Origin of the sequence: Pseudoalteromonas aliena (assembly GCF_038155085.1) — a bacterium.
GTDB classification, from domain to species: Bacteria; Pseudomonadota; Gammaproteobacteria; order Enterobacterales; family Alteromonadaceae; genus Pseudoalteromonas; species Pseudoalteromonas aliena_A.
On record NZ_JBAKAU010000001.1, the window covers coordinates 115343 to 576715 of the forward strand.

The following is a 461373-nucleotide window of genomic DNA, read 5'->3' on the forward strand; positions in this document are numbered from 1 at the left end:
GCCATTACCCAATGATGCCGCCGGCAACCCGCTTACCAATTCAACGACCGCCGCGCTTGATGCACTGCGTTTTAGTTGCACTCAGTTTTATGCCGATTTTGATGGGACGTATTTTGGCGATGTAAACATGCTTGATGCTGAAGGTGGCGACTTTCAGCAAATAGAATCGGGCCGCATTGTTGATATGGCAGCACGTGCCGTGCGCATTATTGGCATTCAGCACATTAAAAACCGCCGGCTAAATAATAGTGCTAGCGGCACTGAATTTGGTAAGCGCGTAATGGGTAAGCCACTACGTGAAATGGCGCGCTCTATCAACATTGGTCCCGACAAGTTCCCTGGTTTAATTGATCCACCAAAAGACGACAGTATCAGCATTACGTGGCTTAACAAAAAGACCATTCAAGTCATGCTTAAAGTTAAACCCATTGACTCACCTAGCACCATTATTGTGGGCATCATGTTAGATAACGAAGAGTAGGAGCGAGCATGCAAAAAGTATTAGGCGGAAAAGACTTCGACATATTCATTGGTGATTCAATGGTGCATGTAATTGAAGCATCCGTAAAAATCACTGATGGTCGTGTAGCAAAAATGGTGCGTGGTATTCCTAAAGGGTTTGTTGATGGCCCTGTATCGGGTGAAGTCACGTTAAAACTCGACCATGAAAATTGGTTAATTGTGCAGGCGCAAGCTGAAAAAGCTGGCAGCTGGAAAGGCATTGAACCATTCGATGTGGCGTTTAATGCTGAAGTAACCGCTGGCAAAAAGAACATCGAAGCGTTTGGTTGTTTGCCTCAACTAGAGGATTTACTCAACATTAAAGCCGAAGGCGGGGAAGAAGATACCACATCAATTAAGTGCCCAATCACCAGCCCTGATTTTGTAAAAATCAACGGTGTACCGTACCTAACTGACGATGAAGTGAGAGACTTGTAATGACTAAAGCCATTCGTAAACTCACTGCAACAGCATTAATAAGCACCCTGCAAGCCTGTGGTTATCGTGTGTTTGAAGGGGAACTTAACCTAAATGTGATAGGTATTCGCCATGCAAATACACGCGCTAACACGTTTAACGATGTTATGTGTGTGCTGTATCAGCAAAAGGGTGAGTGGCAACTAAAGCAGTTTAAGGCCACCACAGATGCAGGCCATTACTGGCGTAAACACCCAATGAACATAGATGGCACGGCAGTACTTATTGCTGGGCAACATAAAAGTTTATGGACGCTGGGTTATCACCAGGGCAAGTACCGCGCTCTTGTTCAACATAAACCCGTTGTTGTACTTCGTGACAACAACAAAGACACCGAGTTAGACACGGACGTCACACCAGAGGCTCAACTACAGCAAGGTTATTTTGGCATTAATTGCCACCGCGCAAACAGCCAAACCACATCAACCCAAGTTGATAAGTGGTCTGCCGGTTGCCAGGTGTTTGCAAGCCCTAATGACTTTGATGAGTTTATTGCTTTGTGTGAGCAATCCGCTGCCAAGTATGGCCCTTATTTTACATACACCTTGCTAGAGCAAGCCGACATTAAAGAGAGTAATTGATCATGGCGTTTGAGAAAAATATCACAATTGAAACACCTGTAGGCGAAATCACATTTAACGTAAATGGCGCTGACTACAACAAATACATTAATTCGACTCAGCCTAATAACAAAGTACAGCCAGCCACTAACTTTGTTTTGAATACCGTTGTTGAAGCAGATGCTGAAAAGTTAAAAGAACTGGTGCAACAACCAGGCGCGGCTTTGTTTTTAGTCGGTGCGATTGTTGAAGAATATCAACCTGAGTTTAATTTCACGGTAAAGAAATCGAAAGCCGAGCCAAGCAAATAGGCAAAAGCCGGCTTGATCAGTTACTGGCGTATCACGCTAAGTATTTTAGCAACCTGCCAGTAACCGACGAAAGCTTAGCCCAGGCACTTTACCTTGAAACCCAACAGCAAGAAAACTTAGCAATAGCGGTAAACAACGGCATATGCCAAGTACTCAGCGAGTAATGAATGGCCACACTCAGTAAATTAGACAAACTTACTTATTCAATCGGCATCATCGATAAGGTGACGGGGCCGGTTAATAAGGTGATGGCTAAAATTAATCAGCTGAGTCAGCAAACTGCCGCCGCGCAAGACCAAATGATGCGCGGTGGAGCCACGGCCGTTGGCGGTGGTTACGCCTTGGCAAAATCATTAGCGCCCGCTATTGATCAAGTAGCTGCTTTGGGAGAAGTGCAATCAGTTGGTGCTCTCAGTGATGCGCTTGATGAATTAAATGGTAAGGGGCTACAGTTTATTTCAGAGTTTGGAGGCAAAGCACCAGACTTTGTTAGAAGTGCATACAAAATTCAGCAGGCAGTAAAACCAATCGGCGGAGAGCTTGCGGAGATCACGCGTCTTTCAAATCTAACGGCTGTAGCTTTAAGAACAGACGCTAACACCGTATCGGATACCTTTGGGAAAATATACAACAGTAATAAGCAGTATGCAGATAAAGTTGGGAAGGTTAATTTTTTCAGTGAAATAGCTGGAAAAATGGCATACATGCAAGGCAGCTTTAGTATGGAAGGCAAGGACGTAAATGCTGCACTAAGCAAGTTAGGTAGTAAAGCGACTGCTAAAGGTGTTGATTTAAATGAGCAACTGGCCGTTATTGGTGTTTTGAAAGACTATACAAAATCAGGCAGTGCGGCCATGGGGGTTTATGGGGGGTTCTTAGATAAAATAGGCACTGCTGAAAAAGCGTTAGATATAGATTTTTATCAAAACGGAAAGTTGTTGGAAACAGATAAAATAATCCAAAAGATAAACTCAAAGTTAGAAGGCGCGACTAAAAGCCAGCGAGAGAATATTCTAGATAAAGTTTTTGGAGCAAGTGGGCGGGGCTTAGTCGATCACTTAACAACGCAGATTGGAAGAGTGACGAGTGAAACTAAAAAATTAACCCAGATAAAAGATCATGGCGAGGCTGAAAAGCTCGCAAAAATTATTGCAAGCCCGTGGGATAGATTAGGCGGCTCGTTTAATGCGGCGGCTACGGCTATGGGGAGTCGATTATTACCCGTTGTTGAACCGTTCGTTGAATTACTGGCAGCAGGCTTTGCGGGCATTGTGTCGCTAACTGAGCGCTTTCCTATTTTATCCAGTGTTATTGCAACGCTTGTGGTGGGCATTGTGGCGCTTATCTCTATTTATGGCGTGGTCATGTTTACGATGGGCCTATACAAAATGGCGCTGGTAACGAGTGGTGCGATCACGATGGGCTTAACAGTTATAACTAAATTATGGCAAGGCGCACTCATCGCGTTACGTGTGTTGGGCTTTTTATCACTGATCGCCACCGTTGGTGCAGCCGCTATTGCCTTTGGTGCGTTTAGAGGCGTTATGCTCGCAGGCCAAGCCGCCACGTGGTTGTTCAATACTGCATTACTGGCTAATCCAATTACCTGGATTGTGTTAGGTGTTATGGCACTTATTGCTGCGGTTGCGGCTTTAATCTATTACTGGGATGACCTAGTAGCTGCGTTTTCGCAAACTGCTTGGGGCAAAGCCCTTATGGGTGTTTTTGATGTTGTAAAAGCGGCATTTAATGGCGTGATAGACAGCGTTAAGTGGGTGCTTGAAGCACTTGGTCTAATTGATGAAACCGAAGCTAAAATAAAAACAGATGTTGTCACTACAAGCGACAACATTAGTAAAGCAACTTCACCGTTACCAACCAACGTACCTGCAGCGAATGACGCGGCGTATTTTACAAACCAACATAAAACCCAGCCTGCACAACTCACTGAGCGTGAGGCGTCTATTAATGCATTTAAGTTTACCAGTCAGCAGTTACCACCTGTGCCTACTGATATAAATGCTCGCGCAAACCCTCAAGCATTAGCGCGTAGCCAGGCATTAATAAACAGTGCTTTTCCGGTTGCTGCAGCAAACGACAATGCCGAAAAAGCAAATCAAATAAGTGTTGAGCAGCAAGCAACAGCCTATAAGCCAAAAGTACAAAAGTCGGCTTACTTACAAAGCTTAACGAACAACAACAGTAATACACAAAATAGTAATCGCGATCACAGCAAGCGCGTGTATATCGACAACTTAACGGTTAAGTCAGACGACCCAATCAACAGTATTGAACAACTGATGGAGTTAGCAGGCTAATGGCAACGATAAATATTGATTTAAACATCATAGATAACGACATTGCGCTTGATGGTTTTGCCGTGCCAAGCCAGTTAACTAACAGCGATGTGATAGCACAAGACATAAAACACCGAATAATCGAGAGTCGAAAGCTCACTGAGCTTATTGGTCTGCGCAATAAAAATATTGTTGCAAAAGTACTTACCGAAATAGAACTGATCGTTGAACAAGACGAGCGACTAATACCCGGTACCATAAAAGTGATTAAGCAGCTAACGGGTGAAATAAGCGTAACGGCCCATACCATTGAAGGGGCAATTTAATGGACTATACCCAAATATTTAAGCAAGAACTAACCAATGCTGGCATTCCCGTAACCAATGAAGAACTGCAAGCACTTTGGCAAAAGCATGTAGACCAGGGCGAATTTACGGTAAGTAATACGAGTACGTTTAGCCCGTTTTTTCGTTTGCAAAAATCAATCATGGTTGAACCGGCAGAGCAGCTTATCAGTAGTTTAATTACCCATGTAATGCCTAACTCATTCGTAATGCTTGCTAAAGATGAGTGGTTAGAGCAGCACGGACAAGGGCGTAAAACAAGCAAGTTACACGCAGTAAAAGCTCGCGGTGTTATTACGTTTACCCGAGCTGATACCGACACCGAGTTAACTCTTCCTGCTGGTACCGTTATTGAAAGCTTACCAATAAACGGCCAAGTGTATCGTGTGTTCACTTTATACGACCAAGTTTTTGCAGTGGGTGAAGCAACGCACAATGTGCCTGTACAAGCAGATAAAACAGGGCAAAGCTACAATTTAGCCGCCGGCTATTATGTGCGTGTTATTTCAGATATTGAAAACCTAACTGCTACAAATAATGCCGATTGGCTGACCACTGCAGGGCAAGATATTGAAACCGACGATAACTACCGTTTGCGCATACGTGATGCGTTTTCGTCATTAGGGAGTTATCACGTTGATGCGGTGTATCGCTCTATTATTTCTGCCTTTACGGGTATATCAGTCGATAACATTGTATTTGAAAAAAACGCACCACGGGGCCCCGGCAGTGCCAACGCCTATGTATTTTTAGATGTAGGTGACATTAGCCCCGCCTTGCTCAATCAAATTAATAATCATATTGCAGCGGGTAATCATGGCAGCGGTGACGACTTACAAGTATTTGCTATTAATAAACAGCCATTTGATATAGCGGCTAACTACCAACAGCACCCAAACACCCAAAATCGCAGTGCCGATATCGAGCAATTTATACGTGCCGCATTTAGACAAAATGCAGCTTATAAAAGCGTAACTAAATGCGCGCCTAACGAGCTGTTTAGCTTTAGCCAATTAGCCACCGAGTTACACACACAATTTAGCGAACTTAAAACAATTCGTTTTGAAAACGACGATATTAACTGCGAACTGTGGTTGCCAGCTATTAGCAGTATGGTGCTAAACAATGAGTAATAACTTAACGCCCGAACTACCTATTTGGCTTACAGAGAAAAATGCAACAGCGCTTGCAAGCGTTGCCCAAAACTATTGGCAAGAAATAGAAAGCTATTTGTTTTGGTGGTTAGCACAGCAGCACAGCGAGAATGCACAAACCGCTATTCTAGATTTACTGGCATGGGAGCGCAGCATTAACCGCCTGCCAGGTGAAAGCTTAGAGCTTTATGGTATGCGAGTAAAACACGCGTTCGCAAATGCAACCGATGCGGGTTCAAACGTGGGGATGGAGCAAATATTTAAACGCCTGGGCTTTGGCTTTATTCAAGTAAACGAACGCGTGCCCGGCTTTGATTGGGACATGGTAGAAATAGCCATGCTAGAGAATGAATTTAGCGGTAAAGAGCCGTTAATAAACGAAGTAATTAAACAGTATGGGCGCACATGCAGACGCTACTTTTTAAGTGCGATGGCAACAGTTGATACAACCGATGCAATCGGACTCATTGAATGCGACCAAGAGGTAATAGGGTGAGCCAATTACAAATAACAAACGCGGGCTTAGATTACCGCAACGCGGTATTTGCCGGTGATGAAGTGCAAAACATTACACATTTTGTATTTGCCAACATTAATGGCCAAGACGAAACCGCACCGATTGACTCAAATACCACGATACCTGCAAACATTGTGCATACAGAGCCGGTTAAAGCGGTATCTCGCATTGATGGCAATGCCATCGTAATGAGCGCGGTAATGGGCTACGACGTAGGCGACTTTGAATATAACTGGTATGGCGCAATAGCAACAAAAGCCAATAACGAACAGATACTTATCGCGGTAGTAACCACCGCACTACAAAGCAAAACCAAAACCACCGGCGAGGTATACGGTAACTACAGTTCAAAAAGTATTGTGTGGCGAAGCCAAAACATAGCAGCGCAACTAAACATCACGCTAAGCGCGTTGCCGTGGCAAGTGCAAGTAGGCGAGTTTGTAAGTGCCGCTGAATTTGCAGCACATGATCATAGCCAGTATTTAAATAAAACGGTATTTAATGCCTTACTCCCGTTTGTTACTCAGCCAAACATAAGCTTATTCAACCGTCATAACATTAATGATAGCAATGAATATACAGCACCACTATTGGGTATTGATGATGCTGAATTACAAAATAATGACTGGTTTTCAGTGCGAGCAAGCAACGGCCAACCCGTTATTAAGCAAGCGAACACTGATGCTGAAACTGCCAAGTTTAAGCGCTTAGCCGATGGCGCAATTGATACCCAAGTAATCATTGTTGCTGATGATAAAAACGAGCGTGTATTTGTGTATAACAAAATAGATAACGTGTGGGAGTTTTAAATGGATAGCATAGTTACACAAGCAAGCGATGGCTTTGATAAAGATGGTAATTTTTTAAACGGCCAAACGCATTTGTTACCGTGGCCTAAAGTAATTCGGCATAATTCTATTTATGATATGCAAAGTAGTGATCCACAGCCAGCACTAGAGGACGCATTACCGTCACCTTTTGGTGATGGGTGTATGTATACGCACGTAGATGGAAATACAAAAATAATAAGTAAATATGACCGTGATGGTGAACTCTTATGGACGTTTAATGCGAAAACATTAATGTCTAATGTTGATGATATTTATTTACTTCACTTCTATGACGATGGCGTAAATAAATGGCTAGTCGGCGCGATGGATAATAGCGACAATAACGCTAAAGCTTTTAGGTTGAACATAGATGGTTCTGGTGGTGTTCTTTCGCCCTTTTACCTACCTATAGTGGGTTTCGTATCGTCCTTTGTAACACTGGAAGACGGTTCTTTATACACCACAGTTTCTTATGGAGCTAATAAATACGCTTACTCAATAGACTTTGAAACAATGGGGCATATTGAAAGGGCATCTAACGACGTTGCTTTATTTGGAAGTGCTTTTGCAACGCCTCTATTTAATGGCTCTGTACTTTTTGCTAGCTCAACATTACAAACATCAAGCGGTACGGGTTCAACTGGTACTAATGGTTATGCTTCAAGTTTGACTGTTAATTTTGCCGTAAATCCGGACTTAACATTTACAGAAGCTAAGCGCCCGAAAAGACTGCTAAGAACAGAACATGTGCATGCTATTTCATCTCTATACGCCGCCCCCGTTCAATTATCAAAAGATATATTTTATTGCCCACCGAGAGATAGTGAGACTATTTCAGGCTTTGCAGCACATGCGTATCAGGCGCGTTTTTATACACGAAGCGAATTGGAAGCATGGGTTTCAAATTGTATCTATGCCAGCACTGGCTATCGAATACCGTTAAGTAGCGAGGTTTAATTATGAAATTATTAATTAAAATTAATGCTGGTTTAGTTGAGCCACAATTACCAGATAAACCAGACTTTTTTACATCAAAAGTATCCGTTGTTATTGATGGTGAGCTATATCTATTTGCTGATTACTCAGGCTCTAAAGATCTTGCTAGTGATTACAGTGTTGAAGATTATTTAGCAGCGGTTGAAGCCGCTAAACCACAAGCCCCACAAATAACAGAGCTAACAAACGTAAGCGTAACTGGTGAGCATGTAACACTTGGCACAGGTGGTATTTGGTGGCTACCAATTAATAAGCAATTTACGCTTACTGCTAACGCTCGGCTAGAAGATATGGAAATGATGATAATCATTGAGCGCGTAGTAAACGGCAGTGATGTAATAGACGATTTACGTGCTAAAGCGAGTATAGTTGACGGCCTAATTACGATTACTTCAAAGTTTGCTCAATCTGGTAATTACCAAATAACAAGCGAGCGTTTAAATGCAGGGCTTGAAGCGGTTAATGCACCGTTCCGTTTAGCATTTTCTAAAGTGGAGTTTGACGCATATGTTTAGCATTAAACTTAATTTTATAAGCGCAGGTAAAGCACAGTTATTAGAGCCTCTTAAAACTGAGTTTGGTGAAGTGCATAAGTCGTTTTTAACCGATGGTTTTAGCTTGCCGTGGTATGCGCGTTGGTTTCACAACCCATTCGGCAAAGGCTTAAAAGCCGCCATTTGGCACGACTACGCATTAAAAGCAGGGCGTAAAAACCCGCACCGCGAGTTTTTTACATTACTTAAAAGTGAAGGTGTAGCGCTTTATAAAGCTTACCCGATGTGGTTTTTTGTGTGGGCGTATGCTCAGTACAAAGCACTGCTAATGGGGTGAGTGCTATAGTATGCAAATACCACATTCATTTAATACCCAAAGTAGGGCGGTACTTAACGCGGCGTGTACGCAGGTCAATGTTATTTCACTTAACAGCTACCAAACGCCAAGCTTAATAACTGGAGCTGCGGGTAGCACATTGCTGGCAGCTGCAATAAATGACGCGACACGCCAACAACGGCCAAGTGCATTTAATGCCGTCATACTCAGTTGCAGTGCAAATACTCCGGCACAACTTGCTAATAAATTAGCTGAGTTTAACCAACATTGCCCCTTAGCTGTGTTTACCCATGCGGCGGATCATGCGTTGAGTTTATCAACACTCGATACAGATAAAATGCGCTTACCTACCACAGAGCAATCAATAGAGTGGCAACACGTTAATAATTGCTGTGCACTGCCGGCACTTGCTAATGCTTTTAACGATAAAAGCTTAGCATTGGTTAATGACGAAAGCGCAAACCTAATTACAGATATTGATACAGCTCTGGCACTTACGACGCAATTAAAAGCAAAGCGGGATCAGCGTTTAACTAACTCGCTATTTGTAACCTGTGACAACTTAACGGTAACGAACAGTAATGCACAAAGCGCTCGAGGGCTTGCACAGCAAATACAAACCCTTGGCAATAACGACAAGCATTGGGCTTACTGTGCATTTGTAGGCAGTAGCGAAAATATTAAAACGATTAAAGAGCTATTCGCATGATCACACTTAATGGTTGGCAAGTACCAGGCTACGAAACGCGTATAAATTGTGGCATAAAATTACCCAGCGACGACTTAAGCGGCTTAGGCTCGTTTACATTATCAAACGATAAAGGCATTAAGCCAGGCGTTGTTTCAATCACCACCAAAATACCGTTTGTTAATGCCAGTGAATTAGCCGAGCTTGTGAGTAATGCAAAGCAAGTGGATGAAAACGGAGCACGTTTAATTTTTACCATTAACAGCGACGTAACTGAGGCCTATAAAATACGTAAAGCCAAATTTGATGGTGAAGTAAATACCACTGAACTCGAAGACGTTAAAGCCTGGCAAGTGACATTCAAATTACTAGAAGTACTTTCTACTGCAGAGCGTAATCAGCAGCAAATTGATGGCAAAGCAAAAGAGAACAGCCAAACCCAAGCGGTAGACGGTCATGCCACAGTACAAAATGCATTTGATAAAAGCGAAGGACCATGAGCAGCAGCCGGCTAATTAAAACCCTCACTATTGGTGGCGAACCCGTCATCAATTTAGTGAGCGATAATATTCAACTCGACTTGTACAGTACAGGCCGTGCAAGCTTTGTCGTGGTAACAGAGCAAGAGCCGCAAGGTTTAGTTGAGTTACATATAGGCTATGCTATTGATAACATGCAGCCGTATTTTTTAGGCGTGATTGAAGCAAAGCACCAAAGTAATGGTCGCTGGTTTTTAACCTGCCGTGAACTTGTTGGTGCATTATCATTTCCTCATAATTTTGCAATACGCCATGCCACGTTAGCTAACGTATGCGATGCACTAAGTAACATTGGTATTGAATTTATTTACCCTGATACTGATTACACTCATACACCGGTACCCGCGTTTTATCATCAAGGCACAGGCATTGAAGCACTGCGCCAGTGCGAGCATGTATTTAGTATTCCTGATTTTATATTTCAGCAACGCCCCGACGGTAAAGTATACGTTGGCAGTTGGCACGACTCACGTTGGATGCAAAGCGAGATAACCGACTTTGAAGAACATCCAATAAAAGTAACTGGTGCAAACACAGGCTCGATAGTGGCAACGCCAAAACTAAGGCCAGGCATAAAATTAAATAACCGCTTTATAACCGAAGTAACACTTAGTGAAAACAAACAGGTGATCAGATGGTCAAAAACGCTATAAAGCGCTTAGTGCTGCGCTACTTTCCAGAGCTAGGCCAGCGCAAGCACTTACCCCAGCTCGCGCGTATTGAACGTATTTACGATATACCCGCGACCGCAACAATTAGCAGTGCCTTTAGGCCACTAAAAGCCGCCGACGTACAGCTATTAAACCCACTTACAGGCGAGCCATTAGCTGTGCCTATATTTCAGCAAGTAACACTCGGCACAGGCCAAGCCTCTGATCATGGTTTACTAAACGAGCCCGCGCCAGGTATGCAGTGTTTAATACAGTACATCGATGGCCTAAACAGCCACCCCGTAATCACCAGCTTATTACCTTGGCAAAGCCTAGTGCCAGAGCACAAACGAACAGACGTAACGCTACAGCAAAATAGCCGAAGTAAGCTACAAGGCCGAGACGGCAACTGGCACACCACAACCGACGGTGACATAACCCAAACAAGCGATACCAGTAAAATTAAATCGCGCAACCGCGAAGAAATTTACCATCAACGCAACTGCAGCATAGATGCACACGACACGCTAAAAATTGACGGCAACCAAATAACCGAAGTCATGGGCGCCCTAAAAACAGTAGTAGGTAAAAAAGCATTAATCACAGCGCTTGAAGGGTTGTTACTTGGCAGTAAAAAACAGATAGATATTAAAGCCCATGAGAACATGAGCTTAGAAACGCTCAAAACCTTACATGCTAAAGCCACTGAACTGGCAAAGATAGAAGGTAAAACAGTGTGGTTGGGAGATAGCTCAGTAAACGTAGCACAAGTACTACTAGATTTAATAAGCCTGGTCGAACAAATGAACCGGACTTTATCAACGCATACACATAACTCACCGCTACCAACCCCAACAGAAAAAGCTAATTTCGTGAGTTATGGAAATGAGGCTAAAGGGCTAAACGGAAAATTAGAGCCTATAACTGAATAGTTTAGTCTCTAGTTATAGTAATATCTTAGGTAATTTGTTAAAACTGTATAAAGATAAAAAATGAGCGCTACATAAGCATGCGTTATTTTTACTATGAAATTGTTAGCTTTTCTCAGTATTAAAAGGATTTATCGTGCCAATTAATAAAAAATCTAAAATAAAACAAGAGCGATTAGATGCTACCTTAGAAAAATATCGAGAAGCACTTGGCTGGCTTGAAAAAAAAGGGTTTAACATAAAAAATAGCCGACTGGCTAAGTATGATAAAAGTTATAAAAAGTTGCTAGATAACTGGGGGAAAGAAACTTTTAAAGAGATTATTGAGAATAAGTCATATTCCAGCTCTGTTTATGAAGTTTATGAAGTCATTCAGATCCATCAAAGGCTGATTGAATTTGATAACAAAGAAGTTAATGAGAGTATTAAAAAACTATTATCAGGTGTAGAACTATATGAAGAGGATGATTTAAAAATTAAACCATCCTCTGCACGCGATTTTTCGTTCGAATTATATATGGCAAGCTATTTTAAAAGAGCTGGTTATAGCTTGAGCTTTAATACAGTAGCCGATTTCAACGCATATGATAAAAAAGATTCATTTTTTGTTGAATGTAAGAGACCCGCTAAAGAAGAGACGTTTGGGAAAAATATAGAGAAAGCGCTCAAGCAGTCTGCAAAACGCTTTTTAAGTGATAGCAAGCGGTGCCAAAAAGGGATTGCGGCAATTGATATTTCGCATTTATTAAACCCGAATCATGAGTTTCAAGTAATAGAAAGCCTAAATGAAACTTCAGATTATTTAAGTGTTGCTGATGAAATTTACTCTCCAATGATAAAAGAACACTTTGATAAATATGGTGAAAACTGCGTAGCAGTTATTCTTAATTGGCGCCTTCCAATGTTACATATACCAAACCAGCAACTAGGTTTATACAACAAGGTATTTAGTGTTCCTATATTCAACTCAAATTCTACCTCTGAAGAGGCATTTAAGAGGATGAGCCAAAAGTTAACGAACTCTGTCGGGATTTAAAAGCTACCCCTAAGTCATTTAGCAGCAAAAGTCATCTTTGACTCGTGTTCGTACCTAACTTATTTGAGATTAAGTTAATTTGCCGCTCATAGCAGCGGTGATAATATAATCAATCGGTTTTTAAGGAGTTAAGATGAAAAAATTAGTTAGTATTAGTCTAATTTTGTTAGTATCCGCTTGCGCACATACATCAGGAGTTGTCCCTCTAGGTGATGATTCTTTTTTGATTTCAAGGTCTGAAAAAGGATTTGATGTTACAGGTTCTGCGGTAAAAGCTGATGCTATTAAAGAGGCTAATAAATATTGCGAATCAAAAAATGAAGTCATTAAAATAATTAAGGTAACTCAAAAAGATATGGTTCCATTCAAATCAGATGCACAAGCTGAAATTGAATTTAAATGTATAGCTCGAATCTAAAGCCGCATAACAATCACCTAAGATTTATTCGTTTAATCAATTCTAAACTTGTCATAAAGTTTGTGTGAAAAGAGTTGCATACCTACCTGCTACAAGAAATTAAATTATGTAGCCCTTCACTGGAGCCATTCATCAATTGATCAACTATCTCTAATGCGGTTACTCCTATGATGAGGAGGCAATGGTGTGTATATATGCGTGTATAAAAATAAACTTTATTTATTTATATTTCTTATATATCAGTTTGTTAGTGTTTTTTACTCATAGTCGTGCCAATAGATTGTTGCTTGATTTTGCTCTTGATATGCCATGCTGAAAACCCTGAGTAGTTAACTTAAAAGCGCCTAAATACGCGCCAAGTTACTAAAATAATGAATTATTAAGATTATGGCATATGGGCGGAGGAGTTTATAGGTTTGCGATTGATAAGGGAGTTAAATTAGTTGGTGTTTACTATCATAGTTAATGTACTTGCTATGAATTGCTTACTAGTTTGGCATTAGACTAAAGTCTATAGGTTAGATTTATTCACTTATTAGGTTTGTTTTAATCGTTTGTCGTTTTTGTGGTAATTCACTAAAGTTCAGTTGTCGGCAACAAGCACGGCTTAACCAACAGGACTACGACCATGAAACTTACTCTTATCAAAACTATCGCTCTTAGCTCACTACTTACATGTTCAGCTGCTGCAATGGCTGAGCAAAGTGATTACAAATTAATGGTTATTGAAACTGCAACAGCGCCACAGCCACTTGAGCAATCATTTAATAGCTGTGCACTGAATGTTAAGTCAAAAAATTACGCTGAGGCTGAAGCAATTTGTACTAAAGCAATTGCGCTTTTAAAAGACGCAGATGGCCCTAAATTTAAAGTACGCCAACTTACGTCATTCGCATTAAGCAACCGTGGTGTCGCACGTTTAAAAGCGAACAACGACACTGCTGGCCTTGCTGATTTATACGAAGCAAACCAAATGTCTTCAAGTACAATGGTATCGCACAATTTAACTCGCGCTAAAGAAGAGCTTTCTTTATAAGTACTTTATAAAATAGCGAGAGTAAAAAAGCCCATGTTAGGTTAATTCCTAACATGGGCTTTTTTGTTTTATTAAATGCGTAGGCTAATACGCTAAATACATTAATATTTTGGGTATGCTTGTTTAGGCTACACGAATATAATGCGAGATAAGCGTATAAAAAATAATAACCCTTCTGCTTTGCTTATTTTGAGCAAGGTATCATTAAATAAATATTGAGATTTAAACCATGGCACCAGGAACCAGCCTAAGCGTACTTGAAATAAGTGCGATATTTTTATCAATTACCGCGTTACTCACCTATGTAAACCATCGCTTTATTGGCTTGCCAACAACCATTGGCGTTATGGTTATTTCGATGCTTTTATCTATCGGCGCTATATTTTTGGGCTTTTTAGGGTTTGATGATCTTATAGATTACGAAGTAAGTTTGCTCGATCAGTTAGATTTTACTGAAGTTTTGCTCGATGGCATGCTCTCTATGCTGCTGTTTGCTGGGGCGCTGCATGTAAATGTTAGCGACTTAAGGCGCTATAAATTGCCAATAGGTATTTTGGCCTGTGTTGGTACGCTGCTATCTACGGTTATTATTGCAGGTGCGCTTTATTTTGTATTGCCGTTACTTGGTTTTGATTTGGGGTTTATTTGGTGCTTGTTATTTGGCGCGTTAATATCACCAACCGATCCTATTGCGGTAATGGGAATTTTACAATCTGCGGGTGCGCCCAAAAGTATTGAAACCGTGATTGCGGGTGAGTCGTTGTTTAACGATGGTATTGGCGTGGTTATTTTTGTGCTTTTATTGGGTGTTTTATCAAGTGGTGACATTCCTACAACTTATTATATAGCGCACACGCTGGCGGTTGAAGCCGGTGGTGGTATTGTTTTTGGTTTGGTATTAGGTGGTATTTTATATTACTTACTTAAAAGTATTGATAGTTACCAAGAAGAAGTACTCCTTACTTTAGCGGGCGTTATTGGTGGTTATGCACTTGCAAGCCATTGGCATTTGTCGGGCCCACTTGCAATGGTAATGATGGGGTTAATGGTGGGCAATCATGGTCGTAGTATGGCTATGAGCGACAAAACACGCCATTACGTTGATTTATTTTGGGAGCTGATTGACGAAATTTTAAATGCCATTTTATTTGTACTCATAGGGCTTGAAGTCGTCATGATTGCATTTTCGAGTAATTTGTTTATTGCTGGTGGCTTAACAATTTTAATCGCGTTACTCGCACGTTTAATCGTTGTGGGTATAACAACCACTACATTTAATAAGCAATTAGAGTTGCCATCTGGTGCATGGAAAGTTTTAACCTGGGGTGGCTTGCGCGGTGGTATTTCGGTTGCACTGGTATTGCAGTTACCTGATGGGAACGAGCGCGATATTTTGTTGGCTCTTACTTATGCGGTTGTGGTGTTTTCAATTTTAATTCAGGGTTTGAGTATTGGTAAAGTAGCCAAAACTATCCGTTAAATATAAATTGATTAGCTCAAACCTGCTAAATGTAATTTTTTAAAAAGCGTGTGAAATAGCTGTATTTCACACGCTTTTTATTTTTCTTATAAAACAAAAGGGCAATTAAAACGTAAAGCTGAGCTGCACACCGCTGTAAATATGTTCTTGTGCTTCCCAGTAGTCGCCATCTATTTGGCGTGCTCGGGTATATACTTCTATTTTAAATGGCTTAAAGTGATAACCCGCACCTATACCTGCGAAGCCGTCTATATCGTTGTTCGATTTTTCTATTTGGTAGGTGTTATCGCCTCTATCGTTTTTAAAGGCAAGTTCGAACAGATCTAAGCCAAGCTCGGCGTATATAAAAAAGTCATTAAAATAACCAAGCTTCATGCCATTGTCCAATGTTATAAATTTTTCTTGCTCGCCTTGTTTATTATCGATTACTGCCGCGCCAATTGCGCTTGTAAAAACAACACCAAAGTTACTGTAATTTTGTTTGACCATCATTTCTACACCCGCAGATGTAATGCTGCTATCGCCATTAAATTCTGATTTTATAAACATACCGGTGTTAGGCATGTCATTACCGAGCAAAAGCCTTGCGTTAGCATTTTGGCTAAATGATAAAAGCGTGCTTAATAAAACAAAAAGAGGAAGTGTGTGTTTCAAAAAAGTTAATCCATTAATGATGAAAAGTTACCAGAGCTGTAATTATAAATACATGACTTAGTATTGCATGTTATTAAATGTATAAATTTGTTTGATTGTTACTCAGCTATGCCAAAGTAAGATGTTTAAAATAAAACCAACTAAAAAAAGACATAAATAATTATATACATTTTAAAACGTAAAGTAGCGATTTTAGGCACGTAAAGTGGTAAGTAAGTTATTTAAATATATAGAAAAAGTTTAAACGTATTAGACTAAGGTCTATAGGTTAATTTTTCTCACTTATTAGGTTTGTTTTAATCGTTTGTCGGGGTTGTGGTAATTCTCTAAAGTTCAGTTGTCGGCAACAAGCACGGCTTAACTAATCAGGAATATGACCATGAAACTTACACTTATCAAAACTATCGCTCTTAGCTCACTATTAACATGTTCAGCTGCTGCAATGGCTGACCAAAGTGATTACAAATTAATGGTTATTAAAGCTGCAACAGCGCCACAGCCACTTGAGCAATCATTTAATAGCTGCGCACTGAATGTTAAGTCAAAAAATTACGCTGAGGCTGAAGCAATTTGTACTAAAGCAATCGCGCTTTTAAAAGACGCAGATGGCCCTAAATTTAAAGTACGCCAACTTACGTCATTCGCATTAAGCAACCGTGGTGTTGCACGTTTAAAAGCGCATAACGATACAGCTGCACTTGCTGATTTATACGAAGCATCAAAATTGTCTAACAGCTCAATGGTATCGCACAACTTAACTCGCGCTAAAGAAGAATTATCGTTATAAAAAACCTTTATAACGTGTTTTATAGAGTGCTTACTAAAGCATGATATAAAATAGCGAGAGTAAAAAAGCCGATGTTGGATTAAACCCCAACATCGGCTTTTTTGTGTTTATTAATTTTGTATTGTGTTATTAAAAAATAAAAAAACTGTATTCTGCTATTTACTGTTTAGTTGTTTTTATGGATTTTAACTAATTGTAATTAATAAGTATTTTTACAGGTGCTAGACTAAAGTCTATAAGTTAGATTTATTCACTTATTAGGTTTGTTTTTATCGTTTGTGGTAATTGAGCTAACACTCTAAAGTTTAGTTGTCGGCAACAAGTACGACTAACTTAATAGGAATATAATCATGAAATTTACACTTTTAAAAACCATCGCTCTTGGCTCATTATTAACTTGTTCAGCTGCGGCAATGGCTAAACAAGGTGATTATAAATTAATGGTTATTGAAGACTCTGCAACTGCAGCACCCGCATTTGAAAAATCATTTAATAGCTGTGCTTTAAATGTTGAATCAAGAAACTACGAAGAAGCAGAAGCTATTTGTACACAAGCAATTGCATTACTTAAGCAAAGCCATGGTCCGCGTTTAAAAGTACGTGAACTTACATCGTTTGCATTAAGTAACCGTGGTGTAGCGCGTATTAAGGCTCAAAAAGACACTGCTGGCATTTCTGATTTATATGAAGCGGTTCAGATTTCTAAAAACTCACTTGTAACGCATAACTTAACTCGCGCTAAAAAAGAGTTATCTCTTTAAGATTAACTTTATAGCTTGAATTAGCTGTAAAATTCACGAGTATCAAACCCCACGTTAGGTAAAGCTTAACGTGGGGTTTTTGTATTTGTATACTTTTAAAAAGCCAGTTAGTTACTTTATTAGTGTTTACGATAGGCTTTGTTGAATGTGCTAGCGGTGATAAGGCGGCCATTGTAGATTTAATTTTAGCAAAACCTGCTAACTTAAAGCTCAAATTCTAGTTATCTTGTTTACGAATATACCTTATAAATTTAATGAAAAAATACCTTTGATACTCAATGTTTTAGATGGACCCACTCTAATGCTGATATCTTTTATTGCGTAAATTTTGTTATTGTATGGTGCAGTTTAGCTTGTGAAAACAAGCTTTTTAAATTATGAAATAAAAGAGTGAGCAGTACTTATGGATTCTAGTAATCAGTTTATTTTAGATTTAGGACAAGAGCATATTACCATCCAGCGACGATATGAAGCGCTGGGAGCGTTTAACGATTTTTTGATTGCTGTTTGGTTTTTAATTGGCAGTTTTTTCTTTTTAAATGACTCACTAATAGAAAGTGGCACATGGCTGTTTATAGCGGGCAGTGCTCAATTACTTATCAAACCTGTTTTGAAGTTGATCAGCTTAGTACATGTTAGTCGGGTGTTTCATTCAAATAAAACAGCATAAATACGACTCATGATGAGTTCAGTTATTATGGCTAATAATTTACCTGTATAAGTTATTTAAATATCAAGGATAGAAAAGTGAAAGTACTTAAGTGGATTGCAATTGGAATAGCTACTTTATTAATTATAGGCTTACTAATTCCTGAAAAAATAATGATTCCGGTACAAGGTGCAACAAGTAAAGATTGGAACCATAATACGTTTTGGTACGAGCCTTGGGGTAGGTCGGGTGTGCACAAAGGAATTGATATTTTTGGCACAAAAAATACCCCCGTGGTTGCATCAACAAGCGGTGTTGTTATATTTGCAGGTGAGTTAAGCCGAGGTGGTAAAGCGGTTGCTGTACTTGGGCCTAAATGGCGAATACATTACTTTGCTCATTTAAATAACTATTCAGTAAATACCGGTGATATGGTTAGTATAAATAGCCAGATTGGTTTATTAGGTGATACAGGAAATGCGGCGGGAAAACAGCCTCATGTACATTATTCTATTTTATCGTTAGTGCCCATGCCGTGGCTTTTTACAACGCAAAACCAAGGGTGGAAAAAAATGTTTTTTTTAAGCCCACATAAAAAATTAACGATTAAGTGACCATTGTATTTACTATAAAATGGCCTTTTTAATTTAGCTGTTAATCCCGTATAAGATGGGCTTAACAGCTTCAAAGTAAAAATATTAATTGTTAATACTGATTTGTTCGTTTACTGCATTGCTAGTGCAAAGTGGTGATATAAACCTATACCAACAATCACATTAAACGGAAAAGTTACCCCGAGTGAGCTCAGCATAGCAAGACCAATATCGGCTTTAGGGATTGCCGCTTTTATTGCAGCGGGTGCGGCTATGTATGAGGCGCTGGCTACTAAGCTGCCCAATATAACAATCGAGCCTAATTCTAAATTTAAAAGTGTGCCTACTGCTGCGCCAATTGTGCCTAAAAATAGCGGGGTGACAATAGCAAATACCGCTAGCTTCCAATGTTTCCAGGGGATAGGGCGAAGAGTTTGCGCGGCTACTAAACCCATTTCTAGTAAAAATAAGGCAAGTACAACTTTAAAGCTACTGGTTAAAAGACTAGTTACCTGGCTGCCTTGCATCGTGCCGTACATCATACCTATTACGACACCACCGATGAGCAGAATTACGCTTTTGTTTGTGAGAGTTTCGTGCCAAAGGGCTTTTAACGATAGCTCATTGTTTTGGCCGTTTTCTTTATCAAACTTTCGGTAAAGCAATAAACCAACAATAATTGCAGGGAGTTCTAGCATCACTAAATACAAGGTTACTTCTGCACCTACTACCAACTTAGCCGACTCGGCATAGGCGAGCGCAACAGCAAATGTACCTGCACTCACTGAGCCATAATGTGCGGCAATACTGGCGCTATTAGCAACAGAGAGTTTAATCACGTATTTTAAAATAGGGTAAAGCATAAGGGGTATAAGTGCACCAAGGAGCATAACCGATCCCATTTCGGGCAGTAGTTGCCAGCTTAAGTTACCGTGCAGCACCATACCGCCTTTTAAGCCGATAGTTAACATGAGCAATAAGCTTAGTGTGTCGTAGGTGGCTTTTGGAATGGCCAAATCCGAGCGTAAAATACCCGCAACTAATCCTAAAATAAAAAACATAACAACAATATCTGGCACTGACTTTCCTTACTAGTTGATAAATTAAGTAGCGCTATTGTAGATAAAACTTTGTATAGTAAATAATAAAATAAATGCGAGTTATGTATAGGTATTTATCTATGAGTTACTTGTTAGCTAACTATTATTAGATATATTATGAGGTAGGTATGGATTTACGACATATATCGTTTAGGTTGCTTGAAGTATTTATGAGCGTAGTTAAAACGGGTTCAATAAGCGAAACAGCAAGGCGTTTACACCTAACACAGCCAACTGTATCGCTACAAGTAAAGCGACTGCAAGAAGCAGTAGGCGAGCGACTACTCCTTATACAACAGCAAAAGCTACACGTGACAGATGCGGGGCTTGAACTGTTTAAAACATGCCAACAGATATTTGGACATTTTGAAGACTACCAAGATTTTTTAACCGAGCTTAATGGTGGGTCGCGCGGGCGTTGTAAAATTGCCATGGTTAATACGGCGCAATATATTTTACCAAAACTGCTTGGACCTTATAGTAATTTACATCCTCATGTTGAACTTCCACTTGAAATTGGTAACAGGGCTGAGGTGCTCGAAAGATTTGAGCGAGGAGAGGACGATATTTATGTATTTAGCCACCCGCCGTCACTTGAGAGCGCACAAGCTGCGCGTTTTTTGCATAATCCGCTGGAATTTATAGTGCCGCTAAATCACCCGTTAGCTCACGTAAAAGCCGTTAAATTAACTGATTTAATGCAGTATCGCTTTTTATTACGAGAAAATGGTTCAGCAACGCGTATGTTATTTGAAAGTGAATTACAAAGCCGAGGCTTAGTGCTGAGCGATAGCGTGCAAATGGCGAGTAATGAAGCAATACGCGTTGCGGTTGCGTCGGGGATGGGGATTGCGGTTTTATCACGCCATGTACTAGCAAAAGACGATACAAGCTTTAAAATTTTAAACGTAACCGATACCCATTTAGCGAGTCAGTGGTATTTTGTAATGCGAACAGATAGGCACATATCGCATGCTGCACGTAACTTTTTAAAGTTTGCGCAGCAGCACGTAGAGCAGTATTTAGATACGCAGTGGGTGCGTAATGAGTTACATAACTTAGATTTAAACTAGACTTAAATTAGATTTAAAGTTAATTAATATCTGGTGTTGAGTCTCTTAAAATAAGTTTTGGCTGAAACACGCGCTTTACTATTATGCCGCTTTTTTTATAAATATCTTTAAGTACTAAGTTAGCCGCAGCTCGGCCCATTTCGGGAACTGGGTTATCTATTGTAGTCAGTGTTGGGTATAGGTAATTGGTAAAAATTACGTTATCGAACCCAATAATGGCTAAATCTTTTGGCAGGTTAAAACCGTGTTCGCGGGCGTATTTCATAGCACCCGATGCCATTTCGTCATTGGCGCATACAAGGGCGGTTATTTGCGCTTTATTTTGAATAAAATGCCTTAAGCCGTCGCTGCCGCCGGTTTCTTTAAAGTCGCCTATGTAAAATAGGTTTTCGTCAAAGGTTAGGTTGTATTCTGCTAATGCCTGTTTGTGACCTTTTAAACGGTTTGACGCATCTTCTTTAAACTGCGGGCCTGCTATGTACGCAATGTTTTTATGACCTTTGTTGATCATGGCTTTAGTGGCTAAGTAGCCGCCCATTACGTTATCGAGGCTAATGCAGTTTACTTCAATTTCTTTAACGTAGCGGCTCATTAAGTAAATAGGGGTTTTGCCTTTACTTAACTCAATTAGATACTCGTTTGATACCGCTTCTACGTGGGCAATAATAGCGTCGCAATTACGGCCTATTAAAAAATCAAAACCGCTTTTTTCTTTTTTTTCATCACTGTGCCCAGGGGTAATAATAACGTGTTTACCCGCAATACGAAGGTGCTCTTCAATGGCTGACATCATTTGACCAAAAAACGGACCATCCAACTCAGAAACTAAAATACCAACGCTGTTTGTAGTGCTAGACGCCAAAGAGCGTGCAATAGAACTTGGCTGATAGCCTAGCTCTTTCATTGCTTCTAATACCTTTTTTTTAGTTTTTTTGCTTACGTAGTCGTTGTCGTTAAGTACCCTTGAAACAGTTGATAAAGACACACCTGCCATTTCTGATACTTGATAAATTGTCGCCATTGATGTCCTAGCTTATATGTATTTTTACTCGCACTTTATAAAAAATATAAAGTGCGAATGTTCATTAAAAGTTAATTTACACATTACTGCGTCTAATTGCTAAATCTTCTGTTATTTTTTGTGTCATCGCTGAGGTAAGCGGATAAATAAGCATCAATGCGGCGCCTAAAAAAGCAAATGCGGCAGGTATCCAGCTCATAAGTAGCTGCATGCCAGGTAGGGCCTGCGTAATTGTTAGCTCATCCATACCGTTATAGCCGTAGCCTGCAAGTACCACCAATACTAATGCACCGGCAAAACCACCACCGGTTTTTTGCACAAATGTACCCGCAGAATAAATAAGACCTGTAGCGCGGCGTTTGTTTTTCCACTCTGAATAATCGGCTGAATCACCAAGCATACTAAAAAATAATGTTGGCATCATCGCGGCAAAAAATTCAGCGGCGCAACCAAAGGTAAATACAGCAATTAGGTTATCACTAGGTACCCAGTAAAATGCAGTAGTGAGTAAGCCGCTTAGCATTAATGAAGCAATAAATAGGTTTCGTTTACCCATAATTTCGGCCAGTTTACCTGTGGCAAGTGCGCCAAATATAGATACAACTAATAAGGCGATAAAGTATTGCCCAGCCATGAGTTCATTGGCTACGTGGTACTTAAAGTAGTACGCAATTACACCGTATTTTATGCCATTAAACATCATGGTTAAAAAACCAATGCCGAGTAATACCAACCAAGGTTTGTTGGTCAGAAGATCAACCATGTCGCGCTGTGATCCCGTTAAGCTATGCTTATCTTTATTGAGTAATTTTTTAATAACGAATGTCATTGCAGCCATAACAAGGGCAAAAAATACGCCACTGTATAAATCGCGGTAATAAAAAAACAGGGTAGTGGCAAGCAAAGGTAGGATTATAAATGGCAGGCTTTTGGTTAAATCAAACAATTCTGATTTTAAATTTCCTTCATTTGAGGCGTGCGGTGTTACACGCTCTTTGGTGGTAGCAAACGTTATAACCATTAAAATAATAAGTAAGCTGGCAAATAAGTACATAGTAAGCTGATAGCCTTTGGCGTTGTCGCCGCCACCAAAAAATGCCACTAGCTCAGGTAAAAAACCCATAACCAATAAGCCACCAGTAAACGCACCTGCAAACCTAAAACCAGAGAGCTTTGTGCGCTCTGTATCGTCTGGTGTCATAACGCCCATAAGTGCCGAGTAGGGCACGTTACTTACGGTGTAAGCAAGCGTTAAACCAATGTAGGTTACGTAGGCATAAATAAGTTTGTTGGTGGTGCTAAAGTCGGGTGTAGTAAAACACAACACCATAAACAAGCCCAAAAACGGTGCGGAGTAGAGTATCCACGGGCGAAATTTACCAAAGCGCGACTGCGTTCTGTCGGCAATCATACCCATAATAATATCGGTTACGCCATCAGATAGCCTTACCACCAAAAACAACATGGCAGCGGCGGCTGCCGATATGCCAAATGTATCGGTGTAAAACACCGCTAAATAAGCAAGCGCACCGCGCCATACTAAGTTAGCGCCGGCATCACCCATGGCATAACCGACTTTTTCGTATAAAGGGAGTTTGTTCACAGTGTGTGTTCTTATTGTTATAAGCCGATAAACTATCGGCTAGTTATTAGGTTACTGTACGCTTTACCGCTGGCTTTAACAGTTCGTTTTTGTGTGTTGTAGTCTACATGTACTATTCCAAAACGTTTTAAATATCCTTCTGCCCATTCAAAGTTATCCATTAAGCTCCACGCAAAGTAACCATCTACTTTTACGCCTTGCTCGGTTGCGTTATGTAGGGCATTTAAATGCTCGTGGTAATATTCAATACGGTCGTTATCTATCACTTCACCGTCTTTAAATTCGTCAGCCATGGCTGCGCCGTTTTCGGTAATATAAATAGGAGGTAAGGTGTATTTTTCGTTTAACGATACAAGTAATTCTGTAAGCGCTTTAGGATAAATTTCCCAGCCTATATCGGTCATTGGCGCTTTATGTGGCAGCTCATGGTAAAAGTCAGTTTCGCTTGCTTGATAATGCATGCGGGTATAAAAGTTAACCCCTAGGTAATCTAGCGGTTGAGCAATTATTTCCATATCGCCATCTAAAATATCTGGGCGGTGGGCTTTAGGTAATTGCGAAATTATATCTGGGTACTGACCTTGCATTACAGGCTGCATGTACCATTGGTTTATATAGTCATCAGCAAATGCAGTGGCTTTTAAATCGTCTTCACTTTGGGTAACGGAGTAACAAGGCGTAAAGTTAAGTACAATACCGTTTAGCGTATTTGGGCTATTTTTAGCAAGTACTTGCATAGCCAAACCGTGACCTAGTAATAAGTGGTGCGCGGCTTTACGACCAAATTCGCGACCTACTATGCCAGGCGCATGTACGCCTATTTCGTAACCTAAATAAGAGCTGCAAAACGGCTCGTTTAAGGTGGCGTAAGAGTGCACACGTTCCCCAAATGCTTTGGTAATTAAATCTGTGTAATGTGCAAACTCGTAAGCGGTGTTACGGTTTAGCCAGCCACCTTCGTCTTCAATATGTTGTGGTAAATCCCAGTGGTACAGCGTTACAAAAGCTTTAATGTTACGGCGTTTTAATTCATCTAAAATGTCGGTATAAAACTTAACGCCTGTTGGGTTTAAGTGACCGCTTTTAGTCATTACGCGCGGCCACGAGATAGAAAGTCTGTAAGCGTCTACACCTAATGATTCAATTAAGTTTATATCGTCTTTCCAGCGAGTGTAGTGCTCGCAGGCTACATCGCCATTTGAATTATCGACTATTTTGCCTTCTTTACTGCAAAAGGTATCCCAAATACATGGCAAGCGGTCAGCTGCGCCGCCTTCAATTTGAAATGAGGCCGTAGCTACACCATAAGTAAAATTTTTGGCTAAAAGTGGTGAGCCACTAGGTAAAGATAATTGTTTCATTAAGAGAAAACCTCTGCTTCATTTTGGTAAAGTTTGCTTTGTATAGAGCGTATTTTAAATTCATTGTTGGAAGCGCTTCCATATTTAATTTGATTAATCACTAAGTATGGTATTTAATAACTTTAAGGAAGCGCTTCCATATTTAGGTTAGTGGCTATTGTTAAACAGGTCAATAGTTAAATTTAAATAACAAATAAGCGCTCACAAAATCACACTGACACAACACAGGGCTATAAAAATGAAAAAAAGCTTAAACACTAACAGGTTACACATACTCCCCATTTTAATAGGAGGATTATGCGTTTTAAGTGGCTGTAACAAACAAGAGATTAATGCAAATAATAGCCAAAGCGCCGTAGTCAAAAAGGCTGAGCACGAGCAAGGTGATTTATCACTTTGGCCAACGCTTAAAAGTAAGGTAGTTAAAGCGCCTGAAATTGAAAATACGATTGCACAGTATTTAAAGTCGATGACGCTTGAGCAAAAAGTAGCGCAAATGATTCAACCTGAAATTCGCGATATTAGTGTTGAAGATATGCGAAAATATGGTTTTGGTTCGTATTTAAATGGCGGTGGCTCGTTCCCGAATGCTAATAAGCATGCAACCCCTGCAGATTGGATAACACTTGCTGAGAGCATGTATAAAGCATCGATTGATGACTCAATTGATGGCAGTAAAATCCCTACTATGTGGGGCACTGATGCCGTACATGGACATAATAACGTTATTGGTGCGACGTTATTTCCGCATAATATTGGTTTGGGCGCTGCTAATAACCCTGCGCTTATAGAGCAAATTGCAGCGGCAACAGCGGTAGAAGTAATGGCTACAGGTATTGATTGGGTGTTTGCACCAACTGTTGCGGTTGTGCGCGATGACCGATGGGGCAGAACGTACGAAGGTTACTCAGAAGACCCTGCAATTGTACGTGAATATTCAGCCGCAATTGTAAACGGATTACAAGGCAGAGCCGAAGAGGACTTTTTAAGTGATAAACGCGTAATTAGTACCGTCAAGCACTTTTTAGGCGATGGCGGAACCGTAGATGGTGACGATCAAGGCGATAACATTGATAGCGAAGAGGTGTTATATAACATTCATGCGCAAGGTTATATAGGTGGCTTAACCGCAGGTAGTCAGTCGGTTATGGCATCGTTTAATAGCTGGAATGGTAAAAAAAATCACGGCAACAAATACTTACTTACCGATGTATTAAAAACAAAAATGGGTTTTGATGGCTTTGTTGTAGGAGATTGGAACGGACACGGACAAGTTGCAGGCTGTACAAATGAAAGTTGCCCGCAGGCTGTTAATGCGGGGCTTGATATTTTTATGGTACCAACGGGTGCTTGGAAACCACTTTATGAAAATACAATTAAACAAGTAAAAGCGGGCACAATAACAATGGCGCGAATAGATGACGCCGTAGCACGTATTTTACGCGTTAAATTACGTGCGGGTTTATTTGATAAACCAAGCCCCGCAAATCGAAAATATTCAGGTAAATTAGAGCTAATAGGTGCGCCAGCACATCGCGATATTGCCCGCCAAGCGGTACAAGAGTCGTTAGTACTGCTTAAAAACAACAACCATTTATTACCGCTTAACCCATTAAGCAACATACTTATAGCGGGCGATGCCGCCGACAACATAGGCAAGCAATCGGGCGGTTGGAGTATTACTTGGCAAGGAACTAATAATCAAAATGCAGACTTTCCTGGAGCAACGTCTATTTATGCGGGGCTAAAAACGCAAATAGAGGCTGCTGGCGGTAACGCTATTTTAAGCCCAACGGGTGAATTTACTAGCAAACCCGATGTAGCCATTGTTGTATTTGGTGAAGAACCATACGCAGAGGGGCATGGCGATAAAGACAACCTTGAGTTTGAACGTAATAATAAACGCTCTCTTAAAATATTAAAAACATTAAAGCAGCAAAATATACCCGTTGTTTCTGTGTTTATATCGGGCAGACCAATGTGGGTTAACAGCGAGCTAAACGCGTCAGATGCATTTGTAGCAGCATGGCTTCCTGGCACTGAAGGACAAGGCATTGCTGATGTATTACTAGCGGATGAAAATGGGCAGGTACAGTACGACTTTAAAGGTAAATTGTCGTTCTCGTGGCCTAAATCGCCACTTCAGACTGCAGTAAATAAGGGCGATGCTGATTACTCACCATTATTACCCTATGGCTTTGGCTTAACGTATGAAGATGAAAGTACGCTTGGCAATAATCTAAATGAAGACTCAGGTGTTGATATTAGTAACCTTGCGCCGTTATCTATATTTAATGGCAGCTTTAAAACACCGTGGCGTTTGTTTTTAAATTCAAACAGCGAGCAGCACCAAGTAGCAAGTAACAGTGTAAAGCTTGGCGGCATTACTTATCGCACTGAAGACAAAGCGATTCAAGAAGATGCGATGCAATTTAATTTTGATGGGACTGCAGCCAGCTATATCGAAATTAATAGTAACTTTACCGAAGACAAAGTGGCCTACATTGAAGCAAATTCAGCCCTTAGCTTTAGCTATAAAGTAAACGAAGTACCTAGCTCACAAACATACCTTGCAATGAAGTGCGAACAAGGCTGTGGTGGCGAGCTTGATATTACCAGTGATTTTGAAAATGCTGATTTAAATACATGGCAAACCATGAGTATAGATTTAGCGTGTTTTGCTAAAAAGGGCGTTGATTTTGCCCGAGTAACCAGCCCTTTTATTATTAAAACGGCGGGAAAGCTTAACGTTTCAGTTGCAGATATTAGCTTTAAACCACAAGGCGCTAAAAGCGCCGTGGTTAAGTGTGAAGAATAAAACGTAAAAGTTGTTGTGTGTACCAAAAACCCTTAGTAATAAGGGTTTTTTATGCTGGGCAATACTGCTTTAAAAACTCATGGTGAGGCGGTAATTGGCTGGCGCGTTGCTCTATTTGTTGCTTAATACCGTGTAAAAAACGGGTGAGTTCTTCGTCGCTCATCATGCTGGCTATTAAGTGATGTTGATTAGGCTCAATACCCTGACCAAGCATAACTTGCACCCACGAATCGACTCTAAAAATGTCGCCATCGTCTAAAAATACACGGCCGGTTTGTTTAAACAAATTAATTTTATGCTGAAGTGTTTTTGGCACTTCCATCTCACTACAGTGTTGCCAAAATTCACTGTCGTCGCGATTAGTTACTTTATAGTGCAGCACAATAAAGTCGCGAATATTTTCAATTTCGCTTTTAAGCTGTTTGTTGTATTCGTCAATGGCGTGATTAGTTATGCCATTAAACGGAAATAAACGCATAAAGCGAATAATACCCGACATAATTAAGTGAATGCTGGTGGACTCAAGTGGCTCTACAAAACCACTAGCAAGACCAAGCGCTAGGCAGTTTTTATTCCAGCCTTTTAAGCGACGCCCTGTTTTAAATTTAATAATACGTGGCTTTGTAAGCGGCTCACCTTCAATGTTATTTAATAATAGCGCTTTGGCTTGTTCGTCATCCATATATTGGCTGCAATAAACTAATCCGTTGCCTACACGGTTTTGCAGCGGTATACGCCATTGCCAGCCGCTTTTATGGGCAATAGAGCGGGTAAGTGGCAATACGGTCTCGCTGGTTGATTTTGTTTGCACCGCAATGGCGCTGTTACACGGTAGTAAATGAGACCAGTCTTCGTAGCCAGTATGCAATGCTTGCTCTATTAATAAGCCTCTAAAGCCAGTGCAATCAATAAAAAAGTCGCCGTTAATATGCTCGCCATTATTTAAAATTAATGATTCTATATGGCCCGTTTTAGAGTTTTTTACTACTTTTTGTATTTTACCTTCAATGCGTTTTACACCTAATGGCTCTGAAAACTCACGTAAAAACTGCGCGTAACGCGTGGCATCCATATGGTAAGCATAGTTAATGGGGCTTTGCTGATTAAACGCAAATTTACCGCCTTTAGCCGCTTGCAGCTCATAGCAGTAATCGCCAAATGGGTCGTTTATTCCAAGTGCTTTACCTTGCAGCCAAAAGTGATGAAATTCACCCGCCCAACATTCTTTGCCCGTTGCGCCAAATGAGTGAATATAATGCGTGTTGTCATCGCCCCAGTTTTCAAAGCTAATACCTAATTTAAAACTGGCTTGAGTGGCTTTCATAAATGCTTGCTCGTTTATACCCAGCAATTTATGAAATGTACGAATAGGCGGAATTGTTGCTTCGCCAACACCTACAGTGCCAATATCGTCAGATTCAACAAGGGTTATGTTTATATTATTGCCGACTAGTTTAACAAGTGCCGCTGCGGCCATCCAGCCTGCAGTGCCGCCTCCAGCAATTACTACGTTTTTAACAGCATTTGTTTTAGTCATTATGTGGCTGCCTATTATTTGATAAAAGATGATTTAAAAGCGCGCGATTACTTGGCAGTCCATTTAAGTACTGAGCTATTTTCTCGCGATTTTGCTGGTAATAGTAATCCCCAGCACGTGGGTCGTTAAATGTATTTTGTGCAGAGACTGTTTGTGTATTAAAGCCCATGCCATATAAAACGTATTGGTAACTGCTTGATGAAAACACTTCTTCGTTTTCAATAAAATCAAAGCGGCTAGGGGGCTGAAATTGCCAAAGTTTAAGTAAGTTTTTCAGGCGCTCGGGCGCGGTATCTAAATTACTAATATCTTGCCAATAAGGCGTGTCGTCGCGCTCGCTTAGCACATAGTGAAGCTTTAAAAACTCAATAACGCGCTGCCAACGAGTGCTAAAACGCTCATTAAAACGCGTTTTAAGCTGACTCATGTGGGTTCGGTTTTGCGGGAGTTGCTCGCTTATCATGCTAATTGAAAGCTCAACCATAGCAAGAGCTGACGCTTCAAGTGGCTCTAAAAAGCCAGCAGACATACCCACGGCAACACAGTTTTTAATCCAAAATTTTTGCCTGTAACCAGGGCTGAACTTTAATACACGGTAGGTAAGTTGCTCAGCTTTTTGCTCACTGGTACTTTTAGCAATGTAGTTTTTTAGCGTATTTGTTGCGCTTTCATCGCTTTGATATTTACTACTAAATACATAACCTGTGCCACGGCGTGTTGGCAGGGCTATGTCCCAAATCCAACCGTTACTTTGCGCTGTAGATAGCGTAGCAGAGGCGATTGCTTGATTGATGTGTACATTAGATATTTGCGCCGCAACAGCGCTGTTATTAAATAAAATATGATCTTGCGCTATAAACTCACTATTAAAATGATCACCAATTAAACGAGCACGAGAGCCTGAGCAATCTATAAATAAATCACCTGTTATATCGTCATTATTATTTGTTTTTAATGCGGAAATATAGCCATGATCGTCGTTAATAACCTCGGTTACATCGTCAGTAATATGCGTAACATTTAGATTTTTAACACAATGGTTTTTTAAAAACTCAGCAAATTTACCCGCATCTAAATGATAGCCATAGTTGGTGATCGCTGCGTATTCGGGTGTTTGTAATTGTTTTGGTGCAAGTGCTGCTTGGCATACAAAGCTTTGCATATTAACAACGTCGGCAAATTTTTGATCAGGTGCAATACGTTGCCAACTGGCGTGTAAATTAGTGTACTCGTAGCCTTGTGGATTCATAAAAGGGTGGTAGTAGTTTTCTCCCTCGCTGAGGTTTCGCCAATTTATAAATTTAGAACCTTGCTTAAATGACGCGTCGCACTGGGTTATAAAATCACTTTCTTTAATGCCAATGCGCTGTAGCGTATTACGCATTGACGGCCACGTACCTTCGCCCACACCCAATATAGGCACGTTTGCCGACTCGACTAACGTTACATTAAGGTGCGGGTGTTCGGCGGCTAATAAGCCTGCGCTTAGCCAACCGGCAGTGCCACCACCTAAAACGACTATTTTTGTTATTGGTTTGGTCATGAGTTAACACCCTAAAGTTGATAACAATTAAACTAGCATTAATACTGTTTTAAATACAAAAAAGCCGCTAGTAAAAACTAACGGCTTTACTTTGTATTACCTTTAGAAGTTGTAACGCATACCAATATTGTAACGTGCACCTAGCTGTTGTAAGTTCCATAATTGTACCGACGTACGGCCATGTTCGCGGCTGTTTTGTTCAGTAATGTTAAGGCCTTCAACAAAAAACGATAGTTGTTCGCTGTAGTTGTACGCAACGTTAAAGTCGATTTGATAATATTCTTCAGTAAAGCCTGGCTCATTTACGTATCGAGCTGCGCTATTTAAAAACTTATCACGCCAGTTGTACGCAATACGTGCTTGAAAATCATCGTTTTCGTACATTGCAATAAAGTTAGCTGTGTCACTTAAACCCACTAGTGCAAACTGTGTAGTAGTAGGGTCAGCGTTTACATCAAAGTCTATGTCGCCATTAACAGTGGTGTAGTTTGCTTGCACACCAAAACCGCTTTCACCAAAAAAGTGTTGAAAGGCGATTTCAAAACCATCGATGGTGGCATTTTTATTGTTGGTAGGTACTTGCGCTGTAAATTCTAGTAATGGGTCATCGCTGTTAGCAATTACATCGTAAGCGGCTTCAAACTCTTCGTAGGTCATAGAGTCAAAGTCAACGCCATTTTCTGTTGCGGCAACCATTTGAAATAAGTTTGAATCGGTTAGGGCAAGTCCGCGAGATTCTAGCTCAGCAATGGCAGCTTGAGCGCGAGGACCCGCTGTTGCATCGCGTAATCCGTAGTAGTTTTGCGTCATTGGTGTTAAACCAATAAAGTTCTCGATGTCTTTAGTGTAATAACCTACCGACACATAACTTGTTTCTGCAAAGTACCACTCAGCCGATACATCAATATTATCTGATTCAAGCGGCACTAAACCAGGATTACCCGTTGACGCTGTAGCCGGCGAAGAACCCGCTAAAAGAGTAGGCGCACCTGGTACACCAACAGTCGCTGCTGAACTTAAGTTGTCGTAAGTTGGGCGAGCAATTGTTGTGCTGTAAGAAAAACGCGCTTTTACGTTTTCAATTACTTCTATGTCAAAGTCAAAGCTTGGTAAAAAGTGATCGTAGCTAGATTTAAGCGTGAAATCTTCTTTAGCTGAGCCAAAACGAACATTAAAGTCGTTATTACCTTCCCACGCTACTGCGTTAGGTAAGTCGATATTAGCCGTTGAGGTAATGTCGGTAGACTCTTGGCGCGCGCCAATAACAATGTTGTATGGCATATCGCCAATGTAACCATTGTAAGTAAATTGCACAAACGCTGCGGTTATATCTTCTTCAATGGTGCGGTTAGTTGCAAATGCGCCATCGGCTGCAAAGTTAAAGCCGTATTCTTCACCTGCCCAGTAACCAATTTGCGATGCGCTGCCGGTATAACCTTGATTGTACGAGCCCGATGTATCGTAGTCGTCAAACTCAGCTAAAAAGTTTGTTGGGTTTAGGTAACCATCAGGTAGTTCGCCTGGGTTTTCTATTCCCCAGTTACCCATTGTATTACGTGTAAGTGATTGCAGTGAATGGCTTTCCATAGAGCGAGACTCTATACCAAAGTCAATTGCACCGTTTTCAATTTCGTATTTACCATGGATTCTAAATTCTGTTATTTCAGACTCTTGGCGAGCAAAGTTAGAATCTAAAATAGATGTACCCACATCAGAGGCATCTAGCGTGTTATTACAATTTAGGTTGTCTCGGCGGCAATCATCAAAATCGATACTCATTGATGGAAGTTCGCGGCTAAAATCAACTTCTTGTGCGTTAACTACGTTTGCGCCCAAGCCTGCGTTTACCCAGCTGCCGTAAGGTGCATCTGGTTTGCTAGTGGCTTTTGAATTGTGCGCATCAAACATAAAGCTCAATTCTGAGTTGAAATAGTACTCAACGTTTAAACCAATAGAGTCGTTTTGGTTAACTTGGTTTAGCTCTTGAAACGCCAAACCTAAATCGCGTGTTTGCTGATCGCGACGTTCTTCTCGGTAGTAAATAGGGGTTTTTACCGTGTTATCGTCAAATGTTAGCGCGCTTTTGTAGTTATCCATCCATATTGATTGCTCAGCACGGGCTTCGAACAAATCTTGCTTAGAATAGGTATAATCAAGCGTGGCTGTTAAATCGTCAATAGGGCTGTACTGCAGCGTTAATTGTGCGTTTGTACGCGTACGTTCTCTGTCGGCAATGGTGTAGCGTAAGTCTGATGGCATTGAATAAAGCTGACCAACAGCGGGTGCATTAGTTAAAACAATATCGTCTGCCGCTTGTGGGATTGTGCCGTCAAAAGCTGATGTATTCCATTGATTTACAAACGCACCTGTTGATGAGCTATCGCGCTGTTGCATGCTTGCTGTAAGTGAGGCGCCAAATTTAGCTTCACTGTCGGTCCAGCTAATTAAGCCTGAAAGCTCTGGTGTTATGTCATCACCAACGCGGTTTGTTGAGTCGTGTAATGCTTTTACGCCAATGCTTGAAACAAAGCCTGGGTTGTCGAGCGGGCGAGCCGTATTAATATTAATTGTTGCGCCAATACCACCTGATGCAATACTTGCTTTACCAGTTTTATATACTTCAACCGATTTAACGCTATCAGATGCTAAATTTGCAAAATCAAATGCACGAGAGCTGGGTGTACCGCCGCCTGCAGGCAAAGATGCCGCGGGCATTGTACGTCCGTTCAGAGTTACCATATTGTAGTCGGGGCCGAAACCACGAACCGTTACTTTAGAGCCTTCACCATTAGAACGATCAATCGATACACCCGTAATACGCTGTAGCGACTCGGCTAAGTTGGTATCAGGAAATTTACCAATATCTTCAGCTGATATAGCATCTACAACACCGGCGGCGTCGCGTTTCAAACGAGTCGACTCTTTAATACTGCTTTTAAAACCAGTAACTTGGATTACTTCAACATCTGTATTTGCTTCTTGTGCATATACAGGTAAAGAGATTGATGCGCCTAAAATCAGAGATAGGCTAGTGGCTATCTTTGTTTTTCTTACAATATGCTTGGACATTCGGTTTCCCTCGCGCTTTTATCATTATTATTAACAGCTTGTATGGGGCTGTTATTGTGTAGTTGTAAACATTGTCAAATGTGTGGAAGCGCTTCCAGAAAAACCTATTTGATTCGGATTTGTGGAAGCGCTTCCAGAAATGCTAGTTTATATTTTGAATAGGGTCAACTATTGTTTTAATAAAATGAGACTAAATTGTTTTTAAAATGTATGTTCATTGGATTTAATTTTATTTAAATTATAAATTACAATTGGTTATAAAAATCTATTTGAAATAGTGGTGTAACAACATTTTATTATAAGAAAGCCAATTATTGATTCATTTAGTTATTTACACACTTTTATAAGGTGTTTAAATCAACTTTAAATACAAACTAAGATTAATAAATCGGCCGTTGGTCACTCAACTTAAAAACACATACATTTACGCACTTTGCCAAAAATGCTGGTGTAGTGAATACGCACAACGCAATTGATGAAAACTCATCAAGCGGTGCTAAAGATGTACACATCACATCAAGTGAAATTACCAAGGTATTAATTATAGCTGCGCCTACTCTAGCAGTGACTTCTCACTTTATAAATCGTCCACTAAAAATCAGCAACTGTTTAAAAATCGTTAAATAAGGTATTAAAAAGTAAAGTTATTTTTGCAGAAGATGGACTGTTGATAGATTTATAGATCTTATACCTATAAGGGTATTGCGAGCGCTCTGTTTTATCGCTATTTTAAAAGCTCTCTTTTGATATGGACTTTCTTATGCGCATTACTTTTTTAGCGAGCTTTTATTCTTTTGTATTTTTATTTTTGTTTGGCTGTGATGGTCAAGTTTCTTCTTCTCAAAGCAAAGAAAAACTAGATCTTTTAACAAAATCGTCTTCGAATACTGATATAAAAAAGCAGATTACTGAATCCAATGAGTCTGCCGTTGTGTTGGGTTTATTAGGCACTCACTGCAAAACAAATGAGACTGCCTATATAAATGCTAAAATTCAAAAAGTACTGCGTAATACAAGTAAAGATGTAGCTTATAAATTAGAACCTACTGATAATGTACTCTCTATTTGTATTGCAAAAGATGATACTTCGCTTAGTTATCGATTTGGCCGAATTGATGATATAGGGCTCGAAAAAATAGCTACAGAAGATGCACCATTTGGTAGTTATTACAGGCAAGTTGGGCGTATAGGTGAAAGCATTTTATTTTTTAACAATGGGGATTATCATTATTATATTATAAACTCAGGTGGTATGGGCAGTGGCGTATCGGTCAAGGTTTTTAAAAACGATACACTAATTACTGAGTTGTTTTCGGGTAACGATGCGTATAATGATTTTATAGTTGCTACGGATCTAACGTTACCTAAAAAGTTAGTAAGCGAAAAACAGCCATTTAATAAGCAAATGCAGTAAATAATGACTCCACAGCAGCAAAAAGTTATAGAGCAAGGGCATTGGTTTAAAAATCGCAGCGCTTATTTAAAAAGCTTTTTATTAACGCAGGGTAAAATACTCTCGCTTAAAGCTCAGCAATCGTTATTTTTGCGAGGAGATAAGCACGATGGAATTTACGCCGTACTTAACGGAGTAGTGCGTATTAGTGGCGTAAGTAACGAAGGAAAAGAAGCCGTATTGAGCTTTATTGATTCATCACTGTGGTTTGGCGAAGTTACCTTGTTTGATGGTGGCCTGCGTACTCACGATGTATATGCACAAACTGATGTTGTGCTTTTTTACGTGCCCCAACGCGAGCTTGAACAGTTATTAAACAAGCAGCCACAATATTGGCAAGAATTTGGTTTATTACTGGCGCAAAAATTACGCCTTATGTTTACCTCAATGGAAGATCACGCATTACTAAGCGCTGAGCAAAAAGTATGCAATCGACTTTTAATGCTCAGCGAGCATACAGAGCACTTAACACCGCTTGTTTTATCTCAGCAGCAACTTGCTGATATGACCTACCTAACGCGTCAAACTATTAATCAAATACTGCAACAGCTTGTTAGTTTACAAGCTATTAGTTTGGGGTATCAACGCATAACTGTTTTAGATAAACAAAAGCTACAGGCGCGCGCTGAAAAAGCTTAATAGAGAGCGTTTTATTTAGTTGGAACCAAAATTGCTACAGATAATGTAACGCAACAATGGATTTGAACTAATGACAATAATAACCTTTAAAAATCAATATAGTAACTATAACTCTCCTACAGTAAATAAAGCGGCAGGTCCAAATGAAGTTGCGGCAACTAATACCCTCCCTAACGAAAAAACAAATGATGTTAAAGGCATTACCTCAGCTCCTAAAGAACCAACGTTTTTAGAAAGTGCTCAAGAAGCGCTGGTTTATCAACGCTTAGGTGTAAACAAAAACAAAATAGACGAATTAAAAGCGACAATAGAAGTACTCACTAAAGAGCTACAAGGAGAGGGCGCAGACCATGACGCAATTGCTGATAAAATTGAGGAGCTTCAAAAAATGCTCGAGCAAGAGTATCAAAAAGGGCGCGAGCGAAAGAATATGCAAGGTGAGCATGAGCCGGGTAAAATAATTTCTGCATTTGTTTAATTTACAAAATGTCGGATACCTGACATTGTTGTTGTGTATACTTTTGCTAAAGTAAGTTTTATATATAAAAATAAAGGCAAAACAATGAAAACACTTCAACAGCAGCTTGGTAAATATGGTTTATATCATCGTTCTAAGCGCAATGTACTAACGCACTTTTTTGGTATTCCGCTCATTGTATTTGCAGCGTTGTGTTTACTTGCGCGTATTCAAATACCCCTTGGTAGCGTAGTAATTGATGGCGCACAACTTTTTGTATTAGCGTCGGTTGTTTATTATTTTATGCTGAGCTTTTCGCTTGGCTTTATTATGGCCGTGATATTCACTTTACTCCTTGTTGGCGCTCAGCCTATTGCGGCAATGGCGCTTTGGCCGTGGTTGAGTATTGGTGTAGGTGTGTTTGTATTTGGCTGGGTACTGCAGTTTATAGGGCACTATTACGAAGGTAAAAAACCTGCGTTTGTAGATGACCTAATTGGTTTAATTATTGGCCCTTTATACGTAACTGTTGAACTACTATTTTTAATGGGCTTTTACAAAACATTAGAAAACGAAGTTAACGCAATAGCAGGCCCTACAAAGGCGTAAAATACTTTACTAAGTACCTTTATAAAACCTAATAAATAACAATAAAAGGCAGATAACGCATGCAATATAATAATAAAACTGTGTGGATCACCGGTGCATCATCAGGTATTGGTAAAGAGCTTGCTATACAATTTGCTGAGCTTGGAGCGCGCGTTATTTTATCGGCGCGCAATATAGATAAACTAAACAATTTAAAAGCAACGCTTAAAGGCGAAGGGCACTTAGTTGTGCCACTGGACTTAGCCGAGCCAGAGCATGTACTAAGTACAGTAACAGCAAAAATGAGCGAGCTTCCTGCAATCGATATTTTAATTAATAACGGCGGCGTATCGCAGCGTAGCTTATTTTTAGAAAACGACTTTAACGTGTATCGCCAATTAATGGAGGTTAATTACTTTGGCTTAATTGCACTTACTAAAGCTGTTTTGCCTACTATGGTGGCAAGGCGCAGTGGCTCAATTGTGTCTATTAGTAGTGTGGCGGGTAAAGTTGGTTCAAAATTTAGAACAGGTTACTCGGGTTCTAAATATGCGGTTGTTGGTTTTATGGATTGCCTACGTGCAGAAGTAGCACAGCATAACATTCATTGTTTAACAATTTGCCCAGGCTCGATTAAAACAGCAATTGCGCATAACTCACTAAACGAGCAAGGCATAGCGCAAAATAAACCAGAAGAGTCGATAGAAAATGGCATGGATGTAAGCGTAGCGGCTTCAAAAATGATTCGTGCCATTAGCGATAAAAAGGACGAAGTGATTATTGGCAAAGGTTTAAGTGGTTGGGCGCCTACAATTAAACGCTTTTTTCCTGCTTTGTTTAATCGCATTACCGCAAAAACAAACTATAGGTAGCGTCGTTTATTTCAAAGGCGTAAAATGCCGTAAATTTGATCAATTTAGAAAAGGATTCTAAATGAAGTATTTATGGCTGAGCCTGTTTTTTATTGTATTAATTTGGTCTGGTATTAACCCAAAAGATCAATTTACATGGCTACTTGAAGTTATCCCCGCAATTATTGGTTTAGTGCTGCTAGCAAGCACCTATAGCCACTTTAAACTTACTCCTATTTTATATACATTTATTTTAGCGCATTGCATTGTGCTGATGATTGGCGGGCATTACACCTACGCCGAAGTCCCTTTTTTCGATAACCTATTTGGTAGCGAGCGTAATAACTACGACAAAGTAGGGCACTTTTTTCAAGGGTTTGTACCTGCACTACTAGCACGCGAAATTTTACTGCGCAAAAAAGTAGTAAATGGTCGAGGCTGGTTAATCACCTTTGTTATTTCGGTATGTTTAGCATTTAGCGCGTTTTACGAATTAATAGAATGGTGGGTTGCAGTATTAAGCGGCGAAAACGCAGAAGCGTTTTTAGGCACGCAAGGTTACGTGTGGGATACCCAATCAGATATGGGACTGGCGTTATTTGGGGCTATTTGCTCGCTGTTAGTACTTTCAAGAGTACACGACAAACAGCTAAAAAACGTTAAAGATTATTTATAACTTTATTGCTAATAGCTATTGGGCCAAAGGCATTCCTAAAAGCGTGATGCAATCGGCTATTGATAACTCAATGTGCTTTGGTGTTTACAACGCTCATAACGAACAAGTTGGCTTTGCCCGAGTAGTGACCGATAAAGCAACCTTTGCCTATTTAGCCGATGTATTTATAGCCCCGCACTTGCAAGGAAATGGGCTGAGTAAGTTACTCATTAAAACGATAGTAGAGCAGCCTGATCTGCAAGGGCTCAGGCGCTTTTTATTAGCAACTTCTGATGCACACGGGCTTTATGCACAATACGGGTTTAAACCGATAGATAACTCAGGGCTGCTAATGCAAATAAGTCCTGAGAATGTGTATGATCAAAACAATCGTGAGAGCTAATAAACGGGGGCGAAGAAGAGAGATTAAACTAGACAGCCACTCCAAACAAATAAAGACAATCTAGGCTAGATTCACTTTTTAGGTTAAGAATTTATCTTTTACTACTCGGTTACTTACTTTTCATCCATAAAATAACTCATTATCACGCTTAAACCTAAATTAAGCGCATGAAAATAACTGCATGATGCAGTTGTGATTTATTACTGAATAGTTTTACTGAGTAGTTTAAATTTTATGCCAGTAGCTTTTCGCAGTTACTGATATTCGCTAGCCGCTTTCGCTTTAAGTTTTCACAATAACTTGCTTGTGAGGCTGGCCTGCCAACTGCGCCATGAAATACGCGCGTAAATTGGGTTGTAAGCTTTAACCAGTTTTCTGGAGATATATTCACCCTTTCGAGTAAGGGTAAGTGTGTACTTTCAATATAACCACGTTTATCCTCTCGTATACAGCGCCCTGTTAATTCAACAAGTTCAAGGTACGATTTAAGCTCAAACGGGAGTCCTTTTGGCATTACCTGACGTGGCATGCCTGCAAAGCGCAGTAGTTGTTTTGGTTGTTTGACTTCTTTTGCGTATGTTAGTCGTTGTTTAACGCTGGTGTGGTCTGATTCCTCAAGCGTTTTAGCCATTTTAGCTCTAATTGGGTTTAAATCGACATACGCCATACAAGCGGCAAGTGCTGCTTCATCTAATAATGCTTGAGACGTAAAGCGTCCCTCCCAAAACCTGCCAGTGCAGTTATCTTCTTTATTTGCTCTGCGCGCAATGTCTTCATTTAATAATCGCATAAACCAGCTAATACTTGATAGGCGCTCTCGATATTCCTTTACTGTTTGATTAAAAAAGATAAGTTCAACTTTACTTAGCTTTTCACCTTGTACATATTTTTGCGTTAGCAATGTGCCTTTACAGAGTTTATGCCAACGGATAATAATAGCTTTATCATTTAACCGATTCACTTTTTTATCATCAACATATAGTACTAAATGAGTGTGATTACTCATAACAGCATAAGTGCATACATCAATACAAAATACCTTGGCTAATTCAAGCAGCTTATTTTCAACCCAGCCTCTGCGGTGCTCGAAAGATTGACCTGTAAAGTGGTCTTCACCACATAAAAATGCACGGCGCACGCAACGCGAAATACAGTGATAATATTTTGTATCAACCAAACTTACTTGACGCTTTCTTGCAATTGCCATGTGACACCCTGCTTGTTTTTTGCACTAAATAAAAGCTAGCCTCTAACTTCGAAAAGTGCAAAATTTAGGATGGGTGTCTTGTTAATTGTTGATTTTAGCTCTAATTGGGTTTAAATCGACATACGCCATACAAGCGGCAAGTGCTGCTTCATCTAGTAATGCTTGTGATGTGAATCTGCCTTCCCAGAATCTACCTGTGCAGTTATCTTCTTTATTTGCTCTGCGCGCAATATCTTCATTTAACAACCGCATAAACCAGCTAATACTTGATAGGCGCTCGCGGTATTGGTTTACTGTTTGATAAAAAAAGATAAGTTCAGCTTTACTTAGGGCTTCTCCCTGTATGTATTTTTGTGTTAGTACAGTGCCTTTACACAGTTTGTGCCAGCGGATAATAATCGCTTTATCATTTAACCGATTCGCTTTTTTGTCATCAACATACAGCACTAAATGGGTATGATTACTCATAACAGCATAAGCGCATACATCAATACAAAATACCTTGGCTAACGCTAATAACTTATCTTCAACCCAACCTCTACGGTGCTCGTAAGACTTGCCTGTAAAACAGTCTTCGCCACATAAAAATGCACGGCGCACGCAACGCGAAATACAGTGATAATATTTTGTATCAACCAAACTTACTTGACGCTTTCTTGCAATTGCCATGTGACACCCTGCTTGTTTTTTGCACTAAATAAAGGCTAGCCTCTAACTTCGAAAAGTGCAAAATTTAGGATGGGTGTCTTGTTAATTCTATTGGTAAATAGAACCATGTAAACACATACCGATGTTAAGATACGCCGTACAAAATTATTCTTCAAAATTAACTCCCTTCAAATAATTGAAAATATACCAACTGAATGCTGAATTCAGAAATACCTAACGAGCCTGTAGATTAACTCGTTTTTTATTTGTTTTTATTGATAAATAAACCATAGCTGAGTTCCTATTTTGGTTCAATTGATTGCTGTATTTTTACGCAGAATATTGAAGTGTTTGATATTGTTTTAATTGGCGTTTTGGAAGGGATTACGGTTATTTGCATGGCTTTTATTTAGGTTAAAAGGGCTTACCCTTCTTAATGCATCGTGTTTTGCAGCTTTTCTATATTATGAACAAGGCAATACAGTTGCCGCAGCGTGAAGTAAGGCACTCACTTTCATTTGACCCCCTAAGGTCAATTTATTCATACCTTTGTTCTCTGTAATGTTCCGCTTTTTATTTAAAGGAAAGCAGGCTCAGTAAAGCCAAGTTGTTTAGCATTGCTTAATAAAAATTGTTGTCGCCTATCGAGCTATCTATTTCTACTTTCATCTTGTGAATGTAGTTCAGCTTTTTACGTGATTCATTTTCATAAATTAAACTTAACTCACTGCTATTATTGATAATTTGCGTAAAAGTTAGGATGGGTGTCATCCTAACTTGTTTTGATGTTTATATATCAACTCGTCTTGACTTCAAAGGAGCGTCCATATATGTCATCCTAATTATTGTGTGCGTCCTCTCAACAAGTGATAACCGTAACCACCACCCACAGAACGAGCTATATGTATTTGTTGCTTATAATTTTTACCATGAATGTCACTATATGACAGAGTAAAACAAACATTAGACTTGGTATTCTCAGGTATAACACATTCTCTTAATGCGATTCCATAAGCTTGTTTTTCCTGCACCTCTGCTGTACCTAGGATGCAACTATCAGAAAACATTTGATGGCTATTGATATAGTAGTAACCACCTCTTGAAACTGTATCTGTGAAGCTAATATCCAAAGCAGCACCAACTCCAATATTTTTAATTTCAAGACATGTAGCTGGTCTATTTTCGTCAAGGAACTCTTGAATTAAATCAGGGTCATGTAGCCTTGTTATGTCTGAACGTTCAACGAAAAATAACAAGCCATCAGCTTCATCAATAGGCAGGGTGTTTATAATAAAAAAAGGACGTACAGCTTCATTTCTTTGCTGCCTAAACAATACGGCAGCTGATAAAAAAGCCATTAGGCCACCAAGATACCCGCCTAAGAATCCTAACCATCCATTGATGTTTCCTATCATTTCTCCGGGAGCAATTGATATATATAGCTTCAAGAGCAGTGGTGAAAGAAGCAAAACGCTAAACAAAATTACTAGTAAAAATTTCACATTGCCCAATATGAACCTCCGAGCACATAACGAGACTGTAGAGTAACTCCAACAGCCAAATTCAATTAAAAAACGAGCTCCTGTAATTAACTCTAAGCGTTTTTAAAGCATTAGGTAATGCATTTAGAACCCATAAAACAGGCTGTTTTTATTCCGTTTAAGCAACTTGTTATACAACTTTTAAAACGGTTCATTAGCTCGGATTTGAGCTTGCATTTCATTCTTTGCAATTTGCTGAGCAAATTTTTCTGAAATCTTCAAATTACTCGTCAATGCTACCGTAACTAATGGAATTAAAGACTCTTTATGACTACCAAGCTCAAACTCATTAACATCATGTAACGCCATATAACTTTCAAAAACCTCTTCAAATACTTTACTAATATTTAAACGCATAATTGAACTTTGTTTGTTGGTCTCATTAAAGCTAACAGTGTTTTTTTCCATTCTTTTCACAGAAGAACTAAGCTCACCAATTGCTTTCAAAATATAATTTTCTGATGATATTTCTTTATCTGATACAGTTGATATTTTAAACTCACCAAAATGTTTTAAGAAAGTTGTATATTCAGGTTTTAAACTTGCTTGATAAGTAGCTTTAACTTTCTTTTTAAGTAAATTTTTAAAGTCTACAATAGATTGGTAATGTAAATCTCGAGGATACTCTATATGCTCAATAGGGGCGGTATCAAAAGAATAATTTGTTACATCATCTTTAATGATAACGGTTGGCTTATCAAAAGCTAACCTCATTCCAAGTTCAAACATAACATTAGGGTTTTTGCCTGAAACATCACACACGACGATATCGCTGTTATAGATATTATTTACAATCCTATTTTGAATTATCCCAACCTCATTCGAATCACTTACCAAGTCAACTTTAAATCCTGAATCTGATAATGCTTCTCTAACAATCACCCTTACTTCTTCCCAATGATCGGCGTTACAACCATCAATTGAAGAAATAGGCATAATTAGACCACAAGTTAATGTGGTATTCGTTTCATTGGACATGATTGAAACCCTATGTTGTATAACAGCTTTATCAGAGGACACTTTCCTCTTTTTATGAGCAATGTATGTCCTCTTAATTATTTTTTAATATTAATAACAAATCCTGTAACACATTGCGAGTATTAAACTTTGAGTCGGGCTGTTCTTTTAATAATATGCAGAAAAGAGGAAAACGTCCTCATTTTTTGACTTAGGAGGAAAAACGCCAGCGCGGTACATAAATTCAGCAATTAAATATTTAAAATGAAAACCAAACTCGATTTTAAATCATTTAACAGCCACTAAAAAACGGTGGCGATAATGCAAGTAACCGCTTTAAGTACACTTGTTTGTGTAAGCATATTATAAAAGGGGGTTTAGGGATGGTGGAAGCTGTAAAGCGAGGTCATGAATTATTTACTAAACGCGTCTTCCTTTTTTTGAAACAGGGCAGACGCGATGTTTATACCGATCGACTTAAATATTTAGCCTTTCTAGCGTGCTAAATAAAGCGTTAACGGCGTTATAAGTTTCTCATGTAGAACAACTACATGTCGAAATTTATGCCTTGTTATCACTCTATTTATCCGTCGCTATAAATGTCTAATAACTTAACACGATTGGTATTATTTGGCTTTTTTAGCCTCTAGAGTTTCTATTTCACTCCAGATTTTTTCGGCTTCTGCACTTAACATGGCAAAGCTTTTAATGTCGCCTTTTCTTTGTGCCTGCATGCCTTGCTCTAGTTTTACGTCGTATTCTTTACGCAGTTTTTTTACGGGATCAGGCTTTAAAAATGAAAACATTAGTATTCTCTTAATTTATTAAATTATATGTAATTAGTGTACGCATTAATGGGCTTAATAGTTCTTTGTTTGGTGAAAATGTTTACTGTGCGCTTTAAAAGCGCACAGTAAACATGGTGTAATTATTAACGTACTGTGTGCTAGTTCTAGTGCTTACGTTTCTGGCTCTAGGCGTTTAATACCTTGCCCATCAATACCTAAATAGATAAAACCATCACTGCCTTGGGCTAGGCTGCGTACTCTGCCAATTCCATCGAGTATTTTATATTGCTTAACAACCTTGCCCTTTGAGAGTTCTAGTGCGCTAATGAATGCAAATTTCATTGATGCTAGTAATAGCTTACCTTTAAGCTTTGGGTATTTATCACTCGTTACATACAACATATCGGAGGGGGCAATTGAAGGGGTCCAATGTAATACGGGCGATTGCATGCCGTCTTTTTCTTTAAGGTCGGTAAACTTGGTACCGCTGTAGTTAACGCCATAACTTACTAAAGGCCATCCGTAGTTAGCGCCTTTTTTTATAATATTAAGTTCATCGCCGCCGCGTGGTCCGTGTTCGTGAGACCATAAAATATTGTTTTGATTATCAAACCACATGCCTTGTGGATTACGGTGCCCATAAGACCATGCCGCATGTTTTGCATCTTTTTGTTTAACAAACGGATTATCGCTTGGGATACGGCCATCATCGTGTAAGCGATAAATTTTACCGCCGTCCCGCGTGAGATCTTGCGGGTTTATGTCGCGCGAGCCGCGATCGCCAATTGAAAAATAAACATAACCCTCATCATCAAACACAATGCGGCTGCCGTAGTGCTGGCCTTTGGTACTATTATGCTCGCCTTTGTATAGCAATTGCTGATCAGACAACTGCGTATGATCGCTACTTAACTTGGCACGCATTAAGGCGGTGTTACTTCCGCTTTCTTTGCCCTCACTACTTGAGTAACTAAAGTACAGCCATTGGTTTTGCTTACTATCGGTGTGTAGTGATAAATCAAGCAATCCACCTTGGCCATTAGCGTCAATGTCGGGCAGCCCTGAAACCTTAGCTAACGTAGTGGTATTTTTAGGTAATAAAAATAACGTTCCGCTGCGCTCAGATATTAGTAAATCACCATTAGCTAGAGGCTCAATAGCCCAAGGTATAACCACACCTTCTGCCGCTGTTACTGCGTTAACGTTAAGCGATAAAGTATCTAGCTGTTTATAGTTTTTTACGTAATCGCTTTTTGCATTTGCGGGGGCGTTAGTAGCAAACATAGCAACGGCTAAGCCTGCACTCATTAGTTTAGAGAGTGTGTTATGTGACATTAAATTTATCATTATGGCTTCCAAAATTAATCCAATCTTACATAACCTTAACATGGCATAAATAAATTTGTTAAGCGTTGAGTTGAATGAAAAACACACACTTATATTTTTATACGATGGCCTTTTAGCAGAAAATTGTTTTAGTAATTAGCGCTAATAAAAAATTGAATAATTACTCTATTGGGGTTGAAAACTAAAAATTTGAGCGTACACTTGTGCGCTGAAGTTTGAGCGTACACGTGTAAGTTCAAACGTTAAGTATTTTACGACCCAAGAGATTAATAGTGATGATAATTAAAGTATTAAACCAATTTTCAAAATGGTTTTTACACCATCAAAGTTTTGCAGGCTACATAGAACCAATAATGCAGGTGTTTAAACCTGCGTGGCGTGCAGGGCAGTTTAGAGCGCAAGTAGTTAATACAACGGTGCTTAATGGCGGCTTTTTAAGTGTGCAACTTAAGCCAAGCAAACAATGGCCAGCACATACGCCAGGGCAGCATATAAGTTTAACGGTTGAAATTAATGGGCGATTATTAACACGCGTTTTTACCGTGGCTTCAAGCGCTCAGCAATTTAAAAATACTGGGTTAGTGCGCTTACTAATTAAAACAAATGCGCAAGGGCGCTTTACAGGCTTACTCAACAGCGCATTAAAAGCGGGTTTATGGTGCAATATTTCTGCGCCAAACGGCGACTTTGTATTTAAAAATACACATACACCGGCTACTTTTGTTGCCGGTGGCTCGGGTATAACACCTATGCTGGCTATGCTTGATGATTACTTAAGCCAAACTACGCAAAAAGTGTCGTTAGTGTATTACGCAAAAGCCACTGAGCATCAATGTGTTGATGAGCTAAGTGAGTTGGCGGCGCAATTTGAGCATTTTTCATTTTTATTATTAACGCGTGAGCAATCAAGCGATATAACCAGCAATATTAAGCCGTGGGAAAACCCAGATATTTACTGCTGTGGCCCTGCAGCATTTATGCAAACGGTGAGCGATTTTGCTAAAACGCATAAGCTAAATTACTACCAAGAGGCCTTTGGTTTAGCGTTGCCTAGCTTAAACGACGACAGCCAATTTAATGTAAAAATTAACGCCAGTGCCCATGTTGTATCGGGCAACGATGTTTTACTACCTCAGTTTGAAGAAAAAAAGCTACCCGTTAAACGCGGTTGCGGTATTGGTATTTGCCATCAATGCCAATGTATTAAAAAGTCAGGCGTGGTACGTAATTTAAAAACAGGTGAATTGAGTGACAACGGCGAGCAATTAATCCAACTTTGCGTAAGCCAACCTGTTAGTGATTTGGAGTTACAATTATGAAAAACATTAACTATGACATGCTCGCAAGCGAGCTAGATGCCATTAAAATGGACACCCTTGGCAAGGTTGGCCAACAAGATGCTGACTATATTCGCTCTGTTGTGCGCAAACAGCGAGTGTGTGAATGGAGCGGGCGAATTTTGCTAATGCTTGGTTTTATTCAGCCGTTATTGTGGGTTGCAGGTGTGTTGCTATTAGCGCTTGCTAAAATTTTAGACAATATGGAAATTGGCCACAATGTAATGCATGGTCAATACGATTGGATGAACGACAAGCAACTCAACTCACAACATTATGAGTGGGACATAGCGTGCGATGGGCAAAGTTGGCACCGCGTTCATAATTTTGAGCACCATACGTACACTAATATTATTGGTAAAGACAGAGACTTTGGTTATGGCTTGTTGCGTTTAAGTGATGATTTTAAATGGCGATTTAAAAATGTATGGCAGTTTTTTACGTATATTAATTTAAGTGTGTTATTTCAGTGGGGCGTGTCGTATCACGAGCTAGCTGCAGAGCGTGTTTTTATTGGTAAAAAGAAAGAAAACCGCGAAGGGCTTGTATCGCACTCTACATTAAAGCATCGCTTTTTTAGTAAAGGCGCTCGCCAATTAATTAAAGATTATGCGATATTTCCGTTACTTGCAGGGCCTTTATTTTTATGGGTATTGGCGGGTAATTTAATGGCAAACTTAATCCGTAATTTATGGACGTCGACCATAATATTTTGTGGACACTTTACTGAAGAAACGCAAACTTTTAAACAAGAAGATTGCGTAAACGAAACCCAAGGGCAGTGGTATTACCGCCAAGTATTGGGCTCGTCTAACATTAACGGGTCGCATTGGTTTCATGTTTTAACAGGGCATTTGAGCTGTCAAATAGAGCATCATTTATTTCCTGATATGCCGTCTTCACGCTATCAAGAAGTTGCACCACAAGTGCAAGCTGTTTTGAAAAAACACGGTATTGATTACCATACGGGTAGTTTTTTTAGACAGTATACGTCGGTGTTAAAACGTATTATTAAATATTCATTCAAGTAAATTATTTAGCTTTAAGAATCGGCTAGTGCAACTGCATTAGCCGATTTTTTTGTTTATTGCACTCAATACGGTTGATTAGTAAACAGCACTTGCAAAAAATTCTCTTAGTTAATTAAAAAAGCCTTACTTTAGCTATGGTTAAATGGCGGGTGATTGTCATACAATGGAGGAAAATAGACCACACAAGAGAGAGTAAAATGGCCGCATTTGGTACTGTGTTTATGCCGCAGATGATTCAAGCTCGTTTTTCTGATAATAAATGGAGCGAAAGCTCAATTGTCCCTTGCGATAAACTTGAACTTCATGCTGGTGCGCACGTTCTTCATTATTCAAGTACATGTTTTGAAGGCTTAAAAGCCTTTCGCCATGAAGATGGTTCTGTTTATCTTTTTAGAATGGATGCAAACATTGCACGCATGCAACAAAGCTCAGCGCTATTAAGCTTACCGAGTTTTGACAGCGATATGCTAAAAACGATGATTATCGATATTATGCGCGAATACGCAGATGAAACGCCATTACCGCCGGGCTCTATGTATATTCGCCCAACGCACATTGGTACTGAGGCTGCAATTGGTAAAGCGGCAGCGCCATCAATGAGCTCACTTTTATACACGTTACTATCGCCAGTAGGTGATTATTTTGCCGGTGGTGCAACTGCACTGCGCGTACTGCTTGAAGAAGATGGCATGCGCTGCGCCCCGCACATGGGTATGGTAAAAAGTGGTGGTAACTACGCCAGTGCTCTAGCACCTATTAGTGCTGCACGAACTAAGTATCAAGCAGATCAAATTTTATTTTGCCCAGGTGGCGACGTTCAAGAAACCGGTGCTGCTAACTTTATACTTATTGATGGCAACGAAATTATTACTAAAGCGCTTGATAGCACGTTTTTACATGGTGTAACGCGTAATAGTATTTTAACCATAGCCAAAGATTTAGGTATGACGGTAAGCGAGCGTAACTTTAGCGTTACTGAGCTACTAGAGCGTGCTGCTAAACCAGGTACTGAAGCGGCGCTTTCGGGCACTGCTGCTGTACTAACTGCGGTAGGTACGTTTATTCATAACGATAAAGAATACAAAGTAGGTACTGGCGAGCCAGGCCCAACTACTGCGCGCCTTCGCCAAGCATTGAACGATATCCAATGGGGTAAAAGTGAAGACAAGCACGGTTGGTTAACTAAAATCTAATTATAGATTTAATAGCAACTCGCATTAAAAAGCCACCTAATCGGTGGCTTTTGTGTGTTTGGTTACTTTAAGCTGTGCTTATTAAAACTTCATTTCTATTTTGCCGTACACGTAGCGTCCGTTAAATCCATACGCTGAGAAGCTAGAATAAGCAAATAAACGCGAGAAGGTTGTTAAATCGTCAACATTTTCACGGGTTGCGTCTGGGTAAACATCAAAAATGTTATTAGCACCTACGCTCAGCGATACGTTGCTAGTAAGCGAATAGGCAACATCTAAGTCGGTTATCCATTTAGGTTTTAACACTTCGTTACGTTCTGGGTTATCTGAAGGGTCTTGAGTTTCTCCGTAACGTGTTGTTCTAAGCGTGGTACGAATATCATCGTTAGTCCATGTTGCACTTAAATTGTACTTATTACGCGGTGTACTTACTTCAAAACGACGTAGTTCGTTACCAGAGAATAAGTTGTCTTGATCAAACCCTGCACCTTGTAGCTCTGCTGGTGGGTCAATTATATCGGTAACTTCATTTTTACCGTAGTTATAACCTAAGTTAAATGCAACATCGCCGTAACCATCGGTTGCTACATTATAAGAAGCTACAACATCAACACCGCGCGTTTTACTGTCAATTGCGTTTAAGAAGAAACGACCTTGGTTAGCGCCTGTGCCTTCAAGCAGTTGCTCAATAGCAGCGCCCGATAAGTTGTTTGATAGCACAATGCGGTCATCAATTAATATTTGATAGTAATCAACCGATAAGCTGAAATTAAAGTCGGTAGACCACGTAAAACCAACGCCGTAGTTAGTAGCTTCTTCAGCATCAAGACCAGGTGAGCCCAGTGCTTTTGCTACATCGCTGCCCGGTGCAAACGTACCAGTTTCGGTGGGTTCGCCATCAACAAATACTGTCGCAACAGAGGTAAAGTATTGCTGCTGTAATGAAGGCGCTCTAAAACCTGTTGATGCCGAGGCTCTAATGGCTAAGTCTTCAGTGAGGGAATAACGCGTGGCAATTTTACCATTGAGCGTATCGCCAAAATCTGAGTAATCCTCGTAACGCGCTGCAACCGCTAAATTCCAATCGTCGGTTAGGTAGGTTTCAAGGTCTATATACAAGCTCACGTTGTGGCGGCTATTGTCGCCCTCAGACTCGGGTGTAAATCCAGGAAATACTTGAGCGCCCGCTGCGCCAAATGGGCCATCAACAGGGTCGGTTACTGCGCCGCCTGGGCCAAATGACCCTTGTGCATATGATGCTTCTTCGCCTGCATCTATTTGGTATCCTTCGCGGCGATACTCAGCACCTACAGCGACACTTACCGAGCTTTCTAAAAAACTGACGTCTACTTCGCGGCTAAAATCTACGTTTAAAGTGAGCTGATCGTAGGTAAGGGTGCCGGCATCAAAGCTTGTTTGGCTAGTAGGGCCATAAGAGGTATTTAAGCTATTTATAACACCAAACTCGAATGCATCTTGACCATACACTGCCGATACATCGTAATTCCATTCACTTAAAAAACCTTTAGCGCCAAGAGCCAGTGAAAAGTCATCTATGTCTGAGGTGATAACAGGTAAAAAGCCATCAGGATAAACTTCTTCTATATTACGGCTATCGCTTGCACGGCGATAAAAACCACCACCTTCGCCTTCACGTTTGCTGTAAGAGCCAAACGAATATAAATCGACCTCATTTGTTAACTGGTAACCAGCGTTATAAAACACTGAAAAGTCTTCAACATCGCCATTACCAAAGTTATGGTTATATCGATTTACGGTAAGTTCACGTGGGTCTAGCGCGCCATTTACTGAACCGTCATCTATGCGTGCGTAGTTTTCACGGTTATCGTAGTCTGAACGGTTTGTAGAATGGCGGTCGCGATATTCTGTTGAAATGTTTAAAAAGCCATTATCGCCAAGTTCAAAACCCATATTTCCTTGCAGCGTTAAAGTTTGACCATCGGTTAAAGAGCGGTCGCCCCCTTCGGTAAAGGCTAAATTACCATCACTGCCTTCAGATACAGATTCAAGCTGTGGTACACCGTCCATTTCGGTTACGTTAGCGCCATATATAGCTGCCACTGAGCCACCGCTGCTGGCGCTTTTAAGTACAATATTAATAACACCGGCTATGGCATCAGAGCCATATTGGGCTGCTGCACCATCACGTAATACTTCAATGCGGTCGATAGCATTTGCTGGAATCGCATTCAAATCAACCGATGACGAACCACGACCTGTTGAGCCATTTAAGTTAAGTAATGCGTTGCTATGGCGACGTTTACCATTAACAAGCACTAAAGTATGATCAGGTGCTAAACCACGAAGCTGAGCAGGGCGTACATGGTCGCTGCCATCAGTAAGTGATGCTTGCGGGAAGTTAAAGCTGGGTAATAAATTGCTAAGTAGGGCATTCGTTTCAGTAAAACCTGAGCTTTTAAGTGCATCTGCACCAATTATATCGATGGGTACTGCACTGTCTTCTACTGTACGGCCTAATCGGCGAGAGCCAATTACGCTTATTTGTTCGATGTTTTCTTCTGCTTTGGTGTCTTGCTCTGCAGCATTTACGCAGAGCGAACCAAGTAGTGTAGCTGATGCGCTCATGGTAAGTAATATTTGTGGTACCGACTGCTGTAATTTAGATAGTGGTTTTCTATTCATGTTGTATTTCCCCATACCCGTTGAATTATTTTAGTTTTGTACAAAAAGATTAATACCAACCCGCAATAATACTTAATCATTTTTAGGGGCTAAACGTGCTGTTACCTGCGTTAAAAAATTCTCATTTAGAGCAACTAAATAGCGAATTTTTTGCCTAGCTATCAACACGTTTTTCCGTCCTCAAAATAGATCACTTAATTAAGCGGATTGGTATAAACTTTTTTGTTACCTTGAACATATACTTAATTAACAAAGCCAGTCAATTGAATAACATTCAATTAATTTAGGTGTTTTTATAATTACATTTGATTGTTTTTTATAATGACCATTGTTTTAGTTATATAGCTAAGGTAATTGCTAAGTAATTGATGGATAGTGAATTATATTTAAAAATTAAATTTAACGTTTGGTTAACTGGTAAGATGAGGTTGATGGGGCTAACCAGTTACAAGTAGGAAGCCATTCTTATTGGGCTGGCAATAAATAGCTGTTAAGTTATAAATATTTTTTAAAATTTAAATTACAAAACCACCCATCAAATGTTAACTAAATTAACATTTGATGGGTGTACTATAAATTATGTACTACTTATTCGAACCTATACTTTAAAGCACGAAGCAATTTTGTTTTTATAAGTAATTGGTATAAAAAATAGTGTTAAAATTTAATGTTTCCTACAAGCATATCTTTAAACATAACCCAATCTCCCCACAAACTGTAAAAAGGATGTTTAAAAGTAGCTGGGCGGTTTTTTCAAAAAAGAAATGCCCGATCCACGCAAACCCATACCCAATAACAGGTAATAACCACAATAAACTGTATTGTTGTTTTATTAATGCTATTGCGCTTACAGCAAGAACAAGCACACTTCCTATAAAATGTAAGCGGCGGCAAATTACGTTGCGGTGCTCTTTTAAATAATAAGGATAGAAGGCTTTAAAGCTTTTAAATGTGGTGTGGGTATTTTGCATTGTGTGCTCTTTTATTGTTTTTTATTTTAATGAGGGTAGTGCAATTAAAGCGTAAGTTTACATTTGTTTACAGCGATTAATGACGCTTAACGCATCTAAATAGACAAAAGGGCTAAAAGTTAATAACTTATACACACTATTAATAAATAAGAATGGAACTCAGGATGTTTAAACATACTCTAGCGTGTGCTGTAATTGTAGCGCTTAGCGGCTGTTCAGAGCCAACTAATACGGTAACTCAAGAAGAAGTAAAAGCACCAATGAAGCAAGTTAACGCAGTTATATACCCAGAAACAAAAAAAGGCGATATCGTAGACACCTACTTTGAAGAAGCCGTTAGCGACCCGTATCGTTGGCTTGAAGATGATATGAGCGATGAGACTGCGGATTGGGTTAAAACGCAAAACAATTTAACGTTTTCTTATTTAGAACAAATTCCTTATCGCGATAAATTAAAGCAGCGCCTTGAAAAACTAATGAATTATGAAAAAATAGGGCCTCCTTTTACTGAAGGCGATTACACCTATTTTTATAAAAATAATGGTCTGCAAAATCAATATGTTTTATATCGTAGTAAAGATGGCGGCGACGTTGAAGTATTTTTAGATCCAAACAAGTTTAGTGAAGATGGTACAACGTCTATGTCGGGTTTATCGTTTTCAAAAGATGGCTCATTGCTCGCTTATCAGATATCTGAAGGTGGTAGCGACTGGCGTAAAATTATAGTTATTGATGCACATACTAAAGAACAAGTTGAAGAAGCGCTTGTTGATGTTAAATTTAGTGGCATAGAGTGGCTTGGCAACGAAGGTTTTTATTATTCAAGTTACGACAAACCTAAAGGCAGTGAGCTTTCGGCCAAAACAGATCAGCATAAAGCGTATTACCATAAGCTAGGTACTGCTCAGTCAGCTGATAGTGTTGTATTTGGTGAAACCGATGCGCAAAAACATCGCTATGTAGGCGCGGATGTAACTCATGACGGCCGCTACTTGCTTATTTCAGCTAGTACGTCTACTTCAGGCAATAAGCTGTTTATAAAGGACTTAACAAAGAAAAACAGTGAGTTTGTAACGGTTGTTGGAAATACTGATTCAGATACATCAGTGATTGATAACGAAGGCAGCAAGCTGTTTTTAGTTACTAATCTTAATGCACCGAACAAAAAAGTAGTGACGGTTGATGCAAGCAACCCGAGCCCAGAAAATTGGGTTGATTTAATTCCTGAGACCAAAAACGTACTAAACCTTACAAAAGGCGGCGATACCTTTTTTGCCAACTATATGGTTGATGCGATTTCGCAGGTAAAACAGTACAACAAAAAAGGTGAGCTAATTCGCGAAATTACATTGCCAGGCGTAGGTACAGCACGTGGTTTTGGCGGTAAAAAAGATCAAACAACGCTTTATTATTCGTTCACTAACTACAAAACACCAGGTACTACTTATACGTTTGATGTAGCTACGGGTGAATCGGGTGTTTATCGTAAATCGGCTATTGATTTTAATAGCGATGATTACACGTCTGAGCAAGTGTTTTACACATCAAAAGATGGTACTAAAATACCGATGGTAATTACCTATAAAACAGGCATTAAGCTTGATGGTTCAAACCCGACTATTTTATACGGTTACGGTGGTTTTAATATTAGTTTAACGCCAAGCTTTAGCCCTGTTAATGCAGTATGGCTTGAGCAAGGTGGTGTGTACGCCGTTGCTAATATTCGCGGTGGCGGTGAGTACGGTAAAGACTGGCACAATGCAGGCACAAAATTGCAAAAGCAAAATGTGTTTGATGACTTTATAGCTGCAGCTGAGTACTTAAAAGACAAAAAGTACACGTCTAAAAAGCGCTTAGCACTTCGCGGTGGTTCTAATGGTGGTTTGTTAGTTGGCGCAGTAATGATGCAGCGCCCAGACTTATTTCAAGTTGCTCTACCTGCTGTAGGTGTACTTGATATGCTGCGCTACCATACATTTACTGCGGGCGCTGGTTGGGCCTACGACTATGGTACGAGCGAGCAAAGCAAAGAAATGTTTGAATACATTAAAGGTTATTCACCACTTCATAATGTAAAAGCAGGTGTTGAGTATCCAGCTACTATGATCACAACTGGCGATCATGATGACCGCGTTGTCCCTTCGCATTCATTTAAGTTTGCCGCTGAGCTTCAAGCAAAGCAAACAGGTAATAATCCAACGCTTATTCGCATAGAAACCAATGCGGGGCATGGCGCAGGTACACCAACGAGTAAAACGATTGAGCAGTACGCTGATATATTTGGTTTTACGCTATATAACATGGGCGTAGAGTCGTTATAAAAGCGTTTTACAAAATAGCTAACTTTAATAGCTGAGCAAAAAGGCCGAGTAAATTTAATTTACTCGGCCTTTTTAGTGTTTGCTAGTTAGCAGTTAGCTACTGCATAGGTGAAAACAATCGTTGATACGTTTTATAAGCGTATTCGTCGGTCATTCCGCTCAAATAATCGCAAATAATACGCATCCCTTGGTTTTGCTTTTGCGCTTCTATGTATTGTGCTTGTGTTGTTTCGGGCAATAAACGCAGTGGATCGCTTGCAAACGCGGTAAATAACTCTATTAGTAAGTTTTGCCCTTTGAACTCTATTTGCTGCATTTCGGGGTCACGTATTAAACGTTGAAACACAAAATGCTTAAGTATTTGCAAAACACTGTCGTATTGGGCATCTAATTTAGCGGTGTACTTTAAAATAGGGCATTCAAAGTTATCGTTTTGAATATCCAAATGTATATGAATAATAAAGGTATTAACCAGCTCACCTATGGCATCTTTTCGCTCATAATCATTTTTTGAAAACAAACGCTGGGTAAGCGACTCAAGCATGGCGTTTAGCCAGTCAAAGTTTAGTTTTTTTAAATGGGGCAGAGCATGAGTTTGCCAATCGTCTAATGTGAGTACGTGGGTTGCAATGGCATCTTCTAAGTCGTGTACTGCATATGCTATATCGTCGGCATGTTCCATTATGGCGCTGTCGAGCGATTTATACGTTGTTTTAGCGCGGTATTTATCTATAACGGCATGGTTACCTAGCAATGTTTTATCGTTTTGACTAAGTGGCTCTACTATCCAATTGAATATGGCGGCATCGTCGTTGTATAACCCTTTGGCAGGTCGCCAATCATCCGCTTTTATAAAGGCACGACCGGTTGTAGCATCGGGAATGGTATGCCAAAGCGTATTAATAAATGCGGGGTATTTTATAAAACCTAATAAAGTACGACGAGTTAGGTTCATACCGTGGCCATTACTGTAGGGCTCAAGTTTTGCAACTATGCGCAGTGTTTGTGCGTTACCTTCAAAGCCACCGTGGTCGCGCATCATGTAATTTAGCGCTATTTCACCACCATGGCCAAAAGGCGGATGGCCAATATCGTGTGCCAAGCAAAGTGTTTCGAGCAGTCCTGTTGATGGAAAGTGCCTAAAGTCACTATGTTGCGCTTTTAAATGACGCAATATGCCGGTACCAATTTGCGATACTTCTAAAGAGTGGGTAAGACGAGTGCGGTAAAAGTCGTTTAGGCCAATGCCCATAATTTGGGTTTTAGCTTGCAAACGCCTAAATGCAGCGGCATGAATAATACGCGAACGGTCGACCTGCCACGGCGAGCGGTTATCGTTAGGACGATATTTATATTGCTCTATTATTCGACTTTGCCATTGTTTATCCATACTGCTTACTCACACATAGTTAATATTACTAAACTTTGCTCAGTATACCCATGCACTTATAAATTGCGAATGAACAAATGCACTACTTTTCGTTATTCGCGTTTATAAAGTGGCTTAGGTATAATGCGCCTTCGTATGCTTGTGTATTAACCATGCATAATTAGTTGTTTGAAAGAGAGAATACATGCTAAGAATTATTTTTCAGTTTTTGTTAACCGTATTTTTTGTATGGGCGCTTGTATATCCGTTTATACAAAATGATGATGTTGGACTAGATGAACAAACGTCAGAACAATCAAAAAAAGTGAAGAAAAAAGAAAAACCATTACATAATGTAAAACTGCCAAAGTTTTCAGAATTTAGTGATGTTAAAGAAAAAAAACATGCATTTTTTAGCTTTATTCGTCCGCACGTTGAAGCCGAAAACAAAAAAATATTACAGCAACGCGCTAAGCTTGAAATAGCACGTATGATGCTACAAAACGAGTTACCTTTAGAAAAAAAGCAAAGTAAAGATGTTGCAGCAATATTAAATTCGTACGGCTTACCTACCACAGTTGATACGCTAATACTTACGCAAGCACTACGCCGTGTTGATATAATTCCTAAAGAATTAGCGCTTATGCAAGCTGCAAATGAATCTGCGTGGGGCACGTCGCGTTTTGCACGTATTGGCCTTAACTTTTTTGGCCAGTGGTGTTATTCAAAAGGCTGCGGTATGGTGCCAAGACGTCGAGATACTGGAGCAGCACATGAAGTAGCTGCGTTTAAGTCAGTGCGTGCTGCTGTGAGTTCATATTTTAAAAATATTAATACTCACGCAGCATATAAAAATTTACGTGAAATACGTGAAACTTTACGCCGTGAGCAAAAGCCAATTTTAGCTACAGAGTTAACGCATGGCTTAATGTCTTATTCAGAGCGTGGTGAAGCTTATATAGAAGAGCTAAATATGATGATTAACCAAAATAGAGCTTACTTTGATGAATAAATATATTTTAAATGGCACAAGGGCAGTTTCGTTTGTATTGTTTACTATGGTTGCTGTAAGTGCCAATGCTAAAGAATTTGTTATGTCTTATGATGGCTTTTATGACCGATTAAAAGTTGTTAATAAAGGTGATTTTCAATATGCCCGAGTTAACTTTTATATAAGTGATATAGCAACTAACGAATCGTGTGCCATTAAAAGCGGCACTATTTTAACTGAAAGAAACGAGTATCCACTTAACTTTACCGATAAAGCACAGCTATTATTACCGTTCGATAAGCAACTTGATACAGATAAAGCTGTTATTGTGGTGCAGCCAAAAAATCCAAATCATGATTGCCAATTAAAATTACAAATTGAAGCTAATGAGCTCGAAGGACTTACATTTTCCAAGCAATCACTTTACACAATTAATACCGAGCTTGATGAGCTGTTAACTGATTTGTCGGGCTTTTTTGTAAGTAAATTAATGTGGTTTTTATTACCAGAGCAAAAGGGCGTGGCGGTTACATTTAAAAGCCCAATGCAATTTGATGATAAGAGCATAACGTGTGAAAAGTCAGTGTGTTATTTTGCAATTGAAGATAGCTGGGAAGATGATACCGCGTTACTTGGCGATATATCGCAGGTTATTAAAGTAACGCCTTGGATTGTTAAGTAGCTCACCTATAAAAAGCGGCATTTAGCCGCTTTTTTGTACCAAAATCAGTATTCGCTTTTAGTCTTTATTTAATAAGTGGTGCTGATGAATCGCGCTGCATTAAAGTAGGTTCAAAAAATCGCTTTACAACAAGGTTTTTATTTTGATAAACATCTTTAAGCACTAATTTAGCAGCCATTTTGCCCATTTTTCCGATCGGATTATCAATCGTTGTGAGTGTAGGGTACAGGTAGTTTGCAAAAATAACGTTATCAAATCCAACAATCGATAAATCAATTGGTAAATTATAGCCGTGCTCTCGAGCATATTTCATAGCACCAGACGCCATTTCGTCATTGGCGCACACCAGCGCAGTAAAGCTGAGCTTTTCATCAATAAAATGTTTTAAGCCTTTACTACCACCGGTTTCGTTAAAATCGCCAATATAATAAAGTGTAGGATTAAATTTAATACCAGCTTCTGCGAGTGCTTGTTTATGACCCTCTAAGCGGTTAAAAGCATCTGCTTTAAACTGCGGGCCTGCAATGTACGCTACTTGTGTATGGCCTTGATTTAATATCGATTTAGTGGCTAGGTAGCCACCTAATTGATTATCTAAACTGATACAGTTATCTTTTAGTTGCTCTACGTAACGGCTCATTAAATAAACGGGCGTAGAGCCTTTACTTAGTTTTATTAGGTAGTCGTCTGAAACGGCTTCTACGTGCAAAATAATAGCATCGCAGCGTCTGCTAATTAGAAACTCAATGCCTTCTTGTTCTTTGTCTTCTTCACTGTGCCCGGTGGTAATAATAACGTGTTTACCCGCAGCACGAAGCTCCGACTCAATACCTGCCATCATTTGGGCAAAGAAAGGACCATGTAACTCAGACACTAAAATACCGACACTGTTAGTACAGTTAGAGGCTAAAGATTGCGCTATTGAGTTAGGCTTGTAGCCAAGTTGCTCCATGGCATCAAGCACTTTTTGTTTGGTTTTATCGCTTACACGGGTATTTTTGTTCATCACGCGAGAAACGGTGGCTAACGATACGCCCGCAAGCTCTGAGACTTGATAAATTGTTGCCATGTTATTTGTTCACTCGCTTATCCTTAACTAGGGTCTATTGATCTTTGCGGATTAAAATTTGTTCAAACTAGGGGCTATTTAATCGCGGCGCGAGGTTTGTAACCTAGTGGGCTAAGTAAAAACCGAGCAACAAAGAGTAAATAGCCCCTAGAAAGAACCCTTTGGGCTGCGCCTGTTTGGCATTAATGCTACGTTATCGCCCATTTATGGGGAATAACCACACTACATAGGCTCTGCCTTGCCTAAATACCAAACAGACTGCTGCAAATTTAACCTTGAAAGATCAACAGACCCTAGTTGTTAGTTTAGATTGAATATTTTCAACAACCTGATTAGTCAGTGTATATTTTTTCATTATGTAGGCAACAAATAAAGATCCAAAAGCAGGTAGCACAGTAAATGAAAGTAAAATACCGTGTTGAGTATCAAGAGTTTGTACTACATCGGCCTGATAGCTGTAAAAAGATAACAACCAGCCTGCAATTGCGCCGCCTACCGCCACGCCCATCTTAATAAAAAATATGACGCCTGAATAAACCAAACCCGTAATGCGTACACCTGTTTTTTCATGCCCGTAATCTATGGTGTCGGCCATTTTTGCCCACAACAACGGGGTTGCCATATCTAAAAAGAATTTCCATAAAATAAAGGCAGTAAATGCGAGTACTAATTGATCTTTACTAATAAAGTAACTAAAACCACAAACAGCGGCAGCAATAATTTGTAAGCTTATATAGGCTTTTATTTTACAAAATCGCTTTGCAAGTGGTTGAGCTAAAGCACATCCTAGCATGCTTGCTGCAACGCCTAGTGTCATAAATAGGGTGATTAAATCGTCTCGACCTAAATAGTATTTTACGTAGTAAACAGCAAGCGTAAGCCTTAATACTTGACCGGTAAGTAAAAAAAACGCAGCTAAGCAAAGCGTTCGCCATTGATCGTTTTTAATTAATGCTTTAACACTTTGGGCAAAAGGAATGTTTTGCTCTTTTGGCTGTTGTATACGCTCTTTTGTGCCTAAAAAACAAAGTAAAAACAGTACAAAGCCTAAAATGCTCATTGCAGTCATGGTGTATTGATAGCCCTTAGCTGCATCGCCTTGGCCAAAGAACTCAACCATAGGCATAGTAAAACCCGCTACTATTACGCCGCCTAACATACCAAATACAAAGCGGTAAGACTGAATAGTAACGCGCTCTTTTACGTCGTTTGTAAGTACACCGCCCAGTGCACAATAAGGAATATTGATAGCGGTGTAAGCTACCATTAGTAGTGTGTAAGTAGTAAAGGCGTAAACTATTTTATCGGTGCCTTCTAAATCAGGCGTAGTAAAAGCTAAAATACTAATAATGGCAAAAGGAAGTGAAAGCCAAAGTAGGTAGGGGCGAAAGTGCCCCCAGCGCGTATGTGTTTTGTCAGCAAGGTTGCCCATTAATGGGTCGGTGACGGCATCAAAAATACGTACTGCTAAAAACATAGTACCGACAACAGCGGGTGATAAACCCACTACGTCTGTGTAGTACAGCATTAAAAACATCATAACTGTTTGAAAAATAATATTACTGGCTGTGTCGCCTAAGCCATACGCTATTTTTTCTTTTACACTGACCATGATTATTTATCCCGCTTTATACTTGTTTTTAGTTATGGGTATGCTCTTATCTTTTAGAGATGAGTTCTTTATAAGCTAAGCCACTATTTTTAATGGTGCGCTGCTGCGTCTTATAATCTACATACACAATACCAAAACGTTTTAAGTAGCCTTCTGCCCATTCAAAGTTATCCATTAGGCTCCAAGCAAAGTAGCCATGTATAACAACACCTTGCTCAACCGCATTATGAACCGCGTTTAAATGAGTATTATAATAACTTAAACGGTCTAAGTCGTTAACTTCGCCATTATTATATGTATCTGGCATGGCTGCGCCATTTTCGGTTATATAAATAGGCGGTAGCGTGTATGTTTTATTAAGCGATACGAGCAAGTCGGTGAACGATTGTGGGTAAATTTCCCATCCCATATCTGTTAACGGACCTGTAGGTGCAATGGGTTCATAAATGTCAGTAGGGTGCGCCTTATAAACTTGGCGGGTATAAAAGTTGATGCCTAAGTAATTAATTGGCTGCGAGATTAATTCCATATCACCAGGATGTATGTCTGGTAAATGATCGCTTGGTAGTTGGTTAATTATATCTGGGTATTGACCCTCCATTATTGGTTTCATGTACCACTGATTTAAGTAGTCATCAGCGTATTTGGCACAATCTATATCCTCTTGGGAATTTGTAAGCGGGTAGGCCGGGGTAAAGTTAAGCACAATGCCATTTTGAGTATTAGGCGATGTTTTATTTAGCACGTTCATAGCCAGACCATGAGCGAGTAATAAGTGATGAGCTGCCTTTTTGCCATACTGCTTACCGACTAGGCCTGGGGCATGTATGCCTATTTCGTAACCCAAAAACGCGCTGCAAAAGGGTTCGTTTAATGTAGCGTACGAATAAACTCGAGCTCCAAATGCGTTAGTAATTAGCTCAACGTATTGCTCAAATGCATAAGCTGTTTTTCTGTTGAGCCAGCCGCCGTTATCTTCAAGGTGTTGCGGTAAATCCCAGTGGTACAAAGTAACAAAGGCTTTTATATTTTTTCGTTTTAGCTCATCCAATATGTCGGTATAAAACTTAACACCTACAGGATTTAACTTTCCGTCTTGAGTCATCACACGAGGCCATGAAATAGAAAGCCTGTAAGCATCAACACCTAGAGACGCTATTAACTCTATGTCTTGTTGCCAATTGTTGTAATGATCGCAGGCAATATGACCATTTGAATTGTCAGCAATTTTACCTGCAGTACTACAAAAGGTATCCCAAATACACGGTAAGCGATGCTCATACCCGCCCTCTATCTGAAATGATGCTGTAGCGACACCATAAACAAAGTCTTTTGTTAATAGAGGTGAATTAAATGGTAATGATATTTTTGTCATTGGTTACAAACCTTTTTGAGAACTTAATTGCACGCTTAGCGCTTATTTTTACTGACTTTCAGCGGGTACAACACATTATTAAAAATAAAAGTTGTTGAAATATGTAACATGTTCGTATTTAATTAGCCGTGAAAGCGCTTACATTTTTAGATTAATGTTAATTAATCTTCAGGTCAACTCTTAAATACTGCGCCTTAGCGGGGTTTGTATTACTTACTGAAGATAAATTTATAATAATAAATTGCGGAGAGCACATGGCTAGTTCAGCACCACTGACATCACACACACAGTCGCAAAACCAGCAAGATAAAAACTATGGTTTTGCACTTACATCTTTAACTTCACTGTTTTTTATGTGGGGTTTTATTACCTGCTTAAATGATATTTTGATTCCGCATTTAAAAGCGGTTTTTGATTTAACGTATGTACAGGCAATGCTTGTGCAATTTTGCTTTTTTGGCGCTTATTTTTTAATGTCTTTGCCTAGTGGGTATATTGTTAAAAAACTTGGTTATAAAAAAGGAATCGTGGTTGGGCTTTTAATTGCGGCAGTAGGGTGTATATTATTTTACCCGGCAGCGTCTTTACATAGTTATCCTGTATTTTTATTCGCTTTATTTGTACTTGCCAGTGGCATAACGTTATTACAAGTATCTGCAAATCCTTATGTTAGTTTATTAGGCGCACCTAAAACAGCGTCGTCTCGTTTAACGCTTACTCAAGCGTTTAACGCGCTAGGTACTACAGTTGCTCCAACGTTTGGGGCTTTCTTAATATTAGATTCGGCGTCTGAAGCTTTTTTAACGCCCGCGCAAAATGCAGAGTCAGTTCAACTTCCTTACCTCCTTTTAGCTGCAATGCTTATTTTACTAGCCGGTATTTTTGCTTGGCTTAAATTACCAGACATTATGAGCGAGCAAAAAGCAGAAGCCGAAAAATCAGAGGCAATTGAAGGCAGTGCTTGGCAGTATCGCCATCTTGTATTAGGTGCTGTGGGTATATTTATGTACGTAGGCGCCGAAGTGGCAATTGGTAGCTTTTTAGTAAGCTTTTTAGCACAAGAAAATATAGCAGGGCTAAAAGAGAATGTTGCAGCTCATTACATCACTTATTATTTTGGTGGTGCTATGGTTGGGCGTTTTATTGGTGCTGCTGTAATGCAAAAACTACCCGCTGGTAAAGTACTTGGCTTTAACGCAACCATGGCTATTATTTTAGTCATTATTGCCATGAGCACGTCGGGTCAATTAGCAATGTGGTCAATACTATTGGTTGGTTTATTCAATTCTATTATGTTCCCAACTATTTTTAGTTTAGCGTTAAATGGGCTTGGTAAGCATACCGCTCAAGGCTCTGGTATTTTGTGTTTGGCGATTGTAGGTGGGGCAATAGTGCCACTTTTACAAGGTGCGCTTGCTGATAGTGTGGGTGTTCAACTTTCGTATGTTTTACCTATTTTATGTTACATATTCATTGTTTTTTACGGCCTACGAGGCAGCAAACCAGTATTAGTGAAGGAGCCATCATAATGAAAACGACTTTTAAACTTAATGCATTAGCAATTGCAACGTTAGTAGGGAGTGTTACTGCACTAAGCGGATGTACTAACGAAAGCAATGTTGAAAAAGTAAATGTTGAAGCGCAATCAAAGCTTGAGAAAATTTGGCCGAAGCTTTCAATTGCAGTGAAAAAAGACCCTGCTATTGAAGCTCAAATTGTCACGTTTTTAGAAAATATGACACTTGAGCAAAAAGTAGCGCAAATGATTCAACCAGAAATTCGTGATATTACCGTTGAAGACATGCGTAAATATGGTTTTGGCTCTTACCTTAATGGCGGTGGTGCTTTTCCTAATGGCGATAAGCATGCAACGCCAGAGGATTGGGTTGCACTTGCAGAAAAAATGTATCAAGCATCTATTGATGACTCAGTGGATGGCAGTAAAATCCCAACTATGTGGGGCACTGATGCAGTACATGGCCATAATAACGTGATTGGCGCGACGCTTTTTCCACATAATATTGGCTTAGGCGCGGCTAATAACCCTGATTTAATAGAGCAAATAGCGTCTATTACCGCAGTGGAAGTAATGGCTACGGGAATAGATTGGGTATTTGCACCCACTGTAGCAGTAGTTCGAGACGACCGATGGGGCAGAACGTACGAAGGCTATTCTGAAGATCCAAAAATTGTTCACGATTATTCAGCAGCGATTGTAAATGGATTGCAAGGTAAAGCCGATGGTGACTTTTTAAGTGATAAGCGCGTTATTAGCACGGTTAAGCACTTTATTGGTGATGGCGGCACCGTTGATGGGGATGATCAGGGAAATAATATCGATAGCGAACAGTCGCTATTTGATATTCATGCTCAAGGTTACGTAGGTGGTTTGTCGGCAGGCAGTCAATCTGTTATGGCGTCTTTTAATAGCTGGAATGGCGTTAAAAATCACGGCAATAAATACTTACTTACAGATGTATTAAAAACGCGCATGGGTTTTGATGGTTTTGTAGTGGGTGATTGGAACGGCCATGGGCAAATTAAAGGCTGTACTAACGAAAGCTGCCCAGAGGCGGTAAATGCTGGCCTTGATATTTTTATGGTGCCAACAGGTGCCTGGAAACCGCTATATAACAATACAATTGCGCAAGTTAAGTCGGGCGAAATTAGTATGTCGCGTATTGACGATGCAGTGGGTAGAATATTACGTGTAAAACTGCGCGCTGGCTTATTTGATAAACCAAGCCCAGCTGAGCGTCTTTACTCAGGTAAAACAGAGCTGATTGGTGCGAAAGAGCATCGTGAAGTAGCACGTCAAGCTGTGCGCGAATCACTTGTATTACTTAAAAATAAAAATAACCTATTACCTATTTCAGCTAATCAACGCGTACTAGTTGCAGGTGATGGAGCCGATAATATAGGTAAACAATCGGGTGGTTGGAGTATTACGTGGCAGGGGACTAATAATAAAAATGCTGATTTCCCAGGTGCTACTTCGATATATAAAGGGCTTGAAGAGCAAATATCTGCAGCTGGCGGAAGTGTTACTTTAAGTGCTGATGGCACGTTTGAGCAACGTCCTGATGTTGCCATTGTGGTATTTGGTGAAGAACCTTATGCAGAAGGGCACGGCGATAAAAATAACCTTGAGTTTGAGCGCGGAAATAAAAAGTCATTAGCGCTTTTAAGCTCGCTAAAAGAGCAAGGCATCCCTGTTGTATCTGTTTTTATATCAGGTCGACCTATGTGGGTTAACAGCGAGCTTAACGCATCTGATGCGTTTGTAGCTGCATGGTTACCTGGTACAGAAGGTGCGGGTATTGCTGATGTTTTATTAAAAGCAGCAGACGGCACCATTCAAAACAACTTTAAAGGTAAGCTATCGTTTTCTTGGCCGAAATCGGCGGTACAAACTGCGGTTAATAAAGGCGATGAAAATTACGACCCATTACTTCCTTATGGTTTTGGTTTAACGTATGGCGATAAAAACGTGCTAGCTGACGACCTTGATGAAGACTCTAAACTCGATAACTCAGGCCTTACGAGTATGGATATACTTGTTGGTGCTCCTGTAGCACCATGGCGCTTATTGTTAAAATCAGATAATGAGTTTTTAGATGTATCTAGTAGTACCCATGAATTTGGTGCAATTAAATACCGTACTGAGGACAAAACAGTACAAGAAGACGCGCGCCAATTTAACTTCAGCGGTGCAGAAAAAGCCAGTGCTGAAATAGTAACAAGCTTTGCTGAAGATACTATTGCCTACGTTGAAGCAAACGGTGTGATTAGCTTTGATATTAAATTAAACGAAGCACTAACGAGCGATATAGCGCTTGCTATGACTTGTTCAGGTGAATGTGGTGCAAGTATTGATTTAGCAAACGTAGTTGATAAAACCATTGGAAATAAATGGCAGTCAGTATCAATCGATTTAGGTTGTTTTGCTGATAAGGGGGTTAATTTTGCAAACCTAACAAGCCCATTTAGTTTGCACAGCGATGGTAAAGCATCAATTTCTGTGGCTAATATTCAGTTTGTGCCAAATAAGGCAGGCGAAGCTACACTGTCTTGTAAGTAGTTTATTAACTCTATTGTGTGTTTACCAAAGCCCTTCGAATGAAGGGCTTTTTTTATGTAGATATTAGGGCGTGTTTATCTTTGACGATTAGCTTTGCATTAATAAGCTTTTTTCATCAAAGGTGACTACTTTGTCTCGGCCTGTTTCTTTAGCTAAGTAAAGGCGTTTATCCGCATAAGCTAGCAGCTCTTTTATAGTTGCGTTCCCATTGATTGCATTACTTACTCCAGCGCTTACCGAGAGGCTAATGTGTTGTCCGTCATGATAAAAGGGCTGGGTACTTATATTTTTTCGTAATTGCTCAGCATCATTTTTTGCTGCACTTAGGCTGTAATCAGGCAATAAAATGGCAAACTCTTCTCCGCCAATTCTGGCACTAATACCTCCATTTAAAAATTGCTCTTTAATAAAGTGAGATATCCACTTAATTGCTTGGTCACCCGCTTCATGACCAAACTGATCGTTTACACGTTTAAAAAAATCAATATCGAGCAAAATAACAGATACATTTTTATCTATATTTTTAGGGTTACTAAGTGCCTCTTTGCTTTTTGTAAAAAAGCCACGGCGATTAAGTAATTGGCTTAAATTATCGGTATTAGCGAGGCTTGAAAGTGTATGCTCTGTATTAGAAGCCAGTAGATATGGCAATATAAGTGCGCTGCAAGTGGCTAAAATTAAATGGCTACTTAAAATAAACTGGAGTGGTTCAAGGTAATTAGTTGAATTAGCACTCAGGTAAGGAGTTGCGAGTAATGCTGTTTGTGTGAGCATCAAAATGCTATGAATTGAAAAACAGACTATCAGCGCTTTTTTTTGCAAAGTGGCTACAAAGTTCATCTGCTTAATAATATAAGCGGAATATAGGTATAAAACCGAAATAATTAAGCTTGTCAGCATTTGCCCTGCAGGCTCTGAATATATGGGTAGTAAAGCAACCCCCGTTAATCCTAGGAGACAACACAGAGGTTTTAAGTTTAATTCCTTACAGTGCTTATATTTATTTAACCCAATAATAATTAATAATGGACTTAGTAATATAAAAATATCAGCCAAATAATGTGTAATAAAAGGAGCGTCTATTACTAACTTTAAGCAGGCAAGTAACTCGGCAAATGCAAAGGTGATGCACGCTAGACCAAATAATAAAAATGATGTTTGTTTTTTAAAGTTATGTACAGATAAAAAAAATAAGCCTATTAATGTGTTAAGAATAAAAGAGAGACTGATCACTGTAGGCAGGTGTAGCATTTAAGATTCTCTTTTATTAAAGACAGGCGCGGAAAAGTGCTGATAATTATGTATTAATGTTTAAAGGTCTATTTGGGTAAAAAGTAGTGATTCACCCATGTATTTAATTTGAAGAGAATTTTAACTGAACGAATATTAACGCCCGCTAAACCAAACTCTCTAAAGCCGATCTTATATCAGGATGATGAAAACGATAATTGTGAGTTAGTGCCTTTTCAGGCACTACAAATTGCCCCGTTGTTAGCAGGTCCGACATTTCACCCATTAATAGTTTAAGTACTGTAGTGGGCATAGTTATAAATGCAGGTCGAGATAGAATCTCACCTAAGCTTTTACTAAATTGAGCATTGCTTACAGGATTTGGCGCAGTTGCATTAACAGGGCCTGATATGTCTGTGTGCTTAATAATAAAGAGTATTAGCTGAATCATATCGTCGATGTGTATCCACGACATACCTTGCTCGCCATTACCAATTGGGCCACCTAAACACAGTTTGAAAGCCGGTAGCATTTTACTTAATGCTCCTCCTTTTTTAGCTAAAACAATACCGGTGCGCAAAAGGCACACTCTGGTGTATTCTGATTGCGCGAGTATAGCTGCGCTTTCCCAGTCTTTACAAAGCTGGTGGCTAAATTCGTCGTGTGGGTTTTCAAAAGCTTCATCAATAGGGTTACTATTTTGTCGACCATAAAAGCCAACGGCACTTCCAGATATATAAGTGTGCGGGGGAGTGCTACAAGCTTTAATAGCTTCACTAATTTGCTGTGTAACACCAATACGGCTGTCGCGTATTATTTGCTTTTGTTTGTCGCTCCAGCGTTTATTTACAATTGGTTCGCCAGCTAGATTAATAACAATATCAACGGTGTCAAAATCTACTGCATTAATATTGCTTACGGCTTTAACTTTATGACCAAATAATACGTTTGCTTTAGTCGGATTTCGGCTAAGCACAGTAACAGTATTATGATGAAGTAAAAAAGGGCATAGGTGCTTACCAATTAACCCCGTCGCGCCAGTAACAAATATATGCATTATTAATCCTTACAATAAAATAGTAGCAAGTGATTAAAAAACGTACTCGCTAGCAAACATCTTTGCAAATTTATACGTAAAACAGACTTTTATGATCACTTCGTAATTATTTCATTTAATTACCTTTTGCCTTACACTAAGGCCATATAATTAATAAAAGGATTAATAAATTGGCAAGTTTAACTGGAGTAAATAAAAGCTTAATAGTTTTTGCTTCCTTGGTGGTCGTACTTGCGGGGATAAAAGCGGCAAGTGTAATTATTATTCCGTTTATTTTGGCGGCGTTTATTGCCATTATTTGTAACCCGCTTATCAAATTTTTTGCGCGCTACAAAATTCCTAAAGGCATTGCTGTTATGCTGGTAGTGCTTATTATAGTTGGCTTAGGTGTAAGCCTTGGTGGGCTTGTAGGTCAATCAATAAACGATTTTTCGCAGCAACTTCCTGAGTATAAAACACAACTCAAAGAAAAATTTACATGGTTGGTAAATTTAGCATCTCAATACAATATATTGATTAATAAAGATCAGTTAATCAATATGTTCGACCCAGGTAAAATGGTTGATGTAGCCACTAATATGCTCACCGGTTTAGGTGGCGTAATGGCAAACATGTTTTTAATTATTTTAACGGTTGTTTTTATGCTGTTTGAAGGGCCAATGCTGAGCAAGAAAATACATATGGCACTTGAAGACCCTGATAGTAAAATGAAGCAAATTGACCGCTTTTTAGAGTCTATTAACTCATATCTGGCAATTAAAACGCTAGTAAGTTTAGGGACGGGTATTATTGCTGCGTTTTACTTATGGATTTTAGACGTTGACTACTTTGTGCTGTGGGGCGTATTGGCATTTATGTTCAATTACATTCCAAACATAGGGTCAATTATTGCGGCTGTACCGGCTGTACTACTTGCTCTTATTACTCAAGGGCCTTTAATTGCGGGATTGGTTGCTGCAGGTTATTTAACGATAAATACGGTAATGGGCAATATTGTAGAGCCTAAATTTTTGGGCAAAGGGCTGGGTCTTTCAACGCTAGTAGTATTTTTATCATTAATATTTTGGGGCTGGTTATTAGGTACTGTGGGTATGCTTTTATCTGTGCCATTAACGATGATCGTAAAAATAGGTTTAGAAGCCAGTGCTGAAGGTAAGTGGGTTGCCACTTTACTAGGCAGCGGCGAAGACGTTGCTAAAAATAACTAACATCTATAACCATCAAGGGCTGTAAAATTAAAGCCCTTGATGGTTAAGTTATCAGTAATACAGGGCTATTAATTAACGAACAATTTAATAGCGTCATCCACTGCGTTTATTGCGCCTTCTAAATATCCCGCTTCTTGTTTTGCAAACTCACTCGCTACAAAATGAATATTCAAGTTATTTAATTGCTCATCTAAGCCTGCAAAATTGAATTCTGGGTGCTGCGAAGGCTGAGTTTGATCGTCTCTATTCGCTACAAATTTATTCTCTGCCCAGTCTTTAATAAAGTACCCGGTTGCCTTTCAGCATCCTTACCATAAAAGTAGCTAAGCTGCTGGGCACAGGCTTGAATTAATTGCTCTTGGGTTACTTGGTTTCGTGATAAGTAGGGCACACCTATAAAGCCAAATAATGCGGCGTAATTACCATCTTCAGCACTAGAATCGTGAATTTCTACCATAGGGCCTACGCGACTAAAGCATTGCCCAGATAAGTTTTTATCACGCCAAAATGCATGTTCAAAGTAGCTATAAATTTGGCTTGTCCTGCCATCCATGTGGGTACGCTGCTAAGGCGGTTTATGAGTGTTGGAGTCGCCCATAGTTCAGGTGTTAAATGCGTTGTAACCATACGAGGAGGGATTGCAGAAATTAGCTTTTTAGTTGTAAAGTGCTTTATATTGCCTAAGTGATTAACCGTAATTTGCTAGCTATTAAGGTATTAATGCCGTGCTTGAGTCTAAATAATTGCATATCTGCAGCACCTGCAATTTGTTGAGGTTGCTCGGAGTTAGGTGCTTGATATAACACATCACCTTTATTGTATTGCTCAAATATACTTAAGTTGAGTGACTTTACTAGGGCGTGTTGACCTTTGTTGATTGAAATTTGTTCAATCTAGGGGCGATTTAATCGCGGTGCGGGGTTTGTAACCTAGTGGGCTAAGTAAAAAACGAGCAACAAAGAGTTAATCGTCCCTAGAAAGAACCCAACGGGCAGCGCATGTTTGGTATTTATGCGGCGTTATCGCCTATTCATGGGGAATAACCACACTTCATAGGCTCTGCCTTGCCTAAAAACCAAACATACTGCTGCAAATTCACCCACGAAAGGTCAACACGGCCTAGAGCTTGGATTTCTGGTTGGTGAGGAAATATCCACGTAGGGCCTAAATCAAAACTGACATTGCTATCTGTTTGTGATTTCGTGGCAAAAATTCGGCCACTCAATTGTGATTTAGCTTCTAGTAATAAGTAAGGAATATTAAGTATTTGCAACTTGTATGCACTTTATAAGCCAGCAAGCCCGCCACCTATAATAATTACTGGATTATGCATTTGTTCTCTTTAATTATAAAGGTGGTTACCGGTAAGTAGCTCATTTTTTATCTAATGAGATAATCAAAGGATAACTAATAATATTTAGCGCTTACTCATGTTACTAACTTAGATAGTTTTTTTTATTGTGTCAGTGAATTGACTAATTAATTCGATTTCGCAAAGTTTATAGCTAATAGCCGCATCGGTTGCATTTGGTAATTTTAATAAATAGCGCCACTGGCAAGCACTACTAATATACTTGTGGTGATTAGCTATAGCTCGCTCAAATAAAGCTAATACTTGTGTATTACCAGATTCTTCTTCTATCTTTGATAGCTCGTATTGCTGTTTTGATATCCAAGTATTTTGAATTTGCTTTATTTTGTTAAGCTGGCTATCGAGGCACTGAATATATAATTTTGCAGAATCTGGATTTGCTTTAACTGGTAATTTGCATTCTTGTTTCGCCATTGCATGCATGCTGACAGCTGAGAGAGTCAGCATAATTAAGCTTAGAAAGTAATTATTTCTTATCATTGTAATTAAACTCTAAAATGAATTGTGCGCCACCTAGACTATCAGATTTAGTAATAATAAGAGTCCCGCGGTACGACTTAACTAAATCAGATACAATAGCCATACCTACACCGTGCCCGCTTTCGTAGGTGTCTAGACGAGTACCTCGTGTAAGTAATGATTCGCGTTTATCTATCGGTACACCAGGGCCATCGTCACTAATACTAATACATAAGTTTTTACCCTGTACTACTTGTATTTCTACTTGTGAGCGACAGGCTTTACAGGCGTTATCAATTAAGTTGCCAAGCAATTCCATTAAATCTGTTTGGTCACCTAGAAAGTAATCTTTTTCGTCTACAGTGCAGTTAAAAATAATATCTTTATTACGATATACTTTAGCCATCGCGTTTAGAATTGAATCAACGACTGGTTTAATAGGTGTTTGCTTTTTCCAAGTATCCGACGCGCCTGTTGCGGCACGTTTTAATTGATGCTCAATCATTACATTTATACGATCGAGTTGTTCTTGTGCATCAGCATCATTTGCTAATGGACTTGATTTAAGTACCGCAAGCGGTGTTTTAAGAGCATGAGCAAGGTCGCTTAATGAGGCTCTGTAACGTTCTTTTTGGCGCTGTTGCGACTCAAGTAGCAAGTTTAGGTCTGCTTTTATTGTTTGCAGTTCTACAGGGTAAAGGCCTTTAATTTCTTGGATATCGCCCGATTCAATTGCTTTTATTTCTTTATCGAGGCGCTGCAGCGGTCGTGCACTCCAAATAAAACCAATCGCCATCAGGCCCGCAATTGCAATGCCCATTATAAACATCCAATCTACAAGGGTTTGTTTAAATCCATCCATTAGGCGTAATAAAGCATCGTTGCGTTTAACTAAAATAAAACGTGCTTGTTCAGATTGATCAATGTTATTTAAAATAACAGTAAGGCTAAGTTGCCAATATGCAGTGTTGTTATATTCAACACGTCTAAAGTCTGCAGCTCCTGCTTTAGCTTCTATTTTTTGGGGTACAAAATTTACATTTACAGCTGATTCTGAATACCAAATAGGATCGTTGTCGCGGTAAATCATGGCATAGGTATCGGAGTTTAGCCTATTCAACTCGGGTGCTAAAATAGTACTGGGCATAATGATACCATGCTCTGTAAAATCAACTTCAGAAATAAGCGAATAGAGTTGCGCTTCAAGGGTTTTCTCCGTCGCATCAACCAATGAAGCATAATATGCTTTACCAATAGAATAAAATAAGATTGGGAGTGCCACTAATAAAACAAAGACAAGAATAAATCCTTGTCTTATTTTTAGTGATATTTTCGCTGCTACCACTGACTTCTAAGCCTGTAACCACGACCTCGTAAAGTCTCTACCGGGTTTAATGTGCCTTCAGGATCTAGTTTTTTACGCAAGCGTAATACGAATACTTCGATTACATTTGAATCAAGATCAAAATCTTGGTCGTAAATATGCTCAGTAAGTTCTGATTTAGAAATCACTTTTTGCGGATTCACCATTAAATATTCAAGTACTTTATATTCGTAAGCTGTAAGGCTAAGCTCTTTATCATTAACCCATACTTGTTGTGAACGGGTATGAATTTTAATTGGACCCGCAGTCATTTCTGGATTTGCTTTACCAGCGCTACGACGAATTAATGCATTACAACGCGCAATAAGTTCTTCAACATGAAATGGTTTAGTCAGGTAGTCATCAGCACCTGCATCCAAACCTTCTACTTTATCCTGCCAGCGATCACGCGCTGTTAAGATTAAAATAGGGATTGTAACACCCTGAGCACGGGCTTTATTAATTAACTCAATACCATCAATTTTAGGTAAACCTAAATCAACTACAGCCATGTCAAGAGGGTATTCAGTGATATGGAACAGACCAGCTTCACCGTCATGACATAAATCCACGCTGTAACGTTCTTTTTCTAGTGCATTACGTAGGTTATCTGCTAAATGTAAGTCGTCTTCTATAACTAAGATTCGCATTTGTTAATCCTTTTTCACTTCGCCGGTTTTTTTATTTATATGTAAATCAACGACGTGGCCGTCAGATTTAAGTATTCGTACGGTATAAAAATTTGCTTTTTCGGTAATCTTTAGAGTTTTGCCACCGATAGTTTTCTTTGCGAGTACTACAGCTTTCTTTTTACTTACCTCAATATTTACTGTATTCGCATCTGTTTGGTTTGCTTTAATAAAATTAGAAAAGCTAATACAAGTAATTAAACTAAGGCTTAATAATACACGCATGATGGAACTCCTAGACCAAACCCACCTAGTTTAATTAACTAAGTTACTAAAATTCAAGTAAAACACTGAATTAGATTTTACTCTATTAATTTTAATTAAAATCTCGTGAACAAACACTGAATTACAATGTGTAGGGCGCCAAGCTATCTAAGCAGGTAATACCTTTTTAAATGGTTTTACAACTGAATTATCGTAAACGCCACCCATAACATATGGATCGGAAGCAGCCCACTCTCGAGCATCTTCTAATGAATCAAACTCGGCAATAACTAGTGATCCGGTAAACCCTGCATCTTGGGGATCTTCGCTGTCGATTGCTGGAAGAGGGCCCGCAGTATATAAACGGTTTTGTGAATCTAGTTCATTCAAACGTGCTAGGTGTGCAGGGCGAGTTGCTTTTCTCAACTCTAAACTATTTTCAACATCTGTTGAGTAGATCATATACAGCATAGTGTGCCTCATGAAAGTTATTAAATTTAGTTAAAAGAATACTATCACAGCGTTGAAAATTGGTGAATTAAAAGCGTATTTACACCGGTTTACAGTAAGAAAATATTTTTAAACTACAATTGCTTGAAAAGCGCTGTGTAACACTGGTAGAGTCGCTTGGATAACATAAATAATAACAAGGTTAACGCATGAGCGAAAATAGAGAGCACTTTAGTTCCCGCCTCGGATTTATATTAGCAGCTGCAGGGTCTGCAGTTGGCATAGGTAATTTAGTTGGTTTTCCTGTTTCTGCAACAAAAAATGGTGGCGGCGCATTTTTACTCGTCTACGCTCTGTTTGTCGCATTTATCTGTTTACCAGTGATGATGGCCGAAATGGCAATGGGGCGTAAAGCGCAAAAAGATCCTTTAGGCTCTTACAAAACTTTGGCTGATAATGATAAAAAATGGAAAATAGCAGGCTTTTTAGCCGTGTTAACTCCATTTATGATAGCTGTATTTTATATGGTAATTACTGTTTGGATTTTTGGTTACTTAAGTCAAACAGCTATGGGCAATTTAGATGCACTTGCCGATCCAAGTCATTTTGGCAGTTTTATAAATAGTTATACTGTATTTGGTTACATGGCTGTTGTTGTTGTTATCGTTAACCTAATTTTACTTGGGGGTGTTAAGCAAGGTATTGAAAAAGCGGCTAAGTTTTTAATGCCTGCGCTTTTTGTAATGCTTTTAGCGCTTGTTGCCTACGTATTAACGCTTGATAACGCGATGGCTGGTGTTAAGTATTATATAATTCCTGACTTTTCTAAAATGAGTGCCAGCGTGTTAAATGGAGCTCTAAGCCAAGCGTTTTTCTCATTGTCGTTAGGTATGGGTATTTTAATGACGTATGCATCTTACATATCTAAAAAAGATGACATAGTTGGTAGTGCTAAAATGGTGGCTATAACAGACTCGCTAGTTGCATTTGTTGCAGGCTTAATGGTGTTACCTGCTATATTTAGTTTTGACCCAAATACAGACCCAGCTGCACTTTCAGACTCATCTGTTTCAATGATTTTTGTATATTTACCAAAAATATTATTAGCACTGCAGAATGATATTGGCTACTTTGGTGCATCAGCCGTTGCGTTCTCGTTCTTCTTACTGGTGTTTTTTGCAGCAATTACATCGCTGGTTTCTATTGTAGAAGTACCTACAGCAACACTGAGCGACCGCAAAGGTATTAGCCGTAAAAAAGCACTAGGTATTTTAACACTAGCAACAGGTGTGCTAACCGTTTTATGTACTATGTCGTTTGGTATGGTAGATAGTTTAACGTCGCTTACTAGTTATGGCAGTGGCAATAAAAGCTTCTTTGATATTGTGTATGACGTATTTTACGACACTATTTTACCGTTTAATGGCTTAATGGTTTGTCTGTTTGTAATGTATCGCTGGAAAAAGGTGCGTTTAACGCAAGAGCTAAGCCAAGGCTCGCCGAAATATGCAGGTAGTTTTACAGAGAAATACGTTAACTTTTCACTCTCAACGTTTATACCGGTTATTTTACTATTAATATTTATTAATACCGTAGCCACAAAGTTTTTTGATTTTAAGTTATTTGGCTTTTAATCTAAACTGCTTTTTAAACACGATTAGCCGCGTTATTTAACGCGGCTTTTTTGTTTAATTAAGTGCACCAGAGTTTAAGTAGCTGCCAATTCCAAGGGTAAACATCCAAATACCCCACAAGCTATGTTCAAGGACACACACAAACGTTGAGCGGCTTTGTGCATAGGTATACGAAAAGAGTAACCCGCCTAAAAATGCTAATCCTACCGCAATCCAATTTGCATACACCATATGCGCAAGCGCAAATACAGTGGCACTAACAATTATACGAACACCTTTTTTTGGCATAATGCGTTTATAGCGATGGAAAAAGTAGGTTCTAAATATTAGTTCTTGCGGTAATACTGAAAGCAGCGGATACAACACAATTAAAAGTAGCCAGTCGTTAAAAGAGTTTAGGGGCAGGGTAAACCAGTTTCCTTGGTGGATAATCCCGTAAAACATACCCGAGAACAGGGCGCCTAAAAAAAAGAAGCTAAATATTCGCCTTTTAACAGCAGAGAACTGCCCAAGGCTTGTGAGTCTAAAGCGTTTAAAATGCGGATCGCTAAGCGGCAACATACAGCAAACACTCATTAAAATTATTAACGCTGGAATAAGCCAGTTAGCTAAATAATGGCGTAACGCAAAGCCTACTAAAGGCAATGTTATAAAAACGAGGGTAAATTCAAACCAGCGGTATTGATTGGCGTTCAAGGGCGTCTCTGATTGCGTTTTTTTACAAACTAACAAGCAAAGACGACATTTTTATGACGATAGAAACTTACTTAGCAGGTTCTTCTTCGTCTGGTAGGTATTTGTATAAAGCAATAATAGTGGCAAAAATACTCACAAACGTAATGCCCATCAAGCCAAACACTTTAAAGTTAACCCAAAAATCGAGTGAAAAGTTATAAGCAATGTAAATATTGAGCACCGCAATACCGGCTGTTATTGCAACCCACATTAAATTAAGTTTGTTCCATAGAGGCTCTGGCACGGTAATTTCTTGTTTTGAATCGTTCGTGTTTTCGAGTATTGAGCTTAATGCTTTTTTAACCAGATTTTTATTAAGTACATAACGGCTCACAAGTAAGGTTAAACTTAAACCGGCGTAAATTATTGTGGCTTTCCATTTTATGTACTGCTCATCATGAAAAACTAAAGTGAGCGTACCAAATACAGCGGCAATACCAAAAAATATCCACTGGCGGGTAGGCACTTTACCGTGTTTAAAGTAGCTATAGGCAACTTGGATAAGTGTGGTTGCCATTAAAAGGCCCGTTGCCCAGTAAATATCAACCAGTTTAAATACCGCAAAGAATAATATGAGCGGAATGTATTCAATTAATGCGTGCATATACTACCTAAATTATACAAAAAGAAGTCAGGGAAGTTTTTACCACATAACACCAAGCAACTACAAGGTTGACTTGTTGCCCTGTAAGCCTTAGCCTGCGTGGCTTTATTAATTCATCATCATATTCTTACGCTTAACCAACCCTGAGAAAGCGTGCATTTAGGAGCATAAAATGAACAAAACCCAACTTGTTGCCCAAATAGCTAAAAGCAGTGAGCTTACAAAAAAAGATACCCAAGCTGCACTTGCAAGCTTGCAAAAAGTAATAACTAAATCACTTTCTGAAGGCGACCAAGTGCAAATTAATGGTTTTGGTACGTTTGCATTGAGTTACTATCCAGCGCGTACAGGGCGTAACCCGAAGACAGGCGAAGCTATTGAAATAGAAGGTGCTAATAAAGCTGTATTCAAACCTGCTAAAGCGTTAAAAGATTTACTTTAAATAGGTTTACTCAGTTCTTTTCGGAGCTAGTAAATATAAAATTATGGGCTTTGCCCATCACGCCAACAAGTTGTGTGTCTACGAGAATAAGCATAATGCCAAGCATAAGTTGTAGGCGCTGGACTTGCTTACGCGAAAAGCGAAGCTTCAGTATTTTAATTATCGATTAGCAAAGCGGTGTTGTATCTGGCCTATGTAGATTATTCATAATCTCTAAATGATTTACATGGCTTTAGTCATGTTATTTATTAATCTTTATAATTTTCAGTGGCTTAAACTTGGCATTTCTTATGCTTTTAATAAGGTGATTCGAACACATTTATTAAATGTTATAAGGAGATCTAAATGACTACATTACAAACCAGCACACGTTTACAAGGCAAAAAAATTGCAATTTTAGCTACAGATGGCTTTGAACAAAGTGAACTGTTATCTCCACGAGATGCTTTATTAAACGCAGGTGCCGATATTGAAATAGTATCTATTAAAGAAGGTCAGATCACCGGTTGGGACGAAGACAAATGGGGCGAAAAAGTAAGCGTTGATAAGCTTGTAACTGATACAAGTGCCAGCGATTACGATGCGTTGATGCTACCAGGAGGTTTATTTAACCCAGATTCTCTTCGTCAAGATAAACATGCAAAAGCCTTTATAGATGGCTTTTTTGGCGCAGAAAAAAATAAACCCGTAGCGGCTATTTGCCACGCGCCTTGGTTACTTGCCGAGATAAATAAGTTACGCGACCGCACAGTCACTTCATTCCCAAGTATTAAAAGCGATTTAATTAACGCTGGCGCAAATTGGGTAGATGAAGAGGTAAGTGTTGATCAAGGCTTAGTAACAAGTAGAAGCCCCGCAGATTTAGAGGCGTTTAACGCTAAATTTATTGAAGAAATTCTCGAAGGTAAGCACCAAGCTCACTAAGCTTTCTCAGTACTATTTTAAAATAAAAAAGGGCATTTCATTAAATGCCCTTTTTTAATACGTAAATTTACATTTTATAACACAGTTGCTGCTTTCATTTCGCTTACAAACGCTTTTAATTGCGTAGTCATTGCATCTAAATCATTAAGATTAGCCTCAATAATTTTAACTACAGCAGAGCCTGAAATTGCACCGGCTGCGCCTGCATTTAGCGCTGCTTTTACATCATCGGGTGTTGAAATACCAAAGCCCAATAAAGCAGGGGCTGCATGGTATTCTTTTAATTTAGTTATAATGTTGCCCGCTGGCATTTGCGCTTTAGTATCGGTACCGGTAACACCAGCACGCGACAGTAAATACGTGTAACCACGCCCGTAAGACGCGCACTGGCGCAGTGTATCGTCATCGGCATTGGGTGTAGCAATAAAAATTGGATCTACACCGTTTGCCATAGCTGCTTTTCTAAACATTTGAGACTCATGCAATGGCACATCAGCAACTAAAATTGAATCTACACCGGCTGCTTTCGCGTCTTTGTAAAATGCCTCTAGGCCGCGCTTAAACACAAGATTAGAGTACAGTAATAAACCAATTGGAATATCTGCATTGTAATCGCGTATTTCTTTAATAATATCAAAGCAATCTTGGGTGTTAATATTTACATCAAGCGCGCGAATATTAGCTGCTTGAATGACTGGACCGTCGGCAATCGGATCTGAAAACGGAATACCAAGCTCTAGTGCATCAGCGCCACCGTCAATTAGGCTTTTAATAATGGCAATACTTTGCTCTTTACCAGGGTCACCAATAGTAACAAAGGGTACAAATGCACCTTGTTTTTGCTCATTAAGTGCAGCAAATGTTTTACCGTAACGATCTGTATTTAACTGGCTCATAGTTGACCTCCTTGTGATAAAACAGTGTGCACGTGCGTTAAGTCTTTGTCGCCACGGCCACTTAAGTTAACCACTAAAATGCTTTCTTCTGTCTGCTCTTCTGCGTATTTAAGTGCATAAGCAAGGGCATGGCTTGATTCAAGTGCTGGAATAATACCTTCGTTTTTAGCCAGCGCTTGGAATGCATCAAGTGCTTCTGTATCGGTAATACCAACATATTGAGCACGACCTGTTTCGTGTAAAAACGCGTGCTGTGGGCCAACTGCTGGGTAATCAAGACCGGCAGATACCGAGTATGACTCTTCTATTTGGCCATCGTCGTTTTGCATAATGTAAGTATACGTACCGTGTAATATACCTTTGGTGCCTTTACAAATGGTAGCGCCGTGCTCGTGGGTATCTAACCCTTTACCAGCAGGCTCAACACCGATAAGTTTTACACTTGGCTCGTCAATAAAGTCTGTAAACATACCAATAGCGTTAGAGCCACCGCCAACACACGCAAGTACCGCGTCTGGTAAGCGACCTTCAGCTTTTAGTATTTGCTGTTTAGCTTCTTCACCAATAATTTTTTGATACTCTCGTACAATTGTTGGGAATGGGTGAGGACCCGCAGCGGTACCAAGTAAGTAATGCGCCTCTTGATAATTTGCAGACCAGTCACGTAGTGCTTCGTTTACCGCATCTTTTAATGTACCAGAGCCCGCTGTTACAGGAATAACCTCTGCGCCCATTAATTTCATTCTAAATACGTTTGGCTGTTGGCGCTCAACATCTTTAGCGCCCATATAAATTCGGCATTTTAAGCCAAGTAATGCACACGCAAGAGCCGTTGCAACGCCGTGTTGGCCTGCGCCGGTTTCTGCAATCACTTCTTTTTTACCCATACGTTTAGTTAGCAACGCTTGACCAAGTACTTGGTTAGTTTTGTGTGCGCCACCGTGTAATAAATCTTCGCGTTTTAGGTAAAGTTTAACTTTAGGATTTTTAATTAAATTACGCGTTAAAGTAAGCGGCGTAGGGCGCCCTGCATACTCGTTTAGTAACTTAGTAAATTCTTCCTGAAACTCAGGATCTTTTTGTGCTTTGTTAAATTCGTTTTCTAACTGCTTAAGCGCAGGGACAAGTAGCTCGGGTACAAACATACCGCCAAACTCGCCAAAATAAGCTGGATTTTGCATTTTAACCTCAATAATTTCTGATGCTTGTAAAAGCATTTTGTAATTTGTTAGGGCACTTTTTACCCGCAGATTCTTCAACGCCTGAGTTTAGGTCAAGGCCAAGGGCACCTTGAAAAAGCGCGTCTTTAATATTTTCTGGATTTAAGCCACCCGCTAGCATAAACGGTGTGGTTGCATCGCGAAGCACCGACCAATCGAATGCTTTACCTGTACCACCAGCTTGTGTATCGCTGTGGGTATCGTAAAGGTGGCGTTCTACGCCATTTACAGGTGTTGGTAATGCATCTTTAATTGCTTGAGCTTTCCAAATTTCACATCCGTTAGGTAGTTGTGTACGCAAAGTGGCAATATAATCGTCACTTTCGTGTCCATGTAATTGAACTGCCGCTAATTTTAACACACTTGCGTATTGAGCTACTTGCTCAATGAGAGCATTTACAAATACACCTACAAAGTTTAGCGGAGCGCTCTGGGTAAGCTCAAGAGCACAATCTAAATCTACATAGCGTGGTGATTTAGGGTGAAAAATTAAACCACCATACACAGCACCACTGTTATAAGCCGCTTGTGCGTCTTGGCTGCGTGTTAAACCACAAACTTTGTTATCACCAAGTATCACTTTTTTACAGGCTTGCTCTAAATCGCGCTCGGCCATTAGGGAGCTGCCAATTAAAAAACCATCGCATAGCGGTGCTAGGCGTTTAACATCTTGATGGGTATAAATACCAGACTCTGAAATAACCACTTTATCTGCAGGAATGAGTTTACGCAGTTTTTCGGTGGTGGCTAAGTCAGTGCTTAAATCACGTAGGTCACGGTTATTAATACCTATAATTTGTGCATCGAGCGCAAGGGCGCGGTGTACTTCTTCTTCGTTACTTACTTCGGTTAATACCGACATATTAAGCGAGTCCGCTACTGCGTGTAGGGCTTTATATTGCTCATCATCAAGTACTGAGAGCATTAACAAAATAGCATCACCGCCATAAATTCGCGCCATATACACTTGGTACTCATCAATAAAAAAGTCTTTACAAATAAGTGGTTGCTCTACTTGGCTACGTACAAATTCTAAATAATCAAAGCTACCTTGAAAGTATTTAGCGTCTGTAAGTACGCTCATACAGGTAGCGTATTTTTTATAAACAGAGGTGATCTCGCTTAAATCAAACGGCTCGCGTATTAACCCTTTTGATGGAGATGCTTTTTTGCACTCTAAAATAAATTGTGTACCTGGTGCTGCCAGCGCTTTATAAAAGCTGCGACTAGTAGGCTCTGCTAGATGCTTAAAGCTTTCAAGCGGGCGGGCTGCTTTGCGTTCAATAAGCTCTAATTTTTTATCAGCAACAATTTTGTCTAATACATTAGCCATGACTTACCTCAATAATTGCATTTAATGTGTCCATGGCCTTGCCTGAACTGAGTAGTGTTTGTACTTGTTGTGCCCCTTCTTTTAACGTTTCTGCTTTACCTGTTAGGTATAAAAGGGCAGCTACGTTAACCACAATGGCAGCGTTGTGAGCGTCTGTGCCTTTACCCTGCAATATAGCGAGGCTTGCATTTGCGTTGTATTGTGGGCCTTCACCGGCTAGTTGTTCAAGTGAATAGTTTGCAAGGTCAAAGTCGCTTGGGTTCAATGTGTACTGCGTTATTTCGCTATCATTGAGCTCAACTACATTGGTTGGGCCGTGCAGGGCGATTTCGTCGGTACCTGAGCCATGCACGATCATTGCGCGCTTTGTGCCTAGTGTTTTAAGTGTTTGAGCCATAGGCATACACAACGACTCATCGTATACACCTAGTAATTGCACATCAGGCGCCGCAGGGTTAGCAAGGGGGCCTAAAATATTAAAAATTGTACGTGTTTTAAGTGCTGTACGTACGCCCATAGCATGACGTACGCCGCTGTGATAATGCGGTGCAAATAAAAAGGTAAAGTGTGTTTGCTCAAGACATTTTGCAGCTTGTTCTGGGCTCATATCAATATTAATACCCAGTGCTTTGAGTAAATCGGCTGAGCCTGAATTACTCGATACACTGCGATTACCATGCTTTACCATATTGATACCCGCGGCCGCTGCTACGATTGCAGCGGTAGTGCTTATATTAATTGTATTTGAGCCATCGCCACCGGTACCACAGCTATCAGCAAGTTGTGAGCTGGTTGTATTAAAAACAACCGCGTTTTCACGCATTGATGCGGCAGCGCCAGCAATCTCATCGCTCACTTCGCCTTTTATTTTAAGGCTAATAAGTAAAGCTGTTAGCTCTATTTCGCTCATGTTGCCTTGCATTATTTCATCAAATAACGCTTTTGACTGCTCATAGCTTAGTGATTGTTTTTTAATAAGCTGCTCAATAGCATATTGAACATTTATGGGCTCTTGTCGTTGTGTACTCATAATGTCCTCTATTATTTTGCGCGTGTTAAATACGCGACACTTTGCTGAAGTAGCATCGCACCATTTGGCGTAAGTATTGATTCAGGATGAAACTGATAGCCCAATGCACTGTCTTCATGATGGTAAATAGCCATAGGTATGTCTTCAAATTGTGCTATTACTTCAATATTTTTAGGTACTTCAGTTGCCATTAGCGAATGATAACGCGCAACAGGCATTGTACTTCCCATGCCATCAAATACAGGGTGTGCGTTTAAATCAATGATTGATGACTTACCATGTACGGTTTCGCCAGCGTGACCGATTACTCCGCCATAACTTTGTGTTAAAGCTTGCTGGCCTAAACAAATACCAAGCATAGGAAATTGACCTTTAGCAAGTTCAATTAGCTCCATTAAGCAGCCGGCGTCGGTTGGTGTACCAGGCCCTGGTGATAGAACTAATAATACTTGGCCAGGCTCTTGGCGCATTTTGTTAAAAATAACGTCAGCGCTTATGTTGTTTCTGTATACAACAAGCTCACACCCTAACATGGTTAGCTCATCAACAAGGTTGTAGCTAAACGAATCAAAATTATCTAAAAAGTATATTTTAAGTGGATTTGCATTACTCATTTTATACCGCCTTATAAGTAGATTTTATGGCGGTAATGACCGCTTGAGCTTTTGCGCGGGTTTCGTTTGCTTCTGATTGCGGATCTGAATCAAACACGACACCTGCGCCAGCTTGCACATAGGCTGTATTGTTCTTTACAAACGCTGAGCGAATAACAATGCAGCTATCCATTGCACCATCGCCTGTTAAATAGCCTACTGCGCCACCGTAGCTGCCACGGCGTTTGCCTTCGGTTTGGCGTACAAGCTCTGCGGCACGTACTTTAGGAGCGCCTACCAGCGTGCCCATGTTCATACACGCTTGATATGCATGTAGTGCGTCAAGTTCAGGTTTTAAAGTACCTACTACGCGTGACACTAAATGCATTACTTGTGAATAACGGTCTACTTTTAATAGCTCTTTTGCAAAACGAGTACCTGCAACACTAATACGTGCAACATCGTTACGCGCTAAATCGACAAGCATTAAATGCTCAGCACGCTCTTTTTGATCGTTTCTTAGTTCAAGCTCAATACGGCTGTCTAAGTCTGGGTTTATTTGTCCATTTGCAAATTTACCACGCGCTCGGGTACCTGCTATTGGATACACTTCAACTTGTTGATTACTTACATCGTACTTAAGCGCCGACTCCGGAGAGGCGCCAAATAAAGCAAACTCTTCATCGCGCATGTAAAACATGTATGGGCTTGGATTTTGCTTTTTAAGCTGGCTGTAAGCATGCAGTGAATCAGGGCAGGGCAATGAAAAAGTACGTGAAGGCACTACTTGAAAAATGTCACCATCGACAATATTCTTTTTAAGTTTAACCACTTGCTCGCAGTAAGTTTCATCGCTTATATCTACGTTTACTTCGCATTCGCCAGTTTGCAAGTCTGCGCTAAATTCTGCCGCGTTGTCGCAAAGGGTATTTAACCGTTCAAGTTCTTTACCTACTTCAAAGCAATTTGCGTGAACTTCTGGGCCATTAAATACATTACCAATAAGCTCAGTGGTTTGTTTTTGATGATCAATAACAACTAAGGTTTCGGCTAGGTAAAATACGTAATCAGGACACGTGTTTTCGCCATCAGGTACATCGCTTAATTGCTCAAAATTTGCCACCATATCGTAGGCAAATACACCGCCTAAAAATACCGAAAATGGATTTTCTGTGGTGCTTTGAATACTGTTAATACAGGTACGAAGAGCGCTGAATGCATTATCGGCAACAAGCTTACTTGCCTCGTCTATATCGCTGCTAGTGTCTTGGTAGTTAAGTGTAAGGGTTGTGTCGTTTAATTGTGAATCGCAACTCTTAACATTTGCTTGTAAGTAGCTTAATAATTGTTTGCCGTTATTAGATTGTGCGCTAACAGTTACCGTTTTACCCTTACATACAATACGCAGGGCGCTATCCACTAAAATTAAACTTTTTACACTGTCTTTAGAATCAATCTCAGCTGATTCAAGCAGCAGCGAATTAGGCTTATCAAGTGCAGCATACAGTGCAAGTGGACTACTTATGTAGTCGCGAACTTGTGTAATGCTTGTTACTTCGCCTGGTGTGGTAGTTATATGACTAAAAATCAAACCTCATTCCCTCAAAAAATTAAACCCCGCAATGCGTTAGCAGTGCGGGGTTTGAATAACGATATCTAAATTACAAACAGATCATTACCGTCCCGCTATATCAGGCGCCACCACCAACGATGTGTAAGAGTAAGACCGTTATTCATGTTTTTTTGCCTCAAAATAAAAAATATAATTACGTAAAATTTAGTTATAAAAAAACCCGCGTAATGCGGGTTTTGAATTTTTGCTAGACACGACAATTCATCACCCAATAATTATGAGTGCCACCACCAAATAGTGTTTTGAATTGAATTGATCATTTTTATTAATTCTTAATGTGTCTGAAAGTGGCTACAGTAAAACGTATCTAGTGCTTTTGTGTCAAGTGTTTATTTAAAACAATTTAGTCAAAAAACTTGTTATACTTACATAAACGCCATTAACCCTTAATTTTAAGCAGTTTTCTTTTGATAAAATACGATTTACATAGCCACACCACGCATTCAGACGGGCAGTTAACGGTTGAAGAATTACTTACCCGCGCCGTTGATAAAAATATAGATGTGTTTGCTATTACCGATCACGATACTGTGGCTGCTATTAAGCCAGCTCAAGAATTTATTAAAACCGAAAATTTGCCTTTATCATTAATTACCGGGGTAGAAATTTCGACCAAATGGGAAAGCTTCGAAATACATATAGTGGGGTTAAATGTTGATATTGATAATTTTGACCTTACTTCATTGTTAACGCAGCAGCAGCAAAAGCGTGAAGTCAGAGCACTAGAAATAGGCGCAAGGCTTACAAAAAACGGTTTTGATGGCATTTATGAGCAAGCCAAAGAGCTTGCACAAGACGCGCAAATTACTCGTGCGCACTTTGCACGCGCGCTTATAGAGCGTGGTGTAGCTAAAAACTTTCCGGGTGTATTTAAAAAATATTTAGGTCGCGGTAAAACCGGCTATGTGCCAAGCAACTGGTGCAATATGCAAACCGCCATTGAAGCAATTCATTCAGCGGGAGGTATTGCAGTAGTGGCACATCCTGGGCGTTATCAAATGTCTAATAAATGGTTACGTAAATTATTAACCGAGTATAAAAGTGTTGGTGGTGATGCAATGGAGGTTGCACAGCCTCAACAAGCTCCTAGCGAGCGACAATTTTTAGGTGAACTGAGCCGAGAGTACGATTTACTCTGCTCGCAAGGGTCTGATTTTCATTTTCCGACAAGCTATTTAGAGCTTGGCAAAAACTTATACTTACCTAAAGACTGCCAAGGTGTTTGGCAAGCATGGGAAGGACAAGAAGGGGCATTAACATGAGTCAATTATTTCATATTCATCCTGATAACCCGCAGCCACGACTTATTAACCAAGCCGTTGACATTATTAAAAAAGGCGGCGTAGTTGTATACCCAACAGATTCTGGTTATGCCATAGGCTGTAACTTAGGAAACAAACAAGCTAAAGAGCGTATAGAGCGCATTCGTGGCATTGAAAAAAACGATAATTTTACACTTGTTTGCAGAGATTTATCTGAGCTTGCTACGTACGCAAGAGTAGATAACCAATTGTTTAGATTAATTAAAAATAATACGCCAGGGCCTTATACCTTTATTTTTAAAGGTACAAAAGAAGTACCAAAGCGTTTGTTAAACGAAAAGAAAAAAACCATAGGTATGCGTGTTATTGAACACCCAATTGCCTGTGCGTTACTTGCTGAACTAGGTGAGCCACTTATGTCGTGTTCACTTATTTTACCAGGGCAAGAGTTTACAGAGTCAGATCCTGATGAAATTTTAGAGCGCTTAGACAAACACGTCGATTTAATTATTCACGGTGGCTATTTAGCTGAACAAGCAACAACAGTAATTGATTTATCAGAAGACGATATAAAAATACTACGTGTTGGCTGTGGCGATACTAGCCCGTTTGAGTAAACACTGTTGAGTGACAAGCCCGCAAATACAGGTCTATCGAATGAACTTGAGGCAGTGCAGCAAAAGCTGCCACTGGCTTTTTTGCACGGTAAAGCCGTAGTTGATAAACCCGAAGATTTATACATCCCCCCTGATGCGCTTGAAATCATTTTAGAAACGTTTGAAGGGCCACTCGATTTATTACTGTATTTAATTAAAAAGCATAAGCTAGATGTGCTTGAGCTCTCTATTTTTAGCATCACTGAACAGTATGTAAGCTATGTTGAAATGATGACCGAATTTCAACTAGAACTCGCTGGCGAGTATTTAGTTATGGCGGCGCTGCTTGCACAAATAAAATCGCGGTTACTATTACCTGTTCACGAAGAACTTGAAGAGGAAGAAGATCCCCGTGCTGAGCTTATTAAACGCCTGCAAGAATATGAGCAGTTTAAAACAGCCGCCGAAAACCTAGATGAGATCCCCCGTGTTGGCCGTGATATTTTTATTGCGCATGCTGCAATGCCAACCGCAAGTGATAATAGCCCATCCTTACCAGAGCTTGAACTTAAAGATTTAATGCTTGCACTTAGCGATGTAATGGCACGAGCAAAAACGTTTGAGCATCACCAAATAACAGCTGAAGTACTATCAACCCGCGAACGAATGAGTCAAATACTGCAGCAACTATCTAACGCCGATTCTGCTGTTGTATTTAACGAACTATTTACCCTAAGTGAAGGCAGAAGCGGTGTAGTAGTTAGTTTTATAGCTATGCTTGAGCTGATAAAAGAGGGGCTTATAACGTGTTTGCAGGTTAATTCACAAAGCTTAATTTATGTAAGTTTAAGCGAAAACGCTACTATATAGCCTTCAGAAGCTGTGCTTTAAATAACCTTCAAATGAAAGCTCAGTTATTAAAGAGCGTTACTTTTTTGCTAGTACCATTCTTTGTTGAAATAAAGGTTTTAAGTGCTCTGGCAGCCAGCGCATAAGTAATTCGTTATATTGCTTAGTGTGTTTAATTTTTTTAAGTTGTTCGTTAAGTATTTTTATATCCTCAGCACCTTGTTCATTTTTAGTACAGCCAATATATCCATAACTTAAAACTGGCGCTTCTTTAAGTGGGTGTTGTGTGAGATTTTTATCAAAATGCATCGATTTAGCTAAGTAGTAATGCTCGCTTGGGTAACCTAATAGAATATCAATTCTTTTTAAATTAAGCATATACGTTAAGCTTGCTAAGCTATCGCGAGTGGGTCTAATTACTAAATCAATGTTGGGTGTACTGTTTATTAATGTATCTATCTCTTGCCCGTAAGAGCGACTCATAGAAATTCCAAGAGTGAGTTTTTTATCTTGTATTAAACCTAGTAGTGATACTTTTTTTGATTCCGCTATATTTAGCGCTTTGGCTAGCTTTTTATGCATTGCTATTGAAGGCGAGAGGCCTGTTGTTGAGCTTTCTTCTGTGAAATAAATATGCTCTTTTCTGTAATCATTTTTATAAAGCGATAACGCACAAACATTATTTGAAGTATTAGACAGCTCTTGAATTACTTTACCTGAGGGGATAAGCATGCGATTAAAGGTAATGTTAGGAAGTTGTTTTTCAAGTAATGATATTATGCTTTCGTCGCGGCCTTGGTGTTGATACTGACCATTTAAAATATAATAGGGTGCAAAGTCGTGCGCTAACCAATTAATAGTTCTAGCATTACTTATTGAGGTTAAACAAAAAAATAGTAATAAGCTTAAAAATATACGGAGCATTACAACAGCTGCCAGTAATTATTATTGTAAAACGATTGTAACCAATAAAGGGCTAAAAAGTAAAATGCCAGCAACAAGGCTGGCATAATATCTTATCAATAATTGCAATAATAAAAATGCAATTAAATTTATGTGTTGCTTAGTTAGCTTTTAGCCACTTAACAAACTGGCGTGCATCACTCGCTTTTTGAAACAATGCATTTTTTAAACCTTGTGTATCACTGAAGATTACACGATGTTTGTTGACTGAAATTGATTGCACTGGATGTGCAATTTGGATCATAGACCCATTATATTTATAAGACATAATAAAACTCACTTTATTCTTGTTATTTATTCTGCGCTATATTTTATAGCAAATTGCAGTCAATAAATTAACGATGTTGTGTTTAGCTTCATTACAGTGTTGACGATCTTTATGACACTTTTGCGATGATAATAAAAAATCATCTAGGTATTATTCAAGGGGTTCTCGCCGTACAATAACTTAGCTTTCAAATATACGTTTTGCGGGGCTTACTGGATCAGGGTAAATGGTTAACCGCGGCGGTTTCTTTAAACCAGAGAGGGAAGGTAACTTATATATAAATTGTGTGCAAGCTATTTTTATAAAAATATTTATAATAAATCTTATCAACTGCTTACAAAGCCCATTTTTAGTTACCAAAGGATAAGTATGAATTACCTGATAGTGAGTGATATTTATGGTTTAACCCCTGCTTTAAAGAAGTTATCACAGGCAATTGGTTCAAATTTAGTAATTGTTGACCCTTACAATAACAAGGTTCAAGCCATTGAAAGTGAACAAGATAACTACAATAATTTTATACAGCAGTGTGGCCATGACAAATACACCGGCAAGCTTCAAAAATGCTTTGGGAGTTTAAAAGTGCCAACCACGTGTATTGCTTTTAGTGCAGGGGCAAGTGCAGCATGGCGGGCACAGTTATTAACAGGCAATACACACCTTAAAAAGTTAATTGGCTTTTATCCGTCGCAAATTCGTAATTATTTAGCGTTAGATGCAAATGTACCCTGTGAATTCATATTTCCAGCAAGTGAGAGTCACTTTAATGTTGATGAAGTTATTAAAGCTTTAAGCACCAAAGCGAGTGTTAAATGCTATAAAACCAATTTTTTGCATGGCTTTATGAACGAGTACTCAACCAATTTTGATGCGCAAGGGCTGGTTGAATATAGTAACTATATAAAACAGAGCAGCCATTAAAGCGTGTTTAGCTGCTTTTTACTAATATCAGGAAAATCGGTGCGGGTATTATATTTTGCATACAGCGTTGTAAAAATGCTACTGCCGGATAGTTTATCTAACTCTTTTATAAAGGTTTTAGCACTAGAGCGAGCAGGTCTACAGCATGTTTGATACTGTTTTATTATACCCGCGACAGATAAACCTCGTTTTTGTAGCTCAAGGTCGGCCTGTGCAAAAAAAGCTGCACCTGTCCAATAAACACGTTGCTGGGCGCGTTGTTCCCACATATCGGCAGAGAGCTTATTAAGTGGCTGTGTTTTAGTTGTAGTTTGCAGTCGGGCACGATCAAATCCTGCATTTAAACGTTGTACAAATTGCGGCTGGGTAATTATACCGCTGTCACGCATTATTACGTTTTGCATATAGCTGGCAAAACCCTCGCTTAGCCAAAAACCTGAGTAGGGAAGTAGCGGCAAATATAAATGCGAGAGTTCATGGTATAGCGTCCAATCTTTAGTAAATGCATTTAAACTGGCATAGCGATCTATATGTAGTTCTAGTCCATCGGGGTTATTGCGTTTAACTGTAGCCCAAGGTACAGGTTCAAAAGCAAAGTATTGCGGTTTTAAATAAATAGGCAAAGTGGTTTGTTTTAAAGGCCCCAGTGTATTTTGTGTTTTTTCAACACTTTGATTAACCCATGTGGACACTGTGTTTTGAGCATTACTTGAGAGCGAGCTAAGGTTATGTGTGACTACTTCAACGGCTAATACGTTAAAAGAGCCGATTGATAGTAGCAGTACAAACAAGAATTTCATTAAAATGCTCCACTGTAATTTAATAACTGATACGCCAGGCTTAATATACAAGACCAACTAAATGGATAAATAATCACGCCTAATTCTTTATTTTTTAAAATGATAGTAACTATAAAAGTACAAATAAAGACACTCCTAGCTAAGCATGGTTTAATCAATTAATCGTTATTTTAAGTTAGGTTTTAGCCATGACGTATCAACATATTCAAGTTCCTGAGCACGGCCAAAATATCACTATTGATGCACAAGGAGACTGGCAAATACCGTTAGAACCTATCATAGCTTTTATTGATGGCGATGGCGTGGGTTTAGATGTTATGCCGGTAATGCGGCACGTTGTTGATAGTGCAATTGAGCATTGTTATAAAAACGCACGGAAAATTCATTGGATGCAAGTTTATAATGGCGAGCAGGCCGCAAAGCTGTATGACGGTGACTGGTTTCCACAAGAAACAATTAACGCAGTACGCGCCTGTAAAATTGCCATAAAAGGGCCGTTAACAACGCCGCTGGGTGGTGGCTTTCGCTCACTCAATGTAGCCCTCAGGCAAGAAATGGATTTGTTTGTAAATATGCGCATTGTAAAAGGTTTTAGTGCGCTCCCTTCTCCTTTAAAAAATCCTTTTTTAACAAACATAACCGTGCTTCGTGATAGCAGCGAAGACGTGTACTCAGGTATTGAGTGGCAAGCAGGCAGTGTAGAAAGCGAAAAGATGCTCGACTTTTTATGTGAGGAAATGGGCGTAACCCGGCTAAGATTTTCACAAGAGTGTGGAATTGGTATTAAAAATATATCTAAAGAAGGCTCTGAGCGGCTAGTGCGCTTTGCAATTAAGTATGCAATTAAAAACGATAGTGAATCATTAACATTAGTGCATAAAGGCAATGTACTTAAATTTACCGATGGGGCATTTAAGCGTTGGGGGTATGCACTTGCACAAAACGAATTTAATGCCACCGCACACGAAAATGGACGTTGGTTACAAATAGAGCGAGCACACCAAGCGCCTTTAATTATTAAAGAGGTTATTGCCGACAACATGCTGCAGCAATGTTTAATGCACCCAGAGCAATTTGATGTAGTAGTGACAACTAATCAAAATGGTGACTTTTTAGCGGATATGCTCAGCGCACAAGTTGGCGGTGTTGGCATAATGCCTGCTGCAAATTTAAATAACGATGTCGCATTTTTTGAGCCTACACACGGCACGTTTGAACGTATAGCAGGGCAAAATAAAGCAAACCCTAGTAGTAGTATTTTGAGTGCGGCATTAATGCTTAAATTTATGGGGTGGGAGGAGGCCGCATTACTGATAGAAAATGCGTTAGAGCAAACATTTAAAAGCGGTGAAGTAACCTTTGATTTAGCGCAAGAGCAGAGCAATAACTCAAGTATTCATAACTCGACAACCTTAACTTGTACTGGTTTTGCAAAAAAGGTTATCGAGCACTTTTAAACACATCCATTATTAAGCTGCTGAGGCAGTTTTTACTCTGTGCATGCAAGGGCGGTTGGTTAACTGCGCTGCACGTTGGTAAATCTCATGTGCTTGAGGTTCATCGCACTGCGTACCACTAAGCGTATCCATTAACGCAACAACAATAATAGCAGGAACTTGGCAGCAATGTTCGTCTAAAACGGCTTCTGTCGTTTGTGCATCAACATGGCAAAGTGGGTGGTTTTTAAGTTGGTATGCGTTTAGCAATGTATCCACTTCTAATACATCATTTGGTTGATGTTTTGTTTTACGGCATTTGCAACCAAACTCATCAACTAAAGTAGCTAATGCTTGGTAAGTTTCAGTGGTGTTAGCTTTAGTGCATAACTGCTCTTCAATAAACTGATGTAAATTAGCATCAATAAATAACCCGTCTTGTTGTGTGAAGCTTGATGTTGTCATAATAATTACTCTTAGTTTGTTGGCTTAACTTCACTCTAGCGCTAAGTGTATTATTAATAAAATTGTTGTTTTCAATAACTGATATTGATTTCATCAATAGTAAGCTTTAAAACTTAATAAAAAATAGAGAACTTATTTAAAGAATACTAATTAATTTGGTGCAGAGTGGGGAAAACGTGCACAAAACTGGAACAAGTGGGTAATTGGGGAATAAAGAAGGAATCTTAGTTAATTGTATTTTTTGGATTTTAATTGTTTTATGAAGTTGGTACTAAGCTTGCTAACTATACTCTGTAGGTAGATTCCTATATCGACGATTTCCAAAAGCGCCATGGTATTTTCCCAAAGTTGAATACCACGGCGCTTTTTTATTTTCGCGTGTATTTTATTTAGCCGTAACAAGAACAATAACAGTAGTAATGTTAAATTTTAATAAAGTAGGGAATAGCCACTAAAATAGCGCCTACAATCAACAGCATGCTTACACTGCTCATAAAATACGGAAAAACCAATAATGACAAACCAATACAAAGTGGTACTACGGCTTTTTTTCTTCGCCCGTAAGTAAGGTAGCCAATACCAATGCCGCCAAACAAAACACTCCACGAAATTATTGATGCACTGTCCATTTATAAATTACCTATTTTGAAATACTGATTTAAATTACGACCGACATAGCCAGTTTTTCAATACCATGTGAAGGAGCCCACCTTTTAAATTCCACGAAGCCATGCTTTTTATATAAATTTATTGCAGGAGTATTAGCAACCGCAGTCTCCACTATTGCATGAGAAAAATCATCTATAGTTAAAACATAACTTATTAGCTTACTTGCGATACCTTTTTTAAAATGACTAGGATCAACGGTTAAACTACAAATATCTAAACACTCGTTGTTTGTATCTACTTCAATAACGGCTGCTAAACATTCATTTTCGCTGTAGCCATAAAAAGTTGTTACTGACTTTTTTATACCTTTAATATTACGCGCTAAAGGAGGGAAGTTATGCGCGCCGATCAGTTTAGCCTCAATAGCATAGGATTTTTGAAAGACAGCAAAAATTTTATTTGCAGTATTGCTATTCTTATTATTAAGTTTGTTTATCATTGTCTTCTTTTTTTAGAAAATAGAGTATGAATACCATATGCCGTAATAAAACCTCCGGCACTAATTGTGAAAAAAAGAAATAAATAAAACTTTTTCGGGTTATTTTCTAGAGATGCCATTGCCGGCTCATTGTATCTCTTATAAATGACACCACTTTCGTAATTAAAATAGCTGCGCAAAAGAATAAACAAACCTAAAACAATACACAGGAGCGCTTTACTTGTTTTCTTAGTGTTCTTTTTAGCTATTACTATTTGTAGCGCAGCTTTTGGCTCAGTACGACTTGGTTTAGCTCATTCATCTTTAAGGCGTTTGTAGTTCTCTGGATATTTATGCGCATCGATACTTTCAAGTGCTTCGTTTAATTCACTAAGTGAATAAGCAGAGTAATCAGTATTTATAAGAATCTTCCTTAAAAGGCTCTTAAATAACACTTACACAACAAGATTTTTAAGTTGTTGTTATTTAATGGTATTTTTATAATTCGATTAAGTCTATTTTAATTTGGCAAAGACTTGAGGTTAGTCACTTTTACTATCATATTTAAACTCGAATGAAACTATTACAGCCAATATACCTGCAGTCGCTGATATAGCAGCGCTAAATAACATCTCCCATAATAATTTTTTTAATAGTAGAGTCTCATGAATATTTGTAAATATTACGCTCCAAGTTTGTTCAAAGTTGTATAAATTAACAACTTCATGAACATCATATAAAAAAGTACCTAACCCATTTAAAAAGTACGCAAAAGCTATATAAACAAAAAGTCGTGCAGTAAATAAGAGGGTTTTTAAATTATCAGTTTCAACTTTAGAGAAAGGAACAAAGCTAATTTTGGTGACCTTGCTCATTATAAGTGAACACTTCAAATATAGGTATTGGTACATAAAATTCCATTTTTTAATATGTTGTTTCTTGATAACGAGTATCTAAAGTTATAGACCTTATGTTACTAATTAAGAATAACGTAGTACCTATTTTGATTCAATTCTTTAACGAACATTGTATTGGAGTTTTAGCTCTTCATTAGGTAGTTTTTAACTTAATGTATTTAAAATGCTAACCAAGCTATTAGCTCAAAATCAGATGATTCAGTACATAGCACAGGCACTCGCATTAGGCTCATGAGTACTAATCAAAGGTTTGCTTTCAATTATCTGTCTGCAATCGTTTTAGCAAACGCTAATAACTCACGTCTTAACCATTGGTGTGCAGGCGCGTGGTGTAGTAGCGGGCTCCATATCATTTTTACCTCAATAGGGACTATTTGAAATGGCACAGGGCTGATTACTAAATCAGTATGAGAGGTTAACAATTTAGCCTGCCTGCGCGGTAGGGTGGCAATAAGTTGCTCTGATTGGCAAAGCAAGCTTGCAACCATGTAGTGGCGAGTAAAAACTCGTATTTTGCGGGTTTGTTCTAGTTGCCAGAGCGCTTCGTCTACCCAGCCTAATTTTTGCTTTCCTGATTTATTAGTAACAGCGGCTTCAGGCCCCCAGCCGGCACGGTTCACCCAAATATGTTCTTTTTGTAAGTAGTCGTCTAACCCTGATTGTTGTAAAAATGTATTTTTAGGATGGGTTAAACAACAGTAGTTATCGCGCCATACACTGGCTTGATGAAACGAGCGTGGCAAGCCATTAAAGCGGTTTATGGCCAAATCTATAGTGCCTTTTTCCATGTCTTGTAGGTTTACGTCGCTTGGGCTTAATACATCAAAATTAATACCGGGGTTTTTACTAAGCTGCGCGGTTATAAAAGGGGCTATTAAGGTCGACTCTATGTAGTCGTTTGCCATTATTCTAAACGTAACTTCAGCCGTTGTAGGGTTAAACTGCTCACTAGGTTGCGTAATAGCTTCAGCCATTTTTAAAAGGGCCTCAACTTCAGGCTTTAATGCAAGTGCCTTTGCCGTTGGCGTCATAGAGCCTGCGGCACGCACCAGAAGCGGATCGTCAAATAAATCGCGCAAACGTTTTAATGCGTTACTCATAGCAGGTTGCGTAAGCGCGAGTTTATTCGCAGCTTTTGAAACACTTTTTTCATCAATGAGTACATTTAAGTAAACTAACAAGTTGAGGTCGACGTTTCTTATATTCATATGATCAATTTAAATTATATGCTTTATTAATTATCTAAATTAAAGCCTGCTTGCTAAGGTGTAAACAATTAATAAAAAATAACCGCCATAACTGGCATCAATATAAGTGCTGTATTTATGCAAAATAGGCCAACAAATCAATCTAATAATGCGCTACAACAGGTTGTAGCCAGTAAGCTTGCACGATCTGTTTTTGCTGGATTTGAGGCGATGTTTTCGCAATTTTTAAATATTACACTGGGTGCACAAAGCCGTTTTGAACAACGACAGTACCACAGTGTGCAAAGTGCTATGCGTGAACGTTTACAAGTGTATGAGCGCGAGGTAAAAAACGTGAGTGAAGCCGTGAGAGTTATTGCTTATGCTGAGCTTACTTGCCCGCAAACGTGGCAATTAGCTAAAAATATTTACGGCGATATGGTACAAAATCACGAAAACAAACCTATCGCGCATACTTTTTTTAATTCAACGTTTGGCGCAATTTGGGACGATAAAAAAATTCGTACTGTGCATTTGTTTGTATTAAAAGCAAAGTATCGTAGTGAGCCGCGCTCTTATGAAAGCTTAGTAAGTAGAGTATCGCTACACAGTGGGTTTAATAACGCCGTTAAAACGCTTATCACTAATCAAGTATTTAGAGTGCCATTTAGTCATTTAGAACGCGATGTAGCCACATTACAAAGTACGTTAATGCAAGGCGCTAAGCAGCAATGCAAACAGGTGTACGAACTTATAAATTTAAACGATGGGTATATTGAATACGCCAACTCATTATTTTTTAGAAACAAAGCCTGTTATTTAATTGGGCGCTGCATTGCTAAAAATGGCGACAATATGCCTTTTGCTATCGCTATTTTAAATACCGATGAGGGGCTAAAGCTTGATGCTGTAATGATGGGCGCCGATCAATTAAGTTTATTATTTGGTTTTGCACGCACCTATTTTATGGTTGATACCGATAAACCCGCGCGTTATGTAGATTACTTAAGTGTGTTAATGCCACACAAACAACGCTTTGAGTTATTTAACGCCATTGGTTTTATAAAGCACGCCAAAACTGAGTTTTATCGACACAAGGTTGATACGACTAAAAATAGTCCAGCCAACTTTAAGTATGTCAAAGCGCCAGGGACGCCAGGCATGGTAATGCTGGTATTTACTATTGAAGGGCTAGATTACGTTTATAAAGTAATTAAAGACAAATTTAGTGCGCCAAAAACAGCCACCAAAGCACAAGTGAAAGAAAAGTATAACTTTGTAAAACAAGCCGATAGGGTTGGTCGTTTGGTAGACACGCACGAATTTAGATATTTAGCGTTTGATTTAAGCCGTTTTAGCGACGAGCTACTTGAGCAGATGAAATGCCAAATTGGCAGCAGCATGGTTATATCGGGCAAGGCACTCATTTTAAAGCACGTTTATGTTGAGCGTAAAATGACCCCGCTTAATTTATATATTAACCAATGCGATAACAAAACCTTAGAGAGAGTTATGCATGACTACGGTAAAGCAATTAAAGAATTAGCGGGTGCTAATATATTTCCAGGCGACATGCTAATGAAAAACTTTGGCGTAACGCGATGGGGGCGAGTGGTGTTTTACGACTTTGACGAAATTGGCCCACTAACCGATTGCAACTTTAGAGAGGTTCCACAAACCCAAAATGCACTCGAAGAGCTAAGTAGTCACTCGTATTTTGATATAGCTGAAAACGATATATTTCCGAGCCAATTTAAGGTGTTTTTTAGTGCCAACGAGATTGCGTTTAACTATTTTAATAATGAGCACAGTAACTTGTTTTTAGCGACGTTTTGGCAGAGTTGTCAACAACAAGTACATAATGGTTATCTACCCGATGTTTATCCTTATAAACAAAGTTGGCGCTTTTGAGGTTGTTTGAATCTGTGTTCATCCCCATCTATATGTTATTACAGTTTTTAAACTTGGAGCAACAATGAAATATATTTCTCATGAAGATGGCAATCTTGCATTTAGTGAAACCGAAAAGCCGGTTTTAAAGAGCCATGAAGTACTTGTTAAAGTTGCAGCAATAGGTGTAAACCGTGCAGACAGTATGCAGCGCCAAGGTAAATACCCGGCTCCTGCTGGAGATAGCCCTATTTTAGGTTTAGAGTGTGCGGGTACAGTTACTGAGCTTGGAAAAGATGTAGATAAAAGCTGGCTAAACAAGCGTATTTTTACATTGTGCTCAGGTGGTGCTTATAGCGAATATGTAGCAGTTGATGCAAAACAGCTTATGGAATTACCCGATGATGTAACAATGGCTGAAGGCGCCGCAATAAGCGAAGTGTATTTAACGGCATTTGGCGCGTTATTTGAGCTTGGTAAATTACAAAAAGGGCAAACAGCGCTTATTCATACAGGTGCTAGTGGCGTAGGCGGTGCCGCAATTCAAATGGCTAAAAGCGCTGGTGCTACCGTGGTTATTACTGCTGGTACGGATGATAAATGCCAACACGCAAAAGAGCTCGGTGCCGATCATGCAATTAACTATAAAACTACTGACTTTGTAGAATATATGAAAGCAAATGAGTTAACAGCAAATGCAATTGTAGATCCTGTTTCGGGTAGCTACTTAAATAAAAATGCCGCTATTGCAGCGATGGATTGCCAAATTGTAATGCTTGCATTTTTAGATGGACGTTTTGCAGAAGTTGATTTTGCGGCGCTTTTACGCAAACGTATTTCGTTTCATGCATCAACGCTTAGAAATCGTAGTATTGATTTTAAACGCCAGGTGCGCGATGACTTTGTAGCACGCTTTTACAATGATATTGCCACTAAAAAGTACGATTTTAACTTGTATAAAACATTGCCTTGGAGCGACGCAAACGAAGCTCATGCTATTTTAGAGCGTAATGAAAATGCTGGTAAAGTTGTTTTACTTGTAGAGTAACTCTTTAATTTTAGGGTTTAGCCCATATACTAAGCCCTATAAAAAACACTTAAGGTTTAATAATGAATCCAATACTAGCAATACTTAAAGAGCACAATGTAAGCGACGAAAAAGTAAAAGCATTGTTTGAAGCGTTTACTCAAAACCCAATGATGGCAATGGCGCTTGTTCAAGAACTTGGTATTCCGCCAGAAAAACTACAGCAACTAATGGCAGTGGTGATGACGCAACCACACTTGATTAAAGAAGCAACCGACGAACTTGGTTTAGATTTTGAAAAAGTAAAAGAAGCGAAAGAAAAACTAAATCAATAATTTTTTATGTGATGAAAAAAAATAAATAAAAAAGCATAAGTACTTATTTATGCTTTTTATTTGGCTTATTTTTTTTGACTACTCTTTTGGAAGTAGTACTGTGTCGATGACATGGATTACGCCGTTGCTTGCTTTTACATCAGCTTTTACAACTTTGGCGTCATTTATCATTACGGCCATGCTGTTGGCTTTAACCATAACGGATTGACCTTGTAGTGTTTTCGCACTATCTACCTTCATTACATCGGCTGCCATCACTTTTCCAGACACCACGTGGTAAGTTAATACCGCCGTTAGCTTATCTTTGTTTTCAGGCTTGAGTAGCATTTCAACAGTGCCTTCAGGTAATTTAGAAAATGCAGCATCTGTTGGTGCAAAAATAGTAAACGGTCCTTTACCTTGCAGTGTTTCAACTAAACCTGCGGCTTTAACAGCAGCAACAAGAGTAGTGAACGAACCATTTTCAACGGCTACTTCAACAACGTCTTTTTTCATACCATGATGATCAGCATAAGCCATTGTAGTAAATCCAAGGCTTGCAGTTGTAAACAATAATGCAGTAGTAATTTTCTTAAACATTTTATTTTCCTTTAAGTTAATACCCGTTGGCTTCGTTAAATGTTACGACGCTCTAAATTTAATCGATCAATTGAAATTACTAGTCAACATGTTTTGTTACATCATTGATTGAACTGCAGCTAATTAACAAAGTCATATAAATAGTTACTCAATTAAAGACTTATTCAATTGAAGGGAATAGGCATGAAATTATTTTATAGGTTTTGGAAAAATAACCGCTCTCTTATCGTATTTATTGCACTAATGAGCGTATTTAGAAGCGCTGTAGCCGACTGGTACGAAGTGCCAACAGGCTCAATGAAACCAACAATTCAAGAAGGTGACAGGATACTTACCGATAAAATGGCCTATGACATTCGTGTCCCCTTTACGCATATAAAACTACTTAAACTAGCTGACCCACAAACCGGTGATATTATTGTTTTTGACTCACAAGCTGCCGATAACCGTTTAATCAAACGTGTAATTGGTGTGCCAGGAGACACCGTTGCGCTTGAAAATAATGAGCTCATTATTAATGGTAAAAAACTTAATTATGCAGAACAGCGAAGCAACATAGACTCGCTTGATAAAATCGAAGATTTGAACGGGTTAGCGCATTTGATAAGAGTGGCAAATATTCCGTCACGTTTATCGGGCTTTGATGCAATTACAATTCCTGATGATTATTATTTAGCAATGGGCGATAACCGCGACAATAGCGCTGACTCACGTGTAATAGGTTTAATTCCGCGTAGTGAGTTATTAGGAAAAGCAGAGCGCGTCATAGTGTCTCTTGATTACGATAATTATTACCTACCAAGAAAAGATAGGTTATTGATGCCGTTAGAATAAGAAGAAGTTATGGGGTTTTATATAATTAAATCATGCTAAATTTATTAAAAATATCGTTATTTTATTGAGCATTCTTCGAATACTATAGTATGGAAAATGATTAAGATTTACTTTAACTAAAATTTCGATTAGTCAATGTCTATAGAATATGCGTTAAGTAATTCGTGCAGTTTAAATTGCTCATCAGGAGAAAATTCAATACCCACATTTAATTTATTATCCTTCATTTGATTATTTCTTATGAAAGAGCTGATAATGACAGGTTTACTATCTAGTGGTGAAATTATGTGCACGAAAACTTGTCGCCTCTTTAACGCTAAAAAACCAGAGCTTACATGAATAACAAAACGGCACCCGCTGGGCGATATATCAATAATCAATCCGTGTAATAAATTTTCGCTTTCGAGATTATAGTTTTTATTTAAGCTTATTTTAGCTGGAATGTGAGTCCTAAGCCTGTTTGTTTCTCTAAGCTGCCTGCTTTCAACATTTTTAGGATAGGCTAAATAAACGAGCCTTTCTGGACGAAAAGAAATTGCAAGTATAGTTGTAGAAAATGCGACACACTCGCCACGCTCATCTTCAATAATATACCTGACTATTGCCCCATTTCCTTCGGTGAGAACATCTATATAATCATTCTTGCCCGATTGAGCGGGGTATTTTAAAATTAAATACTTACCTACATCATAACCAATTAGTGTTAATTTAAAGCGCATTTGAATCGGGTTATTAAGTTGAATATCAATTAGCTTACCTGGTAACAAATCTAGAAGAAATTTATTATTTTTATCAGACAAATTTTCTGCCATATTATTTATCTCTCTATATTAAGTGTACCGTTTTTACATAGTTATTTTATAAGATAAAATACTCACTCTAAATTCTAATAATTTTAGTATGTTGTCAAGTTTAGCTTGTTTTAATTCTATAAAATTATAAAACAGCATAGCTAGCTAATTAATTACGTGGCTGGTAATGTTTATTTCAGTCTTATACCAATTTACTTAATTAAGTGTAAGTGATCTATTTTGAAGTACGAAATTGTGTTGATAACAAGGCAAAAATTACTTTATTTAGTTGTTTTTTTATAAGAAATTTTTAACACAGTTAATGTCAGATTTAATCACTAAAATCGATTAGGTATTATTGTCCTAAGCTCAGATTGAATATTACGTTTTGCATAAAAAACCGCTGATTAATCAACGGTTTTTAATTCTATAAAATATATGCAGCTTTACATTACACGCATACCAGGCTCTGAGCCGTCATCTGGGATAAGAATATAAATTTCTTTTCCGCCAGGGCCTGCTGCTAATACCATGCCTTCAGACATACCAAAGCGCATTTTACGAGGCTTAAGGTTAGCAACCATAACTGTTAACTTGCCCTCAAGATCCTCAGGTGCGTAAGCCGATTTAATACCCGCAAACACTTGGCGAGTTTCTCCACCTAAATCAAGTGTTAGCTTAAGTAGCTTGTCGGCGCCCTCAACGTGCTCTGCTTTAGCAATCTTAGCTACGCGTAAGTCTACTTTTGCAAAATCATCGAATTCAATCTCGTCGCTAATTGGCTCTTTTGCAAGTGGACTATTTGGGTCAATCGTTACTTTTGATTCTAGGCTTTCTTTTGACTCTTCAACCATTTTGTTCACTTTATCCATTTCTACACGTTGCATTAGAGGTTTAAATTTATTAATAGGGTGGCTTACTAGTGCATTTTGTACGCCGTCCCATGCGAGGTCATCATTTAAAAACGCTTCAACGTTTTCAGCCATTCCTGGTAGCACCGGTTTTAAATAAGTAATTAATACGCGGAACAAGTTAAGACCAAGAGAACACACTTCATGTGCTTCTTGTTGCTTAGTTTCGTCTTTAATTAATACCCAAGGGGCTGCACCATCAATAAATTGGTTTGCTTTGTCGGCAAGCGCCATTATTTCGCGAATTGCGCGGCTGTAATCACGGTTCTCATAATGTGTTGTAATGTTTGGAGCTGCAGCTTGAAATTCAGCTAAAAGCTCTGGTTGCATAATAGTGCTGCTTAGTTTGCCATCAAACTTTTTAGTAATAAAGCCAGCACAACGGCTCGCTATGTTTACTACTTTACCTACTAGGTCTGAATTTACACGCTGTGCAAAGTCTTCTAGGTTTAAATCAAGATCAACAATACCGCTGCTTAATTTTGCTGCGTAGTAGTAACGTAAGTACTCTGGGTTTAAGTTATCTAAATAAGTACGCGCTTTAATAAAGGTCCCTTTTGATTTAGACATTTTTTCGCCATTTACAGTTACAAAACCATGAGCGAATACGTTAGTTGGCTTTCTAAAATTAGCGCCTTCTAGCATTGCTGGCCAAAATAAACTGTGGAAGTAAATGATGTCTTTACCAATAAAGTGATAAAGCTCAGCGTCTGAACCTTCAGCCCAAAACGCATCAAAGTCGAGGCCTTTTTCGTCACATAGGTTTTTAAAGCTCGCCATGTAACCAATTGGCGCATCGAGCCATACGTAAAAATATTTGCCTGGTGCATTTGGAATTTCAAAACCAAAGTAAGGCGCATCACGGCTAATATCCCACTGCTGCAGACCATCGGTAAACCACTCGTCTAGCTTGTTAGCCATTTCTTGTTGAATAGTTCCCGAGTGTAACCACTCCTTTAGCATGCCTTCAAATGCTGGCAGGTCAAAAAAGTAATGCTCAGAATCTTTAAGAACAGGCTCAGCACCTGACATTACAGAACGCGGATTAATGAGTTCAGTAGGGCTGTATGTGGCACCACACGAATCACAGCTATCGCCGTTTTGGTTTTCAGACTTACATGTTGGGCAAGTGCCTGTTACAAAACGGTCTGGTAAGAAAATACCTTTTTCTGGATCAAATAGTTGCGAAATAGTGTGCTTTTTAATATGACCGGCATCGTTTAGGCGGTTATAAATAAGTTCGCTTAATTCTTTGTTTTCTTGGCTGTGCGTGCTGTGGTAGTTATCAAACTTAATGTTGAAGTCGGCAAAGTCGCGCTGGCGTTCAATGCTTACATTTTTAACCATTTCTTCAGGCGTGATCCCTTGCTTTTGCGCATTTAGCATAATTGGCGTGCCGTGAGCATCGTCGGCACAAACATAATATGCTTCATGGCCTTGTAGCTTTTGAAAACGTGACCAAATATCAGTTTGAATGTATTCCAATAAATGGCCTAAGTGAGTAGGGCCATTAGCATAAGGTAATGCGCTGGTAATCAGGATCTTTCGCTGCGTCATAATCATTCCGAATTGAGGATAACTCATCATTTTAATAGTGAAAATGGAGATTATCAGTAATTTATCTACAAGCTATAGGACAAGAGTGCGCACAGCTTATGGATTTTTATTAATTGACTGGTGTTAATGCCCTGAATGTTACATAATTCCGTGGCACTTTTCATCAAAGAAACGCTATTTAATTGCTATGTTTGGACTGTCGAAACTATTCTCTTCTAAATCGGTGCAAAAACAACCGATTATTACTGCCCTAGCGGCGTATCGTAGTGCGGCTTTTGCCGTAGGAATTGATGAAAGCTTCATCGATTCTATTTCCCAAAACGACGATAAATCAATACTCATTAAATTGACACTGCCATTTGCTGGGCAATCAGAAATGCCTTTAGTTGAGCAACATGTCAGTGAAAACTTAAATATGCCTGTAACAATTAGCGCCAAGGTTATCATTAAAGAGGCGGCTAAGTTTAAAGCGATTAAACATATTGTTCTTATTGCCTCGGGTAAAGGTGGTGTGGGTAAGTCGACTACTGCTGTTAACTTGGCGGGCGCGCTTAAAAACGAAGGCGCAAAGGTGGGTATTTTAGATGCTGACATTTATGGCCCATCTATCCCAATGCTTTTAGGATTAGTGGGTGCAGAGCCTGCTACTAAAGATAATAAACAACTACAGCCTTTTGATGCAAGCGGTATTAAAGCGCAGTCAATTGGCTTTTTAGTTCCAAGTGATGATGCCACCGTATGGCGCGGGCCAATGGCGTCAGGCGCACTTAGTCAATTGTTAAACGAGACTGATTGGGGCGAGCTTGACTACTTAATTGTTGATATGCCACCGGGGACCGGTGATATTCAACTTACAATGAGTCAAAAAGTACCAGCGAGCGGCACTGTTATTGTTACTACACCGCAAGATTTAGCGCTGGCCGATGCGCAAAAAGGCATTGCTATGTTTAATAAAGTAAACGTACCGGTGCTAGGCTTAATAGAAAATATGAGTCACTACATTTGCACTCACTGTGGCGAAGCTAACCACGTATTTGGTAAAGACGGCGCGAAAAAACTGGCGCATAAGCACGGCGTACCTGTACTTAGCCATATTCCACTTGCAATAGATATACGTGAGTATTCTGAGCAAGGTAAACTTATTGCCTGCGATAACAACGCCGCAATTAGCAAAACATACAGCGCAGCAGCGAGGCTTATAGCCAGCACGCTCTATTATCAACAGCATCACAATGCGATTGAAATTTTAATTACAGAAGATTAATAAATAATGAGACTTTCAGACACACATATTAAAGAATACTTAAGCGATGGCCGGATTGTTATTGAGCCTGCACCAACGAGTGAGATGATTTCAGGCGTGACTGCCGATTTACGCTTGGGAAATAAATTTAGAACTTTTAATGCACATAATGCCGCATACGTCGATTTAAGTGGTCCAAAAGATCAGTTAAATAAAGCCATGGAATCAATTATGAGTGAAGAAATAGTGCTTGATGAAGGTGAAGCATTCTTTTTACACCCAGGTGAACTTGCACTAGCTATAACATACGAAAAAGTAACGTTGCCAGCAGATATAGTAGGTTGGTTAGATGGACGCTCATCGCTTGCGCGTTTGGGTTTAATGGTGCATGTCACCGCGCACCGAATTGATCCAGGCTGGAGCGGTAATATTGTTTTAGAGTTTTACAACTCAGGTAAATTACCACTGGCACTTCGTCCACTGATGAAAATTGGTGCTATGAGCTTTGAAATGTTATCGGGCCCGTGTGAAAACCCATACAATATTCGTAAAGATGCAAAATACAAAGATCAAAGCAGCGCAGTAGCTAGTCGAATTAGTGACGATAAATAATCACCAAATATTGACATTACTCGTCTATTTTATGAAGTGCATAGCCCAGTAATTCAAAATACTGGTTAAGCGCTTCATTTGCTTTATTAATATGCTCACTATTTGGGTATATTAAATTACTGCTTTTTAAGCCACTGACCAAAAAGCTATTTTGTATAGTGCTGTGGGCATCTATACAAGCTTCAAAGCAGCGAGCTGCTAACTCCTCTGGCATGCTCATGTAATTCATGCTGTGGGCTTTATCGTGTTCTATACACGTTTGTACAAAGTTATTTGCATCAATACCATCTTCATCTAAAAATACATGTTTATAAAAACTGTTCAAAGCATTATTAAGCGGGTGGGATAAACTAGGCGTGTTTGAAAGCCATAGTTTCGAGGCAAACCCAAAGCGAGGTTTTGCTGCAAATAAGTGCTCGCTTATATGATGGTCAAATGCATGAAACCATTCGTGAGCAAGTGCACCACCGCCTGCATTTTTTGCAAGGGCAAGTGTTTGAGAGGCTGCATTATAATGCGCTTGCACGCCTTTTTGACCACCATGGCCAAATGCAAAGTTAAGCTTGCCGCGCAGGCCAATAGCTTTGGGCGGTAAATGCAGTATTTGCGCAAGGTCGGCCAATGCATCGTAAATTAAATTGGCGCTAATATAGCGCTCTTCTTTAGTTACCCATTTACCAACGACCATTGATCTAAAACCAAAGGTGTCTCTGATATCGCTAAAGTCGACTTGGTCATCAAAGCGATAGTCGGGTCCTTGGCGAGTAAAGCCTCGTTTTAATCTGTTGGGATAATTACGCATTGAAGTTTATGGCGCCAAATTTAATCTAAGTAACGTGCTTTTACGTGCTCGGGCATGCGTTGGGTTTGTTTTTGTATTAATTCGTTAAGCGCATTATAAAGTGGTGCGGGGTTTAACTGTTCTATTAAAAACAAACTATGCGCTACGGCTTCAAGTGTGGATAGGCTGTCGGCCCTAGAGGCTTTACGAATAGCATAACGATTTTTAGGTAGCTGTTTAAAACTGACTGTTTTAAATTGATTCAGTAATGTGGTGAGCCGCAAAATTTTGTAGGCTTTTTTCCATGTACCATCAACCACGATTAAATGAGTGATGTTTTTTACACTTGGCTGCTCAGCGCTATCGTCTAAATTTACAGCGTGTTCGTTAGGGTAGAGTAAAGCAGTTGAGCTTACTGGCAATGTTTTTAGTACGGAAAAGTCATCATTGTTCTCGCCTTTGATTATTTGGCAATCGTTAAGGCTTAAATTAAGTAACTTAGCGGTATTTTTCGCTATTTTTTCTTCACTAGGGTGTTGTAGAATAATAACGCTCACACGGTTATTAACATGCTCAATAGCATTACAAATACAGGTTGAGATAGAAAAACTACAATTATTACAAAGAGTGCGTGCCATTTAATAAACTTTTTAAGTATGATCCTCATAATTATACATTTATGAGGTAATTAAGTTGGTTTTTTTTACGCATCAATATACAGTAATAGTATTGACATAGATTTAACACGGATAGTTTTTAAGGGCTTAAAATATGACACAGATAAGTATTGATGAATTGGCATTAGAGAGTATGGAATCGCTATTGGGAGAGCAATTTGCAGATACCCTTGATTTTTGCTGTGCAGAGTTTGAACGTTTAGGCTCTGAAGTTTTAGCAACCATTGGAAAAGACAGAGAAGCGGCTATTCGTCATTCTCATAGCTTAAAATCTAATGCTGCGCAGTTTGGAGCTTCAAGCCTTGCTGAAGTATCTCGGGTTATAGAGCTGAATTTAAGCGACGATAATCTACCTGAGGCCATCAATGCATCGACTAGCCTAATGGCGCAAGTAACTGGCTCTCAAGCTAAGCTAAATGAATGGTTAGCATCTCGTTAATTATTGAAACTGAAACGTGAATTTATTTCAGTATTAAGCGCTTAAATACACTGGCATTTTACGCCTTTACTAGGTTAGTCTAAAGATTCACTAGTCGAGGTAAAAATGTCTGATATTAAAAAGAGTCACAAATTAGAAGGTGTATGTTATGACATTCGTGGGCCGGTTTTAGCACAAGCTAAAAAAATGGAAGACGAAGGTCAAAAAGTATTAAAATTGAATATAGGTAATCCGGCTGCTTTTGGTTTTGATATGCCAGAGGATATGCACCGCGATATTATACGCAACTTATATTCAGCCCAAGGTTACTGTGACTCTAAAGGCCTCTATTCAGCCCGTGTGGCTATTTATCAACACTACCAACAACGTGGATTACATAATTTAGATGTAGATAACATTTATATTGGTAATGGCGTAAGCGAACTTATTCAGATGATCACCCAAGCGCTATTAAATAATGGCGATGAAGTGCTTGTTCCTGCTCCAGATTACCCGCTTTGGACTGCTTCGGTCACGTTATCGGGTGGTAATCCGGTGCATTATTTATGTGATGAAGAGCAAGATTGGTTTCCGGACATTGCAGATATAAAAAGTAAAATCACCTCTAAAACTAAAGCGCTGGTATTAATTAATCCTAATAATCCTACTGGTGCGGTTTACAGTGATGATTTGTTAATGCAATTAATTGATATAGCGCGTGAACATAAACTGCTGTTATTGAGCGATGAAATTTACGAAAAGATTTTATACGATGGTATAACGCATACTTCAATCGGCTCACTTTGTGACGATGTACCAATCATTACTTTTAATGGTTTAGCTAAAACTTATCGTGCAGCAGGGCTAAGAATGGGGTGGATGGTGTTAAGCGGTCGTACGTCGGTAATGGATGACTTACGCAAAGGCCTAGAAATACTTTCATCTATGCGTTTGTGCGCAAATGTACCTGCACAATATGCAATTCAACAGGCGTTGGGCGGCGTGCAATCAATTGATGCTCTAATAAACCCAGGTGGGCGCTTGTATGAGCAGCGTGATATTGCATGGCGTGGATTAAATGATATTGAAGGCATTAGTTGTAAAAAACCTAAAGGCGCGCTCTATGCGTTTGCCAAAGTAGATACAGCACTTTTTAACGTTAAAGATGATGAAAAAATGATGTACGATTTGCTAAAAGCCGAAAAAATATTACTTGTGCATGGCAGGGCGTTTAATTGGCCCGAGCCTGATCATTTTAGGTTGGTGTTTTTACCAAGCAAAGATGATTTATCGGATGCGATGTTAAAAATGAAGCGCTTTTTTAAAGACTATCGCCAAGTATAGTTATTAAAAAAGAATAAAAAAAACGAGCCAAATTTGGCTCGTTTTTACTTTAGTCATGAATATATTGGCTAGTACGCTTTATCTACACGTACAGTGTTATCACTTAAATAGACTAATCGTACATTGTCGCCTTTGCTAAAACGCATTGATTGGTCCTGATCTTGAACAACCATAAACTGGTCGCCATTTTCAACTTGTATTAATAACTCTACAAAGCGATTTTGCTGATACTGACTTTGCTGCTGACTGTTATGTGCAACACTGCCGCCAATAACTGAGCCTAAAATAGTTGCCACTGTGCGTCCACTTCCGCCACCAAACTGATTACCTATTACGCCACCTAGTAAAGCGCCGCCAAAGGTTTTCCAGTCGTTGTTTTTATCTTGTATGAGTTCTTGTTCGGTAATATTACGCACCGATTTTACATCACCAAATAAAACCTGTTGAACAGGTACTGCTTTATTGCGCTCGTATTTAGCAAACGTAGGTGTACTCACACTAAGTAGGGCACACATAATTAATGTTATAGCTTTCATAATAATCTCCTATTGGTAGCCTTTACGGGCTTAATGGCCCGTAAAGGCTTAGTAACTACCAACCAAATGTCGATTTTTCTTTAGTTTTACGAATTTCAGTTTCGTCAGCCCATTCTACTAGGCCGCTTTCCATATCCATTAAGCGCATTGTAAATTTGTAATAAACATCCGATTTATCGGCGTTTGACTTAACTATGCTCGATAAATTTCCGTATAACATATATTGCGCGCCAATTTGTTTACCAAATGCAACGGCTGTTGCAGGGTCAACAAGGGCATCTTCGTTTTGAAACGTTAATTGCTCACGTACTGACTCAACACGGGTCATATCTACAAAACGGAACTTACCGCTGCGTAGCATTTGTGTTGAGATTGAATCGGTGATTGATTCTGTATCAATATGCTCGCTGGTTTTATTTTTAATACGTTCAACAAATACTACAGGGCGTTTATTAGCGGTCATTGTGCCAACAACGGGTGAGCTGAGTAATGAATCGGTCATTTGGCTCGCTACTTTTTGTAAGTCGGTAGAACCAAAATTAATATCGGTTGTTTCTACAGCTTGTGCATCGCCATAACTTACTACGGCTTTATTAGCACAGCCACTTAATACTAAAGCGCTCAAGCCAACTAAAGCGTAAGTTGATGCTGTTTTAAGCTTTTTACTGATGATCATAGTTGTTTCCTTTAATCTTTAAATTCTTGTGATTCGGTAGACACTTCTCTTACTGCTAAAGAAAAGGTAACCGCATCAGAGCTAGGTGCTAAGCCCGGTAGTTGTGTTTTTGCAAAACCAAATAAGGTGAGTGCTTGCCAAGGCGAGTGGTTGCCTTTAATAACAAAGCCGTCTTTATCAAACCAATTAAATTGGTACTGTAAATACTGCGATTTTTTATACTGGCTCGAAAGTGTGACTACCACGTCAGTTAATTGGTTGGTTTGACGTGTTTTCACATCAGTAATGGCCAGCTTTTTACCGAGCTCTGGGTTATCTAGACGTAATTGCTCATTAAACTGGTTTTTATTTTGTTCAACAGAAATACCCGACGTAACCGGTTTGCTGGAACATGCACTGAGCATTAATACTGCTAATAATGGTGCTATGTACTTCATGATGGCTCCTAAAGTTGAACTACATGGTAGTTAAAGTAGCTATTAATAGAGGTTAAGTAAATTAACGTTAACCCTTGCTTACTAACGGTAAAATTTATAGGTGGGTTCGTGCCTATATGTAGCGAATGTTCACCTAGATTTAAGCTTTGCCTTGCAACACTTATTTGATTTGGAAGCGTAAGCCAACTGCGCGTATCGGCTTGCTCAGACGCCAAATTATAAATATTGGCAAGTATATTACCTACGTCACCGACACTGCGTGCAAGCTCTGCACGGACTTTTTCTTTAGCTACTAACCTAAGTACTTGGCGAGCGACTTTTGCAGGTATTTGATTCTCTAATGTTTTTGCTGCAAGTGCTTCAATGTGTACTAATGGGCTAAGTGTTAAGCTTTGTGCATCTATATTTATATTATTAAGGCGGCTTACATATGCATTATCTTTATATACTGGCATTGCAAGGCTGTAAAAGCGTGCATCGCCACCTGATGAATAAATTGGTAAACGCAGTTTAAATTCATCTTGTTTTGGTACTAAGCCTTGTTCAAATAAAACAATTACTTCGCCTTGTGTTGCAGAAATAGTAGGTGCATCACTAAAACGTTTTTTAAATTCACTTAGGTCTTGGTCAAACCCTTGTTTTTTAGCAAGGCGCATTACATCTTGCTGTAAATAAATATTGTTAGGTTGTATAGCCAGTGCTTTTTTATAATCAATATAGGCGTCGTCGTATTGTTTAGCACTTTGGTAAAGCAAAGCAGATAAGTAAAATGTGTAGGCATTTTGAAAGCCATTTATTACATCTCTGGTCACATTGCCCATGCTAGGGTAGTGCTGCTGCGCTTCTTTGACGGTTGAGTCGACTTCAGCTTCATTTTCGCTAAGTGCATCAACTTGTACTTTATTGGCACGACGAATTTCGACTAAAGCACCTTCTACATCATTTTTATATATATAGTTAAGCGCTTTATAGCTGTGTAGCATGCTCATTTCGTAAGCCGGTGGCACATAGTTTATTGCTGAGTCGTTAGTAAATAATGCATTGCTTTGTTCAAGGCCCGCACTTACTTGTATTTTGGCGGCTTCGCGTTTTTTTTGCATTTGTGTATACACATTTTCAAACTTACTTTGTGCACTCTCTGGTGTGTTGGCTAAGTCATTTAAGCGAGCTTGCTCAAGTTGATTGAGTAAGTAGCTACTGTGCATGGCGCTATTATTAGCAATAAGAGATTGCGCTTCTTCGATATTATTTTTCTCGATCGCATTTCTTATTGGTGTCATTTGCGTGGCATAGTCATTAAATAGGTCATTAAAGCCCATTGTGCTACACCCACTTAAAATCCAACAAAAGCTTAAAATTATACTTAGGCGCACTGCGCACTCCTCTTAATTTACCTGCATACATTAACATACTATTTTTGGCTAAATGTGTGAAATATTGTAAAAAATCGTAGAGTGAAACCGACTGTTAGCGCCTAAATATAAGATGATATTAGTGAACAAAGTGTGAATTTTTCTTGTTGAGTAACAATAGTGAAATGCTTAAGGTACTTTATTGGTCTTATTAAATATAATGATCCCTAAAGCGTAAATGATCTAATTTATTAAAACTAAATACTCTCTTTGCGCAGTTATATAAATCCTGTTTAAATGTGCTACTCAGTAAGCGGTTTTATTGGCGCTTATGACAATGTTTTGAGCTTAGTAGGTTAATTAGTCAATTAATTGAAATAACGCTGTAATTCGTTTTTATTGCTAAGGAATTTTTTTGAAAGCTACGTTGTACACAATCATTGCTTTAATTGCGTTTGCCGCAAACTCCCTTTTTTGCAGAATGGCTTTAGCGGAAGGCTATATAGATGCTTGGAACTTTACAGTAATCCGTTTACTTAGTGGTGCGGCATGTTTAGGTATTATAATGGCTATTTACACGCACAATTTAAAACGCAAAGGCACATTTAATCCTGCTATTTTAAATGATAAAGGAAGCTGGCGAAGCAGTATTAGCCTGCTTATCTATGCGCTTTGTTTTTCGATTGCCTATGTAGAGCTAGATACAGGCACTGGCGCACTTATTTTGTTTTCAGCCGTGCAACTCACTATGATTGGCTGGGGTATCTACAATAAAGAGCAGTTGAGTGTGCTTCAGTGGTGTGCGTTTATAGTGGCGCTAGGTGGCTTTGTATATTTAATGCTGCCATCTGCTGCTGTGCCTTCACTGTTTGGTGCATCACTTATGGCACTAAGTGGTGTGGCATGGGGTATTTACAGTATTCGCGGTAAAGTTTGTGTATCGCCACTGCGTACTACTGGGTTTAACTTTATAAGAAGCTTAGTGGCTATTCCTGTTTTATTACTTGTTGGTATAAGTTATTTAAAAAACATCAGTATTGAAGGGGTGTTACTTGCGTGTGCCTCGGGTGCGATAGCTTCTGGAATTGGTTACAGTGTTTGGTATGTAGCTATGCCACTGCTTAAAAGTACCCAAGCTGCTGTTGTGCAGCTTTGTGTGCCGGTACTTGCAGCCATAGCTGGTGTTTTGTTTTTATCAGAGCAGGTAACAGTGGAGTTTGTAGTAGCAAGCTCCTTAATATTAGGCGCTGTGCTGGTATTTATCTTAAATAAAAAGAAAGTTTAATATTATTTAAGTTAACCTTTTTTAAGGGGGACTCACGTTTGTTACAAAGCGTGTATAAATAGCGGGTAAGTTATCAAGTATTGCCTGCTTACCCTGTAGTTCACTGTTTTTTATGCATTCAAAAAGTACTTGCTCGCTAAGCGTATTCACTAATAATTGTGATTGCTTAATATGGCTTATATGCCAAAGCTCGGGTGCGACACCACCTAAATCATGTTGGTAAGGACGATAAAAACCAAATTTAGCTAGGTGAGTATCAAGCCAATTACTTAAAGGTGCAAACGGACCACCTTGCTGATATTCATCAGGCGTTAGCTGCAGATTATAATCATCACTCACTGCAGCTTTATCAAACACATCTAAATCGGTCCCTAAATGATGCCTGCTTGCCCCAGGTAATGCAGAGTAGAGCATTATTGCTATGCATTTATCTACATCACTTAATTTAGTTAAATCTACAACCTTTTGATGTTTATTATAAACAGGTCGAATACCTAAAAACTTATTATTCCAAATAATTGATTGACGATTAAAGTCGCGAAAACTTGAGGCAATAGTAAGCTCAAATCCCGCTTGTTGTGCTGCACTTTGCAGCGCTAAGAAGTCGCTGATAATAGCGCTGTGCAAGCGATGATTTTGTATATCAGTTAAATGTGTATCACTTTGACCTGTGATACACATTATTGATGTGGGTTGAGTAACATCCATTATGTTAAAAGTTGCTCTAATATTTGCTCGTAAATGTCGCTAAGGGCTATTAAATCATCGGTACTTACGCATTCATCCACTTTATGGATAGTGGCGTTACGTGGACCTAGTTCAATTACTTTAGCGCCGGTTTGTGCAATAAAACGACCATCTGATGTACCACCCGTGGTTTCCAGATTCGTGGTTAAACCGGTTACCGATTTAATCGCTTTAACTGTGGCATCAACAAGCGGGCCCTGCTCGGTAATAAAAGGCAAGCCATTTACTATCCAGCTTAATTCATAATTTAAGTTATGTTTTTGTAGAATGTCATTCACACGCTGTTGTAGTTGCTCATGCGTTACTTGTGTGCTAAATCTAAAGTTAAACTGTACTTCTAGTTCCCCTGGAATTACGTTACCCGCCCCCGTACCGCCATTAATATTCGAAATTTGAAAGCTGGTGGCGGGGAAGTATTCGTTTCCGTTATCCCATACTGTTTGGCTAAGCTCAGTAAGTGCTGGCGTTGCTAAATGAATTGGGTTTTGAGCTAAATGCGGGTAGGCAACATGACCTTGTATGCCTTTAACTGTTAAGTAAGCGGTAAGTGAACCTCTTCGGCCATTTTTAACCACATCACCGAGTACATCGCGTGATGAAGGCTCACCTACAAGGCACATATCAATTTTTTCACCACGCGCCTCTAGTGTATCAATTACGCGAGTAGTCCCGTTTATAAACGGGCCTTCTTCGTCAGAGGTGATTAAAAAAGAAATCGAGCCTTTATGATCTGGATGTTTAGTAACAAATCGCTCGGTTGCAACAAGCATAGCGGCTAATGAGCCTTTCATATCGGCAGCGCCACGCCCATGTAATAAACCGTCTTTTATTAATCCTGAAAACGGCGGGTGTTGCCAGTTTTTTTCAGGACCTGTTGGCACAACATCGGTATGGCCTGCAAAACAAAAGTGCGGTGATTGTGTGCCTTTTCGAGCCCAGGTATTGAGTGTGTCGGTAAAAAATAATGACTCTATATTAAAACCAACCGCAGCAAGGCGATCGTTCATCATCTGTTGGCAGCCAGCATCTTCGGGCGTTACCGATTCACGCTGTATTAGTGCTTGGGCGAGTTTAATTACGTCATTAGTCATTATTTAAATATCTCATCGTATTGAGCTGCTTTAAAACCTAAATGGTAACTGCCATTATTAATAAGTACTGGACGTTTGATCATTGCAGGTTGTTCAACTAACAATGGGATAGCACTTTCTTTCGTCAAACCCTGTTTTTGTTCGTCAGTTAGTGCGCGATAAGTTGTGCCTCGTTTATTAACGAGTTGTTCCCAGTCGAGCTTGTCTGCAAAATCGCTTACCATTTTCTCATTTACGCCATCTTTGCGGTAGTCATGAAACGTAAATACGATGTTGTTGTCGGTTAAGTACTTTTTTGCTTTTTTTATGGTGTCGCAATTGCTAATACCGTATAGAGTGATCATAAATTTAGTTCTTCTTAATAATAGTTAATAAGGTATCTACATCCGCATTTACATGCGAATGCGAGTAATGAAAGGTACCAAGATTATGGCCGTTTAGTAAAATTAAACTAGCAAGCATAGGCGTTTCTAGTTCGCGTAAATCAAAATAAGCGAGGCGCTGGCCTTTACTTATTTCACTACCGTTTAATTGTGCAATATGGGTATGCGTAATTGATTGCGAATCAGGAATAGTTAAATTGATTAAAACTTTTAAGCCATTTTTAGCCTGTAAAATAAACTCAGTACCTGCGTTTTTTACTTGCAATAACGTGCCATCAAACGGCGCTAAAATTTTGTGGCTTGTTAGTTGCACCATAATACCAGGGCCCAGAGTGCCAAAACGAAAAAAAGGTTCGGGGTGTTCTTTAAGCGGTATTACTTTACCTGTAAATGGGCTTGTAAAAAGGATGGCATTACGAGGTGTTTTATTGAGTGCTAGATATTCAATTGTTTGTGCTTTCATATGCTATTGGGCCACCACGTTGTAACCATCTTTTTTTAAGGCATTAAGTGCTAGTGAGGCCGTTTGTTTTTTTACTAAAATATAATCGGTATCGTAGGTTGAAGTTGAAGAAATAGAAGTTTTAGCGCGTGATAATATACCTGGTATATTAGTCATTATTCCGATCAGCGAAAAACCAAGTTGGCCAACCACTTTAAGTGCTTGCCAATCAGATTCGGTGTCTAAACTCTCTATTTTAAAGCTACTAGGGCAAAAAATCGATAGTTCATCCTGGGTTTTAGATATAAAAAATAAAGGAAGCTTTAGTAGTGCCGCAGGTATATCGGCGTCAACATCTAAACTGTTAATAGATAAAACCGTGCTGTGTAATTGTAATGTTTGTTTTGACATTAAACGCCTGCGATACAGCATTATTGATAGCTTTATAGTATAGATTATTGCCTTCAAGTTAAAGGTGTAAGCGTGACTAAAATGAGTATTTGGGAGTGGGTTTTAATAGAGATTAAAAACTTACCCACAATTTCTGTGGATAAGTATGGGGGTTGCAGGGTATAAATAGCCTAACTACCTAATTATTAAATAAATAATAGCTAGGCTATAAAAAGCACACGTTGCGTTTAATGCGCTATTAGCGCTTCTGCTTGAGCTGCCTGAATTGCAGTTAAGGCGATTGTATACACAATATCATCGACCAATCCACCACGGCTCAAGTCGTTTACTGGTTTGCGCATACCTTGCAGCATAGGGCCGATACTTATTAAGTCGGCACTGCGTTGTACGGCTTTATATGTTGTATTACCTGTATTTAAATCTGGGAATATAAATACAGTGGCTTTACCGGCTACAGGACTGTTAGGTGCTTTTTTAAGTGCTACATTTTCCATTATAGCGGCATCGTATTGTAGTGGGCCGTCGATAATTAAATCAGGACGTTTTTGTTTTGCTATTTTTGTGGCTTCACGTACTTTTTCAACATCTGCCCCCGTACCTGACGTGCCCGTGCTGTAGCTTATCATTGCTACGCGAGGCTCAATGCCAAATGCAGCTGCAGAGTCGGCAGATTGAATCGCTATATCAGCAAGTTGGTCAGCATTAGGGTCGGGGTTTATAGCACAGTCACCGTAAACTAACACTTGATCAGGTAGCAGCATAAAAAATACAGATGATACTAGCGATGATCCTGGCGCTGTTTTAATTAGCTGCAGGGGCGGGCGAATTGTATTGGCAGTGGTATTTACCGCGCCCGATACTAAACCATCTACTTTACCTTGCTCAAGCATCATTGTGCCAAGTACGACGTTATCTTGGAGTTGCTCTTGTGCTACTACAGCAGTTAGGCCTTTGTTTTTACGAATTTCGACCATAGGCGCAATATAATCATTTATAATATTTTTTGGCTCGATGATACTTACATGTTCGTTTAGCTCAATACCTTGTTGCTGTGCAATACGCATTATCTCTTCGCGCTCACCGAGCAATATAGTTTTAGCAATGCCACGTTGACCACAAATAGCAGCCGCTTTAATTGTACGAGGTTCATTTCCTTCTGGTAATACTACGGTTTTACCTACTTTACGTGCTTTATCGGTTAATAAATAACGAAATGCAGGTGGTGATAACTTACGCGTTTTACCTACATTTTGAGCTAGAGTATCGAGCCAGCTTGAGTTGATATGTTCTGCGTTGTGATCTTTTACTTTTTCAATGCGTTGGTCATCATCATTTGGTACTTCCATATTAAAGTTATGCAGTAACAGTGATGTACGCCATGTGTCGGCCTCGGTTGCGAGTATTGGTAAACCGGTTTGCATGGCTTGTTCACACAAAGCCATAATACGTGGTTCTGGCTCAAAGCCACCGGTGAGTAATATAGCGCCAAGTTTAGTGCCGTTCATAGCAGATAAGCACGCAGCAACAAGTATGTCTGAGCGATCGCCCGGTGTTACTAATAAAGCGCCTGGCGTAAAATAATTTAAAATATTAGAAACCGTACGAGCACAAAAAGTAATACGACGCAGGCGACGATGAAGCATATCGCCTTCGTTAATTATTGTTGCTTTTAAATACGCGCTTAAGTCTTTTACGCGTGGCGCTACTAAGTCAAAATCCCACGGGATTGCGCCAAGCAACATAAACGGATTTTTTTTAAAAATAGGTAAAGACGCTAAACGATTTAACTCGTTTTCAAGCTCTTCGGGTTTGTAAGCGTCGACTAAATCGGCGCGTGCACGGCCTTCTTCATCAAGTGGCGCATTTACTTTATTAAAAATACAGCCCAGTACACGAGGATGCTCGATTCCACCGTAATTACCTGCTGCAATTTCCAGGCGGTCTTCTATTTGAGTAATGGTGTAATTACCAGGGGTAAGTACAAATACAATTTCAGCGCCCAGAGTTTGCGCAATTTCGCGGTTTACACGTCCAGCATAAGGTTGGCGACGAGTAGGCACCATACCTTCGATAATAGCGACTTCATCGTCGTTTATTTTACTTTCAAAGCGCTCAACAATTTCCTCTAGTAGATCATCACCTTTACCGTCGCCAATCATTTGCTCAGCATAATCAAGTGCAAAAGGGGTGGGTGGGTTAATCGGCGAGCCTTGGGTAACTATTTGTGTTGATTTTTCAGGACCTGTTTCACCTGAACGAGGCTGAGCGATGGGTTTAAAAAAGTTAACTTTAACTGTTTTTTGCTCAAGAGCGCGGACTAAACCAACTGATACCGACGTTAAACCCACACCGGTAGACACTGGAATTAACATAATACGACGTGCCATATTAAAGCTCCTTTACAATGTTAGCGGCATCAAATGCAATAACCCACTCTTCGTTGGTCGGCATTACTACCGCTTTGGGTGAAGTATTGGCTGAACTAATAATACCTCGATTACCAAAACGTGCATCAAGATTGCTTTTCTGGTTACAACTGAACCCTAAAAAAGCTAATTGATTAATGACATTTTCACGTATGATATCGGAGTTTTCGCCAATGCCGCCAGTAAATATAAGAGCATCTAAACGTTGCAATGGTACCATGTAAGCTGCAATTTGCTTGGCTAGTCGGTAGCAAAAAATATCCAACGCTAAACGTGCCTGTTTATGTCCTGCAACAGCGGCTTCTTCAATAGTTCGGCAATCGTTAGAGAGTTCGCTAATACCTAGTAGGCCGCTTTCTTGGTTTAATAAATTATCTATTTGCTGAGCGTTATAACTAAGCTGTGTGGTTAAAAAATTAAATAAACCGGGGTCAATATCTCCGCTGCGAGTACCCATAACAATACCAGCCAATGGCGTTAAACCCATACTGGTATCAACACTTTTACCATTTTTTATTGCAGTAACAGAGCAGCCATTACCTAAATGAGCACTAATGAAATTACTCTTTTCTATAGGCTGGTTTAATAATTTAGCTGTTTGTCCTGCTACATAGTAATGACTTGTGCCATGCATACCATAGCGTCTTACACCGTAGTCTGTATAAAGCTTATAGGGTAGGGCGTAAAGGTAGGCGACTTCATCCATAGTTTGATGGAATGCAGTGTCAAATACTGCTACTTGCGGTAAACCTATAAATGACGCTTGTGCAGATGAAATACCTAACAAGTTCGCATGACCATGTAGCGGCGCTAAAGAAGACGCTTTAGTAATACCGTCAATTACGTCCTGATCAATTAAGACTGACTTTGTAAAATGCTCTCCTCCATGAACAACACGGTGCCCAACAGCGATAAGGTGCTCATCAAGGTTATGCTCCTTTATTAAGCTTACAAGCGTATTTATAGCCTCAGCATGTGCTTGATTAGCCGCTAAGTCGATAACTGTTTTAGCTCCATTAAACTTGTATTTAATGGAGGGGGCCTTCGCGCCCAAGCGTTCAGCAAGGCCTGATATAATTTCATGACCGTCGTTTGCATCAATAATGGCAAACTTTAAACTAGAGCTACCACAGTTTAAAACTAAAACATGTTGGGATTCAGGGGAGGTTGTTGGCATAGATTCAATTTCCATAAACAAATTTAGTAAGTTAACGTTAATACGTGATAGTTACACTTACGGTATTAAATAAAGTTAAAACAATTGAATGTTCAACTGCAAAGTAGTTAACGCAATGTTAAATATTTTACCTTATTTATGATGTTTAAGTTAGGATTGTTCACCATTAAAGGGTAAATTTAAGCTCTTTTACCGAGAAAGTGTAACTCACTCATTTTGTGTTACACTTTGGGTATAGCTCGTTTTTCTATTGTATTTAAAAGCAGTATCTGTGAGGAGTCATGATGCAAAAAAGTGTGATGTCACAACTACAAACAGGCCGTTTGTATGGTAAAAAATGGCCAATGCGTAAAGAGCTTGCGCCTTTGTTTTTAGAGTTTAGAGTGATTAGAGCGACTGAGCTTGCCATTACAGTAATGCCAATCTTGGCGATGCTAACGTTGTTTTTTCAGCTTAATTACTTAGGTTCTGATTTTTTACCTCAAGCTATTGCGAGTGCATTATTTTTTATATCGCTACCTTTACAAGGTTTATTTTGGTTAGGTAAACGAGCGCAAACGCCTTTAGACCCTGCAATGCAAAAATGGTACAACCAGCTGTACACTAAAATGGCAGCTAATGGATATCAAACGCAGTTAAGTGAAAACAAGCCCCGTTATATGGAGCTTGCTAACTTACTTAAAGATATGTTTGAAAAAATGGATAGAGCATTTACTAAAGAGCAGTTTTAGCGGGTTATACCATTATCTATTTTGGTAAACTGAGTAATATAAAATGATAAGGTGACATTGTGTTCACCTTTTTCTTCGAGTTCTGTCCAGTGCTCGGGTCTAAATTTCCATGCAAATGGCGTCATCATTATTAAGTTTTTAATATCAGTAAAGCTAAGCGCTACATGCTCTGTTAAAAGAGCCTGTTCTGATCTTTGAAATCCTTTTGGCGTGTCTATTTCAGTATGTTCGTTTACTTCTGAATATATATACGATTTTAGCTCTTTTAAATGATAAGGGCCTGGGCTTGCGACCACTAATGTTGCGTCTTTATTAGCAAGACGTTCAAGTTCTTCTTCAAATAAGGGTGCAAATACACTAATAAGTACATCAGCAAATTGACTATTAAAAGGCGCTTGGCTAATTGATGCAACACTAAAATGGCAATTAGGATAGCGCTTTGCTGCATATTTAACGGCAGATTTTGAAATATCGACACCGTACACTACAGCGTCCGTTTTACTTGCTATTGCTTGGGTATAAAAACCTTCGCCGCATCCTAAATCTATAACCGTATTCGCACATATTTGACCGACTAAATCGCTAAGATTTTGTTGTAAAAAGCGGTAGTATCCACGCTCTAAGAAGGCGCGTCTAGCTTGTACCATTTCAAGGGAGTCGCCCGGTTGTTTTGAATTTTTTTGTTGTACTGGCAGTAAATTAACATAGCCTTCTTTGGCAAAGTCAAAGCTGTGGTTGTTAGCACAACGAAGTGTTGAATCAGCTTTCAAAAGTGCGAGGTTACATAGCGGGCATTGATATTGTAGACTCATGAGTCTAGGTAGTCCTTATCGTAAAAAGTTTTTACCCAATGCGGGCGATAGGTGATCATAATTGTTATAGCCATGCCGTTGAGCATTGCTTCAGGAAACCAAATTATGGCACTTAAATAAACGTAGTTATCTGCAAGTTCTTGCCAATTGTATTGCCCTATAGCTAAGTAAAATAAAGCACCTAGGCTTATTTTTATACAGGCTATAAACCCTGCATTTAGAAACGCACAAACAAATATATAAACAAAAAAATGACGAGGTAAATACTGGTAACTAATTATAAAACAAAGGTAGCTCAATATTATAGGAATAAACGTACCAATAAGCAGTTGTACTGGTAACAGTTCAAGTTCAATTTGACCAAATGCAGTTAATAGCGCTGTGGCAAATAGGCTACTTAAAATAGCCAATCGCCAGCCTAAAATTAATGTCGCGGCCGTAACGCCTAATATGTGTAAATCAAGGCCAGTTAAAATTCCTGCTTTTATTTGCCAAAGCACTGCAAACACTAACGCACACGCAAGCACACCCGTTTGTTGAGCTAATGTGCTATAAAGCGATTTATATGCTTTTTTATCAAAGCTTAAAATAGCAATGATAATTACAAGGAACCAAAGTAGTCCCTGCATTGTTATGCTGAGCATAGTAATTACTTAAATGTTGACCATATAGGGGCATGATCAGACGGCTTTTCAATACCGCGCAGTTCGTAATCAATACCGGTATCTATACAGCGTGCTGCAAGGTCATTGGTTGCAAGCACTACATCTATTCGAAGCCCTCGGTTATCTACAAACCCTTTAGAGCGATAGTCAAACCAAGAATACTGATCATTTATATCTGGATTTTGCTCCCTAAAGGTATCTTTAAAGCCCCAATTAAGTAATGTAGCTAGCCATTCACGCTCTTCTGGTTGGAATGAACACTTACCCGTTTTTAACCAACGTTTTGCATTTACTTCGCCAATACCAATATCTAAATCAGTAGGTGATATATTTATATCACCCATCACGACTATATCTTGATCGGGAGTGTGATTAGTTTTTAAATGAGTCATAAGATCTTTATAAAATTGGCGCTTATAAGGAAATTTAGTTTCGTGATTAATATTATCACCTTGCGGGAAGTAACCGTTCATTATTGTTAAATCACGACCATTTTCTTGTTCTAAGGTTATGCTAATCATACGCTTTTGTGATTCATCAGTATCGGTAGAAAAGCCCTTTGAAATAGACCTCGGTTCCTCTTTGCATAATATAGCCACACCGTAATGAGCTTTCTGCCCGTGATGGTAGACGTAATACCCCATTTTTTTTACATCTTCTAATGGAAATGCTTCATCATGAACTTTAATTTCTTGTAAGCCAATTACGTCAGGTTGATGTTTATCTATTATAGCTTGTAATTGATGGAGGCGAGCACGCAGACCATTGATATTGAAAGAAATCACTTTCATAAAGTTTACCTTAAAAATAGTTCAATTTGATGTATTAAATTGTATCAGTAAATAAGCTTACATAACATGACTGAAATGAGAGAATCACTGCATAAATGTTGCTCAAATGATGTACAAAGATCGAACATTGTTAATGCAGTATTAATATTTAAAATAAATAAAAATTTCAGTTGAAATGTTAACCGTTGGCTATATAATGCGCGAAATCACTCAAATAGCTTGTTCAAAAAGGATCTCTCATGAAAACACAATTAATTTTAGCCGCTGCACTTTTAGCCTCGTCAACTGTTTCTGCACAAAGCAACACTTACTTCAGTAAAGACAATAAAATCGAGTCTAAACTATGTGTATTGAGCGCTAATGAAGGCTTTTCTGCCGCGCGTAAAGAAGCAGCGCAACATGGTGTGTTTTTATCTCGCTTTTCACAGAGTATTCTTTGTAATGGCCAAGATATCCGAGACATTGCTAAAAAAGAAGCCACTAGCACTACTGCAAAAGTTAAATTTGAAGTATTCGCTAATGATAGCCAACAAGAAACACAGTTATGTATGACAGCTATAAAGCAAGGTCTAACACCGGTTCGTAAAAAAATTGGTAACTTAGACTCTTTAAAGTGTAATGGCCAAAAAGTAACTGACTTTGTTAAGCGTTACCAAAATGCAGCAATTTAATAATTAGTAGCTTAAATAAAAATACCTGGTTTTTACCGGGTATTTTTTTGCAAAAATTACAAGGTTGCTTGCAAAGAGTGCAAGCTTAACTTTTTGAAACTGTTTTAAAAATGCACTTTACAAGCTTAAGTTGTTGATTCTTATTGGTTAACTATTATTGGCATTAGATTTGTATTAGTTAAAGTGACATTTAATTAATTACGAAGGATACGTCTTATGAAAAAGTTAACATTAGCAGCCACTATCTTAGCATCATTAAGCCTAGCGGCTTGTTCATCTAATCAAGGTCTTGAAAGAATAGACAGTGATTTTGCAAGTTTAGACAACGATAGCGATGGCTACATTTCAAAAGTTGAAGCTGACGACGATAGCATTTGGGGCCATTTTTCAAATATTGATACCAATATGGATAACGAAATCAGCCGTAAAGAATTCAACACTTATATGAAGTTAAACAGCGGTAAAGTGGCCACAGATGCTGAAGTAAGTGGGTCGGCATTTAAAGCTGAAATCGCTAAATTCGATAAAATCGAGAGCAGCTTTTCAAGCTTAGATAACGACAGTAATGGCTACATCTCAGTAGTTGAAGGTAACGATGATGACATTTCAAATCATTTTGGTTATATGGATAAAAACCAAGATAAGCGCATCAGTAAAAGAGAGTTTATGGGTTACATTAAAAAGTACGGTAACGCAGTAGCTGAAGATGATGCATTAGAAGCAATTAAACGCAGCTAATATTTGTTGTTTTAAAGAGTAATTTAGAAGCCAGTGATAGTCACTGGCTTTTTTGTGTTTTAAATCTAGTTATTTAATAGATATATTTTCCTAGTTCGGCGTTGTTCTGTCATAATAGATAGCTGTGTATTTGTATTTGTTAAGAGTGTGTATGGCGGGTAGGCGAATTAGTGATGAACAGCTAGTTGAAATCATTGAAGCAGCTATCTTTGTTGCAGATAAACCTGTGAGTAAGCGCCACCTTAAAGACACTGTATTAATAGATTTAGCTATTTCTATGGCGCGAATAAACGATGCTATAAATACAATACAAGAACATTTTCAAACCCGTGGTATCCGCTTAGTTGAAGTTGGTAGCGGTTATCGTTTTCAGGCATGTAGCAGTTTAAGCCCTTGGTTAAATAACTTGTGGCAAGAGCGCGCACCTAAGTATTCACGCGCATTACTCGAAACTTTATCTCTTATTGCATATAGGCAGCCTATTACGCGTGGTGAAATTGAGCAAGTAAGGGGTGTTACTACGGGTTCTAATATTATTAAAACTCTACTCGAAAGAGAATGGGTTAAAGTGGTAGGGCATAAAGAAGTTCCGGGTAAGCCGGCTTTATATGCTACTACTAAACAATTTTTAGATTATTTTTCGTTAACTGGGCTTGAAAATTTACCTGCGCTGCCAACTGAGCAGCAAAGTAAAATTAACCAGTTATTAAGTGATCCTTCTGTGAGAGAACCATCCGAATGAGTATACAAGGTGAAAAGTTACAAAAAGTCCTAGCCCGTGCAGGCGTAGGCTCACGCCGTGAAATGGAAAAATACATTGATGCAAACCGCGTTAGCGTAAACGGTAAAGTGGCAAAGTTAGGTGATCGTGTTGAAGAAACCGATTTAATTCGTGTAGATGGACACACTGTAAAGATTGAAGAAAAAGCAGATAGAGTATGTCGTGTAATTATGTACAACAAACCTGAAGGTGAGTTAAGTACACGTAAAGATCCAGAAGGGCGACGTACTGTATTTGACCGACTTCCTCGTATTGATGGCGAGCGTTGGATTGCGGTTGGTCGACTAGACGTTAATACTTCTGGCTTGATGCTCTTTACTAACGATGGCGAATTAGCTAACCGCTTGATGCACCCTAGTTATGAAGTAGAGCGTGAATACTCTGCGCGTGTATTTGGTGAAGTAACCAATGAAACACTTAAAAACTTACTACGTGGTGTTGAACTTGAAGATGGTCCAGCTAAATTCACGACTGTAACCCCTATGGGTGGCGAAGGCGTTAACCGCTGGTTTAACGTAACGTTAAATGAAGGACGTAACCGTGAAGTTCGTCGTTTATGGCAGTCTCAAGATGCGGAAGTATCTCGTCTTATTCGTATTCGTTATGGTAAACTAGAGCTTGACAAGCGCGTGCCACAGGGTGGTTGGATAGAGTATGATTTAGAAACAGTAAACTACTTACGCAAAACGGTTAAATTAGGCCGCGAGACACAAACTAAGCTTTCTGTTATGCCTGAAAAACGCAAAGATAAACGCGCTAAAATCAACCAGATCCGTAAAGCAGTTAAAAAGCACAATCAACGTGTTAAGCCTACTAAACGTAAATAATCAATTAGTTATTTATTGAACACGAAAAAGCCGCTAATTGCGGCTTTTTTAATGTGTGTTGTTTAAATTATTTAAACTCTAAATTACTTTTTTACTTGAGCATCTAACGATTCACCATTCACTTTACTAGAATCATCGCTCATCAAGTATAAGTAGGTTGGCATTAAATCTTCTGGTGTAGCAAGCGCGTCTCTATCTTCTCCTGGGTATGCAGCAGCCCGCATAGAAGTGCGAGTAGCGCCTGGATTAATACAGTTTATACGAATATTCGTTTTACCTACTTCACATGCCCATGTTTGCATCATACCTTCTACTGCAAATTTTGAGATAGCGTAAGGCCCCCAAAACTCACGGCCTTTGCGGCCTACACCTGATGACGTAAATACTATCGATGCATTATCAGACTTACGAAGAACAGGAAAAAGCGCTTTAGTGATCATCGCTTGCGCGGTCACGTTTACTTTCATTATGTTTTCGAACGTAGATGAGCAAAAATGTTCAAGTGGACCAAGTGACCCTAAAATACCTGCATTATTGAGCAAGCCATCAAGGCGGCCAAATTGATATTCAATTGTTGCAGCAAGGTCACGATAGTTTTGTTTAGTTGCGCCTTTTAAGTCCATGGGCACAATTGCAGGTTTAGGGTAGCCAGCATTAACAATTTCATCGTAAATACATTCAAGTTTATTAGTTGTTTTTCCTAATAAGATAACTGTAGCGCCGTATTTTGCATACGTAATTGCTGCAACTCGGCCAATACCATCACCGGCGCCTGTTATTAAAATAACTTTATCTTTAAGTGCGTTTTCAGCTGCTTGATATGTGTGCATAAAATTACCAATCTATAAAATTTTTTTGATTTTAACATAGCAAAACGTGAAGTAATCGAATTTATTGTAAATTTAGGTGGCGAAAATAGAAGCTTTACGTTAAGTTTAACTGGTCTAATGTCTCATTAATAAATTAGTTACACTATTTTAACTTTAACACACTGAATAAACACACTATAAAAATAAGATATGTGCGGAGCCAATAATATGAAAAAAATGCTACTTTCACTCTCGGTTACAGCTGCTTTAGCAGGTTGTGGCGGTGGAGAAACATTAACAGATGTCAAAAATGACACAGCACCCGTTATTCCAACGGCAACGGTAAGTTTTGACCCCGCTAATGGGGTTATATCTGTACCTAATGATTTATTAATGAGCGGCACTCAAGACGGTACACTTAATATTCCTGGAGAATTAGATGACGATAATGTATCTATTTCTCGTGCGGCTTATGCTGACCCTCAACTTGCACTTGGCGCACTTGATGGTTGGTCTTCTCAGGTCCCTTATAAAATTGATTTAAAATTCCCACCAAATGTTAGTTTAGATGAAGTATCTGCAGGGGCTCCTGGAACTGTAAGAATTTTTGAAGTTGTAATGGGTGCAAGTTTAACTGATGCAGAATGTTCTGTCGTGGCGGCTGGAACTGCCTGTAAACTAGTCGGCGAACTTACTTTTGGTGTTGACTTTATAACTCAAGCTTCAGGTGATGCCGTTGCCATTATTCCTTTAAAACCATTTACAGCCGGTAGCTCATATATAAATGTATTAACTACCGGGCTTAAAGATTCTTTAGGTCGTTCAATTGAACCTTCTTCTACTTATGCCTCTGTGAGTGAAGAAGCGCCATTAATTACAGAAGCCCAACTTGGTTTGCAAGGTGCTGTAAATAGCTACGAAAATGTAGTGGTTAGTTCAGGCGACATTTCAAAAGATGATATTATTTTCTCAAGTGCGATGACTATTCAATCAGCGGGGCCAGTACTTGGGACAATTAAAAAATTGCTAGCTGCAAGTTTGCAACAGCCTGCGTTACCAACGCCTGCGCTTCAAGTTCCTGAGCAACCAATGCTTAACGTTCAAGAAGTGTTTAAACTGCAGGGTATAGATGTATCTGATGCATTTTCTGGCGTGCAGTACCAAAAAGGTAGCATTATGTTACCGATGTATTTAGGTACGCCAACGGGTACTGATATTAGTGATTTAAGTGATACATATTGGCAAGGTATGTGTGATAACGCAGTGGCAATAATCGGTTACAAGGCCGTTGCTGGTGATGCATTTCCGACAGATCCTATTAGTGAAAATGATGGCTTATGTTCTGCATTAAGTGACGGGCAATTACGTGACTTAGGACTTGATAGCACACGTCATTTAACAAAATATAACTCCATTCCAAAAGTAGAAAGCATGGCAAATGTACCAGTGCAAGTTACTAAGCCTATTTTACCAATAATTAATGGTGTTCGTGCGCAGTTACAATTAGATCCTATCGCAATGCCTGATAGCGGATGGCCAGTTGTTATTATGCAACACGGTATTACAACACAAAAAGAAAGTATGCTTGCTTTAACGGCGCAGCTTTCTATTCAAGGCTTTGCAACGGTTGCTATTGACCATCCAAGACATGGTGAGCGTGGAATAGATGTTGATGGTGATGGAATAGACGACTTCAACGCAACAACGGGTTCAGTGCTTAGCTATATGAACTTAAGTTCATTACTTGTTGCGCGTGATAGCTTACGTCAATCAGCGGCTGATTTATTAGGTTTACGTTTAGGTCTAAACTTTATTAATGATGCAACGATTAATGCACAAGATGTAACTTACATTGGTCATTCACTAGGCTCTATTGTAGCCCCTGCATTTATTGCACAAGCCAATAACCCATTAGCGCCAACCGTTGACCCATTATTTAATGTAAACACAGTAGCACTTGCAAGCGGCGGCGGCGGTATAGCTAGCTTTTTACTTGAATCAGCAGCATTTGGCCCATTTATTCAAGGTTCAGTACTTTCACAAGCAGGTACCACAGAATCTGATGAGTTTAACGCGTATTTACAAGTTGATGCAGTGTCTAACTGTGGTGCAGTATTGCCAGATATGGAAGCATATTTAACCTGTGGTTATAACGAGTATGTAGCTTCTTTAACTACAGCTGGTGAAACAAGTAAGCTTACTAATATTCAAGGAGTGTTTACTCAGTTTGCATTTGCGGCGCAGACTGCGCTAGATAGTGGCGATCCAACTAACTATGCAGCCACTGTGAAAGCATTAGGTACTCCTGTTTATACTAATGTTGTTGTGGGCGATGGTGTTGATAACAAGCCTGACCAAGTGATACCACCAATGGCGGCTAATAATCCGATTTCTGGCACAATTCCATTAGCTAACTTGATGGGGCTTGAAACAGTAAGTACTTCGCAAGCATTGAATGGAACACCAACAAGCTACTTAGTTAAATTTACTAAAGGACATCATGGTTCTATATTAACGCCGGCTCAAGATGCTGCAAAGGCTGCGACTGTTGAAGGCAGTGCTGCCGCTAATGCTGAAATGCAGTTGCAAGTAGCTACTTACTTAGCTGCTCGTGGTCGAATGTTATTAGTTTCCAACCCTGAGGTTGTGACTGATTAATAGCCAATAAAATAATTAACCTTTAAAAGCCACTGAAAAGTGGCTTTTTTTTGCTTTAAAGCATGCTAAATTAGCTGAAATTTATAAATGGAGAAACCAATTGGAATTTTTATACGAATACGGTTTGTTTTTTGCTAAAACAATTACTTTTGTTATCGCTATAGCAGTTATTCTAATGCTAATAGTTGGCGCTGCAGTTAAGCCAAAAGCCAAAAAAGGTGAAATACAAATTGACGACATATCAGAGCAATTAGTCGATCTTAAAGAAAGTTTTTTACAAAATACGTTGGGTAAAAAAGAGCTTAAAGCACACCAAAAACAGCTTAAATCGCAAAGTAAAAAAACAGATAAAGATGAACCTAAACCTCGTTTATATGTAGTTGACTTTGTAGGTAGTATGGACGCTCACGAGGTAGAAAGTTTACGAGAAGAAATAACGGCCATTATCTCTATTGCCGATCCAAGTAAAGACAAAGTACTTATTCGTTTAGAAAGTGGTGGAGGTGTTGTACATGGCTACGGACTTGCTGCATCTCAGTTACAGCGTATTAAAAGTGCAGGTATTCCTCTGAGTGTTGCAATTGATAAAGTAGCAGCGAGCGGTGGTTACATGATGGCGTGTGTAGCCGATGAGATACTTGCAGCTCCTTTTGCAATAGTTGGATCTATTGGTGTGATAGCACAAATACCTAACTTTAATAAAATATTAAAGAAAAATGATGTTGAATTTGAGCAAATAACCGCAGGTGAATTTAAACGCACACTTACTTTATTTGGTGAAAACACAGATAAGGCCCGTGAAAAATTTCGTGAAGAAATTGAACAAACACATGATTTATTTAAAACGTTTGTAAGCACTCAACGTACAAGCTTAGATATAAACTTGGTTGCTACAGGTGAGCATTGGTTTGCAACTCAAGCGGTTGAAAAAGGTTTAGTTGATACTATTAAAACGAGTGATGATGCTTTATTAGAGCAGCAACATGAGCGTCAAATTTATAAAATTAAATACAAAGTTAAAAAAGGGTTGAGCGATAAGCTAGCTCTTGGCTTGAGTAGTGGTGTAAATAAAGTGGGAATAAACTTACTTTCTAAATTTAAGTCACTAAACCCTTAGTTTAGAATCTTTTATACGATTCAGTTTAATTCTTTCTACTTGAAAAAACCTTGATGTATTGCATCAAGGTTTTTTATAGCTGTATAGTAGCTTATGAGTCAATAGATTTATGATAATCTTCTAAATCTTTAGCAGCATTAGGGTCGTTAAAGATGCTCTCATCTAGCTCCCCTTCAGATTTAGCTACAACACAGGTAACCATACAATCACCGGTTACATTAACTGCTGTACGTGTCATATCTAGCAAGCGGTCTACACCGATAATAATTGCAATTCCTTCTACAGGTAAGCCAACTTGGTTAAGTACCATCGCCAGCATAATTAAACCAACACCAGGTACGCCTGCTGTACCTACAGAGGCAAGTGTTGCTGTCAATATAACCATTAGGTAATCAGAAATTGTTAAATCGACACTAAATACTTGTGCAATGAATACGGTAGCCACACCTTGCATGATAGCAGTGCCATCCATGTTAATAGTAGCACCCAGTGGGATAGTAAATGAGGCAACAGAGTTATTAGCACCTAGCTTTTTAGTCGCTGTTTCAAGAGTGATAGGCATGGTTGCACTTGAACTTGAAGTACTAAATGCAAATAAGCATGTATGCTTCATTTTTGCTAAGAAAGTAAGTGGGTTCAGGCCAGTTAATATTTTTAAAATTAATGTGTAATTTACAAGAGCATGCAACAACAATGCTAGTACTACAACGCCAAAGTATTTGGCTAAGCTCACAATTAAGTTAAGCTCAATTGTTGTAAATAGTTTTGCCATTAAAAAGAATACGCCATAAGGAGCAATGTTCATTAAAAGTGTAACTAGTTTTAAAATTACTGTGTTTAAATCCTCAAATACGGTAGCAACACGTTTACCCGCTTTACCGCTCAATGCCATTGCCACACCAAATAAAAGTGCAAACACAATAACTTGAAGCATATTACCTTTGGCCATGGCTTCAAAAGGATTTGTAGGAAACATATCTATAATTACACGTGCAAGGGTAGGTGCTTCTTTAGCATCGTAAGTTGCATTAGATGGAAGGCTGATGCCTTCACCAGGGCTAAATAATAAGGCAAGTGTAATAGCCACCGTTATAGCAATAGCTGTAGTTAATAAATATAAACCAATAGATTTACCACCTAGGCGGCCTAGTTTTTTAGGGTCGCTTAAGCTACAGGTACCACAAACGAGCGATACAAAAACAAGAGGCACAACTAACATTTTTAAACTGGCAATAAATATTTGGCCACCAACATGAAAAATACCATCTACGAAGAAGGCTTTAATTGGCAAAGAGAATAACCCAAGTGGTATTAGATAATCGTCTTCACCAGCTAATATAGCCTGAAATATAAAACCTACAGTAACCCCAAGCGCCATACCTATCATGATACGAGTAGTTAAACTCATTGAACGGATTTTTGACATATTTTCCAATCTACATTTTATAAATTTTCCATAGACTACCAGCAAGGAAATATTTACTACAGAAAAATTAGTATTTACGATGTTTTTTTTTGAATAATATTTAAAAAATATTAAAACTCGTTAAGTAATTAGGGTTAGTAATTTACTAAAAGTAATGAGAAGTAAGAGTACTAAAAATTCTTTATTGACCCATTTATATGCACACTTTTATACAAGGATTTAATGAGGTGCTTTTATTGCCGTAATCTTGATAGTTTACCAAAAGAGCTCTTTGTTGAGTAAAATTACTACTCAAAGGTTGGAATTGTGCTCGGTCTTCTATATATTTCCGTGAATTATCCTAAAAACGCTTGTTTGTTTAATTTAGCAACAAAAGTTGTTCGTTTATTCAGTAAATACTGAAAAGTTTGTATTAAAAGCTTGTAACAATTAGTGTTTGTAGATATACCTATAAATATTCGCGCCGTTTACGTCGGCAAACACATTTTAAATATTTGGTTAGAAATAGGCAACTATGGGCAAATCGCTAGTAATTGTAGAGTCACCTGCTAAGGCTAAAACAATTAATAAATATTTAGGTAATGATTTTATCGTAAAGTCTAGTATTGGACATGTACGAGATTTACCTACTTCAGGTTCGAGCAAAGCTAAAGTGCCGGCAACTAAAACGCCAGCAGAAGTTCGTAAAATGGAACCTGAAGAGAAAGCAGCGTATAAAAAGCAACGAGATTATACCAACCTAGTCGCGCGTATGGGTATTGACCCAGAGCAAGGTTGGGAGCCGCATTATGAAATTCTGCCAGGTAAAGAAAAAGTTGTTCAGGAGCTACAAAAGCTGGCCGAAAATGCAGACCAAATATATCTCGCAACGGATTTAGATAGAGAAGGGGAGGCAATTGCTTGGCACCTTCAAGAAATCATTGGTGGAGATCCTGAGAAATATAAGCGTGTAGTTTTTAATGAAATTACCAAAAACGCAATACAACAAGCCTTCGAAACACCAGGTGAGCTTAATACTGATATGGTTTATGCTCAGCAAACACGACGCTTTTTAGACCGTGTTGTTGGCTTTATGGTGTCACCTTTGTTGTGGGCAAAAGTTGCACGAGGTCTATCTGCAGGACGAGTTCAGTCTGTTGCGGTACGCTTATTAGTTGAGCGTGAACGTGAAATTAAGGCATTTATTCCAGAAGAGTTTTGGGATATTCATGCTGATGTTAAAAACGCTGAGTCACAGTTACGTTTAGAAGTAGCCAAACAAGCAGGCAAGCCATTTAAGCCTGTAAATGAAGCCCAGGCTACAGCAGCAGTTAAAAGCCTTGAGAATGCCGAATATAAAGTAATAAGTGTTGAGGAAAAACCAAGTAAGAGCCGCCCAAGTGCTCCTTTCATTACTTCAACCATGCAACAGGCTGCAAGTACCCGTTTAGGTTATGGTGTTAAAAAGACCATGATGCTTGCACAGCGTTTATACGAAGGTGGTTACATCACGTATATGCGTACTGACTCAACTAATCTATCTAAAGATGCGGTTGAAATGTGTCGTGAGTATGTAACGAACGAGTTTGGAGCCAAATACTTACCAAAGGACTCAATTAGTTATAGCTCAAAAGGTAATGCACAAGAAGCGCATGAGGCAATTCGCCCTTCAAGTGTTACCGTATTATCTGGCCATGTTGAAGGTGTAGACGCCGATGCTAAAAAACTGTACGAGCTAATTTGGCGCCAATTTGTAGCGTGCCAAATGGTGCCTGCTGAATACAACTTAACAACACTTACTGTTGAAGCTAACGATTTCCAACTTAAAGCGAAAGGCCGTGTGCTACGCTTTGATGGTTGGACAAAAGTACAGCCGGCGGTACGCAAAAAGAATGAAGAAGACCAATCATTACCAGCTATTAAAGAAGGCGAAGTCCTTACTTTAATTGAGCTTGATCCTAAGCAACACTTTACTAAGCCGCCAGCGCGCTTTAGTGAAGCAAGTCTAGTAAAAGAGCTTGAAAAGCGTGGTATTGGTCGACCATCTACGTATGCATCAATCATTTCAACAATACAAGATCGTGGTTATGTACGCGTAGAAAACCGTCGTTTCTTTGCTGAAAAAATGGGTGAAATAGTTACCGATCGACTAGTTGAAAACTTCACTGATTTAATGAACTTTGATTTTACAGCTAAAATGGAAGGTCGTTTAGATGACATCGCTGAAGGCGAACGCGTATGGACGCAAGTTCTAGACAAGTTTTATGCTGATTTTTCAACTCAATTAACTGTCGCTAAAGATGAGCCTGAGAATGGTGGCATGCGTCTTAATGAAATGGTTGAAACCGATATTGATTGTCCTACATGTGGCCGTAAAATGGGTATACGCACGGCATCAACTGGTGTTTTCTTAGGGTGTACTGGTTACAGCCTCCCGCCAAAAGAGCGTTGTACTACAACAATGAACTTGGTATCGGGTGATGAAGCTGTTGCTGCTGATGTCGAAGATGTAGAAACCGAAAAATTAATGCAGATGAAGCGTTGTCCTATTTGTGAAACTGCAATGGACTCATACCTAATTGACGAAAACCGTAAACTACATGTGTGCGGTAATAACCCGGCATGTAAAGGACATATAGTTGAAGAAGGTACCTTTAAAATTAAAGGCTACGACGGGCCAATTATTGAATGTGATAAATGTGGTTCTGACATGGAGCTTAAATCGGGTCGCTTTGGTAAGTACTTTGGCTGTAATAATGATGAGTGTAAGAACACACGTAAGTTACTTAAAAATGGTGAGGCTGCTCCGCCAAAAGAAGATCCTGTTCACATTACTGAATTAGAATGTGAGAAGTCAGATGCGTATTTTGTGCTGCGTGATGGCGCTGCGGGTATATTTTTAGCCGCAAATACTTTTCCTAAGTCACGTGAAACACGTGCACCTAAAGTTGAAGAATTAAAACGCTTTAGAGACCGTATTTCGCCTAAGTTTTATTATTTAGCCGATGCACCTGCTAAAGATCCTGATGGTAATCTTGCTGTTGTACGCTATAGCCGTAAAAATAAATCTCAGTATGTTATGAGTGAAGTTGACGGTAAAGCTACCGGCTGGACTGCTCACTATGAAGCAGGTAAATGGACAGAAGAAGCGAAGAAAAAAGCAGCGCCTAAAAAGAAAGCAGCTGCAAAAAAAGCACCAGCTAAACCTAAAGCGAAAGCTAAAAAAGAAGATGAATAAGCACGTTATTGCTTATTCATAGCTTTTTCATAGCTTTTGTATATCTAAAAAAACATAAAAACCGGAACGCACAGCTTGTGTCTATTCCGGTTTTTTTGTGCCTAGTTGAATGCTTTCGCAACGGCGTTATTCGCAGTACATTCACCAGAGTGAGTTACCAATTTGATTAAAACATGGTCACTTTAGCGTATTAAATAACTCAGTTACTGCGTTAAAAACTATTCATATATGACTGCGTAGATGCAGAAAGTAGGCATTGCAGGGAGCAGCTGCCGAGAACAAATATATGTCATGCTTTTTCGCTTAGCTATTGAGCTATTTTCTTGTAGCTTTAATAGATCACTAATTTAATGTAATTGGTATAATTAAATCTTAATAGAAGATACTTTTTTATAGCCTTCAGATTCAAGCTCATCATTTACGCATTTTAATACGTATGCATTTAGTTCTTCATTGCTTACGTCATCATCTTTAGCCCAGTTAACACACATTTCTGTGTATTCTTTTATCATTTCGGCTGAAGCTGTTGGCGTATCGTCTGCAACCGCATAAGTCGCAGATACTGCAAATAGTGGTGCTACGATTAATGCTAGCAATGCTTTTTTCATTCGTTTATTCCTAATAAATGGTGTGATGACTGATTTATCCAGTTTAAGGTTAGGTATAAATCAGTAGTGCCCAATTCAGAACAACTCTGTTGGTATGCTGATTTTTAATCGAAATTGAAAGAAAAGATAACGAAATTTTTTTATCGTGAGGATGAGTAATTTACTTGTCGGTTTTTTAACTTTAGTAAGTACAGCATTATTAGCTGGAGTAATATATTTAGTAGCTAAGAAAACTTGATTCTACGCTTTATATTAATAACCTGAGTTCGTGTTAGGGAAAATTGATTTATTAGGTTCAAAAATGAAATGGATAAGCGCCATTGTATATTTCTCCTATGAGGATATTTAAGTTTGTAATATCAGCCGTCTTATTTGCTTTAACTGAATGTCTAAATGTTGAAACTAAAAGTCACTAGTATGCGTTAAATACAAAAAACCCAAGTGAGTAGCTTGGGCTTTTTCGTGTGTAACGCGCTTAGTAAAATTTAAACGCAACTTTTGAGTCATTAACACTGAGCATAAAAGCAAGCGTAAGGCTCAAACGTTAGTATGTCTTGGCTTAATTTTGCTTTGTGGTGGCTAAGCTCATTATATTCTTTAACAATTGATGTCGGCATATCTATACTTGTTTGTTTAGAGCTTAGATTAAACATACAAAGCACTTTTTGCGATTCAAGCGTTCTATAAAAAGCAAGTACAGGCTCTGGCGTTTCTATAAATTCAATATCACCCTCAAGTAAGACTGTTTGGCCTTTTCGCCACGCCATGAACTCACGATAAGCGTTTAAAATTGAGTCATTATCCTTTGTTTGTATAGCTACTGATTGTTGTTTATGTGCATTATCAACGGGTAGCCAAGGTTTTACTTCACTAAAACCTGCATGAGATGAATCAGCCAGATCCCAAGGCATTGGTGTTCTACAGCCATCACGCCCTTTAAAATTAGGCCAAAACGTAATGCCGTATGGGTCTTGTAAATCTTCATAGGCCACACTTGCTTCACCCAGACCTAGCTCTTCACCTTGATACATGCACACGCTGCCACGAAGAGAAGCTAATAGGGCGGTTAGCATTTTACATTGTTGAGGGTTTACTTCGCCGCTTTCGCTCCACCGACTTGCTACACGTTCTACGTCATGGTTGCTAAATGCCCAGCATGGCCAGCCTTCAGTCATACGTTGTTCTAAAGTTTGAACCGTAGTTCTAATATATTCACTTGAATAATCATTTGTTAAGAGCTCAAAGCTATAACCCATGTGCAGTTTGTCACCACCTTGGGTGTACTGCGCCATTGTCGCTAATGAATCTTCTGACGATATTTCTCCAAGTGATACAGTACCTGGGTATTTATTAAGTAATGTGCGAATATCTTGCATAAACTCAATATTTTCAGGCTGAGTATTATTGTAATAATGGTACTGAAATGCATAGGGATTATCTTCACTAAAACCACGCCCCTGGCGCTTATCTTTTGGTTTAGCCGGATTATCACGCAATTGCGCGTCGTGATAGCAAAAATTAATTGCATCAAGCCTAAAACCATCAACGCCTTTTTTAAGCCAAAACTCAACATTATCAAGCACAGCTTTTCGAACATCTGGGTTATGAAAGTTAAGATCCGGTTGTTCGGTTAAAAAGTTATGCAGGTAGTATTGCCCGCGACGAGGCTCCCACTGCCAAGCACCACCACCAAAAATAGAAAGCCAGTTGTTTGGGGCTGTCCCATCATCTTTTGCGTCAGCCCAAACATACCAGTCGGCTTTACTGTTATTTTGATTTTCACGGCTATCAGTAAACCATTGGTGTTGATCTGATGTATGGCTTAACACCTGATCAATAATTATTTTAATATTACGAGTGTGGGCTTGGCTTATTAGCTCATCAAAATCATTTAGGTCACCAAAAAGCGGGTCAATGTCGCGATAGTCGCTAATATCATAGCCAAAGTCTTTCATTGGCGATTTGAAAAAAGGAGAAATCCAAATAGCATCAACGCCTAAGCTTTTAATGTAATCAATACGACTAATAATCCCTCTTAAATCACCAATGCCATCGTTGTTGCTATCTTGAAAGCTACGCGGATAAACTTGATAAATAACCGCACCTTTATACCACTGCTTTTGGGTCATGCTTTTCTCCGTCATTCCACACAGTATTAGATTATTTTTATTGTGATTGGATAAATCACGCTACTTTCAAAAAGCATACGTGAAGCCTTGAACACTGTAAAAAGTCTGCATACGTATGCACTGAAATTAACAAAATTAAATTATTAAAAATAAGCACTTATAGTACGTTTATAGGTGTTCTATTTATTTATTAATTGTTTACCAATTGTGTCACTTACTTAGTTTCTAACTTACATTGAATCTAACGTTTTGTCCTGTAAGGGAAATATATTACGAGTTCCACTTTTAATGGTCTGACCAATTTAATTTTTGGTTTATACTCAATATCTCTTATTTAGCATAGCGGTACTAATTAGTTTCACTTTGTTTACATTGCATTAGATGAAATATTGATTATTAAAGAAACAGATTTAACGCGGAATGTTCGCACCTCTATTTTCACTGATTTTATTTTCAATAAAATCAAGAGCTTATTTTTTAGGGTGAGGCTTATGCTAATGTAAAGTCACGCTGCAACTGCTGAATACGTATGCATAAAGTTGTTAATAAAATAAAGCTGGCGTTAATATTCATCCTGACAACAAAATCAGCTCGCCTGTTTGGCTATCACCTAAACATATAAGCGGGTATCACAATATGGGTAACGGGAAAAACATCATGTCTATGTTCAAACCAAGTATATTAACTTTGGCATTAACAGCTGCAGGTTTATCTAACTTTGCAACACAAGCTGCTCAAGAAAATACAATAAAAAAAGATGACGTAGAGGTTATCGAAGTTAAGGGTTTTCGCGGTAGTGTAGTTGAATCAATAAATACTAAGCGTTTTTCTACACAGGTAGTTGAATCAATTTCTGCGGAAGATATTGGTAAGTTACCCGATTCTTCTATTGCTGAATCAATTGCGCGTTTACCAGGTTTAACGGCGCAGCGCCTAGATGGTCGCGCAAGCAGAGTATCAATTCGTGGCTTTGGTGAAAACGAAAGTGGCACCACATTTAATGGCCGCGAACAAGTGTCTATTGGTGATAACCGCGGCGTAGAGTTTGACCTTTACCCTTCAGAAATTATGAGCGGTGTAACCGTTTATAAAACACCTAATGCAAGTATCGAAGCGGAAGGTATTGCCGGCGTTATTAATATGCAAACTGTACGACCTTTAAGTAAAGGTGAGCGTGTATTTCAAGTTAATGGACAATACGAGCAAACAAGCTTTGATAAACTAAACCCAGACGGCCATGATGATGGTTACCGCGGTACTATTTCATACATAGATCAGTTTGCTGATGACACTATTGGTGTCGCTTTTGCTTTAAATACAATGAGTTCACCAAATCAAGAAAAACGTTGGAACTCTTGGGGCTACCCTGAATTTACTGCTGATGATGGTCAAACATATTCTATATTAGGCGGTGCAAAACCCTTTGTACGCTCATCAACGCTTAAACGTGACTCAGCAATGCTCGTGCTAGAAGCAGCTCCTACAGATAAATTAAACATGACGTTTGATGCGTTATATGTTGATTTTACAGATGAGAAAATCTTACGTGGTATCGAAATTCCATTCGCATGGGGACAAGGTTCAATTGATCCTGCAAGTGTATCGGTAGATGAAGCCAGTGGTTTTATTACCAGTGCGGTAACAAATGGCCAACGTGTGGTTGTTCGTAACGACTACGAAGAGCGTGAAGCAGAGCTAACCGCATTTGGCTTTAACACTAAATACGATATTGATGACTCGTGGTCTGTAGAGTTTGACGCAAGTTACTCACAAGTAGACCGTAAAATTTGGAGCCTTGAGAGCTACTCAGGAACAGGGCGTGGCGATGCTCGTGGTGTTGCAGATAACTTAGGTTACACCTTTAATGGTAGTAATACAGGTGCTACGTTTATTCACGATTTAGATTACAGCGATTACAGCTTAATGCAGTTAGGCGGTCCGTTATCGTGGGGTGCAAGCTCTGCATTGAACGATAAATATGGCTTAGCCGGTACTGATTATGAAAACCAAGCACAAGATGGCTTTATTAATGCTCCAACTATTGAAGATGAGCTATCTACGTTAAAACTTGCGGCATCTAAAGTACTAGAAAACGAATACTTCAGCTCAATTGAGTTTGGGATGTCTTATAAAGAACGAGAAAAAACAAAAGATTCGCAAGGTTTCTTTATGACTTTATCTGGCTTTTCGCTTGAAAACCCTGGCATGCTAACTGTGCCAGAGCAATACCGCATGGGTAGTGTTGATTTAGGCTTTATTGGCATGGGTGACATGATTGCCTACGATGTTAATGGGTTAGTAAATGACGGTTACTACAGCTTATTAGATGAAAGCTTAACGAATACGAGTCACTTAACAAAATCGTGGACAGTAAAAGAAGAAATTACTTCAGCGTTTGCACAAGCCAATATAAATGCAGAAGTGGGCGGCTTGGCACTTACAGGTAATGTGGGTGTACGTTATGTTCATACCGACCAATCATCTCAGGGTAATGCATTTAGCACTGTAGATGGTATTGTGGTGGCATCATCTACTAATATTAGCCACGACTACTCACACGTATTACCAAGCTTAAACTTATCACTTGCAATTGATGAGCAACAAACAGTTCGTTTTGGTGCGGCTAAAACAATTTCTCGTGCACGTTTAGACGAAATGAACTCATCTATTGATGCATCATACAACACGACGCCTGATGAAAATGGAAACTTTTGGTCTGTATCGGGTGGTAACCCTAACCTAGAGCCTAAAGAAGCAACTGGTTACGATTTAACGTACGAAAACTACTTTAGCGATGAAGGTTACTTCTCTGCTGCGTTTTTCTATAAAGACTTAACCCAGTGGATTTTTGACGGTACATACGAAATTGATATGTCGGGCGTTGCTGACCCTTCAACGGGTGAAATCCCAGCTACATCTGAAGGCACAGGTAGTGGTAAAGTAAATGGCGGTGGCGGCGACCTATATGGTTACGAGCTATCTCTAGCATTGCCATTTAAAATTTTCCACCCGTCACTTGAAGGTTTTGGTTTAATTGCAAGCCATACCGGCATTGAATCTGATATTGAAGATCAAAACGGCAACGAGTACGAATTACCAGGTCTGTCTGACAAAATTCAAAGCTTAACGGTTTACTACGAAATGAATGGTATTCAACTGCGTACCAGTATGCGTAAACGTAGTGCCTTTAAAGGTGATGTATACGGGTTAGGCTTTGATACTGAGCAAGTAGATATCCTGGGAGAAACAATTTGGGATATTCAAGCAGGCTATGACTTTAGTGAGGCCGGTATTGAAAGCCTTGAAGGTTTATCAATTCAATTCCAGGTTCAAAACTTAACCGAAGAGCCGTTTACATCGCTTTCTGGTGATAACGCCCTACAAGTTCGCGACTACCAAGATTACGGTCGCACTTACTTGTTAGGCTTTAGCTACAAGCTATAATAAAGGCTGTGTGTAGGAGCCCTTGTAATTTGTTTTACAAGGGCTTTTTTATAGCTATTTTACCAAACTTAACAAAGCTTTAATGTGTAAACGTGGACAATAATATGAAACCAATAAAACACGTGGTAATTGCAGGCGGTGGTACGGCGGGGTGGATAGCTGCAGCTTTGCTTAATAAAGTGTTAGGTAAAGTAATTGAAATAACGCTGATAGAATCAAGCAAAATAGGCACTATAGGCGTTGGTGAAGCTACAATTCCGCCAATTATTCAACTTAATAACGCACTGGGTATAAACGAGCAAGATTTTATAAATGCCACCAATGCATCTATTAAATTAGGTATTGAGTTCGAAAATTGGAAAACCCCCTCTCATAGCTACATGCATGCTTTTGGTTCATTTGGAAAAGACTTTCCTTTTTGCAATTTTTACAATTTTTGGGTAAAGGGAAAAATTACCGGCTCTGAAGATAGCCTATGGGATTTTTCGTTAAATTACCAAGCCGCTAAACAGCTTAAATTTGCACCATTAAATACTATACCTAATACGCAATTACCTGGCTTAAGTTATGCGTACCATTTTGACGCTAATTTATACGCTGAGTTTTTAAAAAAGCTCGCAATGTCACGCGGTGTTGATCATATTGATGCCAAAATAGAGCAGGTTGAACAATGTCCGCATTCAGGCAATATTACAAGCCTAACTCTTGATAATGGCACGCAAATTAACGGCGATTTATTTATAGACTGTACCGGTCTGCGCGCTTTGTTAATAGAGCAAACACTAAATACAGGCTTTGTGGACTGGTCTCATTATTTACCGTGCGATAGCGCCGTTGCTGTGCAATCTCAAGGTACTGATTCGCTAAAACCCTATACTCGCTCAATTGCGCATAGCGCAGGTTGGCAATGGCAAATTCCGCTGCAAAACCGTGTGGGTAATGGGCTTGTTTACTGTAGCCGATACTTATCTGATGAGTCGGCAACGCAGTTACTATTAAATAATTTACCCGCTGAGCCCATTACAGCGCCACGCATTATAAAATTTAAAACAGGGCGGCGCTTAAAGCAGTGGCATAAGAATGTGGTTTCGGTTGGTCTTGCTAGTGGTTTTTTAGAGCCGTTAGAGTCAACCAGTATTCATTTAATACAAAGTGCCGTAACCCGTTTAATAAAGCTGTTTCCGCATAATGGTATTAGCGATGCGTTAATTGCAGAATTTAATAAGCAAAGCGTGACAGAAATAGAGCACATACGCGATTTTATTATTTTGCATTACAAACTAACAGAGCGAGAAGACTCGGCTTTTTGGCGCCAGTGTAAGCAAATGGAAATTCCCGAATCATTGGCTCATAAACTCAATTTATTTAAACACACAGGCAAAGTAGTACGTGAAAGCGACGAACTATTTGCAGAAGTTGCTTGGCAGCAAGTGTTTATAGGCCAAGGCCTTATACCTGATGATTACAATAGTATTGTTGACTCATTAAGCAGTGAACAACTTAACGATTTATTTTCTACATTAAAAACGCTTATTACTTCAACGGTAGAACAATTACCTACTCATAAAGATTTTTTAGCAAAAATTAAAAAGGCCTAATGATGCGATTTTTAAAGACACTTTTACTTGCAAGTGCGTGCAGCCTACCAACTATTAGCTATGCACTTGACGTTGAACCTGCTAATTGGTGGGTAGGCATGAATAAAAACACGATTAACATCATGGTGCATGAGCAAAATATTGCAAACGAGAAAATTATATTAGCTAAATATAATGGTGTTAAATTAAATAAAGTAACGCGCACAGATAACCCAAATTATGTGTTTTTGAATATTTCTGTTACCGATGCCGCTAAAGCAGGAACGCTTAAATTTAATAGCAGCGAAACGAGCAATAACTTTGAGTTTCCACTTCTTGAGCGAGAGAAAAACAGCGCTCAGCGTCAAGGGTTTACATCAGCTGATACGCTTTATTTGATTAACCCAGATAGATTTGCTAATGGTGATAAACAAAACGATACCGTCCCAAGCATGTTAGAAGCGGCAAACCCGAGTATAAAAGGTGGGCGCCACGGTGGTGATATACAAGGGGTTATAAACGCATTACCGTATTTAAACGATTTAGGCGTTACACAGCTTTGGTTAACGCCAGTACTTGAAAACAATATGCCAGATTACTCTTATCATGGTTATGCAATTACTGACTTTTATAAAGTTGACCCACGTATGGGCTCAAATCAGTTATATAAAACGCTCTCGGTAAAAGCAAAAGAGCAAGGCATAGGCCTTGTAATGGATATGGTATTAAACCATTTTGGCTCAGAGCATACATGGGTTAAAGATAAACCTACCAAAGATTGGATTAACTTTAATGGTGAGTTTAAAAAAGGTAAAAACGCTACAAGCCATGCTCGCCAAACTATACAAGACCCACACGCGAGTGAGTACGACAAACGCCAGTTTAACGATGGTTGGTTTGTAGAAACCATGCCTGATTTAAATCAGCGCCAACCACTGTTAAGCGAGTATTTAATTCAAAACGCTATTTGGTGGATTGAGTACGCTGATTTAAGCGGTATTCGCGTTGATACCTACTCTTACTCAGATAAAGCATTTTTGAGTGATTGGACAAAAGCCATAATGCAAGAATACCCAGACTTTAATATTGTAGGAGAAGAGTGGACCTCAAACCCTGCAATTGCCTCTTACTGGCAACGTGGTAAAAATAACCAAGATGGCTATACATCAAGCCTACCAAGCGTGATGGACTTTTCTTTGCAAGAGTCGGTAATTCAAGCGCTAAATGAAGATGAAAGCTGGAATACGGGCTGGGTTAAAGTATATGAGTCGTTGGCGAATGACTTTTTATACCCTGATACCAATAACATTATGGTATTTGCTGATAACCACGATATGAGCCGTGTATACACCGAGCTTGGACAAGATGCTGCAAAAACTAAAATGGCCATGACGCTATTTTTAACTACGCGCGGTATTGCACAAATTTATTACGGTACGGAGGTTCTATTAGATAACACCCCGAGTAAAGACCATGGTGATATTAGAATAGATTTCCCGGGTGGATTTAAAGGCCAAACAAGTAATGCATTTACAGGTAAAGGGCTTACCTCGCAGCAAAAGAACATGCACAAAACAATGAGTACCTTACTTAACTTTAGAAAAAACAGCACTGCGCTTGATAAAGGCAAGTTAGTGCACTTTACACCTCAACAAGGTGTGTATAGTTATGCGCGTATTAGCGACGAGCAAACTGTGTTGGTATTTATGAATAAAAACACAAAAGAGCTAACCAAGAACATTGAATATATGCAGGAAGTAATACCAAAAAATGCTAAAGCGCTTAACCTATTCACCAACAAAACACAGTTACTAGGTAACACAGTGGCTTTACCGGCAATGAGTGCAACGGTATTAGTTATAAATACCCCTTAATAGTTTACCTGAATACGTATGCAGCAACTGTATGGTTGCTGCACTAATCTTTAGTATAAAGTTAATAACAATACTGACAAAAAGACGCACAATGAAAAAATCAGTTTATGTACACGCAATACTGTGTAGCGCACTTATTGCAATGGGTTGCTCAGAAAGTAACAAGCCCGAGCAACGACAAGCGCCAACACAAACACAAAACGAATTAACCAAGCCAGTTGTATACCAAGTATTTACACGCCTATTTGGTAATACCAACACGTCTAATACGCCATGGGGCACAAAAGAGCAAAATGGTGTAGGCAAATTTGCCGACTTTAATGACGCAGCTCTTAAAGGTATAAAAGAGTTGGGTACCACACATGTTTGGTACACTGGCGTGTTACATCATGCGTTAGTGGGGGATTACACTGGTTATGGGATTTCTCAAGATGACCCTGATGTAGTTAAAGGCAGGGCGGGCTCACCGTATGCAATAAAAGATTACTACGACGTAAACCCCGATTTAGCCATAAATGTGACCAATAGAATGGGTGAGTTTAGTGATCTGATTGAGCGTACACATAATCATGGCATGAAAGTAATTATTGATATAGTGCCTAACCATGTAGCACGAAATTACCAATCCCTTGGCAAACCTAAAGGCGTTAAAGACTTTGGTGCACAAGACGACACCACTAAAGCGTACGATAAAAATAATAACTTTTACTACGTACCAGGGCAGTCTTTTCAGGTGCCAACATCGCCAGAGTATAAAGTTTTAGGAGGCAATGCACACCCGCTAGCGGATGGCTTTTTTGATGAAACACCCGCTAAATGGACAGGTAATGGTGCCCGTGCAGCAAAACCCGATATAAACGATTGGTACGAAACAGTAAAAGTTAATTATGGCGTAAAGCCTGATGGTAGCTACGATTTTGCTCAATTGCCAAGTGAATACAAAAATAAAGATTACCGTGCTCATTATGCATTTTGGCAAGATAAAGAGCTCCCTAACAGCTGGTACAAATTTAGAGACATAGCACTTTTTTGGCTCGATAAAGGCGTTGATGGCTTTAGATACGACATGGCCGAAATGGTGCCAGTAGAGTTTTGGAGCTTTTTAAATTCGTCGATAAAAATGCAAAAAAGCGATGCCTTTTTGTTAGCTGAAGTGTACAACCCGCTAGTGTACCGTGCGTATATTCACCAAGGTAAAATGGACTACCTTTACGACAAAGTAGGCTTTTACGACACACTAAAAGCCATTATGCAGGGTAAGCAAACTGCTAATACTATTTTTGCAGCCCAAAGCCAAGTTGCTGATATTGAAGCGCACATGCTGCACTTTTTAGAAAATCACGACGAACAACGTATCGCAAGCCCTGACTTTGCAGGTAACGCTGCGTGGGGTAAACCGGCTATGGTGGTTTCAAACTTAATGAGCCGCGCACCCACGTTATTATATTTTGGTCAAGATGTGGGAGAAGATGGCTCAGAAAACGTAGGATTTGGCACTGCTACACGCACCAGTATTTTTGATTACATTGGCGTGCCGGCGCATCAAGTGTGGATGAGTAACGGCAAGTTTGACGGCGCTAATTTAACAAAAGAACAAGTAGCACTCCGTGATTATTATAAAGCCATTATGTCACTTAATAGTTTACCTGCTGTGGTTGGGGGTGAAATGACAGAGCTTAGCGTAACAGGAAGCGAGCGAGTTGTTGGCTTTATGCGCAAACTTGGCCAACAAACACTGTACGTTTTAAGTAACTTTAGTGAACAACCTCAAACTATTACGGTTAACTTATCAAAAGCGCAATTAGCGGCACTTAGCGAGCACACCCAATTGCATGACTTACTTGAGCAGCACAGCACCGAGATCACATCAGGGTCGCAAGGCGCAACATTTACACTCACACTTGATGCATTTAGCAGCGCAGTATTAACAAATAAGGCTAATAATGAATAATCAAAATAATAGCGACAAGCCAAATCTAAGCTTTTGGCAAATATGGAACATGTGTTTTGGCTTTTTAGGCATACAGTTTGGTTTTGCCCTGCAAAACGGTAACGTGAGCCGTATATTTCAAACATTAGGCGCACAAGTAGATGATATACCCATTTTATGGGTGGCAGCACCGCTTACCGGTTTAATTGTACAGCCTATTATTGGTTACTGGAGCGATAAAACATGGGGCCGTTTTGGCCGCCGTCGTCCGTTTTTCTTTGTAGGCGCGGTGTTAACAACGCTTTCATTATTTATTATGCCGCATTCGCCTACGCTTTGGATTGCCGCGGGTATGTTATGGATTATGGATGCGTCAATCAACGTGACCATGGAACCGTTTAGAGCACTTGTAGGCGATAACTTGCCTGAAAAGCAACGCGCTACCGGTTACGGTTTACAAAGCTTTTTTATTGGTATTGGAGCGGTACTAGCCTCAGCACTGCCATGGATGATGACTAATTGGTTTGATGTAAGCAATACCGCAGCGCCTGGGCAAATTCCTGAGTCTGTTAAATACTCATTTTATTGGGGTGGGGTTGTGTTACTAGTGGCTGTGCTTTGGACCGTTGCACGTACAAAAGAGTACAGCCCAGAGCAATTAGCTGAGTTTGAAAAGCAAAGCGAACAACCTACTACCAGCAAGCTGGTTGATATTAACTTTAACAAAGGCGCCATTATTTTTGTGGTGTTAGGTTTAGTAACCCTTGCATTAGTAATGGGGTTATCGCTTGAAAAAGAGCTTTACCTACTTGCTGGTGGTTTATTAGCGTTTGGTATTGTGCAGTGGATTGCAGCGGCCCTTAAAAGTGCTAATAAAACCCAAGGTGGTTTTTACCAAATAGTACAAGATGTATTTACTATGCCAGAGGCCATGAAGCAGCTTGCATGGGTGCAGTTTTTTAGTTGGTTTACGTTATTTGCTATGTGGATTTATACCACCGCTGCAGTAACAAGCTTTCATTATGGTAGTAGCGATGCAACCTCTAAAGCATTTAACGATGGTGCTGACTGGGTGGGTATTTTATTTGCCGCTTACAATGGCTTTGCCGCAATAGCCGCTATGTGTATTCCGTTTTTAGTTAAAAAAATGGGATTAAAAGGCGCCCATTGCTTTAATTTATTATTGGGAGCATTAGGCCTTGGCAGCTTTATGTTTATTCAAGACCCTAAGATGTTACTTATACCTATGATTGGGGTGGGTTTTGCGTGGGCGTCTATTTTATCGCTGCCTTACGCTATGTTAAGTAACGCCTTACCAAGTAACAAAATGGGCGTTTACATGGGTATTTTTAACTTCTTTATTGTTATACCGCAGTTACTTGCCGCCAGTATTTTAGGGCTTATTTTACGTCACGCATTTTCGAATCAGCCTATTTACGCATTATTAATTGGCGCAGCCTCGTTCGTTGTTGCCGGCATTGCTGTAATGCGCGTTAAAAATTCACATTAAGGACACACAATGAAAAAATATAACCTTATAACTGCCTCACTCTTAACATTGGGTTTAACTGCCTGTGGGGCACAAAACACAAGCACAGATAATGAAAACACCGCTGCACAGGTTAAATCGGCACCTGGCGCACCAGGTGTAGAGCCATTTTGGGCTTATGCAGGTAAAACAGGGATTGGCACGTCTTACGAGCAATACCAAAAAGGCCAATATAGTGATTCAGCTGCAACGGGCGATGTATCTAAGGTGTGGTTTTCAATTGCTAAAGGTATGATCACCGAAACTATGTTTGGGCTTATCCACCAAGCGCAAATTAAAGACATGCAGTTTGTTGTTACAGGTAAAGACTTTACTGTAACCGAAGCTGATGAATTAGATGTCACCATAGATTACTTATACAAAGATGCGCAAGGGCGCCCACTTTCGCTTGCCTACAAAGTAACAAGCACTGATAAACAAGGGCGTTTTAGCCTAGAAAAACACATATTTACCGACCCAGATGGGCAAACATTATTTGTTCGCAGTGTGTTTAACACTGAACTTAAAGGGTTAAAAGCCTATGTTGTTGTAAACCCTTACATAAACAACAACGGGTTAGGTGACTTTGCTAAAACGACTGATCAAGGCCTTGTCGCATGGGAAGACGATAACTATTTATCGCTTCAAGCAGCAACCCCTTTTAAAGCTAAAACAGTAGGCTTTACGGGTGAAAGTGATGGTGTTAACGCACTTAAAACAACTCAAGCGCTAAACACTCATTATACAAATACTGGCGAAACTGCAGGTAACGTAAGTATGTTGGCAGAGCTTGGTGAAATAAGCGCTAACACCACCTTCGATTTAGCACTTAGCTTTGGTAAAACGCAGCAGCAAAGTATACAGCAAGGCGAGAAAAGCTTAGCAAAAGGCTATCAAGCGGTGCTTGATCACTATAACGGTAAAGGTGAAGCGCTCGGCTGGCAAGATTACCTACAAAGCCTTAAACCACTTAATATCATGGTTGAGCAAACCGCCGATAACGGTAAGCTTTTATACACCAGTGCCATGGTTTTAAAGGCACAAGAAGATAAAACCAATGCCGGTGCGCTTATTGCCTCATTGTCAAACCCTTGGGGCGAAACCGTATCTGCTAAAGAAGGCTCAACCGGTTATAAAGCGGTGTGGGTGCGCGACTTTTACCAAGTAGCCATGGCATTTATGGCGCTCGGCGATACCGCCACCGCAAAAACAGCATTCGAATACCTTGAAAAAGTACAAGTAAACAGCAAAACCCCGGGCAATAACGGCGATACAGGCTGGTTTTTACAAAAAACACATGTAGATGGTGAGCTTGAATGGGTCGGTGTACAACTAGATCAAACCGCTATGCCTATTATGCTTGCTTGGAAGTTACACAAAGCCAATGTACTCAGCGATGAAGAGCTAAAAAGTTGGTACAGCAAAATGTTAAAACCAGCAGCTGATTTTTTAGTTGATGGCGGCCTTGCTAAAATTTTATGGAACGACACGCAAATTACACCACCGGCAACCCAACAAGAGCGTTGGGAAGAGCAAGAAGGTTATTCGCCTTCTACTACTGCGGCAATAGTCGCTGGTCTTATTACAGCCAGTGATATAGCAACGCTTAGTGGCGATGATAAAAACGCAAAGCGCTACCTTACAACGGCTAAAAAGTACAACAACGATATTGAATCGCAAATGTTTACCACCGAGGGTAACTTAAAAGGCGAAAATAGTGATGGCGAATACTTTATACGTATAGGCCAAGATACCGATGCTAACTCAAACACTAAAATTAATGCTAATAATGGCCGTGAAGGGTTTAATAAAAAGCAAATTTTAGATGGCGGTTTTTTAGAGCTAGTACGCTATGGCGTGCGTAGTGCTAATGACGAAAGCATTGTTAAAACACTGCCTGAGTACGATGACGAAACGCTTGAAGATAACCTACAAGTTAAATACAGCTTTAGTTTTGACGATGGCAGCGGCACCTTTGCAGGCTACCGCCGCTACGGTAATGACGGTTACGGCGAAGATGAAGTAACAGGCACTAATTATGCTGAGAGAGGCAGCAACACACCAGGCCAACGTGGTCGTGTGTGGCCATTTTTCACTGGTGAACGTGGCCACTATGAAATAGCTGCTGCCAATGCAAACAACGCCTTTGATGATGCTAAACAAGCGCAAATTAAAAACAGCTATGTTAAAGGCTTAGAGCAGTTTGCTAATAGGGGCATGATGCTACCTGAACAAGTATGGGATGGAGTAGGCGTAAATAAAGCTGGTTATAAGTTAGGTGAGGGTACAAACTCTGCAACACCTCTAGCATGGACTCATGCAGAATACATTAAGCTTGTACGTTCGCTCAGTGATAAACGGGTTTGGGATTATTATCCTGTGGTTGCTGAATCCCTTAATTAAAAAGTTAGATAATAAAAAAGCAGCTATTAGCTGCTTTTTTATTAAGTTGAAGTTAGGTTGCTATATTTAATACCAACCTAACTACAAAACGCTAAATTATGCGTTTTCTACCGCTGTGCGTGGGTCAACATATTCCATGTTGAACGCTTCTGCTACTTCTTTGTAAGTTACTTGGCCTTTAATTACATTTAAGCCTTTTAAGAAGTGAGCGTCATCTAGTAGCGCCTTTTTATAACCTTTGTTTGCAAGGTTTATGATGAAAGGCAATGTTGCATTGTTAAGTGCAAACGTAGATGTGCGTGGAACAGCGCCTGGCATGTTAGCAACACAGTAGTGAACAACTTCATCAACAATAAAAGTTGGATCAGCATGTGTAGTTGCTTTTGAAGTAGCAATACAGCCACCTTGGTCGATTGCAACGTCAACAATTGCAGAACCAGGTTTCATTGCTTTAATGTGCTCAGCTGTTACTAGTTTAGGTGCAGCTGCACCAGGGATTAGTACACCACCGATTACTAAATCAGCTTCTAGTACGTGTTTTTCTAGTGCATCGGCAGTTGAATAAATAGCTTTAACTTTATTACCGAATTGCGCATCTAATGCACGTAGTACATCAATGTTACGATCAAGAACAACAACGTCTGCGCCCATGCCAACAGCCATTTGTGCAGCACTGCGACCAACCATGCCGCCACCGATTACAACAACTTTTGCAGCTTCAACACCTGGTACGCCACCTAGTAGCATGCCACGGCCGTGGTTAGATTTTTCAAGCGCTTGTGCACCTGCTTGAATAGACATACGGCCAGCTACTTCACTCATAGGCGCAAGAAGTGGTAAACCGCCACGTGTGTCTGTTACTGTTTCGTATGCTATACAAATTGCTTTGCTTTTAACAAGGTCTTCAGTTTGTGGAAGATCAGGTGCAAGATGTAAGTAAGTGAAAAGAATTTGATCTTCACGTAACATTGCACGTTCAACAGCTTGTGGCTCTTTTACTTTTACGATCATGTCTGCTTTTGCAAAAACATCAGCTGCAGTTGATAAAATTTCAGCGCCAGCTTGTGTGTAATCTTCGTTAGTAAAACCAATGCCCATACCTGCATCTGTTTCAACAATCACTTGGTGGCCGTGATTTACTAATTCACGAACACTCGCAGGAACCATACCTACACGGTATTCATGGTTTTTAATTTCTTTAGGTACACCAATAATCATAAAATTTGCCTTATTAAGAACGAATTAACATTTTTCACTATTATATTCATCAAAAGCCCGTGTGTCTCACCTTTTTTAAAGTCACATCTAGTGTTATCATCTAAATAACAAAAATAAACAGAATAAAAACCTAGCTGGCTGTATGCACCAATTACTCGATAGAATTGACCGTAAAATTTTAATGGAATTACAACACGACGGGCGTTTGTCAAATGTAGAGCTTGCAAGGCGAGTAGGGTTAAGCGCTACGCCTTGCTTGGAGCGGGTAAAAAAACTTGAAAGAGAAGGCTACATACTTGGATACAAAGCGGTGGTCGATCCAGCTAAACTTGGGCAAGGTTTATCTGTGTATGTAGAGGTAACGATAACTAAAACTTCTCCAGATGTATTTGATGAGTTTAGTGTGGCAGTAAAAAAGCACGAAGAAATTATAGAATGCCATTTAGTATCGGGTAATTTTGATTTTTTACTTAAAACGCGCGTAAATGATATGTCAGAATACAGAGGGGTATTAGGCGACATACTATTAAAGTTGCCAAACGTAAGTGAAAGCAGAACCTACGTAGTAATGGAAGAAGTAAAAGGTGAAGAAGGAGTAATTATTCGTCCCTATATTACTTAAGGCTATTCATATTAGCTTGCCATTTGCTTACACACGCTCAAATTATAAAAACTTGTTCATAATCAGGCCATCAATACTAAGATAAAGTGCAACAAATTGCATTTCCTGATAAGGTATTTGACTGCAAGTAAGTGCAAATAGAATAATAAAGAGGGATAGGAAGCTATGCGCCTAAATGGTGTACAAAGACTATTAGAAACAGGGCTGATAATCAGCACCTTTATGGCAATATTTATTTTATGTGCCTTAATCAGTTTTGATCCAGCAGACGCTGCATGGTCGCAAACGAGCTTTAGTGAAGTAAAAAATGTTACGGGTGCCGCTGGTGCATGGGTTGCTGATATTTTATTACTTACTTTTGGTTGGCTTGCCTATTTTGTACCTGCGGTCATTCAGCTATTTGGTTACTTATTATTTAAACAACCTCACCGTATTTTGCAGCTTGATTACACCACATTAGCACTACGTGTAATTGGTTTTGTTTTATTTATTACTTCTGCGACAGCTATCAGTAGCATAAATTTTGATGATATTTATAACTTTTCCTCTGGTGGGGTAGTGGGTGATGTTATTGCGTCGGCAATGATGCCAGCATTTAATTTTACCGGCACATCAATATTACTACTATGCTTCTTTTTTGCCGGGCTTACTTTATTAACGGGTGTATCTTGGGTTGATTTTGTAGATTACCTAGGTGATTTAGTAGTAAAAGCTTACCGTTATATTTCAGAGTATGCACAAGGTTGGATGCATCGAGAGCGTATAGCTGGTAATACAGAGCAAAGTGATACTCAATTTAATAATGAAGAGCAGTTTGAAGGTATTGCGTTCGACTCAAACCTACAGTTTGAGCACTCATCAGAATTTGAAAAAACAGTTGCCGATAAAAACGAAGATAAGCAAAAAGCTACAACAAAAGAACAGCCAGCATTGAATGAATCACAAATTAATGATGACTACAGCCCATTTGATGAGCTTGACGATATACTCGATCAAGAAATTGGCTTTAGCGCCATAGACGACGAGCCAATGGATACAGAGGCTGCACTAAATGCGCTTGATCAAAGCCAAGTCCTTGAACCTGAAAAGCCTGTTACTACGGTTGTATCGCCGGCAAGGCCTATGCCTAAAGTAAAATCTGCATATCAGCCACCACTAACAGCAAAAGAAAAATTCGAAGAGTTACTTGATAAAGAGCCACCGCCGGGGCCTTTACCTTCGCTTGATTTACTCGATAGACCAGATAAAGCTAAAAACCCAATATCACAAGAAGAGCTCGATACCGTATCGCGTCTTGTAGAAACAAAACTACTCGACTTTAACGTGCAAGCCACTGTAGTAGGGGTTTACCCTGGACCCGTAGTAACGCGGTTTGAACTTGATTTAGCACCGGGTATAAAAGTGTCTAAAATTACTGGCTTATCTAAAGATTTAGCCCGTTCGCTTTCAGCTATCAGCGTACGCGTAGTTGAAGTTATACCGGGTAAAACATATATCGGTATAGAGCTGCCTAATAAACACCGCGAAATAGTACGTTTGTCAGAAGTAATAAACGCGCCTAAATTTGAGCAAAACCCATCGCCACTTACCATGGTGCTTGGTAAAGATATTGCAGGGCAACCTGTGTGTGCTGATTTAGGTAAAATGCCACACTTACTCGTCGCTGGTACAACTGGTTCAGGTAAATCAGTGGGCGTTAATGTCATGATAGTAAGCTTGCTTTACAAATCGGGCCCTGATGATGTACGTATGATCATGATTGACCCTAAAATGCTTGAGCTTTCGGTTTATGAAGGTATTCCGCATTTATTGTGTGAAGTAGTTACCGACATGAAAGAAGCCGCTAACGCGCTGCGTTGGTGTGTAGGCGAAATGGAACGCCGTTATAAATTAATGTCGGCGCTAGGTGTGCGTAACTTAAAAGGTTATAACCAAAAAGTACTTGAAGCCAAAGAGGCGGGTTACCCAATTCTTGACCCATTATTTAAAGACACCGATGGCATGAAAGAAGGCCCCGATGAGCTGGATAAACTACCAAGTATAGTAGTGGTTATTGACGAATTTGCCGACATGATGATGATTGTAGGCAAAAAAGTAGAAGAACTTATTGCACGTATAGCCCAAAAGGCACGTGCGGCGGGTATACACTTAGTACTTGCAACACAGCGTCCATCGGTAGATGTAATTACCGGCTTAATTAAAGCCAATATACCTACACGAATGGCGTTTCAGGTATCGAGTAAAATAGACTCGCGTACCATACTCGACCAGCAAGGCGCTGAAAACCTATTAGGTATGGGTGACATGCTTTATTTACCGCCAGGCACAAGCGTACCTGAGCGTGTGCATGGCGCATTTGTTGACGACCATGAAGTACACGCCGTAGTAAATGATTGGAAAGCACGTGCTAAACCAAATTACATTGAAGAAATACTCAATGGCGATGCCACTGAAGATATTTTATTACCCGGCGAAGCTAGCGAAAATGCAGATGAAGAGTCAGACCCTCTTTACGACGAAGCTGTGTCGTTTGTAATTGAAACCGGCAAAGTATCTGTATCGTCAGTACAACGTAAATTACGTGTTGGCTATAACCGCGCAGCACGTTTAGTAGAACAAATGGAAACATCGGGTATCGTGAGTTCACCAGGTCATAACGGTGCTCGCGATGTATTAGTACCTAATGGAGCAAATTCATGAAAAAAGTTAACGCCTTATTATTAGTGTTAGGCAGCGTACTTGCCGCACCAAGCTTTGCTGACGACAGCCAGGTACTGCAAGACAAACTAGCAACACTTAAAAGTTTTAAAGCGCAGTTTTCACAAAATGTAACTGATTCGCAAGGTCAAGCGGTTATGCAAGGCGAGGGCAGAATTGCCCTTAAACAACCCATGATGATTCGCTGGCAGCAAACAAATCCAGACGATACGTTATTTGTATCAAACGGTGATAAAACCTATTACTTCGACAGTTTTGCTGAGCAAGTAACGATTATGAAAACAAGCAGCCTAATCGATTCAACACCATTTGTGCTACTGACATCAAAAGACCCAGCACAGTGGGAAAAATACAGCGTACTTGCAACAAGTACAGGCTTTAGTGTAACGCCAAATAAAGGCGTAGAAAGCCAAGTAGAACAACTTGATATTACCTTTGCAGGTAACCAGCAAGGCCTTGCTAAATTAGTAGTGACAGACAACTCAGGGCAGCTATCGTCATTTACGTTTAACAATGCCCAAGTTAATACACAGCTTGATAAAAGCACTTTTGAATTTACGCCGCCAGAGGGTGTTGAAATAGACGATCAGAGTAGCGGTGAGTAATTTAGGATTTAATTTTGGGCCCGATGTACGCCCACTTGCCGCGCGTATGCGCCCCACAACGCTTGACGAGTATATTGGTCAACAGCATTTATTAAGTGCTGATAAACCGCTGCACCAAGCCATTGTTGCAGGGCGCTGCCATAGTTTAATTTTATGGGGCCCGCCGGGTGTGGGTAAAACAACACTTGCGCAAATTATTGCCAACCATGCTGATGCTTCACTTATTCAGATGTCGGCGGTAACCGCAGGCGTAAAAGATATCCGCGACAGCGTAACGCAAGCGCGGGACAACCTAGAAAGCCGTGGCCAACGCACCCTTATGTTTGTTGACGAAGTTCATCGCTTTAATAAATCCCAACAAGATGCCTTTTTACCGCATATAGAAGACGGAACCTTTATCTTTGTAGGTGCAACCACCGAAAACCCATCGTTTGCACTTAACAACGCTATATTGTCGCGTGCGCGTGTGTATGTTTTAAAGTCGCTTGCCGACACCGACTTATACACTGTAATAGAACGCGCACTTAAACAAGACGAACAGCTAAGCCAAAAACACATCACTATTGCCGATAACGCCAAACAGGCACTTTGCCAAGCAAGTGGCGGCGATGCGCGTAAAGTACTTAATTTACTTGAACAAGCAGTTGATTTAACGACCGAACAAAACGGTCAATACAACGTAGACGAGCACGTACTTAGCCAAGTACTACCTACACATTTAGCTAAATACGATAAAGGCGGCGATGAGTTTTACGATTTAATATCAGCCTTTCACAAATCAGTACGTGGCAGTTCCCCTGATGGTGCGCTGTATTGGTATTGCCGAATTTTAGCTGGTGGCGGTGACCCTTTGTATGTAGCAAGGCGGTTACTTGCCATTGCAACAGAGGATATAGGTAACGCCGATCCGCGTGCAATGGAAGTAGCCTTAAATGCGTGGGATATATTTCAACGTGTTGGCCCAAGCGAGGGCGAGCGTGCAATTGCACAAGCCACACTGTATTTAGCCAGCGCACCTAAAAGTAATGCGGTATATATGGCGTTTAATCAAGCAAAAGCAGATGCCAAAAACGAGCCAAGTTACCCAGTACCAGAGCATTTACGCAATGCGCCAACTAACTTAATGAAAGACTTAGGATATGGCGCTGAGTACCGTTATGCGCACAATGAAGAAGGCGCATTTGCCGCAGGTGAAAAATATTTACCACCTGAAATGGATGGCAAAGAGTATTACTTACCGAGCGAGCGCGGACTTGAACAGAAAATTAAACAAAAACTCGATTACCTAAAAGAGCGCGATGCGCAAAGCCCACTTAGACGATACGAAAATGATTAAACTTTATATGATGATCGCCCTTGGCGGAGCCTCAGGTGCGTGTTTACGGTTTTTTATTAGCGAAAGCATGCTAAAACTCCTCGGTAGGGGATTCCCTTTTGGCACGTTGACGGTTAATATTCTGGGTTCATTGTTAATGGGCATTTTGTACGGTTTGATAGATAAAGAAATTATCACCGCAAGCCCCGCTAAAACCCTTATCGGTATTGGCTTTTTAGGTGCATTAACCACCTTTTCAACATTCTCAATGGACTCGTTGTTGTTATTACAACAAGGTCACTTTATTAAAATGGCCCTCAATATCATCTTAAACGTGATGGTGTGTATTTTTATGGCTTGGCTGGGCCTTCAGCTAGTAATGCAAAAAGGTTAAAAAACTAACATGTTAGATTCTAAATTTTTACGTCAAGACATCGAACAAACTGCAGCACGTTTAGCGGCTCGCGGTTACGAACTCGATGTAGCGACGGTAACGGCACTTGAAGAAAAACGCAAAACATTACAAGTAAAAACGCAAGAACTTCAAAGTCAACGTAATGCAAGCGCAAAAGCAATTGGTCAAGCTAAAGCTAAGGGCGAAGACGCACAGCCACTACTTGATGCAGTGGCTAATTTAGGCAGTGAGCTAGATGCCGCTAAAACTGAGCAGGATGAAGTATTAGCCGCCATTAACGACATTGCTTTAGCAATTCCTAACTTGCCAGACGAGTCAGTACCAGCGGGTAAAGACGAAGACGACAACGTTGAAATTTTAACGTGGGGCACCCCTAAAAAGTTTGATTTTGAAGTTAAAGATCACGTAGATGTAGGGCAAGACTTAAACGGTTTAGACTTTGAAATGGGCGTCAAAATTAGTGGCGCACGCTTTACCGTAATGCGCGGACAAGTAGCGCGTATGCACCGTGCACTAACGCAATTTATGCTAGATACACACGCAGACAAAAACGGCTACACAGAAATGTATGTACCGTACCTAGTAAATAGCGCCAGCCTTTACGGCACGAGCCAACTCCCTAAATTTGCGGGCGATTTATTCCACACATTAGGCCTTGTAAATGACGACGGCGAACAACAAGCCGGCTTTAGCTTAATTCCTACTGCTGAAGTACCGCTTACAAACAGCGCTCGTGACGAAATTTACGACGAAAGCGATTTACCAATTCGTTTAGTTGCTCACACTCCGTGTTTTAGAAGTGAAGCAGGCAGCTATGGTCGCGATACACGTGGCTTAATTCGTCAACACCAGTTTGATAAAGTTGAACTTGTACAACTTGTAAAACCAGAAGACTCAATGGCAACGCTTGAAGAGTTAACAGGTCACGCAGAGCAAATACTACAAGCGCTTGAACTTCCGTACCGTAAAGTAATTTTATGTATGGGCGACATGGGCTTTGGCTCAGCTAAAACATACGATTTAGAAGTATGGTTACCTGCGCAAGACACATACCGCGAAATTTCATCATGTTCAAACATGGCTGACTTTCAGGCTCGTCGTATGCAAGCACGTTTTCGCCGTGAAGGTGTTAAAAAGCCAGAGTTACTACATACACTAAATGGTTCAGGCTTAGCCGTTGGCCGTACACTAGTAGCCATACTAGAAAACTACCAACAAGCCGATGGTACAGTAGTTGTACCAGAAGTATTACGCCCATACATGGGTGGACTTGAAGTAATTGGTAAACAATAAAAATCAAGTTTAAGTTAAGCAAGCTTTAAGTTTGTAAATCTTAAGACGAAAGCCGCTGTTTGCAATGAACAGCGGCTTTTTTGTTTTAGGTTAAAAAGGTAATAATAAGGTTCAGGTAATATGTAGGACGCGCTTTAGCGCGTTACAGTTCTTTGGCAAAACTATGCGCCAGTCCTTTTATCATTTTCTTATGCTAAATTTTGCGAGTTTACTAAATGCTTCAAACATAACTTCACTTGAGTATCTCCCATAGAGACGGAGCGTGTTGCATGTTATTTAAGCAGGTCTAGATAGGCAGGATCTAAAACAAATAAGCTTCAAGAGTGCTCTTTGTGTGGTTTGTAACGATAGCGATTGCTATACATATAGCCTTTAATCGTGGTTAGAAAGAGAGATTTCATAAATGATATTCAACTTTCAAATGCGCTGTGTGTATGGACAGTGTTTTGTCCAATAACATTATTAAAAGAAGTTTTGGTGTATTTTTACAGCAATCGCTTGTTTACATTGAAGTTGTTTAGTGGAATTATTGAACCATGTAATATACGCCGTTTTGGAGTGTTCAATAAGCTGTTAGGAAACCTTATAGATGAAAGTATCTGCCGACAAAGTTGCTGTTATGATAATGTCAATTTGTTTGTCTATTGGAGCAAGTACGCACATTTTAGACAATATTAACTTTGGTTTTTTGCCTTATCGGTTTGCTCCACAGTGGATGAATTTTTATTGGACTTCGCTTGGTTTATTAGACCTGTTCGCAGTACTATTATTAATTAAGTATCGCAAGGCGGGGGTCTTATTAACGTTTCTTATTATGATTAGTGATGTTTATGTAAACTCTTTGGCCTATTATTCACTTAATATAATAATTGACCCAATTGCATTACAGCTTCAAACTTTATTTCTAGGGTTTTGTGTAGGTAGCAGCCTTTGGTTATGGAATCGTTCAGAAAGTGTATAAATAACTTCCTAAGCGATAATCGATAACAGTGACACCCATCCTATTTTTTGCAGTTTAGTGAACAAGTACTAGGCTTTTATCAGTGTGAAAAATAAGCAGGGTGTCTTATGGCAATTGCAAGAAAGCGCCAAGTAAGTTTGGTTGATACAAAGTACTACCATTGCATATCACGTTGCGTACGCCGTGCATTTTTATGTGGGGAAGACCACTTTACAGGTCAATCCTACGAGCATCGTAGAGGCTGGGTTGAAGATAAACTGCTTGAGTTAGCCAAAGTGTTTTGTATTGATGTATGTGCTTATGCTGTTATGAGTAATCACACCCATTTAGTGCTGTATATTGATGATAAAAAAGCGAATAGGCTAAATGATAAAGCGATTGTTATTCGCTGGCACAAGCTGTGTAAAGGCACTGTACTTACGCAAAAATACATACAGGGTGAAAAGCTAAGTAAAGCTGAACTTATCTTTTTTAATCAAACAGTAAAACAATACCGCGAGCGCCTATCAAGTATTAGCTGGTTTATGCGGTTGTTAAATGAAAACATTGCTCGCAGAGCAAATAGAGAAGATAACTGCACTGGCCGTTTTTGGGAGGGACGATTTACGTCTCAAGCATTATTAGATGAAGCAGCCCTTGCGGCCTGTATGGCGTATGTCGATTTAAACCCCATTAGAGCCAAAATGGCTAACACCCCAGAAGAGTGAGACCATACCAGCATCAAACAGCGTTTAACGTATGCAAAGGATGGCAAGCAACCAAAACAACTACTGCGCTTTGCAGGTATGCCACGTCAAATTATGCCAAAAGGGCTGCCGTTTGAGCTTAAATCGTACCTTGAACTTGTTGAGCTAACAGGGTGCTGTATACGAGAAGACAAACGTGGTTATATTGAAAGTACACACTTACCCTTACTCGAAAGAGTAAATATCTCCCCAGAAAACTGGTTAAAGCTCACCACACAATTTACGCGTGTATTTCATGGTGCAGTCGGCAGGCCAGCCTCACAAGAAGGTTATTGTGAAAACTTAAACCGAAAGCGGCGAGCGAATATCAGTAACTGCGAAAAGCTACTGGCATAAAACTTAAACTACTCAGTAAAACTATCCAGTAATAAATCACAACTGCATTATGCAGTCATTTTCATGCGTGTAATTTAGGTTTAACAGTGATGATTGCTTATATAATGTGTAATGCGCGAGTAAAGATATAAAAAGAGGTGAACTCTTAGCTCAAAAAAGCAAATTTAGTGGCGCGGCCAGATTAATTTACAATTGGAGTGGCTGTCTAGTCTAATGGTCTAATGCGATCTTTGATATCACGCGTAAACATTAAACAATCGATTGTACATAGATAAAAACCCGGCTATGGTTTGTTTATCAAGATAAATAAACCAGCTAATTTACAGGCCCGTTATGTCTCACGGAGGTTTTATCGCTCTATGAATGTTTTTCTAATCCTTGCAGGTACATTAAGTGCTGTTGTAGCAACTTTGCATTTAGGTTGTATCTATTTTGGAGGTTCTTGGTATCGATTCTTCGGTGCAGGAGAGCAAATGGCATTACTTTCTGAGCAAGGAAGTATTCAACCAACTCTTATTACTAGTGTAATTGTTCTGTTTCTATCAACTTGGTCATTGTATGCATTTTCAGCCGCAGGTGTGATTTTTAAACTTCCATTCATCCGACTAGCTCTTGTACTAATAACTTTTATTTATTTAGCTCGCGGTGTTGCTGGATTCTTTCTGATAAATAACCCTATGGGGCGTTCGCCTGAGTTTTGGGTTTGGAGTTCTATTATTTGTTTATCTTTTGGTATTGTTCACTTTGTTGGTTTAAAACAACAATGGGCAAGCTTGTGAGTAAAGTGTAATCTAATAAAGAATCAAACAAGGGCCATTACAATTGGCTTTTGGTAAAGCATTATATTTATAGTTAACTACTGGCCGCCAATAATTGACGGAACAAGGAATATTAAAATGGATAAAATGTCAGTTCACATAACCTCTAAACCTTTAGAAACTTACCCGCAAAAACAAATTTTAAAGGTGGTAGCTGATGAAGTAACCGAAAAAGCGATTGTGCACAAAGCAGCTGTTCAAAGTGACCAAGTGGATATATCCGAAGAAGGAAAAGAAAAAAGCCTGGAAGATCAAAATCGAGAGGCGTTTCGTAAATTATCAGGCAATGAAGATGTAAGTCAGGCATCGCAATCTGAAGAAGACCCACTTGATGAACAGATTGCTGAAATACAAGAGAAGCTTGAAAAGCTACTACAAGAAGCTGCATTATTACGCAGTAAAGAAGATGAAGAGTCACAAGCTAAAGTGAAATTACTAGAAGCCGAAATTACAGGGCTTAACACTCAACTGATTGAGTTATTGAAACAGAAATTAGAAGCGGATAAATAACAAACATTGTAAGTATTCGCAAAGGCAGTTGAAGACAAGAATGTTATAAAGAACATAATAAAGACGCATACCTTAATCTTAAAACTAAAGTGGCTTATTTAAAGCCGCTACGTTACTTTAAAGCACAGCGGCTCTTATTTTTTTGTGAATTAATTTGATGTCATCAACATTAGCTTTGCATCTTTAGCGTCTGTTAATACCGCGACATTACCTTTATCAGTTATTAATACATCTCTTAATCTTCCAGCGGCCTCAGGGAAAACGTGATACTGCGTAAACTTACCATTGGCCAGATTAATGCTGTAGAGCTTTTTATCAACGAGCGTGGTAATGAGCACATGTTGTTGTAATGAAGGAAAAGCTGCGTGTTTAGAGCCATAATACGCCATGCCTGATGGCGCTATTGATGGCGTCCAATTAACACTTGGTTTTTGCATGCCCTTATATTCGGTAAATGGTGAAATACGCGCTTGCGAGTAATCTTTGCCATAGGTGATTACCGGCCAGCCGTAATTAGTGCCAGCGGTTAAGTAGTTCAGCTCGTCACCGCCTGCAGGGCCGTGCTCGTGGCTAACAGTTTGCTGGGTATCGTAATCATAAACTAAGCCCTGAGGGTTACGATGACCAAGTGAGTAAACAGCATGTGCATTTAGGTTTTTGTGATTAATAAATGGGTTGTCTGTTGGAATGGTGCCATCTAGGTTTATACGTAATATTTTACCAAGTTGGCTGGTGATAACTTGTGCTTGCTCTCTAAAGTCAAACCCATCGCCCGTTGAAACTAATAACGTATTGTCGGGTAGGACAAGGGCGCGTCCTGCGTAATGTTGCGGTGTGTTTTTATCAGTCGTTACTTTATAAATAACGTTAGGCTTTGAAAAGTCAGTGCCATTAAACGTGGCTTTGGCAACAGCGAGCCTATTTGCGCTTGCATTACCTTGGGCATAAGTAAAAATAATTTCTTTGGAGTCGTTATAATCTGGTGATAATACTATGTCGAGTAAACCACCTTGGCCGGCAACGTATAAGCCATCAAGGTTTAATTTCACTCTTGATTGCGCGTTGTTTTTAACTATAACTACGTGACCATCACGCTCTGTAATTAACCATGTGCCGTTTGGTAGTTCAACCATGCTCCACGGAGACTGTAAATGCGTAGCCAGTGTTTTTGTACTGTATTGCTCCTTTGGTAACGTAGCATCTGCATTAACAGAAAACGAAAGAAGCGAAAGCAGAGTAAAAAAAGAGATACATTGTTTACGGGGCAAGCCTTTGCTAGCATGACTAGTATAAGAGAAAAGCTTTATTTTAAGTTGAGATAACCATGTCGTTTTTAACACGTATATTGCCTTCATTTTTAGTTTCTTGGTTACTTACATTCACACTTGCTAGCTTGTTTCATAGCCAATACGTTGTCAATCAATTAGTTAATGTAGATGTGGTAGTGGGCTTTAGTGATCGTGCTAGTTTAACGCTTGATGATTGGTTAGGCCTATTACCTACCTACGGCGCTATTATTGCCGTAGCACTTGCCATCGCTTTTTTTGTTACCGTAAAGCTTAATAAAAAGGTTCAAAAATACAGTACTCAGCTATTTGTTATTGCTGGCATTGTGGCATTTACTATTGTGTTAATTGCCATTGAATCAATTATGAATATTCATATTATAGCGGGCGCAAGAGGCTGGGGTTTTTATGCTCAACTGCTTGCAGGCGCGGTAGGTGGTTTTGCGTTTTCGCAATTATTTAAAGCAACTAAAAACCAAAAAAGCGTGTTAGATGTGTGAATATAAGTACGGCTTATACGTTATTTGGTGATTAATAAAGGCCGCTGTTTATTGTAAACAGCGGCCTTTAAATATGGTTTTTAGAATTTAATCAAAAAATTAAACTAATTAGTTTGTAGCTACTTAGCCCAAAAATTAGGATTAAAACGGGCAGTGTAACCAGGTTTAATACCAAAGAGTTAGTGTAGTTTCCCATAACGCCTTTTTGATTAACCAGCCATACAAGGTAGGTGCTAACAATAGGAAGTAATAACCCGTTAGCCGCTTGTGCGAATATAATTACCGCGACAGGGTCTAAACCGAGTGATGCCACCGCAGCACCAAATAATAAAATAACAATAGCAACACCTTTAAAACGTGCGTTACCCATATCGTTTGACCAACCTAACATGCCACACACGGCGTAAGCACCCGCAAGTGGCGCTGTAATCGCGCTTGTTAAACCTGCAGAAAATAAACCAATGGCAAAAAAGTAATGGGCTGCTTCGCCAAGCAACGGCTCTAATTGTACGGCCATGTTTGCTGCACTAATTTGCCCCGCGTCTGTGCCATAAAAAGCGACCGATGCGGTAGATAAAATAGCTAATGTGATCACGCCTCCTAAGGTAATAGAGAGGCCGGTATCGACATTAGTTTGTTTAATTACTTTGTTCAGATCACTATTGCTATTATGCCTAGCGGCGAGCACACCTGAATGTAAAAACAGGTTGTATGGCACAATGGTCGTACCAACTAAAGCGAGTATGGTTGTAATAGAACCCTCTGGCATACTAGGAATAAAGCCGGCAAATACATCGCCCAATGAAGGCGATGCCATTACAAGTGTAGAGATAAACACTAAGCTCATTAAAATAACCAATATAATAAGCGCGTTTTCTACCACTTTATGTTTACCGCTATACAGCAATGCAGCACTTAAAAATGCAATGAGAGGCGTCCATATTTGAGCGTTCACTTGCGGGAATATTTCAATTAAGCCCATACTAGCGCCACTTAAATTACCCGCTTCATAGGCTGCACTGCCCACACCAATGGCGCTAATAACTAAAAATATAGCCAAAGATTTAAATAAAGGCGTTTGAATATTTGCTCTGAGTGCTTGAGCTAAGTCTTGCCCTGTTGCAACGCCAAGGCGCGCCGCCATAGATTGTAATAATATGGTGGCAATAACTGAAAACAGTAATGTCCATACAAGTGCAAAACCAAAGTTTGCACCTGCCACGCTGGCGGTAGTAATTGTTCCTGGCCCAATGAAGGCTGCAGTGACGAGTAGTCCTGGTCCTAATCGCATAATTGACCTTAATAGTGCTAATGCATGTTGCTATTTAAAGTTACATCTTACGTTTAAAATCAATAATTATACGCGATGCCTGTTGTGTTAAAGCTGTCACTTACAGTAAGTGCCTTGTAGAAGTAGTCGCTCCTTGACGAGTTCTTTTTTATAAGCATATGTTAAAAAAGGGCGCGTAGGATACCAACTTGTATATAAATTTAAAGGGGATACAGTGCGTTTGCATGAATTTTAAACGAATATATAAGCGAGTCAAATGACTGATGCCGATATTAATATCGGCATCAGTATATTTACTTTATTAGGCTTTTAATCGCTTCTAAGCCTTTTTTTAGGGTATCTGCATCGGTAGCATAGTTAATACGGATACACTCGTGCTTGTGAGACCAATCATCGTCAATGCCGATAAAAAAGTTATGCCCAGGAATTACATACACGTCTTGCTCTTTAAGGTGTTGATACAACACCTCGCTTGTTATTTTTGCATCTTTAAACCACAGCCACATAAAAAATGCACCTTCAACTTTGTGCAAATAAACAGGCAGTTCGGCAAATACTTCATCAAACAACTCAATCGCTGTTTGAGCTTTGTTTTTATAAAAAGGCAGCACGGTGTTTTTACACAGAGGTAGTAGCTCGCCATCGTTAATTAAGCGCGTTACTAAGCTTGGGCCAATGGCATTAGGCGATAACACCATAGAGCCATTAACTCGGCCTATGGCTTTAATTATTTCGTTATTAGCAACCACAATACCTGTACGCAAGCCCGGCAAGCCAAGCTTTGAAAGCGACATGCATAATATAATGTTTGAGTTCCACGTTAGATTTGCATCGGTGTAAATACAGCCTGGAAATGGGTCGCCATAGGCGTTATCAATAATAAGGGGAATATTGTATTTGTGTGCAAGAGCGTCTAGGTGGCGTACTTCTTCATCGGTAATTACATTACCGGTTGGGTTGGTAGGGCGCGATACACACAGCGCGCTTATGTTGCTATCGTTGGCGAGTACTTTTTCAACCGCGTCAAAATCAATTATATATTTAAATTGCTTTGAGCCATTAGCGGTATTTAAAATTTCGATGTCGGGCTTTATTGCCACAAACATATCATCTGCTAAACCTTGATCGGCATAGCCTACGTACTCAGGCGCAAGTGGAAATAAAATCCTTTTGTGGCTGCCATCAGGCATTTTGCCCGCTAATATATTAAATAGCACAAAAAAGTTGGCTTGGCTGCCATTACCCAGCGCTACGTTATCGGCGGTTAATCCCCAAGCAAACTCGCTATTAAGTTGTTTGGCAAGGGCTGCCCTAAATTCATCGTTACCGGTTGGGCCATCGTATAAGCCAAACACTTGCGATACTTTATTACTGGCTACTAATTTTTGTAATTCATCTAAAAATACGGCATTAACATGTGGCACTTGTGCAGGGTTGCCACCGCCAAGCATCACAATGTTTGGGTTATTGCTGCTGTTTGCGCTGCCTAAATCTTCCATAAGCTGAGTAATGCCGTTGGGTTGTGTAAATTTAGTACCAAAGTTTGAGTAGTTCATAATGCATAGCGTTTGTTAATAATGGGGAGGGCAGTATAGCGTAAATATAGGGCTTAAATCCGATGATGAGAATAATTCAATGCTGAGATTTGCAGCTAGTTATAGTAATGTAATTCCTTATAAAAAAAGGCTAAGTTAAGACTTTTTAACGCCGTACAAAAACTCTTCGCCGCAGTCCATATACAAATCAAATTTGGCCATGACTTTGGTAAACATAGGGGCGTGTAAAAACTCGTTTAACCATGCGCGTACATGCGTGTATTCACTTTGTAAGTACCAATGTTTATCTACACGGGCAAACTGTCTAATAAATGGCAGCAGGGCATAATCGGCTAGACTTTTTTCATCGCCCATTAAGTATTTATGCGTGGTTAGTTTTGCTTCAAATTGCTTAATAAATTCTTCGCAGGCTTTTTGGTAATAAATTTGTGCCATGTCTTTTGTACGAGCATAAAATTTGTACTTTTCGAGCACGGGTTTAAATTGCGTATCGTTTAGCTTAATTAACTCAAGCATGCGCTCAAGTGCTAATGGGTCTTGAGTATGCAGTAAATTATGCGGATCGTTTTGCTTTAAAGCCCAGAGCATAATGTCTAGGCTTTCATCTATAACCTGATTATTCGGTAGTAATAAAACAGGCACCGTGCCTTTTGGCGATATTTGCAAAAGATGCGGTGGTTTATTTTTAGTTTTTATAGCGCGTAATAGCACGTGTTGCTCTGCCATTAAAATACCCATTCGTGCACGCATTGCGTATGGGCAGTGTTGTAATGAATATAATAATGGCAATGTCATGTTATTACTTACCTTAACTTAACTTAACTTAACTTAACTGTTTAGGCCTTCAACATATTGTTGACGTGTTTTTACTTTTACCATGTGATTTAACTGTTCAGCTGCTTGTGTTTGCCCGTTGATTAAATCTTGAAAATGCGCAAGTAACACGGCTTTATCCAGTTTTTCTTTATCGCCTGAGCCAATGTCGGTTAAATCAATCATAAATTCGTCAAATTTGTCGGCAAAGTCACTCACAATATCCATGTTTAAAAATTGCTCATGGTTGTAAATACTTGGGTAGCCGCCTTTTTGTTTATCAATAGCAAAGCTAATACCTTTAATATTGGTAACGGTGGTCTCTTTTTTACAGCTGAGCATACAGCTTGCGTCAATGCGTGGTTTTTTACATCCTACTGTTTGCTGGAAAAAACACTGTCGGCTAGTCATCATTAGTATTGGATGATAAATGCTGTACATCATTTTAAAATTGTTAGGGCGTTTAATATTACGCATTTGTGGTTTGTTTATTTCGTTTGAAATAAACGCGCCTTTTGCGTTTAAATCTTCTTTTAGTGTTAGTAACGCATAAGAGTTTGTGGTGTTTAACAACGGGCCTGCAATCCAATCAATACCCATTTGTACTGCTTTAAATGCAACGCCTGTGTTGTTACTAATAATAAGCTTAGGTTTTACAACCTCGAGCAAACGTACTGCTTCTTCAAAATCTTTACCAATTAACACCGCCGGAAACCACGGAATTAACTGTGGGTGCTCTAAAAATACATTAATGTATTTATCGTTATCGGTTCTAAAGCTCTCTGGTAATTTAAAGTAAACATCACCATCGGTTAAATCACATAGGTAAACGTCTTTTATGTCCGATATTAAAATAGAGAGTGTTGTTTTGTTATCGGCTTTAGGGTGGTTTACTAGTTTTGGCAGTTCAACAGGGGCGAGTACGTCTTTGCCTTCGTTTAATAAAAACGCGACTTGCTTCTTAATACGGGCAAGCTCTTTAAACGGAATGCTCAAGTTATCGGCTAAGTTTGAATAATCCATATTTTTAATTTCAAAATTGGCATTACTAAAGGTTTTAAAGCGTTTATCAATAGCTGCAATATCAACAACCGATTTATCGGCAGTTTGCATCATCATTTGCGATTGAACTTCAAAGCGCTGAGGTTGCAGAGCGCTTTGCTCTGCTAGGGTGTTGTCGTGTTTATCGTTTATTGTCAGTGTTACTGTAAATGGCTGGTTTAATTGGCCGCTAAACTCAAAGCGTAGTTCTCGCTTTGAAATATCTAAAAACTCAATTTTCTTTTTAACTAACGTATCAATGTCATTTTTTTCTGCGGCGAGATCTTGCTGTGCATCGTAAATTTGCACAACCGAAATCGCGTTACTTTTTTCGTTAGCATGATCAAAGCTATGGTCGCGCGGGTTGTCGGTAAACATGTTTTTTGTCATGTCACCTTGCAAAAACTTATTAGTAAAATTACGGTTAAATACTTTGTATAAGCTTGAATCGTCTTCAATTAAGTTACCTGTTTGTACAAAGGTATCTATTTGTTTGCGCCAGCTATCAATAACGGTATGTACGTAGTTAGCACCTTTAATGCGACCTTCTACTTTTAACGAGTCAACACCTGCGGCTACCAATTCCGGTAAATCAAAATAGGCTGAATTGTCTTTTAAGTTTAATGGATGTTTGTTACCCATGGCCGTTGGCTCGTATTCATCACGACATGCTTGTGAGCAACGACCACGGTTACCTGAGTTACCCACACTTACTGAGCTTGAATAACATTGCCCCGAAAACGCAATACACAATGCACCATGTACAAACACCTCGGTTAATACATCGCACTTGTGCGCTACATCGGTGAGTATTTTAATTTCAGTTAAGTTAAGCTCTCGCGATAAATTTACACGTGTAGCGCCAATGCGCGCTAAAAATTCAATTTGCGATTCGTTATGCGTGGTTAACTGAGTTGATGCGTGAATATGCAAAGTAGGAAAGTGCTTTTTAACGATATTAAACAACCCTAAATCTTGCACAATAATGCCATCGAGCGTGGTATTTACTAGCTGGTTAAGTAGCTTAAAGAGCGCGCCCATTTCGTGCTCTAATATAACTACATTTAGCGTTAAAAATATTTCACAGCCGTATTCATGGGCTAGGCGAAGTACGCCGTTAAGCTCATCAAACGAAAGATTAGACGCTCGGTTACGTGCATTAAAGGTATCTAATCCACAATAAACCGCATTAGCACCGGCTACAATGGCGGCTTTTACCGCGTTAACATCACCGCCTGGGGCTAATAGTTCAATCTTTCTACTCATTACAATGTCGCTTCGCTCATATTTAATTGCCGCGAATTTTATATGGTTAAGCACGTTAATGCTATTTATTGAGAGATATAATAAAGACTAAAATAAAAGAGTGTATAAAATTACAATTAAGCAGGCTGATTTATTCCGTAAACATGTAATAAAATGATAGTTTATAAGCCAGCAACACTTTCAACTTTACTTAGGCGAACCCCATCAGCAATCAAGATCTTAAACAGTTAGATACAGATTTAAACAGTGATGAATCTGGAATTATTAACACCCAACTAAAAATAGCCACATTTAACCTGTTTAACTATCTTGAGCCGCCCAATGCATATTATGAGTTTGAGAAAATTTATACCGCGCAGCAGTGGGCTAAAAAGCAGCGTTGGATTGTTGATTACTTAACAGAACATGCCCCTGATGTGATTGGTTTTCAGGAAGTGTTTAGTATTGACTCGTTAAAAGAGCTAGTGGGTGGGCAAGGTTATAATTACTTTGGAGTAGTTGATACGCCAGAGGTGATTGATGACTTTATTTATAAACGCCCCGTAGTGGCAATCGCCTCTAAATACCCCATAGTTGAAGTGGCGTCGGTTGAGCACGATAGCGAGCTTGCAAATGCGCTTGGCCTTAATAGTGAGTTTACCTTTAGTCGTAAAGTACTAAGAGCAACTATAACGCTGCCGCATATAGGCAATGTTGATTGTTACGTGGTGCATTTTAAATCTAAGCGCCCTATGATTAATGTTGATGAACACAACAAAGAGCTTACACCCGAGCAAAACATAATTGAAATTTTAAAAGCGAATGTAGCGGGTGGGTGGGGCTCAACTATTCAGCGTGGCAGTGAAGCTACATTACTAATGATACAAATGATTGCTCGTCGCGAAGCTACGCAACAACCCATGCTATTAATGGGGGACTTTAATAATGAACTTGCTGATGGCGTATTAAGCCATTTACTAACGAGTACGCTACGCTTTGCGCCTGCATTTGATGCTAAAACCTACCTCGCTAAATATTGTTTAAATGATTCATGGGATTTGTTTGTTAAGTCGCAGCAAATCAATGATGAGATTTCTAACAATGAAGTAATAACAAAACCAACACCGTTAAGAGTAGCAACACATTATTATGGTGCTAGTGGCTCAGTATTTGATTACATTTTATTATCGTGTGAGTTTGATACTAGTTACGATGACAGCTTTTTTGAAGTAAGTGACTACAGCACTTACAACAGGCATTTGATAAATCCCGAGTTCGAGCGTGATGATTTAAGTACCGATCATGGTATTGTATTAGTTACGCTTAAACTGAGGACGTAACAACTAAAGTGTAAGAGTTGATTTAAATAAACTCGTTTGACGCCTAGATACATCGACAATCACTCCGCTTGTCAGTGTTAGTTCTAAACCTCCAGAACTACATGGATTTATTGATTCGATTTTATTTAGCTGTACAATATTTTGACGACTGATTCTAAAAAATAAATCACAGGGCAATCTGGGCTCAATTTGTGCTAATGTCCTGTAAATCATTGGTTTTTTGTTTTCAAAATAAACTCGGGTGTAATTTCCCATCGCTTCAAAGCGCTCTACATCGGCAAGCTTAACTAACCAGCAATTGTGCCCGTCTTTAACAAAAAATTGGCTGTTCAGGGTCATAGTTGCATCAGGTATAGTTTGTTTTTCAATGGGTTTAGGTAGTGTTAATACCTCTATTTTTTTGCACGCATGCTCTAAGCGTTCTTTGGTGTAGGGTTTGAGTAAGTAATCAATAGCATTTTGTTCAAATGCTTTTAGCGCGTATTCTTCGAATGCTGTTGTAAATATTACAGTTGGCGGTTGTTCAAGTTTGGTTAAAAAGTCAAAGCCGCTGCCATCTGGTAAATCTATGTCCAAAAAAATAAGCTCGGGTTGGTATAATTTATAAACTTCTAGAGCTTGTTCAATGTTTTCTGCTTCAGCTACACATTCAATATAAGGTATATTTTTTAGTTGTGATTTCAGCTCTAATCGTGCCAGTCTGGAGTCTTCAATAATTATTGCTTTTATCATGGTGATCTCATTCATTATTTTAAGTATGAAGTAGTGTGTTTTATTTTTTGTAAAGGTAGCTTTATTTTTGCTAATACACCTAACTTAGAAGAGCTAAGTGTAAAACTACTTTTCTCTGCGAACACAAGTAAAAGGCGCTGTTTAATGTTATTTAGCCCAACAGAAGTTGAATTTTTTGTGTTAACAGGGGATAGCACACCACTGTTTTCTACACTTAGTAACCAATAGGTACCTACGATTTGGCTTGAAATAATTATAGTGCCACCGCTTTTTAGTTTACCTATACCGTGCTTGACTGCGTTCTCAATCAATAGCTGTAAAATCATAGGAGGAACTGCTAACTCTAAGGTTTCAGGATTGAGTTTGTATTCAACCTCTAATTTATCTTCGAATTGTAATTTATTAAGCGCTATATATTGTTTAACCACTTCGAGTTCGTTTGATAAGGGGATAAGTTTTTCTTTATCTATTTGCATTGTGTAACGCATTACTTCACTAAGATGGGCTAGCATATCTCGTGCTCTGTCAGAGTCTTCTAATATAAGTGCGCGTATATTGTTTATTGCGTTAAATATGAAATGTGGATTAATTTGGCTTAACAAAATATCAAGCTTGGCCGTTTTTAATGACTGTTCAAGTGTAACTTTATCGTTGTGTGTTTGCTTTAAAAGTTGTTGTTTTTTTACTATTGCATAAATCACAGACCAAACAAGTAATAGCAGCATAATTACAGGTGAGCTATATAAAATTTGTTGCCATAAGTCAGGCGTTACAGTTTGAAATATATAAGCTTGATTAGGGACTATAATGAGGGCATACAAAAATATAGCTGAAAATCCAGCAACGACAGAGCCCAATAATATATGCACAAGCCCAGAAAGACCGCTTTTATTGACCAAGTTATATTGGTAATACTTTCTTAGTGCACTGGTTGTAATTAACAAACATAATCCAAGTACTACAGAATTAATTAGCTCTGAGAAATGAAAATATACAAAATATTGCCGAGTAGCTAAATTTAATAAAGTGAATAACCCCCACCCAGTAATTTGAATCATCCAAAATAATGTGTTTGCTTGCGTGTTTTGTGTGTGGTGTTTTTTTAATATATTCATCTCTATTTTCTTTTTGATAAAATAAATAAGAGCTATAAGTAAAAAAGGCTTTAAATAATGTTAAAACCTTTTAGGTTGAACTAAGCAATTAGTTTAGCTCTTTTATCCATCGGCTTATATCGTCACTTACAGTTTCAGAAAAGGTTATATCAATTTTACTGTACTCTTCAGGTAAACCAGTTTTTGCTGGTTGAAATAAATGGTTCAACCCGTTATATATTTTTGTTGTAAGTTTATTTGGTTTAACTGACTGTTTAATTCCAGCTATGTTTTTTTCTGCAAGTACTTGAGAATCTAAACTACCATTTAATGCCAGTATGGGTATGTTTAATTTTGCTAGAAAATCTTTTGGTTCCGTTTTAACAAAATACTTAAACCATGGTGAGGTCATTTGAATAGCTTGTGCTTTAGCATTTTCACTAGGAATATTATATTTAATCAGTAATTCAGTTAGATCTTGCTCAGAAATGCCAGCCCTAACTTCACTTAATATATGTTTTTGTTGTGTGTTGTCCTCGTTAAGTTTATTTATTTCAAGCCCTCTAGATTTTTGTATGTAATATGACTGATCAATTATTATTTGCCCACCGTCAACTCCTGGTCCAGCTAAGCTTACAAAAAAATCAATTAGAGGGTTTTTAGCTGCAGCAATTGCACCTATTAGGCCACCTTCGCTATGCCCAATAAAACCAATTTTACTATTTTCAAACTTATGATGCTTTGATAAAAAGTCATAGGCGGCATTAGCATCACTTGCAAAGTCTTCACTTGTTGCAGTAGTAAAATTGCCAGTGGATTTTCCTACACCTCGATCGTCGTATCTTAATACGGCAATATTTTGTCTAGTTAGCTGATCCGCAAGTACTGCAAAAACCTTATGACCGAATACGTCAGCATCTCGAGTTGTTGGTCCTGAGCCAGAAAGTAAAATGACTACAGTGTTTATATTGCCAGTCTTTGGGTAAGTTAGTGTTCCATCTAGGTAATGTAAGCCATCAGGGTTTTTAAAGTTAACGTGCTCTATTGTGTATGGAACATTTTTTGATACATCTTGTGGTTTTTTCTCACGCTTAAAGATTTTTGTTACAGGAAATAAATCTAAAGGAGCCGAAAACCCACCTTGTGAATATAGTCCTGTAATTTTCTTATTACTTAACTGTCCAGAGTACTTCATATTTGCCATATCCATTGCCAAAGTAATTTTATTATTTTTAAATTCTACTTTATTAAACGTTAAACCAAATTGTTGTTGCTGAGGAATATCTATAGTGGCTTCTATATCCGTTTTTACATTATTAAAGTTAAAAACAACTTCCATTTTCTTATTTTCAGATATTTTTAGCTCGCCTGCCCAGCTGCCTTGAAGTGATTGGATATTACTAGCCTTTGTAATATGCGAATTAAATAATAGCGAAACCGCAATAAGTGGTAGTACAGATAATTTATTCATTATTTTTCCTTGTTGTTCTGAGTTTTAAAATCTGTAAATTACTTTAACGAAATAGATAACGTGTATATTTAATATTATTTAAACGGTCAATTAACTATGTGGATGGCAACTGTACTATTAGGCAAGATTACGAACTATACTTTGACTTAAAGGTATGATCTTATGCCTTTGTTTAAGGAGAATATTCTTAGCCGTTAGCAGCATTCCTTGAAATATAGGGCTGATTAGTCATGATTAATGCTATGGGATGTCAAAAATCAATTAATAAAATGGTGAATAGCCCCGAGTTCATCGCAGACCAGTTGGTTTAAGTCGGGTTACTTTAACTGATTGGTTTAAATTGCCATAGTAGTTCTCCTCATATTGAGTTGTTAAAACGTACTTTATTGAACAATATAACCGTTGATTGTCAAACCGACCTACCCATTCTCAGTTTGCATATTCAATTGCATCAAGAATAAGGTCTGTGTGCATTTTCGTTAATACACACCAATCTATGATGTTCCGTGAGAATCGGTCTTTCACAAAGGCTATGTAACCAAATCAGATCCTACTAGCGCATCCCAAAGAGAAGGGATACTCATGTTGTAGTAACAAGCTTAATTACACGTTCACGAAATTTTGATGTACAGCGATTTTATTTTTTCATAGCTTTAGTTTCTCAAGTTACAGAGACTCTTGTAAACACGGGGTATTCATAATCGAGCTGTTTTAATTTATTTTTGCGATCCAAAAAATTAACCGTTTTAGTAAGTTGTCACCTTTTTTGTAATCTTTATTATTGGGTGAATGTTTTTTGATCTGCATCATGCCTATAAATAATGAGAATGATAGATTATTAATAGGGATACTGACTATAAATTCATTAAAAATAATCTACTATCGTGAAAAAGGAAAGTAGAGTCATTCCTATAATATAGTTAACTCAGATAGTGATTTAACATCAAAAATAGTGTCGTATCAGCCTAATTTTATAAAATAAGCCATTACTAACTACATTTACCTACTTTTATTTATGGAGCTTTACCCCATGACGATTAAATCGACACTCAAATCTCTCAGTATAATCGCTGCTGTGGTCATATTGGGGGGAGGTGGTTGGTATGTTTGGCAAAATCAGCAATCTGCACTGCTATCTGAACAATTGCCAGAGAGCGTAGCTTATGGAAATGGTCGTATAGAAGCTACTGAATACGATATTGCAACAAAGCTGCCTGGTCGTTTAGTTGAAGTATTGGCCCAAGAAGGCGATATGGTTGAGGCCGGTCAAACTTTAGCAATTATTGATACCGATGATTTAAATGCGCAGCTGCGCGAAGCTAATGCAGGGTTACGTGTTGCAAAAGAGTCACGTAAGTATGCTTTGGCAATTGTAGAACAACACAAAAGTGAACTAACCTTTGTAGAAGCTGAATTAAGTCGCTCTGAAGCACTATTCAAACAAGGGCATATTTCAAAAGAAGTGGTAGATCAAAAACGGACCGCTTCGGCTACTGCACAAGCGGCTTTAAAAGCGGCTAGTGTAAAAGTAGTTCAGTCAGATGCTGAAATAGAGGCCGCACAAGCGCGTATTGAGCGCTTGGGAAGTAACATCGCAGATAGTACTCTTAAAGCCCCCATTAGTGGCCGAATATTATATCGGTTAGCTGAGCCCGCAGAGGTACTTGGTAGTGGTGGTAAGGTTTTTACGCTACTTGATCTAACTGATGTTTACATGAGCATTTATTTACCAACAGCACAAGCCGGTAAAGTAACAATAGGCTCTGAGGCGCGTATTATTATAGATGCGGTTTCGCAATATACATTACCAGCGAAAGTAACATTTGTGTCAGCGCAGGCACAATTTACACCTAAATCAGTTGAGACTCGAAACGAGCGAGACAAGCTGATGTTTAGGGTAAAAGTTAAGTTAGATGCACAATTATTAAAAGATCATATTGAGCAAGTAAAAACAGGTGTACCGGGACTTGCTTATGTTCTACTTGCGCCTGAGACTAATTGGCCTACGCAATTACAGGTAAGAGTGCCTGAATAATGGCTGATGTAAATAATAATGAAAAAGCTCAAAACGTTACTTGTGCTGTAAAGCTTATAAATGTTGTGCACCGATATGGTGATAACTTGGCGCTTGATAGTATTAATCTTGAATTACCTAAAGGAAGTATAGTTGGATTTATAGGGCCTGATGGGGTTGGGAAATCTAGCTTATTGGCTTTAATTGCGGGGGCACGTGCCGTGCAAGATGGGGAGGTTGAAGTTTTAGAAGGCAGTATGCGCAATAGCAATTTTAGGACTTCGGTTTCTCCCCGTATTGCGTATATGCCACAAGGCTTGGGTAAAAACCTATACCCAACACTTTCGGTTTTTGAAAATATAGATTTTTTTGGTCGCCTTTTTGGACAAGAAAAAAAAGAGCGTAAACAGCGAATCAAAAATTTATTAAAAAGTACAGGGCTAACCGAGTTTGCTGACCGACCTGCAGAAAAACTGTCAGGTGGGATGAAACAGAAACTTGGCTTATGTTGTGCTTTAATTCACGATCCCGAATTACTGATTTTAGATGAGCCAACAACTGGTGTGGACCCTCTTTCTCGTCGCCAGTTTTGGCAATTAATTGAACGTATTCGTCTTCAAAATAGGTGTATGAGCATACTGGTTGCTACTGCGTATATGGAAGAAGCTGATGACTTTGATTGGCTAGTTGCTATGGATGATGGCAAAGTAATTGGCACAGGCAGCCCACAAAATATCAAAATCCAAACAGGACGAAAATCACTTGATGAAGCGTTTATATCATTACTCCCCGATACTAAGCGACATGATCACCATACATTAGTAGTCCCCCCTCGAAAACAAAATACGAATAAAGCAGATATTGCCATAATGGCAACAGCGCTTACTAAAACATATGGTGATTTTACTGCAGTAAGTGATGTTAGCTTAAGTATTGAACGAGGTGAAATTTTTGGATTTTTAGGTTCAAATGGATGTGGTAAAACCACAACTATGAAAATGCTTACTGGGTTACAGCCTGCAACGAGTGGGGAAGCAAAGTTATTTGGTCAAACCGTAGATGCTAATAATATAGAAACTCGTAAACGTGTGGGTTTTATGTCGCAAGCGTTTTCACTTTATAGTGAACTCAGTGTTAGGCAAAATATGGAGTTACATGCGCGACTGTTTCATTTACCTGCTGATCAAATTAAGTCGCGAGTAAAAGAGCTAATTATGCGCTTTAACCTAAAAAAATACAGTGAGGACTTTCCTGCTGATTTACCTTTGGGGATTAGACAGCGCTTATCACTTGCTGTAGCTGTTGTGCATAACCCTGAAATGCTAATACTTGATGAACCTACATCAGGGGTAGACCCTGTTGCTCGCGATGATTTTTGGAAGTTACTTATTGAACTTTCACGTGAACAAAGCGTTACTATTTTTATTTCTACTCACTTTATGGATGAAGCGGCACGTTGCGATAGAATTTCATTAATGCATGCAGGTAAAGTTCTCGCAAGTGACACTCCCATTTCACTTTGTGAAAAACGAGGTGTAGATACACTTGAAGATGCATTTATTACTTACCTAGAAGAAGCGGCAATTGAACCTGTATTAGAGAAACCTGAAGTTGTATCAATGGGGAACAATACTGATACGATAATTAAAGCGCCTTTAATTGGTAAGAAAAAAACGAATCCAGCTTTTAGCTTATTACGATTATTAGGCTATGCACATCGTGAAAGCATCGAATTATGGCGCGATCCTATTCGATTAACTTTTGCATTGCTTGGCTCTATAATTCTAATGTTTATTTTGGGTTATGGCATTACCTTTGATGTGGAAGATTTGAGTTTTGCGGTAATGGATCAAGATCAAACGCCTGAAAGTCGTGATTATATTCAAAATATAGCTGGTTCACGCTACTTTGTTCAAAAAGCAGATATAACAAGCCCTACAGAACTCGATAAACGCATGCAAAGTGGTGAATTAAGTGTTGCAGTTGAAATTCCACCTAACTTTGGACGGAAAATAAAACGCGGACGCCAGCCCGAAATTGTAGTATGGATTGATGGGTCAATGCCGTTTAGGGCGGAAACCATAAATGGTTATATGACCAGCTCGTATTATAGTTATTTAACAGATCTATCATTGCGCACTTATGGTGTTGTGCCTAATTTAGTACCTGCGAATATAGAATCGCGCTATCGGTATAATCAGGATTTCAAAAGTATTGAAGCTATGGTACCTGCTGTTATTCCACTTTTATTGGTTTTCATACCTGCAATTCTAATGGCCCTTGGTGTAGTGCGTGAAAAAGAATTAGGTTCAATAACTAATTTATATGTTACGCCAGTTACTCGGCTTGAATTTATTATAGGTAAACAATTGCCTTATATTTTGGTCAGTATGGTGAGTTTTTTTGGCTTAGTTGCACTTGCTATAACGGTATTTGGTGTGCCGCTAAAGGGAAGTTTTTGGGCATTAAGTGTTGCGGCATTGCTATACGTTACAGCTACCACAGGTGTTGGGTTACTAATTTCAGCTTTTACAAAAACACAAATATCAGCTCTAGCTGCATCGACAATAGTTGTACTTATGATAGCCGTAAATTTTTGTGGTCTTATTGACCCAGTTTCATCACTTGATGGCATCAGTGCCATTATTGGAAAGCTATTCCCGACAACTTATTTTTTAGAAGCTTGCCGTGGTGTATTTAATAAAGCGCTGAATTTCTACGAATTATCAGCACAGCTTTTACCTTTACTTGCTTTTATACCGGTATTGACGTTAGCCAGTGTATTTTTACTTCCAAAGCAGGATAAATAATTATGCAGCGTCGAGGAAATATTTTTAATTTAGGTGTTAAAGAACTACGTAGTTTATGGCGTGATAAAGCGCTATTACTTTTTGTGTTCTTTGCTTTTACGGGGTTAATTTATGTTGTCTCTTCAGCAACATCTATAGAATTAAATAATGCACCAATAGCTGTTGTAGATGGTGACCAATCACAGCTATCTAAGCGCATAATAAATGCCTTTTATGGTCCTTATTTTAAAACACCAGATGTAATTTTGTTAACAAACGTTGACCCAACACTTGATAATGGTAGTTATACTTTTGTACTAAATATTCCGCCAGATTTTGAACGTGATGTACTCGCTAGTAAACAACCTACGTTACAAGTAAATATCGATGCAACCCGCATGTCTCAAGCATTTATTGGTGATAACTATATTCAAACAATTATAAGTGCTGAAATTAATGAGTTTGTAAAAGGTTATCGAACTACCTATACACTGCCGATAGAGCAATCATCACACATCTTATTTAATCCAAACAAAACGAGTGTGTGGTTTGGAAGTGTTATGGAATTAATGAACGTAATTACTATGATATCAATTATTTTAACAGGAGCGGCGGTTATACGGGAGCGAGAGCACGGCACGCTGGAGCATTTACTTGTTATGCCAATAACGCCATTTGAAATAGTAGTGTCTAAAATTTGGGCTAATGGTTTAGTAATTTTATTATTAACTACGTTTTCATTATTTATTGTTATTGAAGGGGTTCTACAAGTGCCTATTCATGGCTCTGCGACTTTATTTTTATTAGGTGCAGCAATTCACTTGTTTGCAACAACTTCATTAGGCATTTTACTTGGTACTCAGGCGCGTACTATGCCACAGCTTGGCTTATTGATGATTCTTATTTTATTACCATTACAAATGTTGTCGGGCGGCGTTACACCGCGTGAAAGCATGCCTGAAGTAGTGCAAAATATTATGTTGGCTGCACCCACAACTCACTTTGTAAAATTTGCTCAAGCTATTTTATATAGAGGGGCTGGCTGGGATGTAGTTTGGCCTTACTTTTTAACTTTACTTGCAATAGGTAGTGTATTTTTTATGTTTGCTCTAACACGCTTTCGTAAATCTGTTGCAATGAGTTAGTTGTACAATTGTAGTAAGAAATTTTTATAAAAATAAGGAGTTATTTACATTTACAATACCATGAAAATAAAAACCCTATTAAATTTCAATTGCTTAGCTTTGGCTTGTTTTTTGCTTTTGTAATATTAGTTAAAAATAAAATAAAGGATCTAATTGTGAGCGAAATTACATTATCTGCCTACTTGGCATTTTACCTATACTTAATTATGTTACTGGTACAGTGGGCAGTTGCTACGTTTAGTAAAGCTAAAGAACCTAATGCGGTACCGGGTAAAATTAGTGAAGACTTATCGCACAACAGCTTTATATTTAGGGCACATCGAACATTTCATAATACGCTTGAAAACAGCGCATTGTTTATAGGTACTGTGTTACTTGCATTTGTAATTAATTACCAAAGTCCTATTTTTTCAATGTGTATTTGGGTGTACTTAATAGCGCGTTTAATTCACATGGCTTTGTACTACGCTATAGCAACTGAAGATAACCCAAGCCCGCGTAGTTACTTCTTTTTAATCGGTGTACTTGCAAATATAGTTATGTTGGTAATGATAGGATTAAAATTAATTACTTAGAAATATAATTTATTTCTAGAAGTTTTAGCTTTTTATTTATTGAAGGTTACCTGATTAATGGTCGGTATTATACCAATCGGTAATAATGTTTAATCAATATGAGAGATTAAATCTAACGCTAACTGCGTTAAAAATTTCTGATATGAAACAATTCAATAACGAAAAATTTGCCTTGTTATCGACACTATTTTCTTACCTAAAATAGAACACTTAATTATGCTAATTGATATTAGGGCCTGTTGATTTTTCAATGTTAAATTTGCTGTAGTCAGTTTGGTATTTAGGCAAGGCAGAACCTATGTAGTGTGGCCATTCCCCATAGATGGACGATAACGCGGCATTAATGCCAAACAGGCGCTGCCGGAGGTTTTTCCTAGGGGTATTTACTCTTTATTGCTAACATGGATGTAGGTAAGGGGCGTGAGCACGAAGCGGAAGTTTTGCTCGGTTTTACTTAGCCCACTAGGTTACAAATCTCGCGCCGCAATTAAATAGTCCCCAGTTTGAACAGATTTTAATCCGCAAAGAACAACAACCCCTAGTAATTTAGAGGTTTTGATTAAATTTATGTCAATAAAATAAGTGTTTAAATAATGGAGATGGTGCATATAGTTTAATAAAATATTTAGACATAAAAAGGCTCCCCCAATTAGAATAGTCTAACTATGGGGGCAATTTATATACAGTGTTTGCTATTTTATAAGTATGACTAAATTAGCTTACTACTTATTCAATATTTATTTGAATACTAGAGACTATTCCATCGTAAGCTACTGAAACAATTGCTGTTCCATTATCATTGGAATTACTGGTTAATCTATATTTAGCTTCATCAGTACCCGGGTCAATTATTTCGGCACTAATAATGTTACTACTATTTAAACTCCAGTTGGCAAATTCTGTCACATTTAAAGTAGAAGGGGTCGTTGTATACTTTGCTGTTAAAGTAAGATCAATCGTTTTTAGTGGCTCTAAAGTAAGAGTGCTTTCACCATCATTAATCTCGATGGAGTCTAATGTTGTATCACCAGTTACTTCTAATGTGGTAATTTTTTGTTTTCCGCCACATGTCGCTATAAGTTGGGTCACGCCAGGCTTCAAAGTGAACAGGGTTCCTTTATTCTCATCTGTTGTTGTAATACCTGCTGAATCTTCATTTAATATTGACCACGTGACATTATTGTCAATATCGAAAGGAGACTCATTGTTTAATAAACTAGCTTGAGCATTAAGCTGAACGCGTGTGCCAATATCAAGTGTAATTGTATCAGTTGATACATCATCAATTAGAATATCGATACTGTCTAAGTTCATGGGGCTAGCAGTAACTGCTAACTGATCTGTTATATTTCCAATCTTTGCAGTAATAGTTGTATTCTCAATCTCTGCTGCCGAGGTGTATAAAATACCTTTTGAATCAATAGTTGCGGTTGTTAAATCGTCTAAAGAAAAACTCATATCTTTTATTGTATTTAAAGATACATAACCGTCAACATAACTAACATCACCATTAATTTTTGCATCAATACAAGTATTAATGTGATCAGTTTCTGGTGAAGCTTGCTTTAATTGAATACTTGCAACTGCCGCATCACTTATTGATATTTCGCCTTCACCTTCGATACCATTAATAGTTGTACCAGTAATAGTAACTATGCCTTGATTAGCGGAAGAATTAGCTACTGCGGTTACTAGTCCATTACTATTAACTGTTGCAACGTCGGTATTGCTTGAGGTCCAAGTTAGCTCGTTTGTTATATCTCTTGTCTCACCGTTACTATCAATACCCGTAGCACTAAGTTGATACTGTTCGCCTACTCGTAAGCGTGTTTGATTGTCAACGATTGTAACTGATTCTATGATGGTTCCTTCTGAGCGTAATTTTTCTAATTTTATTGCTTTAACTAATTCAGAAGAGTCCGTATCAGAACCACAGCCAACAACACCTGCTAATAACACTGCAATAATTGATAATCGTGGAAGAGTGTATAATTTTGCCATTGTATGAGAATACCTTTTCTATAATAAGCGAACGATTAAAATTGGTATGTTAAACCAAGTGAAATAGCCGTAATTTTTATATCATCTTTATTATATAACGATTGATAACCAAGTCTTACGTGGGTATTTTTAATATAAGGAATATCTTGATGAACAGCTAAACCCCAAGCGAATCCTTTGTATTGAAAATCATCGTTTATGGTCTCAGTTGGGCCTGAAACATTGATGTCATTTATTGCATAGCCTACTGATACATCTAGTCCAAAACCATTAACTACGTCAGACTGCATAACAAAAAATAGCGCTGTACTTTTTTTTAAATCAAACTCTACTTGATAAATATTATCAGTATCATTAGAAAATAAATATTGAGCTTCAAAGGCCATATTATTATTGCTTACCCCTAAGCGTAATGCTGTTGCTTTAGGCTTTACATCTTCGTTACTAACTTCAATATTGCTAGATATGTAATCTGCGCCAATATAGACTGAGTCAGCAAAACATTGTGAAGAGGTTGCAAGTAATAATAACGATAATATTTTTTCCATAAACTTGTCTTATAGTCCATATCTTATTTGGGAACATTGATGGTATATAAGCGGCTATAAATAAGCAAGATAACAAAAAAGTTTAGCTATTTTGTGCAACTCGAGGCTAATTTATAGCCTTTTAAAGAGCGATATGATGAGGGTAGATACATTTTAATAAAATGAGCATTACACACTGAAATAGCTTCGGTTAACTTGATTTTCTAGCGATTAATACCGGTGGTAGTAGAGTACTTTGTACTTTTTCTTCGCGAATTAATTTTAACAGGTTTTCAACCAGCATCTGACCTGCAATAGTTGTATTTTGCTCTATTGTCGTCAGTGGTGGATTTACATAACTTGCAATAGCAATATTATCAAAACCTACGACGGCGACATCCTTAGGCACGTTGATATTGGCTTCTTTTAAAGCACGTATTGCGCCAATGGCAATTAAGTCACTTGCAGCAAATAGGGCGTTAAACTTAATATTATTAGCAATTAGAGAACGTGTTGCATGATAGCCTGATTCTTCGGTAGAGATAGCGTTTGCCATTTTACGCTCATTAATGGCGACATTACTAGCGAGTAGTTCATCCTTAAAACCCTGAAATCGACTAAAGAATTCAGGACTGTGATCAGATGCATCACCAATAAAAGCACAATCTGTTCTATTATGAGCTATAAAGTGCTCAGCAGCTAGCTTACCGCCACTGTAGTTGTCACAACAAACGGTTAAATCAGGGCGGTTATCTACGGTTGCACCCCAACATACAAACTTAGTATTTTGATCAAGTAATGTTTTAAACTTTGGTTGGTAATCAATGTAATCGCCATAACCGAGTAAAATAATCCCGTCAGCTCTATGGCTATCTTCGTAGTCTGCTTGCCAATTAGCACTCGCCGATTGAAATGATACTAATAAATCGTAGCCTTCTTTAGCGCAAGCACGGGTAATGCTACCAAGCATTGCTAAAAAGAAAGGATTTATTTGTGATTCGTCAGAAGTAGGATCTTCAAATAACAGTAGTGCAAGCGTACTACTTTGTTGAGTACGCAGATTGCTTGCATTTTTATCAACTTTATAATTAAGTTTTTTAGCAATGTCATGAACACGTTTGCGTGTTTCTTCATTAACAAGGTGGCTGTTACGTAAAGCGCGAGATACAGTTGATTGAGATACCCCTGCATAGTGGGCAATGTCAAACGAGGTAGCTTTACCTTTCATTGTTAAAACTTAATTTAATTGATAAATAATTGTGTTATTTTCGTTTATTAATGAATAATTTCAAGCTTTTTATGAATTAACGTATATTTTTATTGATAAAGTGCTGACACCGGTGTCATAATGTAAATGTTTTATCATTTTGTTGTCAAAACGTATTCGCTGTCTATATCTCTATAGGTAGCATTTTTTACCGTGATAGCTGCTTTGAGGTGATAGCTCAAAGTATAAATAACAACGGTTCGCTGTTGTAGAATAATAAGCATTAGTCGCTTAACAAAAGAGATAATACTATGAGTCCAAACGCTTCTTCCCAATTTGCTCCTATCTTAGTTGCTGATGTTGGCGGCACAAATGCCCGTTTTGCTTTAATAACAGCTTTTAATGAGCATAATAACCAATTTGTTATAAAGCACATTAATATTTTTCCGAGTGCTAACTTTGGGTCACTTGAAAGTGCGCTGGAGCAATATTTACAAGCAGTACCTCACATTACACCTAAACGCGCATGTTTGGCTGTTGCAGGCCCTATAAAAGCAGGGCAAGTACATCTAACTAATTTAGGTTGGCATTTTAGCGTTAGTGAGTTCAAAGATCATTTTGGGCTAAATCAGCTAGAAGTAATTAATGATTTTGCTGCTTTTGCTTACGCGGCCCCTTATTTAGACCCTGTGCAAAATGTAGTCGTTAAATCAGGTCAAGCTGATGACAATGCGAACATTGGTGTTATAGGTCCTGGTACCGGATTTGGTGCAGCATGCTTAGTAAGAACATCCCAGTCTACAGCGGTGTTAAGCTCAGAAGGGGGACATATTTCACTTGCTCCTGTTAATGAACTCGATACTTTGTTATTAAATGAATTACGCAAAGAACATCCCCATGTTTCTATCGAAACAGTTTTTTCAGGCCCTGGCATAACGCATTTATACAAAGCAATGTCTGCGGTTAAGGGCGTAACAGCTAAAAATTTAGATGCCGCACAAATTAGCAGCCTAGCTAATAGCGGTGAGTGCGAAGTATGTGATGCAACGCTTAATCAATTTTGTGATTGGATTGGCAGTGTGGCTGGTGATTTAGCTGTTGTATATGGCGCGCTGGGTGGTTTATTTATTGGTGGGGGAATTTTACCTCGTATGCAGGCTAGGCTTCTAGAAAGTCGTTTTGTTGAACGATTTTCGCAAAAAGGTATTATGTCGCAGTACGCGGGGCAAATCCCTGTAACACTTGTAACACAAGATAACATACCTCTTATTGGTGCTGCTGCGTGTTTACACAATAGCAACTAGGATTTTAGCCGTGTTGGTTGTATTGGATAATGGATAGATGAAAAAAGTAACCATAAATAGTGTAGCGAGCCATGCTGGGGTCTCTAAAAAAACTGTTTCTCGAGTTTTAAATAATGAGCCCAATGTAAGCGCCTCCACTCGTGAGAAGGTGCTCGCGGTTTTTAAAGAACTTGATTACACTCCAAACCCTATCGCGCGCGGTCTTGCGCAAAATCGTAGTTTCATTATTGGGTGCCTTTATGATAACCCAAGTAAAAGTTATATAACGCGTGTACAAACCGGCGCACTTGCGGCTTGTAAAGAAAATAATTACAATTTATTAATTCACCCATGCGAGTTTCGAGGTGAAGAGCTTATTAATAATGTAGACCAGCTTTTGCAAACGTCGCGTTTAGATGGCATTGTACTTACTCCCCCTTTTGGTGATTTTCCTGAGTTAGCTGATTTTTTAAAATCTAAAAATATTCCTTACGCTAGAGTTGCTTCAGCGGTGCTCCAAGATGACTCTATCTCGGTACGTAGCAACGATGAGCAGGGGGCATTTGAAATTACCGAGCATTTAATCAAGCTGGGTCACAAATCTATTGCGTTTATTAAGGGGCACCCCGATCATAGCGCCACGCAACAGCGATTTAAGGGTTATAGACGTTCACTTTCAAGTCATGGAATCGAGTTTGATGAGCGTTTAGTAGAGGAGGGTAACTTCAGTTACCATTCTGGTGTCGACAGTGCGCGAAGTATCTTAGATTTATCCCCTAGGCCAACAGCCGTATTTGCCTCAAACGATTACATGGCGGCAGCGGTATTAAAATTAGCTACCCAGCGTCAATTAAAAGTGCCTGATGACATTTCAATAGCTGGTTTTGATAATGCACCTATTGCGCGTCATATCTGGCCTGGTTTAACTACAATCGCACAGCCTGTTGAAGAAATGACTAAACAAGCAGTTACACAACTTATATTACATATATCTCAACCACAAGAGCAACCATATCAAATTACGCTGGAATCACAATTAATTACACGAGAATCTACCTCTGCCGTAAAGTAACTCTTTAATGATTCCATAAAAGCCTGAGTATATAAATGATGCTCAGGCTTTTTTAATTTAAAACTTGCTAAAAACTATCTTCTGCATAAAAATTGATAAGGTCATTATTTGTCCATATAAAAATTTTAGACTATTTTTGTTACTCAGGGTTGACACCGGTGTCAGTGCTATGAGTTAATACAGTGACACCGGTGTCAGGGTTGTTGTGAGAGGCTCCCTGGTAGCGTACCTTTGAACGGGTTAATCAAAGATGCTCAGTACAGTTATTTACGTGGAGTCTGTAGTTGCTACTGAGCCTTTATCCTCTAACTAATAGAGATGAGTTAAATTATGTTACACCCTCGTATTCAAGAAGTTACCCAACGCGTTATAGAACGCAGTAAACAAACCCGTCAAGACTATTTAGATCGTATTTCCCACGCAAAAAAACAAACAAGAGTTCGTGCCGGTTTAGGTTGCGGAAATATAGCCCATGTTATGGCTGCATGTAGCAGTGATGACAAAGCGCGCTTAAAGGCTGATGAACAGCCAAATCTTGCTATTATCAACTCATATAACGATATGTTATCGGCTCATGTGCCATACAAAGATTACCCAGATTTAATTAAAGACATTGCAACAAAATACGACGCTACAGCGCAAGTTGCGGGTGGCGTTCCGGCAATGTGTGATGGTGTTACGCAAGGGCGTGACGGCATGGAACTTTCACTTTTTTCTCGCGATGTAATTGCTATGTCCACAGCAATTTCTCTTTCGCACGATGTGTTTGATGGTGTTTTTTGCTTAGGTGTTTGTGACAAAATTGTCCCTGGTTTATTAATTGGTGCACTGTCGTTTGGTCATTTACCTGTGTTCTTTTTACCAGCAGGTCCAATGCAATCAGGTATTCCTAACAAAGAAAAAGCACGTATTCGACAAAAATTTGCACAAGGCTTAGTAAGCCGTGAAGATTTATTAGAAGCTGAAAGTGCATCTTATCACAGCGCAGGTACGTGTACGTTCTACGGTACTGCCAATTCAAACCAAATGTTAATGGAAATAATGGGCTTACACCTTCCTGGTAGCTCGTTTATTAATCCTTATACTGAGCTTCGCGATGGATTAACAGGTAATGCTGTGGAAACCATGCTTAAGCAGCTTACTGATGATAAAGAAAGTCCATGTTTAGCAGATGTGATCAGCGAAAAAACCATTATTAATGGTTTAGTTGGTTTGCTTTCTACAGGTGGTTCTACTAACCATGCAATTCATATTGTTGCGATAGCAAAAGCTGCCGGCATTCAGGTTACGTGGAAAGATATGTCTGATTTATCAGAAGTTGTACCACTGCTTACACGTATCTACCCTAACGGCTCAGCTGATGTAAACCACTTTCAAGCAGCAGGCGGTATGGGTTTCTTGATGCGAGAGCTAGCAAGTGCTGGTTACTTACACACAGACGTTAAAACAATGTTAGGTGACGGCCTTGCACCTTACATGACAGAGCCACGTCTTGATAAAGATGATAACGTGATCATGAGCGACTCAACCGGCCCAACTAAAGTTAAATGGGTAGATTGCCCAACAAACTCACACGATGAAGAAGTACTTCGCCCAGTGAGTAACCCATTTAGTAAGCAAGGTGGTTTGCAACTTCTAACAGGCAACTTAGGTAAAGCTGTTATCAAAGTGTCAGCTGTTGCTGAAGAACATCAAACCGTTACTGCTCCTGCAAAAGTATTTAGTTCACAAAGTGCTCTGCAAGATGCATACACCCGTGGTGAATTAAACCAAGACTTTATTGCCGTGCTAAAAGAGCAAGGCCCTAAAGCGAAAGGTATGCCAGAGCTACATAAGTTAACGCCAGTAATGGCAACGCTTCAAGATGAAGGCTTTAAAGTAGCCATTGTTACTGACGGTCGTATGTCGGGTGCATCGGGTAAAGTACCTGCTGCTATTCACTTAGCACCAGAGGCAGTAGAAGGCGGCATTATTGCTAAAATCCGAGAAGGTGATTTAGTAACGCTTGATGCACCTAACGGAATATTAAAAGTACACGTTAGTGACGAAGAACTTGCTAAGCGTGAAGCGGAACTTAGCCTGCCAAGTGCAACATTTGGTACAGGTCGCGAATTATTTACTGGATTTAGAAATATCGTAAGCAGTGCCGATTTAGGCGCGAGTGCTTTTGGACTTGAATAAATATTAGCCATATTGGGTAATGAGGAACAAGTAATGAGTATTGAAAAAATCTTAGCATCGGCACCTGTAGTGCCAGTGGTTGTAATCGAAAAATTAGAAGATGCAGCACCACTTGCAAGAGCGTTATATAACGGTGGCTTAAAAGCCTTAGAAATAACACTACGTACACCTATTGCTGCAGAAGCTGTAAAGCTGATGAAAGCAGAAGTACCTGAAGCCTATGTTGGTACTGGTACGGTAGTAGATAAAGCAAGTTTTGATCTTTCGGTTGCCGCAGGTGCAGATTTTATGGTGAGTCCAGGTGTGAGCGATGAGCTTATTGCGTTGGCTAAAACATCAGATATACCATTTTTACCAGGCGCTGCAACGGCAAGTGAAGTTATGCAACTTGCATCGCACGGTTTTAAGTATTTAAAATTCTTCCCTGCAGAAGCTGCAGGTGGAACAGCCATGCTTAAATCAATCGGTGGCCCATTACCACATATTACTTTTTGCCCAACTGGCGGCATTAGCCTAGCAACTGCTCCTAACTATTTAGCGCTTAACAACGTTATTTGTGTTGGTGGTACGTGGATGTTAGATAAACAACTAATTGAAAATAAAGACTGGCAAGCAATTGAAGCGCTTGCTCGCCAAGCAAGTGAACTTAAATAGGAGTCTAAAATGATTAATGTAGCAATAAACGGTTACGGCCGTATCGGTAGAAATGTATTACGTGCACTTTATGAGTCAGCTCAAAACAGCGAAATTAAAATTGTAGCAATTAATGATTTAGCATCAGCTAACGTTAATGCACATTTAACGCAGTATGACTCAGTTCATGGCCAATTTTCTAAAAAAGTAACACTTGAAAACAACACTATGCTAATTGGTGATGACGTAATTACATTAACGCAAGAGCGTGACCCTGCGAACTTACCGTGGAAAGAGCTAAATGTAGACATCGTTTTAGAATGTACTGGTTTTTTCACTAAACGTGATGACGCTGCTAAACATATTACTGCAGGCGCTAAAAAAGTAATCGTATCTGCTCCAGGAACTGGTTTGGATGCAACTGTAGTGCATGGTGTAAACAGCGATGTAATTAATGCTGATAGCAATATCATTTCTAACGCATCTTGTACTACTAACTGTTTAGCACCAATTGCAAAAGCAATTAACGACACAGTAGGTATTGAACAAGGTAGCATGACGACTATTCACGCTTATACAAACGATCAAAACTTATCTGACGTTTATCACCCAGATTTATACCGTGCACGTAGTGCAACTCAATCTATGATCCCAACTAAAACAGGTGCTGCTGCAGCTGTTGGTTTAGTATTGCCAGAACTTGCAGGTAAATTAGATGGTATGTCGGTACGTGTACCTACAATCAATGTTTCTTTAGTAGATTTTACGTTTATCACCAAACGCGATACTACAGCTGAAGAAATCAACGAAGTAATGAAAGCTGCAGCAACAGGTTCAATGAAAGAAATCTTAGAATACAACGAGCTTCCGCTTGTTTCTATTGATTTTAATCACAACCCAGCGTCGTCTATCTTTGATGCAACTCAAACTAAAGCCAATGGTAAACTAGTTAAAGTAATGGCTTGGTACGATAACGAATGGGGTTTCTCAAACCGCATGTTAGACCAAGTTAAAGCATTAGGTCGGTACTTATAATTGACCTTGTAAAAGTTTAGCTTTATCCAACCAAGCCACGCATTGCGTGGCTTTTTTGTGTTTAATTTACCTGTATATTTGCAACTCAGATTATGAAGTGAGCTATTTGTATTTTTTATACCCTAAATTTTGTTAATATGTGGGTGTGTAAATCAATGGAATTTCGTTGTATTTAATCAGCTCAACGAAGCAAGGAATAACAACAATGATCAAGGCTTTATCACGAAAAATATTTCGCACCAACCATCTTCAGATAGGAGAGGGTAATATAAGTGGCTACATAGCTTGCTTTTTAGCAATACTGAGTTGTTTAGGTGTATTAGCGTTTCACTTCCCTGAATACTTAACCACACCAGAGCTGAGAAAAAGCTATAGCGTCGACTTTTTGCGTCAGCTTATGTTTGCATCACTATTGGTCTCGGGTAGTTTAGGATTACTTAACTTTGTACGTAATACCAATAAGCGGTTAGGGGCTACAGCGTGGTTTTTTATTCTACTTGCTATTATGTTCGGTGGACCAAATGTTGAAGTAAACGAGTTTGCTTCTGATACACCTTATATAGGGCTTGATTGGTTTATTTTAGATTTACTCGGCTCAACACTCATCTTTATTGTGATTGAAAAGTTATTACCTCATCGTAAAGATCAAAAAATATTACGTAGTGAATGGCGAGGCGATTTAAACCACTTTTTTGTAAATCATTTAATTATTGGTTTTGTATTACTCGTTACTAACCACTTTGTGCATTATGGCTTTGGCTGGGCTGTATCATCTACAGTACAAGGTTATATAGAGCAAACACCATTTTTAGTGCAGTTGTTTTTAATAATACTCGTGGCTGATTTAATGCAGTATTGGGTGCATCGTGCTTATCACGAAGTCCCTCTATTATGGCGCTTTCATGGCGTACACCACAGTGCTAAAGAAATGGATTGGTTAGCTGGTTCTCGCCAACATATTCTTGAAATACTCGTTACTCGCAGTTTAGTGCTTACGCCTATATTTGTACTTGGGTTTTCACAGCAAATAATTAGTTTGTACGTAATAATTGTAGGCTTACAAGCGGTATTTAACCATGCAAATGTACGTGTTAAATTTGGCTGGCTTAAGTACTTTATGGTTACACCGCAATTTCATCATTGGCATCATGCGTCAGATAAAGCCGCGATTGACCGCAATTACGCTGCGCATTTTTCGTTTTTAGATTATGTGTTTGGTACTGCTGTTAAAGATCAAAAAGAGTGGCCAGAAGCATACGGTGTAGTAGGGGATTACATGCCGGTAGGTATGCTTAAACAACAGATTTACCCATTTAAGCGTACTAAATAATGAATAATATAAACTAAAAAGGGAGCAACGTGCTACACGTTGCTCCCTTTTTATAATTGCTTAGAGATTAGAACTGCGCGTTATGGTAAACGTTTTGTACGTCATCACAATCTTCTAGCATTGCTAAAAAGCGTTCCATTACTTCGACATCTTCACCTTCAATAGGGGTTTCAATTTGTGGTACGAAAGCAATTAGATCTTCATCAAACTCGGTTACACCCATTTCTTCAAGGGCTGTACGAGTATTATTGTATTCAGTGTGAGGTGCGAATACGGTTACTTTACCATTTTCTACCTCGACATCGGTAACATCAACATCAGCCATCATTAGTGCTTCAAGTACAGCTTCATCGTCATCACCATCAAACACAAAAATAGCAAGGTGATCAAATAAATGTGAAACAGAGTTTTGTGCACCAATTTTAGCATTTGCTTTGGTAAAACAAACACGTACATCAGCAAAGGTACGCTTGTTGTTATCTGTTAAACAGTCAACAATAATCATACTGTTACCAGGGCCATAACCTTCATAGCGTGTTGCTGCGTAGTCTTCGCCACCGCCGCCTTTTGCTTTTTCTATTGCGCGGTCAATAACGTGTGCTGGTACTTGGTCTTTTTTTGCGCGTTCAATTAAGCGGCGAAGCGCTAAGTTTCCGTCGGTATCAACACCGCCGTTTTTAGCACAAATATAAATTTCTTTGCCGTACTTAGAATAAACTTTAGTTTTAGCACCCGCAGTCTTAGCCATTGAATCTTTTTTGTTTTGGTAAGCTCTTCCCATCTGCGTTTCGCCTTAATATATGTAAATAATAGAATAAAATTATAATGCGTATTCTAAAGGTAAATGCATTCAAGGGCTAGTAAGTATTAAAACAGATTAGAACAGCCGTGTTTAAAAACTATCTAAAATGTATTCTAGTGAAGAGTCTTGGTGCTGACTTAAAGAAGATTTAAGAGCAAGTTTAATCCAATAAAAAGGCAACTCATTTAATGAGTTGCCTAAAGAGTAATAAATTAAATGAGACTAACTAAAGCCTTATATTACTTACCAAATACGTACACGCTCATCTTCAGGAAGGTATAACGCATCGCCTGGTTTTACATCAAACGCTTTGTACCATGCATCGTGGTTACGCGGCGCTTGTGCTCTAAAGCGACCTGGGGCATGTGTGCCACCACGCAGTTGGTTAAGCATGCTTTGCTCAGTACGTTTTTCTTTCCATACTTGTGCCCACGCAAGGAAGAAACGCTGATCGCCAGTAACGCCGTCAATAACAGGCGCTTCTTTACCATTTAAACTTAGCTTATAAGCGTGATAAGCCATTGATAGCCCACCTACATCACCAATGTTTTCGCCAAGGCTATTTCGACCATTAACAAAGTTACCTTCGATTGGCTCGTATTTACTGTACTGCGCAGCCAGTTGATCGGCTTTTTTGTCAAATGCAGCGCGGTCAGCATCAGTCCACCAGTTACGTTGCACACCGTTTTCGTCTGATTTTGAACCTTGATCGTCAAATCCATGACCCATTTCGTGACCAATTACAGCGCCAATACCGCCATAGTTTACAGCCGGATCGGCATTTGGATCGAAAAACGGCGGTTGTAATATCGCAGCCGGAAATACAATTTCATTAAACGAGCTATTGTAGTAAGCGTTTACGCGTTGTGGTGTCATGCCCCAGCGGTTACGGTCTGTTTTTTGTAGCTCTTTTTCAACACTTTCTGCGTGGAAAAGCTCACGCATGTTTTTCACATTACCGATTAAATCGTTTTTAGTAATGCTTAAACCTTCATAAGACTGCCATACATCGGGGTAACCAATTTTTGGTACAAATGCAGCCAGTTTAGCGCGCGCATTTACTTTAGTTTCATCGCCCATCCACTCTAGGTTATCAATACGTTCACCAAGGGCTGTACGAAGGTTTTCAACCAGCTCTGACATTTGTTGTTTTGATGATTCAGGGAAGTAACGTGCTACGTATATTTTACCAATAGCAAAACCAAGCGAACTTGTGCCTGACATTTGACTTATTGCACGTTTCCAACGAGGGCGAGGCTCTTGTTGTCCGTTTAGTTCTTTACCAAAAAAAGCAAAGTTAGTATTAAATATGTCTTCTGATAGTAAACCTGCGTTACCGCTAATAGCGTGATACGTTAGGTAGTCTTTCCATACTGCAATATCTTCTTGATTGATTAGCTCAATCATCGCTTTTATTGGCTCAGGCTGAGATACATTTAACTGAGGTACTTTATAACCTGTTTGCGCAAAGTATAAATCCCAGTTAAAGCCAGGGTAAGCAGTGCTTAAATCGGCGCGTTCAATTTGGTTTAGCGTTAAATCGCGATTACGACGCTTTTCACGAGGCCAATGACCTTGTGCAATTTTGGTTTCAAGATCAACAATTGCTTGAGCACGCTCTGCGGTATTTTCTACTCCTGCAAACTTAAGCATGTCAGCAATGTGAGCAACATAAGCTGTACGGGTTTTAACAAAGCGCTCAGCGTCTTCAAGGTAGTAAGAGCGATCGGGTAAGCCTAAACCACCAGCACCTAGCGACATTTCATATTTGTTAGGGTCTAGGCGATTAAACCACATGCCGCCGCCAAAAGGGGCTTTATTACCGGTTAACCAAGATTTACCAAACATTTCAGCTAAATCGTCAGTCGACGATATATCACTAATTTCACTTAATAATGGCTTTATAGGTACCACACCTAGTTTATTAAGTGTTTCGGTATCCATATAGGCGTTGTAAAAATCAGCAACGAGTTGCTCCTCAGCGTTTAAATCTTTGCGTGCGGCTATTTCTTCAATAATAGCTTTAACATCGCCTTCACTTCGCTCAGCTAATCCTGAAAATGCACCATAGCGGGTTTTATCTGCAGGCATTTCGTAGTTGTCATACCATGTGCCGCTGGCATACATAAAAAAGTCATCGCCTGGTTTAACGGATTCATTACGGGCCGTTAAATCAACACCAAAACTACCTAGCTCTGCTTTTTGTGCCGCTGTTTCTGTAGTTACTTTAGATTGTTGCTCGTCTGTTTTTTTTGCTTGCGGCTCTGAACAACCGGTAATAAATGTGGCAGCTAATGCTGCGGCAATTAAACTCTTTTTCATTACTTACTCCTGAGTATCACTGATTAAATTAAAGCAGCAGTGAATCATTTTTATTGTTACGAATATTTAACTTATCGATTGTTATTGATATTAATCAGACAAACAAATCTTTTGAGGTGAATCACCACAGTGCTCGATAAAACTTATATTAAGCAAGAAGAGTAAGATTAAAGGCGCGAGGGAAATTCCCGCCTACAATTAATAGTGGTGTAATTTTTGTGTAGGCGGGGCTTTATGCCGCGCTGTTGTAAATTGGCTTTAAAAAGCGCGAGGTAAACTCCCGCCTACGGTTAATGGCAGTGTGCAAATTTATGTGTAGGCGGGGCTTTATGCCGCGCGGTTTTAAATTAGCCTTAAAAGCGCGAGGTAAACTCCCGCCTACAATTAATAGCGGTGTGCAAATTTATGTGTAGACGGGGCTTTATGCCGCGCGGTTTTAAATAAGCTCTAAAAAGCGCGAGGTAAACTCCCGCCTACGGTTAATGGCAGTGTATAAATTTATGTGTAGGCGGGGCTTTATGCCGCGCTGTTGTAAATTGGCTTTAAAAAGCGCGAGGTAAACTCCCGCCTACGGTTAATGGCGGTGTGTAAATTCATGTGTAGGCGGGGCTTTATGCCGCGCTTGTTTAAATTGGCTTTAAAAAGCGCGAGGTAAACTCCCGCCTACGGTTAATGGCAGTGTATAAATTTATGTGTAGGCGGGGCTTTATGCTGCGCTTGTTTACTATTTATTTTGCTGAAGCTCCCACATACGAGCATATTCTCCGGCGAGATTAAGTAACTCTTCGTGCTTACCTTGCTCAATAATTTGTCCGGCTTTGAGCACAATAATGGTGTCTGCATCGGTAATAGTAGAAAGGCGATGGGCAATAACAATACTCGTATGGTTACTGGCAACTTCACGCATTGCCGCGAGTATTGCTTGCTCAGAATGAGAATCGAGTGCAGATGTTGCTTCATCAAAAATTAAAATAGGGGACTTTTTCAAAATGGTGCGCGCAATGGCAATACGCTGTTTTTCGCCGCCGGATACTTTTAAACCACGCTCGCCAACCAGTGTTCTATCGCCTTTATCAAGAGTTGTTATAAAGTCTTTTAAATGCGCCATTGCAATGGCTCTATCAATTTCTGCATCGCTTGCTGATGGTCTACCGTAAGCGATATTTTCACGAATCGTGGTGTTAAAGAGCACGGTATCTTGCGGGACTATTGCAATGGCTTTTCGTAAACTATTAAGTGTAACTGAGTTTATTGCTTGATTATCGATACTAACTTCACCAGCGCTTACATCATAAAAACGATAGAGCAGTCGCGCCAATGAGCTTTTACCAGCCCCACTGGCCCCAACAATGGCTACTTTGCTGCCCGCTTTTACACTAAAGCTAAGATTATTAAGAATAGGGCGATGCGCATTGTAACTAAAACTTACATTGTTAAATATTATTTCACCTTGGCTAATATTGAGCTCCTTTGCATTGAGTGCATCGGTTATTTGTGGTTTTTTATTTAATAATCCAAGCATATTTTCAAGGTCGGTAAGGGCGCGTCTTATTTCGCGGTACACAAAACCTAAAAAGTTAAGTGGTAAAAATAGCTGAATCATATACGCGTTAATCATTACCAGCTCACCAATTGAGAGCGTACCTGCAACTACCTCGGTTGAGCCCAACCACATTAACGCGGTAATAGCACAAGCTATAATAAGTGCTTGGCCTGAGTTGAGGGCGAGCAACGACATTCTATTTTTTAAACGGGCTTTTTCCCAGTTTGCTAAAAAGGTGTCGTACGTTTTAGCTTCAAACTGTTCATTATTAAAATATTTTACAGTTTCATAGTTAAGTAGGCTGTCTATAGCGCGGGTATTACTTTGGTTGTCGGCAGCATTTGCTTCTCTAATAAAGCGGTTTCGCCACTGAGTAACCATCACAGTAAAGGTAATGTAAATAGCAACTGCCAATAATGTAATAAGCGCAAACCAAACAGAAAACAACGTGCCAAAAATAATCGCAACGGTCAGTATTTCAAATAAAGTAGGCACAATGTTAAACATTAAAAAACGCATTAAAAAGCTTAACCCGCTTGTACCGCGTTCTATATCGCGGCTAATACCGCCAGTTTGCCTGTTTAAATGAAAAGCCAGCTCAAGTGAATGCAAATGCTTAAATACTTTTAAACCAATATCACGCATGGCGTGCTCTGTTACGCGAGAAAATACAGCATCTCTTACCTCACCTAAAAATACACTAGCAAAACGCAGCGCACCGTACATCAATAACAATAAAGCAGGAATAACTAACAGTGGGTTAATCGACTTATCTACCGAGTCTATAATTTCTTTAAGCGCCCAAGGCATTAAAAGCGTGGCACCTTTTGCGCCTATAAGCGCCATAAGTGCAATAAAAACACGGCCTTTAAATTTTGTAAGGTAGGGCCACAGTGTTTTTACACTTTGGCGTAAATTCATGGCGTCTGGTCGTTTTTCTGTGCTTTGTCTGGAGCGCATTAGTGATCTCTGCTAAAACTAAATACTTAATTAATAGGCATTGTATTTTAAATGCTTGCCCTTATATACTACGCATCCTTTATTTTAGTTTTAAAACGTGAATGTTTAAATTTAGAGTGTTTTTAACTGCCTTTTTGCTACTTGCTGCACTTTTTAGTGTGCAGAGCAATGCTATGGGCGCCTCACAAAATTTAAATATTAATGTTAGTACGCAGCTTTCGCTTACTGATATCGACGATTTAACTAAAATACAGCCTATTACTAAGTCTGTAGATACTACGCAGCATAAAAAAACGCATCAAACCGACTTTGACGCGCACCAACCAAGATTAACTGCCAATAATTCATCTTTGTTTTTGCACACTGTTCAAAGTGAGCCAGAATACGATGTGGTTTTTGAATTTTTTGCTCAAAATCTTGTTAGGCATATATTTTTACGACCGAGAGCCGTTAACCGCATACAACCTTGGTATACGCTTGTAACTAATAGTAAAAAGTCGCGCTTAAGTGGTTGGAAAGACGTTAACTTACTCTACACTGCCGTAACTACCTACCACGCTTAATTTTCCTTATTTAATTTTATTAGGTTTTAACTTTTAAAGTTTTAGCCTGCAGATTAATTGTGCTTTTAAAAAGCACGTTGCCAGCATTTGCTGGCAATAAGGATTCAACATGTTAAGTTTTAAAAAAGATAAAAAGCCGTCTACGGCTAAGTTCAAATTAAGCTATATAGCCATGCTAATAGTATTGGTTTTATTAGCTATCAGCGCATTACCAAATTTATACCCTAATAAATCGTGGTTGCACGTAAGTAATACGCCGCACAGCGAAACGCAATCTTTACCAACCACTAAAACCCTAGTTACTTTTTTAAATAACCAAGGGTTCGAGGTTGAGCAGGGCGTAGATAAGCAATCAACTATTAATGTACTTTTAAACGAGCCAACTAAAAGCGCTCAGGCGCAAGCGGCTATAAAAGCGCAGTACCCAAACACGCAAGTTAAAATTGTTGAGCATGCAACCAGCCCTACATGGTTACAAAATTTTGGTTTATCACCAATAAAGCTAGGCCTTGATTTAAATGGCGGTGTGCTATTTGTACTAGACGTAGATTTAGATAAAGCCGTTGATGAGCAATTAGTCAGTGCGTATCAACAAGCTAAATCAATCATTATTAAGCAAAAAGCACATGGCGTAAAAGCGCAGCAAACTCAGCACGGGTTTGAAATAAACGCATTGCCTAATGCAACCGACAAGTTAACCCCTGTTATTGAAGAGCTACAAAGCCGATTTGCTAATTTAGCCGTTGTAACAAGTAATAACGGCGGCGTTAAAACTGCCAAATTTAATTATTCAGAGCAAGGCCGCAGCGCCTTTGATAAAGAGGTTATGGGGCAAACACTTACAACCCTTCGCTCGCGTATTGAAGAGTTAGGCATTACCGAAGCGGTAACACAGCAACAAGGCAAACACCGCATTCGTATAGAGCTACCGGGCGTGCAAGATCCAACCGAAGCAAAACGTATTATTGGTGCAACAGCATCGCTTGGTTTTTATCAATTAAAAGAAATAGGCGGACAAACATTTAATCTGCAATCGGGCGGAACCATAAAGCTCGATCCTGTACCAATTTTTACAGGCGATCACATTAATAATGCCAATATAGGCCGCGATGATTGGGGCAAACCACTTGTTCAACTTAGCCTAGACGGCCAAGGCGGGGATGCAATGTCGGCGTTTTCAAAAGCCAATATTGGTAAGCCAATGGCGACGGTTTACTCTGAGTATTCTCAAAACGCTAAAGGCGAAGTCGTTAAAAAAAGCGAAGTTATTAATGTTGCTAATATTGCTCAGCATTTAAGTTCGCGTTTTAGTATTACCAATATGAAAAGCCAACAAGCGGCAGCCGATCTGGCATTGTTATTACGTGCAGGCTCGCTTACAGCACCCGTTACAATTGTGCATGAACAAACAATAGGGCCAAGCCTCGGCCAAGAAAACATAAGTAATGGCTTAGCCGCACTTATGTTAGGCATGGGTATTACGCTTGCATTTATGGCGCTTTGGTATCGCCGTTTAGGCCTTATTGCAAACGTAGCACTTATATTAAATTTAACGTCGCTTGTGGGCTTAATGTCATTATTACCAGGGGTTGTATTAACGCTACCAGGCATTGCAGGCCTAGTATTAACCATAGGTATGGCGGTAGACACGAACGTAATAATATTTGAACGCATTAAAGAAGAACGCCGTAAAGGCCGTGCACCATATCAAGCTATTCAAGAGGGTTATAAACAAGCCGCAAATACAATATTTGATGCCAATATAACCACCATGATCACCGCACTTATTTTATACGGCATAGGCTATGGGCCCGTTAAAGGTTTTGCCATTACACTCGCACTGGGGCTTTTAACATCTGTATTTACAGGTGTGTATGTATCAAAAATATTAAGCCAAATGTTGTATTTAAAAATGGGTAAAAAAGCAGGAGTAAAAGCACATGCTTAATTATTTTTTAAAAGGTGAGGCGGGCACACGTTTACGTTTTATGGGCATGCTTTTAAGCGCCATCTTAGTGCTGCTATCTGTATTTACGCTTGCGCAAAAAGGTTTAAATTTCGGCCTAGATTTTACCGGCGGTTATTTAACTGAGTTTACAACCAGTCAAAGTGTTGAATTAAAAGAGCTTCAATCGTTTATTGCTAAAAATCACACCGGTGAGTTTGAGCTAACTGCGCAAGGTAATAGTCATTTTCAATTAAGAGAAGCGCCAAGTGCATCAACTACATCAACAACAGCTAATAGTCTTGATTGGCAAAGCGCTGTTACACAAAACAATGATATAAATGCACAAGTTTTATCGTCGGCTTATATTGGCTCACAAGTAGGCGATGAGCTATTTGATCAAGGTTGTTTAGCCATGTTTGCTGCAATGATTGCGGTAATGCTTTACCTTGCAGTGCGTTTTGAATGGCGTTTAGCTGTTGGCTCTGTGGTTGCGCTAGTGCACGATTTGATACTCGTACTTGGATTGTTTTCACTATTACAAATTGAGTTTAACCTAACCGTGCTGGCAAGCTTACTGGCTATTATTGGTTACTCACTTAACGACTCAATAATAGTAGGAGATAGAGTGCGTGAGCTTTTACGTGTTCAATCAAATAATGTACTTAGCCCAGCGACTATTATTAATAATGCGATTAAAAGTACACTAACGCGCACTCTAATAACGTCGGGTACCACACTTGCAACGGTTGCGAGCGTTTGGCTACTTGCAGGCGCACCACTGCAAGGTTTTGCTATAGCATTATTTACCGGCATTGTAGTGGGTACGTTCTCGTCTATTTGTATAGCGGCAACCTTGCCAGAGCTATTGGGCTTAAGCGCTAAAAATTACGAAGTTAAAGTAGATGCCCACACGCAAACATTATTAGATATGCCATAAGGTTTTTAATAAAGCACAAGCAAAGAGCTGCACCAACCAACGGCTCTTTGCTTGTTTAATGCTAATTTAAGCCCCGCTAGTATTCCCACCAAACTTGCGGGGTTTAAAACAATGGTTTTAAGCACCGCAAAAATGTTAAACTAACGGCCTTATTCTTACAGCCTGTATTGTATTAATCCCCATGAATAAAACCCACGTTATCGAACACCTTCGTTTTGCGCTAGAAGCGCAGCTTACAACAGCAAAAGTAGCGGCAAAAACCGCGCACGACACCGCTACACATGAAGAAAACATAGCCGAAAATAAATACGATACCTTAGGGCTCGAAGCCGCTTATTTAGCACAAGGCCAAGCCCAGCGCGTAAACGATTGCTATAAAAGCATAGAATTGTTTGAGCCTGCTTTTAACGAAAAACCAACCGACAAAATAGCTATCGGTTCGCTGGTATGTTTAGAAGATGATAACGCAGCCCAAAAATGGTTTTATTTAGGCCCCGCAGCTGGTGGTTTAACGGTAAATGTTAAACAGCACTCCATTGCTGTTGTAACACCCGGCGCACCAATGGGTAAGCAGTTATTAAATAAACAGATTGATGATGAAATTACGTTAACAATCGCAGGTGTAGTACACGAATACGTGGTGGTAGAGATTTTATAAATACTTCCTTCAGCAAAGTAAACCTTCTGAGGGACTACTTTATATACATAGCTTGAACTAACTTATCTGATTTTGTAGTTATATTACTTGGAGTTACTACTCAATTATTAGTGTTTTTGTAGAGTGTAATACTCAAAAATGTAAAATGTCTTGATTATATTAAGGGAGGCAGAAGGGAACTATGAAAATTCATAAAGGTGATATTGCTATGGATATGATTGAAGACGCTATAGACCTGTACAATGAAGAACGCTTTATTTCTAGCTTACATTTATCTGCTGCAGCATCTGAATTATTATCTGGTTTAAGTGAAATTTATGGATTTGAAAGCTCACACCAAAACTTAAAAAAAATGGTATGGGACTTCCATAATTCAAATCCTGATTTTTTCTCTAAGCCCCGACTTGCAATCAAAAAATTTAACTACTCTAAAAATGCTGTAAAGCATATTAATGGCGACAAGGATCAACTAGCATATATTTTGCCTAAAATGGACTCCGAGATGTACATAAATCAATGCCAAAAAATGTTAGAAAATTTTGGTATATGCTTGTTAAAGCGAATATGAAAAACCAATTCTTCGCTTATAACTACTCGGTTATAGGGAGGCTAACTCAATTAGCCTTTTTCACAAACTTAGCAGTTACCATCATTTCGCCAATGCCATCTACTTTACAATTAAGTTCGTGATCTTTTTTATCAAGCACTCTTCTAACGACCGCTTTGGTGCCAATTTTAATTACTTGCGAGCTGCCTTTAATTTTTAAATCTTTGGCTACTGTCACTTTGTCGCCATCATTAAGTAATGTGCCGTTGGCATCTTTAACTAAAATAGCGTCTTCATCGCTTGTATTATTTGGGTTCCACTCATGGGCGCACTCGGGGCAAATAAGCAGTTGTTGGTCCTCGTAAACATATTCACATTGGCATTTTGGGCAAGCAGGCAGCGACATTTTTAAACTCTCATAAGGTATTGTTTTGCGTATTTTAATCTGCATTAATAGGAAAATATAGTTAATCAATATTTTTTATCTTCACGCTAAAAATATCTCGTTTGTGCGTTTTAAAAAAAGGGCATATAAAGCACATGTCGCTTAAGCAATTTAAGCGCTAACTCGTACAGTAGGTACCTGTTAAAGCACCCATCATATTAAGTGATTCGCGCAATGCCCACTTAGTACGATGGGTGTTTCTATTTATAATGCTTAGTATTTTACTAAGCATGCTTTTTATATTTTGACTTAACTAGGAAAAGTCGTGTTTAAAACCTTAATTGTGGTTGATAACAACGAGCAAACGCTTGCTCAATCGTTCGAAAATGTAATTACGTTTAATACCTACTTACGTGATTACCCAAAACAAAATGAGCAAAAAACACGCATTATTAATCTGTGCGACTCAAGCCAATACTTGAGCAAAGGTTACTATTGCTCGTTACTTGCTGAGGCGCGCAAACACCAAGTTTTACCCAGTGTAAAAACCATTAATGCACTACGTAGTGGCCAAGCTCCTATGTTAAATGTGGGTCAAATAGACGGTACACTTTACTTTGGTAATGCCCAAAACGATTTACAATTAAAAGCAGCAAAGTCGGTATTTAAACAATACTCGGCACCTATTTTATTTGTTGATGAGCAAGGCTTATTGCAACAAGGCTCGATGTCGTCTTTAAGCGAGCAACAGTACAGCGAATTTGTAGCCAAGCTAGATAACTTTACTAAAACGCAGTGGCGTATTAGTTCGGTACAACGTCGTTTTAGATGGGACATGGCAATACTCGTTGATCATAACGAAAAAGTACCACCGAGTGATAAAGACGCCATTGCACGTTTTATTAAAGCAGCGGCTAAACATGGTATTTATGCACAAGCATTAAGCTTTGACGAAATTGATAACATTGCCCAGTTTGATGCGTTATTTATTCGCCAGACTACAGCGATTGACCATCCAACGTATCGCCTTGCGAGCAAAGCGCAAAGCCTGGGTTTAGTGGTTATTGATGATGCTGAGTCTATTTTACGTTGTTGTAATAAAGTGTATTTACACGATGCATTTAATTATCAAAAAGTGCCCAGTTTAAAAACGGTTGTAGTTGCTGATCAAGCAAATGAAACGCTTGAGCAATTAGAAGAAGCGTTTACGTATCCGCTTGTTTTAAAAATGCCTGAAGGGTCTTTCTCAAAAGGTGTGTTTAAAGTTGCAAACCGCAGTGAGCTTGAAGCTAAATTAACCGAGCTGTTTGAATTTAGTGCATTAGTGCTTGCACAAGAGTACATGTATACCGAATACGATTGGCGAGTAGGTGTATTAAATGGCCGTGCTATTTATGCATGCCGCTATTTAATGGCGCGTAACCATTGGCAAATTTATAACCACGATGCTAAACGGTTTTTCTCAGGTGGCTTTGAAACTCTACCAACCTTTGAGTTACCAAAAGCGGTATTAGATGCTGCATTAAAAGCGTGTAAAACAGTAGGTAGGGGTTTATATGGCGTTGATGTTAAAGAGCATCAAGGCAAAGCATACGTGCTTGAAGTAAACGACAACCCAAGTATTGATCACAAAGTAGAAGACGGCTATTTAGGCGACGAGCTATACATGATCATTATGGATGAGTTTAAACAACGTTTAGAAGCACGAGGCCGTGGGTAATAACATGAGCAACCTTGTTATTCGAAAGGCGCTTAGCAGTGATTTAAACGCATTGATTGACGTTGAAAACACTTGCTTTAATAACGACAAACTTAGCCCGCTCAGTTTAAAGCGCTGGCTAAGTGCTAAGCACGGTATTTTACTTGTTGCAGAGTATGGCAAGCAAGTATGTGGCTACGGGCTAGTGTGGTGCCATAAAGGCACACGTTTAGCGCGTTTATATTCGCTTGCTGTTTTACCCACAATGCAAGGTAAGGGCGTTGCAAAGGCACTACTTACTAGCCTTGAAAAAGAAACGTGTGAGCGGGCTCGTATTTACCTTCGTTTAGAGGTGGCTGTAAATAACGAAGGTGCGATAGGGCTTTATAAAAGCTTGGGTTACAGAGTGTTTGGTCAATACTACGATTATTACGACGACCACAGTGATGCCCTACGAATGCAAAAAAATATTCGCCAAACGAGTGAGCTAAAAGTAGCGCGATTAACGCCGTGGTATCAGCAAACTACCGAGTTTACCTGTGGGCCAGCGGCGTTATTAATGGCAATGGGGGCACTTAAGCCAACAACCGAGCTTAGCCAATCACATGAGCTGGCACTTTGGCGTGAAGGCACCACTATTTTTATGACCTCGGGTCATGGTGGTTGCCATCCGTTTGGTTTGGCACTTGCCGCTCATAAGCGTGGTTTTAAAAGCGAAGTAATGGTTAATACCACAGAGCCTTTGTTTTTAGATGGCGTACGCAATGAGAATAAAAAAGTGGTACTTGCCACCGTGCATCAACAATTTGTAGATGGTATTGCACAAGCAAATATACCGCTTACACATAAAGATGTAGAGCTTGAGCATATTGAGCAGTGGTTAAGTAAAGGCTTTAGTGTGCTGTTATTAATTAGCACATACAGTTTTGATGGTAAAAAATCGCCACATTGGGTGTGTGTTACGCACCTTGATGAGCACTGCGTGTATGTTCACGATCCGTTTTGTGAGCCCGGCAGTGATAAACAGCTCGCAATAGATTGCCAATATGTACCTATTGCACGAAGTGATTTTAGTAAAATGTCAGCGTTTGGTAGCCAACGTTTAAGAACGGCGGTGGCTGTAGCTAATAAAATATAAGGTTAACAGTGACTTTTTTAGATTTAATTGATGTAGCCCCGTATTCGTGGGCAGCTATTGGTACTGCAGCTTTTTGCGGTGCGATTATTGGTATAGAGCGCCAGTTGCGCGGCAAACCTGTAGGTATTCGTACCTCAGCGTTAATAACCTTGGGTACGTATTTGTTTTTATCCACTGCGTTTAATTTACAAGGGGATGTAATAGATCATTCTCGTGTAGTGGGGCAAATAATTACAGGTATTGGTTTTTTAGGTGCAGGCGTTATGCTCGCAAAAGATGGTGCGGTAGTTGGCGTTACATCAGCTGCAACCATTTGGGTGCTTGCATCAATAGGCGTTATGATAGCCACTGAAAACCTTGGCGCTGCAATAAAGCTCTCGGTGCTGGTGGTGGGCATTTTATACGGTGTAGACGTATTCGAGGCTAAATTTAAAAGCTTAAGCAAAGGCGTACACACTAAAGTAAAAAACTATCAAAAACGTTATTATCGAAAAGAGTTTAACGACACAGAACGCCACTAAAAGTGGCGTTTTTATTATACCAACCTGCATAAATCTTTGATTAATTTAACGAATTAAATTTCACTATAAAGTCGTTAAAAATTTTTTATTTAGAACAACTAGATACAAAAATTTTTGCCTAGTTCTAGGGGCTGTTGATCTTTGCGGATTAAAATTTGTTCAAATTAGGGGCTATTTAATCGCAGTGCGAGGTTTGTAACCTAGTGGGCTCGATAACTGCTCCTGCGTTATTCTACTGGCTTACATCCATGTAAGAATAAGTAAAAACCGAGCAACAAAGAGTAAATAGCCCCTAGGAAGAACCCTTTGGCAGCGCCTGTTTGGCATTAATGCTGCGTTATCGCCTATTTATGGGGAATAACCACACTACATAGGCTCTGCCTTGCCTAAATACCAAACAGACTGCTGCAAATTTAACCTTGAAAGATCAACAGCCCCTAGCGTAATTTTCTTAACGTTAAATAGACCCCATATATAAGCAGATTGGTATTATAGCGTAATTGTTTGATAGTGGATGGCATCTTCAATAGGAGCTGGGCGGCCAATAAAATAGCCTTGCACGTTATCAACGCCTAGTTTTCTCAGTGTGCTTAATTCTTCTTGATTTTCAATCCCCTCTGCAACTATTGAGCAATTAATTGCTTTGGCAAATCCGCATAGTGCTTTAGCTAGTAAAAACTTTCTACGATCTGTATTTATATTTTGAGTAAGGCTTATGTCTAACTTAATGATATCTGCCTCTAATTCTAAAATATGCTGGAAAGATGAAAACCCAGCACCTACATCGTCTATTGCCAGTTTTAAACCCCGGTTTCTTAATGGTTGAAGTGCAGTTCGCATCGCTTGGTAGTCTAAAATAGGTGAATGTTCAGTCACTTCCAAAATTATTCTATTACAATCGGTGCTTTGTAATACTTTGTCTATTGAGCCTGACAAAATATGCTGAGGTGAAGTATTGATAGTGATATAAGCTTTTTCATCAAATTGATCCAAGCAATGTAATGTATTTTGTATAGCAAGTATTTCTAACTGTTCTCCCAAACCTATTTTTATAGCATCTTTAAACCAAATGTCAGGTGTTTTATAAGGTTCAATAAAAAAGCGTGACAGAGACTCATAACCCGAAAGTTGATTGGTTGATAAATTAAATATGGGCTGAAAATAAATCGTAATATCGTTTGTTTTTATAATATTTTCAATAAGCGATTTTGACTCATTATTTAAAATGTTAGATAGCACATTTTTTTCGATTAACTCCGTGGCTATTTCAGAAATTAACCTAAGAAATGACAAATCTTTGTCGTTCAAGGTATTATCTAATATGGTTTTATAACAGCAAAAAGTCCCATAAATTTTACCTGTAGATAAAACAATAGGTACACCTATATAAGAGCCAATATTTAGCTTTTCTGTAACTGGCATGTTGCGGGTTATAGGGTGTTCAAGAGTATTAGGGATTATTTGTTCTAGCTCGTTATCGGATATTTTTTTACAGTAAGTTTCGCAAATTGGGTCTGAATTACCCACTGATACGCAGGTATTTGTTGTTTGGTTATCTACCACTTTAAAAACACGATCAGTGTTGGTGAATTCTGAAATAAACGCGACTTCCATACTCAAATGTTTTCGTACAAGTGAAAGTAACTTTAATAACTTTGATTCAATAGAAACATCGCTTTGTGGATCAAAAAGATGCTTACTAAGTTTATCTTTCATGCAGTTACCTTGGTATGGGGGAAAATTATGTTATTGATAAGAGTATAATTAATGTATAAAAAATACCACCTTTAGAAAATGTCATTAGTTAGCCAAATAATTTTCGTCTTACTACTTTTCTATAACCACTGGGCGTTTGGCTTAATACCTTTTTAAACACACGTGTTAAATGCCCTTGGTCGTTATATCCCACTTCTAAAGCCACTTCTTGAATTGATAAATTTGATGATGCTAATAACTCTTTCGCTCCTTCTACGCGTAATTGTTGCCAATACTCAATAGGGCTTTGATTAGTGGCGGCTCTAAAGCGGCGGGTAAAAGTACGGTAGCTCAAGCTAAATTGGCTAGCAACTTCTTGCAGGTTTAACTCGGTGGCTAAATTTGTTTTTAGCCAAAACTGAATTTGTGCAATTAGCTCGTCGGGGTGGCGGTCAACTGCGCCTTCTAAGTAGCGTTGATCTTCGTAGGGTTTACGTATTTCGTGCGAAAAGTTTCGCTCTACATGTTGAGCGGCTGCTTTTCCATAGTACTGACTAATGATATGTACGATCACATCGGCAAGAGCATTAAGGCTTGCTACGGTATACATGCGCTCTGATTGGGTTATAAAAAAGTCGGGTTTTAAGCGCACTAACGGGTAGTCATGGCTAAATTGATGGGCGTAGTGCCAATGGGTAGTAGCAGGGTGCCCATCAAGTAAGCCTGCCTCAGCTAGTAAGCAGTTGCCAGTACCTACACCAATTATATGGCTGCCTGCGCTAAAGCTCTCGCTTAGCCAATCAACTACGTCTTGATTTGTACGCACTACAGGGCGCGGATTGCGCCAAATACCAGGCACTATAATTAAATCGCTGTAGGGCGCATTAGTTGTTATGCAATCAGGATTTATAGCAAGGCCTGCGCGAGTAGCTATAGATTCTGCATTTTTAGCCACTAAATTTATAGCAAGCGGCCTAAAACTTTGCTTATCAATATGGCCTTTAGCAAATGCCTCACCGGCTCTTAGCATTTCTATAGGTAGGGTTAAACTAGTCACTAATAAATGCGGATATACTGCTATAGCAATATTTAATGGTGGATTAGTGTGTTTATCAGTCATATAAATGCTCCGACCAGTGTTTTTTGGCCTTTCGTGCTGAATATTTGGCTATTAAAGCACAATATGTTGCAAGTAATCCATTTAAACTGGCTTCATCTCCTAGTAACACGTTTTAAAGGCAAAATTATGACAGCATTACCCGTTATAGTAGGCATGGGTGGCATTAACGCCGCTGGCCGTACTTCTTTTCATCAAGGTTATCGCCGTATCGTGCTAGATAGTTTAAACGCAAAAGATCGCAGTGAAACATTTTTAGGCCTCGCCACACTGATGAATTTAGTAAGCGTTGTAAACGGCCAATTACAAGACCCTCAAGGTAATAATGTTGAGCAAAGCGACATAGAAGCACGCTTTGGTGAGCAAATTATTGCAGGTACTCTTATTCGTAAAATTGAAAAAGAACATTTTGACGCCGATGCCACGCCGTGGCAGCAAAAAATGACGTTAAGCGCATCAAACGAAAACGCTATTGTGTTTGAAACGCGCGCTCGAGATTTACCAACACCGGTTCCTGCTAGTTGGCAGGTTGAAGAACTTGAAGGCAAAAAAGTTAAAGTCACTATTGCCACCGATATTGATGTAAAACACAACTCAACGCGTGATAACCCAATTAAATCTGCAGGGCAGTTTCCGACAGGGTTTGATCCGTCTGTTATGTATAACAGTCGCTATCAGCCACGTGGCCTACAAGCGACAATTTTTGCAGCTACCGACGCGATTAAATCAACAGGGCTTGATTGGCAGCATATTATGAATAGCGTAGAGCCAGATAAAATTGGTACCTATTCAGCATCGGTAATTGGCCAAATGGACGACAAAGGACTAGGCGGTTTAGTAAAAGCGCGCCAACAGGGCGATCGTGTTAGCACTAAGCAGTTAGCACTGGGCTTAAATACCATGTCGACCGACTTTATTAATGCGTATGTTACAGGCAATGTAGGTACTACATTTTCAACTTCGGGCGCTTGTGCTACGTTTTTATATAATTTACGTGCAGCAGTAAACGATATACAAGCTGGGCGTACGCGTGTTGCAGTTGTCGCAAGTGTTGAGTGCGCTATTACACCGGAAGTTATTGAAGGCTTTGGTAACATGAGCGCACTTGCCAATGTTGAAGGTTTGCGTCGTTTAGATAACTTATCAAATGATGAAGAACCAGATTATCGTAAAAGCAGCCGCCCATTTGGCGATAACTGTGGCTTTACATTAGGTGAAGGCGCACAAGTTGCGATTTTGATGGATGATGCCTTAGCACTTGAATTAGGCGCTGATATTATGGGCAGCGTACCGGATGTGTTTGTAAATGCAGATGGCGTTAAGAAGTCGATTACATCACCCGGACCTGGTAACTATATTACAATGGCAAAATCAGCCGCACTTGCTAGCAGCTTATTAGGTAAAGAAGCACTGCAAGAGCGTAGCTTTATTTTAGCCCATGGTTCTAGTACACCACAAAACCGTGTAACAGAGTCTTTGATTTATCATAAAGTAGCGCAAACGTTTGCTATTGATAATTGGAAAGTGACCGCGCCAAAAGCCTATGTTGGTCATACTATAGCTCCTGCAAGCGGCGATCAATTAGCGATAGCTCTAGGTGTATTTAGTTACAATATTATGCCGGGTATTACCACAATTGATAAAGTGGCTGATGATGTTTATAGCGATCATCTTGATATTCGTAATAGCCATTACGAATGCGCTGATATGGATATTGCTTTTATAAATTCAAAAGGCTTTGGCGGAAACAATGCAACCGCTACTGTGCTGTCAACAAAAGTGACAATGCAAATGCTCACTAAGCGCCATGGCGATGAAGTTATGAGTAATTACTCGCAGAAAAACGTGGCAATTAAAGCCGCGCAGCAAACGTATAAAACGCAAGCCGATTTAGGCGAGTATGAACTTATTTACCGCTTTGGCGACGGACTCATTGACGACAACGACATTGCAATTGACGAGCAAAGTATTCAGTTACCAGGCTTTGAAAAAGCAATTACGTTTAGCACAACAAACTCCTATCAAGATATGTTTTAAGCACACATACTTGTTAGCAAGGCGCTTTTAAAGCGCCTTTTTTAATGCCTATTATTTGATGCTAACTTGTATAAGCGCTATATATATTTAGCAATTAAGCTGTGCTTGTTATTTCGCTTCCAGCCAATATAACGCTTAGCGAGTAGGGTTGTTAGGCCAATAACAACGCCTATAAATAAAAGTGTTGCCGTGTAACTCATGCCATAACCTTCAGGCAAACCAACGAGAGTGTCTGCGTAGGTCATATCGCTAAAATTAAAGCCAAGAATAGGTATAAGTAACCAAGCAATAGCATGTAATAAATACAAATGCACAAGGTATGAAAACATACTTGTTTTACCCAGCACTTGTAAAAAATTAGGTGAAAAGTCAGTTTTAGCATGGCTTAAAAGCTTAAGGGCTATTAGTCCAATGCCAACGGTTAACAGCATAAACTGCAACGAAAGCGGATATTTTGTTGGATTTAAAAACGACATAACTGTATCAAAAGTACTGCTATGAACAGTAAATATTGAAGTGTCGCCATATAAATTAAAACCACGAAGTAAGGCGTATAAAGTAAGGCAACTAGCACCTATAAATGCTGCATAGTTCATTACTTTTGCACTGTACCGTTGACCTTTATAATAAACACCGGCGCAATAGGCTAACGCCATTAAGCCAATAATAGGGGCAACTGGATAGGTTGTTCTAATTTTAAAACCAAAAGGGAGGTCAAGTACATTTTTTTGATGTGCAATAGACCAAACAGTGTGTGTAAGTGTATTAGGCTCAAAGCTAATATCATCAAACAGGTTATGCCCGAATACTAATAGTAAGCCTGCTACAAAAACGGCATATATACCAAGTAAACGCAAAAGACCTAATATTATAAACCCCCATCCGATTGCCCAAATAACTTGTGCGTATAGCATTGGGTATAATGGGTTAAAGCTCCAAGACCACGAAACAATAGTAAATTCAAACAAAATTAGCACTAAACCACGAACAATCAAGCTCTGTGAAAATGCTTTAGTGGATACATATTTATGCTCTGTTATAGCAGCCGATAGGCCTGCTAAGAATACAAAAAGTGGCGCGCAAAAATGAGATACAAAACGCGTAAAAAAGGTGAGAGCATCAGTACCTGGAATAGTCATCGGATCGGTTACCGAGTAGTTTAGACAATAGTACATGCCATGGTCTATAACCATGAATATAATGATAATACCCCGAAGTAAATCAATATGATGTAGTCGAGGTGTTAAAGCTGAGTCCGACATTTAGGTTCAAAACATGTTATAAAATTTGCGTGTATTATATGTTATATAGTATCAGTGTGCGAGTTTGGTTGTTCACTCCTCGACTGTGTAATAGCTTCATTAAAAGCTATTTAAACTTTTTTACATACCTTAGCGTTATAAAATTAATAACGGCAAGCAAAATAGCTATTTCGTAGCGGCTATAGGCTACAGCTATACCAATTAAGCCCATATTCCAAATACTTGCTGCGGTTGCTGTGCCGGAGGTTGATTTGTTATTTTTCAAAATTGCGCCACCGCCAATAAAACCAATGCCCGTAATGATGCCTTGCAACATTTTAGATTGAGCTTCTGCGCCATCTAATACCGACATAGCTATTAATGCATACCCACACGATGCAACAGCAACAAGAGGAAAGGTACGAAGGCCTGCACCATCATGGCTTCGCTCTCTGTCGTAAGCCATAGGTAGCGCAAGTAGGTATGCAATACCTAAGTGTATTAAGTTATCGATAATTTCATTCCACTGTAAATCAATTTCCATTATTGAGCCTATGCGGGTTAAATTTGTTAATAATAAGCAAACAGTGAGCCATCGCATAAATAACTAATAATCAATGGCTTATTGCAGGAAGCTGTGTTTGATAAAAATTATTGATGAAACTTTTACATATTTTTATTACTATTTTACGCAATAGTTAATTTGATCTGAGTTTTAAAGCCCCGTATTCTTTAATCATGCCTAAAAGACACCTATGTGAACCTTTTGCCTTTAAATAAAACATTAATCACAACGACTAAACTTGAAAAAATAGCGTTACTATTTTGTGCTGGGTTATCTGTCTTTGCTTTTTTGTTTCCTGAATTTCTCACAGATCACTTACAACCTACCATTAATAAAATTTTAAGTTATTTAGGGTCGCCATTTTTTATATTGGTAAACTTGTTACTTTTTTTTGTGATAGGTGTTGTATTTGTACCAATCTTTGTGACTATTATATGGTTTAGTGTGTTTTCGGGCTCTGCAATTTCGTGGGATCAAACGCACAATGCAGGCATTTTAGCGGCTATTAAAGCTGATTATACGCAAGGGCTGTTTGTATTTTTCGAGCAATTAGGGTGGCAAGGCGGTTTATTAATTTGGTCAAGTTTATTGCTGTTACTCATTTTTGTAGCTACATCAGCAGACTCTGCTGTTTTGGTTATTTGCCAATTAAGTGATGCAAGTGAAGCTCAAACATGGAGCTTGTATGCTTGGTCGTTTGCACTAGGGTTATGCGCTTTTGTTTTGTTAGTACAAAACAATGAACCATTAAACAGAAGCGTTGCTATTATTGGCGCGCTTCCTTTTTTGGTTATTTTTATTTTACAGTTGGTGGGTTTTATTAAAGAGTTCATACGTGAATTTAATCGCTAAGGCTTACATTTTTTTACAATGCTACTTTTAAAATTGTATATAATTTAGGTAATTATATTGGTGGGGTTAATAATGCGTACTTTATTGATTATTCTATTTTCAAATGTATTAATTGGTTGCGCTGCTGCGGGTATAATTTTAGATGGGGCAGCGCGCTCTCAACCTGGCCCAGTAAATGCGGGGCCAGTTGTAAAAGATAAAGAGGGTTTTAGCTTTACTAAACTCGGTGCTGAAGCCGATATTGCAATATTTGAATTTATTAAAGGTAAGGGCAATAACAATACGGTACAAGTATGCAGGCAAGTGAGTAAAGTATTGAAAGAGTGTGTAGAGGTAGAAAAGTCATCCCTACACACTAATGAGCCTATGCAGTTAAAAACTGATGATGAAATAATAAGTGTTGGTCAATAAAGCTGCTTATAAAAAAGTAGCTATGATCGTAGCCTGCTTGCATTTCGAGTGTAAGCGGGTAGCCTTTTTTATCAGCAATAGCGACTAAGTTTTCTGGCTTAAGTTGCTCTTGTAAAAAGCCATCGGCATCGCCTTGGCTTACTAACATAGGTAAGTAATGAGCTTGCTCTGCATTTTTCATCAGCTCGCAGCTGTCGTATTGTGCCCAAAGTGCTTTATCATTTCCTAAATAACCAGTAAATGCTTTTACACCCCAAGGACATTCAATCGGATTTACAATAGGGCTAAAAGCCGAGGCACTTGAAAACGCAGTCGGGTTTTTAAGTGCAACCATTAATGCACCATGCCCACCCATAGAATGGCCGCTAATTGCTTTTTTACTTGTTATTGGAAAATGTTGTTCAATAAGTGCTGGTAACTCATTAACAACATAATCGTACATATTAAAATGGGTGTTGTAAGGAGCTTGCGTGGCATTTACGTAAAAGCCTGCGCCTTGTGCAAAATCATAACTGTCTTCATTGGGTACGTTTTCGCCACGGGGGCTGGTGTCAGGCGCTACAATTGCAATACCCAGCTCTGCCGCTTTTTTAAATGCACCAGCTTTTTGCATAAAATTTTCGTCTGTACAGGTTAAACCCGATAACCAATAAAGCACCGGTACTTTATTTGCTTCACTTGCACCAGGTGGTAAAAATACGGCAAAGCGCATAGTACAATGTGTACTTTGCGAGCTGTGGGTATATTGCTTATGCCAACCGCCAGACACTTTTACACTTGAGATGTTTTCTAACATACTGAATCCTTAAAAGCCGCAAAAATTAAGTATTACGGCTTTTTAATACATAGGTTACCAATAGCGTATTAGTAATGAATGACTGTACGAATACTTTTGCCTTCGTGCATTAAATCAAACGCGTCGTTTATATTTTCAAGGCTCATTGTATGAGTAATAAAGTCGCTAAGAGCAAATTCACCAGCCATATAACGCTCAACAATTTCAGGAAGTTGTGAACGCCCTTTAACACCACCAAATGCACTACCACGCCATACACGACCAGTTACCAGCTGAAACGGACGGGTTGATATTTCTTGGCCTGCACCTGCTACACCAATAATTACTGACTCACCCCAACCTTTGTGACAACACTCAAGAGCAGATCGCATTACATCAACGTTACCAATACATTCAAACGAGTAGTCAACGCCACCGTCTGTCATTTCAACAATAACTTCTTGAATTGGCTTGTCGAAATCTTTGGGGTTTATTAAATCGGTTGCGCCAAGTTTCGTCGCAAGGTCAAATTTACTGGTGTTAATATCAACACCAATAATACGACTAGCGCCCGCCATTTTTGCGCCAATAATAGCTGATAAACCTATACCGCCAAGGCCAAATATAGCCACCGTATCGCCTGCCTTAACTTTGGCCGTGTTTGTTACAGCCCCCATACCCGTTGTTACACCACATCCTAATAAGCAAATCTCTTCTAGTGATGCTTCTTTATTTACTTTAGCGAGTGAAATTTCTGGCAATACTGTGTACTCAGAAAACGTTGATGTTCCCATGTAGTGATAAATTGGTTGGCCGTCTTTAAAAAAGCGTGTTGTGCCGTCTGGCATAAGGCCTTTACCTTGAGTTTCGCGCACAGCAGAACATAGGTTAGTTTTACCTGAAGTACACATTTTACATACGCCACATTCAGCAGTGTATAGAGGAATAACATGATCCCCAACTTCAACACTGGTTACGCCTTCGCCAACTGCGTGTACAACGCCTGCGCCTTCGTGACCTAAAATAGCAGGAAATATGCCTTCAGGATCTTCACCCGATAATGTAAATGCATCGGTGTGACACACACCAGTAGCGGTAATTTTTACCATTACTTCGCCTTTTTTAGGCATCATCACATCAACTTCTTCAACACTAAGTGGTTGATTAGGGCCCCAAGCAATCGCCGCTTTTGATTTAATAAATTCAGACATGTGTTTTATTTCCTTTAACTGGCTATTAAAAAATAATTGTAGACCCAATTTGCTTGGGTGATGGGCTTATTGTATTTGTTTCTCAAATAATGATAATCTCGATTTTATTAAAACACTTTTACAGCATAGTAATAATGGCGCGTTGGGATGGAATTGATGAGTTTATAGCGGTTGGTGAAGAGGGCAGTTTTACAGCGGCTGCAAAAATGCTTGGGCTTTCGGTTGCGCATATTAGCCGCCATGTAACAGCGCTTGAGCAACGTTTAAATACACAACTATTAACTCGTACAACCCGTAAAGTGGTTTTAACCAAAGAAGGCGAAGTGTACTTACATCAAATAAAGCACTTACAACACGCCATGGACGAGGCAACTCAAGGCCTCGCTCAGCAACAAAGTACACCTAAAGGTAAAATAAAGCTTACAGCACCAGTTATGTACGGAGAGAGCTTTATTATGCCCATAGTGCATAATTTTATGAAGGATCATCCCGAGGTTGAAGTTGTTGCCACACTCAGTAACGAACAAGAAAACTTATTAGAGGGCGGATTCGATTTAGCCATAAGGCTAGGGCATTTAAAAGATTCGAGCTTAAAAGCGCGTAGGTTAAGTGCGCGGCGTTTTATTATGTGCGCGGCACCACAGTATTTAACGCGATTTGGTGAGCCGCATACTTTAGGCGAGCTAAACAGCCATGAATGTTTAATTGGGAATAGTAGTTACTGGCGCGTAAACGAAAATGGGCGCGATAAACACATTAAAATAGCGGGGCGGCTACAGTGTAATAGTGGTTGGGCGCTGGTGGATGGCGCAAAAAAGGGGCTCGGTATTGTACAACTCCCAGACTACTACATTGAAAACGAAATTAACTCAGGGCAATTGGTGCCTATTTTAACATCCTATCAACCAAAGCAAGAAGGGGTATGGGGCGTATATCCACCAAGGCAGTTTGTGGCCACTAATGTACGGGTATTGCTCGATTATTTAGTCAAAGGGCTTGAAGCTTAATCGCGAATTAATGGTTAAACATGTATTGCTGTAAATATAGCCAAGTATCAGATTTTTAAATTATTTTTTACATTTTGCGCCATACCCAAAGTCACTTTTTTCGTGCTACTATTGCTCAATACTTTTACGATAAGTGTTAAAAATAATATGTTTCAACCGGTTAGCTTATTTATAGGGCTTAGATATAGTCGCTCCTCTAAAGGAAATGCGTTTATATCGTTTATTTCGTTTTTTTCTATTGCCGGTATCGCTATTGGTTTAATGGCATTGTTCACGGTAAGCAGTGTAATGAACGGGTTTGAAAATAGCCTAAAAACCAATATGCTTGGACTTATTCCGCATGTTGAAGTTAGCGCAGGTAAAAACACTGCCACCCAAATGGGCACCCTTAAAACTGACCTCGAACAATCTCCTTATGTTGATCATGTAAGCTTATATCGCCACGGCGAAGCTATTTTGCAAACAAATAAAGACTTGCACGGCGTTTTACTACAAGGCCTTTATAACGATAGTGGTTCTTTGTATAAAATTACCGATAAAATAGTGCAAGGCGATTGGAAAACCGTACTTAACAAAAACTACAGCATTGCAATAAGCCGTTATTTGAGCCGTAAATTAGGCGTTAGTGTGGGTGATAAGCTTCGCATTATTATGCCTAATGCTTCAACGTATACACCGCTTGGGCGAGTACCCAGCCAGCGTTTATTTAAAGTTGCCGCAATATACGAAACCGGATCTGAGATAGATATGGCACTTGCGTTTACCAGTGGCGCTTCGCTACAGCGGGTACTAAAGCTGGATAAAAATACCGCCCCAAATCTAAGTGTTTCATTGCACGAACCTTTCGAACTAGATGAATTTATTGAAGCAAGCCAACGTATTTTACAAGATCATAATTACAGTGATTGGCGTAGTACCCAAGGTACTCTATTTGCAGCCGTTGCTATGGAAAAGCGCATTATGTCTATGTTGCTTGCCCTCATTGTATTGGTGGCGGTGTTTAATATTGTCTCGGCATTAACCATGATGGTAAGCGAGAAACAAGGTGAAGTAGCCATACTACAAACGTTAGGTTTAACACCTTCGCAAGTGCAAAAAGTGTTTATGGTGCAAGGCTTATATAACGGCGTAATTGGTACCGCAATAGGCGCATTTTTAGGCGTAATATTTAGTTTATATATAAATGAGCTACTTGCATTAGTGGGCTTAAACTTATTGGCGGGTATAGAGCTTCCGGTAAAATTTGATATTTTGAGTTTAGTAATAATAGCGTTTGCCAGTATTGCTATGAGCTTTTTAGCTACCTTATATCCCGCGCGTAAAGCCGCAAAAGTAAAACCAGCAGAGGTATTACGTTATGAATAATTTAGTAATTAGTTGTGAAAATTTAAGTAAGGTTTATCAAGATGGCAGTAACCAAGTTGAAGTATTAAAAGGCGTTGATTTAGCGCTGCAGCAAGGTGAAATGCTCGCTATTGTAGGGAGTTCTGGCTCTGGTAAAAGTACGCTTTTACACATACTTGGCACATTAGATACCGCAAGCTCAGGTAGCGCTAAAATTAAAAACCAAGAAGTTGCAAAACTTTCGCGAACAGAGCAAGCTGCATTTAGAAACCAAAATTTGGGCTTTATCTATCAATTTCATCACTTATTAATGGAGTTTAGCGCAGTTGAAAACGTGGCTATGCCGTTATTAATTAAAGGCTTAAGTGCCAAAGAAGCCAAAGCTCAAGCGCTCGAGATGCTCGAAAAAGTAGGCCTTGCACATCGCAGCTCGCATAAACCGTCTGCGCTTTCTGGTGGAGAGCGCCAACGCGTGGCTATTGCCCGCGCACTTGTTACAAAACCTGCGCTTGTGCTTGCTGATGAGCCAACCGGTAATTTAGATAAACAAAATGCGATTAAAATTTACGATTTAATAAATGAGCTTAACCAAAGCTTAAACACCAGTTTTGTGGTAGTTACACACGATTTAGAACTTGCCGATAAGCTGGGCAAAATAGCTTATTTAGACGATGGAAAACTAGCTATTAAAGAGTCGCAGCATGTTGCTTAGTGCATTTTTAAGTAAACGTTTTAGAGCTTATTCAGGCCACAAAGATGAAAAAAACGGCTTTGTTAGCTTTATCGCTAAAGCGTCGACTATTGGTATTTTATTAGGAGTCGCGGTTTTAATAGTCGCGCTGTCGGTAATAAATGGCTTTGAGCAGCAACTAGTACACCGGTTACTAAGCGTTGTGCCGCAGGTTGAATATGTAGCACCAAGCAGGCCCATTGCACATTGGTCGCAAAAGGTTGAAGATTTAAAAACACAACCGCATGTAACAGGCGCTGCGCCATTTATTGCAGTGAACGGGATGGCGCAATATAAAAGCCAGCTAAAAGCGATAGAAATTCGAGGTGTTGAGCCATCGCTCGAGAGTAATGTATCGGCGGTAAACCAGTTTACCAGTGGTAAGTTAGTGAGCCAGTTAGGCCATGGCGATGTAATTTTAGGTAAGCAAATAGTAAAACAGTTAGATGCAAAAGTAGGCGACAACATTACGTTGCTTATTCCCCAAATAAGCCAAAAAGGTCAGTCATTATTAGCGCCTAAACGCGTAACACTTAACCTTGCAGGTGTTATAGAAATGGGTGGCCCGATTGATAGTACCGCTGCATTTATACATCTTAACAAAGCGCAGCAAACATTGGGTTACGATAAAACTCAAGTAACAGGGCTGCGGTTAAGTGTTGATGATGTGTTTTCGGCGCACCAAATAGCACTAAAAGTGGGCCAAACTATTGACGACTACGTGTATGTTTCTAGTTGGTTTAGAACCCAAGGCAGCTTATATCAAGATATTCAAATGGTACGTACCATTGTTTATATTGTAGTGTTTTTAATTATAGCGGTAGCTAGTTTTAATATTGTATCGTCTTTGGTGATGGAAGTACGCGAAAAACAAGGCAATATCGCAATTTTGAAAACCATGGGCGCGAAAGACAGTACTATTTTAGCCACCTTTGTAATGCAGGGCTTAATGCAAGCATTTGTAGGCGTGGCACTAGGAACACTAATTGGCGTGGTATTAGCGCTTAATATAAGCGAGCTATTTACCTGGATAAGCCAATTATTTGGAGCAAACCCACTTGAGGACGTTTATTTTATAGAGTTTTTACCAAGTAAATTAGTCCTTGAAGACATTGGTATTACAGTGATTGTTACGTTTGTGCTTGCAATACTTGCCACTATTTATCCTGCATGGCAAGCAACGCGCGTAGATCCTGCCAAAGTGCTTGGTAATTAGTAAAAGGGTTTAACATGCGAGCCAGTTACAGTGCAATGCACTTTGTTTATGTGCAATGGCTAAAAAACGCTCAAAGTCAGCAAATGGCGTCGATGGGTTTTTTGCCTTTTCGCTCACTTTATTATTAAATTTTATTATGCTAGCTGGAGTGTTTTTCCCGCATTTAATGGACACCATAACAAGTGTGTCTCGTGTGATAGTGTGCCTAATTGGCATTGTTTTAATGTTAGGGATTGCTGTGTTGAATGGGCTTTATTTAGGAAGCGGTAGCAATGATAATTTGGTTATTTGGCTCTATTATTTTGGTATTTCCTTTATTAGCACTAAGGCTTGTTTATCCATAGCGTTAACAGTAATAAACAATAGGGCACTATAACGAAACCTGTTAAACTAGGCGCTTATTTAAAATTAAGCAATAACTGCTTGGTTGCTATACCTCACTTTGGGATTTACTTTGACTAATAACGATATTTTACGCCGCATTCGCTACACTTTTAATTTAACTGATACTGCTATGGTCAATGTTTTTACATCAGCAGAACATACGGTCACCAAAGAGCAAGTAATTGCATGGTTGACTAAAGAAGGTGAAGAGGCTTTTACCCCAATAAGTGATACTGAGTTTGCGAGCTTTTTAAATGGGTTTATTAATACCCAACGTGGCAAACGTGATGGTGAGCAACCTGAGCCTGAGAAAAAGCTGAACAATAACATTATCTTCATGAAGCTACGTATTGCGTTAAATATGAAAGCAGAAGATGTTATAGCAACACTTGCGCTTGTTGATTTTGACTTAAGTAAACATGAGTTAAGCGCATTTTCTCGTAAAGTAGACAATAAACATTACCGTGTTTGTAACGATCAAATATTACGCTTGTTTTTAACCGGCGTACAAAAGCAGCACCGCCCAGAAGAGTCTGCTGAGTAACTGGTTTTAGTAATTAGCTTTTAGTTAATGGGCTTGTGTATGCGCAATGCAACATAAAGCCTATTATCAATGGTAAGCTCCAACACTTAATAATTAATACATTTATAACAACACCACGTTACTTATTGGTTTACCTGCGTGTAAAAATCATATAGACCCCGTATATAAGCAGGTTGATATGAGTAGTTTTATAAAAACCAAACGTTTTTTAGATACAAAAAAACGCGTCTTACATCGTAAGTACGCGTTTTTAAACGAGCAATGAGTTTACATTTCGTCGCTGCGGTATGTTTTTTTCATTATGTAAACGTAAGCATTTACAAATGCATTTTCTTGGTACTTTTTAAGACCTGTTTCTTCAAAAGCAATTGGGATAGGGTTACGCTTAACTTGCTCTTTAATCTCTGTCGTTGAGAACACGCGAACATCTAAGTTTTCAATTAACTGAATAGCGGTTTCCATTTTGAAACCTTTAGCACTGCCTGCAAATTTACCTTTAGGCTGGCGCTCACGGATTGCAACAGAATCAATTTGATAATCTTGCATTAGCTTTGCAAAATCAAATTGAAATTTGCGCATTACTTCAGTGTCATTGCCATTACCTAAGGTAAAACGTGTTTGGCGCACATCGCGAATATCAAATACGTCATTATCTTTACTTAAAATACAAAGTAGTACGTCACTACCGGTAATTTCTACACCACATGTTCTCATTGCTGTTCTCTAATATAGCTTAATTGCCACGTATTATACTCAACCTCTATTAAATTGCGAGGGCAAGCCGTTAGCTGTTGCTTAAATAATGCGATATTTAAAATTGTCACATTTTTGATTTAAATAAGGTAATGCAGGGTTAAAAATAACCAAATAAGATAAAATATCACTGAAATTAGGCGCTTTAAACTTGTAATTGTTACTCTATCACGCGACAATATCTTTTTTGTAGTTGAGCAGACTCAGCATCTACATTAGCCAAATGAGGCGAAAAATAGTCAATGCTTATTCGTAAGAGCGTTGTCGAGTCATTCTCATTTAATTTTATTAGAAAATACACGTGATACATTGTAGGTGTCACCACTGTATGTAAGGATTTATAATGCCAGTTATTACTCTCCCTGACGGCAGTCAGCGTAGTTTCGAAAACCCTGTAAGTACTCTTGATGTAGCAAACGATATTGGTCCAGGTCTTGCTAAGGCAACCATCGCAGGTCGTGTTAATGGCGATCGTGTTGATGCATGTGACCTAATTAGCGAAGACTCTCGCCTTGAAATCATTACCGTTAAAGACGACGACGGCCTAGAAATTATTCGCCACTCATGTGCTCATTTAATTGGTCATGCAGTTAAGCAACTTTTCCCTGAAGCTAAAATGGCTATCGGCCCAACTATTGATAACGGTTTTTACTACGATATCGATATGGAACATTCTTTGTCACAAGATGACTTAGACGCCATTGAAAAGCGTATGCTTCAACTTGCAAAAACAAACTACGACGTAGTGAAAAAAACAGTAAGCTGGCAAGAAGCTCGCGATACATTTGAAGCGCGTGGCGAAATATATAAAATTGAAATTTTGGACGAAAACATTGCAAAAGATGACCGCCCAGGGTTATATCATCACGAAGAATATGTAGACATGTGTCGTGGACCTCACGTACCAAATATGAAATTTTGTCAAAACTTCAAAATAATGAAAGTGGCAGGTGCATACTGGCGTGGTGATTCTGAAAACAAAATGCTACAACGTATTTACGGCACTGCGTGGGGCGATAAAAAGCAACTTAAAGCGTACTTAAAACGCTTGGAAGAAGCAGAGAAACGCGATCACCGCCGTATTGGTAAAGCACTTGATTTGTGGCATTGGCAAGAAGAAGCACCTGGTATGGTGTTTTGGCACAATGATGGTTGGAGCATTTACCGCGAGCTTGAAGAGTTTGTACGTGAAAAATTACGTGAATATAGCTACGAAGAAGTAAAAGGTCCAATGATGATGGACCGCTCGCTTTGGGAAAAATCAGGTCACTGGGAAAAATATTCAGATGCAATGTTTACCACTGAGTCTGAAAAGCGCGAATACGCGATTAAACCAATGAACTGCCCAGGGCACGTACAAATATTTAATCAAGGTTTGAAATCGTACCGTGATTTACCACTTCGTATGGCTGAGTTTGGCTGTTGTCACCGAAATGAGCCATCAGGTGCATTACATGGCTTAATGCGTGTACGTGGTTTTACACAAGATGACGCTCATGTCTTTTGTACTGAAGAACAAGTAATGGACGAAGTGTCAGCGTGTATTAAGATGGTTTACGATACATATGAAACGTTCGGTTTTGAAAAGATTGTAGTTAAGCTTTCAACTCGCCCAGAACAACGTATTGGTGATGATGAAATTTGGGATAAAGCTGAACTTGCTTTAGCTGATGCGCTTAAACTAAATAATATCGAATTTGATTACCTTCCGGGCGAAGGCGCGTTTTATGGTCCGAAGATTGAATTTACTTTGTACGATTGTTTAGACAGAGCGTGGCAGTGTGGTACAGTGCAATTAGATTTTGCATTACCAGGTCGTTTGGGTGCTACTTATGTAGCAGAAAATAACGAACGTCGTACACCGGTTATGATACATCGTGCTATATTGGGTTCAATTGAACGCTTTATTGGCATTTTAACTGAAGAGTACGCTGGTTTATTCCCTACGTGGCTTGCACCAAAGCAAGTGGTAATTATGAATATTACCGATAAACAGGCTCCTTATGTTAAAGAAGTTGTACAAAAATTAAATAAACTTGGAATTAGAGCCGCTGCTGACTTGAGAAATGAGAAGATTGGCTTTAAAATCCGTGAGCATACACTGAAGCGTATTCCATATTTACTTGTTGTTGGCGATAAAGAAGTTGAACAGCAAGAAGTAGCAGTGCGTACTCGCACAGGTGAAGACCTTGGCAAATTTAATGTTGATGATTTTGTAGCTAAAATTAGCGAAGAAATTAAAAATCGACAGTAAAAATCGAGCGTGTAAGGCATTAAAAAACAGCCATTTACACGCTTATATTATTGATATTCTTGGAGGAACGTACTATTAGAGGCGGCAAGAAAGGGCAACAAACAGCTCAAAAAAATCGTATTAACGAAGAAATTACAGCGCAAGAAGTTCGTTTAATTGACATTGAAGGCGAACAAGCTGGAATTCAGTCATTACAAGACGCGCAAACTATGGCCGATGCAGCGGGTGTTGATCTTGTTGAGATCAGTCCAAACGCTGAGCCGCCTGTTTGTAGAATCATGGACTACGGTAAGTTCATCTTTGAAAAAAGCAAAGAACTAAAAGAGCAGAAGAAGAAGCAAAAGCAAATCCAGATAAAAGAAATCAAATTCCGTCCAGGTACGGATGAAGGTGATTATCAGGTTAAGCTTCGCAACTTACGTAAGTTCTTAGAAGCTGGCGATAAAGCTAAGATTACGATCCGCTTCCGTGGCCGTGAAATGGCTCACCAAGAAATTGGTATAGAATTATTAAACCGTATCAAAACTGATTTAGAAGAGCTTGCAGTAGTTGAGTCTTTCCCAAATCGTGTTGAAGGCCGCCAAATGGTTATGATGATGGCGCCTGTTGCTAAAAAATAATTTTTAAGCGATAATACGCACCGAAATTAGCTCAGGTCTGCAAGCAATATGCAAATATTCACCTGAGTTAACCGGTTTTAAAGTAAGATTGTGGCATTTATGCTGGGTCTTCACCGGAACATGGCAGTAAGTTAGGCCTAAAAGTGGAGCTATAGAAATATATCTCACGCCTGCTTACTAATTTACAAGCAATACAATTGGAGTTATTGCAATGGCTTATAAGCTAAAAAGTCACAGTGGCGCTGCTAAGCGTTTCAAAAAGACTGCTTCTGGCGGTTTCAAGCGTAAACAAGCGCATCTTCGTCATATTCTGACTAAGAAAACTTCTAAGCGTAAGTTACACCTACGTCCTAAGATGATGGTTCATAAAAATGATCATGGTCTAGTTTCACGTATGTTACCGTTCGCTTAATAGGGGTTTTTAGAAATGGCAAGAGTTAAACGCGGCGTTGTCGCACGTGCACGTCACAAAAAAGTTTTAAAACAAGCAAAAGGTTACTACGGAGCACGTTCACGTGTTTACCGCGTAGCTTTCCAGGCTGTTACTAAAGCGGGTCAATACGCTTACCGTGACCGTCGTGCGAAGAAGCGTACTTTCCGTCAATTATGGATTGCACGTATCAATGCTGCTTCACGTCAAAATGGTCTGTCTTACAGCCGTTTTATCAATGGTCTTAAAAAGACATCTGTAGAAATCGATCGTAAGATCCTTGCAGATATCGCTGTTTACGACCAAGTTGCATTCGCAGCGCTTGTAGAAAAAGCTAAAGAAGGCCTAGCCGCTTAAGCTTTTTATATAAGTATTAAAAAGGAGCCTATGGCTCCTTTTTTTGTGCCTGTAATTTAGTAACTAAAACCAATGATCAATAATACCAATTCGCTATTTAGTTGTTCTCGGCAATTGCTCCTGCATTGCTCTACCTTCTGCCTCCATGCAGTCGTAAATGAGAGTATTTTAACGCAGGTAGTGACACGTTTAGCCCCGAAATGATTAAGTATTATTGCGGATTGGTATAATACCTAATAAGTTTAGAAAGCTTAAAATCACAGGTGTGAATGAGTGAAATGTATTTGGCTGCATTTTTTTGTTGAATCACCGCAGTTTCCTCATTATAAAAAATTTAGTTGATATAATTTATGTAATTACGGTGTCTGTTAGAGAATTTTATGTTTGCAAGTTTACTAGTTTTATCTGCAAGTGTGGCGTATGACGCACACTTACCCCCACTCATTGATTGGCATGGGAAAAGCGTAGCGCTTTTACAAAAACAAGGGCCGTTAACGACTGACTTTGAGCTATCAGCAGGTGAAACGTCTCCCGATTATGCAAATACAATGGCATTTGTAGATAGGTTAGTTGCTGCAAACCCTACTCAATTTCAATCTCAAACTATTGGCTATAGTAATAGTAAACGTGCAATAAAAATGCTCATTGCCAGTGAGCAAGGCTTTTTTGAAGCTGGGAAAATGGCTAATAGCACTAAGCCAACTATCCTTATTCAATCTGGTATCCATGCTGGTGAAATAGACGGTAAGGATGCCACGTTTATGCTACTAAGAGATATAGCGACGGGTAAACGCCGTGACATTTTAAAAAAGGTAAACATATTATTTATTCCTATTTTAAATGTAGATGGACACGAACGTAGCAGTGCATTCAATCGTATTAATCAAAGGGGCCCTACAAAAATGGGCTTTAGAACAAATGCTAATAACCTTAATTTAAATCGTGATTTTACTAAATTAGATACCCCAGAAGTTAGAAGTGTTCTAAAGGTTATTAACGAATACAACCCAAATTTATACATTGATGTACACGTAACCGACGGCGCAGATTACCAATACGATGTGACTTATGGCTATAATCCGGTATTTTCAAGCGAATCGCCTGCGGTATCAGATACATTAAACCAGTTTTTTAAACCTCTCATTGACGATACGCTAGCGAAGCAAGGACACACCCCAGGGCCACTTGTTTTTGTTATGGACAAGCGCGACTTTAAAAAAGGATTAGCGGGATGGGTTGCTACGCCACGTTTTTCAAATGGTTGGGGGGATTTAAAGTCATTGCCGACTATTTTAGTCGAAAATCATTCATTGAAGCCTTACAAGCAACGTGTATTGGGAACTTATGTATTTTTAGATGGTGCTATTACTGCGCTATCAAAGCACAGTCATGAATTAGCTAATGCAGTAAAAAAAGAACAAGAATTTGTTCCTAAACAGTTAATAGTAAAGCGTGGCTATGCCAAGCAAGCTGATACGATTGCGCAGTTTAAAGGTATTGAATATTCATCAAGCATGAATTCACTTTCGGGTCAAAATGAAGTTGAATATTTGGGTAAAGCACATACATATACTGACTTACCGATTTATTGGCAAAAAGATGTACAACATACAGTTGAAGTACCTAAAGCTTTTTTTATTCCGCCTGTATATAGCAATATTATTAAGAAACTAAAGTTACATGGTGTCTCTATTAATAAACTTGAAGGGGCAAACACACAGCCTTTGAAAGTTGCAAAGGTGGCAGACTACACGTTTGATAAAGCACCATTTGAAGGGCGTTTTAGAGTATCAGCAACTTTTGATTACGTCCCTGCTATAAATGTAGATTTAGATGGTTGGTATCAAGTAAATACCCAACAAAAAGCAGGCGAATTAGCAGTTCATTTATTGCACCCAGAGGCCCCTGATTCATTTTTTGCGTGGGGTGAGTTTAATACTATTTTTCAGCGTACTGAATATATGGAAAACTATGCGCTAATTCCGTATGCACGGCAAATGCTAAAAGATAACCCAAAGCTTGCGCTTAAATTTGATGAAAAAATTAAAGATAAATCATTCGCGAGTGACGCAGAAGCTCGATTAAACTGGTTATATGAGCAAAGTCCATTTTATGATCAAGCGTACTTAAAGTATCCAATACTTATGTCATTCGAAGAAGAAGTTGTTATTCCAGATCAAAAAAGTAAAGAAATTTAATATGGAAATCATAACTATACCTGTCACTGCCTTTGCACAAAACAGCCGTATTATTTGGTGTAGCGAAACTAAACATGCTGTGGTTATCGACCCAGGTGGCGACACTGATAGAATAATAACGGTCCTTAATGAGCATAAACTAGCATTAAGTGCTATTTGGTTAACGCACGGGCATTTAGATCATGTGGGTGGGGCTGATATTTTACGAAATCAATTTAACGTACAAATTATTGGTCCACAAAAAGATGAGTACTTTTGGTTTGAAAACTTACCTATGCAAGCACAGATGTTTGGATTTAAACCTATTGAACCGTTTTATCCGGATATTTGGCTAAACCATAACGACACAGTGAGTGTAGGAAAACTTAGTTTTTTAGTTAAACATTGCCCAGGGCATACACCCGGTCATATTGTGTTTTACCAACCAGACTATGAGTGCGTTATTGTCGGTGACGTTATTTTTAAAGGCTCAGTAGGGCGTACTGACTTTCCTAAGGGGAACAGTGAACAACTTATTGAGTCGATTAAGACGCATATTTTAACCTTACCTGATAATACTAAAATATTGGCAGGGCATGGGTGTGACACTACGGTGGGGTTTGAAAAGAAAACAAATCCATTTGTTAGTGGTAAGTTTCGTTAAGTTGCTTGTTTGAAGTGTGGTAATCTGCATAAAAATTAAAAATAAGCAGACTGAGTTTTAAAATGGTTGTATAATTTAACCAGTTTATTTGATAAATAAGAAATAAAATGTCTCTAAATCACGTAGATCGCCAAATATTGGCACTTTTACAGCAAGATGCTAGTTTATCAACCGCAGAAATTGCAGATAAAGTAGGCTTGTCTCAATCTCCATGCTGGCGTCGAATTGCCAAGCTAGAACAAGATGGTTATATAAAAAGCAAAGTGGCTCTTTTAGATGAGAAAAAACTTGGCTTTGATATGCTTGTATATGCACATGTGCGTTTATCAAATCACGGTAAAAAGAATCTTGCTGAATTTGAAAAGCTGATCATGAGCTATGACGAGGTAACAGAGTGCTACACTATGGCTGGTACCATGGATTTTATGTTACGCATAATTTCACAAGGCATAGAAGGGTATGAGCATTTTGTGCGCGATAATTTACTAAGCTTAGAATATGTTCAAGAAGTACATTCTAATGTAACAATGACATGTGTAAAACGCAGTACTTCCCTTCCTTTGTAAAAGCACTTCTTTTAAAAGCTAAACCATTTTAGCTTAACCACATAATGACAATTGTTAACTGAGCGCTAATTTGGTAGAATTTAGCGCTTTTTTGATACCCATTACACCATTTGAGGACCTCAATGTTTAACTTACTAAGTAGGGCGCCTAGCTCTGCTAAAAACGATATCCTATCTGGATTAACTGTGGCGCTTGCCTTAGTTCCAGAAGCTGTTGCCTTTGCCTTTGTTGCAAATGTAGAACCTTTGGTTGGTCTATATGCCGCGTTTATCGTTGGTTTAATTACGGCTATTTTTGGTGGTCGCCCTGGTATGATTTCAGGTGCAACCGGTGCACTAGCTGTTGTCATGGTAAGTTTAGTGCTTGATCACGGTGTTGAATATCTATTTGCAACTGTGTTGCTGATGGGAATACTGCAAATTCTAGCGGGTGTATTTAAGCTCGGTAAATTTATTCGTATGGTTCCTCATCCGGTAATGCTCGGTTTTGTAAATGGTTTAGCTATTGTTATATTTTTAGCGCAGCTGGGACAATTTAAAGTGCCTGATGGTGCCGGTGGACAGCAATGGATGACAGGCAATCCGCTTTATATCATGCTTGGCTTAGTTGCACTGACTATGGCTATAATTCATTTTTTACCAAAATTAACTACTGCTGTGCCTTCTTCATTGGTGGCTATTGTAACTGTAACAGGTTTAGTAATTGGTTTTGATTTAGAAGCACATACAGTACTCGATTTCTTAAAAGGTATGACTGGAAATGAAACGGCAACCATTGCCGGTGGCTTACCTGAATTTCATATTCCTATGGTACCGTTTACTTTCGAAACGCTAAAAATTATTTTTCCTTATGCACTTATTTTAGCTGCTATTGGTTTAATTGAATCATTATTAACACTTAGCTTAATTGATGAGATTACAGAAACACGTGGTCATAGTAATAAAGAATGTATTGGTCAAGGTGCTGCAAATATCACCTGCGGTATGTTTGGTGCAATGGGTGGTTGTGCAATGATTGGTCAATCAATGATCAATATAAATTCAGGTGGTCGCTCTCGTTTATCAGGTATAAGCGCTGCATTAATGCTACTTGGTTTTATTATTTTTGCTTCTAGCTTGATTGAAATGATCCCACTTGCAGCTCTTGTCGGTGTTATGTTTATGGTGGTATTAGGTACATTTGAATGGGCAAGCTTTAAAATGATGAAACGAGTACCATTATCTGATGCGTTCGTAATAGTACTTGTATCAGGTGTGACAGTTATTACTGATTTAGCGATTGCAGTATGCGTAGGTGTTATTGTATCAGCATTAGTATTTGCTTGGCAGCATGCGAAACAGATATATACAACTAGCTACATTGATAAGGAAGGCGCTAAAGTATATGAAATACATGGTCCGCTTTTCTTTGGTTCAGTTAAAAACTTTTCTGAATTATTTGATGTGAAAAATGATCCTAAAAATATAATTGTTGAATTTAAACACAGTCGTGTTTCTGATCATAGTGCAATAGAAGCAATAGACAGCCTTGCAGATAAATACACTAAAGCAGGTAAACAGCTTCATTTACGTCATTTAAGTAAAGACTGTACACAGTTACTGTATAAGGCACGTGATTTAGTTGAGGTGAATGTGATTGAAGATCCAACATACAAAGTAGCATCAGATAAACTAGCTTAATTTAGAAAAAGCTATTTATATTTAAAAAGCGAAAGGTGGATAACCTTTCGCTTTTTAGTGCGTGAGTAATTGTTTGCGGTAAGACTCTTAAAAAGTAAGGCAGGCTGTAGTGCTATACAAACTTATAAATCTATATAATAAGACTACCTAATTTTATTAAGCTTTAGGCCTATATAGGCAAAACAATAAAGAATAACAAAAGTTTATTTTATGGAATTAGCTTTTTAACTATACGGAGTAAACATTTATTTTGAACTGGCAATCTTTAGTCGATAACAGGCAGCGTTTTTTTTGGCTTCTGCAAATTGCTGGCTGGATAGGGTATGCGTTAGTTAATTATATTGGTTCTAAAGTGTTTGAAATGCGTGATATATACGTATTTGTTATTTTATTAAATGCTTACGCTGGCTGTTTAATGACAGTGCCGCTTAGGTACATTTATCGAAAAATTTGGAACGCCTCACCTTGGGTATTAATGATTGTAGTATTTGGTGCCTCTTATATAACGGGCACTCTTTGGGCTGTAGTTCAAAAATTCAACCTATGGGAAATATACCGCCATGGTTATAGGCCAGAGGAGTGGTTTTATTACCTGCAGCAAGGTTTAGATTCGGTTTATATTATTTTATGTTGGAGTGGTTTGTACTTTGGCGTTAAATATTATCAGCTATTGCAAAGTGAGCGACAAAAAGCGCTAAAGGCCACAACTATGGCACACGAAGCGCAACTAAAAATGCTTAGGTATCAGCTTAATCCTCATTTTTTATTCAATACACTTAACGCTATTTCTACTTTAATTTTGGTTAAAGAAAACAAAGATGCTAACTTAATGGTAGCAAGGTTAAGTGACTTTTTACGTTACACATTAAATACCGATCCAATTAAAAAAGTACCGCTTGAGCAAGAGCTACATGCTCTCATGCTTTATTTAGAAATAGAGCGCGTCCGCTTTGATGAGCGATTGAGAGTAAATGTAGATATAAGCGAGCAAGCTAAAGAGGCTTTAGTGCCAAGCTTAATTTTGCAACCAATAATAGAAAATGCAATTAAGTACGCTATTGCTCACCTGTCAGAAGGCGGAGTAATTGATATAAAAGCACAAGTATTTGCAAATGAGTTATTACTAGAAGTAGGCGATAACGGTCCTGGCACTGAAATACTTGATGGTCAATTAGTGAATGCTCAAGGTGTAGGTGTTGCTAACACCAAAGATAGATTAAAAACGTTGTATGAAAATAATTATTCGTTTGTATTATCACATAATACGCCAAGTGGATTAAAAGTTAATCTACGAGTACCGTTTGAGAAGGCTGTGAAAAAATGACAAAAATAAAAACACTTATTGTTGATGACGAACCCTTAGCAAGAAAAGGTTTAGCAGTAAGACTCGAAGAGTTTGCTGATATTGAAGTGATAAAATTGTGCAGCTCAGGAGCAGATGCAATTGAAATCTGTCAAAGTGAAAAAATAGATTTAGTATTTTTAGATATTCAAATGCCAGGCATGAATGGATTTGAAGTAGCAAGAGCGCTAAGCGAAAGTACAAAAGCATTACCTGCGATAGTATTTGTAACTGCCTTTGATCAGTTTGCTGTTAAAGCGTTCGAAATTCATGCGCTAGATTACATTTTAAAACCCGTTGATGATAACAGACTAAAACAGGCGGTAGAAAAAGTGCATACCTATTTAAAAACGCAGCAAGACAACGCCCATAAGAAAAAACTAGCGAGTTTTGTAGCCGGAATTACTGGTAATAATTGCGAAGAAATACTTAAGAAACTAGCCACGGGTGACACATTAACAGATAGACGTTACCCAGAATCTCTTGCTGTAAAAGAGCAGGGAGAAATTATTCGAGTACCTGTAGCTACTATCCAATGGGTTGATGCAGCAGGTGACTACATGTGCTTACATTGCCAAGATGGGCAAACACATATATTACGTAAAACAATGAAAGAGCTAGAGCAAGAACTCGACCCTCAGTTATTTGTGCGTGTACACCGCAGCGCAATAGTAAATACAAAGCAGATAAGTAAACTAGTTACGCAAGTGAGCGGTGAGTATTTATTAGTACTTGAAAATGGGCAAGAGCTTAAAGTGAGTCGAAGTTACCGCGATAAAGTAAAAGCAGCGCTAGCCAGTTAAGTTTGATATTACAGACATAAAAAATGCGAGCTTAGCTCGCACTTTTTATATTCGGCGTTTAACTACACAACTGTTACAATTTTCATTGTGTTAGTAGCGCCCACAGTTTCCATTGAATCACCGTGAGTAATAATAACTGTATCACCAGATTTTAACGAGCCTTGAGCTACAAGTGTATCAAGTGCTGCTTTTACCATGCCGTCTTTTTCAGTTTTTGTAGAATCAAAAAACACAGGGTAAACACCACGATAAAGTGCTGTTTGACCAAGTGTACTCGCATGGCGTGAAAGCGAGTAAATTGGTAAACCTGAGCTTATACGCGACATTAATTTAGCTGTGCTACCTGATTCAGTAAGTGTAACAATAGCTTTAACAGAGTCTAAGTGGTTGGCAGCATACATAGCTGAAAGGGCTATAGATTCTGCATTGTTAGAAAATCGACTGTCTAAACGATGCTTAGATACGTGCGTTTCTTTTTGAGATTCAGCTCCTAAACAAACACGTGCCATAGTAGCGACAGTTTCTTCAGGGTAATCACCAGCAGCTGTTTCAGCTGAAAGCATTACAGCATCTGTTCCATCAAGTACCGCATTTGCAACATCCATAACTTCTGCACGCGTAGGCATAGGGTTATCGATCATTGATTCCATCATTTGTGTTGCAGTTACTACAGTGCGGTTTAATGAGCGAGCACGACGAATAATTAGTTTTTGCTTGCCCATAAGAGCAGCATCGCCAATTTCAACACCTAAATCACCACGAGCAACCATTACAGCGTCAGACGCTAAAACTATATCGTCAACGGCTTCTTGCGTTTCAACAGCTTCGGCACGTTCAATTTTAGCAAGTAACTGTGCTTTTGAACCAGCAGCTTCAGCTAGTGAACGCACATAGCGCATATCATCACCACTTCGTGGGAATGATACGGCAATGTAATCTACGTCAATTTCAGCCGCAGTTATTAAATCTTCTTTATCTTTTTCAGTAAACGCAGGAGCAGTTAAGCCACCACCTAATCGGTTAATACCTTTATTGTTAGATAATACGCCGCCAACAGTTACTGTACAATGCACTAAATGCCCAGCTACTTCATCAACACTTAATTGTATAAGGCCATCGTTTAGAAGAAGTAAGTCGTTAGGACTAACATCGTTAGGTAATTCTTTATAATCAATACCTACAGAGTTAACGTCACCTTCGCCTTTTTCCATTTTTGCATCAAGAGTGAACTTTGCACCCACAGCAAGCGTTACTTTACCTTCTTTAAAAGTAGAAACGCGGATTTTAGGGCCTTGAAGGTCGGCAAGGATAGCAATATGCTTGCCTAATTTTTTTGCAATATCGCGTACAGCTTGCGCACGGTCTTTATGATCTTGGGCAACGCCATGTGAGAAGTTTAAACGTACTACATTAGCCCCAGCGATAATAATTTTTTCTAAGTTGTTATCTCTATCGGTAGCAGGTCCAAGGGTAGCGACTATTTTCGTGCGTCTTAGCATCAATTTCTCCTGTTTGCTTGGTGAAAGCATGTTGACGTTATTTTGTTGGCTCAAAATATCTATATTAGATTAAAATATTTTAATTATGCGCAAACTTCAAAGGTTTGCCACTATTTTATACAAAACTATTGTGTCATCATTATGACACCGGTGTCAGAATGCGTCAATGATCTTAATTTCAATTAGCGTTGCTTTTAGTCACCCCGAGAGCATTGATGTTTGATATAATTACGTAGCTTATTTATCTGTAATAAAAAAGCATGTTGTATGGGCTCACAGTTAGTATTTTATGACTGTATGAGTATAATGCACGCGGTATTATTTAATTTATACACTGAATTTTCTAACCAAATAGTTGTTACCGAGGAGGACACTAGATGCAAGTTGCATTAGTAGGGTTAGGCGTTATGGGAAAAAATCTTGCCCTAAACTTAATTGAAAAAGGGATAACGCTAGTCGCTTATGATAAAAACCCACATGCGGGTGAAGAGTTACTAAGTTGTGCTAAATCACAAGGCATGGCTGACAGGCTTCACATTGTCTCTGATTTAAGTGACATGGTAAGGCGTTTAGAGGCACCTCGTTCTATTTTATTACTTGTTCCTGCTGGTGACTTAGTTGATACAGTTTGTAATGAACTAGTAGAAGCCGGCGTTAATTGCGACGATATGATAGTCGATTGCGGTAATAGTAATTATAAAGACGGTATAACGCGTAAACTTAAATACCAAAATAAATTTGAATTTGCCACTATGGGAATTTCTGGCGGTGCAGAAGGCGCTCGCCATGGTCCTGCAATGATGGCAAGTGGTTCTGAAGGTGGTTGGGAACGCATTGAGCCATGGTTTGAAAAAGTAGCTGCTAGCTATAATGGCGACTCGTGTTTTGCACGTGTTGGCCAATCAGCAAGTGGTCACTTTGTAAAAATGGTTCACAATGGTATTGAATATGCACTGATGCAACTAATTGCAGAAGTGTACCAATTACTTCGTTTAGGTACTAATCGTTCTCCAAAAGAGGTAGCTAAGATATTTAATGCCTGGTCAGAAGGTCAATTAAATAGTTACTTACTGTCTATTTCTAGCCATATATTGTCACTTGAAAATCATAATAATGTACCACTTGCGGACTTAATTGATAATAAAGTTGGTGCTAAAGGTACTGGTCTTTGGACTGCACAAAATGCACTTGAACTTGGTATTGCAGTCCCTTCACTTGTTGCTGCTGTTCAAGCTCGTCATTTAACTAATGCATGTAACACAACGGCTGCACAAGAGATGACATATGCATCTAAATCAACGAGCAATGTTGAAATCGATTTAGATGAGCTAAAAGACGCGTTCTTACTTGCAAGCTTACTTGCGTATCGCCAAGGTTTAGCGCTAATTAAGGGGGCATCACGTACTCATCAGTGGAAAGTTGATTTATCTAAAACGCTTCAAACGTGGCGCGCTGGTTGTATAATCCGTGCTGATTACCTAGATAGCGTTGCACAAGGTGTTGAATTTATTGATACTCTTGAAAAAGAGTCTAACTCTTTGCGCAAAATTACCGGTCAAGCAGTAATGACTGGTTTAGCATTCCCTGTATTGGGAGCTACACAAACGTATTTAGCAACATTAACTACACCGAGTAATGGGCATTTAGTTCAAGCCCAGCGTGATTACTTTGGTGAGCACGGAATAAAAACCCACAGTGGTGAAATGTGTCATTTAACTGATTTAGTAGATATAGACGCTAAAGTTAGATAAAAAACAGTTGTTTAAAACGATAAAGGCACGCTATTTAGCGTGCCTTTTGTATTCTAGGCGCGGTGAGATTTAACGGCTTAACTCGCCACGTAAGTTATCTTGCATTAAATGACGAATCGTTTCGACTTCAAGCTTTTGGCTAAATAAATAATGTAACTTAGTTAAACATGCTTCAAGGGTCATATCGTACCCACTAATTACACCAATATTTAATAGCGCATTACCTGTTGCATAGCCACCCATGTTTACATGACCTTTTAAACACTGAGTTAAGTTAACAATTACGACGCCACGTTTACTTGCTTCTTCGAGTATTGACAAAAAGCTCGGATCTTGTGGTGCATTACCCACACCAAAGCTCAGTAGCACCAATGATTTAATATTGCCATTGACCAAGCTTTTAACTACCTCTTGGCTAATGCCAGGATACAAATAAAGCACCCCGATTGGTTGAGGTGTAATAGGTGTAACTTGCAGCTCATTTTCAACATAGGGGCTAAGCTGACCTTTAATCAGTTGAATATTAATACCTGATAAGGCTAAGGGATCTAGATTCGGCGAGGCAAAGGCATTAAACCCATCCGCGTGTGCTTTAGTTGCTCTATTACCTCTAAACAGTTGGTTATTAAAAAAGAGACTAACTTCAGCAATAGGATAATTTGCAGCTAAATACATGGCATTAAGTAAGTTTACTTGGCCATCAGAACGTAATTGTGAGAGCGGAATTTGTGAGCCGGTTACAATCACAGGTTTAGTCAAATTTTCGAACATAAATGACAGCGCTGAAGCTGTATACGCCATAGTATCAGTGCCATGGAGCACCACAAAACCATCATAATCTTGGTATTTATCTTTGATATCATTAGCAATGAGTTGCCAATGCTCTGGTGACATGTCTGAAGAATCTATAAGCGGGCAGTATTCGTGAATATCAAACAAAGGCATTTCATCACGATTAAATTCTGCGTTATTCACTACGGTTTCTGTTAAAAAACCTTCAGCTGGAATATAGCCTCGACTCGATTTTTTCATACCTATAGTACCGCCAGTATAAGCGATATAAATGCGTTTACGTTTCATAAAAAAGCCCAGTAAAAAAACTGGGCTTAGTATAACGTTAAGCAGCTTTAAATACAGCTGATTAGCTGAAGCTATGCACTTTTATTGTGCAATATTACACACTAAACAGCGTGCGTATACACCTTGTGGATCGTTGTAATCTTTAAGGTTTTCAACTTCAGTACTTAATTGGTTAATAACATTTTGTAAATTGGCTTGTGTTGCTAACACAGATGTTTTTTGTGTTTGCAAACCAAGCATAGATTTAATAGACGCATTACCAAAAATGTTTTGAATCATTTTTTCTTGCGAGCTTAAATCTTGTTTAATAGTTTTAACTTCATACTGATTAAGCTTAGCAAGTGCAGCAGCTGCTTCAATCGCATCTTGTTTGTCGCCTAACTTATCAACTAAACCTAGTTCAAGTGCTTGAGATGCAATCCATACGCGGCCTTGGGCAATTTTGTCAACTTGCTCAGGAGTCATATTTCGCGCATCAGCAACAACATTTAAAAAGCGACCGTATGCTTCTTCAACGTTCATTTGTATTACTTGACCCATTTTTTCATTTAGTGGACGAGTGATAGAAAAGCCAGCCATCTCGGTTGTTGCAACGCCATCTGAATAAACACCAATTTTCGATAAGGTTTTCTCAAATGTCATAAACGTACCAAATACGCCAATTGAACCGGTGATTGTACTTGGTGCTGCCCAAATTTCGTTTGCAGCAGAGGCAATCCAATAACCACCTGATGCAGCCACAGAACTCATTGAAGCAATAACAGGTTTTCCAGCAGCCTTAAGGGCTAATACTTCTGCACGAATAACTTCAGAGGCAAACATACTACCGCCACCAGAGTCTATACGTAATACAACCGCTTTAACTTTATCATCAAGGCGTGCCTTACGAAGTAGGGCTGCTGTAGAGTCGCCACCAATTTCGCCAGCTTTACGCTCACCATCAACAATTGTACCTTTAGCAACAACTACCGCTACTTTTTCGGCAATAGGGTTATCAAATTCAATTGGTGGTTTAACTAAACTTAAGTATTCGCGAAATGAAACTTGCTTAAATGTTTTGCCATCTTCTTGTGCGCCCACTAAATCAATTAATTGCTTGCGAACTTGTTGATCTGTTTTTAAAGAATCAACCCACTGATGATCAAGTGCATATTTACCTGCATCGCCATCTGCAGCTTTCATTTTTTCAAGATATACGTCCATTGTCTCGTCAAAATTTGACTCATCAAATGGGCGAACAGCGGCAACATCTTGTTTGTATTCGCTCCAAAGAGCGCCTAACCAAACGCGGTTAGCTTCTTTAGCTGCATCAGACATGTCGTTACGAATAAAAGGCTCTACTGCTGATTTAAATGTACCAACACGGAAAATATGCTGCGTTACTTCAAGTTTTTCAAGTGCATCTTTAAAGTAAAGCGGGTACATGCCATAACCTTCAATGCCTACGCTTCCGTATGGGTGCATAGCTATTTCGTCAGCATGAGATGCAATATAGTATTGTGCTTGAGTATAGTAATAACCCGATGCAATTACTTTTTTGCCAGCTTGCTTGAAAGCATCAATAGCCTTTGTAATTTGCTTAAGTTTATTTAAATGTGCTTTAGGCATCTCTTGCAAATCAAGCAATATAACCGTGATGCGATCGTCTTTAGTCGCTTCGTTTATTACTTCAACAATATCGTCGAGTAATATTTCGCTTGGTGCTTCAGAACCAGAGGTTGCATCACTAATTGCGGCTTCAACTGGGTCTATATATGTTTTCTCTTCAACAATAGGGCCATTTAAGTTAAGCCTAAGTACAGAGCCATTTTCAACTATTATTTGATCATCGTCACTTGAGAGTGACACAAAGAAAACAATTACCAGTAATAAAAACAAAATGTTTAGTATTAAGCGACGAGAAAAATTAATTCCAGCCCAAATACCTTTAAATACCTTTGCTATCAAAATAGCTCCTTAATTTGGTACAGTTGATACATTAGTTCCATCTTAGCCTAGAATAAAAATTAATTTAACTGCTAAATCGTAACTAAGTGTTTATGAACCTATATAAATGTAAGTTTTTACTGCTATTTTTAATTAAATGCATGCACATATTGCTTATTACTTGCCATTAAAGCAGAATTAGATAATGTATACAGGTTAGACCAGTTAACGGGGCACAAGATGTTAGAACAACAACTACAATTAAAACACACACAATTACGTAACCGCTTAGTAATGGGGTCAATGCATACCGGCTTAGAAGAAGGGTGGCATAACCGTAAACGTTTACGCGCCTTTTACGAAGCTCGCGCCAAAGGTGGCACTGCTATGCTTATTACAGGTGGTTACAGCCCTAATCTACGTGGCAAATTAACGCCTGTATCATCTTCTTTTAATAGCTACTACGATGTATTTAAACACCGTGCGTATACAGACGCTGTACATCAGCATGGTGGTAAAATTTGTTTGCAGTTACTGCATGCTGGTCGCTACGCGTATCATCCATTCAATCAAGCACCTAGTGCAATACAAGCACCTATTAATCCTTATAAACCTAAAGCGATGTCACTTAGCTCGATTAAAAAAACCATAAAAGACTTTGCTCACTCAGCTTACATGGCTGAGAAAGCCGGCTACGATGGCGTAGAGGTTATGGGTTCAGAAGGGTATTTGATTAATGAATTTATGGCACCGCATACAAATAAGCGCACTGATAAATTTGGTGGTAGTCTAGAAAATAGAATGCGTTTAGCTCTTGAAATAGTTAAAGCTGTTAGAGCGAAAGTTTCTGAAAAGTTTTTAATCATTTTTAGGTTATCGGTAATCGATTTAATCCCAGAAGGCTCAACGCCAGATGAAGTCGTTATTCAAGCTACTGAACTTGAAAAAGCAGGTGTTGATATTTTTAATACGGGCATTGGTTGGCATGAAGCACGAGTACCAACAATTGCGAGTATGGTACCCCCGGGCGCATTTAAAGAAGCATCAAAACGTTTGAAAGATGTAGTAAATGTACCAGTTATAGCCGTAAACCGTATTAATACCCCTGATATAGCAAACGATATTTTAAGTGCCGGTGACGCTGATTTAATTTCAATGGCGAGGCCATTACTTGCAGATCCTGAGTTTTTTAATAAGTATGCTAATCAGCAATCAAAGCAAATTAATATTTGTATTGGTTGCAACCAAGGTTGTCTAGATCATGTATTTAAAAATAAACGTGCTACATGTTTGGTAAATCCTCAAGCTGCGTTTGAACTTGATTACCCATTGGAAAAAGCCACTAAAGCTAAAAATGTACTTGTTGTAGGAGCAGGCCCTGCTGGGTTATCGGCTAGCTGTTATTTGGCACAAAAAGGGCATAACGTTACGTTAATTGATCAAAAAAACCAAATGGGTGGTCAATTTAACTTAGCAATGCAAGTACCTGGTAAAGAAGATTTCAATCATACATTGGCATACTTTACCAATGAGCTTGAGCGATTAAAAGTAAATGTTGAACTAGGCAAAGCGTATGACGACTCGATGCGAAACAGCTACGATGACATTGTGTTTGCAACAGGTGTGCGCCCTCGTGAAGCATCAATTAAGTGTAGTGATGGCAAACGAGTGTTTGCCTATGATGAAGTAATACGTGGTGAAGTGGAGCTCGGTAAGTCCATTGCTATTTTAGGGGCTGGCGGTATTGGCTTTGATATGGTTGCGTTTTTAAGCGAGCATAAATCACAAACTATTAGTGACTTTAAATCGCAATGGGGTATTGAGTGTAAGCCTCAACCGCACAAAGACGAACGCCAATTATTTATGCTTAAAAGAAGCTCTGGTCGGTTTGGTAGTGAACTTGGCAAAACGACAGGTTGGATACACCGTCAAGTAGCGAAGCAGCACGGTGTTAAACAAATTGCTGACTGTCAGTATCAAAGCTTTGACAATAACGGTTTAACTATAACGGTAGCAGGTGAAACACAAGTACTTGCGGTTGATACGGTTATTGCATGTATTGGTCAAGTTTCTAATGATGAAGTATTAAAATCACAGGTCGAAAACGCTAAAGTACATGTTATTGGCGGTGCTAAACTTGCTGCTGCTATTGATGCTAAACGGGCTATTTTTGAAGCATTGCAAATAGCGAGAAGCATTTAAATTTGTAAATAAAATGAAATAATGCCCTAATTCATGCGGTCTTTGCTGTTTATAGTCTATAACTTAATAAACTATGAACACACAGGACACGCATGAAAAAACTAACCCACCTATATCATTTAGCTATTGGTAAATTATCGTTTTTAGATGGTTTGCCAGCTTTACTATTTCGCCTTATTTTAGCTCCTGTTATGATCATCGCAGGTTATAACAAGCTAGCTATAAGTGGTGATACCCAAGGCTTTTTTAATAACGTATTAGCGTCACCAGATGTTGTGCAATGGTTTGGAAATAGTGAATGGGGCTTGGGCTTGCCATTTCCAGATTTACTGGCTTTTTTAGCTGGTTGGAGTGAGTTTTTAGGTGGTTGGTTTTTATTAATCGGTCTATTTACTCGCTTAGTCAGTATCCCGCTAATGTTTACAATGGTTGTAGCTGCAACATCTGTACATTGGCATAACGGTTGGTTTGCCATTGCACCGACTAACCCCGACACGAGTGCAGCACAAGTTCTTGATTGGTTATCTATCCCGGGTGCAAAAGAAAGCCTCGAAAACTCACTTGAAGTACAAGACAGGATAGGAAAAATTCGAGGCTTAGTTGAAGAGCATGGCTTTCCTGATTACTTGTATGAAAAAGGCAAACCTTCGATTTTAAACAATGGCATAGAGTTTTCGGCCATATATTTTGCTATGCTCCTGAGTTTATTTTTTATGGGCGGTGGGCGTTTTGTTAGTATTGATTACTGGTTAAAGCGAAACGTTATAAAAAAATAACATATTAATTGTATTTTATTAACGGCCTCATAGTTGACCCTTTGTGGTCGTTTCACATTTTAATTTATCGGTATTTATTATTTAAGGCTTTAAATGTTACTCTAACGTTTTGAATTTATAGGAACCGTTATGAATGCTATCGAGCTTTTACTTACCCGCCAATCAGACTCTAAATTAACAGGGCCGGGCCCTACGCCTGAGCAGCTCGATATAATTAAGCAAGCAGCATTACGTGTTCCTGATCATGGCTGTATAGCACCGTGGCAGTTCATCATTGCTCAAGGTGATGCACGCAATAAATTGGGTGAAATTTACCATCAAAGTGCAGTGGCAGAGCAAAAAGAAGAAAAAGTAATTAACCGTGCTAAAGAGCTTCCCCTTCGTGCGCCTATGATTGTAATAGCAATTGCTAAATATCAAGAACACCCAAAAGTTCCTCGTATTGAGCAAGTACAAAGTGCAGGCTGCAGTGTATTAGCAATGCAACAAGCTGCATTTGCTCAAGGTTTAGGTGGTGTTTGGCGCACAGGTTACTTTGCACAAAGTAAAGCCGTCAAAAAAGCGCTTAACTTACATGAACAAGATGAAATTGTAGGGTACTTATACGTCGGTACTCCACAAGTCGAGTGTAAAAAATCACCGCGCCATAAACCAGAACATTATTTTAGTAATTTGTGAAATAGTATGAACTTTATGCAATTTGCATAGTCATAAATCATTAAGATAACCAAAAGTAATATAAAATAGTTAGTAGTTTGGCTGTGAGAAGCGCTTGGAAGCACAAAAATTAATAATTCTTCTTCAGTTTGTTTTTTAATCGGTTATTTTTTGATACATTATGGAAAGTCTTAATAAAAATAACGATAAAGAAGACGAAAACAATGGGAAATTTATTTTTACAGGAAAAAGAAAACTGGCTTGCGTGGTCAATTTGGGGAATTGTTGGTGCTTTTATAACCTTGTATGTTGCAATGAGTACAAATGCAGCTCATTTTATAGCAGGCTCTGCAATAGGTATGCTAATACTGTTAACCTTGTGGATGCAACAGTCTAAACGTTTTGATTTTGGACGGGCATTTAAAGTGTGTTGTTATGTTTTGGCGCTAAGTGTACTTCCCGCTTTTATGTTTGTAATAGTACCAAGTGATGATTTAAATCGGTTTGACTTAATTTTTCAAAGTGTAACATTCACGGCATTGAGTTTATTGGCTTGTTTAATTTGTTCTTGGATTGCTCGCAGGCCTAAACAATATTACTGAGTATTGAATTAATAAGCGTAACAAAAGCGCAGTGTGACTTTTTTAATCGTTTAATTATTATTTACGATATAATTTATATTTAGCTCTTTACAATTAATGCGTTTAGCCATATTATTCGCGCCGTACGGAGAGATGGCAGAGTGGTCGAATGCACCGGTCTTGAAAACCGGCATGGGTTTATAGCCCATCTAGGGTTCAAATCCCTATCTCTCCACCATTATTTAAAAAAACCGCCTTATAGGCGGTTTTTTGCTATGTGGAGTTTAATTAATGACTAAAGCAACAAACCTATCAACCTCACAGCAATTAATAAAACATCTTTTATTATGGGTTGTATTTGGTTACTGCTATCAAAGTGCTATTAGCTTGTTGGTAAAAATGGCGGTCGATGCACAACCAGAATATCCATTAATTAACGCTTTTGCTTATGGTCTTGGTTTTAATGTTTTGGCTGCCCATCTTATTACTAAATATGATAAACATTGGCCAGTAATGGGCTCTGCTTTTATTGGTTTAGTCGGCTTAGTTGCAGTGCCATTTTTACTGTCTGGCGAATCTGGATTATTAGCTACTCCTTTACTTGTTGGAATTTCATTCACTTTACCGCTTTGTAGTTATATTGTGGGCCTAATTAAGCTAAAACTCAGCAAAAACTAGCCCCAAACGGGGTTTATTTTGTGATAGCATAGTCGTGTCTTTTAACTAACAAAACGTGAAAAACACATTATGTCAGATAATTTTACTACAGATGCTGAAAAAGCAAGTTACGGTATTGGCTTACAAATGGGTGAGCAACTTAAGTCTAATCCTTTTGAAGGCTTAAACCTAAATTCAGTATTTGAAGGCATGAAAGATGCGTACGCTGGTAGCGCTTTTCAAATTGAGATCCCTGAGATTCAAGCTGCATTCGAAAAAATTAACGAAGAGATTCAAGCTCGTCGTGAAGAAGAGTCTAAAGTACTTTCTGCAGAAGGTATTGCCTTCTTAGAAGAAAACGCTAAACGTCCTGAAATCACTGTTACTGAGTCTGGTCTTCAATATGAAGTACTAGCAACTGGCGAAGGCGAAAAGCCAACTGCTGAGTCTACAGTACGTGTTGATTACCACGGTACACTAATTAACGGTACTGTTTTTGATAGTTCTTATGAACGTGGTCAACCTGCTGAATTCCCAGTTGGTGGCGTGATCAAAGGCTGGACTGAAGCATTACAAATGATGCCTGTAGGTACTAAATGGCGCATCTATGTTCCTCATGAGCTTGCTTATGGTGAACGTGGAGCAGGTGCTGCAATTGCACCATTCTCAACGCTTGTATTTGACGTTGAGTTACACGAAATCCTTTCTTAATTTAAATATTAATTAAGAATTTAAAAAGCCGTGTTCAATTTGAACACGGCTTTTTTGTATCTATTACACTAATTAGCAATTAGACCTATATCAATAGTTTATCGTATATTAAAACGGGACACTTTATTAATGAAATGGTATAAAAAAACCGCATTTACTAAATGCGGTTTTAGAGAGAGTTAACGATATTTAACGTTAAGCTTTCAGCGTCATGGTGTTATTAAAAGTAGCCACGGATACCAAAACGAAAGTTTCTACCAGGTAACGGTGCTTTATCTTTAATAAACGAGCTATGCACAAAACCTAACTCATCAGTAATGTTATCAACGTTTATATACAGCTGTGCATCTACACTGCCTAAGCCTAATTGGTAATTAGCTTGTGCATCAAATAACGTATAGCCATCAGTTTGAGTTTCAAATGCAGTTACATCATTTTGATCAAAGTAATGAGTACCTGTGAGCGTTAGTTGTAAATCACCTAAATCATACTGTAGCTCCGAGCCTAATTTATTGGCTGGGATACGTGGTAGGTTGCCTTCATCATCTTTAAGTTTTGCACGAGTCGAGTCACCAAATACCTTCACCATAGCGCTTGATGTAATTTGATAGTGAGCATCAAATTCAATACCATATAGCTCTGCATCTTTACTGGTAAATTGATAAACCGCAACAGCATCATCATGTGCACCAATAGCTGATTCTAAACCGTCTTCTTCATCGTAAACTAAACCTGTATTTTCTTGGAAATAAAAGTTCTTAATATCGTTATAGAAAAAGTTAACGGTGTAACCAAAGTCTCCGCTAAAGCGTCTAAAGCTTAAATCTAGGTTGGTTGAAGTTTCTTGCTTAATATTCTCTGGCTCAAAATGTGCTTCATTACCTTCAATGTTATAACCAAGGCCAAGTTCATAAGTACCTGTTGCAATGTGTAAACCGTTAGATAGAAGCTCTGCAGAAAGTGGAGCACGCTCTGAATGAGAAATACTTGTCGCAATACTATGCCCTGGTTTGTACTGCCATATAGCACCCGCTGATACACTTAAATTAGTAAAGCTTTTACTGTAATCAAGCGTTTCCTCGTCGTGTTCTTCCTCAGCTTCGTCATGGCCATGGTCATGCTCAGCTTCTGAAATATGGCTTTCTATTTTGTAATCGTCAATACGCGCGCCAAGTTCAATTGTAACGTCACCAAATTCACGCTCTTCTAGTAAATATAATGCGTTAGTTGTCGTTACACTTGCTGGTGTGAATGCTTCTTCACCAACTGCATCGTAATCTGAATCGCTATAGTGATAACCAACCATGCCATGCCAATCAGCAAATTTATGTTCTACGTTTAAGCGTGCTTCAGTCGTTTTATTTTTAAAAGTAGTACCAATTTCGCCATCTTCAATTTCGCTATGCGAGTAATCTGTATAGCCAACACGTAGATTTATGGTTTCAATCCAATTATTATGCAGTGCATAACTTATCAAACCCTGCCAACGGTCTTGCTCTAAATGTGCATAAACGGCTTCTTCTGCTTCTTCATCTTCATGCTCTTCGTGTTCTTCTTCAGTTTCGCCTTCGTGCTCATGCTCGTGGTGATGCTCATGTCCCGGAATACCGTAATCAGTATCAATGCTACCGTAAGAAAAACCAATCGTTAAGTGCTCTCCAACATAGCTAGTGCCAAAGTTCAGTGTTTCGCTATCAATGAAGGTGTTCTCAACTGAATCTTCTTTTTCAACATCGCCATCATCGTCGGTTATAGTAAAGTTTGGCGTTTGATAATCATCGCCGCTACGTTTTGTACCATCAAAATGAAAGTTAAAGCCGTCATTACCTGTTTCAAGTTTAGCAGCAACTGTGTTTGCGTTAGATACAGTGTCGTGGGTGTATTCAGCAGCACCTGTTAAATCGTCAATATTACTAGTAGGAATGCGGTTATCAACCACATTTACCACACCGCCAATTGCACCAGAGCCATAAAGTAGGGTACTTGGACCGCGAAGAACTTCAATTTGTTCTGCTGCTAAGCTGTCGCTTGACGTTGCATGATCAGGGCCAATACGTGATGCATCGCTGGCATCTAAACCGTTTTGTGTGATTTTAACGCGAGGGCCATCTAAACCACGAATAATTGGGCTTGATGATACAGGGCCAAAGTAACTTGCATTTACGCCTGGTAAACCTTTTAGAGTTTCACCAAGAGTTGGTTTTGATTTATTTCTTAATTGATCACCTGAGAGCACGCTTACTGGTGATATCATCTCGAGGCTATTTTTATGAAGTGCAGAGGCATAAACAACCACTGTCTCAACCGATGTTGGTTTAAGTGATACAGACAGATTGCTTGAAGATTCGCTAACAGCAATACGAGAGTCTACGTAGTTGTCTTTACTAATATGTAATTGGCTATTTGCATCAACTTCTATAGCAAACTGGCCTAAATAGTTACTTTTAACGCTTTGGTTTTTGCCATGCACATGAATTGAGGCATTTTTAATTGGTTGATTTTTATCATCTATTACTTTGCCAGTAACAGTGGCAGCCAAAGCTGATTGAGAACATAAAACAGAAAAAATAGCAGAAGAGATTAATGTTAACTTTGTCATTGATATATTGGTTCGCAGTTACTATGTTGTGATATAATATAACACTACAAAATTGACGAATCAACAATGTTATACTATAGCTTTGGATTTTGCGTTTAAATCAACAAAAATACCGATAAGCTCTATTATTTATCATAAAATTTATAGGGTATTGACTTTACTTAGCTATGAAGAACTATTTTACTCCCGCGTGAAATAACTATTATATATTGGGGCGTATTGAAATGTTATGGTTGAATTTACAGCGGTGTACTTATTTTTAGACGACAACGCAGCATTGTACCAAACATATATTTCCTGAAGGGTTTTCCCTATGGGCTATTTACTGTTTTTTTACTTTATTCCACTAGATTACAAATCTCGCGCCGCGATTAAATAGTCCCTAGTTTGAATGAATTTTAATCCACAAAGATCAACAGACCTTCGGATAATTTCGCTTAATTAAACAGATAACCTTTACAACAATAAGCACCTGTTGTGTAAGCTAATTCGGTGGCTTAATAAAAGTATCATCACAAACAATCAAAAGTATAAAAGTCGAGTATTACCCAATTCCGCTAGCAGAAGTGCTAAGTGATGCAAAGCATGGCGATCACTCTCACTTTGAAGTTATTACGTTGTATATTATGGCTCATGACGGGTATGAAGAGCTGGAATATACCTACACTGGCGGCAAAGGTAGTCGCGCGATTTATTCACTCCTTAACGATGAAATAAAGCCTGGATTAATTGGGGAAATTCTATGTCTATCATGGAAATTTGGGACAAATTGCAGTGGGATCTTCATTATGTTGGCCGAGGTTGACTACTTAGCTTTGCGATTTCACCAGTTGATATAGCGCTGTGGGATATTAAGTGTAAGCGCCTAAATGCACCATTATGGTAAATTGCAGGTGGTAGCAGTGACCAAACAAGATGTTATGCTGGCGGAATTTAGTAAAGAAAAACAGCTTAGTAATATAGATGGTTATTTAAATCGTGGTTTTAACGCCGAAAAAATTAAAGGGATAAACCAGATTTTAAAGAAGACATAGAGCGTGTAGCTGCAGTACGTAATTTAATTGGTAATTACAAAATACTCATGGTTGATGCTAATTACTCGATGGGTGTGGAGCAAGCAATTCGCTTTGCAAAATCGATTGAAAAATACGACATAATCTGGTTGAAGAACCGACTATACCTGATGATTACAAAGACTTTGCTCGCATAGCACAAGCTACTTCAATACCGCTTGCAATGGATGAAATTTGCATACATTGCACGAGTTTGGTTATGCGATTGAGCAAGTTAAGTTAGGCTTTTTACAGCCTGATGCTGGCTTTTTAGAAGTTCATTCATTCCCTATAGATGAATATACAACTCGTCCTTTAAGGTTTAAAAATGGCCAAGCATGCGCTCCAAGATAATAGGTACGGGTGTAGAATTTGACCCTCAACTAGTGAAACAGCATTTAATTAAACAGTCGTAATACAAAAATTAGTAACAAAAGAAAAGAGTTGTAGTGTGTCCACAAATTCAGCGTAGAGATTATTTATCAAGGAGTGAATAACTACCTCTTTGTCATAAGATTAAATCTATGAGTACTGATTTTGTGGAGGCTTTTATAAAGTTAAATTGTGATTAGTATTGCAACTATTGATTATTTTACACAAACCCAAATTGCTAATTCTGCTGTAAACCCATGGTTGTAATTAACGCCGAGAATAGTTTTATTTCAATGCTTTAAATTAATTAGTTAGGGGCTTTCACAACTCCGCCAAAGCCAGCTTAAATTGCTGGCTTTTTTATATTTTAAAACAGTAATAAAGAGCATTAAATTACTATTTTTAAGAAAAATACGTGTATTTACATCATGAAGTTATGATTAACATGGTATATCAAAACAAATTAGGTTTATTATGACATCAAAAGTAACTGGTATTAGCTACTTCCCCGATGCATTTTCACAGCAACGTTCAGTAACAGGTATGAGGAAAGTGGACGATCAAAACAGCTTTTTAAAACTCAACTACATTTTTTATACTTCATTTTTATGTGTATTATATTTACTTATTCTATAAGCCAAGAAGATCATACATGTCTATATCTGCAATCAATTTAATCGATAAATTTTCAAAGTTTTCGCAGCAGTGGTCATCTAAAGTAATTGCTGAAATGAATGATTACCAATTTAAACTCGTTAAGATTGAAAATGAATTTACATGGCATTCTCATGCAAACACAGACGAAGTGTTTTTAGTTATTGAAGGCGAAATGAGTATTGAGCTTCGAGATGGTATAGTTAATCTAAAAGCGGGAGAAATGTACGTAATACCAAAAGGAGTTGAGCATAAACCTTTTGCAAAAAAAGAATGCAAAATTATGCTTGTCGAGCCTCGAGGAGTCATTAACACCGGCGAAAATAGCTCAGTACTCACCGCTGAAAATGATGTATGGATTTAGGTTACTTATACAAAATATATTGAGTAAAGTACCTAATATTATTAAAACTATTCAAAACCTGCTACATAAAAATACTTGATTAAAAATGGATTATTTATCAAATATATCGCCGTAATATTAATAGGCCCTTTAGCAATATTTTCGGCTGCAATGTTTGGCGGAAGCTTATTTTATGTCTATACCGCACTACTTGTTTAAAAGTAAAAAATTTAACTAATAAACTATTTGAGCTTAAATGAGAGTTACCGGCTATCAATCATAAGTATATCGAGTCTGTGTTGAGCTCTGACTTGATTTTTTATGTCGATAGGTTCAATCATCTCGCATTCGTCTCTGATCATTTCAGGTATTAGGCTAGGATAGTGTCGGCAATCCTCTGGACGGTCGAGGTAAATACTGCAGGTATACATATTTTTAGCGAGAGGATCTTTTTTAGGCGCAATGTCTAAAAATGGGCAAGCATCTAGCCTCAATCCTGTATCAGGGTCGAACCAAATCTCATTGTTTTTAACGTATTCATAAATTTCGGGATTAAAAAGCTCCCATAAGTCTATTTCTTCTTTTGATGCGCTTAAATCGCCACCGCCGTATTTAATACAGCATTTACCGCACTGGTTACATTCTTTCATAATTTAGTTGGCTGTTAACGAGTTTAAATTAGTTGCTAGTGTAGCACTGAATTTATTTTCAGCTGTTCAAAAAGGTTAGGGGCTGTTGATCTTTCAAGGTTAAATCTGCAGCAGTCTGTTTGGTATTTAGGCAAGACAAGGCCTATGCAGTGTGGTCATTCCCCACAAATGGGCGATAACGCAGCATTAATGCCAAACAGGCGTTACCCAAAGGATTCTTCCTAGGGACTATTTACTCTTTATTGCTCGGTTTTTGCTTACTCTTACATGGATGTAAGCCAGTAGGGTAACGCAGGAGTAGTTATCGATCTCACTAGGTTACAAATCTCGCGCAGCGATTAAATTGCCCCTGGTTTGAACGAATTTTAATCAGCAAAGATCAGCAGACCCTAACATTACTGATGACACACCTTGTTACCCTTTATAGCGTACACATCAATATGAATAGTTTAGGTTGAATGTTTATATAAATAAATTAGCAGGGAGTAACTATGAAAGACGCTTTAGATAATTTTAAGACAGAATTTAATGCAAAACGCTTGTATTGGGAAATCTGAAAAGCTACAAAGCAAAAGTGTTCCTTATCCTTTTATTTGTAGCTGCTATTGCGCTAAAAATATTTACGACTGCTTTTTACCTTCGATTGGCTAGTGGGTTTGCTTTAGTACCTTTTTCAGTTTCTACCTGAGTATGTTGGGTTCGAGCTTTTACTTAAATAAAACTCAACCAAAGGCGTTTAACATCTACGCTATGTTCATTATTAATGTATTATTACGCCATATAGCTAATTCAATAAATCAGTGGTTAAAATAAGCTTTTAACCACTGAACATACTATTTTTATTAAAGTAAAAGCGTTTAGTTTAACTCTAAAGGATACCTCGCGATGATGAACACAAAAGTATATAAAGCGGTACATGATCTTGCAGAAGATTTAATGGCGGCAGCGAATAAAAATAACCGTGAAAAGTTTGAATCGTTATTTGCAGAGCTAAAAGCTATTTGTATAGAAAATGAAAATACATCAAAAGATCACCCAGTACAATGGGAAACCCTAGCTGATTTTACCGAAGAGCTAGAGGAGGCAATCACCACTTACGAAAAAGCATTAGAAAAGTCGGTTGCGATTAATAACAAAGATCACATGTCATCGGTTGCTTTTTCAATGGCTACATTGCAACTAGAACTTGGTCAAAAAGGCGAAGCAATTAAAAATCTGCAAAGTGCTAAAGTCAGCGCTAACAAAATTGAAGACAAAGAGCTTAAAGCTGAAATACATGACCTACTAGAGTCACTCATTGAAGAAGAAGGTTAATTATTGACTCACATTAAATGTGGGTTAAGTTTAATAAAGCGCTGGTAGTTTAGTCCCTTAGCGCTTTTTTATGTTTGCTATAAATGACAAACTTAATACCTTATTTATTATTGGTATTAGTTAACTTATCCATAAAATCTACAATGTGCTTTGCAATTTCTACGGGTTTTTCTTCAACACTAAAGTGGCCAGAATCAAGTAAATGTAGTTCTGCATTTGGTACATCTTTTAGATAAGCTTTAGCGCCTGCGGCTATAAATGCAGGGTCATTTTTACCCCATACAATTAATGTAGGTGGCTGGTTTTGACGTAAGTAAGCTTGCCAGTTTGGGTAGTCGAGTAGGTTATTGTAGTAATCTTGCAGCAATTGTACCTGAATTAATCTATCAGCTCTGGTTTGTAAAAAGTGTGAATCGTGAGTCCAACTGTCGGGATTCATCACGTCGGTATTTTTTTGTACGTCACGTAAATATTGTTTATTAATAATGGCTTGCTCAGAGGTGAATGAATATAGTTTATCTTGCTGTGTTTGTGATTTATCCTCATTTGCGTTCTTAAAAAACGCTTGCCTAGCAGATGTTAGTCCCTCTAAGTATGCATTACCGTTTTGTACAATAAGCGCATCAAGTTTATCTGGATTATTTAACAACATTCTAAAGCCTACAGGTGCTCCAAAATCTTGAATGTAGAGGGTGTAGCGATTTACTTTAAGCGTTATCAGTAGTCCTTCAACATATCTAGCCAGTAACTCAAATGTATATTTTTGATCCGCAGGGTTTGGGCGGTCGCTATAACCGGAGCCTAAATAATCAGGTGCTATAACATGATAACGACCAGATAAAAGCGGAATAAGCTCACGGTAGCTATGTGATGACGACGGATAACCATGTAAAAGTACAATCGTTTGCTTATGCTGTGTGCCAGCTTCTCGGTAAAAGATCTTTTTACCCTCAACACTTGCATATTTATAAACTGTTTTTGAAGGCCATACAGCATCAGTGGCATACACTTTTACACTAGCAAAAGTCACGCTAATAAATATAAAGGCGATAAATGAAAGTAAATCAGCTGGTTTTATTCTAATTAGTTTTTGTAAATTATAGGGCATAAGTAAACTCGTTAATGTTTTGGCAATACTGCTTTATTAACTAATTAGACCAGCCGTCTTAATAATTGCATTCATTAAAACTTCCAATTCACTTAAATATCTAAGTATAAAATGGAATGATTGTTAACAGTTTAACCTCGAAAAGATCAACTCGAATCTGTCGTAAAAAATATATTTTTAAAAAACTAATAAGCAGCCATATGTTTGTGGATTAGATGCCAGTGCTGAAGATTCTAATTTAACATCTGAAATTTCGGGAATGGTGAGCCAAACATTCGCTGATAATACGTTTGGTGTTTTACTTGCACTGTCGCATTCAGAGCGAGAAAGTGGCCGAGAGCGCGTAGGTACTCGCAAGGCTGGTTACGTAATCGCGCTAACCCCCACAGGAGTATATAGCAGTGCAATTGATACCACAGTTAATCCAACGGGTACTTATTGGGTAGCTTGGATGCAAGAAATGGATCGCTTTGAAACTGAACGTGAGAGTCAAAACGAGCAGTTGGTTTTACAATATGCGCCTAATGATAATATTACGGCTACGCTTGATTACACGCTATCGCGCTTTGAAGAAATTAGTAACACCAATAAAATGGCGTTTTGGTTTGATAACCCAACAGGTACAACTGATGCCAACGGTACGTTAGTTGATATTAAAAATGCAAATGATGAGTTGAATTTTTGGGCGTGGGAACTCTACGAAAAAAAGAAAATGATTCACTAGGCCTTAACTTAGCGTGGCAAGCTAGCGATTTTGCCATCTAATCTTGTGCTCAAACGGGTATGTTCAAAAGTTAGTTAAATGGTTATATAAATAAAACTTGTCGAAATTTACTTAACCTCAACTCTGGTTAGGAGGTTTACCAACGTATTTATTATGATATTTAAATTTATTTTCTCTAGCCAGAGATTTTCAGTGAAACAATGTAAACTTACGCATGAATAGGAGGACTATTACAAGTAAATTCAACGCAATAAGCATTGAAAATAGCTGTTGAGATAAATTTATTATCCAAAATTTAGGTTACTTATTTATAGGATGTTTCTTTTGATAATAAGGATATAGAGCTAATCATTTAAAATAAAGGCAGTATTAGATTAGTCTTTTATCTACTAGAACCTAAAATTAATAGTAGTAACTAATTAGTTTTGGGGTCCTTTTTGAGTTTTAATACTCTATACTGAAGGAAATAAAATATTGTGGAAAGGTAGATGTTGAAACGGAATGCTTTATTGGATGTTGGAAGAAGTAACAAATTAGTAATTGTTGCAGCAATAATCTTTTTACTAATCGCTTTACCTTCTTTATATCTTTTTGAAAAAAACGTTAGAAGTGAAATTTATCACGCAGCTCAAATCGATTTAAAGCGTGAACTCGAAATTAAAAGCATATCTTTAAAAAAGCATCTTCAAGATAGTGTAACCGCCATTCGCTTTTTAGATGCGACACCACCTATTCAAGGTATTACTCGGGCCACCGAAAATAAATCAATAGACCCTTTACTAGGCACGCCAATGGATGTATGGCAAGAGCGCTTAGCTAGTATTTTTAGTGGTTTTATGCGTACAGACGATAGTATATTACAAGCTAGATATATTATGCTTGATGACGGTGGGCAAGAAGTAGTTAGAGTTGATCGTAATAGGTTAGGTGAAATAACTCGATTACAAGGCCAACAATTGCAAAAAAAGGGTCAGCGAGATTACATCATAAAAGCGAGTATGTTGGATCAGAAAAGTGTTTATATCTCTCCTCTAAATTATAATCGCGAAAATGGACAAATACAAAAACCGTATGTAAGCACTTTTCGGGTTGCAAAGCCTGTATTTGACGAAGAAAATCAGGTGTTTGCGATATTAGTAACTAATTATTTCGCTGACAAGTTGATTGAAAGTTTAACGGTAGAATCTCCAAAAGGGACACAGATTTACCTTATGAATAATGAGGGTGAATTTTTGTATCATCCTAACCCTAAATTGAGTTTTGGTTTTGAGTTTAATAGAGCTAGAACTTGGGATGAAGAATTTTCTTCATCTACGACAATGTCTGCCAATAGCACTCTTCCTTTCGATGGTTACCCATTATATTACACATTACAAAAGCGAATTTCTTTTGATGGCGATGTTGCAATGTTACCACTTGAGCTTGCTGTAAGTGTTAGCACTGAACTTTTATTGGCCAAGGTAAGTGAAAGGCGGCAAAAATTTTTAATCATGTTGGGGGTGTTTTTTAGTGTATTTTTAGTCATCACTATTTTATACCAGCGTTTTATAAGTCGTAAGCTGCTTATACATTCATTAAAAGAGCAAAACAATAAAATTATTGAGAACTCATTAGATGCTATTTTCACTATTGAACATACAGGTCAAATTATTCATTTTAATAATACTGCAAAAGAAGTATTTGGAGAAAAGTTAACTACTGGAGGTGTTAACTTCATTTCACTTTTCAAACTAAATGATAGTGATAAAAACTGCGTAGAAGAAGCAATTTCTGACGGGGTGAAAATGCCATTTGAGGCTATCTTCATAGATGGCTTTGGCAACAGACAGTTTTACTCAATTACATTAAGCAGTATTTATGATGTATTTAGTAATTGTTATCAAGTAGCTGCAATTTTAAGAAATATTAGCTCGTTGAAAAATATCCAGTCAGAGCTTGAAAGTCTAAATAATACGCTAGAGCTAAAAGTATCCCAAAGAACGGTTGAGCTTGAGCGAGCAATTGATCAAGCTCTTGCAGCAAGTAAAGCAAAAAGTGATTTTGTGGCTAATATTTCTCACGAAATTCGTACGCCAATGAATGGTGTTTTAGGTATGCTTGAAATGCTCAAAGAAGACGGCTTAACTGATCAACAATACCATTATTTAAAACTAGCTAATAGTAGTGCAAATTCACTAATGAATTTAATAAACGATATTCTCGACTTTTCAAAAATTGAAGCTGGTAAGCTTGATATTGATAATCATACATTTGATGTTGTTACAGTATGCAGCGATATGATTAGTTCTTTAGCGTTACAAGGGCAACGAAAGGGTCTTGAAGTATTTTTAGATACTAAAGATGTAGTAGACAGAATGGTTATTGGTGACAGCCATCGACTTAAACAAATTTTAATTAACTTAGTTAATAATGCATTTAAATTTACTCATAGAGGTGAAGTAAGTTTAGCTGTTGGCTCTAAGTACATTACTGACTCAAAGTTATTAATGAGCTTTACAATAAAAGATACCGGAATTGGTATAGCGCCTGAAAACATAGACAAATTATTTGAAGTATTTACGCAAGAAGATTCAAGCACGACCCGCCATTTTGGTGGTACTGGCTTAGGTTTATCTATATGTAAAAAGCTTGCTCAGCTAATGGGGGGGGATATTACGGTTAAAAGTGAAAAGGGCGCTGGTAGTACCTTTACCGCAACGGTTGAACTACATGTTGCACAAGAGAAAAAACTAAACACAGGTATAGAGCTTGCTACAAGTATTAACGTAGCTGCATTAATAGCGCGCGATAACGTTTATAAAAACGTGTGCGACTTATTGTTATTAACCTGCAAAGTAAAAGCAGAAAACATTGTACGACTTGACTACTTTAGTGAGCACAAAGAGTTTGAAGCTGATTTATTATTAATTGATGATGAGCATCCTCAAATTGATGCTTTAATTGATTACTGTAAACAGTTTAATAAAAAGTACGTTTTAATTTTACGAGACATGGTGACCGATAAGCCAATCAAAACGGTATTACCTGAAGGCAGCCATATTTTAAATAAACCACTCACTCAAGATCAATTCAGCTATAAATTAGCCAGCTTATTTGGTGCTAGTAGTGATTGTATTATAGCGCCACCAAAAGGCTTGGAAAAGGAACAAGTTGAGCCTGACCTATCTGCGTATCATGTATTATTAGTTGACGATAATATGATAAACATTGAAGTAGCTAAGGCGATATTAAAACGTACTAAAGTAAAAATCACTTGTGCGTCAGACGGTATTGAAGCCTTGGCGGCATTGAGACTAAACGAAGAGCAAGCTTTTGATGTTATATTAATGGATTGCCAAATGCCTAATTTAAACGGCTACGATACAACAAGTGAAATTAGAAACAGCAAGGCCGGAGTAGATTATACTCACATACCTATTATCGCCATGACAGCGAGTGCGATGGAAGGCGATAGAGAGCGTTGTTTAGCTGCTGGAATGAACGACTACATTACAAAACCAATTAAACCTCAAACTTTAAAAGACAAGCTAATTACTTGGTTAAGTTAATCGTTTTTTGAAAATCAGCTGCTAGGCAGCTGATTTTTTTGGTTTGGTAGTTATTGACGTACTTAAAGACGTGTTAAGAACAGCTATGTCTGCGCTATGGAGTATAAACTGTGTATCTGACCAATGTAGTAATTCAATCTTTCCATCTTGCTGCTCTACAAGCGCTGTACAGCTCTCAACCCAATCACCATCGTTACAGTATATAATTCCGTTATCCACTTTAATTTTGGGATGGTGAATGTGTCCACAAATAATACCGTCTACGTTTTGTTTTTTAGCTTCATGAACTGCAGCATCTTCAAAGGCACTAATTGCTTCACGTGCTTTGTGTACGCGAGCTTTTATCCATGATGCAAGCGAGTAGTAATTACCACCAAATACTTTACGTATACGATTAGTCCAGCGATTTAAAAATAATAAAAAGTCGTATCCTGCATCACCCGAAATACCAACTAGCTTGTTATAACGAGTCGCTGATTCAAAGTCGTCGCCGTGTATAAGTAAAACCGTTTATTAGCTTTAGTGGTGTGAATAAACTGCTGGTGGATTTCAACATCAAATAATGTTTGATTTACATAGTTTCTAAACGCTTCATCATGATTACCGGGAATATAAATGACGCGTGTACCGCTAGCTGCTTTTACTTGTATGCAGTTTAATACTTCATGGTGAGAAAAATGCCAATAAAATTGTCGTTTCATTGACCATAAATCAATAATATCACCCACTAAATAAAGTGTATCGGATTCTACCGAGTTTAAAAAGTCGAGTAAGTAATCTGCTTTACAATCTTTGTAACCTAAATGAACGTCAGATATCCAAACGGCTGGATAATATTGTTTTTTTTACGCTGTTGATTGTTTGTCATGCCCGTCATCCATAGTGTAATAATTAAACACTGTAGATAAATCTAATGACACTTATGAGACACTTTAGCGAGGCCTCCATGACAATTTATACCAAGGCACGTAATTAAAAGATTTCTATAAAGCTAGGAAAGGTGAGTCATTGATCTGCTACTCTTACGCATTGCTATTAATCGAGCATAAAAAAAGCCGCATTTTAAATGCGGCCTTATAGTCTGCTCTGAGTACGTGTTATTAACCTTTAACAGCCGCTTTAATTGCATCAACTGCGGTGTCTATATCAACCATAAGCTTTTCACCGGTATGACGATTTTTAAGCTCAACTTTATTATCGTCAAGGTTACGTTCGCCAATAACCAGTGTATAAGGCACACCAATTAGTTCCATATCATTAAACATAACACCAGGGCGCTCTTTACGGTCGTCAAATAACACATCAAGGCCGGCATCTTTTAAACCTTGATAAAGGTTATTAGCAATATCAGGAATACGATGAGATTTATGCATATTCATCGGTACGATTGCTAAATCAAATGGTGCAATTGGTTGCGGCCATTTAATACCGTAGTCATCATTGTTTTGCTCAATAGCCGCTGCAACAATACGAGATACACCAATACCATAACAACCCATAGTCATAACTTGGTTTTTACCGGATTCGCTTAATACACCTGCCTTCATTGCCTCTGAGTACTTAGTACCCAGCTGAAAAATATGGCCTACTTCAATACCACGTTTAATTTGAAGATTACCTTGACCACATGGGCTAGCGTCACCTTCAACAATATTGCGGATATCGGCAACTTCGTAGTTAGTTACGTCGCGATCCCAGTTAATACCGCTAAAGTGTTCGTCATCTTTATTAGCGCCAGCTACAAAATCAGCCATTACATTTGCTGTTCTATCAACAATAATAGGCATTGATAAGCCAACAGGGCCAAGTGAACCTGGTTTTGCGCCAATAGCGTCAACTATGTCTGCTTCCGTAGCCATTTCAAGAGGCGAGTCAACAAGTGGGTGCTTTTCGGCTTTTAGTTCATTTAAATCATGATCGCTACGAAGTACAAGCGCCACTAAACCACGTACATCGTTTTCATCAGGTGTACCGTAAACAATTAACGTTTTAACGCCACGATGTGGTTTAACGCCGTAATGCTTTTTAAGCTCGCTAATAGTTTTAGCGTCTGGTGTAGGAAATACTTTTAGTTCTTTTGTTGCCTCTGGGCGTGAAACGTCTGGAGCAAGCGCTTCTGCTTTTTCAATATTAGCGGCGTAATCGCTACCATCACTAAATGCAATGGCATCTTCGCCAGATTCAGCGAGTACATGAAACTCGTGCGATACGCTACCGCCAATAGAACCTGTATCTGCAATAACAGGGCGGTAATCAAGGCCTAAACGCTCAAAAATATTACAATATGCTTTGTGCATTGCTTGATAAGTTGCATCTAAACATTCCTCACTTAAGTGAAAAGAGTACGCATCTTTCATTGTAAATTCACGGGCACGCATAACACCAAAGCGAGGACGACGTTCGTCGCGTACTTTAGTTTGTACTTGGTATAAAGTAACGGGTAACTGCTTGTAGCTGCTTATTTCTTTACGTACGAAATCAGTTATTACTTCTTCGTGTGTAGGACCAAGTGCAAACGTGCGGTTGTGACGGTCTGTAAAGCGCATAAGCTCAGGACCAAATTCATTCCAACGACCAGATTCTTCCCACAAGTCAGCGGGTTGAATAACAGGCATTAGCATTTCAATAGCACCTGCTTTGTCCATCTCTTCACGTACAATGTTTTCTACTTTACGTAGCACACGTAAACCAGAGGGTAACCAAGTGTATAAACCCGAAGCGACGCGACGGATCATACCGGCTCTAAGCATTAACTGATGCGATACGATTTCAGCATCTGATGGCGTTTCTTTAAGTGTTGCGAGTATATATTGGCTTGTACGCATGTTTTTTCCGAAATAGAGTAATTATGTTCTTTTAATAGAGCTTAAGTTTAACAGCGGATGCTTTTACACTAAAGCGCTAAGTGAGTTATTTAGTTTTTTTCTATGTTTGTTACTACGTTATGCTCGCCATTGACTTGCCAGCGAATATTATAATTGTACAAAGTCATACCATAGCTTTGCTCGCCGTCTTTTTGTTTTTTATAGGCAGGGCGGGGATCTTGTTTTAAAACATTAGCTATAAAATCATGTAAATCTGGGTATTGTGTTTGCGCATTAACAAACTCAGTTGCCTGAGGGCTAAATTCAACCGTCATTTGTGTTTCTGGGCGTGTATCTGCAAAGCCAGCACTGGCGTCAAGCATTGCATCTGAATAGGGTAAGTACGGTTTAATATCGATGATAGGTGTGCCATCAAGTAAATCAATGCCAGCGAGTAATAAACTAAGTTGTCCGTTTTTATACTCAATACCTTCAAGTTTTACTGCGCTCATACCAATCGCGTTTGGTCTAAATGTAGCGCGTGTAGCAAACACACCTTTTCGCTCATTGCCACCTAAACGTGGTGGGCGCACCATGGCAGAATAACCTTTATCGGCCGTTTCATGAAAACGAAATAACAACCAAATATGAGTAAATTCATCTAAACCACGTACAAACTCTTCGCGATTAAAATCAGGCGCAAAAATAAGTTTTGCCTTGGCTTGTGGTACTAAACGAGGCTGCCTAGGTATAGCAAACTTTTGTTTATATGGAGATTGAATATGGCCAATAGCCGAAATGTTATAATCGCTCATAGTACTCGGGTACAAATAAAATAGAGCGCTATTCTACCTGCATTTAGTATTTATGGCATTAATGTAAGCAAGTTTATTGCTTATAGACCAAACGGTTTAAAGTTATTTATTAGACTGAGTAGTTTATATTAATGTATTTAAAAAGGACCTTAAACAAAAAAGGGTAAGCTCTTAAGCTTACCCTTTTCAAACATGTTCAAGACATATTAAAACATGTATTGGACTGATACAGACGCTACATCCATGTCCGGATCAATATCGTCATCAAGTTTGTAGCGTTCGTACTCTAAACGAAACTGTACATTTGTTGTAAGCGCGTATTCAATACCCGCACCATAAAATGCATCACCACCATCTGTAGACGCTGTTACGCCACCTACTGGTAAATCTTGTGTGTAATCTGCATCCCACTCAAGCCAACCGCCTTTTGCATATACAGAAAAGCTTTCTGTTATCGGGTAGCCCAAACGTGCGGCAAGCGATACGCCATCAATCTCAGCTTTGCTGTCTATATCACTTACTTCATCAAAGTTTTGATAAGCAAGTTCTAAGCTTAGGTATTCGTTAAATTGAGTACCAATATAGCCTTTAAGCATTTGTGCATCGTCGTCAAAGTCAGTGTCGTTGTCACTGTCTTCAAATTCAAAAGAATATTGACCGTAACCGATACCAGTATAAATACGTGGAGAATCGAAATCAGAAATGTCAGCGTGTGCTGCAGAGTTAAAACCCAGTGTTGCTAGTGCAATAGCTGAAAGAGAAAGTGTTTTAATCATTGAATAGCTCCTTTACAAAAAATAATCAAATGCTTGATTTTATTAATCAAACTTCAATTATTTACTTGCAGCGAGCGTGCCAATATTAAAGTAGATTAAAAACACGCCATAATTAATTCTTTTGTATTGGTTTTTACATTGTTTAGCGTGTTTTATAATCAAAGTGAACTTTTGTGTAATCGTGTACTCTAAAGTAAGTTGTATGTTTTACAAAGTATAATGAGTTTTTTACATAGCCTTACTTTATTTAAATTAGTAATTAGACTTCATGAAGCAAATTTTCTGTCTCAATTGCTATTTCTTTCATTTTTATAGCGTAATTTTCTAATTTAATATCTTCTTCTGTTACAGCTTTGAACGAAGGCACTTCTATAGGGTAGCCTGTTTCGTCCATTGCTATAAAGCTGATAACACAATGATTTGTTTCAACCATATTTTGCGTTTTTGGATCGCCACACCTAACTTGAATAAATATTTGCATGCTACTTCTGCCTGTATGGGCAATTTTAGCTTCTACTTCGACTATTTGACCCACTAAAATAGGGCGCCTAAATTTAACACCCGCAACCGAAACAGTTACGCAGTAATGACCACTCCAACCCGCAGCACATGCATAGCCTGCTTGGTCAATCCATTTCATGACGGCCCCACCATGAACTTTACCACCAAAATTAACATCGGTAGGCTCTGCTAAAAAACGAAAAATAACTTTTGACGACGGCATAAATAACACTCTTATTATTAAAACTACTATTAGCATAACGTAAAAAAGGGGCCGAAGCCCCTGCAATTTAGGATATGTTTATAATTTATATGTAAAAAACGTAGTTATATGGCTATATAACGCATAATTTAGTTACATATTAGGGTAATTTGGCCCACCAGCACCTTCAGGTGTTACCCATGTAATGTTTTGACTTGGGTCTTTAATGTCGCAGGTTTTACAATGCACACAGTTTTGAGCGTTAATAACAAACTCTTTATTGCCTGCTATTTCTTGTATTTCGTAAACGCCTGCTGGGCAATAACGTTGTGCGGGTTCATCAAATTTAACTAGATTTACGTTAATAGGAATTGACGCATCTTTAAGCTTTAAATGACACGGCTGTGATTCTTCGTGGTTAGTATTTGATAAAAACACACTTGAGAGTTTATCAAAGCTAAGTTGTCCATCTGGTTTTGGGTATGCAATTTTGTCAGCGGCGTTAGTATCAACAAGGGTAGAGTGATCGGGCGTATTATCTTTAAACGTAAACGGTAAACCGCCATTAAAAATATTTTGATCAAGCGTGTTATACGCACCACCTATAAACTTACCGAGTTTGTGCATTGCAGGGCCAAAGTTACGAGATTGATATAACTCTTTATATGCCCACGATTGCTCAAATGCCGTTTGATAATGAGTTAAATCCATATTTGTCAACTCATTTTGCAATGCTTCAAAAATAACCTCAGCGGCAATCATTCCCGATTTCATTGCGGTGTGATTACCTTTAATTTTTGCAAAATTAAGTGTGCCTGCATCACACCCTACAAGTAAACCACCAGCAAAATGCATTTTTGGTAATGAATGCAAGCCACCTTTAGCAATAGCACGCGCACCGTAAGCAATACGTTCAGCTCCTTCAAGTACACTTTTAAATACTGGATGGTGCTTCATTCGCTGAAACTCATCAAACGGGCTTAAATGTGGGTTTGAGTAATTTAAATCAACAATTAAACCAACAACAACTTGATTGTTTTGACTGTGATACATAAATGCACCACCATTAGTATCGCCGCTAAGTGGCCAACCTGTACCATGAACTACCTTGCCAAGCTCATGTTTGCTTTCATCTATTTGCCAGATTTCTTTAAAGCCTAAACCGTAATGCTGCGGCGATGAATTCGCATCAAGTGCAAACTCATTAATTAATTGTTTACCTAAATGACCACGGCAACCTTCAGCAAAAATAGTGTATTTTGCACGAAGCTCCATGCCAGGCATGTAACCGTCTTTTTCATTCCCGTCTTTGTCGACACCCATATCGCCAGTAATAATGCCTTTTACTGCTTCATCTTCAATTATTAAAGAGTGTGCGCTAAATCCTGGAAAAATCTCTACGCCTAAGCTTTCAGCTTGCTCTGCAAGCCATCGACACACGTTACCCATAGACACAATGTAGTTACCATCATTATGAAATGTTTTTGGCGTAGCAAAGTGGGGAATTGATGTCGCTTTTTGCTCGTTATTAAACCAATAAATTTCATCGTTAGTTACTTTGGTTGTAACCGGTGCGCCAAGCTCTTGCCAATTAGGTAGTAGTTCATCTAAAGCTTTGGTTTCAAAAACAGCACCAGAGAGTACATGTGCACCTACTTCCGAACCTTTTTCGACTACGCAAATCATGCACTCTTGTTGTTTTTCTTGTGCTAATTGCGCGAGTTTAATTGCACTTGAAAGCCCAGCTGGGCCTGCACCAACAATTACTACATCAAATTCCATGGTTTCACGTTCGACCATAATAACCTCTTTATCTATGACGGACTTATTTCAATGTTTACTACGCATTTAAATAAGGTGTACAGCCTATTTTTAACCTTGCAAATTAAACGTTACAGACTGTGAATAGTTAAAGGTTATTTTAGGTTGACGTTTACGTCAACAGGAAGTAGTCTAATTTCATAAAATAAATAAGTTGACGTGCACGTTACCTTGTAGGTTTAAATAATTATGGAGTTCCTATGAAAGTTCTCGTACCAATAAAAAGAGTGATTGATTACAACGTAAAAGCACGCGTTAAAAGTGATAACAGCGACGTTGATTTAACTAACGTAAAAATGGCAATGAACCCGTTTTGTGAGATTGCTATAGAAGAAGCAATTCGCCTTAAAGAAGCCGGTACTGCCACTGAAGTGGTTGCCGTAACTATTGGTCCAAAAGCGTCGCAAGAACAATTACGCACAGCATTAGCACTGGGCGCTGACAAAGCCATTCACATCGAAACCGATGAAAAGCTCGAGTCACTTCATATTGCTAAGCTTCTTGCAAAAATTGTAGATCAAGAAACGCCTGAACTTGTCATTTTAGGTAAGCAGTCAATCGACTCAGATAATAATCAAACAGGTCAAATGCTTGCTGCATTAACTAATCGCGGGCAGGGTACATTTGCATCAAAAGTAGTTATTGAAAATGGCAAAGTAAACGTAACACGCGAAGTTGATGGAGGGCTGCAAACGGTAGCACTTAATTTACCGGCAGTTGTTACAACTGATTTACGCTTAAACGAACCTCGCTATGCATCACTGCCAAATATTATGAAAGCCAAACGTAAGCCGCTTGAAGTAATAGCAGCAGATTCGCTTGGTGTTGATTTAACACCGTGCATTCAATTAATAAGTGTAGAAGAGCCAGCTAAACGCACCGCAGGAATTATTGTTGAAGACGTTGCGCAGCTTGTAGAAAAATTAAAAACAGAGGCAAAGGTGATTTAAATGAAAACACTTGTAATTGCAGAGCACGACAACGGTGCCTTAAAACCAGAAACCTCAAAAACTATTAACGCCGCAGTAAACATGGGCTTTCCTGTAGATGTATTTATTGCAGGCAAAAGCTTAAGCGCAATGAGCTCACAAGTGGCCAGTATTGATGGAGTAGCTAGTGTTTTAGTTGCCGATAACAGCGTTTATGAACACCAGTTAGCTGAAAGCATGACTGATTTAGTATTAAGCCTTGCCGATAACTACAGTCATATTGTGGCAAGTGCTACTACAACCGGCAAAAATTTTATGCCACGTGTTGCTGCGCTATTAGATGTTGCACAAATTTCTGAAATTATCGCAGTAGTGGACGCAGATACATTTAAACGACCCATTTATGCAGGTAATGCAATCGCAACGGTTAAGTCACTCGATAGCAAAAAAGTAATTACCGTGCGTGCCAGTAGCTTTGATTTACAAGGTGAGCAATCAGCAGCAGCTGTAACAAGTATTGATACAGTGTCAGATTCGCAGTTAAGTAGCTTTGTAAGTGTTGAGCAGACCGAGTCAGAACGCCCAGAGCTTACGGCTGCCACTGTGGTTATATCGGGTGGTCGAGGTATGCAAAACGGCGAAAACTTTGCATTACTCAATGGTATTGCCGATAAACTAGGTGCAGCTATTGGTGCGTCGCGCGCTGCAGTTGATGCAGGCTTTGTACCTAACGACATGCAAGTAGGGCAAACAGGTAAAATTGTAGCACCTAACTTGTATATTGCAGTAGGTATCAGCGGTGCTATTCAGCATTTAGCCGGCATGAAAGACTCAAAAGTAATCGTCGCGATTAATAAAGACCCTGACGCACCTATTTTTCAAGTCGCTGATTACGGTTTAGTGGCTGACTTATTTGAAGTACTGCCACAGCTTGAAGGCGCTTTATAACGTTTAATCGAGCAAAATTTATTCTGGTTGAAAGCGGTGGTGCTCTTTGAGTGCTGCGGCTTTTTTATTTGGTAAATTAAAGACATAAAAAAACCAGCCAATTGGCTGGTTTTAGTATTTATAAACGGCTAACTTAGCATTAGTAAGTTGCGCTGCCTTTAGTACGAGGGAAGGCAATAACGTCACGTACGTTGCCCATACCAGTTACATAAGCAACTAAGCGTTCAAAGCCTAAACCAAAGCCTGAATGCGGCACGCTACCGTATTTACGTAAATCGCGGTACCAGCTGTAATCTTCTTTGTTTAAGCCCATTTCTTCTAAGCGTGCATCAAGTACGTCAAGGCGTTCTTCACGTTGTGAACCGCCAATGATCTCACCAATACCAGGTGCTACAACGTCCATTGCGGCAACGGTTTTACCGTCTTCGTTTTGGCGCATGTAAAATGCTTTAATATCACGTGGGTAATTTTTAATAACTACCGGTGCTTTAAAGTGCTCTTCAGCTAAGTAACGCTCGTGCTCAGACTGTAAATCTACGCCCCATTCAACAGCGTACTCAAACTTTTTGCCACACGTTTTAAGAATTTCTACAGCGTCTGTGTAATCAACTTGTGCAAAGTCTTTATCTACAAACTCTTCTAAACGCGTAATTGCAGTTTTTTCTACACGTTGTGCAAAAAATTCCATGTCATCACGGCGCTCTTCAAGTACGGCTTTAAACACATACTTAAGCATGTTTTCAGCAAGTTTTGCTATGTCTTCTAAATCTGCAAACGCTACTTCAGGCTCTACCATCCAAAATTCTGCAAGGTGGCGAGATGTATTTGAGTTTTCTGCACGGAATGTTGGGCCAAATGTATAAATTTTTGACATTGCTGAGGCGTAAGTTTCGCCATTTAACTGACCAGATACAGTAAGGAATGCTTCTTTGCCGAAGAAATCTTCACTGTAATCAACATCGCCTTTGTCTGTAAGTGGTAAGTTTTGCATATCAAGCGTAGATACACGGAACATTTCGCCAGCGCCTTCACAGTCACTTGCCGTAATGATTGGCGTGCTTATCCAGTAAAAGCCTTGCTCGTGGTAAAAACGGTGAATAGCTTGTGCTAAACAGTTACGTACACGAGTTACCGCGCCAATCATATTCGTACGAGGGCGAAGGTGAGCGTGCTCACGTAAGTACTCAATGCTGTGGCGCTTTGCCGACATTGGGTATGAATCTGGGTTTTCTACCCAACCTAACACAGTCACTGAGTTAGCTTGAATTTCGTAAGATTGACCTTGGCCAGCAGATTGAACTAAAACACCAGTAACCGACACAGAACAACCGGCTGTTAAGCTAGTAACTTCATCATAATTATTCAGTGAATTAGGAACTACCGCTTGAATAGGATCAAAACACGAACCGTCATGAACGGCTAAAAATGAAATTCCTGCTTTTGAATCGCGGCGAGTACGGATCCAGCCCTTAATTGTTACTTGGCTGTCTACCGCAACATTGCCTTTTAATAGCTCTGAAATCGCTAAATGGCTCATCTTCACTCCAATGATATAAGTTGCCTAACTGTTTTATTTTAACTGTGCGCAACACTCGGGCATAAATTGCACATAAACGGTGCTGCACTTGAACCCTGTATCTTACCTAGTAAAGTTAAATAAAAAAACTATTGTGGGCAACTCTTTAAAAGTTTTTATGCATGCGGTTTATTTTTAAACAGTTTTTAGAGTTTAATTGCCACTATTATGATTTGTTGCTCTGAAATTTAATGATTTTGTGGCATTATTAACAAACTAATTAAATTTATTTTTATTCACACTTAAAAAATCGATGCTATGAAACAAGTTTTTATATTACGTGGACTACCTGGAAGTGGTAAGTCCTATTACGCGCAAAACCTTGCCGACGAATTAGGCGGCGCTGACGAAAGCCAGTACCTAATTTGCTCAACTGATGATTACTTTAATAATGAGCAGGGCGAATATCATTTCGATAAATTTAAGTTACCACAATTTCATAATTTAAATTTGGCGCGCTTTATAAATGCACTTGCTCAAGGCATTCCATTGGTAATTGTAGATAACACCAATATTAAAAAGTGGGAATTTATAGCTTACTCTCAAGCTGCCGTTGCTTTAGGTTATCAAGTAAAAGAAGTGATAGTGGGTGAAGTAAAAGACAAAGCTATGCAGCACCTATACGCTAAACGAAACTCACACAATGTGCCGCTAAAAACCATAAGTAAAATGGCCTACATGTTTGAGTGGTAATCACTTAGAGATTAGATAAGGCTTTTATATCGCATTGTGTAATGGCATCTAAATGAGCAGTGATTTTTTCATTGCTCCAATCCCACCAAGCTATATCTAGCAGCGTATTTATTGTTTTATCGTCAAATCTGGTTTTTATCACTTTAGCGGGATTTCCACCTACAACACTATAAGCAGGTACATCGCAGGTAACAACTGATTTACTGGCAATAATAGCGCCACTGCCAATTTTTACCCCGGGCATAATTGTAGCGTTATAACCAATCCAAACATCATGACCAATTTCTGTATTGCCTTTAAAGGGTAAATCATTTGATTTTGGTGCAAATTTTTCCCAGCCATTACCAAATATAAAAAATGGATAAGTAGAAAATCCAGAAGTTTGATGGTTAGCGCCATTCATTATAAAAGTAACGTCTTTAGCTATCGCACAAAACTTACCTATGATCAGACGATCCCCAATAAAATCGAAATGGTAAAGCACATTTTTTTCAAAATTCTCAGGGCCATCAGGATCGTCATAATATGTATAATCGCCTACTTCAATATTGATAGAAGTAATATAGTTTTTTAAAAAACCTACTTGAGGAAAACCTTCCATTGGTGAAGGATTATTGGGGTTTGGTCCGTTCATGAGGTTTCCTCTTAATTTTGAGTTAGGTATAGATATTAATCTATAGATTTATAAACCGCTAGTGGGTGCGAGGTACTGAGTGATACATGCACTTCATCGCCAGGATTTACCACAACTTCATGGCTTACTCGGCTAGTTACAACTGTAGAGCACGCAAGTTTTACAGCACATAAGCGGCTACCACCTTCAAATCGTACCCATACAACTTCACCATTATTTCCAACACTGCTTTGTACAAGCAATACATCGTCTGGCCTAAGTAGTACATCCACGTCGCCACTTTCACAGTCAACGCCATGAGCAGGCGCATTACCAATTGAGGTGGTGGTTTGTCCTTGGCTAAATTGGCCGCTAATAAAGCTGGCTTCACCTAAAAAGCGTGCCACAAAGCGATTGTTTGGTGTGCTAAAACAGCGCTCGGGTGTATCAATTTGCTGAATTTTACCGCCTTTAAGCACACCAACACGATCGCCAACTGAAAGTGCTTCTTCTTGATCGTGTGTTACCCAAATTGCAGGTACGCCTGCGGCTTTAAGTGCGTTTCTAATATCCCAACGAAGCATGTCTTTAAGGGCTGCATCTAAGTTTGAAAGCGGCTCATCAAGTAGTACAAAATCAGGTTGGTGGGCAAGGGTACGCGCAAGTGCAACGCGCTGCTTTTGTCCGCCAGAAAGCGTTGCTGGTTTTTTATCTCTAAAATCGCTCAGTCCAAGTAGGTTTATCCAATACTCAGCAGGAGCTGTATCTTTTAATCTAAAGCAAATGTTTTGCTGTACGGTTAAGTGCGGAAATAACGCAAAATCTTGAAATACCATACCTACACTGCGTTTTTCAGGAGGTAGTGTTAATTTGGGTGTAGCGCGCCATTTACCCGTGTTTATTTCGCCTTCGCTAATAGGTATAAGGCCAGCAAGGGCTTGTAAAATTGTACTTTTACCACAACCGGTTGGCCCTACAAGCATAAGGATTTCGTTTTCACCCAGCGAAAAGTTTAAATCGCTTACTACGCGGTTACTGCCATAATCTATAGACAACTGACTTACAGATAGCATTGTTTTTTTTAATCCTTAATTTTCAAACTGGTTGCGTTTTTCGCCAGCCATCATAATAGCTAACCCGCAGGCAGATATCACTACTAACAACAATCCAGGAATAGCGGCGCGACCAAAATAGCCCGCTTCGTATACACGCCATAAATAGGTAGAGAGGGTTTCAAACCCCGTTGGGCCAAGTAGTAGCGTGGCTTCTAGTTCGCGCATTGACTCTAAAAATACTAGTGCTGCACCAGCAATAATACCGCGCATAGTTAAAGGCAGTGTTATGCGAGTAAATACTTCACGTGGGCTTGCCCCTAATACGCGCGCAGACTTTACTAAGCTTGGATCTAAGTGTTCGGTGCTTGTTCTAACAGAGCCTACAGCAAGTGGTAAAAATCGCAGCATGTAAGCAATAATAAGCAACCCCAGTGTTTGATATAAAAACGGCAACTGTAAACCACCGTAAACAAGCGCTGTGCCCATTACTATACCCGGAATACCAAAGCCAAAGTAAGTAACACGTTCCATTATACGACCCGCTTTTCCACTCAGTGCGGCATGCGCAACGGGGATCGCAACGATAACGGCTACAATTGCCGCAATACCCGATGCATACGTAGAGTTCCACGCAATATTAAAATCAAATGAGCTAAAACCATCGCGAGCTAACCAAAGCGAAAATATAGCCAAAGGCAAGCCAATAGCGAGTAGTAAAACAGGTGAAAAAGTAACAAACATTGCACTTAACTGTAACTTGTTTGGAAATAAAATTAACGGACGACCATGGCGCTCAGGCGCTGTTTTTATTTGTGATTCTACTAAAAGTAAAAAGCCAACAATAACCATCAGTTGAATTGAAAGCATTGCAGCGTGCCCTAACGCAAAGGCGTTGTATTCAACATAAATTACGCGGGTAAAAGTATCTAGGCGCATCATTGCGGGCGTGCCAAAGTCTGATAACGTATAAAGCGCGACTAACAAAGAGCCTGCTGCAATACCGTTTACTACGCGCGGTAATATAACTTTAAATATACTTTGCGTCATCGACATACCCAGTGTACGCGCGGCGTTAACCATGCTTGCATCAAGGCTCAGTAGGGATGAGCGAGTTGTCATCATTACAAATGGGAATGTGTATAAGGTCATTACAATGGCTGCGCCCGTTAAACCATACATAGAAGGGGTTTCTATACCGGTTAGCGTGTTTATTTCCCCACCCGGGCCAAAAGCAGCATAAAGGGTAAATGCACCTATATAACTGGGAATTGCAAGCGGCGCCGCAAATACAACCAGCCAAACTTTTTTAAATGGTAAATGCACATACGCGCTAATAAAGGCCAGTGGCACACCAATTAAAATAGAACCTAAAACCGTTAACCCCATTAGGGCTAAGGTATTACCTAAAATTTTTAAATTATGACTATCAAAAACAGTACTGGCATCACTAGCAAGCACTATTAATATAAAAACAGGGGTAATCGTAATGAGCGCTGCAAGCAGCGCCATTGGGTAAGAAGGGGGGAGTCGCATTATAAAACGCCGTTATTTCTCATCAAATCGATGGTAGGTCGTAAATCTGCCAGTTGGGTTAAATCTATTTTAGGCGGTGAAATATCTGCAAGTGAAGGTAATCCCTCTGGTTGGCTAATATTATTGATTAACGGAATTTCGTAAGCTTCAGTTGCTAAATAACCTTGTACTTCTTTACTGAGTAAGTAACGCATAAAGTTAGTAGCAAGCGGATCGTCGTTAAGCGCTAATACACCTGATGCATTAACTAAACAGCCCGCATCATTTTGTGTAAATGCTAAATCAAGCTTAGCATCAGGCTTGCCTGATTTTAAACGCAATGTGTAATAGTGATTAGCAAAACCAATATCAACTTCACCGCGCTCAACGCCCATCACAACACCTAGCTCGCCGGCGTATGTTTTAGCACGCTTTTGAATCTTTTTAAGCCACTTAGCGGTTTTGTCGTCGCCTTCTAAAATTCGCATTGCGGTTACAAATGATTGAAAAGAAGCGTAGGCGGGCGCCCAGCCAATACTTAAATCGCTGTCGGCAATTTCCATAATACTTGTTGGAATTTGCTCTTTGGTTAAACGCGACGTGTTATATGGCAATGTACGAATACGGCCAGTTACTGGAGCCCACTCTTTATATCTAAACTGTGGTTGTAACTGAGCAGATAAATCACCAGGGATAGGTTGTGCAAGGCCAGCATCGGTTACTAAACCAATTGCGCCTGAATCAACCGCCCAAAATAAATCAGCGCGGCGAACGCCAGCTTTAGCTTCTGCAACAATGGTATTCGCTAAAGCAGCAGTAGGACCTCGGCGTATACCGAGTTTAAAGTCTGGATTTTTTTTCTGGATAGCTTGTAATACGTTTTCATACAAACCACCTTCGCCTCGCCCTAAATAAAGGGTTAACTCGCCTTTAAGCTTTGGTAAATCGTCAACAGAAACAGGGTTTGCTATATCAGCGGCTAGCGCACGAGAAAGAGGCAGCGGCAATGAGCCAACCACCCCTAACGCAGCTATGCCTTGTATAAAGGTCCTACGCTTCACTTAAAATACATCCTTACGCGACTTTTCAGCTTTTTCTATTAGCGTTTTAGCGCGATCTAATTTAGTTTGCATGTCACTTACCACATCGCGTACTTCGTCTACGCTTTTACTATTTTTAATTGCTTGTGGCAGTGTTACGTTAAAGTCTTTTTCCAGCACTTCAACTAGGTTAGCGTCTTGTTCAATAAGCGTACCTTCTACGCCTTCAAATAGGTGCAGGTAAGTATCGTGAACAATTTCAGTTGCTTCGTCTTGTAAACGCTCAGCAAATTTAGCGACTACACGGTCTAATTTGTGCTTAATTTCATCAATTGTCGCACTTTGTGTCATTTCAGCAGTCGCGGTTGCTTTAACGCTCTCTAACAAGCCTTTTTGCTGGAATTTTGCAGCAAGCTTAACAGCCCCAAGGCCTTGCCACAAGGCTATGTTCATCGCTTCTTGTTCTTTATGAACTTCTGAAGCTGGTTTGCCATTTTCAATGGCCATTTTTACGCCATAAATACCTTGCCAAATAGAAGCGTATACCGGTACAAAGTTAGTTTCTATTGCACTGTGAAACTTAACTGATTCCCAGTATTCAATTAGATCATCAGTTTTTACAGCTTTAGAGCCTTTGGTATCGTAGTCGCTTACCATGGTATCAACTTTGCCTACCATCCATTCTACTTCTTCGGTGTAGCTTTTAATGTTTTCTTGAAGATGATTTACATGCTCGCCAATAGGGCCGTTAGCTAATACAGGTTGAGCCATAAACGCCGAGGCTAGTAAAAGGCTTGCACCTAAAGTTTTAGATGGGTTAAATAATAAATTCATAGTGAAGGATTCCAAAAGGTAATCGTAAATGATAGTTATTATCATATCCGTAATCGCAGTCGAGGGCAATATACTAAAAGTCAAAATACAATAGTTAGATTATGTATCTAGTTAGATAAGAGCGCCGTATTAATTAAAAGTATCTTTATTATCTTATTAGAATGTACAGTTATTTAGGGTTTAGTTTTCATTTTTTCTTTTTAACTAAGCGCCCTTGTTCATTGCAGCATACAAAATGGAAAATCTTTTTGCTATGTCTAAACCAATTGTTGTAATCTTCATTTTGCTCTTCTCCCTTTGATTATTGTAACCACTTTAACCATGGCACATAGATGCCGTATAGGGAGGAGACCATTACTTAAGATTATTTATCAGTTTTTGCTCTCTAAATTGAAAAACTATCGATACGGTTTTCAATGTTTTTTTAATTGCGAAAGTTCTATAAATAAAAGGCGCTCTCATTGGTGATCCCCTTAATATATATTAGGAGCTTTACATCGAAATAAAACCAGTTTCAGTTTTACATTCCCCTAACTCAATTAATTTTTTAATTGCAACATTTATAAGCTTTAGTCGCGTACCATCATGCCAAATAACTTTAATCTCAATTCTAACCCCATAGGGATCAATCACCACTTGGTGAATAGCCAACTCTAATAAGGGTAAAGTGAGTGTCACTCAAATCAGTTACATTCTTATACAAAACCACCGGCCATTATCGGCATCGCCGCTGAGTAAGTCTAACTCAATTGTACTAAAACCAACCTAAGAAACGCCTTTAGCAACTACCGAGCTTGGTCGTTTAGCAAACGGTGCATGCATTCCTACAGGTGTGTTAAACGTGATAAATGGCTCAGGATCTGTTGTTGGCCAAGCATTGTGTGAAAGTCCAATAACTAAAATGATCACCATGACAGGCTCTACAGCGGCAGGTAAGCAAATTTATAAAACTAGCGCAGAATAATGACACCTGTAATGCTTGAACTTGGTGGTAAAGCCCAATGGTTGTTATGGCTGATGCCGATCTTGATCAAGCGGTTGAAGGCGCACTTTGGTCCGCTACGCTAACTGTGGCCAAGTATTTACTTGTGTTGAGCGTTTATATATTCAAGAGTCTATTTACGATGCGTTTATGGCTAAATTTATACCAGCTGAAAAAGCACTTCGTGTTGGGGATCCTATGAATCCAGATACACAAATGGGGCCTAAGTGTAATCAACGTGAAATAGATAATATTACCACATTGTTCAACAAAGTATTCAACAAAGCGCTTCTGTTGCCACTGGTGATAAAGTTGCGACTGTTGTAGGTATTGAAGGTGGTTTTTGGTACGATCCAACGTTACTTGTAGGCGTTAAGCAAGATAATATTGCAGTTCACGAAGAAACTTTTGGCCCAGTACTCCCTATTGTAAAAGTTAAAGATATGGACCAAGCAATACAGTACTGTAACGACAGTATTTATGGCTTAAGCGCATATATATTCACTCAAAAATTTTTTGATATTAATAAAGCCATTAACGAATTAGAAATGGGTGAGGTATATATTAACCGTGGTATGGGTGAGCTGCATCAAGGTTTTCATAACGGCTGGAAGCAAAGTGGTTTTGGCGGTGAAGACGGTAAGTTTGGTTTAGAGCAATATCTTGAAAAGAAAACCGTTTACTTAAAAGAAAAATAATATGATAAAACAACAATCTCCCTGGGTAGTTGATTTATAAATAAATTACTTTAAGTTAATACTTATATTGCCATTAGGCTTGCAGCAGCACAGAAGTATTTCGCCTTCGCGCACAAAGGCTAAAGGCTCTTCGTTGTATTCAACATTACCTGTGAGTAAGGTGGCTCTACATGCTCCACAATAGCCTTCGCGACATTGATATGCTACGTCTATTTTTTGTGATTCTAAGCAATGTAAAACAGAAGGGCAGCCAGTGCTAAACTCAATACACTGGCTGTTATCTGCAAGCGTTATGCTTGCAGTGGGTTTGTCATTCATTATAAATCAAAGTCACCAAATTCTGAGGCATCAACTTGAGAGTCAATTTGACCAACAAGGTATGAACTAATTTCAGCTTCTTGTGGAGCTACTTGCACGTTATCAGACACAAGCCATGAGTTAATCCATGGAATCGGGTTACTGTTGTTTTCAAATTGTGCAGGTAGGCCAATTGCAGTCATACGTGCATTAGTAATGTATTCAACATACTGACATAAAATATGTTTATTTAAGCCAATCATAGAGCCATCTTTGAATAAGTACTCGGCCCACTCTTTTTCTTGCTCAGCGGCTTCTACAAACATTTTAATGGCTTCATCGCGGCACTGCGCAGCAACAATCGCCATTTCAGGGTCATCTTTGCCATCCTGCATAATGTTTAAAATATGCTGAGTACCCGAAAGGTGAAGGGCTTCATCACGTGCGATTAGCTTAATGATTTTAGCATTACCTTCCATTAATTCACGCTCAGCAAACGCAAACGAACATGCAAAGCTTACGTAAAAACGAATTGCTTCAAGAATGTTTACCGACATCATAGCAAGGTAAAGTTTCTTTTTAAGTTCGAATAAATTAACAATAACAGTTTTACCGTTAATCTCGTGTTTGCCTTCACCGTATAGGTTATAAAGCGATACAGAATTGATTAAATCATCGTAGTACGTTGTTACGGCATCAGCACGTTCGCTAATTTTGTCGTTGCTTACAATGTCATCAAAAATAAGCTCTGGTGATTGCGTTACGTTACGAATGATATGCGTGTATGAACGGCTGTGAATAGTTTCACTAAATGCCCATGTTTCTATCCATGTTTCTAGCTCTGGAATAGATACAATAGGAAGTAGGGCAACGTTAGGCGAGCGGCCTTGAACACTATCAAGCAGTGTTTGATATTTTAAGTTACTTAAAAAAATGTGCTTTTCGTGATCTGGTAATGCTTGAAAGTCTAAACGGTCTTTACTTACATCTACTTCCTCAGGACGCCAAAAGAAAGACAGTTGCTTTTCAATCAGCTTTTCGAAAATAGGGTATTTTTGTTGATCGTAACGCGATACGTTTACAGTTTGGCCAAAAAACATTGGCTCTTGCATTTGGTTATTATGATTACGGCTAAAAGTAGTATAAGACATGTTTATCACTCAAAAAACTATCAGAACAAAGCGGGCTATGCGCCCGCTTAAAATTAAAATCAGCAACTATATTTTACACGCGCCGCCTGCACAATCGTCATCTTCGACTTCTGGTGTGTCGTCTTGTGAGTCAGATGCACCATCGCGGGTGTTATGGTAGTACAAGGTTTTAACACCTAATTTGTAGGCGCCTAGTAAGTCTTTTAACAAGACTTTCATAGGTACTTTACCGCCTTCGAATTTATTTGGATCATAATTAGTATTGGCCGAGATAGTTTGGTCAATAAATTTTTGCATTATGCCTACAAGTTGTAAGTAACCATCGTTTGATGGAATATCCCACAGTAGCTCATAGTTATCTTTCAAACGTTCGTACTCAGGCACAACCTGTTTTAAAATACCGTCTTTACTCGCTTTAACGCTAATGTGACCACGTGGTGGCTCAATACCGTTAGTTGCGTTAGAAATTTGCGACGATGTTTCTGATGGCATTAATGCACTGAGTGTAGAGTTACGCATACCGTGCTCTTGAATGCTCGCACGTAACGAATCCCAATCTAGGTGAAGAGGTTCATCACAGATTTTGTCTAGGTCACGTTTATACGTATCTGTTGGCATAATACCTTGAGAGTACGTTGTTTCGTTAAACTTAGGACACGCACCACGCTCTTTAGCAAGCTCATTCGACGCTTTCATTAAGTAGTATTGAATCGCTTCAAATGTTTTGTGAGTCAGTGCATTTGCGCTGCCGTCTGAGTAACGTTTACCGTTTTTAGCTAAGTAGTATGCGTAGTTGATTACGCCTATTCCTAACGTACGACGACCCATAGTGGCATTACGTGCAGCCGGTACTGGGTAATCTTGGAAATCTAGTAGGTTATCAAGTGCGCGAACTGCAAGCTCAGCGAGTTCTTCAAGCTCATCAAGTGACTCAATAGCACCTAAGTTGAATGCTGATAACGTACAAAGTGCAATTTCGCCTTCTTCGTCGTTCACGTTATTTAATGGCTTAGTTGGCAATGCAATTTCTAAACACAAGTTAGATTGGCGAATTGGCGCCACTTTAGAAATAAACGGGCTGTGCGTATTACAGTGATCTACATTTTGTAAGTAAATACGACCTGTGCTTGCACGCTCTTGAGCAAACATTGAGAAAAGCTCAATCGCTTTAATACGCTTTTTACGAATAGACTCGTCTTGTTCGTATTTAATGTATAACGCGTCAAACTCGTCTTGGTCTTCAAAGAATGCGTCGTAAAGGCCTGGCACGTCTGATGGGCTAAATAACGTAATGTAGTCGTCTTTAATTAAACGAGAATACATTAATTTATTAAACTGTACGCCGTAATCTAAGTGACGAACACGGTTGTCATCTACACCACGGTTATTTTTGAGTACGAGTAGATTTTCTACTTCTAAGTGCCAAAGCGGGTAGAATAGGGTTGCTGCGCCGCCGCGTACACCACCTTGTGAACAGCTTTTAACTGCTGTTTGAAAGTGCTTGTAAAATGGAATACAACCGGTGTGGTATGCTTCGCCGTTACGAATATGGCTACCTAAAGCACGAATACGACCAGCGTTAATACCGATACCCGCACGTTGAGAAACGTATTTTACAATAGCTGACGACGTTGCATTGATTGAATCAAGGCTGTCGCCACATTCAATAAGTACACACGAGCTAAATTGACGAGTAGGCGTACGTACACCCGACATAATAGGCGTAGGCAATGATATTTTGAACATTGATACTGCATCGTAAAAACGTTTGATGTAATCAGTACGTGTTTCACGTGGGTAGTCAGAGAACAAGCTCGCGGCTACTAAAATATATAAAAACTGTGCACTTTCGTAAATTTCACCCGATACACGGTTTTGAACTAAATATTTACCTTCAAGCTGCTTTACTGCTGCGTAGCTAAAGTTAAGATCGCGAGAATGATCTAGGTATGCGTCTAGCTCGTCAAGTTCCTGCTCTGTGTAATCTACAAGCAAATGAGCGTCGTAGCGTTTGTCTTCAACCATTTTTGTTACATGGTCAAATAAACGTGGTGGCTCAAACTGACCATACGCTTTTTTACGTAAATGGAATACAGCTAAACGCGCAGCTAAATATTGGTAATCAGGCGATTCTTTTGAAATCTGATCTGCAGCAGCTTTAATAATGGTTTCGTGAATATCTTTAGTACGAATACCGTCATAAAACTGAATGTGTGATTTTAATTCAACTTGCGAAACCGATACGTTATTTAAACCTTCGGCGGCCCATTCAATAACGCGATGGATCTTATCCAGATCAAGTGGCTCTTTACGTCCGTCACGCTTGCTTACAGATAACTGTTGGTTCATTTGCCTGTATTCCTTGGTAATTATGTATTTTGACCAATGTTTTATACCTCGCAATAGCAAGGTACATACTCATTTATTATTGGTTTCACCGTATGGGCGAATTTAATTGAATAACATTTGGCCACAATATCTGGTGTTGTTCAATTTAGAGATCACAAGATAGTGTGGTCTGAGTTGTTTTGCAAGGGACATAATTGCCCCTATTTGTGGATAACTTTGGGATAACGTAATTGTGTTAGTAGACACTCACCTTCGAACAATCATTTAAGTTGAAATATGTAAAAATCAACTAATGATCTGCTAAATTTACGCATTTTGAAAATAAATTTCGACTGGTTTTTTTATCATCAAGCTTTGTGTAAAAACTAACACAATCACAATATATAGTGTTTATTAATTAACATAGCACTATATATGGTTGAATCCATCAATCGGGCTTTGCCAGTTAAAGTTGGCATTCCAGCTAACAGCTTCGTCAATGCTAGGTACATAGCCCCAAAGTGCTGTAGCGGTATGCATACCTGCAGCTTTGCCTGCTTGAATGTCACGCTGTGCATCACCAATGTACAAGCAGCGTTTAGGGTCTACCCCCATCAGCTTTGCACTATGTATAAGTGGTAAAGGCGAGGGTTTAGCCTCAGCTAAAGTATCGCCACTGATCACAACACTTGCATCTTTTAAAGCAGGAATAGCTGCCACTAAAGGATCAGTTAAAAAGCCAGGCTTATTAGTCATGATCCCCCATTTGATCTTTTTATGCGAAAGCGCAATGAGTAATGATTCTACACCAGAAAAACAAACAGTTTGTTTTGCAATATTTGCAGCATACTCATCAACGAGCTGTTTTATAAGTGTGCTTTGTGCTTGCTTAGGCCATAACGTTTTAAAACCAGCTTCTAATAATGCACCAGCACCGTTAGAGGCAGCAGGGCGATACACATCGCTGGTTACTTCATCTACGCCTTGCGAGCGAAGTACAGCATTTAACGCAGTGCCTAAATCATCTGCGGTATCAAGAAGCGTACCGTCTAAGTCAAATAAAAACGCATCGTAATTTACAAGTGAAGTGGGGGACTGAGAGCTAGCCATTAAGCTAACTTCTCAAAGTGAAGGATGTAATTAACGCTTACATCTGTATTAAGAGTGTATTGCTTTGAAAACGGGTTATACGTTAACCCAGCACTTGCACGTACTTTTAATCCAGCTTGCTCTGCCCATGCGATTAATTGCGCAGGCTTAATAAACTTTTTATGGTCATGCGTACCTTCAGGTACCATTTTTAGCAGCTTTTCTGCGCCAACAATGGCATACAAGTACGATTTTGGGGTTTTATTAAGAGTAGAGAAAAAAACGTCCGCACCTGGTTTTGCAAGCTTTGCTACCGCATGAATGATAGAAGCAGGGTCGGGAACATGCTCTAACATTTCCATACACGTTATTACATCGAAACGCTCAGGATACTGTGAAGCAAATTCTTCTGCAGGTACTTTTATGTAATCTACATTTACACCCGTTTCTAAGCTGTGCAATTTAGCAACGGTTAAGGGCTCTTGCCCCATATCGATGCCTGTTACGTGTGCCCCCATGCGTGCCATACTTTCACTGAGTATGCCGCCACCGCAACCTACATCGAGTGTTTCTTTGTCGAATAGGCCTTGAGTTTTATTAGCTATAAAGTCTAATCGTAATGGGTTAATTTCGTGAAGAGGTTTAAACTCTCCGTCTTGGTCCCACCAACGCTCTGCGATGGCTTCAAATTTTGCTATTTCTGCGTTATCTACATTTTGATGTTCGGTCATAAAATACTTCCTCGTCAATCTGAGGCCATTATATAGGGCTAAATTGATAAATCGCAAAGTTTTGCGCCTGTAAATCTAAATTAATTGTGATAGCATGGTCACTTAGAAATAATAACAAACACTCTTAGCGCCTAATACCGGGTTGCAAAGAGCTGATACTGAAGGAATGTGATATCAAATGACTGATCTCGCCAATGAAATTCTGCCAGTCAATATTGAAGACGAGTTAAAAAATTCCTACTTAGATTACGCGATGAGTGTAATTGTAGGACGTGCACTACCAGACGTACGTGATGGTTTAAAACCAGTTCACCGCCGCGTTTTGTTTGCAATGAACGAGCTTAGTAATGATTGGAACAAGCCTTACAAAAAATCGGCCCGTGTGGTCGGTGATGTAATCGGTAAATACCACCCACACGGCGACAGTGCAGTTTATGACACAATAGTTCGTATGGCACAGCCATTCTCTTTGCGTTATATGCTTGTAGATGGCCAAGGTAACTTTGGTTCGGTTGATGGTGATTCAGCAGCGGCAATGCGTTATACAGAAGTTCGTATGGCTAAAATGTCGCATGAGTTATTGGCCGATCTTGAAAAAGAAACGGTTGATTTCGTACCTAACTACGATGGCACAGAGCAAATTCCTGACGTTTTACCAACGAAAATCCCTAATTTATTAGTGAATGGTTCATCAGGTATTGCGGTAGGCATGGCAACAAACATCCCTCCACATAACTTAACTGAAGTGGTTAATGGTTGTTTAGCACTTATTCAAAACCCTGATTTAACTATTCATGAGTTAATGGATTATATCCCAGGCCCAGATTTCCCAACGGCTGCAATTATCAACGGTAAAAAAGGCATTGAACAAGCCTATTTAACAGGCCGTGGTAAAGTGTACATGCGTGCACGCGCCGACATCGAAACCGATGAAAAAACGGGTCGCGAAACAATCATCGTTCACGAAATTCCTTATCAGGTGAATAAAGCACGCTTAATTGAAAAAATAGCTGAGCTTGTCAAAGATAAGAAAATTGAAGGCATTAGCGCATTACGTGATGAATCTGATAAAGACGGTATGCGTATCGTTATCGAGATCAAACGTGGTGATGTAGGCGAAGTTATATTAAACAACTTATATTCGCAAACTCAGTTACAAACTGTGTTTGGTATGAATATGGTTGCGTTAATTAATAATCAACCTAAGTGTTTTAACTTAAAAGAAATGCTTGAAGAGTTTATTATTCACCGCCGTGAAGTAGTAACTCGCCGTACAGTATTTGACTTACGAAAAGCCCGCGACCGTGCTCACACACTTGAAGGCTTAGCAATTGCGCTTGCTAATATTGACCCAATAATCGAACTTATTCGTAAATCTCCAACACCTGCTGAAGCTAAAGTTGCTTTAACAGCGCGTCCGTGGGAATTAGGTAATGTACAAGCGATGCTTGAAAAAGCTGGCGAAGACAATGTAGCTCGTCCTGATTGGTTAGCTGCGGAGTTAGGTATTCGTGATGGTCAGTACTATATTTCTGAGCAACAAGCACAAGCGATTCTTGATCTTCGCTTACACAAGTTAACAGGTCTTGAACATGAGAAGATCTTAACTGAATATCAAGCACTTTTAGATTTAATCGCTGAACTATTATACATTTTGGCTACCCCTGAGCGTTTAATGGAAGTTATTCGTGATGAGCTAGTTGAAATAAAAGAGCAATATGGTGATGAGCGTCGTACTGAAATTAACGCTGCTGCACACGATATTAGCTTAGAAGATTTAATTACTGAAGAAAACGTTGTTGTTACGCTTTCTCACGAAGGTTACGTTAAGTATCAGGCATTGTCTGATTACGAAGCGCAACGTCGTGGTGGTAAAGGTAAATCTGCAACGAAGATGAAAGATGAAGATTTCATTGAGCGTCTATTAGTGGCAAACACGCACGATACAATATTGTGTTTCTCAACTGCGGGCCGTCTATACTGGCTTAAAGTTTACCAGTTACCACTTGCAAGTCGTGCTGCGCGTGGCAAGCCAATTGTTAACTTATTGCCACTTGAAGATGATGAGCGTATCACTGCTATCTTACCTGTACGCGAGTACGAAGAAGATAAATACATCTTTATGGCTACAGCATTTGGTACAGTGAAGAAAACACCACTAACAGCATACAGTCGTCAACGTGCGAGCGGTATTATTGCTGTTAACCTAAATGAAGGCGATAGCCTAATTGGTGTTGATATTACCGATGGTAGCAACGAAATTATGTTGTTTACTGATGCAGGTAAAGTTGTACGCTTTAAAGAAGCTGAAGAATCAGCGGTAGTTGATGAAGACGGTAACCCGGTTCTAGACGAAGAGGGTAACCCAGAAATTCGTTTCAAAGGTGTACGTCCTATGGGTCGTACTGCTACAGGTGTTCGTGGTATTAAAATGGCCGATGATCAACGTGTAGTATCTTTAATTGTGCCAAAAACTGATGGTGCAATTTTAACGGTAACTGAAAACGGTTACGGTAAACGTACTCAACTTGAAGATTACCCATCTAAGAGCCGTGCAACACAAGGTGTTGTATCTATCAAGGTGAGTGAGCGTAACGGTGCTGTTGTAGGTGCTGTACAAGTTGACGACAACGATGAAATAATGATTATTTCTAATCGTGGTACCTTAGTACGTACTCGCGTTAATGAAGTTTCTACGGTTGGCCGTAACACCCAAGGTGTTATTTTGATCAGAACTATTGACGAAGAGCAAGTAGTTGGTTTACAACGTATCGAAGAGATTGAAGTTACAGAAAGTGACTTAATGGATATTGAAGACGTTGAAACAGTTGATACAGTTATAGACGAAGCCGTGGATGACAATCCTCCTTCTGAATAATTGAAATTGAAAAAGCGGCTAAGGCCGCTTTTTTTAATGTTGTTGAAAAAAATTAATAGAGCATCAATTTTTATTTATGCTCAGTAGTTAAATTACTGGAATGAGGCAAAGGTAATGAGTAAATACAATTTTTGTGCGGGGCCAGCTATGCTTCCGCAAGCGGTTATGCAAAAAGCACAAAAAGAATTCTTAGATTGGCAAGATTTAGGTGTGTCTGTGATGGAAATAAGCCATCGCAGTAAAGACTTTTTAGCGCTTACAGCTAAATGCGAAGCCAGCCTTCGTCGATTAATGAACATTAGCGATGAGTTTGAAGTGCTATTTATGCACGGTGGTGGTCGCGGTCAATTTAGCGCCGTCCCTCTAAACTTGCACCAAGAAGGTAAAGCTGCGGTTTATTGCGAAAATGGTGTGTGGTCAAAAAGTGCGAGAGATGAGGCGAGTAAATTCACTCAAACGACTTTTACTGATGTACGTAATGATGCTGATGGTGAGTTTTCAATAAAACAAGTAGCTGACTGGGATTTACCAGCAGATGCAGCGTACATTCACTATTGTCCAAACGAAACCGTTGATGGCTTAGAGATTTTTGAAGTACCAACACACCCAACGGCGCCAATTGTTGCTGATATGTCGTCAACTATTTTATCGCGCGAAATAGACGTTAATAAATTTGATTTAATTTATGCCGGCGCACAAAAGAATATTGGTCCATCGGGTATATCAATCGTTATTGTACGTAAAACATTACTAGAGCGTGAAGGCTTACCAAAACCTGGTATTTTAGATTACGCACTTGAAGCAAAGCAGGGTAGCATGTTTAACACTCCACCTACTTTTGCATGGTATTTAGCTGCAGAAGTATTTGAATGGCTTGAAAGTAATGGCGGCGTTAAAGCAATGGAAGCGCAAAATATTGCAAAAGCGCAGTTACTTTATGATTTTATTGATGAGTCTTCTTTTTATACCAATAAAGTAGCTAAGCATTGTCGTTCACGAATGAATGTTCCATTTTGGCTTAACGATGAAAGCTTAAATAAAAAATTTGTGTCGCAATCTAAAGACGCAGGTTTGTTAGCACTTGAGGGGCACAGAATTGTGGGCGGTATGCGTGCAAGTATTTATAACGCAATGCCGCTTGAAGGTGTTCAGGCGCTTGTGGATTTTATGGCTAACTTTGCAAAGGAGAATAGCTAATGGAGCAACTTCGCTTAGAGCCTATTTCTCGTGTAAATGGCACAGTCACTTTACCTGGGTCAAAAAGCTTATCAAACCGTATTTTATTATTAGCAGCACTTGCTAATGGAACAACCGTTGTAGAGAACTTACTTGATAGTGATGATATTCGTCATATGCTGGGGGCTTTAAAGCTTTTAGGTGTAGATGTAACACTTAATGAAGAGCGCACCGTAGCGACTGTAACTGGTGTGGGTGGTGTTTTCAAAACACCTAGCGAGCCTTTATTTTTAGGTAATGCGGGGACTGCATATCGCCCTTTAACAGCAGTGCTTGCTGCAGTTAGTGGCGAATATGAGTTAATAGGTGAGCCTCGCATGGAAGAGCGACCAATAGGGCACTTAGTTGATGCACTGCAAGCACTAGGCGGTGAAGTTTCTTACACTAAACATAAAGATTATCCACCACTTAAAATAGTCGGTGGGCAGATAAATGGTGGTGAAGTTGAAATTGACGGCAGTATTTCAAGTCAATTTTTAACTGCACTACTAATGGCTGCTCCTTTATTTAGTGGTGATACACAGATAACAATAAAAGGTACTTTAGTCTCTAAGCCTTATATTGATATTACTTTAGGTGTTATGGCCCGTTTTGGAATTAATGTTCAGCACAGTGATTATGCAACTTTTAACGTTAAAGGTGGTCAACAGTATCAATCAATCGAGCGTATTATGGTTGAAGGTGATGCATCGTCGGCGTCTTATTTTGTTGCAGCAGCAGCGATTGCTGGTGGCGAGATAGAAATTAAAGGTGTTGGCGCTAAATCGGTTCAAGGTGATATTGGCTTTGCTAAAGTAATGGAGCAGGTTGGCGCTAAAATTGATTGGTATGATGAGCGTTTAGTTGTTCGCAAAGGCGAGCTTAATGGTGTTGATATTGATGCAAATGCAATTCCTGATGCAGCAATGACCCTTGCAACTGTTGCTTTGTTTGCTAAAGGTAAAACCGCTATTCGTAATATTTATAACTGGCGTGTAAAAGAAACAGATCGTTTATATGCAATGGCTACCGAGCTTCGTAAAGTCGGTGCGCATGTAGTAGAAGGCGAAGATTTTATAGAAATCACACCACCAGAAACATTTAATGATGTAGCTATTGATACTTATGACGATCACCGTATTGCTATGTGTTTTTCAATGGTTGCCGTAGGCGGCAAGCCTATAACTATTAATGATCCTAAGTGTACTTATAAAACATTTCCTACTTTTTTCAATGTTTTAGCGTCGGTGAGTGAATAGTACGTTCATAACTATTTATAAAAAGTTACACACTTATAGCAGATATATTTTAATAACTGACGTATAATGTCGCGGTTTATTTAGGTGTGCATTGCAGGAGGTTTTAAATGCAGGCGTTATTAATGCCCGTGATCACCGTTGATGGCCCAAGTGGTTCAGGTAAAGGAACTGTTTGTCGCTTGTTAGCCGACAAGTTAGGATGGGATGTGTTAGATAGCGGTGCGATTTATCGTGTTTTATCTTTAGCTGCACTTCATCACCAAATCGCACTAGACAATGAAGAAGGGTTAGTCCCGCTTGCTGCAAACTTAGATGTACAGTTTTTGGTAGATAGCCAAACTAATGCAGGAAAAGTTATTTTAGAAGGCGAAGACGTAACAACCACTATTCGTAATGAGGAAGTGGGGGCTGCAGCATCAAAAGTGGCTGCTTTACCTCGCGTTCGTGAAGCCCTATTACGTCGTCAGCGTGCGTTTCGCACTGAAAATGGCTTAATCGCCGATGGCAGAGATATGGGCACTGTGGTATTTCAAGATGCGCCATTAAAAATATATTTAACTGCTAGTGCAGAAGAACGTGCTCGTAGACGCTTTGTTGAGTTGAATGAGCGTGGCCATGATGTTACACTTAGTGGTCTATTACAGGACATTCAAGCTCGTGATGAGCGCGATATGAATCGTGCAGTCGCGCCGCTTGTACCTGCAGAAGATGCTATTGAGATAGACACTAGCGAGCTTAATGCTCAGCAAGTGTTTGATAAAGTTAAAACTTTAGTTGATATTGCAATATCTGAAGGTAAGCTTCCTAAACGAAGCTAAACATATTTTATGCGCCAGCAGGATGCCAGTGCTATTTTAACAACCCCATGCAGCATGGTTGCTTATTGGTATTAATATATGAGACGTATATTCGTATGTCAGAAAATTTTGCGCAGTTATTTGAAGAAAGCTTAAAGGGTTTTGAAGCAGAGCAAGGCTCTATTGTTAAAGGTACAGTAATCTCTATCGAGAATAACATTGTACTTGTAGATGCTGGTCTTAAATCAGAAAGTGCTATCCCTGCAGAGCAGTTCAAAAATGCTGCTGGTGAACTAGAAGTTGCTGTAGGCGACGAAGTAGATGTTGCACTAGATGCAATTGAAGACGGTTTCGGTGAAACTATCCTTTCTCGTGAGAAAGCGAAGCGTCACGAAGCGTGGATCCGTCTTGAGAAAGCATGTGAAGAGCAAGAAACTGTTACTGGTGTTATCAACGGTAAAGTTAAAGGCGGTTTCACAGTTGAAGTTGATTCAATCCGTGCTTTCCTACCTGGTTCACTTGTTGATGTTCGTCCAGTACGTGACACAACTCACCTTGAAGGCAAAGAGCTTGAATTTAAAGTAATCAAGCTTGATCAAAAACGTAACAACGTTGTTGTTTCACGTCGTGCAGTTATCGAATCTGAAAACTCACAAGAACGTGAAGAGCTTCTTGCTAACCTTGTTGAAGGCCAAGAAGTTAAAGGTATCGTTAAGAACCTTACTGACTACGGTGCATTCGTTGATCTTGGTGGTGTTGATGGTCTACTACACATTACAGATATGGCTTGGAAGCGTGTTAAGCACCCTTCAGAGATCGTTAATGTTGGTGACGAAATCGCAGTTAAAGTTCTTAAATTCGACAAAGATAAAACTCGTGTATCTCTAGGCCTTAAACAGCTTGGTGAAGATCCATGGGCAGCTATCGCTGGTCGTTACCCAGAAGGTTCTAAACTTTCTGGTCGTGTAACTAACCTTACTGATTACGGTTGCTTCGTAGAAATCGAAGAAGGCGTTGAAGGTCTAGTACACGTTTCTGAAATGGATTGGACTAACAAGAACATCCATCCTTCTAAAGTTGTAAGCCTTGGCGACAACGTTGAAGTTATGGTTCTTGAAATCGACGAAGAACGTCGTCGTATTTCTCTTGGTCTTAAGCAATGTATTGCTAATCCTTGGCAGGAATTTGCTCGTCTTCAAAATAAAGGCGACCAAGTTACTGGTAAGATCAAATCAATCACTGACTTCGGTATCTTTATCGGTCTTGACGGTGGTATTGATGGTCTTGTACACCTTTCAGATATTTCTTGGAATACACCTGGCGAAGAAGCTGTACGTGAATTCAAGAAAGGCGACGAAATCACTGCTATCGTATTGCAAGTTGATCCAGAGCGTGAACGTATCTCTCTAGGTGTTAAGCAAATCGAAGCTGACCCATTCAATAACTACCTTGATGCAAACAAGAAAGGTGCTATTGTTAAAGGTAAAGTGACTGAAGTTGATGCGAAAGGCGCAACTGTTGAACTTATCGAAGGCGTTGAAGGTTACATCCGTGTAGCTGATATCGCTCAAGAGCGCGTTGAAGATGCAACTACTGTTGTTTCTGTAGGCGACGAGATTGAAGTTAAATACGTTGGTGTTGATCGTAAGAACCGCACTTTAAGCTTATCAGTTAAAGCTCTTTTCGAAGCAGAAGAGAAAGAAGTACTTGAGAAGCTTAAGAAAGAAGAGCCAGTGTTTGAAAACGCAATGGCAGCTGCTTTCGCAAATGCACAAAAAGACTAATATATAATTAGTTTTTAGTTGGAAGGGCATTTTTGCCCTTCCTATATCTCTTTTTAAGGAAACGCTATGACTAAGTCAGAATTGATAGAAACACTTGCGGAACAACACGCACACGTTCCAGTGAAAGATGTTGAGAATGCTGTAAAAGAAATTCTTGAACAAATGGCCGGCTCATTATCTACTTCAGATCGTATTGAGATCAGAGGTTTTGGTAGTTTCTCTTTGCATTTCCGCGCTCCTCGCACAGGTCGTAATCCTAAGACTGGCGATACAGTTGAGCTTGAAGGAAAACATGTACCTCATTTTAAACCAGGCAAAGAATTACGTGATCGCGTAAATGAAAGCATTGCCTAGTTAACTTAGTGGAGTAGTTACTTGTTCAAGGTATTAAAAATTATTCTGGTTGCACTATGCCTCATTAGTGCATTTGTATTAGGGTCACAAAATCCCCAGTTAGTACAAGTAAATTACATTATTGCCAGTAATACATTACCTTTAGCTGTAATAATAAGTATCTGCTTTTTATTAGGTGTTTTGATTGGTTGTTTTATTAGCTTTAAATTGTTTTCGCAATTAAAGTGGCAAAATTACCGCTTAAAAAAGCAATTAGCGCCTGAAAAAGATAAAAAAAAGCTTGCCGCGAATAAAGACTCCTAACTATGATTGAGCTTTTGTTTTTACTATTACCTGTTGCCGCTGGTTACGGTTGGATTATGGGTAAAAACAGTGCTAAGAACCAAGCTCATCAACTCAATCGTCAGATTACTTCTGAATATAGCAAGGGCTTAAAATTTTTACTCGATAGAGAAGAAGATCAGGGTTTAGAGCATCTAATTAATTTATTAGAGGTTGCCGCTGACTCCGTTGAGCACTATTCTACACTCGCTACAATGTTTCGTCGTCGAGGCGAATTAGATCGCGCAATAAAAATCCACGAACTTCTTTTAAAACACCCGAGCTTAAGTGAAAAAGAATCAGCGACTACGCGTTTAGAACTTGCTGAAGATTATATCATGGCGGGATTACTTGACAGTGCTGAAGAGCATTTAGTTTGTTTAGTTAAAGCAGGGCATGTAGAAGCGCTAGACCCTATTATCACTTTATATTCGCAAACTCGTGAGTGGGAAAAAGGCATCAACATGTTTGAAGCCCATAACGAACTATTTTCAAAAGAACAACAGTTTAAAGCTATTAGTAATTTTTATTGTGAGTCAGCTCTAAGTGATAATACACCCCAACTAATGCGTAAAGCGATTAGCTTAAATTATAAAGCCGTACGTCCGCTTTACGAGTTAGGATTAGTTGCTTATGCAAAGGAAGATTACGTTAAAGCAATTTATTACTGGCGCGAGCTAGTATCTCAATTCACTTTATTTGCTCCATTATTCATTGATGAATTAGCCCATAGTTATAGACAATTAAATTTAACGCATCAATTTCACGAGTTAGTCAGTGACTTGTTAGAGAAGGGCGGTGTGCTAATAAAAATAAAACACTGTCAGGCTTTACTTGATCAAGGACAAACGAAACAAGCATTTGAATTTTTAACTGATAGCTTAAAGCGAGAGCCAACTATTCGTGGCTTTAGCTTTTTATTACAGTTAATGGGTAATCAAAATAAAAATACCAAAGAGGTACTTGAGCAAATTGATAAGCTTGTAACGTCTTATATAGCAACAAAACCTGATTTTCAGTGTCAGCATTGTGGCTTTACAAGTTATACTATATATTGGAATTGCCCTTCTTGTAAGCATTGGGAAACCATTGTACCAAGTCGAGGCTTAGACGGATTTTAATAACCCCATAATTAATAACGTTATTGCCATTCACTAGGATAGTTATGTCTTTCGAACCCTCAAAAAAAATTCTTATTGCATTAGATTATGATTCACAAGAAGATGCGCTTAACTTTGTAAAACAATTATCCCCTGATACTTGTCGCCTCAAAGTCGGCAAAGAAATGTTTACTTATTTTGGACCTAGTTTCGTTAAACAGTTAGTAGAGCTAGGCTTTGATGTTTTCCTAGATTTAAAGTTTCACGATATTCCTAATACCGTCGCTAAAGCGGTCACTGCAGCTGCCAAAATGGGAGTATGGATGGTAAATGTTCATGCTTCTGGTGGTGTTGAAATGATGAACAAAGCGAAACTAGCATTAGAGAAGTTTGGTGACAAAGCACCATTACTCATTGCTGTTACTGTTCTAACTAGTATGGATGAAATTGAGCTTAAACGTTTAGGAGTTGATAAGTCTGCTCAAGAACAGGTTATACATTTAGCTAAGCTAGCAAAAAAAGCGGGTCTTGATGGTGTAGTTTGTTCCGCACAAGAGGCTAAAGTATTAAAAGCTGAACTTGGAGCGAGCTTTAAGCTTGTTACACCTGGAATTCGCCCCGCTGGTAGTGAGTCTGGTGATCAAAAACGTATTATGACACCTGAGCAGGCTATTTATGCCGGCAGTGATTATTTGGTTATTGGGCGCCCCATAACCCAAGCAGAAGATCCTGTTAGTGTCCTGAACAATATTAATCAATCTATAAGTTAAATTTTAAAAGCGTTTAGTATTTGATATTAAACGCTTTAGGTTATTATTTAAGGCGAATGGATTTCGCTTCGATATCTATTAACTCTTGTTTAAATAATCCACCAATTGCTTTTTTATAATTAGCCTTACTTGTAGAAAACATCTTTTTTATTGCTTCAGGATCAGACTTATCACCAAGTGGAATAACACCGCCTTCGTTTTTAAGTTTTTGCATAATAGTTTCACCAAGGTCACTTACTTTACCCATGCCTGGCTTTTCTAGGACAACATCAATTTTTCCGTCTTCACGTACTTTTTGAATAAATCCTTTAAGCTTTTGACCTACAAATAAACTTTTAAATACCATATTGTAAAAAACAACACCGAAATGCGATTCTTCAATTAATACTTTGTAGCCAATATCTGTTTTGCCAGCAACAATTAAATCCACTTCTTGTAAGTGAGTATATTGCGGCTCATCTTTTGATAAAAAGCGATTAAAGTTGTTTGATGCACAAATACGTTGGCTTGCATTATCAAGGTACAAACGTACTAAATAAGAATGGCCTTCTTGCATGCGTGGTTTTTGTTCATTAAAAGGTGCAAGTACATCTTTCTCAAGCCCCCAATCTAAAAATGCTCCAATACTATTTATTTCTTTAACGCGAAGCAGGGCATACTCGCCAACTTGAGCATGTGGTTTCTTTATTGTTGCTGTGGCTAAATTAGCATTGTCTAAAAAGATAAATACACTGATACTATCACCTGCTTCAAGCTCATGTTTTATTTCTTGTTTTGGTAAAAATACTTCACCTAAATCATGGCCGTCTAAGTAAGCACCTTCGTTACTCACTTCTTTTACAAATAATGTTTGTGTGGTTCCTAGGTAACTCATAATTATTCCTGCTCAGGTTTTTTTTTGCGGCGCATTGGTGTATCGCCATCAATGTTCATCGGTGCTTTAATTGGCGCTGTAGGCTTTTTAGGTTTAGCTTTGCGCTTAAATGCAGGCTTTTTAACCGCGGCGGTTTTTTCTTTAGATTTGTCCCACGCTGCCTCAGTTTTTTTCTCTTTTAAACCTTTAAACTTAGCTTTTAAGCTCTCTACGCTCGCAAATTTTAATTCGTCATTTAAAAATGCTTTAATAGCTAAATAACTTGCCCAATCTTTTGGGCCAACTAATGAAATTGCATTCCCTTTAAAGCCAGCACGTCCTGTACGACCTATGCGGTGTACATACTCTTCGGCGTGTTTTGGTAAATCAAAGTTAATAACGTGCGTTACGCTTAGTAAATCTAAACCACGAGATGCAACGTCGGTGGTGATCAATATTTTAAAGTTTTCGCGACTAAACGAATCCATGATATCTAAACGTTTGTTTTGCGTTAAATCACCAGCAAGCGCTACAGATTTGAAGCCTTTAGCATTAAGCGCTTCACTTAAACGGCTCGTGTCAGAACGCGTTGCTGTGAAGATAATACATTGACCAACATTATCTTGGTTTAAAAAGTGCTCTAATAGCGCTTCTTTATGATCAAGGTGATCGGCAAGGTATAACGTTTGTTTAATATCGCTATGTTGCTCATTTGCTGCGCTTAGAGTAATTTGCTTTGGCTTTTTTAATAGGTTGCGTGATAGTGCATCTACTTGTGCATGGTCAAGTGTTGCAGAAAACAATAATGTTTGACGTAAACGGTGGTTAGCTTGCTCGTTAATCATTTTTAACTGCTCGGTAAAGCCTAAATCTAAAATACGATCGGCTTCATCAAAAATTAGCAGTTCTAGTCCACTCAATTGCAATGAGCGTTTTGTAATGTGATCAGCTAAACGCCCAGGTGTAGCTACTACGAATTGTGGGTCGTTTCTAAGTGCTTTTATTTGGTCATTGAAGTTTTCGCCGCCAAGTATTTTTACTGCCTTTATGGCTGTGCCTGCAATTAATAGACGCAGCTGAGTAAATACTTGCGTAGCAAGCTCACGTGTAGGAGCAACAATAAGTACACGAGGATCGCGTTTGCTGAGTGCTTTTTGTTTCATAACCCTTTGTACAGCAGGTAATAAAAACGCCAAGGTTTTGCCCGACCCAGTTTTAGACTGAGCGAAAATGTCATGCCCTGCAAGTGCGGTAGGCACTGCATGCGCTTGAATATCGGTGGGCTGGGTGATCCCTTGATGTGCTAATTGTGTTTCAAGGCGTGTATCAATCCCAAGATCAGTAAACTGCAATGTGTGTTTCTCCAAAATGAGCAAATTAACTCTATAAATTTATTAGTGCATTATAACTTACACAGCTAGGTCGCTAACAGTAAAAACCAATCTATAGCGCTATTTTTTGCAATTAAACTAAAAAAGCGTAAAATACGCGCCCCATATGCGCCGGATTTACGATTCGGTAAACGCCAATATTGGCTAACAAGGCAAAATAGGAAATACAATGACTGTTGTTGATAAAAATAATGTAACGGGCGATCACTTTGTAGTATGTGCGCTGTATAAGTTTGTAGGTTTACCTGAATTTGAAGCTATCCGTAACCCATTACTAGAAGTGATGGAAGCAAATGAAGTACGCGGTACTTTATTGCTCGCTGCGGAAGGTATAAACGGTACTGTTTCTGCAAAACGCGAAGGGATAGATAACTTATTAGCATGGCTAGATGAGCAACCAAATTTAAAAAACATCGTTACAAAAGAATCTTACGACGATGAATGTCCGTTTTACCGCACCAAAGTAAAACTAAAAAAAGAAATTGTAACTATGGGTGTTGAAAGTGTAGATCCGCTAAAAGTTGTGGGTAGTTATGTTAAGCCAAATGAGTGGAACGCACTTATATCTGACCCTGAAGTAATTTTAATTGATACACGTAATGATTACGAAATTGAAATTGGTACATTTCAAAATGCGGTCGATCCAAATACCAAAACCTTTCGCGAATTTCCACAGTGGGCAAAAGAAAACTTAGACCCTGAAAAACACAAAAAAGTGGCTATGTTTTGTACCGGCGGTATCCGCTGCGAAAAGTCGACAGCCTACATGAAAGAGCAAGGTTTCGATGAAGTTTATCACCTTGAAGGCGGTATTTTAAAATACCTAGAAGAAGTACCAAAAGAAGAAACCATGTGGAAAGGCGAATGTTTTGTATTTGATAATCGCGTTGCGGTTGATCATGACCTACAAAAAGGGTCATACGATCAGTGTCATGCGTGTCGTATGCCAATTACAGAAGACGAAAAGTTAAAGCCTGAGTACATGGAAGGCGTCTCTTGTCATCATTGCATTGAAGAGGTAACAGATGAACAACGCGCACGCTTTGCAGAGCGCCAAAAGCAAATAGAATTAGCGCAAGCCCGTGGTGAAGGCCATATTGGTAATGAGGCACAAGCTGTTTTACAGCAACGTAAAGAAGCCAAAAAAGCCCAAAAAGACGCCCAGCGCGGTAAATAAATTTTACAATAAGTATTACATTTAAAGAGTCTATTTAGGCTCTTTTTTTGTGCCCCAAATTATGCAGTAATTGTTTTCACACCCCGGTGATAGTGTTAATCTGCGAAATAGATTTAGTCATTTAAATGCGCATACAGGAAGGGATTTATGCAAGCCGAACAAGTGGAAATCGCACAATTTTTAGCACAACATCCTCCTTTTGATGACTTACCTCAAAAAGCACTTAATGAGCTAGCTCAACAAGTAGAAGTTGCTTATTTTAGAGCAAAAACAGATATTTTAAGTTTTGGACAAGACATATCTGATTTGTATGTAATTAGAAGTGGTTCTGTAGAAATGTATCGTCGAAATGGTGAGCTTTATAACCGCTTATCAATAGGTGGTATATTCGGGCAGATGGGATTGTTAATGAACCGCAAGGTGCGCTTTCCTGCAGCGGCTCTTGAAGATACGCTGGTTTACTGCATAAATGTTGACCTATTTGATCGTTATTGCGATGAGTTTGATGTATTTGCTGATTACTTTGAAACAGATGGTAACGTGCGTTTACATCAAGCTATCGTCGAGCAAGCCGATGGCAATGACCTGACAACCGCGAAGGTAAAATCATTAATTCACAGAGATGTAGTCACCGTAGATGCAACCTCTACAATACAAGATATCGCTAAATTAATGACCGAAGAGGCGGTATCGTCAGTGTTGGTTACCGATGTGAATAAACCAATAAATGATGACCCAGAAGAAGATGACGGACAGGTTGTTGGTATAATAACCGATAGGGATTTACGCACTAAAGTAGTGGCTAAAGGGCTTGCCTTTAACACGCAAGCAAAAGACATCATGTCCACTAACTTAGTACTTTTAGATGCTAATGACTATATTTTTGAAGCTGTATTGGCCATGCTTAGAGATAACTTACACCATTTGCCAGTAGTACAAAAAAGACGCCCAATCGGAGTTATCTCTCTATCTGATATTTTACGCTATGAATCTCAAAGCAGCTTGTTACTTGTGCGCGGCATACTGGCTCAACAGACAATAGAGGATTTGGCGCATTATGCGCGCCAATTGCCCAATGTGTTTGTCCGTATGGTTAATGAAGACGCAAACTCACACATGGTTGGTACAGCCATGGCTGTTATAGGGCGTACATTTAAACAAAGATTACTTGTATTAGCAGAAGAAAAGTTTGGGCGACCTCCAGTGCCTTACTGTTTTATTGCTTTGGGCTCAATGGCTCGTGATGAGCAACTTATTGTAACTGATCAAGATAACGCACTTATTTTAGATGACAGTTACGACGACGAGAAACATAACGAATATTTCCAAAATATTGCTGATTTCGTTTGTGATGGCTTAGCGCAGTGTGGTTACACTTACTGTGATGGAGAGATTATGGCGTCGTTTAAAAAGTGGCGAAAAACTCGTTCACAGTGGTTCGATCAATTTGCAGATTGGATAGCGCAGCCAAAACCACAAGCACTACTTAATAGCTCTATATTTTTTGACTTAGATGGTGTGGGGGGTAAAACCAAGTGGGCCGACGAACTTAGAATATTTATAGCAAAACAAAGTAAAGTAAATCGCGTATTTTTAGCTAATATGGCAGCAAATGCTAGAAATAGAACACCTCCGCTTGGTTTCTTTAAAGGCTTTGTAATGGAGCATAATGGCCAACATAAGCGTTCAATGAACTTAAAGCGAAGAGGGACTGCACCTCTTTCTGATGTTATTCGTGTGCACGCGTTAGCTATTGGTTCGCGTAAACAAAATTCGTTTGAACGGCTAGAAGATATTATCGAAGCTAAACTTTTACCACAGGGTAAAGCGCAAGATTTACGTGACGCACTTGAGTATATTGCCATGATGCGAATTCGCCATCAAGCGTGGCAAATAGAGAAGGGCGAGGAGCCCGATAACGACTTAGACCCACATTTACTTTCTCCTTTTGAACAACGAAACTTAAAAGAGGCATTCGCGATTCTAGAAAAAGCACAAAGCTATTTAAAATTTAGCTACACAGCAAACTCTGGTGTGAAGTAGCTTATGAATCCGCGTAATCATAAAGCAATTGATTGGCAGGCTAGGTATAACGAGCTTGCCAATAGCACCAAAAATAAACTCTTAAAACACTTCTATGCTGGTGCTTATAATCAAGACAAAGCTGCAATAAAAGACGTACCTTTTGTAGCAATGGATTTTGAAACAACAGGTTTAAATAGCCAAAACGACGATATAGTGAGTGTTGGTTTAGTGCCGTTCAATTTAAAGCGTATCTATTGTAAGTACAGTCGGGATTGGGTTGTGCAGCCTAGGCGAAACCTTCATGAAGAGTCTATTTTAATACATGGAATAACGCACTCTGAGGTGGACGACGCCCCTGACTTTAGTCAAATTATAGAGCCTTTACTCGAAGCACTCAGTGGTAAAGTTGTCGTGGTGCATTATGCCGCAATAGAACGTCACTTTTTAAATAATGCTTTATTGTTAAGGCTTAAAGAAGGTATTGAGTTTGCACTTGTTGACACAATGGAAATAGAAAAAAGAGCATTAAGAGCAAGACAAGGGTTATTAGGGCGATTGTTTAACACAAAATTAGGTTCTCTTAGGCTAACAGATTGCCGTGCGCGTTATTCCCTACCTGCATATCAAAATCATAATGCGTTAACGGATGCACTTGCTACTGCAGAACTTTTACAAGCGCAGCTGAGTTATCATTATCGTGTAGACACGCCCATCTCAGAGCTGTGGCTCTAGCTTTTAATCACCAAACAAAAAAACGCCGCAAAAAATTGCGGCGCTTTCATTACTAATTAAAAGTATTACTTAACTGGGCGAGGCTCAGTTCGTAAACCTAAAACTAAGCTTAAACACATAAATAATAATACAATAGTAAATGGCAACCCTGTAGAGACAGCGCCTGCTTGTAATGCTTCAATTGCTTGTGTGCCACCAATCCAAAGTAAAGCAGCTGCAATTGCGCCCTCAACCGATGCCCAAAATATACGTTGTGGTACTGGTGCATCAATTTTACCGCCAGCTGTAATTGAATCAATTACTAATGAGCCAGAGTCAGATGACGTAATGAAAAATACCAACACTAATAAAATTGCAATAAATGATAAAATATTAGATAGAGGTAACTCATCAAGCATTTGGAACATGGCTAAAGGTACATCGGTTAAACCGTTTGCGCCTAAGCTTCCAACACCTTGAACCACTTGATCAATTGCAATACCACCGTAAATCGACATCCATAAAATAGTAACTAGCGTAGGGATTAGTAATACTGCAATCAAGAACTCACGTATAGTTCGACCACGTGATACGCGCGCAATAAACATACCTACAAACGGAGACCACGAAATCCACCAAGCCCAATAGAATACAGTCCAGCCATGCATCCATGTTTCGTCTTCACGACCATGAGGATTACTAAGCGGAATTATATTTTCTACATAACCCATAATTGTATTAGGAACATTACCCATAGCAACAGCAAAACCTACTAAGCAAACAAACACTAATAAAGCAAAAGCGATTAGCATATTAATGTTACTTAAAAGTTTTACGCCGCCATCAATTCCGCGCACAACAGAGATAATAGCTAGTAATGTTACACCCACTATTACTAATATTTGAGAGCCAATACCACCTTCTGTCCCAAATACATGGTTAATACCTGCAGAAGCTTGCTGCGCACCTAGACCTAAAGATGTTGCAAGGCCAAATAACGTAGCAAGTACAGCTAAGATATCAATGATATGACCAGGCCAGCCCCAAGCTCTATCACCTAATATAGGGTAAAAAATAGAACGAATTGAAAGAGGTAAACCTTTGTTATATGTAAAAAACGCAAGAGATAAACCAACAACAGCGTAAATAGCCCAAGGGTGAAGACCCCAATGAAACATAGTTGCGCCCATTGCTAATTTTGCAGCTTCTGGTGTATTAGCGGCTACATTAAGCGGTGTTTCGTACCAACCAGTAAAGTAAGCAACTGGTTCAGCAACGCCCCAAAACATAAGGCCGATACCCATACCCGCAGCAAATAACATAGCAAGCCATGAAACTCGAGAGTGAGAAGGTTTAGCGTCATCACCACCAAGGCGAATATTACCGTAAGGTGAAACAATAAGTGCTAAACAAAAGAGTACAAAGAAGTTAGCAGCCCACATAAATAGGGCATCAAAATTATTAATAATATCGGTCTTAATACTATCAAGCGCTGTTTTTGCAGTTTGTGGGTCGGTAACTAGTATGGCGATTAAAAAGATGACAATCAGGCCCGCACTAGTTCCAAAAACAGGGTTGTGAATATCAAACCCCCACTTTTGTACGTTGTCCTGACCTACGGTGTAATCCGTATTGTCAATACTATATTTGTCATGATTTTCCTTCATGCAATACCTCTTTAGTTGTCCTAACAAGCCAAAATAAATTCGGCGTCATATCAAATTACATTAGCCTTTAAATATTAAGTAAAAAGTAATACCGTAATTATTTGAAGACTAACTAATTTGAAGCGTGATCATACAGCTAGTAGTGTATGAGTTAAATATTAAATGTAAATGAATTTGTATTTAAAACGCTGTTTATATAGCTAAATTCATGATTCTTTCATTTGAAAGTCCTAAAATCAAAAATTCAGTGAACGTTAAAATTTAGTTTGCTATTAAAAGTATTAATTTACTTGATTAAGTAAAAAAAGATCATTTTTGAGCAACTTAATTAATGCTTAAATATTAGGGCCTGTTAGTCTTTTATGATTGAAATTTGTTAAATCTAGTCGCGATTTAATCGCTCCTAGTTTTATAGTTTAGCGGTTTGGTAACAGTTGATACGTTATTTTCATGGTTGCACGCACATGCAAATAATCAAGAACCGGCTAGCAAAGAGCAAATTTATCTTCAAGGCTATTATAAATTTATAATCTGATAAGCATCTTTAATCAAGTTGTAATATGAATATGATTTAACACAACACTAAGCTATATTTTATAAATAGGTAGGCAAAGGATTAATACTATTATGTGTGAAAACGTTACAAACGATACCAATCAAAATGAACTTGTTAAACGCTTTTGCAGCGTTAGAAGCGAAAGCCTAGCTATTATCGAACCACTCACTGTAGAAGATTGCCAATTACAAGCTATGGCAGATGTCAGCCCAACTAAATGGCATTTAGCGCATACCACGTGGTTTTTTGAAACGTTTTTACTTAGTGTTCATTGTAAACAGTACGCAGTGTTTAACCCTCACTATAAAATGCTTTTTAATTCTTATTACAATGGGATTGGAGAGCAATTTAAACGGGCAAACCGAGGAAGCTTATCCAGACCTTGTTTAGATGAAGTACTAGTTTACAGAGAACATGTAAATAGCTGTGTAATTGAATTACTTAAGACTGATGTTAACCCACACATTAAAGATATTATTGAACTTGGGTTACACCATGAGCAACAGCATCAAGAGTTAATGCTTATGGACATTAAATATAACTTTTCAGTAAATCCACTATTACCTCAATATAAAACATCGCTTTTAAATAGCCAAAAAAAATCAGTTGATATTAAACCCCTTAATTTTATCAATTTTGAACAAGCCATTATTAATATTGGCACAAATGCCGACGATGAATTTGCATATGATAACGAGTGCCCCAAACACCAAGTATTAATTCATCCATTCAGTTTTGCTAATAGATTGGTCACTAATGGTGAATATTTAAACTTTATAAATGCAGGTGGATATAGCAATCCACAATATTGGTTAAGTGATGGTTGGTCGCACATTCAAAACACTCGTTTAACGCACCCACTATATTGGCATTGCATAAATAACGAATGGTTTGAGTTTACACACTATGGATTGCAGCCATTAAATTTAAGTGCCCCCATCAGCCATGTTAGTTACTTTGAGGCCAGCGCCTATGCTAATTTTGTAAAGGCTCGCTTGCCTACAGAGTTCGAATGGGAATATGCAGCTAAAAATACACCTTTAACAAGCACTAATAATAACGAGCTAACACCACAACAAGTAAAAGAAGATACTGAAATAAACCAGTTAATGGATTCATGTTGGCAATGGACAAACAGTGCATATTTGCCATACCCCGGTTTTAAGCCTATTGAAGGAGTAGCAGGGGAATACAATGGTAAATTTATGAATAACCAAATGGTGTTACGGGGTGGGTGTGTGTTTACCCCTCAAAACCATTTACGACAAACATATCGTAATTTTTATTACCCACATCAAGCGTGGATGTGCAGCGGGATAAGACTAGCTAAGGATATAGTATGAGCCAAGTAACAGCGATTAAACAAAGCAACATAACCGACATTGAGTTTTTAAACGACGTGATAAGCGGATTAACTAAACAACAAAAAACGCTTCCGTGTAAGTATTTTTACGATGATAAAGGTGCTGCATTATTCGAGCAAATAACATCCTTACAAGAGTATTATGTTACACGTACGGAGTTGTCTATTTTAGAGCAATATTCGCAGTCGATTGCTCAAATGCTACCTGAAAACCTCTCTATTATTGAGCCTGGGTGTGGTTCGGGTAAAAAGGTTGCGTATTTATTAGCGCACATGGCAAACGTAAAAACCTTCGTACCGTTTGAAATTTCTGAGGAGATGCTCAGTTATTCACTTGCACATTTGTCACCGTTATTTCCTGATTTGGCAATTTCGCCATTACTAGGAGACTTTACACATAGCCAAATGGTTAAACAGCTCACCAAAGACACCGCTTTAGACAGCCAAACCAATTTGGTGTATTTTCCAGGTTCTACTCTTGGTAATTTTGCCCCAGTTAAAGCCATAGAAATTATGAATAATTTTCATCGCTTATGTGGTGTAAATGGTTATGTATTAATTGGGATTGATTTAGTAAAAGAGCGCCAAGTGTTACTTGATGCATATAACGATAAAGCGGGAGTCACCGCTGCATTTAATAAAAATTTACTACAACGTATTAATAATGAGCTAAGTGGCACATTTAATTTAAATAACTTTAGTCACGAGTCACGCTTTAACGAGCAACATAGCCGTATCGAAATGCATTTAGTAAGTAACTGTAATCAAAGCGTGATTATAAATGATCAGCAAATAGAGTTTAAAGAAGGTGAAAGTATCCATACAGAAAACTCTCACAAGTACACACTCGAATCGTTTACGCGGCTTGCAGCGCAAGCTAATTTAAAGTTAGAACAAACATGGCAAGACGATAGTAACTATTTTGCATTGTGCTTATTACGACCACTATAAACGTTACTTAATATGTTAAGGGCGTGTTGATCTTTGATAGTTGAATTTGCAGCAATATGTTTGGTTTTTAGGCAAGGCAGAGCCTATGAAGTGTGGTTATTCCACATAAATAGGCGATAACGCAGCATAAATGCCAAACATGTGCTGCCCTTCGGGTTCTGCCTAGGGGCGATAAACTCTTTGTTGCTCGATTTTTACTTAGCCCACTAGGTTACAAACCTCGCGCCGCGATTTAATCGCCCCTAGATTGAACAAATTTCAATTCGCAAAGGTCAACACGCCCTAGTAAATGACAACTTTAGCATTGTTAAACTCATAGTTTAGCAATGCACCATTATTTGATTGTTGTATAAGCTTGGCTTTATTTAAACCGTGCAGTCTAAATAGAAGGGGGGCAATAACAGATACCGCAGAGCCTGTAGCACTGTCCTCATTTACACCAAACTGGGGTGCAAAGTATCTAAAATGCGCTATGGCATTTTTCTTGTCTTTATTTTTTATACTAAGGACAATTACTGCATTTTTGTGGAGTTTACTCAAAGCTTTAAAATCAACGTGTAAGCTTTTTAAATCGTCTTTTTCAACGTCCTTACTAAATTCTTCATTAAATAATACAACCGTATAACCGTTTTTATCACCGGTACTGTAGGCTGCTTTTATTGCTGATGAAAACACACTTTTTAGCTCACCTTCAACTAATTCGCTTTTTTTAGACTCTATACTTTTCAGTGACAACTGGGCGCGTTGTTTTTTTACTCTTATAGTAAAACGCTCATTACTCATTGAAGTAAATACTTCAGGGCAATAACCAAAATGCTTTATTAAAAAATTAGCGGCCGCTAAAGTGCCATGTCCACAGCGTTTAATTTCACTTGTTTGGTTAAACCAGCGAATATTACAATGGCGTTTAGTTATTTCATTTTGATTTAAAAATACGGTAGCAGGGTGATTTGATTGTGATGCAATATATTGCATTGCTTTTGATGTTAACCCAATTTTATAAATAACAATTAAAGCACTAGAGCCTTTTAAGTTATTTGCAGGGCTATGAAAAACAGATTCGGTGCAAGTGAGTTTTATAAAGCGAAGCGTAAGCCATTTGGGCTTACGCTTCGTTAAACAAAGAGTGTTATCCTTTGCTTGCATACGCGTCGTTATGAACGCCCGCAGCACGACCTGATGGATCAGCATTGTTTTGGAACGATGCGTCCCATGCAAGTGCTTCAGGAGTCGAACACGCTACCGACTTACCATGTGGTACACATTTAGCTGATGCATCACCAGGGAAGTGCGATTCAAAAATAGTACGGTAGTAGTAAGCTTCTTTAGAATCTGGTGTATTAATAGGGTATTTAAATTTAGCATTTGCAAGCTCTTGATCGCTCACTTGCTCATTTACAAACTCTTTTAAGGTATCAATCCAACTGTAACCAACACCGTCTGAAAACTGCTCTTTTTGGCGCCATAAAACTTCATCAGGCAAGTAGCCATTAAAACCTTCACGTAAAATGTGTTTTTCAATTTTGCCATCTTTACACATTTTGGCTTCAGGGTTGATACGCATAGCTACATCAACAAATTCTTTATCAAGGAACGGTACACGTGCTTCAACGCCCCATGCCGCCATTGATTTATTAGCACGTAAACAGTCAAACATATGAAGTTTTGATACTTTACGGTTTAGCTCTTCATGAAACTCTTGTGCGTTAGGGGCTTTATGGAAGTATAAGTAACCACCAAATAGCTCATCAGCTCCTTCGCCAGATAACACCATTTTAATGCCCATCGCTTTAATTTGGCGAGCCATTAAGTACATAGGTGTAGAGGCACGAATCGTTGTTACATCATACGTTTCAATGTGGTAAATCACTTCACGTAGTGCATCAATACCTTCTTGAATGGTAAAAATGATAGGGTGGTGAATAGTACCAATCATGTCAGCTACTTTTTGTGCAGCCGCTAAATCAGGTGAGCCCTCAAGACCTACTGAAAAAGAATGTAGCTTAGGCCACCATGCATCGCTTTCATCGTTATCTTCAATACGTTTTGCAGCAAAACGCTGAGTAATAGCAGAAATAACTGATGAGTCTAAACCACCAGAAAGTAATACACCGTAAGGCACGTCACACATTAGCTGGCGTTTAACGGCCGCTTCTAATGCATCTTTGACGTCTTGCGCTTGTGCGCTGTTATCTTTAACTGCATCAAATGTTTCCCAATCACGTTTGTAATAAGGCGTCATTTTGCCATCTTTGCTGTACAGGTAATGCCCTGGTGGAAATTCTTCAATATGCTTACAAATTGGAGAAAGTGCTTTTAGCTCTGAAGCAACGTAAAAGTTACCGTGCTCGTCGTGACCCGTGTAAAGCGGGATAATACCAATATGGTCACGGCCAATTAAGTAAGCGTCATTTTCTTCATCGTATAAACAAAATGCAAAAATGCCATTTAGATCATCTAAAAAGTCAGGCCCTTTTTGTTTATAAAGCGCTAAAATAACTTCACAGTCTGATTGAGTTTGAAAAGTAAAATCAACGTCTAACTCTGCTGCAAGTTCTTTATGATTATAAATCTCGCCATTAACCGCTAACATATTTGTTTTTTCAGGGTTGTATAAAGGCTGTGCACCGCTTGATACACCAACAATAGCTAAACGCTCATGCACTAAAATAGCTTTTTCAGATGCATATACACCAGACCAATCTGGACCACGGTGTCTAAGCAGCTTTGACATTTCAATTGCTTGGGTACGCAATTGAGCGGGATCAGATTTAATATCTAATACCCCAAAAATTGAACACATAGTAACTCCTCATTCCTATTATGTGGCAGCAGAGCCAATTTGCTGTGCTGCGAAACCATGTTTTATCAGAAAAAATTACTCAAGTCACATAGCTTTTACAATTAATTAAGAATAATTTATGCACCAAGTTGTATATGGCTGCACCAAAGTGGGTAATGCGTGGTGTCGCTGCTATTTTTACGTCGTTAATATTGTTCAAAGCTTGTGCAATCATCATTTTTAGCGCGTTGATAACGGTTTACTTATTTATGCTTAGTGCGCCATTGTAGTGCACAGCTTGGCTTGGTAAATCAGGAATATGCACAAATCACCTTTTATTACTACGTAATAGTTTTCCTATTTATTTTTTAAATATTTTTATAGGTTATTTTTAAGTGCAAGGCTCAATTGATGTAGGTGTCCGTCGAGCTTCTGCTTCGCCTTTGCTGCTTCTTCAAACGTTACATATTTAAACTCAACAGTATCTAAAGGTCTAAATTGTGCGAATTGTCGTAAGTCGGCTTCAATAACAGTCCCTAATAAAGGGTAGCCTCCTGTGCTTTGGCCATCATTTAGTAACACAATTGGTTCTCCACTTGGTGGAAGTTGAATACTCCCAGGACTCACCCCTAGTGATGGCAAAGAGTGCGAATGCCCCAAATTATTTTTATGATCAAGCCTTACACCCATTCGGTTACTATTATTACTGACTTTAAAAGCAGTAGACACAAAGTTGCTAAGTAAAAGCTCGCCTAATAAGTCAGCATGTGGACTTGGATACAGGCGTATAAGTTTGCGCTGGGCGGGAGCAATTGCGCCTACTTTTATAAACTCTCCATAATAAGGAGTAATAGGTATTTCATCACCCGTGGTGAGAGAACTACCTTCAAAACCACCAAAACACGCGTTTAAATCTGTAGATTTAGAACCCATAACCTCAGTATTTTGTATACCGCCGTTCACTGCTAAATAAGCTCTTAAGCCCGCTCTACCTGTAGCAAAACTTAGGACTTGTTTGTTTTTTACTGCGTATGTCCAACCAGGATAAATTGCATGTCCATCAAGGGTTGCTTGCAAATCTGCACCATGAAGCGCAATTACTGTGTCGCAGGTGAATTCCAGTTCACACAAACCCACAGTTATTTCTAAAACGGCGTCATTGTCGTTATTGTTAAGTAGTCTATTAGCAATGATTTGTGCAATGGGGTCTAAGCAACCCGCTTTGCTTACACCTAAATGGCGGTAGCCCTCACGCCCAAAATCTTGAATTGTAAGTAGTACACCACTTTTAAGTACTTTAATCATGATTTGCTCCTTTATTAATGAGCGGAACAAATTCAAGCGTATCGCCTGGTTGAATTAAACAAGGTTGCTCAGAGGTCGAATCAAACAAAGTAGTATCTGTATGACCTATTATGTGCCAACCACCAGGGGTATCTGCGGGGTAAATTCCGGTTTGTGCAGCACCTATCGCAACAGAACCTTTAGGTACCTTAATGCGAGGCTCATCCCGCCTTGGTGTATGCAGGCTGTCATCTAAGCCATGTAGGTAAGCAAAACCGGGCTGAAAGCCTAAAAATAAAACGTGGTACTTGATGCTACTATGAATATTAATAACCTCATCAGCGCTTAAATTATGATAACGAGCCACGTAATTAATATCCTCACCCTTGTACGTGGTTTTTATTAAGTGATGCTGCCCTTTAAAGGTACTGCTTTTAATGTCACCCCAAAGCAAAGGTAATGCTTGTAGCCATTTATTTAAATGTTTATCTGATTTTAAATAGAGGGTGAGTGAGTTCATTGCCGGCACCAAATCGGTAAATTCATCAGTGCTTTTACAGTGGTTAGCTAAAGCCCAAATTTTTTTTTGAATAGAGAGTCTATCTGTAGCGTCTAAATGCGATGCATCAAACAGTAAACTACTGTTTGTTAATGCATAAATATGAGGAGCTGGCTTCATTAAATGAACCTATTTGTACAACATAATTTAAACGTATCACAGTTTTATTAATTTATTTACACCATTGCGACTAAGTGGTTATGTTTATTGCCCAACTTATTTTAAGAGTAGTTTTATATTCAATTAATCGTATTTAACTTATTGAAGACCAAAACTAAATACACTTCGTACTAAATAAATAATTAGGTTGAAATGAAAATTAGGATAAGGAGGTCTTAATTAGCACGCACTTGTTTAAGAGGTATTTTATGAAACACCCGCATTTATTATATTTATCAGGCGCTGCTATTATATTTAGCGCAGGCAGCTTTGCTTTATCTATGGAAAAGGTAGAGCACAGTAATGTAGAAGCCACAATGCATGTAGAAACTATTGTACTGGGATCTGGTTGTTTTTGGGGGGCCGAAAAACGTTACGAAGCGCTTAATGGCGTTATTGATGCTGAGTCAGGCTATGCAGACGGCAATGGCTTTAAAGCTACCTACAGAAACATTACTGATCAGTCTCGTCGTTTTGACGAGAACAATTATGCTGAAGTTGTACAAGTTATGTATAACAGCAATATAATTTCAGCAGAAGATCTCTTAAAAAACTATTTTGAAAGTCATGATCCTACGCAAAAAAGCCGCCAAGGTAACGACATTGGCACTCAATATCGCTCAATTATATTAACGACTACTGATGCGCAAGCTAAAGTAGCTGAGCAGGTTAAATCGCAATATCAGCAGCTTTTAACCGATGCGAGTTATGGCAAAATTGAAACGGTTATTAAACCGCTTCAAGGTTTTGTATCGGCAGAAGAGTATCATCAAAATTATTTAGAAAAGAACCCTAATGGCTATTGCCCAGATCATTCTACCGGTGTTGTTTTCAATAAAACACCTGTAGAAAAAGTAGATAACACTGCTTTATTATCAGGAAAACAAATCCTAGTTTTAGACTCACGTGAATACTGCCCATACTGTGAAAAATTTAAAAAAGCAGTCGCAAATGATTACAAAGGTACAATACCAATGTCATTTCGCCATGCTGACCAACTTGATGATTTAACCATTAAGTCAGCCACATGGGCAACACCGACCATTTTGTTTTTAGAAAATGGTACTGAGGTATATGGACGTCAAGGTTACGCAACGCCTGAAGAGTTTTATAAAGCATTAGGCGCTTTTAAATTGGGTAACAGCGATGCTTATAAAGTTGCATTTGATGCACGAACGGATAGGCCTTACTGTAAAGAGTACAAAGAGTTTAAAAATACACCTGACGGTACTTTTGTTGATAAATTAAGTGGCGAGCCACTATTTGATACAAGCGATAGGTTTAACTCCGGTACTGGTTGGTTGTCGTTTACTCATCCTGTAAAAAACAACGTAACACAGCACGACGATAGCAGCTGGGGCATGACACGCATTGAGCTTCGCTCTAAAAGTACAGGCATACACCTAGGTCATTTATTTCCTGGTGAAGGTCCAAGAGGTCGCGATCGTTACTGTATTAATGCAACAGTGCTAGATTTTGTACCAAGAGATAAAAGTTAGTTAATTTATGTAAAAAGCCCCGAAAGTTATAACTTTCGGGGCTTTTAAAAAGTATTAGGCTTATATTGCATATCATGTGGTTTGTGCCAAAAATAAAAACAGTTCAAGCCAAGTCACCACCTAACTTGAACTGCTTTTTCACACTGACAACATCTTACACACACAATATAAGATTTTTTTCACTGCTACATTTGAGTTACTAGAACTAAAAAGATTGCATTTATTGCTCTTATGGAACAATTTAACTAAGTTGTTTTGAGCTTAGAAAGCAACTTTAATATTTAACTTTATTTTCGACAAACGATAAAAACGAAACCAATGAGTGAAAAAAATTAAACTATAGACTTTAGTCTAATGCATGGCGCTAAGCTTATGTATTTTAATAAAAAATACTATTCAAAATTGCAGGAGGTTTAGACGAGTTCAGTAATACAACATAGAGTAGGTTGTATTACTGAACTCATCTAATAGGGGATTATTCTTGAATTTTTCTAAACGTATTTACAACCCACTTCGCAAATAAATCAAGCGGGTGATTAGGCGTGCTTGATTCGTGCTGAACTAAGTAGTATTTATCTTTAGTTGTTAAAGGCTGTTCAAATAACTTGTAAAGCCATTGCTCATCTAGCCAGCTTTGACTAATAGGCAGTGGGATAAGTGCAATGCCCATGCCTTGCTGCGCAGCACGCGCTACACCAAACATGCTATCTATTTGAATAATCTGCGAAGGAGAAAAGTCATCAATCCCTGCCTTTTCTGCCCATTGATGCCAAGCCCAAGGACGTGCCTTATGTAGTATTAGTGGAACTTGATTTAAAGCTTGGCAGTGGTCATTTTTCCACTGGTCGAGTAATTTTTTATTACACGCAGGAATATATTCAAGGTTAAACAATTCAGTCGCTAACCCTTCTGTAGGTTTACCAGAGGACAATACAATGGATAAATCACTATGGCGCGTTAATTCTTTGCGTGTTTTAAGCGTGTCCATTTGAAGGTTTATATTAGGGTGTTCTGACGTCCACTCACTTAATTTAGGCATGAGTAGTTCGCTGGCAAAAAATTCAGGCAGCGTAATAGTCAAATTTGTATTTTGCTGCATCTGACTAAACTCATTAATAGTGCTCTCTAACATTGTGATGATAGGAGATACAGCATCAAAAAAGTTTTTACCCGCTGTGGTTAAGCTAATTGAACGCGTTTTACGTTGAAAAAGCTCAATACCAAGTTGTTCTTCAAGTTGTTTTATTTGATGGCTTACCGCAGAAGGCGTTAAGTACAGCTCATTAGCTGCATGCTTAAAACTTAAGCTTCTTGCTGCAAAGCAAAAAGAGCGAAGGCCACGAATAGGAGTTTGCATGTTTTCCATTTTAAAGTTGTTTATATAGCCTAATATAGGCAAAAATCGAACCAGTTAATAATCACAATAATATCAATAGGTTAATAGTTATCGCAAAGCGGATTCACTAAAGTGGTGCATGATAACAACAATTTAGTGCAAAAGCTTTAGATATAGCCTACCTATTTATGCAACTATTATAGATAAAAATTTACTACAGCTGTATGAATTAGCCAGAAAATAAAGCAAAAGGCCAAAAAAAATCCCTCGTGAGAGGGATTTTGGGTAACTCAGCGCCATTGGCACTGGGAATGAGGTCGGTACAGGGTAAAGCGTTATCTTAAGCTAAAGCCTAAAAGACCATTTCTGGAACTTCACCGTCAACAAGTAATTTACCTGCTGTTTTACTAATGATTTCATCAACAGATACGCCCGGAGCACGCTCTAATAGATGAAATGCGCCGTCTTTAACTTCTAGCACGGCTAAATCTGTTACTATTTTTTTTACGCAATTAACACCTGTAAGCGGCAATGAGCAGTTTTCTAATAGTTTAGAGTCGCCATGCTTACTTGCGTGGGTCATAGTAACAATAATATTTTTCGCGCCAGCGACTAAGTCCATCGCGCCACCCATGCCTTTAATCAGCTTTTTAGGGATCATCCACGATGCAATGTTACCGTTCTGGTCAACTTCAAATGCACCCAGAACGGTTAAGTCTACATGACCACCCCGTATCATGGCAAAACTATCTGCACTATTAAATATGGCTGCGCCTGTTGCAGCTGTCACGGTTTCTTTACCTGCGTTAATCATATCGGCGTCTAGCTCTGCCTTAGTCGGGTACGGGCCCATGCCTAAAAGGCCATTTTCGGACTGTAACATAACTTCAATATCATCTGGTACATAGTTTGCGACGAGTGTCGGAATTCCTATGCCCAAATTTACGTAGTAGCCATCTTGTAGTTCTTGTGCAACGCGCATTGCAACTTGTTCACGTGATAATGCCATAATTATGCTCCTGCTTAGTCTCGTGTTGTTACACGTTCAATGCGTTTTTCAAAGCTGCCTTTAATAACGCGATTTACAAAAATACCCGGAGTATGAATTTGGCTTGGCTCAAGTTCACCTGGCTCTACAATTTCTTCTACTTCAGCAACGGTAATTTTGCCTGCTGTTGCAGCCATTGGATTAAAGTTCATAGCGGTATGTCTAAACACTAAATTACCAAAACGGTCGGCTTTCCACGCTTTAACAATAGCAAATTCACCCGTTATAGACTCTTCTAAAATATATGGGCGACCATTAAATTCTTTTACGTCTTTGCCTTCAGCCACTGGAGTACCGTAACCAGTTGCCGTGTAAAACGCTGGTATACCGGCGCCTCCAGCTCGCATTTTTTCAGCAAGTGTGCCTTGAGGCGTAAGCTCTACATCAATTTCGCCACTTAATAACTGCTGCTCGAATAGGGCGTTTTCGCCAACGTACGAGGCAACTACTTTTTTAATTTGTTTGTCTTGTAATAAAATACCTAAACCAAAGTCATCAACACCACAGTTATTAGATACTACGGTTAAGTTTTTTGTTTGCATGTGCTTAATTTGTTTAATTAAGCCCTCAGGAATACCACATAAACCAAAACCACCGGCAATAATGGTATCGCCGTCTTTTAATCCTTCCATTGCAGCTTCGTAACTAGAAACTACCTTATCAAAACCGGCCATGAGTCTCTCCTCATTGTGTGCTATTTGTTGTTAACTATCTTTAATCATCATTTCATAAGATAGCTATTTAACCTGAACTCTGGTTAATAGATTTACTAACATATGAATCAGGGTGATATTTAAATTTATTTCTCTAGCCAGAGATTTTCAGTGAAAACAAGGCGAATTTACACTTCAATAGCTGGCCTATTGCAAGTAAATTCAACGCAGTTAGTGCTGAAAATAGCTGCTCGAGATAGATTTATTATCCAGAGCTCAGGTTATTTAGTGTGTAGTGCCACAGATACTTTGCTTACAGGTTCCTTACCAAGTGCTTTGGTTATTTCCCAGCCAGCGTCACTTAACCTTTGTAAATCAATTCCGTTTTCAATGCCAAGCCCTTGCAGTAAGTAAACGACATCTTCGGTGGCAACATTTCCTGACGCGCCTTTTGCGTAAGGGCAGCCACCAAGGCCCGCAACTGCCGCGTCAATCGTTGCAATACCTAAGCTTAAAGCTGCGTAAATATTTGTGAGCGCTTGGCCGTATGTATCATGAAAATGCACGGCCAACTTGGCTTTATCAATGTGCGTTAAAAGTAACTCGATTAATTGCGTTACTTTTTTTGCGGTGCCAACACCTATGGTATCGCCAAGGCTTACTTCGTAACAGCCTAAATCTAATAGCTTTTGCGATACACTCAGCACCGCTTGCGAGTCAATCTCACCTTCATAGGGGCAACCGAGTACACAGCTAACATAACCACGTACACGAATATTATTCGCTTTAGCAAACGCCATTACTTCGCTAAAGCGTTCAATACTCTCATCTATTGAGCAGTTGATATTTTTTTGACAAAACGATTCACTCGCAGCGGTAAAAATAGCAAACTCTTTAATGCCAACAGCATGCGCTGCTTGTGCACCTTTCAAGTTAGGGGTAAGGGCACTTAAATTAACATCAGGTAAATCTAGCGCTGATATTACATCCGCTGAGTCTGCCATTTGTGGCACCCATTTAGGGGATACAAACGCACCGGCTTCAATATCTTTTAAACCTGCAGCACTTAGGGCATTAATAAGCGCTACTTTATCGGCTGTGCTTACTGTTTTTTCGTTCTGTAGACCATCTCGCGCGCCAACTTCAACAATACGTACTTTACTTGGTAAGGCACTCATTATGCACCTTCCTCAGTTGTATCTTCGACAATAGCAAGCAGAGCACCATGCGTTACCAGTTCGCCTTCACCAAAACAGTAGCTTTTTAAAATTCCGTCATGCGGTGCGTTAAGCGTGTATTCCATTTTCATAGCTTCGATAATAACAACCGCATCACCTTTGGTAATTGTGCTACCAATGTCGATTAAGTGCTTAACTACCGTGCCATTGAGCGGGGCGGCAAGTGGCAAAGCTTCGCTTTCGTGCGAACTAATATAATGTTTATTAACTAGTTCAAACTTAGTTTGCAGTGCTTTATTCATAACAGTGACAATATTGCCAACAGTATTATTACCTACCGTAGTTACGTGCGCGCTATGTTTTTCACCATTAATAAATACAGTGCAAAGACCACTATTTAATGTGCCTTGTAAACTAAATACATCCTCGTTATGCGTAATACTATAGCCCGCTGACGTTTTTATAGCGCTTAGCTGTAAATCGGCAAAAGGGACTTTAATTGCTTGCGGTGCATTGAGTGTAAAACCGCTTAGTTGTTGCCACGGGGTTGTGCTGTTTTGCGCACTTTGTGTGTTAGTTAACGACTCTAAATATGCAAACGCACCAATAAGCTGGCTTGCTTGCAACAACGATTTATCAACCGCAACTAACGAGTCGCCTTGCTCTGCAATAAAGTGTGTACTTGGCGCACCTTGTTTAAAGGTAGGGTGGCTTGCTAAATTATGCAAAAAGCCAATGTTAGTGCTAAAACCCGCTAAATGAAATTGCTCAAGAGCGTGTTGTAAACGGCTCAGTGCTTGTTCGCGATTGTCGTCGTGCACAATAAGTTTTGCAATCATCGGATCGTAAAACGGGCTGATTTCGTCGCCTTGTGCAATGCCTGTATCAATGCGTACAAATTCGCTGTTAAGGGGTGTATGTAGCGCTTCAATAGTGCCTGAGCACGGGATAAAGTCGTTAGCTGGATCTTCTGCGTATATACGCGCTTCAAAGCTATGACCCTGCAATTGAATATCACTTTGTGTCAGTGGCAGTGTTTGCCCACCCGCAATATTAATTTGCCAATTGACTAAATCTACACCGGTAACCATTTCAGTCACTGGGTGTTCTACTTGAAGGCGCGTATTCATTTCCATAAAGAAAAATTCATCGCCACACAGTAAAAACTCAACCGTACCCGCGCCTCTATAATTTATAGCCAGTGCACAACGTACAGCTGCTTCGCCCATTTCTTTGCGTAGCTCGTCAGATAAACCCGGAGCAGGGGCTTCTTCAATTACTTTTTGATGACGACGTTGCAAAGAACAATCACGATCGCCTAAATAAACACAATTACCATAGTTATCTGCAAATACTTGCACTTCAACATGGCGAGGCTGGTTTACGTAGCGCTCAAGCAATACTAAATCGTTACCAAAACCGGCAATTGCTTCACGTTGTGCGCCCTCAAGTGCACTCATAAATTGTTTGGCGTTTTGTACAACGCGCATACCTTTACCACCGCCACCAAAGGCGGCTTTAATTAGTACAGGGAAGCCAATTTTTTCAGCTTCACTTTGTAAAAAAGCAGGATCTTGTTTATCACCGTAATAACCAGGTACTAACGGCACATTAGCAGCTGCCATTATTTCTTTAGCGCGGGTTTTAGAGCCCATTGCCTCTATGCTGCTTGCAAGTGGGCCAATAAACGCAATATTGTTAGCTTCACAGGCTTTAGCAAATTCACTGTTTTCAGATAAAAATCCATAACCTGGGTGAATACAGTCAGCGCCTGCGTTTTTAGCCACTTGCAAAATTTTGTCGGCGACTAGGTATGAGTCTTTACTTGGTGCTGGGCCAATTTGGTAAGCCTCGTCAGCCATTTTTACGTGCTGGGCATGTTTGTCTGCATCAGAATAAACAGCGACCGTGGTTAAGCCCATTTGTTTTGCGCTGCGCATTACTCGGCACGCAATTTCTCCACGATTGGCAATCAGTATTTTTTGTAATCGTTGTGTGTTCATAATCAATCCTACAGTTGCCAAGCGGGTGAGCGTTTATCAAAAAAGGCACTTAGTCCTTCTTGACCTTCTTCAGATACGCGAATTTTTGCAATACGCTCAGCTGTAAGCTCAATAAGTTCATCGGTAATTGGTTTATTTGCTACATCGTTAATTAATGCTTTTGCGGCTTTTACTGCAACAGGTCCGTTATCAATCAGTGTTTGCAGAATATTATCGACCGCACAGTCTAAATTACCGGTTACTTGATGAATTAAACCAAGTTGCTTAGCAGTATGTGCATCAAACACTTCAGCCGTTAAAAAGTACCTGCGAGCAGCGCGCTCACCAATAGCTTTAATTACATACGGGCTAATAACCGCCGGAATAAGACCTAGCTTTACTTCGCTTAAACAAAATTGAGCATCGTCTTTACTAAGGGCTATGTCGCAACAAGCTATTAAGCCCAGAGCACCACCAAAAGCAGCACCTTGCACAGCGCAAATTGTAGGATGCGGGGAGCTTGCCAATCCCTGCATTAATTTAGCTAATTGCATTGAATCAGCTAGGTTACCGGCGTAGTTGTTATCCGCCATAGATTTCATCCAGGCTAAATCGGCACCGGCTGAAAAATGCTTACCTTCTGTTTTTAAAACCAAAGCACGAATATCAAGCGTATTTGCATGTTCAATACACTGAATCAGCTCGTGTATTACTTCGCTATTAAATGCGTTTCTTTTTTCTGGGCGGCTTAACACAAGTACAGCCACATTAGATTTTGTTATTTGTAGTGTTACTGACATTTTGCGCTCCGGTTACATTCTAAATACGCCAAATTTTGAATCACGTTTAGGTGCGTTGTTCGCAGCCGTTAACGCCAGCCCTAATACATTACGCGTATCGGCAGGGTCTATAATGCCGTCATCCCACAAGCGTGCGCTTGCGTAATACGGATGACCTTGCTCTTCGTACTGGTCAATAATTGGCTTTTTAAAGTCACTGATTTCTTGCTCGCTCATGCTTTGGCCTTTGCGTGCTAAACCATCTTGTTTAACTTGCACCATTACACCCGCTGCTTGCTCGCCGCCCATTACCGAAATACGGGCATTAGGCCACATCCACATCATGGTTGGTTCAAATGCACGACCACACATTCCGTAGTTACCGGCGCCGTAAGAGCCGCCAATAAGTACTGTAAATTTAGGTACATCAGCACACGAAACCGCCATCACCATTTTAGCGCCGTGCTTTGCAATACCTTCGGCTTCGTATTTTTTACCCACCATAAAGCCGGTAATATTTTGTAAAAACACTAAAGGAATATTGCGCTGAGCACACAGCTGAATAAAGTGCGCGCCTTTTTGCGCCGACTCACTAAATAAAATACCGTTATTAGCCACTATGCCAACCGGGTTGCCATAAATGCTGGCAAAACCGGTGACGAGTGTTTCACCAAAGTAGCGTTTAAATTCATCAAATGATGAGTCATCTACAGTGCGCGCTATTACTTCGCGTACATCAAACGGCTTTTTAAGGTCGGTGCCTACAATGCCGTAAAGCTCGTTTATATCGTAACGAGGTGGTTTTACATCATCTAACTCTTGTTTAAGTAACGGCGCAGTAGGGCGCGTGTAATTAATACGTTCTATACATTGGCGCGCAATAGACAGCGCATGGGCGTCGTTTTCAGCAAAGTGATCGGCAACACCCGACACTTTACAGTGCACATCGGCGCCGCCTAGTTCTTCGGCTGTTACTTCTTCGCCTGTTGCTGCTTTTACAAGCGGCGGGCCTGCTAAAAAAATAGTGCCTTGATCTTTTACAATAATGCTTTCGTCTGCCATAGCAGGTACGTACGCACCACCTGCGGTACATAACCCCATTACCACGGCAATTTGTACAATACCTTTACCCGACATACGGGCTTGATTGTAAAAAATACGACCAAAATGCAACTTATCCGGAAATACATCGTCCTGCTCAGGCAGGTTAGCACCGCCCGAATCCACCAAATAAATACACGGTAAGTGGCAGCGCTCTGCGATGTCTTGTGCGCGTAAATGCTTTTTAACAGTAAGCGGAAAATACGTACCGCCTTTAACCGTGGCATCGTTTGCAATAATCATGCATTCAATGCCTTTAACACGGCCTATACCGGCTACAACACCAGCGCACGGTATTGCTTGTTCGTACACACCAAAGGCAGCAAATTGCGATATTTCTAAAAACGGTGAGCCTTCGTCAATCAACGTACTTATACGGTCGCGTACAAATAATTTACCACGGCCTTCGTGGCGCTCCTTTAATGCAGTGCCTCCGCCTTGGCTAATTGTTGCTACTTTACTGCGTAAATCATCCACCAGCGCCGACATATTTTTATGGTTTTGCACGAACGTTGGATCGTGAGGGTTAACGCTCGATTTTAAAATCGTCATGGTTTAATCCTTAACGGCTTTCAGTGAAAAGTTCGCGGCCAATAAGCATGCGGCGTATTTCTGATGTACCTGCACCAATTTCGTATAGTTTAGCGTCGCGCAGCAGGCGGCCCGTTGCGTATTCGTTTATGTAGCCATTGCCACCTAAAATTTGAATTGCATCAAGCGCCATTTTAGTCGCAAGCTCTGCGGCATATAAAATGGCACCGGCTGCATCTTTACGGGTTGTTTCACCACGGTCACAAGAGCGAGCTACCGTATATACATATGAGCGCGCAGCATTCATTTGTGTATACATGTCGGCTACTTTGCCTTGAATTAACTGAAATTGACCAATAGGGGTGTCAAACTGTTTACGCTCATGGATGTACGGTACTACTATGTCCATACATGCCTGCATTATGCCAAGCGGGCCCGCTGCAAGTACTACGCGTTCGTAATCAAGGCCACTCATAAGTACTTTAACGCCTTCGTTTAAGTTACCTAAAATGTTTTCTTCTGGCACTTCGCAGTTTTCAAACACCAGTTCACAGGTGTTTGAGCCACGCATGCCGAGTTTGTCGAGCTTTTGTGCAGTAGAAAACCCAGCAAAGCTGCTTTGTACAATAAAAGCGGTAATGCCTTTCGCGCCGGCGTTTAAATCTGTTTTTGCGTAAATAACAAATGTGTGTGCGTCGGGGCCATTGGTGATCCACATTTTATTACCATTTAAAATGTACTTATCGCCTTTTTTCTCGGCTTTAAGTTTCATAGATACCACGTCAGAGCCTGCGTTTGGCTCGCTCATGGCAAGGGCTCCAATGTGCTCACCACTAATTAGTTTTGGTAGGTATTTTTCTTTTTGTGCTTGATTACCGTTACGGTTAATTTGATTTACACACAAGTTTGAATGCGCACCATAGCTTAAGCCAATTGAGGCACTAGCGCGGCTAATTTCTTCCATTGCAATTACATGCTCTAAGTAACCTAAGCCTGCACCGCCAAAGTCTTCAGAAACGGTCATACCAAGTACACCCATTTCGCCCATTTGCGGCCAAAGCTGATTAGGAAACGCATTATCAATATCAGTTTGCTCAGCCAGTGGCCCAATTTCTTGGCTTGCAAAGCTATTTACATGGTCGCGGATCATATCGGCGGTTTCGCCTAGGCCAAAGTTCATCTCTTTATAAAGTGAAATAGTGCTCATGATTCATTCCTGTGTGAGTGTGTGTTGTCAGTGTGTTTTTATTATTAAAATAGGCTACTCGTCTATTTTATTGAGTGTGTCTCTGCAGCGGCGCTCCGCTGTCACTAATTCCATAAGCACAACTTTTATGTCGTCCATTTGTTGAGAAAGGTCGGCTTTTTTCTCAGCTATTAAATCGAGCATAGTCACCAGCTGTTTAGCGCTTGATTTATCGGCGTCGTACAGCTCAAACAAACGGCCTGTTTCAGCAAGGGTAAAGCCTAGGCGTTTACCGCGTAATATAAGTTTTAAGCGAACTTTGTCGCGCTTTGAATAAATACGGGTTTGGCCGTTACGCTCTGGGCTTACTAAGCCTTGGTCTTCGTAAAAACGAATAGAGCGGGTAGTAATATCAAACTCTTTAGCTAAATCGCTAATGCTAAAGGTTTGTTCGTTACTGCCAGGGACGTTGGCTGAACTTGCAAAGTTTGTTTGGTTATCTGGTTTCATAGTTGTGTTTACCTCATTCGAATAACTCCAATATAAGTGAAGTTTACGTAAAGGTAAAGCTCGGTGTGATGTGAAACTGTTTATATAGGAGTGCTGGCGTGAAATGTTAAATTAAATTATTAATATTCAGTAGTTTATTTTTATTTGTATTGATTAACCGTACTACTGGAAAATAAACCTTACACTTTTAAAACTAAAAATTAAGCGTTTTTTAGTTGACGTTAGCGTAAACGTTAGTATTGTGTATGGGTATTAAATAATAAATGAATACTAAATTAATAGAGCAAATATTCTAACAACTATTTGCATAAAAATACAACGGAGTTAGTTATGACTTTAGAATCAGTGGTAATTGTAGCAGCTAAGCGTACGCCTATGGGCGGCTTTATGGGCGCATTAACCGATGCACAATCTACCGAGCTTGGCGCTACCGCGATTGCAAGTGCACTGGCACAAACTGGTTTAGCTAATGATGCAATAGATGAAGTAATTATGGGCTGTGTTTTGCCAGCGGGCCTTGGGCAAGCGCCTGCTCGCCAAGCCATGTTAAAAGCAGGCCTTGCTCTGGGTACCGGTGCCACTACCATTAATAAAGTATGTGGTTCTGGTTTAAAAGCAGCCATGCTAGCAAACGACTTAATTAAAGCGGGCTCAATTAGCAGTGCAATTGCCGGCGGTATGGAAAGCATGAGTAATGCACCTTACTTTATACCTAAGGCGCGTGGCGGTATGCGAATGGGCCACGGTGAAATTAAAGATCACATGATGAGCGACGGCCTAGAAGATGCTTACGATAACAAAGCAATGGGCTGTTTTGCACAAGACACCGCTGATGAATATGGCATTGGCCGTGAGCAAATGGATGCGTTTGCACTGGGCTCGTTAAGTAAGGCTAATACTGCAATTGAAAATGGCAGCTTTGAGAACGAAATTGCCCCACATACCATCAAAACCCGTAAAGGCGATGTAACCGTATCGATTGACGAGCAGCCCGGTAATGCCCGTCCAGAAAAAATTCCTAGTCTTCGCGCAGCCTTTAAAAAAGACGGCACCATTACGGCGGCTAATTCGTCGTCAATTTCTGATGGTGGCGCAGCACTTATATTAATGAGCGAATCAAAAGCAAAAGCGCAAGGCTTAACACCGCTTTGTAAAATTGTAGCGCACAGTACGCACTCTCAAAAACCAAGTGAATTTACGGTAGCACCTGTGGGCGCAATGAACAGCGTGCTTGAAAAAGCAGGGTGGACAAGCGCCGATGTTGACCTTTGGGAAATTAACGAAGCATTTGCCATGGTAACCATGCTGGCTATTAATGAGTTAAAACTCGATGAAAGCAAAGTAAACGTCAATGGCGGTGCTTGTGCATTGGGTCATCCAATTGGTGCAAGCGGCGCGCGTATTTTAGTAACACTTATTCATGCCCTTAAAAACCGAAGCCTTAAAAAAGGTATCGCGTCTTTATGTATTGGTGGCGGTGAAGCGGTTGCTATGGCCGTAGAAGCGTATTAACTAGGTTTTAAATAGTTATAAGAAAGCTGTACGAATAACTATAAAAGCGCTGCACTAATAATACTAACAGAGCGGCGCTACCAATTTTAAAAGAGAACACACAACTTTTAAAAGAGAGCACACAACTCACACACTAGGATTTAATCATGCACCAAGTACCACTACTTATTAATGGCGAATTTATTCAATCAGCATCAAAAGAGCTTATCGATGTTATAAACCCAGCGACTCAAGAAGTACTTGCACAAGTGCCATGCACCACCGAGTCAGAAATGGACGCGGCAATAGCCTCAGCCTCTGAAACGTTTAAAACATGGAAAGACGTACCTATTACAGAACGTGCTCGCATTATGATGAAGTACGCTGCGCTATTAAAAGAACATCACGATGAGCTTGCTACCATTATTTGCCACGAATTGGGTAAAACATTTGAAGACGCAAAAGGCGATGTTTGGCGTGGTATTGAAGTAGTAGAACAAGCAGCTAATGCACCATCATTAATGATGGGTGAAACAATGGAAAACGTAGCACGCAAAATCGATACGTATTCTTACATGCAGCCACTTGGCGTATGTGCGGGCGTTACTCCGTTCAATTTCCCTGCAATGATCCCACTTTGGATGTTCCCGCTGGCTATTGTGTGTGGTAATACCTTTATTTTAAAACCGTCTGAGCAAGATCCACTTACACCAATGCGCTTAGCAGAGCTATTTATTGAAGCCGGTGCACCAAAAGGCGTATTACAAGTTGTTCACGGTACAAAACCACAAGTAGACCGCTTACTAGAAGATAAAGCAGTGCGTGCTATTTCGTTTGTTGGCTCGTGTGGTGTAGGTGCTTATATTTATTCTAAAGGCACACAAAATCTTAAACGCGTGCAAGCGTGTGTTGGCGCTAAAAACCACATGGTTATTATGCCTGATGCAAGTAAATCGCACGTTGTAAACAACTTAGTTGGCGCATCGGTCGGTGCTGCTGGTCAGCGTTGTATGGGTATTTCGGTTGCTGTATTTGTAGGTCAGGCAAGCGAATGGTTAGATGAAATTAAAGCAGGCTTTGAAAATGTACGCCCAGGCGTGTGGGATGATGCAAATGCGGCATATGGTCCACAAACATCAAAAGCAGCAAAAGCACGTATTTTATCGCTTATTGCTGGTGGTAAAGAGCAAGGTGCTACCTGTTTAATTGATGGTTCTGACTTTACAGTTGAAGGATATGAGCAAGGTAACTGGGTTGGCCCAACGTTATTTACCGATGTAACTAAAGAGATGGATTTATATAAAGAAGAAATATTTGGTCCAGTACTAGCGTGTATGTTTGTAGATACGCTTGATGAAGCAATCGCACTTATTAACGACAGCCCTTACGGTAACGGTACCTCGTTATTTACCTCAAGCGGCGCAGTGGCTCGTAAATTCCAACACGAAATTGAAGTAGGCCAAGTAGGTATTAACGTGCCAATTCCGGTGCCACTTCCGTTTTTCTCGTTTACAGGTTGGAAAGGCTCGTTTTATGGCGATACGCACACCTATGGTAAGCAAGGTATACGTTTTTACACAGAAACTAAAACCATTACATCACGTTGGTTTGAAGACGACATTGCGTCGGGTCCAAACATGAGTATTAACTTAAAATAATGTGATTAAAAAATGAGTAAATAAAAGAATAATTAATAATAAAGATGGGCGCGAAGGCTACTTCACACACAACACACACATAAGCTTTCGCCGCTCGTCACTAATTATCCCAGTAATGGGTAAACACAACACACAACAACAAATACACAACTAAAGAGGTCTCTACCATGGACTTTAACTTATCTGAAGATCAACAAGCTTTTGCACAAACTGCACGACAATTTGCCGAGTCAGAACTTGCACCCCATGCAGCAAAGTGGGACCGCGAACATATTTTTCCTAAAGACACGATTAAAGCTGCGGGCGAGCTTGGTTTTTGTGGTTTATACACTCCAGAGGAAGCCGGCGGCCTTGGTTTATCGCGTTTAGATTCGAGTATTATTTTTGAACAGCTTGCTATGGGCTGTACAGCAACCACAGCCATGTTGACCATTCATAATATGGCCACGTGGATGGTAGCAAGTTTTGGTACCTGTGCTGTTAAAGACAAATACGTAGAGCAATTAGTAATGGGCGAGCTACTTGCCTCTTACTGCTTAACAGAGCCAGGGGCGGGTTCAGACGCCGCATCACTTAAAACAAAAGCTGTGCTTGAGGGCGATGAATACGTTATTAACGGCTCAAAAATGTTTATATCGGGCGCGGGCGAAACCGAAGTATTAGTTGTAATGGCACGTACAGGCGGCGAAGGCGCTGCGGGTATTTCGGCATTTGTAGTGCCTGCCGACGCAAAAGGCGTTGAATATGGCAAAGCTGAGGAAAAAATGGGTTGGAACGCACAACCTACACGGCTAATTAGTTTTGAAAATGTGCGCATTCCTGCACACAACTTATTAGGTAAAGAAGGTGAAGGCTTTAAATTTGCGATGCAAGGCCTTGATGGCGGTCGAATTAACATTGCCACATGTTCAATTGGTACAGCGCAAGCGGCGCTTAATACCGCCCGTGAATATTTAAAAGAACGCACCCAATTTGGTAAACCATTGGCTGCGTTTCAAGCGCTGCAATTTAAAATTGCCGATATGAACACTGAGCTTGTAGCTGCGCGCCAAATGGTCAGGCTTGCTGCATTTAAACTTGATAATAACGACGCTGAAAAAACCACTTACTGCGCCATGGCTAAACGCTTTGCTACCGATGTTGGCTTTAGCGTGTGTAACGACGCACTGCAAATTCATGGTGGTTATGGTTATATAAAAGAATACCCGCTTGAGCGCCATTTACGTGACGTACGCGTTCATCAAATTTTAGAAGGCACTAACGAAATTATGCGTTTGATTATAGCGCGCCGTATTTTAGCTGAGTCAGCAAACGACGTTTTATAAGGAGCAATGTATGTCAAAATCTAAATCTAATCCGAGTATTGAACTAACAATAACAACCGAAGGTCATGTTGCAATTTTGACGATGTCTAACCCGCCAGCAAACACGTGGACAAAAGACACCCTAGTTGATTTAAAAAATACCGTTAACGAGCTAAACAATAATAAAAATATTTATGCCTTAGTACTGACTGGCGAAGGAGAGAAGTTTTTTAGCGCCGGTGCCGACCTAAATGTATTTGCAGGTGGTGATAAAGGCGTAGCCGCCGATATGTCGCGTGTATTTGGTGAAGCGTTTGAAGCGCTTACTAATTTTAGAGGCGTCACGGTCGCTGCCATTAACGGTTATGCAATGGGCGGTGGCTTAGAGGTAGCCCTTGCGTGTGATATACGTATTGCTGAAGAACAAGCACAAATGGCATTGCCTGAGGCTAAAGTAGGGTTATTACCGTGTGCGGGTGGTACACAAAATTTAGCATGGCTTGTAGGTGAAGGCTGGGCAAAACGCATGATTTTATGCGGCGAGCGCTTAAAAGCCGATAAAGCCCTGCAAATTGGCTTAGTGGAAGAAGTAGTACCACAAGGCGAAAGCTTTGCAGCGGCATTAAAGCTTGCCAACCAAATGGCTGATCAAAGCCCTACCTCAGTAGCTGCGTGTAAAACATTGATTCAAAAAGGGCGTCATCAACCAATGGCAAGTGTATTGCCTCTTGAACGTGAATTATTTGTTAGTTTATTTGATACCGAAGATCAACAAGAAGGCGTAAATGCCTTTTTAGAAAAACGCCGCGCTAATTGGGTAAACGGCTAATGAGTGCTTTAACATTATTAAATAACGCCGATGAGCCCGTGATATTCGAAACTGCAACCGCAGAAAACGGCAGTTTAATAGGGCTTATTACACTCAATGCGCCAAAAGCGTTAAATGCACTTAATTTTGACATGATCAAATTACTCGAGCCGCAGCTGCGCGCTTGGCAAGACGATGATGCAATTGCAATGGTGTTGTTAAAAGGCGCTGGCGATAAAGCGTTTTGCGCCGGTGGTGATGTAGTTAGCCTGCATCATGCAATGGCGCAAGGTAAACCCACAAGCCTAGTTGAAGAGTTTTTTACCCTTGAGTACCAGCTGGATTATCTTATTCATACCTTTGATAAACCAATCCTTGTTTGGGGTAACGGCATAGTAATGGGTGGCGGTTTAGGCCTAATGGCCGGTGCTAGCCACCGCGTTGTAACTGAAACATCGCGCATTGCCATGCCAGAGCAAACTATTGGCTTATACCCTGATGTAGGCGGCAGTTACTTTTTACATAAAATGCCACACAGTGTCGGGCTATTTTTAGGGCTAACGTCGGCTTCTATTAATTGTGAAGATGCACGCTTTGTATCGCTTGCCGATCACTTTATCGACAGCACTAAATATGATGCCATGCTAGCGCAAATTTTAGCTGCTAAGTGGGGCAAAACTGCAAGCTTAAATCATGAGCGTTTAACTAAATTATTAACCGATTTAGATAACCAATCTGCGCGTATGCCTAAAGGCAATATAAAAGCTAATTTAAAAACGATTCAAAAGCTGGGTGAATTTACAACCTTGCAAGCGCAAGTAGATTATATTTTAGGGCTAGCTACTGACGATAAATGGCTACAGCGCGCTCAAAAGTCACTTAAACACGGATGCCCACTAAGCTGCGCACTCGTTAGTGAGCAATTAAAAACAAGTAAAGGCAAAAGCTTATTAGCGTGTTTTAAAATGGAGCTGGGTATGTCTGTTCGTGCTGGCGAAGTAGGTGAGTTTCAAGAAGGTGTAAGGGCGTTATTAATAGATAAAGACGGCGCGCCTAATTGGCAGTACAAAACACTTAGTGATGTCCCACAAACAATAATAGACAGTTTTTTTGCTAATCGATTTGGCGAAAACCATCCACTCGATGGCTTAAACACGCCAACACACAAATAAAGGAAAGACGATGACTAAACTCAATATTGGTTTTATCGGCTTAGGTAATATGGGCGGCCCAATGGCGGCTAACTTAATTAAAGCTGGGCATACTGTGAGTGTGTTCGATTTAAACCAGTCGGTCGTAAATGAGCTTGCAAGCAAAGGCGCAAAAGCAGCTGATGATGCAAAGCAGTGCGCAACCAATGCTGACGTACTTATTAGTATGTTACCTGCAGGCAAACATGTTAAATCGCTTTATTTAGGAAATAACGACGATAGCGGCTTAATTACTGTGCTTAGTAAAAACACCTTAGTGATTGATTGCTCCACAATAGATGCAGAGTCGGCACGTGTGGTTGGCAGCGAACTTGGCGAGCAGGGCATTAGTTTTGTAGATGCACCGGTATCGGGCGGCGTTGCAGGCGCAACCGCAGGTACACTTACTTTTATTGTAGGCGGCGAAAAAGCCGCGTTCGATAAAGCAAATACAGTGCTGAGTGATATGGGTAAAAACATATTTCATGCAGGCGATATTGGCGCAGGGCAAGTAGCAAAAATATGTAATAACATGCTACTTAGTATTTTAATGGCAGGCACCAGCGAAGCACTGCAAATGGGCATAAATAACGGCCTAGACCCTAAAGTGCTTAGCGACATAATGACCGCAAGTTCTGGCCGTAACTGGACGCTTGAACTTTACAACCCTTGTCCAGGTGTAATGGATACCGCACCTGCAAGTAACGATTACAAACCAGGCTTTATGGTTGATTTAATGGCTAAAGACTTAGGACTTGCCATGGAAGCCGCGCAGCAAAGTAATTCATCAACCCCAATGGGTTCAATGGCTAAAAATTTATACACCATGCTACAACACCAAGGTGCAGGCAGTGATGACTTTAGTGCCATTTTTAAACTGTTTTCTAAGTAGGAGCAACGCGTGGAAATTAAAAATAACACGGTAGTAATAACCGGAGGCGCACAAGGTTTAGGTTTTGCAATGGCGCAAAAGTTTGCACTTATGGGTGCTAACATTGCTTTAATAGATATGGCGCAAGAACTCCTAAATGCCGCATGCGAAGAACTCACACAGCTTGAAGGTGTAACCAGCAATATTAAAGGTTATGCCGCAAACGTAACAAATGAGAGCGAAGTAGAAAACGTATTTAATACCATCAACAGCGATTTTGGCCACATTGGTGTGCTTATAAACAACGCCGGTATTTTACGCGACGGCATGTTTATAAAGGCTAAAGATGGCAAGGTCGTTAAAAAAATGTCTCTTGAGCAATTTCAATCAGTGATTGATGTAAACCTGACCGGTGTGTTTTTAGCAGGGCGGGAAGCTGCAAGCCACATGATTGAATCTGGCAAAGGCGGCGTAATAGTGAATATGTCGAGCGTAGCGCGCGCAGGTAACATAGGCCAAACAAATTACGCGGCATCAAAAGCAGGCGTAGTGGCACTTACCACCACATGGGCTAAAGAACTTGGTCGATTTGGTATACGTGTAGGCGCTATTGCACCAGGTGTAATAAGTACCGCTATGACCGACGCCATGAAGCCCGAAGCCAAACAACGTATGCTTGCAGTAACGCCAGTAGGGCGCTTAGGCGAAAGCGACGAAATTGCACATACTGCTCAATACATAATCGAAAACGATTTTTTTACCGGCCGCGTGGTTGAAATAGACGGCGGTATTCGTTTGTAAACCGAACTGGATTAAGGTTGATTTAAAAAGCATGGCGCTTGTGGGCTGTGCTTTTGTGTTTTAAATCGGGGAGTTTATAAACTTTAAAAAAGGCTGATAACGGCGTTTAAGGCTGTAGAATTACTCTTTTTAGGTACGTATTGTACAAAAGCACTTTGCATGCTCGACAGAAGGTATACAGCCTAAACAGTTACTATGTTTTGCAGGTATGCCACGTCAGATTATGCCTAAAGGACTGCCGTTTGAGCTTAAATCGTACCTTGAACTTGTTGATCTAACAGGGCTAATAATACGAGAGGATAAACGCGTGTATTTCATGGTGCAGTAGGCAGGCCAAGCTCACAAGCCGGTTACTGTGAAAACTTAAACTGAAAACAGCGATCAAATATTAGTAACTTCGAAAAGCTACTGGCATAAAGCGTAAACTACTTAGTAAAACTATTCAGTTATAAATCATAACTGCATCATGTAGTTATTTTGATGTGTGTAATTTAGGTTTAATAGGGCTAATGACTTACTTAATGTAAAATATGAAAGCAATCTAGTAGAAAAGATAAATTCTGAACTTGGAGAATAAATTTTTGTAACAATTTTGTTTTATTTAGGTGGCCTTCTAGTTTGTTCGATTTTTTAATATAAATTAGCGTTTATCAATAAAAGGGTCTAATTTTTATAGAATAAATAATACATTATATTTTTAATCTGAATTTATGAATAAGTTAATTAAAAAGTTTCCCTTTGTTAATTTACGTTTTACAGTTCGTTTTACTGTTGTTTCTTTGTTGGCATTTGTGTGCTGTATTGTGGCTATGCTAACGGTGTCTTTACAGTATTATTATAGTACTGCGCAATTAGAGCAACATGCTTTAAAAGAGTTTAAGCAAGCAGTTGTTTTGTCAAAAAAAGCGCTGCAAAATAATGATACTCAAGCTAAGTTAATAGTTGATCTTTTAGCTATATATCCGGATATAGAGATAAAACCAGAGAAGACTAAGCTTCGTTTAATGACAGAGATGATAAGGAGCAACCCGTTTGTTTTTGGTCTTTATATGGCTAATAGTGAAGGTCATTTTTTTGAAGTTGTGAATTTAAATACCCCCGGGGCCCGTAAACAGTATTTTGCTAAAAATAATGATACTTGGCTAACGTTAACAATTAATGTGAATCACGACCCTAATGTACAAATATTGACTTACTATGATAAAAATTTAAATCAAACAAGCCAAGTTACTAAACCTACAAACTATAATCCTGTTCTAAGACCTTGGTATACTCAGGCAACTTCGCATACAACACGTAGTCCTCCTTATTTATTTCAATTTTCTCAACTTCCCGGAATTACATACTCTAGACAACTGTATAATAACAAAGGTGTTATTGGGTTAGATGTTAGCTTGCATAACATTTCGCAGAATTTAGCCAAGCATGCAAATACATTCTCTGGGGAGGCCTATTTAATTAAACGAAACGGTGAGCTAATAGCGCAATATAACTCATCAGATAGTGATGCTAGTTTTGATGATGTTTATCCTTTGCAGTTGAGTACAAAAGAGCGGGAGTATATAGATAAGCTACCTTTTATGCGTGTTTCTAATGGGGAAGACTGGCAACCTATTGATTTTTCACTTTCGGGTATACCAAATGGCTACGCAGTAGATACTGTAAAAATGCTTAGTGAAAAAACAGGGTTAAAAATGAATTTTGTAAATGGCTTTAGTTGGCAGCAATTTACAGAGCAATTTAAAGCTAAAAAATTAGATATTTTGAATGCGGTTTACGACAGTGAGGAAAATAGAAAATTAGGCTTGTTGTCAGTGCCTTACGGTAACCTGCCATTGGGGCTACTTGTAAGAAACAACGAGCACGTTAACTCATTAACCCAGTTACATGGTAAAAAATTAGCGATAGGCAGCGGCTGGTCAATAGCAAACGAAATCCAACAAGCTCATCCACAAATTAACATTGTACGCTTTACTAAAAGCCATGAAATGATTGCGCTTTTAACATCAAAAAAGGTGGATGCTGTTTTAGACAGTGCGCTGATTATTGATAATTTACTCAAAGAGTTTGCGGTAAACAACTTAACAGTATTAAAAAATATTTCGTTAGATGGCGTAAAAGTAGATACTCAATTGAGAATGTTACTACAAAAAGAACATGCTTTTTTATTGCCTATCGTTAACCGAGCACTCATTGAGTTACAAAAAGAGCATCTTTCAGATATTGAAAAAAAGTGGTTTTTTAACACTGAAAATAAGTCGGCGGTGCGAGTTTTAACTTATATACATGTACTAAATGAGACCAATAAACCGCTTTTAGAGTCACTGCATCATTTAAAGCATGAGGGAGTCAATAAACTACTTTATTTTGCTGAGCTTGATTCATCACTTTCCCAAGATCAACTACTTGTTTTAGCAATTGATGAAGGGACTTTATTTACACCTGTTTATGAAAGCATTACTAAAAGTAGTTTAATTACAATGGGTGTCATTGCTATTTTGTTACCTTTAACTTATTTATGCGCCTCTCCAGTTATTACAACATTTAATACTTTATTAATTCAAGCGCAGCATATTGCCAAACGAAATTATAGTGTAGTAAAGGTTACACCAAGTAATATTATTGAAGTTAAACGACTTTCATTGGCAATAAAAAAAATGTCTAACAGCCTTAATAATCATGAAATAGCTCAAAAAGGGTTAATTGATGCAATGGTTAAATTAATTGCTCAGGCAATTGATGATAAATCGCCGTATACAGGAGGGCATTGCAATAGAGTTCCCGAGCTTACGCAAATGTTATTAAAAGTCGCTTGTAAAGAAAAGGGAGGTGTATTTGAAGAATTTAATATCACTTCAGAACAGCAATGGCGAGAGCTCACGACGGCGGCTTGGTTACATGATTGCGGTAAAATAACAACACCAGAACATATTGTTGATAAGGGCTCAAAATTAGAATGTATTTATAATCGTATTCATGAGGTAAGAATGCGTTTTGAAGTGAAGCACCGTGATATTGAGATTGCTTATTTGCATGCTCTACACAAAAAACCTAATGATAAAGAGGCCCTTTTGAATAAATGTGTAGAAGAGCAGCTGCAATTACAAAAAGACTTTGCTTTTATTGCTCACTCAAATATTGGAAGTGAAGGTATATCAAGTCAAACGAAAGAAAGAATACTCAACATTAGTGAGCAAACGTGGCTGCGCTATTTTGATGATCAATTAGGTTTGTCTCCAAGAGAAGAAAAAGAGCTGATAGATGAAAAACCATGTTTGCCTGTTGTTGAAAAGCTCCTTTCAAATAAAAAGAGCCACATAAAACAACGAAGTAAAGATTATGAACTTCCACAGAGCCTCGGAATTAAAATGGCTATACCCGAAAATATAGAGAATTTAGGTGAAATATACAATTTATGCATAGTAAGAGGGACATTAACGAGTGAAGATCGTTTCATTATTAACGAACATATTATTAGTACAATAAAGATACTCGATAAAATTCCATTTCCTCCAGAGCTAGAAAATGTACCGCGAATAGCATCCACACACCATGAAACAATGCGTGGCGATGGCTACCCAAGAAGGTTAAAAGGTGAAGAACTTAGTATCCCAGAGCGTATACTGGCTTTAGCCGATATATTTGAGGCGTTAACAGCTGCAGATCGCCCTTATAAAAAAGCGAAACCATTGAGTGTTGCACTTAAAATTTTACATAAAATGGCGTTAGAGGAACATGTTGATTTAGCTGTGTTTCAATTATTTATAAAAAGTAAAGTTTACTTACAATACGCCAATAAGTTTTTACCTAAAGAGCAAATAGATGACGTAAATGAGGCTCAATACCTGAAGGAAAATTAGGCTAGAGAATTGAAATAAGACAATTTTCAGGCTAATTGCAGCCAGCTCATTACACTGAGAAGACTGCAATAGCCACATATACCCAATCTAGAAAAACATGGCTTTATCTGCTTCTATTTTTGGTGTATTTGTTTTCTTTAATAACTCAATATTAAAACACTCACGTTGGTACACGCTGCAAGCATTGTTAATAACCCAATTAATAGTCTAATACGCGCATACACTAAGCAAAAAATTTTCATTAAAGGTCCGTTTACGAACCATAAAAAAGCGCATCAATTTAATCTATGCTGTTCCTAAATTAAATCCTTGCATTGGAGGTGAAAAATTAAAGTAGCAAGCGATGTATTTATTTTAATTTTCACAGCCTTTACTTTTTTACTGTTATTAAAGTGATTAACTGTGAAAGCGGCATTGGTTTACTGAAATAAAAACCTTGGTAGTTATAACAACCTAACGTTTTTAAGCATGCTAACTCTTCAGGCGTTTCTACCCCTTCGGCTAACACTTCCATATTGAGCGTTTTTCCTAAACTAATAATCATTTTTGCAATTGCCATACTCTCTTTACTTTTATCGATGTTGGTAACAAACGAGCGGTCTATTTTTAATGTGTTCGCAGGAATACGTTGCAGATAGGTTAATGATGAATAGCCAGTACCAAAATCATCAATTGCACAGTTAATATTTTTTGCTTTTAGGTTGCTTAGTCGTTTAATCGACACGTCGATATTTTCTATTAATAAGCTTTCAGTCAACTCTAATGATAAATGGTTTGGCGTAATATTATTTTTCGCAATCGTATTGAGTACTAGGTCTTGAAAATTACTTTGGATCAACTGTTTTGCACTAATATTAATTGCAATATTTCTAAACGATGTAGGTAAACCGATTTGTTCTAATAATTGAATATCTTGACACGCTTGTTCGATGACCCACAGACCAATATCTAAAATTAAATCGGTTTCTTCAGCGATGGGAATATATTCAGCTGGAGATTCTATACCATAAATAGGGTGGTCCCAGCGAAGAAGTGCTTCGGCACCGACTATTTCACCCATGTGATTGTACTGTGCTTGATAAAATAACTTAAAATCATTATCTACAATACTTTGCTTCATTGCATCACTATAAGCCAAGCGCTTATTGATTTTATCTAACATCGTCTTATGATATTTAACACCTTGTAATGTGTTGCTTTTTTTTGCTTCGTACATGGCTATATCAGCAAACTTAATAATATTAGTTACGTCACTACTTTGATTAGGGAATGTGGCGTAGCCAATACAGCACGTGAGCTTGTATGAGTTTCGATTAAATACAATAGGAGTAGACAAAAGTTTATTAATTTTTTCTATTGTTTGTTTAATTACTTGTTGGGCTTGTTGCGGTAATTTTTTGATTACTAATATAAACTCATCGCCACCGAATCGAGCAACGTCAATGTTTTCATTAGCTAAACTTTGTAACCTTTGAGCAAAAGATAATAATATTTGATCTCCAGTTGTGTGGCCCATTACATCATTTATAGGTTTAAATTTATTCAAATCTATAAAGATGACACAACCGGTATGTAAATATTTTATCGAATCAACGATAGCGCTATTTAATAAATTGGTGATATGTTGACGATTTATTAATCCGGTCAAACCGTCGTGTTGTGCTTGGAAAATTACTTTCTCTTCAGCTATTTTTCTTGACTGTATTTCTTGTACTAAAGAGTCATGTACCATTGATGAATAACAGCTTGTTGCTAGTTTTTGTAAAATAGGTGTTAGCGCTTTTTGTATTGTGTTTTCCAACTTGTAATGTGTTTCAAGCACTAATAAACCTTGTTGTGGAATAATAAAACCACATAGGTGCTGTGACCCTTTATATGAAGAGGTATGTAGGTGCTGTAATGTATTTAACTCTTGTACAAAAGCGGAAAGTGCACAGTCGGTATAAGAAGCTTGCCCATCCCTCATCTTTGGTATACTGAGCAAGTGTTGATAAGGGGCCGATTGCTGTGTAGCCAATTTTATTGGCAAGCCGTTGTCATCGCTATACATATAAATATGCGCGCTTGTTAAATTAAGGCGATTAAAGCAAACCTTCAAAAAAACCTTTAACATGTCTTTCAAATCGAGTTTGTTACCAATAGCCATGGCAATTTCATGTTGTAATGAAATAATAAAAAGTGCGTTGTTCATTATCTGTGCTTTATTCCTAAAATTACCAAGAGGCCATAACTGTTGATTTATTAAGTAGCTTTATTGCACCACTTTCGCTATTTGTAATTTCACCAAAACAGACGACTCCAAATAGTGCCTGTGTTGAGGTATGCTCAGCGATAGAATCAAGTTCAAGATTAAATTTATTTCCTAAGTATAATGCGCGGCTGATGCAATCAAATACGATAGTGGCTGTAAAATCATTATTACCTATCTGCATAGTGGCTTTTAATGCGGCTTCTTTTGCTGCCGATATTAAAGAATCGGCACTTCCTTCTAATAAATAAACCATTGAGTTGATAGGAATGCTCCCAACGCATTGTAAGTAACCATTTTGAGTTAAAATAGGGTCTCGTACGATAAGTTGATTATTAATACCTTGTATCCCTAAAGGGTAATTTTTAGCAATTTTAAAGAAGTTATTTTCTTCAAGTTTCAAGGCGCTAATACTTTCTATTTCATCTTTATAAACTGTAAAGGCTGGTTGATAATCTAAACTCATAACAGTTTGTTTATCAACTTCAGACACTAAAAATGGGCCTTTTAATACTTGCCAACCGTGTGTTGCTGCGGTGATCATTTTATTTTTTAAACTGACGATTTGAATCGCATCGTCAATTAAGCCTTGATTTGTGAATAGGCAAGGGGCTTTTTTAAATTCTAAATTGCCAGCTCCTCCTCCGCTAATAGATGTTTGATAGTCTAAACACTCAAAAAGGCAATCAATGAAGTTTTCTGTATTGTTTATAAGTGCATCGTAAAACATAAGCAACCCATCATTTTTTGATACTTGAGCGCTCATAAGAAGAGTTAGTTCTATCGCTTCAATAAGCTGATCATCGGTGGTTAACTTTGATACTTGGTTAATTAAACTAATTTCAACCTGTTGCTGAAAGCCTATAATAATGTAGCCTTTCTCCATTAATTTATTTTTATAAATTAACTTAGGGTAAATACCACCAAAAATGGGTAATGAACAAATAGATAATAGAGGGTTGACTTGCTGCGCAGTAAACTTATTATCCTGACAGGCAAGAATTAATAAGCTTGAGGCGCGACTGTCTTGCGCAAGCTTTAAAGCTAATTCAAACTCTGAGATAGAGTCACTATCATTGTGCCACGCGAATAATACACTACTCATTAAGTACTAATTTAAGTTGTTGTTTAACAAAACAGTAATATAACAAATTTATGGCTGTAAAGACACAGCCGCTCTATGTTATAGCTTAGTTGTTTAAAAAATATGGTGTAGTTCTTTTTACTTATTTTTTGCTTTTTGTTATGTATAAATGAGTTATTAAATTGAGTTAATATCAATACTGTAAAAAACAAAAATAATTTATAGAGTATGTAATCATTTAAGATTAAAAAATCTAAACAGGCGATTAGCTACTTTGTTTTAAATGGCATTGTTAGCAGTCCCAACAAGGAGGCATTTTGCTTTTGGTCTGGGTATTCTTTTAAGCCTATCTTTAGATCGCTATCGGCTTTTTTAGCTTGGCTTTTATAACTACCAAATAATTTATCCCACCAAATAACACTAAACCCATAGTTTGAATTTGTTTCGCTTACGCGTTGGCTATGGTGAATACGGTGCAGTATTTGGGTCATTAATATTAAGCGAAGCGGTTTTTCAATTGCATTGGGTAAGCGAATATTTGCATGATTAAACAGTGCTAAACCATTAAGTGCAATTTCAAATATTAATACTGCAATAGCGGGTACACCTAAAGCCGTAACAGCAATAAGCTTTATCAGTATGCTTAATACAATTTCGATAGGGTGAAAGCGCACTCCTGTACTGGTATCGACATGTGCATCGGCGTGATGTACACGATGTAAACGCCACAAAATAGGTACTTGGTGAAATAACCTGTGTTGCCAGTAAATAAGCAAATAAAAGGGCAAACAACCAAAACAACTACTGCGCTTTACAGGCATACCACGTCAAATTATGCCTAAAGGACTGACGTTTGAGCTTAAATCGTACCTTGTACTCGTTGAGCTAACTGGACGAATAATACGAGAGGATAAACGCGGGCATATTGATAATATAAATCTTCATTTGCTAGAAAGGCTTAATATATCCCCAGAAAACTTAAACCTCTCAGTAAAACTATTCAGTAATAAATCAAAACTGCACTATGCAGTTATTCGCATGTGTGTAATTTAGGTTTAATAGGGCTAATGACTTATTTAACGGATGAAATGAAAGAGACCCAGTAATAAAGGATAAATTTTGCACCTGATTGGCAAATTTGCCAGATTCAATTAAAGGGCTGTCTATCTAGACTCAGTTTCATTAAGTATTTTTGTAATGGTAACCTTATAAAGAAGCTTTTCTTGGAAGCTTAACGATAAGTTAGTTCATTGCATTGATGGATCTACTATCCAAATCGATGTAACCGTATCTGCGGTAAGTATATTACAGAATGAACTATTCATAGGCGATTTACTTCTAAATTTAAGCCTTTTTCATTTAAAGGTTGTTTATATTGCTATTGTCGACATTATTATTGTGGGCTTGTTTAATTACTTTATGTAATATCTCCTATCAACACGGCCTGAGGTGAACGACTATTAAAATTTAGCTATTAATTGCAAATTTTAAAAATTAAGATGACATTAATCCTAATTTTAGCTCGCTATGCTTTATAAAAGGCTTACTTAAAAGGCGTATTTAAAGAGGGAATTTTGGCTAATTCAATTATATTAAAATCACTATTAGAAACGATTAAATGGCTACTCATTTGGCTAACTGTAGCAGGGCTTGTGCTAGGTGTTTTAAGTCAAGGCTTAATTTTTGATACAAGTGATGGGTTTGATATTTTATTAATTCTTGCGCTTTTGATGTTTCAACATCGATTAAAATTTAATGAACATAATAATCAAATTGATGTAAATTTTGCTGCTTATTTTTTTAAGAAAAAAATCTTCACGTTTAATCACCATACCATTGACACTAGCACGATCAAAACAATTTCATGCCAAGATAATAAAGCCATTAGTGTGATTGATATTAATTACACCTCAGCAGATGGCAAGCTAAGTACCTGCACGTTTAGGTGTTTTAAGCAATCTAAACAAGCACAGCTAGTTGTGAATAAACTTTCAACCGTTGATCGCATTTATACTGCTAAACATGAAGAAGCCGAGGCTGAAAAAACAAACTCAGCAACAGTAAACAAATTTTCAAAAATATTCCCACAAAATACTATTTTAGGTAATGCTGAGGCTAAAAATAATATTTCCATACTTAGATGCGCGCTACCGCTTCCTGATAGTAAGAAAAACTTAGTTCATTTCATCGTAGTGTGTTTTGCTTTGCTAACTCTATTTATTGCGTTTTCATCACAGAATTGGAAACCCTCTTTTGCATTTTTAATAATAACTTATGCAAGTTATTATTTTGCTAAAATTATTATTTGTAATAAATACTACTTTATAAGAACAGCGCCCTTAAGCTCCATAATAATAGATGATGATGAACTTTATTTACCCGCGTTATTATTCACTGATAAAACACCGCGCACACTAACTAAGCAGGATATTATTAGTATTGAGGCTAAATGGAATTACGATTACGACTCAGTTGAAGGAACAATTGGAAGAACAACTAAAAGGTCGCATTTAACCTCACTAGTATTTAATACAACAAAGGGGCAGAGTATCCCACTGTCTCATTGGAGTGTTGATAGTAAAATACTTGTGTTTTCATTATTAAAATATAAATATCCAGTATCGTTAGACAGAACAAGTCAAATGGTTTACCCATTTAAACTTCACGTGGGGCTATTCGTTTTTTTGTTTATACTCATTATACTTGTTATTAGCCTACCAAAAGTTATATCTACTTAATGTAAAGGTATTATTTTAGGCGCTGATAACAGTAATACAGCGTGGTTACGTCGCTTTTAACAGCTAAATTTTAAGGATGAAATTTTGAAAAATATAGTTAAATTAATAATTATTTTCACGGCAAATTTATGTGGTTATACACATGCACAAAATAACCTAACACTTAATTATCAAGTCACTAAAGAACTAAATCATTTCGCATACATTAAAATAAAAGTCACTGATAAATACCTTCGTACAGACTATGTTTTGCCAAATAAAACTTTTACAGAAATGACTATTAAAGATGATGGTCAATATATTTTAGACCATCAAAAATATATCGCATACAGATTAGATTATGCTTTAAATAAAGAGAATAGTGATAAAGCTTTTACTGATTTGATGAAACACGCGCCAGGGGTTACTAAAGAACAAATTTATGAAATGAGTCTTGATCCTAAAAACGACCCTAATAATTATATTGCCTATGAAAAGGAGGACGTAAATTTATTTATAGGGTATTTTGATGATGAAAAAGTCCAAACAGTAAAAACAAGTTCATTCCCAAACCAATTTCTATCATCTGCTGAATATACTTGGCTTTTAAAACGAGCACGAGAAGATACTTATTTTGGAAAAGCGTTTGTTGGTTTTTTAGATGTGCCATTAATAGATTTTATGCGTAAATTTAAGTACGACACAAATGAAATGCCGATGGAAATCATACTGCATAATGAAGGGAAAACCGTTTTTTTAAAGGCTGCAAGTAAAAGTGTGCTAAATGTAGGCGACCTCGAAATAACAACGCAGTTTACGGTTAGAGATGTAACTCATGAATCAATTCAATTTTTGAAGAATTTGACGGATTTCGCTATAAGCAAAGGAGTAATAGAATGAAAAAAATCACTGTGTTAATTATTTTGTCTTTAATAGGTTTACTCATATTGAGTTACGGCCTGTTTGCGATGACTCTTGACACTGAATCTAGTCCAATAATCAACTATATCTGTATAGGAAGTGGGTTTATTTTATGTATGATTATCGCCATATTTGTTGTGAAAGAAGGTCTAAATAATCAGAATTCTCCTAGATAACCCCTTGATTTAAAATCTTTTATCTTGGATTAATCTTTAGCAAATACAGCCTTTTAGGTGGTGAATTAGTACTTTAATATGTAAAAGTATTAAAGTTAATAACGATCACTAGGGACTGTTGAACTTTTCGGATTAAAATTTATTCAAACTAAGCAAATAACAAAACGAGTTAATCTATAGGCTCGTTAAGTAACAGGCCAGGCGGTCATTTTATGGATAGAGTAGTAATTTTTGTTTTGTTTATTTATCGATGGTGTAACCCATATATTTGATAATTTATACTATGGATTTTTACCTTATAAATTTGCTCCCGAATGGATTAACTTTTATTGGACAGTATTGGCTGTTATAGATATTGTTGCTGTTTATTTCTTAAGTATTGTTTCGGATAGCTTTACATTACAACTTCAAACATTATTCTTAGGTTTTTGCATAGGTTCATCTATCCGGTTATGGCAACCGAATACCAAAGCTACAGTGATAAATGTTACCTAACAAAAAGCCTTGGGGTAGGCCATTAGTAAAATTTAGCTACTAATGGAAAATCTTACTAGTGGTAAGCCTCTGCGCTTTAAAGCTGTTAAATACGTCGATTCATGGTAGGGTGAATTCGTTTTACAGCACCTAAATACAAGCTAACATGGAACGTATATGAATTTATTTGAAGAAAAAACCATAATTGAATTTGAAATATCAGAAACAGGCCACCAAATTGTTGAAGCTAAAATTAACGATAAATTGTTACGTTTTATTTTAGATACAGCCGCTGGAGCATCTGTTTTAGACCGGGCATGTCTTAGTGAGCTTGGTATTGAAGAAACACTTAATGTTGAGAACGCAGCAGGCTTGGGCACTTCGGAACACGCCATGGGTGATATAAAAGTTCATTCAATAGAATTAGGAAATGCCTTGTTTAAGAGCCCTGACTTTGTATCGCTTAACCTTGACCATGTTCAGGTAGCGGGTGGTGAAAAGGGAGTACATGGCTTGTTAGGCTCTCCTTTTTTTACTCAATACCAAGCAGTTATTGATTTTTCAAAGAATAGGTTAGAGCTTTTAAATAAAAAAATTAAATAACTAACCTAAACTTTGTTCTTTAGTCGGTTTAAGCTAACGCACCATGTTTATGGGTTTTACTATGACATGGTGCGACAGTTGTTATTGTTTACAATTTGTATTTTAAAGCTACTTTTCTAGTTCTTTTCTAATAATTCTTTTCTTATGATTTCAGCTCCTGAGCTCAAGGCATTTAGTTTACCTCTGGCTATATGGTGAGGTAGTGGAGCCATGCCGCAGTTTGTACACGGGTAAAGTTTGTCGGCATCTACAAATTGCAGTGCTTTACGTAGCGTATTAGCTACTTCCTCTGGCGTTTCGATAGTGTGATTTGCTACATCAATTGCACCTACCATTACTTTTTTACCGCGAATAAGTTCTAGTAAATCCATTGGTACATGGGAGTTATGGCACTCTAATGAAATAATATCGATATTAGATTGCTGAAGTTTAGGGAATGCTTCTTCGTACTGTCGCCATTCATTGCCTAGTGTTTTTTTCCAATCTGTATTGGCTTTAATGCCGTAGCCATAGCAAATATGCACTGCGGTTTCGCATTTAAGCCCTTCAATTGCGCGCTCTAAACAGGCGATTCCCCAGTCGTTTACTTCATCAAAAAATACGTTAAACGCAGGCTCATCAAATTGGATGATATCAATGCCTGCTGCTTCTAATTCTTTAGCTTCTTGATTGAGAATTATGGCAAATTCCCACGCTAGTTTTTCGCGGCTTTTATAATGATCGTCGTAAAGCGTGTCAATCATTGTCATTGGGCCTGGCAATGCCCATTTTATAGGTTGTTTGGTTTGCTTGCGTAAAAACTTGGCGTCTTCAACAAACACCGGCTTTTGACGGCTAACAGGGCCAACAACAGTGGGTACGCTTGCGTCGTATCGGTCACGAATTTTTACTGTTTTACGTTTTTCAAAGTCAACACCGTTTAGATGCTCTATAAATGTAGTTACAAAATGCTGCCTTGTTTGCTCACCATCGCTAACAATATCAATACCTGCTTGTTGTTGGTCGAATAATGACAAGCGTAGGGCGTCGTGTTTGCCTTGGGTTAATTCATTACCTTGTAATTTCCAAGGTGACCAAAGTGTTTCTGGCTCTGCAAGCCATAAAGGCTTAGGTAAACTGCCAGCGGTAGATGTTGGTAATAATTTGTTCATAATAAATAATGCCGTATATTTTAGTTAATTATTAAATGTAGCGTTAAGCGCGTTATTACTGGATGTTACTATTAGTTGTTATGACTGATAGCTAGTAGATAATTGTTCAAGAACCGTTTGGTACGGCTTGATAAAATGCTCTTGTGCAAACTTTCCTTGCTCATTGGCTAACTTGCTGCGCTCTTCTCGGTCATACACTATTTGCGTTAATGAATGATCTAAGTTTTTTAGGTTTGGTTTATACGATTTTCCCGCTGTAGCATTAGCATTATAAATCTCTGGTCTGTAGATTTTTTGAAACGTTTCCATTGTACTAATGGTGCTTATAAGCTCAAGATTACTGTAATCATTAAGTAAATCACCAAAGAAAAACAATGCCAAAGGCGCGGCACTATTTTGTGGCATAAAGTAACGTACCTGTAAGCCCATTTTTTTGAAGTATTGCTCAGTTAAAGATGATTCATTTGGCTCGTATTCAACGCCAAGTACCGGGTGTTGGTTTTCGGTGCGGTTATAGGTTTTGTTATCTGACACACTTAGGCATATAACCGGCGGTTTTTTAAAGTTTTGTCTGTATGTATCCGAATTTACAAATGACTGAAATAGTTTGCCATGTAATACCCCAAAGTCATCAGGAATACTAAATTGAGGTTTGCCTTTATTGTGCTCTTGTAGAAGTACGCTAAAGTCATAGTCGCGCACATATGATGAAAAGTTGTTTCCTACAATGCCTTCAATACGCTTATTTGTTTTATTATCAACAATATTTGTTTTTAATATTTCGATTGAAGGGAAGCTTTCACCGCCGTCTTCAATACCTATCTCAACAGAGACAATTTCAAGCTCAACACTGTAGCGATCTGCTGTGGTGTTATCCCAATGGGCTAGGGCATTAAAACGGTTGTTGATCATGTTTAAGGCGTTACGCAAGTTTGCTTGGCGGTATTCACCTCTGGCTAAATTAGCAAAGTTGGTTGTGATACGTGTATTAGTTGAGGGATGATAATTTTCGTCGAGTGAAACGCTCTTAATATTAAATGTAAAATCTTTTTTCATCGTATTTATATCCAATTTTATAATTTAAACCTGATTGATGCTCTGCGCTTTATTAGCCTTGCAACTTACTTAGCTGGTTTTGTTATTCAACGGCTTTAAGTTGTTAGTAATAGTGTTTAGCGCTAAGTGATGAGTAATTTATACGTTGATTGGTATATGAAGAAAAACGGTTTAATTTCACATAAAACATGAGTCATATTCATTAATCACTATTGTTAGATTCGATGACGTAGTAATTGGCGAGAAAAAGGCGTAAATCGATAAAAATAGAGTATAAGGGTTTAGCCGTTTAGACTTCCGAATTCATAATATTTATTTTGTTCATGTTGAACATGAGGAATATTCAGATGAGTTTTTTATAGCTATAACAATACATTAGCCAGGTATTTATTTAATTAAAAACAGTTAGTTTGATGTACAACTAAATGACGTGTTTGAATCCATCCGTCTATCTGCTGTTCATTTAAGCTTGGTTAAACTAATCGTATTGTGAATAAAAATAATAAAGTACATACCCGTACGGAAACACTCATAAATGGATTACTGTAAAAATATAATAGCTAAATTTATAAACGCAATGCAAAAACGGCCTGGATTATTGGCTGTGCTTGCATTTTTGTCGGGCGTTGCCAGCTATGCACTTGTAGATAGAAAAGAGTCTTTTTCGCAATTTATTGCCATATTTTTGCTTGTTAGTTGGTTGTGGCTAATTATTGATAATTGGCTACGGGACAAAGTAGAAGAAAAGTTTGGTGTGGCTGTATCTCCTAATGTAATGCGTTTTGCTCTGCAAATGGTGCAACAAGAAAGCCTATTTTTTGCGTTGCCATTTTTTTTAGCGGTTACGCAGTGGGATCATCCTCAAGCTATTTTTACTTCCCTGATTGCTTTGTGCGCACTTATATCGGTAATCGACCCATTTTATTACAAAAAACTTGCTAAAAACCGTACGCTATTTAGTGTGTTTCACAACTTTGCTTTATTCGTTGTGTTGCTTGTTACTTTACCTATATTGTTAAACCTTACAACAAGCCAAAGCTTAACCGCAGCCCTTGTAACGGCTGTAGTGGTTACTCTTCCGAGTTTAAACAATTTAATGCCTAATGCACGCTGGTGGCGTTTTCCTATTCTTGTATTGATTTTATGTACTTTGAGCACTGCTGTGTGGCAATTAAGAAGTTATGTGCCTCCTGCAGCACTGCGATTAACTGATATTACGTTAGCTCATGAGGTTGATTTACAACATAAAAAGCCAGTAGGGAGCATTAAACAGTTAGACTCTTATACACTGCACCATCAAGGTTTATATAGTTGGACAGCTGTTAAAGCGCCAAGAGGCTTAAATGAAAAAATATTTCATGTATGGATACATAATAAAAAGAAAGTTGATCGGATCACGTTAAATATAAACGGCGGGAGAGAGCTAGGTTACAGAGCATGGACCCACAAGGTAAATTTCCCTAGTGACTCTATTGGTAAGTGGCAGGTAAAAGTAGTTACCGAATCAGGCCAGTTAATAGGTTTAACGAAATTTACTGTTACGCCTTAGTTAGCTAAGCCGGCTGTATTTTAAACACATAGCTGATATAGTTTTTGTATTCCAAATTAACGGACATAGCTAATGAGTATTACATTTGAGATTTTTATTTGGCTAATAGTTGATACTGGTTTGAGCTTTTTATTTTACTCGACTGGTTGGCTGCTATTAAAAGTGGTTACGTTTGGGCTGTATAAAAGCGAGTTTAAAGACTTTGCATCTTATAAAGCGAGTAAAGCTAGAAGAGTCGACTTAACCTTCTTACTCGGTTTTTGTTTTTACATTGCACTCATTGCCTTTATGGCTTACTTGACTCACTGAGCTGGTTTTATCCATAAAGATCAACAGCCCGATGGTTGCTAAAACTCAGTTTTAAATTTAATTATTATTATGCTTTGAATCAATAAACAATGCGTATGTGTAATATATAATAATTATAAAATGTTAGTGTTTAGCTATCTTTTAAAGAAGTTGAGAATTACATATGAAGTTTTTAGTATTTTTAGGCACAGTACGCGATAGCACTCCACCAAAACCAGCTCGCTTAGGCTTAAGGGTTTCTAGGGCTTGTATAGAATGCTTAACAGAGCATTTTGGCAGCCATGAGTTTGAATTAATTGATGCGTTGGATTTTCCTAGCGAAAACGTATTTAAACCACACTTTGCATACGCTAAAAGTAATGCACCTACAGAGCTCACTCTATTAGCTGATAAAATTAAAGCCGCAGATGGATATATAATGATTAGCCCTGAGTACAATCACAGCATGAGTCCAGCCCTCGCTGACTTACTTAATCATTTTGGTAGCTCACTGTTTTCGTATAAACCAAGTGCAATAGTAACTTACTCAGCAGGACAGTGGGGTGGTGTAAGAGCGGCCATTAGTATGCGCACGTTTTTATCTGAACTTGGCTGTTTGCCAGTTTCGGCTATGATCCACGTGCCACAAGCGCAAGATGTGTTTAGTGAGGATGGCAAACCTGTTGCAGGAGAGAGTCAATCATCGTGGTTTAATTATTTCTCACGCACCTTTGGCCAACTAATATGGTGGGCGCAGGCTGCTAAAGAGCATACCGAGGTGGTTGACCCACAAAGTTTGCTAAAAAGCTTTAAAACAGATCCTTCTCAGCGCAATGCGCCTTAATATCCGCTAACTAATTGTTTGGATTGATTATAGAAACATAGCTGCATATAGTGGTATCATTAACGCTACATATTTTTAATAATGCATAATACCAATTCGCAATAATAGTTAATCAATTTAAGGGATTAAATCGCTAACTAGGTTAAAAGTTTCTGATGTACAACATCTTAATAACGAAATTTTTGCTATGTTCTCAACACGATTTTCTTGTCTCAAAATAGATCACTGAATTATGCGAATTAGTGTAAGAAACAAGGAAATTGTGTCTTGAAATATTTAGCCTTACTAAGTGTGCTAACGCTTAGTGCATGTAGTTCTGTTCCCCATAAAATCGAAATGAGCCAAAGTACAGCTGCAAATATGAACCTTATTGCTTTAACTGAGCAAAGTGCACCTAAGGGTGTTACTGGCACTTACCAGTTTCATATTAAAGCGGCGGGAGCTCAGGGGAGTTGGTTGTATTTAAATACAGAAACTGATTATCGCGACAGGCGTTCAATTACGGTATCAATACAGCCTAATGTGGTAGCAGAGCTTAAAAGTAAATACGGACAACCAGCAAACACCTTTTTTATTGATAAAACAATAGAAGTAACAGGCGAAGCTAAACGAGTAACTATCGATTTTATGAGCCGTGGAAGAGCCACTAATAAATATTATTATCAAACGCACATAGCTGTGTCATCAATTAAGCAGCTTCGTGTTATAGAAAGTTAGCAAAAAGCAATGCACTGTGCTTATATACAGTGCATTGTAAAAGCTTACTTTGAGCTTTTACATTTACACTTAAATTTACTGCTATGGCGCTACTTTAGCGCTGTTTCATTCCACGATTTCAAAACTCTTATTTAACCTATTGTAATCTCATTACATAAAACTAATAATTGGTTAGTTTTATAAGTTTGAGTACCTGCATTGAAAGCCAAAGAAATCCGTAATTTTTATATCAACGAAGAGCAATCTGTTTATTTGCTTTCGCACCGCGATGCTAAAAAACACCGCCAGTGGCTTAATATTTGTATTAAGCAGCTAACACTGCTGGGCTACAAAAACGTTGAAATGATTGGCTCGGGTGCTTTTGGCTTTGTGTTTGCAGGTGACGACGATAACGGCTTACCTTGGGTATTTAAGTTTTCGCGTATTACGCTTGCCCAAAGTGTACGTGACCGCCTAGAAGACGAAGCATATATGCTTTCGCAAATTAATAACCCCTTAGTGCCTACCTTTTATGCATTTGAGCGAATTAAAAAACAAGGGATTTTAATGATGGCGCGCGCCATTGGAGAGGACCTTGAAAAAGTATCGCTTAAAACAGGGCGCTTTAGTGCCGCGCAAATAATGGCGCTAGCTGTTAGGTTACGTAATGTATTAATTGATTTACGTAGCCATAAAAATGGCGTTAGCCCACAACCTATAGTGCATGGCGATATAAAGCCTTCAAACCTTGTATGGGATGCAAACACTAATGCCCTTTCGTTAGTGGATTGGGGCAGCTCTGTGTATGCACAGCTAGATAGTAATGGTAACCCTGTTGCGAGTAACTTTATGGATTTAATGTCGGGCGATTTAAGTACAACGAATGCCCGTATGGGCGATGTGTACTTTATTGGTGAAGCGCAAATGTCGGGGGAGCAGTCATCGCCACGATTTGACGAACAAGGTGTAGCTGCTACGCTGTATGCGCTAGCATCGGCGCAGTCGTGTCGCTTTGGTGCACAAGCCATCCCTGCAAGCAGCTTAGGACTCCCAAGAGAACTGGCTAAAGTTATTGATGGCATGCTTTCTAAAAGTAAGGCCATACGTGATGGGGCTGGCGATTACTTTATGCGTAATATTATAACTATGGCTAAAGCGTATTTACCTGAGCTTGATAAAAAGCAAAAAAAAGCCGATATCCCTTTTTGGTATGGCAACGACGAGCAGCCCGACACGGTGGTATATAGTTCACGAAAACAGTTTTTACGTCAAGCCGATCATAACCAGCAATTACTAGATATAAACGACGCGCAACTTGACCGCTACTATAAAGAGTTTTTGTTTGATACAGGCGATACCGAAAAAGCATTTTTAGCATCAATAAGCCGACTAGCTAAGTATCCTGTTGTTGGTGGGCTAAGTTTTCATTGGAGGGATGACTCGTTGTTTGTTGAGTCATCTTTAATTATGCATGACGAATCATTGGGTGATGCGTTTAGCGATGCAATTAATAACACGGTAATGCTTGCCCAAGCGATTAATCAAAAGGGGTTATTTAAGTGTTGTTTGTTTGACGCCCGTAAAACTATTCAACTAGAGCGAGATGGCACCGGTGCATTTAAGTTTGATAGCCTACCAGAGCTTGAATACGAAGTTGTAAGCATGAAAGCAAACGACATAACTCGCCCGCATTCATACTTTGAAGATGGTAAAGACCCTGACGAGCAATTACAGCTACCTAAAAAAGTTATTAAGTGCGTATTTGAGCTTAACCAAATTCATCATACGGGGTGTATTATTTTTGAAGCACTACCCGACAGAATGAAAATTCACCATTACTACCGTTTACTCGATTCGACCAAAGAAGTTGAATTTAAACGTTTACTAAATAAACTAATGCAATACGCGGTAAATATTACGGACGTGGGTGTTGCGGGCTTTATGAAGCTCCCTTATAAAAATACCCGTGAGTTTAGTTTATGTGAGCAGCAACAAGAGCATTACTTTCCTAAAAACCCTAAGCTTGTTGCAATGTGAAAGCATAGATTGTGTTTTATTGTCATATTCAAAAAGTTAAACTAATACCAAAATAGCTAATATAAAAGGCTACCTAAATGGCTAAAACAAAACCTGTAGTTACATTACAAAGTCACGGGATTTACTCTAAGTGGGATAGTGAAAGTAAAACGTTGCCACAAATAGAGCAATTTACAACACACGTAATAGCTGAGGTCGATATTGAGTTTGGCTTAATCGTAAATATTAAAAAAGGTAGGGGCGAAAAGCTTCACTATTGTATATATCATCCAGATATTCCAAATAGTGACGGTGATGTAATGGACCCTTTTGAAGGCAATGTATACGTTAAAGATAGTGATTGGAATTTTTACTTAGGCGATACGCTTTGGCTGCCAATAGAAAATAAACTAGGTGATTGGCGAATGACTCTTGAGCTTAATGGAAAAATCATTGCTGATAAAACATTTAATGTGGCATTAGATCCAGAGCGTACTGAAACAGACTTTTGGAAAAATCGGGGATATTAGTACTTATCTATCTATTAGCCACTTATGAATTATATGGGCGCGGGTAACAATTGAAGTTAACGAGAGATAGCTGTAGAGCTATTTATAAATAACTCTACAATAATATTAAAGTGGCTTAGTTACCCCAAGGGTTACTTGAATTAGAACGTTGCTTACGATCGCGAGCACGTTGCTTAGATGCTTTTTTTTCCATAATGCGTTTAGCATCACTAAAACTTAACTCACATGGCTCCCCAGGTTTATGATCAGCTGGGATAATACGATCGCGTGGCGGTAATTCGTATTGCACATCATCAGGCTTAGGTAAGTTTTTAAGACGATAAAGGTAAAAGTTATCTACTTTTTCTTGTGCCCATTGTGTTTTACGTAAAAATTTAACCGCAGACTTAACATCAGGATTATTTTTAAAGCAGTTAAGTTGTAAATAAGCGTGTAGAAGTTCCCACCCGTATTGTTCAACCAGCTCTTCAACCACTTGTTCTAATTTAACGCCTTGCAGTGGATTATTACTGAAAAGTTCTTGGTTGCTCATAGGTGTTGCCTCATTATTAAATACGAACTTTATTATAAATTTAATAACGAGGCTTTAACAGAGTAAATAGCTTAACTTTGGCAATTAACTACAACACGACCACGAATTTTACCTTCCATAAGTTGCTCTGCGTTATCAATTACGTGTTCGAGTGATATTTCTGTTGAAATTTTATCTAAATAATCGGCGCTTACTAATTTAGCTAAACGATCCCACGCTTCAATTCTGTCGGCTTTAGGGCGCATTACGCTATCAATGCCTATAAGAGATACACCACGTAATATAAAGGGAGCCACTGAGGCAGGTAAATCCATACCTTGCGCAAGTCCGCAGGCGGTTACTACACCCCCATATTTTAATGATGCACAAATATTTGCCAGTGTATGGCTACCTACCGAATCTATCGCCGCTGCAAAGCGCTCTTTTTGCAAGGGCTTACCCGGGTTTGAAAGCTCATTTCTGTCAATTACCTGTTTAGCACCTAACTCTTTTAAATACTCACTTTGATCTAATCGACCCGTTGCCGCTGTTACGTTAAACCCAAGTTGGTTTAATAAAAAAATAGCAAAGCTGCCTACGCCACCATTAGCACCGGTTACCAGTATTTCGCCAGATTCAGGCGTAATACCTTGTTTTTCCAGAGCTATAACACTTAGTATAGCGGTATAACCGGCTGTACCTATTTGCATCGCTTGTTTTGGAGAAATACCTGAAGGCAAGGGGATTAGCCAATCGCTATTAAGTGCCGCTTTTTGAGCAAGCCCGCCCCAATGTTTTTCGCCTACACCAAAGCCATTTAATATTACGTTATCGCCATTTTTTAATTCATCGCTGGTGGAATTTGTAACCGTACCCACTAAATCTATACCTGGCACCATAGGAAAACTGCGTACAACGGGGCCTTTACCAGTAATTGCTAAACCATCTTTATAGTTAAGTGTGCTGTATAGCACGTCGATAGACACGTTTTCGTTTGGTAAATCACTGCTTTCGATAGTCGAAAACGAGGCGCTGTAGTTATTATCTTCTTTATTAATAACAATGGCTTTAATTGGGTTACTCATAGGATATCCTTTTAGACCGATCGTCTTTTAATTGGTAAATAAAAACGCATTAGGTTAGTAATGCGCGTAAAAACATTTCTGTATATAAAGTAAGTGGGGTATTTGATTTTGTGAGCTTGGCACGCATAACAGCACCTTCCCAACCAATCCAAAAGTACTCACTCATCAATTTTGTATTTACATGGCTTGAAATAGTGCCTTGTTGCTTAGCTTGATTTAAGCAAACCTCTACCTGCTTTTGCCAAGCGGTGTAGCTTTGCATTAATCTGGTTTTAAACTCTTCACTTAAATGGTTAAGCTCTTGATTTAAGTTACCGACTAAACAGCCACGTTTGTAATCGTATTTTTTCATTCCTTTAATTGCGCTTTGGGTAAAATTAATGATTCGTTCAAGTGGGGGAACATCTTCTTGTTGTAGGTAATGGGTAAGTTTGGCAATAAAATAGCTGTCGTATGCATCAACTAACGCAATACCGTAGGCTTCTTTACTTTTAAAGTAATGATAAAAAGAGCCCTTGGGTACAGCCGCTTTTTTTAAAATAGTATCGAGCCCCGTGGCGCTAAAGCCAAACTCAGTTAGGGTTTCTAGGCCCGTGCGAATAAGTAACGCTTTGGTGTCGGCGTTCTCTCTGGCTATTTTAGGTGGGCGACCACGTCGTATTGGTGTTGATGTATTTTTGTTCATGCAGCCATATTAGACCGATCGACTTTAAATAATCAAGTATAAATTCAAATTGTTTAAAAATAGATCATATTTAGGGTGAGCTACTAATTTAAGATTAACGAAATAAAAGTGTCACGATTACATTTTTGTTCGGAACTTAGTCATAATACACAGGTCGTAAATATGTACTTAAGTACATTTTAGCGATTATTGAGTCGCATTTTATTTAGCATAAAACCGGTCAAATTAAATGCTGTGTGACCACTTACTTTTTTAAATGTTAATTCATTTTTGCATCAGCAGCTTAGTTAAAGTCAAACAATTTAATTGCTTTTACAATTTGAATTTTACATTTTTATTAACTATTCATTAAATGTAGATTTCACTAATGCTACACAATATATAAATAAAAAGGTGAGGATATTACCGATGAAGAGACAGAAAAGAGATCGTTTAGAAAGAGCTCATTCTCAAGGTTTTAAAGCAGGTTTAGCAGGTCGCTCAAAAGAGCTATGCCCTTATCAACAAGTAGATCCCAAATCAGAGTGGTTAGGAGGTTGGCGTGAAGCGATTGAAAACCGCAACATGTACAAAACCTAAAATCAATAATCGAATTTAAGCAAAAAGGCCTCCACGTTGGAGGCCTTTTTGTACGTATTTAAAAATTAAAACGCACTAGTGTCTTGGAACAAACCCACTTTTAAATCTTTTGCTTCGTAAATTACTCGGCCATCTACTTCTACGGTGCCATCAGCAACGCCCATAAACAATTTACGCTTAATTACGCGTTTCATTACAAGGCGGTAAGTTACTTTTTTGTTAGTTGGTAATATTTGGCCAGTAAATTTAACTTCACCCACCCCTAGCGCACGCCCAAGACCAGGGCCACCAGACCAACCTAAGTAAAAACCAACTAGTTGCCACATAGCATCTAAGCCTAAACAACCTGGCATTACTGGGTCGCCTTTAAAATGACAATCGAAAAACCAAAGGCTAGGGTCAATATCAAGCTCAGCAACAATTTCGCCTTTACCATGAACTCCGCCATCGGCAGTAATAGAGGTAATGCGGTCCATCATTAACATGTTGTCACTTGGCAAACGGCAGTTGCCTTCACCAAACATTTCACCTTGACCACACAGGATCAACTCTTCTTTTGTATAGCTATTTTTAGGTTCCATAACACTTATCTTCGCTTCGAAATTGCCAAGTACTTTAGCGTACACTTGTACGCTAAACAACTCGGAGCAGTTAAAAAATCAAAATATTGCATATTAAATCATCAATCAATCAGCGCGATTGGTTTTTGCACTATAAAACCGCGCAATTACAATCAGAAATCATTATAATTAACGCTGTCTTATAACCAGTCTAAAGGAAGTTTATGATCCTTTTTGTTAACTCACTAACTGTGATTGATTTTTCTTACTTATGTAACAAACGCGGCGCCGTTGGCGAGAGCTGGATTGTTGATTTAACTTTGCACGGTAAACTTAACGAAGAGTCTATGGTTTTAGATTTTGGTTTAGTAAAAAAGCAAATTAAAGGCATTATAGATGAGTGTATTGATCACCGTTTAGCAATTCCTACAGGGCTTAATGGTACTGTATGTGAATTTGACGAGCATAAAACACTCGACTGTACATTTGGTGAAAACAACCACTTAGCTATGAGTGCTCCTCATCAAGCTTATTGCATGATTAACGCAGACGAAGTAACGGTTGAATCGGTTACCGAATTTTTAATTGCGACTATTTTACCGAAGCTACCAGATAACATTGAAAAAATTGAGCTGTCTCTTAAGCCTGAACACAGCCAAAGTTTTTATTATCATTACAGCCATGGCCTTAAAAAACATGACGGTAATTGCCAGCGCATTATTCATGGGCATCGTTCTCAAATTGGTATTAGCCTAGATGGTATCTCTATGCCGCGCTTGCAAAAAGAATGGTCTCAAAAGTGGGAAGATATTTACTTAGCCACCAGTGAAGATCAAATTAACGCACCTGATTTAAAACACATAACAGCTAAAGCGGGTGATGTATGTTTTGCTTATACATCGGCACAAGGCTACTTTGAAATGGCTATTAGCGAGTCTCGTTGCGACATTTTGCCAGTAGATACTACTGTAGAATGTATTGCTGAACATGTAGCAGGTCAAATTAAAGCCCAATACCCAGAAAAAGCAGTGAAAGTAACCGCTTATGAAGGTGTTGGAAAAGGATCTATTAGTTATGTTTAAAACACTTTTAGCAACAGCGCTTGTTGCCTCTGCTAGCTTTAGTGCTATGGCGCTTGAGTTAAAAGGGCATTTAACACAAGGCGGCTTGGTTACTGGAAAGCTAGAAAACGCTAAATCAGTAAGCTTAGATGGCAAAAGCTTAAAACTTTCACCAAAGGGGGATTTTGTATTTGGTTTTGGTCGTGACGCTGAAACTACTCATACTTTAAAATGGGTAGATAACAATGGTAAATCGCATTCTCAGCCGCTAGCTATCACTAAGCGCGAATACAAAATTGATAAAATTACCGGCGTAGCTAAAAAATATGTATCTCCGCCAAAAGAAGTTAGTGCGCGTATAAGCCGCGAAGCCGTTGCGGTACGAAAAGCCAGAGAAGTAGACTCTGATTTATTGTACTTTTTAGACCCTGTGCTAAAGCCTGCAGAAGGGCGCATATCGGGTGTTTATGGTAGCCAGCGTTATTTTAATGGCGAGCCTCGTCGTCCGCACTTTGGCTTAGACATTGCCAATAAAACGGGCTCTCCTGTTTACGCGCCTATTAGTGGTACCGTGGTATTTGCTGAACCTGATTTATACTACTCTGGCGGTACTTTAATTATTGATCATGGCCACGGTATTACCTCAACTTACATTCACTTAAGTAAGCTTGATGTAAAAGTGGGTGATAAAATTGAGCAAGGTAACAAAGTAGCTGAAATTGGTGCAACAGGGCGTGTAACGGGTCCTCACTTAGATTGGCGTTTTAACTGGAAAGGCGAACGCCTTGATCCTGCATTACTAATGCAAGATACATTAGCAAATAAAAAGTAGAGATTATGACAGACGTAAATCGCGATGCAATAATTGCTCAGCGTATTGAAGACTCAACCACATCGGTAACTAAAACCGTGTTTCCAGGGCGTACTAATCATCACAATACTTTATTTGGTGGTGATGCACTGGCGTGGATGGATGAAGTGGCATTTATAGCAGCGACTCGTTTTTGCCGTAAGCCTTTGGTAACTATATCTTCAGATAGAGTCGACTTTAAAGAAGCCATACCAGCAGGTACTTTTGCAGAATTAATAGCTAAAGTAGTGCATGTAGGTAATACCAGCTTAAAAGTTGACGTAGATATATTGCTAGAAACAATGCACAAAGACGATAAGCATTCAGCCATTAGTGGCAGCTTTACATTTGTTGCAGTCGATGATAACCACAGACCTACTCCGGTAGTATGCGATAAAATGATTTATGGCTTTGATTAATTTAAAAACCTTAAATATAAAATAGAGTAAAGCTATATAAGCACCATAATTGGTGCTTATATAAAACCCTTTAAAGAACACATCATACTAAATATATATTAAATATAACCTCAACAACAGAGTTAATATTAACTAAAAAATAATCAAACTGAGGGGAATAAATAGGGGGAGAGTTGTTGGTTTTGGATACTAAAAAGGTATGCTTTTAACATACCTTTTTAGTTATATTTAGCTTTTAATTACACTTACTAATATACATATTAAAGCACCATTGCTGCAATCCAGCCAAATATCAGCAACGGAATGTTAAAGTGAATAAACGTTGGAATAACAGAGTCTCTAATATGGTCATGCTGGCCATCGGCATTTAAACCTGATGTTGGGCCAAGTGTTGAGTCTGAAGCAGGGGAGCCTGCATCACCTAAAGCGCCCGCAGTACCAACTAGTGCAGCGGTAGCCATAACAGAAAACCCGAGGTCTAAACATAAAGGAACAAACAAAGTTGCAATAATAGGCACTGTGGAAAACGAACTACCAATTCCCATTGTAATTAATAACCCGACTAACAAAATAACTACGGCGGCGAAGGGTTTGTTACCATCAAAAAGGTCGGCTGTGCTGTGTACTAAGCTTGGTACGTCGCCAGTGGCTTGCATAACCGATGCAAAGCCTTGTGCAGATATCATAATAAAGCCAATCATGGCCATCATCGCAACGCCTTTACTAAATACGTCGCCGTTTTCTTCCCACTTAACCACACCAAATACGCTAAATATCATTACACCTACTAACCCCCCTAAAATCATTGAGCCACTTAGGTTTTGTGCAACAAGTGAGGAAAGTACAGCGCAAAGCCCTACAATCATTACTTTTTTAGGGTTTTCTACCTCAGCCGATTTACCCTGAGCAGCTAATGGGAGCTCTGTGTATTCGCGGCGTTTTTTGTAGGTAATAAATACCGCGATAAGTAATCCAATAAACATACCTAATGCAGGAATTATCATCGCCATAGGGACTTGTGTATTTACAATGTCTAGGCCGTTATCAATTAAGTTTTTATGCAAAATAGAATATAAGTAAATACCACCAAAACCATAAGGAAGCACCATGTAAGAAGTTGCTAATCCAAATGTTAAAATACACGCTATAGCACGCCTGTCTAACCTTAACTGATTAAAAACAACAAGCAACGGCGGGATCAAAATAGGAATAAACGCTATGTGTACAGGGACTAAGTTTTGCGAAGAAATTGCACAACCTAAAATAATCAATAAAATAAAGTAACTTAAAAACGTTTCATTCCCGCTGCCTTTTGCATTTACTTTAGCAAGTAACTTATCAGCGAGAATGCGTGTTAAACCGGACTTAGAAATAGCAACGGCAAATGCACCGAGCATGGCATAACTTAGTGCAATTTCAGCCCCGGCAGAAAGGCCAGAATTAAATGCATCAACACTTTCTTTTATACCCAAGCCTGCAGTAAGACCCGCAACTAACGCACTTATGATCATGGCAACAATGACGTTAACGCGAGCCAGAGATAGCCCGAGCATTAAAATAACGCCTATAACAACAGCATTCATAGTATTCTCTATTTGGAAATTTTAATTAATTTTATCAGATCTTTAGCCTGAGTTTTACGCTCTTTAGTAAAAGGTTTTTTACCATAGCGTACTTGGTTAAATAACTGACTAAATGTGTTTATAGATTGTGCAGAACGAGGGAGTTTATCAGCAAAAAAATGTAACTGCTGACTCGGTGTTAAATTATCGGGTGTATTTATTTTTTGTTTTTTCGCCCATGCTTTTACTTCATAAAATTCTTTAACCATTGGGGCTAATTTAGCAGGGCGTTTTGGTAAGTTTAAATAAACAAAGTAACCTACAAAACAAAAACCAGCGGTTAATAAAACTATTAATGGTACAAGCCAAATGTTTTTACTACCAAAAATTGATTTTAAAAAATCATTTTGCTTTTCTTCGTCAAAACCTAGTACCCAGCTAGACCATTGATAATCGAGATTTTCAAGTTCCAACCTTAACCAATTAATAGCAGGGAAATTACTTAAACTCACTAAACCAAAATCAAGGTTACTTTTAAATTCGTCATTCAGCTCTTCGTTTTGCGAAAGTGAGCCATTTAAACGCTCCGGTGCTACAACAGCGGTTGCATCAAAAATAACCCAACCTTCGTTTTGTAAATATACTTCTACCCACGCATGCGCATCGTACTGGCGAACAGTGAGCGTATTATTATCTTGATTTAATTCACCACCTAAATAGCCACTTACTAATCGAGCGGGTATACCTGCGGTTCTAAAAATATACGCAGCGGCGCTGGCATAATGACCACAAAATCCACGTTGCTTTTCAAATAAAAATTGGTCAATGGTGTTATCGCCGCTCATAGGAGTGGGTGTTAATGTGTAAGTAAATCCCGTACCTGCAAAGTATTGTAATACGCTATTGTAAAAATCGCGGTCAGAGTGTGTATTTTGCTTTAAGTTATTAGCAAGTGATGATGTTTTTACATTCTTTTTATAAGCGAGGTATATGTAGCGTTTTTCTTCAAATTGGCTAAGGGGTAAAGTTGTAAAGTTAAAGCTATTCACATCATATTGTAAGTTTTTAGCTTGGCGATTTTTTTTACGCAATAAACCGAGCGAATTACCTTCAACATTTGTTGAGTTACTACTGGAATACGCTAAACCATAGAGCCATTTTTGTGTAGCAGGCTCTGTAATAACTGAGTAGCTTGCAATAAATTGTTCATCATTTTTGCTCTGCGTATTTGTTTTATCATTATTATATTTTAAAATGTCAGACGTAAGCCACGCATTGCCATTAAATTCATCATGGACGATTGCTCGCCAATAATAAGGCGCCGCAGGTTTTTTTTCGTTAAATTTAGCTCTAAACACGAGTTCATCTGAGTTTGAAAGCTTTGCAATATCAAATGGATCGACTTGTTCAGAAAGCCCTGTTTTGGCAAGTTTTGGCCCCGGAAGCTGCCAAAAGGCGGGCATTTTTGGTAAAAAAAGCAGTAAAAATACAGCTAATGGAAGTGCTAAAAGTAGCAATTTACCGCTTTGCTTGGAGGCTATTTTTAAATTATGTTTTGACTCAAGTAGGCCAAGTACTGCAAAGTTTAATATGTATAAACCACTTACCGTTAACGTTGTTAAAATGCTTTGGTTAAATAAATACACCGATGAGAGTGAAAAAAACGTAAGCGTAGTAATTACATGATAGTGTTTTTTGGTTTTAGCCTGCAGCAGCTTAAATAAACTAGCAAGTAGCAGCATAGCCACAAATAAAATAACCGTATCAGACATGCCTACTGTGTAGAGCATTAAACCTAGTGACACACCTGCGAGTATATTTGCCAGCCACGCATTTGGCTTTGGTTTATTACTCAGTGTTATGAAAAAATTCCAGGCACAAATAAGCGTAAGTACACCAACAAAAACAAGCGGTAAATGGGCTATAAAAAATACAATCAAACATGCATATATAAAACATAGCGAATAATTTATTACTTTTTCGTTTTTAAGTATGCCCATTACACATCACCATTAAATGAGCATAATAACGCTAAACATTGCAGCTTATGCTGCTGTCCGGTATTTGTATTTATTGTTTTACTCGGCAGTTTTAACATAAAAGGGGTGTTTTGCTCGGTTGCTTCACACACTAAAAAGCATAACTGGCTTAAGCGCTGTTCGGTATCCCCATTCATTAATGTAAAATCGAAGAGCGCATTTGCTGTTTTAAAATCTACAAACTCTTTAACTAACAACTGCTGTGTTTTTGCGTAATGCTTCCACGACACTCTTTGCAATCCCATTACAGGTAAGTGTGGGATTAACGACTCAAACTCTTCGCTGCCAGATTGTGTAGAAATACCTTTATCGGCTTGCTCATCAAACATAGAAACATGCGCATCACTGTGTACTTGTTCAAGCGACGGGTATACAAATACATCTGTTTGTAATTCAATGTAGCTCCAAACAGTTATTAAACCAAACGGGTAGTTACTCGCTATTTTAATACGTTGCACAGAGTACTTACCACGAGAACTGTAGGGTAAGTTGAGTGTAAGTAACTGAGATTTACTATCAACTTGGTCGGTATGTTTGTGGGTTTGCTCACAACCTTGATAAGTTAAATTAATAGATTGGGTAACTCTAGGGCTTTGTAATTCAAAGATAATATTCGGCTTTTTAGGTGCGTAGCTGTTAAATGCCTCTTTAAATTTAACGGTTAAGCCTTTAGCGTTACTGTAGCCCATTAATACAGCAATAATCATCACCACAAACATAAGATAAGACATTATTAAAATTAAATTATTTTGATAATTAATGCCCATCACAAAGTTTAAAATAGCAACAATTGCAAAGTACCAACCAAGGGGTGACGGCAATACATAAATTGTTTTATGTTCAAGTGTAATTGAATTTTTTAAATGTTTATTTTTTAATAACTTATTAAATATACTTCGCTTAAATGACTTAAATAAAGAAGGGCGCTTAGCTGTTTTTTTTGGCATAAAAATTTATACCGGAACTAATACATTTTTTAAAATATCGTTTACTTGTGATTCACCCGATTCATTATGCAAACCTAATCGATGCTGACACACACTTGCAAATACCGCTTGAACATCCTCAGGCATTACAAAATCGCGGCCATCAATAAAAGCCCAAGACCTAGCTGCTTTAGCCAAAGCCATACTGGCACGCGGTGATAACGATGCAGCAAAAGCATTGCTTGAGCGTGTGTAATTAACAAGCTCAATAATGTAGTCAATAACCGGGCTACTTAAAGTAATTTGGCTAATCTGGGTTTGAATTACCGCTAGCTCTTGTTGGTTAATGCGCTGTGGTAATTGGCTATAGTCTCGTTTTTGCATATTCAAAATTAAGCGCTTTTCGGCTTCTTTAGGTGGAAAGCCTAAGCTAATACGCATTAAAAAACGGTCTAATTGCGACTCGGGTAACGGGTAGGTACCCGATTGATAAAGCGGGTTTTGTGTTGCAATCACAAAAAATGGATTTGGCAGCGTGTATTTTTTTCCATCGACCGTTACTTGTTGCTCTTCCATTGCTTCAAGCAACGCGCTTTGTGTTTTGGGTCCTGCGCGGTTTATTTCATCTGCCAAAACTACTTGGCTAAAAACAGGGCCTTTATGAAACGTAAAGCTGTGCTCGGTAGAGTTAAATACATTAGTACCCAAAATATCTGCAGGGAGTAGATCGCTAGTAAATTGTACCCGTTGATAAGATAAACCAAGCACCGAGGCTAAAGCATGCGACAGTGTTGTTTTACCCATACCAGGCAAATCTTCAATGAGTAAATGCCCTTCGCTAAATAAGCACGTAAGTGCCAGTTTTATTTGTTGTTGTTTACCAAATATAACACTCGAAAGATCGTCTATAATCGCAATAACAGTACTATGCATGCTAACCTTTTAATTATTCTATAAGCTCTAGGCGTTTCATTACGGTGTCCACTTTTTTGACATTAAAAGGTTTTGCAATAAACCCTTTAGCGCCCATTTCCCACGTGTTTTGTACGTTTTCAAGGCTATTGTGGCCAGAACACATTACAACATGAGTGTGCGCGTAAGTACTGTTAATGTATTCCAATATTTCTGCACCGTTAGAGTCAGGTAAATCTACGTCTATAAATATAACGCCTGGTGATTTCTCATCCATAATAGGTTTAGCAGAGCTGAAATCGGCGCTTTCCAATATATCCTCAAACCCTAACTCAGTTAAAATTTGGTTTAGATAATCACGAATTTCCTTAACGTCATCAATAATGAGGATGGGCTCTAGCGGGCGAACAAATTCCATATGTAGGTTACTTCTATTATGAATACATCTAAGTGCTTTAATACTAAGCTAACCCCTTCATAAGCTCAAGAACGATACTTAAAAAACACAAATAAATAAACTGTTTATAGGTTTCTCCAACAGCCTATTTTTAAAGGTTTGCCCGCCTTAGTATCTTCTGAAAACTTATATTTTCATGAATTGTGTTGAGCAATAATGACGTATCTACAATAAATACCTTAATCCAATACTCCATTCCATCAAAATTTGATGGAACAAATTTGCTACTTAACTTATTGATTCAAAAATGTTTACAAATAAATTTTATTTTTTGTAAATGTCTTGTAATCAAAAATCGTTGACCTTTTAAATTCATTCTGTGATTATGCTCACCAGGCGGGCTTATGCTCACAAGTGTAATTTCATTAATCACTTAATGTTTTGCTCAGATAGCCTCATCTATACACACTGAATCAAAACCAATTTCATTAAATGAAAATGCAATTTAATAAAGTTGGCATCACACATCACACTAAATAAAGAGCTTATTATGTTGAATAATAAAAAGGCTAAATTTGCAACTTCTCTCATAGCGGCAGCTATGGCTACATCGGCTCCAGCACAGGCTGACATTTCTGAATATTTAGATCGCGTTGACGTAGGCTTTTTACTAATGCAAAACTTTCAGTCAATTCAGGCTAAAGACGGCGCATTCCGCCCAGAAGATGAAGAACAAGAATCAGGGTTTGGCCGTATTAGAGCCAATCTAATGCTTAAATTTCATATTAACGAGTTCATCACTGCCGATATAGATATTGCAGAAGAGCCTAATGACTTTGGTGGGGAAGATCGTGACTTTTCATTTCACAACGACTTTGCAGGTATTGAATTTGACTTGCTAGGTCTTTATGGCACATCAAAAGAAAACGCAAATTTAACACTGCGTTTGGGTAACATTGGTGGATCGCCTTTTCAATTTAAAGGTTTTCAAGACGGCGCAGATAACCAAAATAATGCACTTATTGGTAATGGTATTACCGATTACGCAACCGCAGAAAACGGCGCACAACTAAGTTACAGCGAAACTTTCGATAGTGGTGTAGTACGTGCTTATAATGTAACGGGCGGTATCACTACATCTAGTTTTGGTGAAGCGTTTCAAGAAGATAGAGGTTATAACTACCGTCTCCAAGGCACTCTAGAATTTGAAGGTGGCTTTAAAGCAGGCTTAAACTTATTAAAAGCGAATCAAGGCGACCAGTTACGTTTTGAAAACGGTGTAGCCAGTCTTGATGGTGTAACCACAACAAACTATCGCTTTGGCGATGGGGAAAACTATAATTTTTCAGCGTCACCTACGAACGAGCGTGACACTCACGTTGGCGCAATGCCAGGGCTTGAGCAATCAATCATCCAGCTTAATTTAGCCTATCAACCATCTGACGAAACAAGCCTAATTTTTATGGTTGGTAAATCGTCTGATGACTACACGTTTGCAGATGCCGCTGGTAATGCAGTTGCCGGTATTACTTACTTTGGTACAAATGGCATTGCTGATGAAAATGGCACTACGTTTGATTCAAACAGTGTAATAGAAGGCGACTCATCTGTTGAGTACTTCGTGTTTGAAGCACAACAATATCTAATCCCTAAAAAGCTATATGTAGCGGCTCGTTATGCAGAAGCCGAAAACACTTCCGATTTAATTGAACAAACAGACAACACAGTAGAGCGTATTCAAGTAGCCGCAGGTTACTGGTTTAACGATAAAACGCTTTTAAAAGTTGAGTATGTTAATCAAGAAGAAGGTATAAATTCGGGCGGACAGATCGGTAAAGGATTTGACGGCTTCACTTCTGAAATATCTGTTAAATTTTAAATCATTATCCAACTAGTTTAACTATTTATACAAAGCGCCTAAAAGGGCGCTTTGCGGGCAGTTTTAGGCGTTAAAACTGCCATAAATACCCTTGGTAAATAGATTGTAGTTTGATAATAACGGTTTAAGAACTCGCTAAAGCCAATTTTAAATTACCTTAAATAGCACTTTTATAAGGGCGCTATTAACTAAATTCTTATTACATAATCCTATGAAACCTAGGTATTTTTTATTAAGGAATGGTATATTTACAACTATAAATAACAAAAACGTTATTGATAAATAGATGCTCCAAAATTAATAAAATAATTTATATAGCAGTACATATAATTAAAATTATGTAATGAAAATAAGGACTTGGTTTTCCTTCTATTTTAAGAGGTTTACGTGGTAAAGCTATCAAATACAGAAATTAGAAAGCTAGATGATGCAGCCAGAGCAGGGTGGTTATATTATGTTGGCGGTAACACACAAGATGAAATTGCTAAAAAGCTAAATATATCTCGTCAGTCTGCACAAAGAATGGTCGCATTATCTGTTAGCCAAGGATTAATTAAAGTTAGACTTGACCACCCGATAGCTAAATGTATGGATTTGGCCGAAAAATTAAAAAGCCGTTTTGGGTTAGGTTCGTGTGAAGTTGTACCGAGCGATCCGTCAGAACCTTCATCTACACTTGGTTTAGCGCAAGCTGGCGCGGCAGAAATAGAACGTCATTTAAAATCAGAACAACCCAAAGTGCTTGCTATGGGAACCGGTCGAGTTTTACGCTCGTGTGTAGATGAGCTAAGAACCGTTGATTGTCCGCAACATAAAATTGTAGCAATGCTAGGTAATATGGCTTTAGATGGATCGGCTTCACCTTATGACGTTGTAGTAAGAATGGCCGAACACACCAATGCAAAACATTACCCAATGCCATTGCCAGTTTTACCAAGAAGTATTGAAGAAAAAGAACAGTTACACGCACAACAAAATATTACTGGTAATTTAAAACTCGCTAAAGATGCCGATGTAACATTTGTAGGTATTGGCAGCTTAGGTGAAAAATCGCCATTACATATAGATGGTTTTATTGATGCACAAGAACTAAAAGAATTACAAGAACTCGGTGCCGTTGGTGAAATGATTAGTTGGGTGTTTGATAAAAACGGTAAGCTTTTAGATTGCACAGTTAATCAGCGCGTAGCAAGTACGCCATTAAAAACAAATGCTAATAAACAGATTTATGCGATAGCTGCCGGTGAAGAAAAAGTGTTGGCCATTTTGGGCGCAGTAAGGTCAAATATGATCAGTGGATTAATTACTAACGAATATACCGCTGAGCGTTTATTAAGTATTGATTGAAAAAATTGAAAAACAAAGCATCTTTATTAGTAATACTTGTTATTGTAATAAAACCACTTAATGTCCGATACCGTCTAGTATTGGACATAGTAAGGGCGCATTTAAGCGCTCTTACTATGTAACCATTAACTGCCTATAATTTATATTATGTTAAATAGCTTATTTAACGACATATTGGCGCGTATTCCCAGTTCAAGCAAAAACCCCATCGTAAGCCCTATTCTTATATGTTTTCTCTTTTTGGTAACCATTCGCTTATTTGGGTTGAAATTAATTTATCAATCTAAAAAAAGAATGGAAAAACACAAGATAATTTATCTCGATGAACTCACTTTATTGTTTTTTCCGGATTTAGGAACGTATTTAGGTATTTATTTATTGGACTACTTAATATGGATACATTCAAAAATTTATTATTTCGTGCTGGTTTTATGAATTTTGGTAAATTAGATCGTAAAGCAACTATGGAATTTTTGCTTATAAACTCAGAACGAACTTTAGAGCGCTGGGTAAGCACAAACAAACCCTGCCCACGTGCTGTACGAATGCTTGAGCAACGAATTAACGGAGGTATGTCTTTACATAAAGATTGGGATGGTTTTTATATTTGCCGTGAAGGTTATTTGTGGACACCGCGCGGTAAACGCTACGAACCTAGCTACTTAAACAAAATAGATTTTTTGCAAAGCTCAGTTCGTTATCATGAAAGCCATGTAAAAACGTTACAACAAAAAATAGATCATTTACATGAGCTGGTTGCGGCCAGTGATACCCTAAAAGCCATAGGTAATGATTTAATTAAAATGTCTGATGAATTTGCACTCAAAGATATAGTGTTGAAGTATGGGGATAAAAAAGAGCTTAAAGCTTTTAAATAATCTCAACCTCATAACTATAAAGTTATAGCAAGTGCCCTATCGGTAATTGCTATTATTATAACCTTGTTAGAAACGGACAATAGCCAACTGTAAGTTTTCCGTTTGATGTTTTTGTTAGCCCAATCTTGACCGGCAATAATGAAAAGTCTTTTCACCTTTTTTTGAAATGAACTCATGGTACTTATTAAAGCTGCACTCATGAGGCTTATATGTATCAAGATGCAGCTCCTGTATAGCTTCAAGATACTCCCTCCCTACATTATCAGGTGCAAGAAACGAATTTTTATTCACAAAGCCTCTGCAATGTATTTTCAATTCTCCCCATGATTTTTGATAATCCCGTTTTTTATCATTTCGCAGTTCAATCATGTCCATGGGTAAATCAAAATCTACTCCTTGTTTTTGTCGTGCTTTGAGGCATTCTACTTTCACTTTATCTTCAAAAGCACAATATATTTTAAAACACGATTCTGCACTAACAAGAGATTTATACTGTTCTTGGTGTTGAAACTGGTTTTTCCATGTACTCAACGCTTTGGTAGCTATTACTAATGCACAAAAAGAGACTATTAGATTACTAACAGGTAGTAAGTCCTCAACAGAAAAGCCGCCATTTGATAAACCATAGTAATATCCAAGTATGGTTAAGAATAAGGCTACAAAGATATTTGTTAAATCAACTCTCATATTATCCTGATGGGCTAACGAGGCTGTAGAATTTCTATTTTAGAAAAACAGCCTTAGAATTTATTAAAAATTTAGCCTCAAATTGCGTTGCTACGTAAAATCTGAGGGAATAATCAACTAGAAAGTGAATTTTACGGGCTGTGTGAACACAAAAATTATCCGTTACTTTAAACTTTTGAGTAATTCTACAGCCTCAACGCCCCACTAAGAGGCAAATAATAGTTGGTTAAAATAAGCGACGAAGGAGCAAAAACCAACTGTTATTTGTCCTGCTTGAGTGGATTGTTATGTGATTTAACCAATGACTTTTCCACAGATTTAGCTGATTCCGTTATTGATTTAGATAGTTCATCAAGTTTGCTACCAATCATCTGGGAAGATTTATGAACAGTCAGTGAGTTATCTTTATTGGCTTGTTTTATAGCGGCTGAAACTTCAGTTAATTTTTCTTGAGTTCTAACGAGTTCTATAGTCAAAGGAGCAATTCCATGTTTTACGAGCTTTCGTGTCTCCGTAAATGTCTTTTCGTTAAGCTCTGTAACTATTATTTTATTTTTAATATCTATGGCTGATGTAACTAAAATAGGAACCAAAATAGATATTATAAGACCTACTACCGTAGCAACTAGAGCAAATTGAGTGAACTTCAGTTGGTTAGAAATTGTCGATATTTCTTTATCGTGTCTTATTTCTTCATCTGTTCTAAAAGAGTTTTCCACCAATACTTTTAAAGTCTCAGATACAAATATTCGTTTTCTAGAGTATTTATAAATTTGGGGCTTAATCTCATCATCTAAGAAATCACATGCTGTGTAATTAGCATTTCCATAGACTGTCCCCAGAGTTTTAAAGTCGTTTTCGCCCATAAAATAAGCAAGTTTGTGTTTTTCTAAATACTCAAATAAAGCGATAACACCTAATAATTTCTTTGAAACATCATAATCTACATTTTTTAAATCTATATTACCTTGATCAAATTCATCGGTTTTAACATATATGTCAACTTCATTTTCGGATATAAGTTTAATGTAACAGTATTCTGGGAGGTGAGATTCTCCGTAGAATGTATCAAGAAGGTTGCATAATACATTCAAAGAGTTACTTTGATCAAGCTCAATCATCTTACTCAATAATTGTTTTTCAAAACTGCTGAATACTCGCATCTACATCCTTAATCACATAACGCTCTAATAAGCCGCGCAAAAACGCGGAGCTTTCATTGTGTATAATTCGCGAAGCGAAACACAATGAAAGCGGAGTGTTTTGCGTCGGTTTTAATTAGCTTTGTTATACGTGCTAAGTGTCGTATTCTCCACTGTCCCACGGTTCAAAAAATGCCATAAAATTACCAGGTAATAATTGTACTGCCCATGCATCATCTTCATCTTCTGGTACTCGTGTAATTAAACCAATTTCAGTATTATTAAAATTTACAGAAAAAGGTTTTACTTTAATATTTCCAAACTCTATATCACCAAGACTTTGCAACATGTCATTATACTTTTTACTCGCAAACTCATCGGTAAATGAACCTCTCTCGCCTAGAATTTCTATATTCGAATCAATTAGATTACCTAACCCATCAAATTTAAATAATGCAATATATTCGCATTTATTTGGCTCAAACGGTGTAGTTAAAAAAAACTGAGAACCATCACTCGTTCTACCAATATGTTGCGCATGATAATCATCATGATGAATTGATATTAATTCTGGTTTGTTATTATGCATGATGTGATCCTGACGTATAACGCCACGTTAAGCGGCAAATTATTGTTGGCTAAAATAGTGAGGCACGAACGACAGCCAACTGTAATTTGTCCGTTTAAACGCCTTGTTATAAATCTTCTTCACGTAATGTGCTTCCGATAAAATAAAAGTCGAAATTGTGACACGCTCTTTCCAACTTTTCTGAATCTGTAGATATTGCGACACTAAAACTAAAATCATCTTGTAAGTTAAACTTTGAACCTAAATAACGTAACGATGGATTTATATCCTCGAACTTGAACCAAAATGATCCGTAATGTTTAGTTCTTACAACATATAGCGTAGATCTGGGATCACTCTCATTAGCTCTTTCAAGCTTTAAAGACACTCGTTTACCGTTATCCATTGCATCAAAAGAGAATGCATATGGATACTTGCCACTTCGATGGGATTCAATGAGAAATAAACCAGGAGAGTAGTAGTTTTTGGGAAGTTCATCAGGGAATAAAAATCCACCACCTTCGCTGAAAAAACTTAGATAATATACTCGATTTCTCATCTTTTCAGCCTCAGAACCTTACCACCATTTAAGAAGTTTTCTCCGTTTTTTGATTCCCACTTATGCTGATCTGAATAGACTTTTGGACCACCAACAATAGGTCCCCAAACAATGTCTTTATTAAATTTATAATTTCGAGTTTGCCCACTTGCTCTAATGTTTGAACGATATTCAATTGCCTCTATTTCATTTAAACTTTGAATATCAAAGTTCCAGAACTCATCATCATCGAACTGAAATTCAACAACTGACTCACTTTTATGCATTTGTACTGCCCAAGCTTTAGCTACATGTAAAGCCGTACCCAAATAGAACCCTTGACCTAATTCTCCGCCACCTAAGGAAACATCCACTTTTCCGTCGATTATCTTTTCTGCGTGAGCCTCAGCGGTTCCATGGAATGTAGAAATATTATCAAAATTACTCATAACTTCCCTGATGATTTATAACGCCTCATTCAGAGGCTAAAAATTGATGGCCAAAATAGCGAGGCACGAGCAACGGCCAACTGTTTTTAGTCCTTTGCAATGCCTTGTTATATGCCTGATAAACTTTAACTTAATTACTGAGGTTCAAAGTAAAAGTCGGTAGTAATAAACGCACTATAAATTGAGCTACCCACAATTGCCAGAACGAAATAATAGCTTTGTTACATTACGTAGTAATAAAAACAACAAAGCTTATTAGTGACCATTGGAAAACTACAATAGCGAAACCCGTAGCAGCGTTTACAAAAGTAAAAGTTAGTCACCAAATTATTAGCTAAAGCACCCTACTACATGAATTGCATATAACAGTTTAATCAGAGGACACTTTCCCTATTTTTACGCGAAAATGTCCTTATTTTATGAATGTTTATTAATAGCAGATTCAGTAAGCTATTGCCAATTATAAGTATTATTCTTTGGATAGGCTGTTTTATGATGTGAAAAAGAGGAAAGTGTCCTCATAGTATGATTATGAGGTAATGTTGTTTTTATAGCGTGGACGCTACGTGTTAAATGCCGACTTTAACACGTAGCGCTGTGATTATTTTTTGCATTTCTTTGATGCATTCTTTTAAATCTTCATTTTGGTTTTGAAAAAACCAATGTGGGTTCTATTGGTAACAACGACTGTAGTTATAATAATTATTTGCATAATGATAAAAATAAAGTCTTTTAAGTTAAGGCTTAAACTATCCATTTTTAGCCCTCTTAACCAATGTAATAAACTGCGGTACGACATTTTTTAAACTCGCAATGCCCCACACGCCGCCGTTTATGGCGACCCATGTTTGAATTAACCAGGGCAGGACACTTTATAAATTTTAAAAATTTCTGCGCCATGTCACCGAAAAACAAAGGTAGTTAGCAATAAAGCTTTAACGTCGCTGTGAAAATTCAATTAATTATGAGTAATTTTAGCATGCTCTTTTATTATGTTAAATTACCCACTAATAAATTAAATCAACCTACTTCACTTCATTATTTAACGTTGGACTGTGTTTTTTGGTAATCACTTGTGGATAATGGATATGTGTTTATATAAAATATACCGTTTGATGGTTATTGCAATCAAACGGTATTTTATGAGTCTTTATTAAAAATGCTTAGTATCTTGGTTTATATGCTAAAGCTTTATTTATTAATACCTAAAACAAAGCAAAGCGAAACCAAATAAAATCTTAAAACATTTTGTCTGCCATAAACTCTTCAATAAGCTTAGACACTTTATCTGGGTATTCATCAATAACCCAGTGTGCGGCTTTATCTATCCAAATCAATGATGAATTTGGAATTGCTTCTTCTAACATTGGTGCATATTTTGGTTTTTGAAACTTGTCTTCTTTACCCCAAATTATGAGTGTTTCATGAGGTAAGCTTTTAAGATCGCCTGTAATAGCCTCGGTATACTCTTTATTGAGCCTGCGCATGTTACTAAATAAAGCGGCTTTTCCTTTTTCATTACTCCATGGCGTTAAGTATATTTTCATTAACTCTTCAGTCATTACGCTCGAGTCGTAAACACCTTTGGGTATAAAATCTGTTAATGTATCGACAAATTCGTCTACCGTTGTTTTTTCTTCTACGCCTGGCTCTAGTAATGGCTCAAATTCGGGTATTGGCCAAGAATCAAAACATACGCTGTCGATTAAAACTAACCCGTTTACTTTATCCGGATGATTTACAGCCATTAATTGAGCTACACCACCACCAATATCATGTGCTGCAATATTAACTTTAGAAATACCTAGTTCTTCCATAAACTTACACATTATTCTACATTGCGCATTTATCGATACATCGGTGTTAATTGGCATATCAGATTCGCCAAAGTTTAGTAAATCAGGCGCTATTACGCGATGTTTTGATGCAAGTTTTGGCATCACATTTCGCCATAATAACTTATTGGTTGGTATTCCGTGTATCAATAATAAAGGTGTCCCTTGTCCCATTTCTTGATAAGCAATTTGATGACCTTCGACTGTAACGTACTGTGTTTCGCTCATATTTGCGCCTCGTTAATTTTAAAAAATTATAATATTTAGTAACCGATAAAACCGGAATATAGCCTTATAAAGCAAATTCCATCCCAAGATGAGTATTTATTAGTTATTAAAAAACGTAATGTTTTAATAGTTAAACCCTTGTGATACATGGGCTCTAGGCTAAATAAATTTACTGAAAAAATAATATTACGGGATTTGGTAGTTGTGATTATTAAACTGCTTTAAGAAGTATGAAATGATGGGACTTATATATGCAACAATTACAAAAGCGTAGTTTGTCATACTTTGAAGGAGTAATTTAATTTTTTAGCAAGCTATAAATTAAAAATAGCTAACCGCCCTACTATTTCTATTTATCATTCCAAGAAATATCTAATATTTTCAATTAATACACTTTGTTTAACTGGCTTTAATAGTAGAGCGTCAAACCCAAGCTTTATATATTTTTTATCACTATTCTCGCTTTCACAAAATGTGTGAGCGATAATTTTTGTTGTTGATGCATCGGCATGCTTTCTTATTTTTAGCATTACGTCGGTGCCTGTAAATTGCGGCATGACTATATCCATTAAAATAATATCATAAATGTTTTGAGAAACCATAAGTAGTGCCTCTATAGGACTTGCTGCAAAATCTATTAAAATATTTTCTTCATTAAGCATTTTTCTAATTACTATTTCTATTAGCAAGTCATCATCTACTAAAAGCAGTCGTTTAGTTTTGTTTATTGGCGTTGTTTTAAACTCGATAACTTCTGCCATATTTTCATTAGTGTTTTTCACGTTTTACCTCATTACTGTTTCAGTAACATATTACGCTAATTTATAACGACTTATTTTTTAAAATACGTGTTATTTGGTTTATTAAAACACCTTGTTTCACTGGCTTTAATAGCACGTCATCGAAGCCCTGTTTAACATATTCAGAATCTGTATCGGGTGTCGATGTATGCGCAATTATTTTAGTTTTAGAATTATCACTGTGTTTTTTAATTTTTAACATGGCGTCAGTTCCCGACAATTCTGGCATTACTATGTCCATTAAAATAATCTCGTAACTGTTTTGCGATACCATCAACATTGCTTCTATTGCACTGCGCGCATAATCAATTTTAATATTCTCATTTTTTAGCATTGCTCTAATCACAATCTCAACAAGTGGATCGTCATCAACCAGTAAGAGCGTGTTTTGGTGTGTGTTGGTTACTAAACTAGCTTTTACTAAATCAATATTTGTTGATGAGTTACTTGTTACTTCTTGCTCGTTATCTTTACTTTGTTTGATTGCTATGTTTACTAACATAGAAAGTGATATCGTTGATTTGTTCGCGTTACTACTTACAGTTATCGCTTTACCACCTAGCATTTTAAATATTGAAATAAAAAACTTTAACTCTAATGAAAGGTCTTTATCATCTATAAAGCGCGTTATATTATCACCCGATATTTTTTTAAGCTCAGTTATAAAGTGACTACTGTCGATCAAATTACTTAATGAAAAATCGAGGTGTAAGTAATTACGTTTACTCTCATTTTTTATCTGAGCGTTAATTGAAAGCGTTGTATTATTTGATGAGTCCAAAATCTCAGCCACTAACTGAATAACCAATTGTGAAATTAATTTTTCATCGCTTGCGACTGTTAATTTAGGTGTAACATTATTTTTAAAAACTATTTTATTTTTTTCGGCCTCTTTCGTTAAGATAGACACATTGTTATTAATCAATTTATTTAGATTAACGTTTTTGGCTTGAAGCTTTAACTTACCCATCTCTGATTTATTTATATTTACGAGTTGTTCAATAACACTTTCAAGCTGGGCACATACATCTGAGATGTTTCCAACATTGTTTTTAAATTCGTTAAAGCTTATTGGATCTTTTGATATTTCAATTAATGACTTTAAAGATGATAAAGGCGCTCTTAATTGATGGCTAAGCCTTGTAACAAATTTTTCTTTTAATTGATTTGTCTGTTTTGATTTTTCAAGAACATCTGCGAGTAAATATTCTTTTTGATGTGCTTCTGTATCATCTCTAAAGTAGCAAACGAAACCATTAAAATCGGTATGTCTTTGTAAAACAGTTATCCACTTCCCGTCTGTAAAACCTATATCTATTAATTGGTTACGGTCATCATCAAGCTTATGATGTTCATGGTAATGATTTATAATATTATGCTGCTGCGCAATACTTATCAGCTGGCTATACGATAGTTGACTGTTTTGTTTATTCACCTGTGCAAATAAAAGATTAAATGCATTGTTGGTAATTACAGGAAATTCGTGGCTGTTAAAAATAGCAAACCCATGTGGCAGTGCATCAAGAGAACTTGAAAAAAGCTCTTCTCTGTTGAGTATTAACTGATTTTTTTGTTTTATTTCGTTGTGTAAACGTCTTGGCAAACGTAAAAAATAGTACACAAACGCGAATACACAAAAAGAGATTAACCCTAATCTAATTAGGCTATATTTAGTTATTTGTGGTCGTACTATTTTATTCATTGGTTGTACATGCAAGCGCCATGTAGGTGGAAACCGACTGCTCAAAGCACTAATGCTATTTTTAATAATACTCGGGTTTACTTCCCCTTGTTTTCCTAAAGTAAACTGAGGCGTTGCTATAAAAACGTTATAATCTTCAGTGTTTAATTTGCCAATAACCGCTTTTAAAAACTTACTTAAATCAAATGCAGTAAGTGTATAAATAGAGCCTTGTTTTATTTTTATCTCAGAAATTAAGAAGGCTGTATCAGCAACTGTAAATACTTCTACTGCTTGTTTATTCGCTCTGTTATTAAATTTTTCTAACCAGTTAGTAAATCCGTACGCAGCTAAATCAAAATTATTTTTTGACCAAAGCGCAAGCTGATTATACTCAGAGTCAAACACAACATACCCTTTGTAAGTTAAGTTTTGTGATACCTGGCTTTGCACTAGGTTATTAAGCTGCTCTTTTGTATAGTCATTTTGGCTTTGTAAAAAACCTGCAATAACTAAATCTTTTTGTGATATGTACAATCCTTGATTATCAAATCGCTCTAATGCATTAAATAACGTTTTACGTAATTGCTGAGTTTGTTGATTATAATTACTTTGCAGCTCCTTTTTTTCAATAGTATAAAGTAGTAATGCAGTGAATGAGCATAATACTAATGCAATTAAAAAAGCGACAGGCGCTAAACTAAATACATGAATATACTTCTCTCCATTATTTTTTTTTGAAGGCTTTGTACTTTGGTTACTTATTGGATCCGATCTTTTATTTAACTGTGTTTGTAATAATTGAGAAAATGAAATAAATTGATCTTTTTGTGAACCAATTAATGTTTTAGGTACTAAATCAGCCATTAATAACACGCCAATTATTTTATTAGTCGTATTATAAATTGGGTATTGTGCATAAAAACGAATTAATTTATGAGTGTTGTTTGATACCTCATCAAAAAAAGTATCTTCGAATAAATATAGCTTTTCTTGTGTACAGCGCTGTTGATAGCTTAATAACTCATTTTCAACGCTTTCTTTATCGTCGCAAGTTATCAGTTGCTCTGAATAAATTTCTCTAAAATCAATAAATTTAACAATAGGCACATCATAAAATTGTTTTAGTAGTGTTAACGTTTCTTTAATTTCTGTTGATATTTCATCAGTTTGTGTATTTGCTACATTAGCATGTGAGGTAAATATATTTGAGGCGTTCATTGACGTTCTCCTTCCCCTTTAGGGGGGGTATGTATCCACGTTGTACCGTTTTGACCGCTATGTACTGGCAGTAAAACTTTAAATGGTGGCGTTAAACTACTAAGCGCCGGCTCGCCAGTGGTAATATTAATTACTGGTTCTGCATTTACTAAATTCAGTGAAGTTTTACAGTATGTAACGCCTGGCTCAATCCCTATCAAGCTCAGTGTTTCACTTATAATTAGGTTGTTTATTAAGTCGATTCCGACTAACTCAAACGTTGTTTTTAAAACAGTAAAAACAAGCGTTTCTACAATGTTTTCATCTTCTTCTAAGCGTGTACCTTCTGGACAACATATTGTACCAAGCTCTATATCAACACTTGTTCCAATACCAACTAATGACAGCGCATTCAGGGCTGTATTTAAAAGCGGTTCTACTTGTGGTAAATATAAATCAAGAATGTCACCTTGCGATTCGTACCCCGTTTGGCATGTATCACACGATTGCGATAAACCTTGATCGCTTATACCTAAAAGTGGATTACCTAAAGCTGTTACTCCAACCAAACAACTGCTGTCAGCAGGCTGCTTATCTATTTCAAAGCTTTCACAAGGTGAACCTGTTACAACCTTTTGCGATACATAGCGGGATTGGATTTGTTCACTATTAGCAGGGCATTGCTCTGGCGTACTTCTTAATAATTGACCAATAACGGTATTACCTAATTGCCCTATTGCGTAATTTGGACCTTGCTGCAGCGCATTTATATAGCTCACATTCCCGGTATTATTTAGTTTACTAACACCTTGGCTGTCGGTTGCTTCGTCGCTTAAGCCTTTTAAACAGGGATTACCTTGACAATTTGGTGCATCGTAATAAACGGCTTCGCGCGATGTAAACCTATCGTCTCGTATGCCTATTAATGCTCGGTACGTATTGTTTGCTCCACGATCTGTATAAAAAATGAGTGGTGCTTGGTGCTCATCAAAACTGACTGCAATACCAAGCGGTCTGTTATTAGCATCTACTACGGTAATTTGATTATCTACCTTAGTTTGATGGCGCTTAATAAGGGCATCCCTTACTAAAATTACCCCCCCAATTGAGCCAATAATTAAAATTGTTATAATTAATATAAGCTCAATAGTAAGTATGTATCCTTGTTGATAATGCTTTTTCATATCAAGCTCCTATAACACTTCTACAAGCATTTTAAGTACGTTCATTACTTGTAATGCTGCGGGGAAAAACACCAATACCAAAAACATCGGAAAACAAATTAAGATAATGGGAAAAGTTGTGTGCATCGCTTTTTTGTTTACCTTTTTAGCGATTAAAATATTCTTTTTTAAAGCCAGACCTTCTAGTTGAGCCTCTACTGCTTGGATAAGTGGCGTGCCTAGTTTTGAACCTATTAACATTAAGTTGGCGAGTTTTTTAATTCCTAATACGCCAGTTCTTTCAAAAAGTGAATTAAATGCAAATTCACGATCTTTACCTGCGCTTAGTTCGAATAAAAATAACTTTAGCTCTTTGTATAATGGGTGTTTTTTACTTAACCCATGATCAACTGCTAGTGCAAATGAGCGCTCTAGCGAAAAACCAGCGCGCATGTAAACCAGTAATACCCGTAAAAAAAACTCTAAACTGTTATTTATAATCGTTTTGCGTTGATTTTTACGTAATAAAAACCAGCATTCAGGTACAAAAAAACACATAAAACACAGTAATAATTTAACCGATTGGCTCAGCTCATATCCTGTTAGTTCTAATACAATAAACGCACTAAAAGTCGCAGCTACTTTAAAGCAGTACAGGCTTATTAATATTTTATTAATTTGAATCCCAGCTTGTCTTAGTTGACGTTTAGAGATGATGATTAATGGGTACCAGTTAATACTTTTAGTATCGGGTTTATCTAATTCAACCTTAAGAGATTGCCTATGAATATGAATAAACGATCCCATACTTACTAAAAGTCCGATAAGTAAAAGTATATCAATCATAATGTTACCCTTAAGCTAAGACGCAGCCATAAAAACCCAAACAGCTGACAAAGAAGCGCAACCGTTATAAATGCAATCCCATTAGGATCGCTTAACAATGGCTCAAACCAGGTTGGGTCGGTATAGCTAAATAAAGGAATTAGTGCGTAGGGTAAAAAACCACTAAATACAGCAGCGTACTTAGTACCCGAAAGCTTAGCTTTGAGTTGTTGGCGATCGAGTGTTCTTAGCGACATCATGTTACATACGCTTTTTAGCATGTCGGTTAAATCGCACTGGCTTTGTGTATGTGTGATGATGCTATGAGCGAACAATCTTACGGTTTCGCAGTTATATCTTTCAATTAAGGGCGCAAACGACGTTTCGGCATCGCTCCCCATGTTCATTCGTTGTAATAGCAAAGTGCTTTGTTTTTTTATATATGGGTCTGCATGCTCTTCAGCAAACTGCATTGATTGTTGTAGCGAGAGCCCTGTGCTTAAGCACGATTGTACGGTTTCTATAAATTCTAAAAAATGATGCTCAAATTTTGCTAATTTATAATGAGCCAGGTCAATCACGGTTATAAAACAGCTTACAAAAACTACGATTGAAATAATAAATGCGCTGGTTGATGCCTCTGGATAGTATAATTTAGCTAAAAACCATGAGCTACTTGAGAGCGAGCACGCCATGCTTATAAACCAAACATTACTTATGTTTAAACCTAGTACGCGTAGTGACAAAGTAAGTACGTCTTTTTCTTCTAAAATATCTACTTTTTTAGTAACTAGGCTGCTTTTATTTTTAGCATACAAAGAAACCAATACACTCGCTGCAAGTACGAAAGTAATAACCGCTGCTATAGCTAACAAATAATCAAGTTTAGTCATTATTAGCCTCCGGGTTACTGTGTAGTAATGCTTTCAATTCTTGTGTATTAGCGCCTTGGTCTTTCATAAACTCAATAACACTTGAGTTATCTATTAGCTCACTTTGTACTGGCTCCGCTTCGTTAATACTATAAAGCGGGCTAAAATGTGCGCCACCATTAACACGCTTAATTTCACCAATACTTTTTAGAGTTCGGGTGCCATTAGTTGAGCGAGAAACATGCACTATAAGTTGAATACTAGACGCAATTAGCGAACTTGTATGTGTATCGCTCAATTGTGCATTATGTAGTTGTACTAAGGTAGATAAGCGAATAACGGCATCATTTGCGCTGTTAGCATGTATGGTCGTCATCGAACCTTGATGACCACAGTTCATTGCTTGGAGCATATCGATTACCTCGCCTGAGCGTACCTCACCTACAAGTATTCTGTCTGCGCGCATTCTAAGAGCTGCTTTTACTAAATCTCTTAGGCTTACTGCACCTTTACCATCGCTGTTTGTGTCGTGGGCTTCTAATTGCACAACGTGGTTGTGATGCAAATTAAGCTCAGCGCTTTCTTCAATTGTTACAACACGTTCATTTGGGTTAATTGAGTTAGCAAGCACATTTAATAATGACGTTTTACCTGCCCCAGCGTTACCACACACTAAAATATTAACGCCCGTTTTCACTGCAATTTTTAAAAATGATAAGATGTTTTTATCTAAAAAATGGTTGTTAATCAAAAAGTCGTCGTTTATTTTTTTATGATTAAACTTACGAATAGACACAATAGCAGCGCTTGTACATGCTGGTGGCACAATGATATGAACACGACTACCATCTTTTAATTTGCCATCAACAATTGGCATTAATGCATTTACTTGACGGCCACAACCATCTAGTAAGCGATCAACGAATCGGCGTAAATGGCGCTCGTTATCAAACTTACTGGCTGTGCAAAGTAGTTTGCCTTGTTTATCAATCCAAATGTCTTGCGTGTCGTTTATTAAAATATCACTTACTTGGTCATCAAGCATAAACTGTGCAATAGGACCCAGGCCCTGAATTTCATCATATACAGCCTGAACAACTTGCTCTTGTTGGTATTGATTAAATGAAGATTGATTGAATTGTGGAATATCACTGCACAGGGAAGAAATTTTTTCGAGAACATTACTTGATAAAAGCGCGGTTGGTTCTTGTTCGTACTCTTCGATAACGGCATTGTGCAGTAGCTTTTTAAGCTCTTCGAAGGTACTTAAACTGGTTTGAACTTCTTCATGTTTGCTTGATAAATTAAACATAAAAACTCACTTAGCTACATATACAGCTTCATTTTTAACGCCTTTAACCACTTCGATTGTGCGACTGGTTTGTAAGCGTGAAAAGTTTTGCAAACGACCTTGTTCAATGTCATAAGCGCTATGCACAATAATTGAAACTTTGTCGGCATTATCTATACCAGCCAACGAATAAACATCTTTTGGAAGTACTGCAAGGACTAATGAAACACCGCCTGCAGCAGAATTAGACTCTTTGGCTAAATTATCCATTACGCCAGCTTTAGCGGCTTGCGATTTAGGACCTTTTGAAACACCAATAAGTTGTACATCACGAGCAACTGTTCTTACTAATCGATTAGTTTTAGCGACTATGTCAAGTCGGTCACCTTTGTGTATACGCGAAAGCGGAATATCTAAGGTGTTTAGTTTTAAAGTATATAAAACACGCCCTGCCGGTATGGCTTCTGACAAATTTTGGCTTTTCGCTCTAATAAAATCAGTGTCGAACAAAGGTTGTTCAACCATTTTATTAGTTGCTAATTTTTGACCAATTAATGCACGCGGGTTTTGAACGCTTAGTGCAATATTTGAATAGTTACTTGGATCTATACTCTTTTGCTCTACATCGTTAACGGTTACTGTTTGACCGGCCGACATATTTTTGTTTACTACCCAAGCTGTTACGCTATTTTCATCGTTCACCTGTCTAATACCCAAAGCCGAAGCTAACATGCCAGAGGTGATGAGTAATGTGAGAGCCGCTGTGGTTGCGCCTTTGTTACTTTTACTTTTCATAATATTCCTCCAGAGTAACTTTCACTGCCACACTTTTGTGGCAGTGAGCCTTAAGCTTGGTATTCAAACCTAGTTACCTTGCGAACCGCCTGCTGCTGTACGCGTTGCAGCATCACCACTTGGTGTTGTACTAATAAGTGCCGCATTTTCACTAAAGTCTGATGCAACAAAAGTGAATGAACTACCATCGCCTGCGTACACATCAACTGAGTCTACAAATCCTGAACCAGACACTTCAGCTGTGCCTTCGGCGTTAATCATTCCGTCAAATACATAGCTTTGGTCAAGTGAGCCAATTGCTTCTGCCACATCTTCAAGTTCGCTGGTTACCGAGTCTCGTAATGTAGATAAACCAATTACAAGTGCCGCCACCATTGAAGTAGAAAGAATGATTAGCTCTGACGTTAGTACAAAACCTTTTTGCTTTTTGCTATTTAAGTTATGTTTAATAGTTTTCATAATCGTAGCCTTTAAATTAGAAGAGCTTATGCTCACTTTATATATTGCGAGGACCATGCCAAATAATAAAATACTTTTAATACAGTCGGTTACTGTATTTTCATGGTGTACTCTTGAGCTGTTTTTACTTTTGATTTGCAAAATGCAAATCAATATTAAAAATTAATTTTTGGATAAGATACTCTGTTAAATTATTACAACTGATAGGTGCTCATAAAGGGTAAATATTTAAAGCGGTCTTGTGAGGTTACGTATAAAACGTAGGGTGAGCGTAAGCTTTACTTCTATTTTTGATAAATAATAAGGTAGTTTTGGCTCCTTAATAATGCCAAAATTTAGGTATAAAAAAAGGCCCGAAGGCCTTAAGAATAGCAATTACCTAAAACAGAGAGTTTACCGCGCCTAGCAAGTGCTTTTTGATGTGTGGGCTCTGCACGTAAAACTTGCTCATAGTAGCCACAGGCTAACAAGTTATTGGTATTAGCTTCTTCAATTAGCCCTTTATGGTAAAAATAAGCTGTGCTATTTAAACCAAACTTAACTGAAAGCTCTAAGTAGTTTGAAGCTATAACGTAACTGCCCTGAGCATAATGTATAGAGGCCATTTGCAGGTATGGTGAAGCATGTGTACCAAAAATATCAACGCCGTATTGGGCAATGCTTTTTGCTTTAGCTAAATTACCTTGCTCTATTGCTAACGTAACCCCTAAAGTAATTGCATTTAGCGGCGGATTAGCTTTATTCAGTAATGTGTTTATAACTTGCTGAGATTGATTAGCACGGCCACTTTTATAAAGTACGTAAGCCGATATCGACAGGATTGCCGTGTTATCGGGGTGTTCAAGCATTAACTGATTCACCTCATGCACTAGGTTCAAACAATTACTTGCATTAACACCTTCGCACTTTAATGGTTGGGCGTTTAATTGGTACTTTTTAACTATGTCAGTCAACGCGCTGTATGGATTTACTGTTGGTTTGTAATCAATATGAGCACAACCCGATAAAGTAAGCAGTAAAATTATATAAAGTATTTTCATAGTCCTTGCTCCTGTATATAGCTAAGTATCTGGGTGTCTATATTTGCCTGTTCCCACGAACGTAAGGTATTAATTGGCTCACGCACCAAGTTTGGCGTTACAACAATTATAAGCTCGCGGTTGTTTTCACTTTTACTGGTTGTTTCGCTTAATTTTCCTAGCATGCTATTGCCGCTGCCATCAGGTACAAAGTCGTGGCTTGCGTTGTTATCGGTGCTAATTAAGCCACCAATAATAAGAGGTTGTCCGTCTTTTAAACGTGTTGATGTTTGCATACTGCGTGTATTAAATGCACTACTGTTTAAACTGCTGCCTGTGCTTTGTGCAATTTCGGCGGTTAACGTTGTATCGGGTAGCGAAATTACCGGGTTTAAATCAAGCGTTATTCTGTCTTTGTCGTCAACCATGGCGCGTACATTTAATTCAACTCCAAATGATTTAAATTCTGTACCGCTAAACACCGAACCACTACTACCTTGCTGCCCGCTTGTAATTCCTGAAGGGCTATAACTTGTAGGTACGGGTACTTCTCCACCGACCTTAAATACGGCACTTTCTCCGGCTAAAACTGTTATTGTTGGGCGAGACAGCGTTCGAGATATACCTTCTTGCTCAAGTAACGAAAACAACATATCAATGGCAAACTGTGAGGTGGAAAGCTGTAAGTTATTAGTTAATTGCCCGCCAATTAATTGCAGCGCGTTTTCTATTGTTGCAGAGCCTGATTCGCGTTCAGTCATACCGTCACGGCCAAACAAGCCCGCTTCTTTTTCATAACCATTAGAAAGCACACTAATATCTGGGCGCCATTGCTTTAATCTACGTTGATTTACTTCGTATAGTTGCACCGACACACGTACTTGCGGTAAATCCTCAACTTCAATGCTCGATAATACCTTACCGCCAGCCACCGAAAGTAATGTAGCTCTTGCAATATTAGAACTCACATTACTTAAGTTTAATCCTGAGGTAGCGTCGTTTATTAAACCGCCAGACTCGTTGGCAAGCACTTCAATACCAGCGCTTTTATCCTGCGTTGCGCCACCCATTAAGTTATTAGGATCTAGGGGCGATCCTGGTGTTTGCATTGCCTGATCAGGTTCGAATAATTTATTAATAGTGTTTAATAAGCGCACTAGCTCTATTTGATTTTTTACAGTACCTGACAATAAAAATACGTCGCTATCGTCATTTGATAGCTCATCAACCGAGATGCGTTTAATAGTTACTTTATCTGCACCCATTGATTTAATTACTTCGCTAATACGTTCTTCTTTAGGCTTGGGTGCTTGAGTTACTTTTATTAAATTAATAATAGCGACTTTACTCGAGTTTTGAGAGCTGCCGCCGTTTACATTGCCTAAGCCTTGCAAGCGTTGAGCAAGTGAATTAAACATACCTTGGTTAGGATTTGAGGTAATAACAGGTTGTGATGCTTGTGAGCTACTGGCGTAAAGGTAATTTTTTGCAGCTTCATAAGCGGCATGTCGGTAATTTATAGTAGGTACTTCACCGCGTAGTACTACAGCATGACGATCAGGAGCAATTGTTAGCTGCACGTCAGGATGAATATCGTTTAAGGCATTTTCTAGTACGCTGTAGTCTTCGGTTACGCCAAGTAAAAATGTTTCTGAGCTTTTATCGTCGTACCACACCATCATAGATGTACGGCCTAACTTTTTAGCTAAAATTAGTAGTTCACGGCCATTTACCACGTTCACATCAAGTGTTGTTTCGTGGCCAAGTGCAATACGAGAAATATCACGGTTAAACACAAAGCGAGTATGTGTCCATTTAACCAAGTGCGATACTTTTTGTACCCGCTCACCATTTGCATTTTCTATATAATCTAAATGACTTTCACTGCCCATGGCGGTAAAAGATATTAGCAATAGTATAAAAATAAATTTTAACATAAGCTTTCCCTCAATTTGCTTACTGTATAGGTAGCAAGTATGAGACCAAGGGCTTATACTTTTAAAATCAATAACTTGATATTCATAGATGTGTTTTTTTATTATTTTGATTCGCAAATTGCAAATCAACAATTCATGAAGGGTTTAACTAAGAAATAAGAGTGGAGGTGTGTGGCGCAAAGCGAGTGAAAATACGCTTTACGCTAGTTTTAATTAATGCAAAGCGGCTGTAAACGGAATGCTTTCACAGATTTTAGCTTCAGCTATAAGTAGCTCTTCTAGACGAACATCAACTTCTTCTTTTTCAAAGTATTCGTAAGCAAGTTCTACAAATAGGTTTTTATGTTTTTCTTCTGACTTGGCAATCGCAACATAAAAGTCTTTTTCTTTACCCTCAGGAAGCGCTTGTGCAACTAGTGAAAAGCGCTCGTGGCCACGTGCTTCAATTACACCGCCAACCAGTAATCGATCCATTAAAAAACCATCACGACCATGTCTAAACAGTGCACGTATTTGTTTTATGTACGGATCTTTTTTATCGTCACCTAGGTTTACATCGCGCTCTAAAAGTAATTTAAGTACTTGTTTAAAGTGTATTAATTCTTCTAGCGCTAAGTCGGTCATAGCTTTTACTAATTTACGTTTGTCTGGATAATGCGAAAGCATAGACATAGCCATACCGGATGCTTTTTTTTCTGCAGCGGCGTGATCTTGTAAAAAAGTATTAAAGTCGGCTAAAACAACTTCGGTCCATTCAAATGGGGTTTGGTATTTTAATTCAAACATTTTCTATACTACTTAAAAAATAATGCGGTGATTTTAGCGTATTTTGTATTAAAAATCTTGATACAGTTGGCAAAATTAAATCTGATATGGCAAATGTTTATCAATGCGGCCTTTAGCCGTCGACTCTACTTTTAAGGTGTGCTTTATATCATTCCAAGCTGTTACTTTTCCGCCCATATTCATTTTTTCAAAATCTGTCTTATCACTTGTTATACCTAAAAAATCACACAACAGTTTGTAACTTGCAGGTTTGGCTATATCAATGGATAAAAAATCTTGCGGGCGGTTTTCAAAGTAGCGCTTGGCTGATTCAAAATGGCTGTTATAACAATTTTCTAAATAATCATCATCGTTAATATTTTCAAGCGAAAACTCACTAAAGGTATTTAAATAACAGCGCTTAATATGAATGTTAAAACCACCATCGCCGCGCGTTAAATTAGTATGCATACGCATTAAAAGCTGTTTAATAGAAGGCAACCAAGCACTTAGTTCGCGCTCTAGGTAAATAAATTTAGAACCCGGATAATGTTTATCGAGCGCTTGGTAGTCGTTGAAAATAGGCGTATCGGCAATTGCTATAGCATTTTTAAAACAAGCCTGCGTGTAAGCAGTATGCGCTGTTGTAATGCCAAGTTCTAAAAATGCATGGCACACACTGGTTGTGCCGGTACGCGGTAAACCTATTATAAATATTTTGCTCATTAACTTTTCTTTAATTAGCCACGTGTTACTAGCAATACAAAGGCGCTAATAATCATAACTAAAAATGTAGTAATAGTACCAATTTGGCGATATTTCAGGCTTTTTTCTACTATGCCTAAGTTTTGAAACACACGCCCTACTAATAACGCACCACCTAGTATATGACAGTAATGGCTAGCAAGCCCTTGGTACTCTGCTAAAAAAAGCAAAATTAAAGCAAATGGCACGTATTCAATAAAATTTGCGTGGGCACGCACAGCTCGTTGCAGCGTTGCATTACCGTTATCACCAAGTGATATTTGCTCCGCGCGGCGAACTTTTATTACGTTAAAGCTCAAATAAATGTAAAAGAATGCGAGTAATGCAGCATAAGTTGAAATGATCACGGTGTTTTCCTGTTATTTTTATCGCATAAATATGCGCTCTATTATTGTGGGCGTGATAATAACACATAAATTTGAGCTGCATTATCAGAAGTTTAATAAATGCCTATGCTAAGCTAGGGTTATTAAGTTAGTAGAAAATACATAAGGATTATATGTTTGTGCCACGCAAAGTAGCTGACCGTTATCGTGAAATGATAAACAGTATTGGCTTTTACCCTTCGTTTTTATCTGTTGGCTTTTTATTGTTTGCAGTTATAACTATGTCTCTTGAGTACGTAGCACCTATTGAGCAATTAAAGTCATTTATATCGGTGGTATTAGTTGATAGCGCTGAAAACGCACGTACTATTTTAAGTACTCTTGCGGGCAGTATTATATCGCTTACCGTATTTAGTTTTTCTATGGTTATGGTGGTTTTAAACTCCGCTAGTGCGAGCTTATCACCACGTGTTGTACCTGGGCTTATTACCCGTAAGTCTCACCAAATGGTGCTTGGTTTTTATTTAGGTAGCATAATTTACTCAATTATTATGCTTATCAATATTAATAAACTCGAAGGTGGCGATACAGCCATACCCTCTTTAGGGGTTTTATTTGCGCTGGTTTTTGGTTTAATATCGCTGGGGTTGTTTGTATTTTTTATTCACTCAATTTCTAAAGCGATACAGGTTGATAACGTATTAAATGGCTTGTTTAGACAAACTAAAACAGAGATAAAAAGCATACAAGCTAGGCAAGCAGAGTGTCCTTTTAATGACTTCCCAGATTTTACGCAGTGGCATTCAATTAAAAGTACAACAGAGGGTTATTACAAGGGCGTTCACACCGACAAACTTTGTGCGCTTTTAGAGCAAGAAAACATCCGTATTTATATCTCTGTAAATCAAGGCTACTTTACAGTTAAAGGGTATCCGTTTTTAAAATGCGAGAAAGACATCTCAGCAGATGAGGAGTTAATTGCTAAAATTTTAGACTGCTTTATTTTTTATATAGAAGAGTATATTAGCGATCATTATCGCTATGGCTTAACACAAATTTCTGAAATAGCGGTGAAAGCAATGAGCCCAGGGATAAACGATCCGGGTACTGCGGTTAAATCTATTGATATGCTGAGTATTTTGCTTATTAAGCGCTTAGAGCTTAGTGACACAAATTACTCGTTTAAGCACACCGATAACGATCCGCTGTTATTTATACATGAAACAAGTTTTGATGAGCTATTACACGATAATTTTACGCCACTGCGTAATTACGCTAAAAGCGATGCCTATGTAATGACTAACGTGCTTGAAGCATTTAAAAACATTTTGTTTGTGGCTCATAACGATGAAGATGCGCGTAATAGTTTGTTTAACTATTTAAACGCCATAGTAGATGACATTAATGAGCAAGTGACGAATGAGTACGACAGGCAAGAAATTAAAAATATGCTTAATTCAATAGCCAGAATAAGTGAGCAACAAGGCAAGGAGTTAGTGGCGCGTTTTGAGCGCCACCAAAATTAATTAGAGTTCAGATGACAGTGCGTATAGTTATTCTATAAAGTATACTGCATAGCTTGAAGCCGTCACTTTTATTTCTCCGGCATGGTAGGCATCGGGTACAAAGTTATCTGGTGTGCTATCTGCTTTCATCATTGTTTGCTCGACGCGCATATAAGGCTGAGATGGAACATTCATTGGGCTAAGCGAAGCTGTATAAAGCCCTTTAAGCTGCACGCCGTAGTCTTCACTAAATTCTTTTGCCGCATCGCGGGCATCTTTAATAGCAAGCTTTTGCGCTTTTTGATGAAGCTCATTGTAATTACTGGCTAAAAATTGTGTTTGATTAATTTGGTTTATCCCGTTGTTTACTAAGCTTTGTAATAACTCTGGGTATTTATTTATATCGGTTAGTTTTAAAGTGAGTGTGCGCGACACTCTAAAGCCTTTAAAATCTTGTGACCCCGATGTGCGGTTATATTGGCTTTCACGATTTATTGAAATATGGCCTGCATTAATATCCCCTTCTTTTACCCCTACCTGTTTAACTAATTTAATTGCTTTAGCCATAGCGGTATCTGTTTTGTTTTTAGCTGCAATGAGGTCTTTATCAATTTCAGTAATGCCAACACTTAGCTGAACATAATCAGGCATTGTAGTTAAGGTTGCTTCACCTTTAACATAAATATGAGGAGCATCTGGTGTTGAGGCCGCAAGCGTATTAAAGCTAAACGCTGTTAGTGCTAATGCGCTGCCTAAAAAGAGTGTGAGTGTTTTCATAGCGTTATCCATTGTATTTTATTAACTCTATTAAAGAGCCTACGTGGTTAACAATAAATGAACAAGCACAAAAAAACAGGCAATAGCCTGTTTTTTGTTATCAGCTGTAATTAAACACTACAGCGTTTGTAGTTACGGTATTTAGGTAACCAGTAATTTCTATCAATAGCAGCCCATAGCGCATCATCAGATAACTCAAGTGCTACGCCCTCTTCTATCGCTTTTTTAGCAACAGCAAAAGCAATACGTTTGCTTAGCGTTTCAATTTCTGTAAGTGCGGGTAATAAACTACCTTTACCTGTATTTGCACGAGGTGATGACTCGGCTAGCATTTCACTAGACACACTTAGCATTGCATCTGTAATACGTGTCGCTTTTACCGCTATTACACCTAAACCAATGCCAGGGAAAATATAGCTGTTGTTACACTGTGGAATTGGGAATTTTTCGCCGTTGTATTCAACAGGATCAAACGGACTACCTGTTGCGACAAGTGCTTTACCGTCTGTCCACTCAATCACATCAGCTGGGTGCGCTTCTACCTGCTTAGATGGATTACTTAATGGGAAAATAATCGGCTGTTCGCAATTTGCGTGCATTGCACGAATAACTTGCTCAGTAAATAAACCAGGTTGGCCAGATACACCAATTAAAATATCAGGTGCTGCACAGTGCATAACATCTAATAGTGATGCGTATTCACCGCTGTAAGTCCATTCGCTCAAGCTTGCAGTAGGCTGAGCTAGAGCTTGTTGAAAATCACGTAAACCTTCCATACCTTCAGATACAAGACCAAATCGGTCAACCATAAATACTTGGCTACGTGCTTGTGCTTCGCTAATGCCTTCAAATACCATTTGGCTAATAATTTGCTCAGCAATACCACAACCTGCAGAACCTGCGCCAACAAAAACAACTTTTTGCTGGCTAAGCGTAGACCCTTTAACACGACATGCAGCAAGCAAAGAACCTACTGTTACAGCCGCAGTACCTTGAATGTCATCGTTAAAGCTACATATTTCATTGCGGTAGCGCTTAAGTAACGGCATTGCATTTGGTTGTGCAAAATCTTCAAATTGAAGTAATACACTTGGCCAACGACGTTTAACTGCTTTAATGAACAAATCTAAAAACTCATCGTATTCGTCTTGAGCAATACGCTTATGGCGTGCACCCATGTACATAGGATCGTTTAAAAGCTTTTCGTTATTGGTACCTACATCTAGCATTACAGGTAACGTGTAAGCTGGGCTAATACCGCCACATGCTGTGTAAAGCGATAGTTTACCAATAGGAATACCCATGCCACCAATACCCTGATCGCCTAAGCCTAAAATACGCTCACCATCAGTTACCACTATTACTTTTACTTTACCTTTCGTCGCATTACGTAATATGTCGTCAATTTGAAAGCGGTCTTCATACGAAATAAACAAGCCACGCGCACTACGATAAATATCTGAGAATTTTTCACATGCATCGCCAACGGTTGGCGTGTAAATAATAGGCATCATTTCTTCAAGATGATCGCGTACTAATCGGTAGTACAGTGTTTCGTTGTTATCTTGAATGGCACGTAAATAAATATGCTTATTTAAGTTTTCGGTAAAGCTAGAATACTGCTGATAACAACGCTCCACTTGCTCTTCAATAGTTTCAAAGCGTGGAGGAAGTAAACCAGCTAGATTGAAATTTTCGCGTTCTTTTTTACTAAAGGCACTGCCTTTGTTTAATAGTGGCGTTTCAATTAGGCCAGGGCCAGAGTGATGAATATATAAGTAATTAGGATCAGTATTAGTTTTCATATTTCCAGGCTTTAACGGAGTCTTAAGTTATGATCTGTCATTATCATTGTTAAAGGTTTAATTGCAATGACAATTAAGCTTGTCAGACCATTGAGAGAAACACATGCAGGCCTCACTGCCTGCATGTGCATTATACATAAATTAAAATTTGATAGTGGCGTTTTTGTCTGTTAAATCAGATAACGCAACACCTTCACGGCGTGGGTCGGCACCGCCAAATAACGTATTATTTTTAACTTCAACCGCATGCAAACCAGAATTTAAATCAATTACACGTACATTATGACCGCGTTTTTTAAGCGCAGGTGCAATAGCTTCAAGGGCTGTGCCTTTTTCAAGACTGGTATAATCGTTACGATTAGTCGTGCGCGGCAAGTTTATAGCCTCTTGCGCGGTTAAATCCCAATCAATAACGCCTACTACCACTTGGGCAACGTAATCAATAATACGGCTACCACCAGGTGAGCCTACTACCAAACGTAAGCTACCGTCTTTATTAAATACCATTACCGGCGACATAGAACTACGCGGGCGTTTACCTGCTTCTACACGGTTTGCTACTAACTTGCCATTTTTACGTGGAGAAAGTGAAAAGTCGGTAAGTTGGTTATTTAATATAAAACCATTGACCATAACGGTAGAGCCAAATGCCATTTCAATAGAACTGGTCATTGAAACAGCGTTACCTTTTGCGTCAACGATAGATACATGCGAAGTAGACGGCAGCTCATACGAATCATCCATTGCGTAACTTAAATAACTAACCGGATTACCTGCTACTGCTTTAGTATCTTTTTCGGTTATTAGTTTTGCACGAGATGCGATGTAATCTTTGTTTAAAAGCTCTTGTGTAGGCACTTGAGTAAAATCGGGGTCGCCCATGTACATATCACGATCGGCAAAAGCAATACGTGATGCTTGGCTAAAGTAATGAATCGCTTTTTCGCCGTTAGGTTTAAGCGCGCTCATATCTTTATGTTCAAGCAACCCAAGCATTTGTAGCACTGCTACACCGCCACTACTTGGTGGTGCCATTGAGCATACGTTATATGCGCGGTATTCAATACACACGGCATCGCGTTCTTTACTTTTATACTCAGCTAGGTCTTGTACGCTAAGCTTACCTGGTGCAATTTTAGAGTGCTGAACAGCATTTACCATTTGCTTGGCGTTGTCACCTTTATAAAATGCGTCAATGCCTTGTTTAGCAATGTCTTTGTATAAATCAGCAAGTGGCTGATTTTTTTTAATCGTACCTGCTTCAATCAATTTACCATTTGGATAAAAGTATTCGTTGATAACCGGCATGCTAAGTACACCCGGGTTTAACTGACGTGCTAATAAGCCATGTAAACGCGGTGAAACTACAAAGCCTTGCTCTGCAAGCTCTATAGCTGGTTTAAAAAGCTCTTGCCAAGGTAATGTACCATATTGTTTATGTGCGCTTGCAAATGCATGTAAAATACCAGGTACACCAACAGAGCGACCACCAACAACGGCTTCAATCCATTTTACGGCTTTACCGTGCTTATCTAAAAACAGTGTTTCATCTGCATTTGCAGGTGCGCTTTCGCGGCCATCAAAACTAGTCAGCTTATTGTTTGCTTTGTTGTAGTACATCATAAATGTACCACCACCAATACCAGAGGATTGCGGCTCAACTAAAGTAAGCACTAGTTGCGTTGCAATTGCAGCATCTACTGCACTGCCGCCTTGGGCTAAAATTTGTTGACCGGCTCTTGAGGCATACGGATTTGCCGCAGCAACCATATATTTATCACCTTGCACCACTTTTTTATGGATCAATCCGGTAGCTGCTTCAGGTTCGCGAGTTTCGATTTGAGTTGTTTGCTGTGCAAATGAAGGCAGTGTTACTGCGCACAGCCCAATGGCAAATAATGAGTTAAGTTTAAAATGCATAAAAATACTAAAAACACTTAATTACGATACGGTAATTGGCATCTTAAAGTTAAACGGGCACAATATGCAAAAGTTTATACTAAAAATATATAATAAAATGCTTAATTTACCTATTCAGCCTCGGTATATATTACCACCAATTACTCTGCTGCTTTTTAGTACCATTTTTGCTGCATTTGATTTAAATAATTTACTAGAATTTAACCGAAGCTTAATTGATGACGGTGAGCTGTGGCGAGTTTTTACCAGCCAATTTGTTCATGCTAATTGGGCTCATTTGGGCTTAAATGCCAGTGGTGTTTTACTTATTTGGTTACTACATGGGGAATACACATCCCCTACTCGCTATGCATTTAATGTATGTACGTTGGCGCTTTGGTGTGGTTTAGGTGTGTATTGGTTTTGCCCAAGCATACATATTTACACTGGGTTAAGTGCTCTACTGCATGGCGTTATTATTTGGGGAGCTGTTAAAGATATAACTTTAGGACTTAAGTCGGGCTATTTATTATTTTTAGGCGTATGGATTAAAATAACGTTTGAGCAATTTAGCGGCCCAAATGCCGATATAGGAAAACTTATTAACTCCACTGTGGCCATTGATGCACATTTAATTGGTGTAATTGGCGGGACTCTGCTTGCCATACCACTAGTTATAGAGCTCTTTAAAAAGAACTTTTTAAAGAAAAAATAAAGTTAGATTTTGTTCAACCCAATAAAAACGCCGCATTAGTCAATTAAACTAATGCGGCGTTTTTGTTTTTATACTTTAAGAGTTAAAGGTTAAAGAGTTTCTTTAAATAACTTATGAATACGGCGGTATTCGTCTAACCAGCTTGAAGGCTGTACAAAGCCATGTGGTTCTACAGGAAATATAGCTGTTTCAAAGTTTTGTTTTTCAAGCTCGATTAAACGCTGTACTAAACGTACAGAATCCTGAAAAAACACGTTATCATCAACCATTGGTGAGTTAATTAATAAACGTTTGTTTAAACCCTCAGCGTAATAAATTGGCGAGCTGCGCTCGTACGCAATCGGGTCAACATCAGGATGGTTTAATATATTAGCCGTGTAACCTGTGTTGTAATGTGCCCAATCAGTAACAGGTCGTAGTGCCGCACCTGATTGAAATAACTCTGGCGCAGTAAACAATGCCATAAAGGTCATAAAGCCGCCGTAAGAGCCACCATAAGTACCAACGGCTTTGGTATCAACGTTGGCATTTTGCGCCATCCATTTAACGCCATCGGCTAAGTCTTGTGTTTCAGGTGTGCCCATTTGACGATAAATCGCGGTACGCCAATCACGGCCGTAACCTTTAGATGCGCGGTAATCCATATCCATTACTATGTAACCTTCATCAGCGAGCAATGAATGAAACATAAATTCACGAAAATAAACCGAAAATCCCATATGTGAGTTTTGTAAGTAACCTGCGCCGTGGTTAAAAATAACTGCTTTGCGATTTTTACCGACTTCACCCTCTAAGTAATCAGCTGGGTAGTACACTTTTGCGTATATTGGTTGATCTGTATGGCTCGATGGCACAGCAACAATTTTAGGTGCAGTTAGCTTTTTAGCTAAAAACTCATCCGACACAGTATGTGTTAAGCGCGTTGCTTTTGTATTGGCTTTAGCATCTGCTACATAAAGCTCATTAGGCATGGTAATTGTAGAGTGCTTAAGGAGTAACTTGGTTTCATCAGGGCTTAACGTGTAATCGGTCATGCCGTTTAAGTCAGTAATTTGCTCACTCTTACCTGTTTGCGGGTTAACACGATAAATTTCGTACAGGCCTGGATGCTCCACATTCGCTTTATAATAAATTGCGCTGTTGTCGCTGGTAAGCGTTAAGTTAGAAACCTCAAATTGGCCCTGTGTAAGCGCAGTTGCACTACCATTTAAAGGTTTTTTGTAAAGCTGGCTGTAACCCGACTCTTCCGATAGGTAATAAAGCGTGTTTGAGTTATGTAACCACCCAAAGTCGTTAAACGCATAAGCAATCCATGCATCGTCATGTAGGCGATGTTGCGACACAAGTTTGTTGTTTTTAAAATCAACGGTAGCGATCCAGCGGTCTTTGTTGTCCCACGCTTCAAGCATGATAGCGACTTGCGATCCGTCGTCGTTCCATACTATTGGGCTTTGCTCAAAACCCCAGTCCATAATAAGGTTAATACCACGAGGCGCCTTTTTAGACTTATATGTTTTACCATCACGTGAATAATTTTCTTTTTTAACTGCGGCTAAAACATCTTCATCAAAGCCTGGTAAGGTATTAAAGCTAAGTGGTGTTTGCTCTTTGTTAGTTAAATTGATGTAGACAAGCTGTGATGTTTGTTCTTTAGCGTCAGCTACACGGCGGCGTGCTTTTTTAGGCTCTATTGTCGCGTCATTGGTAATGTAGTTAGGCATAATATCCCCATCACCACGCCAGTCAGTTTGCTTTTGTACTACGACTAATAACGCATCACCATTTGGTGAAAGCTGTGCTTCAGATACTTTATTACCGTCACCTAAGTAGTAAGCCGTGTTAGCAATTGAATCATTTTGTTCATTAATTTGCTCACTACGTGCTTGCTTATCTTTTTTATTTTTTTGTTGAAGCGCCACAAATTTAATCAGTTTATGCTGCTCTTTAGCAATGTAGGTGCTTGGCTCTTCAATGCCTTTAGGCTCATCAGCAAGTTTTAAGTTAGCAAGCTCAGTAGTTAAACCTGTTTTTAAATCAACTTTAAAAAACACATTGCCTTGACGATAAACCAAATCGCCATTATTTAAAAATTGTGGTTTAGATTCGCTTGCTGATGTAGCTGTAATTTGTTTAAGTTCACCCGTTTTAAGGTTTTTAACAAACACATTGCCTTTAAACGTGTAGGCAGCCATTGTTTTATTTTTTGAATAAACGGCTTTATTTGAACCCACAGTATGAAGTTTATTAAGTGCTACCTGCTCTGCTGTTTGGCTAGTAACAGATTGGCTAAATAAATTGCGTAGTGTATTACCTTGCTCTTTTTGAGCATATATAATAGTTGCCGAATCGCCAGCCCAGTAAGCGTTCTCTGGTTGATTGCCCATCCAATCAGGATCAGCCATTGCTTGTTCTAGCGTTATTTTTTGTGAACCGATATCTGCTGGCGTGTTTACAACCGCAGCAACCTTGGTTGCTGGTAAAGCATTTGGCTGTGTTGGAGAGGTATTAGCGGTAGTGCTACAACCTGCAAGCATAACACTTGAGGCAACAGCTAAGGCCACTAATGTTTTGGATGAAGAAAGATTAAAAATCATAGTGCTTCTATACGGTTATTATAATTAAGCCATATTTAAGCAGAAGCACTTAAGTTATTGCAATTTTTTAAGATAAATAGCCATTAAACAGGGTAAAGCTCAGTTTACTAGCGCTTACCTTATTAGTAGGCGTTATTCAATTACCAAATCAAGCCAAACCATGCGGTGATCGCTCGATGCATTTCTATCTTTAATTAAACGATATTCACTACTCGTTTTAGTAGGCCAAAACACACCACCGTCCTTAATTTTTAAACCATAGTTTGACGGTAGTACGTAATCAACACGGGCTTGCCAATTAGCACTGTAGTTTTGTGCATAAGGCACATCATACTGCTGTTTAGCACCTTCGCTTTTTGGAACAAAGCTTGCGTTGATAAGTGGGTTTTTAAGTAACTGGTCGGTCGTATTTGTACGGGCTTTATCCCCCTCAGGGGCTGCATTTAAATCGCCTAAAATAACAAAACGAGAGTGAGCTTTTAAACCGCCCTTTTCGCCTTTATCGTCGTAAATATACTTAGCATTTGAAATGTAATCAGCAATTAATCTTACTTCATCGTGGTTACGCTTGCCGTTTCTATCCTCTTCACCGTCGAATACTGGCGGTGTTGGATGAGATGCAATAACATGAATGGTTTTATCATTTACGTTAATAGGTAAATCCCAAAATGATTTAGAGCTAAGTCTAAGTGCTTGCCATTCTTGTGCGTTATACCAGTTTTCGCCTGTTTTAGGCATCACTGGCATTTTTGCATTTGGCATGTCTTTATATTTAAAGGTTTGAAGGGTTCTTACCTTGTCAAAATCGATTGGGTATTTTGATAAAATAGCCATACCGTAATGCCCTTCAAAAAAGCCAAAGCCTTGTGCATCGCCCATCACGCCATTTTTTTTACCATCGTTATCTAAATCAAACTCGGTGGCTAGTCCTGTATTTACCGGGGCTATATAAGAGTAAGGGTAATTAATAGCCGCTTGTTTTTGCTGACCTACATTTAAATAATGTTGATTAAAGTATTCAATACCCTGCTCTTTTGGGATGTAATCAAATTCGTTAAGTAAAATAATATCAGGGCGAACACGTTGAATAATTTCCGCTATGTTTTTAATTTGCTGGTGGTTTGCTTTAAGTGCGTTTACTAAAGCATCACTTTTAACTTGTTCACCTTTAGGCGTGTGATTAGTTGCATCCATACTTACATTAAAAGTAGCAACACGAAGAGAGTCTGATGCAAATGCATTTAAGCTAAATAATGCTGTAATGGCTAGCACGCCTGATATTGTTTTTAGTTTCATTGTTTTACTTCACAAATTTAAAATTAGACTTTAACAGTATTATATATTCAAAGCCCATTTTTATGGCAAAAAATACCGGCTTAAGCCGGTATTTATATAAAGTAATAATAACTATTCACTGAGTACTAAATTGGCAGCTGCTTTTAAAATACCGGGATAATCTTGCTCTGGTAGATACTCTGTCAGTTCGCCAAGTTTGTCTGCAAGCTCACTCATATTAACCGCCGATACATTAATATGACCCATTTTGCGACCCGGTTTTGCTGTTTTACCATACCAGTGGCTCGTTACATCAACCGTTTTAAGTACATCACTTGGAATACTTGGTTGGCCTAACACATTGATCATCGCGGTAATGTGTTTAAGCTCAGTATTACCAAGCGGCAGGCCTGCAACAGCACGCATATGGTTTTCAAACTGCGAACAGTGACAGCCTTGTTGCGTCCAATGCCCTGAGTTATGTACACGCGGCGCAATTTCATTAACTAATAACGTGCCTTGTACATCAAAAAACTCAATGGCCAACACGCCTACATAATTTAGCTCATTCGCTATTTTAGTAAACGCGTCTACGGCTTGTTGCTCAACCTGATGATTATTTTTACCCGCAATAGAAAGCGTTAACACACCATTCGTGTGCTCGTTTTCTGTTAGCGGATAAATAGCAACATTACCGTGTTTGTCGCGCACACCAATAATAGATACTTCACGATCAAACGGGATCATTTTTTCAGCAATAATCGTATGTGGCGCAAGCTCGGTACCCGATGCAATAAAATCAGCCATTTGTGACCAAATTTCGTCTATTTGATCATCCGATTTTAAACGCCATTGGCCTTTTCCATCGTAACCCGCTTGGCATGTCTTAATTACAAGTGGTTTACCTAGAGTTTTAACGGCAAGTTCTAAATGCGCCTTTTCAGTAATTAATTGGTACGGCGCACAAGCTACGTTTGTTTTATCAAGCAATGCCTTTTCAAGCGAGCGATCGCCACCGGTTTTAATAGCGGCTTTTCCTGGGTAAAACTTATTACTGCTGCAGCAAAGGGTTAATACATCATCAGGAATGTGCTCAAACTCGGCAGTAATGGCATCAGCGTTTGATATTGCTTGCTCAAGCGATGTGCTATAAGTGTCACCAGTTAGCGGGTGCATAATTTGTTTACTGCCTACATCGTACGCAACAACGTTTAAATTAAGCGGCGCGCCTGCAAGGCTCATCATACGTGCAAGTTGCCCTGCACCTAATATTAAAATATTCATTATTACTCTGCAGGGTTTGGATTAGCTAATATAGTGTCGGTTTGAGCTTTACGAAACGCTTCAATTTTTGCAAAAATTTCTGGGTTTTGACATCCTAAAATTTGTGCAGCTAATAAACCCGCGTTTGCTGCGCCCGGCTCACCAATGGCAAGCGTACCTACCGCAACACCTTTAGGCATTTGGCAAATAGATAAAAGTGAATCAACACCATTTAATGCTTTTGATTTTACAGGTACGCCAAGTACAGGAAGCGACGTAAAAGCAGCTGCCATACCTGGTAAATGCGCAGCGCCGCCAGCGCCAGCAATAATAACTTTAATACCACGTTCTGCGGCTGAACTTGCGTAATCAGCAAGTAATTGAGGAGTGCGGTGTGCAGACACGACTTTGGTTTCGTACTTAATACCAAAATGCTCTAGCATAAGTGCTGCATGTTCCATGGTTGGCCAATCTGATTTAGAACCCATAATAATGCCAACAGTCATAAATACTCCTCAGTAATATATTTTAAAAATAGCGGACTTATGTCCGGTTTTAGGCGGGTATTATACCCAAACCAAGTTTAATTGCGACTCACAAAAACAAAAAAAGCCATGTTTAAACATGGCTTTTTAGAGTTAACGGGTAAATAGCTAATTAAGCTTCTTTACTCGCTAAGTATTCTGCGTAGTTGCCTCTAAAGTCGATAACTTTACCGTCTTTAATTTCCCAAATACGGGTTGCAACTGATGATACAAACTGACGGTCGTGGGATACAAACATCAATGTACCTTCGTAAGCTTCAAGGGCTAAATTAAGCGCTTCAATCGATTCCATATCCATGTGGTTAGTTGGCTCATCCATTAACAATATGTTTGGTTTATGCATCATAATTTTACCAAACAGCATGCGGCCTTGCTCACCACCTGAAATCACTTTAACTGATTTTTTAATATCATTTTGAGAAAATAGCATACGGCCTAAGAAGCTGCGAACAACTTGCTCGTCGTCACCTTCTTGTTGCCATTGTTCCATCCACTCAAACAAATTCATGTCGGTTGCAAACTCATCAGCGTGATCTTGCGCGTAGTAACCAATATTCGCATTTTCAGACCACTTATACTCACCATGTTTGGGTGCTAAACGCCCTGCTAATGTATTAAGTAATGTTGTTTTACCAACACCATTTTCACCAATAATAGCAATGCGCTCGCCCACTTCAACTAAACCTTCGAGATCTGAAAATAACGTATTGTCGTCGAACCCTTGTGTTAAGTTGCTCATTTCAAGCGCATTACGGAATAACGGTTTTTCTTGATCGAAACGAATAAACGGTGTTTGACGTGAAGACGCTTTAACTTCGTCTAATTGGATTTTGTCGATACGTTTAGCACGCGATGTTGCTTGTTTAGCTTTAGATGCGTTAGCAGAGAAACGTGATACAAACTGTTGAAGCTCGGCAATTTGAGTTTTCTTTTTCGCATTTTCACTAAGTAGACGTTCACGTGCTTGTGTTGCTGCAAACATGTATTCGTCATAATTACCAGGGTAAATACGAAGCTCGCCGTAGTCAATATCGGCCATGTGTGTACACACAGAGTTTAAAAAGTGACGGTCATGCGAGATAATAATCATGGTACAGTCGCGCTGATTTAACACGTCTTCTAACCACTTGATGGTGTAAATGTCCAAGTTATTAGTAGGCTCATCAAGTAGCATAATGTCTGGGTCAGAAAACAACACCTGTGCAAGAAGTACTCGAAGTTTAAAACCAGGTGCTATCTCTGACATAGGCCCATAGTGCTGGTCAGTGCCAATACCTACACCTAATAAAAGCTCACCAGCTTTAGATTCCGCAGAGTAACCATCCATTTCAGCAAATTCAGTTTCAAGATCGGCTACTTTCATACCGTCCTCTTCACTCATTTCTGGTAAAGAGTAAATACGGTCGCGTTCTTGTTTAATTTCCCACAACTCTTTATGGCCCATAATCACGGTATCGATTACAGAGTATTCTTCATAGGCAAATTGGTCTTGGTTTAGTTTAGCAACGCGTTCATTAGGATCAGTACTTACATTACCTGAAGACGCTTCAAGCTCACCACTTAGGATTTTCATAAATGTTGATTTACCACAACCATTTGCACCGATTAAACCATAACGGTTACCCTCGCCAAATTTTGCTGAGATATTTTCAAATAATGGTTTAGCACCAAATTGCATGGTGACATTAGCTGTACTAATAATAGCGCTACCCTCCAAAGGAGTAATGATGTATTTAAATTGCGCGCAGTTTAAACCAAAATGGCCTGTTTTTCTATGAAAGTTTAAAGGCTATGTCACTCGCAAAGCTACGTAGTTTAGGCCTTATTTTCTACTAATTTTTATTCAATTTTTTTAAATTTAAATTCAACTTTAAGTAGTCGTGAATTTAATACCAAAATTTATAATAATTAGAGTAATTGCACTTTTAACGTGTTTACGCATTTGTTTAACTCATTTGTGTGTAAACCATTTAGCTGAAAAGCTATGTTAATGAAAATAAAGCAGTTTAGAGCTTTTATACTAACCATTATTTTTTAAACAACATGAAAATAATTTAAATAAATATTTTTTAACACGTGAATTTTCCAACCCTTTTTCCCTATTGATCAGCTTCAAAAACAAACCTCATCAACACATAAAAAACAACGTTAACGTTACGTGAACATCTTGTGTATTTATAACTTAAATTTATTGAGTATTTTTCACTTTAGAGCCGTTTGCCGCTTTGCTAGTCTTCAAAATTGAATTTTTACCTACGTAAAAACACTGTTCAATTTACACAAGGCACGCACAAAAATGATCAAAAAATTAGCGACACTGTTCAGCGCAAGTATTGTATTAGCACCAGCAGTTTCAGCTGGTTGAATTATACAAAAATGATAAAAACACCGTCAAAAGTAGGCGGATATCTTGATGTGCGTGTAATTAATACACAAAACGAAACCGAAGTTGTTAACGGTACCTCACGCATTAACTTTGGATTTACCCGAAAGCTTAAGAAAAACTGGACTGCACTCGCACTAGTAGAATGGGGTGTAAACCCTGTTGGTAGCAGCGATATTATTTATAACAATCGTTTTGAGTCAATTCAGGACGAGTTTTTGTATAACCGTTTAGGTTATGCAGGGCTTTCACATAAAAAATATGGCCAACTTACTATTGGTAAGCAATGGGGTGCATGGTACGACGTAGTTTATGGCACAAATAACAGTTTTGTATGGGATGGTAATGCAGCTGGTGTTTACACCTATAACAAAGACGATGGCGCTGTGAATGGTACTGGCCGTGGTGATAAATTAGTGCAGTACCGCAATAGCCATAACGATTTTAGTTTTGCAGTACAAGCGCAGCTTAAAAACAGCGAGTTTTATACCTGTGACGTAACCGATATTTCAGAAGAACAATGCGAAACGCTTTGGAACTCTGGCGATAGTGCAGCCCAAGAAGTTGAATTTAACTACACATTTGGTGCGTCTGTAACTTATACTCCAACTGACATGCTAACACTTACAGCAGGTGTTAACCGTGGTGAGTTTGATTTAACGTTTGGCGATGGCTCTACCCGAAACGTTGAAGATTTAATTTATGGTGCAGGCATTATGTGGGGCAGCATTGAAAAGCGCGGCCTTTACGTTGCTGCTAATGTAAATAAAAACAAAAACCACGACACAGATAACATTGGTCGCTTAATTAAAGACGCTATAGGTATAGAAACATTTGCATCTTACAGTTTTGATAACGACTTTCGCCCTTTTATTGCCTACAACGTGTTTGATGCAGGTGATGACTACGTAATTCAGCCAAACTTTAACGCCGATCCAGACGATGTATTTAAGCGTCAGTTTGCTGTTATTGGCCTTCACTACTTAATTGACGAAGACACTATTGCCTACGTAGAAGCGCGTAAAGACTTTAGCGACTTTGAAAGTGATAACGACGATCAACAAGCACAAATGGAACAGTCGGAAGACGACGGTATAGCATTTGGTTTTAGATATAAATTTTAAATACCAGCTTACCTAAAACGACTACAACTTTCCCTAAGCACAACCCTTTTAGCCCGTTTAACTTTTTTAACTGGGCTTTTTTTATTCCGCCATACTTTTTTCAATAGTTGGCTTAGCATTTAAGGCAATTTCAACAAATGCATTAACAGCCGCATTGGTATCTGCTTTTTTAATTTGTAATAGCATCGGAATTTGTGTGAATACGTCGCTCAGTTTTATAAAATGGCACCCTTCACTATATAATTTACGAACGCAATAAGGCGCAATTGCCACACCAAGCCCAGCAGCCACTTCGGTAACTAATGTTTGCATATGCCTAGGTTGGCTAATAATGTTCGGTGAAAAATCAGCTTGTTTGCATTGCAATATGGTTTCATCAAAAAGACCAAGTGCTTCTTCTCTATTAAAAATAATAAAGGGCTCATTTTTTAGTTTAGCTAAATCAATATTTTTATAATTTGCCAGCTCATGGTTTTGGTTAACTATGGCCACTAATGAATCTACATAAATAGTATGACTTACAAATTCATCATTAATTGAATTAGGTAAAGGCCGTGAAAAACCAACATCAATTAAATCATTTTTAAACGCATGTATTTGCTCAGTTGCAGTCATTTCAAACAGTGTAACGTGCACGCTTGGGTATCGCTGTTTATATTCTCGAACCAGTTTGGCCATAAAAGTTAAACAGGCAGAGCTTAAGTGCGCAATATTAAGTGAACCTACCTGTCCGCTGTGGGCACGTTTAACCTGAGTTTTAGCTTTATCAGCTAGAGTCAAAATAGTACGTGCATCTTTTAATAGCTGCTCACCCGCTTGAGTTATTGCAACATCGCGTGAATTTCTTATAAACAGGACAACCTCAAGCTCGCTTTCGAGCTGTGCAATATGCCTACTTATTGCAGGTTGCACTGTGTGTAACTCTTTGGCCGCTTCTGAAAAACTCTGATGCTTAGCCACGCTGACAAAACTTTTTAATGTTTTAATATCCATCACGCACCTTAAATTCATTATTTGTATAGATTCTATAAAATAATATCATTTTTGTTATAGCTAAAGAACTCATACCATAGCGATATGAGTTAACAACACTAAACAGCTATGACCAAACCCAAACAAAATCAGTCATTAAGTCGATTTATTTTATTACTAATGACCACTGCAATTGCCGCAACAGCAGCAAACTTGTACTACAACCAACCTATTTTACCGCTTATAGCTAACGAGTTTAATTTAACTGATTCGCAGCTTGGGAGTATTCCCGCGCTTACACAAGTTGGTTACGCGTTTGCGTTATTGTTTATTTCTCCTTTGGGGGACTCGATTGCTCGCAGGCGTTTAATTACAATTTTGTCGTGCTTATTAGTAGTGACTTGTAGTGCAGCAATGCTTGCACCTAACTTACCTTTATTACTTATATCGGTATTTTTAATTGGTGTAAGCGCCAATATAACGCAGCAATTAATACCCTTTGCAGCATCGCTTGTATCGAGCGAGCAAAAAGGTGCCACGTTAGGCACATTAATGATGGGCTTAACTATCGGTATTTTACTTTCAAGAACGTTAAGTGGCTTTGTAGGTGAGCAATTTGGTTGGCGAAGTGTATTTTTAATGTCGGCAGTACTCGCAGCATTATTTGGTATATTACTGCGCGTGTTTTTACCTGGCAATAAGCCACACACTAATTTGCGCTACTGGCCTCTCATTAAAAGTACCTTGGCGCTGTTTATTAAACATAAATCACTGCAGCACTTTACCTTTTCGGGCGCATCTTGGTTTGCATCATTTAACGTGCTTTGGGCAACACTTGCAATTTATGTAAGTAACGAACCATTTAACTACAACGCTCAACAAGCCGGTTTATTTGGTGTAATAGCATTGGCTGGCGTAATTGGGGCTAAGTTATCGGGTAAATGGCTCAGCAAAATAGGGTCTAAAGCTCTAATTATGATTGCACTTACGCTTGCGGCAATCGGCTTTGCTATTACAGGTTTGTTTAATGGCAGTTTAACGTCGTTAGTTATTGGCATTATTCTAATCGACTTTGCCATATTTAGTGCGCAAGTGGCTAACCAAGTACGTGTTTTTAGTATTGATCCCACTGCGCAAAGTCGCATAAATGGAATTTACATGCTGGGTTATTACATAGGTGGCGCTGTTGGCTCAATGGTTGGTGTTAAGGCATTTGCACTTTATCAATGGCCAGGCGTTGTTGCTGTGAGCATTATATTTATTTTGCTAAGTGGCATTTTTAATTCATTTGCTAAAAAGTAACCGCTTAAAATTTAAGGAGTAAAAATGGGTATGTTAAAGACAGCGGGTAGCTTTACATTACTGTGTATTGCCAGCTTAACTAGTATGGTGGGAACCCTACTTGCGCCAGGTTTAGTAAGTATTTCACAAGGATTAGGTATAACCGATAACACCGTACTTTTAATTACGTTGCCATCGTTAGGCGCTGTGGTTTTTGCGCCGCTAGCAGGAAAATTAATAGATAAATACGGAGCTTATAAACTCTTAGTAATCGGTTTATTTTTATATGGAATTGTAGGTGCCAGTGCTTACTTTTTAAAAGGCCCAACGCTTGTATTTGCTAATCGATTTTTACTCGGCAGTATAACTGCTGTGGTAATGGCAAGTTGTACGGTTTTAATTTCTGCGTGGTACACAGGCGAAGCACGCCTTGGCATGATTGCAAAACAAGGCATGGCGATAGAGTTAGGCGGTGTTATATTTTTATTTTTAGGCGGATTATTAGCGTCGCAATTTTGGGCGCTGCCATTTTCACTTTATTTTATAGCGTGGGTATTTTTGGCTATGCTTTTATTATTTGTGCCAAGTAAAAACTCACTGGCTAGTAATAGCGATAAAGTGTCAGAACATCTACACCACAAAGCTAACAATGGCCTCTCGTTAAAAAGCGTTTATGTAATTTCAACACTCGCTATGACCATATTTTTTACGTCTACTGCTTTATTACCCATTACAATGAACGAAGAAAACTTTAACGAATCTCAAATAGGCCAACTACTCGCATTTATATCTTTAGTAGCTGTCGTTACCGCAGGCTTTATGCCTAAAATAACAAAGAAGCTTGGTGAGCCCAAGGTTTTGGCATTTGCCTTCTTAGCGTTTAGTTTATCGTATATTTGTTTTACACAAGTAAGCACCCTACTTTTAATTTTAGGTGCAATATTAATTGGTACAGGCTTTGGCTTAAGCATCCCGCTTTTAAACCATATGACGGTAGAGCTCAGCAATGTGAAAGTACGCGGCCGTAACTTATCGTACTTTACGATGGCTGTATTTTCGGGTCAGTTTTTTACATCATTTATGCAGTACATACCTGGTGGTGAGAAAAACGTATTTATAATTTGTAGCGTTTCAGCATTTATAATTGCACTGGTATTATTTTTTAAACCGACCAAAGCAAAGTAGTAATAACTTAAAAAAGAGCATTTTTATAAATGCTCTTTTTTACCGAAACCTCCCTCTTTATTATTTGCAGTATTTATCCGATTATTTTTTCTCAATTTGACTCAGTGGTTAAGTTTAGCATCATACCAACACCAAGTATGATGTGTTCTTTTTATATAAAGCCACCAGCTAATTTATACTAATTACATTTAGAGTGTAAAAGACGGGGAAACTATATTGAAATTTACACTGCTTTTTGCTGTTCACAAAGGCGTAAGGCTAATTAAAAGCAGTAACAAACAGATATGTATATGCTCATAGGTACTGATTGCATTCTAACTTAATAGCGGGTAACCGTATATAAATACAGTATTTGTATTTGCTGCGCAAAAATAAATTAAACCAACTTCCCTTTGTAAGTCATTAATAATATTAAACTAAGTAAAGTGCTATAAAACTGATTCGCTATCTTAAATAGATAAAACAGTGGATACTATATATAAATACAGTATCCACTAAAACCTATCTAACCTACTTTTTAATAAACGCACTATAGCCAGCTAATGCATTAGCTACACTAAGTGGTGGATTATCTGAATGCTCAGCACCTTTGTTTATAGCGCTTTGCCACACAAGGTTATTGTTAGGGCTGGCTGTTAAAACGCTCTCTAAATTACTAAACGCTTTTAACATTAACGGATGCTCTGCCCCGCCGACCGAAATATATAAATAAGTAGGCGACTTAACTTTGTTAGCTTGAGTTGTTAAAAACGCTTCTACATTATCAACCACTGTCATGTCGTCATACCAAGCCGCGGGGCTAAATGCAAAGTAGCCATTAAACAGCTCAGGCTTTGTATGCAGTGTATAAAGTACAAAGCTTCCACCTGCCGAAAAACCACTTAATACACGGTTATTACTAAGCTTATATTTTGCCGATAAATACGGGAGTAACTCAGTTTCAACAAACGCTAAAAACTTGTCGGCTTCACCATTAGGCTCTATAAGTGTTTCATGTTCTGGGCGCGCTTGTGTATTTACATCTTGGCGAGCATAAGGAGGCACTAAATCGCGATTACGTGTATCTGTAAAAAACAAATTAGGGATAGACACCAATATAGCCTTATCCCCTTTTTCGTTCTTAGCTTGTTTTGTAAGTGCTTTATCCCATGTATCTAAATTAAAATTACCATCTGTTTTAATAATTAACGGATACGCTTTTTTAGGATTGTAATTAGCGGGTAATCTTATAAACACCTTGCGCGACTCGTTAAGCACGTTTGAGTTAATTGTTACGTCTGTATAGGCCGATACATAATGGTTGTAATAGCGTATGGCTAAAATACCGATAGCAAAAATGATTACGACTAAACTTAAATTAATAAAATAGTGTTTTGTTATTTTTATTGCCATGCGGCATTCCTTTAAATGTTTAGGAGTTATTTAATCGAGCTTAACCCATTGTTTGATTTCAAGCGCGGTCATAATAAGCTCAACCGAAAAAGCGGCTAGAATCATTCCCATCACTCGCGTTAAAATAGACGCGCCGCCAGTACCAATTAGCTTAATAATTTTACCCGAAAGCAGCAACAGTATTAATGTAATACCCAACACACCAAGTGTAACAAGCGCTGTGCCTATTTGAGTAGTAATTGGGTGTATGTGGTTATCGGTAAGTAGTATTACCGCCAAAATAGCGCCAGGAGTCGCCGTTGCAGGTATAGCAAGCGGAAACACCGCAATATCGTGATCGGGATCTTGTTTTGCTTTGTTAGAATCGTTTCCAAAAATCATTTGCAGGCCAAACAAAAACAATATAATTCCGCCCCCTAACTGAAATGACACCAACCTAATTCCCATCGCATTAAGTATTAGTTGCCCTATTAAAATAGAACCCAATAATACGCCCCCGGCATAAAGCACCGTTTTAAATGCAGTTTTACGACGTTGTTGATCAGTTAAATGAGAAGTAAGTGCAGCAAAAAGTGCCATTGTTCCTATTGGGTCTATAGTCGCCCATATTACGAGGGCATCCTGAGGTAATTTTTCTAGCATATAAAATCCTTGTTAAGCGTAAATATTTAATAAAACACGGGTAACAAATTCATTTGCTTACACTTAACTATAATAGAAAGCCGCTATATTTTGCATTTTATTTATTCAGCTTTGAGGATTGTAAAAAGCTAAGCGCTTATAATTACCGTGATAAGTTAAAGTGATTTATGCCAAACAGAATTTTCTCTTAAACTAAAACCTAACTTAATAAGTAAATTATGACAACGTGCATTATGTGCACTCACCTCGGCCGACAAATTTTTAAGCGGTATATGCTTAACTAGGGTTTCAATAAAACCGCTCACCACTTCAAACATTACACCTTTATCCCAAAAGTCGGGATGCAGTTCAAATCCTATAAATGCGCTAGTTTTACATGGCGTTAAATTATAAAGCCCACAAGTACCCATTAACATCCCAGATATATTATGTTCAATTACAACTCGAATTACTTCACCTTCGTAATATGCACTAATATCATCTTGTATTAATTGTTTGATTTGCGTTTTGCTGAGCGGTGTTTCGTAGTCGTTAAATTCTGACACATGTGGGTGGTTTAAAATATTAAATAAACACGCAGCGTGTTTGTGGGTAATTAAACGCAGCGTAACGCGTTCAAGCTTTGTGGTATTAAACATTTTATTTAAGTGGTTAGTTAAATTAGCTCTTTATGGACACGCATTATTAACTTACCATACGCCATTAACAAGCATTATCTTTAAAGCAAAAAGAGTGGATAACGTAATGAGTGACGATTTTAAAGTAATACAACCCACTACCACAGTATATTGCCCAAAGCGCGGCGAAGGTTGGACCTTAACAGGCATTACTAATATTAACGAGTTTACCTCAGTAATGTTTGACGGCACACGCTATACACTGCCAGCACGCGAAATAGTAGAAGAACTTCTTCCTAACCAGTTAGCGCGTGAGAAAAATAGCTAACCAAACACATACACAGTAAAAAGGCTGCAACTTTGCAGCCTACTATCTAATTAACGAGTTAAAACGTATCGTCTTCGCTGTAAACATTAACGTTTAGCTCGTCATCATTTTCAAATACCACAAACGAAATAGGCTTACAGCATACTTGGCAGTCTTCTATGTATTGCTCATCAATATCTGCTGCATCAAGTAATACTTCAATACTTTCTCCACAATAAGGGCAGCTTATTGTTGTTTCTGTTAACTGGTTCATTTATCACCTGCTAATTTATATCACTAATCTAATCACTTTAATGAACACGCAAGCATAATTCAACACTCTTTTAAATAGCGCTTATTTGGCTAAACTAATTAAACAATGCTGATAACTAAAAAGTGATCTAAATACCAGCTTTACGTTTATAGAACATCATAAGCACACTAGTTTGCACCATAGATAAATTAGCCAGCACTCTACAATGAAATAGTATTAGCACTAAGCGGGTCTAACTTTATAAGTATTTATAAACTCACACTACAGATGGATAATTTTATGAAAAAATCACTTACGCTTGCATTAACATCTGCCGTTATTTTGTTTAGTACATTTTCTCATGCAGAAAAAACCGAAAAAGCCGTTTTAGCTGGAGGCTGTTTTTGGTGTATGGAAAGTGACTTTGAAAAACTAGAGGGCGTAACCGATGTAATTTCGGGATTTACCGGCGGTAAACTTAAAAACCCGACATACAATGGTAATCATAAAGGCCATTACGAGGCCGTAGAAATCACTTACGATCCGGCTATAGTAAGCTATCAAGGTATACTTGATCATTACTGGGTAAATATTGATCCCTTTGATGCCAAAGGCCAATTTTGTGATAAAGGCCCTAGTTACTTAAGCGCTATATTTGTACAAAACGACGAACAACGTAAATTAGCCGAAAAAACAAAAGCTGCAGTAGTTGCCGAGTTCCCTAATCAAACTGTGGTTACACCTATACTAAACGCAAGCACCTTTTACCCTATAAAAGGGAGGGAAAGCTTCCATCAAGATTATTACAAAAACAACCCAATCCGATACAACACCTATCGTTGGCGTTGTGGTCGTGACAGCCGCTTAGAAGAAATTTGGGGCGACAGAGCAACTCACTAGTATTTATTAAGTAACTTAAATTACACCAACAAAAGGCTGCATATTGTGCAGCCTTTTGCTTATCTACAAAACTAGCTATCTCTGCTTTAAATAAGTATACAAACCTTCATTATCAATAAATAGTATATTCTGTTTCCTAAAGCAGGCTGTTTATCTACTAAATCAAATGTAATAAATTGCACTCCTAGATTGATATAAACAAAATTCAACAACTGGAGTTACACAAAATATTTAACAACCAATTACAACTAGCGCGTGCTCTAGAGCTACCAACACGACAAGCCATGCTTTACCGTGAACCAGCAGTACAAGACTTTTGGATAAACAACACCGACCTAATTACAAACGCGTGGAGCGAATGGGAAGCAACATCAATAGATAGCTCAACGTTCACGCTTGACGACACACTACTTGATAAAAACCTGCGTGAAGCAGTAAAGCAAGCATGGGACGATCCATCCAAAGAGCTTGCCGTAAAAGCGTTATTACACGAAGTAGCCCCTGATGTGTTTCAATTTCAATTTTTTGATCCTCAGCGCCTCGCAGTATTACGCGGATATTTAGAACAAGTATGGAATTCGCAAATTCCTATGCGCCCGCCGTACGGCATAGTGTTAAATCGCCGTGGCGCCATGCTTGATAGCCGCTCAGAAGGTTATTTAGCCGCGCCAAGCTTTCAAGCATTCTATAACGAAATACTAAACACTTATATGCGCCCTATTTCGCGTATGCTGTTCCCTGAGGTTATGGGGTTTGATACTCAAACATTTGGTTTTTCAATTTATTATGAGCCAAATACAGATTCGTCAATTCGACCACATACCGACGCATCAGCTGTAACGCTTAACATTAACTTAAACTTACCAGGCGAAGAGTTTACAGGGTCAGAAGACCCGTACACAGGCGACATAAAATCACTTACCTTTCAGCCGGGTACTGCCATGTTACATCGAGGCAATATTGCACAGGCAGCCAAACCTATTACCAGTGGCGAGCGAACTAACTTTGTCTTGTGGTTGTATGGGGAGCGCGGTCGATTACCAGCACAAGGTGCACCACGCATTCCTGTTGATGCTAAACAGCGCTGGAGTAACCCTAACAAGCCAAATGATGGCTATGCACCGTTTTAAGTACGTATTTTAGAGGTTTTAAAAACAAAAGGCTGCCTAATTTAAGCAGCCTTTTTGAGTTTTAGATTAACAGTTTAAAATTTATATGATGCAGAAAACTTAACGTTTCTAGGTGTACCAGGTTGTACCCATGCATCAGCAAACGAGTTTGTGTAATACGTTTCATCAAACACGTTATTTACCTCAGCCGTAATATCAATCGCGTCTGTTACATCGTAATTTACAAAAGCACGCGCGGTTGTGTAACTTGGTAGTTCAAAGTCGGTACCAAAAAAACCATTACGCTTACCAACATGTATTAAACCACCACCAAATTTTATAGCTTTACCGTATAAAGCGGCCGATTTAACCAATTGCAAGCTAAGCTGTTGCTCTGGTATGTTTAATAACGAGCTACCCGCCTCTACTGTGTAACCAAAGTTGGCATCAAAAAATGAGTTTTCGATTGTTGCATCAGTATAAGCATACGACGCCCACACTTCTAATGTATCAGTAAGCTCACCTGTAATATCAATCTCTATTCCTTTACTTTGTGCTTCACCAATAGCTGCGTAAGTAAACGCAGTTGCATCGTCTACAACAAGCATGTTGTCTTGCTCTACTTTAAACACAGCAACAGTACCAAATAAGGCGCCATCGTTTAGCGTAAATTTAACACCCACCTCAGCAGATGTAGACTGGTTTGGCTCAAAACCATCACCATTAGCATCAGCGCCCGAAAGCGGACGGAAGTTTTCGCCATAAGCTCCATAAACAGATACATAATCGCTTGCTTCATACACCACACCAAACTGCGGACTCACACGTGACTCAGTTTGTTTAGTGTTGGTGTTGGCTAAGCGGTTATTTAAGCGCTGCTCATAATCATCAAAACGTGCACCAATGCGAATATCTAACTTATCGGTAATGCTTATTTGGTCTTGAATGAATACCCCTACCGACTCTTGAATTTCTACTCGGTCAGTATTAGCTGTTGGCGTTGGTAATTCGTACGCGCCGTAAACAGGGTTAAATACATTAATATATTGATCACCACGTACACGTAAAATTACTTGATCGTTTTCAAATTTATCGGCATCAACACCCATAATTAAACGGTGCTCAAACCCGCCCAGCTCAAGATTACCACTTACCTCAGTTCTAAATACTTGGTATTTTGCATCAAAATCGCGGTAGCGTCTAAAGCGATTTACTTCACCGTCAATCACGCCATCAAAGCCGGTTTCGGTTGCAAAGCCCTCCATAGAGGTATCACGATAGTTTGCACCAAATAAAATGCTCCAGTTATCATCAAAGTCATGAATGTACTCTAACTGATGCCCTAGTACATCGGCTTCAATTGGGCCGTCGCCCGGCTCACCTAAAAAGCGACTTTCAGGAATTAAACCAAGTTCGCCATCTATAGCTAAAACGCCTCTATCAAATGGGACTTCTTGATCGGAGTATTCAAGCTCATATATTAGCTGGCTGCTGTCGTTTATATTCCACACTATTGATGGGCTAAAGCCTTGCTTAGTGGTTTCTATGGTATCTCTAAAGCTTTCGGCGTCTTCGTAAAAACCAACCAGTCTAATTGCTACGTCGTCGTTAAGCGGCGTTGTGTAATCAACATCGGCGCGATAAGTATCAAAACTACCTACAGTAAGCTTAATTTCACCTGCGGTATCGAACGTTGGGCGTTTAGTAACTAAGTTTACTGTACCACCTGGTTCACCACGGCCAAATAACGCCGCGCGTGGGCCTTTTAAAACCTCAACCGATTCAATACCAGATAAGTCACGCGAGCCACCAAAACCACGCCCAGCATTAAAGCCATTTACTAAGTAGTTACTAGGTAGGTTTTCATCACCTACAAAACCACGTAATGCAAAGCTATTCCAAAGCCCACCAAAGTTATTTTGGCGCGCAACAGAGGCTGATAAATCAAGTGCTTGATCAAGGCTTACTGCACCAGCGTTTTCGAGGGCTTCTAAATCTATTTTAAGCTCCGATTGCGGTGTTTCTAAAGGGCTAAAGTTACCTTGGTAAGCTTGCCGAGTTGCAACAACAGTTACTTTTTCAATTGCGTCATCCGTTACGCTTTTAACTTGCTGCTTTTGCTCAGCGGCCATAATCTGACTGCTAAACAAACTTACTAAACAAGCACTTAAATAGGTGAGCTTATGCCCTTTTGTATTGGTTTTCATGTTTTACCTTGTGAGTAATGTACGTATTTTATAGTTGTGTTTTAAATATGTTATTGCGCTAAACAGCTATGTTTAGCGCTGTATTTTTATTTGCTAGTTTGCGTGGTGCTTTCAAAGCGTGGCATGTTTTCAAGGGCTGCTTTAGTTGGGTCGCCTTTGTAAAATAACCACGGATAATAAAACTCGCGTAATTGTTGATGGTAATCTCTAATTTGCTGCTCGTAGTTATAAGCGGCCACCGAGTCGGTATTAGCTACACGCGTTAGGCTACGTTGTAATAAAAGCGGTGGCGACAACCAAGATACAGTGCCCGCTAGCTCATATTTTTTAGCGGCTGCATCGCGGTAGGCTTGTGAAAGTTCTGCCGCTTTCAAGTCCCCCATTTGCTGAAATGCGTAATACCATTTCCATTCAAATTCACTGCTCATATCAACGTAAGACGCAAGTGCTGGGTACTCTTTAATAAAAGCATTCATGGTGGTTGATTTAGGTAAATCCCACGCTCCGTTTACCGCTTCACGCTGGGTAAGCACAATGTCGCCACCATTAGGAGAGTGCACCGCTTTATTAATAGCAAGGTCGCCTAAAATAGGAATAATAAAAGCAAATAACACCCACAAACCAATTAAGCTTGAAGCAACACGCGGCGCACTGGTTGCATTTTTACCTAGCCACACACTAAGCACCGCCCAAAATGCAAGGTATGCAATACATAAAAGCGATACATACGCCACTTCAAAGGCGCTTGCTCCTGCTATAAAAGCACCCACAAAAAATGGCAGCATTAAGCACACTATTACCGCTACAAATCTCACGGTTATACGTACGCCCCATAAAGCAAAGTAAGACTTAGCTGTAGTGACTAATAGATCATGCCTGCCGCTTGTGCGCTCGCTTGCAAATAAATCATGAAACAGCAAAATAATAATCAGTGGCGCTAGCGCACTAATTACAAACACAAAGCCTATTTTTCCGGCTTGAGCTAGCTCAGCATTTTGTGCATCGCTTTCGTAAATTTGCCCCTCCAGCGCCAACAAATTAATGCGGTGCTTCCACGGGAAAATATCGCGCTCACCTAATGCAGCAAATGCAAGGTTAGATGGCTGAGAATACGTTAAATGAAAGCTGTAATACGCTAGCATGCCCGCATCGTTTTGCTTTTGTTGCACGTTAGCGCGGTCGCTTTGATCTGCTACTTTTAAACGCTCAATAGTTTGCTGCTGTTCGCTTACTTCGCTTAGCCCGCTGTAAATAGCAAAACCAGATAAAACAAGGCTACAAAGCAGTAACACCACTACGTATTTTTGGCGCAATAAAAAGCCCCATTCACGCGTAAATTGCTTAATTAAATAGTTCATGACAAACGCTTCCCTACAAATTTAATACCGCCTACTAGCACTGCTATCCACAGCAATAATTGTAAAAAAGCAGGTACACTTCTTTGTGCGCGAATATTTGCGCTATCTACAGTAAAGTTAAACTCTTGAAGAATTTGCCAATTATCAGCGCTTACGCGTGCTTTTTGAGTCGCTGCGGCATTGGCATTGCGGTTCATGTCGTCTTGGTAGTTAAGTTTTTCAATGTGAACTTTATTAAGCCCTTGCACAAAATCAAAACGTAGTTGCTCGGTTTCGCGTAAAAAGCGATGGTGTGTTTCTATACTTGTACCCACCACAATCATAGAGAGCGAGCGAATAGCCACCATAGGTGAAAGCCAACCAAAATAACGCGACACTTGTGTTTGTTTAAGCTCAGCTTGCATACGCTGTTCGGCAAATTGGTTTAGTACATCGGTTTGTTTTGCCTCTGACTCACTTGCCACTAACCCTCTAAAGTTTACTGGCAGCTCATCAATGCTATTTACGTTGTACTTTTCAAGGAGTGATTGTTTAAATTGCTTAAATGCAGGATCGTTCGTGTTGTGGCCATCGCCTAGTTTTCTAAGCTCAGCTTTAACTGCAAAGTCGGTTTCTATTTTGCCCGTTGATGGTACAGCTGTTGATGCACTCGTACTTGCAACACGCGGCATAACAATACACAGTAAAATCCACATAAACGCAAGTGCCGTAAAGCTACCACTATTTTTACTAAACACACTCGATGCTAATAAAATGAGTAATACCCACACGGTTAAATATAAAGCGTAACCTATAACAAAGCTTGTAACTGCTAGCAAGCTTTCGCCCGAAGATACCGTAAATAAAGCCGATACTGCGAGTGGCGCAATAATTAAGCCCACAACAGAAAGTAGCGCTAAACCTTTACCGACTATTAATGTAATACCCGATGTGCCTTGCGCTAATAAGTATGAAAGCGTTTGCGATTCGCGCTCACGACTAATAGAGCTGTAACCAATTAATATAAGAAGTAACGGCGCTAATGTTTGCACAATAAAAGCAGGCGTTAAACTACCTAATTTGGTAAGTGCTGTACCTTGTCGTTGATCGGCAAACATTGCACTATTTTGCCTATGTCCTTCTAAAAATATTGAGTTACCTGTGTAAGCGTCAATACCTGGGTCGAGCGTGCTCAGTGGCGATGGCGTTCTAAATGCATAGTGCCCATAGTGCACCATTCTGTGCGGGTGACGATCAGGCTGATCAACAAAGCTTTGCTCAGCATTTGATTGAAGTTCATGGCGAGCATGGCTAAGTTCATGCATCGTAATGGCGGTAACCACTACCGATGAAAGCGTTAGCAATAAACCAATAGCCAGCACAGTCATTGCTAGTTTTGAGCGTAGCCAATAGCGCCATTCATCTTTGGCGACTATAACCACTTTTGAAAAGTTATGTATGCTCATTACGCGCCTCTTTGCGCAAAGGCTGCATGCACTTGTTCGGTATCTATACGGCCGTTTTCGGGCGCCTCAAATTCGCCCACCAGCTCACCCGCTCTTAGTAAACCAATTCGGTTTGCTACTTGGCAGGCGCCATAAACATCGTGTGTAACCATTAAAATAGTCGCGCCTGATAATGCAAGCTCACGTACTAACTGGTTAAACTCATCAATGGCAACAGGATCGAGGCCTGATGTAGGCTCATCAAGTAAAAATATCGGTGCTTCACGTAAAATAGCTAATGCAATCGCGGTTTTTTGCCTCATGCCTTTAGAGTATGTTTGCATAGGGCGCTCCCACGCCCCTTTTTGCAAAGCAACACGGTTAAACGCGGCGTTAATCTGCTCGTCTGTTTTATTAATATCAGCAAGTGATAAAAAATATTCTACGTTTTCGCGTGCTGTTAAATGCGGGTACAACGTTGCAGACTCTGGTAAGTACGCCGTTTTACCACGAACAAAGTCAAGTGCTTTACTCACCTCTTTGCCAGCTACTCGTACCGAGCCCTGCGTTGGTTTATTAAAGCCAAGTAACGTTTTTAACGTGGTTGATTTACCCGCGCCATTACCGCCAAGTAATGCGTAAATTTCGCCTGAGTCCACATTAAAGCTTAAGTTTTTTAATATAGCGTTGTTTTTAATACTAAAACTAAGCGAGTCCACTTCAATAATGGCTTTATAATTCGCACTATTATTGTCATTTTTTTGATTATTTGATTGTTCTGCAATTGTAGAATCATTATTAGATGTGTGGTTAACCGGTTGGTGTGTTGTCACATTCAAGCTCTTTCATGAATTAGAATGCGGCGAATGTTATACTATATCAATATTTAAATGCAACAATATAACGTTCGAATCATTAACAAACGATATAAAGTTCTATCTGTAATTTACAAAGGCTATTGTAGATTGGTTTACTGCGCATTTTATATATACAGCTAACTAATTTGTATTTACTTAACTACTGGTATCAATTACGTTTTATAAATAATTTATCGTTAAACAATCAAAATTTTGCGCTAATGCTAAATAATGTAATTTTCTTAAATTCATCATTCTTACGGGTTTAGTTAAAGACCATGTTGATGAAGTTGGTAATTTAATAAATTGTGCTATCTTTTTATTATCTACATTATAAAAATACGGGCTAACATGTTGTTCCGAGGTACAATTGCCATAGCAATATTGGCAATCTCTGCTGCTAATAAAACCTATGCAAACGACATAGACGTACAATTTAGCGGTTTTGCATCCTTAACACTCAGCTACACGGACGATTCAGATATTGGCTTTGCATCGAGTTACTCAAATGTCAACGAATCTGGTTTTTCAGCAAAACGAGATTCAATTTTAGGTGGGCAGGCTAATATATCATTGGCCAAAAATTGGGACTCTGTGGTTCAAGTAGTCTTTCAAGATCATGCCTTTAAAAGTTTTGATAACTTTTTAGAGCTCGCCTTTGTGCGTTATCGCCCCTCGCGCCATTGGGCTGTTCGTGCAGGTAGATTAAATAGCGATCTTTATTTACTATCTGAATACCCTTACGTAGGATATGCCTATTTATGGGTACGCCCGCCGCATTCATACTACTCGTTTGCAAACATTGCAGGAAACTTTGATGGTGTAGATGTTGAATACAGCAAAGCCATTAACGACGGTTTTTTACGTTTTAAACTTGCTTATGGGAGTACAACAGCCAAGCTACAAGCCTATAATGATGACTTCTTTATTGATTTTGAAAACTTAACAACTTTTAGCGCAACCTACTCTTTAGATGCATGGACTATGCGTTTTTCATTATCAAAATCAGACTTTGGAGATTATAAGTCAACTGTTTTAGATGAGTATTTAGCCGCACTGGATGCCATACCACAAAGTTTGTGGCCGCAAGCACAAAAAATATCAGGCAAATTTAACACCAAAGACAACAGTATAGAATACGCTGCGTTTGGGCTTACTTACGATCACAATAATTGGCTAATCCAATCTGAGGTGGGTATTTCAGAATCCGATTGGATAGTTGCTCCGTCAGTTCTTAGTGGCTACATTAGTGCAGGTTACCGAGTAGATAATGCAATATTTTACACCGGTTTCTCAGCGGCTAAACACCGCCATGATGTTATAAAAGTAGACTTCCCTACTTTTGCGCCGAGTACTCCCGAACAATTTACAGTGCCAATACAACAGCTCGCAGTTGCCAGTCAGTCTGCTTTTAAAATTACCAATGTTCACCAGCACTCAATTAACGTAGGTGTAAAATGGCAACTGTCTGAGCGCGTAGCATTAAAAGCCCAGTTAGACCGCTTTGATATAAAGCCTCAAGGCGCCGGCTTATGGAGTCTTAGTAACCCTTCCGATGTTGATGAGGGTCACAAAGTACATATACTTAGTCTAAATGCTAGTATGGTGTTTTAATGATAGGCCCTCGCACCCTATTTATAAACGCATTGCTGCCCTTATGCCTGCTTGTTGTGAGCTTTTATGCTAAATCGACAGAGTTTGTTGTAGTGGTAAATAAAAGCAATGCAATTAACACATTATCAAAACGAGAAATTATTGATATTTACATGGGCCGCTATTTAACCTTCCCTGATGGTGAGACCTCAAAACCGCTTGATTTGCCCGCGCAATCAACATTAAAAAACGACTTTTACTTAAAACTGGTTAATAAAGACGAGCAAAAAATAAATGCGTATTGGGCAAGGCTTTTATTTTCAGGGCGCGCAAAGCCACCCACGCCTTCAACATCGGTAGAAGACGCAATAAATAAAATTGCATCATCACAATTTGCAATTGGCTACATACCGCTATCGCAAGTTACAGATGCAGTAAAAGTGGTATACACATTTGATTAAAATTATTAGCCAAAAACTCTATATACGCGTCGCTATATCAATTGCGTTAGTTGCTATTGTTGTATCTTTAGTCTCGTCAACGCTGTCATATTATTCAGGCTTTAAAGAAAAGAAAAACACCAACTACTTACTCGTTCAACAATTAGCGCAAACAATGGAAAAAACAGCCGCCATAGCTGCTTATTTAAATGATAAAGAATTAAGCCAAGAAATAATCAACGGCCTACTAAGTAACGATCTAGTACAAGGCGCAAGCCTAGAAGGTGAAGCAAACGCAAAAGGCGACATTGCACTATTTATTGCCAATGGCACTATTAATAAACAAAAAGAAGCGGTTTTAGTTAAGCTTGTGCACCCTTTTTTAGATGACACCTATATAGGTGCGTTATCAATATACCCCAACGATAAATTTTTACAGCAACAAGCACAGGCAGCGCTTAAAAAAGAATTCATCTTAATGCTGATTCAATCCATTGTTATCGCATTTTTTGTATCGCTGGTAGTTCAGCGTTGGCTTACACAACCTATTCAAAAACTGACCGACAGCTTTGCTAAAATAAACCCAAGCGAGCCAGAAACCCTTAACATGCTAACCTTTAAGCAAGGCAAGCGGGACGAAATAAGCCGTTTAACGCACGGTATAAATGCCTTAATGCACGAGCTACATTTAACTATTAGTAATGAACAAACACTGCGTAAAAAAACTCAAGAGCTAGAAGCTAAATTTAGACTTATTTTTGAACAAGCCAGCGCAGGTATTTGTTTACTCGATAGCAAAAATATTATCACCACCTTTAACCCTGCATTTAAACATTACTTTACCGTTCCTGGTGAAAAAGAGTTACCAACCTTGCATTTTCCTGAGTTACTAAGCAATGTAGACGAATTACAAAGCCTACTAGACGATATTCGCTCTGCTAAAAACCCACCACAAACCACCTTAGATGTAGAGTGTAAAGTTGGCTATAAAACGGTATGGTTTCATTGCTTATTTGTAAGATTAACAGACCAAAGAGAAACCAACCGAAACTCACAACAAGAGCAACTAGTAGAAGTAATTTTACACGATGTAACCGAGCGCGCCGAACGTGAATTTCAAACCCGCTTTGAAGCCGATCACGACCCGCTCACCGGCCTACTAAACCGACGCGCAGGCGAAAAACGCCTTAAAAAAGCACTGCGTGAATGCATTAAACATAATGAACATTTAGTCCTTATGATGATTGATTTAGATAAGTTTAAACCCATTAACGACACTTATGGCCACGAAGCCGGCGACAAAGTTCTAATTGAAATAGCACATAGATTTAAAACACTTTTTCATGAAAAAAACGACATATGTATCCGCCTAGGCGGTGACGAATTTATTGTTGCGCAGCAAATTAAAACCTACGATAAAACGGCAACACAACAAAAAGCGAACGCCTTACTCAATGAGTTAAAACACGATATTAATATTGCGCAACATAAAACATGTGCAGTAGGTGCAAGCATAGGTATTGCTGTGTCCCCAAATGATGGCAACGAACTAGTTACGTTAATGCTAAACGCAGACAACATGCTATACCACATTAAAGAAACTGGCCGAGGGCAAATTGCATTTTACGATGAGTTTAAAAAGTAAAAGGTATAAGTAGTAAAGTAGTTCAATAAGTACTTAAATAGCCATACGCAGCTAATGCACTTTACCATTTAAAGTTTTTAAATACATAGCTAGTAGTAATAAATAGCCAAAGTTATTAGTTTGCCAATGCAAACATTAAGCTGATGTAATAAACCACGATTAATTAAAGTAATAAAAACATATTTTAAGCCCAACCTCTAAAGTACATTGAACTATTAAGTTTTTGATTGCTAGAATGCCAACCTATTTTTCTATCAAGAGATACAATGGCAAATTTCAATACTCATCTTAATACTGCAGTCATCGTCACCGGTTTAGGTTCAGCCACTTTATTATCTGCAGGCCATATTGATTTAAACGGCGCGCTTTGGTTATGGTTTTTAGGCTCAATTGGCGGCTTATTACCCGACATAGATTCAGATAACTCCACATCACTCGATACTATTTTTAACTTATTTGCACTCAGCGCTGTATTACTGGTACTGCATTACATCACCACCGAGCTCATTATTGAAATTAGCTTTATAGAGTTAATAGTAGTGCCGCTATTGGTTTACGGACTTATGAAATATATTATTAGACCCATTTTTGAATTGGTCACAGTACATAGAGGCAGTTGTCACTCTTTACTGTTTATACTGTTATGCGCGCTTTTAGCTACTCAAGTAACATGGCGGCTGAATGACCAATCAACTACACAATCAGCAGTCTTTGCCTGGTTAACGGGTGGGTTTATTTTACTTGGCGGGTTAGTTCATTTATTACTTGATGAAATTTACAGTGTAGATTTAAGTAATGTCACCATTAAACGCTCTTTCGGCACTGCGCTAAAAATAGCCGATTTCGATAATAAATTAATTACGTTGGCTTCAATTATTACCATCGCAGGTTTAATCTACGTTGCCCCTCCCACAGAACAAACTATTACAGCGTTAAGTGACTGGTCTCATTTTACGTTTTTATCTTAACGTTTTAAATATTAAACCGTTTCCAAATACTCAAAACTAATGCTCTCTTGGTAATTAAATGTTGATTTACTAAGAGGGTATGAGGCGCTACGCTTTTAGAGGCATAAACGGCTGAATCAAAACAGTTTTACAATTTAATTTTGATTTAAAAAGCCAAAGTTTTAGCCTATTTGTTGTTAATTATTATTTTTATAGGCTTAAGTGAAATAATTAAGTAACTTTACCTGTCTTATACCTACAACGATAAACGCTATTTAATACAAATACTAAGCAGTTTGATACATTCAAATCCGCAAAACCTGTTGAAAGCGTCAAATATAAAATCAAAAGAGGTCCATAATGGAATTTACACATAAACGCACCACCCTAATTACAGCATCGCTATTGTTGATATTGGCGATATCACAGGGTATTTATTCAGCCCTATACAGTGCTGAAATTAGTTTTTCAAGGCAGGTTTCTTGGGGGCTAGAAGCACTGATTTTTACTTTACTTGTTGCCTTTGCAGGCACAGCTATGGTGCAAGCAAAAAACGCTCAACTAGGCTGGTCGGCTATCGCGTTTAGCGCAGTACTTAACATAGTACAAGTGAGCATTGGCCTTACTTTGTTTTCTACATTTGGAAAAGTTGCGGGCACAGTAGAAGGCGCACAACCTTTAATTGGTGGCGTGGTTTCTTTGTCATTCATGATTTACTACGCAGCTAAATTATTATTAGGATTAGCAGCACTTGTATTTGGCCTATCATTTATCGCTAAAGGCGGCAAAACCATTGGTAGTATTACAGCCCTTGCAGGTGCAGTTGCAATGTTAGCCAATGGTATTTTAATTACCTGTGGGCGTGATGGATTCTTGCCATCAGGTTTTGCTGGCGCCTCAGGCATGATTGCAACGTTACTTTTAGCGATATGCTTATTTGGTCTTTACCGTAAACAAGACTAAGGCTTAATGCTTTATTAGTAAGATAGTTACTTAAATAAGTTATGAACATCGGCGCATAGCATATTAAATATGTGAATTCGCCGATGTTTTATGTTTAGAGCATTGCTCGATTACAATAAGTGAATTTGTTCGAGAATGTGATCCTCATCAAAAGATTTAAGCGCGCTTTCACAGCAGTTAATTATAAGATGCAACATTGATTATCCTAATTATTATTAGTACAGGTGCAGCCAATTAAAGGATTCGTATACCTTGACTAAAAAATAAATGGTTTGCGTTTAGCTTAAAGCGAGCGCCTAGTTTTTCGACTGAAAATCTTGTAAATAATTAAATTTTTTATAAACACTAAATCTTTTGCATAACCCCTAAACTCTTGAAGCACGTTCATTTTGCATTCTATTTTGTACTTAGCGTTTGTATTTAAAACCTGAATAGATTCGCCATTTATTTTTTCTTCTAACGCCTGCTTTATTTCGGCATCACCTATATTTTTATCTCCAAGTAAAGATCTTAATAAAACACTTTTTTTAGGGACCAGCTGCTGAACTTTAAGCATATTAATACGTTTTTCGTGGCTCTTAATACTTGGATCACAAGCTGGCATTATCGTATCTTTGCTCTGAAACGATATTTTTAAAACCCTTCTTTGAATTTCATTACGATTTGGACTTGCTCTATGAACAGCAGTTCTATTAAACAAAAATGAATGACCTTTTTTACCCGTTATTCTATAAAAGTTTGAGCTTTGAAATAGCCCAGGAAAATATCCAAACTTTTTATTACATACTTCGAATGCCCCGTCTTCATTACCCACATCAGTTAAATAAATAAACAAACTAACATGTTGTATAGCGTTATCATTAAGATTATGAAGACAATCTATATCTCGGTGCCAACCGTTTAAAAAGTTATCTTTAGCAATATGAGGACTTGAATTTAACCCATCTATTTCATAAGAGTGACAGTGATAAAGTACCGGATTAGGAATCACATTGTATATGAGTGACATCAATTTAGGAGTGAAAATATCATCCATTAACCCTAGTTCGTACATATCTAAAGCATCTACGTAACGCCTAGCACTATCTTGTTTAGAAAAAATATTATCGAATTTATTGTTTAAATAAGCTACTTTTTCTTCAGAGTACAAAGGTTCTAATACTAAAAATGATTCATCAACTAATCTTTTACTATGCATATTTGTACATTCCAAATAGAACGAAACAAATTAAAGCAGACCCATAAATAGAGATATATTCACTCAAAGAAAAAATACCTATGATAGAAAAAATTAGAGTGGCAACTCCAACCATGATCCCTATCTTTTCCTTTATCCGTTCTTTAAAAAATTTATTCATAATTTTGATGCCTAGGTAACTGAAAAATATGCTGATTATTATAGCTTACTTAATAGATAGATTACCTAACTTATTTAAAGGCGATCTCTGGCCTTTATCATCTACTATCCAAAATTAAGAGTTTTCCAATAATATGCCAAAAAATTCGCTCTTCAGGCTAAGAATTTATCTTTTATTACTGGGTTACTTTATTTCATCCGTTAAATGAGTCATTAGCTCTATTAAGCCTAAATTACACGCATGAAAACAACTGCATAATGCAGTTGTGATTTATTATTGAATTGTTTTACTGAGTAGTTTAAGTTTATGCGAGTAGCTTTTCGCAATTACTGATATTTATCCGCCGCTTGCGGTTTAAATTTTCACAGTAACTTGCTTGTGAAGTGGGCCTGCCTACTGCACCGTGGAATACGCGCGTAAATTGTGTGGTGAGTTTTAACCAGTTTTCTGGGGATATATTAAGTCTTTCTAACAAAGGAAGGTTCATATTATCAATATGCCCGCGTTTATCCTCTCGTATTATTCGCCCTGTTAGCTCAACAAGTTCAAGGTACGATTTAAGCTCAAACGGCAACCCTTTAGGCATAATCTGACGTGGCATACCTGCAAAACGTAGTAACAGCTTAGGTTGTTTACCTTCTGCCGCGCATGTTAAGCGATTTTGTACACTGGTATGGTCTGATTCCTCTGGTGTGTTAGCCATTTTAGCTCTAATGGGATTTAAATCGACATACGCCATACAGGCTGCAAGTGCTGCTTCATCTAGTAATGCTTGCGATTTAAACCTTCCCTCCCAGAATCGTCCTGTGCAGTTATCTTCTTTATTTGCTCTGCGCGCAATGTCTTCATTTAACAAACGCATAAACCAGCTGATACTTGCTAAACGTTCGCGATATTGTTTAACCGTTTGATTGAAAAAGATGAGTTCAACTTTACTTAGCTTTTCACCTTGTGCATATTTTTGCGTAAGTACAGTGCCTTTACAGAGTTTATGCCAGCGAATAACAATCGCTTTATCATTCAGCCTATTCGCTTTTTTGTCATCAACATACAACACTAAGTGCGTATGATTGCTCATGACAGCATAAGCACATACATCAATACAAAATACCTTCGCTAACTCAAGCAGCCTATCTTCAACCCACCCTCGCCGGTGCTCAAAAGATTGACCAGTAAAACGGTCTTCTCCACATAAAAATGCACGACGAACACAGCGTGAAATACAGTGATAGTATTTTGTATCAACCAAACTTACTTGACGCTTTCTTGCAATTGCCATAAGACACTCTGCTCGCTTTTCGCACTAACTAAAACGTAGTCCTAAATTTTGAAAAGAGCAAAATTTAGGATGGGTGTCACTGTTAATTTTAAACTCAGGGCTGTTCGCGACTTAATGCGTAAACGAATGGACATTGTTCAACAGTCCACTAAAAACTTATTATCGGTGCAAAGTTGTTACATGCGACACCTTGGATACAAGCTCAGTAGCAACAAAATAAAGCAAATGGCTGCTATCAGAAAAGGCGTTGATACTGAGCAGGTACACGCAGATTTTAGCTCAATGAATACTGCATTGTCAGTCATTTCTAACCTCTCATTAATACGCTGTGCTCAACAGCAAATTAATGCGATAGAGGGCGCTATTTTAAAACAAACATCACTCTCCCCTGAGTTTATAAACCTAACAAGTATTGATGGTATTGGGAATACTTTAGCGCTGACTATTATGTTAGAAACTGGCACGATTAAACGTTTTGATAGTCCAGGAAACTTCTCATCGTATTGTCGCTGTGTTAAAGGGGCAAGGTACAGCAATGGAAAGAAAAAAGGCGCTACGAATCAAAAGAATGGTAATCGTTATTTAGCGTGGGCCTTTACTGAAGCTGCTAATTTTGCAATTCGTTATAGCCCAACAGTTAAAAAATATTATCAACGAAAACTGGCTAAAACAAACAAGGTAGTTGCGATTAAAACAGTTGCGCATAAGCTCGCAAGAGCGTGTTATCACGTGCTTAAAGACAATGTACCATTCGATGAACACAAGGCGTTTGCTTAGGCCTATTAAATAAATTAGGTTAACGTGTTGAGCTCGTAATGGGGTTGGTAAAACCATTAGATTTGATTGAGCCTGCACGTTAACCGCTCATATTTTAAATACTGGATATGCCCAATGTTTGAGCCACACAGGGTTGGTTATGTGTAAGCATAAACCACAGACTTGTTATAGCGCAGTGTGTAAACACAGCCAGAACTGGACTGACATTGGTACTAAACGATGACTGAGGCGAAAGCCAAGGGCCTTAATTAATCATCAATAATGCTTAATTAAACTGCCTAAATTCATATGGGTGACTGGTGCATATTCACACCAATCGACGTCATTACTAGGTGCGTAGTCATATTTAAATTGAGTTTAAATAATAAGAACACTTGGTTTTTGAATAAAAAGATCAAGAAAACACAGCTGCCTGCTTGACCGGAACTTTCTAATGGGTGACCCTTTTTCTTCTGTTTTTGTTCCGTTTAAATGCCTTGTTAGATTTTCATAAAATCAACTAATCTTTGCGTGATACCTTTCGCATCTGAAGATCCTGTATCGTCTGGCATACCGTTTGTTGAAGTAACTGTAATCTCTATATTCCCTATTTCATCTTTAATTTCTCTTAGCTTGTCTTGGAAATCTCGTTGATGATTTTCAAGAGCTTCTTCTAAATTATTTTCAGATGCTCTTCTGAAAATCCATGCAATAATACCCATAGATATAACAACGACGAAAATAGAAAGAACATCCCAATAACTGCGCTTAATGAAACTAGTATGTTTAGTAACCTCATTTTTACCATTATCATCTATATAATGTACTTGGTAATAAAGAGTATTTTCAGAAAACATAACTAACTTTATCTTTGAGTTATTTGAAAACCTATCTAGTGAAATTTGAAGTTTCTTTCCATTTGATTCTTGCTTGAGCACATCTTCATCACTCAGCACTTCATATTTTGGAGCGTTTTGTGGAAAAGTTACGATTATCTTAATATTTTTTGATGTTTCGTTTCCAATATTCCTAAGGACTAAAGTATCTATATATCCTTTTTTTCCTGTCAACGAATTTAGATTGGTAGATTCTTTGCTTGAAGTTATTTCTACGGTTTTGCTTAAATCCGAAATACTATCACTCAAAACAAAACCTATAAAAGCAACTAAGAAACTAAGGATAGAAATAATTAACGTAGCTTTTTCAGAAAGACTCATTCTTTTATAGTTAGTAGACATGTATATCTCCCTGCGTGTATAAGTCTAATACAACGTGTTCTGTGGGAACGTCACGCCTATTTGTGAATTCAATATACTGAAGGTTTGCGTTATTGGAGGTTAAACTTTTTAAGATCGTTACTGCTTCTGCATAAGTACGATTATCATTAACAGCTAGATAACTATCGCTAATTATAAAGTTGGGGAAATTAAATAGTTCTTCTTGGGAAATGATAGCAATAGATAGGGTTATCAAAAACCTAGAGTAAGTTTCAGCCCCGAATGACATTGAAGTACTTTTATTTTTTATGAAGTTTTCTAAACCTTCAAACTCTTCCCTATAAAAACCTACATGGTTATTAATATTAAGGAACACTCTTTCAATTTCAGAAATTTTCCTAGTTAACTCTTGATTAGAATTTTGTTTTATTTCAGCAAACTTCAAAATCGCATTAAGAAGTAAGTTTTCTTTTTCTTTATAAGAATCAAAGAAACTCCCCTTAGTATCTTCTACACATCTTTGTGGAATATTAGCTTGCTTATGAGTATCCAAATTCGCAAGTAACTTATTAGAAAAATCTTCGATAATAGATTTGAATTTTTTGTTTTGGGCTACTTCTTTTCTGAGGTTAGCAATATCGTTTTCAACCACTCTAAGCATAGACATATTAATTCCGCATATTGAATTAATAGCATCCCATTGTTTACGTCTATTTGTAGACTTCATTTCAGATAAAAAACAAAAATCTAATATTGTTAAAGCCGACTCACTGTTACTTTGATAAATATACTCAAGGGAAAGAAGCTCTTTAAGATAATTATCCCACTCTAAAGTTTGAGCTTTAAATTCTTTGATATTTTCTTTTTCATTAACCCTTATAAGAGCACTTCCGATTTCTCTACAACAACAAATCTCTCGTTCATTGAATGCAATGTTTAATTCAATATTTGAAAACGAATTATGTGTAAAAGACTTATCTAAACCAAGAGAATATCTAATACAATTAAAAATAGTTGTCTTACCAGAAGCATTACCTCCCAAAATGTAATTCAATCCATTTTTAAAGTGAATATTGACTTGCCCCATCTTTAACGATATTAACTTTATGTTATTCACCAACACCTCTATTTATATGAAAACTGTGGAAAATCTAACGCCTACTTAAGCGGAAAAATATAGTTAGCTAAAATGTTGAACGGAGTGAAAACAGCCAACTGTATTTTTTCGTTTGAAGTTCTTGTAAGCTTTACAACTCGGCGATTACAGCGTAATAAAATTTCATAGCTAATACCCATTTTTTTATATCTATTTCAATGTGCCAAGGTTTTCCATACATATCTCCTTTTAACGAACAAACTCCGTTCCAATACTGACCGATGCCACTATCAAGCTCAACGAATGTTAAACTTACAGCTTTTGCATGGATAATTTTATTACAACACTCCCTTATAGAAAGCTTAACATTGCCATTTAGGCATTTTGCAACATCTGAATATCGCTCGAAGGATTCTTTATCAGGACAGTATTCGGGATCATCGGCTTTGAATTCATTTGTATCTTGAATGATTCGTGTCCGACTAGCACACCTGATCAGGTAGTCACTAACCGTTGCTTCCAAAACCCCTTCATAGCCGATAAGTTCACCTTCAAATTCTGAAAGTGTTAATTCACATTCTTTTTTAGTGTCTAAAGTAGATTGATAATACTCAATCATTGATCGACTACCATGAACAATTTGTTCAAGAAGCAATAAATCTTCTTCGATAGAACCGTAATAGATTGGATGTGACATACTTTCCTTGTAAAGCTAACGCCTCGTTAACCGGTGCGTAGGATGATAGCGTTTTTGCGCCTTTTGTTTTCTACAAAAACGATGGCGACCGGTTACGCTTCCGTGTTTAACGAGTTGTTAGGTGTTTTTATCACTTTTGTCTGGAATATCATTACACAAAGCACACTCTACACCTTTTCGTGATTGATATAGTCTTGAACATATGAATACTGCTGTTGTGATTGAAGACCAAATAGAAGCAAAAATTAATGATTCTTGTACTGAATGCTGTTTAAGCAACTCAACTATAAAAAGTAAGGCCGCTACTCCAAGAAATACTTTTAATGCTCTAACGAACCAAAACTTAAATCCCATTTGAACTCCAAACTTGAGAAACACCTAACAGCTTATTGAACCCCACTTTGGTGGTTTATAACACCCCAAAACGGCGCATATTACATTGTTCGATATTTACGCTAAATAACTCTATTAGTAACAACTAGCTACAAGAGTTATCCAATGACCTTTGTTATTTAGCCCCAAAACGACTTTCAATAATGTTATGGGGAAAAACTTACATCGCTGCATTTATACACAGCAACTAATTCTATTTTATTAAACCAAATCCTTAACTAATCGATTTATAAGATTACCACTCAGTTTTAAACCGTGAATCATTTTCACAAGGTTTTCCATCACCATCCATTTTTGTATTTGGGCAGTTGTTAATAAAAAATACCGCCTCTTCGCGTGAGCGCATTTCAGTACAATATTGCCTGCCATCACACGTAAAATTTTGCGTGTTTTTAGGAATAACGACTTTTGGGTATTGCTCGTCAAAGGTGGCTAAGTCTGCGTTAGTAATAACGGGAGTGTGGTTATTAAATTGCTCGTTACTTTGATAATGGGTGTATTTATTTACTGCGACAAAGCCAAGCACGGCGATAATGCTAATTGAGGCAACTTTGCCTAAAAAGCTACTGGCAAAATTAGATTTAGCCATACGGTGCGGCTGATTACAGTGTTTTTGGTAAGGGGCTTTAAGCTCTGCAACGCCTTCTATGCGGCAGTTAACTGCTTTGCTTTTACCGTCGGACTGCGTAGCAACTTCAAAATAAATGGTGTCGCCAACTTTTGGCTTGCGGCTCATGTGTTTAAGCGCTGATATGTGTATAAACGTGTCGTGTTCTAGGGTGTCTGATTTAATAAAACCAAAACCTTTGTCGGTTTTCCACGTTTTTAACAATCCCTTGTGCATGTATCCGCCTATTTTGCTTAAGCTGCGTTTTACGAAAATCCCATTTAGTTAACACTTGTTATTATACGTTCCTAAATTAAAACCATGCAACTAAATATTCATGTTGCGTTAATTTTTATACTTTACCTAATTAACTTAATCTTTAAATTCAGCAAAAAATAAACGTGATAAAAACGACTAAACCTCAACTTGTTTTATTTATAATTTGCGGCCAAATGTCCTTTAATTCATATCAACCATTACGTACTCACCCACCAGCTTAACAGCTTGTTTACACTCAGTTTTGTTATTAGTTATTTCTATCTAAATTAACCTTTTTTAGTACGATTTTTCATTCGTTATTTACTTAATTTATCTATACAATCCACACCTTATTTTTACGCACGTATTTTAAGTGATTATCTCATGTTACTAACCGTTGTTTATATTATTGGTATTACCGCAGAAGCCATGACCGGCGCACTTAGTGCTGGGCGTATGAAAATGGATTGGTTTGGTGTTGTACTGGTTGCCAGTGCTACGGCCATTGGTGGTGGTAGCGTGCGAGATATTTTACTAGGCAATTACCCGCTCACCTGGGTACAGCACCCTGAATATTTATTAATTACGTGTATTGCCGGTATTGTGACTACGTGGCTGGCTAAGTGGGTGGTTAAATTTAAGGGCATTTTTATGCGCCTAGACGCCCTTGGTTTAGCTGCCTTTAGTATTATTGGCTGCCAAGTGGGGCTAAATATGGGATTGCATTATGGTATTTGTGTAGTGGCTGCGGTTGTAACCGGTGTATTTGGTGGCTTACTGCGCGATTTAATATGTCGCCAAGCGCCGCTTGTATTACATAACGAGCTATACGCGAGTGTATCGTTACTTGTAGCTTGTTTATACTTGGCACTGCACCATTACAATATTGATGACAACATCAGCATTATTGTAAGCCTAGTTGCAGGCTACTTAATACGTATGGCATCAATACGCTTTAAATGGCGCTTACCTACCTTTAGTTTATTAGAGCAGCACGCTAAATAACTTATGCTTTAATACCAAATAAGGCAGGTAATATACCTGCCTTAGTTAATATAATTATTAGCGTATTAATTTAATGCCCGCTTACATCACTTAACGCGGTTTTTAAGCCGCTGTTATTTTGCTTAAGTACACTAAAACTGCCGTCGGTTTCGAGCACTACGGCGGCAACATCTTCTATGGCTAATATACCCGCCCCACGAATAGCGGCGCGAATTTCTGATTTAGTTACCCACTGCGACTCAAGTGCTGCCGTGCAGTATTCACCATCACTTAGTAAGAGCGTGGGCTCTGCTTTTATGAGTGAAGCAAATTTAGATGAGCGCACACTAAGCCACGTAATAACATATTGCAGCCCTATTAACACAACAAACGCGAGTATGCCCTCTATCAGCGCAACGCTTTTTGAAATGATCACCGAGGCTAAAATAGATCCCAGCGCAATAGTGACTATAAAGTCGAACACGTTCCATTTAGAAAGCGTACGTTTACCCGATATACGCAGCCAAAACACCAGCGCGATATAACCTAGTACGCCAATGATAAGTACACGTATTAAGCCCTGCATATCATCAAAAAACATAGTCACTCCTTTATATGCGTTATTTACTTTGTGTAAGTAATTTCTGCAGTAGTTAATTAAACCCTACATGGCACTTAGTTAAATAACGATGAATAAAGCGCCCTATTTTATTTTGCTAATTGTTTTACAAACTTAATTTTACTGAGCATCGTACTGTGTTTATCGACATAGCCACCTATGTAATAGCCATTTGTGATTAACATAGTGAGCATTTGAGGAAACCGGTTCATCGATTTTACATGTATATGGGTATAGCCTTGCTCCGCGGCCCATTGCTCTTGCCTAATAAGTAGCTTTTTAGCTATACCACGCCTTCGGTATTTATGATGTACGCCACCAAGCCAGCTATAAAACTGCGAATTAGACTGCTCATAGCCAATTTTAAAACCGACTAATTCATTTTCATGGTAGGCCACTAATATAAGTGCTTTTTTATTATTTAAGCGGCTATCCAAAGCTTGGTTATCAATAGTGGTTAAAAGTTCGGGAATATGTTTACTTACAGCGGTTATATCCTTAAATGTGCCCGTGGTTATTGTAATAGCCATGTACTTCCTTATTTTAAAATTGCGCTATGTAATTTAAATGACGGTTGATTATAATAATTTAAGCATTATATCTCTATTTTCGCTTCTTAATTTATACAAAGGATTACCATGTCTAACTATAACGAATCGCCAGAGCAAATTGAACAGGCCACTAAAGGCTATGTGATGCAGCAAACTATGTTGCGTATTAAAGATCCAAAACCGTCGCTCGAATTTTATCAAAATGTATTAGGTATGAAGCTGTTAGGTAAGTATGACTTTCCTGAAATGAAGTTTACGCTGTACTTTTTAGGCTACGAGCCTGAGCAGCCAGAAGGTGATGATAAAACTAAGGCTAAATGGGTATTTGGCCGCCCTGCGCTAATAGAACTTACCCATAACTGGGGCACTGAAAACGACGATAGCTTTGAGGGTTACCACAGCGGTAACCAAGAGCCTAAAGGCTTTGGTCACATTGGTATTAGTGTACCGGATGTTTACGCAGCCAGTGAGCGCTTTGCAAAATACGATGTAGAGTTTGTTAAAAAGCCAGATGATGGCTCAATGAAAGGCTTAGCATTTATAAAAGACCCTGACGGTTACTGGATAGAAATACTCTCACCAGAAGGCATTACCGATATTATTTTTGGTAAATAACCAGCTCCCAAACGCTAAAAAGCCAGCTATTACGCTGGCTTTTGTGTTTTTAAATAAACAATTACTTATAAGTAAAAGTCACTTCATCCATTTTAGCTAACACACCTGAATCAGACTCAGAAAAAGTAACTTTATTAGTTACCGCGGTAATATTATTGAAGGTTATGACTACTTCACCTTCCATTACTGTATTGCCATTATTAAAGCTAACATTGTTTGATGTCGTCTGAAATTTATTTTTATCATCAAATGAGAGGTGTACGTTGCCTATATATGTTTGGGTTTTATTATCCAAAGAGTAAACTTGCTTATTCGCTGTAATTATATGCTGATTAGCTAAAACAGAGCTTGATAAAGTAATTGCAACAACAGCTAATACTTTAAGTAACATCATACTTATTTCCTTATATTAGAGAAATTAAAAAATTAGTGAGCATTTTTTGTACTTCAAAAATATTTACATAAAAGGTACTTGATTACAAGTATAAGTAAAAAGCCAGCGTTTAAGCTGGCTTAAAATACTTAATAACTTACATAATTACTTACTCAGTGCATCTATTCGCGCATCAAGCGGCGGGTGAGATGAAAACAGCTCAGCCATACCTTTACCACTTGCAATACCAAAAGCCATCATAGAACCTTGTAATTGCGATGGATGGTTTTGCTTTAATCGCTCAAGGGCGGAACGCATTTTATCAGCACCTACCAATTTAGCTGCGCCGCTGTCGGCTGCAAATTCGCGTTTACGGCTGTAACTAGCCACCACTATGCTTGCAAGCACACCAAATAATACTTGGAATAACATATCGAATAAAAAGTAAGACCAGCTACTACCGCCCTCTTCTTCATCACCACTTAAAAAGTTGTCAACTATGCCTGCTAGTACTTTTGCAGCAAATATTACAAAGGTATTTACCACGCCTTGTATTAGCGTAAGCGTTACCATGTCGCCGTTAGCTACGTGCGATACTTCGTGGGCAAGTACGGCTTCGGCTTGGTCTTGGCTCATGTTATGTAATAAGCCTGAGCTTACCGCCACCAGCGAGTTGTTTTTACTTGGGCCAGTTGCAAAGGCGTTCATTTCTGAGCTGTCGTAAATTGCCACTTCAGGCATTTTTATACCTGCTTTTTGTGCTTGTGCAGATACGGTTTGTACAAGCCAATGCTCGGTTTCATTACGCGGTTGGGTAATTACTTGTGCGCCTGTTGATTTTTTAGCAATCCACTTAGACATAAATAACGAAATAAACGAGCCACCAAAACCAAACACAGTAGCAATTAGTAAAATTCCACCAAGGCTACGATGGCTTAAGCCCAGCACACTCATTATTATTGAAAGCACTACACCTAATACCAACATAACCGCTAGGTTAGTTAATAAAAACAAAAATATACGTTTCATATTGTCCTCACAAAAATAGGTTTGATCACCGAACATAAAAATTAAATTAGGTTAAAGCAACCACTGCGTTATGACACACTATGTCATAACGTTAGCGCCATTCTGTGACAAACTATGTCATAACGCAAGTGTTATTTGTGGGTTTATAAATAAATTTTTTTGGAGTGTTTAGAAGCGTGATCTTTTACAGGCTTGCCGTTAGTTAATAATAAAAAGAAAGCCTAAAACGCATGCTTATCAGGTAGTTAATGGATTTAAGCTTAGGTAACTTTGTTTATACCATTATTAATATTTGCCATAGCTACAGGGAAACCACGCTCTTTTGCAAGTACTTGTGCAATTTTAGTTATGTCTTCATTACAGTTGTGCTCAAGGTACGCCCATTGGTGGTTATTACGATGATTATTAATATTCGGCTCGCTACTTACTAAGCCTAACTTTGTAAATTCAGCGACTATTTCGTCGGCAGCAATAAGCGTAGATGATGCTTTTACGTTTTCGGCGCGCGCATAGCTAATATGCGAATATAAGCTAACATCGGCTACCCGTAATGTGTCGTCTTCTCCTGGGATTTGTTGCCCACCAAATAACGCATTGTTTTGCGTATCTGCATTATTAAATGCCGGTACAAACTCGGAAACAAAATCTATCGCTTTTTGGCTGCGAGCTTTAAGTGTGTCTTTATCCCAGCCTTCACTTATATAGTTTAAATATTTGCTAGGTAGTTTTGGTTGGGCGCTATTACTGCTTGTTTCTGCAAGGCCATCGTTAAATAAAGTTATTGTGTTGGTCATACCATGTATTTGAAAGTACCCGTCTGGGTATGGTGTTAACTGCGCCATACCTTCGGGCGTACCACGGTTACCGTAAATAATAATTTCGGGTATTTGCCCACCTACGCCCTGCCAATGAGTAATATACGAGGCTTTAAATTCGACCATACGTTTAGCATCAACCCCTACCATGTCATCAACAATACCCGTTTGAAAACCGCAGGCATTAATGAGGTAATCAACCTCTGTCGTTTGTGTGGCGTTGCTTTGTGCGTTTTGGTATTCAATTTGCCAGGTAGGTGATTGGGTTTTGCCATTACTGCTATTAACTTGGCTAACCTGTTTAACCTCTGTACTGGTAAGTACATTAGCGTGTTCGTATTGTGCTAGTGCAAGCTGTGCACTGGCCGACAATCTAAATATGTTCCAACCATATTCTTGAGCAACAATAAGCGGGTATTTTATTTTGTTTAAATTTAAGTGTTTAGCAACAGGGATCATCCACTCATCAAGTGTTTTTGGCTCTGCTATTTGCTCTTTATGTGAAAGCGCGATCATTTGCTCATAGCTGTAAAGCTGGTAGTAATTGTCGGGCTCGTCGAGTACTTTGTTATTAGGGTCTTGCTTAACTAACTCTTTATACGCGTTGGTGAGCTTGTTTAGCCTTGGGAGTAAATCATCGGGTGAGTCGTCATCACGCGTTGGTACAGCAAACACGGTTGGGCGTACATCTATGGTGAAAGGGTACAGCCTCAAAATATCGATGCATTGCTTTAGTAACTCTACGCAGTCTTCGTCGGGTATCTCTCGGTATAAATTTCCCCCTGCGTGCAAGTGACACATAGGCGGGCCATCTATTAATGACTTTTTTTTCTCAAAAACAGTAGTGTGAATACCTAATGCCGCTAAGCGAATTGCTATTGTTGCCCCTGCTGTGCCCCCACCTAAAATACCCACACGGGTTTTAGGCAAAGCACTTTTAAGTACGTCTGGCTCGGCCTTTACGTGCGTATTTTGAGCGTAATTTTCAATAAATGGGTGGGTCATAAGAGGTGTTATTTCCTTAGTAACAATAGCAGCTTAGTTATTAGTGATATATGTGTACTAAGGATAGCTATTTCAAGGGAGAATTAAATTATTAAGCATATGTATTTATTACAAAACTGCTTTATAACTAGTTACAAAGCAGTTGGGTTTAGGAGTTAATAGCAAAGGTGTTAAGTAACGTTTTGTATATTTGTAATTTTGGCGTTTGCTCGCTGTAAGGGCTTATTGCCAAAATAGGAAACGGTAAACGTGCTTTAAGTGAATCAAGGTTTGCTTGGTACTCGTCCATATTTTTATCGACTTGGTTTGCAATCCAGCCAACGCAGTTTATACCCATACTTTGCATATGCGCAGCGGTTAGTAACGCATGATTTAAGCAACCTAGCTTCATACCAACAACGAGTATTGCCGGCATTTGCTCTGCCTTTACCCAGTCGTATAAATAATCGTTTTCATTGATCGGTAACGCCCAGCCACCAGCACCTTCAGTAAGGATGATGTCAGCGCCCTGTTGTTTTACGTTTTTATAAGCATCAATTAGTTTATCTACAGTAATACTCACTCCAACTTGCTCAGCGGCTATGTGCGGCGCAATAGGGGGTGCAAACGCAAACGGATTTACTACATCGTATTTAGCGCTGACTGTTGCGCTTTCCATTAGTATGAGGGCATCGGCGTTTACTAGTTGATCGAACGCCATTTCGCAGCCAGCAGCAAGGGGTTTAAAGCCAATAGCTTGTTTTTTATGTTGGGCAAGTAACTTTAATAGCAAACTGGTAACGTGGGTTTTTCCGGCATCGGTGTCGGTGCCAGTTATAAAGAATTCTTTCATGCGTTGCCTTTAATGTCTTTGGGCTTATTTAGTGTTTTTCTAATGATAACAGCACAACATGATAAGACACACATGCTTTATTATTTATAAGCGGATACGCACTGCATACTTTTTGTAGCGCCGATTTGGTAAGTAACCCTTGGCGCGTATTGATATGGTTTTGCGTAGTAGCGCCAATAGCTTTAATAGAGGCAATAGCTTTTAAGGGTGTTGTGTATTCATCCGTGTAAATATGTTTTTGAGCGCTGTTAATAGTAAACCCTGCTTTTTGGACTGATTGGTTTATATATAGAGCACTATTAAAGGTATTTATGTGGCTGTTAGAATCAAGCGCGGCAAAAGCTGTTTTTATTTCGTTAAGTGAGCCCTCTACCACAGTGCTTATGTACGCCTGCCCGCCTGGTTTTAATATACTGTAAAGTGATTGCATTAAAGCCGAAAAATTTGCAGACCACTGCACTGCAAAGTTACTGTAAATAACATCAACACTGTTTGCTTGCAGCGGTAAGTTATCCATATCGGCGCATATTTTAGGTGTGGTCAAATCACTACTTTGTAACATGTCTAAGCTCAAATCCATTGCCACAACGCTTGCAAATACGCTTTGTAAGGTATGCGTATTAACAAGCGGGCCTGCACCTAAATCAACACAAAGCATATTTTTATTAATGCCTGGTTTTATGAGTGCAAATAGATCGCTCGCAGCACGTTTTTGTACATTTGCATGGGTGTTATAACTCGCCGCCGCCTTTGAAAACTTACTTTTGGTGGACTTTTTAAGCTCCTTGTTTAACTCTATATCCAATTCGCTACTTACTAGGCACGGTTTTACAAGTTGTGTTTGCGTTAAGTCTGTTTTTAATACGGGTTGAGCAGTCATGCTATTGCACCTACTAAATGCTTAACTAAATGCGTGATGTCTTGCTCGGTATGTGCGGCGGTTAAAGTAATGCGTAAACGTGAGGTGTTATGTGCAACTGTGGGCGGGCGAATAGCGGTAAGCCAAATACCATTTTTCTTTAACTTTTCAGCCGCTTTTAAAGTATGTTCAGCACAGCCTAAAACAATGGGCTGAATGGCTGTGTTTGATTCCATTACAGCAATATTATGGGTTTTAGCGAGTTGCTTAAATAATGCAATATTGGCATTTAGCTTATCGCGTTTATCATCAGCTGTTTTTATGCTTTTAATACGCGCAAGTGTAAGGCTTGCCAAAAGTGGCGACATAGCAGTTGAGTACGTGTAATCGCGGTTAAATTGCAGCATGTAATCAATAAACCGTTTACTGCCTAGTACACACGCGCCACTGCTGGCAACGGCTTTGCCAAAGGTAATTACTAGTATTTCGGGAAGCGCTAAACCCTCTTCTAAAAGTGCTTCACAACTGCCAAGCCCGCTTTTACCCAAAGCACCAAAGCCGTGGGCATCATCAATCATTAACCATGCGTTGTGCTGTTTTGCAAGTGCGAGTAATTCTTTAAGAGGCGCGGTATCGCCATCCATCGAAAATACGCCTTCGCTTATTATAAGCTTGCTTTGCGCTTTTGATTTTTCGAGCCGTGAGCGTAAATGGTTCATGTCGTTGTGATTAAAACGCACTAAAGCCGCTTTACAATGCAAAGCACCGTCAATCAAACTTGCATGATTTAACTTATCTTGAAAAATAGCGCTGTTTTGCGCAGCGGCTTTATCTTGAAACAACGCTTTAATTACGCTGCTATTAGCGCTAAACCCTGAGTTAAATAGCATGCCTGCGCCATAACCAAATTGCTCGCATAAGTATTGTTCAAGCGTTTTTTGCTGCGCCTGATAACCTGTAACCAATGCTGAGCTGTGACTCCCTAATGCTTGGAAGTCATTAAGATTAACAGCCTCATCACCAAAGCCTAAGTAGTCGTTACTGGCAAAGTTAAGGTAGGTTTTATTATTAACCGTTATGGTGCGCGCTGTAGCGTGTTGTACTACGTGGCGTTTACGAAGTAACGCATCTTGCTGGCGAGCCTGCAGATGCGTGTTTATAAAATCAAAAGGCATTAATACAAGCCTACGCTTCGTAAAACAATTCAGAAGTTGCTTTGTCGGCTACTTGCGATGAAAGCGAGGCTTCTACTGCTTCATCTGAATAGTCGTGACGTTTTTCTGGGTTCATACCTAATTTTTTAATTAAGTTCATATCGGCATCAGCGTCTGGGTTTTCGGTGGTAAGAAGTTTGTCGCCATAAAATATTGAGTTAGCACCTGCAAAAAAGCACATAGACTGCATTTGCTCGTTCATGGCGTTGCGCCCTGCCGATAAACGCACATAACTGTGTGGCATCATAATACGCGCTGTTGCTATGGTACGTATAAATTCAAAGTGATCTAAATCATCTACGTTTTCAAGCGGTGTGCCTTTAACTTTAACGAGCATATTGATAGGCACGCTTTCTGGCTGTTGTGGCAAATTAGCTAGTTGCATAAGTAGTCCAAAACGGTCACTTGCTTGCTCGCCCATACCGACTATACCGCCTGAGCACACTTTCATGCCTGCCTCACGTACGTGATCTATGGTGTTTAATCTGTCTTGAAATGTGCGAGTTGATATAATTTGCTCGTAGTATTCAGGTGAGGTGTCAAGGTTATGATTATAGTAATCAAGCCCTGCACTGCTTAGTTCATGGGCTTTTTCGTTGCTAAGTTTACCAAGGGTCATACAGGTTTCTAGGCCAAGCTCTTTTACTTCTTTAACCATTTGCGAAATGTACGGCATGTCTCTGTCTTTTGGATCTGACCATGCAGCACCCATACAAAAACGTGTAGCGCCTTTTTGTTTAGCAAGGCGTGCTTGCTCTACTACTTTTTCGACTTCTATTAGGCGTTCGCGTTCTAAATCGGTTCGGTAGTGCCCCGATTGCGGACAATACTTACAATCTTCTGGGCAAGCGCCTGTTTTAATTGATAACAAAGTAGAAATTTGCACTTCATTGGGATTAAAGTTAGCACGGTGAACCGATGCGGCTTTAAACAGTAAATCGTTAAATGGCATTTCAAATAATGCTTTAACTTCAGCGTGGGTCCAATCGTGACGAACAGGGGCAAGTTCCATAATACTCTCTTATTTTTCTCAGTGGTGATATTGGCTTAGTCTACGAGTTGAAGTACCATTGTCAACGAACCCCATCAAGTTAAAGTTTACATATGATTAAAAAGAATGCGATTGACCTTGATTTTGATCGTGAGCACATTTGGCACCCATACACGTCTATGACTCAGCCAATCCCGGTTTACCCCGTTACACATGCAAATCACAACATTATTCATCTCGAAACTGGCGAGCAATTAATCGATGGCATGGCCTCATGGTGGAGTGCAATACATGGCTATAACCACCCTGTTATAAATAACGCCATGATTGAGCAAATTAATAATATGAGCCACATTATGTTTGGTGGTATTACGCATAACAGTGCGGTAGAGCTGTGTAAAAAAATAGTCAATATAACGCCGCCTAGTTTAACTAAAGTGTTTTTAGCCGACAGCGGATCGGTAAGTGTTGAAGTAGCAATAAAAATGGCGCTGCAATATTGGTTGAGCCAAGGTATTACTACAAAACAAAAATTAATGACGCCTTACAAGGGCTACCATGGCGACACTTTTGCAGCCATGAGCGTATGCGACCCCGTTAACTCAATGCATAGTTTATATTCAGGCTTTTTACCTGAGCATGTATTTGTACCCGCACCGGTTAGTAAATTTGATAGCGAGTTTAACCAAGCTGAAGCCCAAGAGCTTAAGGAATACTTTAAAGCAAACCACAGCCAAGTTGCCGCCTTTATCATTGAGCCAATAGTACAAAACGCCGGTGGTATGAACTTTTATCACCCTGATTATTTAGCCTGCGTACGTAAATTGTGCACCCAATATAACGTACTGCTAATTTGCGACGAAATTGCCACAGGCTTTGGCCGTACAGGTAAATTTTTTGCTGTAGAGCACGCCAATATAGAGCCTGATATAATGTGTGTTGGTAAAGCACTAACTGGGGGTACAATGACGCTATCGGCCACTATAACAAGTGATAAAATAGCCATTGGCATAAGCGAAGGCGAAGCAGGTGTTTTAATGCACGGCCCTACTTTTATGGGTAACCCGCTTGCTTGTGCTGCGGCCTGCGCAAGTATTGATTTATTACTTGAGCAAAACTGGCAACAACGAATAAAGCAAATACACACCCAGCTACAACAACTTAATAAATGCAGCAAACTAAATGAGGTTGCCAATGTGCGTACCTTAGGTGCAATAGGCGTTGTTGAACTAAATGAGGCTGCTGGCAATGTTGATGTTGCTAAAATTCAGGCTTATTTTGTAGAGCAAGGTGTATGGATACGCCCATTCGGTAAGCTAATTTACCTTATGCCACCTTATATAAGTGACGACACCAGTATAAAAACACTATGTGATGCCATTTACAATGCCATTAAAGACAAGCATTACACGTAACACACATTTTATTTTGAGATCAAACCTACACAGTGTGTTTGATATTTAAATAGCACCGATACTATTCCCATTAATAGGTGATAAATGTATATAATAAATATCAAACACAGTTAGCTTGAGGTCACTTATACAAATAACATTTTTACTTTATTTTATAGGTCTTTGCTCTTTCAGCTTGCTCTAAATTACGCTTATTAAGTTTCTCAAAAAAAATTACTAACCTCTTGTTTATATTCCCATGATTGCTGCAAAACATTATTTGTGTTGTGCTTATTCCTCTCATTACACAGCTTGGCTAATTTCGCTTGTTCAGCGGGTAACGTATCAACCAAGTTATTTTGCTCATACGGATCGGCTTTCATATCAAAAAACTGCGACCTACATTCGGTAGTGGTTGTTTCATATATTTATAATCAACAGTACGTACAGCATAAATATTAGATGCCTCTTCTAAGCACCAAAATAACGCCTGACATGGGCCGCCTTGTTTAGTGCCTTGTAAAAATGGCAGTAAATTAACACCATCTAATTTTCTATTATCAGCACCCGCTAGTGCAACTGAGGTTGCAGCAATATCAAGTGATGAGACTAAACCAGTAAATTCCTGAACCTTCGGGATTACCCCCGGCCAATTCGCGATAAAAGGCACATGAATGCCCTCTTTCAAGTAAAGCAACTTTACCTCTTCTAAAAGGTGAATTGTCAGCCCAATCGCTAGTCGGTTGCCAGCTTTCAGGAAATAACCCGCCATTCTCCGATAAAAAGACTATCAGAGTGTTGTCTAGTTGATCTGTTTCTTTGAATGCATAAAAAGACCAGGAGCAAAAGCTACTGGCCTTCAATTAAAACCATCAACGTATTTTAGGACGGGACAATCGTTTTAGAAATTAAATGGCAAGCTGTTTATAACCTGTTATTGCGCGGCTCACTTAGTGTTTTACCAGGGAAATTCTGTAGAGATCATTTGAGACCCTGCACTAAAAAGGAGAGCATATGCTCTCCTTTATTTATGAGTCCTTACAATGAAGTAATCCCCTTTCTCCCAAGACTTTCAATCTTATAGCATGAATATCTATTTTACATCGTAAACTATAATGAAAAATTCTCTATGTTAGAGGTAATAACTTTTTATCTAAACAATACGTCTTCTCTGTTAAACCATTTAACACAAAATCCAAGTAGTGCCCCTGCAATGAGTGCTGTTGCCAAAAAGATCAAACCTACAAATGTATAATCAACCGTACCTTTAATTATCTCTTTTATGGCAAGCGCTACATTAGTAACCGGAATAAATGCTGTTTTGGCATTCAGCTCCATGTTTGGCATTATTGAAATAATAATAGGAAAAAATACCCCCATGCTAAGTGGCGCCATATAATTTTGCGCTTCTTTGAATGTCCGCGCATAGATAGATATAGCTAGGGCTAAAGCCGAGAATATTGCTGCAACTGGCAACAGTAATACAAATATCATTAGCAGATCGGTAACAGCTAACGTACTAAATGCTTCTTTAATAAAATCTAAGTCTGCAAATGCTAACGCTAATGCAACCCAACAACCCATACTAAGTACCGTAATAGTCGTTGAAGCAATAGATGTTGTCAGTAAAGTTATAAATTTACCAAGCACTAGCTCTGTACGTGTAATAGGAGTAAGTAACAATGTTTCTAGTGTGCCACGCTCTTTTTCACCAGCTCCTAAATCAATAGCAGGGTAAGTTGCCCCCATTAAAACCAGTGGTATTAGTAAATAAGGTAAAAAGCCCCCCATTTTCTCTCCTAGGTTTTCACGTTTATCAGCAGTGTCTACTTTTACTACCTCAATTGGATTTAGTAGCGACTTATGTGCTGACTTATCAATACCAAAACTAACTAATTTGTCACTTTGAAGATTATCGCTATATTCTTTAGCTAACTCTTTTACGCGGTCAAATAAGAAATTAATAGATTTAGAGTCATTAAAAACAACTTCCCATTGACTCTGTTTAGCGCTATCTAGCGTTTTTTTTGCATCGCTTGGTAGATAGATTCCCATATCAATTTCACCAGCGATGACGCCGGCTTTAAGCTCTTCAATGCTATTGAATGTTTTAGTGCCTTTATACAGCTCAAAACTTTTATGATAAAATACTTTGTCAGTAAATTCTTGGGCATACTCACCGTTAATAATTACGTAAGTATTAACTTTTTGATCTGCATCAAGGGCTGCTTGAGAACTAATAAATGCCATTACAGCAAACAGCAATGGAAATATTGCCACTGGTAATGCAACCACAAAAAGTAATGTCTTTTTATCTCGAAGGAGTTCTTTTAATTCCTTTTTAAATACCTCAAACATCGTGCTTCTCCGTTAATATATTCATAAATGCTTGGTTGAGCTCATTGCTGTTACCTACTGTTTTAAACTCATCGAGTGTGCCATCAAAACAACTAAGCCCTTCGTTGATAACTGCAACTCGGTCACATAAAAGTGCGACTTCATCTAAATGATGGGTAGAAAAAATAACCGGTGTACCCTGTGCCTTTAAGCCTTTAATAAATTGAATAACGGTTTGTGTAGTCATAATATCTAAACCTGTCGTTGGTTCATCAAGTACAACAACGGCTGGGCGATGTACAACAGCACGCGCTATATTTGCTTTTTGCTTCATACCTGTTGAAAGGTTTTCTGCCCGTTTATCTATAAATTTATGCATGTCGAGCAAAGTAAAAAGTTCTTCACAACGCGTTGCTATATCGCTTTTGTTCATGCCATGAAGCTTTGCAAAATACTCTATGTTTTCTTTTACAGTTAAGCGGCCATACAAACCCGTAGAGCCTGATAAAAAACCAATAGACTTACGGCCCAGTAACGGTTTTTTTACAATATCGTTTCCGGCAATCGTTATTGAGCCTTCATCAGGCTTTAACGCGGTTGAAATCATTCTCAGTGTGGTTGTCTTGCCAGCTCCATTTGGACCTAACAAACCTAATACTTCTCCCTTGGCACAACTAAAACTTACACCTCTGACAGAGTGAAAGTAACTTTTATCTTCACGAGGGTCGATGTCGTCTATTTTATTTTTTTTGTGATCTTTAGTTAGCTTAAATTTCTTTTTAAGCCCAGCAACTTCTATCATGTTCGCATCCTTCGTTTCGCTCTAAAATAATCTGTATTGTTGTAAAAAGAGTCGTCTTTGTTTTCGTCATACCAGCCAGGCACACCTAATAAAGGCAGTGGCGAAAGCTTTTTGTTATCAGCTAAGCAGTTATCTGTATTAATCATCTCATAAAGGGCTTGGTCTAGGTACTGATATTGAGTAACTAAATCTTTACAAAATATTTCATCGGGCATACTTACAAACAACGCTTTACCCGTTAATCCTATATAAGGCTTAGTTAGCATTTCGTAATTTGCATGACCAAATATGAACGGCTTTATTGTTTTACCCCACTCGCTTTTATTATCAACAAAAGCAGTTTTCCATTGGTGCTCGCGAAGTAGCTCTGCCCACTTTGTGTCGCTAATGGCTAATACAACGCCGCATTCATCAAATAAAGTAAGTGCATTTCTGTGTTTGGTACGTTTTTGTAGCCCATATTGCGCTATATCTTGCACGTGACGTTGGTTGATCAGTGCCTTAGTTTTTGGGAATAAACACCAAATAAAACCACCAAATAAATCATGCCAATTTTCTGCACGAGTTGGCACTACACCCGTTTCAAAAATAACCTGTTCGTAATACCTATCGCCAAAATCTAATTTTGCGTCGTCTTCAAAGCTAATGGCAATATTATTAGCATTAATCGCTTTTAAAAAGGGAGTAAACCACTGAGGCGCTGGCCAATTAGTTAGTTCGTCTACTTTAAATAGCTCACGTAAGTGCGAAAATGCGCCTGTTTGTAAACTACTCACTTGCCATTGCTCGGGGGGAGTAAAACGCTTCATTTAAACCTTTAACAATTTATGCCTATAATTTACGATAAGTTTAACGTAAAAACTGGTTCTGATTAATAGAAGTTAATATACTAATCGCAACTTAAAACAAAAAAGAGCTGACATGAAACATTATTTCTCTCTCACACTCCTTACTACTGCTGTTTTAGCGGGTTGCGCAACAACAAGTATCACCCCTACTGATGTAACAGATGGATATAACAGTATTCAAGCTGATGAACTGGCTAAACATGTAAAAGTACTCGCATCAGACGAATTTGGTGGCCGTGCTCCTTCATCGCCTGGCGAAAAACTAACGCTTGATTATTTAACAGCGCAATTTAAAGCCCTAGGTTTAGAGCCTGGCAATGGCGAAAGCTACTTACAAGAAGTTCCACTTGTATCGCTTGAGGCTGATGCAAACATGGTATTAACTATTGGTGGGAAAGATTACCAATACAAAAAAGACATGGTTATGGGCAGTAGCCGTATCAGTGCACAAGAAGGCATCGAAAACTCAGAACTTGTATTTGTTGGCTACGGTGTAAATGCACCAGAGTACAACTGGAATGATTACGAAGGGTTAGACGTTAAAGGCAAAACAGTAGTTATGCTTGTTAACGATCCGGGTTTTGCTACAAAAGATCCTGCGTTATTTACAGGCGATGCGATGACCTATTACGGACGCTGGACTTACAAGTATGAAGAAGCAAGTCGCCAAGGTGCTGCAGGTGCAATTATTATTCACGAAACAGCACCTGCATCTTACCCATGGTCGGTTGTCGAAAATTCTTGGAGCGGTGAGCAATTTGGGTTTCAAAAAGAAAATAACAACATGGACCGCGTTGCCGTTGAAGGTTGGGTAACTAGTGATGTAGCAAAAGAGCTTTTTACTAATGCTGGCCTTGATTTTGAGACTGTAAAAACAAATGCAGCAAAAGGTGCTTATAACGTTGATATGGGCGATTTAACTGCATCGGTAAGCGTTAAAAATACAATAAAAAAATCGGTGTCGTACAACTTTATTGCAACCCTCCCAGGTAGTGAAAAACCTGACGAACACGTTATTTACTCTGCACACTGGGATCACTTAGGTACAGATAAAACCCGTAAAGGCGATCAAATTTATAACGGTGCACACGACAATGCAACAGGTACAGCTGGACTTATTGAAGTAGCTGAAGCCTTTACTAAATTACCAAAGCACCCTAGCCGTTCAATGACCTTTTTAGCGGTAACTGCAGAAGAACAAGGCTTACTTGGTTCTAAATACTATGCAGCAAACCCGGTTATTGCTGCTAATAAAACTGTTGCGAATATAAATATGGATAGCTTAAACCTACTAGGTAAAGTTAAAGATATGAATGTAGTAGGTATTGGTAAATCGCAAATGGATGAATTTTTAACTACCGCAGCCAAAGAGCAAGGTAGAACAATATCTGGCGATCCAAAACCATCATCGGGTGGCTATTACCGCTCTGATCACTTTGCATTTGCAAATATGGGTATTCCTGCAATGTATGCAGGCGGTGGTACAGTAGCGGCCGATGAAGACACAGAAAATTATCGTAAACGTATGAGTTTAGTGCTTCGTGGTTGTTACCATCAGCCTTGTGATAGGTACCGCGATGAATGGGATTTATCAGGCGCTGTTCAAGACTTACAATTATTTTATAAAGTAGGTTTTAATATATCTGAGCAAGAGCAATGGCCTACTTGGAATGCCAACTCAGAGTTTCAACGTAAATAGCACAGGGTTTAACATCGAAAAACTCAAAGTGAGTAATCGATTTAAATAGATGTAAATGATATTGATTATCATTTGATTAAAATATACAGTGTTACTAAGTTTATTTAATTGGTGACACTGTATGATTTTACTCTCTCAAATAGGATTTATTACGCCCGCTTCTAAACGCTTTGTTACCCAAAATAAACGTTTATTATTACCACTGTTTTTGTTGGTATGCTTAGTTTTGCCATCACTTCGTGAAATGACCATAACAGCACTAAGCGATGCTTTTTTTCAAGTTAGCGTATTTGTTGCTGCTACATTATTAATTTATTACTACGCTATAGAACACTTACCTCAGTTAGAGCTTAGTTATTTAAGTACTAAATCGCCGCTATTAGAAATATTTTTTGCAGCCGTATTAGGTGCCCTTCCTGGATGTGGTGGTGCAATAATAGTGGTTACTCAATTTACAAAAGGCCAAGCAAGTTTTGGGGCTATAGTCGCCGTGCTTACTGCCACAATGGGTGATGCTGCATTTTTACTCCTTGCCACTCGCCCTACTGAAGGTTTAATTATAATGGCGATTGGTTTAGTCGTCGGTACGCTTTGTGGTGTTGTAGTAAATGCCCTTCACGCAAAAGACTTTTTACGCCCAACTAAGTTAGAACAAAAAAAACAAGTTAAAGTATTGCCTACTCGAATAATTAAAATAAGCAAACCCGTATGGATGTTCGCTATTATTCCGAGCCTCATTATTGCTTTTTTAATTGCGTTTAATGTCGACTTTGATCAATTTGGAAAATACACAGGGACAAGTATTAGCCTTTTTGGTGCTGCAATGGCGTTATTTACTGTCACTATATGGGCGTATTCTTCTAAAGGTGAAAGCTATAAAGAAGTAACCTCTGAAGACGATGAATGTAATCCACCTTCTAAAATTATTAAAGTACTTCAAGACACACACTTTGTGACTGCATGGGTTGTGGCATCGTTTATGTTGTTTGAAATTTTAGTAAATATTGCAGGGCTTGATTTAAAAACTTGGTTTGCACATTACGCTTATTTAGCGCCGCTTATCGCTGTAGTGATTGGTTTTTTACCAGGTTGTGGCCCGCAAATAATTGTTACTACGTTATATATTCAGGGGATCATTCCATTTAGCGCATTAGCTGCTAATGCAATATCTAACGATGGTGATGCATTATTCCCTGCAATTGCCATGGCACCTAAAGCGGCTATAATTGCGACTTTGTATACGTCTATCCCTGCATTAACTGTTGGCTATGGCCTTTACTTTTTAAGCTAAAATAGCCAAACACAAAAAAGCTCAGCAATTGCTGAGCTTTTAATATTAAGTTATTTTTTATACCGTAGCTGGCTCTGCAGCTAGCTCTTTTGGATTTGGGCCATAATCATTCTCACCTTCATGTGAGTCTTGTGCAAGAAACACAATTAAAACAATCCAACCAATTATTGGTACTAACCATAATAACTGCCACCAGCCTGAACGACCTGTGTCATGTAAACGGCGTGCACCGGCACTCAAACTAGGTATCAATAGTGCTAAACTATAGATATTGCTGATAATATAAAAGCCAATTAATTCATCAACGAATGAAAGTGCTATAGAGATTAGAGTGTTAATCAATACAAACATCCAATATGCTTTACGACGATTACGCCCTGAAAAATCTGCGTAGCTACGCAGCGCATTCATATAATGTTCCATAATATTTCCTTAGTGTTATTTTCTATATTCCCTAACGGGCTTAATTTACATTACTACTTAGTAACAATTGTATCTTAATTAAAAACAACTGATTTTAAAACAAAAAAACCAGCTAAAAGCTGGTTTTTTTATTATATTTAAACAATTTAGTTGTTAACTCATTACCATCATCATTGTAGATGGATTTTCTAAGTACGATTTCCATAGGTTATTAAAGCGTGCAATTGTTCCACCATCAATAACGCGGTGATCGCCAGACCAACTTACTTGCATAATTGCTTTACTCACAACTTGCCCGCTTTCATCAAAGCGCGGTAGATGCTGCAATTTACCTAATGCAACAATTGCGACTTCTGGCTTATTAATAATAGGCGTCGCAATAGTGCCACCAATTGCACCAATATTCGAAATGCTAATTGTGCCACCTTTTAAGTCATCCGGTGCTACGCGCCCTTCGCGTGCTGAATAAGTTATACGAGTTAAATCGTTTGCTACATCTACAATGCTCTTACTCTGACACGATTTAATATTAGGCACTAACAAACCAATTTTAGAGTCAACTGCAATACCGATATTATGATCATCAAAGTAGGTAAGCTCTGAACATTCGTCATTTACTTTTGAGTTAAGTATTGGGAACTCTTTCATAGCCAGTGACAGTGCTTTTACAAAAAATGGCATCATGGTGAGCTTTACACCTTGCGCTTTATACTGCTCTTTTAATGCACTTCTGAGCGCAATTAACTGTGTTAAGTCAATTTCATCACTAAAGGTAAAGTGCGGAATAGTAGACACAGAAGCCATCATTTGCTTTGCCATAGCCGCTTTAATACCTTTTATAGGCTCTACTCGTGCGCCACCACTTTGATTTTGCGTTTGATTTTGTACTGTACTTTGAGAGGCATTGTTATTAAGAGGTGAAGTATCAATAGTATTTGGCACTTCACCTTTTACAAACTCTTCGATGTCTTGCTTGTAAATACGGCCATTTTTGCCACTACCTGGTACACAGGTTAAATCAACATCAAGCTCGCGTGCTTTACGACGAACCGCAGGTGAAGCCACTGCTTTTTGGTTGATAACTTTAGCAGTTTGCTGCGTTTTAACGGGTGCTGTTTTTTCAACAACAGCATTAGTTTGCGCCTTTACGACCGCTTGGTTTATATCAACATTTGGCTTAGCTATATTGCCTGCAATTGTCATTTGAAATAACGGGCTGTGTACTTTAGCAATTTCACCTTTTTGATAATAAAGCTTTTGCACAGTACCCGTATATTTAGCCGGAATTTGTACTAATGCTTTATCCGTCATTACGTCGCAAACAGCTTGGTCTTCTTCTATTTCGTCGCCTTCTGCAACTAACCAATCAACAATTTCACACTCAACAATACCCTCTCCGATATCGGGTAGTATAAAGTCTTCTAACAAATCAGTTGAGCTATTTTTTGCTTGTAGTTCAGTTGTAACGTCTTCTTGAACAGCTTCATTATTTACACTATCACCGGCTACATCCATAGCAAATAGTGGGGCATGTACTTTAGCAATTTCGCCTTTTTGATAATAAAGCTTAGTAATTACACCATCATGTACAGCCGGAATTTGCACTAATGCTTTATCTGTCATTACATCACAAATAGGCTGATCTTCAGATACGCTATCGCCCTCTTTGACTAACCATTCAACAACTTCGCATTCAACAATGCCTTCACCAATATCGGGTAATATAAAATCTTTAGCCATGGTAACCCCTAAAAATCCATTGATTGTTTAATTGCAGCCAGTACTTTTAACGCATCCGGTACATATTCTTTTTCAAGTGCAAGCGGATATGGTGTATCTAAGCCGCACACTCGCATAATAGGAGATTCTAAATGTAGGAAGCACTCATGTTGAATAGTTGCCGCTATTTCAGCGCCAAAGCCATTTGTAATAGGCGCTTCATGGCTAACAACTAGCCGGCCCGTTTTGGTTACCGACTTAGCAATGGTGTTTACATCCCATGGTAATATACTTCTAAGATCTATTACTTCACAGCTTATACCTTGCTCACTGGCTTGTTTAGCAGCCTCTTCTACAATCTCCATCTGTGCGCCCCAAGCAAGTACGGTTATGTCAGTCCCTTCTTGTACTAGTTCGGCTTTTCCGAGCTCAATAGTGTAATCTTCTTCAGGTACTTCACCAATTGATGCACGGTACAAACGCTTTGGTTCAAAGAATAAAACAGGGTTATCGTCTTTAATACACGCACGTAACAAACCTTTTGCTTGATAAGGGTTACGTGGTACCACTATTTTTAAGCCAGGCGTATGTGCAAAATATGCCTCTGGTGATTGCGAATGATATAACCCACCGGCAATACCACCACCGTAAGGAGTACGTATGGTTAAATTCCCTACGTTGAACTCGTTACCACTGCGGTATCTAAATTTTGCTGATTCATTAACTATTTGGTCAAATGCCGGAAAAATATAATCAGCAAATTGTATCTCCGCTAAAGCAGGTGCACCAAATGCCGCTAAACCATTAGCAAAACCTAAAATACCTTGCTCAGTTAAAGGTGTATTAAAAACACGATGCTTACCGTATTTTTCTTGTAGGCCCGATGTTGCTCTAAATACGCCACCAAAGTAACCAACATCTTCACCAAAAATACAGGCTTGAGAATGTTCATTCATGGTAATGTCGAGCGCAGAGTTTATTGCGTGTAGCATGTTCATTTTAGCCATTACTTAACTCTCCCTGCTGTGATCGGATACGCATCTGGGTGCTTTTTAATATGCTCTTTTAATTGGTTATATTGACGAACAAGAGAAGGAATTGGCGTATCGTATACATCAGAAATTAGCTCTTCTAATGCAGGTTTTTGTACTATTTCTGCACGTTTAAGGGCTGCTAAAATTTCTTCGCGAATAGACTCTTTTGCTTTTATGTCTTGCTCTTCGTTTAACCAGTCTTGCTTAACAAGCCATTTTCTAAATTTATCGATTGGACACGTTTGATTATTTGCCTCTTCATCTTTTGAGCGATACCCACTAGGATCGTCAGATGTAGAGTGCGCACCTAATCGATATGCTATAGATTCAATTAAAACGGGCTCACCTTGGGTAGTTGCAATTTCTCGCGCTTTTTTTGTTGCAGCGTAAACAGCCAATGCATCAGCCCCATCCACCCTAATCGTTTTAATGCCGTAACCAACACCACGAGAGGCAATACCATCACCTTTAAATTGCTCATCTGCCGGAGTAGATATTGCGTAACCATTATTACGAGCAAAAAATATAACGGGAGCTTTATGTACAGCAGCCATATTTAAGCCCGCATGAAAGTCACCCTCCGATGCCGCACCTTCACCAAAGTAACAAATAGTCACGTTATCAATTGTACTTGTAAGCTCGCCTGTTTTAGCGTCGATATGCTTTATTTTTTGTCCGTATGCGTAACCCGTTGCTTGTGGTATTTGCGTACCCAGTGGCGATGAAATAGTCATGTAGTTTAGCGCTTTAGAACCATAATGAATTGGCATTTGGCGGCCTTTGCCTAAATCCAATTCGTTTGAAAACATTTGGTTCATAAACTGATCAAGTGTAAAGCCACGATAATGCAGTGCAGCTTGTTCACGGTACTGGGCCATTATCATATCATCTTGATCAAGTGCAGCAACAGAGGCTGTAACTGCGGCTTCTTCACCTAGGCATTGCATATAAAAGCTAACACGACCTTGGCGCTGTGCGCCTTGCATACGTTCATCAAGGAGGCGTATAAAACGCATTGTTTCATATAACTTAATAGCGGTATGTTTTGAAATATCAGGTGCGGTTGCACTAGGATGGATGTCGCCGTCCTCAGTTAAAATACTAAGGGTAGGAATATTAAGTGCTTGGCCATCAATAAATTCAAGCTCATGGTTAATATTCAGCGATACGTTATTGGGATTACTCATAACCTACCTTCTTTTGTTGTCGGAAAAACAATGCCCCTGTAAATTATTATTATGGGTGATTGTTGCAGGTTAAACTTTGCAACATCTGCACTATCTTTAATTAAAGCTGCCAACACCTTACGTTAACGTAAGGTGTTATTCAACACATCTGGGACGAAACAAAAGCAAATATAGGCTAAATAAGTGGCAAGTTAACGATACGGTTACTTTAATTAATAGCAATCATATAGTTAACTTGAACACATCTGTGGTCTGATGAGTTGTGTTAGACGAAGTTACTATCAATATCCATAGGAATAACAGTAAGCAGTGCTCTTTGTCCTAATGCTACGCTCGCATTTGGGAAAATGATAGCTTCGCCCTCAACGTTGGCATAGTAAGGCGTATCGCCGTCTGTAGCAAGCAGCTCTCCCTTTGCAAACCCAGTAAAGTTCTCAGCATCATCTGAAAATGGAAAACTAAACTCATCTTGTGTTCTGTTAATTGTACGATGTACTGCAAACAGCTCAAAGTCACTTGCATTAAAATCAGGATATTCAACTTCATTTTGACTAATTAATGCAGTTAGTGTTTTTTTTGTTTTTTCAAATCGAGTCATGTCGTTTTGACCAAAAGGTTTAACTTGACCCAGTTCAACAGTAAACGAGTCAGCACCGTGTACAAACGACGAATAATAACTAAACGTTGTAGCTTCAGATTTCATCATCAATACGGTATTTACACCACAGCTTAATAAAAACTGTAATTGTGATTTTTTCCATGGTTTACCATGTAAGTATGGATAGACGGCAAACTTCTCATTTTTTGAGCCACGAATTGCAGTATGTAAATCGTAATGGCTACGTGCACTACCTTGCTCACCACGCTCAAAAAAATCACTCACGTAGTGTTCAAGCTTTGCAGCACGAACACGTTCATCATTCATAGCTATACCCTCTACAGTATGATGACCGTTAAATAACCTATTAAGATTTTCTTCAACAAAACGTAAACCAATATTTATAGACTTAGGGTTACCGTAAATAAATAGCACTCGTTGAGCTAGGTTAAGTTTGCCATTTATAATTTGCTTTATGAGCGAATCACAAATTTCAATTGGCGCAGTTTCGTTACCGTGAACAGCGCTTGAAAGCACTACATCTTTTGTTGTTGTAACACGTGGTTGAAACTCAATAACGCCAGTATCGTGAATGGTTACGCGCGTGTCGTTTTCTAAAGTAAATTCACTTGCCTCTAAATGCCATTCATTATTACGACTCAGTGTTAAAAAATCACCGGTATCTTTTAATTCGTTTAAGTAACTTGGTTTGGCTAACATGATAAGCCCTTTTAATATTGTGAGAGGTACAAACAAAAACGGCTGAATAAATCAGCCGTTTTTAAACAGTTTAAGTAATGTTAGCTGATCACAGAGTCAACTAACTTTTTAGCTTCTTTTTCTAGAAGTGCTAAATGTTCTTCACCTTTGAAAGACTCAAGATAGATTTTATATATATCTTCAGTACCTGATGGGCGGGCTGCAAACCAACCATTTTCAGTCACTACTTTTAAGCCACCAATAGCAGCATCGTTACCAGGCGCATGAGTCAGTTTTTGCAAGATAGGCTCGCCAGCAAGTGTATCTGCTTCTACATCAGCAGCACTCAATGCTTTTAAACGTGACTTTTGACCACTTGAGGCTGGTGCATCGAGGCGTTTATAAATTGGAGAACCAAATTCTTGTTCTAATTCTTGATAGAGCACTGAAGGAGTTTTACCTGTAACAGCTAAAATTTCTGCTGCAAGTAGCCCCATAATAAAGCCATCTTTATCTGTACACCATACGGTGCCGTCAAAACGTAAAAATGCAGCTCCTGCACTTTCTTCGCCGCCAAAGGCAAGTTTGCCTTTGCTTAAGCCTTCAACAAACCACTTAAAGCCTACTGGTACTTCTTTTACTTTGCGCTCATTTCTTGCTGCAACTTTGTCTATCATTGAGCTAGAAACCAATGTTTTACCAATTTCTACGCTTGCACCCCAATCTCTGTGTTTTAATAAGTAATCAATCGCCACTGCTAAAAAGTGATTTGGGTTCATTAAGCCATCTGGCGTTACAATACCATGACGATCGTAGTCAGGGTCATTACCAATAGACACATCAAAATCATCTTTTAATGCAATAAGGTTCGCCATTGAATAAGGTGATGAACAATCCATACGAATTTTGCCATCTTTATCAAGTGGCATAAAGGCAAAACGTGGATCAATGCTGTCATTCACTATAGTTAAATCTAAATTATACTTGTGAGCAATGACTGGCCAAAAATTGATACCTGAACCGCCTAATGGATCAATACCAATTTTGATACCTGCATCGCTAATTGCTTTTAAATTAACGATATTTTCTAAATCATCAATATAAGGAGTCATTAAATCTTCGTAGCGGATAAAGCCAGAACGCGATGCTTTAGCGAATGGGAATAGTTCAACTTCAACTAAATCTTCTAATAAAAGTTGATTTGCTCTATTTTCAATCCATTTAGTGACGTCGGTATCAGCAGGCCCACCATTAGGTGGGTTGTATTTAAAACCACCATCTTCAGGAGGGTTATGCGAAGGAGTTACAACAATACCATCTGCAAGTTCATTTGGGTTAACTTTGTTATGGCAAACAATGGCGTGGCTAATAACTGGAGTAGGAGTAAAATCGCCATTTTCTTGGGTGATTACTTGCACTTCATTTGCAACCAATACTTCAATTGCTGAGTTAAACGCAGCTTCACTTAAGGCATGAGTATCTTTGCCCAAAAATAGTGGACCAAAAATGTCATTTTGCTTTCGATAATCACAAATAGCTTGAGTAATAGCTAAGATATGAGACTCGTTAAATTTTACATCGTACGAACAACCACGGTGTCCTGATGTACCAAAAGCAACACAATGCTCTGGATTTTGCTCAAGGTCTGGCTCATTTAAATAATAAGCAGAAACTAACTTAGGAACATTAACCAATACTGATTGTGGAGCAGTTTTTCCTGCGCCTGAGTGAATAGCCATTATATTTCCTTACAAGTAATCGCGAATTTTTTCGGCTTGCTCTGCACTGTATCCTAGGCAAAGCGCAACTTCGTGAAGCATCATTTTTTTTCGTGTTGTATTAGAGTTAGTCATTACCCAGTATTCGCTATCTATTATATTTTTAGGGTTCATGCTACTGCCACTATTAATTAAGTCTTCTTTGCTTGTTGCAAAATAAACTCTATCGCGGCCTTTAATTTCTAAAACAGCACTAAAGTCCGTTTTATGCGTTCTATAAAACGCACTCAAAATAAATAAAAACCGACCAACAACGCCTTTTTGCATTGCCAACTCTTCTTTATTTAATATGTTAAAAACATTAGCGCTTTTTTGCTTCACAGGTGTGACAACATCAGGCACTTTTACATTTGTAGGCTTATCAACTTGCTCAGAAGTTGATAAAGTATTAGTTGTTATCGCAGTTTGATTATTTTGATTAAGTTCTACGCTTGCGGTTTGAATTTTTTCGCCGCTGAGGTTTAATAAACGACGTAAAATAGTGGATGCACTCTCACCAATACTTTGCGTATTGCTGGCAATATATTGGTATAACTCGTCGTCTATGTCGATTTGTTTCATGTTCTTCCTGTCATTACGGGTCACATTTCTCTCTCCCGTGTGATTATACCCAAACCAATCAGAAATGCGAGTTACAACAAGCACTCCCATAAACATAACCAGTAAACAACTATTAAAGAATAAAGTTTACCCAATGTTGTTGATTTAAAACCCAATAGCCCAACGTAATAAATAGTGGCTGCATTTTTTTGCTTTTTATAGCAATGCTCGTCAAACTATGCAAAATTTTTGGAGATTGGTATGCAGTTAAATTACAAACAACAAGGGCAAGGCCCGGATGTTATTTTAATTCACGGCCTTTTTGGATCGCTAGAAAACTTAAATGTGATCGCAAAACCGCTTAGTGAGCATTTTAATGTGATAAATATAGATTTACGCAACCATGGCCGCTCACCCCATAGTGACGAAATGAATTACCCTGCTATGGCGCAGGATGTTTTAGAGCTAATGGATAGCTTAAATATAAAAAAAGCACATGTGATTGGTCACTCAATGGGCGGTAAAGTTGCAATGCAATTAGCACTAACACAATCTGAACGTGTTAATAAGCTTGTGGTGCTAGATATTGCTCCTGTAAGCTACCCAGCTCGTCATACACAAATTCTAACAGCACTTAACGCAGTGGCTGATGAGAAAGTAAATGACCGAAAACAAGCTGATTCAATCATGATTCCATTTATTGATGAACCAGGCGTTCGTCAGTTTTTACTTAAAAGCTTGGCTAAAAATGAAAGTGGCCAGTTTACTTGGCGATTTAATTTAGAAGTACTTAGCGAAAAATATTCAACAATCACAGCTAATGTTAATGAAAACAATTCTTGTTTATGTGATACTCTTTTCATTAAAGGAAATGATTCTGACTATATTTTGCCCGAGCATCGTAGTGCAATAATGGCAAGGTTTAAAAAAACCAAAGCAAAAATTATTCATGGTGCCGGTCACTGGTTGCACGCGCAAAAGCCACTTGCTGTAAATAAAGCAATAAGTGACTTTTTAACTGCGGTTTAAAGCGATTTTATCGCGTGTTTTTGATTCAGCGCACTAAATAATTGCAGATTTATATGCTATAGTACGCGCCGTTTAATTTAAAGGTTATACGTTGATGGTCAGTCAGTTAATTAACGAATTTGATACCCTAGGGTTGTATTTTGGCTTAGCCGGTATATTCATATTCATCGGCATGGCAATTAAAGACGTACTAAAAAGTGGTAATGTTCCAAAGTTTGGACAATATATTGTTTGGGGTGTGCTCTTTTTAGGGTGTTCTGGCTTTATTGCTAAAGGCCTTATTCAAGTATTTTGGCAAGGCGCAGGTGTAGGTTAAGCATGGCTAAGTCAGAAACAGATAGAACAACACTCGATTTATTTGAATACGAAAAACGTCCAGGCAGACCTAAAACCAATCCCCTTTCAAGGGATATGCAGTTAAAGGTTAATAAACGTAATCAAATAAAAAGAGATAAAGCACGTGGTTTGAAGCGTGTTGAATTTAAAGTTTCATCACAGTTATATCAAGCACTTAGTGATATGGCAGATGCACAAAATATTAGCCGCAGTGCGTTGATCGAAACGATTTTACAAGAAAGATTGGCTATAGATACATAAAAGGTTGTAAATCCATGGCAAGTGTTGGCATATTTTTCGGAAGTGATACAGGTAACACAGAACACGTAGCAAAGATGATCCAAAAAGAATTGGGTAAAAAGCTTGTTGCTGTTCACGATATTGCAAAAAGCTCTAAAGAAGAGATTGCTGAATTTGATTTGATCTTATTCGGTATCCCTACTTGGTACTACGGCGAAGCACAATGTGATTGGGATGATTTTTTCCCAGAGCTTGAAGACGTAGATTTTGAAGGTAAGCTAGTTGCTATTTTTGGTTGTGGTGACCAAGAAGATTACGCAGAGTACTTTTTAGATGCAATGGGTATGATCAACGACATTGTTACTGAACGTGGCGCTATTGTTGTAGGCCATTGGCCAACTGAAGGCTATGATTTTGAAGCATCAAAAGGCATGGCTGATGACAATCACTTTGTAGGTCTAGGCATTGACGAAGACCGTCAACCAGAACTAACTGAAGAACGTGTTAAAGCATGGTCTGCACAAGTCTTTGAAGAAATGTGTTTAAGCGAATTAGCTGACTAATTTCTCCCCTCTTTACGCTAGCTGTTTAAATAATTATCAAACAGTTAGCGTTTTAAATTAAAATTACAATTATCATCAATTGTTCTTTGCACTTAATGCTTAGGCACGTTATTCTTATCGTTGCTAATGTGTCGTGTACATCCTTGCAAGATGTCTAGTGTAACCAAATAAAATTGAGACAGATTTAATGACTGATCACAACTTGGAACTTAAAAAAGCCGGTTTAAAAGTAACTTTACCGCGTATTAAAATATTAGAGATTTTACAATCTCCAGATAACCAACACATCAGCGCTGAAGATGTTTACAAAATTCTTTTGGATTTAGGTGAAGAGATTGGTCTTGCGACTGTATACCGCGTACTTAACCAATTTGATGATGCGGGTATTGTAAGCCGTCATCACTTTGAAGGTGGCAAGTCTGTATTTGAACTCTCTGGAAGCACTCACCACGATCATTTAGTATGTTTGAAATGTGGCAAAGTGGTAGAGTTTGAAGATGACATGATTGAGCGTCGTCAACTAGAAATTGCTGAAGAAAATGGTATTACTCTTACAAACCATTCTTTATATTTATACGGTGAGTGTAATGATAAAGCAGCGTGTAAAGAATTTAGCGACGCAAACAGCTGATACTGCTTTTAAAAGCAAAAAAAAACCTGCTATGTGCAGGTTTTTTTGTGTCTAAAATACGTACTTGATAAATATACTCAGTAAATACTGAGTATATTTAGACGCTATTTATTGAGTTTTAGACCAAGAGTCACGAAGACCGACTGTTTGATTAAATACAACGTTTTCTGATTTTGAATCGCGAGAAAAATACCCTGTTCGCTCAAATTGAAAGCCCTGCTCTGCTTGTGAATTAGCAAGTGAAGGCTCAAGTTTAGCATTGTGTAAAACAACTAATGACTCAGGGTTTAATGTAGTTTCGAACTCATCAGCGGCAGCTGGGTTTGGTACATTAAATAAACGGTCATACAAGCGTACTTCTGCGGTAATAGACTCAGGGGCTGAAACCCAATGAATAACGCCTTTTACTTTACGACCATCACTTGGGTTTTTACCAAGGGTTTCGTTATCGTAAGTACAATAAATAGTTGTTATTTCACCATTATCATCTTTCTCTACACGCTCTGCTTTAATAACATATGCACCGCGTAAACGTACCTCTTTATCAAGCACTAAGCGTTTAAACTTATTATTTGCTTGCTCTTTAAAGTCTTCACGTTCAATGTAAATTTCACGCGTAAACGGAACGTCACGACGACCCATTTCTTCTTTATTAGGGTGGTTAGCCACTGACAAAGTTTCAACTGTATCTGCATCGTAATTCTCGATAACCACTTTAACAGGGTCAAGTACTGCCATAGCACGAGGCGCATTTTCGTTTAGATCTTCACGGATACAGGCTTCAAGCATGCCCATTTCAACCATGTTTTCTTGTTTTGTAACACCAATACGTAAACAAAACTCACGAATAGAACCTGGCGTATAACCGCGACGACGTAAGCCGGCAATAGTAGGCATACGAGGGTCGTCCCACCCTTCTACAAAATTATTCACAACTAAGTCGTTTAGCTTACGCTTAGACATAATTGTATATTCCAAGTTTAAACGTGAAAACTCAATTTGCTGTGGGTGACACTCAAGGCTGATATTATCAAGCACCCAGTCGTATAGACGACGATTATCTTGAAATTCTAGTGTGCAAAGTGAATGTGTAATACCTTCAATAGCATCAGATATACAATGAGTAAAATCGTACATTGGGTAAATGCACCACTTATCACCCGTTTGGTGATGATGCGCAAAGCGTACACGATAAATAATTGGATCGCGCAGCACCATAAATGAGCTGGCCATATCAATTTTAGCACGTAGAACACATTCACCTTCTTTGAATTCACCAGCGCGCATTTTTTCAAATAATGCTAGGTTTTCTTCAATTGAAGTATCTCTGTACGGGCTATTTTTACCAGGCTCTTTTAACGTACCACGGTACTCACGTGCTTGATCTGCTGTTAAAAAACAAACGTACGCTAAGCCTTTTTCAATAAGTTCTACGGCATAACCATACAAAATATCAAAGTAATTAGACGAATACTTTATATCGCCACTCCAGTTAAAACCTAACCATTTAACGTCTTCTTTTATAGAGTTAACGTAGTTAATGTCTTCTTTTTCTGGATTTGTATCGTCAAAACGTAGATTACATAAACCGTCGTAATCTTTTGCGATACCAAAATTTAAGCAAATTGATTTTGCATGGCCAATGTGTAAAAAGCCATTTGGTTCAGGTGGAAAACGCGTATGCGTAGTTGCATGCTTTCCACTTGCTAAATCTTCATCAATTCGGGTTCTAATAAAGTTACTTGGGCGATTCTCAATTTCCGCCATAGGAGTGCAATCCTCTGAATATTCGTGATAACAAAACTAATGCATTATTACAAAAACAAACACTAACATACAGCACTAGATGCGGGTTTATTCTAGAAATTGCTTAACTTTAATTCTTATTAAGTGTTGTTTATAGATAAAATTTGTTTTAGCGCAATATTTAAGTCATCAAATGATTTTATAGTACGTGTAACCTCAGATAAAAAGGACTCTAAGATGGCAAACTCTACACAACACCGTGTTTATATCCCTACAAATGCTCGTGCAAATCATTATTTGTTAGCAGAGCTTACACCCAACGAAGATTTCTATAAAAGCTTCAGCAATATTGATTGCTGTTATGAGCGCATAGCACGCCAGCTTTTTGCTTGTTGTGATGAATATGAATTACATAATGTGCATTTATTAGCTAACGATAAACTTCCTGTTGTACGCTTTCATGATGAGTCTTATCAATTAGAAACACAAAAGCAAATGCTGTTTTTTTATAACCCTCGCTATCACGAAGCTCATAAGGTCTATTACGCTAAAGGCGAGAAAAGTAAAAAAATACGATTATTATTTTTAGCAACCGGCGATGATCTAAGAGCAAACTCAGCTCATTTTCATAATAAGGTGCTTAAAGTTCTAAATTATTTGCAAGGACATTTATTTTTAAACCAGCCTCAATTTAAATTACGCGATCACCAACATTTAACATACGACTTATTTGCTAAAGAAAAAGGTAGTAAGGAAAGTTATGGATACAAATTAAGAAGTCTCTACCCTCGCTACCAGTCTAGGCAATGTAGTATTCCAGATACTCACGCTGAAATGACCTACGTAACGTTCTCTATTCCCGTTTCACGCGCTATTAAAACCCAGTTTCAAGCGTTAATAAATAATAATGACTATGCTAAATTTTATGATTATTTTGAAGGTTTATTTAAGAAAGCGTGTATTACAAATAAATTGAGTCACGGCGCTATGGTTGCCAATGGTGCACTGCCCATAGTTCGTAATAGCAAAATTGATAAAAATGAGAGCAATTGTGAAATACAAAAACTAAGCTTTAATACACAAGACAATCAATTGGATTTAAAAAGCTTTTACCAAAGCGATAAGTTAGTAGAAACACTACATTTTGTTATTGTTGCAACAGATAAAGATAAACATGAAATAGGCTATGGGCGTTTTATGAATCAAGTAGAAAAAACAATACATACAATGTCCTCTGAGCTATCTATAAATAAAGAGCGACAAGATTTATCTGTGCGGTTTTTTCAGCATATTAGTTACCCTTACTAATTTTTAGTCAATAACAAAAAGGCTCGCAAATGCGAGCCTTTTTACAGATTAAACTAACTGAATTACCAGCCTGTTTTTTCTTTAAGTGCTTTACCGATATCAGCAAGTGAACGTACAGTTTGTACGCCAGCAGCTTCTAGTGCAGCAAATTTCTCATCAGCAGTACCTTTACCGCCTGCGATGATTGCGCCAGCGTGACCCATGCGCTTACCTTCTGGTGCAGTAACACCAGCAATGTAAGATACAACAGGTTTAGTTACGTTAGCTTTGATGTACTCTGCAGCTTCTTCTTCTGCAGTACCACCAATTTCACCAATCATTACGATTGCTTCAGTTTGTGGATCTTTTTCGAACATTTCTAGAACGTCGATAAAGTTAGTACCTGGGATTGGATCACCACCAATACCAACACACGTAGACTGACCAAAACCAGCATCTGTAGTTTGCTTAACAGCTTCGTACGTTAAAGTACCAGAGCGAGAAACAATACCTACTTTACCAGGCTTGTGGATGTGACCAGGCATGATACCAATCTTAGTCTCACCAGGAGTGATAACACCTGGACAGTTAGGACCGATCATACGAGTACCTGTTTGATCTAGTTTAACTTTAACGTCAACCATATCAAGTGTAGGGATACCTTCAGTGATACAAACGATAAGCTCAATGCCAGCATCGATAGCTTCTAAGATTGCATCTTTACAGAAAGGTGCTGGTACGTAGATAACTGAAGCAGTTGCGCCAGTTTCTTGTACTGCATCACGTACTGTGTTGAATACAGGAAGACCAAGATGCGTTTGACCGCCTTTACCTGGGCTAACACCACCAACCATTTGTGTACCGTACTCAAGCGCTTGCTCTGAGTGGAAAGTACCTTGGCCACCAGTGAAACCCTGACAGATAACTTTTGTATCTTTATTGATTAATACAGACATTATTTGCCCTCCGCAGCAGCAACAACTTTTTCAGCAGCGTCTGTTAATGATTCAGCAGCGATGATATCTAAGTCAGAGCTCTTAAGAACTTCACGACCTAATTCAGCATTAGTACCTTCTAAACGTACAACTACAGGTACATTTACGCCAACTTCTTTAACTGCGCCAATGATACCTTCGGCAATCATGTCACAACGTACGATACCGCCAAAGATGTTAACTAAAACAGCTTTAACATTGTCGTCAGAAAGAATGATTTTGAATGCTTCAGAAACACGTTCTTTAGTCGCGCCGCCACCAACATCTAGGAAGTTAGCTGGCTTGCCGCCGTGTAGGTTTACGATGTCCATAGTACCCATCGCTAGGCCTGCACCGTTAACCATACAACCTACGTTACCATCTAATGCTACGTAGTTAAGCTCAAAGCTTGCTGCATGTGCTTCACGAGCATCTTCTTGAGATGGATCGTGGAACTCACGGATTTTTGGTTGACGGTAAAGTGCATTACCATCGATACCGATTTTGCCGTCAAGACAGTGAAGGTTACCTTCATCTGTAATTACTAACGGGTTGATTTCAAGAAGTGCGAAATCGAAATCGTTAAACATTTTACCAAGACCCATGAAGATCTTAACGAACTGTTTCATTTGTGTTGGGTTAAGACCCAATTTGAAACCAAGTTCACGTGCTTGGTAAGCTTGAGGACCTACTAATGGATCGATCTCAGCTTTGTGGATTAGTTCTGGTGTTTCTTCAGCAACAGTCTCAATTTCAACACCGCCTTCAGTAGACGCCATGAAAACAACTTTGCGAGAAGCACGGTCAACTACTGCACCTAGATACAGTTCGTTTGCGATATCTGTACAGCTTTCAACTAAAATTTTAGCTACTGGCTGACCATTTTCGTCTGTTTGGTAAGTAACTAGGTTTTTACCTAACCAGTTAGCTGCAAACGCTTTTACTTCGTCGATAGTTTTAACTAGCTTTACACCGCCAGCTTTACCACGTCCACCTGCGTGAACCTGAGTTTTAACAACCCACATATCTCCGCCGATTTTTTCAGCAGCTGCAGCAGCTTCTTCAGGTGTATCGCAAGCGAAACCTTGAGAAACTGGTAAACCATATTCGGCAAAAAGTTGTTTTGCCTGATACTCATGCAAATTCATGATGCTTTATCCAATTTTTTATACTAAAAGAGCTGAATATTTATTCAATAAACAACTATCCCAAATTGCGCACCTAGTATAGATCCCAAGGCTTAACATGAAAACCCCAGTAAGACCAAAGGCGCAAAAAAAAAGCTGTGAATTGTGGTTCACAGCTTACATTTCATACTACTTGATTAAACATCCAGTAATAAGCGAGTTGGATCTTCAAGTAACTCTTTAATAGTTACTAAGAAACCAACAGATTCTTTACCATCTATTTGGCGATGATCGTAAGAAAGTGCCAAATACATCATAGGAAGAATTTCAACTTTACCATTTACTGCCATTGGGCGGTCTTGAATTTTGTGCATTCCCAAAATTGAAGACTGTGGCAAATTAATGATAGGCGTAGATAGTAACGAACCAAATACACCACCATTTGTAATTGTGAAGTTACCACCCGTCATATCGTCAAGCGTTAGCTTACCGTCACGACCTTTAAGTGCTAGTTCACGAATACCTTTTTCAATTTCAGCAACTGATAGCTTATCGCAATCTTTAAGAACAGGCGTTACTAAACCACGAGGTGTAGAAACAGCAATGCTGATGTCGAAATAGTTGTGGTATACGATATCGTCGCCATCGATTGATGCATTTACATCAGGGAAACGTTTAAGTGCTTCAGTTACTGCTTTCACGTAAAAAGACATGAAACCTAAGCGAATACCGTGACGCTTTTCGAATACTTCTTGGTACTGCTTACGAAGGTCCATAATTGGCTTCATATTAACTTCGTTAAACGTAGTTAACATTGCAGTAGAATTTTTAGCTTCAAGAAGACGGTTTGCAATCGTTTTACGTAAACGTGTCATAGGAACACGTTTTTGAGTGCGATCACCCATTGGGGCAGCTGGAGCAGCAGCCTCTGCTTTTTTAGCTGATGATACAGGCGCTTTTAAGAAAGTATCAACATCTTCTTTAGTCACACGACCATTTTTACCTGTGCCTTTAATTTTAGAAGCATCTAGGCCTTTTTCAGCAATTAAGCGACGAACTGATGGTGTTAATACGTCAGAGCTGTCACTTGAATCAGCCGCAGGAGCCGCTTCTTCTTTAGCAGCAGGAGCTGCTGGTGCGCCACCCGCTTTAACTGAACCAATTACTTGCTCACCAAGAACAGTATCGCCTTCAGCGTTGATAATGTCGCCCATAACGCCGTCTTCTTGAGCTACTACTTCAAGAACAACTTTATCTGTTTCAATATCTACCAAGTTTTGGTCGCGTGTTACTGCGTCACCTGGTTGTACATGCCATGTAGCAATTGTTGCGTCTGCAACTGATTCTGGAAGTACAGGTACTTTAATGTCCACTTCTTTACCTTCTGATGCTGGTGCTGATTGC

Annotated in this window: 405 protein-coding genes, 1 tRNA gene and 12 pseudogenes (2 of these 418 only partly in view); 208 read left to right on the top strand and 210 right to left on the bottom strand. The window is 38.8% G+C overall.

Translation table 11 applies throughout. The annotated features are described in order from the left end of the window. The 21 genes from V6260_RS00560 to V6260_RS00655 all read left to right on the top strand — a co-directional run. Positions 1-481, top strand: partial view of a DUF2586 domain-containing protein gene (locus tag V6260_RS00560; protein WP_341592000.1) — the end only. Its footprint begins 620 nt before the window's first position; 481 of the gene's 1101 nt are visible here — the last part of the coding sequence; the start codon falls outside the window, past its left edge; its stop codon occupies positions 479-481. 8 nt (positions 482-489) lie between these two features. Then, positions 490-939: a phage protein gene (locus V6260_RS00565; protein WP_341592001.1), complete on the top strand. Its 450-nt coding sequence runs from the start codon at positions 490-492 to the stop codon at positions 937-939. Beyond that, positions 939-1559, top strand: coding sequence for a hypothetical protein (locus tag V6260_RS00570; protein WP_341592002.1), 621 nt, complete (start codon positions 939-941; stop codon positions 1557-1559). Before V6260_RS00565 ends, V6260_RS00570 begins: the two co-directional genes overlap by 1 nt. A gap of 2 nt (positions 1560-1561) precedes the next feature. After that, positions 1562-1849 carry a putative phage tail assembly chaperone gene (locus V6260_RS00575; RefSeq protein ID WP_341592003.1) on the top strand — a complete coding sequence of 96 codons (288 nt, stop codon included), beginning with the start codon at positions 1562-1564 and terminating at the stop codon, positions 1847-1849. A 23-nt stretch (positions 1850-1872) separates the two neighbouring features. Then, positions 1873-2013: a DUF6890 family protein gene (locus V6260_RS19645; protein WP_425355700.1), complete on the top strand. Its 141-nt coding sequence runs from the start codon at positions 1873-1875 to the stop codon at positions 2011-2013. Positions 2014-2016: 3 nt separating this feature from the next. Continuing rightward, positions 2017-4167, top strand: a complete 2151-nt coding sequence (locus V6260_RS00580; protein WP_341592004.1) for a phage tail tape measure protein — start codon at positions 2017-2019, stop codon at positions 4165-4167. Beyond that, complete coding sequence (locus V6260_RS00585) at positions 4167-4472, top strand: DUF2590 family protein (protein ID WP_341592005.1); 306 nt, start codon at positions 4167-4169, stop codon at positions 4470-4472. Before V6260_RS00580 ends, V6260_RS00585 begins: the two co-directional genes overlap by 1 nt. Continuing rightward, positions 4472-5623, top strand: a complete 1152-nt coding sequence (locus tag V6260_RS00590) for a baseplate J/gp47 family protein (RefSeq protein ID WP_341592006.1) — start codon at positions 4472-4474, stop codon at positions 5621-5623. Before V6260_RS00585 ends, V6260_RS00590 begins: the two co-directional genes overlap by 1 nt. After that, on the top strand, positions 5616-6140 hold the full coding sequence (locus V6260_RS00595) for a hypothetical protein (protein WP_341592007.1): 525 nt from the start codon (positions 5616-5618) through the stop codon (positions 6138-6140). The genes V6260_RS00590 and V6260_RS00595 overlap by 8 nt, the downstream gene beginning before the upstream one ends. Further along, positions 6137-6970, top strand: coding sequence for a phage tail protein (locus V6260_RS00600; RefSeq protein ID WP_341592008.1), 834 nt, complete (start codon positions 6137-6139; stop codon positions 6968-6970). The genes V6260_RS00595 and V6260_RS00600 overlap by 4 nt, the downstream gene beginning before the upstream one ends. Next, positions 6971-7948, top strand: coding sequence for a hypothetical protein (locus V6260_RS00605; protein ID WP_341592009.1), 978 nt, complete (start codon positions 6971-6973; stop codon positions 7946-7948). Positions 7949-7950: 2 nt separating this feature from the next. After that, positions 7951-8502 (top strand): hypothetical protein, encoded by a 552-nt coding sequence (locus tag V6260_RS00610; protein ID WP_341592010.1) that lies wholly within the window; start codon positions 7951-7953, stop codon positions 8500-8502. After that, a complete protein-coding gene (locus V6260_RS00615) occupies positions 8495-8818 on the top strand; it encodes a DUF1353 domain-containing protein (RefSeq protein WP_341592011.1) in 324 nt (107 codons plus the stop codon). The genes V6260_RS00610 and V6260_RS00615 overlap by 8 nt, the downstream gene beginning before the upstream one ends. Before the next feature lie 10 nt (positions 8819-8828). Further along, a complete protein-coding gene (locus V6260_RS00620; protein ID WP_341592012.1) occupies positions 8829-9527 on the top strand; it encodes a hypothetical protein in 699 nt (232 codons plus the stop codon). Then, entirely contained in the window at positions 9524-10006 is a 483-nt protein-coding gene (locus V6260_RS00625) for a hypothetical protein (RefSeq protein ID WP_341592013.1), read from the top strand. The genes V6260_RS00620 and V6260_RS00625 overlap by 4 nt, the downstream gene beginning before the upstream one ends. Then, a complete protein-coding gene (locus V6260_RS00630) occupies positions 10003-10698 on the top strand; it encodes a hypothetical protein (protein WP_341592014.1) in 696 nt (231 codons plus the stop codon). The genes V6260_RS00625 and V6260_RS00630 overlap by 4 nt, the downstream gene beginning before the upstream one ends. After that, a complete protein-coding gene (locus tag V6260_RS00635) occupies positions 10680-11627 on the top strand; it encodes a hypothetical protein (RefSeq protein ID WP_341592015.1) in 948 nt (315 codons plus the stop codon). Before V6260_RS00630 ends, V6260_RS00635 begins: the two co-directional genes overlap by 19 nt. Positions 11628-11760: 133 nt before the next feature. Further along, complete coding sequence (locus V6260_RS00640) at positions 11761-12660, top strand: hypothetical protein (RefSeq protein WP_341592016.1); 900 nt, start codon at positions 11761-11763, stop codon at positions 12658-12660. A 133-nt stretch (positions 12661-12793) separates the two neighbouring features. Further along, positions 12794-13078: a hypothetical protein gene (locus tag V6260_RS00645; RefSeq protein WP_341592017.1), complete on the top strand. Its 285-nt coding sequence runs from the start codon at positions 12794-12796 to the stop codon at positions 13076-13078. A gap of 628 nt (positions 13079-13706) precedes the next feature. Next, positions 13707-14114 (top strand): hypothetical protein, encoded by a 408-nt coding sequence (locus V6260_RS00650; protein WP_341592018.1) that lies wholly within the window; start codon positions 13707-13709, stop codon positions 14112-14114. 229 nt (positions 14115-14343) lie between these two features. Then, positions 14344-15594, top strand: coding sequence for a sodium:proton antiporter (locus V6260_RS00655; protein ID WP_341592019.1), 1251 nt, complete (start codon positions 14344-14346; stop codon positions 15592-15594). Positions 15595-15699: 105 nt separating this feature from the next. Here V6260_RS00655 and V6260_RS00660 read toward each other — a convergent pair whose 3' ends face one another. Further along, positions 15700-16248, bottom strand: a complete 549-nt coding sequence (locus V6260_RS00660) for a hypothetical protein (RefSeq protein ID WP_341592020.1) — start codon at positions 16246-16248, stop codon at positions 15700-15702. 379 nt (positions 16249-16627) lie between these two features. Here V6260_RS00660 and V6260_RS00665 point away from each other — a divergent pair, with 379 nt between their 5' ends. The 4 genes from V6260_RS00665 to V6260_RS00680 all read left to right on the top strand — a co-directional run bounded on the left by V6260_RS00665 (position 16628) and on the right by V6260_RS00680 (position 19059). Beyond that, positions 16628-17035 carry a hypothetical protein gene (locus V6260_RS00665; protein WP_341592021.1) on the top strand — a complete coding sequence of 136 codons (408 nt, stop codon included), beginning with the start codon at positions 16628-16630 and terminating at the stop codon, positions 17033-17035. Positions 17036-17385: 350 nt separating this feature from the next. Then, positions 17386-17796 carry a hypothetical protein gene (locus tag V6260_RS00670; RefSeq protein ID WP_341592022.1) on the top strand — a complete coding sequence of 137 codons (411 nt, stop codon included), beginning with the start codon at positions 17386-17388 and terminating at the stop codon, positions 17794-17796. Positions 17797-18199: 403 nt separating this feature from the next. Next, the gene (locus tag V6260_RS00675) at positions 18200-18466 is read left to right on the top strand and encodes a YrhK family protein (RefSeq protein ID WP_033038340.1); all 267 of its coding nucleotides are present in this window, start codon (positions 18200-18202) and stop codon (positions 18464-18466) included. 77 nt (positions 18467-18543) lie between these two features. Further along, complete coding sequence (locus tag V6260_RS00680) at positions 18544-19059, top strand: M23 family metallopeptidase (RefSeq protein ID WP_341592023.1); 516 nt, start codon at positions 18544-18546, stop codon at positions 19057-19059. Between the two features lie 110 nt (positions 19060-19169). On the opposite strand, the gene V6260_RS00685 is transcribed toward V6260_RS00680, so the two are convergent. Continuing rightward, entirely contained in the window at positions 19170-20117 is a 948-nt protein-coding gene (locus V6260_RS00685; RefSeq protein ID WP_341592024.1) for a sodium-dependent bicarbonate transport family permease, read from the bottom strand. Positions 20118-20266: 149 nt separating this feature from the next. On the opposite strand from V6260_RS00685, the gene V6260_RS00690 reads away from it, so the two are divergent. Further along, positions 20267-21211 carry a LysR family transcriptional regulator gene (locus V6260_RS00690; protein ID WP_341592025.1) on the top strand — a complete coding sequence of 315 codons (945 nt, stop codon included), beginning with the start codon at positions 20267-20269 and terminating at the stop codon, positions 21209-21211. A gap of 19 nt (positions 21212-21230) precedes the next feature. Here the strand turns inward: V6260_RS00690 and V6260_RS00695 are convergent, their stop codons facing one another. The 3 genes from V6260_RS00695 to V6260_RS00705 all read right to left on the bottom strand — a co-directional run bounded on the left by V6260_RS00695 (position 21231) and on the right by V6260_RS00705 (position 25196). Continuing rightward, the gene (locus V6260_RS00695; RefSeq protein ID WP_341592026.1) at positions 21231-22232 is read right to left on the bottom strand and encodes a LacI family DNA-binding transcriptional regulator; all 1002 of its coding nucleotides are present in this window, start codon (positions 22230-22232) and stop codon (positions 21231-21233) included. A 76-nt stretch (positions 22233-22308) separates the two neighbouring features. Next, the gene (locus V6260_RS00700) at positions 22309-23835 is read right to left on the bottom strand and encodes an MFS transporter (protein ID WP_341592027.1); all 1527 of its coding nucleotides are present in this window, start codon (positions 23833-23835) and stop codon (positions 22309-22311) included. A gap of 32 nt (positions 23836-23867) precedes the next feature. Next, the gene (locus tag V6260_RS00705; RefSeq protein ID WP_341592028.1) at positions 23868-25196 is read right to left on the bottom strand and encodes a GH1 family beta-glucosidase; all 1329 of its coding nucleotides are present in this window, start codon (positions 25194-25196) and stop codon (positions 23868-23870) included. A gap of 238 nt (positions 25197-25434) precedes the next feature. Here V6260_RS00705 and V6260_RS00710 point away from each other — a divergent pair, with 238 nt between their 5' ends. Next, a complete protein-coding gene (locus V6260_RS00710; RefSeq protein ID WP_341592029.1) occupies positions 25435-28014 on the top strand; it encodes a glycoside hydrolase family 3 protein in 2580 nt (859 codons plus the stop codon). Between the two features lie 49 nt (positions 28015-28063). On the opposite strand, the gene V6260_RS00715 is transcribed toward V6260_RS00710, so the two are convergent. From V6260_RS00715 to V6260_RS00725, 3 genes are all read right to left on the bottom strand, one after another. Further along, on the bottom strand, positions 28064-29551 hold the full coding sequence (locus tag V6260_RS00715) for a tryptophan halogenase family protein (protein WP_341592030.1): 1488 nt from the start codon (positions 29549-29551) through the stop codon (positions 28064-28066). Then, positions 29544-31094: a tryptophan halogenase family protein gene (locus tag V6260_RS00720; protein ID WP_341592031.1), complete on the bottom strand. Its 1551-nt coding sequence runs from the start codon at positions 31092-31094 to the stop codon at positions 29544-29546. Before V6260_RS00720 ends, V6260_RS00715 begins: the two co-directional genes overlap by 8 nt. Positions 31095-31196: 102 nt before the next feature. Next, positions 31197-34163 carry a TonB-dependent receptor gene (locus tag V6260_RS00725; protein WP_341592032.1) on the bottom strand — a complete coding sequence of 989 codons (2967 nt, stop codon included), beginning with the start codon at positions 34161-34163 and terminating at the stop codon, positions 31197-31199. 453 nt (positions 34164-34616) lie between these two features. On the opposite strand from V6260_RS00725, the gene V6260_RS00730 reads away from it, so the two are divergent. The 8 genes from V6260_RS00730 to V6260_RS00765 all read left to right on the top strand — a co-directional run bounded on the left by V6260_RS00730 (position 34617) and on the right by V6260_RS00765 (position 39209). Further along, on the top strand, positions 34617-34790 hold the full coding sequence (locus tag V6260_RS00730; protein ID WP_341592033.1) for a hypothetical protein: 174 nt from the start codon (positions 34617-34619) through the stop codon (positions 34788-34790). Positions 34791-34923: 133 nt separating this feature from the next. Next, complete coding sequence (locus tag V6260_RS00735) at positions 34924-35577, top strand: hypothetical protein (RefSeq protein WP_341592034.1); 654 nt, start codon at positions 34924-34926, stop codon at positions 35575-35577. Positions 35578-35580: 3 nt separating this feature from the next. Continuing rightward, positions 35581-36255 carry a Crp/Fnr family transcriptional regulator gene (locus V6260_RS00740; protein ID WP_341592035.1) on the top strand — a complete coding sequence of 225 codons (675 nt, stop codon included), beginning with the start codon at positions 35581-35583 and terminating at the stop codon, positions 36253-36255. Positions 36256-36325: 70 nt separating this feature from the next. Continuing rightward, a complete protein-coding gene (locus V6260_RS00745) occupies positions 36326-36733 on the top strand; it encodes a hypothetical protein (protein ID WP_341592036.1) in 408 nt (135 codons plus the stop codon). 84 nt (positions 36734-36817) lie between these two features. Next, the gene (locus V6260_RS00750; protein ID WP_341592037.1) at positions 36818-37321 is read left to right on the top strand and encodes a DUF962 domain-containing protein; all 504 of its coding nucleotides are present in this window, start codon (positions 36818-36820) and stop codon (positions 37319-37321) included. A gap of 59 nt (positions 37322-37380) precedes the next feature. Continuing rightward, positions 37381-38172 (top strand): SDR family oxidoreductase, encoded by a 792-nt coding sequence (locus V6260_RS00755; protein WP_341592038.1) that lies wholly within the window; start codon positions 37381-37383, stop codon positions 38170-38172. A gap of 61 nt (positions 38173-38233) precedes the next feature. Beyond that, on the top strand, positions 38234-38827 hold the full coding sequence (locus tag V6260_RS00760; RefSeq protein WP_007375475.1) for a DUF2238 domain-containing protein: 594 nt from the start codon (positions 38234-38236) through the stop codon (positions 38825-38827). Next, positions 38817-39209 carry a GNAT family N-acetyltransferase gene (locus tag V6260_RS00765; RefSeq protein WP_341592572.1) on the top strand — a complete coding sequence of 131 codons (393 nt, stop codon included), beginning with the start codon at positions 38817-38819 and terminating at the stop codon, positions 39207-39209. The genes V6260_RS00760 and V6260_RS00765 overlap by 11 nt, the downstream gene beginning before the upstream one ends. A 232-nt stretch (positions 39210-39441) precedes the next feature. Here V6260_RS00765 and V6260_RS00770 read toward each other — a convergent pair whose 3' ends face one another. From V6260_RS00770 to V6260_RS00795, 6 genes and pseudogenes are all read right to left on the bottom strand, one after another. Further along, on the bottom strand, positions 39442-40416 hold the full coding sequence (locus V6260_RS00770; RefSeq protein WP_341592041.1) for a transposase: 975 nt from the start codon (positions 40414-40416) through the stop codon (positions 39442-39444). An 84-nt stretch (positions 40417-40500) separates the two neighbouring features. Then, a pseudogene (locus V6260_RS00775) lies at positions 40501-41085 on the bottom strand (transposase); the annotation flags it as partial. Between the two features lie 821 nt (positions 41086-41906). Next, positions 41907-42566, bottom strand: coding sequence for a hypothetical protein (locus tag V6260_RS00780; RefSeq protein ID WP_341592042.1), 660 nt, complete (start codon positions 42564-42566; stop codon positions 41907-41909). Between the two features lie 180 nt (positions 42567-42746). Beyond that, entirely contained in the window at positions 42747-43583 is an 837-nt protein-coding gene (locus V6260_RS00785; protein ID WP_341592044.1) for a hypothetical protein, read from the bottom strand. A gap of 605 nt (positions 43584-44188) precedes the next feature. Further along, a complete protein-coding gene (locus V6260_RS00790) occupies positions 44189-44368 on the bottom strand; it encodes a DUF6435 family protein (protein ID WP_007375469.1) in 180 nt (59 codons plus the stop codon). A 153-nt stretch (positions 44369-44521) separates the two neighbouring features. Continuing rightward, a complete protein-coding gene (locus V6260_RS00795; protein ID WP_341592049.1) occupies positions 44522-45697 on the bottom strand; it encodes a PQQ-dependent sugar dehydrogenase in 1176 nt (391 codons plus the stop codon). Between the two features lie 275 nt (positions 45698-45972). Here V6260_RS00795 and V6260_RS00800 point away from each other — a divergent pair, with 275 nt between their 5' ends. From V6260_RS00800 to V6260_RS00810, 3 genes are all read left to right on the top strand, one after another. Beyond that, on the top strand, positions 45973-47016 hold the full coding sequence (locus V6260_RS00800; RefSeq protein ID WP_341592573.1) for an iron-sulfur cluster-binding domain-containing protein: 1044 nt from the start codon (positions 45973-45975) through the stop codon (positions 47014-47016). Then, the gene (locus tag V6260_RS00805; protein ID WP_341592051.1) at positions 47013-48065 is read left to right on the top strand and encodes an acyl-CoA desaturase; all 1053 of its coding nucleotides are present in this window, start codon (positions 47013-47015) and stop codon (positions 48063-48065) included. The genes V6260_RS00800 and V6260_RS00805 overlap by 4 nt, the downstream gene beginning before the upstream one ends. A gap of 134 nt (positions 48066-48199) precedes the next feature. Further along, on the top strand, positions 48200-49258 hold the full coding sequence (locus V6260_RS00810) for a branched-chain amino acid aminotransferase (RefSeq protein WP_341592052.1): 1059 nt from the start codon (positions 48200-48202) through the stop codon (positions 49256-49258). Positions 49259-49339: 81 nt separating this feature from the next. Here the strand turns inward: V6260_RS00810 and V6260_RS00815 are convergent, their stop codons facing one another. Beyond that, positions 49340-51922 carry a TonB-dependent receptor gene (locus V6260_RS00815; RefSeq protein ID WP_341592054.1) on the bottom strand — a complete coding sequence of 861 codons (2583 nt, stop codon included), beginning with the start codon at positions 51920-51922 and terminating at the stop codon, positions 49340-49342. Positions 51923-52579: 657 nt separating this feature from the next. Next, positions 52580-52893, bottom strand: a pseudogene (locus tag V6260_RS00820) (Mpo1-like protein). 164 nt (positions 52894-53057) lie between these two features. On the opposite strand from V6260_RS00820, the gene V6260_RS00825 reads away from it, so the two are divergent. Then, positions 53058-55214, top strand: a complete 2157-nt coding sequence (locus V6260_RS00825; protein ID WP_341592055.1) for a prolyl oligopeptidase family serine peptidase — start codon at positions 53058-53060, stop codon at positions 55212-55214. 97 nt (positions 55215-55311) lie between these two features. Here the strand turns inward: V6260_RS00825 and V6260_RS00830 are convergent, their stop codons facing one another. Further along, positions 55312-56604: an anti-phage deoxyguanosine triphosphatase gene (locus V6260_RS00830; protein ID WP_341592056.1), complete on the bottom strand. Its 1293-nt coding sequence runs from the start codon at positions 56602-56604 to the stop codon at positions 55312-55314. 184 nt (positions 56605-56788) lie between these two features. Between V6260_RS00830 and V6260_RS00835 the strand changes: the two genes are divergently transcribed. Continuing rightward, positions 56789-57595: a glucosaminidase domain-containing protein gene (locus V6260_RS00835; protein ID WP_341592058.1), complete on the top strand. Its 807-nt coding sequence runs from the start codon at positions 56789-56791 to the stop codon at positions 57593-57595. Further along, positions 57588-58256: a DUF2987 domain-containing protein gene (locus tag V6260_RS00840; RefSeq protein ID WP_425355698.1), complete on the top strand. Its 669-nt coding sequence runs from the start codon at positions 57588-57590 to the stop codon at positions 58254-58256. Before V6260_RS00835 ends, V6260_RS00840 begins: the two co-directional genes overlap by 8 nt. 64 nt (positions 58257-58320) lie before the next feature. On the opposite strand, the gene V6260_RS00845 is transcribed toward V6260_RS00840, so the two are convergent. The 3 genes from V6260_RS00845 to V6260_RS00855 all read right to left on the bottom strand — a co-directional run bounded on the left by V6260_RS00845 (position 58321) and on the right by V6260_RS00855 (position 62312). Next, positions 58321-59325, bottom strand: coding sequence for a LacI family DNA-binding transcriptional regulator (locus V6260_RS00845; RefSeq protein WP_341592059.1), 1005 nt, complete (start codon positions 59323-59325; stop codon positions 58321-58323). A gap of 283 nt (positions 59326-59608) precedes the next feature. After that, a complete protein-coding gene (locus V6260_RS00850) occupies positions 59609-60937 on the bottom strand; it encodes an MFS transporter (protein ID WP_341592061.1) in 1329 nt (442 codons plus the stop codon). A gap of 46 nt (positions 60938-60983) precedes the next feature. Then, positions 60984-62312 carry a GH1 family beta-glucosidase gene (locus V6260_RS00855; RefSeq protein WP_341592063.1) on the bottom strand — a complete coding sequence of 443 codons (1329 nt, stop codon included), beginning with the start codon at positions 62310-62312 and terminating at the stop codon, positions 60984-60986. A gap of 254 nt (positions 62313-62566) precedes the next feature. On the opposite strand from V6260_RS00855, the gene V6260_RS00860 reads away from it, so the two are divergent. Beyond that, positions 62567-63841, top strand: coding sequence for a sugar MFS transporter (locus V6260_RS00860; RefSeq protein ID WP_341592064.1), 1275 nt, complete (start codon positions 62567-62569; stop codon positions 63839-63841). Further along, positions 63841-66393 carry a glycoside hydrolase family 3 protein gene (locus V6260_RS00865; protein ID WP_341592065.1) on the top strand — a complete coding sequence of 851 codons (2553 nt, stop codon included), beginning with the start codon at positions 63841-63843 and terminating at the stop codon, positions 66391-66393. Before V6260_RS00860 ends, V6260_RS00865 begins: the two co-directional genes overlap by 1 nt. 87 nt (positions 66394-66480) lie before the next feature. Here the strand turns inward: V6260_RS00865 and V6260_RS00870 are convergent, their stop codons facing one another. Further along, positions 66481-67644 (bottom strand): GGDEF domain-containing protein, encoded by a 1164-nt coding sequence (locus V6260_RS00870; protein WP_341592067.1) that lies wholly within the window; start codon positions 67642-67644, stop codon positions 66481-66483. Positions 67645-67789: 145 nt separating this feature from the next. After that, positions 67790-68680, bottom strand: a complete 891-nt coding sequence (locus V6260_RS00875; RefSeq protein WP_341592069.1) for a TIGR01777 family oxidoreductase — start codon at positions 68678-68680, stop codon at positions 67790-67792. 170 nt (positions 68681-68850) lie between these two features. On the opposite strand from V6260_RS00875, the gene V6260_RS00880 reads away from it, so the two are divergent. Further along, positions 68851-69888 (top strand): AI-2E family transporter, encoded by a 1038-nt coding sequence (locus V6260_RS00880; RefSeq protein WP_341592071.1) that lies wholly within the window; start codon positions 68851-68853, stop codon positions 69886-69888. 68 nt (positions 69889-69956) lie between these two features. On the opposite strand, the pseudogene V6260_RS00885 reads toward V6260_RS00880, so the two are convergent. The 7 genes and pseudogenes from V6260_RS00885 to V6260_RS00915 form a co-directional block, all read right to left on the bottom strand. After that, positions 69957-70748: pseudogene (locus V6260_RS00885) on the bottom strand (FAD-dependent oxidoreductase); the annotation flags it as partial. A 260-nt stretch (positions 70749-71008) separates the two neighbouring features. Continuing rightward, positions 71009-71161 (bottom strand): annotated as a pseudogene (locus V6260_RS00890) (FAD-dependent oxidoreductase); the annotation flags it as partial. A 168-nt stretch (positions 71162-71329) separates the two neighbouring features. Beyond that, positions 71330-71740, bottom strand: a complete 411-nt coding sequence (locus tag V6260_RS00895; protein ID WP_341592072.1) for a hypothetical protein — start codon at positions 71738-71740, stop codon at positions 71330-71332. Then, the gene (locus tag V6260_RS00900; protein WP_341592074.1) at positions 71727-73064 is read right to left on the bottom strand and encodes an ATP-binding protein; all 1338 of its coding nucleotides are present in this window, start codon (positions 73062-73064) and stop codon (positions 71727-71729) included. The genes V6260_RS00895 and V6260_RS00900 overlap by 14 nt, the downstream gene beginning before the upstream one ends. Then, on the bottom strand, positions 73058-73732 hold the full coding sequence (locus tag V6260_RS00905) for a response regulator transcription factor (RefSeq protein WP_341592075.1): 675 nt from the start codon (positions 73730-73732) through the stop codon (positions 73058-73060). Before V6260_RS00905 ends, V6260_RS00900 begins: the two co-directional genes overlap by 7 nt. 3 nt (positions 73733-73735) lie before the next feature. Then, on the bottom strand, positions 73736-73996 hold the full coding sequence (locus tag V6260_RS00910; RefSeq protein ID WP_341592077.1) for a hypothetical protein: 261 nt from the start codon (positions 73994-73996) through the stop codon (positions 73736-73738). A 147-nt stretch (positions 73997-74143) separates the two neighbouring features. Next, positions 74144-74446 carry a YciI family protein gene (locus V6260_RS00915; protein ID WP_341592078.1) on the bottom strand — a complete coding sequence of 101 codons (303 nt, stop codon included), beginning with the start codon at positions 74444-74446 and terminating at the stop codon, positions 74144-74146. Positions 74447-74634: 188 nt separating this feature from the next. On the opposite strand from V6260_RS00915, the gene V6260_RS00920 reads away from it, so the two are divergent. Continuing rightward, positions 74635-76059: a sodium-dependent transporter gene (locus V6260_RS00920; RefSeq protein ID WP_341592080.1), complete on the top strand. Its 1425-nt coding sequence runs from the start codon at positions 74635-74637 to the stop codon at positions 76057-76059. A 54-nt stretch (positions 76060-76113) separates the two neighbouring features. Here the strand turns inward: V6260_RS00920 and V6260_RS00925 are convergent, their stop codons facing one another. Beyond that, positions 76114-76755 carry a CPBP family intramembrane glutamic endopeptidase gene (locus V6260_RS00925; RefSeq protein WP_341592081.1) on the bottom strand — a complete coding sequence of 214 codons (642 nt, stop codon included), beginning with the start codon at positions 76753-76755 and terminating at the stop codon, positions 76114-76116. A gap of 67 nt (positions 76756-76822) precedes the next feature. After that, positions 76823-77398, bottom strand: coding sequence for a septation protein IspZ (gene ispZ, locus V6260_RS00930; RefSeq protein ID WP_341592083.1), 576 nt, complete (start codon positions 77396-77398; stop codon positions 76823-76825). 172 nt (positions 77399-77570) lie between these two features. On the opposite strand from ispZ, the gene V6260_RS00935 reads away from it, so the two are divergent. Further along, positions 77571-77840: an HU family DNA-binding protein gene (locus V6260_RS00935; protein WP_341592084.1), complete on the top strand. Its 270-nt coding sequence runs from the start codon at positions 77571-77573 to the stop codon at positions 77838-77840. Positions 77841-78185: 345 nt separating this feature from the next. Further along, positions 78186-78764, top strand: coding sequence for a type 1 glutamine amidotransferase domain-containing protein (locus tag V6260_RS00940; RefSeq protein WP_341592086.1), 579 nt, complete (start codon positions 78186-78188; stop codon positions 78762-78764). Positions 78765-78838: 74 nt separating this feature from the next. Here the strand turns inward: V6260_RS00940 and trpA are convergent, their stop codons facing one another. Genes trpA through V6260_RS00970 form a run of 6 tightly spaced genes read right to left on the bottom strand, consistent with a single transcriptional unit; the run spans position 78839 to position 85427 of the window. After that, on the bottom strand, positions 78839-79660 hold the full coding sequence (gene trpA / locus V6260_RS00945) for a tryptophan synthase subunit alpha (protein WP_341592087.1): 822 nt from the start codon (positions 79658-79660) through the stop codon (positions 78839-78841). Next, complete coding sequence (gene trpB, locus V6260_RS00950) at positions 79657-80841, bottom strand: tryptophan synthase subunit beta (RefSeq protein ID WP_211000255.1); 1185 nt, start codon at positions 80839-80841, stop codon at positions 79657-79659. Before trpB ends, trpA begins: the two co-directional genes overlap by 4 nt. A 7-nt stretch (positions 80842-80848) precedes the next feature. Further along, on the bottom strand, positions 80849-82213 hold the full coding sequence (gene trpCF, locus V6260_RS00955; RefSeq protein ID WP_341592090.1) for a bifunctional indole-3-glycerol-phosphate synthase TrpC/phosphoribosylanthranilate isomerase TrpF: 1365 nt from the start codon (positions 82211-82213) through the stop codon (positions 80849-80851). Further along, positions 82206-83243, bottom strand: coding sequence for an anthranilate phosphoribosyltransferase (gene trpD / locus V6260_RS00960; protein ID WP_341592091.1), 1038 nt, complete (start codon positions 83241-83243; stop codon positions 82206-82208). The genes trpCF and trpD overlap by 8 nt, the downstream gene beginning before the upstream one ends. 11 nt (positions 83244-83254) lie before the next feature. Continuing rightward, the gene (locus V6260_RS00965; RefSeq protein WP_211000252.1) at positions 83255-83857 is read right to left on the bottom strand and encodes an aminodeoxychorismate/anthranilate synthase component II; all 603 of its coding nucleotides are present in this window, start codon (positions 83855-83857) and stop codon (positions 83255-83257) included. A gap of 1 nt (position 83858) precedes the next feature. After that, entirely contained in the window at positions 83859-85427 is a 1569-nt protein-coding gene (locus V6260_RS00970) for an anthranilate synthase component 1 (protein WP_341592093.1), read from the bottom strand. A 449-nt stretch (positions 85428-85876) separates the two neighbouring features. Here V6260_RS00970 and rnm point away from each other — a divergent pair, with 449 nt between their 5' ends. From rnm to V6260_RS00985, 3 genes are read left to right on the top strand one after another with little or no spacing between them, the layout of a single operon-like run. After that, positions 85877-86731 (top strand): RNase RNM, encoded by an 855-nt coding sequence (gene rnm / locus V6260_RS00975; RefSeq protein WP_341592094.1) that lies wholly within the window; start codon positions 85877-85879, stop codon positions 86729-86731. Continuing rightward, positions 86728-87348, top strand: a complete 621-nt coding sequence (locus tag V6260_RS00980) for an L-threonylcarbamoyladenylate synthase (RefSeq protein ID WP_058548994.1) — start codon at positions 86728-86730, stop codon at positions 87346-87348. Before rnm ends, V6260_RS00980 begins: the two co-directional genes overlap by 4 nt. A gap of 6 nt (positions 87349-87354) precedes the next feature. Continuing rightward, complete coding sequence (locus V6260_RS00985) at positions 87355-88197, top strand: ScpA family protein (protein WP_341592096.1); 843 nt, start codon at positions 87355-87357, stop codon at positions 88195-88197. Positions 88198-88254: 57 nt separating this feature from the next. On the opposite strand, the gene V6260_RS00990 is transcribed toward V6260_RS00985, so the two are convergent. Next, positions 88255-89100 carry a transporter substrate-binding domain-containing protein gene (locus V6260_RS00990; RefSeq protein WP_341592097.1) on the bottom strand — a complete coding sequence of 282 codons (846 nt, stop codon included), beginning with the start codon at positions 89098-89100 and terminating at the stop codon, positions 88255-88257. Between the two features lie 139 nt (positions 89101-89239). Further along, entirely contained in the window at positions 89240-89407 is a 168-nt protein-coding gene (locus V6260_RS00995) for a hypothetical protein (RefSeq protein ID WP_002961566.1), read from the bottom strand. 369 nt (positions 89408-89776) lie between these two features. Here V6260_RS00995 and V6260_RS01000 point away from each other — a divergent pair, with 369 nt between their 5' ends. Further along, a complete protein-coding gene (locus V6260_RS01000) occupies positions 89777-90328 on the top strand; it encodes a hypothetical protein (protein WP_341592099.1) in 552 nt (183 codons plus the stop codon). Here V6260_RS01000 and V6260_RS01005 read toward each other — a convergent pair. After that, positions 90325-91128, bottom strand: coding sequence for a hypothetical protein (locus V6260_RS01005; RefSeq protein ID WP_341592101.1), 804 nt, complete (start codon positions 91126-91128; stop codon positions 90325-90327). The two genes, V6260_RS01000 and V6260_RS01005, sit on opposite strands and share 4 nt — an antisense overlap. Before the next feature lie 188 nt (positions 91129-91316). Between V6260_RS01005 and icd the strand changes: the two genes are divergently transcribed. Continuing rightward, on the top strand, positions 91317-92585 hold the full coding sequence (icd, locus tag V6260_RS01010; protein ID WP_341592103.1) for an NADP-dependent isocitrate dehydrogenase: 1269 nt from the start codon (positions 91317-91319) through the stop codon (positions 92583-92585). 12 nt (positions 92586-92597) lie between these two features. On the opposite strand, the gene V6260_RS01015 is transcribed toward icd, so the two are convergent. From V6260_RS01015 to V6260_RS01030, 4 genes are all read right to left on the bottom strand, one after another. Beyond that, a complete protein-coding gene (locus V6260_RS01015; protein ID WP_341592105.1) occupies positions 92598-93029 on the bottom strand; it encodes a hypothetical protein in 432 nt (143 codons plus the stop codon). A 422-nt stretch (positions 93030-93451) separates the two neighbouring features. Continuing rightward, entirely contained in the window at positions 93452-93658 is a 207-nt protein-coding gene (locus V6260_RS01020; RefSeq protein WP_341592107.1) for a hypothetical protein, read from the bottom strand. A 29-nt stretch (positions 93659-93687) separates the two neighbouring features. After that, positions 93688-94137: a GNAT family N-acetyltransferase gene (locus V6260_RS01025; RefSeq protein WP_341592108.1), complete on the bottom strand. Its 450-nt coding sequence runs from the start codon at positions 94135-94137 to the stop codon at positions 93688-93690. A gap of 1156 nt (positions 94138-95293) precedes the next feature. Then, a complete protein-coding gene (locus tag V6260_RS01030; protein WP_008138369.1) occupies positions 95294-96241 on the bottom strand; it encodes a LysR family transcriptional regulator in 948 nt (315 codons plus the stop codon). Positions 96242-96358: 117 nt separating this feature from the next. On the opposite strand from V6260_RS01030, the gene aceK reads away from it, so the two are divergent. From aceK to V6260_RS01045, 3 genes are all read left to right on the top strand, one after another. Then, positions 96359-98131: a bifunctional isocitrate dehydrogenase kinase/phosphatase gene (gene aceK, locus V6260_RS01035; protein WP_341592112.1), complete on the top strand. Its 1773-nt coding sequence runs from the start codon at positions 96359-96361 to the stop codon at positions 98129-98131. 64 nt (positions 98132-98195) lie between these two features. Then, the gene (locus V6260_RS01040) at positions 98196-99158 is read left to right on the top strand and encodes a zinc-binding dehydrogenase (RefSeq protein WP_341592113.1); all 963 of its coding nucleotides are present in this window, start codon (positions 98196-98198) and stop codon (positions 99156-99158) included. 62 nt (positions 99159-99220) lie between these two features. Beyond that, the gene (locus tag V6260_RS01045) at positions 99221-99472 is read left to right on the top strand and encodes a DUF2999 family protein (RefSeq protein ID WP_007582532.1); all 252 of its coding nucleotides are present in this window, start codon (positions 99221-99223) and stop codon (positions 99470-99472) included. A gap of 78 nt (positions 99473-99550) precedes the next feature. Here V6260_RS01045 and V6260_RS01050 read toward each other — a convergent pair whose 3' ends face one another. After that, the gene (locus V6260_RS01050) at positions 99551-100051 is read right to left on the bottom strand and encodes a fasciclin domain-containing protein (RefSeq protein WP_341592118.1); all 501 of its coding nucleotides are present in this window, start codon (positions 100049-100051) and stop codon (positions 99551-99553) included. Between the two features lie 183 nt (positions 100052-100234). Here V6260_RS01050 and lepB point away from each other — a divergent pair, with 183 nt between their 5' ends. After that, complete coding sequence (lepB, locus tag V6260_RS01055; RefSeq protein WP_341592120.1) at positions 100235-100885, top strand: signal peptidase I; 651 nt, start codon at positions 100235-100237, stop codon at positions 100883-100885. A gap of 128 nt (positions 100886-101013) precedes the next feature. On the opposite strand, the gene V6260_RS01060 is transcribed toward lepB, so the two are convergent. Together V6260_RS01060 and metG are read right to left on the bottom strand one after the other, a co-directional pair. Then, positions 101014-101697, bottom strand: coding sequence for a flagellar brake protein (locus tag V6260_RS01060; protein WP_341592121.1), 684 nt, complete (start codon positions 101695-101697; stop codon positions 101014-101016). Between the two features lie 425 nt (positions 101698-102122). Then, entirely contained in the window at positions 102123-104144 is a 2022-nt protein-coding gene (gene metG, locus V6260_RS01065; RefSeq protein ID WP_341592123.1) for a methionine--tRNA ligase, read from the bottom strand. 187 nt (positions 104145-104331) lie between these two features. Between metG and apbC the strand changes: the two genes are divergently transcribed. Both apbC and dcd read left to right on the top strand, forming a co-directional pair. Then, a complete protein-coding gene (gene apbC, locus V6260_RS01070; RefSeq protein ID WP_341592125.1) occupies positions 104332-105408 on the top strand; it encodes an iron-sulfur cluster carrier protein ApbC in 1077 nt (358 codons plus the stop codon). A 6-nt stretch (positions 105409-105414) separates the two neighbouring features. After that, positions 105415-105999 (top strand): dCTP deaminase, encoded by a 585-nt coding sequence (gene dcd / locus V6260_RS01075; protein WP_341592126.1) that lies wholly within the window; start codon positions 105415-105417, stop codon positions 105997-105999. A gap of 16 nt (positions 106000-106015) precedes the next feature. Here dcd and V6260_RS01080 read toward each other — a convergent pair whose 3' ends face one another. Next, positions 106016-106801, bottom strand: a complete 786-nt coding sequence (locus V6260_RS01080) for a CLCA_X family protein (RefSeq protein WP_341592128.1) — start codon at positions 106799-106801, stop codon at positions 106016-106018. Between the two features lie 20 nt (positions 106802-106821). Further along, positions 106822-107418 carry a tRNA-uridine aminocarboxypropyltransferase gene (locus V6260_RS01085; protein ID WP_341592129.1) on the bottom strand — a complete coding sequence of 199 codons (597 nt, stop codon included), beginning with the start codon at positions 107416-107418 and terminating at the stop codon, positions 106822-106824. A gap of 133 nt (positions 107419-107551) precedes the next feature. On the opposite strand from V6260_RS01085, the gene V6260_RS01090 reads away from it, so the two are divergent. Together V6260_RS01090 and V6260_RS01095 are read left to right on the top strand one after the other, a co-directional pair. Continuing rightward, positions 107552-107896 carry an Hpt domain-containing protein gene (locus V6260_RS01090; RefSeq protein ID WP_341592131.1) on the top strand — a complete coding sequence of 115 codons (345 nt, stop codon included), beginning with the start codon at positions 107552-107554 and terminating at the stop codon, positions 107894-107896. A gap of 105 nt (positions 107897-108001) precedes the next feature. Then, a complete protein-coding gene (locus V6260_RS01095) occupies positions 108002-109219 on the top strand; it encodes a pyridoxal phosphate-dependent aminotransferase (RefSeq protein WP_341592133.1) in 1218 nt (405 codons plus the stop codon). A 68-nt stretch (positions 109220-109287) separates the two neighbouring features. Here V6260_RS01095 and V6260_RS01100 read toward each other — a convergent pair whose 3' ends face one another. Genes V6260_RS01100 through V6260_RS01115 form a run of 4 tightly spaced genes read right to left on the bottom strand, consistent with a single transcriptional unit; the run spans position 109288 to position 112241 of the window. Further along, on the bottom strand, positions 109288-109755 hold the full coding sequence (locus tag V6260_RS01100; RefSeq protein ID WP_341592134.1) for a glycine zipper 2TM domain-containing protein: 468 nt from the start codon (positions 109753-109755) through the stop codon (positions 109288-109290). A gap of 55 nt (positions 109756-109810) precedes the next feature. Beyond that, positions 109811-110431: a penicillin-binding protein activator LpoB gene (gene lpoB, locus V6260_RS01105; RefSeq protein ID WP_341592136.1), complete on the bottom strand. Its 621-nt coding sequence runs from the start codon at positions 110429-110431 to the stop codon at positions 109811-109813. An 11-nt stretch (positions 110432-110442) separates the two neighbouring features. Next, entirely contained in the window at positions 110443-110868 is a 426-nt protein-coding gene (locus V6260_RS01110) for a YcfL family protein (RefSeq protein ID WP_341592138.1), read from the bottom strand. Between the two features lie 8 nt (positions 110869-110876). After that, on the bottom strand, positions 110877-112241 hold the full coding sequence (locus tag V6260_RS01115) for an adenine DNA methylase (protein WP_341592139.1): 1365 nt from the start codon (positions 112239-112241) through the stop codon (positions 110877-110879). 394 nt (positions 112242-112635) lie between these two features. Here V6260_RS01115 and V6260_RS01120 point away from each other — a divergent pair, with 394 nt between their 5' ends. Continuing rightward, positions 112636-113505: a DMT family transporter gene (locus V6260_RS01120; protein ID WP_341592140.1), complete on the top strand. Its 870-nt coding sequence runs from the start codon at positions 112636-112638 to the stop codon at positions 113503-113505. A 21-nt stretch (positions 113506-113526) separates the two neighbouring features. On the opposite strand, the gene V6260_RS01125 is transcribed toward V6260_RS01120, so the two are convergent. The 7 genes from V6260_RS01125 to V6260_RS01155 all read right to left on the bottom strand — a co-directional run bounded on the left by V6260_RS01125 (position 113527) and on the right by V6260_RS01155 (position 120182). Next, entirely contained in the window at positions 113527-114213 is a 687-nt protein-coding gene (locus tag V6260_RS01125) for a M15 family metallopeptidase (protein WP_341592142.1), read from the bottom strand. Further along, positions 114213-115343, bottom strand: a complete 1131-nt coding sequence (gene dapE, locus V6260_RS01130; protein ID WP_341592144.1) for a succinyl-diaminopimelate desuccinylase — start codon at positions 115341-115343, stop codon at positions 114213-114215. Before dapE ends, V6260_RS01125 begins: the two co-directional genes overlap by 1 nt. Further along, positions 115343-115687 carry an ArsC family reductase gene (locus V6260_RS01135; protein WP_341592146.1) on the bottom strand — a complete coding sequence of 115 codons (345 nt, stop codon included), beginning with the start codon at positions 115685-115687 and terminating at the stop codon, positions 115343-115345. Before V6260_RS01135 ends, dapE begins: the two co-directional genes overlap by 1 nt. A 4-nt stretch (positions 115688-115691) precedes the next feature. After that, positions 115692-116189 carry a PTS glucose transporter subunit IIA gene (locus V6260_RS01140; protein ID WP_341592147.1) on the bottom strand — a complete coding sequence of 166 codons (498 nt, stop codon included), beginning with the start codon at positions 116187-116189 and terminating at the stop codon, positions 115692-115694. A 3-nt stretch (positions 116190-116192) separates the two neighbouring features. Beyond that, the gene (locus tag V6260_RS01145) at positions 116193-116579 is read right to left on the bottom strand and encodes an ACT domain-containing protein (RefSeq protein ID WP_341592149.1); all 387 of its coding nucleotides are present in this window, start codon (positions 116577-116579) and stop codon (positions 116193-116195) included. A gap of 227 nt (positions 116580-116806) precedes the next feature. Further along, positions 116807-118966, bottom strand: coding sequence for a phosphate acetyltransferase (gene pta / locus V6260_RS01150; protein ID WP_341592151.1), 2160 nt, complete (start codon positions 118964-118966; stop codon positions 116807-116809). Position 118967: 1 nt separating this feature from the next. Then, the gene (locus V6260_RS01155; RefSeq protein WP_341592575.1) at positions 118968-120182 is read right to left on the bottom strand and encodes an acetate kinase; all 1215 of its coding nucleotides are present in this window, start codon (positions 120180-120182) and stop codon (positions 118968-118970) included. A gap of 284 nt (positions 120183-120466) precedes the next feature. Here V6260_RS01155 and yfbV point away from each other — a divergent pair, with 284 nt between their 5' ends. Then, on the top strand, positions 120467-120913 hold the full coding sequence (gene yfbV, locus V6260_RS01160) for a terminus macrodomain insulation protein YfbV (RefSeq protein ID WP_341592576.1): 447 nt from the start codon (positions 120467-120469) through the stop codon (positions 120911-120913). Here the strand turns inward: yfbV and V6260_RS01165 are convergent. From V6260_RS01165 to xthA, 3 genes are read right to left on the bottom strand one after another with little or no spacing between them, the layout of a single operon-like run. Continuing rightward, positions 120910-121725 carry a putative RNA methyltransferase gene (locus tag V6260_RS01165; RefSeq protein WP_341592153.1) on the bottom strand — a complete coding sequence of 272 codons (816 nt, stop codon included), beginning with the start codon at positions 121723-121725 and terminating at the stop codon, positions 120910-120912. The two genes, yfbV and V6260_RS01165, sit on opposite strands and share 4 nt — an antisense overlap. Beyond that, complete coding sequence (locus V6260_RS01170) at positions 121722-122369, bottom strand: energy-coupling factor ABC transporter permease (protein ID WP_341592154.1); 648 nt, start codon at positions 122367-122369, stop codon at positions 121722-121724. Before V6260_RS01170 ends, V6260_RS01165 begins: the two co-directional genes overlap by 4 nt. 5 nt (positions 122370-122374) lie before the next feature. Further along, the gene (gene xthA / locus V6260_RS01175; protein ID WP_341592156.1) at positions 122375-123181 is read right to left on the bottom strand and encodes an exodeoxyribonuclease III; all 807 of its coding nucleotides are present in this window, start codon (positions 123179-123181) and stop codon (positions 122375-122377) included. Between the two features lie 239 nt (positions 123182-123420). Between xthA and V6260_RS01180 the strand changes: the two genes are divergently transcribed. The 4 genes from V6260_RS01180 to rluB all read left to right on the top strand — a co-directional run bounded on the left by V6260_RS01180 (position 123421) and on the right by rluB (position 126198). Then, the gene (locus tag V6260_RS01180) at positions 123421-123852 is read left to right on the top strand and encodes an exonuclease III (RefSeq protein WP_341592157.1); all 432 of its coding nucleotides are present in this window, start codon (positions 123421-123423) and stop codon (positions 123850-123852) included. A gap of 216 nt (positions 123853-124068) precedes the next feature. Beyond that, entirely contained in the window at positions 124069-124590 is a 522-nt protein-coding gene (locus V6260_RS01185) for an EF-hand domain-containing protein (RefSeq protein ID WP_341592159.1), read from the top strand. 151 nt (positions 124591-124741) lie between these two features. Further along, positions 124742-125332 (top strand): SMC-Scp complex subunit ScpB, encoded by a 591-nt coding sequence (gene scpB / locus V6260_RS01190; RefSeq protein WP_341592160.1) that lies wholly within the window; start codon positions 124742-124744, stop codon positions 125330-125332. Beyond that, entirely contained in the window at positions 125329-126198 is an 870-nt protein-coding gene (gene rluB / locus V6260_RS01195) for a 23S rRNA pseudouridine(2605) synthase RluB (RefSeq protein WP_341592162.1), read from the top strand. Before scpB ends, rluB begins: the two co-directional genes overlap by 4 nt. Before the next feature lie 83 nt (positions 126199-126281). Here the strand turns inward: rluB and V6260_RS01200 are convergent, their stop codons facing one another. Next, positions 126282-127028: a YciK family oxidoreductase gene (locus V6260_RS01200; protein ID WP_341592164.1), complete on the bottom strand. Its 747-nt coding sequence runs from the start codon at positions 127026-127028 to the stop codon at positions 126282-126284. Positions 127029-127235: 207 nt separating this feature from the next. Here V6260_RS01200 and V6260_RS01205 point away from each other — a divergent pair, with 207 nt between their 5' ends. Further along, positions 127236-129665, top strand: coding sequence for a VolA/Pla-1 family phospholipase (locus V6260_RS01205; RefSeq protein ID WP_341592165.1), 2430 nt, complete (start codon positions 127236-127238; stop codon positions 129663-129665). A 100-nt stretch (positions 129666-129765) separates the two neighbouring features. Continuing rightward, on the top strand, positions 129766-130782 hold the full coding sequence (gene sohB / locus V6260_RS01210; RefSeq protein WP_341592167.1) for a protease SohB: 1017 nt from the start codon (positions 129766-129768) through the stop codon (positions 130780-130782). Between the two features lie 91 nt (positions 130783-130873). Here the strand turns inward: sohB and V6260_RS01215 are convergent, their stop codons facing one another. Next, entirely contained in the window at positions 130874-132208 is a 1335-nt protein-coding gene (locus V6260_RS01215; protein WP_341592169.1) for a dicarboxylate/amino acid:cation symporter, read from the bottom strand. A 514-nt stretch (positions 132209-132722) separates the two neighbouring features. Here V6260_RS01215 and topA point away from each other — a divergent pair. Further along, entirely contained in the window at positions 132723-135425 is a 2703-nt protein-coding gene (gene topA / locus V6260_RS01220; protein WP_341592171.1) for a type I DNA topoisomerase, read from the top strand. 365 nt (positions 135426-135790) lie between these two features. Here topA and V6260_RS01225 read toward each other — a convergent pair whose 3' ends face one another. Together V6260_RS01225 and V6260_RS01230 are read right to left on the bottom strand one after the other, a co-directional pair. Further along, entirely contained in the window at positions 135791-136033 is a 243-nt protein-coding gene (locus V6260_RS01225; protein WP_341592172.1) for a hypothetical protein, read from the bottom strand. A 506-nt stretch (positions 136034-136539) separates the two neighbouring features. Further along, on the bottom strand, positions 136540-138162 hold the full coding sequence (locus V6260_RS01230; protein ID WP_341592174.1) for an alpha-glucosidase family protein: 1623 nt from the start codon (positions 138160-138162) through the stop codon (positions 136540-136542). A 657-nt stretch (positions 138163-138819) separates the two neighbouring features. Here V6260_RS01230 and V6260_RS01235 point away from each other — a divergent pair. The 6 genes from V6260_RS01235 to V6260_RS01260 all read left to right on the top strand — a co-directional run bounded on the left by V6260_RS01235 (position 138820) and on the right by V6260_RS01260 (position 150918). Beyond that, a complete protein-coding gene (locus V6260_RS01235) occupies positions 138820-141606 on the top strand; it encodes a TonB-dependent receptor (RefSeq protein ID WP_341592176.1) in 2787 nt (928 codons plus the stop codon). A gap of 104 nt (positions 141607-141710) precedes the next feature. Continuing rightward, positions 141711-143204, top strand: coding sequence for a tryptophan halogenase family protein (locus tag V6260_RS01240; RefSeq protein WP_341592177.1), 1494 nt, complete (start codon positions 141711-141713; stop codon positions 143202-143204). Further along, complete coding sequence (locus tag V6260_RS01245) at positions 143204-145057, top strand: glycoside hydrolase family 13 protein (protein ID WP_341592179.1); 1854 nt, start codon at positions 143204-143206, stop codon at positions 145055-145057. The genes V6260_RS01240 and V6260_RS01245 overlap by 1 nt, the downstream gene beginning before the upstream one ends. A 91-nt stretch (positions 145058-145148) precedes the next feature. Continuing rightward, entirely contained in the window at positions 145149-147008 is a 1860-nt protein-coding gene (locus V6260_RS01250; protein ID WP_341592181.1) for an alpha-amylase family glycosyl hydrolase, read from the top strand. After that, on the top strand, positions 147001-148497 hold the full coding sequence (locus V6260_RS01255) for an MFS transporter (protein WP_341592182.1): 1497 nt from the start codon (positions 147001-147003) through the stop codon (positions 148495-148497). The genes V6260_RS01250 and V6260_RS01255 overlap by 8 nt, the downstream gene beginning before the upstream one ends. A 9-nt stretch (positions 148498-148506) precedes the next feature. Next, positions 148507-150918, top strand: a complete 2412-nt coding sequence (locus tag V6260_RS01260; RefSeq protein ID WP_341592184.1) for a glycoside hydrolase family 15 protein — start codon at positions 148507-148509, stop codon at positions 150916-150918. A 96-nt stretch (positions 150919-151014) separates the two neighbouring features. On the opposite strand, the gene ald is transcribed toward V6260_RS01260, so the two are convergent. After that, a complete protein-coding gene (ald, locus tag V6260_RS01265) occupies positions 151015-152136 on the bottom strand; it encodes an alanine dehydrogenase (RefSeq protein WP_341592185.1) in 1122 nt (373 codons plus the stop codon). Between the two features lie 142 nt (positions 152137-152278). On the opposite strand from ald, the gene lrp reads away from it, so the two are divergent. The 10 genes and pseudogenes from lrp to V6260_RS01315 all read left to right on the top strand — a co-directional run bounded on the left by lrp (position 152279) and on the right by V6260_RS01315 (position 162475). After that, complete coding sequence (gene lrp / locus V6260_RS01270; protein ID WP_341592186.1) at positions 152279-152758, top strand: leucine-responsive transcriptional regulator Lrp; 480 nt, start codon at positions 152279-152281, stop codon at positions 152756-152758. A gap of 165 nt (positions 152759-152923) precedes the next feature. Continuing rightward, positions 152924-155458 (top strand): DNA translocase FtsK, encoded by a 2535-nt coding sequence (locus tag V6260_RS01275; protein ID WP_341592188.1) that lies wholly within the window; start codon positions 152924-152926, stop codon positions 155456-155458. Continuing rightward, positions 155455-156081, top strand: a complete 627-nt coding sequence (lolA, locus tag V6260_RS01280; RefSeq protein WP_341592190.1) for an outer membrane lipoprotein chaperone LolA — start codon at positions 155455-155457, stop codon at positions 156079-156081. The genes V6260_RS01275 and lolA overlap by 4 nt, the downstream gene beginning before the upstream one ends. Further along, positions 156074-157417 (top strand): replication-associated recombination protein A, encoded by a 1344-nt coding sequence (locus tag V6260_RS01285; protein ID WP_341592191.1) that lies wholly within the window; start codon positions 156074-156076, stop codon positions 157415-157417. The genes lolA and V6260_RS01285 overlap by 8 nt, the downstream gene beginning before the upstream one ends. Continuing rightward, positions 157410-157790, top strand: a complete 381-nt coding sequence (gene crcB / locus V6260_RS01290; protein WP_021032117.1) for a fluoride efflux transporter CrcB — start codon at positions 157410-157412, stop codon at positions 157788-157790. The genes V6260_RS01285 and crcB overlap by 8 nt, the downstream gene beginning before the upstream one ends. Positions 157791-157799: 9 nt before the next feature. After that, positions 157800-159104 carry a serine--tRNA ligase gene (gene serS, locus V6260_RS01295; protein WP_002962971.1) on the top strand — a complete coding sequence of 435 codons (1305 nt, stop codon included), beginning with the start codon at positions 157800-157802 and terminating at the stop codon, positions 159102-159104. 589 nt (positions 159105-159693) lie between these two features. Beyond that, positions 159694-160065 (top strand): hypothetical protein, encoded by a 372-nt coding sequence (locus V6260_RS01300; RefSeq protein WP_341592195.1) that lies wholly within the window; start codon positions 159694-159696, stop codon positions 160063-160065. A 107-nt stretch (positions 160066-160172) separates the two neighbouring features. Further along, positions 160173-161147, top strand: a pseudogene (locus tag V6260_RS01305) (transposase). Between the two features lie 359 nt (positions 161148-161506). Continuing rightward, on the top strand, positions 161507-161926 hold the full coding sequence (locus tag V6260_RS01310) for a hypothetical protein (RefSeq protein ID WP_341592197.1): 420 nt from the start codon (positions 161507-161509) through the stop codon (positions 161924-161926). A gap of 117 nt (positions 161927-162043) precedes the next feature. Further along, positions 162044-162475, top strand: coding sequence for a hypothetical protein (locus tag V6260_RS01315; protein ID WP_341592199.1), 432 nt, complete (start codon positions 162044-162046; stop codon positions 162473-162475). A gap of 149 nt (positions 162476-162624) precedes the next feature. Here V6260_RS01315 and V6260_RS01320 read toward each other — a convergent pair whose 3' ends face one another. Beyond that, positions 162625-163815, bottom strand: a complete 1191-nt coding sequence (locus V6260_RS01320; RefSeq protein ID WP_341592201.1) for a PQQ-dependent sugar dehydrogenase — start codon at positions 163813-163815, stop codon at positions 162625-162627. Here V6260_RS01320 and V6260_RS01325 point away from each other — a divergent pair. Continuing rightward, the gene (locus V6260_RS01325; protein ID WP_341592203.1) at positions 163800-164261 is read left to right on the top strand and encodes a hypothetical protein; all 462 of its coding nucleotides are present in this window, start codon (positions 163800-163802) and stop codon (positions 164259-164261) included. The genes V6260_RS01320 and V6260_RS01325 overlap by 16 nt on opposite strands. A 91-nt stretch (positions 164262-164352) precedes the next feature. Here V6260_RS01325 and V6260_RS01330 read toward each other — a convergent pair whose 3' ends face one another. The 4 genes from V6260_RS01330 to V6260_RS01345 form a co-directional block, all read right to left on the bottom strand. Continuing rightward, positions 164353-165552 carry an Nramp family divalent metal transporter gene (locus V6260_RS01330; protein ID WP_341592205.1) on the bottom strand — a complete coding sequence of 400 codons (1200 nt, stop codon included), beginning with the start codon at positions 165550-165552 and terminating at the stop codon, positions 164353-164355. A 293-nt stretch (positions 165553-165845) separates the two neighbouring features. Next, entirely contained in the window at positions 165846-167108 is a 1263-nt protein-coding gene (locus V6260_RS01335; protein WP_341592207.1) for a valine--pyruvate transaminase, read from the bottom strand. A 135-nt stretch (positions 167109-167243) separates the two neighbouring features. After that, positions 167244-167903: a glutathione S-transferase gene (locus tag V6260_RS01340; protein ID WP_341592208.1), complete on the bottom strand. Its 660-nt coding sequence runs from the start codon at positions 167901-167903 to the stop codon at positions 167244-167246. A gap of 33 nt (positions 167904-167936) precedes the next feature. Beyond that, on the bottom strand, positions 167937-170228 hold the full coding sequence (locus V6260_RS01345; protein ID WP_341592210.1) for a peptidase U32 family protein: 2292 nt from the start codon (positions 170226-170228) through the stop codon (positions 167937-167939). A 296-nt stretch (positions 170229-170524) separates the two neighbouring features. Here V6260_RS01345 and V6260_RS01350 point away from each other — a divergent pair, with 296 nt between their 5' ends. After that, entirely contained in the window at positions 170525-171547 is a 1023-nt protein-coding gene (locus tag V6260_RS01350; protein ID WP_341592577.1) for an endonuclease/exonuclease/phosphatase family protein, read from the top strand. Between the two features lie 3 nt (positions 171548-171550). Here the strand turns inward: V6260_RS01350 and V6260_RS01355 are convergent, their stop codons facing one another. The 3 genes from V6260_RS01355 to V6260_RS01365 all read right to left on the bottom strand — a co-directional run bounded on the left by V6260_RS01355 (position 171551) and on the right by V6260_RS01365 (position 174844). Further along, a complete protein-coding gene (locus V6260_RS01355; protein WP_341592212.1) occupies positions 171551-172279 on the bottom strand; it encodes a response regulator transcription factor in 729 nt (242 codons plus the stop codon). Between the two features lie 14 nt (positions 172280-172293). Continuing rightward, complete coding sequence (locus V6260_RS01360; protein WP_341592214.1) at positions 172294-173394, bottom strand: sensor histidine kinase; 1101 nt, start codon at positions 173392-173394, stop codon at positions 172294-172296. 88 nt (positions 173395-173482) lie between these two features. Next, complete coding sequence (locus V6260_RS01365) at positions 173483-174844, bottom strand: alpha/beta hydrolase family protein (protein ID WP_341592216.1); 1362 nt, start codon at positions 174842-174844, stop codon at positions 173483-173485. 1030 nt (positions 174845-175874) lie between these two features. Between V6260_RS01365 and V6260_RS01370 the strand changes: the two genes are divergently transcribed. The 4 genes from V6260_RS01370 (at position 175875) to V6260_RS01385 (ending at position 181367) form a co-directional block, all read left to right on the top strand. Then, a complete protein-coding gene (locus V6260_RS01370; protein ID WP_341592218.1) occupies positions 175875-176879 on the top strand; it encodes an HlyD family secretion protein in 1005 nt (334 codons plus the stop codon). After that, complete coding sequence (gene rbbA / locus V6260_RS01375) at positions 176879-179668, top strand: ribosome-associated ATPase/putative transporter RbbA (RefSeq protein WP_341592220.1); 2790 nt, start codon at positions 176879-176881, stop codon at positions 179666-179668. The genes V6260_RS01370 and rbbA overlap by 1 nt, the downstream gene beginning before the upstream one ends. Before the next feature lie 2 nt (positions 179669-179670). Then, positions 179671-180792, top strand: a complete 1122-nt coding sequence (locus tag V6260_RS01380) for an ABC transporter permease (protein WP_341592222.1) — start codon at positions 179671-179673, stop codon at positions 180790-180792. A 155-nt stretch (positions 180793-180947) separates the two neighbouring features. Further along, a complete protein-coding gene (locus tag V6260_RS01385) occupies positions 180948-181367 on the top strand; it encodes an MAPEG family protein (protein ID WP_341592224.1) in 420 nt (139 codons plus the stop codon). Positions 181368-182093: 726 nt separating this feature from the next. Here the strand turns inward: V6260_RS01385 and V6260_RS01390 are convergent. From V6260_RS01390 to V6260_RS01400, 3 genes are all read right to left on the bottom strand, one after another. Beyond that, complete coding sequence (locus tag V6260_RS01390) at positions 182094-183368, bottom strand: Ig-like domain-containing protein (RefSeq protein ID WP_341592225.1); 1275 nt, start codon at positions 183366-183368, stop codon at positions 182094-182096. Positions 183369-183403: 35 nt separating this feature from the next. Then, positions 183404-183916 (bottom strand): outer membrane beta-barrel protein, encoded by a 513-nt coding sequence (locus tag V6260_RS01395; RefSeq protein WP_341592226.1) that lies wholly within the window; start codon positions 183914-183916, stop codon positions 183404-183406. A gap of 190 nt (positions 183917-184106) precedes the next feature. After that, entirely contained in the window at positions 184107-185123 is a 1017-nt protein-coding gene (locus V6260_RS01400) for a LacI family DNA-binding transcriptional regulator (protein ID WP_341592227.1), read from the bottom strand. A 290-nt stretch (positions 185124-185413) separates the two neighbouring features. Here V6260_RS01400 and glk point away from each other — a divergent pair, with 290 nt between their 5' ends. From glk to V6260_RS01430, 6 genes are all read left to right on the top strand, one after another. Next, the gene (gene glk, locus V6260_RS01405) at positions 185414-186406 is read left to right on the top strand and encodes a glucokinase (protein WP_341592229.1); all 993 of its coding nucleotides are present in this window, start codon (positions 185414-185416) and stop codon (positions 186404-186406) included. 37 nt (positions 186407-186443) lie between these two features. Next, on the top strand, positions 186444-187457 hold the full coding sequence (locus tag V6260_RS01410) for a LacI family DNA-binding transcriptional regulator (RefSeq protein ID WP_341592232.1): 1014 nt from the start codon (positions 186444-186446) through the stop codon (positions 187455-187457). 330 nt (positions 187458-187787) lie between these two features. Beyond that, positions 187788-189638 carry a phosphogluconate dehydratase gene (gene edd / locus V6260_RS01415; protein ID WP_341592233.1) on the top strand — a complete coding sequence of 617 codons (1851 nt, stop codon included), beginning with the start codon at positions 187788-187790 and terminating at the stop codon, positions 189636-189638. Between the two features lie 33 nt (positions 189639-189671). Next, a complete protein-coding gene (gene eda, locus V6260_RS01420; protein WP_002959756.1) occupies positions 189672-190292 on the top strand; it encodes a bifunctional 4-hydroxy-2-oxoglutarate aldolase/2-dehydro-3-deoxy-phosphogluconate aldolase in 621 nt (206 codons plus the stop codon). A 9-nt stretch (positions 190293-190301) separates the two neighbouring features. Further along, a complete protein-coding gene (gene gap, locus V6260_RS01425; protein WP_341592238.1) occupies positions 190302-191306 on the top strand; it encodes a type I glyceraldehyde-3-phosphate dehydrogenase in 1005 nt (334 codons plus the stop codon). A gap of 205 nt (positions 191307-191511) precedes the next feature. Beyond that, a complete protein-coding gene (locus tag V6260_RS01430; RefSeq protein ID WP_341592240.1) occupies positions 191512-192636 on the top strand; it encodes a sterol desaturase family protein in 1125 nt (374 codons plus the stop codon). A gap of 67 nt (positions 192637-192703) precedes the next feature. Here V6260_RS01430 and V6260_RS01435 read toward each other — a convergent pair whose 3' ends face one another. From V6260_RS01435 to V6260_RS01445, 3 genes are all read right to left on the bottom strand, one after another. Further along, complete coding sequence (locus V6260_RS01435; RefSeq protein ID WP_341592242.1) at positions 192704-193417, bottom strand: YebC/PmpR family DNA-binding transcriptional regulator; 714 nt, start codon at positions 193415-193417, stop codon at positions 192704-192706. A 264-nt stretch (positions 193418-193681) separates the two neighbouring features. After that, positions 193682-195760 carry a M13 family metallopeptidase gene (locus V6260_RS01440; protein ID WP_341592244.1) on the bottom strand — a complete coding sequence of 693 codons (2079 nt, stop codon included), beginning with the start codon at positions 195758-195760 and terminating at the stop codon, positions 193682-193684. Positions 195761-196484: 724 nt separating this feature from the next. After that, positions 196485-198263, bottom strand: coding sequence for an ABC transporter ATP-binding protein/permease (locus V6260_RS01445; RefSeq protein WP_341592246.1), 1779 nt, complete (start codon positions 198261-198263; stop codon positions 196485-196487). A gap of 101 nt (positions 198264-198364) precedes the next feature. On the opposite strand from V6260_RS01445, the gene V6260_RS01450 reads away from it, so the two are divergent. The 5 genes from V6260_RS01450 to V6260_RS01470 all read left to right on the top strand — a co-directional run bounded on the left by V6260_RS01450 (position 198365) and on the right by V6260_RS01470 (position 202937). Further along, on the top strand, positions 198365-198826 hold the full coding sequence (locus V6260_RS01450; RefSeq protein ID WP_149614821.1) for a hypothetical protein: 462 nt from the start codon (positions 198365-198367) through the stop codon (positions 198824-198826). A 109-nt stretch (positions 198827-198935) separates the two neighbouring features. Continuing rightward, positions 198936-200774 carry a protein translocase subunit SecD gene (gene secD / locus V6260_RS01455; protein WP_341592249.1) on the top strand — a complete coding sequence of 613 codons (1839 nt, stop codon included), beginning with the start codon at positions 198936-198938 and terminating at the stop codon, positions 200772-200774. Beyond that, positions 200767-201711: a protein translocase subunit SecF gene (gene secF, locus V6260_RS01460; RefSeq protein WP_341592251.1), complete on the top strand. Its 945-nt coding sequence runs from the start codon at positions 200767-200769 to the stop codon at positions 201709-201711. Before secD ends, secF begins: the two co-directional genes overlap by 8 nt. 181 nt (positions 201712-201892) lie before the next feature. Beyond that, positions 201893-202369 carry a GreA/GreB family elongation factor gene (locus tag V6260_RS01465; RefSeq protein ID WP_341592253.1) on the top strand — a complete coding sequence of 159 codons (477 nt, stop codon included), beginning with the start codon at positions 201893-201895 and terminating at the stop codon, positions 202367-202369. Between the two features lie 181 nt (positions 202370-202550). After that, a complete protein-coding gene (locus V6260_RS01470; RefSeq protein ID WP_138488983.1) occupies positions 202551-202937 on the top strand; it encodes a hypothetical protein in 387 nt (128 codons plus the stop codon). 46 nt (positions 202938-202983) lie between these two features. Here V6260_RS01470 and V6260_RS01475 read toward each other — a convergent pair whose 3' ends face one another. Then, positions 202984-203322, bottom strand: coding sequence for a zinc ribbon domain-containing protein YjdM (locus tag V6260_RS01475; protein ID WP_341592256.1), 339 nt, complete (start codon positions 203320-203322; stop codon positions 202984-202986). Between the two features lie 304 nt (positions 203323-203626). Between V6260_RS01475 and V6260_RS01480 the strand changes: the two genes are divergently transcribed. From V6260_RS01480 to V6260_RS01490, 3 genes are read left to right on the top strand one after another with little or no spacing between them, the layout of a single operon-like run. Beyond that, positions 203627-205021, top strand: a complete 1395-nt coding sequence (locus V6260_RS01480) for a RimK family protein (RefSeq protein WP_341592258.1) — start codon at positions 203627-203629, stop codon at positions 205019-205021. 4 nt (positions 205022-205025) lie between these two features. Beyond that, positions 205026-206138, top strand: a complete 1113-nt coding sequence (locus V6260_RS01485) for a GNAT family N-acetyltransferase/peptidase C39 family protein (protein WP_341592261.1) — start codon at positions 205026-205028, stop codon at positions 206136-206138. An 8-nt stretch (positions 206139-206146) separates the two neighbouring features. Next, positions 206147-206659, top strand: coding sequence for an MgtC/SapB family protein (locus tag V6260_RS01490; RefSeq protein ID WP_341592262.1), 513 nt, complete (start codon positions 206147-206149; stop codon positions 206657-206659). Between the two features lie 489 nt (positions 206660-207148). Here V6260_RS01490 and V6260_RS01495 read toward each other — a convergent pair whose 3' ends face one another. Continuing rightward, positions 207149-208375, bottom strand: coding sequence for a sensor domain-containing phosphodiesterase (locus tag V6260_RS01495; RefSeq protein WP_341592264.1), 1227 nt, complete (start codon positions 208373-208375; stop codon positions 207149-207151). 88 nt (positions 208376-208463) lie between these two features. Then, on the bottom strand, positions 208464-209474 hold the full coding sequence (locus V6260_RS01500; RefSeq protein ID WP_341592266.1) for a GlxA family transcriptional regulator: 1011 nt from the start codon (positions 209472-209474) through the stop codon (positions 208464-208466). Between the two features lie 126 nt (positions 209475-209600). On the opposite strand from V6260_RS01500, the gene V6260_RS01505 reads away from it, so the two are divergent. Beyond that, positions 209601-211508 (top strand): beta-ketoacyl synthase, encoded by a 1908-nt coding sequence (locus V6260_RS01505; RefSeq protein WP_341592268.1) that lies wholly within the window; start codon positions 209601-209603, stop codon positions 211506-211508. Positions 211509-211585: 77 nt separating this feature from the next. Here V6260_RS01505 and V6260_RS01510 read toward each other — a convergent pair whose 3' ends face one another. After that, positions 211586-212770 carry a DUF1624 domain-containing protein gene (locus V6260_RS01510; RefSeq protein WP_341592270.1) on the bottom strand — a complete coding sequence of 395 codons (1185 nt, stop codon included), beginning with the start codon at positions 212768-212770 and terminating at the stop codon, positions 211586-211588. A 106-nt stretch (positions 212771-212876) separates the two neighbouring features. After that, on the bottom strand, positions 212877-213293 hold the full coding sequence (locus tag V6260_RS01515) for an MgtC/SapB family protein (RefSeq protein ID WP_058549073.1): 417 nt from the start codon (positions 213291-213293) through the stop codon (positions 212877-212879). A gap of 414 nt (positions 213294-213707) precedes the next feature. Here V6260_RS01515 and V6260_RS01520 point away from each other — a divergent pair, with 414 nt between their 5' ends. Next, on the top strand, positions 213708-214166 hold the full coding sequence (locus V6260_RS01520; RefSeq protein WP_341592578.1) for a BCCT family transporter: 459 nt from the start codon (positions 213708-213710) through the stop codon (positions 214164-214166). Between the two features lie 72 nt (positions 214167-214238). Next, the gene (locus V6260_RS01525) at positions 214239-214577 is read left to right on the top strand and encodes a hypothetical protein (protein WP_341592274.1); all 339 of its coding nucleotides are present in this window, start codon (positions 214239-214241) and stop codon (positions 214575-214577) included. Here the strand turns inward: V6260_RS01525 and fghA are convergent. Continuing rightward, positions 214531-215373, bottom strand: coding sequence for an S-formylglutathione hydrolase (gene fghA / locus V6260_RS01530; protein WP_341592276.1), 843 nt, complete (start codon positions 215371-215373; stop codon positions 214531-214533). The two genes, V6260_RS01525 and fghA, sit on opposite strands and share 47 nt — an antisense overlap. Before the next feature lie 68 nt (positions 215374-215441). Beyond that, positions 215442-216563, bottom strand: coding sequence for an S-(hydroxymethyl)glutathione dehydrogenase/class III alcohol dehydrogenase (locus V6260_RS01535; protein ID WP_341592278.1), 1122 nt, complete (start codon positions 216561-216563; stop codon positions 215442-215444). A gap of 134 nt (positions 216564-216697) precedes the next feature. Here V6260_RS01535 and V6260_RS01540 point away from each other — a divergent pair, with 134 nt between their 5' ends. From V6260_RS01540 to V6260_RS01565, 6 genes are all read left to right on the top strand, one after another. Continuing rightward, on the top strand, positions 216698-217570 hold the full coding sequence (locus V6260_RS01540) for a LysR family transcriptional regulator (RefSeq protein ID WP_341592280.1): 873 nt from the start codon (positions 216698-216700) through the stop codon (positions 217568-217570). Between the two features lie 147 nt (positions 217571-217717). Further along, positions 217718-218935 carry a lipoprotein-releasing ABC transporter permease subunit gene (locus V6260_RS01545; protein ID WP_341592282.1) on the top strand — a complete coding sequence of 406 codons (1218 nt, stop codon included), beginning with the start codon at positions 217718-217720 and terminating at the stop codon, positions 218933-218935. Next, a complete protein-coding gene (lolD, locus tag V6260_RS01550) occupies positions 218928-219626 on the top strand; it encodes a lipoprotein-releasing ABC transporter ATP-binding protein LolD (RefSeq protein ID WP_341592284.1) in 699 nt (232 codons plus the stop codon). The genes V6260_RS01545 and lolD overlap by 8 nt, the downstream gene beginning before the upstream one ends. Next, on the top strand, positions 219616-220860 hold the full coding sequence (locus V6260_RS01555; protein WP_341592286.1) for a lipoprotein-releasing ABC transporter permease subunit: 1245 nt from the start codon (positions 219616-219618) through the stop codon (positions 220858-220860). The genes lolD and V6260_RS01555 overlap by 11 nt, the downstream gene beginning before the upstream one ends. Before the next feature lie 55 nt (positions 220861-220915). Continuing rightward, entirely contained in the window at positions 220916-221236 is a 321-nt protein-coding gene (locus tag V6260_RS01560; RefSeq protein WP_341592288.1) for a hypothetical protein, read from the top strand. A 78-nt stretch (positions 221237-221314) separates the two neighbouring features. Continuing rightward, positions 221315-221788 (top strand): DUF1456 family protein, encoded by a 474-nt coding sequence (locus tag V6260_RS01565; RefSeq protein ID WP_341592290.1) that lies wholly within the window; start codon positions 221315-221317, stop codon positions 221786-221788. A gap of 267 nt (positions 221789-222055) precedes the next feature. Here the strand turns inward: V6260_RS01565 and V6260_RS01570 are convergent, their stop codons facing one another. After that, positions 222056-222502, bottom strand: a complete 447-nt coding sequence (locus tag V6260_RS01570; RefSeq protein WP_058403926.1) for a DUF3010 family protein — start codon at positions 222500-222502, stop codon at positions 222056-222058. Between the two features lie 382 nt (positions 222503-222884). On the opposite strand from V6260_RS01570, the gene thrS reads away from it, so the two are divergent. From thrS to V6260_RS01620, 10 genes are all read left to right on the top strand, one after another. Continuing rightward, on the top strand, positions 222885-224795 hold the full coding sequence (gene thrS / locus V6260_RS01575) for a threonine--tRNA ligase (RefSeq protein ID WP_341592297.1): 1911 nt from the start codon (positions 222885-222887) through the stop codon (positions 224793-224795). 59 nt (positions 224796-224854) lie between these two features. Beyond that, complete coding sequence (gene infC, locus V6260_RS01580) at positions 224855-225415, top strand: translation initiation factor IF-3 (RefSeq protein WP_007375325.1); 561 nt, start codon at positions 224855-224857, stop codon at positions 225413-225415. Between the two features lie 211 nt (positions 225416-225626). Further along, a complete protein-coding gene (gene rpmI / locus V6260_RS01585; protein WP_002960713.1) occupies positions 225627-225827 on the top strand; it encodes a 50S ribosomal protein L35 in 201 nt (66 codons plus the stop codon). Between the two features lie 15 nt (positions 225828-225842). After that, positions 225843-226202, top strand: a complete 360-nt coding sequence (rplT, locus tag V6260_RS01590) for a 50S ribosomal protein L20 (protein WP_002960711.1) — start codon at positions 225843-225845, stop codon at positions 226200-226202. A 380-nt stretch (positions 226203-226582) separates the two neighbouring features. Next, positions 226583-228400, top strand: a complete 1818-nt coding sequence (locus V6260_RS01595) for a M14 family metallopeptidase (protein ID WP_341592311.1) — start codon at positions 226583-226585, stop codon at positions 228398-228400. 1 nt (position 228401) lies between these two features. Continuing rightward, the gene (locus V6260_RS01600) at positions 228402-229043 is read left to right on the top strand and encodes an MBL fold metallo-hydrolase (RefSeq protein WP_341592314.1); all 642 of its coding nucleotides are present in this window, start codon (positions 228402-228404) and stop codon (positions 229041-229043) included. Between the two features lie 107 nt (positions 229044-229150). Further along, positions 229151-229609, top strand: coding sequence for an Lrp/AsnC family transcriptional regulator (locus V6260_RS01605; protein ID WP_002960703.1), 459 nt, complete (start codon positions 229151-229153; stop codon positions 229607-229609). Positions 229610-229731: 122 nt separating this feature from the next. Next, a complete protein-coding gene (locus tag V6260_RS01610) occupies positions 229732-231288 on the top strand; it encodes a SulP family inorganic anion transporter (protein WP_341592331.1) in 1557 nt (518 codons plus the stop codon). Positions 231289-231538: 250 nt separating this feature from the next. Beyond that, entirely contained in the window at positions 231539-232612 is a 1074-nt protein-coding gene (locus V6260_RS01615; protein WP_341592333.1) for a sensor histidine kinase, read from the top strand. Next, positions 232609-233433, top strand: coding sequence for a LytTR family DNA-binding domain-containing protein (locus V6260_RS01620; protein ID WP_341592335.1), 825 nt, complete (start codon positions 232609-232611; stop codon positions 233431-233433). The genes V6260_RS01615 and V6260_RS01620 overlap by 4 nt, the downstream gene beginning before the upstream one ends. Before the next feature lie 62 nt (positions 233434-233495). Here the strand turns inward: V6260_RS01620 and pyk are convergent, their stop codons facing one another. After that, the gene (pyk, locus tag V6260_RS01625) at positions 233496-234932 is read right to left on the bottom strand and encodes a pyruvate kinase (RefSeq protein ID WP_341592336.1); all 1437 of its coding nucleotides are present in this window, start codon (positions 234930-234932) and stop codon (positions 233496-233498) included. Positions 234933-235309: 377 nt separating this feature from the next. Here pyk and gndA point away from each other — a divergent pair, with 377 nt between their 5' ends. Next, positions 235310-236683: an NADP-dependent phosphogluconate dehydrogenase gene (gene gndA, locus V6260_RS01630; protein ID WP_341592338.1), complete on the top strand. Its 1374-nt coding sequence runs from the start codon at positions 235310-235312 to the stop codon at positions 236681-236683. A gap of 69 nt (positions 236684-236752) precedes the next feature. Here the strand turns inward: gndA and ansA are convergent, their stop codons facing one another. Beyond that, complete coding sequence (ansA, locus tag V6260_RS01635) at positions 236753-237763, bottom strand: asparaginase (RefSeq protein ID WP_002962901.1); 1011 nt, start codon at positions 237761-237763, stop codon at positions 236753-236755. A gap of 81 nt (positions 237764-237844) precedes the next feature. Continuing rightward, entirely contained in the window at positions 237845-239710 is a 1866-nt protein-coding gene (gene sppA, locus V6260_RS01640) for a signal peptide peptidase SppA (RefSeq protein WP_341592340.1), read from the bottom strand. A gap of 219 nt (positions 239711-239929) precedes the next feature. Between sppA and V6260_RS01645 the strand changes: the two genes are divergently transcribed. The 7 genes from V6260_RS01645 to V6260_RS01675 all read left to right on the top strand — a co-directional run bounded on the left by V6260_RS01645 (position 239930) and on the right by V6260_RS01675 (position 245273). Then, positions 239930-241891 (top strand): NADPH-dependent 2,4-dienoyl-CoA reductase, encoded by a 1962-nt coding sequence (locus V6260_RS01645; protein WP_341592342.1) that lies wholly within the window; start codon positions 239930-239932, stop codon positions 241889-241891. 92 nt (positions 241892-241983) lie between these two features. Continuing rightward, positions 241984-242667, top strand: coding sequence for a DoxX family protein (locus tag V6260_RS01650; protein ID WP_341592344.1), 684 nt, complete (start codon positions 241984-241986; stop codon positions 242665-242667). A 129-nt stretch (positions 242668-242796) separates the two neighbouring features. Further along, positions 242797-243345, top strand: coding sequence for an NAD(P)H nitroreductase (locus V6260_RS01655; protein WP_341592345.1), 549 nt, complete (start codon positions 242797-242799; stop codon positions 243343-243345). A 203-nt stretch (positions 243346-243548) separates the two neighbouring features. Beyond that, positions 243549-243926 carry a hypothetical protein gene (locus V6260_RS01660; RefSeq protein ID WP_341592347.1) on the top strand — a complete coding sequence of 126 codons (378 nt, stop codon included), beginning with the start codon at positions 243549-243551 and terminating at the stop codon, positions 243924-243926. 126 nt (positions 243927-244052) lie between these two features. Beyond that, positions 244053-244143, top strand: a tRNA-Ser gene (locus V6260_RS01665). Between the two features lie 53 nt (positions 244144-244196). Further along, positions 244197-244583: a hypothetical protein gene (locus tag V6260_RS01670; protein WP_341592349.1), complete on the top strand. Its 387-nt coding sequence runs from the start codon at positions 244197-244199 to the stop codon at positions 244581-244583. Positions 244584-244652: 69 nt separating this feature from the next. Beyond that, positions 244653-245273 carry an FKBP-type peptidyl-prolyl cis-trans isomerase gene (locus V6260_RS01675; RefSeq protein ID WP_341592351.1) on the top strand — a complete coding sequence of 207 codons (621 nt, stop codon included), beginning with the start codon at positions 244653-244655 and terminating at the stop codon, positions 245271-245273. Positions 245274-245493: 220 nt separating this feature from the next. On the opposite strand, the gene V6260_RS01680 is transcribed toward V6260_RS01675, so the two are convergent. After that, complete coding sequence (locus tag V6260_RS01680) at positions 245494-247872, bottom strand: TonB-dependent receptor (RefSeq protein WP_341592352.1); 2379 nt, start codon at positions 247870-247872, stop codon at positions 245494-245496. Positions 247873-248372: 500 nt separating this feature from the next. Here V6260_RS01680 and V6260_RS01685 point away from each other — a divergent pair. From V6260_RS01685 to V6260_RS01695, 3 genes and pseudogenes are all read left to right on the top strand, one after another. Further along, a pseudogene (locus V6260_RS01685) lies at positions 248373-249340 on the top strand (mandelate racemase/muconate lactonizing enzyme family protein). A gap of 430 nt (positions 249341-249770) precedes the next feature. Further along, positions 249771-249932 (top strand): hypothetical protein, encoded by a 162-nt coding sequence (locus tag V6260_RS01690; protein WP_341592354.1) that lies wholly within the window; start codon positions 249771-249773, stop codon positions 249930-249932. 16 nt (positions 249933-249948) lie between these two features. Continuing rightward, on the top strand, positions 249949-250314 hold the full coding sequence (locus V6260_RS01695) for a cupin domain-containing protein (protein ID WP_341592356.1): 366 nt from the start codon (positions 249949-249951) through the stop codon (positions 250312-250314). Positions 250315-250556: 242 nt separating this feature from the next. On the opposite strand, the gene V6260_RS01700 is transcribed toward V6260_RS01695, so the two are convergent. Beyond that, positions 250557-250943 carry a YkgJ family cysteine cluster protein gene (locus V6260_RS01700; RefSeq protein ID WP_341592358.1) on the bottom strand — a complete coding sequence of 129 codons (387 nt, stop codon included), beginning with the start codon at positions 250941-250943 and terminating at the stop codon, positions 250557-250559. Between the two features lie 885 nt (positions 250944-251828). On the opposite strand from V6260_RS01700, the gene V6260_RS01705 reads away from it, so the two are divergent. Then, on the top strand, positions 251829-252257 hold the full coding sequence (locus tag V6260_RS01705; RefSeq protein ID WP_341592360.1) for a tetratricopeptide repeat protein: 429 nt from the start codon (positions 251829-251831) through the stop codon (positions 252255-252257). A 100-nt stretch (positions 252258-252357) separates the two neighbouring features. On the opposite strand, the gene V6260_RS01710 is transcribed toward V6260_RS01705, so the two are convergent. Continuing rightward, positions 252358-253365: an alpha/beta hydrolase gene (locus V6260_RS01710; protein WP_341592362.1), complete on the bottom strand. Its 1008-nt coding sequence runs from the start codon at positions 253363-253365 to the stop codon at positions 252358-252360. A 259-nt stretch (positions 253366-253624) separates the two neighbouring features. Between V6260_RS01710 and V6260_RS01715 the strand changes: the two genes are divergently transcribed. Beyond that, the gene (locus tag V6260_RS01715; RefSeq protein ID WP_341592363.1) at positions 253625-254089 is read left to right on the top strand and encodes a hypothetical protein; all 465 of its coding nucleotides are present in this window, start codon (positions 253625-253627) and stop codon (positions 254087-254089) included. A gap of 488 nt (positions 254090-254577) precedes the next feature. After that, complete coding sequence (locus V6260_RS01720; protein ID WP_341592365.1) at positions 254578-257637, top strand: ATP-binding protein; 3060 nt, start codon at positions 254578-254580, stop codon at positions 257635-257637. Positions 257638-257658: 21 nt separating this feature from the next. Here the strand turns inward: V6260_RS01720 and V6260_RS01725 are convergent. The 6 genes and pseudogenes from V6260_RS01725 to V6260_RS01750 all read right to left on the bottom strand — a co-directional run bounded on the left by V6260_RS01725 (position 257659) and on the right by V6260_RS01750 (position 264535). Further along, a pseudogene (locus V6260_RS01725) lies at positions 257659-258505 on the bottom strand (UDP-2,3-diacylglucosamine diphosphatase). Between the two features lie 232 nt (positions 258506-258737). Continuing rightward, entirely contained in the window at positions 258738-260462 is a 1725-nt protein-coding gene (locus tag V6260_RS01730) for a proline--tRNA ligase (protein WP_341592367.1), read from the bottom strand. Positions 260463-260551: 89 nt separating this feature from the next. Next, positions 260552-261256 carry a tRNA (N6-threonylcarbamoyladenosine(37)-N6)-methyltransferase TrmO gene (gene tsaA / locus V6260_RS01735; protein ID WP_341592368.1) on the bottom strand — a complete coding sequence of 235 codons (705 nt, stop codon included), beginning with the start codon at positions 261254-261256 and terminating at the stop codon, positions 260552-260554. A gap of 206 nt (positions 261257-261462) precedes the next feature. Beyond that, positions 261463-262032, bottom strand: a complete 570-nt coding sequence (locus V6260_RS01740) for an outer membrane beta-barrel protein (RefSeq protein WP_002961225.1) — start codon at positions 262030-262032, stop codon at positions 261463-261465. Positions 262033-262291: 259 nt separating this feature from the next. After that, a complete protein-coding gene (locus V6260_RS01745) occupies positions 262292-262756 on the bottom strand; it encodes an acyl-CoA thioesterase (protein WP_341592371.1) in 465 nt (154 codons plus the stop codon). A 132-nt stretch (positions 262757-262888) separates the two neighbouring features. Continuing rightward, positions 262889-264535: an electron transfer flavoprotein-ubiquinone oxidoreductase gene (locus tag V6260_RS01750; RefSeq protein WP_341592373.1), complete on the bottom strand. Its 1647-nt coding sequence runs from the start codon at positions 264533-264535 to the stop codon at positions 262889-262891. A 221-nt stretch (positions 264536-264756) separates the two neighbouring features. On the opposite strand from V6260_RS01750, the gene V6260_RS01755 reads away from it, so the two are divergent. Both V6260_RS01755 and V6260_RS01760 read left to right on the top strand, forming a co-directional pair. Continuing rightward, complete coding sequence (locus V6260_RS01755; RefSeq protein ID WP_341592374.1) at positions 264757-265506, top strand: electron transfer flavoprotein subunit beta/FixA family protein; 750 nt, start codon at positions 264757-264759, stop codon at positions 265504-265506. After that, complete coding sequence (locus V6260_RS01760; RefSeq protein WP_341592376.1) at positions 265507-266433, top strand: electron transfer flavoprotein subunit alpha/FixB family protein; 927 nt, start codon at positions 265507-265509, stop codon at positions 266431-266433. Between the two features lie 139 nt (positions 266434-266572). On the opposite strand, the gene asnS is transcribed toward V6260_RS01760, so the two are convergent. Then, positions 266573-267970 carry an asparagine--tRNA ligase gene (asnS, locus tag V6260_RS01765; RefSeq protein WP_341592378.1) on the bottom strand — a complete coding sequence of 466 codons (1398 nt, stop codon included), beginning with the start codon at positions 267968-267970 and terminating at the stop codon, positions 266573-266575. A gap of 297 nt (positions 267971-268267) precedes the next feature. Between asnS and V6260_RS01770 the strand changes: the two genes are divergently transcribed. Next, positions 268268-268702: an ATP-binding protein gene (locus V6260_RS01770; protein WP_341592380.1), complete on the top strand. Its 435-nt coding sequence runs from the start codon at positions 268268-268270 to the stop codon at positions 268700-268702. 4 nt (positions 268703-268706) lie between these two features. Here V6260_RS01770 and V6260_RS01775 read toward each other — a convergent pair whose 3' ends face one another. The 5 genes from V6260_RS01775 to V6260_RS01795 are packed head-to-tail and all read right to left on the bottom strand — an operon-like array spanning position 268707 to position 273756. Then, positions 268707-269336 (bottom strand): Vat family streptogramin A O-acetyltransferase, encoded by a 630-nt coding sequence (locus tag V6260_RS01775; protein ID WP_182671615.1) that lies wholly within the window; start codon positions 269334-269336, stop codon positions 268707-268709. A gap of 35 nt (positions 269337-269371) precedes the next feature. Then, positions 269372-270388: an ABC transporter ATP-binding protein gene (locus tag V6260_RS01780; RefSeq protein WP_341592384.1), complete on the bottom strand. Its 1017-nt coding sequence runs from the start codon at positions 270386-270388 to the stop codon at positions 269372-269374. A 15-nt stretch (positions 270389-270403) separates the two neighbouring features. Then, positions 270404-271903: an iron ABC transporter permease gene (locus tag V6260_RS01785; protein WP_341592386.1), complete on the bottom strand. Its 1500-nt coding sequence runs from the start codon at positions 271901-271903 to the stop codon at positions 270404-270406. After that, entirely contained in the window at positions 271903-272943 is a 1041-nt protein-coding gene (locus V6260_RS01790) for an extracellular solute-binding protein (RefSeq protein WP_341592388.1), read from the bottom strand. Before V6260_RS01790 ends, V6260_RS01785 begins: the two co-directional genes overlap by 1 nt. Next, positions 272944-273756 (bottom strand): hypothetical protein, encoded by an 813-nt coding sequence (locus tag V6260_RS01795; protein ID WP_341592390.1) that lies wholly within the window; start codon positions 273754-273756, stop codon positions 272944-272946. A gap of 820 nt (positions 273757-274576) precedes the next feature. On the opposite strand from V6260_RS01795, the pseudogene V6260_RS01800 reads away from it, so the two are divergent. Then, a pseudogene (locus tag V6260_RS01800) lies at positions 274577-275436 on the top strand (aldehyde dehydrogenase family protein). A 45-nt stretch (positions 275437-275481) separates the two neighbouring features. Here the strand turns inward: V6260_RS01800 and yfaE are convergent. The 5 genes from yfaE to ubiG all read right to left on the bottom strand — a co-directional run bounded on the left by yfaE (position 275482) and on the right by ubiG (position 281032). Beyond that, complete coding sequence (gene yfaE / locus V6260_RS01805; protein WP_211015745.1) at positions 275482-275754, bottom strand: class I ribonucleotide reductase maintenance protein YfaE; 273 nt, start codon at positions 275752-275754, stop codon at positions 275482-275484. After that, entirely contained in the window at positions 275754-276884 is a 1131-nt protein-coding gene (gene nrdB, locus V6260_RS01810) for a class Ia ribonucleoside-diphosphate reductase subunit beta (protein WP_211000145.1), read from the bottom strand. The genes yfaE and nrdB overlap by 1 nt, the downstream gene beginning before the upstream one ends. A gap of 66 nt (positions 276885-276950) precedes the next feature. Further along, positions 276951-279233 (bottom strand): class 1a ribonucleoside-diphosphate reductase subunit alpha, encoded by a 2283-nt coding sequence (nrdA, locus tag V6260_RS01815; protein ID WP_211000144.1) that lies wholly within the window; start codon positions 279231-279233, stop codon positions 276951-276953. 408 nt (positions 279234-279641) lie between these two features. Then, entirely contained in the window at positions 279642-280322 is a 681-nt protein-coding gene (locus V6260_RS01820; protein ID WP_341592396.1) for an HAD-IA family hydrolase, read from the bottom strand. Then, the gene (gene ubiG / locus V6260_RS01825) at positions 280322-281032 is read right to left on the bottom strand and encodes a bifunctional 2-polyprenyl-6-hydroxyphenol methylase/3-demethylubiquinol 3-O-methyltransferase UbiG (protein ID WP_341592397.1); all 711 of its coding nucleotides are present in this window, start codon (positions 281030-281032) and stop codon (positions 280322-280324) included. Before ubiG ends, V6260_RS01820 begins: the two co-directional genes overlap by 1 nt. Before the next feature lie 178 nt (positions 281033-281210). Here ubiG and gyrA point away from each other — a divergent pair, with 178 nt between their 5' ends. From gyrA to pyrF, 9 genes are all read left to right on the top strand, one after another. Next, complete coding sequence (gyrA, locus tag V6260_RS01830; protein ID WP_341592399.1) at positions 281211-283910, top strand: DNA topoisomerase (ATP-hydrolyzing) subunit A; 2700 nt, start codon at positions 281211-281213, stop codon at positions 283908-283910. A 114-nt stretch (positions 283911-284024) separates the two neighbouring features. Continuing rightward, positions 284025-285107, top strand: coding sequence for a 3-phosphoserine/phosphohydroxythreonine transaminase (gene serC, locus V6260_RS01835; protein WP_341592401.1), 1083 nt, complete (start codon positions 284025-284027; stop codon positions 285105-285107). After that, entirely contained in the window at positions 285107-286384 is a 1278-nt protein-coding gene (aroA, locus tag V6260_RS01840; RefSeq protein WP_341592403.1) for a 3-phosphoshikimate 1-carboxyvinyltransferase, read from the top strand. The genes serC and aroA overlap by 1 nt, the downstream gene beginning before the upstream one ends. A gap of 107 nt (positions 286385-286491) precedes the next feature. Continuing rightward, the gene (cmk, locus tag V6260_RS01845; RefSeq protein ID WP_341592404.1) at positions 286492-287202 is read left to right on the top strand and encodes a (d)CMP kinase; all 711 of its coding nucleotides are present in this window, start codon (positions 286492-286494) and stop codon (positions 287200-287202) included. A gap of 95 nt (positions 287203-287297) precedes the next feature. Next, a complete protein-coding gene (rpsA, locus tag V6260_RS01850) occupies positions 287298-288965 on the top strand; it encodes a 30S ribosomal protein S1 (RefSeq protein ID WP_058549119.1) in 1668 nt (555 codons plus the stop codon). Positions 288966-289031: 66 nt separating this feature from the next. Next, complete coding sequence (ihfB, locus tag V6260_RS01855) at positions 289032-289319, top strand: integration host factor subunit beta (protein ID WP_007583054.1); 288 nt, start codon at positions 289032-289034, stop codon at positions 289317-289319. Positions 289320-289340: 21 nt separating this feature from the next. Continuing rightward, complete coding sequence (locus V6260_RS01860) at positions 289341-289622, top strand: LapA family protein (RefSeq protein ID WP_341592405.1); 282 nt, start codon at positions 289341-289343, stop codon at positions 289620-289622. 2 nt (positions 289623-289624) lie between these two features. Continuing rightward, entirely contained in the window at positions 289625-290761 is a 1137-nt protein-coding gene (lapB, locus tag V6260_RS01865; protein WP_341592406.1) for a lipopolysaccharide assembly protein LapB, read from the top strand. A 44-nt stretch (positions 290762-290805) separates the two neighbouring features. Continuing rightward, complete coding sequence (gene pyrF / locus V6260_RS01870) at positions 290806-291510, top strand: orotidine-5'-phosphate decarboxylase (RefSeq protein ID WP_341592407.1); 705 nt, start codon at positions 290806-290808, stop codon at positions 291508-291510. Between the two features lie 43 nt (positions 291511-291553). Here pyrF and V6260_RS01875 read toward each other — a convergent pair whose 3' ends face one another. Both V6260_RS01875 and V6260_RS01880 read right to left on the bottom strand, forming a co-directional pair. Continuing rightward, complete coding sequence (locus tag V6260_RS01875) at positions 291554-292384, bottom strand: CvfB family protein (protein ID WP_341592408.1); 831 nt, start codon at positions 292382-292384, stop codon at positions 291554-291556. Positions 292385-292386: 2 nt separating this feature from the next. After that, entirely contained in the window at positions 292387-293715 is a 1329-nt protein-coding gene (locus tag V6260_RS01880) for a DEAD/DEAH box helicase (protein WP_341592409.1), read from the bottom strand. Positions 293716-293923: 208 nt separating this feature from the next. On the opposite strand from V6260_RS01880, the gene V6260_RS01885 reads away from it, so the two are divergent. From V6260_RS01885 to V6260_RS01895, 3 genes are all read left to right on the top strand, one after another. Then, on the top strand, positions 293924-294931 hold the full coding sequence (locus V6260_RS01885) for a rhodanese-related sulfurtransferase (RefSeq protein ID WP_341592410.1): 1008 nt from the start codon (positions 293924-293926) through the stop codon (positions 294929-294931). A gap of 147 nt (positions 294932-295078) precedes the next feature. Beyond that, positions 295079-296974 carry a DUF294 nucleotidyltransferase-like domain-containing protein gene (locus tag V6260_RS01890; protein WP_341592411.1) on the top strand — a complete coding sequence of 632 codons (1896 nt, stop codon included), beginning with the start codon at positions 295079-295081 and terminating at the stop codon, positions 296972-296974. A gap of 3 nt (positions 296975-296977) precedes the next feature. Further along, positions 296978-297688, top strand: coding sequence for a 3'-5' exonuclease (locus V6260_RS01895; protein WP_341592412.1), 711 nt, complete (start codon positions 296978-296980; stop codon positions 297686-297688). Positions 297689-297753: 65 nt separating this feature from the next. Here the strand turns inward: V6260_RS01895 and V6260_RS01900 are convergent, their stop codons facing one another. Then, entirely contained in the window at positions 297754-299334 is a 1581-nt protein-coding gene (locus V6260_RS01900) for a BCCT family transporter (RefSeq protein WP_341592413.1), read from the bottom strand. Between the two features lie 627 nt (positions 299335-299961). On the opposite strand from V6260_RS01900, the gene egtB reads away from it, so the two are divergent. Together egtB and egtD are read left to right on the top strand one after the other, a co-directional pair. Further along, a complete protein-coding gene (egtB, locus tag V6260_RS01905; protein WP_341592414.1) occupies positions 299962-301233 on the top strand; it encodes an ergothioneine biosynthesis protein EgtB in 1272 nt (423 codons plus the stop codon). Further along, positions 301230-302204, top strand: coding sequence for an L-histidine N(alpha)-methyltransferase (gene egtD, locus V6260_RS01910; protein ID WP_341592415.1), 975 nt, complete (start codon positions 301230-301232; stop codon positions 302202-302204). The genes egtB and egtD overlap by 4 nt, the downstream gene beginning before the upstream one ends. Positions 302205-302486: 282 nt before the next feature. On the opposite strand, the gene V6260_RS01915 is transcribed toward egtD, so the two are convergent. The 4 genes from V6260_RS01915 to pxpB all read right to left on the bottom strand — a co-directional run bounded on the left by V6260_RS01915 (position 302487) and on the right by pxpB (position 306949). After that, positions 302487-303350 (bottom strand): PhzF family phenazine biosynthesis protein, encoded by an 864-nt coding sequence (locus tag V6260_RS01915; protein WP_341592416.1) that lies wholly within the window; start codon positions 303348-303350, stop codon positions 302487-302489. Further along, on the bottom strand, positions 303334-305007 hold the full coding sequence (gene asnB / locus V6260_RS01920) for an asparagine synthase B (protein ID WP_341592417.1): 1674 nt from the start codon (positions 305005-305007) through the stop codon (positions 303334-303336). The genes V6260_RS01915 and asnB overlap by 17 nt, the downstream gene beginning before the upstream one ends. Positions 305008-305364: 357 nt before the next feature. Further along, a complete protein-coding gene (locus V6260_RS01925; protein ID WP_341592418.1) occupies positions 305365-306291 on the bottom strand; it encodes a biotin-dependent carboxyltransferase family protein in 927 nt (308 codons plus the stop codon). After that, the gene (gene pxpB, locus V6260_RS01930; RefSeq protein ID WP_341592419.1) at positions 306284-306949 is read right to left on the bottom strand and encodes a 5-oxoprolinase subunit PxpB; all 666 of its coding nucleotides are present in this window, start codon (positions 306947-306949) and stop codon (positions 306284-306286) included. The genes V6260_RS01925 and pxpB overlap by 8 nt, the downstream gene beginning before the upstream one ends. A 248-nt stretch (positions 306950-307197) precedes the next feature. Between pxpB and msrA (V6260_RS01935) the strand changes: the two genes are divergently transcribed. Then, complete coding sequence (msrA, locus tag V6260_RS01935) at positions 307198-308487, top strand: peptide-methionine (S)-S-oxide reductase MsrA (RefSeq protein WP_341592420.1); 1290 nt, start codon at positions 307198-307200, stop codon at positions 308485-308487. A gap of 475 nt (positions 308488-308962) precedes the next feature. Here the strand turns inward: msrA (V6260_RS01935) and V6260_RS01940 are convergent, their stop codons facing one another. The 9 genes from V6260_RS01940 to V6260_RS01980 all read right to left on the bottom strand — a co-directional run bounded on the left by V6260_RS01940 (position 308963) and on the right by V6260_RS01980 (position 318791). Continuing rightward, positions 308963-309844, bottom strand: a complete 882-nt coding sequence (locus V6260_RS01940) for a LysR family transcriptional regulator (RefSeq protein ID WP_341592421.1) — start codon at positions 309842-309844, stop codon at positions 308963-308965. 331 nt (positions 309845-310175) lie between these two features. Further along, positions 310176-310832, bottom strand: a complete 657-nt coding sequence (locus V6260_RS01945) for a CoA transferase subunit B (protein WP_341592422.1) — start codon at positions 310830-310832, stop codon at positions 310176-310178. A 14-nt stretch (positions 310833-310846) separates the two neighbouring features. Beyond that, a complete protein-coding gene (locus tag V6260_RS01950) occupies positions 310847-311545 on the bottom strand; it encodes a CoA transferase subunit A (RefSeq protein WP_008135270.1) in 699 nt (232 codons plus the stop codon). Positions 311546-311805: 260 nt separating this feature from the next. Next, positions 311806-312702 (bottom strand): hydroxymethylglutaryl-CoA lyase, encoded by an 897-nt coding sequence (locus tag V6260_RS01955; RefSeq protein ID WP_341592423.1) that lies wholly within the window; start codon positions 312700-312702, stop codon positions 311806-311808. Next, entirely contained in the window at positions 312702-314705 is a 2004-nt protein-coding gene (locus tag V6260_RS01960) for an acetyl/propionyl/methylcrotonyl-CoA carboxylase subunit alpha (RefSeq protein WP_341592424.1), read from the bottom strand. Before V6260_RS01960 ends, V6260_RS01955 begins: the two co-directional genes overlap by 1 nt. A gap of 8 nt (positions 314706-314713) precedes the next feature. Next, positions 314714-315484 carry an enoyl-CoA hydratase/isomerase family protein gene (locus V6260_RS01965; RefSeq protein ID WP_341592425.1) on the bottom strand — a complete coding sequence of 257 codons (771 nt, stop codon included), beginning with the start codon at positions 315482-315484 and terminating at the stop codon, positions 314714-314716. A gap of 12 nt (positions 315485-315496) precedes the next feature. After that, positions 315497-317116: a carboxyl transferase domain-containing protein gene (locus V6260_RS01970; RefSeq protein WP_341592426.1), complete on the bottom strand. Its 1620-nt coding sequence runs from the start codon at positions 317114-317116 to the stop codon at positions 315497-315499. A 10-nt stretch (positions 317117-317126) separates the two neighbouring features. Then, positions 317127-318302, bottom strand: a complete 1176-nt coding sequence (locus V6260_RS01975; protein WP_341592427.1) for an isovaleryl-CoA dehydrogenase — start codon at positions 318300-318302, stop codon at positions 317127-317129. 54 nt (positions 318303-318356) lie between these two features. After that, positions 318357-318791, bottom strand: a complete 435-nt coding sequence (locus tag V6260_RS01980; RefSeq protein ID WP_089347611.1) for a MerR family transcriptional regulator — start codon at positions 318789-318791, stop codon at positions 318357-318359. A 330-nt stretch (positions 318792-319121) separates the two neighbouring features. Between V6260_RS01980 and V6260_RS01985 the strand changes: the two genes are divergently transcribed. From V6260_RS01985 to V6260_RS02025, 9 genes and pseudogenes are all read left to right on the top strand, one after another. Continuing rightward, positions 319122-320303 carry an acetyl-CoA C-acyltransferase gene (locus V6260_RS01985; protein WP_341592428.1) on the top strand — a complete coding sequence of 394 codons (1182 nt, stop codon included), beginning with the start codon at positions 319122-319124 and terminating at the stop codon, positions 320301-320303. A gap of 146 nt (positions 320304-320449) precedes the next feature. Continuing rightward, positions 320450-321940 carry a CoA-acylating methylmalonate-semialdehyde dehydrogenase gene (locus tag V6260_RS01990; RefSeq protein ID WP_341592429.1) on the top strand — a complete coding sequence of 497 codons (1491 nt, stop codon included), beginning with the start codon at positions 320450-320452 and terminating at the stop codon, positions 321938-321940. 167 nt (positions 321941-322107) lie between these two features. Beyond that, positions 322108-323265: an acyl-CoA dehydrogenase family protein gene (locus tag V6260_RS01995; protein WP_341592430.1), complete on the top strand. Its 1158-nt coding sequence runs from the start codon at positions 322108-322110 to the stop codon at positions 323263-323265. 10 nt (positions 323266-323275) lie between these two features. Next, the gene (locus V6260_RS02000; RefSeq protein ID WP_341592431.1) at positions 323276-324073 is read left to right on the top strand and encodes an enoyl-CoA hydratase; all 798 of its coding nucleotides are present in this window, start codon (positions 323276-323278) and stop codon (positions 324071-324073) included. Beyond that, positions 324073-325224: an enoyl-CoA hydratase/isomerase family protein gene (locus V6260_RS02005; protein WP_341592432.1), complete on the top strand. Its 1152-nt coding sequence runs from the start codon at positions 324073-324075 to the stop codon at positions 325222-325224. The genes V6260_RS02000 and V6260_RS02005 overlap by 1 nt, the downstream gene beginning before the upstream one ends. Positions 325225-325234: 10 nt before the next feature. Next, entirely contained in the window at positions 325235-326134 is a 900-nt protein-coding gene (gene mmsB / locus V6260_RS02010) for a 3-hydroxyisobutyrate dehydrogenase (RefSeq protein ID WP_341592433.1), read from the top strand. Positions 326135-326143: 9 nt separating this feature from the next. Then, positions 326144-326914, top strand: coding sequence for an SDR family oxidoreductase (locus tag V6260_RS02015; protein ID WP_341592434.1), 771 nt, complete (start codon positions 326144-326146; stop codon positions 326912-326914). Between the two features lie 142 nt (positions 326915-327056). Then, positions 327057-327286, top strand: a pseudogene (locus tag V6260_RS02020) (transposase); the annotation flags it as partial. 338 nt (positions 327287-327624) lie between these two features. Then, positions 327625-330774 carry an HD domain-containing phosphohydrolase gene (locus V6260_RS02025; protein ID WP_341592435.1) on the top strand — a complete coding sequence of 1050 codons (3150 nt, stop codon included), beginning with the start codon at positions 327625-327627 and terminating at the stop codon, positions 330772-330774. Between the two features lie 370 nt (positions 330775-331144). Here V6260_RS02025 and V6260_RS02030 read toward each other — a convergent pair whose 3' ends face one another. The 3 genes and pseudogenes from V6260_RS02030 to V6260_RS02040 all read right to left on the bottom strand — a co-directional run. Continuing rightward, positions 331145-332965 carry a bifunctional diguanylate cyclase/phosphodiesterase gene (locus V6260_RS02030; RefSeq protein ID WP_341592436.1) on the bottom strand — a complete coding sequence of 607 codons (1821 nt, stop codon included), beginning with the start codon at positions 332963-332965 and terminating at the stop codon, positions 331145-331147. A 22-nt stretch (positions 332966-332987) separates the two neighbouring features. Beyond that, positions 332988-334127: an FIST signal transduction protein gene (locus tag V6260_RS02035; RefSeq protein WP_341592437.1), complete on the bottom strand. Its 1140-nt coding sequence runs from the start codon at positions 334125-334127 to the stop codon at positions 332988-332990. A gap of 248 nt (positions 334128-334375) precedes the next feature. Continuing rightward, a pseudogene (locus V6260_RS02040) lies at positions 334376-334882 on the bottom strand (sterol desaturase family protein); the annotation flags it as partial. Between the two features lie 4 nt (positions 334883-334886). Here V6260_RS02040 and V6260_RS02045 point away from each other — a divergent pair. The 4 genes and pseudogenes from V6260_RS02045 to V6260_RS02060 form a co-directional block, all read left to right on the top strand. Beyond that, positions 334887-335084 (top strand): annotated as a pseudogene (locus tag V6260_RS02045) (transposase); the annotation flags it as partial. Positions 335085-335680: 596 nt separating this feature from the next. Continuing rightward, a complete protein-coding gene (locus tag V6260_RS02050) occupies positions 335681-336844 on the top strand; it encodes a hypothetical protein (RefSeq protein ID WP_341592438.1) in 1164 nt (387 codons plus the stop codon). An 84-nt stretch (positions 336845-336928) separates the two neighbouring features. After that, positions 336929-337723, top strand: coding sequence for a hypothetical protein (locus V6260_RS02055; protein WP_341592439.1), 795 nt, complete (start codon positions 336929-336931; stop codon positions 337721-337723). Positions 337724-338571: 848 nt separating this feature from the next. Next, positions 338572-338997, top strand: a complete 426-nt coding sequence (locus V6260_RS02060; RefSeq protein ID WP_341592440.1) for a retropepsin-like aspartic protease — start codon at positions 338572-338574, stop codon at positions 338995-338997. A gap of 116 nt (positions 338998-339113) precedes the next feature. Here V6260_RS02060 and V6260_RS02065 read toward each other — a convergent pair whose 3' ends face one another. Together V6260_RS02065 and V6260_RS02070 are read right to left on the bottom strand one after the other, a co-directional pair. Further along, the gene (locus V6260_RS02065) at positions 339114-340148 is read right to left on the bottom strand and encodes a methionine synthase (RefSeq protein WP_341592441.1); all 1035 of its coding nucleotides are present in this window, start codon (positions 340146-340148) and stop codon (positions 339114-339116) included. A gap of 78 nt (positions 340149-340226) precedes the next feature. After that, a complete protein-coding gene (locus V6260_RS02070; RefSeq protein ID WP_341592442.1) occupies positions 340227-341204 on the bottom strand; it encodes a DUF1852 domain-containing protein in 978 nt (325 codons plus the stop codon). 535 nt (positions 341205-341739) lie between these two features. Here V6260_RS02070 and V6260_RS02075 point away from each other — a divergent pair. The 6 genes from V6260_RS02075 to V6260_RS02100 all read left to right on the top strand — a co-directional run bounded on the left by V6260_RS02075 (position 341740) and on the right by V6260_RS02100 (position 347127). Next, complete coding sequence (locus V6260_RS02075; RefSeq protein WP_341592443.1) at positions 341740-342753, top strand: DUF5924 family protein; 1014 nt, start codon at positions 341740-341742, stop codon at positions 342751-342753. A gap of 72 nt (positions 342754-342825) precedes the next feature. Next, on the top strand, positions 342826-343062 hold the full coding sequence (locus V6260_RS02080; RefSeq protein ID WP_341592444.1) for a hypothetical protein: 237 nt from the start codon (positions 342826-342828) through the stop codon (positions 343060-343062). Between the two features lie 163 nt (positions 343063-343225). Next, the gene (locus V6260_RS02085; protein ID WP_341592445.1) at positions 343226-343885 is read left to right on the top strand and encodes an NAD(P)H-dependent oxidoreductase; all 660 of its coding nucleotides are present in this window, start codon (positions 343226-343228) and stop codon (positions 343883-343885) included. A gap of 267 nt (positions 343886-344152) precedes the next feature. After that, the gene (locus tag V6260_RS02090) at positions 344153-344602 is read left to right on the top strand and encodes a hypothetical protein (RefSeq protein WP_341592446.1); all 450 of its coding nucleotides are present in this window, start codon (positions 344153-344155) and stop codon (positions 344600-344602) included. Positions 344603-344800: 198 nt separating this feature from the next. After that, positions 344801-346618 (top strand): protein kinase domain-containing protein, encoded by a 1818-nt coding sequence (locus V6260_RS02095; protein WP_341592447.1) that lies wholly within the window; start codon positions 344801-344803, stop codon positions 346616-346618. Between the two features lie 77 nt (positions 346619-346695). Continuing rightward, positions 346696-347127 (top strand): DUF3859 domain-containing protein, encoded by a 432-nt coding sequence (locus tag V6260_RS02100; RefSeq protein WP_341592448.1) that lies wholly within the window; start codon positions 346696-346698, stop codon positions 347125-347127. Between the two features lie 115 nt (positions 347128-347242). Here V6260_RS02100 and V6260_RS02105 read toward each other — a convergent pair whose 3' ends face one another. The 3 genes from V6260_RS02105 to V6260_RS02115 form a co-directional block, all read right to left on the bottom strand. Beyond that, on the bottom strand, positions 347243-347659 hold the full coding sequence (locus V6260_RS02105; protein ID WP_341592449.1) for a VF530 family protein: 417 nt from the start codon (positions 347657-347659) through the stop codon (positions 347243-347245). A gap of 71 nt (positions 347660-347730) precedes the next feature. Beyond that, a complete protein-coding gene (locus V6260_RS02110) occupies positions 347731-348723 on the bottom strand; it encodes an MDR family oxidoreductase (RefSeq protein WP_341592450.1) in 993 nt (330 codons plus the stop codon). Between the two features lie 49 nt (positions 348724-348772). Beyond that, positions 348773-349408: a TetR/AcrR family transcriptional regulator gene (locus tag V6260_RS02115; RefSeq protein ID WP_341592451.1), complete on the bottom strand. Its 636-nt coding sequence runs from the start codon at positions 349406-349408 to the stop codon at positions 348773-348775. A gap of 408 nt (positions 349409-349816) precedes the next feature. On the opposite strand from V6260_RS02115, the gene rmf reads away from it, so the two are divergent. Further along, entirely contained in the window at positions 349817-349987 is a 171-nt protein-coding gene (gene rmf / locus V6260_RS02120) for a ribosome modulation factor (RefSeq protein ID WP_002960897.1), read from the top strand. 65 nt (positions 349988-350052) lie between these two features. On the opposite strand, the gene fabA is transcribed toward rmf, so the two are convergent. Beyond that, positions 350053-350568, bottom strand: coding sequence for a bifunctional 3-hydroxydecanoyl-ACP dehydratase/trans-2-decenoyl-ACP isomerase (gene fabA, locus V6260_RS02125; RefSeq protein ID WP_341592452.1), 516 nt, complete (start codon positions 350566-350568; stop codon positions 350053-350055). Between the two features lie 203 nt (positions 350569-350771). Here fabA and V6260_RS02130 point away from each other — a divergent pair, with 203 nt between their 5' ends. From V6260_RS02130 to V6260_RS02140, 3 genes are read left to right on the top strand one after another with little or no spacing between them, the layout of a single operon-like run. Next, positions 350772-351629, top strand: a complete 858-nt coding sequence (locus tag V6260_RS02130; protein WP_341592453.1) for a 6-carboxytetrahydropterin synthase — start codon at positions 350772-350774, stop codon at positions 351627-351629. Next, entirely contained in the window at positions 351622-352440 is an 819-nt protein-coding gene (locus V6260_RS02135) for a M23 family metallopeptidase (protein ID WP_200220279.1), read from the top strand. The genes V6260_RS02130 and V6260_RS02135 overlap by 8 nt, the downstream gene beginning before the upstream one ends. 5 nt (positions 352441-352445) lie before the next feature. Further along, complete coding sequence (locus tag V6260_RS02140; RefSeq protein WP_002960891.1) at positions 352446-352877, top strand: acyl-CoA thioesterase; 432 nt, start codon at positions 352446-352448, stop codon at positions 352875-352877. Between the two features lie 260 nt (positions 352878-353137). Here the strand turns inward: V6260_RS02140 and V6260_RS02145 are convergent, their stop codons facing one another. The 5 genes from V6260_RS02145 to V6260_RS02165 are packed head-to-tail and all read right to left on the bottom strand — an operon-like array spanning position 353138 to position 358734. After that, positions 353138-354460, bottom strand: a complete 1323-nt coding sequence (locus tag V6260_RS02145) for a Na+/H+ antiporter family protein (RefSeq protein ID WP_341592454.1) — start codon at positions 354458-354460, stop codon at positions 353138-353140. An 8-nt stretch (positions 354461-354468) separates the two neighbouring features. Beyond that, positions 354469-356439: a DUF3488 and transglutaminase-like domain-containing protein gene (locus tag V6260_RS02150; protein ID WP_341592455.1), complete on the bottom strand. Its 1971-nt coding sequence runs from the start codon at positions 356437-356439 to the stop codon at positions 354469-354471. After that, positions 356439-357425 carry a DUF58 domain-containing protein gene (locus tag V6260_RS02155; RefSeq protein ID WP_341592456.1) on the bottom strand — a complete coding sequence of 329 codons (987 nt, stop codon included), beginning with the start codon at positions 357423-357425 and terminating at the stop codon, positions 356439-356441. The genes V6260_RS02150 and V6260_RS02155 overlap by 1 nt, the downstream gene beginning before the upstream one ends. 6 nt (positions 357426-357431) lie before the next feature. After that, positions 357432-358337, bottom strand: coding sequence for a MoxR family ATPase (locus tag V6260_RS02160; RefSeq protein ID WP_341592457.1), 906 nt, complete (start codon positions 358335-358337; stop codon positions 357432-357434). 13 nt (positions 358338-358350) lie between these two features. Continuing rightward, positions 358351-358734: a response regulator gene (locus V6260_RS02165; RefSeq protein ID WP_341592458.1), complete on the bottom strand. Its 384-nt coding sequence runs from the start codon at positions 358732-358734 to the stop codon at positions 358351-358353. A gap of 529 nt (positions 358735-359263) precedes the next feature. Between V6260_RS02165 and V6260_RS02170 the strand changes: the two genes are divergently transcribed. The 3 genes from V6260_RS02170 to V6260_RS02180 all read left to right on the top strand — a co-directional run bounded on the left by V6260_RS02170 (position 359264) and on the right by V6260_RS02180 (position 362817). Beyond that, entirely contained in the window at positions 359264-360592 is a 1329-nt protein-coding gene (locus V6260_RS02170) for a hypothetical protein (RefSeq protein ID WP_341592459.1), read from the top strand. A 387-nt stretch (positions 360593-360979) separates the two neighbouring features. Further along, the gene (locus V6260_RS02175; protein WP_341592460.1) at positions 360980-361939 is read left to right on the top strand and encodes a sugar-binding transcriptional regulator; all 960 of its coding nucleotides are present in this window, start codon (positions 360980-360982) and stop codon (positions 361937-361939) included. A gap of 392 nt (positions 361940-362331) precedes the next feature. Next, on the top strand, positions 362332-362817 hold the full coding sequence (locus V6260_RS02180) for a DUF3653 domain-containing protein (protein ID WP_341592461.1): 486 nt from the start codon (positions 362332-362334) through the stop codon (positions 362815-362817). A 114-nt stretch (positions 362818-362931) separates the two neighbouring features. Here the strand turns inward: V6260_RS02180 and V6260_RS02185 are convergent, their stop codons facing one another. The 19 genes from V6260_RS02185 to V6260_RS02275 all read right to left on the bottom strand — a co-directional run bounded on the left by V6260_RS02185 (position 362932) and on the right by V6260_RS02275 (position 382183). Further along, complete coding sequence (locus tag V6260_RS02185; protein ID WP_341592462.1) at positions 362932-363504, bottom strand: hypothetical protein; 573 nt, start codon at positions 363502-363504, stop codon at positions 362932-362934. 260 nt (positions 363505-363764) lie between these two features. After that, complete coding sequence (locus V6260_RS02190; RefSeq protein ID WP_341592463.1) at positions 363765-364667, bottom strand: hypothetical protein; 903 nt, start codon at positions 364665-364667, stop codon at positions 363765-363767. Positions 364668-364800: 133 nt separating this feature from the next. Then, on the bottom strand, positions 364801-365235 hold the full coding sequence (locus V6260_RS02195; RefSeq protein WP_341592464.1) for a hypothetical protein: 435 nt from the start codon (positions 365233-365235) through the stop codon (positions 364801-364803). A gap of 106 nt (positions 365236-365341) precedes the next feature. After that, on the bottom strand, positions 365342-365773 hold the full coding sequence (locus V6260_RS02200; protein ID WP_341592465.1) for a hypothetical protein: 432 nt from the start codon (positions 365771-365773) through the stop codon (positions 365342-365344). Next, positions 365770-366201: a hypothetical protein gene (locus tag V6260_RS02205; RefSeq protein ID WP_341592466.1), complete on the bottom strand. Its 432-nt coding sequence runs from the start codon at positions 366199-366201 to the stop codon at positions 365770-365772. The genes V6260_RS02200 and V6260_RS02205 overlap by 4 nt, the downstream gene beginning before the upstream one ends. Before the next feature lie 1238 nt (positions 366202-367439). Beyond that, entirely contained in the window at positions 367440-368264 is an 825-nt protein-coding gene (locus tag V6260_RS02210) for an alpha/beta hydrolase (protein ID WP_341592467.1), read from the bottom strand. A 356-nt stretch (positions 368265-368620) separates the two neighbouring features. After that, positions 368621-369046, bottom strand: a complete 426-nt coding sequence (locus V6260_RS02215; RefSeq protein ID WP_341592468.1) for a response regulator — start codon at positions 369044-369046, stop codon at positions 368621-368623. Positions 369047-369086: 40 nt separating this feature from the next. Then, positions 369087-371966 carry an ATP-binding response regulator gene (locus V6260_RS02220; protein ID WP_341592469.1) on the bottom strand — a complete coding sequence of 960 codons (2880 nt, stop codon included), beginning with the start codon at positions 371964-371966 and terminating at the stop codon, positions 369087-369089. Next, positions 371963-373129: a hypothetical protein gene (locus V6260_RS02225; RefSeq protein WP_341592470.1), complete on the bottom strand. Its 1167-nt coding sequence runs from the start codon at positions 373127-373129 to the stop codon at positions 371963-371965. The genes V6260_RS02220 and V6260_RS02225 overlap by 4 nt, the downstream gene beginning before the upstream one ends. 9 nt (positions 373130-373138) lie before the next feature. Further along, positions 373139-373954, bottom strand: coding sequence for a secretion system protein (locus V6260_RS02230; protein ID WP_341592471.1), 816 nt, complete (start codon positions 373952-373954; stop codon positions 373139-373141). Next, positions 373951-374826 (bottom strand): type II secretion system F family protein, encoded by an 876-nt coding sequence (locus V6260_RS02235; protein ID WP_341592472.1) that lies wholly within the window; start codon positions 374824-374826, stop codon positions 373951-373953. The genes V6260_RS02230 and V6260_RS02235 overlap by 4 nt, the downstream gene beginning before the upstream one ends. Continuing rightward, entirely contained in the window at positions 374819-376117 is a 1299-nt protein-coding gene (locus V6260_RS02240; RefSeq protein WP_341592473.1) for a CpaF family protein, read from the bottom strand. The genes V6260_RS02235 and V6260_RS02240 overlap by 8 nt, the downstream gene beginning before the upstream one ends. 6 nt (positions 376118-376123) lie before the next feature. Continuing rightward, positions 376124-376891, bottom strand: a complete 768-nt coding sequence (locus V6260_RS02245; RefSeq protein ID WP_341592474.1) for a hypothetical protein — start codon at positions 376889-376891, stop codon at positions 376124-376126. 69 nt (positions 376892-376960) lie between these two features. Beyond that, the gene (locus V6260_RS02250; RefSeq protein WP_341592475.1) at positions 376961-377350 is read right to left on the bottom strand and encodes a hypothetical protein; all 390 of its coding nucleotides are present in this window, start codon (positions 377348-377350) and stop codon (positions 376961-376963) included. Between the two features lie 362 nt (positions 377351-377712). Further along, positions 377713-378390: a hypothetical protein gene (locus V6260_RS02255; protein ID WP_341592476.1), complete on the bottom strand. Its 678-nt coding sequence runs from the start codon at positions 378388-378390 to the stop codon at positions 377713-377715. Then, the gene (locus V6260_RS02260; protein WP_341592477.1) at positions 378387-380306 is read right to left on the bottom strand and encodes a pilus assembly protein N-terminal domain-containing protein; all 1920 of its coding nucleotides are present in this window, start codon (positions 380304-380306) and stop codon (positions 378387-378389) included. Before V6260_RS02260 ends, V6260_RS02255 begins: the two co-directional genes overlap by 4 nt. Before the next feature lie 213 nt (positions 380307-380519). Continuing rightward, positions 380520-381092 (bottom strand): tRNA-(ms[2]io[6]A)-hydroxylase, encoded by a 573-nt coding sequence (locus tag V6260_RS02265; protein WP_341592478.1) that lies wholly within the window; start codon positions 381090-381092, stop codon positions 380520-380522. Between the two features lie 75 nt (positions 381093-381167). Beyond that, positions 381168-381797, bottom strand: coding sequence for a sulfotransferase (locus V6260_RS02270; RefSeq protein ID WP_341592479.1), 630 nt, complete (start codon positions 381795-381797; stop codon positions 381168-381170). A gap of 14 nt (positions 381798-381811) precedes the next feature. Then, positions 381812-382183, bottom strand: a complete 372-nt coding sequence (locus V6260_RS02275) for an MAPEG family protein (RefSeq protein WP_341592480.1) — start codon at positions 382181-382183, stop codon at positions 381812-381814. A 152-nt stretch (positions 382184-382335) separates the two neighbouring features. Here V6260_RS02275 and V6260_RS02280 point away from each other — a divergent pair, with 152 nt between their 5' ends. Next, positions 382336-383688, top strand: a complete 1353-nt coding sequence (locus V6260_RS02280; protein ID WP_341592481.1) for a DUF2254 domain-containing protein — start codon at positions 382336-382338, stop codon at positions 383686-383688. 27 nt (positions 383689-383715) lie between these two features. On the opposite strand, the gene V6260_RS02285 is transcribed toward V6260_RS02280, so the two are convergent. The 3 genes from V6260_RS02285 to ggt all read right to left on the bottom strand — a co-directional run bounded on the left by V6260_RS02285 (position 383716) and on the right by ggt (position 388169). After that, the gene (locus V6260_RS02285) at positions 383716-384444 is read right to left on the bottom strand and encodes an SIMPL domain-containing protein (protein WP_341592482.1); all 729 of its coding nucleotides are present in this window, start codon (positions 384442-384444) and stop codon (positions 383716-383718) included. A 110-nt stretch (positions 384445-384554) separates the two neighbouring features. Beyond that, entirely contained in the window at positions 384555-386249 is a 1695-nt protein-coding gene (locus V6260_RS02290; RefSeq protein WP_341592483.1) for an NAD-dependent malic enzyme, read from the bottom strand. A gap of 141 nt (positions 386250-386390) precedes the next feature. Further along, positions 386391-388169 carry a gamma-glutamyltransferase gene (ggt, locus tag V6260_RS02295; RefSeq protein WP_341592484.1) on the bottom strand — a complete coding sequence of 593 codons (1779 nt, stop codon included), beginning with the start codon at positions 388167-388169 and terminating at the stop codon, positions 386391-386393. A 64-nt stretch (positions 388170-388233) separates the two neighbouring features. Here ggt and rrtA point away from each other — a divergent pair, with 64 nt between their 5' ends. Continuing rightward, complete coding sequence (rrtA, locus tag V6260_RS02300) at positions 388234-388863, top strand: rhombosortase (RefSeq protein WP_341592485.1); 630 nt, start codon at positions 388234-388236, stop codon at positions 388861-388863. An 89-nt stretch (positions 388864-388952) separates the two neighbouring features. Here the strand turns inward: rrtA and V6260_RS02305 are convergent, their stop codons facing one another. From V6260_RS02305 to V6260_RS02325, 5 genes are all read right to left on the bottom strand, one after another. Further along, the gene (locus V6260_RS02305; protein WP_341592486.1) at positions 388953-391457 is read right to left on the bottom strand and encodes a S9 family peptidase; all 2505 of its coding nucleotides are present in this window, start codon (positions 391455-391457) and stop codon (positions 388953-388955) included. A 132-nt stretch (positions 391458-391589) separates the two neighbouring features. After that, a complete protein-coding gene (locus tag V6260_RS02310; protein ID WP_341592487.1) occupies positions 391590-392753 on the bottom strand; it encodes an endonuclease/exonuclease/phosphatase family protein in 1164 nt (387 codons plus the stop codon). A 111-nt stretch (positions 392754-392864) separates the two neighbouring features. Beyond that, positions 392865-394016, bottom strand: coding sequence for a 5-(carboxyamino)imidazole ribonucleotide synthase (locus V6260_RS02315; protein WP_341592488.1), 1152 nt, complete (start codon positions 394014-394016; stop codon positions 392865-392867). A gap of 2 nt (positions 394017-394018) precedes the next feature. Further along, positions 394019-394501: a 5-(carboxyamino)imidazole ribonucleotide mutase gene (gene purE / locus V6260_RS02320; protein WP_002962540.1), complete on the bottom strand. Its 483-nt coding sequence runs from the start codon at positions 394499-394501 to the stop codon at positions 394019-394021. 151 nt (positions 394502-394652) lie between these two features. After that, entirely contained in the window at positions 394653-396242 is a 1590-nt protein-coding gene (locus V6260_RS02325) for an ABC-F family ATPase (protein WP_341592579.1), read from the bottom strand. Between the two features lie 594 nt (positions 396243-396836). Between V6260_RS02325 and V6260_RS02330 the strand changes: the two are divergent. After that, positions 396837-398047 (top strand): annotated as a pseudogene (locus V6260_RS02330) (porin). 81 nt (positions 398048-398128) lie between these two features. Here the strand turns inward: V6260_RS02330 and V6260_RS02335 are convergent. Beyond that, positions 398129-399040, bottom strand: a complete 912-nt coding sequence (locus V6260_RS02335; RefSeq protein WP_341592489.1) for a LysR family transcriptional regulator — start codon at positions 399038-399040, stop codon at positions 398129-398131. A 108-nt stretch (positions 399041-399148) separates the two neighbouring features. On the opposite strand from V6260_RS02335, the gene V6260_RS02340 reads away from it, so the two are divergent. Together V6260_RS02340 and V6260_RS02345 are read left to right on the top strand one after the other, a co-directional pair. Then, positions 399149-400321: an MFS transporter gene (locus V6260_RS02340; RefSeq protein WP_341592490.1), complete on the top strand. Its 1173-nt coding sequence runs from the start codon at positions 399149-399151 to the stop codon at positions 400319-400321. A gap of 24 nt (positions 400322-400345) precedes the next feature. Next, positions 400346-401485, top strand: a complete 1140-nt coding sequence (locus V6260_RS02345) for an MFS transporter (protein ID WP_341592491.1) — start codon at positions 400346-400348, stop codon at positions 401483-401485. A 510-nt stretch (positions 401486-401995) separates the two neighbouring features. Here V6260_RS02345 and V6260_RS02350 read toward each other — a convergent pair. The 3 genes from V6260_RS02350 to V6260_RS02360 all read right to left on the bottom strand — a co-directional run bounded on the left by V6260_RS02350 (position 401996) and on the right by V6260_RS02360 (position 404157). Then, positions 401996-402877, bottom strand: a complete 882-nt coding sequence (locus V6260_RS02350) for an alpha/beta hydrolase (protein ID WP_341592492.1) — start codon at positions 402875-402877, stop codon at positions 401996-401998. Between the two features lie 30 nt (positions 402878-402907). Continuing rightward, on the bottom strand, positions 402908-403519 hold the full coding sequence (locus V6260_RS02355) for a MarC family protein (RefSeq protein ID WP_341592493.1): 612 nt from the start codon (positions 403517-403519) through the stop codon (positions 402908-402910). Between the two features lie 155 nt (positions 403520-403674). Further along, on the bottom strand, positions 403675-404157 hold the full coding sequence (locus tag V6260_RS02360; RefSeq protein WP_341592494.1) for a GNAT family N-acetyltransferase: 483 nt from the start codon (positions 404155-404157) through the stop codon (positions 403675-403677). Positions 404158-404263: 106 nt separating this feature from the next. Between V6260_RS02360 and V6260_RS02365 the strand changes: the two genes are divergently transcribed. Next, the gene (locus V6260_RS02365) at positions 404264-404464 is read left to right on the top strand and encodes a hypothetical protein (RefSeq protein ID WP_341592495.1); all 201 of its coding nucleotides are present in this window, start codon (positions 404264-404266) and stop codon (positions 404462-404464) included. A 58-nt stretch (positions 404465-404522) separates the two neighbouring features. Here V6260_RS02365 and V6260_RS02370 read toward each other — a convergent pair whose 3' ends face one another. Continuing rightward, the gene (locus V6260_RS02370; protein ID WP_341592496.1) at positions 404523-404717 is read right to left on the bottom strand and encodes a CPXCG motif-containing cysteine-rich protein; all 195 of its coding nucleotides are present in this window, start codon (positions 404715-404717) and stop codon (positions 404523-404525) included. Between the two features lie 279 nt (positions 404718-404996). Here V6260_RS02370 and msrA (V6260_RS02375) point away from each other — a divergent pair, with 279 nt between their 5' ends. Next, positions 404997-405596, top strand: coding sequence for a peptide-methionine (S)-S-oxide reductase MsrA (gene msrA / locus V6260_RS02375; protein WP_341592497.1), 600 nt, complete (start codon positions 404997-404999; stop codon positions 405594-405596). Between the two features lie 227 nt (positions 405597-405823). Beyond that, positions 405824-406726 carry a 2OG-Fe(II) oxygenase gene (locus tag V6260_RS02380; RefSeq protein WP_341592580.1) on the top strand — a complete coding sequence of 301 codons (903 nt, stop codon included), beginning with the start codon at positions 405824-405826 and terminating at the stop codon, positions 406724-406726. Positions 406727-406800: 74 nt separating this feature from the next. On the opposite strand, the gene V6260_RS02385 is transcribed toward V6260_RS02380, so the two are convergent. The 4 genes from V6260_RS02385 to V6260_RS02400 all read right to left on the bottom strand — a co-directional run bounded on the left by V6260_RS02385 (position 406801) and on the right by V6260_RS02400 (position 412479). Then, the gene (locus tag V6260_RS02385; RefSeq protein ID WP_341592498.1) at positions 406801-408912 is read right to left on the bottom strand and encodes a TonB-dependent siderophore receptor; all 2112 of its coding nucleotides are present in this window, start codon (positions 408910-408912) and stop codon (positions 406801-406803) included. 86 nt (positions 408913-408998) lie between these two features. Beyond that, complete coding sequence (locus V6260_RS02390; RefSeq protein ID WP_341592499.1) at positions 408999-410270, bottom strand: DUF3526 domain-containing protein; 1272 nt, start codon at positions 410268-410270, stop codon at positions 408999-409001. Further along, positions 410267-411715, bottom strand: coding sequence for an ABC transporter permease (locus V6260_RS02395; protein WP_341592500.1), 1449 nt, complete (start codon positions 411713-411715; stop codon positions 410267-410269). The genes V6260_RS02390 and V6260_RS02395 overlap by 4 nt, the downstream gene beginning before the upstream one ends. Then, positions 411715-412479, bottom strand: coding sequence for an ATP-binding cassette domain-containing protein (locus V6260_RS02400; RefSeq protein WP_341592581.1), 765 nt, complete (start codon positions 412477-412479; stop codon positions 411715-411717). Before V6260_RS02400 ends, V6260_RS02395 begins: the two co-directional genes overlap by 1 nt. A 423-nt stretch (positions 412480-412902) precedes the next feature. On the opposite strand from V6260_RS02400, the gene V6260_RS02405 reads away from it, so the two are divergent. From V6260_RS02405 to V6260_RS02425, 5 genes are all read left to right on the top strand, one after another. Continuing rightward, positions 412903-414165: a hypothetical protein gene (locus tag V6260_RS02405; RefSeq protein WP_341592501.1), complete on the top strand. Its 1263-nt coding sequence runs from the start codon at positions 412903-412905 to the stop codon at positions 414163-414165. After that, the gene (locus V6260_RS02410; protein WP_341592502.1) at positions 414165-414605 is read left to right on the top strand and encodes a hypothetical protein; all 441 of its coding nucleotides are present in this window, start codon (positions 414165-414167) and stop codon (positions 414603-414605) included. The genes V6260_RS02405 and V6260_RS02410 overlap by 1 nt, the downstream gene beginning before the upstream one ends. Further along, positions 414598-416229, top strand: a complete 1632-nt coding sequence (locus V6260_RS02415; RefSeq protein WP_341592503.1) for a diguanylate cyclase domain-containing protein — start codon at positions 414598-414600, stop codon at positions 416227-416229. The genes V6260_RS02410 and V6260_RS02415 overlap by 8 nt, the downstream gene beginning before the upstream one ends. 266 nt (positions 416230-416495) lie before the next feature. After that, entirely contained in the window at positions 416496-417197 is a 702-nt protein-coding gene (locus tag V6260_RS02420) for a metal-dependent hydrolase (protein ID WP_341592504.1), read from the top strand. Between the two features lie 339 nt (positions 417198-417536). After that, a complete protein-coding gene (locus V6260_RS02425) occupies positions 417537-418139 on the top strand; it encodes a thiamine biosynthesis protein ThiC (RefSeq protein ID WP_341592505.1) in 603 nt (200 codons plus the stop codon). A 283-nt stretch (positions 418140-418422) separates the two neighbouring features. On the opposite strand, the gene V6260_RS02430 is transcribed toward V6260_RS02425, so the two are convergent. Next, complete coding sequence (locus V6260_RS02430; RefSeq protein WP_341592506.1) at positions 418423-419337, bottom strand: phytanoyl-CoA dioxygenase family protein; 915 nt, start codon at positions 419335-419337, stop codon at positions 418423-418425. Positions 419338-419801: 464 nt separating this feature from the next. After that, positions 419802-420776, bottom strand: coding sequence for a transposase (locus V6260_RS02435; RefSeq protein WP_341592507.1), 975 nt, complete (start codon positions 420774-420776; stop codon positions 419802-419804). A 114-nt stretch (positions 420777-420890) separates the two neighbouring features. Here V6260_RS02435 and V6260_RS02440 point away from each other — a divergent pair, with 114 nt between their 5' ends. Further along, positions 420891-421553, top strand: a complete 663-nt coding sequence (locus V6260_RS02440; RefSeq protein WP_341592508.1) for a transposase — start codon at positions 420891-420893, stop codon at positions 421551-421553. A 479-nt stretch (positions 421554-422032) separates the two neighbouring features. On the opposite strand, the gene V6260_RS02445 is transcribed toward V6260_RS02440, so the two are convergent. From V6260_RS02445 to V6260_RS02465, 5 genes are all read right to left on the bottom strand, one after another. Then, the gene (locus V6260_RS02445; RefSeq protein WP_341592509.1) at positions 422033-422770 is read right to left on the bottom strand and encodes a hypothetical protein; all 738 of its coding nucleotides are present in this window, start codon (positions 422768-422770) and stop codon (positions 422033-422035) included. After that, on the bottom strand, positions 422760-423866 hold the full coding sequence (locus V6260_RS02450; protein ID WP_341592510.1) for an ATP-binding protein: 1107 nt from the start codon (positions 423864-423866) through the stop codon (positions 422760-422762). Before V6260_RS02450 ends, V6260_RS02445 begins: the two co-directional genes overlap by 11 nt. A 130-nt stretch (positions 423867-423996) precedes the next feature. After that, positions 423997-424542 carry a hypothetical protein gene (locus V6260_RS02455; protein ID WP_341592511.1) on the bottom strand — a complete coding sequence of 182 codons (546 nt, stop codon included), beginning with the start codon at positions 424540-424542 and terminating at the stop codon, positions 423997-423999. Between the two features lie 117 nt (positions 424543-424659). Further along, positions 424660-424896, bottom strand: a complete 237-nt coding sequence (locus V6260_RS02460; RefSeq protein ID WP_341592512.1) for a hypothetical protein — start codon at positions 424894-424896, stop codon at positions 424660-424662. Between the two features lie 274 nt (positions 424897-425170). Further along, a complete protein-coding gene (locus tag V6260_RS02465) occupies positions 425171-425779 on the bottom strand; it encodes a cold shock domain-containing protein (protein ID WP_341592513.1) in 609 nt (202 codons plus the stop codon). Between the two features lie 405 nt (positions 425780-426184). Between V6260_RS02465 and V6260_RS02470 the strand changes: the two genes are divergently transcribed. Then, positions 426185-426805, top strand: coding sequence for a trimeric intracellular cation channel family protein (locus V6260_RS02470; RefSeq protein ID WP_007586765.1), 621 nt, complete (start codon positions 426185-426187; stop codon positions 426803-426805). Between the two features lie 70 nt (positions 426806-426875). On the opposite strand, the gene V6260_RS02475 is transcribed toward V6260_RS02470, so the two are convergent. Continuing rightward, positions 426876-427385 (bottom strand): DUF421 domain-containing protein, encoded by a 510-nt coding sequence (locus V6260_RS02475; RefSeq protein WP_341592514.1) that lies wholly within the window; start codon positions 427383-427385, stop codon positions 426876-426878. 107 nt (positions 427386-427492) lie between these two features. Further along, complete coding sequence (locus V6260_RS02480) at positions 427493-427933, bottom strand: GNAT family N-acetyltransferase (RefSeq protein ID WP_149592324.1); 441 nt, start codon at positions 427931-427933, stop codon at positions 427493-427495. 108 nt (positions 427934-428041) lie between these two features. Here V6260_RS02480 and gloA point away from each other — a divergent pair, with 108 nt between their 5' ends. After that, positions 428042-428569: a lactoylglutathione lyase gene (gene gloA, locus V6260_RS02485; protein WP_096793154.1), complete on the top strand. Its 528-nt coding sequence runs from the start codon at positions 428042-428044 to the stop codon at positions 428567-428569. A gap of 61 nt (positions 428570-428630) precedes the next feature. Here gloA and V6260_RS02490 read toward each other — a convergent pair whose 3' ends face one another. The 7 genes from V6260_RS02490 to bioB form a co-directional block, all read right to left on the bottom strand. Continuing rightward, positions 428631-428963: a hypothetical protein gene (locus tag V6260_RS02490; protein WP_341592515.1), complete on the bottom strand. Its 333-nt coding sequence runs from the start codon at positions 428961-428963 to the stop codon at positions 428631-428633. Between the two features lie 144 nt (positions 428964-429107). After that, entirely contained in the window at positions 429108-429971 is an 864-nt protein-coding gene (htpX, locus tag V6260_RS02495) for a protease HtpX (RefSeq protein ID WP_341592516.1), read from the bottom strand. Positions 429972-430231: 260 nt separating this feature from the next. Then, complete coding sequence (locus tag V6260_RS02500; protein ID WP_341592517.1) at positions 430232-431791, bottom strand: FAD-dependent oxidoreductase; 1560 nt, start codon at positions 431789-431791, stop codon at positions 430232-430234. A 148-nt stretch (positions 431792-431939) separates the two neighbouring features. Beyond that, positions 431940-432623 carry a dethiobiotin synthase gene (bioD, locus tag V6260_RS02505; RefSeq protein ID WP_341592518.1) on the bottom strand — a complete coding sequence of 228 codons (684 nt, stop codon included), beginning with the start codon at positions 432621-432623 and terminating at the stop codon, positions 431940-431942. Between the two features lie 28 nt (positions 432624-432651). Then, positions 432652-433503 carry a methyltransferase domain-containing protein gene (locus tag V6260_RS02510; RefSeq protein ID WP_341592519.1) on the bottom strand — a complete coding sequence of 284 codons (852 nt, stop codon included), beginning with the start codon at positions 433501-433503 and terminating at the stop codon, positions 432652-432654. Beyond that, positions 433500-434657, bottom strand: coding sequence for an 8-amino-7-oxononanoate synthase (locus V6260_RS02515; RefSeq protein ID WP_341592520.1), 1158 nt, complete (start codon positions 434655-434657; stop codon positions 433500-433502). The genes V6260_RS02510 and V6260_RS02515 overlap by 4 nt, the downstream gene beginning before the upstream one ends. A 10-nt stretch (positions 434658-434667) precedes the next feature. Continuing rightward, a complete protein-coding gene (bioB, locus tag V6260_RS02520; RefSeq protein WP_341592521.1) occupies positions 434668-435708 on the bottom strand; it encodes a biotin synthase BioB in 1041 nt (346 codons plus the stop codon). Between the two features lie 92 nt (positions 435709-435800). Here bioB and bioA point away from each other — a divergent pair, with 92 nt between their 5' ends. After that, complete coding sequence (bioA, locus tag V6260_RS02525; protein ID WP_341592522.1) at positions 435801-437102, top strand: adenosylmethionine--8-amino-7-oxononanoate transaminase; 1302 nt, start codon at positions 435801-435803, stop codon at positions 437100-437102. A gap of 358 nt (positions 437103-437460) precedes the next feature. On the opposite strand, the gene V6260_RS02530 is transcribed toward bioA, so the two are convergent. From V6260_RS02530 to V6260_RS02545, 4 genes are all read right to left on the bottom strand, one after another. Then, complete coding sequence (locus V6260_RS02530; protein WP_341592523.1) at positions 437461-437751, bottom strand: hypothetical protein; 291 nt, start codon at positions 437749-437751, stop codon at positions 437461-437463. A 479-nt stretch (positions 437752-438230) separates the two neighbouring features. Then, a complete protein-coding gene (locus V6260_RS02535) occupies positions 438231-439439 on the bottom strand; it encodes an ABC transporter permease (protein WP_341592524.1) in 1209 nt (402 codons plus the stop codon). Continuing rightward, complete coding sequence (locus V6260_RS02540) at positions 439432-440220, bottom strand: ABC transporter ATP-binding protein (RefSeq protein ID WP_341592525.1); 789 nt, start codon at positions 440218-440220, stop codon at positions 439432-439434. The genes V6260_RS02535 and V6260_RS02540 overlap by 8 nt, the downstream gene beginning before the upstream one ends. Continuing rightward, positions 440217-441029 (bottom strand): DUF3025 domain-containing protein, encoded by an 813-nt coding sequence (locus V6260_RS02545; RefSeq protein WP_341592526.1) that lies wholly within the window; start codon positions 441027-441029, stop codon positions 440217-440219. Before V6260_RS02545 ends, V6260_RS02540 begins: the two co-directional genes overlap by 4 nt. Before the next feature lie 112 nt (positions 441030-441141). On the opposite strand from V6260_RS02545, the gene V6260_RS02550 reads away from it, so the two are divergent. Further along, a complete protein-coding gene (locus V6260_RS02550; protein WP_341592527.1) occupies positions 441142-442767 on the top strand; it encodes a M28 family metallopeptidase in 1626 nt (541 codons plus the stop codon). Between the two features lie 121 nt (positions 442768-442888). Further along, complete coding sequence (locus tag V6260_RS02555; RefSeq protein WP_341592528.1) at positions 442889-444058, top strand: putative manganese transporter; 1170 nt, start codon at positions 442889-442891, stop codon at positions 444056-444058. A gap of 57 nt (positions 444059-444115) precedes the next feature. Here V6260_RS02555 and V6260_RS02560 read toward each other — a convergent pair whose 3' ends face one another. From V6260_RS02560 to seqA, 7 genes are all read right to left on the bottom strand, one after another. Next, a complete protein-coding gene (locus V6260_RS02560; protein ID WP_341592529.1) occupies positions 444116-444481 on the bottom strand; it encodes a DUF805 domain-containing protein in 366 nt (121 codons plus the stop codon). A gap of 153 nt (positions 444482-444634) precedes the next feature. Then, on the bottom strand, positions 444635-446221 hold the full coding sequence (locus V6260_RS02565) for a dihydrolipoyllysine-residue acetyltransferase (RefSeq protein WP_341592530.1): 1587 nt from the start codon (positions 446219-446221) through the stop codon (positions 444635-444637). A gap of 8 nt (positions 446222-446229) precedes the next feature. Beyond that, a complete protein-coding gene (locus tag V6260_RS02570; protein ID WP_341592531.1) occupies positions 446230-447207 on the bottom strand; it encodes an alpha-ketoacid dehydrogenase subunit beta in 978 nt (325 codons plus the stop codon). After that, complete coding sequence (locus tag V6260_RS02575; protein ID WP_341592532.1) at positions 447207-448421, bottom strand: thiamine pyrophosphate-dependent dehydrogenase E1 component subunit alpha; 1215 nt, start codon at positions 448419-448421, stop codon at positions 447207-447209. Before V6260_RS02575 ends, V6260_RS02570 begins: the two co-directional genes overlap by 1 nt. Positions 448422-448686: 265 nt before the next feature. Next, entirely contained in the window at positions 448687-449739 is a 1053-nt protein-coding gene (gene astE / locus V6260_RS02580; RefSeq protein ID WP_341592533.1) for a succinylglutamate desuccinylase, read from the bottom strand. Positions 449740-449819: 80 nt separating this feature from the next. After that, positions 449820-451457 (bottom strand): phosphoglucomutase (alpha-D-glucose-1,6-bisphosphate-dependent), encoded by a 1638-nt coding sequence (gene pgm, locus V6260_RS02585; protein WP_341592534.1) that lies wholly within the window; start codon positions 451455-451457, stop codon positions 449820-449822. 9 nt (positions 451458-451466) lie between these two features. Then, a complete protein-coding gene (gene seqA / locus V6260_RS02590) occupies positions 451467-452057 on the bottom strand; it encodes a replication initiation negative regulator SeqA (protein WP_341592535.1) in 591 nt (196 codons plus the stop codon). A gap of 240 nt (positions 452058-452297) precedes the next feature. Here seqA and V6260_RS02595 point away from each other — a divergent pair, with 240 nt between their 5' ends. The 5 genes from V6260_RS02595 (at position 452298) to fur (ending at position 454835) form a co-directional block, all read left to right on the top strand. Further along, on the top strand, positions 452298-453065 hold the full coding sequence (locus tag V6260_RS02595; RefSeq protein WP_341592536.1) for an alpha/beta fold hydrolase: 768 nt from the start codon (positions 452298-452300) through the stop codon (positions 453063-453065). A gap of 94 nt (positions 453066-453159) precedes the next feature. Further along, on the top strand, positions 453160-453381 hold the full coding sequence (locus tag V6260_RS02600) for a DUF2788 domain-containing protein (RefSeq protein ID WP_002962930.1): 222 nt from the start codon (positions 453160-453162) through the stop codon (positions 453379-453381). Positions 453382-453383: 2 nt separating this feature from the next. Then, positions 453384-453662 (top strand): LexA regulated protein, encoded by a 279-nt coding sequence (gene ybfE, locus V6260_RS02605; protein WP_002962928.1) that lies wholly within the window; start codon positions 453384-453386, stop codon positions 453660-453662. Positions 453663-453676: 14 nt separating this feature from the next. Next, the gene (fldA, locus tag V6260_RS02610) at positions 453677-454204 is read left to right on the top strand and encodes a flavodoxin FldA (protein ID WP_211017160.1); all 528 of its coding nucleotides are present in this window, start codon (positions 453677-453679) and stop codon (positions 454202-454204) included. 187 nt (positions 454205-454391) lie between these two features. Beyond that, entirely contained in the window at positions 454392-454835 is a 444-nt protein-coding gene (fur, locus tag V6260_RS02615; protein ID WP_002962922.1) for a ferric iron uptake transcriptional regulator, read from the top strand. Positions 454836-454943: 108 nt separating this feature from the next. Here the strand turns inward: fur and glnS are convergent, their stop codons facing one another. Next, positions 454944-456602 carry a glutamine--tRNA ligase gene (gene glnS, locus V6260_RS02620; protein WP_341592537.1) on the bottom strand — a complete coding sequence of 553 codons (1659 nt, stop codon included), beginning with the start codon at positions 456600-456602 and terminating at the stop codon, positions 454944-454946. 216 nt (positions 456603-456818) lie between these two features. Here glnS and V6260_RS02625 point away from each other — a divergent pair, with 216 nt between their 5' ends. Further along, positions 456819-457889 (top strand): DUF3083 family protein, encoded by a 1071-nt coding sequence (locus tag V6260_RS02625; protein WP_341592538.1) that lies wholly within the window; start codon positions 456819-456821, stop codon positions 457887-457889. Between the two features lie 62 nt (positions 457890-457951). On the opposite strand, the gene sucD is transcribed toward V6260_RS02625, so the two are convergent. The 3 genes from sucD to odhB all read right to left on the bottom strand — a co-directional run. Beyond that, positions 457952-458824 (bottom strand): succinate--CoA ligase subunit alpha, encoded by an 873-nt coding sequence (gene sucD / locus V6260_RS02630; RefSeq protein ID WP_008127375.1) that lies wholly within the window; start codon positions 458822-458824, stop codon positions 457952-457954. Then, positions 458824-459990 (bottom strand): ADP-forming succinate--CoA ligase subunit beta, encoded by a 1167-nt coding sequence (sucC, locus tag V6260_RS02635; RefSeq protein WP_006794719.1) that lies wholly within the window; start codon positions 459988-459990, stop codon positions 458824-458826. Before sucC ends, sucD begins: the two co-directional genes overlap by 1 nt. Before the next feature lie 176 nt (positions 459991-460166). After that, on the bottom strand, positions 460167-461373 hold the 3' portion of the coding sequence (odhB, locus tag V6260_RS02640; RefSeq protein ID WP_341592539.1) for a 2-oxoglutarate dehydrogenase complex dihydrolipoyllysine-residue succinyltransferase. It continues 311 nt past the right edge of the window; the window shows 1207 of its 1518 coding nt (coding positions 312-1518); the start codon falls outside the window, past its right edge — the gene reads right to left on this strand; it ends in the stop codon at positions 460167-460169.

What these genes read in the sequence shown, in the direction of transcription:
- V6260_RS00565 (WP_341592001.1), top strand. Translation starts at nt 490, where the DNA reads ATGCAAAAAGTATTAGGCGGAAAAGACTTCGACATATTCATTGGTGAT.
- V6260_RS00570 (WP_341592002.1), top strand. Translation starts at nt 939, where the DNA reads ATGACTAAAGCCATTCGTAAACTCACTGCAACAGCATTAATAAGCACC.
- V6260_RS00575 (WP_341592003.1), top strand. Translation starts at nt 1,562, where the DNA reads ATGGCGTTTGAGAAAAATATCACAATTGAAACACCTGTAGGCGAAATC.
- V6260_RS00580 (WP_341592004.1), top strand. Translation starts at nt 2,017, where the DNA reads ATGGCCACACTCAGTAAATTAGACAAACTTACTTATTCAATCGGCATC.
- V6260_RS00585 (WP_341592005.1), top strand. Translation starts at nt 4,167, where the DNA reads ATGGCAACGATAAATATTGATTTAAACATCATAGATAACGACATTGCG.
- V6260_RS00590 (WP_341592006.1), top strand. Translation starts at nt 4,472, where the DNA reads ATGGACTATACCCAAATATTTAAGCAAGAACTAACCAATGCTGGCATT.
- V6260_RS00595 (WP_341592007.1), top strand. Translation starts at nt 5,616, where the DNA reads ATGAGTAATAACTTAACGCCCGAACTACCTATTTGGCTTACAGAGAAA.
- V6260_RS00605 (WP_341592009.1), top strand. Translation starts at nt 6,971, where the DNA reads ATGGATAGCATAGTTACACAAGCAAGCGATGGCTTTGATAAAGATGGT.
- V6260_RS00610 (WP_341592010.1), top strand. Translation starts at nt 7,951, where the DNA reads ATGAAATTATTAATTAAAATTAATGCTGGTTTAGTTGAGCCACAATTA.
- V6260_RS00615 (WP_341592011.1), top strand. Translation starts at nt 8,495, where the DNA reads ATGTTTAGCATTAAACTTAATTTTATAAGCGCAGGTAAAGCACAGTTA.
- V6260_RS00620 (WP_341592012.1), top strand. Translation starts at nt 8,829, where the DNA reads ATGCAAATACCACATTCATTTAATACCCAAAGTAGGGCGGTACTTAAC.
- V6260_RS00625 (WP_341592013.1), top strand. Translation starts at nt 9,524, where the DNA reads ATGATCACACTTAATGGTTGGCAAGTACCAGGCTACGAAACGCGTATA.
- V6260_RS00630 (WP_341592014.1), top strand. Translation starts at nt 10,003, where the DNA reads ATGAGCAGCAGCCGGCTAATTAAAACCCTCACTATTGGTGGCGAACCC.
- V6260_RS00635 (WP_341592015.1), top strand. Translation starts at nt 10,680, where the DNA reads ATGGTCAAAAACGCTATAAAGCGCTTAGTGCTGCGCTACTTTCCAGAG.
- V6260_RS00645 (WP_341592017.1), top strand. Translation starts at nt 12,794, where the DNA reads ATGAAAAAATTAGTTAGTATTAGTCTAATTTTGTTAGTATCCGCTTGC.
- V6260_RS00650 (WP_341592018.1), top strand. Translation starts at nt 13,707, where the DNA reads ATGAAACTTACTCTTATCAAAACTATCGCTCTTAGCTCACTACTTACA.
- V6260_RS00655 (WP_341592019.1), top strand. Translation starts at nt 14,344, where the DNA reads ATGGCACCAGGAACCAGCCTAAGCGTACTTGAAATAAGTGCGATATTT.
- V6260_RS00665 (WP_341592021.1), top strand. Translation starts at nt 16,628, where the DNA reads ATGAAACTTACACTTATCAAAACTATCGCTCTTAGCTCACTATTAACA.
- V6260_RS00670 (WP_341592022.1), top strand. Translation starts at nt 17,386, where the DNA reads ATGAAATTTACACTTTTAAAAACCATCGCTCTTGGCTCATTATTAACT.
- V6260_RS00675 (WP_033038340.1), top strand. Translation starts at nt 18,200, where the DNA reads ATGGATTCTAGTAATCAGTTTATTTTAGATTTAGGACAAGAGCATATT.
- V6260_RS00690 (WP_341592025.1), top strand. Translation starts at nt 20,267, where the DNA reads ATGGATTTACGACATATATCGTTTAGGTTGCTTGAAGTATTTATGAGC.
- V6260_RS00695 (WP_341592026.1), bottom strand. Translation starts at nt 22,232, where the DNA reads ATGGCGACAATTTATCAAGTATCAGAAATGGCAGGTGTGTCTTTATCA.
- V6260_RS00705 (WP_341592028.1), bottom strand. Translation starts at nt 25,196, where the DNA reads ATGAAACAATTATCTTTACCTAGTGGCTCACCACTTTTAGCCAAAAAT.
- V6260_RS00710 (WP_341592029.1), top strand. Translation starts at nt 25,435, where the DNA reads ATGAAAAAAAGCTTAAACACTAACAGGTTACACATACTCCCCATTTTA.
- V6260_RS00715 (WP_341592030.1), bottom strand. Translation starts at nt 29,551, where the DNA reads ATGACTAAAACAAATGCTGTTAAAAACGTAGTAATTGCTGGAGGCGGC.
- V6260_RS00720 (WP_341592031.1), bottom strand. Translation starts at nt 31,094, where the DNA reads ATGACCAAACCAATAACAAAAATAGTCGTTTTAGGTGGTGGCACTGCC.
- V6260_RS00725 (WP_341592032.1), bottom strand. Translation starts at nt 34,163, where the DNA reads ATGTCCAAGCATATTGTAAGAAAAACAAAGATAGCCACTAGCCTATCT.
- V6260_RS00735 (WP_341592034.1), top strand. Translation starts at nt 34,924, where the DNA reads ATGCGCATTACTTTTTTAGCGAGCTTTTATTCTTTTGTATTTTTATTT.
- V6260_RS00740 (WP_341592035.1), top strand. Translation starts at nt 35,581, where the DNA reads ATGACTCCACAGCAGCAAAAAGTTATAGAGCAAGGGCATTGGTTTAAA.
- V6260_RS00745 (WP_341592036.1), top strand. Translation starts at nt 36,326, where the DNA reads ATGACAATAATAACCTTTAAAAATCAATATAGTAACTATAACTCTCCT.
- V6260_RS00750 (WP_341592037.1), top strand. Translation starts at nt 36,818, where the DNA reads ATGAAAACACTTCAACAGCAGCTTGGTAAATATGGTTTATATCATCGT.
- V6260_RS00755 (WP_341592038.1), top strand. Translation starts at nt 37,381, where the DNA reads ATGCAATATAATAATAAAACTGTGTGGATCACCGGTGCATCATCAGGT.
- V6260_RS00760 (WP_007375475.1), top strand. Translation starts at nt 38,234, where the DNA reads ATGAAGTATTTATGGCTGAGCCTGTTTTTTATTGTATTAATTTGGTCT.
- V6260_RS00770 (WP_341592041.1), bottom strand. Translation starts at nt 40,416, where the DNA reads ATGGCAATTGCAAGAAAGCGTCAAGTAAGTTTGGTTGATACAAAATAT.
- V6260_RS00785 (WP_341592044.1), bottom strand. Translation starts at nt 43,583, where the DNA reads ATGTCCAATGAAACGAATACCACATTAACTTGTGGTCTAATTATGCCT.
- V6260_RS00790 (WP_007375469.1), bottom strand. Translation starts at nt 44,368, where the DNA reads ATGTTTTCATTTTTAAAGCCTGATCCCGTAAAAAAACTGCGTAAAGAA.
- V6260_RS00795 (WP_341592049.1), bottom strand. Translation starts at nt 45,697, where the DNA reads ATGATAAATTTAATGTCACATAACACACTCTCTAAACTAATGAGTGCA.
- V6260_RS00800 (WP_341592573.1), top strand. Translation starts at nt 45,973, where the DNA reads ATGATAATTAAAGTATTAAACCAATTTTCAAAATGGTTTTTACACCAT.
- V6260_RS00805 (WP_341592051.1), top strand. Translation starts at nt 47,013, where the DNA reads ATGAAAAACATTAACTATGACATGCTCGCAAGCGAGCTAGATGCCATT.
- V6260_RS00810 (WP_341592052.1), top strand. Translation starts at nt 48,200, where the DNA reads ATGGTTAAATGGCGGGTGATTGTCATACAATGGAGGAAAATAGACCAC.
- V6260_RS00815 (WP_341592054.1), bottom strand. Translation starts at nt 51,922, where the DNA reads ATGAATAGAAAACCACTATCTAAATTACAGCAGTCGGTACCACAAATA.
- V6260_RS00825 (WP_341592055.1), top strand. Translation starts at nt 53,058, where the DNA reads ATGTTTAAACATACTCTAGCGTGTGCTGTAATTGTAGCGCTTAGCGGC.
- V6260_RS00830 (WP_341592056.1), bottom strand. Translation starts at nt 56,604, where the DNA reads ATGGATAAACAATGGCAAAGTCGAATAATAGAGCAATATAAATATCGT.
- V6260_RS00835 (WP_341592058.1), top strand. Translation starts at nt 56,789, where the DNA reads ATGCTAAGAATTATTTTTCAGTTTTTGTTAACCGTATTTTTTGTATGG.
- V6260_RS00840 (WP_425355698.1), top strand. Translation starts at nt 57,588, where the DNA reads ATGAATAAATATATTTTAAATGGCACAAGGGCAGTTTCGTTTGTATTG.
- V6260_RS00845 (WP_341592059.1), bottom strand. Translation starts at nt 59,325, where the DNA reads ATGGCAACAATTTATCAAGTCTCAGAGCTTGCGGGCGTATCGTTAGCC.
- V6260_RS00850 (WP_341592061.1), bottom strand. Translation starts at nt 60,937, where the DNA reads ATGGTCAGTGTAAAAGAAAAAATAGCGTATGGCTTAGGCGACACAGCC.
- V6260_RS00855 (WP_341592063.1), bottom strand. Translation starts at nt 62,312, where the DNA reads ATGACAAAAATATCATTACCATTTAATTCACCTCTATTAACAAAAGAC.
- V6260_RS00860 (WP_341592064.1), top strand. Translation starts at nt 62,567, where the DNA reads ATGGCTAGTTCAGCACCACTGACATCACACACACAGTCGCAAAACCAG.
- V6260_RS00865 (WP_341592065.1), top strand. Translation starts at nt 63,841, where the DNA reads ATGAAAACGACTTTTAAACTTAATGCATTAGCAATTGCAACGTTAGTA.
- V6260_RS00870 (WP_341592067.1), bottom strand. Translation starts at nt 67,644, where the DNA reads ATGCTACACCTGCCTACAGTGATCAGTCTCTCTTTTATTCTTAACACA.
- V6260_RS00875 (WP_341592069.1), bottom strand. Translation starts at nt 68,680, where the DNA reads ATGCATATATTTGTTACTGGCGCGACGGGGTTAATTGGTAAGCACCTA.
- V6260_RS00895 (WP_341592072.1), bottom strand. Translation starts at nt 71,740, where the DNA reads ATGATAAGAAATAATTACTTTCTAAGCTTAATTATGCTGACTCTCTCA.
- V6260_RS00905 (WP_341592075.1), bottom strand. Translation starts at nt 73,732, where the DNA reads ATGCGAATCTTAGTTATAGAAGACGACTTACATTTAGCAGATAACCTA.
- V6260_RS00910 (WP_341592077.1), bottom strand. Translation starts at nt 73,996, where the DNA reads ATGCGTGTATTATTAAGCCTTAGTTTAATTACTTGTATTAGCTTTTCT.
- V6260_RS00915 (WP_341592078.1), bottom strand. Translation starts at nt 74,446, where the DNA reads ATGCTGTATATGATCTACTCAACAGATGTTGAAAATAGTTTAGAGTTG.
- V6260_RS00920 (WP_341592080.1), top strand. Translation starts at nt 74,635, where the DNA reads ATGAGCGAAAATAGAGAGCACTTTAGTTCCCGCCTCGGATTTATATTA.
- ispZ (WP_341592083.1), bottom strand. Translation starts at nt 77,398, where the DNA reads ATGCACGCATTAATTGAATACATTCCGCTCATATTATTCTTTGCGGTA.
- V6260_RS00935 (WP_341592084.1), top strand. Translation starts at nt 77,571, where the DNA reads ATGAACAAAACCCAACTTGTTGCCCAAATAGCTAAAAGCAGTGAGCTT.
- V6260_RS00940 (WP_341592086.1), top strand. Translation starts at nt 78,186, where the DNA reads ATGACTACATTACAAACCAGCACACGTTTACAAGGCAAAAAAATTGCA.
- trpA (WP_341592087.1), bottom strand. Translation starts at nt 79,660, where the DNA reads ATGAGCCAGTTAAATACAGATCGTTACGGTAAAACATTTGCTGCACTT.
- trpB (WP_211000255.1), bottom strand. Translation starts at nt 80,841, where the DNA reads ATGCAAAATCCAGCTTATTTTGGCGAGTTTGGCGGTATGTTTGTACCC.
- trpCF (WP_341592090.1), bottom strand. Translation starts at nt 82,213, where the DNA reads ATGGCTAATGTATTAGACAAAATTGTTGCTGATAAAAAATTAGAGCTT.
- trpD (WP_341592091.1), bottom strand. Translation starts at nt 83,243, where the DNA reads ATGAGTACACAACGACAAGAGCCCATAAATGTTCAATATGCTATTGAG.
- V6260_RS00965 (WP_211000252.1), bottom strand. Translation starts at nt 83,857, where the DNA reads ATGAGTAATGCAAATCCACTTAAAATATACTTTTTAGATAATTTTGAT.
- V6260_RS00980 (WP_058548994.1), top strand. Translation starts at nt 86,728, where the DNA reads ATGAGTCAATTATTTCATATTCATCCTGATAACCCGCAGCCACGACTT.
- V6260_RS00990 (WP_341592097.1), bottom strand. Translation starts at nt 89,100, where the DNA reads ATGCTCCGTATATTTTTAAGCTTATTACTATTTTTTTGTTTAACCTCA.
- V6260_RS00995 (WP_002961566.1), bottom strand. Translation starts at nt 89,407, where the DNA reads ATGTCTTATAAATATAATGGGTCTATGATCCAAATTGCACATCCAGTG.
- V6260_RS01000 (WP_341592099.1), top strand. Translation starts at nt 89,777, where the DNA reads ATGAATTACCTGATAGTGAGTGATATTTATGGTTTAACCCCTGCTTTA.
- V6260_RS01005 (WP_341592101.1), bottom strand. Translation starts at nt 91,128, where the DNA reads ATGAAATTCTTGTTTGTACTGCTACTATCAATCGGCTCTTTTAACGTA.
- icd (WP_341592103.1), top strand. Translation starts at nt 91,317, where the DNA reads ATGACGTATCAACATATTCAAGTTCCTGAGCACGGCCAAAATATCACT.
- V6260_RS01015 (WP_341592105.1), bottom strand. Translation starts at nt 93,029, where the DNA reads ATGACAACATCAAGCTTCACACAACAAGACGGGTTATTTATTGATGCT.
- V6260_RS01020 (WP_341592107.1), bottom strand. Translation starts at nt 93,658, where the DNA reads ATGGACAGTGCATCAATAATTTCGTGGAGTGTTTTGTTTGGCGGCATT.
- V6260_RS01025 (WP_341592108.1), bottom strand. Translation starts at nt 94,137, where the DNA reads ATGATAAACAAACTTAATAATAAGAATAGCAATACTGCAAATAAAATT.
- V6260_RS01030 (WP_008138369.1), bottom strand. Translation starts at nt 96,241, where the DNA reads ATGAATATAAGAAACGTCGACCTCAACTTGTTAGTTTACTTAAATGTA.
- aceK (WP_341592112.1), top strand. Translation starts at nt 96,359, where the DNA reads ATGCAAAATAGGCCAACAAATCAATCTAATAATGCGCTACAACAGGTT.
- V6260_RS01040 (WP_341592113.1), top strand. Translation starts at nt 98,196, where the DNA reads ATGAAATATATTTCTCATGAAGATGGCAATCTTGCATTTAGTGAAACC.
- V6260_RS01045 (WP_007582532.1), top strand. Translation starts at nt 99,221, where the DNA reads ATGAATCCAATACTAGCAATACTTAAAGAGCACAATGTAAGCGACGAA.
- V6260_RS01050 (WP_341592118.1), bottom strand. Translation starts at nt 100,051, where the DNA reads ATGTTTAAGAAAATTACTACTGCATTATTGTTTACAACTGCAAGCCTT.
- lepB (WP_341592120.1), top strand. Translation starts at nt 100,235, where the DNA reads ATGAAATTATTTTATAGGTTTTGGAAAAATAACCGCTCTCTTATCGTA.
- V6260_RS01060 (WP_341592121.1), bottom strand. Translation starts at nt 101,697, where the DNA reads ATGGCAGAAAATTTGTCTGATAAAAATAATAAATTTCTTCTAGATTTG.
- metG (WP_341592123.1), bottom strand. Translation starts at nt 104,144, where the DNA reads ATGACGCAGCGAAAGATCCTGATTACCAGCGCATTACCTTATGCTAAT.
- apbC (WP_341592125.1), top strand. Translation starts at nt 104,332, where the DNA reads ATGTTTGGACTGTCGAAACTATTCTCTTCTAAATCGGTGCAAAAACAA.
- dcd (WP_341592126.1), top strand. Translation starts at nt 105,415, where the DNA reads ATGAGACTTTCAGACACACATATTAAAGAATACTTAAGCGATGGCCGG.
- V6260_RS01080 (WP_341592128.1), bottom strand. Translation starts at nt 106,801, where the DNA reads ATGCGTAATTATCCCAACAGATTAAAACGAGGCTTTACTCGCCAAGGA.
- V6260_RS01085 (WP_341592129.1), bottom strand. Translation starts at nt 107,418, where the DNA reads ATGGCACGCACTCTTTGTAATAATTGTAGTTTTTCTATCTCAACCTGT.
- V6260_RS01090 (WP_341592131.1), top strand. Translation starts at nt 107,552, where the DNA reads ATGACACAGATAAGTATTGATGAATTGGCATTAGAGAGTATGGAATCG.
- V6260_RS01095 (WP_341592133.1), top strand. Translation starts at nt 108,002, where the DNA reads ATGTCTGATATTAAAAAGAGTCACAAATTAGAAGGTGTATGTTATGAC.
- V6260_RS01100 (WP_341592134.1), bottom strand. Translation starts at nt 109,755, where the DNA reads ATGAAAGCTATAACATTAATTATGTGTGCCCTACTTAGTGTGAGTACA.
- lpoB (WP_341592136.1), bottom strand. Translation starts at nt 110,431, where the DNA reads ATGATCATCAGTAAAAAGCTTAAAACAGCATCAACTTACGCTTTAGTT.
- V6260_RS01110 (WP_341592138.1), bottom strand. Translation starts at nt 110,868, where the DNA reads ATGAAGTACATAGCACCATTATTAGCAGTATTAATGCTCAGTGCATGT.
- V6260_RS01125 (WP_341592142.1), bottom strand. Translation starts at nt 114,213, where the DNA reads ATGGATGTTACTCAACCCACATCAATAATGTGTATCACAGGTCAAAGT.
- dapE (WP_341592144.1), bottom strand. Translation starts at nt 115,343, where the DNA reads ATGACTAATGACGTAATTAAACTCGCCCAAGCACTAATACAGCGTGAA.
- V6260_RS01135 (WP_341592146.1), bottom strand. Translation starts at nt 115,687, where the DNA reads ATGATCACTCTATACGGTATTAGCAATTGCGACACCATAAAAAAAGCA.
- V6260_RS01140 (WP_341592147.1), bottom strand. Translation starts at nt 116,189, where the DNA reads ATGAAAGCACAAACAATTGAATATCTAGCACTCAATAAAACACCTCGT.
- V6260_RS01145 (WP_341592149.1), bottom strand. Translation starts at nt 116,579, where the DNA reads ATGTCAAAACAAACATTACAATTACACAGCACGGTTTTATCTATTAAC.
- pta (WP_341592151.1), bottom strand. Translation starts at nt 118,966, where the DNA reads ATGGCACGTCGTATTATGTTAATTCCAGTGTCTACCGGTGTGGGTTTA.
- V6260_RS01155 (WP_341592575.1), bottom strand. Translation starts at nt 120,182, where the DNA reads ATGCCAACAACCTCCCCTGAATCCCAACATGTTTTAGTTTTAAACTGT.
- yfbV (WP_341592576.1), top strand. Translation starts at nt 120,467, where the DNA reads ATGCAAAAAAGTGTGATGTCACAACTACAAACAGGCCGTTTGTATGGT.
- V6260_RS01165 (WP_341592153.1), bottom strand. Translation starts at nt 121,725, where the DNA reads ATGAGTCTACAATATCAATGCCCGCTATGTAACCTCGCACTTTTGAAA.
- V6260_RS01170 (WP_341592154.1), bottom strand. Translation starts at nt 122,369, where the DNA reads ATGCTCAGCATAACAATGCAGGGACTACTTTGGTTCCTTGTAATTATC.
- xthA (WP_341592156.1), bottom strand. Translation starts at nt 123,181, where the DNA reads ATGAAAGTGATTTCTTTCAATATCAATGGTCTGCGTGCTCGCCTCCAT.
- V6260_RS01180 (WP_341592157.1), top strand. Translation starts at nt 123,421, where the DNA reads ATGAAAACACAATTAATTTTAGCCGCTGCACTTTTAGCCTCGTCAACT.
- V6260_RS01185 (WP_341592159.1), top strand. Translation starts at nt 124,069, where the DNA reads ATGAAAAAGTTAACATTAGCAGCCACTATCTTAGCATCATTAAGCCTA.
- scpB (WP_341592160.1), top strand. Translation starts at nt 124,742, where the DNA reads ATGGCGGGTAGGCGAATTAGTGATGAACAGCTAGTTGAAATCATTGAA.
- rluB (WP_341592162.1), top strand. Translation starts at nt 125,329, where the DNA reads ATGAGTATACAAGGTGAAAAGTTACAAAAAGTCCTAGCCCGTGCAGGC.
- V6260_RS01200 (WP_341592164.1), bottom strand. Translation starts at nt 127,028, where the DNA reads ATGCACACATATCAAGCAGCTGAAAACGCACTTAAAGATAAAGTTATT.
- V6260_RS01205 (WP_341592165.1), top strand. Translation starts at nt 127,236, where the DNA reads ATGAAAAAAATGCTACTTTCACTCTCGGTTACAGCTGCTTTAGCAGGT.
- V6260_RS01215 (WP_341592169.1), bottom strand. Translation starts at nt 132,208, where the DNA reads ATGTCAAAAATCCGTTCAATGAGTTTAACTACTCGTATCATGATAGGT.
- topA (WP_341592171.1), top strand. Translation starts at nt 132,723, where the DNA reads ATGGGCAAATCGCTAGTAATTGTAGAGTCACCTGCTAAGGCTAAAACA.
- V6260_RS01225 (WP_341592172.1), bottom strand. Translation starts at nt 136,033, where the DNA reads ATGAAAAAAGCATTGCTAGCATTAATCGTAGCACCACTATTTGCAGTA.
- V6260_RS01230 (WP_341592174.1), bottom strand. Translation starts at nt 138,162, where the DNA reads ATGACCCAAAAGCAGTGGTATAAAGGTGCGGTTATTTATCAAGTTTAT.
- V6260_RS01235 (WP_341592176.1), top strand. Translation starts at nt 138,820, where the DNA reads ATGTCTATGTTCAAACCAAGTATATTAACTTTGGCATTAACAGCTGCA.
- V6260_RS01240 (WP_341592177.1), top strand. Translation starts at nt 141,711, where the DNA reads ATGAAACCAATAAAACACGTGGTAATTGCAGGCGGTGGTACGGCGGGG.
- V6260_RS01245 (WP_341592179.1), top strand. Translation starts at nt 143,204, where the DNA reads ATGATGCGATTTTTAAAGACACTTTTACTTGCAAGTGCGTGCAGCCTA.
- V6260_RS01250 (WP_341592181.1), top strand. Translation starts at nt 145,149, where the DNA reads ATGAAAAAATCAGTTTATGTACACGCAATACTGTGTAGCGCACTTATT.
- V6260_RS01255 (WP_341592182.1), top strand. Translation starts at nt 147,001, where the DNA reads ATGAATAATCAAAATAATAGCGACAAGCCAAATCTAAGCTTTTGGCAA.
- V6260_RS01260 (WP_341592184.1), top strand. Translation starts at nt 148,507, where the DNA reads ATGAAAAAATATAACCTTATAACTGCCTCACTCTTAACATTGGGTTTA.
- ald (WP_341592185.1), bottom strand. Translation starts at nt 152,136, where the DNA reads ATGATTATTGGTGTACCTAAAGAAATTAAAAACCATGAATACCGTGTA.
- lrp (WP_341592186.1), top strand. Translation starts at nt 152,279, where the DNA reads ATGCACCAATTACTCGATAGAATTGACCGTAAAATTTTAATGGAATTA.
- V6260_RS01275 (WP_341592188.1), top strand. Translation starts at nt 152,924, where the DNA reads ATGCGCCTAAATGGTGTACAAAGACTATTAGAAACAGGGCTGATAATC.
- lolA (WP_341592190.1), top strand. Translation starts at nt 155,455, where the DNA reads ATGAAAAAAGTTAACGCCTTATTATTAGTGTTAGGCAGCGTACTTGCC.
- crcB (WP_021032117.1), top strand. Translation starts at nt 157,410, where the DNA reads ATGATTAAACTTTATATGATGATCGCCCTTGGCGGAGCCTCAGGTGCG.
- serS (WP_002962971.1), top strand. Translation starts at nt 157,800, where the DNA reads ATGTTAGATTCTAAATTTTTACGTCAAGACATCGAACAAACTGCAGCA.
- V6260_RS01300 (WP_341592195.1), top strand. Translation starts at nt 159,694, where the DNA reads ATGAAAGTATCTGCCGACAAAGTTGCTGTTATGATAATGTCAATTTGT.
- V6260_RS01310 (WP_341592197.1), top strand. Translation starts at nt 161,507, where the DNA reads ATGAATGTTTTTCTAATCCTTGCAGGTACATTAAGTGCTGTTGTAGCA.
- V6260_RS01315 (WP_341592199.1), top strand. Translation starts at nt 162,044, where the DNA reads ATGGATAAAATGTCAGTTCACATAACCTCTAAACCTTTAGAAACTTAC.
- V6260_RS01325 (WP_341592203.1), top strand. Translation starts at nt 163,800, where the DNA reads ATGTCGTTTTTAACACGTATATTGCCTTCATTTTTAGTTTCTTGGTTA.
- V6260_RS01330 (WP_341592205.1), bottom strand. Translation starts at nt 165,552, where the DNA reads ATGCGATTAGGACCAGGACTACTCGTCACTGCAGCCTTCATTGGGCCA.
- V6260_RS01335 (WP_341592207.1), bottom strand. Translation starts at nt 167,108, where the DNA reads ATGAACTACTCAAACTTTGGTACTAAATTTACACAACCCAACGGCATT.
- V6260_RS01340 (WP_341592208.1), bottom strand. Translation starts at nt 167,903, where the DNA reads ATGACATTGCCATTATTATATTCATTACAACACTGCCCATACGCAATG.
- V6260_RS01345 (WP_341592210.1), bottom strand. Translation starts at nt 170,228, where the DNA reads ATGAGTAGAAAGATTGAACTATTAGCCCCAGGCGGTGATGTTAACGCG.
- V6260_RS01355 (WP_341592212.1), bottom strand. Translation starts at nt 172,279, where the DNA reads ATGATAAAAGCAATAATTATTGAAGACTCCAGACTGGCACGATTAGAG.
- V6260_RS01360 (WP_341592214.1), bottom strand. Translation starts at nt 173,394, where the DNA reads ATGAATATATTAAAAAAACACCACACACAAAACACGCAAGCAAACACA.
- V6260_RS01365 (WP_341592216.1), bottom strand. Translation starts at nt 174,844, where the DNA reads ATGAATAAATTATCTGTACTACCACTTATTGCGGTTTCGCTATTATTT.
- V6260_RS01370 (WP_341592218.1), top strand. Translation starts at nt 175,875, where the DNA reads ATGACGATTAAATCGACACTCAAATCTCTCAGTATAATCGCTGCTGTG.
- rbbA (WP_341592220.1), top strand. Translation starts at nt 176,879, where the DNA reads ATGGCTGATGTAAATAATAATGAAAAAGCTCAAAACGTTACTTGTGCT.
- V6260_RS01380 (WP_341592222.1), top strand. Translation starts at nt 179,671, where the DNA reads ATGCAGCGTCGAGGAAATATTTTTAATTTAGGTGTTAAAGAACTACGT.
- V6260_RS01390 (WP_341592225.1), bottom strand. Translation starts at nt 183,368, where the DNA reads ATGGCAAAATTATACACTCTTCCACGATTATCAATTATTGCAGTGTTA.
- V6260_RS01395 (WP_341592226.1), bottom strand. Translation starts at nt 183,916, where the DNA reads ATGGAAAAAATATTATCGTTATTATTACTTGCAACCTCTTCACAATGT.
- V6260_RS01400 (WP_341592227.1), bottom strand. Translation starts at nt 185,123, where the DNA reads ATGAAAGGTAAAGCTACCTCGTTTGACATTGCCCACTATGCAGGGGTA.
- glk (WP_341592229.1), top strand. Translation starts at nt 185,414, where the DNA reads ATGAGTCCAAACGCTTCTTCCCAATTTGCTCCTATCTTAGTTGCTGAT.
- V6260_RS01410 (WP_341592232.1), top strand. Translation starts at nt 186,444, where the DNA reads ATGAAAAAAGTAACCATAAATAGTGTAGCGAGCCATGCTGGGGTCTCT.
- edd (WP_341592233.1), top strand. Translation starts at nt 187,788, where the DNA reads ATGTTACACCCTCGTATTCAAGAAGTTACCCAACGCGTTATAGAACGC.
- eda (WP_002959756.1), top strand. Translation starts at nt 189,672, where the DNA reads ATGAGTATTGAAAAAATCTTAGCATCGGCACCTGTAGTGCCAGTGGTT.
- gap (WP_341592238.1), top strand. Translation starts at nt 190,302, where the DNA reads ATGATTAATGTAGCAATAAACGGTTACGGCCGTATCGGTAGAAATGTA.
- V6260_RS01430 (WP_341592240.1), top strand. Translation starts at nt 191,512, where the DNA reads ATGATCAAGGCTTTATCACGAAAAATATTTCGCACCAACCATCTTCAG.
- V6260_RS01435 (WP_341592242.1), bottom strand. Translation starts at nt 193,417, where the DNA reads ATGGGAAGAGCTTACCAAAACAAAAAAGATTCAATGGCTAAGACTGCG.
- V6260_RS01440 (WP_341592244.1), bottom strand. Translation starts at nt 195,760, where the DNA reads ATGAAAAAGAGTTTAATTGCCGCAGCATTAGCTGCCACATTTATTACC.
- V6260_RS01445 (WP_341592246.1), bottom strand. Translation starts at nt 198,263, where the DNA reads ATGCGCTCCAGACAAAGCACAGAAAAACGACCAGACGCCATGAATTTA.
- V6260_RS01450 (WP_149614821.1), top strand. Translation starts at nt 198,365, where the DNA reads ATGTTTAAATTTAGAGTGTTTTTAACTGCCTTTTTGCTACTTGCTGCA.
- secD (WP_341592249.1), top strand. Translation starts at nt 198,936, where the DNA reads ATGTTAAGTTTTAAAAAAGATAAAAAGCCGTCTACGGCTAAGTTCAAA.
- secF (WP_341592251.1), top strand. Translation starts at nt 200,767, where the DNA reads ATGCTTAATTATTTTTTAAAAGGTGAGGCGGGCACACGTTTACGTTTT.
- V6260_RS01465 (WP_341592253.1), top strand. Translation starts at nt 201,893, where the DNA reads ATGAATAAAACCCACGTTATCGAACACCTTCGTTTTGCGCTAGAAGCG.
- V6260_RS01470 (WP_138488983.1), top strand. Translation starts at nt 202,551, where the DNA reads ATGAAAATTCATAAAGGTGATATTGCTATGGATATGATTGAAGACGCT.
- V6260_RS01475 (WP_341592256.1), bottom strand. Translation starts at nt 203,322, where the DNA reads ATGTCGCTGCCTGCTTGCCCAAAATGCCAATGTGAATATGTTTACGAG.
- V6260_RS01485 (WP_341592261.1), top strand. Translation starts at nt 205,026, where the DNA reads ATGAGCAACCTTGTTATTCGAAAGGCGCTTAGCAGTGATTTAAACGCA.
- V6260_RS01495 (WP_341592264.1), bottom strand. Translation starts at nt 208,375, where the DNA reads ATGAAAGATAAACTTAGTAAGCATCTTTTTGATCCACAAAGCGATGTT.
- V6260_RS01500 (WP_341592266.1), bottom strand. Translation starts at nt 209,474, where the DNA reads ATGACTGATAAACACACTAATCCACCATTAAATATTGCTATAGCAGTA.
- V6260_RS01505 (WP_341592268.1), top strand. Translation starts at nt 209,601, where the DNA reads ATGACAGCATTACCCGTTATAGTAGGCATGGGTGGCATTAACGCCGCT.
- V6260_RS01510 (WP_341592270.1), bottom strand. Translation starts at nt 212,770, where the DNA reads ATGTCGGACTCAGCTTTAACACCTCGACTACATCATATTGATTTACTT.
- V6260_RS01515 (WP_058549073.1), bottom strand. Translation starts at nt 213,293, where the DNA reads ATGGAAATTGATTTACAGTGGAATGAAATTATCGATAACTTAATACAC.
- V6260_RS01525 (WP_341592274.1), top strand. Translation starts at nt 214,239, where the DNA reads ATGCGTACTTTATTGATTATTCTATTTTCAAATGTATTAATTGGTTGC.
- fghA (WP_341592276.1), bottom strand. Translation starts at nt 215,373, where the DNA reads ATGTTAGAAAACATCTCAAGTGTAAAAGTGTCTGGCGGTTGGCATAAG.
- V6260_RS01535 (WP_341592278.1), bottom strand. Translation starts at nt 216,563, where the DNA reads ATGTCTGAATTTATTAAATCAAAAGCGGCGATTGCTTGGGGCCCTAAT.
- V6260_RS01540 (WP_341592280.1), top strand. Translation starts at nt 216,698, where the DNA reads ATGGCGCGTTGGGATGGAATTGATGAGTTTATAGCGGTTGGTGAAGAG.
- V6260_RS01545 (WP_341592282.1), top strand. Translation starts at nt 217,718, where the DNA reads ATGTTTCAACCGGTTAGCTTATTTATAGGGCTTAGATATAGTCGCTCC.
- lolD (WP_341592284.1), top strand. Translation starts at nt 218,928, where the DNA reads ATGAATAATTTAGTAATTAGTTGTGAAAATTTAAGTAAGGTTTATCAA.
- V6260_RS01555 (WP_341592286.1), top strand. Translation starts at nt 219,616, where the DNA reads ATGTTGCTTAGTGCATTTTTAAGTAAACGTTTTAGAGCTTATTCAGGC.
- V6260_RS01560 (WP_341592288.1), top strand. Translation starts at nt 220,916, where the DNA reads ATGGCTAAAAAACGCTCAAAGTCAGCAAATGGCGTCGATGGGTTTTTT.
- V6260_RS01570 (WP_058403926.1), bottom strand. Translation starts at nt 222,502, where the DNA reads ATGAGAACATGTGGTGTAGAAATTACCGGTAGTGACGTACTACTTTGT.
- thrS (WP_341592297.1), top strand. Translation starts at nt 222,885, where the DNA reads ATGCCAGTTATTACTCTCCCTGACGGCAGTCAGCGTAGTTTCGAAAAC.
- rpmI (WP_002960713.1), top strand. Translation starts at nt 225,627, where the DNA reads ATGGCTTATAAGCTAAAAAGTCACAGTGGCGCTGCTAAGCGTTTCAAA.
- rplT (WP_002960711.1), top strand. Translation starts at nt 225,843, where the DNA reads ATGGCAAGAGTTAAACGCGGCGTTGTCGCACGTGCACGTCACAAAAAA.
- V6260_RS01595 (WP_341592311.1), top strand. Translation starts at nt 226,583, where the DNA reads ATGTTTGCAAGTTTACTAGTTTTATCTGCAAGTGTGGCGTATGACGCA.
- V6260_RS01600 (WP_341592314.1), top strand. Translation starts at nt 228,402, where the DNA reads ATGGAAATCATAACTATACCTGTCACTGCCTTTGCACAAAACAGCCGT.
- V6260_RS01605 (WP_002960703.1), top strand. Translation starts at nt 229,151, where the DNA reads ATGTCTCTAAATCACGTAGATCGCCAAATATTGGCACTTTTACAGCAA.
- V6260_RS01610 (WP_341592331.1), top strand. Translation starts at nt 229,732, where the DNA reads ATGTTTAACTTACTAAGTAGGGCGCCTAGCTCTGCTAAAAACGATATC.
- V6260_RS01620 (WP_341592335.1), top strand. Translation starts at nt 232,609, where the DNA reads ATGACAAAAATAAAAACACTTATTGTTGATGACGAACCCTTAGCAAGA.
- pyk (WP_341592336.1), bottom strand. Translation starts at nt 234,932, where the DNA reads ATGCTAAGACGCACGAAAATAGTCGCTACCCTTGGACCTGCTACCGAT.
- gndA (WP_341592338.1), top strand. Translation starts at nt 235,310, where the DNA reads ATGCAAGTTGCATTAGTAGGGTTAGGCGTTATGGGAAAAAATCTTGCC.
- ansA (WP_002962901.1), bottom strand. Translation starts at nt 237,763, where the DNA reads ATGAAACGTAAACGCATTTATATCGCTTATACTGGCGGTACTATAGGT.
- V6260_RS01645 (WP_341592342.1), top strand. Translation starts at nt 239,930, where the DNA reads ATGTTAGAACAACAACTACAATTAAAACACACACAATTACGTAACCGC.
- V6260_RS01650 (WP_341592344.1), top strand. Translation starts at nt 241,984, where the DNA reads ATGAAAAAACTAACCCACCTATATCATTTAGCTATTGGTAAATTATCG.
- V6260_RS01655 (WP_341592345.1), top strand. Translation starts at nt 242,797, where the DNA reads ATGAATGCTATCGAGCTTTTACTTACCCGCCAATCAGACTCTAAATTA.
- V6260_RS01660 (WP_341592347.1), top strand. Translation starts at nt 243,549, where the DNA reads ATGGGAAATTTATTTTTACAGGAAAAAGAAAACTGGCTTGCGTGGTCA.
- V6260_RS01670 (WP_341592349.1), top strand. Translation starts at nt 244,197, where the DNA reads ATGACTAAAGCAACAAACCTATCAACCTCACAGCAATTAATAAAACAT.
- V6260_RS01675 (WP_341592351.1), top strand. Translation starts at nt 244,653, where the DNA reads ATGTCAGATAATTTTACTACAGATGCTGAAAAAGCAAGTTACGGTATT.
- V6260_RS01680 (WP_341592352.1), bottom strand. Translation starts at nt 247,872, where the DNA reads ATGACAAAGTTAACATTAATCTCTTCTGCTATTTTTTCTGTTTTATGT.
- V6260_RS01690 (WP_341592354.1), top strand. Translation starts at nt 249,771, where the DNA reads ATGACATCAAAAGTAACTGGTATTAGCTACTTCCCCGATGCATTTTCA.
- V6260_RS01695 (WP_341592356.1), top strand. Translation starts at nt 249,949, where the DNA reads ATGTCTATATCTGCAATCAATTTAATCGATAAATTTTCAAAGTTTTCG.
- V6260_RS01700 (WP_341592358.1), bottom strand. Translation starts at nt 250,943, where the DNA reads ATGAAAGAATGTAACCAGTGCGGTAAATGCTGTATTAAATACGGCGGT.
- V6260_RS01705 (WP_341592360.1), top strand. Translation starts at nt 251,829, where the DNA reads ATGATGAACACAAAAGTATATAAAGCGGTACATGATCTTGCAGAAGAT.
- V6260_RS01710 (WP_341592362.1), bottom strand. Translation starts at nt 253,365, where the DNA reads ATGCCCTATAATTTACAAAAACTAATTAGAATAAAACCAGCTGATTTA.
- V6260_RS01715 (WP_341592363.1), top strand. Translation starts at nt 253,625, where the DNA reads ATGGTGAGCCAAACATTCGCTGATAATACGTTTGGTGTTTTACTTGCA.
- V6260_RS01720 (WP_341592365.1), top strand. Translation starts at nt 254,578, where the DNA reads ATGTTGAAACGGAATGCTTTATTGGATGTTGGAAGAAGTAACAAATTA.
- V6260_RS01730 (WP_341592367.1), bottom strand. Translation starts at nt 260,462, where the DNA reads ATGCGTACAAGCCAATATATACTCGCAACACTTAAAGAAACGCCATCA.
- tsaA (WP_341592368.1), bottom strand. Translation starts at nt 261,256, where the DNA reads ATGAGCGATTATAACATTTCGGCTATTGGCCATATTCAATCTCCATAT.
- V6260_RS01740 (WP_002961225.1), bottom strand. Translation starts at nt 262,032, where the DNA reads ATGATTAAAACACTTTCTCTTTCAGCTATTGCACTAGCAACACTGGGT.
- V6260_RS01745 (WP_341592371.1), bottom strand. Translation starts at nt 262,756, where the DNA reads ATGCCGTCGTCAAAAGTTATTTTTCGTTTTTTAGCAGAGCCTACCGAT.
- V6260_RS01750 (WP_341592373.1), bottom strand. Translation starts at nt 264,535, where the DNA reads ATGGTCGAACGTGAAACCATGGAATTTGATGTAGTAATTGTTGGTGCA.
- V6260_RS01755 (WP_341592374.1), top strand. Translation starts at nt 264,757, where the DNA reads ATGAAAGTTCTCGTACCAATAAAAAGAGTGATTGATTACAACGTAAAA.
- V6260_RS01760 (WP_341592376.1), top strand. Translation starts at nt 265,507, where the DNA reads ATGAAAACACTTGTAATTGCAGAGCACGACAACGGTGCCTTAAAACCA.
- asnS (WP_341592378.1), bottom strand. Translation starts at nt 267,970, where the DNA reads ATGAGCCATTTAGCGATTTCAGAGCTATTAAAAGGCAATGTTGCGGTA.
- V6260_RS01770 (WP_341592380.1), top strand. Translation starts at nt 268,268, where the DNA reads ATGAAACAAGTTTTTATATTACGTGGACTACCTGGAAGTGGTAAGTCC.
- V6260_RS01775 (WP_182671615.1), bottom strand. Translation starts at nt 269,336, where the DNA reads ATGAACGGACCAAACCCCAATAATCCTTCACCAATGGAAGGTTTTCCT.
- V6260_RS01780 (WP_341592384.1), bottom strand. Translation starts at nt 270,388, where the DNA reads ATGCTATCTGTAAGTCAGTTGTCTATAGATTATGGCAGTAACCGCGTA.
- V6260_RS01785 (WP_341592386.1), bottom strand. Translation starts at nt 271,903, where the DNA reads ATGCGACTCCCCCCTTCTTACCCAATGGCGCTGCTTGCAGCGCTCATT.
- V6260_RS01795 (WP_341592390.1), bottom strand. Translation starts at nt 273,756, where the DNA reads ATGAATTTATTATTTAACCCATCTAAAACTTTAGGTGCAAGCCTTTTA.
- yfaE (WP_211015745.1), bottom strand. Translation starts at nt 275,754, where the DNA reads ATGAATGACAAACCCACTGCAAGCATAACGCTTGCAGATAACAGCCAG.
- nrdB (WP_211000145.1), bottom strand. Translation starts at nt 276,884, where the DNA reads ATGTCTTATACTACTTTTAGCCGTAATCATAATAACCAAATGCAAGAG.
- nrdA (WP_211000144.1), bottom strand. Translation starts at nt 279,233, where the DNA reads ATGAACCAACAGTTATCTGTAAGCAAGCGTGACGGACGTAAAGAGCCA.
- V6260_RS01820 (WP_341592396.1), bottom strand. Translation starts at nt 280,322, where the DNA reads ATGGCTAGCTCTCAGTCCCCCACTTCACTTGTAAATTACGATGCGTTT.
- ubiG (WP_341592397.1), bottom strand. Translation starts at nt 281,032, where the DNA reads ATGACCGAACATCAAAATGTAGATAACGCAGAAATAGCAAAATTTGAA.
- gyrA (WP_341592399.1), top strand. Translation starts at nt 281,211, where the DNA reads ATGACTGATCTCGCCAATGAAATTCTGCCAGTCAATATTGAAGACGAG.
- serC (WP_341592401.1), top strand. Translation starts at nt 284,025, where the DNA reads ATGAGTAAATACAATTTTTGTGCGGGGCCAGCTATGCTTCCGCAAGCG.
- aroA (WP_341592403.1), top strand. Translation starts at nt 285,107, where the DNA reads ATGGAGCAACTTCGCTTAGAGCCTATTTCTCGTGTAAATGGCACAGTC.
- cmk (WP_341592404.1), top strand. Translation starts at nt 286,492, where the DNA reads ATGCAGGCGTTATTAATGCCCGTGATCACCGTTGATGGCCCAAGTGGT.
- rpsA (WP_058549119.1), top strand. Translation starts at nt 287,298, where the DNA reads ATGTCAGAAAATTTTGCGCAGTTATTTGAAGAAAGCTTAAAGGGTTTT.
- ihfB (WP_007583054.1), top strand. Translation starts at nt 289,032, where the DNA reads ATGACTAAGTCAGAATTGATAGAAACACTTGCGGAACAACACGCACAC.
- lapB (WP_341592406.1), top strand. Translation starts at nt 289,625, where the DNA reads ATGATTGAGCTTTTGTTTTTACTATTACCTGTTGCCGCTGGTTACGGT.
- pyrF (WP_341592407.1), top strand. Translation starts at nt 290,806, where the DNA reads ATGTCTTTCGAACCCTCAAAAAAAATTCTTATTGCATTAGATTATGAT.
- V6260_RS01875 (WP_341592408.1), bottom strand. Translation starts at nt 292,384, where the DNA reads ATGAGTTACCTAGGAACCACACAAACATTATTTGTAAAAGAAGTGAGT.
- V6260_RS01885 (WP_341592410.1), top strand. Translation starts at nt 293,924, where the DNA reads ATGACTGTTGTTGATAAAAATAATGTAACGGGCGATCACTTTGTAGTA.
- V6260_RS01890 (WP_341592411.1), top strand. Translation starts at nt 295,079, where the DNA reads ATGCAAGCCGAACAAGTGGAAATCGCACAATTTTTAGCACAACATCCT.
- V6260_RS01895 (WP_341592412.1), top strand. Translation starts at nt 296,978, where the DNA reads ATGAATCCGCGTAATCATAAAGCAATTGATTGGCAGGCTAGGTATAAC.
- V6260_RS01900 (WP_341592413.1), bottom strand. Translation starts at nt 299,334, where the DNA reads ATGAAGGAAAATCATGACAAATATAGTATTGACAATACGGATTACACC.
- egtB (WP_341592414.1), top strand. Translation starts at nt 299,962, where the DNA reads ATGTGTGAAAACGTTACAAACGATACCAATCAAAATGAACTTGTTAAA.
- egtD (WP_341592415.1), top strand. Translation starts at nt 301,230, where the DNA reads ATGAGCCAAGTAACAGCGATTAAACAAAGCAACATAACCGACATTGAG.
- V6260_RS01915 (WP_341592416.1), bottom strand. Translation starts at nt 303,350, where the DNA reads ATGCAAGCAAAGGATAACACTCTTTGTTTAACGAAGCGTAAGCCCAAA.
- asnB (WP_341592417.1), bottom strand. Translation starts at nt 305,007, where the DNA reads ATGTGTTCAATTTTTGGGGTATTAGATATTAAATCTGATCCCGCTCAA.
- V6260_RS01925 (WP_341592418.1), bottom strand. Translation starts at nt 306,291, where the DNA reads ATGATTAAAGTACTTAAAAGTGGTGTACTACTTACAATTCAAGATTTT.
- pxpB (WP_341592419.1), bottom strand. Translation starts at nt 306,949, where the DNA reads ATGAAGCCAGCTCCTCATATTTATGCATTAACAAACAGTAGTTTACTG.
- msrA (WP_341592420.1), top strand. Translation starts at nt 307,198, where the DNA reads ATGAAACACCCGCATTTATTATATTTATCAGGCGCTGCTATTATATTT.
- V6260_RS01940 (WP_341592421.1), bottom strand. Translation starts at nt 309,844, where the DNA reads ATGCAAACTCCTATTCGTGGCCTTCGCTCTTTTTGCTTTGCAGCAAGA.
- V6260_RS01945 (WP_341592422.1), bottom strand. Translation starts at nt 310,832, where the DNA reads ATGGCATTATCACGTGAACAAGTTGCAATGCGCGTTGCACAAGAACTA.
- V6260_RS01950 (WP_008135270.1), bottom strand. Translation starts at nt 311,545, where the DNA reads ATGGCCGGTTTTGATAAGGTAGTTTCTAGTTACGAAGCTGCAATGGAA.
- V6260_RS01955 (WP_341592423.1), bottom strand. Translation starts at nt 312,702, where the DNA reads ATGAGTGCCTTACCAAGTAAAGTACGTATTGTTGAAGTTGGCGCGCGA.
- V6260_RS01960 (WP_341592424.1), bottom strand. Translation starts at nt 314,705, where the DNA reads ATGAACACACAACGATTACAAAAAATACTGATTGCCAATCGTGGAGAA.
- V6260_RS01965 (WP_341592425.1), bottom strand. Translation starts at nt 315,484, where the DNA reads ATGTCAGTAACACTACAAATAACAAAATCTAATGTGGCTGTACTTGTG.
- V6260_RS01970 (WP_341592426.1), bottom strand. Translation starts at nt 317,116, where the DNA reads ATGACGATTTTAAAATCGAGCGTTAACCCTCACGATCCAACGTTCGTG.
- V6260_RS01975 (WP_341592427.1), bottom strand. Translation starts at nt 318,302, where the DNA reads ATGAGCACTATTTCACTTTATAAAGAGATGAACTTTGGCCTAGGCGAA.
- V6260_RS01980 (WP_089347611.1), bottom strand. Translation starts at nt 318,791, where the DNA reads ATGAAACCAGATAACCAAACAAACTTTGCAAGTTCAGCCAACGTCCCT.
- V6260_RS01985 (WP_341592428.1), top strand. Translation starts at nt 319,122, where the DNA reads ATGACTTTAGAATCAGTGGTAATTGTAGCAGCTAAGCGTACGCCTATG.
- V6260_RS01990 (WP_341592429.1), top strand. Translation starts at nt 320,450, where the DNA reads ATGCACCAAGTACCACTACTTATTAATGGCGAATTTATTCAATCAGCA.
- V6260_RS01995 (WP_341592430.1), top strand. Translation starts at nt 322,108, where the DNA reads ATGGACTTTAACTTATCTGAAGATCAACAAGCTTTTGCACAAACTGCA.
- V6260_RS02000 (WP_341592431.1), top strand. Translation starts at nt 323,276, where the DNA reads ATGTCAAAATCTAAATCTAATCCGAGTATTGAACTAACAATAACAACC.
- V6260_RS02005 (WP_341592432.1), top strand. Translation starts at nt 324,073, where the DNA reads ATGAGTGCTTTAACATTATTAAATAACGCCGATGAGCCCGTGATATTC.
- mmsB (WP_341592433.1), top strand. Translation starts at nt 325,235, where the DNA reads ATGACTAAACTCAATATTGGTTTTATCGGCTTAGGTAATATGGGCGGC.
- V6260_RS02025 (WP_341592435.1), top strand. Translation starts at nt 327,625, where the DNA reads ATGAATAAGTTAATTAAAAAGTTTCCCTTTGTTAATTTACGTTTTACA.
- V6260_RS02030 (WP_341592436.1), bottom strand. Translation starts at nt 332,965, where the DNA reads ATGAACAACGCACTTTTTATTATTTCATTACAACATGAAATTGCCATG.
- V6260_RS02035 (WP_341592437.1), bottom strand. Translation starts at nt 334,127, where the DNA reads ATGAGTAGTGTATTATTCGCGTGGCACAATGATAGTGACTCTATCTCA.
- V6260_RS02060 (WP_341592440.1), top strand. Translation starts at nt 338,572, where the DNA reads ATGAATTTATTTGAAGAAAAAACCATAATTGAATTTGAAATATCAGAA.
- V6260_RS02065 (WP_341592441.1), bottom strand. Translation starts at nt 340,148, where the DNA reads ATGAACAAATTATTACCAACATCTACCGCTGGCAGTTTACCTAAGCCT.
- V6260_RS02070 (WP_341592442.1), bottom strand. Translation starts at nt 341,204, where the DNA reads ATGAAAAAAGATTTTACATTTAATATTAAGAGCGTTTCACTCGACGAA.
- V6260_RS02075 (WP_341592443.1), top strand. Translation starts at nt 341,740, where the DNA reads ATGGATTACTGTAAAAATATAATAGCTAAATTTATAAACGCAATGCAA.
- V6260_RS02080 (WP_341592444.1), top strand. Translation starts at nt 342,826, where the DNA reads ATGAGTATTACATTTGAGATTTTTATTTGGCTAATAGTTGATACTGGT.
- V6260_RS02085 (WP_341592445.1), top strand. Translation starts at nt 343,226, where the DNA reads ATGAAGTTTTTAGTATTTTTAGGCACAGTACGCGATAGCACTCCACCA.
- V6260_RS02100 (WP_341592448.1), top strand. Translation starts at nt 346,696, where the DNA reads ATGGCTAAAACAAAACCTGTAGTTACATTACAAAGTCACGGGATTTAC.
- V6260_RS02105 (WP_341592449.1), bottom strand. Translation starts at nt 347,659, where the DNA reads ATGAGCAACCAAGAACTTTTCAGTAATAATCCACTGCAAGGCGTTAAA.
- V6260_RS02110 (WP_341592450.1), bottom strand. Translation starts at nt 348,723, where the DNA reads ATGAGTAACCCAATTAAAGCCATTGTTATTAATAAAGAAGATAATAAC.
- V6260_RS02115 (WP_341592451.1), bottom strand. Translation starts at nt 349,408, where the DNA reads ATGAACAAAAATACATCAACACCAATACGACGTGGTCGCCCACCTAAA.
- rmf (WP_002960897.1), top strand. Translation starts at nt 349,817, where the DNA reads ATGAAGAGACAGAAAAGAGATCGTTTAGAAAGAGCTCATTCTCAAGGT.
- fabA (WP_341592452.1), bottom strand. Translation starts at nt 350,568, where the DNA reads ATGGAACCTAAAAATAGCTATACAAAAGAAGAGTTGATCCTGTGTGGT.
- V6260_RS02130 (WP_341592453.1), top strand. Translation starts at nt 350,772, where the DNA reads ATGATCCTTTTTGTTAACTCACTAACTGTGATTGATTTTTCTTACTTA.
- V6260_RS02135 (WP_200220279.1), top strand. Translation starts at nt 351,622, where the DNA reads ATGTTTAAAACACTTTTAGCAACAGCGCTTGTTGCCTCTGCTAGCTTT.
- V6260_RS02140 (WP_002960891.1), top strand. Translation starts at nt 352,446, where the DNA reads ATGACAGACGTAAATCGCGATGCAATAATTGCTCAGCGTATTGAAGAC.
- V6260_RS02145 (WP_341592454.1), bottom strand. Translation starts at nt 354,460, where the DNA reads ATGAATGCTGTTGTTATAGGCGTTATTTTAATGCTCGGGCTATCTCTG.
- V6260_RS02150 (WP_341592455.1), bottom strand. Translation starts at nt 356,439, where the DNA reads ATGGGCATACTTAAAAACGAAAAAGTAATAAATTATTCGCTATGTTTT.
- V6260_RS02155 (WP_341592456.1), bottom strand. Translation starts at nt 357,425, where the DNA reads ATGCCAAAAAAAACAGCTAAGCGCCCTTCTTTATTTAAGTCATTTAAG.
- V6260_RS02160 (WP_341592457.1), bottom strand. Translation starts at nt 358,337, where the DNA reads ATGCATAGTACTGTTATTGCGATTATAGACGATCTTTCGAGTGTTATA.
- V6260_RS02165 (WP_341592458.1), bottom strand. Translation starts at nt 358,734, where the DNA reads ATGGAATTTGTTCGCCCGCTAGAGCCCATCCTCATTATTGATGACGTT.
- V6260_RS02170 (WP_341592459.1), top strand. Translation starts at nt 359,264, where the DNA reads ATGTTGAATAATAAAAAGGCTAAATTTGCAACTTCTCTCATAGCGGCA.
- V6260_RS02180 (WP_341592461.1), top strand. Translation starts at nt 362,332, where the DNA reads ATGGATACATTCAAAAATTTATTATTTCGTGCTGGTTTTATGAATTTT.
- V6260_RS02185 (WP_341592462.1), bottom strand. Translation starts at nt 363,504, where the DNA reads ATGAGAGTTGATTTAACAAATATCTTTGTAGCCTTATTCTTAACCATA.
- V6260_RS02190 (WP_341592463.1), bottom strand. Translation starts at nt 364,667, where the DNA reads ATGCGAGTATTCAGCAGTTTTGAAAAACAATTATTGAGTAAGATGATT.
- V6260_RS02195 (WP_341592464.1), bottom strand. Translation starts at nt 365,235, where the DNA reads ATGCATAATAACAAACCAGAATTAATATCAATTCATCATGATGATTAT.
- V6260_RS02200 (WP_341592465.1), bottom strand. Translation starts at nt 365,773, where the DNA reads ATGAGAAATCGAGTATATTATCTAAGTTTTTTCAGCGAAGGTGGTGGA.
- V6260_RS02205 (WP_341592466.1), bottom strand. Translation starts at nt 366,201, where the DNA reads ATGAGTAATTTTGATAATATTTCTACATTCCATGGAACCGCTGAGGCT.
- V6260_RS02210 (WP_341592467.1), bottom strand. Translation starts at nt 368,264, where the DNA reads ATGAGCGAAACACAGTACGTTACAGTCGAAGGTCATCAAATTGCTTAT.
- V6260_RS02220 (WP_341592469.1), bottom strand. Translation starts at nt 371,966, where the DNA reads ATGAACGCCTCAAATATATTTACCTCACATGCTAATGTAGCAAATACA.
- V6260_RS02225 (WP_341592470.1), bottom strand. Translation starts at nt 373,129, where the DNA reads ATGAAAAAGCATTATCAACAAGGATACATACTTACTATTGAGCTTATA.
- V6260_RS02230 (WP_341592471.1), bottom strand. Translation starts at nt 373,954, where the DNA reads ATGATTGATATACTTTTACTTATCGGACTTTTAGTAAGTATGGGATCG.
- V6260_RS02235 (WP_341592472.1), bottom strand. Translation starts at nt 374,826, where the DNA reads ATGACTAAACTTGATTATTTGTTAGCTATAGCAGCGGTTATTACTTTC.
- V6260_RS02240 (WP_341592473.1), bottom strand. Translation starts at nt 376,117, where the DNA reads ATGTTTAATTTATCAAGCAAACATGAAGAAGTTCAAACCAGTTTAAGT.
- V6260_RS02245 (WP_341592474.1), bottom strand. Translation starts at nt 376,891, where the DNA reads ATGAAAAGTAAAAGTAACAAAGGCGCAACCACAGCGGCTCTCACATTA.
- V6260_RS02250 (WP_341592475.1), bottom strand. Translation starts at nt 377,350, where the DNA reads ATGAAAACTATTAAACATAACTTAAATAGCAAAAAGCAAAAAGGTTTT.
- V6260_RS02255 (WP_341592476.1), bottom strand. Translation starts at nt 378,390, where the DNA reads ATGAAAATACTTTATATAATTTTACTGCTTACTTTATCGGGTTGTGCT.
- V6260_RS02260 (WP_341592477.1), bottom strand. Translation starts at nt 380,306, where the DNA reads ATGTTAAAATTTATTTTTATACTATTGCTAATATCTTTTACCGCCATG.
- V6260_RS02265 (WP_341592478.1), bottom strand. Translation starts at nt 381,092, where the DNA reads ATGTTTGAATTAAAATACCAAACCCCATTTGAATGGACCGAAGTTGTT.
- V6260_RS02270 (WP_341592479.1), bottom strand. Translation starts at nt 381,797, where the DNA reads ATGAGCAAAATATTTATAATAGGTTTACCGCGTACCGGCACAACCAGT.
- V6260_RS02280 (WP_341592481.1), top strand. Translation starts at nt 382,336, where the DNA reads ATGTTTGTGCCACGCAAAGTAGCTGACCGTTATCGTGAAATGATAAAC.
- V6260_RS02285 (WP_341592482.1), bottom strand. Translation starts at nt 384,444, where the DNA reads ATGAAAACACTCACACTCTTTTTAGGCAGCGCATTAGCACTAACAGCG.
- V6260_RS02290 (WP_341592483.1), bottom strand. Translation starts at nt 386,249, where the DNA reads ATGAAAACTAATACTGATCCTAATTACTTATATATTCATCACTCTGGC.
- ggt (WP_341592484.1), bottom strand. Translation starts at nt 388,169, where the DNA reads ATGCATTTTAAACTTAACTCATTATTTGCCATTGGGCTGTGCGCAGTA.
- rrtA (WP_341592485.1), top strand. Translation starts at nt 388,234, where the DNA reads ATGCAAAAGTTTATACTAAAAATATATAATAAAATGCTTAATTTACCT.
- V6260_RS02305 (WP_341592486.1), bottom strand. Translation starts at nt 391,457, where the DNA reads ATGATTTTTAATCTTTCTTCATCCAAAACATTAGTGGCCTTAGCTGTT.
- V6260_RS02310 (WP_341592487.1), bottom strand. Translation starts at nt 392,753, where the DNA reads ATGAAACTAAAAACAATATCAGGCGTGCTAGCCATTACAGCATTATTT.
- V6260_RS02315 (WP_341592488.1), bottom strand. Translation starts at nt 394,016, where the DNA reads ATGAATATTTTAATATTAGGTGCAGGGCAACTTGCACGTATGATGAGC.
- purE (WP_002962540.1), bottom strand. Translation starts at nt 394,501, where the DNA reads ATGACTGTTGGCATTATTATGGGTTCTAAATCAGATTGGCCAACCATG.
- V6260_RS02335 (WP_341592489.1), bottom strand. Translation starts at nt 399,040, where the DNA reads ATGGATATTAAAACATTAAAAAGTTTTGTCAGCGTGGCTAAGCATCAG.
- V6260_RS02340 (WP_341592490.1), top strand. Translation starts at nt 399,149, where the DNA reads ATGACCAAACCCAAACAAAATCAGTCATTAAGTCGATTTATTTTATTA.
- V6260_RS02345 (WP_341592491.1), top strand. Translation starts at nt 400,346, where the DNA reads ATGGGTATGTTAAAGACAGCGGGTAGCTTTACATTACTGTGTATTGCC.
- V6260_RS02350 (WP_341592492.1), bottom strand. Translation starts at nt 402,877, where the DNA reads ATGGCAATAAAAATAACAAAACACTATTTTATTAATTTAAGTTTAGTC.
- V6260_RS02355 (WP_341592493.1), bottom strand. Translation starts at nt 403,519, where the DNA reads ATGCTAGAAAAATTACCTCAGGATGCCCTCGTAATATGGGCGACTATA.
- V6260_RS02360 (WP_341592494.1), bottom strand. Translation starts at nt 404,157, where the DNA reads ATGTTTAATACCACAAAGCTTGAACGCGTTACGCTGCGTTTAATTACC.
- V6260_RS02365 (WP_341592495.1), top strand. Translation starts at nt 404,264, where the DNA reads ATGAGTGACGATTTTAAAGTAATACAACCCACTACCACAGTATATTGC.
- V6260_RS02370 (WP_341592496.1), bottom strand. Translation starts at nt 404,717, where the DNA reads ATGAACCAGTTAACAGAAACAACAATAAGCTGCCCTTATTGTGGAGAA.
- msrA (WP_341592497.1), top strand. Translation starts at nt 404,997, where the DNA reads ATGAAAAAATCACTTACGCTTGCATTAACATCTGCCGTTATTTTGTTT.
- V6260_RS02385 (WP_341592498.1), bottom strand. Translation starts at nt 408,912, where the DNA reads ATGAAAACCAATACAAAAGGGCATAAGCTCACCTATTTAAGTGCTTGT.
- V6260_RS02390 (WP_341592499.1), bottom strand. Translation starts at nt 410,270, where the DNA reads ATGAACTATTTAATTAAGCAATTTACGCGTGAATGGGGCTTTTTATTG.
- V6260_RS02395 (WP_341592500.1), bottom strand. Translation starts at nt 411,715, where the DNA reads ATGAGCATACATAACTTTTCAAAAGTGGTTATAGTCGCCAAAGATGAA.
- V6260_RS02405 (WP_341592501.1), top strand. Translation starts at nt 412,903, where the DNA reads ATGTTGTTCCGAGGTACAATTGCCATAGCAATATTGGCAATCTCTGCT.
- V6260_RS02410 (WP_341592502.1), top strand. Translation starts at nt 414,165, where the DNA reads ATGATAGGCCCTCGCACCCTATTTATAAACGCATTGCTGCCCTTATGC.
- V6260_RS02420 (WP_341592504.1), top strand. Translation starts at nt 416,496, where the DNA reads ATGGCAAATTTCAATACTCATCTTAATACTGCAGTCATCGTCACCGGT.
- V6260_RS02425 (WP_341592505.1), top strand. Translation starts at nt 417,537, where the DNA reads ATGGAATTTACACATAAACGCACCACCCTAATTACAGCATCGCTATTG.
- V6260_RS02430 (WP_341592506.1), bottom strand. Translation starts at nt 419,337, where the DNA reads ATGCATAGTAAAAGATTAGTTGATGAATCATTTTTAGTATTAGAACCT.
- V6260_RS02435 (WP_341592507.1), bottom strand. Translation starts at nt 420,776, where the DNA reads ATGGCAATTGCAAGAAAGCGTCAAGTAAGTTTGGTTGATACAAAATAC.
- V6260_RS02440 (WP_341592508.1), top strand. Translation starts at nt 420,891, where the DNA reads ATGCGTAAACGAATGGACATTGTTCAACAGTCCACTAAAAACTTATTA.
- V6260_RS02445 (WP_341592509.1), bottom strand. Translation starts at nt 422,770, where the DNA reads ATGTCTACTAACTATAAAAGAATGAGTCTTTCTGAAAAAGCTACGTTA.
- V6260_RS02455 (WP_341592511.1), bottom strand. Translation starts at nt 424,542, where the DNA reads ATGTCACATCCAATCTATTACGGTTCTATCGAAGAAGATTTATTGCTT.
- V6260_RS02460 (WP_341592512.1), bottom strand. Translation starts at nt 424,896, where the DNA reads ATGGGATTTAAGTTTTGGTTCGTTAGAGCATTAAAAGTATTTCTTGGA.
- V6260_RS02465 (WP_341592513.1), bottom strand. Translation starts at nt 425,779, where the DNA reads ATGCACAAGGGATTGTTAAAAACGTGGAAAACCGACAAAGGTTTTGGT.
- V6260_RS02470 (WP_007586765.1), top strand. Translation starts at nt 426,185, where the DNA reads ATGTTACTAACCGTTGTTTATATTATTGGTATTACCGCAGAAGCCATG.
- V6260_RS02475 (WP_341592514.1), bottom strand. Translation starts at nt 427,385, where the DNA reads ATGTTTTTTGATGATATGCAGGGCTTAATACGTGTACTTATCATTGGC.
- V6260_RS02480 (WP_149592324.1), bottom strand. Translation starts at nt 427,933, where the DNA reads ATGGCTATTACAATAACCACGGGCACATTTAAGGATATAACCGCTGTA.
- gloA (WP_096793154.1), top strand. Translation starts at nt 428,042, where the DNA reads ATGTCTAACTATAACGAATCGCCAGAGCAAATTGAACAGGCCACTAAA.
- V6260_RS02490 (WP_341592515.1), bottom strand. Translation starts at nt 428,963, where the DNA reads ATGATGTTACTTAAAGTATTAGCTGTTGTTGCAATTACTTTATCAAGC.
- htpX (WP_341592516.1), bottom strand. Translation starts at nt 429,971, where the DNA reads ATGAAACGTATATTTTTGTTTTTATTAACTAACCTAGCGGTTATGTTG.
- V6260_RS02500 (WP_341592517.1), bottom strand. Translation starts at nt 431,791, where the DNA reads ATGACCCACCCATTTATTGAAAATTACGCTCAAAATACGCACGTAAAG.
- bioD (WP_341592518.1), bottom strand. Translation starts at nt 432,623, where the DNA reads ATGAAAGAATTCTTTATAACTGGCACCGACACCGATGCCGGAAAAACC.
- V6260_RS02510 (WP_341592519.1), bottom strand. Translation starts at nt 433,503, where the DNA reads ATGACTGCTCAACCCGTATTAAAAACAGACTTAACGCAAACACAACTT.
- V6260_RS02515 (WP_341592520.1), bottom strand. Translation starts at nt 434,657, where the DNA reads ATGCCTTTTGATTTTATAAACACGCATCTGCAGGCTCGCCAGCAAGAT.
- bioB (WP_341592521.1), bottom strand. Translation starts at nt 435,708, where the DNA reads ATGGAACTTGCCCCTGTTCGTCACGATTGGACCCACGCTGAAGTTAAA.
- bioA (WP_341592522.1), top strand. Translation starts at nt 435,801, where the DNA reads ATGATTAAAAAGAATGCGATTGACCTTGATTTTGATCGTGAGCACATT.
- V6260_RS02535 (WP_341592524.1), bottom strand. Translation starts at nt 439,439, where the DNA reads ATGTTTGAGGTATTTAAAAAGGAATTAAAAGAACTCCTTCGAGATAAA.
- V6260_RS02540 (WP_341592525.1), bottom strand. Translation starts at nt 440,220, where the DNA reads ATGATAGAAGTTGCTGGGCTTAAAAAGAAATTTAAGCTAACTAAAGAT.
- V6260_RS02545 (WP_341592526.1), bottom strand. Translation starts at nt 441,029, where the DNA reads ATGAAGCGTTTTACTCCCCCCGAGCAATGGCAAGTGAGTAGTTTACAA.
- V6260_RS02550 (WP_341592527.1), top strand. Translation starts at nt 441,142, where the DNA reads ATGAAACATTATTTCTCTCTCACACTCCTTACTACTGCTGTTTTAGCG.
- V6260_RS02555 (WP_341592528.1), top strand. Translation starts at nt 442,889, where the DNA reads ATGATTTTACTCTCTCAAATAGGATTTATTACGCCCGCTTCTAAACGC.
- V6260_RS02560 (WP_341592529.1), bottom strand. Translation starts at nt 444,481, where the DNA reads ATGGAACATTATATGAATGCGCTGCGTAGCTACGCAGATTTTTCAGGG.
- V6260_RS02565 (WP_341592530.1), bottom strand. Translation starts at nt 446,221, where the DNA reads ATGGCTAAAGATTTTATATTACCCGATATTGGTGAAGGCATTGTTGAA.
- V6260_RS02570 (WP_341592531.1), bottom strand. Translation starts at nt 447,207, where the DNA reads ATGGCTAAAATGAACATGCTACACGCAATAAACTCTGCGCTCGACATT.
- V6260_RS02575 (WP_341592532.1), bottom strand. Translation starts at nt 448,421, where the DNA reads ATGAGTAATCCCAATAACGTATCGCTGAATATTAACCATGAGCTTGAA.
- astE (WP_341592533.1), bottom strand. Translation starts at nt 449,739, where the DNA reads ATGTTAGCCAAACCAAGTTACTTAAACGAATTAAAAGATACCGGTGAT.
- pgm (WP_341592534.1), bottom strand. Translation starts at nt 451,457, where the DNA reads ATGGCTATTCACTCAGGCGCAGGAAAAACTGCTCCACAATCAGTATTG.
- seqA (WP_341592535.1), bottom strand. Translation starts at nt 452,057, where the DNA reads ATGAAACAAATCGACATAGACGACGAGTTATACCAATATATTGCCAGC.
- V6260_RS02595 (WP_341592536.1), top strand. Translation starts at nt 452,298, where the DNA reads ATGCAGTTAAATTACAAACAACAAGGGCAAGGCCCGGATGTTATTTTA.
- V6260_RS02600 (WP_002962930.1), top strand. Translation starts at nt 453,160, where the DNA reads ATGGTCAGTCAGTTAATTAACGAATTTGATACCCTAGGGTTGTATTTT.
- ybfE (WP_002962928.1), top strand. Translation starts at nt 453,384, where the DNA reads ATGGCTAAGTCAGAAACAGATAGAACAACACTCGATTTATTTGAATAC.
- fldA (WP_211017160.1), top strand. Translation starts at nt 453,677, where the DNA reads ATGGCAAGTGTTGGCATATTTTTCGGAAGTGATACAGGTAACACAGAA.
- fur (WP_002962922.1), top strand. Translation starts at nt 454,392, where the DNA reads ATGACTGATCACAACTTGGAACTTAAAAAAGCCGGTTTAAAAGTAACT.
- glnS (WP_341592537.1), bottom strand. Translation starts at nt 456,602, where the DNA reads ATGGCGGAAATTGAGAATCGCCCAAGTAACTTTATTAGAACCCGAATT.
- V6260_RS02625 (WP_341592538.1), top strand. Translation starts at nt 456,819, where the DNA reads ATGGCAAACTCTACACAACACCGTGTTTATATCCCTACAAATGCTCGT.
- sucD (WP_008127375.1), bottom strand. Translation starts at nt 458,824, where the DNA reads ATGTCTGTATTAATCAATAAAGATACAAAAGTTATCTGTCAGGGTTTC.
- sucC (WP_006794719.1), bottom strand. Translation starts at nt 459,990, where the DNA reads ATGAATTTGCATGAGTATCAGGCAAAACAACTTTTTGCCGAATATGGT.